At 65.9% G+C, this 461,373-nt stretch carries 383 protein-coding genes and 5 pseudogenes (2 of these 388 running past the window's edge); 203 read left to right on the top strand and 185 right to left on the bottom strand.

The window, feature by feature from the left end; translation table 11 throughout:
* Together IB273_RS05440 and IB273_RS05435 are read right to left on the bottom strand one after the other, a co-directional pair.
* Positions 1-330: the beginning of a DUF692 domain-containing protein gene (locus IB273_RS05440; protein WP_192223460.1), read on the bottom strand. It extends 504 nt beyond the left edge of the window; 330 of the gene's 834 nt are visible here — the first part of the coding sequence; its start codon is at positions 328-330; its stop codon lies beyond the left edge, outside the window.
* Positions 331-346: 16 nt separating this feature from the next.
* The gene (locus tag IB273_RS05435; protein WP_081519997.1) at positions 347-634 is read right to left on the bottom strand and encodes a DUF2282 domain-containing protein; all 288 of its coding nucleotides are present in this window, start codon (positions 632-634) and stop codon (positions 347-349) included.
* A 229-nt stretch (positions 635-863) separates the two neighbouring features.
* Here IB273_RS05435 and IB273_RS05430 point away from each other — a divergent pair, with 229 nt between their 5' ends.
* From IB273_RS05430 to IB273_RS31350, 4 genes and pseudogenes are all read left to right on the top strand, one after another.
* The gene (locus tag IB273_RS05430; protein WP_151187150.1) at positions 864-1,454 is read left to right on the top strand and encodes a sigma-70 family RNA polymerase sigma factor; all 591 of its coding nucleotides are present in this window, start codon (positions 864-866) and stop codon (positions 1,452-1,454) included.
* Positions 1,441-2,082 carry a DUF1109 domain-containing protein gene (locus IB273_RS05425; RefSeq protein ID WP_151187149.1) on the top strand — a complete coding sequence of 214 codons (642 nt, stop codon included), beginning with the start codon at positions 1,441-1,443 and terminating at the stop codon, positions 2,080-2,082. Before IB273_RS05430 ends, IB273_RS05425 begins: the two co-directional genes overlap by 14 nt.
* 256 nt (positions 2,083-2,338) lie before the next feature.
* Positions 2,339-3,940: a mechanosensitive ion channel family protein gene (locus tag IB273_RS05420; protein WP_225610123.1), complete on the top strand. Its 1,602-nt coding sequence runs from the start codon at positions 2,339-2,341 to the stop codon at positions 3,938-3,940.
* A 61-nt stretch (positions 3,941-4,001) separates the two neighbouring features.
* Positions 4,002-4,118: pseudogene (locus IB273_RS31350) on the top strand (AraC family transcriptional regulator); the annotation flags it as partial.
* A gap of 421 nt (positions 4,119-4,539) precedes the next feature.
* Here IB273_RS31350 and IB273_RS05415 read toward each other — a convergent pair.
* Positions 4,540-8,679: a CheR family methyltransferase gene (locus IB273_RS05415; protein ID WP_192223458.1), complete on the bottom strand. Its 4,140-nt coding sequence runs from the start codon at positions 8,677-8,679 to the stop codon at positions 4,540-4,542.
* Between the two features lie 402 nt (positions 8,680-9,081).
* Between IB273_RS05415 and IB273_RS05410 the strand changes: the two genes are divergently transcribed.
* Both IB273_RS05410 and IB273_RS05405 read left to right on the top strand, forming a co-directional pair.
* Positions 9,082-9,984, top strand: a complete 903-nt coding sequence (locus IB273_RS05410) for a hypothetical protein (protein WP_081519939.1) — start codon at positions 9,082-9,084, stop codon at positions 9,982-9,984.
* Between the two features lie 241 nt (positions 9,985-10,225).
* The gene (locus IB273_RS05405) at positions 10,226-11,338 is read left to right on the top strand and encodes a mechanosensitive ion channel family protein (protein WP_192223457.1); all 1,113 of its coding nucleotides are present in this window, start codon (positions 10,226-10,228) and stop codon (positions 11,336-11,338) included.
* Between the two features lie 2 nt (positions 11,339-11,340).
* On the opposite strand, the gene IB273_RS05400 is transcribed toward IB273_RS05405, so the two are convergent.
* Positions 11,341-12,411 carry a DUF748 domain-containing protein gene (locus tag IB273_RS05400; RefSeq protein ID WP_192223456.1) on the bottom strand — a complete coding sequence of 357 codons (1,071 nt, stop codon included), beginning with the start codon at positions 12,409-12,411 and terminating at the stop codon, positions 11,341-11,343.
* 160 nt (positions 12,412-12,571) lie between these two features.
* Between IB273_RS05400 and IB273_RS05395 the strand changes: the two genes are divergently transcribed.
* A complete protein-coding gene (locus IB273_RS05395; protein ID WP_192223455.1) occupies positions 12,572-12,826 on the top strand; it encodes a hypothetical protein in 255 nt (84 codons plus the stop codon).
* A 54-nt stretch (positions 12,827-12,880) separates the two neighbouring features.
* On the opposite strand, the gene IB273_RS05390 is transcribed toward IB273_RS05395, so the two are convergent.
* On the bottom strand, positions 12,881-13,111 hold the full coding sequence (locus IB273_RS05390; RefSeq protein ID WP_192223454.1) for a hypothetical protein: 231 nt from the start codon (positions 13,109-13,111) through the stop codon (positions 12,881-12,883).
* Positions 13,112-13,292: 181 nt separating this feature from the next.
* Between IB273_RS05390 and IB273_RS05385 the strand changes: the two genes are divergently transcribed.
* Entirely contained in the window at positions 13,293-13,610 is a 318-nt protein-coding gene (locus tag IB273_RS05385) for a YgaP-like transmembrane domain (RefSeq protein ID WP_192223453.1), read from the top strand.
* A gap of 46 nt (positions 13,611-13,656) precedes the next feature.
* Here IB273_RS05385 and IB273_RS05380 read toward each other — a convergent pair whose 3' ends face one another.
* The 6 genes from IB273_RS05380 to IB273_RS05360 form a co-directional block, all read right to left on the bottom strand.
* Positions 13,657-14,217, bottom strand: a complete 561-nt coding sequence (locus tag IB273_RS05380; RefSeq protein ID WP_192223452.1) for a type 1 glutamine amidotransferase domain-containing protein — start codon at positions 14,215-14,217, stop codon at positions 13,657-13,659.
* A gap of 70 nt (positions 14,218-14,287) precedes the next feature.
* Positions 14,288-14,701, bottom strand: coding sequence for a CBS domain-containing protein (locus tag IB273_RS05375; protein WP_081520032.1), 414 nt, complete (start codon positions 14,699-14,701; stop codon positions 14,288-14,290).
* 272 nt (positions 14,702-14,973) lie between these two features.
* Entirely contained in the window at positions 14,974-15,444 is a 471-nt protein-coding gene (locus IB273_RS05370; RefSeq protein WP_225610078.1) for a low affinity iron permease family protein, read from the bottom strand.
* A complete protein-coding gene (locus IB273_RS31570) occupies positions 15,419-15,553 on the bottom strand; it encodes a hypothetical protein (RefSeq protein ID WP_263866292.1) in 135 nt (44 codons plus the stop codon). Before IB273_RS31570 ends, IB273_RS05370 begins: the two co-directional genes overlap by 26 nt.
* A gap of 168 nt (positions 15,554-15,721) precedes the next feature.
* Complete coding sequence (locus IB273_RS05365) at positions 15,722-16,015, bottom strand: hypothetical protein (RefSeq protein ID WP_081519931.1); 294 nt, start codon at positions 16,013-16,015, stop codon at positions 15,722-15,724.
* A gap of 53 nt (positions 16,016-16,068) precedes the next feature.
* Positions 16,069-17,838 carry a thiamine pyrophosphate-requiring protein gene (locus tag IB273_RS05360; RefSeq protein WP_192223451.1) on the bottom strand — a complete coding sequence of 590 codons (1,770 nt, stop codon included), beginning with the start codon at positions 17,836-17,838 and terminating at the stop codon, positions 16,069-16,071.
* 222 nt (positions 17,839-18,060) lie between these two features.
* Between IB273_RS05360 and IB273_RS05355 the strand changes: the two genes are divergently transcribed.
* From IB273_RS05355 to IB273_RS05340, 4 genes are read left to right on the top strand one after another with little or no spacing between them, the layout of a single operon-like run.
* Positions 18,061-19,086 (top strand): acyl-CoA dehydrogenase, encoded by a 1,026-nt coding sequence (locus tag IB273_RS05355; RefSeq protein WP_412548069.1) that lies wholly within the window; start codon positions 18,061-18,063, stop codon positions 19,084-19,086.
* Positions 19,083-19,826, top strand: a complete 744-nt coding sequence (locus IB273_RS05350) for a PIG-L deacetylase family protein (RefSeq protein WP_192223449.1) — start codon at positions 19,083-19,085, stop codon at positions 19,824-19,826. Before IB273_RS05355 ends, IB273_RS05350 begins: the two co-directional genes overlap by 4 nt.
* Entirely contained in the window at positions 19,823-20,401 is a 579-nt protein-coding gene (locus IB273_RS05345) for a class I SAM-dependent methyltransferase (protein WP_318652465.1), read from the top strand. Before IB273_RS05350 ends, IB273_RS05345 begins: the two co-directional genes overlap by 4 nt.
* Positions 20,398-21,057, top strand: coding sequence for a glycosyltransferase (locus tag IB273_RS05340; RefSeq protein WP_192223448.1), 660 nt, complete (start codon positions 20,398-20,400; stop codon positions 21,055-21,057). Before IB273_RS05345 ends, IB273_RS05340 begins: the two co-directional genes overlap by 4 nt.
* A 19-nt stretch (positions 21,058-21,076) precedes the next feature.
* Here IB273_RS05340 and IB273_RS05335 read toward each other — a convergent pair whose 3' ends face one another.
* Together IB273_RS05335 and IB273_RS05330 are read right to left on the bottom strand one after the other, a co-directional pair.
* A complete protein-coding gene (locus IB273_RS05335) occupies positions 21,077-21,862 on the bottom strand; it encodes an alpha/beta hydrolase family protein (protein ID WP_081519926.1) in 786 nt (261 codons plus the stop codon).
* The gene (locus IB273_RS05330) at positions 21,849-22,958 is read right to left on the bottom strand and encodes a DUF3182 family protein (RefSeq protein ID WP_192223447.1); all 1,110 of its coding nucleotides are present in this window, start codon (positions 22,956-22,958) and stop codon (positions 21,849-21,851) included. Before IB273_RS05330 ends, IB273_RS05335 begins: the two co-directional genes overlap by 14 nt.
* A gap of 88 nt (positions 22,959-23,046) precedes the next feature.
* Between IB273_RS05330 and IB273_RS05325 the strand changes: the two genes are divergently transcribed.
* The 10 genes from IB273_RS05325 (at position 23,047) to IB273_RS05280 (ending at position 37,321) form a co-directional block, all read left to right on the top strand.
* Positions 23,047-23,250: a DUF2934 domain-containing protein gene (locus IB273_RS05325; RefSeq protein WP_081519924.1), complete on the top strand. Its 204-nt coding sequence runs from the start codon at positions 23,047-23,049 to the stop codon at positions 23,248-23,250.
* Positions 23,251-23,620: 370 nt separating this feature from the next.
* Positions 23,621-25,150 carry a glycogen synthase GlgA gene (glgA, locus tag IB273_RS05320; protein ID WP_192223446.1) on the top strand — a complete coding sequence of 510 codons (1,530 nt, stop codon included), beginning with the start codon at positions 23,621-23,623 and terminating at the stop codon, positions 25,148-25,150.
* Entirely contained in the window at positions 25,147-26,892 is a 1,746-nt protein-coding gene (gene treZ, locus IB273_RS05315) for a malto-oligosyltrehalose trehalohydrolase (protein ID WP_192223445.1), read from the top strand. The genes glgA and treZ overlap by 4 nt, the downstream gene beginning before the upstream one ends.
* The gene (gene malQ, locus IB273_RS05310) at positions 26,892-28,934 is read left to right on the top strand and encodes a 4-alpha-glucanotransferase (protein ID WP_192223444.1); all 2,043 of its coding nucleotides are present in this window, start codon (positions 26,892-26,894) and stop codon (positions 28,932-28,934) included. The genes treZ and malQ overlap by 1 nt, the downstream gene beginning before the upstream one ends.
* The gene (gene treY, locus IB273_RS05305; protein ID WP_192223443.1) at positions 28,927-31,653 is read left to right on the top strand and encodes a malto-oligosyltrehalose synthase; all 2,727 of its coding nucleotides are present in this window, start codon (positions 28,927-28,929) and stop codon (positions 31,651-31,653) included. The genes malQ and treY overlap by 8 nt, the downstream gene beginning before the upstream one ends.
* On the top strand, positions 31,650-32,102 hold the full coding sequence (locus IB273_RS05300) for a DUF2934 domain-containing protein (protein ID WP_192223442.1): 453 nt from the start codon (positions 31,650-31,652) through the stop codon (positions 32,100-32,102). The genes treY and IB273_RS05300 overlap by 4 nt, the downstream gene beginning before the upstream one ends.
* A gap of 15 nt (positions 32,103-32,117) precedes the next feature.
* Positions 32,118-34,244, top strand: coding sequence for a glycogen debranching protein GlgX (gene glgX / locus IB273_RS05295; RefSeq protein ID WP_192223441.1), 2,127 nt, complete (start codon positions 32,118-32,120; stop codon positions 34,242-34,244).
* A gap of 121 nt (positions 34,245-34,365) precedes the next feature.
* On the top strand, positions 34,366-35,148 hold the full coding sequence (locus IB273_RS05290) for an endonuclease/exonuclease/phosphatase family protein (RefSeq protein WP_192223440.1): 783 nt from the start codon (positions 34,366-34,368) through the stop codon (positions 35,146-35,148).
* Positions 35,145-36,359, top strand: a complete 1,215-nt coding sequence (clsB, locus tag IB273_RS05285) for a cardiolipin synthase ClsB (RefSeq protein ID WP_192223439.1) — start codon at positions 35,145-35,147, stop codon at positions 36,357-36,359. The genes IB273_RS05290 and clsB overlap by 4 nt, the downstream gene beginning before the upstream one ends.
* Positions 36,356-37,321, top strand: a complete 966-nt coding sequence (locus tag IB273_RS05280) for a lysylphosphatidylglycerol synthase domain-containing protein (protein WP_192223438.1) — start codon at positions 36,356-36,358, stop codon at positions 37,319-37,321. Before clsB ends, IB273_RS05280 begins: the two co-directional genes overlap by 4 nt.
* 38 nt (positions 37,322-37,359) lie before the next feature.
* Here IB273_RS05280 and glgB read toward each other — a convergent pair whose 3' ends face one another.
* From glgB to IB273_RS05245, 7 genes are all read right to left on the bottom strand, one after another.
* Entirely contained in the window at positions 37,360-39,537 is a 2,178-nt protein-coding gene (gene glgB / locus IB273_RS05275; protein ID WP_192223437.1) for a 1,4-alpha-glucan branching protein GlgB, read from the bottom strand.
* Positions 39,534-42,869 (bottom strand): maltose alpha-D-glucosyltransferase, encoded by a 3,336-nt coding sequence (gene treS / locus IB273_RS05270; RefSeq protein ID WP_192223436.1) that lies wholly within the window; start codon positions 42,867-42,869, stop codon positions 39,534-39,536. Before treS ends, glgB begins: the two co-directional genes overlap by 4 nt.
* 20 nt (positions 42,870-42,889) lie before the next feature.
* Complete coding sequence (locus tag IB273_RS05265; protein ID WP_192223435.1) at positions 42,890-44,872, bottom strand: alpha-1,4-glucan--maltose-1-phosphate maltosyltransferase; 1,983 nt, start codon at positions 44,870-44,872, stop codon at positions 42,890-42,892.
* A 120-nt stretch (positions 44,873-44,992) separates the two neighbouring features.
* Positions 44,993-45,853, bottom strand: coding sequence for a Ku protein (locus tag IB273_RS05260; protein WP_192223434.1), 861 nt, complete (start codon positions 45,851-45,853; stop codon positions 44,993-44,995).
* Positions 45,841-46,107: a hypothetical protein gene (locus tag IB273_RS05255; protein ID WP_081519910.1), complete on the bottom strand. Its 267-nt coding sequence runs from the start codon at positions 46,105-46,107 to the stop codon at positions 45,841-45,843. The genes IB273_RS05260 and IB273_RS05255 overlap by 13 nt, the downstream gene beginning before the upstream one ends.
* Positions 46,097-46,615 carry an MgtC/SapB family protein gene (locus IB273_RS05250; protein ID WP_081519909.1) on the bottom strand — a complete coding sequence of 173 codons (519 nt, stop codon included), beginning with the start codon at positions 46,613-46,615 and terminating at the stop codon, positions 46,097-46,099. Before IB273_RS05250 ends, IB273_RS05255 begins: the two co-directional genes overlap by 11 nt.
* A 173-nt stretch (positions 46,616-46,788) precedes the next feature.
* Complete coding sequence (locus IB273_RS05245) at positions 46,789-49,248, bottom strand: glycogen/starch/alpha-glucan phosphorylase (RefSeq protein WP_081519908.1); 2,460 nt, start codon at positions 49,246-49,248, stop codon at positions 46,789-46,791.
* A gap of 230 nt (positions 49,249-49,478) precedes the next feature.
* On the opposite strand from IB273_RS05245, the gene IB273_RS05240 reads away from it, so the two are divergent.
* Entirely contained in the window at positions 49,479-49,856 is a 378-nt protein-coding gene (locus IB273_RS05240; protein ID WP_081519907.1) for a Rho termination factor N-terminal domain-containing protein, read from the top strand.
* Between the two features lie 11 nt (positions 49,857-49,867).
* Here IB273_RS05240 and IB273_RS05235 read toward each other — a convergent pair whose 3' ends face one another.
* Positions 49,868-50,725: an SDR family oxidoreductase gene (locus IB273_RS05235; protein ID WP_151187084.1), complete on the bottom strand. Its 858-nt coding sequence runs from the start codon at positions 50,723-50,725 to the stop codon at positions 49,868-49,870.
* A 39-nt stretch (positions 50,726-50,764) separates the two neighbouring features.
* The gene (locus IB273_RS05230; RefSeq protein WP_192223433.1) at positions 50,765-50,941 is read right to left on the bottom strand and encodes a metallothionein; all 177 of its coding nucleotides are present in this window, start codon (positions 50,939-50,941) and stop codon (positions 50,765-50,767) included.
* A 167-nt stretch (positions 50,942-51,108) separates the two neighbouring features.
* Between IB273_RS05230 and IB273_RS05225 the strand changes: the two genes are divergently transcribed.
* A complete protein-coding gene (locus tag IB273_RS05225; protein WP_192223432.1) occupies positions 51,109-51,621 on the top strand; it encodes a DUF4142 domain-containing protein in 513 nt (170 codons plus the stop codon).
* A gap of 10 nt (positions 51,622-51,631) precedes the next feature.
* Here the strand turns inward: IB273_RS05225 and ligD are convergent, their stop codons facing one another.
* From ligD to IB273_RS05210, 3 genes are all read right to left on the bottom strand, one after another.
* Positions 51,632-54,151, bottom strand: a complete 2,520-nt coding sequence (ligD, locus tag IB273_RS05220) for a DNA ligase D (protein ID WP_192223431.1) — start codon at positions 54,149-54,151, stop codon at positions 51,632-51,634.
* Positions 54,152-54,154: 3 nt separating this feature from the next.
* On the bottom strand, positions 54,155-54,613 hold the full coding sequence (locus IB273_RS05215) for a phosphotransferase system, HPr-related protein (protein WP_192223430.1): 459 nt from the start codon (positions 54,611-54,613) through the stop codon (positions 54,155-54,157).
* Positions 54,614-54,732: 119 nt separating this feature from the next.
* Entirely contained in the window at positions 54,733-55,872 is a 1,140-nt protein-coding gene (locus IB273_RS05210; RefSeq protein WP_192223429.1) for a carboxylate-amine ligase, read from the bottom strand.
* 163 nt (positions 55,873-56,035) lie between these two features.
* Here IB273_RS05210 and IB273_RS05205 point away from each other — a divergent pair, with 163 nt between their 5' ends.
* Both IB273_RS05205 and IB273_RS05200 read left to right on the top strand, forming a co-directional pair.
* Positions 56,036-57,409: an iron-containing redox enzyme family protein gene (locus tag IB273_RS05205; RefSeq protein ID WP_151187080.1), complete on the top strand. Its 1,374-nt coding sequence runs from the start codon at positions 56,036-56,038 to the stop codon at positions 57,407-57,409.
* Complete coding sequence (locus IB273_RS05200) at positions 57,406-58,356, top strand: class I SAM-dependent methyltransferase (RefSeq protein ID WP_192223428.1); 951 nt, start codon at positions 57,406-57,408, stop codon at positions 58,354-58,356. Before IB273_RS05205 ends, IB273_RS05200 begins: the two co-directional genes overlap by 4 nt.
* Positions 58,357-58,446: 90 nt before the next feature.
* On the opposite strand, the gene katE is transcribed toward IB273_RS05200, so the two are convergent.
* Positions 58,447-60,615 carry a catalase HPII gene (katE, locus tag IB273_RS05195; RefSeq protein WP_192223427.1) on the bottom strand — a complete coding sequence of 723 codons (2,169 nt, stop codon included), beginning with the start codon at positions 60,613-60,615 and terminating at the stop codon, positions 58,447-58,449.
* Between the two features lie 277 nt (positions 60,616-60,892).
* On the opposite strand from katE, the gene IB273_RS05190 reads away from it, so the two are divergent.
* Complete coding sequence (locus IB273_RS05190) at positions 60,893-61,402, top strand: DUF4142 domain-containing protein (RefSeq protein WP_225610077.1); 510 nt, start codon at positions 60,893-60,895, stop codon at positions 61,400-61,402.
* Between the two features lie 236 nt (positions 61,403-61,638).
* Positions 61,639-61,803 (top strand): annotated as a pseudogene (locus tag IB273_RS05185) (iron ABC transporter substrate-binding protein); the annotation flags it as partial.
* Between the two features lie 279 nt (positions 61,804-62,082).
* Here the strand turns inward: IB273_RS05185 and IB273_RS05180 are convergent.
* From IB273_RS05180 to epsC, 3 genes are all read right to left on the bottom strand, one after another.
* Positions 62,083-65,076, bottom strand: a complete 2,994-nt coding sequence (locus IB273_RS05180; protein ID WP_192223426.1) for an autotransporter outer membrane beta-barrel domain-containing protein — start codon at positions 65,074-65,076, stop codon at positions 62,083-62,085.
* Between the two features lie 316 nt (positions 65,077-65,392).
* Positions 65,393-66,259, bottom strand: coding sequence for a 4-hydroxy-tetrahydrodipicolinate synthase (gene dapA / locus IB273_RS05175; protein WP_192223425.1), 867 nt, complete (start codon positions 66,257-66,259; stop codon positions 65,393-65,395).
* Between the two features lie 341 nt (positions 66,260-66,600).
* Positions 66,601-67,554, bottom strand: a complete 954-nt coding sequence (gene epsC, locus IB273_RS05170; RefSeq protein WP_139791650.1) for a serine O-acetyltransferase EpsC — start codon at positions 67,552-67,554, stop codon at positions 66,601-66,603.
* A 381-nt stretch (positions 67,555-67,935) separates the two neighbouring features.
* Between epsC and ssuD the strand changes: the two genes are divergently transcribed.
* Both ssuD and IB273_RS05160 read left to right on the top strand, forming a co-directional pair.
* Positions 67,936-69,078 (top strand): FMNH2-dependent alkanesulfonate monooxygenase, encoded by a 1,143-nt coding sequence (ssuD, locus tag IB273_RS05165; protein ID WP_192223424.1) that lies wholly within the window; start codon positions 67,936-67,938, stop codon positions 69,076-69,078.
* 110 nt (positions 69,079-69,188) lie between these two features.
* A complete protein-coding gene (locus IB273_RS05160) occupies positions 69,189-69,419 on the top strand; it encodes a hypothetical protein (RefSeq protein WP_192223423.1) in 231 nt (76 codons plus the stop codon).
* Here IB273_RS05160 and IB273_RS05155 read toward each other — a convergent pair.
* Both IB273_RS05155 and IB273_RS05150 read right to left on the bottom strand, forming a co-directional pair.
* Positions 69,416-69,661 (bottom strand): hypothetical protein, encoded by a 246-nt coding sequence (locus IB273_RS05155; protein ID WP_081519891.1) that lies wholly within the window; start codon positions 69,659-69,661, stop codon positions 69,416-69,418. The genes IB273_RS05160 and IB273_RS05155 overlap by 4 nt on opposite strands.
* A gap of 94 nt (positions 69,662-69,755) precedes the next feature.
* Positions 69,756-69,995 carry a hypothetical protein gene (locus IB273_RS05150; protein WP_139791649.1) on the bottom strand — a complete coding sequence of 80 codons (240 nt, stop codon included), beginning with the start codon at positions 69,993-69,995 and terminating at the stop codon, positions 69,756-69,758.
* Between the two features lie 185 nt (positions 69,996-70,180).
* On the opposite strand from IB273_RS05150, the gene IB273_RS05145 reads away from it, so the two are divergent.
* Positions 70,181-70,441 carry a hypothetical protein gene (locus IB273_RS05145; protein WP_192223829.1) on the top strand — a complete coding sequence of 87 codons (261 nt, stop codon included), beginning with the start codon at positions 70,181-70,183 and terminating at the stop codon, positions 70,439-70,441.
* A gap of 6 nt (positions 70,442-70,447) precedes the next feature.
* On the opposite strand, the gene IB273_RS05140 is transcribed toward IB273_RS05145, so the two are convergent.
* Complete coding sequence (locus tag IB273_RS05140; protein ID WP_081519888.1) at positions 70,448-70,672, bottom strand: hypothetical protein; 225 nt, start codon at positions 70,670-70,672, stop codon at positions 70,448-70,450.
* 334 nt (positions 70,673-71,006) lie between these two features.
* On the opposite strand from IB273_RS05140, the gene IB273_RS05135 reads away from it, so the two are divergent.
* Positions 71,007-71,174 carry a general stress protein gene (locus IB273_RS05135; protein WP_081519887.1) on the top strand — a complete coding sequence of 56 codons (168 nt, stop codon included), beginning with the start codon at positions 71,007-71,009 and terminating at the stop codon, positions 71,172-71,174.
* Positions 71,175-71,285: 111 nt separating this feature from the next.
* Here the strand turns inward: IB273_RS05135 and IB273_RS05130 are convergent, their stop codons facing one another.
* The 5 genes from IB273_RS05130 to IB273_RS05110 form a co-directional block, all read right to left on the bottom strand.
* On the bottom strand, positions 71,286-71,459 hold the full coding sequence (locus IB273_RS05130; RefSeq protein ID WP_167523186.1) for a hypothetical protein: 174 nt from the start codon (positions 71,457-71,459) through the stop codon (positions 71,286-71,288).
* Positions 71,460-71,524: 65 nt separating this feature from the next.
* On the bottom strand, positions 71,525-71,917 hold the full coding sequence (locus tag IB273_RS05125; RefSeq protein WP_081519886.1) for a response regulator: 393 nt from the start codon (positions 71,915-71,917) through the stop codon (positions 71,525-71,527).
* A gap of 540 nt (positions 71,918-72,457) precedes the next feature.
* Positions 72,458-72,940: a Bro-N domain-containing protein gene (locus IB273_RS05120; RefSeq protein WP_081519885.1), complete on the bottom strand. Its 483-nt coding sequence runs from the start codon at positions 72,938-72,940 to the stop codon at positions 72,458-72,460.
* 283 nt (positions 72,941-73,223) lie between these two features.
* Positions 73,224-73,493 carry a hypothetical protein gene (locus IB273_RS05115; protein ID WP_192223422.1) on the bottom strand — a complete coding sequence of 90 codons (270 nt, stop codon included), beginning with the start codon at positions 73,491-73,493 and terminating at the stop codon, positions 73,224-73,226.
* A gap of 345 nt (positions 73,494-73,838) precedes the next feature.
* On the bottom strand, positions 73,839-76,388 hold the full coding sequence (locus tag IB273_RS05110) for an EAL domain-containing protein (protein ID WP_081519883.1): 2,550 nt from the start codon (positions 76,386-76,388) through the stop codon (positions 73,839-73,841).
* A 301-nt stretch (positions 76,389-76,689) separates the two neighbouring features.
* Between IB273_RS05110 and IB273_RS05105 the strand changes: the two genes are divergently transcribed.
* Entirely contained in the window at positions 76,690-77,331 is a 642-nt protein-coding gene (locus IB273_RS05105) for a phosphoribosyltransferase (protein ID WP_192223421.1), read from the top strand.
* A 202-nt stretch (positions 77,332-77,533) separates the two neighbouring features.
* Here IB273_RS05105 and IB273_RS05100 read toward each other — a convergent pair whose 3' ends face one another.
* A complete protein-coding gene (locus IB273_RS05100; protein ID WP_192223420.1) occupies positions 77,534-78,574 on the bottom strand; it encodes a LacI family DNA-binding transcriptional regulator in 1,041 nt (346 codons plus the stop codon).
* Between the two features lie 233 nt (positions 78,575-78,807).
* Between IB273_RS05100 and IB273_RS05095 the strand changes: the two genes are divergently transcribed.
* From IB273_RS05095 to IB273_RS05080, 4 genes are all read left to right on the top strand, one after another.
* Entirely contained in the window at positions 78,808-81,066 is a 2,259-nt protein-coding gene (locus IB273_RS05095) for a TonB-dependent receptor (RefSeq protein WP_192223419.1), read from the top strand.
* 107 nt (positions 81,067-81,173) lie between these two features.
* The gene (locus IB273_RS05090; protein ID WP_192223418.1) at positions 81,174-82,496 is read left to right on the top strand and encodes an LLM class flavin-dependent oxidoreductase; all 1,323 of its coding nucleotides are present in this window, start codon (positions 81,174-81,176) and stop codon (positions 82,494-82,496) included.
* A gap of 47 nt (positions 82,497-82,543) precedes the next feature.
* Positions 82,544-83,587: an L-glyceraldehyde 3-phosphate reductase gene (mgrA, locus tag IB273_RS05085; protein WP_192223417.1), complete on the top strand. Its 1,044-nt coding sequence runs from the start codon at positions 82,544-82,546 to the stop codon at positions 83,585-83,587.
* 4 nt (positions 83,588-83,591) lie between these two features.
* Positions 83,592-84,521, top strand: coding sequence for a sulfonate ABC transporter substrate-binding protein (locus tag IB273_RS05080; protein ID WP_192223416.1), 930 nt, complete (start codon positions 83,592-83,594; stop codon positions 84,519-84,521).
* A 219-nt stretch (positions 84,522-84,740) separates the two neighbouring features.
* On the opposite strand, the gene IB273_RS05075 is transcribed toward IB273_RS05080, so the two are convergent.
* Positions 84,741-85,490 (bottom strand): DUF899 domain-containing protein, encoded by a 750-nt coding sequence (locus IB273_RS05075; protein WP_151187065.1) that lies wholly within the window; start codon positions 85,488-85,490, stop codon positions 84,741-84,743.
* 95 nt (positions 85,491-85,585) lie between these two features.
* Here IB273_RS05075 and IB273_RS05070 point away from each other — a divergent pair, with 95 nt between their 5' ends.
* The 7 genes from IB273_RS05070 (at position 85,586) to IB273_RS05040 (ending at position 93,389) form a co-directional block, all read left to right on the top strand.
* Positions 85,586-86,782: a helix-turn-helix domain-containing protein gene (locus IB273_RS05070; RefSeq protein WP_192223415.1), complete on the top strand. Its 1,197-nt coding sequence runs from the start codon at positions 85,586-85,588 to the stop codon at positions 86,780-86,782.
* A gap of 41 nt (positions 86,783-86,823) precedes the next feature.
* Positions 86,824-87,474: a DUF5074 domain-containing protein gene (locus IB273_RS05065; protein WP_192223414.1), complete on the top strand. Its 651-nt coding sequence runs from the start codon at positions 86,824-86,826 to the stop codon at positions 87,472-87,474.
* 65 nt (positions 87,475-87,539) lie between these two features.
* Positions 87,540-87,989, top strand: coding sequence for a methyltransferase family protein (locus IB273_RS05060; RefSeq protein ID WP_192223413.1), 450 nt, complete (start codon positions 87,540-87,542; stop codon positions 87,987-87,989).
* A gap of 96 nt (positions 87,990-88,085) precedes the next feature.
* Positions 88,086-88,778, top strand: a complete 693-nt coding sequence (locus IB273_RS05055; protein ID WP_192223412.1) for a response regulator transcription factor — start codon at positions 88,086-88,088, stop codon at positions 88,776-88,778.
* Positions 88,778-90,172: a sensor histidine kinase gene (locus IB273_RS05050; RefSeq protein WP_192223411.1), complete on the top strand. Its 1,395-nt coding sequence runs from the start codon at positions 88,778-88,780 to the stop codon at positions 90,170-90,172. The genes IB273_RS05055 and IB273_RS05050 overlap by 1 nt, the downstream gene beginning before the upstream one ends.
* Before the next feature lie 87 nt (positions 90,173-90,259).
* Entirely contained in the window at positions 90,260-92,479 is a 2,220-nt protein-coding gene (locus IB273_RS05045; RefSeq protein WP_412548068.1) for a TonB-dependent siderophore receptor, read from the top strand.
* A 16-nt stretch (positions 92,480-92,495) separates the two neighbouring features.
* Complete coding sequence (locus tag IB273_RS05040) at positions 92,496-93,389, top strand: alpha/beta hydrolase (RefSeq protein WP_192223410.1); 894 nt, start codon at positions 92,496-92,498, stop codon at positions 93,387-93,389.
* A gap of 125 nt (positions 93,390-93,514) precedes the next feature.
* On the opposite strand, the gene IB273_RS05035 is transcribed toward IB273_RS05040, so the two are convergent.
* Positions 93,515-94,408 carry a LysR family transcriptional regulator gene (locus tag IB273_RS05035; protein ID WP_192223409.1) on the bottom strand — a complete coding sequence of 298 codons (894 nt, stop codon included), beginning with the start codon at positions 94,406-94,408 and terminating at the stop codon, positions 93,515-93,517.
* A 90-nt stretch (positions 94,409-94,498) separates the two neighbouring features.
* Between IB273_RS05035 and IB273_RS05030 the strand changes: the two genes are divergently transcribed.
* Complete coding sequence (locus IB273_RS05030) at positions 94,499-95,275, top strand: NAD(P)H-dependent oxidoreductase (RefSeq protein WP_192223408.1); 777 nt, start codon at positions 94,499-94,501, stop codon at positions 95,273-95,275.
* Positions 95,276-95,376: 101 nt separating this feature from the next.
* Here the strand turns inward: IB273_RS05030 and IB273_RS05025 are convergent, their stop codons facing one another.
* Positions 95,377-96,192 carry an aminotransferase class IV family protein gene (locus tag IB273_RS05025; RefSeq protein ID WP_192223407.1) on the bottom strand — a complete coding sequence of 272 codons (816 nt, stop codon included), beginning with the start codon at positions 96,190-96,192 and terminating at the stop codon, positions 95,377-95,379.
* A 139-nt stretch (positions 96,193-96,331) separates the two neighbouring features.
* On the opposite strand from IB273_RS05025, the gene gcvA reads away from it, so the two are divergent.
* From gcvA to IB273_RS05010, 3 genes are all read left to right on the top strand, one after another.
* Positions 96,332-97,243: a transcriptional regulator GcvA gene (gene gcvA / locus IB273_RS05020; protein WP_151187057.1), complete on the top strand. Its 912-nt coding sequence runs from the start codon at positions 96,332-96,334 to the stop codon at positions 97,241-97,243.
* Between the two features lie 117 nt (positions 97,244-97,360).
* A complete protein-coding gene (locus tag IB273_RS05015; RefSeq protein ID WP_192223406.1) occupies positions 97,361-98,377 on the top strand; it encodes an SLAC1 anion channel family protein in 1,017 nt (338 codons plus the stop codon).
* 87 nt (positions 98,378-98,464) lie between these two features.
* On the top strand, positions 98,465-98,806 hold the full coding sequence (locus IB273_RS05010) for an FKBP-type peptidyl-prolyl cis-trans isomerase (protein ID WP_081519864.1): 342 nt from the start codon (positions 98,465-98,467) through the stop codon (positions 98,804-98,806).
* Positions 98,807-98,821: 15 nt separating this feature from the next.
* On the opposite strand, the gene IB273_RS05005 is transcribed toward IB273_RS05010, so the two are convergent.
* Entirely contained in the window at positions 98,822-100,816 is a 1,995-nt protein-coding gene (locus tag IB273_RS05005; protein ID WP_192223405.1) for a DEAD/DEAH box helicase, read from the bottom strand.
* 166 nt (positions 100,817-100,982) lie between these two features.
* On the opposite strand from IB273_RS05005, the gene IB273_RS05000 reads away from it, so the two are divergent.
* Positions 100,983-101,750 (top strand): ATP-binding cassette domain-containing protein, encoded by a 768-nt coding sequence (locus IB273_RS05000; RefSeq protein WP_081519862.1) that lies wholly within the window; start codon positions 100,983-100,985, stop codon positions 101,748-101,750.
* 177 nt (positions 101,751-101,927) lie between these two features.
* Here the strand turns inward: IB273_RS05000 and fhuF are convergent, their stop codons facing one another.
* The 4 genes from fhuF to IB273_RS04980 form a co-directional block, all read right to left on the bottom strand.
* Positions 101,928-102,683 (bottom strand): siderophore-iron reductase FhuF, encoded by a 756-nt coding sequence (gene fhuF / locus IB273_RS04995; protein ID WP_192223404.1) that lies wholly within the window; start codon positions 102,681-102,683, stop codon positions 101,928-101,930.
* Between the two features lie 31 nt (positions 102,684-102,714).
* Entirely contained in the window at positions 102,715-103,701 is a 987-nt protein-coding gene (locus IB273_RS04990; RefSeq protein ID WP_192223403.1) for a GNAT family N-acetyltransferase, read from the bottom strand.
* A gap of 98 nt (positions 103,702-103,799) precedes the next feature.
* The gene (locus IB273_RS04985) at positions 103,800-105,134 is read right to left on the bottom strand and encodes a lysine N(6)-hydroxylase/L-ornithine N(5)-oxygenase family protein (protein ID WP_192223402.1); all 1,335 of its coding nucleotides are present in this window, start codon (positions 105,132-105,134) and stop codon (positions 103,800-103,802) included.
* 370 nt (positions 105,135-105,504) lie between these two features.
* Positions 105,505-106,011, bottom strand: a complete 507-nt coding sequence (locus IB273_RS04980) for a sigma-70 family RNA polymerase sigma factor (protein ID WP_151187053.1) — start codon at positions 106,009-106,011, stop codon at positions 105,505-105,507.
* A gap of 126 nt (positions 106,012-106,137) precedes the next feature.
* On the opposite strand from IB273_RS04980, the gene IB273_RS04975 reads away from it, so the two are divergent.
* The 5 genes from IB273_RS04975 (at position 106,138) to fhuB (ending at position 114,719) form a co-directional block, all read left to right on the top strand.
* Complete coding sequence (locus IB273_RS04975; RefSeq protein ID WP_192223401.1) at positions 106,138-107,166, top strand: FecR family protein; 1,029 nt, start codon at positions 106,138-106,140, stop codon at positions 107,164-107,166.
* A gap of 270 nt (positions 107,167-107,436) precedes the next feature.
* Complete coding sequence (locus IB273_RS04970; RefSeq protein ID WP_081519856.1) at positions 107,437-109,125, top strand: cyclic peptide export ABC transporter; 1,689 nt, start codon at positions 107,437-107,439, stop codon at positions 109,123-109,125.
* 170 nt (positions 109,126-109,295) lie between these two features.
* Positions 109,296-111,686, top strand: coding sequence for a TonB-dependent siderophore receptor (locus IB273_RS04965; RefSeq protein WP_192223400.1), 2,391 nt, complete (start codon positions 109,296-109,298; stop codon positions 111,684-111,686).
* A 125-nt stretch (positions 111,687-111,811) separates the two neighbouring features.
* Complete coding sequence (locus IB273_RS04960) at positions 111,812-112,717, top strand: ABC transporter substrate-binding protein (RefSeq protein WP_192223399.1); 906 nt, start codon at positions 111,812-111,814, stop codon at positions 112,715-112,717.
* Positions 112,710-114,719, top strand: a complete 2,010-nt coding sequence (gene fhuB, locus IB273_RS04955; protein WP_192223398.1) for a Fe(3+)-hydroxamate ABC transporter permease FhuB — start codon at positions 112,710-112,712, stop codon at positions 114,717-114,719. The genes IB273_RS04960 and fhuB overlap by 8 nt, the downstream gene beginning before the upstream one ends.
* Before the next feature lie 229 nt (positions 114,720-114,948).
* On the opposite strand, the gene catA is transcribed toward fhuB, so the two are convergent.
* Together catA and hpaC are read right to left on the bottom strand one after the other, a co-directional pair.
* On the bottom strand, positions 114,949-115,881 hold the full coding sequence (catA, locus tag IB273_RS04950; RefSeq protein WP_192210662.1) for a catechol 1,2-dioxygenase: 933 nt from the start codon (positions 115,879-115,881) through the stop codon (positions 114,949-114,951).
* Between the two features lie 33 nt (positions 115,882-115,914).
* Positions 115,915-116,436: a 4-hydroxyphenylacetate 3-monooxygenase, reductase component gene (gene hpaC / locus IB273_RS04945; protein ID WP_081519852.1), complete on the bottom strand. Its 522-nt coding sequence runs from the start codon at positions 116,434-116,436 to the stop codon at positions 115,915-115,917.
* A gap of 282 nt (positions 116,437-116,718) precedes the next feature.
* Here hpaC and IB273_RS04940 point away from each other — a divergent pair, with 282 nt between their 5' ends.
* Complete coding sequence (locus IB273_RS04940; RefSeq protein ID WP_081519851.1) at positions 116,719-117,345, top strand: response regulator transcription factor; 627 nt, start codon at positions 116,719-116,721, stop codon at positions 117,343-117,345.
* A gap of 33 nt (positions 117,346-117,378) precedes the next feature.
* On the opposite strand, the gene IB273_RS04935 is transcribed toward IB273_RS04940, so the two are convergent.
* Positions 117,379-118,368, bottom strand: coding sequence for an asparaginase (locus IB273_RS04935; RefSeq protein ID WP_192223397.1), 990 nt, complete (start codon positions 118,366-118,368; stop codon positions 117,379-117,381).
* A gap of 89 nt (positions 118,369-118,457) precedes the next feature.
* Positions 118,458-119,900: an alanine/glycine:cation symporter family protein gene (locus tag IB273_RS04930; RefSeq protein WP_192223396.1), complete on the bottom strand. Its 1,443-nt coding sequence runs from the start codon at positions 119,898-119,900 to the stop codon at positions 118,458-118,460.
* Between the two features lie 168 nt (positions 119,901-120,068).
* Between IB273_RS04930 and IB273_RS04925 the strand changes: the two genes are divergently transcribed.
* Entirely contained in the window at positions 120,069-120,887 is an 819-nt protein-coding gene (locus tag IB273_RS04925) for a helix-turn-helix domain-containing protein (RefSeq protein ID WP_192210664.1), read from the top strand.
* A gap of 52 nt (positions 120,888-120,939) precedes the next feature.
* On the opposite strand, the gene IB273_RS04920 is transcribed toward IB273_RS04925, so the two are convergent.
* The gene (locus tag IB273_RS04920; protein WP_081519847.1) at positions 120,940-121,824 is read right to left on the bottom strand and encodes a DMT family transporter; all 885 of its coding nucleotides are present in this window, start codon (positions 121,822-121,824) and stop codon (positions 120,940-120,942) included.
* Positions 121,825-122,352: 528 nt separating this feature from the next.
* Between IB273_RS04920 and IB273_RS04915 the strand changes: the two genes are divergently transcribed.
* Positions 122,353-123,603 carry an OprD family porin gene (locus IB273_RS04915; RefSeq protein ID WP_192223395.1) on the top strand — a complete coding sequence of 417 codons (1,251 nt, stop codon included), beginning with the start codon at positions 122,353-122,355 and terminating at the stop codon, positions 123,601-123,603.
* 233 nt (positions 123,604-123,836) lie between these two features.
* On the opposite strand, the gene IB273_RS04910 is transcribed toward IB273_RS04915, so the two are convergent.
* Positions 123,837-125,072, bottom strand: coding sequence for a PilT/PilU family type 4a pilus ATPase (locus IB273_RS04910; RefSeq protein WP_192223394.1), 1,236 nt, complete (start codon positions 125,070-125,072; stop codon positions 123,837-123,839).
* Positions 125,073-125,257: 185 nt separating this feature from the next.
* Between IB273_RS04910 and IB273_RS04905 the strand changes: the two genes are divergently transcribed.
* From IB273_RS04905 to IB273_RS04885, 5 genes are all read left to right on the top strand, one after another.
* Positions 125,258-125,536 carry a peptidylprolyl isomerase gene (locus IB273_RS04905; protein ID WP_081519844.1) on the top strand — a complete coding sequence of 93 codons (279 nt, stop codon included), beginning with the start codon at positions 125,258-125,260 and terminating at the stop codon, positions 125,534-125,536.
* A gap of 50 nt (positions 125,537-125,586) precedes the next feature.
* Entirely contained in the window at positions 125,587-125,949 is a 363-nt protein-coding gene (locus tag IB273_RS04900; protein WP_192223393.1) for an MmcQ/YjbR family DNA-binding protein, read from the top strand.
* Entirely contained in the window at positions 125,949-126,503 is a 555-nt protein-coding gene (locus IB273_RS04895) for a putative glycolipid-binding domain-containing protein (RefSeq protein ID WP_192223392.1), read from the top strand. The genes IB273_RS04900 and IB273_RS04895 overlap by 1 nt, the downstream gene beginning before the upstream one ends.
* A gap of 248 nt (positions 126,504-126,751) precedes the next feature.
* A complete protein-coding gene (locus IB273_RS04890; protein ID WP_192223391.1) occupies positions 126,752-127,933 on the top strand; it encodes an MFS transporter in 1,182 nt (393 codons plus the stop codon).
* Between the two features lie 281 nt (positions 127,934-128,214).
* A complete protein-coding gene (locus IB273_RS04885) occupies positions 128,215-129,492 on the top strand; it encodes an OprD family porin (RefSeq protein ID WP_081519840.1) in 1,278 nt (425 codons plus the stop codon).
* Between the two features lie 90 nt (positions 129,493-129,582).
* Here IB273_RS04885 and IB273_RS04880 read toward each other — a convergent pair whose 3' ends face one another.
* Entirely contained in the window at positions 129,583-129,864 is a 282-nt protein-coding gene (locus tag IB273_RS04880; protein ID WP_081519839.1) for a hypothetical protein, read from the bottom strand.
* A gap of 154 nt (positions 129,865-130,018) precedes the next feature.
* On the bottom strand, positions 130,019-130,969 hold the full coding sequence (locus tag IB273_RS04875; protein WP_192223390.1) for a phospholipase D family protein: 951 nt from the start codon (positions 130,967-130,969) through the stop codon (positions 130,019-130,021).
* Between the two features lie 247 nt (positions 130,970-131,216).
* Between IB273_RS04875 and IB273_RS04870 the strand changes: the two genes are divergently transcribed.
* Positions 131,217-132,806 (top strand): ABC-F family ATPase, encoded by a 1,590-nt coding sequence (locus IB273_RS04870; protein WP_192223389.1) that lies wholly within the window; start codon positions 131,217-131,219, stop codon positions 132,804-132,806.
* 106 nt (positions 132,807-132,912) lie between these two features.
* Here the strand turns inward: IB273_RS04870 and IB273_RS04865 are convergent, their stop codons facing one another.
* Positions 132,913-133,926: an alpha/beta hydrolase family protein gene (locus IB273_RS04865; RefSeq protein ID WP_081519836.1), complete on the bottom strand. Its 1,014-nt coding sequence runs from the start codon at positions 133,924-133,926 to the stop codon at positions 132,913-132,915.
* 199 nt (positions 133,927-134,125) lie between these two features.
* Complete coding sequence (locus IB273_RS04860; protein ID WP_081519835.1) at positions 134,126-134,734, bottom strand: FMN-dependent NADH-azoreductase; 609 nt, start codon at positions 134,732-134,734, stop codon at positions 134,126-134,128.
* 131 nt (positions 134,735-134,865) lie between these two features.
* Here IB273_RS04860 and IB273_RS04855 point away from each other — a divergent pair, with 131 nt between their 5' ends.
* Positions 134,866-135,771: a LysR substrate-binding domain-containing protein gene (locus tag IB273_RS04855; RefSeq protein ID WP_045217489.1), complete on the top strand. Its 906-nt coding sequence runs from the start codon at positions 134,866-134,868 to the stop codon at positions 135,769-135,771.
* 31 nt (positions 135,772-135,802) lie between these two features.
* Here the strand turns inward: IB273_RS04855 and IB273_RS04850 are convergent, their stop codons facing one another.
* Positions 135,803-136,513 (bottom strand): DUF1294 domain-containing protein, encoded by a 711-nt coding sequence (locus IB273_RS04850; protein ID WP_192223810.1) that lies wholly within the window; start codon positions 136,511-136,513, stop codon positions 135,803-135,805.
* 17 nt (positions 136,514-136,530) lie between these two features.
* Positions 136,531-137,361 (bottom strand): undecaprenyl-diphosphate phosphatase, encoded by an 831-nt coding sequence (locus IB273_RS04845; protein ID WP_081519833.1) that lies wholly within the window; start codon positions 137,359-137,361, stop codon positions 136,531-136,533.
* A 628-nt stretch (positions 137,362-137,989) separates the two neighbouring features.
* Between IB273_RS04845 and IB273_RS04840 the strand changes: the two genes are divergently transcribed.
* The 6 genes from IB273_RS04840 to IB273_RS04815 all read left to right on the top strand — a co-directional run bounded on the left by IB273_RS04840 (position 137,990) and on the right by IB273_RS04815 (position 142,952).
* Positions 137,990-138,442, top strand: coding sequence for a hypothetical protein (locus IB273_RS04840; protein WP_081519832.1), 453 nt, complete (start codon positions 137,990-137,992; stop codon positions 138,440-138,442).
* A gap of 1 nt (position 138,443) precedes the next feature.
* Entirely contained in the window at positions 138,444-139,022 is a 579-nt protein-coding gene (locus IB273_RS04835; protein WP_081519831.1) for an adhesin, read from the top strand.
* A gap of 55 nt (positions 139,023-139,077) precedes the next feature.
* Positions 139,078-140,082, top strand: a complete 1,005-nt coding sequence (locus tag IB273_RS04830) for a heme utilization protein (RefSeq protein ID WP_151187039.1) — start codon at positions 139,078-139,080, stop codon at positions 140,080-140,082.
* Between the two features lie 75 nt (positions 140,083-140,157).
* A complete protein-coding gene (locus IB273_RS04825) occupies positions 140,158-140,838 on the top strand; it encodes a C39 family peptidase (RefSeq protein ID WP_045217496.1) in 681 nt (226 codons plus the stop codon).
* 46 nt (positions 140,839-140,884) lie between these two features.
* Positions 140,885-141,625: a hypothetical protein gene (locus IB273_RS04820; protein ID WP_151187038.1), complete on the top strand. Its 741-nt coding sequence runs from the start codon at positions 140,885-140,887 to the stop codon at positions 141,623-141,625.
* 52 nt (positions 141,626-141,677) lie between these two features.
* Positions 141,678-142,952 carry a hypothetical protein gene (locus IB273_RS04815; protein ID WP_081519828.1) on the top strand — a complete coding sequence of 425 codons (1,275 nt, stop codon included), beginning with the start codon at positions 141,678-141,680 and terminating at the stop codon, positions 142,950-142,952.
* A 303-nt stretch (positions 142,953-143,255) separates the two neighbouring features.
* On the opposite strand, the gene IB273_RS04810 is transcribed toward IB273_RS04815, so the two are convergent.
* Both IB273_RS04810 and IB273_RS04805 read right to left on the bottom strand, forming a co-directional pair.
* A complete protein-coding gene (locus IB273_RS04810) occupies positions 143,256-144,590 on the bottom strand; it encodes a sigma-54 dependent transcriptional regulator (protein ID WP_081519827.1) in 1,335 nt (444 codons plus the stop codon).
* A gap of 131 nt (positions 144,591-144,721) precedes the next feature.
* Positions 144,722-146,212 carry a RimK family protein gene (locus IB273_RS04805; RefSeq protein ID WP_192223388.1) on the bottom strand — a complete coding sequence of 497 codons (1,491 nt, stop codon included), beginning with the start codon at positions 146,210-146,212 and terminating at the stop codon, positions 144,722-144,724.
* Between the two features lie 142 nt (positions 146,213-146,354).
* On the opposite strand from IB273_RS04805, the gene IB273_RS04800 reads away from it, so the two are divergent.
* Complete coding sequence (locus IB273_RS04800; protein ID WP_192223387.1) at positions 146,355-147,449, top strand: GNAT family N-acetyltransferase/peptidase C39 family protein; 1,095 nt, start codon at positions 146,355-146,357, stop codon at positions 147,447-147,449.
* Positions 147,450-147,459: 10 nt separating this feature from the next.
* On the opposite strand, the gene IB273_RS04795 is transcribed toward IB273_RS04800, so the two are convergent.
* A complete protein-coding gene (locus tag IB273_RS04795) occupies positions 147,460-147,618 on the bottom strand; it encodes a hypothetical protein (RefSeq protein ID WP_167523185.1) in 159 nt (52 codons plus the stop codon).
* Between the two features lie 160 nt (positions 147,619-147,778).
* Here IB273_RS04795 and IB273_RS04790 point away from each other — a divergent pair, with 160 nt between their 5' ends.
* From IB273_RS04790 to IB273_RS04760, 7 genes are all read left to right on the top strand, one after another.
* Complete coding sequence (locus IB273_RS04790) at positions 147,779-148,981, top strand: ABC transporter substrate-binding protein (RefSeq protein WP_192223386.1); 1,203 nt, start codon at positions 147,779-147,781, stop codon at positions 148,979-148,981.
* Between the two features lie 25 nt (positions 148,982-149,006).
* The gene (locus IB273_RS04785) at positions 149,007-149,975 is read left to right on the top strand and encodes a YVTN family beta-propeller repeat protein (protein ID WP_151187035.1); all 969 of its coding nucleotides are present in this window, start codon (positions 149,007-149,009) and stop codon (positions 149,973-149,975) included.
* The gene (locus tag IB273_RS04780; protein ID WP_192223385.1) at positions 149,972-150,733 is read left to right on the top strand and encodes an ABC transporter ATP-binding protein; all 762 of its coding nucleotides are present in this window, start codon (positions 149,972-149,974) and stop codon (positions 150,731-150,733) included. Before IB273_RS04785 ends, IB273_RS04780 begins: the two co-directional genes overlap by 4 nt.
* Positions 150,730-151,548, top strand: coding sequence for an ABC transporter permease (locus tag IB273_RS04775; protein ID WP_081519821.1), 819 nt, complete (start codon positions 150,730-150,732; stop codon positions 151,546-151,548). The genes IB273_RS04780 and IB273_RS04775 overlap by 4 nt, the downstream gene beginning before the upstream one ends.
* Positions 151,549-151,653: 105 nt before the next feature.
* The gene (locus IB273_RS04770; RefSeq protein WP_412548061.1) at positions 151,654-152,229 is read left to right on the top strand and encodes a PQQ-dependent catabolism-associated CXXCW motif protein; all 576 of its coding nucleotides are present in this window, start codon (positions 151,654-151,656) and stop codon (positions 152,227-152,229) included.
* A gap of 42 nt (positions 152,230-152,271) precedes the next feature.
* Entirely contained in the window at positions 152,272-152,937 is a 666-nt protein-coding gene (gene agmR, locus IB273_RS04765; RefSeq protein ID WP_024764454.1) for a response regulator AgmR, read from the top strand.
* Between the two features lie 56 nt (positions 152,938-152,993).
* Positions 152,994-153,854, top strand: coding sequence for a DMT family transporter (locus tag IB273_RS04760; RefSeq protein WP_192223384.1), 861 nt, complete (start codon positions 152,994-152,996; stop codon positions 153,852-153,854).
* A gap of 293 nt (positions 153,855-154,147) precedes the next feature.
* On the opposite strand, the gene nahK is transcribed toward IB273_RS04760, so the two are convergent.
* The 5 genes from nahK to pqqF form a co-directional block, all read right to left on the bottom strand.
* A complete protein-coding gene (gene nahK / locus IB273_RS04755) occupies positions 154,148-156,775 on the bottom strand; it encodes a hybrid sensor histidine kinase/response regulator NahK/ErcS' (protein ID WP_192223383.1) in 2,628 nt (875 codons plus the stop codon).
* On the bottom strand, positions 156,705-157,862 hold the full coding sequence (gene nosP / locus IB273_RS04750) for a nitric oxide-sensing protein NosP (protein ID WP_081519817.1): 1,158 nt from the start codon (positions 157,860-157,862) through the stop codon (positions 156,705-156,707). Before nosP ends, nahK begins: the two co-directional genes overlap by 71 nt.
* A 180-nt stretch (positions 157,863-158,042) precedes the next feature.
* Positions 158,043-158,435 carry a hypothetical protein gene (locus IB273_RS04745; protein ID WP_192223382.1) on the bottom strand — a complete coding sequence of 131 codons (393 nt, stop codon included), beginning with the start codon at positions 158,433-158,435 and terminating at the stop codon, positions 158,043-158,045.
* 83 nt (positions 158,436-158,518) lie between these two features.
* Entirely contained in the window at positions 158,519-159,721 is a 1,203-nt protein-coding gene (locus tag IB273_RS04740; protein ID WP_081519815.1) for a porin, read from the bottom strand.
* Between the two features lie 289 nt (positions 159,722-160,010).
* A complete protein-coding gene (pqqF, locus tag IB273_RS04735; RefSeq protein WP_192223381.1) occupies positions 160,011-162,302 on the bottom strand; it encodes a pyrroloquinoline quinone biosynthesis protein PqqF in 2,292 nt (763 codons plus the stop codon).
* A gap of 165 nt (positions 162,303-162,467) precedes the next feature.
* Between pqqF and IB273_RS04730 the strand changes: the two genes are divergently transcribed.
* Entirely contained in the window at positions 162,468-162,995 is a 528-nt protein-coding gene (locus IB273_RS04730; protein ID WP_192223380.1) for a cysteine hydrolase family protein, read from the top strand.
* Positions 162,996-163,014: 19 nt separating this feature from the next.
* The gene (locus tag IB273_RS04725; protein WP_151187027.1) at positions 163,015-163,935 is read left to right on the top strand and encodes a LysR family transcriptional regulator; all 921 of its coding nucleotides are present in this window, start codon (positions 163,015-163,017) and stop codon (positions 163,933-163,935) included.
* A 72-nt stretch (positions 163,936-164,007) separates the two neighbouring features.
* Here the strand turns inward: IB273_RS04725 and IB273_RS04720 are convergent, their stop codons facing one another.
* The 4 genes from IB273_RS04720 to IB273_RS04705 all read right to left on the bottom strand — a co-directional run bounded on the left by IB273_RS04720 (position 164,008) and on the right by IB273_RS04705 (position 168,344).
* A complete protein-coding gene (locus IB273_RS04720; RefSeq protein WP_081519812.1) occupies positions 164,008-165,447 on the bottom strand; it encodes a short-chain fatty acid transporter in 1,440 nt (479 codons plus the stop codon).
* 251 nt (positions 165,448-165,698) lie between these two features.
* The gene (locus tag IB273_RS04715) at positions 165,699-166,880 is read right to left on the bottom strand and encodes an acetyl-CoA C-acetyltransferase (RefSeq protein WP_151187025.1); all 1,182 of its coding nucleotides are present in this window, start codon (positions 166,878-166,880) and stop codon (positions 165,699-165,701) included.
* 82 nt (positions 166,881-166,962) lie between these two features.
* The gene (locus IB273_RS04710) at positions 166,963-167,619 is read right to left on the bottom strand and encodes a CoA transferase subunit B (RefSeq protein ID WP_081519810.1); all 657 of its coding nucleotides are present in this window, start codon (positions 167,617-167,619) and stop codon (positions 166,963-166,965) included.
* Positions 167,620-167,645: 26 nt separating this feature from the next.
* Positions 167,646-168,344, bottom strand: coding sequence for a CoA transferase subunit A (locus IB273_RS04705; RefSeq protein ID WP_081519809.1), 699 nt, complete (start codon positions 168,342-168,344; stop codon positions 167,646-167,648).
* A 125-nt stretch (positions 168,345-168,469) separates the two neighbouring features.
* Here IB273_RS04705 and IB273_RS04700 point away from each other — a divergent pair, with 125 nt between their 5' ends.
* Entirely contained in the window at positions 168,470-169,363 is an 894-nt protein-coding gene (locus IB273_RS04700) for a LysR family transcriptional regulator (RefSeq protein WP_192223379.1), read from the top strand.
* Positions 169,364-169,454: 91 nt separating this feature from the next.
* Here the strand turns inward: IB273_RS04700 and IB273_RS04695 are convergent, their stop codons facing one another.
* Entirely contained in the window at positions 169,455-170,186 is a 732-nt protein-coding gene (locus IB273_RS04695) for an IclR family transcriptional regulator (protein WP_192223378.1), read from the bottom strand.
* 99 nt (positions 170,187-170,285) lie between these two features.
* Between IB273_RS04695 and hmgA the strand changes: the two genes are divergently transcribed.
* Both hmgA and fahA read left to right on the top strand, forming a co-directional pair.
* Entirely contained in the window at positions 170,286-171,578 is a 1,293-nt protein-coding gene (hmgA, locus tag IB273_RS04690; protein ID WP_192223377.1) for a homogentisate 1,2-dioxygenase, read from the top strand.
* Position 171,579: 1 nt separating this feature from the next.
* Positions 171,580-172,884, top strand: a complete 1,305-nt coding sequence (gene fahA, locus IB273_RS04685) for a fumarylacetoacetase (RefSeq protein WP_081519805.1) — start codon at positions 171,580-171,582, stop codon at positions 172,882-172,884.
* A gap of 326 nt (positions 172,885-173,210) precedes the next feature.
* Here fahA and IB273_RS04680 read toward each other — a convergent pair whose 3' ends face one another.
* From IB273_RS04680 to paaY, 5 genes are all read right to left on the bottom strand, one after another.
* Entirely contained in the window at positions 173,211-174,701 is a 1,491-nt protein-coding gene (locus tag IB273_RS04680; RefSeq protein WP_192223376.1) for an aldehyde dehydrogenase family protein, read from the bottom strand.
* A gap of 16 nt (positions 174,702-174,717) precedes the next feature.
* Positions 174,718-175,122 (bottom strand): c-type cytochrome, encoded by a 405-nt coding sequence (locus IB273_RS04675; protein ID WP_081519803.1) that lies wholly within the window; start codon positions 175,120-175,122, stop codon positions 174,718-174,720.
* Positions 175,123-175,456: 334 nt separating this feature from the next.
* Positions 175,457-176,374 carry a transcriptional regulator FeaR gene (feaR, locus tag IB273_RS04670; RefSeq protein ID WP_081519802.1) on the bottom strand — a complete coding sequence of 306 codons (918 nt, stop codon included), beginning with the start codon at positions 176,372-176,374 and terminating at the stop codon, positions 175,457-175,459.
* 165 nt (positions 176,375-176,539) lie between these two features.
* The gene (gene paaX, locus IB273_RS04665) at positions 176,540-177,463 is read right to left on the bottom strand and encodes a phenylacetic acid degradation operon negative regulatory protein PaaX (RefSeq protein WP_192210683.1); all 924 of its coding nucleotides are present in this window, start codon (positions 177,461-177,463) and stop codon (positions 176,540-176,542) included.
* A gap of 77 nt (positions 177,464-177,540) precedes the next feature.
* Positions 177,541-178,158 carry a phenylacetic acid degradation protein PaaY gene (gene paaY, locus IB273_RS04660; protein WP_192223375.1) on the bottom strand — a complete coding sequence of 206 codons (618 nt, stop codon included), beginning with the start codon at positions 178,156-178,158 and terminating at the stop codon, positions 177,541-177,543.
* Positions 178,159-178,534: 376 nt separating this feature from the next.
* Between paaY and paaF the strand changes: the two genes are divergently transcribed.
* The 6 genes from paaF (at position 178,535) to paaK (ending at position 184,810) form a co-directional block, all read left to right on the top strand.
* Positions 178,535-179,308 (top strand): 2,3-dehydroadipyl-CoA hydratase PaaF, encoded by a 774-nt coding sequence (gene paaF, locus IB273_RS04655; RefSeq protein ID WP_151187020.1) that lies wholly within the window; start codon positions 178,535-178,537, stop codon positions 179,306-179,308.
* A gap of 52 nt (positions 179,309-179,360) precedes the next feature.
* Positions 179,361-180,152, top strand: a complete 792-nt coding sequence (gene paaG, locus IB273_RS04650; RefSeq protein ID WP_081519798.1) for a 2-(1,2-epoxy-1,2-dihydrophenyl)acetyl-CoA isomerase PaaG — start codon at positions 179,361-179,363, stop codon at positions 180,150-180,152.
* Between the two features lie 3 nt (positions 180,153-180,155).
* Complete coding sequence (gene paaH, locus IB273_RS04645; RefSeq protein WP_192223374.1) at positions 180,156-181,673, top strand: 3-hydroxyacyl-CoA dehydrogenase PaaH; 1,518 nt, start codon at positions 180,156-180,158, stop codon at positions 181,671-181,673.
* Positions 181,666-182,106: a hydroxyphenylacetyl-CoA thioesterase PaaI gene (paaI, locus tag IB273_RS04640; protein ID WP_225610075.1), complete on the top strand. Its 441-nt coding sequence runs from the start codon at positions 181,666-181,668 to the stop codon at positions 182,104-182,106. Before paaH ends, paaI begins: the two co-directional genes overlap by 8 nt.
* 5 nt (positions 182,107-182,111) lie before the next feature.
* Entirely contained in the window at positions 182,112-183,317 is a 1,206-nt protein-coding gene (pcaF, locus tag IB273_RS04635; protein ID WP_192223807.1) for a 3-oxoadipyl-CoA thiolase, read from the top strand.
* 173 nt (positions 183,318-183,490) lie between these two features.
* On the top strand, positions 183,491-184,810 hold the full coding sequence (paaK, locus tag IB273_RS04630; protein ID WP_192223373.1) for a phenylacetate--CoA ligase PaaK: 1,320 nt from the start codon (positions 183,491-183,493) through the stop codon (positions 184,808-184,810).
* Positions 184,811-184,859: 49 nt separating this feature from the next.
* Here paaK and IB273_RS04625 read toward each other — a convergent pair whose 3' ends face one another.
* The gene (locus IB273_RS04625; protein WP_192223372.1) at positions 184,860-185,309 is read right to left on the bottom strand and encodes an SRPBCC family protein; all 450 of its coding nucleotides are present in this window, start codon (positions 185,307-185,309) and stop codon (positions 184,860-184,862) included.
* A 337-nt stretch (positions 185,310-185,646) separates the two neighbouring features.
* Here IB273_RS04625 and IB273_RS04620 point away from each other — a divergent pair, with 337 nt between their 5' ends.
* The 14 genes and pseudogenes from IB273_RS04620 (at position 185,647) to IB273_RS31840 (ending at position 201,328) form a co-directional block, all read left to right on the top strand.
* Complete coding sequence (locus IB273_RS04620) at positions 185,647-186,000, top strand: DUF1428 domain-containing protein (protein WP_192223371.1); 354 nt, start codon at positions 185,647-185,649, stop codon at positions 185,998-186,000.
* 426 nt (positions 186,001-186,426) lie between these two features.
* Complete coding sequence (gene paaA, locus IB273_RS04615) at positions 186,427-187,419, top strand: 1,2-phenylacetyl-CoA epoxidase subunit PaaA (protein WP_081519793.1); 993 nt, start codon at positions 186,427-186,429, stop codon at positions 187,417-187,419.
* A 150-nt stretch (positions 187,420-187,569) separates the two neighbouring features.
* A complete protein-coding gene (gene paaB / locus IB273_RS04610) occupies positions 187,570-187,851 on the top strand; it encodes a 1,2-phenylacetyl-CoA epoxidase subunit PaaB (protein WP_017520939.1) in 282 nt (93 codons plus the stop codon).
* Positions 187,852-187,861: 10 nt separating this feature from the next.
* Entirely contained in the window at positions 187,862-188,623 is a 762-nt protein-coding gene (gene paaC, locus IB273_RS04605; protein WP_192223370.1) for a 1,2-phenylacetyl-CoA epoxidase subunit PaaC, read from the top strand.
* Positions 188,610-189,143, top strand: a complete 534-nt coding sequence (gene paaD / locus IB273_RS04600; RefSeq protein ID WP_151187013.1) for a 1,2-phenylacetyl-CoA epoxidase subunit PaaD — start codon at positions 188,610-188,612, stop codon at positions 189,141-189,143. Before paaC ends, paaD begins: the two co-directional genes overlap by 14 nt.
* A gap of 25 nt (positions 189,144-189,168) precedes the next feature.
* Positions 189,169-190,245 (top strand): 1,2-phenylacetyl-CoA epoxidase subunit PaaE, encoded by a 1,077-nt coding sequence (gene paaE, locus IB273_RS04595; protein WP_192223369.1) that lies wholly within the window; start codon positions 189,169-189,171, stop codon positions 190,243-190,245.
* Positions 190,246-190,465: 220 nt separating this feature from the next.
* Positions 190,466-192,517: a phenylacetic acid degradation bifunctional protein PaaZ gene (gene paaZ / locus IB273_RS04590; RefSeq protein ID WP_151187011.1), complete on the top strand. Its 2,052-nt coding sequence runs from the start codon at positions 190,466-190,468 to the stop codon at positions 192,515-192,517.
* 410 nt (positions 192,518-192,927) lie between these two features.
* The gene (locus IB273_RS04585; protein ID WP_192223368.1) at positions 192,928-194,268 is read left to right on the top strand and encodes an amino acid permease; all 1,341 of its coding nucleotides are present in this window, start codon (positions 192,928-192,930) and stop codon (positions 194,266-194,268) included.
* Positions 194,261-195,535 (top strand): aspartate aminotransferase family protein, encoded by a 1,275-nt coding sequence (locus IB273_RS04580; RefSeq protein ID WP_192223367.1) that lies wholly within the window; start codon positions 194,261-194,263, stop codon positions 195,533-195,535. The genes IB273_RS04585 and IB273_RS04580 overlap by 8 nt, the downstream gene beginning before the upstream one ends.
* Positions 195,536-195,544: 9 nt before the next feature.
* Positions 195,545-196,579: a phosphotransferase enzyme family protein gene (locus IB273_RS04575; protein WP_192223366.1), complete on the top strand. Its 1,035-nt coding sequence runs from the start codon at positions 195,545-195,547 to the stop codon at positions 196,577-196,579.
* 92 nt (positions 196,580-196,671) lie between these two features.
* Positions 196,672-197,619 (top strand): helix-turn-helix domain-containing protein, encoded by a 948-nt coding sequence (locus IB273_RS04570; protein ID WP_192223365.1) that lies wholly within the window; start codon positions 196,672-196,674, stop codon positions 197,617-197,619.
* A gap of 215 nt (positions 197,620-197,834) precedes the next feature.
* Positions 197,835-199,172: a hypothetical protein gene (locus tag IB273_RS04565; protein ID WP_192223364.1), complete on the top strand. Its 1,338-nt coding sequence runs from the start codon at positions 197,835-197,837 to the stop codon at positions 199,170-199,172.
* A 32-nt stretch (positions 199,173-199,204) separates the two neighbouring features.
* Positions 199,205-200,470 (top strand): annotated as a pseudogene (locus tag IB273_RS31845) (HAMP domain-containing protein); the annotation flags it as partial.
* Between the two features lie 102 nt (positions 200,471-200,572).
* The gene (locus tag IB273_RS31840) at positions 200,573-201,328 is read left to right on the top strand and encodes a methyl-accepting chemotaxis protein (RefSeq protein WP_412548067.1); all 756 of its coding nucleotides are present in this window, start codon (positions 200,573-200,575) and stop codon (positions 201,326-201,328) included.
* Between the two features lies 1 nt (position 201,329).
* Here the strand turns inward: IB273_RS31840 and IB273_RS04555 are convergent, their stop codons facing one another.
* Positions 201,330-201,572 (bottom strand): DUF2790 domain-containing protein, encoded by a 243-nt coding sequence (locus IB273_RS04555; protein ID WP_081519782.1) that lies wholly within the window; start codon positions 201,570-201,572, stop codon positions 201,330-201,332.
* 260 nt (positions 201,573-201,832) lie between these two features.
* On the opposite strand from IB273_RS04555, the gene IB273_RS04550 reads away from it, so the two are divergent.
* Complete coding sequence (locus tag IB273_RS04550; protein ID WP_192223362.1) at positions 201,833-202,795, top strand: GlxA family transcriptional regulator; 963 nt, start codon at positions 201,833-201,835, stop codon at positions 202,793-202,795.
* 145 nt (positions 202,796-202,940) lie between these two features.
* On the opposite strand, the gene IB273_RS04545 is transcribed toward IB273_RS04550, so the two are convergent.
* Positions 202,941-203,402, bottom strand: coding sequence for an Lrp/AsnC family transcriptional regulator (locus IB273_RS04545; protein ID WP_015477328.1), 462 nt, complete (start codon positions 203,400-203,402; stop codon positions 202,941-202,943).
* 272 nt (positions 203,403-203,674) lie between these two features.
* Between IB273_RS04545 and IB273_RS04540 the strand changes: the two genes are divergently transcribed.
* The 6 genes from IB273_RS04540 (at position 203,675) to IB273_RS04515 (ending at position 210,399) form a co-directional block, all read left to right on the top strand.
* A complete protein-coding gene (locus IB273_RS04540; protein ID WP_192223361.1) occupies positions 203,675-204,907 on the top strand; it encodes a 3-methyl-2-oxobutanoate dehydrogenase (2-methylpropanoyl-transferring) subunit alpha in 1,233 nt (410 codons plus the stop codon).
* Positions 204,904-205,956, top strand: a complete 1,053-nt coding sequence (locus tag IB273_RS04535) for an alpha-ketoacid dehydrogenase subunit beta (protein ID WP_081519779.1) — start codon at positions 204,904-204,906, stop codon at positions 205,954-205,956. The genes IB273_RS04540 and IB273_RS04535 overlap by 4 nt, the downstream gene beginning before the upstream one ends.
* Positions 205,957-207,240, top strand: a complete 1,284-nt coding sequence (locus tag IB273_RS04530) for a dihydrolipoamide acetyltransferase family protein (protein WP_081519778.1) — start codon at positions 205,957-205,959, stop codon at positions 207,238-207,240. It begins immediately after the preceding gene.
* Positions 207,241-207,254: 14 nt separating this feature from the next.
* On the top strand, positions 207,255-208,661 hold the full coding sequence (gene lpdA, locus IB273_RS04525; RefSeq protein WP_192223360.1) for a dihydrolipoyl dehydrogenase: 1,407 nt from the start codon (positions 207,255-207,257) through the stop codon (positions 208,659-208,661).
* Between the two features lie 443 nt (positions 208,662-209,104).
* Positions 209,105-209,545 carry a type II 3-dehydroquinate dehydratase gene (gene aroQ / locus IB273_RS04520; RefSeq protein ID WP_081519776.1) on the top strand — a complete coding sequence of 147 codons (441 nt, stop codon included), beginning with the start codon at positions 209,105-209,107 and terminating at the stop codon, positions 209,543-209,545.
* Positions 209,546-209,550: 5 nt separating this feature from the next.
* A complete protein-coding gene (locus IB273_RS04515) occupies positions 209,551-210,399 on the top strand; it encodes a shikimate dehydrogenase (protein ID WP_192223359.1) in 849 nt (282 codons plus the stop codon).
* A 221-nt stretch (positions 210,400-210,620) separates the two neighbouring features.
* Here IB273_RS04515 and IB273_RS04510 read toward each other — a convergent pair whose 3' ends face one another.
* Positions 210,621-211,286 carry a TetR/AcrR family transcriptional regulator gene (locus IB273_RS04510; RefSeq protein WP_081519774.1) on the bottom strand — a complete coding sequence of 222 codons (666 nt, stop codon included), beginning with the start codon at positions 211,284-211,286 and terminating at the stop codon, positions 210,621-210,623.
* 98 nt (positions 211,287-211,384) lie between these two features.
* Positions 211,385-213,295 (bottom strand): 3-dehydroshikimate dehydratase QuiC, encoded by a 1,911-nt coding sequence (gene quiC / locus IB273_RS04505; RefSeq protein ID WP_192223358.1) that lies wholly within the window; start codon positions 213,293-213,295, stop codon positions 211,385-211,387.
* Positions 213,296-213,834: 539 nt separating this feature from the next.
* On the opposite strand from quiC, the gene IB273_RS04500 reads away from it, so the two are divergent.
* Positions 213,835-215,169, top strand: coding sequence for an MFS transporter (locus tag IB273_RS04500; RefSeq protein WP_151186998.1), 1,335 nt, complete (start codon positions 213,835-213,837; stop codon positions 215,167-215,169).
* Between the two features lie 61 nt (positions 215,170-215,230).
* On the opposite strand, the gene IB273_RS04495 is transcribed toward IB273_RS04500, so the two are convergent.
* The 3 genes from IB273_RS04495 to IB273_RS04485 all read right to left on the bottom strand — a co-directional run bounded on the left by IB273_RS04495 (position 215,231) and on the right by IB273_RS04485 (position 217,448).
* Positions 215,231-215,644, bottom strand: coding sequence for a cupin domain-containing protein (locus IB273_RS04495; RefSeq protein WP_192210697.1), 414 nt, complete (start codon positions 215,642-215,644; stop codon positions 215,231-215,233).
* Between the two features lie 246 nt (positions 215,645-215,890).
* Entirely contained in the window at positions 215,891-216,772 is an 882-nt protein-coding gene (locus tag IB273_RS04490; RefSeq protein ID WP_151186996.1) for a Dyp-type peroxidase, read from the bottom strand.
* 82 nt (positions 216,773-216,854) lie between these two features.
* Entirely contained in the window at positions 216,855-217,448 is a 594-nt protein-coding gene (locus IB273_RS04485) for a DedA family protein (RefSeq protein ID WP_192223357.1), read from the bottom strand.
* 383 nt (positions 217,449-217,831) lie between these two features.
* Here IB273_RS04485 and IB273_RS04480 point away from each other — a divergent pair, with 383 nt between their 5' ends.
* Positions 217,832-219,286 carry a sodium:solute symporter family protein gene (locus IB273_RS04480; RefSeq protein ID WP_192223356.1) on the top strand — a complete coding sequence of 485 codons (1,455 nt, stop codon included), beginning with the start codon at positions 217,832-217,834 and terminating at the stop codon, positions 219,284-219,286.
* 259 nt (positions 219,287-219,545) lie between these two features.
* Positions 219,546-221,117, top strand: a complete 1,572-nt coding sequence (locus IB273_RS04475; protein ID WP_192223355.1) for a diguanylate cyclase — start codon at positions 219,546-219,548, stop codon at positions 221,115-221,117.
* On the opposite strand, the gene IB273_RS04470 is transcribed toward IB273_RS04475, so the two are convergent.
* Positions 221,098-221,370 carry an AMP-binding protein gene (locus IB273_RS04470; RefSeq protein ID WP_192223828.1) on the bottom strand — a complete coding sequence of 91 codons (273 nt, stop codon included), beginning with the start codon at positions 221,368-221,370 and terminating at the stop codon, positions 221,098-221,100. The genes IB273_RS04475 and IB273_RS04470 overlap by 20 nt on opposite strands.
* A 290-nt stretch (positions 221,371-221,660) precedes the next feature.
* On the opposite strand from IB273_RS04470, the gene IB273_RS04465 reads away from it, so the two are divergent.
* Together IB273_RS04465 and IB273_RS04460 are read left to right on the top strand one after the other, a co-directional pair.
* Positions 221,661-222,020: a hypothetical protein gene (locus IB273_RS04465; protein ID WP_081519767.1), complete on the top strand. Its 360-nt coding sequence runs from the start codon at positions 221,661-221,663 to the stop codon at positions 222,018-222,020.
* Between the two features lie 28 nt (positions 222,021-222,048).
* Positions 222,049-222,660, top strand: a complete 612-nt coding sequence (locus tag IB273_RS04460; RefSeq protein ID WP_081519766.1) for a Yip1 family protein — start codon at positions 222,049-222,051, stop codon at positions 222,658-222,660.
* Between the two features lie 90 nt (positions 222,661-222,750).
* Here the strand turns inward: IB273_RS04460 and IB273_RS04455 are convergent, their stop codons facing one another.
* From IB273_RS04455 to IB273_RS04430, 6 genes are all read right to left on the bottom strand, one after another.
* On the bottom strand, positions 222,751-222,891 hold the full coding sequence (locus IB273_RS04455; protein WP_192223354.1) for a hypothetical protein: 141 nt from the start codon (positions 222,889-222,891) through the stop codon (positions 222,751-222,753).
* A gap of 65 nt (positions 222,892-222,956) precedes the next feature.
* Positions 222,957-224,906: a PAS domain-containing sensor histidine kinase gene (locus IB273_RS04450; protein WP_192223353.1), complete on the bottom strand. Its 1,950-nt coding sequence runs from the start codon at positions 224,904-224,906 to the stop codon at positions 222,957-222,959.
* A 74-nt stretch (positions 224,907-224,980) separates the two neighbouring features.
* Entirely contained in the window at positions 224,981-226,165 is a 1,185-nt protein-coding gene (locus IB273_RS04445; RefSeq protein ID WP_151186991.1) for a hybrid sensor histidine kinase/response regulator, read from the bottom strand.
* The gene (locus IB273_RS04440) at positions 226,155-226,742 is read right to left on the bottom strand and encodes a chemotaxis protein CheB (RefSeq protein WP_192223352.1); all 588 of its coding nucleotides are present in this window, start codon (positions 226,740-226,742) and stop codon (positions 226,155-226,157) included. The genes IB273_RS04445 and IB273_RS04440 overlap by 11 nt, the downstream gene beginning before the upstream one ends.
* Positions 226,739-227,557, bottom strand: a complete 819-nt coding sequence (locus tag IB273_RS04435) for a CheR family methyltransferase (RefSeq protein ID WP_151186989.1) — start codon at positions 227,555-227,557, stop codon at positions 226,739-226,741. The genes IB273_RS04440 and IB273_RS04435 overlap by 4 nt, the downstream gene beginning before the upstream one ends.
* A 1-nt stretch (position 227,558) precedes the next feature.
* Complete coding sequence (locus IB273_RS04430; RefSeq protein WP_151186988.1) at positions 227,559-231,035, bottom strand: response regulator; 3,477 nt, start codon at positions 231,033-231,035, stop codon at positions 227,559-227,561.
* 366 nt (positions 231,036-231,401) lie between these two features.
* On the opposite strand from IB273_RS04430, the gene IB273_RS04425 reads away from it, so the two are divergent.
* The gene (locus IB273_RS04425) at positions 231,402-233,852 is read left to right on the top strand and encodes a PAS domain-containing sensor histidine kinase (RefSeq protein ID WP_192223351.1); all 2,451 of its coding nucleotides are present in this window, start codon (positions 231,402-231,404) and stop codon (positions 233,850-233,852) included.
* 6 nt (positions 233,853-233,858) lie between these two features.
* Here the strand turns inward: IB273_RS04425 and IB273_RS04420 are convergent, their stop codons facing one another.
* The 8 genes from IB273_RS04420 to pqqA form a co-directional block, all read right to left on the bottom strand.
* Positions 233,859-235,553 (bottom strand): NahK/ErcS family hybrid sensor histidine kinase/response regulator, encoded by a 1,695-nt coding sequence (locus IB273_RS04420; RefSeq protein ID WP_192223350.1) that lies wholly within the window; start codon positions 235,551-235,553, stop codon positions 233,859-233,861.
* The gene (gene ercA, locus IB273_RS04415; protein ID WP_081519758.1) at positions 235,537-236,700 is read right to left on the bottom strand and encodes an alcohol dehydrogenase-like regulatory protein ErcA; all 1,164 of its coding nucleotides are present in this window, start codon (positions 236,698-236,700) and stop codon (positions 235,537-235,539) included. Before ercA ends, IB273_RS04420 begins: the two co-directional genes overlap by 17 nt.
* Before the next feature lie 109 nt (positions 236,701-236,809).
* On the bottom strand, positions 236,810-238,618 hold the full coding sequence (locus IB273_RS04410) for an alpha/beta hydrolase family protein (protein WP_192223349.1): 1,809 nt from the start codon (positions 238,616-238,618) through the stop codon (positions 236,810-236,812).
* Between the two features lie 2 nt (positions 238,619-238,620).
* Positions 238,621-239,769, bottom strand: coding sequence for a pyrroloquinoline quinone biosynthesis protein PqqE (pqqE, locus tag IB273_RS04405; protein WP_192223348.1), 1,149 nt, complete (start codon positions 239,767-239,769; stop codon positions 238,621-238,623).
* Positions 239,741-240,019 (bottom strand): pyrroloquinoline quinone biosynthesis peptide chaperone PqqD, encoded by a 279-nt coding sequence (gene pqqD / locus IB273_RS04400; protein WP_017518379.1) that lies wholly within the window; start codon positions 240,017-240,019, stop codon positions 239,741-239,743. The genes pqqE and pqqD overlap by 29 nt, the downstream gene beginning before the upstream one ends.
* Positions 240,019-240,768, bottom strand: coding sequence for a pyrroloquinoline-quinone synthase PqqC (gene pqqC, locus IB273_RS04395; protein ID WP_151186981.1), 750 nt, complete (start codon positions 240,766-240,768; stop codon positions 240,019-240,021). Before pqqC ends, pqqD begins: the two co-directional genes overlap by 1 nt.
* A gap of 28 nt (positions 240,769-240,796) precedes the next feature.
* The gene (gene pqqB / locus IB273_RS04390) at positions 240,797-241,711 is read right to left on the bottom strand and encodes a pyrroloquinoline quinone biosynthesis protein PqqB (protein WP_151186980.1); all 915 of its coding nucleotides are present in this window, start codon (positions 241,709-241,711) and stop codon (positions 240,797-240,799) included.
* Between the two features lie 47 nt (positions 241,712-241,758).
* Complete coding sequence (gene pqqA, locus IB273_RS04385; protein WP_003106462.1) at positions 241,759-241,830, bottom strand: pyrroloquinoline quinone precursor peptide PqqA; 72 nt, start codon at positions 241,828-241,830, stop codon at positions 241,759-241,761.
* A 386-nt stretch (positions 241,831-242,216) separates the two neighbouring features.
* Between pqqA and IB273_RS04380 the strand changes: the two genes are divergently transcribed.
* Entirely contained in the window at positions 242,217-244,151 is a 1,935-nt protein-coding gene (locus IB273_RS04380; RefSeq protein ID WP_151186979.1) for a sigma-54-dependent Fis family transcriptional regulator, read from the top strand.
* Between the two features lie 352 nt (positions 244,152-244,503).
* Here the strand turns inward: IB273_RS04380 and aldA are convergent, their stop codons facing one another.
* From aldA to pedF, 8 genes are all read right to left on the bottom strand, one after another.
* On the bottom strand, positions 244,504-245,940 hold the full coding sequence (gene aldA, locus IB273_RS04375; protein WP_151186978.1) for an aldehyde dehydrogenase: 1,437 nt from the start codon (positions 245,938-245,940) through the stop codon (positions 244,504-244,506).
* A gap of 22 nt (positions 245,941-245,962) precedes the next feature.
* Complete coding sequence (locus IB273_RS04370) at positions 245,963-248,146, bottom strand: PQQ-dependent dehydrogenase, methanol/ethanol family (RefSeq protein ID WP_081519751.1); 2,184 nt, start codon at positions 248,144-248,146, stop codon at positions 245,963-245,965.
* A gap of 555 nt (positions 248,147-248,701) precedes the next feature.
* On the bottom strand, positions 248,702-250,222 hold the full coding sequence (locus tag IB273_RS04365; RefSeq protein WP_081519750.1) for an aldehyde dehydrogenase family protein: 1,521 nt from the start codon (positions 250,220-250,222) through the stop codon (positions 248,702-248,704).
* 321 nt (positions 250,223-250,543) lie between these two features.
* Positions 250,544-252,316: a methanol/ethanol family PQQ-dependent dehydrogenase gene (locus tag IB273_RS04360; RefSeq protein ID WP_081519749.1), complete on the bottom strand. Its 1,773-nt coding sequence runs from the start codon at positions 252,314-252,316 to the stop codon at positions 250,544-250,546.
* 315 nt (positions 252,317-252,631) lie between these two features.
* Positions 252,632-253,561 carry a quinoprotein relay system zinc metallohydrolase 1 gene (locus tag IB273_RS04355; protein ID WP_192223347.1) on the bottom strand — a complete coding sequence of 310 codons (930 nt, stop codon included), beginning with the start codon at positions 253,559-253,561 and terminating at the stop codon, positions 252,632-252,634.
* Positions 253,562-253,603: 42 nt separating this feature from the next.
* On the bottom strand, positions 253,604-254,356 hold the full coding sequence (locus IB273_RS04350; protein WP_412548060.1) for a quinoprotein dehydrogenase-associated SoxYZ-like carrier: 753 nt from the start codon (positions 254,354-254,356) through the stop codon (positions 253,604-253,606).
* Between the two features lie 7 nt (positions 254,357-254,363).
* Positions 254,364-255,263, bottom strand: coding sequence for a substrate-binding periplasmic protein (locus IB273_RS04345; RefSeq protein ID WP_192223345.1), 900 nt, complete (start codon positions 255,261-255,263; stop codon positions 254,364-254,366).
* Positions 255,264-255,268: 5 nt separating this feature from the next.
* Positions 255,269-255,706: a cytochrome c-550 PedF gene (gene pedF, locus IB273_RS04340; RefSeq protein ID WP_081519745.1), complete on the bottom strand. Its 438-nt coding sequence runs from the start codon at positions 255,704-255,706 to the stop codon at positions 255,269-255,271.
* Between the two features lie 268 nt (positions 255,707-255,974).
* Here pedF and IB273_RS04335 point away from each other — a divergent pair, with 268 nt between their 5' ends.
* A complete protein-coding gene (locus IB273_RS04335; protein ID WP_088421446.1) occupies positions 255,975-256,409 on the top strand; it encodes a carboxymuconolactone decarboxylase family protein in 435 nt (144 codons plus the stop codon).
* A 164-nt stretch (positions 256,410-256,573) separates the two neighbouring features.
* Here IB273_RS04335 and codA read toward each other — a convergent pair whose 3' ends face one another.
* Genes codA through codB form a run of 3 tightly spaced genes read right to left on the bottom strand, consistent with a single transcriptional unit; the run spans position 256,574 to position 260,314 of the window.
* Entirely contained in the window at positions 256,574-257,815 is a 1,242-nt protein-coding gene (gene codA, locus IB273_RS04330) for a cytosine deaminase (RefSeq protein ID WP_192223344.1), read from the bottom strand.
* Between the two features lie 22 nt (positions 257,816-257,837).
* Positions 257,838-259,058 carry a PucR family transcriptional regulator gene (locus IB273_RS04325; RefSeq protein ID WP_192223343.1) on the bottom strand — a complete coding sequence of 407 codons (1,221 nt, stop codon included), beginning with the start codon at positions 259,056-259,058 and terminating at the stop codon, positions 257,838-257,840.
* A complete protein-coding gene (gene codB / locus IB273_RS04320; protein WP_192223342.1) occupies positions 259,055-260,314 on the bottom strand; it encodes a cytosine permease in 1,260 nt (419 codons plus the stop codon). The genes IB273_RS04325 and codB overlap by 4 nt, the downstream gene beginning before the upstream one ends.
* Before the next feature lie 461 nt (positions 260,315-260,775).
* Here codB and IB273_RS04315 point away from each other — a divergent pair, with 461 nt between their 5' ends.
* Genes IB273_RS04315 through IB273_RS04295 form a run of 5 tightly spaced genes read left to right on the top strand, consistent with a single transcriptional unit; the run spans position 260,776 to position 264,204 of the window.
* A complete protein-coding gene (locus IB273_RS04315) occupies positions 260,776-261,921 on the top strand; it encodes an amine dehydrogenase large subunit (RefSeq protein ID WP_151186973.1) in 1,146 nt (381 codons plus the stop codon).
* 22 nt (positions 261,922-261,943) lie between these two features.
* Entirely contained in the window at positions 261,944-262,483 is a 540-nt protein-coding gene (locus tag IB273_RS04310) for a MauE/DoxX family redox-associated membrane protein (protein ID WP_192223341.1), read from the top strand.
* Between the two features lie 4 nt (positions 262,484-262,487).
* On the top strand, positions 262,488-263,120 hold the full coding sequence (gene mauD, locus IB273_RS04305) for a methylamine dehydrogenase accessory protein MauD (protein ID WP_081519738.1): 633 nt from the start codon (positions 262,488-262,490) through the stop codon (positions 263,118-263,120).
* 17 nt (positions 263,121-263,137) lie between these two features.
* Positions 263,138-263,659 (top strand): methylamine dehydrogenase light chain, encoded by a 522-nt coding sequence (locus IB273_RS04300; protein WP_045217996.1) that lies wholly within the window; start codon positions 263,138-263,140, stop codon positions 263,657-263,659.
* Positions 263,660-263,676: 17 nt separating this feature from the next.
* The gene (locus tag IB273_RS04295; RefSeq protein WP_138215817.1) at positions 263,677-264,204 is read left to right on the top strand and encodes a c-type cytochrome; all 528 of its coding nucleotides are present in this window, start codon (positions 263,677-263,679) and stop codon (positions 264,202-264,204) included.
* Positions 264,205-264,411: 207 nt separating this feature from the next.
* On the opposite strand, the gene IB273_RS04290 is transcribed toward IB273_RS04295, so the two are convergent.
* Entirely contained in the window at positions 264,412-265,455 is a 1,044-nt protein-coding gene (locus IB273_RS04290; protein WP_192223340.1) for a LacI family DNA-binding transcriptional regulator, read from the bottom strand.
* Between the two features lie 218 nt (positions 265,456-265,673).
* Between IB273_RS04290 and IB273_RS04285 the strand changes: the two genes are divergently transcribed.
* The 4 genes from IB273_RS04285 to IB273_RS04270 all read left to right on the top strand — a co-directional run bounded on the left by IB273_RS04285 (position 265,674) and on the right by IB273_RS04270 (position 271,581).
* Positions 265,674-266,195: a gluconokinase gene (locus IB273_RS04285; RefSeq protein ID WP_151186970.1), complete on the top strand. Its 522-nt coding sequence runs from the start codon at positions 265,674-265,676 to the stop codon at positions 266,193-266,195.
* A 93-nt stretch (positions 266,196-266,288) separates the two neighbouring features.
* Positions 266,289-267,641 carry a GntP family permease gene (locus IB273_RS04280; protein WP_192223339.1) on the top strand — a complete coding sequence of 451 codons (1,353 nt, stop codon included), beginning with the start codon at positions 266,289-266,291 and terminating at the stop codon, positions 267,639-267,641.
* A gap of 544 nt (positions 267,642-268,185) precedes the next feature.
* Positions 268,186-269,811, top strand: coding sequence for an NADP-dependent glyceraldehyde-3-phosphate dehydrogenase (locus IB273_RS04275; RefSeq protein WP_192223338.1), 1,626 nt, complete (start codon positions 268,186-268,188; stop codon positions 269,809-269,811).
* A gap of 498 nt (positions 269,812-270,309) precedes the next feature.
* Positions 270,310-271,581 (top strand): RidA family protein, encoded by a 1,272-nt coding sequence (locus IB273_RS04270; RefSeq protein WP_192223337.1) that lies wholly within the window; start codon positions 270,310-270,312, stop codon positions 271,579-271,581.
* A 184-nt stretch (positions 271,582-271,765) separates the two neighbouring features.
* On the opposite strand, the gene IB273_RS04265 is transcribed toward IB273_RS04270, so the two are convergent.
* Together IB273_RS04265 and IB273_RS04260 are read right to left on the bottom strand one after the other, a co-directional pair.
* A complete protein-coding gene (locus tag IB273_RS04265; RefSeq protein WP_192223336.1) occupies positions 271,766-272,239 on the bottom strand; it encodes a Bro-N domain-containing protein in 474 nt (157 codons plus the stop codon).
* Positions 272,240-272,662: 423 nt separating this feature from the next.
* Complete coding sequence (locus tag IB273_RS04260) at positions 272,663-273,802, bottom strand: Kelch repeat-containing protein (RefSeq protein WP_192223335.1); 1,140 nt, start codon at positions 273,800-273,802, stop codon at positions 272,663-272,665.
* Between the two features lie 973 nt (positions 273,803-274,775).
* Between IB273_RS04260 and pstS the strand changes: the two genes are divergently transcribed.
* The 11 genes from pstS (at position 274,776) to IB273_RS04205 (ending at position 283,900) form a co-directional block, all read left to right on the top strand.
* The gene (gene pstS, locus IB273_RS04255; protein ID WP_192223334.1) at positions 274,776-275,807 is read left to right on the top strand and encodes a phosphate ABC transporter substrate-binding protein PstS; all 1,032 of its coding nucleotides are present in this window, start codon (positions 274,776-274,778) and stop codon (positions 275,805-275,807) included.
* 74 nt (positions 275,808-275,881) lie between these two features.
* A complete protein-coding gene (gene pstC, locus IB273_RS04250) occupies positions 275,882-276,847 on the top strand; it encodes a phosphate ABC transporter permease subunit PstC (RefSeq protein ID WP_081519724.1) in 966 nt (321 codons plus the stop codon).
* On the top strand, positions 276,847-277,740 hold the full coding sequence (gene pstA, locus IB273_RS04245; protein WP_081519723.1) for a phosphate ABC transporter permease PstA: 894 nt from the start codon (positions 276,847-276,849) through the stop codon (positions 277,738-277,740). The genes pstC and pstA overlap by 1 nt, the downstream gene beginning before the upstream one ends.
* Before the next feature lie 76 nt (positions 277,741-277,816).
* Complete coding sequence (gene pstB / locus IB273_RS04240; protein WP_054911197.1) at positions 277,817-278,578, top strand: phosphate ABC transporter ATP-binding protein PstB; 762 nt, start codon at positions 277,817-277,819, stop codon at positions 278,576-278,578.
* Between the two features lie 49 nt (positions 278,579-278,627).
* Positions 278,628-279,326: a hypothetical protein gene (locus IB273_RS04235; RefSeq protein WP_081519721.1), complete on the top strand. Its 699-nt coding sequence runs from the start codon at positions 278,628-278,630 to the stop codon at positions 279,324-279,326.
* 59 nt (positions 279,327-279,385) lie between these two features.
* A complete protein-coding gene (locus IB273_RS04230) occupies positions 279,386-279,931 on the top strand; it encodes a hypothetical protein (RefSeq protein ID WP_192210804.1) in 546 nt (181 codons plus the stop codon).
* 372 nt (positions 279,932-280,303) lie between these two features.
* A complete protein-coding gene (locus tag IB273_RS04225) occupies positions 280,304-281,344 on the top strand; it encodes a sterol desaturase family protein (RefSeq protein ID WP_192223333.1) in 1,041 nt (346 codons plus the stop codon).
* A 160-nt stretch (positions 281,345-281,504) separates the two neighbouring features.
* Positions 281,505-282,200 (top strand): PAAR domain-containing protein, encoded by a 696-nt coding sequence (locus tag IB273_RS31835; RefSeq protein ID WP_412548059.1) that lies wholly within the window; start codon positions 281,505-281,507, stop codon positions 282,198-282,200.
* Positions 282,201-282,779 (top strand): transglycosylase SLT domain-containing protein, encoded by a 579-nt coding sequence (locus IB273_RS04215; protein ID WP_192223331.1) that lies wholly within the window; start codon positions 282,201-282,203, stop codon positions 282,777-282,779.
* A gap of 23 nt (positions 282,780-282,802) precedes the next feature.
* The gene (locus IB273_RS04210; protein WP_192223330.1) at positions 282,803-283,390 is read left to right on the top strand and encodes a hypothetical protein; all 588 of its coding nucleotides are present in this window, start codon (positions 282,803-282,805) and stop codon (positions 283,388-283,390) included.
* A 192-nt stretch (positions 283,391-283,582) separates the two neighbouring features.
* A complete protein-coding gene (locus IB273_RS04205) occupies positions 283,583-283,900 on the top strand; it encodes a hypothetical protein (RefSeq protein WP_192223329.1) in 318 nt (105 codons plus the stop codon).
* Positions 283,901-284,018: 118 nt separating this feature from the next.
* Here IB273_RS04205 and IB273_RS04200 read toward each other — a convergent pair whose 3' ends face one another.
* Genes IB273_RS04200 through IB273_RS04190 form a run of 3 tightly spaced genes read right to left on the bottom strand, consistent with a single transcriptional unit; the run spans position 284,019 to position 285,864 of the window.
* Positions 284,019-284,261, bottom strand: a complete 243-nt coding sequence (locus IB273_RS04200; protein WP_192223328.1) for a DUF2790 domain-containing protein — start codon at positions 284,259-284,261, stop codon at positions 284,019-284,021.
* Positions 284,258-284,818: a cytochrome b gene (locus tag IB273_RS04195; protein WP_225610074.1), complete on the bottom strand. Its 561-nt coding sequence runs from the start codon at positions 284,816-284,818 to the stop codon at positions 284,258-284,260. The genes IB273_RS04200 and IB273_RS04195 overlap by 4 nt, the downstream gene beginning before the upstream one ends.
* The gene (locus tag IB273_RS04190; protein WP_192223327.1) at positions 284,818-285,864 is read right to left on the bottom strand and encodes a catalase family peroxidase; all 1,047 of its coding nucleotides are present in this window, start codon (positions 285,862-285,864) and stop codon (positions 284,818-284,820) included. The genes IB273_RS04195 and IB273_RS04190 overlap by 1 nt, the downstream gene beginning before the upstream one ends.
* Positions 285,865-286,026: 162 nt before the next feature.
* On the opposite strand from IB273_RS04190, the gene IB273_RS04185 reads away from it, so the two are divergent.
* Positions 286,027-286,536 carry a sigma-70 family RNA polymerase sigma factor gene (locus IB273_RS04185; RefSeq protein ID WP_192223326.1) on the top strand — a complete coding sequence of 170 codons (510 nt, stop codon included), beginning with the start codon at positions 286,027-286,029 and terminating at the stop codon, positions 286,534-286,536.
* Positions 286,533-287,291 carry an anti-sigma factor family protein gene (locus IB273_RS04180; RefSeq protein ID WP_192223325.1) on the top strand — a complete coding sequence of 253 codons (759 nt, stop codon included), beginning with the start codon at positions 286,533-286,535 and terminating at the stop codon, positions 287,289-287,291. Before IB273_RS04185 ends, IB273_RS04180 begins: the two co-directional genes overlap by 4 nt.
* A gap of 541 nt (positions 287,292-287,832) precedes the next feature.
* On the opposite strand, the gene IB273_RS04175 is transcribed toward IB273_RS04180, so the two are convergent.
* From IB273_RS04175 to IB273_RS04165, 3 genes are all read right to left on the bottom strand, one after another.
* Positions 287,833-289,671 (bottom strand): amidohydrolase, encoded by a 1,839-nt coding sequence (locus IB273_RS04175; protein WP_192223324.1) that lies wholly within the window; start codon positions 289,669-289,671, stop codon positions 287,833-287,835.
* Positions 289,672-289,690: 19 nt separating this feature from the next.
* The gene (locus IB273_RS04170; RefSeq protein WP_081520544.1) at positions 289,691-290,245 is read right to left on the bottom strand and encodes an antibiotic biosynthesis monooxygenase; all 555 of its coding nucleotides are present in this window, start codon (positions 290,243-290,245) and stop codon (positions 289,691-289,693) included.
* Between the two features lie 73 nt (positions 290,246-290,318).
* Positions 290,319-291,335 carry an alpha/beta hydrolase gene (locus IB273_RS04165; protein ID WP_081520545.1) on the bottom strand — a complete coding sequence of 339 codons (1,017 nt, stop codon included), beginning with the start codon at positions 291,333-291,335 and terminating at the stop codon, positions 290,319-290,321.
* A 506-nt stretch (positions 291,336-291,841) separates the two neighbouring features.
* Here IB273_RS04165 and IB273_RS04160 point away from each other — a divergent pair.
* Both IB273_RS04160 and IB273_RS04155 read left to right on the top strand, forming a co-directional pair.
* Entirely contained in the window at positions 291,842-293,845 is a 2,004-nt protein-coding gene (locus IB273_RS04160; protein WP_081520546.1) for a peptidase U32 family protein, read from the top strand.
* 156 nt (positions 293,846-294,001) lie between these two features.
* The gene (locus IB273_RS04155; RefSeq protein ID WP_081520547.1) at positions 294,002-294,403 is read left to right on the top strand and encodes a hypothetical protein; all 402 of its coding nucleotides are present in this window, start codon (positions 294,002-294,004) and stop codon (positions 294,401-294,403) included.
* Here IB273_RS04155 and IB273_RS04150 read toward each other — a convergent pair whose 3' ends face one another.
* The 3 genes from IB273_RS04150 to IB273_RS04140 form a co-directional block, all read right to left on the bottom strand.
* Positions 294,404-295,735: an OprD family porin gene (locus IB273_RS04150; protein ID WP_318652463.1), complete on the bottom strand. Its 1,332-nt coding sequence runs from the start codon at positions 295,733-295,735 to the stop codon at positions 294,404-294,406. It lies immediately after the preceding gene.
* Complete coding sequence (locus IB273_RS04145) at positions 295,732-296,910, bottom strand: DUF1624 domain-containing protein (protein WP_192223323.1); 1,179 nt, start codon at positions 296,908-296,910, stop codon at positions 295,732-295,734. The genes IB273_RS04150 and IB273_RS04145 overlap by 4 nt, the downstream gene beginning before the upstream one ends.
* Before the next feature lie 110 nt (positions 296,911-297,020).
* Positions 297,021-297,641 carry an FMN-binding negative transcriptional regulator gene (locus IB273_RS04140; protein WP_192223322.1) on the bottom strand — a complete coding sequence of 207 codons (621 nt, stop codon included), beginning with the start codon at positions 297,639-297,641 and terminating at the stop codon, positions 297,021-297,023.
* Positions 297,642-297,855: 214 nt separating this feature from the next.
* Here IB273_RS04140 and IB273_RS04135 point away from each other — a divergent pair, with 214 nt between their 5' ends.
* The 3 genes from IB273_RS04135 (at position 297,856) to IB273_RS04125 (ending at position 301,439) form a co-directional block, all read left to right on the top strand.
* The gene (locus IB273_RS04135; RefSeq protein WP_192223321.1) at positions 297,856-299,052 is read left to right on the top strand and encodes a GGDEF domain-containing protein; all 1,197 of its coding nucleotides are present in this window, start codon (positions 297,856-297,858) and stop codon (positions 299,050-299,052) included.
* A gap of 108 nt (positions 299,053-299,160) precedes the next feature.
* Positions 299,161-300,684 (top strand): diguanylate cyclase, encoded by a 1,524-nt coding sequence (locus IB273_RS04130; RefSeq protein WP_192223320.1) that lies wholly within the window; start codon positions 299,161-299,163, stop codon positions 300,682-300,684.
* Complete coding sequence (locus IB273_RS04125; protein ID WP_225610073.1) at positions 300,681-301,439, top strand: SIR2 family NAD-dependent protein deacylase; 759 nt, start codon at positions 300,681-300,683, stop codon at positions 301,437-301,439. Before IB273_RS04130 ends, IB273_RS04125 begins: the two co-directional genes overlap by 4 nt.
* Before the next feature lie 218 nt (positions 301,440-301,657).
* Here IB273_RS04125 and IB273_RS04120 read toward each other — a convergent pair whose 3' ends face one another.
* A complete protein-coding gene (locus IB273_RS04120) occupies positions 301,658-301,873 on the bottom strand; it encodes a hypothetical protein (protein ID WP_192223319.1) in 216 nt (71 codons plus the stop codon).
* On the opposite strand from IB273_RS04120, the gene IB273_RS04115 reads away from it, so the two are divergent.
* Genes IB273_RS04115 through IB273_RS04105 form a run of 3 tightly spaced genes read left to right on the top strand, consistent with a single transcriptional unit; the run spans position 301,859 to position 305,695 of the window.
* A complete protein-coding gene (locus tag IB273_RS04115; protein ID WP_192223318.1) occupies positions 301,859-302,584 on the top strand; it encodes a gluconate 2-dehydrogenase subunit 3 family protein in 726 nt (241 codons plus the stop codon). The genes IB273_RS04120 and IB273_RS04115 overlap by 15 nt on opposite strands.
* Positions 302,585-302,613: 29 nt before the next feature.
* Complete coding sequence (locus IB273_RS04110) at positions 302,614-304,386, top strand: GMC family oxidoreductase (protein WP_192223317.1); 1,773 nt, start codon at positions 302,614-302,616, stop codon at positions 304,384-304,386.
* Between the two features lie 10 nt (positions 304,387-304,396).
* Complete coding sequence (locus IB273_RS04105; RefSeq protein ID WP_192223316.1) at positions 304,397-305,695, top strand: cytochrome c; 1,299 nt, start codon at positions 304,397-304,399, stop codon at positions 305,693-305,695.
* A gap of 1 nt (position 305,696) precedes the next feature.
* Here the strand turns inward: IB273_RS04105 and IB273_RS04100 are convergent, their stop codons facing one another.
* The 4 genes from IB273_RS04100 to IB273_RS04085 are packed head-to-tail and all read right to left on the bottom strand — an operon-like array spanning position 305,697 to position 309,868.
* Positions 305,697-306,800, bottom strand: a complete 1,104-nt coding sequence (locus tag IB273_RS04100) for an agmatine deiminase family protein (RefSeq protein ID WP_192223315.1) — start codon at positions 306,798-306,800, stop codon at positions 305,697-305,699.
* 10 nt (positions 306,801-306,810) lie between these two features.
* A complete protein-coding gene (locus tag IB273_RS04095; protein ID WP_192223314.1) occupies positions 306,811-307,908 on the bottom strand; it encodes an extracellular solute-binding protein in 1,098 nt (365 codons plus the stop codon).
* Between the two features lie 2 nt (positions 307,909-307,910).
* Positions 307,911-308,813 carry an N-carbamoylputrescine amidase gene (gene aguB / locus IB273_RS04090; RefSeq protein WP_192223313.1) on the bottom strand — a complete coding sequence of 301 codons (903 nt, stop codon included), beginning with the start codon at positions 308,811-308,813 and terminating at the stop codon, positions 307,911-307,913.
* Positions 308,813-309,868, bottom strand: a complete 1,056-nt coding sequence (locus IB273_RS04085) for an agmatine/peptidylarginine deiminase (RefSeq protein ID WP_192223312.1) — start codon at positions 309,866-309,868, stop codon at positions 308,813-308,815. The genes aguB and IB273_RS04085 overlap by 1 nt, the downstream gene beginning before the upstream one ends.
* A gap of 133 nt (positions 309,869-310,001) precedes the next feature.
* Here IB273_RS04085 and IB273_RS04080 point away from each other — a divergent pair, with 133 nt between their 5' ends.
* Complete coding sequence (locus tag IB273_RS04080) at positions 310,002-310,865, top strand: LysR substrate-binding domain-containing protein (RefSeq protein ID WP_192223311.1); 864 nt, start codon at positions 310,002-310,004, stop codon at positions 310,863-310,865.
* A 155-nt stretch (positions 310,866-311,020) separates the two neighbouring features.
* Here the strand turns inward: IB273_RS04080 and IB273_RS04075 are convergent, their stop codons facing one another.
* A complete protein-coding gene (locus tag IB273_RS04075) occupies positions 311,021-311,458 on the bottom strand; it encodes a helix-turn-helix domain-containing protein (protein WP_192223310.1) in 438 nt (145 codons plus the stop codon).
* 108 nt (positions 311,459-311,566) lie between these two features.
* On the opposite strand from IB273_RS04075, the gene IB273_RS04070 reads away from it, so the two are divergent.
* Together IB273_RS04070 and IB273_RS04065 are read left to right on the top strand one after the other, a co-directional pair.
* Positions 311,567-312,157 (top strand): flavodoxin family protein, encoded by a 591-nt coding sequence (locus IB273_RS04070; protein ID WP_192223309.1) that lies wholly within the window; start codon positions 311,567-311,569, stop codon positions 312,155-312,157.
* Positions 312,154-312,378, top strand: coding sequence for a DUF2798 domain-containing protein (locus IB273_RS04065; RefSeq protein WP_192223308.1), 225 nt, complete (start codon positions 312,154-312,156; stop codon positions 312,376-312,378). Before IB273_RS04070 ends, IB273_RS04065 begins: the two co-directional genes overlap by 4 nt.
* Positions 312,379-312,548: 170 nt before the next feature.
* Here IB273_RS04065 and IB273_RS04060 read toward each other — a convergent pair whose 3' ends face one another.
* From IB273_RS04060 to IB273_RS04025, 8 genes are all read right to left on the bottom strand, one after another.
* The gene (locus tag IB273_RS04060) at positions 312,549-312,950 is read right to left on the bottom strand and encodes a hypothetical protein (protein ID WP_081520563.1); all 402 of its coding nucleotides are present in this window, start codon (positions 312,948-312,950) and stop codon (positions 312,549-312,551) included.
* Positions 312,951-313,240: 290 nt separating this feature from the next.
* Positions 313,241-314,491: an OprD family porin gene (locus IB273_RS04055; protein ID WP_081520567.1), complete on the bottom strand. Its 1,251-nt coding sequence runs from the start codon at positions 314,489-314,491 to the stop codon at positions 313,241-313,243.
* 80 nt (positions 314,492-314,571) lie between these two features.
* Positions 314,572-315,516 carry an electron transfer flavoprotein subunit alpha/FixB family protein gene (locus IB273_RS04050; RefSeq protein WP_192223307.1) on the bottom strand — a complete coding sequence of 315 codons (945 nt, stop codon included), beginning with the start codon at positions 315,514-315,516 and terminating at the stop codon, positions 314,572-314,574.
* Positions 315,516-316,265 carry an electron transfer flavoprotein subunit beta/FixA family protein gene (locus IB273_RS04045; protein WP_192223306.1) on the bottom strand — a complete coding sequence of 250 codons (750 nt, stop codon included), beginning with the start codon at positions 316,263-316,265 and terminating at the stop codon, positions 315,516-315,518. Before IB273_RS04045 ends, IB273_RS04050 begins: the two co-directional genes overlap by 1 nt.
* A 238-nt stretch (positions 316,266-316,503) precedes the next feature.
* Positions 316,504-317,742 (bottom strand): CaiB/BaiF CoA transferase family protein, encoded by a 1,239-nt coding sequence (locus IB273_RS04040; protein ID WP_192223305.1) that lies wholly within the window; start codon positions 317,740-317,742, stop codon positions 316,504-316,506.
* A 22-nt stretch (positions 317,743-317,764) separates the two neighbouring features.
* Positions 317,765-318,967 (bottom strand): 3-oxoadipyl-CoA thiolase, encoded by a 1,203-nt coding sequence (locus IB273_RS04035; RefSeq protein ID WP_081520821.1) that lies wholly within the window; start codon positions 318,965-318,967, stop codon positions 317,765-317,767.
* A gap of 33 nt (positions 318,968-319,000) precedes the next feature.
* A complete protein-coding gene (locus IB273_RS04030; RefSeq protein WP_192223304.1) occupies positions 319,001-320,542 on the bottom strand; it encodes a 3-hydroxyacyl-CoA dehydrogenase in 1,542 nt (513 codons plus the stop codon).
* Positions 320,539-321,315 carry an enoyl-CoA hydratase gene (locus IB273_RS04025; protein ID WP_192223303.1) on the bottom strand — a complete coding sequence of 259 codons (777 nt, stop codon included), beginning with the start codon at positions 321,313-321,315 and terminating at the stop codon, positions 320,539-320,541. The genes IB273_RS04030 and IB273_RS04025 overlap by 4 nt, the downstream gene beginning before the upstream one ends.
* A 243-nt stretch (positions 321,316-321,558) precedes the next feature.
* On the opposite strand from IB273_RS04025, the gene IB273_RS04020 reads away from it, so the two are divergent.
* From IB273_RS04020 to IB273_RS04010, 3 genes are all read left to right on the top strand, one after another.
* Complete coding sequence (locus IB273_RS04020; protein WP_081520824.1) at positions 321,559-322,425, top strand: IclR family transcriptional regulator; 867 nt, start codon at positions 321,559-321,561, stop codon at positions 322,423-322,425.
* Positions 322,426-322,484: 59 nt separating this feature from the next.
* Positions 322,485-323,639, top strand: a complete 1,155-nt coding sequence (locus IB273_RS04015; RefSeq protein WP_081520825.1) for an acyl-CoA dehydrogenase family protein — start codon at positions 322,485-322,487, stop codon at positions 323,637-323,639.
* Between the two features lie 131 nt (positions 323,640-323,770).
* Positions 323,771-325,051 (top strand): MFS transporter, encoded by a 1,281-nt coding sequence (locus IB273_RS04010; RefSeq protein ID WP_081520826.1) that lies wholly within the window; start codon positions 323,771-323,773, stop codon positions 325,049-325,051.
* 153 nt (positions 325,052-325,204) lie between these two features.
* Here IB273_RS04010 and IB273_RS04005 read toward each other — a convergent pair whose 3' ends face one another.
* Positions 325,205-325,414 carry a cold-shock protein gene (locus tag IB273_RS04005; RefSeq protein WP_017518411.1) on the bottom strand — a complete coding sequence of 70 codons (210 nt, stop codon included), beginning with the start codon at positions 325,412-325,414 and terminating at the stop codon, positions 325,205-325,207.
* A 290-nt stretch (positions 325,415-325,704) separates the two neighbouring features.
* Between IB273_RS04005 and IB273_RS04000 the strand changes: the two genes are divergently transcribed.
* Entirely contained in the window at positions 325,705-325,872 is a 168-nt protein-coding gene (locus IB273_RS04000; protein WP_167523180.1) for a hypothetical protein, read from the top strand.
* Between the two features lie 47 nt (positions 325,873-325,919).
* Here IB273_RS04000 and otsA read toward each other — a convergent pair whose 3' ends face one another.
* Genes otsA through otsB form a run of 3 tightly spaced genes read right to left on the bottom strand, consistent with a single transcriptional unit; the run spans position 325,920 to position 329,919 of the window.
* Positions 325,920-327,329 carry an alpha,alpha-trehalose-phosphate synthase (UDP-forming) gene (otsA, locus tag IB273_RS03995; RefSeq protein WP_192223302.1) on the bottom strand — a complete coding sequence of 470 codons (1,410 nt, stop codon included), beginning with the start codon at positions 327,327-327,329 and terminating at the stop codon, positions 325,920-325,922.
* On the bottom strand, positions 327,311-329,110 hold the full coding sequence (locus tag IB273_RS03990) for a glycoside hydrolase family 15 protein (protein WP_192223301.1): 1,800 nt from the start codon (positions 329,108-329,110) through the stop codon (positions 327,311-327,313). The genes otsA and IB273_RS03990 overlap by 19 nt, the downstream gene beginning before the upstream one ends.
* Entirely contained in the window at positions 329,107-329,919 is an 813-nt protein-coding gene (gene otsB / locus IB273_RS03985; protein WP_225610072.1) for a trehalose-phosphatase, read from the bottom strand. Before otsB ends, IB273_RS03990 begins: the two co-directional genes overlap by 4 nt.
* Positions 329,920-330,286: 367 nt before the next feature.
* On the opposite strand from otsB, the gene IB273_RS03980 reads away from it, so the two are divergent.
* Together IB273_RS03980 and IB273_RS03975 are read left to right on the top strand one after the other, a co-directional pair.
* On the top strand, positions 330,287-331,528 hold the full coding sequence (locus IB273_RS03980; RefSeq protein WP_192223300.1) for an EAL domain-containing protein: 1,242 nt from the start codon (positions 330,287-330,289) through the stop codon (positions 331,526-331,528).
* A 396-nt stretch (positions 331,529-331,924) separates the two neighbouring features.
* Entirely contained in the window at positions 331,925-332,797 is an 873-nt protein-coding gene (locus IB273_RS03975) for a hypothetical protein (protein ID WP_192223299.1), read from the top strand.
* A 27-nt stretch (positions 332,798-332,824) separates the two neighbouring features.
* Here the strand turns inward: IB273_RS03975 and IB273_RS03970 are convergent, their stop codons facing one another.
* Positions 332,825-333,736, bottom strand: coding sequence for a LysR substrate-binding domain-containing protein (locus IB273_RS03970; protein WP_081520831.1), 912 nt, complete (start codon positions 333,734-333,736; stop codon positions 332,825-332,827).
* Positions 333,737-333,841: 105 nt separating this feature from the next.
* Between IB273_RS03970 and IB273_RS03965 the strand changes: the two genes are divergently transcribed.
* Positions 333,842-334,843: a zinc-dependent alcohol dehydrogenase family protein gene (locus IB273_RS03965; RefSeq protein WP_192223298.1), complete on the top strand. Its 1,002-nt coding sequence runs from the start codon at positions 333,842-333,844 to the stop codon at positions 334,841-334,843.
* Positions 334,844-334,901: 58 nt separating this feature from the next.
* Positions 334,902-335,795 carry a LysR family transcriptional regulator gene (locus IB273_RS03960; protein WP_081520833.1) on the top strand — a complete coding sequence of 298 codons (894 nt, stop codon included), beginning with the start codon at positions 334,902-334,904 and terminating at the stop codon, positions 335,793-335,795.
* A gap of 24 nt (positions 335,796-335,819) precedes the next feature.
* Here the strand turns inward: IB273_RS03960 and IB273_RS03955 are convergent, their stop codons facing one another.
* From IB273_RS03955 to IB273_RS03945, 3 genes are read right to left on the bottom strand one after another with little or no spacing between them, the layout of a single operon-like run.
* A complete protein-coding gene (locus tag IB273_RS03955; protein WP_081520834.1) occupies positions 335,820-336,863 on the bottom strand; it encodes an NAD(P)-dependent alcohol dehydrogenase in 1,044 nt (347 codons plus the stop codon).
* Between the two features lie 34 nt (positions 336,864-336,897).
* A complete protein-coding gene (locus IB273_RS03950) occupies positions 336,898-337,905 on the bottom strand; it encodes an aldo/keto reductase (protein ID WP_192210926.1) in 1,008 nt (335 codons plus the stop codon).
* Between the two features lie 10 nt (positions 337,906-337,915).
* Complete coding sequence (locus tag IB273_RS03945; protein ID WP_192223297.1) at positions 337,916-338,245, bottom strand: carboxymuconolactone decarboxylase family protein; 330 nt, start codon at positions 338,243-338,245, stop codon at positions 337,916-337,918.
* 257 nt (positions 338,246-338,502) lie between these two features.
* On the opposite strand from IB273_RS03945, the gene IB273_RS03940 reads away from it, so the two are divergent.
* The gene (locus IB273_RS03940) at positions 338,503-339,486 is read left to right on the top strand and encodes an aldo/keto reductase (RefSeq protein WP_192223296.1); all 984 of its coding nucleotides are present in this window, start codon (positions 338,503-338,505) and stop codon (positions 339,484-339,486) included.
* A 38-nt stretch (positions 339,487-339,524) separates the two neighbouring features.
* On the opposite strand, the gene IB273_RS03935 is transcribed toward IB273_RS03940, so the two are convergent.
* Positions 339,525-340,454, bottom strand: a complete 930-nt coding sequence (locus IB273_RS03935) for a carbon-nitrogen hydrolase family protein (RefSeq protein WP_192223295.1) — start codon at positions 340,452-340,454, stop codon at positions 339,525-339,527.
* Positions 340,455-340,499: 45 nt separating this feature from the next.
* Entirely contained in the window at positions 340,500-341,822 is a 1,323-nt protein-coding gene (locus IB273_RS03930) for an MFS transporter (protein WP_192223294.1), read from the bottom strand.
* An 80-nt stretch (positions 341,823-341,902) separates the two neighbouring features.
* Here IB273_RS03930 and IB273_RS03925 point away from each other — a divergent pair, with 80 nt between their 5' ends.
* Both IB273_RS03925 and IB273_RS03920 read left to right on the top strand, forming a co-directional pair.
* The gene (locus tag IB273_RS03925; protein ID WP_081520840.1) at positions 341,903-342,829 is read left to right on the top strand and encodes a LysR substrate-binding domain-containing protein; all 927 of its coding nucleotides are present in this window, start codon (positions 341,903-341,905) and stop codon (positions 342,827-342,829) included.
* Between the two features lie 653 nt (positions 342,830-343,482).
* On the top strand, positions 343,483-343,959 hold the full coding sequence (locus IB273_RS03920) for a Bro-N domain-containing protein (RefSeq protein WP_151186928.1): 477 nt from the start codon (positions 343,483-343,485) through the stop codon (positions 343,957-343,959).
* A gap of 234 nt (positions 343,960-344,193) precedes the next feature.
* On the opposite strand, the gene IB273_RS03915 is transcribed toward IB273_RS03920, so the two are convergent.
* On the bottom strand, positions 344,194-344,433 hold the full coding sequence (locus IB273_RS03915) for a cytoplasmic protein (RefSeq protein ID WP_081520842.1): 240 nt from the start codon (positions 344,431-344,433) through the stop codon (positions 344,194-344,196).
* A gap of 132 nt (positions 344,434-344,565) precedes the next feature.
* On the opposite strand from IB273_RS03915, the gene IB273_RS03910 reads away from it, so the two are divergent.
* Entirely contained in the window at positions 344,566-345,264 is a 699-nt protein-coding gene (locus IB273_RS03910) for an MOSC domain-containing protein (protein WP_081520843.1), read from the top strand.
* Between the two features lies 1 nt (position 345,265).
* On the opposite strand, the gene IB273_RS03905 is transcribed toward IB273_RS03910, so the two are convergent.
* The gene (locus IB273_RS03905) at positions 345,266-346,216 is read right to left on the bottom strand and encodes a DMT family transporter (protein WP_192223293.1); all 951 of its coding nucleotides are present in this window, start codon (positions 346,214-346,216) and stop codon (positions 345,266-345,268) included.
* 108 nt (positions 346,217-346,324) lie between these two features.
* Between IB273_RS03905 and IB273_RS03900 the strand changes: the two genes are divergently transcribed.
* Positions 346,325-347,269, top strand: a complete 945-nt coding sequence (locus IB273_RS03900; RefSeq protein ID WP_225594987.1) for a LysR substrate-binding domain-containing protein — start codon at positions 346,325-346,327, stop codon at positions 347,267-347,269.
* On the opposite strand, the gene IB273_RS03895 is transcribed toward IB273_RS03900, so the two are convergent.
* The 4 genes from IB273_RS03895 to IB273_RS03880 form a co-directional block, all read right to left on the bottom strand.
* The gene (locus IB273_RS03895; RefSeq protein ID WP_192223292.1) at positions 347,240-347,731 is read right to left on the bottom strand and encodes an HIT family protein; all 492 of its coding nucleotides are present in this window, start codon (positions 347,729-347,731) and stop codon (positions 347,240-347,242) included. The genes IB273_RS03900 and IB273_RS03895 overlap by 30 nt on opposite strands.
* Before the next feature lie 49 nt (positions 347,732-347,780).
* Entirely contained in the window at positions 347,781-348,470 is a 690-nt protein-coding gene (locus IB273_RS03890) for a class I SAM-dependent methyltransferase (RefSeq protein WP_192223291.1), read from the bottom strand.
* Between the two features lie 16 nt (positions 348,471-348,486).
* The gene (locus IB273_RS03885) at positions 348,487-348,873 is read right to left on the bottom strand and encodes a DUF1360 domain-containing protein (RefSeq protein WP_151186924.1); all 387 of its coding nucleotides are present in this window, start codon (positions 348,871-348,873) and stop codon (positions 348,487-348,489) included.
* 104 nt (positions 348,874-348,977) lie between these two features.
* Positions 348,978-349,409, bottom strand: a complete 432-nt coding sequence (locus IB273_RS03880) for an Rrf2 family transcriptional regulator (protein WP_081520848.1) — start codon at positions 349,407-349,409, stop codon at positions 348,978-348,980.
* A gap of 143 nt (positions 349,410-349,552) precedes the next feature.
* Here IB273_RS03880 and IB273_RS03875 point away from each other — a divergent pair, with 143 nt between their 5' ends.
* From IB273_RS03875 to IB273_RS03865, 3 genes are all read left to right on the top strand, one after another.
* Positions 349,553-350,056, top strand: coding sequence for a GNAT family N-acetyltransferase (locus IB273_RS03875; protein ID WP_139791711.1), 504 nt, complete (start codon positions 349,553-349,555; stop codon positions 350,054-350,056).
* A gap of 109 nt (positions 350,057-350,165) precedes the next feature.
* Positions 350,166-350,609 (top strand): nuclear transport factor 2 family protein, encoded by a 444-nt coding sequence (locus IB273_RS03870; protein ID WP_081520850.1) that lies wholly within the window; start codon positions 350,166-350,168, stop codon positions 350,607-350,609.
* A 58-nt stretch (positions 350,610-350,667) separates the two neighbouring features.
* Positions 350,668-351,180, top strand: a complete 513-nt coding sequence (locus IB273_RS03865) for a thioredoxin family protein (protein WP_081520851.1) — start codon at positions 350,668-350,670, stop codon at positions 351,178-351,180.
* 350 nt (positions 351,181-351,530) lie between these two features.
* Here the strand turns inward: IB273_RS03865 and IB273_RS03860 are convergent, their stop codons facing one another.
* On the bottom strand, positions 351,531-353,936 hold the full coding sequence (locus tag IB273_RS03860; protein WP_151186923.1) for a TonB-dependent siderophore receptor: 2,406 nt from the start codon (positions 353,934-353,936) through the stop codon (positions 351,531-351,533).
* A 242-nt stretch (positions 353,937-354,178) separates the two neighbouring features.
* Positions 354,179-355,175 (bottom strand): annotated as a pseudogene (locus IB273_RS03855) (LysR family transcriptional regulator).
* 133 nt (positions 355,176-355,308) lie between these two features.
* Between IB273_RS03855 and IB273_RS03850 the strand changes: the two are divergent.
* From IB273_RS03850 to IB273_RS03785, 8 genes and pseudogenes are all read left to right on the top strand, one after another.
* Positions 355,309-356,044: pseudogene (locus IB273_RS03850) on the top strand (SDR family NAD(P)-dependent oxidoreductase).
* A 32-nt stretch (positions 356,045-356,076) separates the two neighbouring features.
* Positions 356,077-356,289, top strand: coding sequence for a tautomerase family protein (locus IB273_RS03845; protein WP_081520855.1), 213 nt, complete (start codon positions 356,077-356,079; stop codon positions 356,287-356,289).
* 110 nt (positions 356,290-356,399) lie between these two features.
* A complete protein-coding gene (locus IB273_RS03840; RefSeq protein ID WP_192223290.1) occupies positions 356,400-357,596 on the top strand; it encodes an MFS transporter in 1,197 nt (398 codons plus the stop codon).
* 58 nt (positions 357,597-357,654) lie between these two features.
* Positions 357,655-358,167 (top strand): DUF2938 domain-containing protein, encoded by a 513-nt coding sequence (locus IB273_RS03835; protein ID WP_192223289.1) that lies wholly within the window; start codon positions 357,655-357,657, stop codon positions 358,165-358,167.
* Between the two features lie 54 nt (positions 358,168-358,221).
* Positions 358,222-359,898 carry a response regulator gene (locus IB273_RS03830; RefSeq protein ID WP_192223288.1) on the top strand — a complete coding sequence of 559 codons (1,677 nt, stop codon included), beginning with the start codon at positions 358,222-358,224 and terminating at the stop codon, positions 359,896-359,898.
* A 95-nt stretch (positions 359,899-359,993) separates the two neighbouring features.
* Positions 359,994-367,199, top strand: a complete 7,206-nt coding sequence (locus IB273_RS31345) for an MBG domain-containing protein (RefSeq protein ID WP_225610070.1) — start codon at positions 359,994-359,996, stop codon at positions 367,197-367,199.
* Positions 367,200-367,201: 2 nt separating this feature from the next.
* Entirely contained in the window at positions 367,202-368,950 is a 1,749-nt protein-coding gene (locus tag IB273_RS03790; RefSeq protein WP_192223287.1) for a ShlB/FhaC/HecB family hemolysin secretion/activation protein, read from the top strand.
* A gap of 48 nt (positions 368,951-368,998) precedes the next feature.
* A complete protein-coding gene (locus IB273_RS03785; RefSeq protein ID WP_081520861.1) occupies positions 368,999-369,205 on the top strand; it encodes a hypothetical protein in 207 nt (68 codons plus the stop codon).
* 6 nt (positions 369,206-369,211) lie between these two features.
* Here the strand turns inward: IB273_RS03785 and IB273_RS03780 are convergent, their stop codons facing one another.
* On the bottom strand, positions 369,212-370,933 hold the full coding sequence (locus IB273_RS03780) for a response regulator (RefSeq protein ID WP_192223286.1): 1,722 nt from the start codon (positions 370,931-370,933) through the stop codon (positions 369,212-369,214).
* A 154-nt stretch (positions 370,934-371,087) separates the two neighbouring features.
* Between IB273_RS03780 and IB273_RS03775 the strand changes: the two genes are divergently transcribed.
* On the top strand, positions 371,088-375,641 hold the full coding sequence (locus IB273_RS03775; RefSeq protein WP_192223285.1) for an autotransporter outer membrane beta-barrel domain-containing protein: 4,554 nt from the start codon (positions 371,088-371,090) through the stop codon (positions 375,639-375,641).
* Between the two features lie 274 nt (positions 375,642-375,915).
* Here the strand turns inward: IB273_RS03775 and IB273_RS03770 are convergent, their stop codons facing one another.
* Both IB273_RS03770 and IB273_RS03765 read right to left on the bottom strand, forming a co-directional pair.
* Positions 375,916-377,361 carry a SulP family inorganic anion transporter gene (locus tag IB273_RS03770; RefSeq protein WP_192223284.1) on the bottom strand — a complete coding sequence of 482 codons (1,446 nt, stop codon included), beginning with the start codon at positions 377,359-377,361 and terminating at the stop codon, positions 375,916-375,918.
* 91 nt (positions 377,362-377,452) lie between these two features.
* Complete coding sequence (locus IB273_RS03765) at positions 377,453-378,013, bottom strand: TetR/AcrR family transcriptional regulator (RefSeq protein ID WP_081517049.1); 561 nt, start codon at positions 378,011-378,013, stop codon at positions 377,453-377,455.
* A 196-nt stretch (positions 378,014-378,209) separates the two neighbouring features.
* On the opposite strand from IB273_RS03765, the gene IB273_RS03760 reads away from it, so the two are divergent.
* The 3 genes from IB273_RS03760 to IB273_RS03750 are packed head-to-tail and all read left to right on the top strand — an operon-like array spanning position 378,210 to position 383,955.
* On the top strand, positions 378,210-379,370 hold the full coding sequence (locus IB273_RS03760; RefSeq protein ID WP_192223283.1) for a MexC family multidrug efflux RND transporter periplasmic adaptor subunit: 1,161 nt from the start codon (positions 378,210-378,212) through the stop codon (positions 379,368-379,370).
* Positions 379,371-379,396: 26 nt separating this feature from the next.
* Positions 379,397-382,528: an efflux RND transporter permease subunit gene (locus tag IB273_RS03755; RefSeq protein WP_192223282.1), complete on the top strand. Its 3,132-nt coding sequence runs from the start codon at positions 379,397-379,399 to the stop codon at positions 382,526-382,528.
* Positions 382,529-382,533: 5 nt separating this feature from the next.
* Positions 382,534-383,955, top strand: coding sequence for an efflux transporter outer membrane subunit (locus IB273_RS03750; RefSeq protein ID WP_192223801.1), 1,422 nt, complete (start codon positions 382,534-382,536; stop codon positions 383,953-383,955).
* Positions 383,956-384,012: 57 nt separating this feature from the next.
* Here IB273_RS03750 and IB273_RS03745 read toward each other — a convergent pair whose 3' ends face one another.
* The 5 genes from IB273_RS03745 to IB273_RS03725 all read right to left on the bottom strand — a co-directional run bounded on the left by IB273_RS03745 (position 384,013) and on the right by IB273_RS03725 (position 394,427).
* Positions 384,013-385,575 (bottom strand): methyltransferase regulatory domain-containing protein, encoded by a 1,563-nt coding sequence (locus IB273_RS03745; protein WP_192223281.1) that lies wholly within the window; start codon positions 385,573-385,575, stop codon positions 384,013-384,015.
* A 234-nt stretch (positions 385,576-385,809) separates the two neighbouring features.
* The gene (locus IB273_RS03740; RefSeq protein WP_192223280.1) at positions 385,810-386,517 is read right to left on the bottom strand and encodes a hypothetical protein; all 708 of its coding nucleotides are present in this window, start codon (positions 386,515-386,517) and stop codon (positions 385,810-385,812) included.
* A 283-nt stretch (positions 386,518-386,800) separates the two neighbouring features.
* A complete protein-coding gene (locus IB273_RS03735) occupies positions 386,801-387,613 on the bottom strand; it encodes an OmpA family protein (protein ID WP_151186903.1) in 813 nt (270 codons plus the stop codon).
* Between the two features lie 63 nt (positions 387,614-387,676).
* Positions 387,677-392,698: a YadA-like family protein gene (locus IB273_RS03730; protein WP_192223279.1), complete on the bottom strand. Its 5,022-nt coding sequence runs from the start codon at positions 392,696-392,698 to the stop codon at positions 387,677-387,679.
* Positions 392,699-393,494: 796 nt separating this feature from the next.
* Positions 393,495-394,427 (bottom strand): hypothetical protein, encoded by a 933-nt coding sequence (locus tag IB273_RS03725; protein WP_192223278.1) that lies wholly within the window; start codon positions 394,425-394,427, stop codon positions 393,495-393,497.
* Positions 394,428-394,740: 313 nt separating this feature from the next.
* On the opposite strand from IB273_RS03725, the gene IB273_RS03720 reads away from it, so the two are divergent.
* Entirely contained in the window at positions 394,741-395,433 is a 693-nt protein-coding gene (locus IB273_RS03720; protein ID WP_081517041.1) for an MgtC/SapB family protein, read from the top strand.
* Between the two features lie 180 nt (positions 395,434-395,613).
* On the opposite strand, the gene IB273_RS03715 is transcribed toward IB273_RS03720, so the two are convergent.
* Positions 395,614-395,922, bottom strand: a complete 309-nt coding sequence (locus IB273_RS03715; protein ID WP_081517040.1) for an NIPSNAP family protein — start codon at positions 395,920-395,922, stop codon at positions 395,614-395,616.
* A gap of 171 nt (positions 395,923-396,093) precedes the next feature.
* Positions 396,094-396,438, bottom strand: coding sequence for a cupin domain-containing protein (locus tag IB273_RS03710; RefSeq protein ID WP_081517039.1), 345 nt, complete (start codon positions 396,436-396,438; stop codon positions 396,094-396,096).
* Between the two features lie 252 nt (positions 396,439-396,690).
* Here IB273_RS03710 and IB273_RS03705 point away from each other — a divergent pair, with 252 nt between their 5' ends.
* Positions 396,691-398,028, top strand: coding sequence for an OprD family porin (locus IB273_RS03705; RefSeq protein ID WP_192223277.1), 1,338 nt, complete (start codon positions 396,691-396,693; stop codon positions 398,026-398,028).
* A gap of 586 nt (positions 398,029-398,614) precedes the next feature.
* On the opposite strand, the gene IB273_RS03700 is transcribed toward IB273_RS03705, so the two are convergent.
* From IB273_RS03700 to IB273_RS03690, 3 genes are all read right to left on the bottom strand, one after another.
* Positions 398,615-401,764, bottom strand: coding sequence for a CusA/CzcA family heavy metal efflux RND transporter (locus tag IB273_RS03700; RefSeq protein WP_192223276.1), 3,150 nt, complete (start codon positions 401,762-401,764; stop codon positions 398,615-398,617).
* Positions 401,765-401,776: 12 nt separating this feature from the next.
* Entirely contained in the window at positions 401,777-403,039 is a 1,263-nt protein-coding gene (locus tag IB273_RS03695) for an efflux RND transporter periplasmic adaptor subunit (protein WP_225610068.1), read from the bottom strand.
* Between the two features lie 171 nt (positions 403,040-403,210).
* The gene (locus IB273_RS03690; protein WP_192223799.1) at positions 403,211-404,422 is read right to left on the bottom strand and encodes a TolC family protein; all 1,212 of its coding nucleotides are present in this window, start codon (positions 404,420-404,422) and stop codon (positions 403,211-403,213) included.
* 438 nt (positions 404,423-404,860) lie between these two features.
* Here IB273_RS03690 and IB273_RS03685 point away from each other — a divergent pair, with 438 nt between their 5' ends.
* Both IB273_RS03685 and IB273_RS03680 read left to right on the top strand, forming a co-directional pair.
* On the top strand, positions 404,861-405,535 hold the full coding sequence (locus tag IB273_RS03685; protein ID WP_192223275.1) for a heavy metal response regulator transcription factor: 675 nt from the start codon (positions 404,861-404,863) through the stop codon (positions 405,533-405,535).
* Positions 405,532-406,917: a heavy metal sensor histidine kinase gene (locus tag IB273_RS03680; protein ID WP_192223274.1), complete on the top strand. Its 1,386-nt coding sequence runs from the start codon at positions 405,532-405,534 to the stop codon at positions 406,915-406,917. The genes IB273_RS03685 and IB273_RS03680 overlap by 4 nt, the downstream gene beginning before the upstream one ends.
* Before the next feature lies 1 nt (position 406,918).
* Here IB273_RS03680 and IB273_RS03675 read toward each other — a convergent pair whose 3' ends face one another.
* Entirely contained in the window at positions 406,919-407,254 is a 336-nt protein-coding gene (locus tag IB273_RS03675; protein ID WP_192223273.1) for a co-regulatory protein PtrA N-terminal domain-containing protein, read from the bottom strand.
* 309 nt (positions 407,255-407,563) lie between these two features.
* Between IB273_RS03675 and IB273_RS03670 the strand changes: the two genes are divergently transcribed.
* Positions 407,564-408,232 (top strand): TIGR04211 family SH3 domain-containing protein, encoded by a 669-nt coding sequence (locus IB273_RS03670; RefSeq protein WP_081517032.1) that lies wholly within the window; start codon positions 407,564-407,566, stop codon positions 408,230-408,232.
* 4 nt (positions 408,233-408,236) lie between these two features.
* Here IB273_RS03670 and IB273_RS03665 read toward each other — a convergent pair whose 3' ends face one another.
* The 3 genes from IB273_RS03665 to IB273_RS03655 form a co-directional block, all read right to left on the bottom strand.
* Positions 408,237-408,683, bottom strand: a complete 447-nt coding sequence (locus IB273_RS03665; protein ID WP_192223272.1) for a GNAT family N-acetyltransferase — start codon at positions 408,681-408,683, stop codon at positions 408,237-408,239.
* A gap of 86 nt (positions 408,684-408,769) precedes the next feature.
* Complete coding sequence (locus tag IB273_RS03660; protein WP_081517030.1) at positions 408,770-409,222, bottom strand: DUF4124 domain-containing protein; 453 nt, start codon at positions 409,220-409,222, stop codon at positions 408,770-408,772.
* A gap of 208 nt (positions 409,223-409,430) precedes the next feature.
* Positions 409,431-410,351: a LysR family transcriptional regulator gene (locus tag IB273_RS03655; protein ID WP_138525469.1), complete on the bottom strand. Its 921-nt coding sequence runs from the start codon at positions 410,349-410,351 to the stop codon at positions 409,431-409,433.
* A gap of 310 nt (positions 410,352-410,661) precedes the next feature.
* On the opposite strand from IB273_RS03655, the gene IB273_RS03650 reads away from it, so the two are divergent.
* The 11 genes from IB273_RS03650 (at position 410,662) to IB273_RS03600 (ending at position 423,096) form a co-directional block, all read left to right on the top strand.
* Positions 410,662-413,031 carry a TonB-dependent receptor gene (locus IB273_RS03650; protein WP_192223271.1) on the top strand — a complete coding sequence of 790 codons (2,370 nt, stop codon included), beginning with the start codon at positions 410,662-410,664 and terminating at the stop codon, positions 413,029-413,031.
* A 57-nt stretch (positions 413,032-413,088) separates the two neighbouring features.
* Positions 413,089-413,994 carry a TauD/TfdA dioxygenase family protein gene (locus IB273_RS03645; protein WP_192223270.1) on the top strand — a complete coding sequence of 302 codons (906 nt, stop codon included), beginning with the start codon at positions 413,089-413,091 and terminating at the stop codon, positions 413,992-413,994.
* Between the two features lie 201 nt (positions 413,995-414,195).
* A complete protein-coding gene (locus IB273_RS03640) occupies positions 414,196-415,083 on the top strand; it encodes a TauD/TfdA dioxygenase family protein (protein WP_192223269.1) in 888 nt (295 codons plus the stop codon).
* Between the two features lie 395 nt (positions 415,084-415,478).
* Positions 415,479-416,228, top strand: a complete 750-nt coding sequence (locus IB273_RS03635) for a GntR family transcriptional regulator (RefSeq protein ID WP_192223268.1) — start codon at positions 415,479-415,481, stop codon at positions 416,226-416,228.
* Entirely contained in the window at positions 416,225-417,976 is a 1,752-nt protein-coding gene (locus IB273_RS03630; protein WP_192223267.1) for a fumarate reductase/succinate dehydrogenase flavoprotein subunit, read from the top strand. The genes IB273_RS03635 and IB273_RS03630 overlap by 4 nt, the downstream gene beginning before the upstream one ends.
* Before the next feature lie 263 nt (positions 417,977-418,239).
* Entirely contained in the window at positions 418,240-418,485 is a 246-nt protein-coding gene (locus IB273_RS03625) for a ferredoxin family protein (protein ID WP_081517023.1), read from the top strand.
* 259 nt (positions 418,486-418,744) lie between these two features.
* Positions 418,745-420,151, top strand: a complete 1,407-nt coding sequence (locus tag IB273_RS03620) for an ABC transporter substrate-binding protein (protein WP_081517022.1) — start codon at positions 418,745-418,747, stop codon at positions 420,149-420,151.
* Positions 420,152-420,201: 50 nt separating this feature from the next.
* Positions 420,202-420,990, top strand: coding sequence for an ABC transporter permease (locus IB273_RS03615; RefSeq protein WP_192223266.1), 789 nt, complete (start codon positions 420,202-420,204; stop codon positions 420,988-420,990).
* Positions 420,987-421,835: an ABC transporter ATP-binding protein gene (locus IB273_RS03610; protein WP_192223265.1), complete on the top strand. Its 849-nt coding sequence runs from the start codon at positions 420,987-420,989 to the stop codon at positions 421,833-421,835. Before IB273_RS03615 ends, IB273_RS03610 begins: the two co-directional genes overlap by 4 nt.
* Positions 421,832-422,815 carry a HEAT repeat domain-containing protein gene (locus IB273_RS03605; protein ID WP_192223264.1) on the top strand — a complete coding sequence of 328 codons (984 nt, stop codon included), beginning with the start codon at positions 421,832-421,834 and terminating at the stop codon, positions 422,813-422,815. The genes IB273_RS03610 and IB273_RS03605 overlap by 4 nt, the downstream gene beginning before the upstream one ends.
* Positions 422,812-423,096 (top strand): gamma-butyrobetaine hydroxylase-like domain-containing protein, encoded by a 285-nt coding sequence (locus IB273_RS03600; RefSeq protein ID WP_081517018.1) that lies wholly within the window; start codon positions 422,812-422,814, stop codon positions 423,094-423,096. The genes IB273_RS03605 and IB273_RS03600 overlap by 4 nt, the downstream gene beginning before the upstream one ends.
* 1 nt (position 423,097) lies before the next feature.
* Here the strand turns inward: IB273_RS03600 and IB273_RS03595 are convergent, their stop codons facing one another.
* On the bottom strand, positions 423,098-423,745 hold the full coding sequence (locus IB273_RS03595; protein WP_192223263.1) for an alpha/beta hydrolase: 648 nt from the start codon (positions 423,743-423,745) through the stop codon (positions 423,098-423,100).
* Between the two features lie 351 nt (positions 423,746-424,096).
* Here IB273_RS03595 and IB273_RS03590 point away from each other — a divergent pair, with 351 nt between their 5' ends.
* On the top strand, positions 424,097-424,867 hold the full coding sequence (locus IB273_RS03590) for an alpha/beta fold hydrolase (protein WP_192223262.1): 771 nt from the start codon (positions 424,097-424,099) through the stop codon (positions 424,865-424,867).
* 52 nt (positions 424,868-424,919) lie between these two features.
* Here IB273_RS03590 and IB273_RS03585 read toward each other — a convergent pair whose 3' ends face one another.
* Entirely contained in the window at positions 424,920-426,260 is a 1,341-nt protein-coding gene (locus IB273_RS03585; RefSeq protein ID WP_412548058.1) for an OprD family porin, read from the bottom strand.
* A gap of 635 nt (positions 426,261-426,895) precedes the next feature.
* Between IB273_RS03585 and IB273_RS03580 the strand changes: the two genes are divergently transcribed.
* From IB273_RS03580 to IB273_RS03570, 3 genes are all read left to right on the top strand, one after another.
* The gene (locus IB273_RS03580) at positions 426,896-427,396 is read left to right on the top strand and encodes a winged helix-turn-helix transcriptional regulator (protein ID WP_192223261.1); all 501 of its coding nucleotides are present in this window, start codon (positions 426,896-426,898) and stop codon (positions 427,394-427,396) included.
* A gap of 11 nt (positions 427,397-427,407) precedes the next feature.
* The gene (locus tag IB273_RS03575) at positions 427,408-428,535 is read left to right on the top strand and encodes an HlyD family secretion protein (RefSeq protein WP_192223260.1); all 1,128 of its coding nucleotides are present in this window, start codon (positions 427,408-427,410) and stop codon (positions 428,533-428,535) included.
* Between the two features lie 101 nt (positions 428,536-428,636).
* The gene (locus tag IB273_RS03570) at positions 428,637-430,124 is read left to right on the top strand and encodes a DHA2 family efflux MFS transporter permease subunit (RefSeq protein WP_225610114.1); all 1,488 of its coding nucleotides are present in this window, start codon (positions 428,637-428,639) and stop codon (positions 430,122-430,124) included.
* Here the strand turns inward: IB273_RS03570 and IB273_RS03565 are convergent.
* From IB273_RS03565 to IB273_RS03555, 3 genes are all read right to left on the bottom strand, one after another.
* On the bottom strand, positions 430,118-431,020 hold the full coding sequence (locus tag IB273_RS03565; RefSeq protein WP_192223259.1) for a LysR family transcriptional regulator: 903 nt from the start codon (positions 431,018-431,020) through the stop codon (positions 430,118-430,120). The two genes, IB273_RS03570 and IB273_RS03565, sit on opposite strands and share 7 nt — an antisense overlap.
* Before the next feature lie 73 nt (positions 431,021-431,093).
* A complete protein-coding gene (locus IB273_RS03560) occupies positions 431,094-432,293 on the bottom strand; it encodes an MFS transporter (protein ID WP_151186889.1) in 1,200 nt (399 codons plus the stop codon).
* 119 nt (positions 432,294-432,412) lie between these two features.
* Complete coding sequence (locus IB273_RS03555; protein ID WP_081517010.1) at positions 432,413-433,318, bottom strand: LysR substrate-binding domain-containing protein; 906 nt, start codon at positions 433,316-433,318, stop codon at positions 432,413-432,415.
* Between the two features lie 861 nt (positions 433,319-434,179).
* Here IB273_RS03555 and IB273_RS03550 point away from each other — a divergent pair.
* From IB273_RS03550 to IB273_RS03535, 4 genes are all read left to right on the top strand, one after another.
* Positions 434,180-434,674, top strand: a complete 495-nt coding sequence (locus IB273_RS03550; RefSeq protein ID WP_192223258.1) for a Bro-N domain-containing protein — start codon at positions 434,180-434,182, stop codon at positions 434,672-434,674.
* A 310-nt stretch (positions 434,675-434,984) separates the two neighbouring features.
* Entirely contained in the window at positions 434,985-435,242 is a 258-nt protein-coding gene (locus tag IB273_RS03545) for a YjhX family toxin (protein ID WP_081517008.1), read from the top strand.
* A 58-nt stretch (positions 435,243-435,300) separates the two neighbouring features.
* The gene (locus tag IB273_RS03540; RefSeq protein ID WP_192223257.1) at positions 435,301-435,804 is read left to right on the top strand and encodes a GNAT family N-acetyltransferase; all 504 of its coding nucleotides are present in this window, start codon (positions 435,301-435,303) and stop codon (positions 435,802-435,804) included.
* Between the two features lie 17 nt (positions 435,805-435,821).
* Positions 435,822-436,280, top strand: a complete 459-nt coding sequence (locus IB273_RS03535; RefSeq protein WP_192223256.1) for a GNAT family N-acetyltransferase — start codon at positions 435,822-435,824, stop codon at positions 436,278-436,280.
* Between the two features lie 375 nt (positions 436,281-436,655).
* Here the strand turns inward: IB273_RS03535 and IB273_RS03530 are convergent, their stop codons facing one another.
* The 9 genes from IB273_RS03530 to IB273_RS03490 form a co-directional block, all read right to left on the bottom strand.
* Positions 436,656-437,054: a DUF2501 domain-containing protein gene (locus tag IB273_RS03530; protein ID WP_081517005.1), complete on the bottom strand. Its 399-nt coding sequence runs from the start codon at positions 437,052-437,054 to the stop codon at positions 436,656-436,658.
* A gap of 87 nt (positions 437,055-437,141) precedes the next feature.
* Positions 437,142-438,230, bottom strand: a complete 1,089-nt coding sequence (locus IB273_RS03525) for a glycerophosphodiester phosphodiesterase (protein ID WP_192223255.1) — start codon at positions 438,228-438,230, stop codon at positions 437,142-437,144.
* Between the two features lie 145 nt (positions 438,231-438,375).
* A complete protein-coding gene (katG, locus tag IB273_RS03520; RefSeq protein WP_192223254.1) occupies positions 438,376-440,568 on the bottom strand; it encodes a catalase/peroxidase HPI in 2,193 nt (730 codons plus the stop codon).
* 307 nt (positions 440,569-440,875) lie between these two features.
* Entirely contained in the window at positions 440,876-442,729 is a 1,854-nt protein-coding gene (locus tag IB273_RS03515) for an amidohydrolase (RefSeq protein ID WP_192223253.1), read from the bottom strand.
* An 11-nt stretch (positions 442,730-442,740) separates the two neighbouring features.
* A complete protein-coding gene (locus tag IB273_RS03510) occupies positions 442,741-443,559 on the bottom strand; it encodes an alpha/beta fold hydrolase (RefSeq protein ID WP_081517001.1) in 819 nt (272 codons plus the stop codon).
* Between the two features lie 70 nt (positions 443,560-443,629).
* Positions 443,630-444,199 carry an antibiotic biosynthesis monooxygenase gene (locus tag IB273_RS03505; RefSeq protein ID WP_192223252.1) on the bottom strand — a complete coding sequence of 190 codons (570 nt, stop codon included), beginning with the start codon at positions 444,197-444,199 and terminating at the stop codon, positions 443,630-443,632.
* A 336-nt stretch (positions 444,200-444,535) separates the two neighbouring features.
* On the bottom strand, positions 444,536-445,498 hold the full coding sequence (locus IB273_RS03500) for an alpha/beta hydrolase (RefSeq protein WP_192223251.1): 963 nt from the start codon (positions 445,496-445,498) through the stop codon (positions 444,536-444,538).
* A complete protein-coding gene (locus tag IB273_RS03495) occupies positions 445,495-453,375 on the bottom strand; it encodes a non-ribosomal peptide synthetase (RefSeq protein WP_192223250.1) in 7,881 nt (2,626 codons plus the stop codon). Before IB273_RS03495 ends, IB273_RS03500 begins: the two co-directional genes overlap by 4 nt.
* Positions 453,375-461,373 carry the 3' portion of a non-ribosomal peptide synthase/polyketide synthase gene (locus IB273_RS03490; protein WP_192223249.1) on the bottom strand. It continues 4,769 nt past the right edge of the window, so 7,999 of the gene's 12,768 nt are visible here — the last part of the coding sequence; its start codon lies off the right edge, out of view; it ends in the stop codon at positions 453,375-453,377. Before IB273_RS03490 ends, IB273_RS03495 begins: the two co-directional genes overlap by 1 nt.

The following is a 461,373-nucleotide window of genomic DNA, read 5'->3' as shown; positions in this document are numbered from 1 at the left end:
CAGCAGGTCCGGCAGGTACTGGCCGCGCCAGGTCGACCAGGCCAGGTGCTCGGAAATCAAGTGCGGTTGCACGCGCTCGACCAGCGCGCGCAGATGCCGAAGATGTGTCTCGTCAGGTGCAGCATCGGCCGCCAGGGACAGCGAGACTCCGTGCAGCGATAGCGGATGGCGTTCGGCGATCCGTTCCAGCCAGGCAAGGCGGGGACCGCCGACCATGTAGTTCTCCGGATGCACTTCGAACCAGAGACCCTGGGCGGAGCAGGCCAAGGCCTGGGCGTAGTGTTCGCCCTTGAGCCCCAGCCCGGCGCCCGGTTGATGGAATGCGTTCATGGTCGGCGGCCTTGGCTCAGGCCTTGCTCGGCGTCAGCGAGCCCATGCCGTGGGGCGTCTTGATCGTGGTGCAGGTGCCGGCCGGAACGTTCTTCCAGTGCATGCCGTCGTAGTCCTTCTTGGCGCTGCCCGCGCAGGTGGTGCCGGCACCGGCCTTGCAGTCGTTCTTGCCAGCCATGGCGACGCCGTAGCACTTCTCCATGGCCGCGCCATCGCTGGCCTTGGTGTTCATGTCGTCGGCCAGGGCAGTGCCGGTGATGGCGGCAAGGGCGAGGGCGGCGGTGGCAAGGGTCAGGTTTTTCATGGTGCGGTCTCCCGTTCGGTTGAGGGGCCGCGGAAGGCTTTCCGGCGGCTCGGTGAGTAGTTCGCCGGGAGAGGCGGTCCGGTTACAGCGTCGCGAAATTTTTTTGAGAATTTTTTGGCGCGGCCCTAACGTATTGAACCAAGGCCTGTTTTTTCGCAGGCGAACGGGACGCCAGCAGGCTGGGGCGAGACCGGGAAAGAATTCACCTTCGGTGTAACCAGGACGGTCGATGCAACGAACTACCAGCCAGGAAGCGTTGATCGCGCGTGAGGCGCAGCTGCAGGCACTGTTGCTGCGTGGCATGGGCGGTGACGGCAGGGCCTATCGCGAGTTCCTCAGCGCACTCGCCTCGCACTTGCGGGCCTTCCTGGGCCGGCGCCTGAGCCAGCGCCCCGGCGAGGTCGAGGACCTGCTGCAGGAAGTGCTGCTGGCGGTCCACAATGCCCGCCACACCTACCGTGCCGAGCAGCCGCTGACCGTCTGGGTGCAGGCAATCGCGCGCTACAAGCTGGCCGACCACTTCCGCGCCTTTGCGCGCCGGGAGGCGCTCCACGATCCGCTGGCGGATGACGAGGGAGAACTGTTCGCCATCGAGAATGGCGAACCCGCGCAGGCCAGCCGCGACCTCGGCAAGCTGCTGCAGCAACTGCCCGACAAACAGCGCCTGCCGATTGTCCATGTGAAGCTGGAAGGGCTGTCGGTAGAGGAAACCGCCAGCCTGACCGGGCTTTCCAGTTCCGCCGTGAAGGTCGGCATCCACCGCGGGCTCAAGGCCCTGGCGAACATCATCCGAGGGTTGCGAAGCGATGAAGACCAATGAACTGATCGACCTGTTGAGCGCAGGCGAGGGCGCAGTGGACCGTCACGCTCTGGGCAAGCGCTTCGCCATCGCGCTGCTGGCCGGTGCCCTGGGCGCACTGCTGTTGATGGCGGCAATTTTCGGTGTACGCCCCGACCTGGGCGAGGTGGCGCGCACACCGCTGTTCTGGGCCAAGGTCGCGCTGCCCGGCAGCCTTGCCCCGCTTGCCCTGTGGCTGAGCAGCCGCCTGGCACGGCCAGGCGTGGGCGGCGGGGCGGCCTGGGTGCTGCTGGCGCTGCCCGTGCTACTGGTGTGGATCGGCGGAGCGATGGAGCTGGCCGGAGTACCTGCCGACGCCCGCACTGGCCTGATTCTCGGCAAGACCTGGCGCACCTGTCCGCTGAACATCGCGCTGCTTTCGGTGCCGACTTTCATCGGCGTGTTCTGGGCACTGCGCGGTCTCGCACCGACGCGCTTGCGCATTGCCGGCGCCGCCGGCGGGCTGCTGGCGGGAGCCACGGCGACCCTGGCGTACTGCCTGCACTGCCCGGAGATGGGCATTCCATTCTGGGGTGTCTGGTACCTGCTCGGCATGCTTCTGCCGACCGCGCTGGGTGCAGTGCTCGGGCCACGGCTGTTGCGCTGGTAATTGCGCGGCAACCCGTCCGGGATAGGCATTGTGCATGCCGGACATGGATTTCTCTCGCAGCTTGCGAGCTCCTTCGGCCATTGCCTCCGTTCAGCGGCAGCTATCGAGTCAAAGAATTTTCCCCGAGGCAGGGGCCGCTTCTGCCTCCAAGACCTCCAGAAGCTGGCTACGCTTGATTCAGTTTGTTCTCAGCAGATCGGCTTTGCTTCCAAGGAGCGATGGGATGGGGCGTTGGATCGGCGCAAGGCTCAGCTTGATGCTGGTGGTGTTGGGATTGGCCTGTGCGGTTGCAGCCAGGGCCGAACCTGCGTCAGGCCCCGATGCAACCGAGGGCGTCGCCGCTGACCCCGTGGAGCTGAAGATCGCCAACCGCAGCATTGTCGTGTTCCGCGCCACCTTGCTGGGCGAGACGCCGGCAGGCCGACAGCAGCGGGCCAAGGCAGTTATCGAGGATGTACTGCAAGGGACCGACGACCTGCAGGTCAGCACTGCCCCCATCCTTCACAGCTACATGGTTCTGCTGGGCGGCCGGCGCGCCTTTATCGTTTCGCCACAGGACCTCGATTCGCCGGAAGGCTCTGTGCAGGAGGCCGCAGCAAGGGCTGCCGCGAACCTCAAGGTGGTGGTGGAGGAAACCGGCCAGGCGCGCAACCTTCGATTCCTGCTCAAGGCCCTGGGGTACTCTGCAGTTGCCACCGTCCTGTACGTGTTGCTGCTGAGGCTGGTGCATTTCCTCAGGCGCAAGGTGCGAGGCCGGCTACCACAGCTGATGCGCGAGCGGGCCCGGCAGATCAGGGTGGGGCAACTGCAGCTGTTCGACATGCAGTATCTCTACTACCTGGCGGATCGGCTGATCTGGCTGTTCTGTTGGGCAGTCGTGTTTCTGCTGAGCTACGAGTGGCTCAGCTACGTGCTGTCGCAATTCCCCTATACCCGGCCCTGGGGAGAAAGCCTCGACGTCTACCTGTTCCGGCTGCTGGATTACCTGCTCAGCGGGATCGTCAGCGCGATACCGGGCATTGCGGTCGCCGTGATGATCTTCTTCATCGCCCGGGGCATCAGCGGGTTCAGCAAAAGGCTGCTGGAGCGCCTGTCCCGGCCTGGCACGATTCGCTGGTTGACCGAAGAGACCCTGCAGCCCACCACGCGCCTGACTTCGCTCGCCATCTGGTTGTTCGCCGTCGTCATGGCGTATCCATACCTTCCCGGTTCGGGGACCGAGGCGTTCAAGGGGCTGTCGGTGCTCGTCGGCCTGATGATCTCGCTGGGGGCTTCCAGCGTGGTGGGGCAGGCTGCCTCCGGCCTGATCCTGACCTACTCGCGGACCCTGCGTGCCGGGGAGTTCGTGCGCATTGGCGACCACGAGGGCACCGTGACGGAGGTCGGTATGTTCAACACCACTATCCGCACTGGCCTTGGCGAGGTGCTGACACTGCCGAACTCGATGATCACCGGGTCGGTCACCAAGAACTACTCGCGGATAGTGCAGGGCCAGGGTTACGTCGTCGACACCGTGGTCACCATCGGCTACGACACGCCCTGGCGGCAGGTGGAAGCGATGCTCATCGAGGCTGCCCGGCGTACGGATGGCATCTTGCAGGTCCCGCCGCCTTACGTGTTCCAGACGGCCCTGTCGGATTTCTATCCCGAATACCGACTGGTTGCCCAGGCCATCCCCAGCGAGCCCCGTCCACGGGCGCAATTGCTGAGCATGCTGCATGCCCATATCCAGGACGTGTTCAACGAATATGGCGTGCAGATCATGTCGCCGCACTACCTTGGGGACCCCGATATTGAGAAGGTGGTGTCGCGCGAAAACTGGTATGCAGCGCCTGCCAAGCCCCCTGAGGCTGACTAGAAGAAACAGGGGAGGGTCGGCCCGGTGCCGACGTAACCTGAACAAACCCACCAGGGCGTGCCCAAGCCTGTGTGGCGGCCGCGAGCTGATCATTCCCGGCGGCCGCTATGTAGCCGTTATCGGCGAGAGCATCTGGCCGATCTATCGAGACTGGCTGCCGGACAGCGAAGAACTCCGCAAGCACCTGTTCCTGGGTAGTCGAGACGAGCTCGACCAGCGACAGGTGCGCCTGGCCCTGATCGCAAAGGGCGACGAGTTTTTCGCCTGTGAAGGGTATGGGGGACATCGGAAGAAACTGGATATGGAGCGATGGCCATGGGGAGAACGGCCTGAACCTGATATGTAATTTAACATAATATACATTATGCGAAGTTATCTATGCAGCGCACAGGGTCGAGTGTCACAGAATCAAAGTCCCCGGTTGGCTGTTTTGCCCCTGGTGCCTGTCTTTCCTGAAAAGAAGCTGCACCTGTTCTTTGTCGTTGATGGCGCGGCAGCACCTGCTGAGGCAAATCGCATCTCTTATCCTGTCCCGGCCTGCGGGCGGAAACCCATGGCCGCCTTGCAATCGAAAGCGGCCATGCCACGCAGATCGCTCGCTACTCGGAAGTTTTCCCCGTTGTACCGCTGACTCCCAGTTCCCGAGCGACCTGCTGCAGCCTTTCCAATGACACCGGCTTGCTGACATGCGAGTTGAAGCCGGCGGCATGGGCATCCTCCGCATCCGCGGCAGCGCCATAGCCAGTCAACGCCACAGACGGTGTCTGGGCGTGCTGTGGCAATTGGCGGGCTCTGCGCATCAGCTCGTATCCATCCATGCCAGGCATCCCGATATCCGAGAGGATCAGATCAAAGGACGAGTCTTCCAGGCATCTCAAGGCTGTCGGACCATCCTCGGCGGTCGTCACGTCCGCGCCCTCGATCGTAAGCAGTTGTTCCATGATCAGGCGGATATCCGGTGAGTCGTCCACCAGTAGCAGACGGGCTCCGGCAAAGGGGCCGGTAGACTCCTGCAAGGTGTCCACCGGCAGGTCGAACTGACGGTAAAGCGGCAGCCACACCGTAAACAGTGCGCCCTGCCCTCGCCCTGCAGACGACGCTTCGATCCGCCCTTGCTGCGCTTCAACCAGCTCGCGCACCAGTGCCAGGCCGATACCAAGGCCCGGTGTGTGACTTCGTTGCTGCTCATTGCTGGCCTGGCCGAACAGTTCGAATATGCGTGGCAGGTCTTCCACCGGGATACCTTGGCCATTGTCCCGCACCTGGATGCGCAACATGCTCTCATCCTGCTCGAGGGCGACCTGGATATGGCCGCTGGCGGGAGTGAGCTTCACCGCATTGCTCAGCAGATTCCAGAGGATCTGTTCGACACGTACCGGGTCCGCCTCGGCCACCAGCGGGTCATTGCCACGCGCGGGCATCTGCAGATCGATCAGCAGGTCCTTCTCATGAGCTTCCGCGGACAAGGCGCCAACCACTTCCTCGATCACACTCTGCAGGATGACCGGCGCCAGATTGAGCTTGAGTTTGCCGGTATTGACCCGCGACAGATCCAGCAGGTCATCGATGATGCGTGCCTGGCTGCGTACCGAGCTCTGGATGCCTTCGATGGCGCGCGAGGCCACCGCATGCGAGCGCACCGCAGACAGGCGCGCAATCAGCTCGGCATTGAGCTGGATGATATTCAGCGGATGCTTGAGTTCGTGGGACATCATCGCGAAGAACTCATCGCGCAGACGGATCTTCGCCTGGTTCTGCTGCAGGCGGTGTTCCTGCTCCGTTTCCGCGCGCTTTTTGCTGGTCACGTCACGGCCGATCTTGGCATAGCCATGTGGGCCGCCATTGGGCAGCGCAGTGGTCACGCTGCTGCAGAAGAAGGTGCTGCCGTCCTTTCGCAGGTGCCAGCGATCGGTCTCCACCCTCCCCACCTGCCGCGCCACCCGCAGTTCTTCGCGCAGCACGCCGGAACGCTGGTCATCCTCGCTATGCAGGATATCCAGGCTCTGTCCTATCACATCGGCCTCGCGGTAGCCGTAGGCGCGTTCGGCGCCCTTGTTCCAGCCGGTGATGCTGCCGCTGCGGTCCAGGGTGACAATGATGAAGTCCTGAGTGCTTTCCACCGCGAGGCGCAGGCGCTCCTCGCTTTCCCGGGCCTTGTCTTCAGCGAGGCGTCGTTCGGTGACGTCGATGAATGTCAGCACCGCACCGTCGATGATGTTGTCGGTCGTCCGGTACGGCAGCATCCGCACCAGGTAGCGCCTTTCATCCTGGCTGGAAACTTCGCGCTCGATGGTTCGCAGGGACTCGAAGCTGCTCGACGCATCGCGGGACAGGTCCGGGTAATCCAGCCGGTGGGTGATATCCAGCAACGAGCGTCCAGTGTCGGATGCGATGATGCTGAAAATCTCGGTGGCGCGCGGGGTGTAGGACTTGATGCGCATGTCGCGGCCGACGAAGACGGTGGCGATGTCGGTGGACGCGATGAGGTTCTGCAGATCGTCGTTGATCTTGCCGGTTTCCTCGACCTTGGTCTTGAGCTCCTGGTTGACCGTGATCAGTTCCTCGTTGATCGACTGCAGCTCTTCCTTGCTGGTCTCCAGTTCCTCGGTCGTCGAACGCAGCTCTTCGTTGATCGCCTGCAGTTCTTCGTTGGACGCCTTGAGCTCTTCCGTGGACGTTTCCGCCTGCTCGATGGTCGCCTGCAGCTGCTCCTTGTTGCGCTGAAGTTCACTCTCCAGCTGCGAGAGCACGCTGTCCTTGACGTTCTGCTGATGGCCGTTGGCGTCGCCACTCATGGTCTCTTCGACTTCATCGAAGATAACCAGGGCGAAGTCCGAGTCCATGTCGCGGAATGGCCGGATGACCATGTTGATGTAGGACGTGGTGCCATCGCGCTCATGCTTGACGCGCCGCGCCTCGACACTCTTCCCGGTCTGGAACGCCTGGAACAGCGCGGTGCGCAGCTCCAGGCGCAGCGACGGATGGACCAGAGACAGCAGATTGTGCGACGGCTCGCCGCCGACGTAGCGCAGGTAGCGCCCTGCCTGGTCGGACATGTGCACGATGCTCGACTCGTGGTTGACCACCACGCTGGGCGGCGCGTACTGCTCCAGCACGCGCTGGTGCAGGTCGGCAAAGGACACACGGCGACGCTCGGCCGGTCGCTCGTTGCTCGCCTGCGGCGTATCGGCAAGGGGCATCACCGGCAGTGGCGAGGTCGGCCGGCCCATGACCGCGCCGGCCTTGGCGCGGTAGATGCGGTTCTTCTTGTCCACCGGGGTGAAGAGCTCCTGACAGACGTCAGCCGATTCGGAACTGCCCAGGAACAGGTAGCCGCCCGGCGCCAGGGCGAAGTGGAACATCTGCAGGATGTCCGCCTGCACTTCGCGGTCGAGGTAGATCAGCAGGTTGCGGCAACTGATCAAGTGCAGCTTGGAAAACGGCGGGTCGCGCAGCAGGTTGTGCATGGCGAACAGCACGCGCTCGCGGATTTCCTTTTTCACCCGGTAGCGCGTCTGCTCCTTGGTCACGTACTGGCGCAGGCGCTGGGGCGTGATGTCGGGAAGGATCGCTTCAGGGTAGACCCCGCTACGGCCGATGGCGATGGCGTGCTCGTCGATGTCGGTGGCGAACACCTGGAACTGCCGGTCGATCTCCCGGTAATCCACATGCTCGGCGAGCAGGATGGCCAGCGAGTACGCCTCTTCACCGGAGGAGCACCCGGCGCTCCAGACACGCACCGGGGCATCGCTGGTTTCCGGCATGTCGAACAGGCCCGGGATGATGTCGCGCTCCAGCGCTTCGAAAGCCTCGCGATCACGGAAGAAGTTGGTGACCCCGATCAGCATGTCGGCCAGCAGGTGCCGGGTTTCTTCCGGCGCGCCCTGAAGGAAGGCGCGGTAGGCCGGCAGGTCCCCCAGGCGATTGACCTGCATGCGCCGTTCGATGCGCCGCAGCACCGTGGCGCGCTTGTAGTGCTTGAAGTCATGGCCGGTGCGGGTGCGCAGCAGACTCAGGATGTCCTTCAGAGCGGTTTCGGCGGCGCGCGACTGCTCCGGGTCCTCGATGGAGCGGAACGGCGTGGCGACGTCGGCGTCTGCGGGCAGTTGCATGTTGCGCATGCTCTGCCACAGGTCGATGAGTTTCTGCGGCATGTCGCCCACCGGCAGGACGAAGTCCACCTGGCCGGTGGCAATGGCACTGCGCGGCATCTCGTCGTACTCGGCGTCGTCCGGTGACTGGGCGATGGTCACCCCGCCCTGCTCTTTCACCCGCGACAGCCCGGCCGAACCGTCGCTGCCGTTGCCGCTCAGGACAATGCTCACCGCGTGCTCGGCGTGGGCGTCCGCCAGCGTGCGCATGAAGATATCGATGGCGATGTGGCGCGGCTGGCCGGGGTTGAGCTCGGTCACGCGCAGGTAGCCATCGTTCATGGTCAGCTGCATGGCCGGGGAAATCAGGTAGACACAGTTGCGCTCGATGGGCGTCGGCTCACTGACCTGCTGCACCTTCATCTTGGTGACTTTCTGCAGGATCTGGTGTGCGCTGCTCTCATGATTGGGCGAGAGGTGCATCACCACCACGAAGGCCATGCCGTTGTCGTTGGGCATGTTTTCGAACAGCCGCAGCAACGCACCCAGACCACCCGCCGACGCGCCGATACCAATCACCGGGAAGTTGAGGTGGCTGGGCTGCACCTTCAGCTTGAGGCCTTCGACGGCGGGGATCTCTTCACTCATGGCTCAGGGTTCCTTGGATCGTGTTCCTGCGAGTCAGGCGGCCGGATCGCCGGCAGGCCGAAGAGTAGCAGCGTTGAGCATCGAAACCGAGATTCGGCGCGCCAAATTCGAAAGCGGCTATCGACGTCTGCGCCACCTGGAACGGGCGTACCGTCGGGCTTCGTGCATTGCTGCTTGCACCAGCAGAAGACCACGGGTCGGGCAATCGGGTTCGTAATTCCTGCGCTCGCAGGAGGTGGATCGTGCATTCTGCCGCCGCCGAGCCGGGGGGCCATGCGTTCTGCATCCCTTGCATGCGCACCTTCAATCACAACTCTTTGAAAGTATTGATTTTAATATTTTGAAACAGCTGGCATGCGCGGTGCAAAGGCAGGTTCAGGCCCAGCCAAAGGAGCACCGCCCATGATTGCCAGCGCCGATACCTCCCTCACTAGCACTCTCGATCACTCCGGCGTCGCCTGGCCGGCGATCTTCGCCGGCGCGGCCGCCGCCGCGGCACTGTCGCTGATCCTCATTGTCCTGGGCTTCGGCCTCGGGTTCTCCGCAGTGTCGCCGTGGCCTGGCGATGGCGGCAGCTTCAAGCAGATGAGCATCTCCACGTTCATCTGGCTGGCGATCACCCAGGTGCTCGCTTCCGGCCTGGGCGGATACCTGGCCGGACGCCTGCGGGTGAAATGGGCCAGCCTGCACGGCGATGAAGTCTATTTCCGCGATACCGCCCATGGCTTCCTCGCCTGGGCCATCGCGACGCTGGTCACCGCCACCCTGGTGATCGGCTCGGTCAGCAGCCTGGTGGGTGGTGGCCTGCAGGCGGGCGCCACGGTGGCCGCCGGCGCGGCGGCGAGTGCCACCAGCGCTTCCTCCGGCAAGGACGACAACGACGCCGCCTACTTCATCGACACCCTGTTCCGCGACAACCGGCCGGTCGCCGTCAGCGATGACGCCGCCCATGCAGTCGCCTCCCGTATTTTCGTGCGCGGTCTGGCCGAAGGGCAATTGAGCGCAGACGACCGCACCTACCTCGCCCGAGTGATCGCCCAGCGCACCGAGATCAGCCAGGCCGAGGCCGAGCAGCGCATCGATGCCGTGTTCGCCCAGGCGCAACAGGCCAAGCAACAGGCATTGCAGGCCGCCGACACGGCCCGCAAGGTCGCTGCCGGTTCGGCGCTGTGGATGTTCGCGGCGCTGCTGTGCGGTGCGTTCTTCGCCAGCTTCATGGCCATCCACGGTGGTCGCCGCCGTGACGCAGAGCTGCTGGTGGCTCACCACCTGCACTCCACTTCCCCCGCCCACTCCATTCGCTGACAGGAGACTCACCATGCGCTCGATCCTCCTTTACTTCCTCGGCGTGCCGATCCCGATCATCATCCTGATCGCGCTGTTCTGGCATTGACCTCCCGTTACGGGGATGCGGGAGGGTAACCCCTACCCTCCCGCAGCACTTCTGCGTGACAGACTCCCGCACCACCGCTCGTGCATTGCGGCTGAACTTCTGCCCCCTACCCGGCCCCAAACCTACTCCTGTCATTCGCGATAAGGAGCAACCATGGAGTCGCTGTATGCCTGGCTGGACCTGAGCCAGCTCGGCCGCTTGCTGTTGGTAGTGGTGGCCGCCGCCGCGGGATTCCTCATCCTGCGCTTTCTGATCAGTCTGGCGCGCAAGCGCCTGGAGGGGCGTACCAGCCAATGGGCGCGTTACGCCGCGGCAATCGCCGGGCGCACCAGCAACGTGCTGGTCTTCATCTTCGCCTTGATGCTCGCGCTCAAGCTCACCACCCTGCCCGACAACTGGAGCACCGCCCTGTCGCACGCCTGGTTCGTCGTGCTCGCGCTGCAGGTCGCCTGGTGGCTGGATGTCTGCGTGCGCCTGTGGACGCACAACCTGTCCCGCTCGCGCTTCGGCGGCATCCAGAATCCGGTAATGGCAACGATTGTCTCGGTGGTGGTGCTGGTGGTGGTCTGGGCCGTGATGCTGCTGTCGATCCTGGCCAACCTGGGCGTGGACATCACCGCGCTGATCGCCAGCCTCGGTGTCGGCGGCATCGCCGTGGCACTGGCGGTGCAGACCATCCTCAGCGACATCTTCGCCTCGCTGTCGATTGGCTTCGACAAGCCCTTCGAGATCGGCGATTTCGTGGTGTTCGGTGACGTGGCCGGAACCATCGAGCACATCGGCCTGAAGACCACGCGCATCCGCAGCCTGAGCGGCGAGCAGATCGTCTGCTCGAATGCCGAACTGCTCAAGCAGACGCTGCACAACTACAAGCGCATGAACACCCGCCGCATCGTTTTCCAGTTCGGAATAAGCTACCGGACCTCGGCTGAGCAGGCCAAGGCGGTTGCCGACCTGGTCCGGGAGATCATCGACGAGATCGACGAGGCGAAATTCGATCGCGCGCATTTCCTCTCCTTCTCCGAGAGCCGCTTGCTCTACGAAGTCGTCTACATCATGCAGACGGCTGACTACAACCGTTACATGGACGTGCAGCAGCGGATCAATCTGAGCTTGCTGGCCGGCATGCAGGAGCTGGGCGTCGAGTTCGCCTTCCCGGTGCGCGAGCTACGCAATGTCTCGTCTGTTCGCGACTTGCGCGAGCGGGATCGCGGAGTATTCGATGCACAGCGCCAGGAAGGATCGCCGCGCGGCACCAGCCACTAGCGTCAGTCAGTGGGAGCCGAGCGCTCGTAACGGGCGTTGAAGGCCTGGATGAAGGCGTTGCGCAGGATACCGAGGAAAGCCTGGAAGGCACTGATGTCCTGGCGATGGATATTGCCGTTCAGATCCACACGGGTAGCGAACTGGTCCTTGCGCTGGTTCTTCAACACCGTCTCGCCACCACCGACCAGGGCTTCCCAGATCGAACGGAACAGGCCCTTGTCCTTCTCCTCCACATCCTGTTGCCAGTTGAACACGTCGACATCGCGCAGCAGCGGTTTGATGTAGCCGCTGAGGCGGCCGTTGTCCGCTTTCGCTTCGATCACCAGGGTGCCGTGGCCACGATTGAAGTCGAACTTGCCGTAGGCGGAGGCGAAGTCGTTGACCCGGCGCAGCTCCACCTCGCTGGCGCGCAAGCGCAACTGGAAGTCCTCGAAGTCGGTGAACGGGTCGAATGACGCCTCGACCTCCACCGGCGCCTGGTCGAACAGGCGCGCACGCCCCTCGAAACGGGCGACCCGCTCGCCCTTCTCGTCCGCCACGTTGGTGAGGTTGTACAGGCTTGCGTTAACCGCGCTGGCAGGCAGGTGCACCGGTGGATTGGACTGGTAGTTGTGGAAGCGAATGCGCCCATCCTCGATGCGCAGCTCGTCCAGAGTGATCGGCAACAGCTTCTCCAGCTGCGCATGCCAGTTGGTGCCGGCGCCGCTCTGGGATTCCTGGCTGCTGCCGCCATCGACGAAATTCAGCTCCGGCCGCAGGAAGATCACCCGCGCCACGATCCCGTGCTCGTACCACAGCGCATGCCAGCTCACGGCAAGGTCTATCACTGGCGCGTCCAGCAGCGGCACCGGCACCTTGCCGCTGACCTTGACGATCTTCAGCCCGTTGATGCGGTAGGCGCCACGCCACAGCGCGAGGTCCACATCGGTGATCTGGCCGTGATAATCGCCCATGCGCTCCAGTTGGCCGTTGAGGTAGTCGCGGATCACATAGGGCAACGCGATATGCGCGACCAGCAGCAACAGCAGGATCGCCAGGACGCTCGCCATGGGCACGCTGTAGCGCCTTTTCATCCCTGTCTCCAAAGGTTCTCTGGCAGTGGACTGGCCTGGTGGCGAGCGAGTTCAGGGAATTGCTGCCGCCCGGCTGCGACAACGGCGCGGCGGCGAATGATATTCAAATGCCATCATTCTGTGGTTTATTCGGGTTTTCAGGCTTTGACCCGGAGGTTGCGTGCCGCCGATTTTCAGCAAAGGCACCTACGAGCTGTTCACCCCCGGCGGGGTCGGCAAGCGTATCGGCGTGCTGCGCAACGGCCGCGTCGAGTTGCTGAGCAGCCCGGATCGCTTCCGCGTCTACGCCAACCATCTGTTCATCGAACTGGATGGCCAGGACCTTGGCGAATGCATCGGCGAGATAGACGCCAGCGGCCAGGCCCAGTGGCTGGATGGCCGCGCCCTCTTCCGCGTAATACCGGTGTCTGCCTGAGGCGCGCCGCGTCAGATCAGGAACAGACCGACCGCGAGCTACGCGGCAATGGCCTCATTTCTCGGCAATGCCACTGAGGGTGATGCCGTACCGGCGCAGCAGCTCGGTACTGGAGGCATCGCCGTGCTGGTCTCTTGCCGCTCCGTACTCACCGGTGGGCAGGTTCTGCCGCACCCAGCCCAGGAGGAACGCCGTCGCCTGCTCGATGCTCGGACGCCCGTCGTGGTTCATGTCCAGCGTGCTGGTGTTGTTGTCCTTCTGGTAGCTGATCACCCATTCAGTCATAGGTACCTCCTCGGTTCGCTGCATTGCGCCTGTGCAAGTGAGTCGCCCGGCCCGCTGGAGTTGCCCCGGTGCGACAGACGGACCGACCGCCTGCGAGTCAACTCGAACCAAACGCCGCCAGCACCTGCCTACGGAATACCGGAGGCCCTGGCGCCTTGGCATTCAGCAGCGGGAGAGCGACATGAGCAAACAGAATCTGAGCGGATGGGAACGGGCGGCCTCCATCGCCGCAGGCATTGCAGCAATCGGTCTGGGCGTGCGACGTGGCGGGCTGGCCGGCTGGTTGCGCGTGGGCGCTGGAGTGCTGGCGGCCAAGCGCGGCCTGAGCGGGCACTGCCAGGTGAAGGCGGCGTTGAACAAGCCGGTCCTGGAACCGTTGCGCTCCGAACGGGCCGCTGCGGTGTCCTCCCCTGGCGTGGCGGATTCGACGGTGTCGGAAGCGCGCATCGACCATGCCCTGGAAGAAACCTTCCCGGCGAGCGATCCGATCTCGCCCTGATCCTGTGCGGCACCCCGGCCGTCAGTCATGCAGTTCTCCTGTTCGGTCACGCAGCCTTGAGCGCTTCGCTCAGTGCCTCGTTGAACGCCTTCAAGTCACCAGGGGTGCGCGACGTGATCAGCGTCCAGCCCTTGGCCGGGCAAACCTCCACCTGGGCGTCGCACCAGTCGGCGCCGGCGTTCACCAGGTCGGTGCGGACACTGGCATAGGAAGTCAGTGATTTCTCGGAGACCACACCGGCGTCGATCAGCAGCCAGGGGCCGTGGCAGATGGCAGCGATGGGTTTGCCTGCCTCGCTGAATGCCTTGACCAGTCGCTGCGCGTCCGCGTCCTGGCGCAGGGTGTCGGCATTCACCGTGCCGCCGGGGATCACCAGCAGGTCGTAGTCACCGGCCTTGAGGCCCTTGATCCTGGCGTCGGAGTTCACCTGGATGTCCTTCTCGCTGTCGTGCACCCAGGTCTGCGCCGAACCGCCCTTCACGCTGGCATGGATGACGGTGGCGCCCTGCGCTTTCAAGGCACGCATCGGCTCGAGCAGTTCATCGCGTTCGATGCCGGCATTGGCGGTGATGATCAGGACGTTCCTGCCTTGCAGATTATCAGTCATGGATAGACCTCCTCTGGAGCAGGACGCCGCTGGGGCGCCCTGCTCGCGGATGGTTTGCGGTTGTGACGGATCAATGCGCCCGCGCCACCGAGCGCAGGAGATTGGCACTGAGCTTGTCGGCATTGCAGCTGGCGACGTTGGCCAGGGAGACGATGCCCACCAGACGCTTCTCGCGGTTGACCACGGCCAGGCGGCGCTTCTCGATCTGCGCCATGTTCTTCGCCACATGGTCGACGGATTCGTCATCGAAGCAGTAGCAGACGTCCTCGCTCATCACTTCGCTCACCGGCGTGCTCAGGTTCAGCCCGTCGGCCAGGCCGCGCACAACCAGGTCACGGTCGGTGAGGATGCCGCTAAGGTGGTCGTTGTCGTTGACCAGCAAGGCGCCGACGTCCACCTGCCGCATCAGCAGTGCAGCCTCCTGCAGCGTGGTGTCCGGGGAAATGGTGCGCACCTCGCGGCTCATGATCTCGCGTACGGCCATGGAGCTGCGTTCGGTCGAGCGGTCACTTCGGGCTTGGTCTCTCATGACATGTCCTCCTGTGTCGTGGCTGTCGTTCGGTGGAAAGACAGTCGCCGCGATCGTTCGATGTTTCCGTCGCACCGGTCATTCAGGAGTGCTTGTTTCATTGGCAGTCTTCGGCGCCAATCTGCGCGCCGTCGACCTCGTGGATCAGCCCCGGCTGCAGCTCTTAGGACTCGCGCTGAGTCCGCGTGGCGCCGTGGAACACCATCGCCGCGAGGCATGACTGGATCTCAATCCCCCGGATTGCGCTCCTGCTGTTCTTCCTGGTTGGCCACTTTCTGTGGCGAACCTTCCGTGGCGTTGTTCTCCTCGCCCATTTCCTCGTAGGTCTTGCGCAGCTTCTGCAGTTCTTCGCTGCCCATGTCGTCCAGCCCCATGAGCACGCGGTGGGCGTGATGGGTGGTGCGCAGGAGTTCGTCGATCTTGATGTGCAGCGCGTCGGTGTCGCGGTTCTGGGTGCTCTGGATGAGGAACACCATGAGGAAGGTGATGATGGTGGTCGAGGTGTTGATCACCAGTTGCCAGGTGTCGTTGAAATGGAAGAACGGCCCGCTGAGCGCCCACCCCACCAGCAGCACGCAGGCCAGGGCGAAGGTCAGCGGGCGACCGGCCCATTGCGACAGGGCCTGGGCGAAGCGCGAGAAGCTGGCGCCGGCCTTTTTCTCGTCGGGGGAATCATTCGCCGCGTTCGACATGGACATTGCGCTCAGGGACGGTGATGGTGACTTCGCGCGGCGGCGTCGGCTTCTCCAGGACCTTGTGCTTCCGACCGCCGGGTTTGCCGGCGGAAGCAGTCCGAGGGACGGTCATGGCGTGCTCTCCGCAATAGGGGTACCTGTCCGGTAGAGGGGGCGCCCGCGCCACGAGTTCAGAAAAACCATGGCCGGGAGCCGCGATCGGCTGAAGGCGAGTTCACGGGCATGGCCCGCTCCTGCAGGTCGCCCCACGGGATGCAAGCGCCTGCAACGCACACCCGGCTCAATACGCGTCAGGCGTCGTGCCCTTCTTCTGGGTGTTGTCGTGGTTCTTGCTCTTCTGCTTGTCCCTGCTTTCCTGGGACTGCACCTGGCTGTTGTCGTCGGTGCGGCCTTCGTCCTTCTGCTTCTGCTGCGAAGCCGGCGGCGTAGGCGCCTGGCCGGGGCTCTGGCCGTGGGGCTTTTCGTTGGTCGGCACCTGGTTGGTCGCCTCGGCGGCGTAGGCTGGAATCAGTCCGATGGACAGCCAGGCCAGCAGAACGGCGGCAAAGGGCCGGGTGAGTCTGGTTTTGTTCATGGTGCGCTCTCCTCTGGTTGGATCAATTCGGGGTTGGATCAGTTCGGGTTGGATCATTTGCGCGCCAGCAACTGCCGCGCGCTCTGGCGCAGCACGCCCCAGCGGCGCGGGTCGCCGGGCAAGGCGCCGAGCAGGTTGCGCGCCTGCTCGAAGCTGATGTGCGGCGGCAGCGGCGGTACGTCGGGGTCGGTGAGCACCTCCAGCAGCACCGGGCGGTCGGATTCGAAGGCTTCCTGCCAGGCTGCGCCCAGATGCGCGGGGTCGGTCACGCGGATGCCGCGAAAGCCCAGCAGCTCGGCATAGCGCGCATAAGGGAAGTCGATGACTTCCTGGGCAGCGGCAAACTCCGGGTCGCCGGCCAGGGCGCGCTGTTCCCAGGTGACCTGGTTGAGGTCGCCGTTGTTGAGCACCAGCACGATGAAGGTCGGGTTGTCCTTCCAGCGCTTGTGGTACTGCTGCACGGTGACCAGTTCGGCGTTTCCGTTCATCTGCATGGCGCCGTCGCCGACCATGGCGATCACCGGGCGTTCGGGGTGCGCCAGCTTGGCCGCCAGGGCGTAGGGCACTCCGCTACCCATGCTGGCCAGCTTGCCGGAGAGCGAGCCGAGCATGCCGGGGCGCGCACGCAGGTCGCGGGCATACCAGTTGGTGTGGGAGCCGCTGTCGCCCGCCAGGATCACATCGTCCGGCAATTGCGGCGAAAGCTCCCAGAACACCCGCTGCGGGTTGATCGGTTCGGCGGGCTTCATCGCCTGCTCGCGCAGCTCCTTCCAGCTGTTCTCCACCGCCTTCTCGATACGGATGCGCCAGGTACCGTGGCGCTTGGGCTTGAGCAGCGGCAACAGGCGCTGCAGGGTTTCCCCGGCGTCGCCCAGCAATACCTGGTCGATGGGGTAACGCATGCTGACGTTGCGTGCCTGCAGGTCGATCTGCACCGCCCTTGCCTGCCCCGGCCTGGGCAGGAATTCGCTGTAGGGAAAGGTGGTGCCGATCATCAACAGCGTGTCGCAGCGCTCCATCAGCTCGGCGCTGGCGCGGGTGCCGAGCAGGCCGATGGAGCCTGTCACGTAAGGCAGGTCGTCGGCGATCACCATCTTGCCCAACAGCGCCTTGGCAACACCCGCGGAAAGCGCCTCGGCCACCGCTTCGACTTCCTGGTGAGCCCCCAGCGCACCGGCACCGACCAGGATGGCGACCTTGCGCCCGGCATTGAGGATTTCCGCGGCGGCCACCAGCTCTTCCTCGCGAGCATAGGGCCGCGGTGCGATGAAGCCGACCCCCGAATAGACATGGCCATGCTTGTGTGGTGGCTTTACCGCCGGCATCTGCTGCACGTCGTTGGGGATGATCACCGTGGCGACCTGGCGCTCGCTGCAGGCGACCCGCAATGCCCGGTCGATCACGTGGAGCAACTGGCTCGGGCTGGCCACGGTCTCCACATAATTGCTCACGTCGCGGAACAGCGTATGCAGGTCCACTTCCTGCTGGTAGTCACTGCCCAGGGAAGTCACCGCCTGCTGGCCGACGATGGCCAACACCGGCTGGTGGTCCATGCGCGCATCGTAAAGGCCGTTCAGCAGGTGGATGGCGCCCGGCCCGGAGGTCGCCAGGCAGACGCCCACTTCATCGGTGAACTTGGCGTGGGCGCCGGCCATGAAGGCAGCCATTTCCTCGTGGCGCACGCGAATGTAGTCGAAGTCTTCGGCGTGCCGGCCGAAGGCTCCCATGATTCCGTTGATGCCGTCGCCGGGATAGCCGAAGACGCGTTGTACGCCCCACCGGGTGAGGCGTTCGAGCAATTGATCGGCGACCGTCTGGGACATGCTTTCCTCCGTTGGATTGGCGAGGGAATTGCGCAGCGCAGGCATTGCGCCCCTTTCTCGACCGACCGGCCCTGTCGGGACGGGTTCAGAACAAATCGTCAGCGGCGAGGCTTTACGAGGTGTCTTTCCAGCGTGGTCGCCTTCCCTACGAACGGCACGCAGAGGGTTTGAACCCATGCGCGGCAAAGTCAGTCCGGATGAATAAGCCCCTCACCATCGGACATCGCCATGACCCAGGATGGCCTGAATGCACTGTGCGCCCTGCTCCAGGATTTCGAACTGCCGCTGCACGCCGACCAGCAGCAAGCCACGCTCGGCCACGCGCTGCGCACCCTGAGCGACAGCGGCCTGGACCTGCTGCCCAGCCCGGGGAGCGGCGCCACCTTGCGCCGCTGGCAGGCTCTGTCGGCGGTAGCCGGCAGCGATCTATCGCTGCTCAAGCTGTACGAGGGGCATACCGACGCCTTGGCCATCCTTGGCGAACTGGAGGAAGAAACCCGTCCCGGCACCTGGGCGGTCTGGGCGGCCGAGCCGCCGGGCACCAGCGTGAGGATCGTTGCCCGCGAGGCCGGGTTGGTGCGCATCAGCGGCAGCAAGCCATGGTGCTCGGGCGCCTCGCTGGTGGAGCACGCGCTGGTGACGGCCAAGGATGAGCAGGATCGACCGCAGTTGATTGCCGTGACCCTCGACCAGCCGGGCGTAAGGATGGGCGATGACGATTGGCATGCCGTCGGCATGGCGGCTACCCGCAGCGCCACGGTTGATTTCCAGGGGGTACTGGCGCGCTGCGTAGGCAATCCGCAGGCCTATCTGCAGCGGCCGGGTTTCTGGCACGGCGGCGCCGGCATAGCCGCCTGCTGGTACGGCGCTGCCAGTTGCCTGGCCAGTTACCTGCGCAATGGCCGGGCCGAAGACGTGCACGCCATGGCCCATCTGGGCGCGGTGGATGCCGCGCTGGCGGGCGCCGCCGGTGCATTGCGCGAATGCGCCAGCTGGATCGACGACAACCCGGAGGCCGACTCCGAACTGCCCGCGCGCCGGGTACGTGCCCAGGTCGAAGGCGCGGTCGAGGCTGTGCAATGGCACGTCGGCCACGCCCTTGGCGCCACGCCTTTCTGCCGCGACCGGCGCTTCGCCCGGATTGCCGCCGACCTGCCGGTATTTCTCCGCCAGAGCCACGGCGAGCGCGACCTGGCGCACCTTGGACTGCAGCTGGCGAACCAGCGCCACGAACGGTGGGCGTTGTGAGTGACGCTTTCAACCTGATCGCCGGTTCGGCCGGCACGCCCACCTCAGCCTGGCGGGCCGGCGGGCAGTTGGACCGGCTGCCGCGAATCAGCAGCCGCGAGCTGTTCCCGGCGGGCCGGCGGTTGGTGGTGGTGGCGCCGCATCCCGACGACGAGGTACTGGCGTGCGGCGGCCTGTTGGCCAGTCTTGCCGGTGATCGCGAGGGGCTGCTGATCTCTGTCACTGATGGTGAAGGCAGCCACCCGGACTCGCCGCACTGGACGCCGCAGCGCCTGCGCACGACTCGGCAGGAAGAAAGCCGTCGCGCACTGGCCGAACTGGGTCTCGATCGCCTCTCATGGCAATGGCAACGCCTGCACCTGCCGGACAGTGGTGTACAAGCCGATGCCCTGGCAGAAGCGCTGACCGAATGGCTACGACCCGGCGATCGGTTGATCAGCACCTGGCGCCACGATGGTCACCGCGACCACGAGGCCACCGGGCTGGCCTGCGCCCAGGCCGCCGCGCGCTGCGGCGCCCGGCATATTGAAGCGCCAATCTGGGCCTGGCACTGGGCCTCGCCCGGCGACCCGCGCCTGCCCTGGGCCAGGGCGCACCGACTGGATATCGACAAGGCCGCGATGCAGCGCAAACGCCGGGCGATCCACGCGCACGCCAGCCAGCTCGAAGGCCCCCGGCCGATCATCGATGCGCGCCTGCTGGAGACCCTGCTGCAACCCTTCGAGGTGTATTTCCTGTGAGCGCACTGACCTCCAGCCATTTCGACGAGATGTTCCGTGACGATCCTGACCCCTGGTCATTCCGCTCATCCTGGTACGAGCGCCGCAAGCGCGGGTTGATCCTTGCCAGCTTGCCGCGCGGCCGGTTCGCCAGTGGCTACGAGCCGGCCTGCGCGAATGGCGAGACCAGCGCCGAACTCGCCGGCAGGGTCGACTCGCTGCTGTGCAGCGACTTCAGTGCCGAGGCCCTCGCCCTCGCCCGCCAGCGTCTTGCCGGGCTTGAGAACGTTCGGCTGGCCAGGCACTGCCTGCCCGCCGACTGGCCTCGGGAGCGCTTCGAGCTGATCATGCTGGGTGAACTGGGCTATTACCTGGCGCCTGACGACTGGGCCTGCATCTGCCACCGCGCGGCGGCCAGCCTGCAGCCGGGCGGCGTGCTGGTCGCCTGCCACTGGCGCCATCCCATCGACGGCTGCTCGCTCACGGGGGATGCGGTGCATGAATATCTCGCACGGGCAATGGCCGCTGCAGCCACGGTCAGCCATGTCGAGCCGGATTTTCGCCTGGAGCTGTGGTACGGCGAGGCCGCTGCATGATCGGCGTACTGGTGCCGGCACATAACGAAGCGGAACTGCTCGGCGCCTGCCTGACGTCGCTGCAGCAGGCGGCACGGCATCCGGAGCTGAACGAGGAAACGGTGTGCATCCTTGTCGTGCTGGACGCCTGCACTGACGGCAGCGAAGCCGTGGCGCACGCAGCGGGTGTCTCCGTGCTGCGAGTCGAAGAACGCAACGTTGGCCATGCCCGCCGCGCCGGGGCGGCGCGTCTGCTGGAACTGGGTGCCCGCTGGCTGGCCTGCACCGACGCGGACAGCAGCGTCGACCGCGATTGGCTGGTGCGCCAGCTGGCTTTCGGCGCAGAAGCTGTCTGCGGCACCGTCCGCGTGGAGGACTGGTCGCCCCGCGTGGAGCCGGTTCGCCTGATCTACGAGGATCATTACCAGAGCCACGAGGACCACCGGCATATCCATGGCGCCAACCTGGGCGTCTGTGCCCGCGCCTACCAGCGCGCCGGCGGCTTCCGCCCGCTGCCTGCGGACGAGGACGTGCACCTGGTCCGCGACCTGGAGCGCAGCGGCGCTCGTATCGTCTGGACGCACCAGACCTGCGTGACGACCAGCGCTCGTCGTGATTGCCGGGCGCGCCACGGTTTCGGCGAGTTCCTTGATGGACTCGCGGCACCTTCTGGATGAACGGGCGGCGCCGTGTGGCTCAGCCGACGATCAGCCGGTTGGCCCGCTCGCCGACCACCATCTCGGTGATCCAGCGCACCAGTATGTCGGTGTAGGCGGCCTGGGACGTCTCGCTGCTCAGCGCATGGTCGGCCTGGTCGATGATCCGGTGAGTCAGCGAATGTGTGCGCTGGAAGGCTGCGCGGTAACTCATGATGGTCGGGTGCGGGATATAGCTGTCGTGCTCGGACTCCACCAGCAACACATCGCCGTGAAACCCGGAACAGGCCTTCAGTGCGCGGTTGCTGGCCGCCGGGATCAGGCTGGAGCGGTAGGCCATCAGGTCGTCGCGGGGCAGGTCGCGCTTGGGCACGTCCCAGTCCTCGTCGCGGTAGATCGCCGGCACGCGCAGGGCGAGCCAGCGCACAGCGCGCAACTCGGTGAGGATCGCGGCGAGATAGCCGCCATAGCTGGTGCCGACCACCGCGATGGCGCTGGAGTCGATGCGTGGGTGCGCCGCCAGCCGATCATAGGCGGCCAGCAAGTCGCGCAGGTTGTCTTCGCGGGTGATGGAAGCCTGCAGCGCTTCGCCAGCGCCGTGGCCGGCCAGGTCGAAGGTCAGGCAGACGCAGCCAAGCCCGGCGATACCGCGAGCCCGATTGAGATCGCGTTCCTGGCTGCCGCCCCAGCCGTGCACGAAGAGTACGCCGGGTACATGAGTGCGCGGGCTGAGGAAATTACCCTGCAGGCGCAGGCTGCCGACATCGATATCGATGCGCTCGTCGCTGGAAAACTCACGGGGAAACAGCTCGTCACGGGAAGACATAAGGCGCCACCATTGCGTACTTCATGAGGAAATCGCCGTGCTCGTCCGGCCCGCGATACAGCACGCGAACGTTGTCCGGCAGGGGTTTGTCCTCGAAGATTTCGAACGTCGAGGCACGCACCACGCACAGCGCCGGATCGGCGACGAAGGCTTCCAGCGCCGCCAGTTCTGCTCCGCTGGCACCGCCGATGCGCCAGGACTGCTCCAGCACGCCCGAGCAACGCTGGCCGTGGACGTCCAGGCCCTGGGCGACGTCATAGTTGCGCCGCGAGGCGAAAAAGGCCGGCAGCAACTGATGCTCGGCGCGGTCGAACTGCATCGCCTGGTGGATTGCCAGTTTCACCGATTCCACCAGGTCCAGTGCGAGCAGGCAGGCGAAGTCGCCACGCACCACCAGCAGGTCACTACCGCCGTAAACCAGCTCACCGCGCGGATTGCGGTTGCGCTGCTGGACGCCGTGATAGCTGAGCAGAACACCATTGATCATTACCTGGCCGAAGCTGTGGGTCTGCGGCTCGTCCAGGTCGTCCTCGATCACCAGCCCTTCCTGGTAATCATCTTCCTCGTAGCAAGCCAGGGCCTCTGCCAACTGGTCCGTATCCGCCACGACCTGCTGGCCCTGCCCGCCCCGGCTGGCTGCCGGCTTCAGCCGTTGCGGGCCACGCTGCAGGCGGGCGCTGGCACAACGCACGGCGTCGTTGTGGGAGAACACGCTGTGGCCATCGAGCACCAGCGGTTTTACCCGTGCAGCGAATGCGTCGCTCCAGCCGCGCGGGGTCAGGGTCGGTCGGTCGATCAGCGGGTGGACGATGGCCTTGCCGCCCTGGAAGCCGTATTGCACATAGCCGCCGAACAGGTCCAACGGGCCATGGATGCCAAACTCCTCAGCCTGTTCGCGACCTGCCACCGTGGCATCCGGCACCCAGTAGAACTGCTGGCCGGGCTGCCGGTGCGAGGGCGGTTCGGAGCGGAAGTCCAGGCCCTGGATCTGCGCCAGCCAGGAGGCCAGCGCCTCGTGGGTCTGGCGGTCGGCAGGCTGCGCATCCGGGTCCAGCGAGCAGGCCACGACCAGGCGTGGGCGATCGGCATCGTTCATGAAGCGTCCCTCGGTCAGGCTGTATGAACAACCTGACTGACGCAGCAGTCATCGGTTCTACACAGATGACGAACTGCTGGAGCCGACCATGAATCAGCACCGCAACGACCAGGACCGCGAAGCACAGATACGCCAGAAGGCCTATGACCTCTGGGTTGCCGAAGGCAAACCCAGCGGCCAGGCCGCCCGCCATTGGCAGATGGCCGAAGAGCACCTGGGTCGCTCGTTGCCCGTCGAACGCGCTCAGGAGCTGGACTACAAGGGCAAGCGCAACCCTCGCCGCGAAGCGTAGCGGCAAGGCGTATTGCAACCGACGCAGAGGGCCATCGTGCATTCTGCTGGTCGCACATCGCCACGCTCCCTTCCGAATTGCCCATCCGATCAAGCAGTTAGCGCCACGTCGAAGACTGGTACGGACCCTGCTTGCAGCAATGCCTGTCGGCCGCAGCATTTTCGGTCGCGCCTTCTGCCCCTGCCTGATGCCCCTCCAACCGAACGGCTCCCGCGCTGACCGGGATGCCGCCACGTCGGTAGTGCGCGTCGGCAGAAATTCGAAACTTCGCCCGCTGGGGGCCGGTCCCCCGCAGGACAGGACAAACACCACGGAGAACCACGGGGCTGGCAGGAAACGCCAGTCGCCCTGACGAATCGAGGAGTCAACGATGCGTAACCAGCTGGCCGATGTGCGCCTGGAAGAAGCCACAGTCAACGTCACCCCGATCCCGTCGGCCGAAGGTACGCCGCCGCAGCGGCGCAAACGGATACTCTTCGCCACCTCCGAATTCAGCGACTTCGTCAAGGCCGGCGGCCTGGGTGACGTCTCCGCCGCCCTGCCCCGCGCGCTGCTCGCCGATCACGATATCCGGGTGCTGATCCCCGGTTATCCGCAGGTGCTCAAGGGCGCTATCGCCTGCAGGATTGTCGGACGCCTGCCAGGCCGCGCCGCGCTGCCGGCCTGTGACATCGGTGAGCTGAAGCTGGCCGACGGGCTGGTGGTCTACGCGGTGATCTGCCCCGAGCTCTATGACCGTCCCGGCACCCCCTATGTCGACCAGAACGGCCACGAATGGGCCGACAATCACATTCGCTTCGCTCGCCTGAGCCTGGCCGCCGCCGACATCGCGGCCGGCGTGAGCGCACTGGCCTGGTCGCCGGACCTGCTCCACGTCAACGACTGGCCCACCGCACTGGCACCGGCCTACATGGCCTGGCGCGGGCAGACCACACCCAGCGTGCTGACCATCCACAACCTCGGCTACCAGGGTTCCTGCCCGCTGGGCTGCTGCGCCGAGCTGGGCCTGCCGGACTCCGCCGGCTTGCCGGGCAGCATGGAGTTCTACGGCAAACTGTCGTTCCTCAAGGCCGGTATCAGTCATGCCAGCCACATCACCACGGTGAGCGAGACGTATGCCCGTGAGATCACCGGGCCGGACCTCGGCTGCGGCATGCACGGCGTGCTTGCCCAGCGTCGTGACCGCGGCCAACTGAGCGGCATCACCCATGGCATCGATGCCGGCTGGGACCCGCTGACCGATCCGCACCTGATCGAAGGTTTCGAGGCCTCGCACATTGCCGGGAAACGCCGCAATGCCGACTACGTGGAGAAGCAGTTCGGCCTGCTCCCTGGGCGCGGCCCGCTGTTTGCGGTGGTCTCGCGGCTGGTCCAGCAGAAAGGCATCGACCTGACCCTGGCGATCGCCGACGAGATGGTTGCCGCCGGTGGCCGGCTGGTGTCCATCGGCTGCGGCGAACCGGAGCTGGAGCAGGCCATGCGCGAACTCGCCGAGCGTTATCCGGGCCGGGTCGGCGTGCAGGTCGGTTTCGACGAGACCACCGCCCGACGCATCTATGCCGCCAGCGACTTCCTGCTCATGCCCTCGCGCTACGAGCCGTGCGGCCTCAGCCAGATGTACGCCCAGCGCTTTGGTTCGCTGCCCATCGCCCGGCACACCGGCGGGCTGGCCGACACCATCATCGATGGCGTCACCGGCCTGCTGTTCCGCGACGAAACCCCCGCCAGCTACTTCGACGCCGTGCGCCGCGCACTGAACATCTACCGCTACCCCGAACTGCTGCACGCCATGCGCTGCAAGGCCATGGAGTCGCCGCTGCCCTGGGACGAAGCCGTGCGTCCCTATACCTCCCTCTACCAGCGCCTGCTGCAACGGGTGCCGGCGCAGGCCGTGCGATGACCTTGCAGCACGGCGCGATGACCCTGCCCGACGGCAAGGTGCGGTTTTCGCTGTGGGCGCCGGATGCGCAGCGCGTTGAGGTGGAACTGGGCGGTGGCAAACGCCACGACCTGGAAAAGATCGACGACGGCTGGTTCAGCGCCGAGGTTCCAGCCATCGTCGGGCAGACCTACCGCTACCGCATCAACCACGACCTGCTGGTGGCGGATCCGGCTTCGCGGGACCAGGCCGGTGGTGTCGAAGGCGAAAGCCGTGTGGTCGACCCCGGCGCCTACCGCTGGCTGTACCCGAACTGGCGCGGCCGACCCTGGCACGAAGCGGTGATCTACGAAGTCCACGTCGGACTGTTCGATGGGTTCTCGGCGCTGCAGGGGCGACTGGAAGAGCTCGCCGCGCTGGGTATCACCGCCATCGAACTGATGCCGCTCAATGCCTTCCCCGGTCGGCGCAACTGGGGTTATGACGGTGTGCTGCCCTACGCGCCGTCGTGTGCCTATGGCGACCCGGACAATCTGCGCCGACTGATCGACACGGCCCACGGTCTGGGGCTGATGGTGTTCATCGACGTGGTCTACAACCACTTCGGCCCGCAGGGCAACTACCTCGGCCGCTACGCCAGCGCCTTCTTTCGCGCCGACCAGCAGACGCCCTGGGGCCCGGCCATCGACTTCCGCCATCCGGCGGTGCGCGAGTTCTTCATCGGCAACGCCGAAATGTGGGTGCGCGAGTACCGCGTGGACGGCCTGCGAATCGACGCCGTGCACGCCATCTCCGACAAGGGCTTCCTTCTTGAACTGGCCGAACGCGCCCGCCGGGCCGCCGAAGGCCGTGAGCTGCACCTGATCCTGGAGAACGAACACAACGAGGCCAGCCTGCTGCAAGGCGAGCGCGGCTTCGACGCCCAGTGGAATGACGACCTGCACCACTGCCTGCACGTCCTGCTCACTGGGGAGGACGAGGCCTACTACCTCGACTACTCGCATACCCCGATCGAACAGTTGTGCCGCTGCCTGCGCGAGGGCTTCGCCTTCCAGGGCGAGACCGACTACCGCGGCATCGCCCGCGGCGAACCCAGCGACCAGCTCAGCCCGCAGGCCTTCGTGGCCTTCCTGCAGAACCACGACCAGGTCGGCAACCGTGCGCTGGGCGAGCGCCTCACCACCCTTGCGCGCACGGACCAGTTGCGCGCGGCGAATGCGCTGGTGCTGCTCGGCCCCATGGTGCCGATGCTGTTCATGGGCGAGGAATGGGGCGAGCAGCAGCCCTTCCTGTTCTTCACCGACTACCAGGGCGAGTTGGCGCGGGCTGTCACCGAAGGCCGACGAGAAGAGTTCAGGCGCTTCAGCCGATTTTCCTCGCCGGGCGCTGCCGCCTGGATTCCCGATCCCAATGACTACCAGACCTACGTGGCCTCCCGGCCTCGTCCCGAGCAGGGTGACGACACCTGGCGAGCGCACTGCCGGCAGCTGCTGGCGCTGCGTCAGCGCTGGCTGACACCCCACCTGCCCGGCAGCCGCGCACTGGATGCGCAACCGCTGGCCGAGCGTGCACTGAGCGCGAAATGGCGGCTCGGCGACGGCAGCCTCTGGCGCATCGACCTCAACCTCGGCTCGGACGACGTCGCCATCGAACCGCCGGGCGAAGGCGCCCAGGTGCTGTTCTGCTGTGGCCAGGGTGTGGCGCACTACCGCCACGGCTGGTTGGGCGCCGCCGCGTTGGTCGCCAGCCTGGAGACGACCTGATGAGCGATGCGCAACTGGAGCGCCTGGCCAGCGAAGCGGGCCTGGCCATCGACTGGATGGATGCCGATAACCGCCCGCAGCGCCTGACCGCCGAGGTGCAACGCTCTGTGCTGGAAGCGCTTGGCTTCCCGGCGCAGAGTCCGGAGCAGATTCGCCAGAGCCTGGATGCGCTGGAGCGCCGCCAGGCAGAACTGCCACCGCTGATTACCGCCGACCAAGGGCAGCCGATTGCCGTTCCGGTGCCACCCGGGAGCCGCTACAAGCTGTTCAACGAAGACGACAGCGGCCACAGCGAAGGCCAGGTCGACGAACACGGACAATTACCCGCGATCGAGCAATCGGGCTACTACCCCCTGCACCTGGGCGAGCGGGAAATCATCCTTGCCGTGGCGCCCCCGCGTTGCCCGTCGGTGGCGCAGTATTGTGGCGGAAGGCAGCGTGTCTGGGGCCTTTCCGCGCAGCTTTACTCCCTGCGCCGCGAGCAGGACGGTGGCGCCGGCGACATCGCCGCCCTCGCCCAACTGGTGCGTACGGCAGCCGGGCAAGGCGCGGATGCCATCGCCATCAGTCCGGTGCACGCCATGTCCCCCGCCTCGAGGGAGATCTACAGCCCGTACTCGCCGTCGAGCCGGCTGCTGTTCAACGAACTCTATGCAGCGCCTGGACTTGTACTGGGTGACGAACCGGTACGCGAGGCGCTCGCCGCCGCCGAGCTGGAAGCCGAACTGGCGCGCCTGCAAGCGCTGCCGCTGATCGACTGGCTCGGCGTCGCCCACCTGCGCGACCGCCTGCTGACGCAGCTCTACGGGCAGTTCCAGCATGAGGCCGGCGAGCTGCACAAAGACTTCCTTGCCTTCCGCAATCTCGGTGGCGCCGAACTGCTGCAGCATTGCTGCTTCCAGGTCCTGCAACTGCGCCGCGCCGAAGCCGGCGACGGGCTGGACTGGCGCTTCTGGCCCGAGGATTACCGTAACGCCGGCAGCACCGAGCTGGGCCATTTCATGGTCGACGAAGAACAGGCGATCAGCCAGCAGGCGTTCGGCCAGTGGCTGATCGCCCGCGGCCTGCGGCAGGTGCAGACCGACGCGAAAGCTGCCGGCATGGGTATCGGCCTGATCGCCGACCTCGCGGTGGGTGCCGAACCGTCCGGCAGCCAGGCGTGGATGCGCCAGGATGAACTGCTTACCGGCGTCAGCGTCGGCTGCCCGCCGGACATCCTCAACCGCGCCGGGCAGAACTGGGGCATCTGCGCCTTCTCCCCGGACGGTTTGCGGCGCAATGGCTTCCGCGCCTTCATCGAGATGTTGCGGGCGAACCTGCGCTACGTCGGTGGTCTGCGTATCGATCACATCCTCGGCCTGCGCCGGCTCTGGGTAATTCCAGCCGGCGCGGAGCCACAGGACGGCGCCTACCTCGATTATCCGATCCAGGACCTGTTACGGTTGATCTGCCTGGAAGCAGAACGCGCCCAGGCAATCATCATCGGCGAGGACCTCGGCACCGTGCCACCGGGGCTGCGCGAGGCACTGGCCGAGCGCGGCATCCTGGGCATGCGCGTGCTGCTGTTCGAGCAGCAGCACGGCCGCTTCATCGCACCGGCACAGTGGCCAGACAACGCCCTGGCCACCAGCACAACTCATGACCTGCCGACCCTGGAGGGCTGGCAGAAAGGCCGCGACATCGACTGGCGCGAGCAGCTCGGCCAGCGCAGCCGCGAGACCGCCGCGGACGAGCGCAATACCCGCCAGCACGAGTCCTTCGCCCTGCGCCGGGCCCTGGGCGAGAACCAGATCCAGTCAGACCCGGTGCTGGACGGCGCCATCGAGTTCCTGGGGGCCACGCCTGCGCCGTTGGTGTTGCTGCCGCTGGAAGACGCCCTCGCCTGCATCGAGCAGCCCAACCTGCCAGGGCCCGGCGATGCGCATCCGAACTGGCGACGGCGCTTCGAGCGCAACGCCGCAGAGATGCTCGACGACCCGCAAGTGCGTGCGCGCATGGAACGCCTGCGCCGTGCGCGTGACGGAGGGCGCGAACATGGCTGAAATCCGCGCCACCCTGCGCCTGCAGTTCCACCGGGAGTTCACCCTGGATGACGCCCTGCCCTGGCTGGACTACTTCTCCCGGCTCGGCATCAGCCACCTGTATGCCTCACCTCTACTGGCTGCGCAGCCGGGCTCGATGCACGGTTACGACTCCGTGGACCCGACCCGCATCAGCGAGGAGCTGGGCGGCGAGCCAGCGCTGCGCCGGCTGGTGGCGGGCCTTCGGCAGAACGGCATGGGGCTGATCGTCGACACCGTGGCCAACCACATGCGTATCGGCGACGCCAATCCCTGGTGGCAGGACGTGCTCGAGTGGGGCCTGGACAGCCCCTATGCGCACTTCTTCGACATCCGCTGGCACAGCGACGACCCGCTGCTGGACCAGCAGGTGCTGCTGCCGTGCCTGGGCGACGACTATATCGACGAGGTGACCTCGGGGCGCATCTGCCTGGATTACGACAACGCCAGCGCGCGCTTCCTGCTGCACTACGGCGAGCAACGATTCCCGGTCTGCCCGTCCAGCTACGGGATGATCCTCTGCCATACCGAATGCCCCGAATTGCTGGCCCTGGCACCGCGCTTCGTCGAGTTGCACCACCATCCGCTGGGCCGTCATCTGGCGCAGGCGCTCTGCCGGGAAGCGGCCGCTCCGCTTGCCGACAGCGGACGGCTCACCACCCTGCTGGCGTCCTACCGCGAGGATTGGCACAGCCTGCACCGCCTGATCGAGCAGCAGCATTACCGCCTGGCCAACTGGCGGGTGGCGGCGGACGACATCAACTGGCGGCGCTTCTTCGACATCAACGAGCTGGTAGGCCTGCGCGCCGAACACCCGGACGTGTTCCAGGCCAGCCACGCCTACCTGCTGCAGCTGATGGAAGAAGGGCTGATCGACGGCCTGCGCATCGACCACGTAGACGGCCTCGCCGATCCGCGCGGCTACTGCCGACGCCTATGGCGGGCCACCCGCGGCGCACCGGTCTACGTGGAAAAGATCCTCGGCCCCGACGAAGCCCTGCCGGCGGACTGGAAGGTGCAAGGCACCACCGGCTACGACTTCATGAATCAGGTGTCGCAGCTGCTGCACGACGCCCGTGGCGAGCCGTTGTTGCGCCATCTGTGGCTGGAGGTCAGCGGCCGGCAGGACGGGTTCGCCGAGGAAGTCCGCCAGGCGCGCAAGCATGTGCTGGCCTCGCTGTTCGCCGGCGACGTCGAAGGCCTTGCACAGCAGCTCTGGCACATCGCTCGGTTCACCCTGGCCAGCCGCGACATCCCCTTGGGCTCGATCCGCCGCGCGCTGTTCCAGTTGCTCGCCGCCTTCCCCGTCTATCGCACCTATGCCGACGCGCTGGGCCGCTCCGAGCAGGACGAACACTTCTTCAGCCAGGCGCTGGAGCGGGCCCAGCAACACCTGGAACCGGGCGACCAGCGGACCCTCGGCTGGCTTGATCGCATGCTCGGCGGCGAGGCGCTGCGCAGTCAGCCGCCCGGCCCGATGCGGCAGCTGCGCAAGCTGGCACTGGACCGATTCCAGCAGCTCACACCACCGATCGCCGCCAAGTCCCTGGAGGACACCGCCTGCTACCGCTCGGCGGCAGCGCTGGGGCGCAACGATGTCGGCTTCGATCCGCAGTCCCTCGGGGGCGATACGGACGCCTTCCACCTCGCCTGCCTGAAGCGCCTGCGCAACTTCCCCCGCGCCATGCTGGCCACCGCGACCCACGACCACAAGCGCGGCGAGGACTGCCGGGCGCGCCTGGCGGTGCTCAGCGAGCGCGCCGGGTGGTTCGCCGAGCGGGCCTGGAGCTGGTGGAAACTCGCCGCGCCGCTGCGCCAGCATATCGCCCGTGGCCCCGCGCCCAGTGGCGGCGACGAACTCATCCTCTACCAGTGCCTGCTCGGCAGCTGGCCGCTGGAACTCGACACCGACGACGCGGAAGGCCTGCGCGAGTATCACCGGCGCATCGAGCAATGGCAGCGCAAGGCGATTCGCGAGGCCAAGCTGGACAGCGACTGGAGCGCGCCCAACGAAGCCTACGAACGCGTCTGCGGCGAATTTCTCGCCGGCATCCTGCTGGCGGACGACGGCGCAGCGCTGCGCCGGTCCATCGCCGAAGCAGCACGCAGCCTGATGCCGGCCGGAGCGCTCAATGGACTGACTCAGTGCGTGCTGCGCAACACCACGCCCGGGGTTCCGGATCTCTACCAGGGTTGTGAGCTCTGGGACTTCAGCCTGGTCGACCCGGACAACCGGCACATCCCGGACTTCGCCAGCCTGGAGACCACGCTGGACGGCCCGCCGGATTGGCCCGCGCTGCTGCGCGACTGGCGCACTGGCCGCATCAAGCAGGCGCTGCTCGCTTGGGCCCTCGGGCTGCGCAAGCGCTGGCCGGCACTCTTCACAGCTGGCGACTACCTGCCGCTAGAAGCACGCGGCGAGCACGCCGCACAGGTCGCCGCCTTCGTCCGCAGCCACGCCGGCCAACACCTGCTAGTCGTGGTGCCGCGCTGCGTAGCCGGGCTGCTCGGCGACTCTTCACTGCCGCAGGTGCCACCAGCGCGCTGGACGGACACGCGCCTGCACCTGCCTTCCTCGCTGGCCGCCATCCGCTGGAACGGGCTGGCTGGCCCGCTCGAACCGCACAACGGGGAACCCCGCCTGGCTGAGCTGCTCGGTGAGACCCCGGTCAACCTGCTCATATCCGGAGGTGAACGATGAAGGTCAATGAGCGAAGAGTCCGCGAACTGGCCTACCAGATCTGGGAGTCCGAGGGGCGCCCGGAAGGCCAGCATGACCGCCACTGGCGCATGGCGCGCAGCCTCGCCGAAGCCGAGGCAGGAAATGTCGATGGTACGCAGGAACCGGTGAAACCCCGCTTCGAGGGGGACAAGGAACCGGAGAAACCTGCCCTCCTCCAGGAGCCGCCGCGGCGCAAGGGACGCCTGCCCAAGGCAGACCCGGAAGTGCCGAACCAGGACGAAGGCGAAACCGTGACGCCGACACCGCCGGCGGCCGAGCGCAAGTCCCCGGCCAAGGCCAAGCCGACCAAAAGTGCGCCGACCGTGACGCCCACTGCCAAGCGCAAGCCCAAGCCCAGCCTGGCCGAGGCAGCGACTCCCGGCAACCCAACGGCGCCCAAGCCACGCACGAAGAAGCAGAGTATCTGACCCCAGGAGCCGGCCATGACACGACGAGCACAGTCCCGCGTCACCGAAGGCCGCCCCTTCCCGCTGGGGGCCACCTGGGATGGCCTGGGCGTCAACTTCGCGCTGTTCTCCGCCCACGCCACGCGGGTCGAGCTGTGCCTGTTCGATGCCCAGGGCAAGCACGAGATCGAACGCATCGAGCTGCCCGAATACAGCGACGAGATCTGGCACGGCTACCTGCCCGATGCCCATCCGGGGCAGATCTACGGCTATCGCGTGCATGGCCCCTACGAACCCGACGCGGGGCACCGCTTCAACCCCAACAAGCTGCTGATCGATCCTTATGCGCGGCAGCTGGTGGGTGAACTGAAATGGTCCGAATCGCTGTTCGGCTACACCATTGGCTCGCCGGATGCGGATCTCAGCTTCGACGAGCGCGACAGCGCGGCATTCGTCCCCAAGTGCAAGGTCATCGATCCGGCCTTCACCTGGGGCGAGCAGCAGCCGGTGCGCGTGCCGTGGGACGAGACTGTCATCTATGAAGCCCACCTGCGCGGCCTGAGCATGCGCCACCCCGCGGTGCCCGAGCGCCTGCGCGGCACCTGCGCCGGGCTGATGAACAGCGAGCTGCTGCAGCACCTGCGACAGCTGGGCATCACCAGCCTGGAACTGCTGCCGGTGCATGGCTTCCTCGACGACAAGCACCTGCTGGAAAAGGGCATGAGCAACTACTGGGGCTACAACAGCATCGCCTTCTTCGCGCCCCAGGCCCGCTACCTCGCCAGCGGCCACGTCAACGAGTTCAAGGAAATGGTCGCGCACCTGCACGCGGCCGGCATCGAGCTGATCCTCGACGTGGTCTACAACCACACCGCCGAAGGCAACGAGCTGGGCCCGACCCTGTGCATGCGCGGGATCGACAACGTCTCCTACTACCGCCTGCAGGCCGACAACCGCCGCTACTACGTCAACGACTCGGGCACCGGCAACACCCTCGACCTGAGCCACCCGTGCGTGCTGCAGATGGTCACCGACTCGCTGCGCTACTGGGCCACGGAGATGCGCGTGGACGGGTTCCGCTTCGATCTTGCATCGATCCTCGGGCGCTACGCCGACGGTTTCGACGAGCGCCACAGCTTCCTCGTCGCCTGCCGCCAGGACCCGGTGCTCAGCCACCGCAAGCTGATCGCCGAGCCCTGGGACTGCGGCCCCGGCGGCTACCAGGTGGGCGGCTTCCCGCCCGGCTGGGTGGAGTGGAACGACCGCTTCCGCGACACCGTACGCAGCTTCTGGCGTGGCGATGAAGGCCAGCTGCCGGACCTGGCGCGGCGCCTCACCGCCTCGGGGGACCTCTACGACCAGCGCGGCCGTCGGCCCTATGCCTCGGTGAATTTCATCACTGCCCACGACGGGTTCACCCTGCGCGACGTGGTCACCTACGACCACAAGCACAACCAGGCCAACGGCGAGGACAACCGCGACGGCCACGACGACAACCGCTCATGGAACCACGGCGTCGAAGGCCCTACCGACGATGAGGGCATCCGCCGCCTGCGCGTGCAGCAGATGCGCAACCTGATGGCCACGCTGCTGCTCTCCCAGGGCACGCCCATGCTGCTGGCCGGTGACGAGTTCAGCCGCACCCAGCAGGGCAACAACAACGTCTACTGCCAGGACAACGAACTGGGCTGGGTGGACTGGAACCTCGACGACGAAGGCCATGAACTGCTGGCCTTCACCCGCCGGCTGATCCGCCTGCGCCAGGCCTACCCGATCCTGCGGCGCGGGCGCTTCCTGGTGGGCGAGTACAACGAGGACCTGGGTGTGCGTGACGTCACCTGGCTCGCGCCCGAGGGCGAGGAAATGACCGAGGATCGCTGGCACGACCCGCAACGGCGCAGCCTCGGCATGCTCATGGACGGTCGCGCGCAACCCACGGGTATCCGCCGCAGCGGCGGTGACGCCACCCTCCTCCTGCTGCTGAACGCCGGGCACGAGGGTCTCGATTTCATCCTTCCGGAGACAGCCCAGGGCCGCGACTGGCAGTACCTGCTGGACAGCGCCGAACCGCAGGAGCATGAGCATAACTGGGAGTTCGGCGCTGCCTACCCGCTAAGCGCTCGCTCGCTGGCCCTGTTCACCCTGCGTCGCAGCGACGACTGACCGTCGGGCAATCCGGCTGAACGTCGCCCGCGTGGCTCAGTCGGAACCAGTAGACGCGGAGGCCCGAAGTCACCAGGCGCAGGCCCGGCGTCGGAATATCAACTCCATGGGGAGGAGGCACATGACCCAGGCCGAGGCCGGTCCGCAGAGCCTTGCCCAGGCGCAAGCCGGAACCTTGCTGCGCGTGCTCACGGTGAACACCCACAAGGGCTTCAACGCCTTCAACCGCCGCTTCATCCTTCACGAACTGCGCGACGCGGCGCGCGCCACCTCGGCGGACCTGGTGTTCCTCCAGGAAGTCCACGGCGAACACCAGTTGCACGCCGAGCGCCATGCCAACTGGCCCCAAGCGCCCCAGTACGAGTTCCTCGCCGACAGCATGTGGCCGGCCTTCGCCTATGGACGCAATGCCGTCTACCCCGAAGGCCATCACGGCAACGCCCTGCTCTCGCGCCTGCCGATTCGCTGTTGGGACAACCGCGATGTGTCGGTGGCCGGTACCGAGGAGCGCGGCCTGCTGCACGCACAGATCGACCTGCCCGGCGAAGGCACGCTGCACGCGGTCTGTGTGCATCTGGGGCTGCATGAAGCGCAGCGGCAGAAACAGCTCCAGCTGCTGTGCGCGCTGATTGGCGACCTGCCCGCCAACGACCCGGTGGTGGTCGCCGGTGATTTCAATGACTGGCGCTGCAAAGCCACCGGCGTCCTTGCCGGCTGCGGCCTGCGCCCAGCCTTCCCCGAGAGCGGCGGCGAACCGCGCAGCTTCCCCGCGCGCTGGCCGCTGCTGCGGCTGGACCGCATCTACGTGCGCCACCTCAAGGTCACCTTGAGCGAAGTGCTCAACCGCAAGCCCTGGCCGCACCTCTCCGATCACCTGCCGCTGCTCGCGGAGGTGTCGCTATGAACGAGGTATGGCGCGATGGCAACCGCGTGGAGCTGCTGATCAATGGCGAGGATTTCTTTCCCAGCGTGTTCCGCGCCATCGAGAGCGCGCGGCACGAAGTTCTGCTGGAAACCTTCATCCTGCGTGACGACAAGGTGGGGCGCGGGCTGCGCCAGGTACTGATCGACGCTGCCAATCGCGGCGTCCGCGTGGAAGTGACCGCCGACGGCTACGGTACGCCGGACCTGGACGCAGGCTTTGTCGGCGGCCTGCTGGATGCCGGTGTGCGCCTGCACCTGTTCGACCCGCAGCCCCTGCTGCTGGGCATGCGCACCAACCTGTTCCGCCGCCTGCACCGCAAGCATGTGGTGGTGGACGGTGCCGTGGCCTTCGTCGGCGGCATCAACTACTGCGCCGACCACCTGGCCGACTTCGGCACCATGGCCAAGCAGGACTACGCGGTGAGGATCGAAGGCCCCGGCGTGGAAGACATCCGTCGCGCCTGCCTGGAGTTGCTCAGCCCTGCTCCTTACCTTGAGGGCGGCGACATTCCCACCGGTGACGCCGCGCACCCTGGCGCGTCGGCGGGCCCTTGCCGGACCTGCCTGGCCATCCGTGACAACCTCTACCGCCGCACCGAGATCGAGCAGCATTACCTGCGCGCCATCCGTCAGGCGAAGGAGCGGCTGCTGATCGCCAATGCCTACTTCTTCCCCGGTTATCGCCTGCTGCGCGCCCTGCGCGATGCGGCCGGGCGCGGGGTGAAGGTGCAGCTGATCCTCCAGGGACTGCCCGACATGCCGCTGGTCCGGCTATGCAGCAAGCTGCTCTACGACACGCTGTTGCGCGACGGCGTGGAAATCTACGAGTACTGCGAGCGCCCGCTGCACGGCAAGGTCGCGGTCGTCGACCGGCACTGGGCCACAGTGGGCTCGAGCAACCTCGACCCGCTGAGCCTGTCGCTGAACCTGGAAGGCAACCTGATGATCGAGGATGAGGCCTTCGCCGGTGGCCTGCACGAGCACCTGCAGGGCCTTGCCGTCGACAGCTGCCGCCGCGTCACCCGCCAGCATGCCCGCCGCGGCTACTGGTGGCGCGCGCCGCTGGTGTTCCTGAGCTTCCACTTCCTGCGTCACTTCCCCGCCATCGCCGGGCAGTTGCCGGCACACCGGCAGATGCTCCACCCCGCCAGCATCGACGATGAGGCCGGCCATTCGCCGGTGCAGCCATGAACCACAAGCGCTTCTGGAAGCGGGCCAACCGCGCCTTCAACATCGTGCTGCTGATTGCCCTGCCGGTGCTGCTGTTCCTGCTGCTGCGCGCCACCGACTGGGACGAGGTATTCCGCCTGCTGCGCGAATACCCGCTCAGCACCCTGGCGCTGGGCATGCTGATCGCCTTTTGCAGCTACGGCATCTTCAGCAGCTTCGATGTGCTCAGCCGCTTCTACATCGGCCACCCGCTGCCGGTGCGGCGAGTGTTCACCGTGGCCTTCGTGTGCAACGCCTTCAACCTCAACCTCAGTTCCTGGGTCGGAGCCATCGCCTTGCGTTACCGCCTCTACGGGCGACTGGGGATGAGCACGGGGGACATCACGCGCATCCTCACCTTCAGCCTGATCACCAACTGGTACGGCTACCTGCTGCTGGCGGGGGCGCTGTTCGTCTCTGGTTTCCCCGACCTGCCGCAGAGCTGGTCCCTCGGCCAGAGCGGCCTGCGGGCAATCGGCGTGTTGCTCCTGCTGCTGGGCGCGGCCTACCTGCTGGCCTGTCGCTTCGCCAGCCGCCGCGCCTGGGGCTGGAAGCGCTACCGGCTGAACCTGCCGACCTGGCGCCTCGCCGCTCTGCAGGGCATCGCCGGGGCCAGCAACTGGTCGATGATGGCGCTGCTGATCTATAGCCTGCTGCCCGCCTCGGCGAGCTATCCGGAAGTGCTGGCGACCCTGATGATCAGCAGCATCGCCGGCGTTGTATTGCATGTGCCGGCGGGCCTGGGGGTCATCGAGACAGTGTTCATCACCGTGCTGCGCGATCATTTCTCCCGCGGTGAACTGGTGGCCGCGCTGATCGGTTATCGGGTGCTGTACTTCCTCATTCCGCTGCTGCTCGCCTGCCTGGTCTACCTGTGGCTGGAGCGGCATGCCAAGAAGCTGAAGCGGCGCGCGGATCGCCGGGAAGCCGCGCGGGCGTCCTGAGCGCCGACCCTGCCGGCGGATCAAGGCGTGGCCTGCCGCTACAGGTCGACGGCGTCGCCGTTGGGGCGCAGGATCAGGCAGCCCAGCGGCGGCAGGTCCAGCGCCAGGGACTGAGTCTGCCCGTGGGATTCATGGGGGTCGCTTTCCAGCGCCCCCCGGCTGCCCGCACCCGAGCCGCCAAATGCGTCGGCGTCGCTGTTGAGCAGTACCTGCCAATGGCCGGCCAGCGGCACGCCGATGCGGTAGTGCGGACGTGGTACCGGGGTGAAATTGTGCACCACCAGCAGCGGCGCGCCGTCGCCAGCCAGACGCAGCCAGGCGTAGACGCTGTTGCGCTGGTCGTCGCCGATCAGCCAGTGGAAACCCTCGGCGCGATCGTCGAAGGCGTGGAGCGCGGGCTCCTCACGCAACAGCTGGTTCAGCTCGCGAACCAGCGCCTGGGCGCCGAAGTGCTCGGCGTAGCGCAGCAGGTACCAGTCCAGCTGGCCGTCGTGGTCCCATTCACGCCACTGGCCGAACTCGCACCCCATGAACAGCAGCTTCTTGCCCGGATGGGTCCACATCATCGACAGGAACAGCCGCAGGTTGGCGAACTGTTGCCAGCGGTCGCCGGGCATCTTGCCCAGCAGCGAACCCTTGCCGTGCACCACCTCGTCGTGGGAGATGGGCAGGATGAAGTGCTCGGAGAAGGCGTAGAGCAACCCGAAAGTCAGCTTGTGGTGGTGATGGCCGCGGTTGATCGGGTCTTCGCGGATGTACGCGAGGCTGTCGTGCATCCAGCCCATGTTCCACTTGTAGGCGAAGCCCAGGCCGCCCTCTTCCGTCGGCCGGCTGACGCCCGGCCAGGCGGTGGACTCCTCGGCGATGACCAGCGCGCCCGGCGCTTCGGTGTGTACCACGCTGTTGAGGTGGCTGAGGAACTCGATGGCTTCGAGGTTCTCCCGGCCGCCGTGGCGGTTGGGAATCCACTCGCCGTCCTTGCGCGAATAATCGCGGTAGAGCATCGAGGCCACCGCATCCACCCGCAACCCGTCGATATGGTATTCACGCAGCCAGTGCAGCGCCGAGGCCAGCATGAAGCCATGCACCTCGTTGCGGCCGAGGTTGTAGATGAAGGTATCCCAGTCCTGATGGAAGCCCTCGAACGGGTGCGCGTACTCGTACAACGCGGTGCCGTCGAAGTGCGCCAGGCCATGGGCGTCGGTGGGGAAATGCGCCGGCACCCAGTCGAGGATCACGCCGATCCCGGCCTGGTGGCAGCGGTCGACGAAACGGGCGAATTCCGCCGGGCTGCCGTAGCGCGCGGTGGGCGCGAACAGCGACAGCGGCTGGTAGCCCCAGGAGCCACCAAAGGGATGCTCCATGATCGGCATCAGCTCGATATGGGTGAAACCCAGGTCGTCGATATAGGGGATCAGTCGATCCGCCAGCTCGTCCCAGGTCGGCGCGCGGTTCTCCACCCACTGCCAGGAGCCGGCGTGCAATTCGTAGATTGACAGTGGCCGGTCGAATCCCTGGCGCTCGCCACGTTGCAGCATCCATTCGTCATCCTGCCAGGCGAAGGGTGTCGGGTCCGCTACCCGCGAGCCGGTGGCCGGCGGCATCTCGGTGGCCAGCGCCATCGGGTCGGCCTTGAGCGGCAGCAGGCCGTCCTGGCCGAGCAATTCGTATTTGTAGACCTCGCCCGGCTGCAGGCGCGGGATGAACAGTTCCCAGACGCCAGCCGGGTAGCGCAGGCGCATCACATGCCGGCGACCGTCCCAGCCGTTGAAGTCGCCCACCACCGAGACCCGCCTGGCATTGGGTGCCCACACGGCGAAACGCACGCCGGGCACGCCTTCGTGCTCCATCGCCTGCGCGCCGAAGCATTTGCCGAGCTGGCGATGGTTGCCCTCGGCGAACAGGTAGAGGTCCAGTTCACTTACGGAAGGGCCGAAGGCATAGGGGTCCTCGGTGACCTGCTCATGCTCGGGCCAGTGGATGCGCAGCCGGTACGGTGTCTTCCGGGGCAGGCGCGCAACGAACAGCCCACCGGCATCCAGCGGCTCCATGGCGACGAGGAATTCGTCCTGCGGCGACAACAGTTCCACCGCCAGCGCACCGGGCAGCCATGCCCGCACCAGTTCGCCCTCTGCGTCACGGTGCGGACCGAGGAAGGAGAAGGGATCGGCGTGGTCGGCACGCTGCAGATGGTCCAGGTCGCGGGGCGGTGTCATGTACGTCCTCCAATCAGATGTCGCGCCAGTTCGAACAGCCCTTGCAGCGGAACGTCCAGCCAGTCAGGGCGATGTCCGGCTTCGTACAGCACTTCGTACGCGGCCTTCTCCAGGCTGAACAGGGCCAGCGCCGCGCCCTCGCCTTCGCGGCCATGCCATTCGTGCGGCAGGTCCACAGCGGCGGCTCGATAGGCTTCGAGGAAGGCGTCGCGGGCTTCGCGGCGATAGCGCAGCGCCAGCTCCGCGCGCGCTGCCTGGAGTTCTGCGGGCGCCTCGGTGCCCTGGGCGCTGCGCAGGGCCATGGCGGCGGCATAGTCGAAGGAACGCAGTACGCCGGTCACATCTTTCAGCGGGCTATGGCGACGACGGCGCTCGGCCAACGGGCGGTTCGGCTCGCCTTCGAAGTCGATGAGGAACGCATCGCCCTGCACCACCAGGACCTGGCCCAGGTGCAAGTCGCCGTGGACGCGGATCATCACCCCGCCCTCGGCCAACCGCGCCAGGTTGGCCACGGCCTGCAGCAGTTCGCCGCGTTTCTCCAGCAACCAGTCGACCATCACGCCGCCACGCTCCTCCAGGTGGCCACGAGAGCGTTGCAGAGCCTCCAGCGCCTGTTCGATCTGCGTGCCGATGCTGCTGTTCCAGGCGGCGCTGTCAGCGGCGCCACTGCGGTGCAGGCCGAAATCCGGCACGTCGGTGGCTTCTGCCAGCAACTGGTGCATCTCGCCCAGTCGCTGGCCAAGCTTGCCGGCGAACAGGCGCAACTCTTCCATCACGTCGAACCCAGGCTCGGCAGCTTCCACGCCCGGCAGCACGCCGTCGCGCATGGCGCGTTCCAGCTGGTTCAGTGTCCAGCTCCAGGCATCGCCCTGGTTGCTCAGGTAGCCCTGCAGCAACATCAGGGTATGCGGCTCGCCCCTGGCGTCGATACGCCGTACCTCGCCCAGCAGCGGAGCGATGTTGGCGTAGCCGCGCCGGCTCAGGTAGCCACCCATCTCCGCCTCCGGATGTACACCGGGGAATACGCGGCGCAGCAGTTTGAGCAGCAGCTTGTCGCCGATCAGCGCGGAGCTGTTGGATTGATCGACGCTGAGTACGCGGACTTCCGCCTCCTCGCCAATCTCGCCGTACTGCGGCAAGCCGGGTTGCGGCAGGAACTGCAGCTCGCCGGCAGGGCCTTGCATCGTCGCTGTCTCGCGCAGCATGCGCAGGACCAGGCGGCTGAATGCGGGCAAGGCAAAGGCGTCGGTCAGCAGCCCGACCTTGCGCCCGCGGCGTAGCCGGGCCATGGCCAGTTGCTGAGGCAGATCGTTGCCGGCGCTGCCTTTCTCCGGCACGGCAGCCAGTGGCAATTGATAGTGCTCCGCGCCCTCGGCACCGGCGACTTCCACCTCCGCCAGCATCGGCGCCGCATCGTCCTCGGTCAGTGGCATCGCATACAGCAGGTGGGCGCTGCCGGCTTCCAGGCGGCCGCCGGCGAACCAGCGGCGCTTGGGCAGGTAGCGCGGCAGCGAGTCGTTCTCCAGCAGCTCGCGTGCTGCACCGTTCATGATCTCGCCCAGGCGCTGGGCCAGCACCAGGGTTGGCAGCTCGGGCATGCGCTCCACGGGCTGCACGTGCCAGGCCGGCATCTGCTGGCTGTCGGCGAGGTAGAACCAGTAGAAACCGTAGGGCGCCAGCGTGAGCAGGTAGGTCAGCCGACCGATGGGCGGGAAGGAAGCGCCACCGAGCATCTCGACGGGCACCCGGCCGTCGAAGGCTGCCAGGTCCAGCTCCACCGCCTGGGCGGCATTGGACAGGTTGGCGACGCACAGGATGGTCTCTTCGCTTGCGCCCTCGCCCTCCGGCCGGTACTGGCGCAGGTAAGCCAGGATGCGCCGGTTCGGCGGCGAGAGCATGCTGATGCTGCCGCGGCCGAAGGCCTTCTGCTGCTTGCGCACGCCGAGCATGCGACGGGTCCAGTTGAGCAGTGAGTGCGGGTCGCGCGCCTGCGCCTCGACGTTGACACCCTGGTAGCCGTAGAGCGAATCGAGAATCGGCGGCAGCACCAGGCTGGCCGGGTCCGCACGGGAGAATCCGCCGTTGCGATCCATCGACCATTGCATCGGCGTACGCACGCCATCGCGGTCGCCCAGGTAGATGTTGTCGCCCATGCCGATCTCGTCGCCGTAGTAGAGGGTCGGGGTGCCCGGCATGGACAGCAGCAGGCTGTTGAGCAGTTCGATGCGCCGGCGGTCGCGCTCCACCAGCGGCGCCAGGCGGCGGCGAATTCCCAGGTTGATGCGCGCGCGGCGGTCGGCGGCGTAGTAGTTCCACAGGTAGTCACGCTCGTCGTCGGTGACCATCTCCAGGGTGAGCTCATCGTGGTTGCGCAGGAAAATCGCCCACTGGCAGTTGTCCGGGATCGCCGGGGTCTGGCGCAGGATGTCGCTGATCGGGAAGCGGTCTTCCTGGGCGATGGCCATGTACATGCGCGGCATCAGCGGGAAGTGGAAGGCCATGTGGCACTCGTCGCCGGGGCCACCGTCCGTCCCGCCAAAATAAGGCCGCGTGTCCTCCGGCCACTGGTTGGCCTCGGCCAGCAGCATGCGGTCCGGGTAGTGGGCGTCCAGCTCGGAGCGGATGCGCTTGAGCACCACGTGGGTCTCGGGGAGGTTCTCGTTGTTGGTGCCTTCACGCTCGATCAGGTAGGGAATCGCATCCAGGCGCAGGCCGTCCACGCCCATGTCCAGCCAGTAGCGCATCACCCCGAGCACTGCGCGCAGCACCTGCGGGTTGTCGAAGTTGAGGTCCGGCTGGTGCGAGTAGAAGCGGTGCCAGAAGTACTGCCCGGCCACCGGGTCCCAGGTCCAGTTGGACTGCTCGGAATCGATGAAGATGATCCGCGTCTGGTCGTACTTGCCGTCATCGTCGGACCACACGTACCAGTTGCGCGCCTGGGAGCCCTTCTTCGCCCGACGTGCGCGCTGGAACCAGGGGTGCTGGTCGGAGGTGTGGTTGATGACCAGCTCGGTGATCACCCGCAGCCCGCGTTCGTGGGCCGCATCGATGAAGCGGCGGGCATCGGCCAGGGTGCCGTAGTCGGGGTGCACGCCCTTGTACATGGCGATGTCGTACCCGTCGTCGCGGCGTGGCGAGGGGTAGAACGGCAGCAGCCAGAGGGTGTTCACACCCAGGTCGGCGATGTAGTCGAGTTTCTCGATCAGCCCGCGGAAGTCGCCGATGCCGTCGTTGTTGGCGTCGAAGAAGGACTTCACGTGCAACTGATAGATAACCGCGTCCTTGTACCAGAGCGGATCATCGAGAAAGGGGCGGGTCTTGCGCTTGGCCATGGGTCGCGCTCCTTTACGGGTCAGGTCTCGGGATGCAGGCGCCAGATGCCGAACGGCAGGTGCCAGGGCTCGATGCGCATCCACTGGCGCTTGCCGTGCCAGGTCCAGCGGTGGCCGTTCATCAGGTCCTCACCGCCCATGGACGCGTCATCGGGCAAGCCGAACTCCCAGAGCGGCAGCTCGAAGTCGGCTTCCTGGGCGTTGTCCGGGTCGAGGCTGACCGCGACCATGATGAAGTTGGACAGGTCCGCGGTGCGCTTGCCGAACAGCAGGATGTTGTCGTTGAACGCGCGATAGGCCTGGAAGCCGAGGTGGCTGTGCAGCGCCGGGTTCTCGCGGCGGATGCGGTTGAGCCGGGTGATCTCGCCGACGATGTTGCCGTGGGCGTGGTAGTCGCGCTGGCGCAGCTGGTACTTCTCGGAGTCGAAGTATTCCTCCTTGCCCGGCACCGGGTCCGCCTCGCACAGCTCGAAGCCCGAGTACATGCCCCACAGGCCCGACCCCATGGTCGCCAGCGCCGCCCGGATGAGAAAGCCGGAGCGCCCGGAGCGCTGCAGGAAATAGGGGTTGATGTCCGGTGTGTTGACGAAAAAGTTCGGCCGGTAGCAATCGCGCAGCGGCGATTGGTTGAGCTCGCTGAAGTATTCCTCCAGCTCCTGTTTGGTGTTGCGCCAGGTGAAGTAGGTGTAGCTCTGGCTGAAGCCCACCTTGCCCAGTCGCGCCATCATCGCCGGCCGAGTGAAGGCCTCGGCGAGGAAGATCACCTGCGGATGCTCGCGGCGCACTTCGGCGATCAGCCACTCCCAGAAGGGCAGCGGCTTGGTATGCGGGTTGTCGACGCGAAACAGGTTGACGCCCTGCTCCACCCAGCCCAGCACCACCTGCAGCAACCCCATCCACAGATCGGGTACGGCGTCCGGCGCATAGAAGTCGACGTTGACGATGTCCTCGTATTTCTTTGGCGGGTTCTCCGCGTGGCGGATGGTCCCGTCGGCGCGCCAGCTGAACCAGCCGGGATGTTCGCGCAGCCAGGGGTGGTCCGGCGAGCACTGGATGGCGAAGTCCAGGGCGACTTCCAGGCCGTGTTCGCGGGCGGCTCCCACCAGGTCGCGGAAGTCTTCCAACGTGCCGAGCTGCGGATGCACGGCGTCATGGCCGCCCTCTTCGCTGCCGATGGCGTAGGGGCTGCCGGGGTCGTCCGGACCGGCCTGCAGGCTGTTGTTACGGCCCTTGCGGTGTTGGCGGCCGATGGGATGGATCGGCGGGAAATACAGGACGTCGAAGCCCATGGCGGCGATGTCCGGCAGGCGCCGGTGAACGTCGGCGAAGCTGCCGTGCTGGCCGGGCACGCTGCTTTCCGAGCGCGGGAACAGCTCGTACCAGCTGGCGAATTCAGCCAGTGGTCGCTCCACATCCAGTTCGAAAGTCAGGCTGCGGGTCAGGTACGGCCGGTGTTCTGCGCGCTGCATCACTTCCAGGGTGCGCGGCGCCATGAGCAGGCCGAAGCGCGCCTCGCGCTCTTCGCTGCCCTGCAGTTCGCGCACGATCTGCGCCAGCTCCGCTTCACAGTCCTCCGGCGCCGTCTGCAGCACGTGCTGCAGCAGTTCGATGCCCTCGCGGAACTCCAGGTCCACCACCTGTCCAGCGGCGTACTTCTTCTCCAGCTCGTAGCGAAAACTCGCATAGCTGTCGATCCAGGCCAGCACGATGAATTCGGTGCGGCCGACCTGGGTCGGGGTGATATGCGCTTCCCAGTGGTCGTTGCCCAGCGCTTGCAGGGGCGTTTTCTGCCACGGCTGACCCTTGCTCTCGCGCCAGGCGACCTCGGCAGCCAGCTTGTCGTGGCCATCACTGAAGATGCGCGCGTGGATGCGCGATGCGCGGTGGCTGATGGCCTTGGCAGCAAAACGTCCGCTTTCCAGGCGTGGCTGCACGTCCTCGATGACGATGCGCGGCTCATTGGCGGCGGCCTCGGCCCGGCTGGCCGGATTTTCCCGTTCCATTGCGGCGCCCTCCTCGCGGCGGTGCGCGCTCCGTGGCGCGCTCGTGGTGGATTGGCGAGCTACAGGGGTTGGGAACGACGCTGCGGCGGCAAGTTCAGGCTAATTGCGCCAGTGGTTGGCTCAGGAGGTCTTGCGCTTGGGCGTGGGCTTGCGGGTTGCGCTCTTCTTCGCCGGCGCACTGGCCGTCGAGCGCCGCTTCCCGTCGCCCTTGAGGCTGCGTTTGAGCAGCTCGGTGAGGTCGATGATGTCCGCACCTTCGCCACTTTTCGCTTCCGCTTGCGGGACGCTCTCCAGTTGTCCCTTGGCGGCCTTCTGCTCCACCAGGCGGTGGATTTCCTCACTGAAGCGGTCTTCGTAGTCCGCCGGTGTCCAGTGGCCGGACATGTCCTTGACCAGCCGCTCGGCCATTTCCGTTTCGCGCTTGTCCAGCTTCACCTTGTCCAGCGCCAGGCCCAGCTCGTCCACCTCGCGCACGTCCGCCGGCCAGCGCAGGGTCATCAGCAGGATGGCTTCGCCTTCCTCGCGCAACATCGCCAGGTGTTGGCGGCTGTGCATCACCAACTGGCAGACGGCGGCCTTGCCGGTCTTCTTCAGGGTATCGCGCAGCAGCACGTAGACCTTTTCGCCGCGCTTTTCGGGCGTGAGGTAGTACGGCGAGTCGTAGAACGGCACCGGGATTTCCTCGATGTCGATGAAGCTGAGGATGTCGATGCTCTGGGTCGCCTCCGGGCGTGCGGCGCGGATTTCCTCCTCGCTGATGACCACATAGCGGCCTTTCTCCAGTTCCACACCCTTGACGATGTGTTCCCTGGGTACCTCCTTGCCGGTGATCTTGTTCACCCGCTTGTAGCCAACCGGCTCCAGGCTGCGCTCGTCGAGCCAGTCGAAATCGGTGCCGCTGGAGCGCGAGGCGCTGTTGAGCGCTACCGGGATGTGCACCAGGCCGAAGCTGATGGCGCCTTTCCAGATCACACGGGCCATGGGCAGTCCTCCTGCAGGGGCACGCCGTCGTCGAAGTGCACGCGGCCCTCGCCGTCGATGTCGCGTACCCGTGCGAGCATCCGGCGCGCCGCTGCTTCGGCTTCCGACGTGTTTCGGCTGCCGGGGGCATAGACCCACAGCACCTCCACCGCGGCGCCCTCGCGGATGACCTGGTATTCGATCAGCCCGCTATAGCGGCCGTTTTCGAACATGGCGTCGGTCCAGGCGCAGGCCTGGGCGAATTCACGGAACATCGCGGTCCTCTCTCGACTCGTGAGGGGCATGTTTATGGTTGCGCTCCAGCCAGCGCGGCAGGCAGTGCAGCACCAGCAGCGCCAGCAGCGTGCCGAGCACCGCCGTGGCCGAATGCCCGAGCCCGACGCTGATACCGATGGCCGTACTCAGCCAGAGCCCGGCGGCGGTGGTCAGGCCCTTCACTTCGGAGACCTGGCTGCCCTTGAGAATGGTGCCGGCGCAGAGGAAGCCGATCCCCGCGGCGATGCCCTGGATGACCCGGCTGACGGCATCGGCCTGCGCGCCGCCTTCCCGGATCGCCATCACGAACAGTGCCGCGCCCAGGGTCACCAGCATGTGCGTGCGCAGGCCGGCGGCCTTGCCCTGGCTCTCGCGCTCATAGCCCACCACACCACCCAGCACCACGGCGAGGCTCAGGCGCAGCGAGGCGCGGGTGATCTGCTCGACTTCGCTGAGGTCGGAGAACTCGGCCACCAGCGTCAGCCAGATTCGCTCCAGTGTGTCCATGTCCGGCTCTTGTTGAAGCCCCGATAAGAGTCCAGACCCGGACGAACGCCATTTGGTTTGCTTGATTTCGCCTACAACCGCTGACCGCCCGGCAGAAAGTCAGCAGTTCCTCCGCGGCAAGCCCCGCGTCTTCGTAGCCAGGGCTTGCCGGCTGTCGCTGTGTCGCGAGCGGTTCACTCCCCGCCGACGGGCACCTGCCAGATGTCCTGGGCGTACTCGCGAATGGTCCTGTCCGAGGAAAACCAGCCGACTCGTGCGGTATTGAGCATCGAGGCTTTCCACCAGCGCGACGGCTTTCGCCAAAGCTGCTCCACGCGCTCCTGCGCGTCCCAGTAGGCGTCGAAGTCCGGGCAGACCATGAAGCGGTCGTCATGGCGCAGGCTGTCGATCAACGCGGTATAGCGCTGTGGGTCGTCCGGCGAGAACACGCCGCTGCTGACCGCCATAAGCGCCTCCTGGAGACGCGGCGAATCGGCTATTTCGTTGTGCATGGCCAGCTCCCCCGCCCGTTTGCGAGCCTCCACCTGCTGCGCCTTGAGGCCGAAGATGAACATGTTCTCCGGGCCGATACGCTCGCACATCTCGACGTTGGCGCCATCCAGGGTGCCGATGGTCAGCGCGCCGTTGAGGGCGAACTTCATGTTGCTGGTGCCTGACGCCTCCAGGCCCGCCGTGGATATCTGCTCGGACAGGTCCGCCGCCGGAATGATGGATTCGGCCAGGCTGACGTTGTAGTTGGGGATGAACACCACCTTGAGCAGCCCGCGCACGGTGGGATCGGCATTGACCGTGCGGCTGATGTCGTTGGCCAGCTTGATGATCAGTTTGGCCAGCACATAACTGGGGGCGGCCTTGCCGGCGAATATCTTCACCCTGGGCACGCGTTCGGTGGTCGGGTCGTTGCGGATGTCCTGGTACAGCGCCACGGTGTGCAACAGGTTGAGCAATTGACGCTTGTACTCGTGGATGCGCTTGACGTGCACGTCGAACAGCGCGTCCGGGTCGACACGCAGGCCCAGGCGCTCCTCGATAAGCACGGCCAGGCGCTGTTTGGCGTTGCGCCGCTGCTGGGCGAAGCGCTGGCGCACGGCGGACTTCTCGGCGTGGGCCGCCAGGTCGCGCAAGCGGCTCTCGGGGTTGTCCAGGACGTCGTCACCGAGGGTGTCGACCAGCAGTTCGGTCAGTTCGGGGTTGGTCTGGAACAGCCAGCGGCGGAAGGTCACGCCGTTGGTCTTGTTGCTGATGCGATTCGGGTACAACCGGTGCAGGTCACGGAACACCGTCTCGCGCATCAGTTCGGTGTGCAGTGCAGAGACACCATTGACGCTGTGCGATCCAAGAAATGCCAGGTTGCCCATGCGCACGCGGCGGCCGTGGTCCTCCTCGATCAGCGAGACCGACCGCAGCAGGGCGAAGTCGTGGATGTCCTTGGCGCGCAGGGCGTCGATATGGAAGGCATTGATCAGGTAGATGATCTGCATGTGCCGGGGCAACAGGCGCTCCATCAGCCCCACCGGCCAGGATTCCAGCGCCTCGGGCAGCAGCGTGTGATTGGTGTAGGACAGGGTCGCCACGGTCAGCTCCCAGGCGTCGCTCCAGTCCAGCCCGCGCTCGTCCAGCAGCAGGCGCATCAGCTCGGCCACGGCGATGGCCGGGTGGGTGTCGTTGAGCTGGATGGCGACCCGCTCGGGCAGGCCGTACACGTCCTCGCCCTTGCCCAGGTGGCGCTGCATCAGGTCCTGCAGGGAGGCAGCGACGAAGAAGTACTCCTGGCGCAGGCGCAGCTCCTGTCCGGCCTCGGTGCTGTCCGCCGGGTAGAGCACGCGGGAGATGCTTTCCGCGCGCACGGTGTCGGCCACTGCCCCCAGGTGATCACCGGCGTTGAAGCGGTCGAGCTTAAGGGTTTCCTCGGCGCGGGCACGCCACAGGCGCAAGGTGTTCACGCTGGCAGTGCGCCAGCCCACCACCGGCATGTCATAGGCGACCGCGCGAACGCGCTCTACCGGCTCCCAACGCTGGCGCTCGACACCATTGGCGTCCGGCTCGCTGTAGACGCTGCCGCCAAAGCCGACGCTGTAGGCGGATTCGGGACGCTCGAATTCCCAGGGGTTGCCGAAGTCCAGCCAGGTTTCGGTGTGCTCCTGCTGCCAGCCATCGCCGATCACCTGCTTGAACAGCCCGTGCTCGTAGCGGATGCCGTAGCCGTGGGCGGGGATGTCCAGCGTCGCCATGCTTTCCATGAAGCACGCTGCCAGTCTGCCGAGGCCTCCATTGCCCAGTGCCGCGTCTGGCTCCAGCAGGCGGATGCGTTCCAGGTCCACGCCCAGTTCCGACAGTGCCTGGCGTGCCACCTCGAGCAGCCCGAGGTTGCTCAGGTTGTCGATCAGCAGACGGCCGATGAGGAACTCCAGGGAGAGGTAGTACACGTGCTTGCGCGCGCTGCGATCGATGGCGCGGGTGGTTTCTTCCCAGTTATCCACCTGGTACTTGCTCGTGGCCAGGGCCACCGCTTCGAACCAGTCATGGTCAAAGGCGTCGGCCGGGTCCTTGCCGACCGCATAGCGCAAGCGGGTGAGCACGGCGTGCTTGAAGATCTCGACTGCCGACTGATCGGGAATGCTGTCCAGGGCCATTGCCGTCTCCTGCTTCTGTCGGTGACTGATTGCCGATGGCGCACGAGGCGCCCCAGTGCATCTGTCCGCGAGGAAAACGCTGAGTTCAGACCTTTTCCTCCACTGGCATGGCCCGTTCATCAGAAACGCCGAACGATCGGCGACGAGCGGTTTCTCCCCACTGTGGCCCGCGCTGGCGGGCCGGGCGCTCGAAGAGCGTGCACTGACGCATCAGCCAAGGGAGAACAGCCATGCCACGGGGCGATAAAGACAAGTACACCGACAAGCAGAAGCGCAAGGCCGAACACATCGAGGAAAGCTATGAGAGCCGTGGCGTCCCCAAGGACGAGGCAGAAGCCCGAGCCTGGGCAACCGTGAACAAGCAGTCCGGCGGCGGCGAGCGCAGCGGCGGCTCGGGCCAGAACAAGAGCGCACCGGCCAAGGCCGCCGCGCGGCGCAGCTCGGCCAAGCGCGCGGTAGCCACCAAGCAAGGCGTGCCGCGGCCTGACCAACCGCTGGAATCCATGACCAAGGCCGAATTGCTCAACCGCGCCCGGACCCGGCACATCGCCGGTCGTTCGAGCATGCGCAAGCAGCAGCTGATCGAGGCCTTGCGAAGCGCGGCCTGATCTCCTGCGGCTCAGCCGTTGACCACCGTCCCGCCGTTGACGTGCAGCACCTGCCCGCTGACATAGGAGGAATCGCTGCTGGCGAGGTAGACATAGGCCGGGGCCAGTTCTTCGGGCTGTCCTGGTCTCCCCATCGGCGTGTTGGTGCCGAAGGTCGCGACTTCCTCGGCATCGAAGGTCGAAGGAATCAGCGGTGTCCAGATCGGCCCCGGCGCCACCGCGTTGACGCGGATGCCGCGCCTGACCAGGTTCATGGCCAGCGAGCGGGTGAACGAGGTGATCGCGCCCTTGGTGGATGAGTAGTCGATCAGTTTCGGGTTGCCCTTGTAGGCGGTAATCGAGGTGGTGTTGACGATGGTACCGCCCTCGCCCATCAGCGGCAGCACCGCCTTGGTCAGCTGGAACATGCCGAAGATGTTGGTGCGGAACGTCCGCTCCCACTGCTGCTGCGTAATGTCTTCCAGGCACTCCTGGGGATGCTGTTCCCCCGCATTGTTCACCAGTATGTCCAGACGTCCCCAGCGCTCCTCGACGCGGCGCGCCACTTCCGCGCAGAAGCCCGCATCGGCGACATCACCGGACATCTCCAGGCATTGCTGGCCGAGGGATTCGATGATCTGGCAGGTCTTGAGCGCGTCCTCGGATTCGTCGAGGTACAGCAACACCACATCGGCGCGCTCGCGGGCGAATGTCACCGCGACGGCACGGCCGATGCCGCTGTCGCCACCGGTCACGATGGCGACCTTGCCGGCCAGCTTGGCAGCAGCACGGTACTCGCCGGAGACGAACTCCGGCTGCGGGCGCATCTGTTCCTCCAGGCCCGGCTGCTGGTCCTGGTGTTGTGGTGGCAGGGTTTCGGTCTCGCTCATGGGGTTCTCCTTCGATGCACCAGGGCATCTCGGATGGGTTCAACCACGCGGCGGCTTTTGCTGTCCGCAATGGCAGTGCGTGTCCTGACAGTGTTTTTCGCCATCCGGATGGCCGTCGGCGCAGGCCTGGCAACAGTAGGCACGGCCTTCGCGGTACACGGTCGTGGCTCCCAGGCTGCAGGAACAGCCGGGGCAGGAGCAGCGTTGTTCATTCATGGCTTGGTTACTCCAGCAGTGATCGACTCACTGGGTAGGCCGATGCCGGGGAGCTTGGTTCAGGCTTTTTCACCAATGGTTCAGGCCGCCGACCGGCTTTTCTGAACCGTGCGCCCAGGGCTGCGTCCACTGCGGTAGTCGCAAAGCCAGAAGAAGGAGAAATTCCCATGACGACTCCCCTCGCCTCCTCTTTCCTGCGCTGGTTGTTGCTGAGCTTCGCAGTGCTCGCCGGCAGCAGCTTCGCAGAGGGCAAGGCCGATGAATCAGCTTTCATCTCCGCCGCCCTGACCAACAGCCAGCAGCAGCTCGCTCGCGCCCAGCAGGCCATCCGCTACGGTAAGACCCTGGCGGTGCGCGACCAGGCCCAGGGCGTGCTGGACGAACATTCGGCGATGCTCCGCGACCTGCAGACCCTGGCGCAGAAAAAAGGCGTGCCGGCGCAGAGCGACGCCCCGCTGAAGCCGGAAAACAGTCAGGCGCCGCTCACCGCCAGTGACCGCTTCGATCATGACTATGCGGTGGCGCAGCTGCGATCGAGCAAGGAAGCGGTGACCTCCTTCGATCGCATGAGCAAGGAAGCCGTCGACTCGGATCTGCAAGGCTTCGCCCGTCTCTGGCTGCCGATGCTTTATCACCAACGCGAGCTGGCGGACCAGCTGGTGGCGTCGCAGGCTCCCTGAGCCGCAGTCTTCAGCCTTCCAGTTGTTCGATCATCCGGCGAGTCAGGCGCTGCCTGGTGTTGGCCCAGCCTGCCCACGGATCGGCTGCCGCCAGCCGCTCGTCGATGTTGGCAACCGTCCACTGATTCGCCGCCTTGAGCGTGGCAAGCTCATCGCGACGAACCGGTACGGACACCGGCAAGCCCTCCCGCGCCCGCACCGACCAGACGCAGACCGTGCTGGCGCCCCGAGTGTTGCGCAGATAGTCGATGAAGATTTTCCCGACGCGGTTCTTCGGCCCGGAAACGGCACTGAAACGATCGGGCATCAGCTTGGCCATATGCCGGCTGATGGCATGGGCGAAGTCCTTCACCTCGTCCCAGCTGTGACGCCGCTGCAGGGGGACGAGGATGTGCATGCCCTTGCCGCCGCTGGTCTTCAGGTACGCCGAGAGTCCGAGCTCATCCAGCAGCGTCAGGGTCAGCTGCGTCGCCTCGATCATCCGCTGCCAGGGCAGTGACGGGTCCGGGTCGAGATCCAGGACGAAGCGGTCAGGCTTCTCCAGATCATCCAGGGTGGCGTTCCAGGTATGCAGTTCCAGAGCGCTCATCTGCGCAGCGCCCACCAGCCCCCTGGCCGTGGCGATCCGCAGCAGCGGCGCATGGCCCGGATCGAGTTTCGGATCGAGCGGCTGCGCGCCTGGGATTTCCGTGCGCGAGGCATGGCGCTGGAAGAACTGCTCGCCACCGACACCATCCGGTACGCGCACCAGCGACACCGGGCGGTCAGCCAGCCAGGGCAGCAGGCGCTCGGCGGCCTCTTCGTAGTAATGCGCCACGTCGATCTTGCGCAGTTGGCTGGCAGGGTCGATCACCCGGTCGGGATGGGTGATGGTCACGCCCTGCAGGGTGTTGCCCGGTGTTCCCTTCGCAGTCTTTGTGTCAGCGCCCTGTGCAGCCTGTCTAGGTTTCTCCTCGACGATGGCCTGCACCGGCTTGTCACTGCGCAGGCCCTGGAATACCGCCTGGCGCACCAACCCCTCGCGGGTCATTTCGGCAAAGGCGACTTCGCACAGCAGCGCCGGGCGTAGCCAGGTCACGCCCCTGGCGTCCGCGCCCTTGGGCGCGTCCTTCAGCGGAGAGGTCTTGCGCTGAAGAGGTTTGAGCTGTTGATGAAGGGTTGCGAGACTCGCTGCGCTGAAACCGGTTCCGACCTTGCCGGCGTAGCGCAGCGCGCCATCCTCGTCATGCAGGCCGAGCAGCAAGGCACCGAAGTGCGAGCGCGATCCTTTGGGCTCGCTGAAACCGACAATGACGAATTCCTGCCGGCGCTTGCACTTGAGCTTGATCCAGTCGTGCGAGCGCTTCTCGGAATAAGGGCTGCCGGCACGCTTGCCGATCAGGCCTTCCAGGCCGAGACGACAGGCGCTGTCGAGGATGCTGCGCGGGTCGTCGGTGAAGTCTTCCGAGTAGCGCAACGCTTCATTGTCATTGCCGCGCAGGACCTGCTGTAGCGCCTGGCGGCGGTCCTCCAGCGGCTTGCTGCGATAATCCGCGCCGTCCAGCCAGAGCAGGTCGAACAGGGTGTAGTGGATCGGCGCGGAGACATTGGCATCGAAGGCGTTCTGCAAGCGCTGGAAGTCCGGGCGCCCCTCCTCGTCCATCACCAGTATCTCGCCGTCCAGCCAGGCGGACTGTACCTCGAGCGCTGCCAGAGCCTTGCTCAGCTCCGGTAGTTTCTTCGACCAGTCGTGGCCGTTTCGCGTCATCAGGCGCACCTTGCCTCCATCGAGGCGAGCGAGGATGCGGTAGCCGTCGATCTTGATCTCGTAGCGCCAATCGCCGGGAGGCGGTGCGTCCACCAGCGTGGCGAGTTGCGGGGAAATGGCATCGGGGAGCGTGGTTTTGCGGGTTGTCGTGGTCTGCTTGGCCGACCTGGCCCGTTTGGGAGGCGTCCTCTTCGCCCCGGAAGACTCGCTGGGCAGCGATTGCCCGGTCACGACGCTCAGCGGCTCCTCGGCCAGGATGTCGAAGCGCGGATAATCCCGCGCCTGGTCGTCGCGTCCCTTGATCAGGAACCATTGCGGCTGGCGACCCGCCATACGGGTTCGCACCAGGTTCCAGCTGCCGGCGAGCTTGCTGCCTTCCAGGCGAAACTTCAGGTGGCCGCTCTGCATGCCCTCGTGGGGGTCGCCGATGGGCGTCCAGCGGCCTTCGTCCCAGACGATCACGTCGCCTGCGCCGTAGTGTCCTTCGGGGATGTGCCCTTCGAAGCGCGCGTAATCCAGCGGATGGTCTTCGACCTCGATGGCCAGGCGCTTCACGCTGGGGTCCAGGCACGGGCCCTTGGGCACCGCCCAGCTTTTCAGCACCCCATCCAGTTCCAGGCGAAAGTCATAGTGCAAGTGGCTGGCGTCGTGCTTCTGCACCACGAAGGCGTATTCCCCGGCATGGCTGCCCGGCGCTTCACCGCTGGGTTCCGGGGTGCCGCTGAAATCGCGCTTGCGGGCGTACTCCTTCAGGGTCTGATTCGGAACGGCGGCGCGGGCCATGGGTCATTGCTCCTCATCGGGGTCGGAGTCATCCCAGGGTTTGCCGTCCAAAGGGCGCACGTGGCCTTCCTCCGCCTCATCCAGGCCGATGCCTCCGCCAATCTCGCTTTCGCGGCGAATATGCAGCTGCTTGTCCACCGGTGCGCTGTCGCCCGGCTCCAGCGGCGATTCGGTACCGTCCTCGTCGATCAGGGTTTCCGGGGCCAGATCGTCCATGCTCACGCCATCTTCCACGGCGCTGTCGCCCAGGGTCTCGCCACCGGTCTGGCCCATCTCGCGGCGGCGCTGCGCAGGAAACTCGCGCTCCACCTCTTCGGGCGAACGCTCGTCGCCGATGCGTCCTTCGGGAGCCTTCTCGAAATCCAGCTCGCGCACGCTGCCCATGCGGTCTTGGGTGTCGTCGATCTCGATGTGCTGCGGGTTGGGTTCTTTCTTCGCGGAGCTCTTGGCGGAACTGGTCATGGCGCTGCCTCCAGGGCTGAATGGTCCTTTGTGCGTTCAGGCCGGTTGAGCCGGCGCATAGCGCTGGAGTTCAGGTTTTCTGCCGGGAGGATCGGCAAGGACGGCAAGCCATCCGCCCGTCAGCCACGCGCTACTGCATCGGCCGCCAACCGGTTTTCCACCAGCAGATGGTGCACCACCGCAACCAGCGCAGCCGCATCGGTTTGCCCCTTGCCACGCGCCGACTGGTAGGCCATGCGCTGCCGATCCGCGCTGTTGCCTCCCTCGATGATCCTGGCGGCATGGGTGAACAGCCGCTGGCTTTCGTCGTCCCGCCAGTCTTCCACGGCTGCCTCCGCTCGCTGGAGCCAATCCCGCGCACTGACCACCTGATCGCCTTCCACCAGAAAGTGCCCCGCGCAGCCATGCCGCCGAGCCTGCCAGAAGTTCTCCGCCAGCAAGGCTCGCTGCCAGTTCGGCTCTTCAGGTTCGTGTGCCTCCCGCGCCTGGCTGACCAGCAGACGGAACAGGCCGGCGATGCACAGCGCATCGTCGATCCGCGGACAGGCGTCGGGGATGCGCAGCTCCAGGGTCGGGTAATGCGCCGAGGGCCGCAGGAACCACCAGGCGTGACCGGGCTCGTGCATCAGGCCGTACTGCAGGAACAACGCGATGTAGCGTCGCCACTGCGACTCATCGGTGAATTGCGCGGGTGGCCCCATGCGCGGCCACTCCCCGCAGAGCGACTGGCGATAGCTGACCAGCCCTGTGTCACGCCCGCCCCAGAACGGCGATGACGCACTCAGGGCGAGCAGCAGCGGCATCCAGGGCAGTACACGGTTCATCACGCGTACACGGTCGATGCCGCGCACCTCCACATGCACATGCAGACCGCAGAGCAGGCTTTGCCGCGCCACCACGCCTGCCTCGTCGAACAAGCGCTGGTAGCGCGCGCGGAATGCAGGGGGCTGAGAGTGCGGATGGGTGAAGGGATGGGCAGCGACGCAGAGGGTTTCCAGCCCGTGGGAACGGGATATCGCGCGCAATCGGCGGCGGCGGTCGCTCAGAAACGCGGCTGCCTCGTCGAGCTGGCGCAGGACCGGGCTGACCAGTTCGTACTGGCACTGGAAGATTTCCTCCGCGACCTCCTCGCCCAGTACGCCACGGCAGGCATGAGAAAAGCCCAGTGGCACGTCGCGAGCGAGGTCCAGGCTGGCGGGATCGAGCAGGAAGAACTCCTCCTCGATGCCGAAACGGGGCAACGCGGGGCGTGCTGGCATGGCGGACCTCGCGGTATGGCAGTCATGGCTGGGACGCGCCGTCGCCAGTGGCGTTCAGTCTTTCGGCCCTTCGCCCCCTGCGCTTGGGCGTTTACTTGAAACCTTTGTTCGCCCGCTCACTCGCAAGAGAAAGCGTCCCGATTTTTCCAACGAGGAGCCCCGCATGACGCCACCCGCCTCCCGGAATGCTGTCGCCTCGTACCGCGAGCACTGCTCCATCCGCGATCTCTATCAGTCCCTGCTGCGCACCCCGCAGGACTGCCTGGAGCGTGCAGCCACGCTTCTTGATACGCAGCTGGACCTGCAGGCTGCCCACGACGACGAGCTGCCCGCCGACCCGCAACGCTGGGACAGTTGGCTGTCCAACCGCGCCGAACGCAGCGCACAGGGCTATGCCACCTACCTGAGCGAGCGCCGGGAAGGCGCACCGCGTCGGCACTTCGCCAACCGTGCCCATGCCCTGCACTTCCTCCAGGCCATCGCTCCCACCAAGCGGGTAGACGGCGCCTGGCTCTACGGTGTGCTCGACCACTGGAGCGACACGCGCCTGCTGCCGCTGGTACATACCTGCCTGGAAGAGCTGGGCCACGGTATCCCCGCGCGCAACCACGTGCTGGTGTACCAGCGCCTGCTGGACAGCCTGGGTTGCGATGCCCCGCCCGACCTGAGCGATGCGCATTACCTGCAAGGCACCCTGCAGCTGGCGCTGGGCTATCTGTCCGACGACTACCTGCCCGAAGTGCTGGGCTACAACCTGGGATACGAGCTGCCGCCGCTGCACCTGATGATCACCAGTTGCGAACTGCGCGAGTTGGGTATCGACCCGGAGTACTTCCGCCTGCACGTGACCATCGACAACGCTGCCACCGGTCACGGTCGCAAGGCATTGCAGGCGCTGGAAGCCAACCTGCCGCAGCTGGCCGATCGCGACGCTTTCCTGCGCCGCGTGCACGCCGGATACCGACTCAACGACGCGGGGCTATCCAACCAACAGCTGCTCGATGGTTTCGACCTGGGAACCGAAGTGGTCGCCATGCTTGAGCGCAAGCGGCCCTTCGCCAGGCAGATGCACGATGACCGTGCACGCATTGGCGGGCGCACGGTGAACCAGTGGATGGCCGGCCCCGGGCGCATGGGCGAATTTCTTGCTGCGTTGCAGCAACTCGGCTGGATCAGGCGCCACCAGGACCCCGCCAACAGTCGTCTCTGGGGCCTGATCTCCGGAGACAGCGCGGCCATGTTCGGTGTGTTCAATCCCTACGAGCGGCAGCTGCTGCACGACTGGATCGCCGGCGACTGGAGCGAGCCTGCGCAACGCAATCCCTGGGGCGGTAGCGAGAAAGCCAGCGCCGCCCCACCGTCGGCACGCTCGGAGTTCGCCACCGAGGAGCGCGCCCTGCTCAACGAGCTGTCCACGCTTTCGCCGCGCAGCCGCATGCATCGCCTGGTCGCGCTCATGGCCCCACACCGCCACTGGACACCAGCCGGGCTGCTGGCCACGCGCATCTACACCGACAAACTGGGGATCGAACCATGACTACATTCTTCGACTCGCGCCTGGAGACTTTGATCACCCTGGGGCAGGAGTTGCAGGCGCAAGACTACCGTTTCACCACGGTCACCCCCGCGACCCACGCGCGCGTCAACGCCCGGCCGGAAAACCAGCTGGCCGGCGATCTGCAGGGCGTGTTCGGCTGGAGCCGGCTGTTCCCCGACGCGCTAGTCAGCGAGCGCATGCTCGCCCTGCTGGAAACCGGCGGACTGCTGCAGCGCCAGGACAGTCAATGGCGCAGCGCGGTGCGCTGGTCGAGCCTGGACGACCAGCTGTTCGCCCACTCCGCCTACCCGACGCTGGAGACTGACGCGGTGTTCTTCGGCCCGGACACCTACCGTTTCGCCCACGCGCTGCACCAGTATTTCCAGAGTGATGAGGCCGGCAACGTGCGCCGCGCCGTGGATATCGGCTGCGGTGCCGGCCCCGGCGCCATCCTCATCGCCCAGGCCTTCCCGGAGGCAGAAGTCACCGCCGTGGACATCAATCCGCGCGCCCTGGACTTCACCCGTGCCAACGCCTATCTCGCCGGCATCGATGACCTGCAGATTCGCCAGAGCAACCTGCTGGAGCGCATCGAGGGGCAGTTCGACCTGATAGTCGCCAACCCGCCGTACCTGCTCGATCCGGACGAGCGCACCTACCGCCATGGTGGCGGAGCGTTTGGCGCAGGCCTGTCATTGCGCATCGTCGAAACCGCGCTGCAACGCCTGAACATCGGCGGCTCCCTGCTGCTCTATACCGGCGCCGCGGTGGTCAACGGCGAGGCGCCCCTGCGCCGACAGCTGGACGCATTACTGATCGATCGTCCGGTGAGCTGGCACTACGAGGAGATGGACCCGGATGTGTTCGGCGAGGAGCTGGACAGCTCGGCCTACCAGCAGGCCGAGCGGATTGCGGCAGTGACGCTGACGGTAAAACGGCTGGGCTGATCTTTTAGCAGGGCGGATAACGCTGCCGGCGTTATTCACCCTGCATTCTGACCTGCAGGAGCGGGACACGACCGCTCCTGCAGGGCCAACTCAAGCCGGAATCTTCGCCACCTGCGCCTCCCTCGCCCAGATGCGGTGCAGCTTCAGCGCCTTCTCGAAAGCCGCGAACACATCCGCTGCCGTGCGCCCCTGGACGATGCCCTCGTCAGGCGACAGACCGAGTTGCCCCGGTAATGCCTGCGCATCGCCGCAGAAGGCCAGCGGCTTGAGGTGCTTGTAGGCTTCCAGCAGGTAATGCAACGCACGCCCGTCACCGCCGATCTGCTGGGTCGCCTTGGCGCCGCCGGGGACGTACACCGCATCGAAGGCCACTGACGGCAAGCCATCCCAACTGGCGTCTGGAGTCAGCCATGCACCACCTTCCGCCTTCACCGGCGAAGTGCTCGGACCGATCAGCTTGCCGGCAGCTCCTGCCTTCTCGAGCGCATCTTTCAGGTCGCGCACATCACTCTCGCTGACGCCATCGGCGATCAGGATCGCCACCTTGCGCGAGCGGATATCCCCGGCCAGCAGGTTGGCCTGGCTCAGCGCCGGTGACGGCTTGGGCTGGGGCACCCTGGCTGCCTTGTGGGTGACTTTCACGCCGATCTGGCTGGCGACTATCTCCGCGAGTTCCGGGCAGATATTGGCGAGGATTTCGTTTACCTCGCGCTCACGGATCGGCATCCGTTCCACCTTGGACAGCTCGAACACATAGGCCGAAGCGACATGCCCCTGCTCCGCCTCGCTGAGGCTGTGATAGAACAGCGCCGCCTGGGTGAAGTGGTCGGCGAAGGAATCGGCACGCACCCGCACCTTGGCGCCTGTCATAGGCTCGTGGTAGCTGGTGAAACCACCCTGGCGCGCGGCTGGCGGCGTCTCCTTCGGCCAGCCGTCATCGATGGAGTTCGGCTCATAGGCAGCGCGGCCCTTGTGCAGCATGTGCTGGTGCAGGCCATCGCGCTGGTTGTTGTGAAACGGGCATAGCGGCTGGTTGATCGGGATCTGGTTGAAGTTCGGGCCGCCCAGGCGCAGCAGTTGGGTATCGGTGTAGGAAAACAGTCGGCCCTGCAGCAGCGGGTCGTTACTGAAGTCGATACCGGGCACGATATGGCCGGGGTGGAACGCGGCCTGCTCGGTCTCGGCGAAGAAGTTGTCCGGGTTGCGGTTGAGCACCATGCGCCCGAGCAGCTTCACCGGCACCCGTTCCTCGGGCACCAGCTTGGTTGGGTCGAGCAGGTCGAAGTCAAACTGGTCAGCATCGGCCTCGGGGATGACCTGCACGCCCAGTTCCCATTCGGGGTAATCGCCCCTCTCGATGTCGTCCCACAGTGTGCGGCGGTGGAAGTCCGGGTCCTTGCCGGCAAGCTTCTGCGCCTCGTCCCAGAGCAGCGAACAGACGCCGGATTTCGGCCGCCAGTGGAATTTCACCAGCGAACTGTCGCCTGCCGCATTGATCAGGCGGAAGGTGTGCACGCCAAAGCCCTGGATGTGCCGCAGCGAGATGGGAATCGCCCGGTCCGACATGGCCCACATCACCATGTGCGCCGACTCCGGAGTCAGCGAGACGAAGTCCCAGAAGGTGTCGTGGGCCGAGCCGCCGGTGGGCATCTCGTTGTGCGGTTCGGGCTTCACCGCGTGGACGAAGTCGGGGAACTTGATGGCGTCCTGGATGAAGAACACCGGCATGTTGTTGCCCACCAGATCGTAGTTTCCCTCGTCGGTGTAGAACTTCACGGCAAAGCCGCGCACGTCGCGCACGGTGTCCGCGGAGCCACGCGGGCCCTGCACGGTGGAGAAGCGCACGAATACCGGCGTCTGCTTGCCGGCCTTGCCCAGGAACGACGCCTTGGTGAGCGAACTCCAGTCCTCGTACGACTCGAAGAAACCATGAGCCGCCGCACCGCGGGCGTGGACGATGCGCTCGGGAATCCGCTCGTGGTCGAAGTGGGTGATCTTCTCCCGCAGGATGAAGTCTTCCAGCAGCGAAGGGCCGCGTTCGCCGGCGCGCAGGCTGTTCTGGTTGTCGGCGATGCGCACATCGGTGTTGGTGGTCAGCGCCTCGCCAGTCGCGTCTTCACGGTAGCGCTCCAGGGCTTCCAGTTTTTCATTGGTGTTGCCCCGATCGATAGTCTCGGTGCCCGCCAAGCGGCTCTTCTTTGCAGTGGGTTTGGCCACGGTAGAGTCCTCCTCATCAGGATTCGAATCAGCGCGCGGCATGAAAGGACAGCCGCGTCGGGATCTACCTGATGGGACAGACCTGCCTCCGAGAGTTCATATATTCGCTCGACCTGCACCGAGAGCGACCGCCTTCGTCCTCGCCTGCGGCCCCTGCAACCGCTGACCGCCCGTTCCACGCGACAAACTGCTCTTCGAGCGGCCAATCCTTCCGCTCGCGACCGTTCATCCCCAGCACTGAACGCTCCCCGGCCAGGCTCGTCATCCGGACATGCCCCTGCTCGCGGGGCCTCATCCGACCAGAGGAATCACCATGAACATGACAGGCCATCTGCGAAACGGACTACTGTGCGCCCTCTTCCTAGTCGCCGCCCCGGTGATGGCGGAACAGAAGTCCGCACAGGACCAGCATTTCGTCAGCGAAGCGTCAGCCGCCGGCATGGCGGAGATCGACGCAGCAAAACTGGCGCTGAAGAAGAGCCAGTCTGCCGATGTGAAAACCTTCGCACAGCACATCATCGACGATCACGAAAAGGCCAATGCCACGCTGAAGTCGCTCGCCGCAAAGCACCAGCTGCAACTTGCCGACAGCGCCAGCCTGACCAGCCAGGCAAAGGCCAAGGTGCTCGACGTGCGCGAGGAGTCGTTCGACGCAGCCTATGCCAACAACCAGGTCAGCGCTCACGAGGAAGCGGTGAAGGTCTTCACCGACGCAGCCAACCATGCCGCCGACGCGGACATCAAGAACTTCGCCCAGCAGACCCTGCCCGTGCTCCAGCAGCACCTGGAGATGGCCCGGGATCTGGTCAAGGCGCACCCCTCCAGTTAAGCCAGGGAGCGAATCTTCCCCCTCGCTTATCGTTCAGCGTGCAGCTGACCCCGAGGGTTCAGCTGCACCGCAGAACTGCCACCGCTTCTCGCCACGGCCCACCAAATGAGAACGACCATTTCTTAACAGCCGACAGGCGAATATCGCCGCCACTCTCGGATTGATAGATAAGAGCGGCGTTTGATGAAATTGTGCGGAGCCTCGCTGACCATCCTGCTGGCGATCGGAGCGCGGCGTTGCTGGGCGCGGAATCGACACGGGCGGCTTCGGATGACGACGGCATCGTGGTCTACGATGCCCAGCACGAGTCGCTGACCAAAGCCTGGAGCGAAGGCTTTACCCAGGACACAGGGATCAAGGTGACCTTGCGCAAAGGCGACGATATCGAGCTGGGCAACCAGACACGACCTCAGTCCCAGCCAGGTTTCGCCCCGTAGGCTCTCCTCCACGCCACCCAGTTGCCGCGAAGGAGACGCCTCGCCATGAATCCCGGTATGAGCTGAACAAGGTCCCGGAGGCCACGCTGGCCTTCCGGGTCAACAAGATCATGTCCACCACCGTGGGCGTGATGCTATGCGGCGCCCTCCTCGCCGCCATTTTCGCAGCGTGGAAGCTCGGCGTGGATGCCGTGCCGAGCTTCTGGGTCACCTACACCCTCACCCGCCTCTTCGGCGCCTCGCTTACCACATCACCCGCACGCCGACCTTGGCGCCGACCGAGTGGCTGTCGCCGAAGTCCTGCAGGCTGGTGCGGCCCAGCAGTTCGCCGAAGAGCATGGAACGGTCGTCGTCCCAGTTCAGCGATGCGCCGACACCCAGGCCGGCCCACAGCGCCTGTTCCTCACTCTTCACATGCAGGTCCGACACGTTGGCCGAAGTCCCGTTGGCGAAGTCGTAGTACAGGTTGGTGATGCCGTAGAGGTGCGAGCGGCTGGTCTTGCCGTTGCTGGCGGTCCACTGGGTTTCGCGGTCCAGGGATACGCCCAGGCGCGAGACCAGACTGTCGCCGTTGTCGTCGGAGACCTTGGCGTCGTAGTCGTCGCGGAACGAGTCGAAGCTCACCTGCGACCAGCTCAGCTGGGCCTGCGGCGTCACCGACCAGGTCTGGTTCAGCGCCACGCGATGGCCGACTTCAACGCCAACGGCCACACCGTTGCCACGGTTGCCGTTCTCCAGCTTCTTGCCCAACTGCGAAGAGCGCAGGTCGCTGTCGTACCAGCTGACAGTCGCCTGGCCGTCCACATAGGTGCCGTCGTTGCCGTACCAGGTGGCCGCGCCGCCGAAGCCGTAGCCGGTCACGTCTATGGAGCCATCGCCGTACTTCGAGGTCACGCTGGAGTTGGCGGTGCCGTAATGCAGAGTCGGGCCGACGACCAGGGTGCCGGCGTCGCTCTCATAGACCGGTGCGTCGAAGCCGGCTTCGAACTTCCACAGGTGCACGTCGTAGTTGGCGCTGCTGGTGCTGGACGATGGATCGATCTGCGAATCGGAGCCCTCTGCCCTCACCCACGCACCGCGACCGATGGCAGGCCGGCCATCTTTCGCTTCGCTTTGCAGCTCGGCGTCCGGCTGCCAGTAGCGGTTGCCGACGCGCTGCTGCAAGGTGCCAAGTTCGTTGAAGCGCTGCAGGACGCTGGAGTAGCTCTCGTACAGGGCAACTGTCGGCGCCAGCAGCGGTCCGGACGGCGGCGTCACCGGAGGAACTACGGGCGGTGTCACCGGAGGCGTTACTGGCGGAGTCACGGGTGGCTCGACAGGCGGAGTCACGGGCGGAGTCACGGGCGGAGTCACGGGAGGAGTAACCGGTGGAGTGACCGGTGGAGTGACCGGCGCATCCAGCGAGGAGCGCAGGTACCAGCCGCCGTCATTGGAGGCCGTCACGCCGTTCTGGTACAGGCGATAGGCGTAGGCGCCCGCCACGACAGCCGGCTGGCCCTGATAGGTGTAGTTGCCAGCGAGGGTGAACAGGCCGTTGGACAGGCCCTGGACGTCGATCAGCTTGATGCCTTCCACGGTCGGTGCACCCAGCCCGCCGACGTTGGTGACCCGGATGGTACCAGTGCCGGAGGTATCGCCGGTGATCACCAGGCGGCCAGTCGCCGAGCTGTCGTCGCCCAGTACGGTGTTGACGGCCACCACGCCGCCATTGCCGATGTAGTCGCCATCGATGGTCAGCACGCCGGAACCGCCGCCTGGGGTGATAGTGCCACTGTTGCTGACGTTGCCGATCACAGTGCCGCTGCCGGACAGGGTGCCCAGGGCATTCACCGTCACCGGGCTGGTGATCGAGCCGTCGATGGCCAGGGTGCCGAGGTTGACGGTGGTCGGGCCGGTGTAGGTGAAGACGTCGGTCAGGAGCGTAGTGCCGCTGCCGTTCTGCGCCACGCCACCCGCACCGGTGATCTGCCGGTTGAAGGTATAGGTGTCGCTGCGGTTGAAGGCGAAGGTGGCGCCGCTGTCGACGACTACATCGCCGGCGAGGGTGCCGCTGGTGCCGCCGTTGCCGAGCTGCAGGGTGCCCTGCTGTACGTTCCAGGGGGCAGTGACAGTACTGTCGCCGATCAGCGACCAGGTGCTGCTGCCGGTTTTCTGGAAGATATCGAAGTTCTGATACTGCGCACCGAGGCTGGATACGTCGAACTGGTCATCGAGGTTCCCGCCCAGGCGGAAGATATCGGCGGTATTGGTCGCGCTCGCGATTACATTGCCGCGAATGTCCGAGCCTGCCTGCAGCTCCAGCGTCGAAAGGCCGGCGCCGGTGGCGAACTCGACGGCGTTGGCATAACCGCTGCCCGCATTGATACGCCCGGAGTTGACGATGGTGAGGTTGCCGGTGGGCCTGAACATGTAGATCGCCGCAGCACCGTCACCGGCCTCGATCAGCCCGGAGTTGGTGATCGTGCTGGTGCCCTGTGTGAGGCGGATGCCCATGCCGCCGGTACCGCCGTTCAGAGCGGCTCCGCCGCGGATGATGCCCTGGTTGATGATACTGGTGCCGACAGACACTCCATTGAAAACCCCTGCGGCAGACACGCCGCCGTCGCTGGTCCCGCCAACGATGACGCCGCTACCGGAGTTCACCAGGTTGGAAGCGGTGCTCGCCAGCGAGACCCCCGAACCCAGGCCGGTGCTGGACGCATTGAAATTGGTCGCAGCGCCGCCGGTGATCGTGCCGTTGTTGGTGAGCGTCGCTCTGGTCGAAACGGCGAGGCCGGTATTGCCGGAGACGTTGCTGCCAATGCCCTGGCCGCCGGTCACCGTGCCGTTATTGACGAACACGCCATTGCCAACGGCGAGGCCATATCCCGGCGTGGTTGCACTCGCCGCGCCGACGTAGGTGCCTTCGAAGGTGTAGTTCGAATTGATCGGAATGGTGCTGTAGATACTGGTCAGCACGAAGCCCTGGGTATCGATGGTGATGGACTTCGTCGTGACAAGGGTCGCGCCAGTGAAGGAAAAGCTGGCGGTCAGGTTGATCGTGGAGCTGCTGTCGGCGTCGGCGTTGGCGGCGACGACCGCTGCCTGCAACTCGCTCTGGTTGGAGGCGGTATAGACCCCTGCACAGGCAACCTGGGGAGCCAGGTTCGCTGCGACGAGGGCAAGAGTGATTGCAGAAAGTTGAGGCGCACGCACGCAAGTGCGCTGCATTCCATGGCGCTTATAGGAGGACTTCATGTGATCCCGCTCGGTGTGTTTTATTTGTTACAGGGTTGAAGCGGCGGCGAGCTTAGATCACGGCTTGATCGGGAGATACGAACGGTTAACAGCGGGGGGATTTAATGTTGTCAGCAGAACTCAATATTTATCAAACACCCGTCATTACTGGGTTTCCTTCGAATTTCCGGCACGCCGGTACTGGCACGATCGTAACGCGTTACGCGGAAATCGCTCGATTTAAGGTAACGCGTTACCAGGCGTATTCTTGTAGCTTATCCTGTACAGAATCCGCGCAGACATTAGAGCCGAAGCACCGGGTGCGTGCCGGCAGCGCCTAGTCGGCCAAGTCCTCCAGCACGCTTTTCAGACGCTCCAGCGTTGTCGGCGTGCAAGCCTGCATCGGTTCGCGCACCTCGTTGGCGATCAACCCCTGGAGCGCCAGCGCACCTTTCACGGCAGCAGGATTGGGCTCGGCGAAAGCCGCCTGCATCCACGGCAACAGCCGGTAGAACGTACGTCGCGCGGAGATCAGGTCGCCCTCTTCCATCTGCCGGAACATCTTCACGTAGAGATCGGCGCGCACATGGGAAGAAGCCGAGATGGCGCCGGCGCCGCCCAGGCAGAGGTTGGTGTAGATCTGCAGGTCTTCGCCGGTGAGCACCTCAACCTGGCCGTCCGCAATCAACGCCAGGGTGGTTTCCACATCGCCCGCGCAATCCTTGATCGCCACGATGTTCGGATGGCGCACGATACGACGCAGCGTCTCGCGCTCGATGCGCGCGCCGGTGCGGTAGGGAATGTCGTAGAGCACCACCGGGACGCTGGCGGCGTCGGCCACGGTGCGGAAGAACGCCTCCAACCCGGCCTGGGGTGGGCGGATGTAGTACGGCGCCGGCACCAGCACGCCCGCCACCGGGCGGCGCTGAATGTCCTGCAGGAAGGTCAGCAGCTCGCGCTGATTGTTGCCTGCCAGCCCCATGATCACCTGCTGCGCGGGCACCCACTGCAACACGGCATCGAGCACTTCCAGCTGTTCTTCATGGCTCAGCGCGGCCGCCTCGCCCGTGGTGCCGCAGACCACAAAGCCCGCGACGCCCTGTTCCAGCAATTGCGCCACCAGCCCCTGCAGCGCCGGATAGTCCACCGCACCATCACGAAAGGGAGTGACCAGTGCCACCCAGATTCCACGAAAATTCGACATGCAAAAACTCCTGTTGGCTGACCGTCGGGTCGCCGTCAGGGAGGGATGCGGGAATCAAGCGGGAGGGAGGTTCGACCTTGCGCCTTGTGTCCTGTCAGCCCATCTGACGGGACAGCGCCCCGGTCAAATGAGCGACTGTTTCTTCGATTTCTTGGCAACGACAACGCACGCGCAGGCCCGGGCAAGGAAGCCCGAAGCGGAGAGCGAGTGGTTGCAGATGGAGAACATGGAGCTCTCTTACCCAATATCAGGTTGCGCGAAATGTCTGACGGATACTGCTGAAGGAGCGGGAGAGCTGTCAACTCCCCCGCTTCGCTTTGCGTGTCCGCAGGTAGTGCCGGTCAGTCCTTTCCGCAACGGCTCTCATCGTGCTGCAGGCTGGCCTGACTGACCTGGCTGCCCGGCGGAACGCTGCGGGTCAGCCAGACGTTGCCGCCGATGGTCGAGCCCTTGCCGATGGTTACGCGGCCGAGAATGGTGGCGCCGGCGTAGATCACCACTTCGTCCTCGACGATCGGGTGACGCGGTTCGCCCTTGTGCAGCTGGCCGGTTTCGTCGGAGGTAAAGCGCTTCGCACCCAGGGTCACGGCCTGATAGATGCGCACCTGTTTGCCGATGATCGCCGTTTCTCCGATCACCACACCGGTGCCATGGTCGATGAAGAAGCTGCTGCCGATCTGCGCGCCAGGGTGGATGTCGATGCCGGTCGCCGAGTGCGCCAGCTCCGAGATGATCCGCGCCAGCAGCGGCAGGCCGGCGTTGTACAGATGATGCGCGAGACGGTGGTGAATGATCGCCACCACGCCCGGATAGCACAGCAGTACCTCGTCAACGCTGCGTGCTGCAGGATCGCCCTGGTAAGCGGCCATCACGTCGGCATCGAGCAGCCTGCGCATCTCCGGCAGCGCGCGCGCGAAGTCGCGCACCAGCACCACGGCATGCTCATCGACCCGGCCGTCCACCACATCACCGCGCTGCCGCGCGCTGTAGCGCAGCTCCAGCCGGGCCTGTACCAGCAGCGCATTCAGCGCGGCGTCCAGGGTATGGCCGACGAAGAAGTCCTCGCTCTCTTCGCGCAGGTCGTTCGGACCAAGGCGCATGGGGAACAGCGCGCTGGCCAGGCGCTCCACCACTTCCTCGATGGACTGGCGCGAAGGCAGTTCGCGACCGCCCTGCTCCGGGTGGCGGCCCGTGCGGCTGCGCCATTCATTGCGCGCGCCACGCAGGTCCTCGACGATCTGCGCCAGTTGCCAGTTCACCGGGCCATTCTCGTTCAGTCGATTGGCGTCGTTCATCGCTTGCTGTGTTCCTTGATTCACGGGGGCTTTCAATCACGATTGCCTATCCTGATCGGTCGCGCCGCGCAGGACAAATCGCCGGAAGGCATAACCTAATGCCTTTTTCGTAGGACGAAGTGTTTCTGTAGCAACAGCGAATCAACAGTGATGTTGCTGCGGCAACACCCTTTTGCCGTCAGAGGCGCGAAAACCGCGGCCTCCCGCTCTGGCACAGGCCTTGCTGCCGTGCAATGCCCGCCATGCAGCCGCCCTCTTCTCTTTCTGCCTGACCGAACGCACCGACAACGACGGCTGCCGGGCCCGAATTCCAATGAAGACTTGCCACGCGTGCACCGACGGGGCGACGCCCCATTTCGACGATGGCAACGAGGACATCCCATGAGTCTCGATATTTTCTGGTTCCTGCCGACTTCCGGCGACACCCGCTACCTGGGCCATTCCAGCAGCGGCCGCCCGGCCACCAACGAATACATGCGGCAGATCGCCGTGGCCGCCGACCAGCTCGGCTATGACGGCCTGCTGATCCCCACCGGCAGCAGCTGCCTCGACCCGTGGGTAACGGCTGCCAGCCTGGTGCCGGTCACCCAGCGCATCAAGCTGCTGGTTGCCCTGCGCACCTCGCTGGGCAACCCCACCGCCTCGGCGCGCCAGGCCGCGACCCTGGACCAGGCCAGCGGTGGTCGCTTGCTGCTCAATGTCGTGCCCGGCGGCGACAGCACCGAACTGGAAGCTGACGGCGTATTCCTTAGCCATGATGAGCGTTACGCCGCTTCCGACGAGTTCCTGACCATCTGGCGCCGTCTGCTGTCAGGTGAAACCGTGGATTTCGCCGGCAAGCACCTGAAGGTCAACGGCGCACAGAATTTCTTCCCGACCGTGCAGAAACCCTACCCACCGCTCTACTTCGGCGGCTCCTCCCCCGCCGCACATGACCTGGCCGCCAAGCACGTGGATGCCTACCTGACCTGGGGCGAGCCGCCCGCCGCCGTGGCCGAGAAGATCGCCGACGTGCGCGAACGCGCGGCGCGCCAGGGGCGTACGGTTCGCTTCGGTGTGCGCCTGCATGTCATCGTTCGCGAGACCAACGAGAAAGCCTGGGCCGCCGCGGACGAACTGATCAGCCACCTGGATGACGCCACCATCGCCGCCGCGCAATCCAACTACGCGAAGATGGATTCGGTCGGTCAGCAGCGCATGGCTGCGCTGCATGGCGGTGATCGCAACAAGCTGGAAGTGGCGCCGAACCTCTGGGCCGGTGTCGGGCTGGTGCGCGGTGGCGCCGGCACGGCGCTGGTGGGCGATCCGCAAACCGTTGCCGAACGCTTGCTGGAGTACGCCGCGCTGGGCGTCGACAGCTTCGTGCTGTCGGGTTATCCGCATCTGGAAGAGGCTTATCGCTTCGCCGAACTGGTGTTCCCGCTGCTGCCCGGCAAGGGCCGCGTGACGGTGGACGGTGTACTTACCGGCGGCGCCTTCGACGTACGTGCCGGGCGCGAGAAAACCACGGAAGCGGCCGCCTGAAGCTCAATCCAGAGCGCTCGGCCGATGGCCGGCATTGCCCCTGAGTGATCAGGGGCTACTCTTGCCCAAGCCCATTCTGCAGGTCGGCTCTGCCAAGGAAGCAGGACGACATGCACTGGCTGATCGAGTATCGATTCAATGGCGAGGACCGCCATCTGTTCATGCGCGCGCGAACTCTCCCTCACATCAAGGCCGTCGCCTTTTCCATCTACGTCCGTGAATTTCCCGAGCAACCCCGTCCGTTGCACGCCACCGCGGAGGTCGAATTGTGGCTGGGCGCCTGCGGCATCACCATCAGCGACGTAAGCCTCGCCGCGCTCAAGTCTGAGGCACTTTCCTAGTCGCCAGCCCCCACCGCTCGAAAGGAAACGTCCTGCACGTTGTGCGCCTCCACATTGCGCCGGATGGTGTGGTAGCGCTTCTGGTAGCCGCGCAGGTCGTGGGTCGGAATATGCAGGTGTCGCGCGACATGGCTCCACGCCCGCGCCTCGCTCATGGACTCGTCTTCGGCCTCGAATTCGAACGCCCGTCCATCTCTCACAAAGCTGACGTGGTACCGCTTTGTCAGGGATTCGTCCTGCATGGCGCCTCCGGGTATCTGGCTGTATTTCAAGCACTGACCGGGCGTCGGCGTGGGCGGTTCAAAGAGAATGGCGACCAGGCCATCGGCATGCGGCTCAGTCCATCACGACCAGGGAGATCGTGCCGCCTTCGGCAGGTGCATGGTGCAGGACGAGGTCGATCCGGTGGGCGGCGTGAAGCAGGGTTTCGGCGTCGTGTTCCAGCAACAACGCGGCCGCCATCAGCGCCGTTGCCGTATCGGGAGTGGCGGCCTTGAGTGCGGCCTCACGCAGCACCTGAACCACGCAGGTCTCGTTGAAAGCCGAGGCCATCAGTACCTTTCGCAGTCGTTCCACGTCAGCCTCCTTCCTTGTCGGTGCGTGCTTGTGGGTGTGCATTGCAGGAATAGCCCGGTTTTATCTTCCCCACCCCGCCAGCCGACGATTGGCGGGGCCTGCAGCTACAGCTATTATTAGTAACGCGTTACCATGGGATCGATCAGATTTCGGTAACGCGTTACCAGACCTTCAAGAGAGCCAGCATGAAAGACGCCAAGGACAAAGCCACTCGCGACGCCTTCGAAACGCCGCGCAAGGGCCGCCCCCGCAAGGAAGGCGCCATGACCAACGCCGAGAAACAGGCCGCGTATCGCAAGCGCCGGGCGGAGTCCGGTGGCGGTGCAGTGATGCTCAACAACGAGGAAATCTGGCTGATCTGCCATGCACTGGACGGCAAGGTCTGGGAAGCGGACAGCGAGCAGCGGCAGAAGCTCATTGCCCGACTGCGCAAACGAGTCGTCTGAAAAGTCCTACATCAACCCGCAGATCAGCTCCATGCCAAGGTCTCTTACCTGTCGGTCGGTGCGCAGCTCATTGCCGTGAATGCCGATCACATTGGTTGGCGGTGTGGAGGTATAGCGGCTCTGCAGGCTGATCAGGTAACGGCCGTCTTCCTGTCGGTCGCAGGTGAAGTCGAACAGCGGATAGCTCCGGTGAAGGAGCTCGGCGACATCGTGACAGCTTGGCGGATTCATGGGGTTCTCCTGCGTTGCTGCGCCTATCCTGCGCCGCTGCGCCGGGAATGGAACCGCGGCCACTGGCCATCACCCGTTTCGCCTATTTCGTCGCCACCGCGCAAAGGTCAACGATTTGAGCGGCTTGAGCCGGGCGCTACGGCCATTTTCCGGCTTCGCCAATAAACCAGCCCGGACCGACGGCAAGACTTTACATATAACGATTTTTTGCCGCCGCCATGACGGATCGTTCTGAAAAAGAGTCGAACACCCCTGCGCGATATGTTTCGGATGAAGGGAATGCACGGCATTCGCCTATTCATTTCTCACATACATTGCCCACGGAGTAGTTCCCATGGCCGAACATAGAGGCGGTAAAGGCAACTTTGCAGAAGACCCCCAACGTGCTTCCGAAGCCGGCAGGAAAGGCGGCCAGCACAGTGGCGGCAACTTCAAGAATGATCCGGCGCGCGCATCCGACGCGGGCCGCAAGGGAGGTCAGCGCAGCCACAGCGGCCACTGATCGCCGGGCTGGCGAGGCGTTTCCACGCTCGCCAGCTCGTTGCACATCGCGCAAGTACGAAAACGGCGCCGAAGGATCGGCGCCGTTTTTCATGGAGCGTCAGGCTCCCGATCACTGGGTGCAGAGCACCTCGCTCACCTGGATATCCGAGCGCGAATCGCGCCCGACCGGGCCATGCAGTGCGCGGACGAATTTCTGTGCCTGCTCGCGACTCAGGCTTTCCTGTCGCAACACGGTGCTCATGGACTGGCCATTGCGGCTGTAGCGGATCAGGTATGCATGCATGGTGCTTCTCCTCCCCGGTGAAGGCGGCCGTTCCGCTGATCGGACGGCCTTTGTTGCGCAGGAGTCTAGTTCAGCATCCAGGGTTGCACGGGCGGGCTGAGCAACGTGCGCTGAATGGCACCTTCGAGTTCGTCGAGGTCCGCCGACTTGGGCAGCACGGGGTAAGGCGCGCCCTCCTCGCCCTTCTCTGCCCAGGGCGACAGCACCAGCACGCGCATGCGCGGGCGCAGCGGCAGGCAGGCTTCGATCAGGGCAGCGCCCGTCAGTGGCCCGGTGAGTTGCTCGTCGATCAGGAACAGGTCGATGACCGAGGACGACACCAGGTGCTCGATGGCTTCTTCCTCGCTTAAAGCACTGAGTACCGCGTGGCCCTGGCCGAGCAGGTGGTCTTCCAGGCGCTGGAGTTGCTCGGGCCTTTCCTCGAGGACCAGCACCATCTTGCTGTCGTGTGTCTGCATGTTGTGCCTCTTCCTTTTCGAGTCAGGGCTTGAGAGAGGTTCGTGCAGCAAGTTCCACGCCTGTTTGGCGCTGTCGGCCAGAGGCTCGGCGCAGAGCGGTTTGCACATCAGGTGATTGCACGGCGCCAGTAGCAGAACGCCCGAATGCACCGATTGTTCGATGCAGAATGCCCGGTCGGGGCGGGGTGAATTCGAAGTCGAGGCACCGCCTGACGGCGATTCGCGGGCATGGCCCGCTCCTACAGTCGAGGTAGCGGCAGGGGCACCCTGTAGGAGCGGGCCGCGCCCGCGACCCGTGAGCAGGGCCCACGGGGTTGAAGATCGGAGAAAGGCGCGGACTTTGTCCGGGGTTCGCGGGCATGGCCCGCTCCTACAGTCGAGGTGGCGGCTGGGGCTACCTTGTAGGAGCGGGCCGCGCCCGCGCCCCGTGAGCAGGGCTCACGGGGTTGAAGGTCGGAGGAAGGCGCGGACTTTGTCCGCGGTTCGCGGGCATGGCCCGCTCCTGCAGGGTGTTGCAGGGGCGGGCCATGCAGTGATGTTTCAGCGCCCTGCCCGCTCCTCGCCCTCCAGCAGGCGCGCGGCGTCGCTCAGGCGCATCCAGACGCCCCCCTGCCATTGCAACATCGCCAGTGAATGGCCCTGGACCTCGCGCTGGAAATGGCGCGGACCGGTACCGAACTGCTGCTGCGAATCGCGCAGCACGGGCACCACTTCGTTGCTCAACCACTGGCGCAGGTTACGGTTCTCCGGGTGGAAGAAGTACACCAGCAGCAGTGTGTAAAGGCCGCTTTCGCTGACCAGCAGTTCGTCCTCGCGCCCGCCGGCCAGTCGTTCCCGACGGTACTGGTCGGGGTCGAGCTTGCGCGGGACGTGGGCGCTCAAATGGGTATTGGTCAGGCGGGCCAGGTCGCGGGCGACGAACCACGGCTGGCGGTCGAGCATCAGCCCGCGCAAGGTGCGGTCGAAGCGCTGGAAGTTCTGGCAGTGCAGGCCGTTGTCGGCCGGGAAATCAAGGGATTTCATCTTGCGGTCACTCCATGTACAGCTGGATGAGCCGCCACCCGAAAGGGAGGCGGACCGTGCGAGGGTGGAAGCCGGTGGACATCGCCATAGACCGGTCGGGCAATAGCCCGCCTCACACGGTCCGCCATAGACAACCGAGGGCGCACCAACTGGCAAATGCCGGTTGAGCCGTCCTCACTACAGCGCTAGCGATGTCCACAGGCTTCCACACCTGGCCACGGCTGTTCCGTGGCGGAGAGAACGCTAAGCAGCAGGCTTGTAAGACCGCAATGCGGTTGGTGCGTCAGGGGTTTCCGTTCTGTGCCAGGTCAATCTGTCGGATATCAACTGGCTGAAGAAGCGCGGCTCCGACTGGTGCGGCGATTTCCTCGACGATCATCATGCCGCCCGGTGCACGCACCGCGAGGGTGACGGAATTTTCCGCGATGGCCTTCACCTCGATCTCGATGCCCTGGGTCAGCAGCAGGTGGATCAACCGCTCCCCGGCTTCGCCCTGAAGGATGTTGAGGGACAGTACGTCGCCGACCTTGCTTTCGCCCTGATGGATCTGCATGTCGAACTCCTCCGCCGCATGCCGATGAAGTGCGGTGGAGGATGGAGGGATATCGGGTGAGGTGTATGTAGGCTCGTTCTTTTCAGCCGTGGAGAAAGGTCCGTATACGCAAGATCGCCTGTCGGCGATTTCGCGGGCATGGCCTGCTCTTACAAGGGGCGTCGCTGCCGGCTTCGTCACGACGGGGCATATGCCCTCAACCGAAACGGCCTATCGCCACAAGTTGCTTGGCACGACAGGCCAGACTGTTAGGGTAAGGACACTTCCCAGACTTTCCCCTGGCCCCTTTCCGACGGGGCCTTCTTTTTGCCCTGCCGGTACACGCTGGCTCGGCGCTGGGCTGGCCTAACCTGCCGCCACCTGGGTTTTCTCCAGCAGGCGAGCCAGGCTTTTCCGGTCCACCGCTTCGCTGAACAGAAAGCCCTGCACTTCGCCACATTGCTCGTCTTCGAGGATGCGCAGCTGATCTTCGGTTTCCACGCCCTCGGCAGTGACCGCCAGGTTCAGCGCCCTGCCCAGGCCGATGATGGCCTGGACGATGGAGCGGTCGCGGCCGGTGGTGTCGAGGGTGGCAACGAAGCGCCGGTCGATCTTGATGCTGTCGAACGGGTACGCGCGCAAGTAGCCCAGGGACGAGTAGCCGGTGCCGAAGTCGTCCATGTTCAGCTTCACGCCCAGTTCCTTGAGCGCCTGCATGGTCAGCAGCGCGCACTCCACGTCGCCCAGCATGGTGTTCTCGGTGACCTCCAGTTCCAGCCGCTCGGCGGCCAGTCCCGAGTCCACCAGCGCCCGTTTTACCTGACTGACGATGTCGGCGTGGGTGAACTGGCTGGGCGAGATGTTCACCGACACCAGCATCGAACCCGGCCAACCGGCCGCCTCGCGGCAAGCCTGCGCGAGCACCCATTCGCCGATATCGATGATCAGGTCGCTCTCCTCGGCCAGCTTGATGAACTCCTCCGGCCCCACCAACCCGCGCGAGGGGTGATTCCAGCGCAGTAGTGCCTCGGCGGAGACGATGGCCAGGTCACCGATGCGGTAGCGCGGCTGGTAGTACAGCTCCAGCTGGCCCTCGCGCAGGGCCTCGCGCAGTTCGGTCTCGCTGCGCTTGCGCGCCTTCAGTTGCAGGTCCATGTGCTCGGAATAGAAGCGCCAGGCGTTACGTCCGGCGGTCTTGGCTTCGTACATCGCCACGTCCGCGCAGCGCAGCAGGTTCTGGGCGTCGCCCTGGGCATCGCCCGAGAGCACGATGCCAATGCTGGTGCCGATGTGCAGCAGGTTGCCGTTGTACTCGATGGGCTGATTGATGATGGCCACCAGGCGCCGGCAGAAAGCCTCGGCGTCATCGCGCCCCTGGGACTGGCTGTCGACGATGACGAACTCGTCGCCGCCCAGGCGCGCCACCAGGTCCTCGCCGCGGATCGAATCGCGCAGGCGCTCGGCGACTATCTGCAGCACGGCATCGCCGGCCGGGTGGCCGAGCGTGTCGTTGATGGGCTTGAAGCGATCCAGGTCGAGCATCAGCACGGCCAGTTGATCCTCGCGACCGCTGCCCAGCAGGTCATCCATGAAGCTGGCGAGCTTGGCGCGGTTGGGCAGCCCGGTCAGGGCGTCGTGCAGCGACAGGTGCTGGATACGCGCGTGGGCTTCGACCTCGTGGGTGATGTCGGCGCTGGTGCCGCGATAACCGAGCCCGCCCGCACCGGACGCCGTGAACTTGCAGATGCGCCGCAGCCCGTGGGCGTCGCGAAACCCGCAGGTCAGCGTGGTGGAGTGGCCTTCCTGGGGAATCTTCTCCAGCCAGGCGACCAGGCTCGTCGTGTCGCAGGTGATCAGGTCATCGATCCGCCGCCCGATCCAGTCATCGATGCGGTAGCCGGTCAATGTCTCGAAGCGCGCGGAAAGATAGGTCAGCCGGAAGCTCTCGTCGGTTTCCCATATCCAGTCGGAACTGGCCTCGGCAACAGCCTTGAAGCGCTGTTCACTGGTTTCCAGCGCCTGATTGGTGCTCTTCAGGCTGCGCTGATAGTGATCGACTACCCGCGCGTTGGTCAGCGAAGCGCGGATCAGCCAGACCAGGAAGATGAACACCAGCAGCACCACGGCCGCCCACACGCCGGCCATTCGATGCAGCATGTCGCTGCCGGGCGTGGGGGTGCGCCAGCTGAGTTCGAAACCGGAATCACCCAGGTCGACGGCGCTGCCGTCGCTGACCCGGACATCGTCAGCGCGCACCTGCAGCGCGATCAGGCCGAAATCCCGCGCGATCTTCTGCAGTTTTGCGGGGGTGAGCCGGTCGACGAAGATCATCAACGGGCCGTCCAGCGGCGGGTTGGCTCGTGTGGGGCGAACCAGTGCGGCGGTGGCAATGGCTGGCTGATCGCCCAGGGTCACATAACGCGTTACCACTGCGTCACGCCGCGCCGCCACCGTAGCGGCATCGCGCAGCTCGTCGAGGTTCACCGGCATCTCGCGGGTGCAGTGGCTGCGCGTCGGCTGGCCGTCGCGCATCACGTACTCCTCGCCGGCCTGGTTGAGCACACAGACCATCTCGTACTCGTTGGCGGTGTACAGCAGCGGGCCGACGTTGTCCTCGCGGTAGGCCCAGTCAGCGTTGAGCGGCGGACTGAGGTATCGGTAGGCGTCGTTCCAGAAGGCGTAGGTGCGGATCAGGGATTCCGAGGCGGCGATGCGGTTCTGCAGTGCCTTGCCGGCGTAGAACCGTGTCTGCTCCCGGGCCATCTCATCCTGCAGCGCTGCGATGTGCCCCATTACCGCCCCGCTCACCCCCAGCGCCCCGATCAGGATCAGGATGAACAGCGTCAGATGCCAGGTGACAGTGCGCTGGGCGGATATCTCGCGTGGCGCGGCAAGCCGGGTGACATGGGTATTCATCGGCGTCTCTTCTGGGAGGACTTACCACTAGGAGTGACGGGGCGTGCGGATGTTCAACCTGAGCGCCGGGCGCAGGGAGCCGGCGACCGTTCGCGCGCAATACCTGAACCTTCGATAGGGTTCTAGCTCACAGCCCACAGCAGGCCCGCCCGCGCCCAGCTCGTCCGGGCTGGGCGCGGGCGCAATCGCTTTCCGGCAGGTCGCAGGCGCCGAAAGGTCCGTCTAACCTCCAACCGGAAACGCATCCGCGAGCTGCCCATCACCCTGGACAAGCTGCTGTGACTCGCGAAAGGAGGTTCAGATGCCCAGTCCGCGCTACACCAACCGCCGCCACGCCGGAATCGCCCTGGCGATGGTCCTGCGCGACATGCCCCTGGTCGCCCCGCTGGTCCTCGCCCTGCCCCGTGGCGGCGTACCGGTTGCCAAGGAGATCGCCCGCATCCTCGGCGCCCCGCTGGACGTGTTGCTGGTGCGCAAGATCGGCGCACCGGGCAACGAGGAGTTCGTCCTCGGCGCCATCGTCGATGGCCCCGAGCCGAACTGGGTGGTGGACGAGCAGATGATCGAGCGCTTCGACCCGCCGCCGGAGTGGTTCGAGCAGCAGGTGCTGGAGCAGCTCCGCGAGCTGGAGCGCCGCCGCGTGCTCTACCGTGGAGTGAAGGCTCCGGCGCAACTGGAGGATCGCGACCTGATCGTGGTCGACGACGGCCTCGCTACCGGTAGCAGCATGCGCGCCGCGCTCAAGTGCCTGCGTGCGCAGCACCCGCACAAGGTGGTGCTGGCCGTGCCGGTCGGCCCGGCGGAAACCGTGCAGAAGCTGCGTGATGAGGTGGATGCGCTGGTGTGTCTGGATACCCCGTCGCCGTTCCGCGCGGTGGGCGACCATTACCGCGATTTCCACCCACTCAGCGACCAGGAAGTGATCGACCTGCTGGCCAAGTAACGGGCCCCGAGTAGGAGTGAGCGATCCGTGAGAAGGGCTCACGGCTTCAATGCATGCAGGAATACGCGGACTTTGTCCGCGGTTCGCGGGCATGGCCCGTTCCTACAGGTCCAATCGTCTGCCAGACCATTGCCGCGATGCTGGGCAACGTCCGCGATCCGTCAACGGGGCAGACGGTGCCCAGGTACGGCTGGCGCGCACCTCAGGCGCTTTCGCGTTCCAGTACCCGGCAACTGAGCAGGTTCAGCCGCTCCACCGCTCCCTCCAGCGGCACCACGCCAATCGACTGCAACACCCGCAGCGCGGCGATCTCGCCGATCTCGCGGGCCGGCGGTTTGATGGTGGACAGGCTGGGCAGCAGCATCGGCGCGAAGGGGTAGTCGCCAAAACCCAGCACCGCGCAATCCTCGGGAATCTTCAAGCCGGCGCGCTGACCGGCCAGCAGGCCGCCGGCGGCGAGGTTGTCGTTGGCGAAGATGATCGCCTCCGGCCGCTGCGCCCCCCGCGCCATCAGCGCTTCCATGGCCTGCCGCCCGGCTTCGAAGGGCGCGCTTTCGGTGGGCACGAACATCCACGGCTCGCCGCCCAGTTCGCGCAGGGTGTCGGCGTAGCCGTCGCGACGGTCCAGGGCGCTGAAGTCGCCGGGCGCGCTGTTCTGTACGAAGGCGATGCGCCGATAGCCCTTGCCATGCAGGTGGCGCACCGCATCGACACCGACCTGGTAATGGGAGAAGCCGACCTGGATCGGCGCGCGCTCGGGCTGGTAGTCCCAGACCTCCACCACCGGCATGTCCGCCGCCGCGATCAGTTTCTCGGTGGCAGCGCTGTGGAAGTGGCTGGTGAGCACCAGCGCCGCCGGGTTCCAGCCGAGGAAGGCACGCACGGCGCTTTCTTCCTTGTCCTCGGAGAAGTAGCTGGAGGCCAGCAGCAGTTGGTAGCCGTGGGCGGCCAGGGTGTCGCTGAAGGCCTGGATGGTGTCGGCGAAGATCGGCCCGGAAATGTTCGGCACCACCATCCCCACTACCCTGCCCCGCGCCGAAGCCAGCCCGCCAGCCACCTGGTTGGGCACGTAGCCCAACTCCTCCACCGCCGCGCCGATCCGCTCGCGCAGGTCATCCGACAGCTGCGCCGGCTGGTTGAAATAGCGCGACACGCTGATGGCGGAAACGCCCGCGCGTTCGGCAACCGCGGTCAGCGTTACGCGTCCTGCGCCGCGGCGCTTTCGGGGTGTCTGACTGGCCAAACCGGCACTCCTGCTATGGGTCCTGAACTTATATTTCAGGAATATAAACGTAATTTTTAATTATTTGACGATCTATCTGGCGATTCAGGATACTCGCCGATGTTAGCGCTAACAACACAAACTGTCCGCAACGATCCCAGCCACTCGCACGAGCGAGCGCTCATGACAGTCCCGCAGAAAAAGGCGCCCCGGCAAAGAGAACCGAGGGCGGACCAGGGCACGAAGGAGTGGCTATGCAATCGCAACAACGGGGGGCGCTCGGCCGTCCACAATTCACTGGCCGGCGCAGCGCACTGGCGCTGGGCATCGCCAGCGTGATCGGCGCTCTGGCCTGCAGCGTGCAGGCAGCCGAAACCAGCCATGGCGACAACCAGTCCGCCGATGCGGCGCCGACATTGAAAGCCGTGACTGTCACCGCCACCCGCCGCGAAGAGTCGCTGCAGAAGGTGCCGGTGGCCGTCTCGGTGATCGATGGCGAGCAACTGGAACGCGACAACCGCAACAACGTGTCGAGCATCGTCCAGCAGGTACCGACCCTGAACTTCCGCACCGGCGCCTCGAACAAGGACACCTCGCTGTTCGTCCGTGGCGTGGGCACCATCTCCACCTCCCCCGGCGTCGAGCCGAGCGTCTCGACGGTGATCGACGGCGTGGTGCTCGGCCGTCCCGGCCAGGCGACCCTGGACCTGCTCGACGTCGAGCGCATCGAAGTGCTGCGCGGCCCGCAGGGCACGCTGTTCGGCAAGAACGCGTCGGCCGGCGTGCTCAACGTGGTCACCCGCGAAGTGCCGGACGAAACCACCGGCTACATCGACTACTCGCATTTTGGCGGCGGCAACGAGAACCGCACCCGCTTCGGCATCGGCGGCACGCTGATCCCCGGCAAGCTCAAGGCCAGCGTCACCACCCTGCTGGGCAGCTACGACGGCAACGTGGACAACGTCTACAACGGCCACGAGGTGAACGGCTACAACCGCGCCGGCGCGCGCACGAAGTTCGAGATCACCCCGAACGACGACCTCAAGGTCACCCTGATCGCCGACTACATGAAGGGCAACGATGACAGCCCCAGCGGCGTCATCACCAGCACTTCCAGCGCGGCCTTCGCCAGTGCCCTGCGCCCGGTGACGGCGGACAGCGACAACCGCAAGATCAACAGCGACTACCGCACCCACGTCGACGACACCAACAAGGGCCTGTCGGCGCAACTGGACTGGAACCTGGGCGACTACACCCTGACTTCCATCAGCGCCTGGCGCGGCTGGGACAATACCCAGTGGCAGGATGGCGACCGCCTTTCCCAGGTCACCGCGAGCATCCCCAGCTCCCACGACAAGGGCGAGCTGAACTACGACCAGTATTCCCAGGAACTGCGCCTGGCCTCGCCCAAAGGCGAGTTCCTCGAATACGTCGGCGGCCTGTACTACATGCACGCCGTGGACGACGAGACCTACCGCCGCGTGGTGACCTCTACCACCGCGCAGAACACCGGCGTGGCCGACTACAGCACGCGCAGCGACACTTACGCGGTGTTCGGCGAGAGCACGCTGAACTTCACCGATGACTTCCGTGGCATCGCGGGCCTGCGCTACACCCACGATGATCTGGAATACGACCATCGCCGCCGATCCACTTCGGCCACGGCGGTGACCGGCATCCAGCCGTCCACGTCCAGCTCCGGCTCCACCGATGAAGACGGCTGGTCCGGCCGCCTGGGCCTTCAGTACGACCTCAGCGAGCAGCTCACCAGCTACCTGACCTACTCGCGCGGCTACAAGGGCCCGGCCTACAACGTGTTCTTCAACATGCAGCCGCGCGACACCGAGGCGCTCAAGCCGGAGACCTCCAACTCCTGGGAAGCGGGCCTGAAGGCCACCGCGCTGGACAACCGCCTGACCGCCAACCTCGCGGTATTCCACACCGTCTACGACAACTACCAGGCGAACTTCTACGACACCGTCGCAGGCCAGGTGGTGACCCGCCTGATCAACGCCGGCAAGGTGAAGACCGAGGGCGCCGAGCTGGACTTCAGCTACCAGGCCACCCGCCAGCTGAAGGTCTCCGGTGCCGTTGCCTACACCAAGGCGCGCATCGACAGCTTCGCCTGCCCGGCGGGCGCCGCGGCCGCCTGCAACGTCGACGGCAAACCGCTGCCTTTCTCGCCGGACTGGAAGAGCTACGTGCGCGCCGACTACAGCATCCCGCTGGACAACGGCCTGGATGTGGAGCTCGGCACCGACTACAGCTGGCAGGACAAGGTGCAGTACGACCTCAGCCAGAACCCCGACACCATCCAGGGCGCCTACGGCCTGTGGGGCGCCAGCATTGCCCTGGCCGACTACAACGACGGCTGGCGCGTCGCCCTGCTGGGCAAGAACCTCACCGACAAGTCCTATTCGCCCCTGCTGGCCACGGGCGGCAGCTACGTCTACCGCATGGTGCCGCGCGACGACGGCCGCTATTTCGGCGTCGAGTTGCGCAAGGATTTCTGATCGCCACCCAGGCTGAGCAATTCGCGGCGCCGGCTCGCCCCGGCGCCGTCGACAACAACACCCACGCCGCCTTGCGTCCCTCCCGACGGACACACAGGAAAACCGACATGACACGCACCCTTTCCCTTGGCGCCTTTCTCATGGCCACCGGTCACCACGTCTCGGCGTGGCGCCACCCGGACGTGCCGGCCAACGGCGGCCTCGACTTCCGCCTCTACAAGCGCCTGGCGCAGGTGGCCGAAGCGGCGAAATTCGACGCGCTCTTCGTTGCCGACAGCGTGGCCGCGCCCACTGGCGACATCGCCAGCCGCATGGCGCGCTCCGATCACTTCGAGCCGCTGACCCTGCTCTCGGCGCTGGCGGCGGTGACCGAGCGCATCGGCCTGGTGGGCACCGTGACCACCAGCTACAACGAGCCGTACCACGTGGCGCGCAAGTTCGCCTCGCTCGACCATCTCTCCGAAGGCCGCGCCGGCTGGAACCTGGTGACCTCCGACGCGGCCGCCGAGGCGCTGAACTTCAACCGCCAGGAACACTTCGGCCACGCCGAGCGCTATGCCCGCGCGCGGGAATTCCACGAAGTGGTCACCGGCCTGTGGGACAGCTGGGAAGACGACGCTTTCACCCGCGACAAGACCAGCGGCCAGTACTACGACCCGGCCAAGCTGCATGTGCTGAACCACGAGGGCGAAAACTTCCGCGTACAGGGCCCGCTGAACGTCGCGCGCTCGCCCCAGGGCCGCCCGGTGATCGTCCAGGCCGGCAGTTCCGAGACCGGACGCGAGCTGGCCGCGCAGACCGCCGAAGTGGTGTTCACCGCGCAGACCTCACTGGCCGCCGCCCGCGATTTCTACAACGACCTCAAGGGCCGCCTGCCGCGTTTCGGTCGTAGCGCGGATGACCTGCGCATCATGCCCGGCGTGTTCGTGGTGGTTGGCCAGAGCCAGGCCGAAGCGCAGGAAAAGTTCGAGGCCTTCCAAGAGCTTGTGGAGCCGCAGGTCGGCGTCGCGCTGCTGTCGCGCATGCTCGGCAACTTCGACCTTTCCGCCTACCCGCTGGACGGCCCGCTGCCTGAGCTACCGCTCACCGACAGCGGCCAGCGCAGCCGCCAGCTGCTGCTCACCGAACTGGCCGGGCGCGAGAACCTCACCCTTGCCCAGCTGGGCCGGCGCATCGCCGGCGGACGCGGGCACTACAGCCTGATCGGCACGCCGGCGCAGATCGCCGACGAGCTCCAGGCCTGGTTCGAAGGTGGCGCCGCCGACGGCTTCAACGTCCTGGTGCCGCACCTGCCCGGCGGGCTGGAAGACGTGGCCAACCATGTCGTCCCGGAACTGCAGCGACGCGGGCTGTTCCGCCGCGAGTACAGCGGCAGCACCCTGCGCGAGCATCTCGGGCTCAAGCGCCCGGCCAACCGCTACACCCTCTGACGATCCACGGGCCGCACTGGCTGCGGCCCGTTCCCACAGGAGTCCCCATGACCTATCTCGCCCACCCCGACCGCTACCAGCGCGTCCCTTACCGCCGTGTCGGCCGCAGCGGCCTGGTGCTGCCCGCTCTTTCCCTGGGCCTGTGGCACAACTTCGGCGACAGCGTGCCGCTGGACCGCCAGCGCGCCCTGCTGCGCACCGCCTTCGACCTGGGCATCAACCACTTCGACCTGGCCAACAACTACGGTCCGCCCTACGGCAGCGCCGAGACCAACTTCGGCCGCCTGTTGCGCGAAGACTTCGCCGCCTACCGCGACGAACTGGTGATCTCCACCAAGGCCGGCTGGGACATGTGGCCCGGCCCCTATGGCCAGGGCGGCAGCTCGCGCAAGTACCTGCTCTCCAGCCTCGACCAGAGCCTCAAGCGCCTGGGCGTGGACTACGTGGACATCTTCTACTCGCACCGCTTCGACCCGGACACGCCGCTGGAGGAAACCGCCGGTGCCCTGGCCACTGCCGTGCAGCAAGGCAAGGCGCTGTACGTGGGCATCTCATCCTATTCCGCCGGCAAGACCGCCGAACTCGCCGCGCTGCTGAAGGAATGGAAAGTACCGCTGCTGATCCACCAGCCGGCCTACAACCTGTTCAACCGCTGGGTGGAGAAAGACCTGCTGGCCACCACCGACGAGCTGGGTGCGGGCGTCATCGCCTTCACCCCGCTGGCCCAGGGGCTACTCACCGACCGCTACCTGAACGGCGTGCCGGGCGATGCGCGGGTCAACCAGCCGGGCGGCGCCTCGCTGCGCCCTGAGCACCTGTCCGAGGACAACCTGCGCCGCGCCCGCGCGCTGAACGAAATCGCCCGGCGCCGCGGCCAGAGCCTGGCGCAACTGGCGCTGGCGTGGGTGCTGCGCGATGCCCGCGTAACCTCTGCGCTGATTGGTGCGAGCCGACCGGAGCAGATCGTCGAGAACGTCGCTGCGCTGGATAACCTCGTGTTCAGCCGCGAGGAGTTGGCGGAGATCGATCATCACGCCGTGGAAGGCGGGATCAACCTCTGGGAAAAACCCTCCCACGACTGGAAGGAATAAGGCTGTGAGACTGCTCAATCGACTGCTCGCCGGATTGCTGCTGCTCGTGGCTGGCACCGCCCAGGCGCAGGACCCGGCGCAGCTGCGCATCGGCTACCAGAAGGCCTCGGTCAGCCTGGTGCTGGCGAAGGAACACGGCCTGCTGGAGAAGCGTTTCGCGCAGACTCAGGTCCAGTGGATCGAATTCCCCGCCGGGCCGCAGATGCTCGAAGCGCTCAACGTCGGCAGCCTCGATATCGGCTCCACTGGCGACATCCCGCCGATCTTCGCCCAGGCCGCCGGCGCCGACCTGCTCTACGTCGGCGTCGAGCCACCCAAGCCACAGGCTGAAACCGTGATGGTGCCCAGGGACAGCCCGATCCGCAGCGTCGCCGAGCTGAAGGGCAAGCGCGTGGCATTCCAGAAAGGCTCCAGCTCGCACAACCTGCTGCTGCGCCTGCTGCAGAAGGAAGGCCTGAGCCTGAAAGACATCCAGCCGCTGTACCTGACGCCGGCCGATGCCCGCGCCGCGTTCGAGAGCGGCCGGGTGGATGCCTGGGCGATCTGGGACCCGTGGTATTCGGCGCTGCTGCTGGACGGCCATGCGCGCTTGCTGGCGGACGGTTCGGCGGTTGGCCTGAGCGGGCCGTTCTACCTGTCCAGCCGGGAATACGCGGGCGCCAACCCGGCGTTCATTCACCAGGTACTGGAAGCCCTCAACGAGGCCGAAGCCCTGACCCGCAGCGACGAAGCCGGCAGCGTGGCGATCATGGCGCGCGTGACCGGGCTGGCGCCGGCGGTGATAGAGGAAACCTTCAGGCACCGTCCGCCCTCGCCCATTCAACCCGTGGGTGATGCGGATATTGCCGCGCAACAGCGCACCGCCGACCTGTTCCTCGCCGAGCGTATCCTGCCGCGCGCCGTGGATATTAGCGCGGCGCGCTGGAAGCCCTGACCCATGATGCCGATGCACGCGGGCACACGCGGACTTTGTCCGCGCTCGCGGGCATGGCCCGCTCCTACAGTGAGAGTCCGCCGCTGGCCGGTGTAGGAGCGAGCCATGCTCGCGACCCGTAAGCAGGGCTTACGGCGCCGACGCACACCGGAGCTGCGCGGACTCCGTCCGCGGTTCGCGGGCATGGCCAGCTCCTATATGGAAAGTCCGCCGATACCCTCAATACTCGTCGTGCCGACGCCACCAGACGCCCTGCTCGTTACGCCCCAGCGGCGCACGGTCGAGCCACTGGAACAGGCCCCAGAGCGAGTCCAGCCCACGGGCATAAGTGGAGTAGCAGTGGTAGATGCGGTCACCCTCGCGGATGAAGCTGCTCATCCCCGGCAGATCGCGGGTGAAGGTCGCCACGTCGGTGCCGCAGCAGGCGGCGGTTTCCACCACGGGCGCCGGCGCCGGACCCGCGGCGGGGCCTTCGCGGCGGAAGTTGTAGTCGACTTCCCCGCCTCGCTGCTGCGCTTCGGTGAACGACACGTTGAAGTCGTAGTTGAAGCCGCTGCCGTGGGATGACGCCCAGGGGAAGCTCCAGCCCATGCGCCGGCGGTACGCCAGCAACTTCTCCAGCGGCGCGCGGGAGACCGCCAGCAGGCTCACATCGTGGTTCGCCAGGTGGGTGGCGTAGCCATCGAAGCCATCGGCGATGTTCGAACAGGACGGGCAGCCGGCGCGGTAGTCCGGGCCGAACATGAAGTGGTAGACCAGCAACTGCGAGCGGCCGGCGAACAGGTCGGCAAGGCTCGCCGGGCCGTGCTCGGTGTCGAAGCGGTAGTCCTTGTCGACCAGCACCCAGGGCAGCGCCTGGCGCTTGCGCGCCAGTTCGTCACTGCGCCGGGTCAGGGCCTTCTCCTCGGCCAACAGGTCCAGGCGTGCGGCCAGCCATTCTTCGCGGGTAGCGGTGGGATGGGCAGTCATGACAGTTCTCCTCCGCCAGCGGCGGCTCGGTGGGCATGGCTTAGACTAGGCAGCGGGCCGTGCTCGACGGGAGTGACAAAGTTGGCAGGATTTCCATGGACTCGCTGATCACGGCGGCAGCCTGTGCCCTCGCGGCCGGCGATCCGCTGGGCGCGCTGAACCGCGTGGCGCTGCGAGAAGACGCGCCGGCGCTGGCCCTGCGCGGTATTGCCATGGCCCAGCTGGGTGATTTCCCTCGCGCACGTACCCTGCTGCGCCGCGCCGCCCGCACCTTCGGTGCCCATGAGCCGATGGCGCGCGCCCGCTGCTACGTGGCCGAGGCGGAAGTTGCGCTGGCCAGCCGCGAGCTGAACTGGTCGACGGTACCGCTGGAGCAGGCGGCGCGGGTGCTGCAGCTCCATGGCGACAGGATCAACGCTGCCCACGCCCATTACCTGCTGATCCGCCGCGCGCTGCTGATCGGCCAGCTTGATCAGGCCCATGCAGCACTTGCCGAACTGGAACCGGAATCACTACCGGCGCCGCTGCGCGCGGTGCATTGGCTGATTGCCTCCGGCATCGCTGTGCGCCGGCTGCAGGCCGGTCAAGCACGCACGACGCTTCGCAGGGCCGCCGAGGCAGCCGCCGCGTCGGGTATTCCCGCCCTGCGCGCGGAGATCGACCAGGCGGCGCGCACGCTCGCAGCGCCGGCCGTCAGGCAGATCGACAAGCAGCACACCCGCCTGCTGTCGCTGGATGAAGTGGAAAGCCTGCTGCATTCCGACGCCCTGGTGGTGGACGCCTGCCGCAACCGCATCGGCGACCTGTCGCTGAGCAGCCGCCCGGTGCTGTTTGCCCTGGCCCGTGTGCTGGCCGAAGCCTGGCCGGGCGATGTGACGCGCACCGAGCTGATCGGCCGGGTGTTCCGCACCCGTCACCCGGACGAAACCCACCGGGCACGCCTGCGCGTGGAAATCGGCCGCCTGCGGCGCCTGCTGCAGCCCGTGGCCAGCATCGAGTCGACTCCTCGTGGTTATCGGCTGGTCGCCGCCAATCCGGTGGTCCTTGCGCCTCCGCTGGAGGACGCCAACGCTGAAGTGCTGGCGCTGCTCAGTGACGGCCAGGCCTGGTCCAGCTCGGCGCTGGCCCTGGCGCTGGATACCAGCCAGCGCAGCGTGCAGCGCGCCCTCGAAACCCTGGCCGAAGCCGGCCGGGTACAGGCGCTCGGGCAAGGGCGCGCCCGTCGCTGGACGCTGCCGCCAGCGCCGGGATTCGCGACGACCTTGTTACTCCCCGCGCCCTTCGGTGTCTGAATAGGCTGAAGGCTCCCACCCACAACGTGCAGGGCTACACCATGACCACCCACTACAAGCAATCTCCGGCGCAGGTACTGCAGGAGTACGGTCCCTTCCCCGGCGTCAGCACCGTCCACGGCCTGACCTTCGACGGCCAGCGCGTCTGGTTCGCTGTCGGCGAGCGCCTGCAAAGCCTCGATCCGAAAGACGGCCACCTGGAACGTGCCATCGAAGTGCCCGCCCACGCCGGCACCGCGTTCGACGGCACGCACCTCTACCAGATCGCCGAAAGCCGCATCCAGAAGATCGACCCGGCCAGCGGCAAGGTCCTCTCGACCATTCCCGCGCCGGGCAACGGCGGCGATTCCGGCATGGCCTGGGCGGAAGGTTCGCTCTGGGTCGGCGAGTACCGCGCACGGAAGATTCATCAGATCGACCCGGAAACCGGCGAAGTCCTACGTACGATTGATTCAAATCGTTTCGTCACCGGGGTGACTTGGGTCGAGGGCCAACTCTGGCATGGCACCTGGGAACCGGAATCTACCTACAGCGAGCTACGCCGTATCGACCCGCAGTCCGGCGCTGTTCTGGAGCAGCTGGACATGCCCGAAGGCGTGCATGTTTCCGGCCTTGAGGCCGATGGCGGCGAGCGTTTCTACTGCGGCGGCGGCAACAGCGGCAAGGTCCGCGCAGTACGCCGGCCGCGCTAAGGGCATCGATCTGGGCTAGTGTGGGCACCTCACTGGAGATGGCCGCACCGGCCCGGAGACCGAGCATGGATTGGCTGGAACACCGTATTCCCCCACCCCTGGTGGCAATTATCACCGCCGTGCTGATGTGGCTGGCGGTGCGCCCGATCGAGCCGCTGGGCAACCGGCTGTGGCTGGCCCTGCTGGTGGCGCTGGCCGGGATCGCAGTCTGCCTGGCGGGCGTTGCGTCGTTTCGCCGCGCGCGCACCACGGTCAACCCGTTGAAGCCGGAGTCCGCCTCTTCGCTGGTGGTCGCCGGTATCTACCGGCATACGCGCAATCCCATGTACCTGGGCTTCGCCATCGTCCTGCTGGGCTGGCGCGTGTTCCTCGGTTCGGCGCTGGCGGTGCTCGGTGTCGCGGTCTTCGTGCTGTACATCGGGCGCTTTCAGATTCGCCCGGAAGAGCGGGCGCTGCGCGAACTGTTCGGTGCGGAGTTCGAGGCTTTCTGCAGCCGGGTGCGGCGCTGGGTCTGAGGCTGTTTCTGACAGATGCCGGGCAAATCGCCATTGCCTTCTGACGGAAAGGGGTGAGATATTTGCAAATGGTAAATATTCGCATCAAGGCCTGCTGTGTCCCCTTCGCTCTTGCTGGTGGAAGACGATTCCCGTCTTCGCCTGGACCTCGAACGTCATTTCTGTCAGCGCGGCTTTGCCGTCACTACTTGCGCGAACGGTGATCAGGGGCTGGTGGCTGTCCACCAGAACGACTTCGACCTGGTCCTGCTGGACATCATGTTGCCCGGCGTCGATGGCCTGTCCCTGCTGGATACGCTGCGCAGCGCGCGCACCACGCCGGTGATGCTGATGTCCGCCCTGGGCGCGGAACAGGATCGCATCACCGGCTTCACCCGCGGTGCCGATGACTACCTGCCCAAACCCTTCAGCCTGGCGGAACTGGATGCGCGCATCGATGCGCTGCTGCGCCGGGTCAATCTGGATCGCTCCCGCGAAGTGCCACGCCCGCAGGGCTCAGTGCAGTTCGACGATGAACTGCAGGACGTTTCCCGCAACGGTGAACACGCGGGTCTTACGCATTCCGAGTACCGCCTGCTGGTGACGCTGAACGCCCATGCCGGCGAAGCGCTGAGCAAGAGCTTCCTCTACCAGAGCGTGCTACACCGTGCCTACACGCGGCTCGACCGGGGGCTGGACGTGCATGTCTGCAACCTACGCCGCAAGCTGGCGGTCATCGGTGCGCAACAGGTGCAGATCCAGGCCGTGCGCGGCCAGGGGTACATCCTGGTAGACGCGGAACGTCACTGATGCGTCGTCACCCGCTGCTGTGGAAGATCGCCGCGCTGCAGGTCGGTTTCTGCCTGCTGCTGACCTGGCTGATCTGGACCTGGGGCCTGTCGCTGGAGCGCAGCACCTACTTCCTCGGCACCGAGGATCGCGACTATCTGGCACGCTATGCCGAGCAGGCCGAAAGGGTCTGGGAGCAGCAGGGCGCCGAGGGCGTGGAGCAATTCCGCCGAGAGCTTTCCGCTGCCGAGGACACCTGGGTTGCGGTGATCGGCGAGCACTTGCAGAGCCTGGGCACCACGCCGCTGACGGCGGAGGAATCCAGCCACCTGACCTTCATGCGCATGCTGCACTGGCCGATGAGCCGGCGCCTGCAGGACGAGCTGCCCTATGTCAGCATCGAATTCCCCCGGCATCCCGAGCGCGGCCGGCTGGTCATGCAGTTGCCCGAGCGCCTGCTGCCGGGCGGCCTGACACCCTGGACGCACCTGTTCAGCCACGGCGTAGTGCCGACCCTGCTGGCCGCCCTCCTCGGCCTGCTGATCTATCGCCACCTGGTGTTGCCGCTCAATCGCCTGCGCGCCCGCGCCGATGCCCTGCGCGCCGACGACCTGGACAGCGAGGGCCCCGGCACACCACTGGCCCATCGCCGCGATGAGCTGGGCGAACTGGCGCTGGCCTTCGATCACATGGCCGACCGCCTGCGGCACAGCCTGGCGCAGCAACGCTTGCTGCTGCGCACGCTATCCCACGAGCTGCGCACGCCGCTGGCGCGCCTGCGCATCGCCCATGACAGCGACCTGCCGGCGGACCAGCTGCGGCAACGCCTGGACCGCGAGATCCAGGACATGCAGCGCCTGCTGGAAGACACCCTCGACCTCGCCTGGATGGACACCGAGCGTCCGCAGCTCGAGCGCGAGCCGGTACTGGTGTTGTCGGTCTGGGAGGCGCTGCGCGAGGACGCCTGCTTCGAAAGCGGCTGGGAGCCCGAGCGACTGCCCTGCTCGCTGGGCACCGAGTGCGTGGTGCAGGTGCACCTGGACAGCTTCGCCCAGGCCATCGAAAACCTGCTGCGCAACGGCATCCGCCATTCCCCGCGCGGTGGCAGCGTGCGCCTGGACGGCTGGCGCGAGGGCGCGTTCTGGCACCTGTGCGTCAGCGACGACGGCCCCGGTGTGGCCGAAGCAGACCTCGAACGCATCTTCCAGCCCTACCAGCGGCTGCAGCCTTCGGAGTCCAGCGGATTCGGCCTCGGCCTGGCCATCGCCCGGCGCGGCGTCGAGCTGGCGGATGGGCGGCTCTGGGCGGAAAACGGCACAGCCCATGGCAAGTCGGGGCTTTGCCTGCACCTGCTGCTGCCCGCCGCACTCTCGCCAACGAGCAAACTGGGCCAACAAAGCGCCGCAAGTGTTTAGAAAGTTAATGCGCTTTACTAGCAAATAGCAGTCATTATCATTTGGCGATCTTTCAGTTGCCGGAGATCACCGATGTCGTCCCGTCCGATGCAGTTCCTTCCGCCCTTCCTGCTGCTGTCCAGCTGCCTGCTGTCCTTCGCCGTGCAGGCCGCCAGCGCCGATTCCGATGTCGTCGAGTTCGACAGCGAGACCATCGTCGCCACCGCCGCCGAGGAAGCCAAGCAGATGCCGGGCGTGTCGATCATCACCGCCGAGGACATCAAGAAGCGCCCGCCGGCGAGCGACCTGTCGCAGATCATCCGCACCATGCCGGGCGTGAACCTGACCGGTAACTCCACCAGCGGCCAGCGCGGCAACAACCGCCAGATCGACATCCGCGGCATGGGCCCGGAAAACACCATGATCCTGGTCGACGGCAAGCCGGTCTCCAGCCGCAACGCGGTGCGCTACGGCTGGCGCGGCGAGCGTGATTCGCGCGGCGACACCAACTGGGTGCCGGCCGACCAGGTGGAGCGCATCGAAGTCCTCCGTGGCCCGGCGGCGGCGCGCTACGGCAACGGCGCGGCGGGTGGCGTGGTGAACATCATCACCAAGCAGGCCGGCAAGGAAACCCACGGCGACGTCACCGTCTACAGCAACTTCCCGCAGCACAGTGACGAAGGCGCCACCCAGCGCATGACCTTCGGCCTCAACGGCCCGCTGACCGACACCCTGAGCTACCGCGTGTACGGCAACGTCGCCAAGACCGACTCGGACGACTGGGATATCAACGCCGGCCACGAATCCAACCGCACCGGCAACCAGGCCGGCACCCTCCCCGCCGGCCGCGAAGGCGTGCGCAACAAGGACGTCAACGGCCTGCTCAGCTGGCACCTGACGCCCGAGCAGACGCTGGACTTCGAGGCCGGCTTCAGCCGCCAGGGCAACATCTACACCGGCGATACGCAGAACACCAACAGCAACGCCAACGTGAAGTCCATGCTCGGCCACGAGACCAACCGCATGTACCGCGAGAACTACTCGATCACCCATCGCGGCGAGTGGGACTTCGGCAGCTCCATGGCCTACCTGCAGTACGAGAAGACCCGCAACAGCCGCATCAATGAAGGCCTGGCCGGCGGCACCGAGGGCATCTTCAGCAACACCGATTTCTACACCGCCACCCTGCGCGACCTGACCGCCCACGGCGAAGTGAACCTGCCGCTGCACGCCTGGCGCGACCAGACCCTGACCCTGGGCAGCGAATGGGTGCAGCAGAAGCTCGACGACCCCAGCGCCAACACCCAGACCACCAGCGAAGGCGGTTCGGTGCCGGGGTTGACCAGTAGCAACCGTGACACCACCTCGCAGGCGCAGATCTTCTCGCTGTTCGCCGAAGACAACATCGAGCTGATGCCCGGCACCATGCTCACTCCCGGCCTGCGCTGGGACCACCACAGCATCGTCGGCGACAACTTCAGCCCGTCGCTGAACCTGTCCCACGCGCTGACCGATACCGTCACCCTGAAGGCCGGCATCGCCCGCGCCTACAAGGCGCCGAACCTCTACCAGCTCAACCCCGACTACCTGCTCTACAGCCGTGGCCAGGGCTGCTACGGCCAGAGCACCAGCTGCTACCTGCAGGGCAACGAGGACCTCAAGGCGGAAACCAGCGTCAACAAGGAGCTGGGCATCGAGTTCCAGAAGGACGGCCTGATCGCCGGCCTGACCTACTTCCGCAATGACTACAAGAACAAGATCGAGTCGGGCCTGTCGCCCATCGATCAGGCCAGCGGCGGCACCGGCAGCTACGCCAACGCGGCGATCTACCAGTGGGAGAACGTGCCCAAGGCGCTGGTCGAGGGCCTGGAAGGCACCCTGACCATCCCGCTGATGGAGCAGCTGAAGTGGAGCAACAACTTCACCTACATGCTGCAATCGAAGAACAAGGAAACCGGCGACGTGCTCTCGGTAACGCCGAAGTACACCCTGAACTCCATGCTCGACTGGCAGGCCACCGACGCGCTGTCGCTGCAGGCCAGCGTTGCCTGGTACGGCAAGCAGACGCCGAAGAAGTACGACTACCACGGCGACCGCGTCACCGGCAGCGCCAACAACCAGCTCTCGCCGTACGCCATCGCCGGACTGAGCGGCACCTACGTGTTCACCAAGAACCTGAGCTTCACCGCCGGGGTGGACAACGTCTTCGACAAGCGCCTGTTCCGCGAGGGTAACGCCCAGGGCGTAAATGGCATCGAAGGTGCCGGTGCCGCCACCTACAACGAGCCGGGCCGCACGCTGTACACCAGCCTCACCGCGTCGTTCTGATTAGAGAAAAAGCCTGATGAGCATTCGCCTCCTGGCCCTGGCACTGGCGTTCGCCGTGCCGGGGCTGGCAGCGCACGCAGCGCCTGCCCCCGACCAGAAAATGGACACCCACCTGCTGCAACGCAACGACCTGGCGTACCGCTTCAGCGAGCTGAAGCTGGACTCCGCCGACGGCCAGCGTCACTACCAGCTGTGGATCGCCCGCCCGAACCATCCCGCCCCCGCTACCGGCTACCCGGTGGTGTGGATGCTCGACGGCAACGCCGCCATCGGCGCGCTGGACGAGAAACTGCTGACCGACCTGAACAGTGGCAAGGCACCGCTGCTGGTCGCCGTCGGCTACCAGACGTCCCTGCGCATTGACCGCAGTGGCCGTACCCGCGACTACACCCCGACGCGCCCGCAGCTTGCCGAGCAGAAAGACCCGCTCACCGGTGATCCCAGCGGCGGCGCCGACGCCTTCCTCGATCTGATGCGCGACCGGATGCTCCCGGCGGTAGCCGCCCAGGCGCCCATCGACCGCTCGCAACAGACGCTCTGGGGCCATTCCTACGGCGGCCTGCTGACGCTCCACGCGCTGCTCACCCGACCGCAGCAGTTCAGCTTCTACGCTCCGGCGAGCCCTTCGCTGTGGTGGGGCGACGGCGCCATCCTCAAGGAGCAGGACGGCTTCGCCCAGCGGCTGGCCGGTCGCTCTGCGCAACTGCTGCTGATGCGCGGCGGTGAAGAACCCTTCCGCCCGCGCGAGGACATCACCCCCAGCGCTCCCCGCGCCGCCCAGCAACTGGTGGAAGATGTCGCCAGGGCTCCCGGCATGCAGGCGCAGTTCCATGCCTTCGACGGCCTGAGCCATGGGCAGACGCTGGCCGCTTCGCTGAAGTACCTGTTACGGCTGCGCTTCGTGGACTGATACGCCAGGACGCACTTGTCCTGCGTACTTGCTCACGAACCCACCCAGAACGCCGAAGCCTCTTGTAGGAGCGCGCCATGCGCGCGATCGCGGGCATGGCCCGCTCCTACAGGTGTGCTCCGTCCTTAGACCGATGCGGCAATCCGCTCGCGCAACCACCGATGCGCCGGATCGCGGTGCGAGCGCTCATCCCAGAGCATCGACATCTCATAGCCCGGCACCGCCACCGGCGCTTCCACCACCCGCAACGCCGGGTTATCCCGCACCAGCCGCGCCGGCACCATGGCCACTAGGTCGCTGCTGGCCAGCGCCGAGATGACGAACAGGAAATGCGGCACCGACAGCGTCACTCGCCGGCTCAAGCCAACCTCCGCCAGCGTCTCGTCAGTCACGCCGCTGAAGCCGGCGCCGTCGGGCGACACCATCACATGCTCCAGCTGGCAGAACTGCGCCAGGCTCGGCTTGCGCTTGAGCTTCGGGTGCCCGGCGCGGCCGGCCAGCACATAGCGTTCGCTGAACAGCGTACGGCGGCGCATGCCTGGCGGGCTGCCTTCGGTGGTATGGAAGGCCAGGTCGATATCGCCCTGCTCCGCCTGCCGGGCGATGCGCGGCGGCGACAGCTCCAGCAGGGCCAGGCGGGTGCCCGGCGCGCTGCCGCGAATGGCGCTCAAGGCCGGCAGCAGGATGGTCGATTCGCCGTAGTCCGTCGCCGCGATGCGCCAAGTGTTGTCCGCCTGGGCAGGGTCGAAAGGCGCTGAGGGCGCCACCGCCTGCTCCAGCGCTTCCAGGGCGATGCGCAAGGGTTCGCGCAGGGATTCGGCCCGCGCCGTCGGGCGCATGCCGCGCGGGCCGGGCAGCAGCAACGGGTCGTCGAAGATGTCGCGCAGCTTCGCCAGGTGCACGCTCACCGAGGGCTGCGAGAAGTTCAGTCGCTGGGCCGCGCGGGTCACGTTGTGCTCGGAGAGCAGCACGTCCAGGGTCACCAGCAGGTTGAGGTCGAGCCTGCGCAGATTATTCATTCATATACCTGGGATACCGGATATTCATTTCCACTATACCTGCGGCAATCGCATCCTGCGCACACCCCCTTCTCAACGGAAGCAGCCGCCATGAATGTACTGATCGTCTACGCCCACCCCGAACCGCGCTCGCTCAACGGTTCGCTGAAGGATTTCGCCGTGCGCCGTCTGCAGGCCGCCGGCCATGAGGTACAGGTCTCGGACCTCTACGCGATGAACTGGAAAGCCACGCTGGACGCCTCCGACAGCCTCGACCGCGATCCCGAGGCGCGCTTCGATCCGTCCCAGGATTCCAAACGCGCCTACGCTGCTGGCCGGCAGAGCAGCGACATCGCCGCCGAGCAGGAAAAACTGCGCTGGGCCGACACGGTGATCCTGCAGTTCCCGCTCTGGTGGTTCACCATGCCGGCGATCCTCAAGGGCTGGTTCGAACGGGTCTATGCCTATGGCTTCGCCTATGGCGTCGGTGAGCACTCCGATGCCCGCTGGGGCGACCGCTACGGCGAAGGCAACCTGGCTGGCAAGCGCGCCATGCTAGTGGTCACCACCGGCGGCTGGGAGTCGCACTACAGCGCGCGTGGCATCAACGGACCGATCGAGGACCTGCTGTTCCCGATCCACCACGGCGTGCTGCACTACCCCGGCTTCGACGTGCTGCCGCCTTACCTGGTGTATCGCACCAGCCGGGTGGATGCGCAGCGCTACGCGCAGATCGAGCTGGAGCTGGGGGCGCGCCTGGACAACCTGCAGACCACCGCGCCCATCCCCTTCCGCCGGCAGAACGGCGGTGATTACGACATCCCTGCGCTGACTCTGCGCGAGCAGATCGAGCCGCAGGCCAGTGGATTTGCCGCGCATCTGGAGTGAGCCGCTGTTCGCGTGAAAGAACCAGCGGTAGGGCGCATAACGCGACAGCGTTATCCGCCATAACCTGTTCCAGGTTATCCACCCTACCTTTCTGCGTACCTTCAGGGCTTAACCCGCGGCTCCGCCTCAAAGGCGCGGCGCAGCAGTTCGACAAACTCCGGCGCCGGCGGAATCTCCGCGTCGCCGATGCGGCTCACCGGCACAGCCGGCGTCCAGGAGTTCATCACCACGGCGCCGGCCAGGCGCGGCAGGTCCTGCTGATCGATGCTCAGCGATGACTGGCGCGCGCCGAGCCTGTCCAACTGGCGCTGGAGGATGCCCATGGTGGTGCCGGTGAGCATCTTCGCCCGCGGCCAGATCACCGATTCACCGTCCCAGAAGGCCAGGTTCCAGATGGTCGCCTCGCTGAAGCGGCCGCGATGGTCGGTGAATACCGCATCATCGAAACCGGCGGCCACCGCTTCGCGCAGGTACCAGGTCTTGGCGATCTCGCCGACGTGCTTGATCTCCGGCAACACCCGCTCGTGCCCGGCAATGGCCAGCGACAGCGGTCCCTGTGGCCCATCCGACGGCGGTGCAGTGCGCACCAGCAGCTCGGGACGGTGTTCAGGACCCGCGACAGTGAACTCCCCGGCGGGCGAGTACACCGTCGCCGTCAGCGAAGTATCGTCCGGCGCCTGCTCCAGCGCGGCGCGCAATGCCGCGCGGATTTCCGCGTCGGCGTGGCTCTGGCCGAACAGCCGCAGCGAGGCATTGCGCAGACGCTCCAGGTGCAGGTCCAGACCGCGGATGCCACCGCCGCGAACTTGCATGGCGGTGAAATGGGCGTAGCCGGCGAAGGCCAAGGGCGCGAGGTCGTCGGCGCTGGCGGGCTGGGCGTTGCGTTGGGTGATATAGGGATGGATGGCGGCTGACATGGCTTTGGCTTCCTCTGCTCGGTGTTTCACTGCCTGGACATCTGCATGCCCAGCATCAAGTGGAATCACTATCAGCCTTTGACGAAGCCAGGAGAAACGAGTATTTCTCGACAGATCATCAAGCAGGATTTGAAGATCGATGAGCCGTCCCTTCCCCGGCATCCGTTCGCTGCGCACCTTCGAGGCCGCCGGCCGCCACCTGAACTTCACCCGCGCCGCGGAAGAAGTCGGCCTCACGCCGGCGGCGGTCAGCCACCAGATCAAGGAGCTGGAAGACCAGCTCGGCCTCGGCCTGTTCGTGCGCACCAGCCGCAGTATCCAGCTGACCCCGGCAGGCGCGCTGCTGCTGGAAGCGGCGGCAGAGTCACTCGGCCTGCTGCACCGCGCCACCGTGCGGGCGCGACGGCTGGCACGCACTTCGGAGCAATTGCGGGTCTCGCTCACCGCGCGCTTCGCCACCCACTGGCTGCTGCCGCGCCTGCCCAAGTTCCGCGCGCTGCATCCGGGGCTGAAGCTCAGCTTCGACGTCAGCGACGAGCTGCGTGACTTCGCCGTCGACGACATCGACCTGGCCATCCGCTTCGGCAGCGGGCGCTATCCCGGTCTGCTGGCCGAGCGCCTGTTCGATACGCAGATCGTCCCGGTGTGCTGCCCGAGCCTGCTGGAAGACGGCCCGCCCTTGCGCGAGCCGCGCGACCTGCAGGCCCACACGCTGTGCCATGTGGTGTGTGAAACCGAGGGCGCGCCCTGGCCCGACTGGTCGCGCTGGATGGCGGCGGCCGGCGTGGAGGACTTCGACGCCAGCGGCTGCGTCACCTTCGAGGACACCAGCCACGTGGTGCAGGCGGTGCTCGAGGGCGGCGCGGTCGGCCTGGCCGACCACGCCATGGTCGCCCGCGAGCTGGAACAGGGCCTGCTGGTGCAACCGTTCGAATTGGGCGTGCGGGTCGCCGAGGACTACGCCTACAACCTGGTCTATCCGCAGGCCAGCGCCGACGAGCCGCGCGTCAAGGCCTTCCGCGAATGGATTCTTGGGGAAATGGCGGTGTAGGCCCGCCGCGCCATTCACCCACGGAGGTATTGCCGAAGGATCTTTCCCGTCTACGCTGTGCGACGACGGAGTCAACGGACTCGGATTGCTCAGCGTACCGATAGGGAAGATTCGCCTATGACAGAAAACATCGATACTGCTGCTGCCTTTGGTGCTCCCAAGGAAACCGCCCGCGAAGGCCGGCTCGGCTACCTGCCGGTCGCCCTGTTCGGCTCGGTGATGGGGCTCGCGGGCCTGTCGTCGGCCTGGAAGCTGGCCACGCTGATCTACGGCGCACCACCGTGGGTGTCGCAAGCCATCGGCCTGCTGGCGCTGCTGGCGTTCTTCGCCGTTGGCATCGGCTACGCAATCAAGGCCGTCACCGGCCCCCATTCAGTGAAAGCGGAATTCCTCCACCCTATCGCTGGCAACCTGTTCGGCACACTGTTCATCAGCCTGTTGCTGCTGCCCATTCCCCTGGTCGACTACAGCCTGTTCCTGGCCCGCGCCTGCTGGCTGATCGGCACGGCCGGCATGCTGCCGTTCGCCTGGCTGATCATTTCCCGCTGGCTCGGTCAACGCCAGCAAGCGGCCCACGCCACACCGGCCTGGATTGTCCCGGTGGTGGGCCTGGCGGATATCCCGCTGGCAGTGCCGCTGCTGCAGTGGCCGGGCGCCGCCGACGTCGCCTTCTTTTCCCTCGCGGTGGCGCTGTTCTTTGCCGTGCCGCTGTTCACCCTGATCCTCTCGCGGTTGCTGTTCGAGGAGCCGCTTGGCGTTGGCCTGCAGCCTTCCCTGCTGATCCTGCTGGCGCCCTTTGCGGTGGGCTTCTCCGCCTATGTCAGCATCGTCGGCGAGATCGACCACTTCGCCAGCGCCCTGTACATGCTCACCCTGTTCATGCTGGCGGTGCTCGCCGGGCGCCTGCGCCATCTGGCGCGCAACTGCCCGTTCCGCCTGGCCTGGTGGTCGGTCGGTTTCCCGCTGGCCGCAGCAGCCGGTTGCGCGCTGCGCTACGCGGGTCATGCGCCCGGGCCTTTCACCAATGGCGTGGCGCTGTTCCTGCTGGCCGCCGCGACGGTCGTCATCCTCGGCATGGGCCTGCGCACGCTGATCGGCGTGGCGACAGGCCAGCTGCGCAACCTCGCCACCTGAGTCGCATGGCTTGCCATTGCCGACGAATCCTGCGAAAACGCACGCCCTCGCGGCGCTCGTGCCGCACCCGCAGCACCGGAGAACGCCATGAGCAGCGAACTGCAGATCGAAGATATCGTCGTCGGCGACGGCAAGGCCGTGGTCAAGGGCGCCCTGATCACCACCCAGTACAGGGGCACCCTGGAGGACGGCACCGTCTTCGATTCGTCCTGGGACAAGGGCCGCCCGTTCCAGTGCGTGATCGGCACCGGCCGGGTGATCAAGGGCTGGGACCAGGGCCTGATGGGCATGAAGGTCGGCGGCAAGCGCAAGCTCTTCGTGCCCGCGCACCTGGCCTACGGCGAGCGCCAGGTCGGCGCGCACATCCAGCCCAACTCCAACCTGCTGTTCGAGATCGAGCTGCTGGAAGTCCTCACCCGCGACGACTGATCGCCCGCTTCGGGCTCAGGCCGGCGCGGTTTCCACGCTGCGCCGCAGCGCCAGGATCGCCGTGGGCCCCTGGGCCTTGCGGGTGAACCAGAAGACCCGGCTCACGCCACGGGTGATCGCCACATAGGCCAGGCGCAGCTGCTCGTCCTGCTGGGCCTGGTCGTAGCTGCTGGCGAAGAAGCCGCAGGCCGCGTACAGCGCGCTGCGCAGCGGGTGTTTCTCCGGCGGCGCGCAGTCGTCGACGATGATCGCCACTTCCGCCTGCAAACCCTTGGCTCGGTGGATGGTCATACCCTTCACCGGCAGCTTGCGGTCCAGCTCGCCGAGGATGGTCTGCAACGTTTCATTGCGCCGGCTGAGCAGCAGCACGGCGGTTTTCTCCCGCGAGCCGCGCGCAGCGACGTGTTCGCACTGTTTGCGGATCTCCTCCAGCAGGAGTGGCAGGCTGTTGCGCGCGTCGAAGCGCTGCACCAGTTTCACCCCGTGGTCGCCCGCCTCTGCTGTCTTGAACGCCCGGCAGGTCTTGGCCTGCTTGTTGGCCACGCCAACCAGCACCCGCTCGCCGTCGCGGATCACCGGGTCGATGCTGCGGTAGTTGGTCTCCAGCAGCAGCACGCGGCTCTTGCGCCGGCCCTTGCTGGGGAAGTGCCGGTCGAAGTCCATGAACAACTCCGGCGAGCTGCCGCGCCAGGCGTAGATGGACTGCCAGTCATCACCGATGGCCATCAGGCTGACCGCTTCGCCGCGCTTGGCGAGGTCGCGGTGCAGCGCCTGCAGCCATTGCACGATCTGCGGCGAGACGTCCTGGAACTCATCAATCAGCAGGTGCTGGAACGGCGCAAGCGCTTCGGCCGGCAGCTTGCCGTCGCCGAGCAGGTCGGTCAGGCGCTGGAACGCCAGGTTGAAGGTCAGCAGGCCCTGCTCCTGCAAGGCCGCATCGAAGGCCGCCCAGAACAGCTGCAGGGCCTCGACGAACTGGCGCTCGCGGGGCGGGCAGGCGAGTTTCTGCGGCTGTAACTGGTCAATGCGCAGGCCGATGCTCTCGATGAAGCCGGACTGGGCGTAGAACGCCTCGAACAGCGGCAGCGCGGTGAATTCGCCCGGCAGCTTGAAGGCATCCAGCGGCGCCTTGCCGATGCGTGGCGGCTTGCCGTCTTCGCCCGCTTCCGGCGGTGGCGGCAGCTCCAGCAACTGGTGCACCAGCGTGCGGAACGCCGGCTGCTCGGCGTAGCACTGCTGGTAGACCTGTTTGAGCAGGCGCTGCTGCGCCGGGCGCAGGCGGCCGGCGAGCAAGGGGTTGTCCAGTTCGCTGGCGGGGTCGCGTTCGTCCAGTTGCTCGAACCAGCGCGGGTTCTTCAGCGCGACTTTCGCCAGGGTCCCCATGGCCGAGTGGAAGGTGCGCACACACTGCCGCGCCTGCGCCGCATCGAACGGATGTCCCCAGTAGCCAAGCACCTTCACCAGTTGCTCGCGCAGCTGTGCGCAGGAAGCGTTGGTGAAGGAAATCACCGTCACCTTCTCGGCATCTACCCCCAGGTGGCAGAGCATGTAGACCACCCGCAGCACCAGGGTGGTGGACTTGCCGGACCCGGCGCCGGCGAAGATGCGCGTCAGCGGCTCGGGCGCGAGGATCATCGCCCACTGTTCGTCCGAGGGCAGGCTGACTATCCCGTGGGCAGCCGCCTGGGCCACGCGCTGGCGCATGTCGAGGGCGCGCTGCTCATCCGCTGCGCTGGCGGTGCCGTAGATACCGGCAACGGTCGGCGTGCGCTGGCGCTTGGGCGCAGGCGCGTCGCCATCCTTCCGGGCCTTGGCGCCGCGCTTGGCGGGTGCCTTGCCCGCTGCTTTCGCCTTGCCCGCTGCTTTCGCCTTGCCCTTTGCCTTGCCGCGCGCGCCGGCTTTGGGCTGCGCCGCCTCGCGCTCGGCGCGCAGGTATTCGGTGGTACGGGGGAAATAACGCGCAAGGGCTTCGGCAACCAGCCGCTTGTAGCGTTCGATAGCAGACTCCATGGGTCCTACCAGATCAGTTACAGCGTTGAATCATAAGCGGTTTGCGACAGTGACAGGCAATCAATCCGACGGTTCCGCAGCGCCATGGAAAATTGATAACCATTAGCAATTGGATTAGAGTCGGGCTCCCGCTTTTTCCGGCCACGCCGCCGCTACGGATGACCCCATGTTCGAACTGGAAAATGTCAGTTTCAGCGTCCCCGGTCGCACGCTTCTGCAACCGCTGAGCCTGCAGCTGGCCGACGGCAACATGATCGGCCTGATCGGTCACAACGGTTCGGGCAAGTCCACCCTGCTCAAGCTGCTGGCTCGCCAGCAACAGGCCAGCGGCGGCAGCATCCGCCTCGATGGCAAGCCACTGCAGGACTGGGGTAACCGCGATTTCGCGCGCCAGGTGGCGTACCTGCCGCAGCAGTTGCCGCAGACCGACGGCCTGACCGTGCGCGAACTGGTCGCCTTCGGCCGCTATCCGTGGCACGGCGCGCTGGGTCGCGTCACCGGCGAGGACCGCAAGCAGATCGACCGCGCGCTGGACCTCACCGATACCCTGGCCTTTGCCGATCGCCCGGTGGACCTGCTCTCCGGCGGCGAACGCCAGCGCGTCTGGCTGGCCATGCTGCTGGCGCAGAACAGCCGCTACCTGCTGCTGGACGAGCCGACTTCGGCGCTGGACATCGCCCACCAGGTCGAGGTGCTGTCCCGCGTCCACGAACTCAGCCGCGAGCTGGGCCTGGGCGTGCTGGTGGTGCTGCATGACATCAACATGGCGGCGCGCTACTGCGACCACCTGATCGCCCTGCACGGCGGCCGCCTGCTGGCCCAGGGCACCCCGGCGGAACTGATGCACGGGGAGACGCTGGAAGACATCTACGGGATTCCCATGGGTGTGCTGAGCAATCCGGTGGATGGGTCGCCGATCAGCTACCTGCGCTGAGCCCCTATAGGGGCAAACCGCCGCCCTCCGCGGCGAGCACATTTGCAGGATGGGTGGAGCTTGCGATACCCCATGCTGCTGCGGGTGCGCGAAACTCGATGGGTATCGCTGCGCTCCACACCATCCTACGTTCACGCTCAGCTTTGACTGGCGGATAACGCTGACGCGTTATCCGCCCTACAGGTCGCTCGCTTCCGGCGGCGGCTCGTCGATCAGCGGGCAATTGTCGCAGTGCCCGATGCTGCCCAGCCGGTAGCGGATGCAGCAGGTGCGCCGCTGTCGCCACAGGCCGTTGACCCGCTGCTCGCAGGACACCTCGACATACTGGATCGGCTTGAACAGCGGGTTGCGCGTGCCGTCCGGGCGGCGCTCGGTCTCCAGCAGTTCGCGGCCGTCGCCGAGCATCGGGGCCAGGGGCGGCAGCCTGGCCATCTCGCCGAGGAACCATTCGAGGTAGTTGCCGGCATTGCTCCAGAGCACCTTCGGCGACAGGCGCGCCTCGGCGGCGAGAACCTGGATGAAAGGCTGCAGGTGTCCTTCCAGCAGATGGGCAAAGCGCTGGAACGGATCATCCGGCGGCGCGGCGAAAGGCCCGCCCTCGCCCGGCAACTTGAACGCCTCGGGAACGCCCTGGGCATCCAGCACCACGTCCACTTCATCGAACGCCAGCGGCAGTGTGCGACCGAGCACCAACGCGGCAGCCACCACTGGTGGAATGAGGCGCACTAGGTACCACTTGGACCACTGCGAAGCCAGCGCGCGTCGGTCGCCATCGGCATGGGGCGGGTCGAAGCGACGCAGCACGCTGTCGAGCATCTCCCGTTCCAGCAAGGCACGCGCCGGGATCGATGGCCGAGGATCGTCGCGAGTCACCAGCACCTCGCGGTAGCTGGCGAACTCACCGAAATACAGGGGAGCGAGGGCTGCGATCACCGGCAGCCCTCAGGCACGCAGCGAACCGCTGTCAGCACAGGCCGCAACGCTCGAAGAAGGTTTCCCGGCTCTGCACCATCAGCGCGGCGCGCTTGTGCGGGAAGTTGAATTCCTTCTCGCGCCAGAAGCCCAGGCGCTGCATGTGGCCGATCATCTTCGCGTTGTCGGCGCGCGGCTCGGCGACGATGCGCTGGGTGCGCGGGTCATCCAGCAGCAGGTAGTGCACCAGCGCAGTCATCCAGCTTTCCACCTTGTGCGGGCCACGGTGGCTTTCCTCGCCCACCAGCATATGGATGCCGCGGTCGTAGTCGCCCACGTCGTAGAACGGCGCGATGCGGTCTTCCTTGGCCCAGTAGGCTTCGTAGTAGGCGAACGGCTCGTCGTCGATGCAGCCGATGAGGGTGGTGGTGTGCGGGTCGGCGGCGGCTTTTTCCAGGTAGGCGCGGTGCTGCTCCAGGGTGCCGCCCTCCTGCCAGAACTCCAGCACGCGCGGGCTGTTCTGCCAGCGATTGAAGCGTTCCAGGTCCAGTTCGATGTCGAGGGTGCGCAGGGAAATCCACTGGCCCAGCTTGGCGTCGAAGCGGCGATAGACCTCACCCTGCGGCTTGGGTGCGCGCAGCGGATGGCGGCGTCCGCCGCTCATGCGATAGACCTGCGGATAGTTGGCGCTGGCCAAGCCCCTGTGCCAGGCGGCGGGCAGTTGCCAGAACGCGGAACGCTCGATCTGCAGGCGCCCGCCAACGTCGTCGAGGCTCACCAGGCCTTGCTCGAGAGCTTCGACCGGGACATTGGCGGCAGCGAATTGCACGCGATCGCTCTGTGCATCGCCAGCGAAGGTCCAGTAGGCCAGCATCCACAGCGCCTCCGTGGTTGGCGCTGAACTCAGCTGCCAGCACTCACCTTCGCGTTGCGCGCTCAACAACGGCTGGCCGTCCAGCAGCAGGGTCAGGCCATGGGTTCCGAGATCGGCGGAGAGCTTGCGGCCATCGGGCAGCGGCAGGGAAAAACTGGGCGTCATGGTGGGTTCCCTTTCGTGAATGCAACGACCCCGCTCGTATGACGAGCAGGGTCGGCAGAAATTTACTCGACCCGGACATCGATTCCGGGCCTTGCGGGTCAGGCGCTTTCCGCAGTCAGCGGGCGCGTCGGCTTTTGCGCGGTCTCGTGCGGCGGCAGGTGCTCGAACATCGACGCGGCGATTTCCTGCGCGCGCATCGGCAGCACCGACAGCAGCGTATCGCTCAGGCCGTGGCTGTCCTGGGTGAAGCCCTGCAGGTAGATGCCGGCATGCAGGCGCTTGTCAGCCAGCACGCGGTAGTCGCGGCCCACTTCGAAGTCACCCAGGTACTCCTGCAGCGGCGCAAGCAGTTCGCGGTGCGACTTGCGCTCGTAGCCGGTGGCGAGGATCACCGCATCGTAGCGATGGGTTTCCACCGCCCCGGTGGCGCTGTCGCGCAGGGTCAGCTCGATACCGTCGGCGTCAGCCTTGGCCGCCTCGACATTGCGGCGGCAGAGGAAGGCATGGCGATCCACGCCGGCCACTTTCTGCCGGTAGAAGATGCCGTAGATGCGCTCGATCAGGTCCAGGTCCACCACCGAATAGTTGGTGTTGTGGAATTCCTGGATCAGCTTCTCGCGCTCGGCCTTGGGCTCGTTGAACACCAGGTCGGTGTAGCGCGGGGCGAAGATTTCGTTGACGAAGGGGCTGTCGTCGGCCGGCTTGAGCACCGCCGCGCGCAGGACCATGTCGACCTTCACCGAGGGGAAGCTGTCGTTCAGGTCGATGAAGGCTTCGGCCGCGCTCTGGCCGCCGCCGATCACCGCGATGCGCATCGGCTCGTTCTGGTTGCAGCGCTGCCTGGCCATGCATTCCAGGTAACGGGCGTGGTGGAACACGCGCGGGTCGTCACGCAGGTGACTGAAGGCCGACGGGAAGCGCGGCGTGCCCCCGGTGCTCACCACCACGCTGCGGGCCAGGCGGAAGCGTTCGTGGCCACGGGCGTCGGTGGACAGCACCTTGACCAGCTCGATGCCGTCCGGGCCCTGCACCGGCTCGACACGGCTGACAGTCTCGCCGCAGACGCGCTGCTCGGCGAACTGCTCGCTGACCCAGCGCAGGTAGTCGTTGTACTCCATGCGGCACGGATAGAAGGTGCCCAGGTTGGTGAAGTCGATCAGCCGGCCCATCGCATGCAGGTAGTTGACGAAGCTGTACGGGCTGGTGGGATTGCGCAGGGTCACCAGGTCCTTGAGGAAGGAGATCTGCAGCTCGCTCTGCGCCACCAGGGTGTTACCGTGCCAGCGGTAGTCGGCCTGCTTGTCGAGGAACAGCGCGTGGTAATGGCGACCCTCGCGTCGCGCCTGCTCCTGCAGGGCGATCGCCAGCGCCAGGTTGGAGGGGCCGAAACCGATGCCGAGCACGTCGTAGGTCGGGGTGATCATCTGGGTCATGGTGCCAATGTCCTGTATCGCGATGGCCGTGGGGCATGACCACGCAGGAGTCGGCGGCTTACTGCTCTGCCTGGAGCGCTCCGCCAGCCGGCGGTTGGCGCTCGCTCCTGCGTGTCGCCCATGATTTGCGCTGTCGATAGCGCGTTATCTGGAGAGACGAGACAGGCCTGGGGAAATTTAGAATGATTCTCACTAAGTCATGAAAATTTCAGAATGACGAGCTGCGATCGAGGGCGGAATCTTTCCCGGAAAACCCGCGCGGGCCGCGTGGGACTAAATCCAGGCGAGATCGGCACGTCTGTCCTTTGTAGGAGTGGGCCAGGCGCGCGATCGCGGGCATGGCCCGCTCCGGCAGGGTGTGTGACCAGCCTCAGTCCTGACCATCCCAGGCCTTGAGGCGCAGCCGGCAATGCTTCATCGCGTTGACGATGTGTTTCTCCACCATGTCGCGGGAGATGCCCAGGGCTTGCGCGATCTCGACATGGCTGCAGCCCTCGACCTTGCGCAGCACGAAGGCGCGGCGACAAGCCTCGGGCAATTCGCCGAGGGCGCGCTGGAGCAATTGCAGTTGCTGCTGCTGGCTGGCTGCTTCCTGCGGGCAGCGCTCGTCGAGACAACCTTCGCGATCGAGGGTTTCCAGCTCTTCGGTGCGGCGCACGCGGCCGCGCCGGTGCAGGTCGATGCTGAGGTTGACCGCCGTGCGATAGAGAAATGCGCGGGGTTGTTCGATATGCTCGTCACCCTTGCGGTCGAGCAGGCGCAGGAAGGCTTCCTGTGTCACATCGGCGGCCGCCTGGCGGTCGCCAAGGCTGCGATTGAGGTACAGGACCAGTTCCTTGTAATACCGGATGAACGCGCTTTCCACCCCGTCGGGCATCCTATGAAAAACAGTCGAGGCTGTAGGCGCCTGCTGACAGTCCGAGTCAGGCTTATTTATAATCACTCGCATCAACGCGAAAAGAAAGTGTGATATCGGCCGCAAACGGCCTTACCGAGATTCCCGATGACCAGCTCCCCCTCCCCGTTCGACGATGACCGCATCAGCGCCGAAGCTGCGCACTGGTGCGCGCGTCTGCACGACGAAGAGTGCAGCGATGCCGAGCGCGCCGAGTTTGCGCAATGGCTCGCGCTCGACTCGCGGCACGAGGTCGAATACCAGGCAATGCTGGACATCTGGCAGCTCTCGGAGCTGCTGCCGCCGACTTCGCAGGTCGCACCCGCCCCGATAGCACCTACCCCCTTGAACGGCCGCCGTCCCCGCAGCAGCGCTCGCCGCCCGCGCAGCGGCAAGCGCATCGCCGCCGTGGCCGCTGGCTTGCTGGTGGCCATCGGCGCCGTGTGGTCGGCAGGCTGGTCAGCCGGCTGGCTGCCTTCGAAGGTCGGCTATTACGCCGCACAACCTGGCGCACGCGACGTGGAGCTCGCGGACGGCTCGAAAGTCGAGCTCAACAGCAACTCGCAGCTGTTCTTCGCCGACTTCCGCGACCGCCGCAGCGCCTGGCTGAAAAGCGGTGGCGAGGCGTATTTCCGCGTTACACACGACACCTTGCAGCCCTTCTCGGTCTATACCGACAACGGCAGCGTGCGGGTCACCGGCACGCGCTTCAACGTCTGGACCGACCCGAACCAGATGCTGGTCACCCTGCTCGAAGGCTCGGTGGTGGTCAGCCCGCCCGACAGCGTCGACGGCAACAGCGCCCAGCTCACGCCGGGCATGCAGGCGCGCTACAGCCAGGGCAGCCAGCGCATCGAACTCGCCCAGGTCGCGCCCGCCGGCGCCATTGCCTGGATCGAAGGCAAGCTGGTGATCGATGACCTGACGCTGCAGTCGGCCATCCCGCTGATCAATCGCTACCTCAAGCAGCCTGTGTTCCTCGACGATGCCACCGTTGCTGCCATGCGCATCGGCGGCATCTACCGCACCGACGACCTGCAGGCGCTGGTGGATTCGCTGCCCAAGGTGCTGCCGCTGGAGCTGCGCAAGGACAACCAGGGGCGCACCGTTCTCGCCAGCCGTTACGCGCAGCTTTAGGCCCAACCATTGTAGGAGCGCGCGATGCGCGCGATCGCGGGCATGGCCCGCTCCTACAGGGTCTCCATCACGGCGCTACACGGCGGACGGTTCCGCCACGATCTCCTGCGTCTTCTTAATTGCGACAAATTCGCAAATTCTCTTCAGTTTTCTTCCGGCTCATTCGTCTTGATAGGAACGATTCGGATTTGCCGATGATTTCCTGATTCGCGCGCCGTCTCGCCCCGTTGTGCGGCCTGCCCACTGGCAGGCCGGGTCCAGGAAAAGACGATGCAAACACCCGCTCCAAGCGCCTTCCCCGAGATGCTCAAACTGCTGCGGCCGCACTGGCTGCCGCTGACCGCAGCGACCCTGCTGGGGATTCTCGGTGGCTCTGCTATCACCGCGCTGCTCGCCACCATCAACTACAGCCTGCATTCGCCAGGCGGCATGCCGGCCGGCCTGCTGCTGGGGTTCGCCGGCCTTTGCGCCATCGCCCTGATAGGTTCGATCATTTCCGACATGGGCACCAACTATGTCGGCCAGCATGTGATCGCGAGGCTGCGCAAGGACCTGGGCAGCAAGATCATTTCCGCGCCCATCGAGCAGATCGAGCGCTACCGCAGCCACCGCCTGATCCCGGTGCTGACCCACGACATCGACACCATCAGCGATTTCGCCTTCGCCTTCGCGCCGCTGGCGGTCGCCCTGACTACCACGCTTGGCTGCCTGGGTTACCTGGCCTGGTTGTCGCCGCCGATGTTCCTCGCTACCGCCATCGCCATCGTCGTCGGCAGCGCCGTGCAGTACGTCGCGCGGGCCAAGGGCATCAAGGGCTTCTTCGAGGCACGGGACAAGGAAGACGAACTGCAGAAGCACTACCGCGCCATCGCCGAGGGCGCCAAGGAGCTGCGCATCAGCCGTCCGCGCCGCTTCCAGCACTACAGCGAACGCCTGCAGGGTACCGCCGACGAAATCTGTGACATCCAGCTGCGCTCGATCAACCTGTTCAACGTCGCCAAGGGCTTCGGCTCGACGCTGTTCTTCATCGTCATCGGCGTGGCGCTGGCCTACCAGTCGCTGTGGCCGAGCACCGACCAGGCCACCCTGTCCGGTTTCATCCTGGTGCTGCTGTACATGAAGGGGCCGCTGGAAGGTCTGATCGGCCAGCTGCCGGTGGTGACCCGCGCCCAGGTCGCGTTCCGCCGCATTGCCGAGCTGTCGGTGCGCTTCTCCTCGCCGGAGCCGAACCTGCTGCTGGCCGATGACGGTCGCAAGCCGCTGGACTTCCAGTCCATCGAGCTGCGCGACCTGGCCTACCACTACCCCACCGACGACGGCTCCCGTGGTTTCGGCGTCGGCCCGCTGAACCTCAAGGTCAGCCGTGGCGAAATCCTTTTCATTGCTGGCGAGAACGGCTGTGGCAAGACGACCATGATCAAGCTGCTGCTCGGCCTCTATGCCCCTCGTGGCGGCGAGCTACTGCTCAATGACGAACCGGTGACCGACACCGGCCGCGACGACTACCGCCAGCTGTTCACCACCATCTTCGCCGACTACTTCCTCTTCGAAGACCTGCTCAAGGGCAGCCAGGACATTCCGGCAGAAGCCGGCCGCTACCTGGAGCGCCTGGAAATCGCCCACAAGGTCAGCCTGCAGGGCCAGGAATTTTCGACGACCGATCTGTCCACCGGCCAGCGCAAGCGCCTGGCACTGGTGCAGGCCTGGCTGGAGAAACGCCCGGTGCTGGTGTTCGACGAGTGGGCAGCGGACCAGGACCCGGAATTCCGCCGGATTTTCTACACCGAGCTGCTGCCCGAGCTGCGTGCCCAGGGCAAGACCCTGATCGTGATCTCCCACGACGACCGCTATTTCGACGTCGCGGATCGCCTGCTGCGCATGAGCGCCGGGCAGATCGTGGAGATCGAGGAGCACCGCGCTACAGCGCCACCAGGCGGTTCCGGCATGGCCATGCACTGACGGCCCGGCGGCCTGGACGGCCGCCCTTTCCTGCCGCCGTCACTCAGCAAAAAAAAAGATCGAAAGGATTTTTCCGGTTTTTTCCAGCCGGCGCGTCACATAAAGCTGAATCATTCTTATTAGAAATTGCATTACAAGATCATGCCTTCAAGGTTAAAGGAGCTAAACAAGTGAGTCGCAACCGCTACGCGCTGCAATCCCAGCACAAGGTGAAGCCTCTGGCCCGCCTGGTCCGCGCCACCGCCCTGGGGATGGTATTGGCGGCTTCCGCCGTCGAGGCCGCCCCGGTCCGTATCGACATCCCGGCCCAGTCCCTGGCTTCCGCGCTCACCAGCCTGGGCGCGCAGTCGAACCTGCAGATCGTCTTCAACCAGAGCCAGGTGCAGAACCTGCGCGCCCCCGGCGTGCGCGGCGAGATGGAGCCGGCCCAGGCGCTGGAACGCCTGCTGCAGGGCACCGGCATCAAGTACCAGGTCGAAGGCAGCCGCGTGACCCTGCTGGGCGCCGACTCCGCCAGCGGCGACACCCTGAACATGTCCGCCCAGGTCATCACCGGTACCGTCGAAGGTGAAGACAGCTACGTGCCGCGCACCTCCAACAGCGGCAGCAAGACCGACACCCCGCTGCTGGAAATCCCCCAGTCGATCTCGGTGATCACCCGCAAGCAGATGGACGCCCAGGGCGCGCAGACCGTGACCGAAGCACTGCGCTACGTGCCCGGCGTCAAGGTGGAAGCCTATGGCCTGGACCCGAAAGGCTTCGACTGGATGTACATCCGCGGCTTCAACGCCCAGGCCACCAGCGACTACCTCAACGGCCTGCGCCAGCAGAACAACAGCTACGCCTTCTTTCGCAGCGAGCCCTATGCCTTCGAGCGCATCGACGTGGTCCGTGGCCCGTCCTCCAGCCTGTTCGGCATGGGTGACGCCGGCGGTATCGTCAACCGTGTGAGCAAGAAGCCCACTGCCAACCACATCAACGAAGTCGAGCTGACTGGCGGCAACCATGACCGCAAGCAGGGCCAGTTCGACCTCGGCGGCGCGCTGGACGACCAGAACCAGTTCCTCTACCGCGTGGTGGGCCTGGCCCGCGACGCCAACACCCAGGCCGAGTACGACGACGGCCACGAGGTCAAGGACGACCGCTACTACATCGCCCCGTCCTTCACCTGGGCGCCGGACGAAGACACCAGCCTGACCGTGCTCACCGACTTCCTGCGTGACCGCAACTCCGGCTCGATCTTCGACTACAGCGTCAACGGCCACCCCACCGGCACCCTGCTCGGCGACCACAACTACAACCACTTCGACCAGGACCAGTACACCCTGGGCTACGAGTTTCGCCATCGCTTCAACGACACCTGGGAATTCCGCCAGAACGCGCGCTACGGCCAGGTCGACCTGATCTTCAACAACCTGCTGCCGCAACTGCAGGTGGGGCGGAACATCATCCGCACCGCGGATCGCTTCGATCAGCACATGGACACCTTCAACCTGGACAACCAGCTGCAGGCCAACTTCGACACCGGCTCTATCAAGCACACGCTGCTGATGGGCACGGACTACAGCTGGCAGGACGCCAATGTCGCGCGCTGGCGCACCCTCGGCCCGTCGCTGAACCTGGATAACCCGGTGTACGGCCAGAGTGTTCCGCGTCCGAACAAGGGCAACAGCATCCAGTCCATCGACTACGACCAGAACATCGAGCAGATCGGCGCCTACCTGCAGGACCAGGTCAAGTTCGACGACCACTGGATTCTCACCGCCGGCGGCCGCTACGACTACGTGCGCAATGACCTGGACAACCACGTCGGCGCCCACAGCATGCAGAAGGACAACGCCTTCACCGGTCGTGTCGGCCTGACCTACCTGACCGACTTCGGTCTGGCGCCCTACGTCAGCTACTCCGAGTCCTTCGTGCCCAACACCGGCATCAGCTCCGACGGCAGCGCCTTCAAGGCCAGCGAAGCGCACCAGTACGAAGCGGGCGTGAAGTTCCAGCCGGACGAAACCCTGCTGATCACCCTGGCCGCCTACGAGCTGACCAAGGAAAACATCCTCACCAACCAGCTGAACGCCAACGGCGTGCCGACCGGCTTCAGCGAGGCCACCGGCGAGCAGCGCTCGCGCGGCATCGAGGCCGAGCTGAAGGCCAAGCTGGACCAGAACTGGGACCTGCTGGCCTCGTACACCTACACCAAGGCCAAGATCACCAAGAGCAACGACGCCAACGAAGGCAACCGCCCGGCCAACGTGCCCGAGCACATGGCCAACGGCTGGCTGAATTACACCTTCCACGAAGGTGCGGTCGACGGTCTCTCCATCGGCGGCGGCGTGCGCTATACCGGCTCGCTCTACGGCAACAACGCCAACACCTACCACGTCGACAACTACACCCTGTTCGACGCCGGCGTGAGCTACCCGCTGAACAAGAACGTGACCCTCTCGGTGAACGCCCAGAACCTGCTGGACGAGGAGTATGCCGCGACCTGCGACAGCCCGATCTCCTGCTACCCAGGCCTGCGCCGCACCGTCATGACCAGCGTGAAGTACAGCTGGTAAGGCACTGGCGGAGGCGGCCGCGCGCTGCTTCCGCCTGCTGTTTCCGGGCTCCCTGTTCGCAGGGGGCCCTTTGTTGTTTCAAGCGTTTGTTGTTTCAAGAGCCTGTTTCACGCGAGGAGTAGTGCATGTCCCTCACCCGTCGCCACCTGCTGCAGGGCCTCGCCATCGGCGGGCTGGCCTGCGCTTCCGGCCTGCCGGTGTTCGCTGGCGAGCGCCTGACGCGGATCATCGCGCTCAACTGGGTGGCCGCCGAGACGCTGCTGACTCTGGGCGTACCGCCCCTGGCGATCTCCGACGACCGCTACTACCGGGTGCGCATGCCGACTCAGCCGCTGCCCGAGAGCGTGCGTGACGTGGGTCCCTACTGGGAACCGAACCTCGAACTGATCCAGCAGCTGCAACCGCAATTGATCCTCAGCGACCCGATGACCCCGACCCTGGAGCGCCGCCTCAACGGCATCGCGCCGACCGAACGCGTGGCCATCTACCCGGCCGCTGACGGCGCCTGGCGCGCCACCACCGGGTTCATGAACGACCTGGCGCGGCGCCTCGGCGTCGAACAGGTCGCCGCCGATTACATCGCCGCGGGCGAGCAGCACCTGGCCGAGCTGCGGGCGAAACTGGCGAGCCGCTCACTGCCGCCGGTGTGCGTGGCCGTGCTCAACCAGGATGGTCGCCACGCGGCTGTCTATGGCAGGAGCAGCATGGTGCAGGACGTGCTCGACCGCCTGGGCGTCGAGAATGCCTGGCAAGGGCCCGTCGGCCCGGTGGGGCTGGCGATGGTCAGCATCGAGCGTCTGGCCGAGCGCCCGGACGCACACCTGGTCTACGTCGACATCCCCACCACCTCGGCACGCCTGCAAAGCCTGCGGCAGCCCAACGACCTGTGGGCCAACCTCCCCGCCGTGCGCCAGGGCCACACCCTGACGCTGCAGCGCTTCTACCCCTACGCCGGCGCCGCTTCGGTGCTCGACCTCGCCGAACGCATCGCCGCCTACCTGGACAGCGCCACGGAGGTCGCCCATGTCTGAATCGACTCTCGGCCTCGCCGCCCCGCGCAGCGGTCTGCCGCTTGGCCCGGCGATCTGCACGCTGGTGCTGGCGACCCTCGCTGGCCTGCTGGTGTTCCATGGCCTGCAAGGCGCCCTGCCCCGCGACCTCTGGTGGCAGGCACTGTGGTCGCCGGACCTGGACGACGTGCGCCAGGTGCTGCTGCACTTCAGCTTCTTCCCGCGCCTGGCGGTGAGCCTGATGGCCGGCGCCGCGCTGGCCCTGGCCGGCACGCTGTTCCAGCAGATCCTGCGCAACCCGCTGGCGGAACCGGTGACCCTCGGCGTCTCCGCCGGCGCCAACCTTGCCCTGTCGGCGGCCACCATCTTCGCCCCGACCCTGCTGGTGCACGGCCTGGAAGCCGTCACCCTGACCGGCGCGGCACTGGCGGCCTGCCTGCTGTTTGCCTTCGCCTGGGGCCGCACCCTGTCGCCGCTGCGCTTCATCCTCGCCGGCATGGTCATCAGCCTGTACTGCGTGTCGCTCAACGCGCTGCTGGTGCTGTTCAACCACGATTATCTGATCGACCTGCTGCTCTGGCAGGCCGGTTCGCTGAACCAGAGTGGCTGGGACGGCGCCCTCTACCTCGCCCCGCGCCTGGCAGTGGCCATGGTCATCGCGCTGCTGATGGTGCGCCCGCTGGCCGTGCTGGGGCTGGAGGATGAAGGTGCCGCCGCGGTGGGCGTGAACCTGTTGCGTACCCGCGTAATGGGCTTGGCCGTGGCTGTAGCGCTGAGTGCGTTCGTCACCAGCGCCGTGGGCATGCTGGCTTTCGTCGGCCTTGCCGCACCGGCCATTGCGCGGTTGTGCGGTGCGCGCACGCTCAAGCAACGCTTGGTCTGGGCGCCACTGCTGGGGGCCGCGCTGCTCTGCGTGGTCGACCAGATCGCCCGCGAACTGTCGCGCTTCGCCGGGGAAATTCCCGCGGGCATCCTCACCGGCATCTTCAGCGTGCCGCTGCTGCTGTGGCTGCTCAGCCGCCAGCGCAGCGGTGGTATCGTGCCGCGCCCGGCGCCGGCCAAGCCACAGCGCGAGCACCCGTGGCGGCTGATCATCGGCGCGGCGGTCCTGCTCGGCCTGCTGACCTTGCCGGCCATCTACTTCGCAGTGGATGCCAACGGCTGGCACTGGGGCGATGCCGGCCTGAGCGACGCCATCGCGCAATGGCGCCTGCCGCGCGTGCTCGGTTCACTGGCAGCCGGCGCCATGCTCGCCGTCGCCGGCCTGCTGGTGCAGCGCCTGACCGGCAATCCCATGGCCAGCCCGGAAGTGCTGGGCGCCACTTCCGGTTCGGCGATTGCCGTGCTGGTGCTGTTCCTGGTGATACCGCAGCCGCAGGCCTACATGGTCCCGGCAGCCAGCATCGGCGCACTGCTCACCCTCGGCCTGCTGCTGTGGTTCGCCTGGCGCAAGACCTTCAATGCCGAGCGCCTGCTGCTCACCGGCGTGTGCCTGACGACCCTGCTGCACTCGCTGAGCACCCTGCTGCTGGCCAGCGGCGACCCGCGCATGACGGCGATGATGAGCTGGATGACCGGCTCGACCTATCAGGTGGACGTGATGTCGGCGAGCACCGGGCTGGTGGTCGGCACACTGATGATTGGCGTCAGCCTGTTGCTGGCTCGCCCGCTGGACCTGCTGACGCTGGGCAACGGCACGGCGACTGCCCTGGGACTGAGGCTGCGCCTGAGCCACCTGATGATTCTGCTGACGGCCGCGGTGCTTACCGCCACCGCGACCATCATCGTCGGCCCGCTGAGCTTTGTCGGTCTGATCGGTCCGCACATCGCCCGCCACCTCGGCGTGCGCCGCGCGGCACCGCAAGTGCTGCTGAGCGCGGTAGCCGGAGCGCTGATCATGGTGGTGGCGGACTGGCTGGGGCGGAACATCGCCTATCCGTGGCCGGTGTCGGCAGGATTGCTGGCGGCGTTCATCGGTTGCCCGTACTTCCTCTGGCTGATGCATAGGGAGCGGCGGGGCTGAACTGAACGCTTCCTAATACAGCGGACGTTGTCCGCGGGTCGCGGGCATGGCCCGCTCCTACAGTGTTGGCACAGCGTTGATCTGTAGACAGCCCAACTGCGGAGCTACAGAGCGCTCAACGTAGGATGGTGTGGAGCGCAGCGATACCCATCAATCCGTGCGCTGACAGCCATGGGTATCGCTCCACCCTACGTCGGGGTTACCGGCAAAGTCGGAGCGTTGGCGGGAATCAGGCTTCCTGCAAGGCGCGGGGACGGTTGCTGCGATCCTCGGCATCGGCAGAAACCGCCTGCTGCAACTGGAAGTCGAACTCGATCTCGGCGAAGCGCCCTTCCACGCCGCGCGCCTTGGCGGCAGCCGCGTCCTCGACAAAACGCACCTCGCCGATCAGTCCGTCACGGGTGGCATAGGCGAAGTCGTCCCACAGGTACTGGTCGCCCGCGAGGTTGATCTGCGTGGTCAGGTGGCGATGCCCCGGTGCGGAGATGAAGAAGTGGATGTGCGCCGGGCGCTGGCCGTGGCGGCCAAGCTGATCGAGGAGCTCCTGGGTCGGGCCGTCCGGCGGGCAGCCGTAGCCGCTGGGCACGATGCTGCGGGCCTTGTAGCGGCCTTCGGCGTCGGTGACGATGCGCCGGCGCAGGTTGAACTCGGACTGGGTGCTGTCGAAGTACGAGTAGGTGCCCTGGGTGTTGGCGTGCCAGAGGTCGACCACGGCGCCGGCCAGCGGCTTGCCCTGCGGGTCGAACACGCGGCCGGAAAGGAACATCACGGTCCCCGCGTCCTTGCCGTCGTCCATCCGCGCTTCGCCTTCAGACAGCGGCGCGCCGGCCACATACAGCGGGCCTTCGATGGTGCGCGGGGTACCGCCGCTGAGGCCGGCAGCTTCATCCTGGGCGTCCAGCAGCAGGTCGAGGTAGTGCTCGACGCCGAGGCCGGCGACCACCAGGCCGGCTTCCTGGCGGGAGCCAAGACGGTTGAGGTAGTCCACCGCTTTCCAGAATTCGTCGGGGGTGACGTTCATGTCTTCGATGAGCCTGGCGGAGTCCTGCAGCACTCGAAGGATCAACTGCTTCACGCGCGGGTTGCCGGCGTCATTGAGCGCGCCGCTGGCTTCCTGGAAGAACTTCTGGATGTCGGCAGTCTGGGAAATCTTCAGGGTCACGGTGATTACCTCGTTCTTGTTGTTAGATAAGGATCAACTGGCGCAGCGCACGGCCTCGCGGTCAACGCGGTGGAACACGCGGTTGAAGTACACCAGGCTGTCCTGGCGCTCGCGCACCGCGACCTTTTCCAGCTCGACGAACATCACGGTGTGCGAGCCGACTTCCTTGCAGTCGCTGATCCGCCCTTCCAGGCTGACCAGCGCCTGGCGCAGCACCGGCAGGCCGGCATAGCCGTCGTCCCAGAGGTCCCAGGTGAAGCGCTCTTCCATGGACACCTTGGTCATCCCCGCGAAGTGCTTGGCCAGCTCTTCCTGCTCGCCGCACAGCACGTTGACGCACAGGTGGCCGTTGCTGCGGAACACATCGTGGGTAGCGCTGCCGCGATTGACGCAGACCAGCACGGTGGGCGGCGAGTCGGTGACCGAGCAGACCGCGCTGGCGGTGATGCCGCAGCGGCCTTCCGGGCCATTGGTGGTGATGATGTTCACCGCCGCCGGCAGCTGCGCCATGGCGTTGCGGAAGTCGATCTGGGTCTGGCTGAGGGTGTTGGCCATTTCTTCGCTCCTGTTTGCCGGAGTGGCATGTGCTGGAGTGGCCGGCACGCCCGGCCTTTCTTGTATGGGGCCAGCGTAGGGCAGCGCGGCGGCGCGCCATATTCAGACGATCACCACGCTTGGGGGGGCGGGCCGCTAGTCATCTAGGTGGTTTCTTTATCGTCAGCACCGGCGACTATGGGTATGCTCCGGGTCATGCCATTCCGACGACCGCGGCAAAAGCCCGGCGTACGCGGCCTACGTGCAGCTTCACAACGATAAGAAAGAAAGTGGCAACGCCTGATGGAAGCTAGAAAACCCGTGGTCTACATCGTCGACGACGACAAGGACCTGCGCACCTCCCTCGCCTGGCTGCTCGAATCGGTCAGCATCGAATCGCTTTGCTTTGGCGGCGCCGAGGAGTTCCTGCGCGAATACGACCCCAGACTCCCCGCCTGCCTGGTGCTAGACGTGCGCATGCCCGAGACCAGCGGCTTCCAGCTGCAGGAGATGCTCAACGACAAGGGCATCAACCTGCCGACCATCTTCGTCACCGCCCACGGCGATATCCCGATGTCGGTGAAGGCGATGAAGAACGGCGCGCTGGATTTCGTCGAGAAGCCCTACAACCCGCAGCAGATGCTGGACCGCATCCAGGCGGCGCTGAAAAGCGCAGTGCAGGTGCACGCGGGCCAGGAGCAGAAGCAGAACCTGCAGCACAAGCTGGACCTGCTCACCGGGCGGGAGCGGGAAATCCTGATGATGGTGGTGGACGGCAAGGCCAGCAAGGTCATCGCCCGCGAGCTAAACATCAGCGTCAAGACGGTCGATGTGCACCGCACCAAGATCAAGGAAAAGATGGGCGTGAGCAGCATCGCCATGCTGGTGCGCGAGGTGCTCAACGTGCCGCTGGAAGAATCGCGCCCCTGAGCGGGGCGCGTTCCGTTTCGATCAATCAGTCGATCAGTCGACGCGCTCGCCGCACAGATCGAGGGCGAACAGCCGCTCCACTTCCGTAGCCGGCAGGCCGCAACCCAGCAGGCTGAACAGCTTGCCGAGCGCCGCTTCGCGGGTCATGCCGCCACCGGACACCAACCCGGCATCACGCAGGCGACTGCCAGCGGCATACACGTCGAATGCCACATACCCCTGCGGGCACTGGCTGATCGCCGCCAGCACCACGCCGCGGGCGTGGGCTTCGCGCAGCGCAGCCAGCAGGTCTTCGTTGTCCGAAGGGCCGGTGCCGCTGCCGAAACACTCCAGCAGCAGTGCCTGAACGCCACTGCCCAGCAGCGCACGCAGGTGCTCGGCGCGCAGGCCTGGGAACAGCGGCAACACCGCGAGATTCACCGGCTGGCGCGGCTGGCGATAGCTCAGTTCGCCGGGCAGCGACTCTGCATGCGCACCCTTGCGCTCGCGCGGCAGCACGGCGAAAGCATCGAAGGCGTCGCTGCGCAGCTTGGTGACGCGGGCGCCATGCATCAGCTCGCCGTTGAAATACAGCCATACACCCGGCTCGACGCCGGTTTCCAGCGCCTTCAGTGCGCCCAGCAGGTTGCCCGGTGCATCGCTGCCCGGCGCGCCCATGGGCTGCATGGAGCCAGTCAGGATCACCGGAACATCCAGCCCCAGCAGCAGGAACGACAATGCCGCGGCGCTGTAGGCCAGGGTGTCGGTGCCGTGCAGCACGAGAACGCCGTCATGGCCGCCCTGCTCCACCGCGTTGACGATGGCGTCGCGCATGGCCAGCCAGTTGGCCTGGGTCATGTTGGCGCTGTCGAGCAGCGGTTGCAGCTCCGCGAAGGACCAGTCGAGGCGAATCTCGGTGTGGCCTTGCAGCTGTTCGCGCATGCGAGCTTCGAATCCGCCAGCCGGCGCCAGGCCTTCGGCGGTCTGCAGCATGCCGATGGTGCCGCCGGTATAGAGGACGAAGAGGTTCTTCACTCGACGCATGCCAGTGCTCTTGTAGGAAAGTTCACAGGATAAACCGCGAGGCCGGGAGAAGTCCCGGCCCCGCGTGTCAGACCTTGGTCCGAGGGGGATCAGCCCTGGGCCGGCAGGCTGCCGTGGGCCGGAGCGGTCGAGTTGATCTTGTGGGCATCGCGCCAGGCATCGTGGTCGATGTCCAGGTCGGCGAACTTGCTGGCGTCGAACACCGGGCGCTCGATGCCGGCGGCGCGCTGCTCGTCGTAGTCGCGCATCACGCGCAGGCCGGTCTTGATCAGCATCGCCAGGGCCACCAGGTTGACGAAGGCCAGGCAGGTCATGGTGATGTCGGCGAAGGCGAACACGGTGCCCAGGTTCTGCATCGAGCCCCAGAGGATCAGGCCCAGCACCAGTACACGGAAGGCGATCAGCGCCGAACGGCTGCGGCCGACGATGAACTGCAGGGCGTTTTCGCCGAGGTAGTAGTTGTAGGTGATGCAGGTGAACACGAACAGCGACAGCGCGACGCTGACGAAGATACGGCCCCAGTCACCGACCACGGCGGCCAGCGAGTTCTGGGTCAGGGTGATGCCGTCGCCTTCGAAGCCCGGGGTGTAGAAGCCCGAGAGGAGGATCAGCAGCGCGGTACAGGTGCAGATGACGAAGGTATCGAGGAACACGCTGAACGCCTGGACCACGCCCTGAGAGGCCGGGTGACGCACGGCGGCGACGGCGGCCACGTTCGGCGCACTGCCCAGGCCCGCTTCGTTGGCGAACACGCCACGCTTGACGCCCATCACGATGGCCGCACCCAGCAGGCCGGCGAACGCCGGTTCCAGGCCGAAGGCACTCTTGACGATGGTGGTCAGCATGCCCGGCACCAGTTCGATCTGGGTGACGATCACGTACAGGGTCACAGCGATGTAGGCCAGGGTCTTGACCGGCACCAGCAGGTCGGAGACCGCAGCGATGCGCTGGATGCCGCCGAAGAACACCACGGCCAGCAGCACGGCCAGGGCGATGCCCGAGTACAGCACCGGGATGTCGAAGGCGTTCTGCAGCGAGTGGGTCACGGTGAAGGCCTGCAGGCCGTTGAAGGCGAAGCCGTAGGTAACCAGCAGCAGGACCGCGAAGGTCATGGCCATCCAGCGCAGCTTCAGGCCGTGCTGGATGTAGTAGGCCGGGCCGCCGCGATACAGGCCGTTGCCGTCGCTGCGCTTGTAGACCTGGGCCAGGGTGCACTCGAAGAAGCTGCTGGACATGCCCACCAGCGCGGTGACCCACATCCAGAACACGGCGCCGGGGCCACCCAGGGTCACGGCGATACCGACACCGGCGATGTTACCGGCGCCCACGCGACCGGCGAGGCTCAGCATCAGGGCCTGGAACGAGCTCAGTTGCCCGGACTGGCCGCGGATCGACTCCTTGAACACGCCGAACATATGGCCGAAGTGGCGGAACTGGACGAAGCGGGAGCGGATGGTGAAGTACGCACCGAGTCCTACGATGAGGACGATGAGGACTTTCCCGGAGAGGAAATCGTTGATCGCGTCGAGCATGTGCTGGGGCCTCGATTGTTATTGTGGGAGCACGGGCCTGGGGCTGGCCCGCTCACTGGGGGCGCATGGTTGCGCCCGAAGCCTCCCGAAACAATTTCGCGGCTTGCTACGAATTGATGCTACCTGACGCTATAATTGCGCCAGTCGCATCACCTGGACCTGGCACGAATGTCCGAAAACCTCGGCCCCAACCTCAAGCTGCTTTGCGCTCACTACCGCTCTATCTCGGAGGTTTGCCGCAAGCTCGCAATCAACCGCGCGCAGTTCAACAAGTACCTCGGCGGGCAGAGCCAGCCCACTCCTTTCAACCTCAAGAGAATTGGAGATTTCTTCGGCGTCGAGGATTACGAGCTGCAATTGCCGCCGGAGCAGTTCGCCCGCCTGATCGGTGCGCGCGGCACTTCACCGGCCAACGTGCAGCGCGACGACCCGCTGCTGGAGATGCTCCGCCCGCTACGCGACCACGCGGGCAACCTGTCGCGCTACTGCGGCTATTACTTCGAGTATTCCAACTGCATGTCGGTGCCCGGCTCGATCCTGCTGTCACTGGTGCACCTGTACGAGCAGGATGGCAACTTCCTCTTCGAGCGCCAGGAGCGCCAGGAGCGTTCCAGCAGCACCGACGTGCAGGCCGAGGACTGGGTGCGCTGCCGCTACCTGGGCGCGGCCTTCCAGCTGCAGGACCGGCTGTTCCTGATGGACTACGAGTCGCTCACCGTCAACGAGATGAGCCAGACCATCCTCATTCCCAGCTTCAAGAGCCGCATCACTCGCCTCAACGGCCTGAAGACCGGCGTCTCCAGCGGCGACCGCCGCACTCCGGCGTGCACCCGCGTGGTCTGGGAATACCTGGGCCCGGAGATCAACCGCATCAGCGCCTATCGCCAGGTAAAGCTGTACCAGCCGGACGATCCGCGCATCGACGATGACGTACGCCAGCGCCTGCAGGTCGGGCCGATTCGCCACGGCCTGTTCGAAATCGAATGATGAGTCCCGTGTAGGAGCGGCCCATGCCCGCGATCGCGGAAAAAGTCCGGATCTACCGCTTGCGACTCTGCAACCACGCCGCCGCCAGCCCGCTGCCGCAGATCACTGCGATACCCAGCAACGCCGACGGCTCCGGCGTATGGCCGAAGATCACCAGGCCCAGCAGCCCGGCGAAGACAATCTGGCAATAGCTGAACGGTGCCAGCAGCGCCGGCGCGGCATGCTTGAAGGCCTGGGTCAGGAACAGGTGCGCAGTCATCCCGCAGGTGCCCAGGGCCAGCATCATCAGGCCATGCACCAAACCCGGCCATTGCCAGAAGAACGGCACCAGCGCGCTGACGATCAGGGTGTTGCACAGTCCGGCGAAGAAGTTGCTGGTGGTCGGACTGTCCACCTGGCTGAGCTTGCGCGTCAGCAACTGGTAGAAGCTGAAGCACAGCGCCGAGCCGAACGGCAGCAGCACCGCCGGGGTGAACAGGTCGCCACCGGGGTGGACGATGATCAGCACGCCGATGAAGCCGACTATCACCGCCGACCATTGCCCGAAAGTCACCCGCTCGCCCAGCAGCGGCACCGACAACGCCGTCACCAGCAACGGCGCGAGGAAGTTCACCGAGGTCGCCTCGGCCAGCGGGATGTACTGCAAGCCGGTGGTGAACAGGAAGCTGGTACCCAGCAGGCACAGCGCGCGGGCCGTCTGCAGGAACGGGTGGCGGGTGCGCAGCACGGCGAGGCCGGCGCGCGGCAGGAAGATGCCCGCCATCAGCAGCGTGTGCACCACATAGCGCGCCCACACCACCATGACGATGGGATAGATGCTCGCCAGGTACTTGGACAGCGCGTCGTGGCTGGAGAACAGGAAGGTCGCCAGGACGATGAGCAGGATGCCCTTGAAGGGCTGGTGGACGCCGGACAACGGCGATTGGCTGGTACTCATCGACTCACGGAATCACTGGGCAGAAAGGTTGGCGTACGCGACTCGACAGCCTAGCAAGTTGCACCGGGGAAAGAACCCACCCCACGCCGGCGCGCGGACCTCGCGGGTCCGCTGCAAGGCCGGGCGATGACAGTCCCGCGCGGCGTTATTCCGGCCATGCTACGCGGAATCTCCCTACACAAATGTTCCATTTGGTTAATTCGTGTTCGAACAGCGAACAGATACGCCTCGGGCGAATTGCGGCGAGCCGCCGCGGACCACCACTATGGCCCCAGCCGCCGCCCCGATGCGGCGCCAACAACTATAAGAAAGGTCCGTTCACATGCTCACGCTCTCCCTGGCACGCCTGCGCGCGTGTATCGCCTCCGCTCATTGTCTGCACCCTCACCCTCGCATTTCCGTCGCGCCTGGCTGATCGACTGATCCGCGCTCGCTGACCGCCTTGAACCTCCATCCGCCGCTCCCGACAGATCCGCGCGGAGGACTCCGTTCGCCCCGAACAACGACAAGAATGCCGAGGGAACACCCATGCTCCGCCACCTGCCCCACCTCGCCATCAGCGCCTGCCTGCTACCCGCCCTGCCCGTCCTGGCCCATGCCGAGGACGGCGGTTTTCTCGAAGACGCCAAGACCAGCCTGCTGCTGCGCAACTTCTACATGAACCGCAACTACGTCGGTGATGCCCGGCAGGACAAGGCAGAGGAATGGACCCAGAGCTTCATCCTCGACGCCCGCTCCGGCTACACCCAGGGCACCGTCGGATTCGGCCTGGACGTGCTCGGGCTGTACAGCCTGAAGCTCGACGGCGGCAAGGGCACGGCCGGCACCCAGCTTTTGCCGACCCACGACGACGGCCGCCCCGCCGACGACTTCGGGCGCCTGGCGGTCGCCGGCAAGGCCAAGGTATCGAAGACCGAATTCAAGGCCGGTGAATGGATGGTGGTGCTGCCGATCCTGCGCTCGGACGACGGGCGCTCGCTGCCGCAGACCTTCCAGGGCGCGCAGGTCACCTCGAAGGAAATCGACGGCCTGGCCCTCTATGGCGGCCAGTTCCGCCAGAACAGCCCGCGCAATGACGCGAGCATGGAAGACCTGTCGCTGTTCAACCGCCCAGCTTTCACCTCCGACCGCTTCAACTTTGCCGGCGGCGAATACCGCTTCAACGGCGACCGCACGCTGATCGGCCTGTGGAATGCCCAGCTGAAGGACATCTACCAGCAGCAGTACCTGCAACTGCAGCACAGCCAGCCACTGGGCGACTGGGTGCTCGGTGCGAATATCGGCTACTTCTGGGGCAAGGAGGACGGCAGCGCCCGTGCCGGCGACCTGGACAACCGCACCTTCTCCGGGCTGTTCTCGGCCAGGTACGGTGCGAGCACTTTCTATCTCGGCCTGCAGAAGGTCATGGGCGAGGACGAGTGGTTCCGCGTCAACGGCACCAGCGGCGGCACCCTGGCCAACGACAGCTTCAACGCCAGCTACGAGAGCGCGAAGGAGCGTTCCTGGCAGTTGCGCCATGACTATGACTTTGCCGCTTTCGGCGTTCCCGGCCTGACCCTGATGAACCGCTACATCCAGGGCCGCAACGTACACAACGCCAGCACCGACGACGGCAGTGAATGGGGTCGCGAGAGCGAGCTGGCGTACACCGTGCAGAGCGGCACCTTCAGGACGCTGAACATCAAGTGGCGCAACTCCACCATGCGCCGCGACTGGGGCAGCACCAACAGCTTCGACGAGAACCGGCTGATCATCAGTTATCCGCTGTCGCTGCTGTAGCTACCCATCAATCACCAACCGTAGGGCGCATAACCTGGAACAGGTTATGCGCCGAGCCATTCACGGCGGATAACGCTGACGCGTTATTCGCCCTACGAAACGGTGAGCCCCGCCGATACTCCCGGCGCCAAAGTTGAATCGGGCACTCGCGAACAGACGTCGGCCCTGCAGGAGCATCCATCGCCCATGAAAAAGCCCCGGCATACCGGGGCTTTTTCCGTTCGGTTGGCGGCTTATTGGCCTGCCGGCTTATCCGCGTCTTCCGCCTCGATCTCCTCCAGGGCCAGCTCCAGCCCCCAGCTGGAAGCCTCCACCGGCTGCGCCGCTACCGGAGCGGCAACCGGCGCCGGTGCTGGCGCAACGGGTTTGGCCGCCGCAGGCGTGGCAGCGCTGCTGACGCTGCCCGGGTTGTCCTTGTAGAGCTTGAGCTTCAGACGCAGGTTGTTCGCCGAGTCGGCGTTCTTCACCGCTTCTTCCTCGGTAATCGCCCCTTCCACCGCGAGGTCGAACAACGCCTGGTCGAAGGTCTGCATGCCCAGCGCACGGGACTTGTCCATGATCTCCTTGATCGAGCTGAAATCACCGCGCTTGATGATGTCGCTGATGGTCGCCGTGCCCAGCAGCACCTCCACCGCCGCGCGACGCTTGCCGTCCTGGGTGCGCACCAGGCGCTGGGAGACGAAGGCCTTGAGGTTGTTGCCCAGGTCGTTGAGCAGCTGCGGCCGGCGCTCTTCGGGGAAGAAGTTGATGATGCGGTCCAGCGCCTGGTTGGCGTTGTTCGCGTGCAGGGTGGAGATTGCCAGGTGGCCGGTGTCGGCGAAGGCCAGGGCGTGCTCCATGGTCTCGCGGTCGCGGATCTCGCCGATCAGGATCACGTCCGGCGCCTGGCGCAGGGTGTTCTTCAGCGCGGCATGGAAGCTGCGGGTGTCCACGCCCACCTCACGCTGGTTGATGATCGACTTGCGGTGCCGGTGCACGTACTCGATGGGGTCTTCGATGGTGATGATGTGGCCGCCGCTGTTACGGTTGCGGTGGTCGATCAACGCCGCCAGGGAGGTGGACTTGCCCGAGCCGGTGCCGCCGACGAAGAGCACCAGGCCACGCTTCTCCATCACCACCTTGAGCAGCACTTCGGGCAGGTTCAGGTCAGCGAACAGCGGGATATCCAGCTTGATGTTCCGCGCCACGATGGACACTTCGTTGCGCTGCTTGAACAGGTTGATACGGAAGCGTCCGACGCCGGCGACGGAAATCGCCAAGTTCATCTCCAGCTCACGGTCGAACTCCGCGCGCTGCTCCTCGTCCATCAGCCCGTAGCCGATGCGGGCGACGTCGCCGGCCTTCATCGGTTCGTTGGTCAGGGGCTTGAGCACCCCATTGAACTTGGCGCAAGGCGGAGCACCGGTGGAGAGGTAAAGATCCGAACCATCCTGGGTGGCCAGGATCTTGAGCATCGCTTGGATATCCATTGAACTGCATCCGTACGCAAGGTGGCGGCGGACGCCGTCTGTAAGCAGCGTCCTATAAATAAGAATTGGCTTATTGACTCTATGGAGCGCTCCTACGCCAGACAATGCAACCCATCGCGAAATGCGACCTGTGTCACTGCTGCCGTACAATGCCGCCCAGACGCTTTCATTCAAGGACCCAACTAATGCCCGTCGCCATGGCCCGCCACATCCTGGTCAAGACCTCCGCCGAAGCCGAGCAGATCAAGCAGCGCCTGGCCAAGGGCGAGGACTTTGCCGCCCTGGCGCGCAAGCATTCCACCTGCGCTTCCGGCAAGCGCGGTGGCGACCTGGGCGAGGTTCGCCCCGGACAGATGGTCCGCAGCATCGACCAGGTGATCTTCAGGAAGCCGGTCGGCGTGGTTCATGGGCCGGTCAAAAGCCAGTTCGGCTACCATCTGGTCGAAGTCTATTTCCGTGACTGAGCAAGGCCGTGACTGATCGAAGCCGCGCCTGACCGAAGGAACGCACGCCCATGCCCCCGCAACAGATCGCCCGCTTCTGCCTGGAACTACCCGGCGCCCGCGAAGACATCAAGTGGGGCAGCAACCGGGTATTCTCGGTGGCCGGCAACAAGATGTTCGCCATCCTCGACTTTCTCGACAGCGGCCACGGCGCTCTGGCCTTCAAGGTCGGCCCGGAGCTGTTCCTGGGCTACGTCGACCGTCCCGGCATTCGCCCGGCGCCCTATCTGGCGCGAGCCTTCTGGATTTCCATGCAACGCCCCTACCCCATGGGCGACGCCGAATTGCGCGAAGCGCTGATCCGCTCGCACCAGCTGGTGGTCGCCCGCCTGCCCAAGCGCCAACGCCTGGGCCTCGTGCTGGAGACTTCCTGATGCGCACGCTCGACTGGGAAGGCATCTGGCACGCGCCGACGGCCAGCTGGGAATCGCTGCAACTGGGCGAGCTGCGCGCCGAGAGCCAGTTGCGTGCCATCGATGAAGCGGGCGGGCCGTCCTATCAGCTCGATTACCAGCTGGATTGGGACGACCAATGGCGTTTGCGGGAAGCGCTTTTCAGCGTGGAAAGCGCACACGGCACGCATCAGTTGCACCTGCTGACCGATGGCGAAGGCCACTGGCAGAACGCTGAGGGCGTGTCACTGAAAGACCTGGATGGCTGCGTGGACATCGACATCTGGCCGTCGCCCTTCACCAATACCTTCCCCATCCGCCGCCTGCACCTGGCCGACGGCGAGCGCCGCGAGCTGGCGGTGGTCTACCTGGAGGCTCCGAAGCTCAAGCCGGCACGGATGCGCCAGGGCTATACACGGGTCGATTCCCATCACTATCTGTACGAGAACCTCGAAGGCACCGATTTCAGGGCGCTGTTGAGCGTGGATGACGATGGCCTGGTGATCGATTACCCCACCCTGTTCCGCCGAGTCTGACCCCATTGTTTCCTGTAGGAGAGCGCCATGCGCGCGATCGCGGGCATGACCCGCTCCTCCAATAAGTCGGCAACTGAAGGTGCCTGCGCAGGGCGCATAACCTGGATCAGGCCAAACAACGGCGGATAACGCTGACGCACTATTCGCCCTACGGACGGAGGATATTTCAGGTAGTTCGTTAGCTAGCTTTCCTACACGCCACACCCGGTCCATCATGTAGGACCACTCGCCGTACCGAACCGCAGCAGATGTCCGCCGATTCCCGCTCGTCCTCGTCCACCACCCTGCAAGTGGTGTCCGTCGTCCTTTTCACCTTCATCGCCTACCTGACCATCGGCATTCCGCTGGCCGTGCTGCCCGGCTACGTGCACAGCGACCTGGGCTTCGGCTCGGTGATGGCCGGCCTGGTCATCAGCATCCAGTACCTGGCCACCCTCCTCACCCGCCCGTACGCCGGCAAAGTCATCGACACCCTCGGCCCCAAGCGCGCCGTGCTCTACGGCATGGTCGGCTGCGCCGGCAGCGGTGCGCTGATGCTCGGCTCCTGGGCGATGCAGGGCCTGCCATTGCTCAGTCTCGGCCTGCTGATGGTCGCGCGCCTGGTGCTGGGCACCTCGGAAAGTCTGGTCGGCAGCGCCTCGATCGCCTGGGGCATCGACCGCGTGGGCGCGGCGAACACGGCAAAAGTCATTTCCTGGAACGGCATCGCCAGCTATGGCGCCCTGGCCATCGGCGCGCCGCTGGGCGTGCTGATGGTCGGCCAGCTCGGGCTGGCCAGCCTGGGCGGCAGCGTGGTCCTGCTGGCCGCGCTCGGCTTCGCCCTGGCCTGGCCCAAGCGTGCCGCCGCTCTGGTGCATGGCGAGCGGATGCCTTTCCACCACGTGCTCGGCCGGGTATTGCCCCACGGCATGGGCCTGGCACTGGGCGGCATCGGCTTCGGCACCATCGCCACCTTCATCACGCTCTATTACGCCAGCCTCGGCTGGAAAGATGCGGTCTACTGCCTGACCGCCTTCGGCGGCTGCTTCATCGGCGCACGACTGCTGTTCGCCAATGCCATCAATCGTCACGGTGGCTTCCGTGTCGCTATCGCCTGCCTGTCGGTGGAAAGCCTCGGCCTGCTCCTGCTGTGGAGCGCCCCGACGCCCTGGATGGCACTCGCCGGCGCAGCGCTGACGGGCTTCGGTTTCTCCCTGGTGTTCCCCGCGCTGGGCGTGGAAGCCGTGGGCCTGGTGCCCGCTTCAAGCCGGGGTGCCGCACTGGGCGCCTATTCGCTGTTCATCGATGTGTCCCTGGGTATTACCGGGCCACTGATGGGTGCCGTCGCCAACGGCTTCGGCTTCGGCTCGATCTTCCTCTGCGCCGCACTCGCAGCATTCAGCGGACTGATCCTCAGCCTCTGGCTGTTCCAGCGCTCGTTTGCTCGCTGAGCCAGTCACGCGGCAATCTGCCGCGACTTCGCCCATCCCCCGCGAGCCGCCGCGATTCGGCGGCCAAAACCGCTGATCAGGTAATCATGACGAGAGCATGACAGAGGCTGGACGAAAAAGTTCGAACCTCTGCTATCATCCCGCGGCGCCGGGGCGACCACGCCCCGAATACAACCAAAAGAATATGCCAGCACAGGACTCCACCTACCCCGATCACGCACTTCGGGGCGGAGAGCTTTTTTCTTTCTGTTCGCTGGCGCTGCACCATTAAGGAAATCATGATGCTGAACCACCGGATCAGTCTGCTCGCACTGGGGATCCTCGCGTCGACCGCCGCCATGGCCGAAGACCAGTCCACCGCCAAGGGCTTCACCGAAGACAGCCACCTGGACCTGTTCTTCCGCAACGCCTACATGAACCGCGACTACAAGCACGGTCGTGACGACAAGGCCGAGTGGGGCCAGGCCGCCACCGCGACCTTCACCTCCGGCTTCACCCAGGGCACCGTAGGCTTCGGCGTTGACGCGTTCGGCATGTACGCCCTGCGTCTGGACGGTGGCCAGGGCAAGAGCGGCGCTGCCGGCATCGACTTCTTCAAGCAGGGCGACAGCGGCGAAGCTGCCAACGACCTGGCCCGCGCCGGTGGCGCAGTGAAGGCTCGCTTCTCCAACACCGTGATCAAGTACGGTGACCAGATGCCGGCCCTGCCGATCCTCAGCTACGACAACTCCCGCCTGCTGCCGGAAAGCTTCACCGGCACCCTGATCACCTCCAAGGAGATCGAAGGCCTGGAGCTGAACGTCGGCCGCTTCACCTCGGAAACCCGCAAGAGCGCCGAAGGGCGTGACAGCGGCGGCCTGAAGCGCATCGACGTGTTCGGCGGCAGCTACAAGTTCACCGACAACTTCAGCGGCTCGCTGTACGGCTACGAAAGCGAAGACGTCGCTCGCAAGCAGTACATGAACCTGAACTACGTCATCCCGGTGGCCGACAAGCAGTCCCTGACCCTGGACTTCAACGGCTACCGCACCCGTGTGAACGAAGACTTCGCTTCCGACAACGGCATCGACGGCACCAAGAACACCATCTGGAGCCTGTCGGCCGCCTACAACATCGGCGTCCACACCTTCATGATCGCGCACCAGCGCAACAACGGTGATTCCGGCTACAACTACGGCTGGTACCAGAACCAGGGCGGCCTGGGCGACGGCGGCACCACCATCTGGCTGGCCAACTCCTACTGGTCGGACTTCAACGGTGAAGACGAGCGTTCCTGGCAGGGCAGCTACAGCCTGGACTTCTCCGAGTACGGCGTACCGGGCCTGAGCTACACCGTGGCCTACGTCTACGGCGACAACATCAAGACCGCCGAGACCAGCAACGGCAAAGAGCGCGAAATCTTCAACCAGCTGAAGTACGTCGTACCGAGCGGCCCGGCCAAGGACCTGTCGGTCAAGCTGCGCGGTTCCTGGCTGCGCGTGTCCAACGACGCCCGCTCCTACAACGACGACGGCAACGAAGTGCGCGTCTTCGTCGAGTACCCGGTCAACATCTTCTGATGATCTGATCTGGCTCGAAGGAAAACGCCCCTTGGCATCGCTGCCACGGGGCGTTTTTCATTCTGGCGCCTTTCTTTCCAGGCAGGCGGTTCACTCCAGAGAGCGGCGTCTGTGCAGCCAGGGCATCGGCGGCAGCGCCATGCGCAGGATGTGGAAGCACAGCAGGAGGATCAGCGCGCCGGCCACGAAGGAGCCCAGGCGCTGGGCCGGCTCGAGCGTGTCATTGAGCACGTTGAGGAACAGCATCGCACTGCCGCCCAGCATGCAGGCCAGCAGGAACACCGAGAGGATGTAGATCTTCAGCGTCAGCAGTCGCCAATGCCAGCGCATGCGGCGGCGGACGGGGACTTCATCGGGGGGAAGTTGCGGCATGATCCATTGCCTCCTGACAGGTTTCTGACGGACTCACGCAACTGCAGCATGCGACGTCGAGATATTGGCAGGATGCTAGCCATCATCGTGCAGAATGCCAAGTCGCACAGCGCGCGACCGTCGGGTCGCAGGCTGTGCGCCGATGAATGGCTGCTTAGCGCACCACACTATTGATGTCGTGGCGATTGAGCGAAGTCCGCATTTCTTCGTACCACTCCGGGATCACGTCCTTCAGGCGCTCCTTGGCGTCCTCCAGCTTGAACGGCTGGGTGTAGCGCTTCTTGCGGTAGGAGTAGATGTAGTAGGTGCCGTCGCGGTAGAGGATGCGGTCGAAGGTGTAGAAGCCGATGTGCGTGCCGTTGCAGCGTGCGGTCAGCACCATGTCGCCCTCTTCGTAGGGCAGCACGCCTTCGGCGCACTCATAGGTGAAGAACTCGCGTACGTCGTCCCAGTCCACGCCATCGCTGCTGGCATGCAGGAAGGCTTCGGCCTTCTCCTCGGAGTCGTCGGAATGGTCGCTGTACCAGATGAACAGCGGGATGCTCTGGTTGGTCTCGTCGCCCAGCCAGCTCTCGCCGTCCAGGTATTGCGCACTGCGCGCGAGGCTGGCCTGCACGCGGCGGTGGCTCTGGCGGTATTCCTCCAGCTGCTCGTCGAAAGCCGGCGAATCCTCACCCAGCACCACGCCTTCCATGCCCTTGATCTCGGCCACGCGCGCCAGGTACTCGGCGTAGAGCGCCGCGTCCTGGATCACGGTGCAGGTGTCACGGGTGAGGCTCAGGCCGACTTCGGTGAAGTTGGCGCTACCCAGCACGACCACGTCCGGCTCGATCAGGATCAGTTTCCAGTGCACGCTGTTCTGCGCGCGGAAGTCGACGTGCAGGGTGACGTTGGCGCCGGCATCGCGGACGCAGTAGTCGATGAAGTCCGGCGAACTGAACGAGTTGATGGTGCCCACTAGCAGATCGAGGCTATTGCCCTTCTCCACCAGGGTTTCGATCAGTGACTCGGTTTCACTGGCGGAGGCCGAGACCACGGTAATCAGCTTGCCGCTGACCTGCTCCAGGTAATGCCTGAGCGAATGTTGAGCGTTTAGGATTTTCATACAGCCCCCACCAGAATTCTGAACACCGAATTCTGATGCAGGACCATGGAGGGTTTCAACTGTCTGATCTCGCCATACGCCCGCATCACGGGCGCTGCAGCGGCAAAGCATGCAGCGCAGGCCCGGCTGTGGCATAATGAGCGGCTTTGCCAGGCGCCTGTCGGCCTTCTTCGACAGCGCATGCCTTCCCTGCCCGCCCGCGCCGTCCGCGCCCGGCGCGCACCATGTCCAGCCAAGGGTCAGTCAGTTGATTTCCACCGCCAATATCACCATGCAGTTTGGCGCCAAGCCGCTGTTCGAAAACGTTTCCGTCAAGTTCGGCAACGGCAACCGCTACGGCCTGATCGGCGCCAACGGTTGTGGCAAGTCCACCTTCATGAAGATCCTCGGCGGTGAGCTGGAGCCTTCGGGCGGCCAGGTAATGCTGGAAAACGGCGTACGCCTGGGCAAGCTGCGCCAGGACCAGTTCGCCTATGAAGACTTCAGCGTGATCGACACCGTGATCATGGGCCACGAGGAACTGTGGAAGGTCAAGGCCGAGCGCGATCGCATCTACTCCCTGCCGGAGATAAGCGAAGAAGACGGCATGGCCGTGGCCGAACTGGAAGTCCAGTTCGCCGAGTTCGACGGCTACACCGCCGAATCCCGCGCCGGCGAGCTGCTGCTGGGCCTGGGCATTCCGCTGGACCAGCACTTCGGCCCGATGAGCGCCGTCGCTCCGGGCTGGAAGCTGCGCGTGCTGCTGGCACAGGCGCTGTTCTCCGATCCGGACCTGCTGCTGCTCGACGAACCGACCAACCACCTGGACATCAACACCATCCGCTGGCTGGAAAACATCATCACGGCGCGTAACAGCACCATGATCATCATTTCCCACGACCGTCACTTCCTCAACAGCGTCTGCACCCACATGGCGGACCTGGACTACGGCGAGCTGCGCCTGTTCCCGGGCAACTACGACGAGTACATGACCGCGGCCGAACAGGCCCGCGAGCGCCTGCTGTCGGACAACGCCAAGAAAAAAGCCCAGATCGCCGAGCTGCAGACCTTCGTCAGCCGCTTCTCGGCCAACGCCTCCAAGGCCAAGCAGGCCACCAGCCGTGCGCGCCAGATCGACAAGATCCAGCTGGAAGAGGTCAAGCCGTCCAGCCGCGTCAGCCCGTTCATCCGCTTCGAGCAGCACAAGAAGCTGCACCGCCAGGCGGTGACCCTGGAAAAGGTCAGCCAGGGCTTCGACGGCGGCTCGCTGTTCAAGAACCTGAGCATGCAGGTGGAAGCTGGCGAGCGCATCGCGATCATCGGCCCGAACGGCATCGGCAAGACCACCCTGCTGCGCACCCTGGTCGGCGAGATGGCGCCCACCGCCGGTGAAGTGAAGTGGACCGACAGCGCGGACGTGGGCTACTTCGCCCAGGACCACGCCGAGGACTTCGAGGACGACTACAACCTGTTCGACTGGATGGCCCAGTGGACCCAGGGCGGCGAGCAACTGGTACGCGGCACCCTCGGCCGCATGCTGTTCTCCAACGACGACATCAAGAAATCGGTGAAGGTGATTTCCGGTGGTGAACAGGGCCGCATGCTGTTCGGCAAGCTGATCCTCAAGCGCCCCAACGTGCTGGTGATGGACGAGCCGACCAACCACCTGGACATGGAGTCCATCGAGTCGCTCAACCTGGCGCTGGAAAACTATCCGGGCACCCTGATCTTCGTCAGCCATGACCGCGAGTTCGTGTCCTCCCTGGCCACCCGCATCATCGAGCTGTCGGAAAACGGCGTGACCGACTTCAGCGGCACCTACGATGACTACCTGCGCAGCCAGGGCGTGATCGTCTGATCACTGCCTTGATGCAATGAAAAAGCCCCGCCAAGCGCGGGGCTTTTTCTTGGGTGTTTCTCGGCAGGCACGGACGTTGTCCGCGGTTCGCGGGCATGGCGCGTGATCAGCGCCCCGACGTCTGCATCGTCGCACTGCCCAGGCTGACGTCGAAGAACTCCGCCGCCGAGGCCGCCAGGTCACGGTGGATGGCCTTGCGATCCAGGTGCTGGGTGTCGGTGCACAGGTCCGGGGTAGCTTCCACCTCTTCCTCCGAACAGGGCGACATGAAGACGAAGTGCCCTGCCCCATCCAGCACCCGCAGATCCGCCTGCTGCGGCAGTTTGCGAGCCAGCGCGCCGGCATTCTTCTTCCAGTCGAGGATCTGGTCATCGTTGCCGGTGTAGAGCAGCACCGGCACCTGCACATCCTCCAGCTCGTGGACGCCATACATCAGGCTCAGCGGCGCGAGCAGGAGCAAGGCGCCGATGCGCGGATCGGCCATGGGCACCAGGTCGTTGCGATCGGCACGCACCTCGCCCTTCTCGCTGCAGGCGTCGGCGTCGTCCGGGCGCTCCTGGCAGTACTTGATCAGCCGCTCCAGGCGCGGCTGGGCGCCGGCCAGGATCAGCGCCGTTTCACCGCCCGCGGAATAGCCGATCACCCCGACCTTGCGCGGATCGGCAATGGCCGCGACCTTGGGGTCGAGCAGCGCGGCACTGAGGGTTTCCGACACCTGCAGCGGCCGCCCGTAGAGGTTGCTCTTGGCGCCCAGGCGGCTGTGGTCATGCAGGTTGTCGCCGGGGTGCAGCAAGGTCACCACCACGAAGCCCTTGCGCACCAGCGCCGCGATCAGGTCGCGGTGGGCCAGCGGCGTGCCGTAGTTGCCGTGGGACATCACCAGCAGCGGGAAGCGGCCGTTGGCGGTCTGCCCCTCGTAGGCGACGTCGAGGATGAAATTGCCCAGGTGCAGGGGCTGTTCGGGCGCGCGCGTGGGGTAGAAGGCGATGGCCTTCATCGGCTGCTGGTCCAGCGGGTCGCTCACCTGCAGGCGGTGAAAACCCACGTTCCAGCCCTGTGCCGCCCAACTCGCGGTACTGAAGGTAACGAGCAGCAGGAACCAGAACACGCGCCTCGCCATGGTGCAGTTCGCTCCGATTTGTCTCCGGATCAGGCGCCACGAGGCTTGCTGGTGAGTACAGAGGCCGTCGGACGCCGCCTGGAGGGAACCTCTGCATAGTACGCGCCAGTGGGACTCGCTCCGTGCCCGCAGACAGGCGGTACCGACCGGGCACAAAAAAGCCCCGCATCGGCGGGGCTTTTTCTTCTGCTGGCAGCGATCAGGCGGCGGCGAACTGGCTGGCGATGCTCGCCTGGGCGCCTGCGATGGCGTTGCGGCGCGGTTCGTCACCGTAGGCAAGGCCCTCAGCACGAACGACCTCGATGTCGGTAATGCCGAGGAAGTTCAGCACCAGTTCCAGGTAGCTCTCGTGGGCGATACCAGTCGGTTGGCCGGCGTGGATGCCGCCCGCAGTGGAGACGATGATCACTTTCTTGCCGCCTGCCAGGCCTTCCGGGCCGTTCTCGGTGTAGCGGAAGGTCTTGCCGGCGACGGCGATACGGTCGATCCAGGCCTTCAGCTGGCTGGGGATGGAGAAGTTGTACATCGGTGCACCGATGACGATGGCGTCGGCGCCGAGGAATTCCTCGATGCTCTGCTCGCCCAGCGCGGCTTCATGCTTCTGGGCAGCGTCGCGCAGTTCGGCCGGGGTGCCGGCGGCAACCAGGCTGGCGGAGGACAGGTGGCTGATGGCGTCGGCGGCCAGGTCACGGTAGGTGACTTCGACGCCCGGCTCAGCGGCGGCCCAGGCAGCAACCAGTTCGGCGCTCAGTTGGCGGGAAGTGGAGTTGTCGCCGAGGATGCTCGAGTCGATGTGCAGCAGTTTCATGTGTGTTCTCCAGGAAAGGTGCCAAGTGGGTTGGCGGAGGAATTCGTCGTTGAAGGCAAGACTACGCATGTGGCCAATCTTCGATAAGTCGGCAAAAATGCAATGATTCGTCTCACCAGCAGGACAATCCCATGCAGGACCTCAATGACCTCTTCTACTTCGCCAAGGTGGTGGAAGCCGGCGGCTTCGCGGCCGCTGGGCGCCTGCTGGGTCTGCCGAAGTCGCGCCTGTCGCGGCGTGTAGCCGAACTGGAAGCGCGCCTGGATGTGCGTCTGCTGCAGCGCACGACCCGCAAACTCGCGCTGACCGACCTGGGCGAACGCTATTACCGGCACTGTCAGGCGATGCTGGTGGAAGCCGAGATGGCGGATGAAGTAGCGGCGCAATTGAGCGCGGAGCCGCGCGGGCGAGTGCGCCTGTCGTGCCCGGTGGCGCTGGCGGAGACCTCGCTGAACGAGATGCTGCCCGGTTTTCTCGCAGCGTATCCGCAGGTGAACCTGGAGCTGATGCTGACCAACCGTCGCGTCGACCTGCTCAATGAAAGCATCGACGTCGCACTGCGCGTGCGGGCACCGGGGGATGAGGACCTGTCGCTGATCTCGCGGCGCCTGCGCCTGGCGAAGACTGCGCTGGTGGCCGCACCGTCACTGCTCAAGGGCGTCAAGCTGCGTGCGCCGGAGGACCTGGCCGCCCTGCCCGTTCTTGGCGCCATCGACAACGATCGCCGCGTGCACATGAAGCTGACCGGCCCACAAGGCGAGGTGAAGGAGGTGGCCCTGGAGGCGCGTCTGGCGGTGGAAGACTTCAACCTGCGCAAGAATGTGGCGCTGGCGGGACTGGGCGTGACGCTCCTGCCGCTGCACTACTGCACCGAGGAGCTGGAGGATGGCCGGCTGGTGCGCGTGCTCCCCGCCTGGAGCGAGCCGGAGGCCTACCTGCAGGCGGTATACCCGCACCGGCGCGGCATCCTTCCGGCGGTGCGGGCGCTGCTCGACTATCTGCAGGAAGGCTTCTCGAAGGACGACTGGCCGGTCTGACGCCGGGCCAGTCCCTGAATGGGATCGCCGATTACGCGGGGTTGACGCCCAGACCCATGAGTGCGCCGATCCAGTTCAGCAGCCGGCCGCCACTGAGCCAGTCGATCCAGAACAGCTGGTGCAGCACGACGATGGCCCAGAACACCAGCTGGAAGGACAGCTTGCGGGTCTTGTGGCGAAACACCTGCTGGGCAAGGAAAGCACCCGGCCAGCCGCCGAGCAGCTCCAGCAGGTGCAGGCTCTGTTCGGGAGTACGCCAGTCGTTGCGCTCGGCGCTGCGCTTGTCACGCCAGTAAGCGAAAAAGGCCAGGATGCTGAAGACCGGATAGAGCAGCAGGAACCAGACGAAGTAGGCCTCCTTCAGCCAGAGCACCGAGCCGATGACGGGCAACGCGAGCAGCACGCCGAGGACTGCCAGCGCCTTGCCCAGAGAGCGCTTTGGCGCACTGGGGAAGGCGACTTCACGGCCACTGCGAGCGCGCTCGCGGGTGGCTGTCGCGGCGGGCTTGCGGCGAATCGCCGGGGTATCGATGGCCAGCCCGGCAAGGCGGGCATGATCGGCGCGGGGACGGCCGTCCTTGCCGGTGCCTTCGACGTAACGGACCTGATCACCCGCTTCCGGGCGGCGGTCGCCACGGAAGTCGGAGATGTGCAGGAAGACTTCCTTGCCGCCGGCCTGGGGGCGGATGAAGCCGAAGCCCTTGTCATCGTCCCAGCGGCTGATGGTGCCGTTCTTTTCCACGTTCACTCACTATCGGATCAGGGTTTGACGCTGCTCCAGTCGATCAGGGCGAACTGCCAGGTCGCCAGGATCAGCAGGCCGAACACGATACGGTACCAGGCGAAGGCCGCATAGCTGTGGTTGGCGATGAACTTGAGCAGGCCGCGCACGGCGATCATCGCGAAAATGAAGGAAGTGACGAAGCCGATGGCGAAGACCGGCAGGTCCGAGGGCTGGAAGATGTCACGGTACTTGTAGCCGGAGTAGACCGCGGCCCCCACCATGGTCGGCATGGCCAGGAAGAAGGAGAACTCGGTAGCTGCCTTGCGCGACAGGCCGAACAGCAGGCCGCCGATGATGGTGGCGCCGGAGCGCGAGGTGCCCGGAATCAGCGCCAGGCACTGGCAGCAGCCGACCTTCAGGGCTTCCTTCCAGGTCATGTCGTCGACGGTCTCGGCGTGGACCACGTGCTGGCGTTTCTCCGCCCAGAGCATGATCACACCGCCCACCACCAGGGCCACGGCCACGGTGATCGGGTTGAACAGGTAGTGGTGGATGTAGTCGGCGAAGGCCACGCCCAGGATCACCGCCGGGAAGAAGGCGATCAGCAGGTTGATGGTGAAGCGCTGCGCCTTGCGCTGGGTGGGCAGGCCGCAGACGATCTCGAGGATCTTGCGGCGGAACTCCCAGACCACCGCCAGGATGGCGGCCAGCTGGATGATGATGTTGAAGGCTTCGGCACGCTCACCGCCAAATCCGATGAGGTCCGCCACGATGATCTGGTGGCCGGTACTGGAGATCGGCAGGAACTCGGTAAGCCCCTCGACCACGCCAAGAATGAAGGCCTGAAAGGCGCTCCACAGATCCATACTACTGTCCCCCGCGAGGCACGCTGGCTCGCACGTTTCTAATGGTTTTATCCCGCTGCCTGCTCCTGGCGCGTGAGCGCCGCAGCGGCGTCGGCATGCTAATGCATTGCCCGCAGATCGCTACGAAATTCACAAAAATTTCTCTTGCGCAGCGCGAGCAGAGGAAGCGTTGGCACTTCAGCAAGAATGAGCTGCCTTTCGTCGCCAGGAAGATGCAGACAACCGCAATCCGGACGGGTTCGCGCCATCATGCAAAATGCCTAATTCATTGAAAAGCCTGCTGTACTCAAGTACCAGAAAGTCTACAAACGACCCAATTCTGTTAACGACGCGAAACACTCGACACGCCGCAAACGCTGACGGGCCCTGCCTCGGGCCTTCCCACCCAAAGTTGTGTATCAGCCGCGCAACAGAATCCGCCTCTCCCGTGATACGGGCCGCGTGCTAGGGCCCGCGCGCGGCTTTCGTACGAACGTCCTGTATCAGCGCCGAGACATCCGCTCCGTGATGGCTCACATGGCCTTACGCCATGTCATTGATTCTCAATAGCTGATTAAAAGCGGCACGGCCCCTGCTCCACCTTGGTACCGCTGGTTAGGGCTCAGCGCACCAAGAAGGAACCGCCATCATGGGGACCATCGACTCACGGATAGTCGGCATTCTCGTCACGCTCGCTTGCGGCGCGGCCAGCGTCCCGTTGTGTCCGCTCGCACAAGCCGGCGACGGCACCATCGTCCTGCAGCGCCAGGTGCAACCGCGCGTTGCCACCCGGCCGACCGACATTCCCGACCCGAACCCGATCACCGTCAACCCGAACATCTCCGACCAGATCGTGCGCCAGACCGGCAATGCCGAACTGAGCGACAGCGATTTTGCCGGCGTCACCAGCGGCTCCAGTCTGCAGCGGCACATCCTGCCCGGCGGCCAACTGGTGGGCATGGACAACGGCGCCAACCAGACCCTCAACGGCAATGGCCTGGGGGCTGGCGCGGCTGGCGGCGGCGCCGGCATCTCCAACTCGGTGAACCGCACCGTCCAGCAGGGGCTCTCGCCCCTGCGCATGCTGACGGGGGACCGCTGAGATGAACGCCCGCCTGCTCGCTCTTCCACTCCTGCTCTGCAGCTTCACGGCCCTGGCCGCTGATCCTTCGACGGTCAACAACGCCAGCATCGACAGCGCCGTGCGCAACTACCGCGGCGTCGCCAGCGTGAACCAGGCCGCCGGTGACTCCCAGCAACAGGCCAACGGCCGCGCCATCGCCATCGGCAGCAATGCCCAGGCCACCACCCAGTTCCGCCAGGCGGTCAACGCCAGCGTCGACCTCAACCAGGCCGCGTCCGCCAGCATCACCGGCAACGCCTTCACCAACGGCAACGGCGCACTGGGCGTGAACCAGGCTGCCGGGGCTGCCAACCAGCAAGTGAACGCCATGCGGATCAGCGTCAGCGCCATTCCGCAGAGCGTCGATGACAGCGTGCTTTCCCAGCAGAACGTCGCGCTGCCAGTGAACTCAGGCTCGAAGGACTCCACCACGGGTAGCCGGCAGGTCGTCACCAGCGACCAGGCCTTTGCCGGCAGCCGAGGTGTCGTCCAGATGAGCCAGAGCGCCGGGGTCGGCAATCGCATTGCCAACACCCTGAGCATCCGGGTCGCGGATTGACCCAAGCCAACTCCAATAACACTAAACACGCCAAACAAAGCAAAGGAGATACACCATGAAACCAAGAATGGCTCTGAAGCCTCTGGTTTTCGCTGTTGCAGCGGTCATGGCTGTAGCAGTGCAAGCAGATAATCGCGACAACGACCGGGGTCGTGGCCATCACGACAACCATGGCCATCATCACCAGCAACCCAAGCCTCCGTACGATCCCTACAAGGACCCGCGGATCGATGCAGGCGCCAGCGCCACGGTGGAAGACACCCAGGAGAGCAGCGACAACACCGTGGTGAACATGGGCACCAAGAACAACGCGACAGTCGACGGATCGTTGGGGAACGCATCCGGCAACGTGGGCGTCAACGTCGCCGCTGGCGACATGAACCAACAGGCCAACGCTGCCGCCCTGGCGACTGCCGATGAGAAGTTCATCTTCGGTACCGCCTATGCGTCAACTGAAGTGACCCAGAACAACACGGACAACCAGGCCTGGAACTTCTCCACCACCAACAAGGCGTCGCTGAACAACTCCGGCAGCAACTCCTCGGGGAACATCGGCATCAACATCGCCTCGGGCAACTACAACCAGCAGAAAAACGACATGGCAGCCGCCGTGTCCGGTGGTCGTAGTGCCGACTCCTACAGTGGCGCCACCCAGACCTCCAGTGGCAACACCGTGGGCAACGTGGCCTTCCTGACTTACGAGAAGGAAACCTTGCGCTCCACCTTCAGTGCCCATGGCACCTACAAGGGCGCAGGCGCAGGCTACGTGGTCGACGAGTCGGGCCGTGGCGGTCATGACGACAGCCGTCACAGCGGTGGCAGCAAAACCGACAAGGATCCGCTGTTCTTCGTCGAAGCTGGCACTGTTGACCTGAGAGGCCAGGCGACCTATCAGGTGCTGATCCCCACCGGCTGGAAAGACCCGGTGCGCAACGATGCCTCCATCAACAACTCGCTCAACAACGTCTCGGGCAACCTGGGCGCGAACGTTGCGGCTGGCGTAGGCAACCAGCAGAGCAACTCGCTGTCCATCGCCGCAGGCTGCAAATCCTGCCTGTAAGCGAACTGGCGTAGCACCTGGAGGCTCCGGCGACGGAGCCTCCTTCTCCTAAGGCCACCCCAAGGCGTCACGATCATGCGTACGTCCGCCCTGCTTTTGCTCGCCCTCTTCAGCCTCACGACGCAGGCCGCTCAACTCCCCTTCGCCATCCTTCCCGGCGGGTCGATGGCCTACAAGCACGTCGAGAGCATCCGCGAGCGCAAGTTCAGCAACTTGGTCCAGCAGAAGACCGACTTCAGCTGCGGCGCCGCCGCGCTGGCGACGATCCTCCGCCAGGCCTATGCGCTGGACGTGGACGAGGAATTCGTGATCAAGGGGATGCTCGTCCGGGCCGACCCGGACCTGGTGCGCACGCAGGGTTTTTCGATGCTCGACATGAAGACGTATCTCGAAGGCATCGGCATGCGCGCACGCGGGTACCGAATCCCGCCGGCGTCTCTGGAGAAGCTGACGATCCCGGTGATAGTGCTGATGGATATCCGTGGCTACAAACACTTCGTCGTGATGCAGCGTGCCTATAAAGGCTACGTCTATATCGGCGACCCGGTGCTGGGCCACAAGCGCTTCACCCAGGAAGATTTTCTCAAAGGCTGGAACGGCATCATCTTCGCCGTCATCGGTCCGGGCTACGAACAGGCCAACGCCCTGATGAACCCGCCCGACCCACTGACGGCCAGGGACCGAATCAATGCGTTCAGCCCGGTCAAGGATGCAGAGCTCATGGAATTCGGTTTCATCCAGAGCGACTTCCTCTGAGACCGCACAAGAATGGAAGGCAGGAATCCTTCCGGGGAGAACCCTAATGAAAGTGATCCCGCTGCTTGCCGCCACCTGCATAGTGGCCTGCCTGCCGGTCCAGGCGGAAAGTGTCTTCAAGCCGATCGAACTGAAGGATCATGAACTGGCCCAGCTGCGCGGCAAATACGTGATGCCGGGCCGGGTCATCAGCTTCGGCATCGTCATGAGCAGTACCTGGAAGAACGCCGTGGGCGACAACATCGGCGCCAAGGTCAGCATGCAGATCCAGGAGTCGACCATCAAGCCGCAGTTCTACGTCACCACCATCGACGAGAAAGGCAGCGGCGCGGCACCGGCCGCAGGCACCGGTACCGTCACTGGCGGCGCCGGACTCAACCAGACCCAGGGCGTCACCCAGAGCGTTCGCGCCGCGGGTGATTACAACACCGCTTCCAACAACGTCAGCATCGACGTGAAGGAAGCCAACCAGGCCCCGCCTGTAGCAGCCCCGCAGGGAACGCCACTGGACGCCACCCCTGTCACCGCCAGCAATGCGGCCGGCACCGTCAGCGTGTCACCGAGCAACGGCGGCGTGCAGATGGCGATCAACGCCAACGGCCAGGGCGTCGCCATGCAGCAACTCGCCGCCGGCGGCCTGCTCCAGGCCGCGCAGATGGTGGGTGGAAATAATGCCGTCAACAACCTGGCACAGCTCAGTGTGGTACTCAAAAACAACCTTCCGTCGTCTGGAGCGCTGGACTGCAATCTCGACCAACTCAAAGGGCTTCGCACCATGGGTATGTGATCTACGCTCCAGTGCGACTGTGAGGTCCAACCTATAAGAAGGACAGCGCGCCATGCACCGATCGCTAACGCTAGGAACTGCAATCTGTGTATCCGCATTACTCCCCTCGACCTTCGCCGCCGCCGCGACGGAAGCCGAGGTGGAGACGTTGAAGCAGGAGCTCCTCGAACTCAAGCAGCGCTACGAGGCCCAGCAGAAGGCTCTGATGGTGCTGGAGCAGCGGGTCAGGCAGGTCGAGGAGGCTCCGGCCACCCCCGCCCAGCCCAAGCGCCTGGTCACCTCCACCGGCAAGCCGACACCGCCCGGAACCGGCAACACCGTTGCCTCCAGCGGCAGTTCCTACGGCGAGTCGCTCAAGGACGACGCCAGTCCGCCCAAGAGCGTGGAGAACCTCTACGACGAAGCCAGCGGCTTCTTCGGCAACGGCGCGTTCAGCTTCGAGACGGGCATCACCTACACCCACTACGACGCCAAGCAGCTGATCCTCAACGGTTTCCTGGCGCTGGATACAATCTTCCTGGGCAACATCGGCGTGGACAACATCAACGCCGACAACTGGACCCTGGACCTCACCGGCCGCTACAACTGGAACAACCGCTGGCAGTTCGACATAAACGCCCCCGTGGTTTACCGCGAGAGCACCTTCGAATCGTCCGGCGCCGGCAACTCCACGGCGCAGTCCACTGACGAGAAGGTCACCCGCGACCCGACCCTGGGTGACGTCAACGTCGGCATCGCCTACAAGTTCATGGACGAAACCGAATCGCGCCCCGACGCGGTGGTCAGCCTGAGGATCAAGGCCCCCACCGGCAAGGAACCCTACGGCATCAAGCTCAAGCGCGCCTCGGACAACGACAACCTCAACGTGCCCGAGTCCCTGCCTACCGGCAACGGTGTCTGGTCGGTCACCCCCGGCATTTCGCTGGTCAAGACCGTCGACCCGGCCGTGCTGTTCGGCAGCTTCTCCTACACCTACAACTTCGAAGAGTCCTTCGATGACATCAGCCCCACCCAGGGCGTGAAGCAGAAGGGCAAGGTCGACCTCGGCGACTGGTTCCAGATCGGTGCGGGCGTTGCCTTCGCCCTCAACGAGAAGACCAGCATGTCGTTCTCCTTCTCCGACCTGATCGCCCAGAAGAGCAAGATCAAGGCCGACGGCGGCGACTGGACCACCGTCACCGGCAGCGACGCCAACGCGGCGTACTTCAACTGGGGCCTGACCTACGCGTGGAGCCCCAACCTGACCATCGTGCCGAACCTGTCCATCGGCATCTCGCCGGATGCGCCGGATTTCAGCTTCAGCGTGAAATTCCCGTATTACTTCTGACGGCTCGGCTGTCCAACCGCAAAGGCCCCTGTTCGGGGCCTTTGTCATTCCTGCCACCGCAGGCGTTGACCGCGCCTGCCTTCTGATGCCCGCGATCCGCCGGCGGGGCCGGCGCTTCTTTTGCTCCGCCGTTGCAGACCCCGTGGCTTGGGCTTGATCGATGGGTATCGCTGCGCTCCACGCCATCCTACGTTGGCGCGCCATTGTGATATCGGTGTGAGCGGAAATGCCTACAGATGCCGGCACGAAGCCAACCTGAAGGAGCGCCCCTCGGAGCTCCTTCAGTACTACGGCCACCCCGCCCTAGCGCAACTGATGCTTGTGCAACAAGCGATAGAAAGTCGGCCGCGAGATGCCCAGCATCCGCGCCGCCACGCTGAGGTTGTCACCGTGCCGGGCCAGCGCATCGCACATGGCCTGACGCTCGGCGCCAAGCTTGTACTCCTCCAGGGTCACCAGCGGCAGATGCGCCGAGCGCCCCTTCTCCCGCTCCAGGCCAAGGTCGCGGGCCTCGATCTGTCGCCCTTCGGCCAGCACCAGGCCGCGCCGCACCCGGTTGGCCAGTTCGCGCACGTTACCCGGCCAGCTGTGCTCGGCCATCGCCGCCAGCGCATCGTCCGAGAAGCGCCGCGGACGGCGGCCGGTCTCGACGCTGTAAAGGTGGGCGAAATGATTGGCCAGTAGCGCCAGGTCACCATTGCGCTCGCGCAGCGGCGAAGTGGACACCTGCAGGACATTGAGCCGGTAGTAGAGATCCTCGCGGAACAACCCGGCGCGGATCGCCTGTTCCAGGTCGACATGAGTCGCCGCCAGCACCCGCACATCGACATCGATCGGCTGGCTGCCGCCGACACGCTCGATCTGCTTCTCCTGCAGCACCCGCAGCAGGTTGGCCTGCAACTCCAGTGGCAGGTCGCCCACCTCGTCGAGGAACAGCGTGCCGCCGTTGGCCTGTTCGAAGCGCCCGATCTTGCGCTGGTGCGCCCCGGTGAACGCGCCCTTCTCGTGGCCGAACAGCTCGGACTGGATCAGCGCCTCGGGCATCGCACCGCAGTTGATCGCCACGAACGGCCGGACTGCCCGCCGCGACTGGCGGTGCAACGTGCGCGCTACCAGCTCCTTGCCGGTGCCGCTCTCGCCGCGGATCAGCACGGGAGACTCGGTCGGCGCGAACTTCGCCAGCAGCTTGCGCAACTCGCGCACATCGCGGCTCTCACCCAGCAGCTCGTGCTCGTGCTCGTCGCTATGTACGCTGCCGCGCCCGCGCAGACGGGCCATGCCGAAGGCGCGGCCGAGGGTGACCTGCACCCGCGCCACATCGAAGGGCAAGGTATGGAAATCGAAGAACCACTCACTGACGAAATCGCCGACTTCATTGAGCGGCAAAGTGTCCGGGCTGAGCACGGCTATCCACTCCGTGCCGCTGCGGCTGATGAGTTCCTTGACGGACTCCCGGCGTTCGAGATGCCGGGGTTGAAGGCGCAGCAGGCCGACGTCACAACCGCGATTGCCGGCATTATCCAGCTCGCAGCTGTCTACTTCCCACCCTGCTGCCCGGAGTCCGGGTAAAAGCCTGCGGCAGTCGTCGCACGGATCGACCACCAGCAGGCGACGAAGATTCGTGGCTGCCTCGAGCATGCTCCCTTCCTTGGCGCCATTATTTTGAAAAACTTTAAAAAACAGTCGGTTGGCGCTCCAATTTGTAACGCTAGCAATATCTTGACGCAGCCCATTGACCGTTTTCCTATAAGGTCAATGCCGAATCGATCTCACCACCCGCGACCGCGCCGCTTGACTTCCAGCCGCCGCACGAACTCCTCGAGCACCAGCTTGTAGAGATCGTCCCCCAGGTAGACGTCCTCTACCCCACAGTCGATGTTCGGGTTGTCGTTCACCTCGATGACCACCACCCGGTCCCCCGCCTGCTTCAAATCCACGCCGTAGAGCCCGTCGCCGATCAGGTTGGCGGTTTTCACCGCCAGTTCCACGACCTTGCGCGGCGCCTCATGGACCGCCATCGTGCGGAAATCACCGCTCACTTCCTGGGCGTCCGGGCTGTGGTCGTAGATCTGCCAGTGCCCCTTGGACATGAAGTACTGGCAGGCGAATATGGGTTTCTGGTTCAAGACGCCGATCCGCCAGTCATATTCGGTATAGAAAAACTCCTGGGCGAGCAGCAGCACCGAGCGCTCGAACAGTTCCGCACTGGCCTTGAGCAGCTCCTCCTGGTTGGCCACCTTGATCACGCCGCGGGAGAAGCTGCCGTCGGGAATCTTCAGCACCAGCGGGAAGCCCAGGCGTTCGCCGACCTTCTCCAGTTCCTGCGGGTTGTCCTTGTAGAGGATTTCGGTGGCCGGCATGCCCAGCTTGTGGCTGCGCAACAGGTCGGCGAGGTAGACCTTGTTGGTGCAGCGCAGGATCGACACCGGATCGTCCATCACCACCATGCCCTCGCTCTCGGCCTTCTTGGCGAAGCGGTAGGTGTGGTCGCTGACGCTGGTGGTCTCGCGGATCAGCAGGGCGTCGTACTCCGCCAGGCGCGAGTAGTCCTTCTTTTCGATCAGTTCGACGTCGATGCCCAGGCTGCGGCCGATGCGGATGAAGTTCTTCAGCGCCTTGCGGTCAGACGGGGGGAAGGCTTCTACCGGATCATGCAGGATCGCCAGGTCGTAGCGGTACTGCTTGCGCGAACGCGGCTTGCGCCAGATCTGCCGGCTGAAGCCGTCCAGCGCGTTGGCGAACTGTTCCTCCTGGTCCTCGCGCAGCTTGTGGATGTTCCCCGGCTTCACGCCCTCGATATGCCAGCCCCGGTTCTTGCGGAACTCCACCAGCAGCATCGGGCACGGCAGCGCCTCGAACAGCTGGCGCGCCAGGTCCTGCAGCGGCTCGATGTCGGTGCGACCGAAGTACAGCGTCAGGGTGAAGCCATCGGTGCTGCCGTAGGGGTGGTCGGCCAGCGCCTTGTCGAGGGTCTTCTCCAGGTCTTCCAGCGCCAGGCTGTAGAGCGATTTCTTCGCCAGCTCGCTGATGCTGCGCACCGACGGGATCACCTTGTGCCCGCGCGCTTCGGCCAGCAGCGAGCAGTAATAGCCGTGGCCCAGGTACTTGTAGTTGCGGCACAGGTTGATTACCTGCACGCGCTTGCCGTTGTCGTCGTCGATGGGCATCTCCAGGTACTCCTGGGCGCTGACCACGTCTTCGCTGGGATAGTAGGAGGCCCAGTCTTCCTTGCGTTCCACGATGATGAACAGCTTGCTCACGACACCTCCGAAGCTGGCTGGCGCGCTTGCCGCGCCCTGCCCCTGGGTCAATACTGGTTGAGCTTCGACCGCACGACGCAACGCCCGTTCGCAGCCAGCACCGAACAAGGTGCGCCCTCACCGATTAACGAATGCTTACCCTATGAAACTCCAGTTCCGCGCCGCTTCAGCCGACGACCTGCAAGCCCTGGTCGAGATGGAAAACCGCTGTTTCGAACACGACCGCCTGTCCCGCCGCAACTTCCAGTGGATGATCACCCGCGCCCACGCCAGCCTGACCGTCGCCGAATCCGAAGGCCAGTTGCTGGGCTACGCGCTGGTGCTGTTCCACCAGGGCACCTCGCTGGCGCGCCTGTATTCCATTGCCGTGGACGAACGCGCCCGCGGCATCGGCCTGGGCCAGAAGCTGCTGGACCGCGCCGAGGCCGAGGCGCTGGAGAACGACTGCGCCTACCTGCGCCTGGAAGTGCGCCCCGACAACCGTGGCGCCATCGCCCTCTACGAGCGCAACGGCTACCGCCCGTTCGCCACGGTGCGCGACTACTACGAAGACCATAGCGAAGCCCTGCGCTTCGAGAAGCGCATCCGCCACATCAACGAGCGCACCCACCGCCACGTGCCTTACTACCGGCAGACCACCGAGTTCACCTGCGGCCCCTCGGCGCTGCTGATGGCCATGGGCGCACTGGAGCCCAAGCGCCGCCTGGAGCGCCGCGAGGAGCTGCGCCTGTGGCGCGAGGCGACCACCATCTACATGACCGCCGGCCACGGCGGCTGCAGCCCGCAAGGGCTGGCGCTGGCGGCGCTGCGCCGGGGCTTCCGCGTGCGCCTGTTGCTGTCGGAAGACGGCCCGCTGTTCCTCGATGGCGTGCGCAGCGAAGAAAAACGCGAGGTAATGCGCCTGGTCCATGAGGACTTCAGCGCCGAGCTGGCGCAATGCGATGTCGAGCAATTGCTGGTCAACCAGCTGGATATCGAGGGCGCGCTGGAAGCCGGCGGCCAGCCGCTGGTGCTGATCAGCAGCTACCGGCTGACCCGCTCCAAGGCGCCGCACTGGGTGGTGGTCACCGATTGTGACGAGGACTTCATCTACCTGCACGACCCCGATGTCGACCACAGCCAGCACCGCGAACCGCTGGACTGCCAGCACATCCCGGTGAGCCACGCGGAGTTCGAGCAGATGAGCCGCTTCGGCCGCAGCAAGCTGCGCGCGGCGGTGATCCTCTACAAGCGCTGAAGGCGGAGACCTAGGGCGCGCCGCGACAGGTCGTGATGCAACCCACCGGGGCCATGGGCGCACGCAGTTCCGCCGCCGGCAGGTAGCCGTTGCGGGTGTAGAGGAAGTCGAAGCCGAACAGGCTGAGCATCAGCAGGATCGGCAGGACGAGAGTGACGGCGATACGCATGGCGACGCTCCTCTTCTGGTTCTTGTAGCGCCATCCTAGGACGCGGGCGCGGCGCGCAACCTACTACCTTGGTACTGCCCCAACCGGTACTTTCTGCATATTTTCTGCACCCCTGACGCTTCCTATGCTGGCCGCACAAGAACCAGAAAGGAGTCGTCCCATGCGCCAGTTCGTCCTGCACGGCGTGGCCTATCTGCTGGCTGTTGCGTGCGCCGCTGCCTTCGGTCTCGACGCCCGCGCCGAAGAAGCTCCCGCGCTGGAAGTCCGCATCGGCTACCTGGGCTACACACCCGACCCCGGCCCGCTGCTGTCCAACGTCATCCCGGAACCTACCGACGCAGGCCTGCGCGGCGCGGAGCTGGCAATCACCGACAGCAACAGCACCGGGCGCTTCCTCAAGCACCGCTACAGCCTGCAAGCGGCCAGCACCGACACCCCGGAAAAACTGCTCACCGAGGCCAAGCGTCTGCACGACGCCGGCTTGCGCCTGTTCGTGGTCAACGCTCCCGCCGACACCCTGCGCCAACTGGCCGCCGCGCTGCCGGACAGCCTGCTGTTCAACGCCGGCGCCGCCGATGACGAGCTGCGCGCCAGCCAGTGCGCGGTGAACGTGCTGCACACCCTGCCCAGCCGGTTGATGCTGACCGATGCCCTCACCCAGTTCCTGGTGCTGCGCAAGTGGACGCGCTGGCTGCTGATCGTCGGCCAACGCCCGGAAGACGCCTTGTACGCCACCGCCCTGCGCCGTTCGGCCAAGCGCTTCGGCGCGAAGATCGTCGAGGAAAAGCCCTTCACCTTCGACAACGACCAGCGTCGCAGCGCCCAGGCCGACATGGCCCTGTTCACTCAGTCCAGCGAGGACTACGACGCCGTGCTGGTGGCCGACGAGCACGGCGACTTCGGCGAATACGTGCCCTACAACACCTGGCTGCCGCGCCCGGTGGCAGGTACCCAGGGGCTGGTCGCCACCGGCTGGCACAAGACCGTGGAAACCTACGGCGCCGCGCAGTTGCAGAAGCGGTTCGAGGAACATGCCGGACGCTGGATGAACGATCGCGACTTCGCCGCCTGGATCGCCGTGCGCAGCATCGCCAGCGCCGTGACGCGGCTGCGGGACGCCGACCCGATGGCGATCCGCAAGCTGTCGCTGTCCCCCGACCTGCCGCTGGACGGCTTCAAGGGCTACAAGCTCGGCTTCCGCCCCTGGGACGGCCAGCTGCGCCAGCCCATCCCGCTGGTGCAGCCGCGCGCGCTGGTCAGCACCTCGCCGCAGGAAGGCTTCCTGCACCCCGCCAGCGAACTCGACAGCCTCGGCCTCGATGCACCGGAAAGCCAGTGCCGCCTCGCCGAAGTCAATCCATAAGAAGAACTCCATGAGGACCCTGCCCATGCCCCGCCTGCTTGCCCTCTCCTGCCTGAGCTTCGCCCTCGGACTGGTGCCGCCGGCCTTCGCCGCCACCGCCTACGTGTCCAACGAGAAGGACAACAACCTGAGCGTCATCGACCTGGACAGCATGAGCGTCACCGGCACCATCGACACCGGCAAGCGCCCACGCGGGTTGGCGCTGTCCCACGACAACAAGCTGCTGTACATCTGCGCGAGCGACTCGGACACCGTGCAGGTGCTCGATCTCGCCACCCGCAAGATCATCAGGCAGCTGCCCTCGGGCGCCGACCCCGAGCAGTTCGCCCTGCACCCCAATGACCGCTGGCTGTACGTCTCCAACGAGGACGATGCACTGGTCACGGTGGTCGACACCCAGACCGCCCAGGTGCTCGGGCAGATCGACGTCGGCGTCGAGCCCGAGGGCATGGCGGTGAGCCCGGACGGCCAGTGGGCGGTCAACACCAGCGAAACCACCAACATGCTGCACTGGATCGACACTTCGACCCAGAAGCTGGTGGACAGCACCCTGGTGGACCAGCGCCCGCGCCACGCCGAGTTCACCCACGACGGCTCGCAGGTCTGGGTCTCGGCGGAAATCGGTGGCACCGTCAGCGTGGTCGACACCGCCAGCCGCAAGATTCTCAAGACCCTGCGCTTCGCCATCCAGGGAGTACACCCCGACAAGGTGCAGCCGGTAGGCGTGCAACTGACCAGCGACGGCAAGCTGGCCTTCGTCGCCCTCGGCCCGGCCAACCATGTGGCGGTAGTGGATGCGAAGACTTTCGAGGTACTCGACTACCTGCTGGTGGGCCGCCGTGTCTGGCACCTCGCGTTCACCCCGGACGAGAAGACCCTGCTCGCCACCAATGGTGTCAGCGGCGACGTGTCGGTGATCGATGTCGCCTCGCGCAAGGTCACCAAATCGATCAAGGTCGGCCGCTACCCGTGGGGCGTGGTGGTGACGCCATGAACGCAGCCAGTATGAGTGCACCTGCCACGAATGCGCTGGCGGTCCGCGATCTCGGCTTCTCCTACGGTCCGCGCCTTGTCCTCGACGGCCTGGAGTTCGAGCTGCCCGCCGGGCGCTTCACCGCCCTGCTCGGCCCCAACGGCGCCGGCAAGTCCACCCTGGTCGCCCTGCTCACCCGCCTCTACGACCTGCAGCAGGGCGAGATCGACGTGCTCGGCTGCAGCCTGCGCCGCCAGCCGCGCCTGGCCCTGCGGGAGCTGGGCGTGGTGTTCCAGCAGAGCACCCTGGACCTGGACCTGAGCGTGGAGCAGAACCTGCGCTACCACGCAGCCCTGCACGGCCTGCCACGCAGCGTGGCGAACGAGCGGATCGACGCCGAACTGGCCCGCCAGCAGTTGCAGGAGCGCCGCCGCGACAAGGTCCGGGCGCTCAATGGCGGGCACCGCCGCCGGGTGGAGATCGCCCGCGCCCTGCTGCATCGCCCGCGCCTGCTGCTGCTCGACGAAGCCAGCGTCGGCCTCGACCCGGCAGCACGCCAGGCGCTCAACAACCATGTGCGCCGGCTGTGCCGCGAGGACGGTCTGGCGGTGCTCTGGACCACCCACCTGCTGGATGAAGTGCGTGACGAGGATGCGCTGTTGGTGCTCGACCGCGGGCGCCTGGTCGCCCGTGGCGAGGCGCGGGACATCTGCGCACCGGACGCCGGCAACCTGGAGCGCACCTTCGACCGCCTGACCCGCCTGGAGGCCTGCGCATGAGCGCCCTGGAAAACCCGCGCTTCGGCCCCGCCGCCTACTGGCAGTGCCTGTGCGGCATCGTCATGCGCGAATGGCTGCGCTTCGTCCTGCAGCGCTCGCGCTTCCTCAGCGCGCTGGTGCGGCCGCTGCTCTGGCTGCTGGTGTTCGCCGCCGGTTTCCGCGCCGCGCTGGGCATCTCGATCATCGAGCCGTACGACACCTACGTCACCTACGAGACCTACATAGTGCCGGGGCTGTGCTGCATGATCCTGCTGTTCAACGGCATGCAGGGCTCGCTGTCGATGGTCTACGACCGCGAGATGGGCAGCATGCGCGTGCTGCTGACCAGCCCGCTGCCGCGCGCCTTCCTGCTCGCAAGCAAGCTGCTGGCCACCGCGCTGGTGTCATTGCTGCAGGTCTATGCCTTCCTGCTGATCGCCTGGCTGTATGGCGTACAGCCGCCGCCCATGGGGCTGGTGGCGGCGCTACCGGCGTTGCTGCTGGCAGCCCTGCTGCTGGGCGCGCTGGGCTTGCTGCTGTCCAACGGCATCCGCCAGCTGGAGAACTTCGCCGGGGTGATGAATTTCGTCATCTTCCCGCTGTTCTTCCTCTCCTCCGCGCTCTACCCGCTGTGGAAGATGCGCGAGGCCAGCCAGTGGCTGTACTGGCTGTGCGCGCTGAACCCGTTCAGCCACGCGGTGGAGCTGGTGCGCTTTGCCCTCTACGAGCGCTTCAACCTGCTGGCGGCAGGCGTCTGCCTGGGGCTGACGCTGCTCTTCGCCGGGCTTGCTGTGCTGACCTTCAACCCGCAGCACGCTGCCCTGCGCAAGGGGTGAAACCTACTACTTTGGTACCGGTTCGCCCCTCCGGACGTCGAATTTCCAAAGCTGCAGCGCCGGCATCTAATGGCCAGTACAAGAAGAACGGACAGAGATACCGCCATGCCTCGCCTTGCTCCTGCCCTGCCCGGCCACATGAGCGGCTGCCTCGCCGCGTGCCTGCTCAGCCTGACCCTCGCGCTGCCGACCGCGCAGGCCGAGGACGCGCCGCTGTTTTCCGCCGACGGCTACCGACAGGCCCAGTACCGCAGCCCGACTCCGCCCTCCGCCGACCACGCCACCACCCTCGACACCCCTGCCCTGCAGGCGCTGCTCAAGCGCGAGCCGCAGACCCGGCTGGTGGACGTCTACCGCCGTACCTTCCTCAACGGCCAGTTCGTCGATGACGAAAAGCACCGCAACCTGCCCGGCAGCCTGTGGCTGGCCAACGTCGGCACCGGCACCCTGGAACCGCAGTGGCAAGCCTACCTGGAGCAGAATCTCGCCCGCCTCACCGACGGCGATGCCAGGCGCCCGCTGGTGTTCTACTGCCGTTCCGACTGCTGGATGAGCTGGAATGCCATCCGCCGCGCACATGCGCTGGGCTATGCCAGCCTCTACTGGTACCGTGATGGAATCGATGCCTGGGAACAGGCAGGACTGCCCCTGCAGGATGCGCAACCGCAACCCCTGAAGTAACTTTCGATCACCGCCCATAACGACAACAACGAGGTGCAGGCCATGTACAAGATCCTGATCGCCGACGATCACCCGCTGTTCCGCGAAGCCATCCACAACGTCATCGCCGACGGCTTCCCCGGCAGCGAAGTAATGGAAACCGCCGACCTCGACAGCGCCCTGGGCCTGACCCAGGAACACGACGATCTCGACCTGATCCTGCTCGACCTGAACATGCCCGGCATGCATGGCCTCAACGGCCTCATGAGCCTGCGCAACGAGGCACCGACCATCCCGGTGGTGATCGTCTCCGCCGAGCAGGACAAGCAGGTCGTGCTGCAGGCCATCACCTACGGCGCCGTGGGCTTCATCACCAAGTCTTCGCCGCGCGTGCAGATGACCGAGGCCATCGAGCAGATTCTCAACGGCAACGTCTACCTGCCGTCGGACATCATCCGCACGCAGAAATCCTCGCCGCGCCGCAGTGGCCAGGAAGACCACAGCATCCCGCCGGAACTGCTGCAGGCGCTGACCCGCAAGCAACTGCTGGTGCTGGAGCGGATGACCAAGGGCGAATCCAACAAGCAGATCGCCTACAACCTGGAGATCGCCGAAACCACGGTGAAGGCCCACGTCTCCGCCATCCTGCGCAAGCTGAAGGTACACAACCGCGTGCAGGCCATCCTCTGCGCGGGCGATATCGACTTCGCCGCCTACCTGCGTCGCTGAAACGAGGCGCCGCTGAGTCATAACGTGCCGTTGCGACCGCTACCGGGAACCACTCGATGCCCTCCACCCGCACCCTGAGCCTCACCGGCCTGGCGATGATCGCCTTCGCCGGCAACTCCATCCTCTGCCGCCTGGCCCTCAAGGCCACCAGCATCGACGCGGTGAGCTTCACCGGCATCCGCATCTTCTCGGGCGCGCTGATGCTCGCTCTGCTGCTGAAACTCCGCCATCGCGCCGCCAGCGACGGCGGCAACTGGCGCGCGGCGGCGGCGCTGTTCGTCTACGCCGCGGCTTTCTCCTACGCCTATGTGCAACTGGATGCCGGCACCGGCGCGCTGCTGCTGTTCGGCGCGGTGCAGGTGACCATGATCCTGGTCGGCCTGCTGCGTGGTGAAAGCCTGCGCGGGCAGGCGCTGGCGGGTTTCCTGCTGGCCCTGGGCGGCCTGCTGGCCCAGTTGCTGCCCAGCGCCAGCGCGCCGCCGCTGGCGGGTGCGCTGCTGATGTTGCTGTCCGGCGTGGCCTGGGGGCTGTACTCGCTGCTCGGGCGCAAGGGCAGCGATCCGCTGGCGACCACGACGGGCAACTTCGTGCGCGCCATTAGCTTTGCGGCGGTGCTGGCGGTGTTCTTCCACGCCGATCTGCGGGTGGACACGCTGGGCGTCGTTTACGCCGTGCTGTCCGGCGCGGTGGCCTCGGGGATCGGCTATGCCATCTGGTACAGCGCGCTGCCGGGCCTGTCGGCCATCCAGGGCGCTTCGGTGCAACTGAGCGTGCCGATTCTCGCGGCACTCTCCGGCGCCGCGCTGCTGGGCGAGGCGATCAGCCTGCGGCTGGCGCTGGTGTCGCTGGCGGTGCTGGGCGGGATCGCCCTGATCCTGCTGGCCAAGGTACGCGCCCCCGTCGCCCAGCGCGCCTGATCCGCAGGGCGTACAACCGTTCGCGGTTGTACGCTGCTTCATCTCTGCTCGCCGCGCGCCCAGCTTGATACCGGAACACGATGAAACCACGGCCAAACGGCGGATAACGTCGAACGTTCTCCACCCTACGGAGGCATCCGGGAGCGCACCAGTAGGATGGCGTGGAGCGCAGCGATACCCATCGATCCGGCGCGGTTGCAGCATGGGTATCGCCTGGGCTCCACCCATCCTGCGCAGAGTTCATCCTGAACGCGGGGTGATGGGCTCGATGCGAAACAACCCGCGAGGCCTGTTCAGTGGGAGCTATCGATCAGATGGCACAGCGCCGTCTTCAGCTTCATCGGCCGTACCGGCTTGTGCATCAGCGTGTGCCCCAGCTCGCGGACCTGCTGTTTCAACTCGTTGCTGTAGTTGGCGGTGATCATCAGCGCCGGTAGCGGCGTGCCGCGGCGTGCGTTGATCGAGGCCACCGCGTCGACCCCGTTCAACCCATCGTCGAGGTGGTAATCGACGATCAGCAGGTCCGACTCGGCGTGGAAGTTGTCCACCTGCCGCGCCAGGTCCTCCTCCGACAGCGCCGTCACCACCCGGCAGCCCCAGGTTTCCAGCAGCGTGCGCATGCCGGCGCAGATCGAGGCATCGTTATCCAGCACCCACACGCGGGAGCCGCGCAGGCGCTCCACCAGGTCGTCGGCGGTGCGCTCGGGTTCCGGCGCGCTACGGGCCACACGGCGCGCCAGCGGGATTTCGATGGCGAAGCGCGAGCCCTTGCCCGGCACCGACTCCACCTGGATACGATGGCCAAGCATGCGCGCGATCTTCTCGACGATGGCCAGACCCAGACCCAGCCCGCGGTCCTGGTGGAAACGCTGCACATCGCCGCGCTTGAACTCCTGGAATATCTCGCCGAGCTTGTCTGCAGCGATGCCCACGCCGGTGTCCCATACCTCGATCCACAAGCTGTGCCGGCGCCGCCGGCAGCCCAGCAGCACGCGACCCGCAGGCGTGTAGCGGATGGCATTGGTCAGCAGGTTGCGCAGGATTCGCGCCAGCAGCTGGATATCGCTGCGCACCTGCGCGCCACAGGGTACGAAGTCCAGCGCCAGGCCTTCGCTGGCGGCCACCTGGCGGTACTCGGCGGCGAGATTGCCGAGCAGTTCGCTGACATCGAACGAGGCGATATCCGGCTTGATCACCCCGGCATCCAGCTTGGAGATGTCCACCAGGGTGCCGAGCAGCGTCTCCACGTCCTCCAGCGACTGGCTGATGTTGCGCACCAGCACTTCGCCGCTGCGCTCCTGCAGCGCACTGGTGAACAGCCGCGCGGCGTTCAGCGGTTGCAGCAGGTCGTGGCTGACGGCGGCGAGGAACTTGGTCTTCGACAGGTTCGCTTGCTCCGCCTCACGCTTGGCTTCTCGCAGGCGTCCTTCGACCTGGCTGCGCTCGTCGATCTCGCGCTTGAGCTGGTCATTCAGGCTGGTCAGCTCAGCCGTGCGTTCGCGTACCCGCTGCTCGAGGTTCTGGTAGGCCTGGTGCAGCGCTTCGGCGGTACGACGGCGCTCGGTGATGTCGCGGATCAGCACGAACAGGCCAGTCACGGTGCCGTCGGCCTGGCGGTTGGGCACGTAGGAGCGCTGCATGTAGCGCTCCTGCCCGGCGAGGTTGGTCTCGGCGATCTCGAAGGTGACGCTCTCGCCCGACAGCGCGCGCTCGAAGTACGGTTCCAGGCGCTGGCAGTGCTCGGCGCTGTGTACCTCGCGCAGGTTGCGCCCGAGCATCGAGCCGCTGGGCCAGCGGTACCATTCCTCGTAGACCTTGTTGGTGAAGTCGTAATCCAGATCGGCGGTGAGGTAGGCGATCAGCGCCGGGACCTGGTCGGTGATCAGGCGAATCCAGCGTTCGCTTTCACGCAGCGCCTCGGCGTGGCGGTAGCGCTCGGTGATATCGGTGAAGGTGTTGACGAAGCCCCCGGTGGGCAGCGCATGGGTGCGGATTTCCAGCATGCGTCCGTCGAACAGGCGCTGCTCGATCACCCCTTCCACCTCGCCCTTGCGCGGCCGGCTGCGCGGCGTCAGCAGCGGCAGCTCGCTGTCCGCCATGACCTCGGCGAAGGGCCGGTGCGCCTCGATCGGCGCCAGCCCGCAAAGCTCCAGGAAGCGCCGGTTCCACAACTCCAGTGCGCCATCGGCGCCGACCATGGCCACGCCCTGGGACAGGTTGTCGACGGCGCGTTGCAGCAAGTGCGACTTCTGCGCCACCGCCTGCTCGCGGCGGGCCATCTCGTTCTGCTTGATCTCGGTGATATCGCTGTAGAGCACCACCAGCCCGCCGTCGCGGGTCGGTCGCTCGGTGACCCGCACCCAGCGGTCGTTGCGCAGGCGATAAAGGGTGTGCTCGTCATCGCTGCTGCGTTGCTCCTCGACGATCAGCCCGCTGCTCTGCGCCAGCCGGCGCACCTCGGCGAGCCGCGTTCCCGCGCCAACGCGGGCGCGGGTCTGCGCCCAGAAGGCCCGGAACCTTTCGTTGTAGAGGACGATGCGCTGCTGCGGGTCGAACAGCACGAAAGCATCGGAGATGCTCTCGATGGCATCGAGCAGGTACTGGTGCGCAGTCTCGGCGCGCAGGCGGGCGTCGCTGAGCAGCTGGTTGCTGGACTTCAGCTCGACCATCGCCTCGCTCAGCGCATCGGTGCGCTCTCGCACCTGCTCGGCCAGCACGACCGAGTGCTGGAAGGCGCCATAGGCATTGTCGCCGCGCGAGGTGGCCGATTCGACGCGCTCGATCAGTGCCGCATTGATCCGCTGCAGCTTGTGGTTGTCGCGCTCCAGCTCGGCGATGCGCGCGCGCAGCTCAGCGTCCGGCGTTGCCCCGAGGACGGCCAATGGCGACACCGGTGAAGGTCTGGTTGATATGCATGCCATTGAATTGTTCCCCGTAGGTGTTGAAGCCGATCACCTGCTGGCTGCGCAGAAACTCGGCGGTGGGCTCGGTATCGCCGGCCACCTCCAGCTCGAGCCTGCGCAGGAAACAGTCGCAGCCGATGGTCAGCAGCGGCGGGCCGAGGCGCTCATGCAGACGCTGGAACTGCGCCTGCAGCCCGGGCAGCAGCGGGCCGGTGCTCATGGCGGTGAGGACGATGCCGTTCTCCACCGCGCAGTAGAAGGTCAGGCTGAGGTCGTCGTTGACCTGCTGGATCGATCGCACGTAGTACTGCTCGCGTACCCGCACCGCCAGCGGATGCGCCGGGAACAGCGAGAAATCCAGCTGCTCCAGCGGCACCCCGACCAGCCGGGCGAATTCCAGCGCGGCCGGCTCGGCGTTGAGCTCCAGCACGCGGCGGCTGTCGCTGTCGGCGCGGGTGACCACCAGTTTCTCTTCGCTGGGCAGCACGTGGTGGGTGGTGAACACCTCGAAGTCCAGCCAGGTGTTGAACAGCACCACCACCGCCGCGCCGGTGTGGAACTGGCCCTGGTAATAGACGTGGGTGTGGGTCAGGTGGTTGTCGTCGCCGGCCGAGCCGCCGAAATGCGGAATGGCGCCCAGCGCAGCACTGAGCGCGGCTAGCACCACTTCCTCACGGCTGGACAGGCCGTCGAGCAGGGTCAGGGCGAAGCTGTGGTCCTTGATCGGCGCCAGCCCGGCGCTGCGGCAGTCCGCCACCAGCGACTCGACCATCTGCTGCGCGTCGATCAGGCTGAAGCGCTCCATCTCGTCCACCAGCGCGCAGGAGATGGCGAAGCTGCGCAAATCGAAGCCCACGGCGGTGACGCAGCCACGGCCATAGCCCTGCGGGGTGATCTCCCCGGCGGTGGTGCAGCCGGCCAGGTCGATGCCGCCGAAGTACTGCTCCAGCGCGGCGGCCAGCGCCGGCAGGTCGTATTCGGCGGAACAGAAGAACAGCACGAAGCCGAGGTTGGGGTGGATCAGTTGGCGCGCCAGGTCCTGGGCAACCGCCTCGACGTCGCGGGCACTGGACATGCCGCGAACGACTCCTTGTGTTTCGTGCATGGCGTACGCCCAGTCAGGATATCGACGTTGGCATTCTACGAAGCAGCCGGAGCGCGCCCCATGCTACTTGGGTCGTGGCGGGGCTATCCGAAAGTAGCGGGATATTTGTAGGAGCGGGCCATGCCCGCGACCGCACCCGTGGGGCGCCCCTACAGGTTGATGCCGTCAGTTCGTAGGGCGTCAGGCAGTCGGCCAGAACAGCAGCGTCAACAGCAGCATTCCGGCATAGAAGCCCGTCTCCAGCGTCTCCGTCCACGGCTGAATCCTGCGCAGCGCGCCATAGACGTGCACCACCAGCATTAACCCCGCCACCGCCGCCAGAACCTCGAAGGTAGTCACCAGCGCCTCCCCGGTCAGCGCGGCACGCAGCATCAGCCCTTCGACGATAAGAATGAACGCCCCCAGGCAACGCCCGAAATACACCGCCAGATCGGTGTGCTCCGGTAACTGCCACTGCATCACCCGCGCCCACAACAGCGGCACCAGGAAGATGGGCAAGGCGAACACCAGGGTCGTGGCGACGGACAGAACCAGCAAGTAACTCTGCGCGTGCGCGCTCCACATTCCGATCATCACGAACCTTCCTTGAGAGCAAGAAAAAAGGCGGGCGACACGCAGTGCCGACCCGCCGAAATGGAGCCAAAGGAGTTGGGGGATTACCAGTTGAGGACGGCGCCCACCGCGAAGGTGTCGGTGTCTTCGCTGACGGTGGAGCCCTTGCGGCCGTCGATCTCGTAGACGTTGTACTCGGCCACCAGCTTCAGGTTGTCGTTGATGGTGCGGAAGTAGGCGATGCCCTGGGTGGAGTAATCCGCCGCGCTGCCCAGGCCGTTGCCGTCGTCGCGGGTCTCGCCGGTGGACAGCGCCACACGGTTCTTGCCCCAGCTGTAGGAGCCCTGCAACAGCACGCCGCGGCTGTCCACTTCACGCAGCGCGGCCTCACCCGCGTTGTTGGTGAAGAACGGGTTGATGCCCTTGGCGGTAAAGCCCGACCCCGTGAGCGAGAAGCCGCCCATCTTCGCCTGGATGCCATAGCCCAGGCCCTTCGAGGTCACGCTGTCGACTTCGTCATTGGTATTCTTCGAGGTCTGGTAGGCGCCGTTGACCCAGCTGTAGATCTTCGCCCCGCCGACGTCGAACTGATAGCTGATCTCGCTCTCGTAGCGCGGATTGTCCTGGTAGGCCTTGTCGTCGAGGCCGTCGCTGGCGTCCTTGTCGATCTGGTTGGTGTCGATCGGGTCCATGATGCCCACCGCGATGTGCAGGCCTTCCACCAGGTTGTTGTTGCGGTAGGTGATCTGCGAGGTCGGGAACGGGTACGGGTAGCCGGTGCCGATGTTGCCGAAGGACACGCCCTTGCCATCCACCAGGCCGAGGGTATCGCTGGCGTTGCCGAAGCCGGCGAGCAGTTCGTCGAGGAAGATGTTGGAACGCGAGAACAGGCCGAAGTCCTTGCCGATCAGCACCTCGCCCCAGTCGCCGGCGACATTGCCGTAGAACTGGCGGACATCGATGGCAGTGTCGGTGCCGTCCTGCTCGCTGTCGTTGATGGTCACCCAGAACGAGGAGCGCCCGGTGAGGGTCAGGCCGTCGATCTTCTTGCCGAAGTTGAAGCCGATGTAGTTGGGCAGGAAGCCCATCTTCACCCGCGACTGGCGGCGGTCGTAGGTTTCGCCGTTGCGGTCGACGTCGCTGTTCACATAGAAGGCGTTGAAGTAGCCGTCGGTGGAAAAGGTCGTGTCGTCCTTGTCGTACAGCATGATGTCGGCGCTGGCCCCGCTCGACACTGAAGACAGGGCCAGGGTGGACAATGCCAGCGGCAGCAGCTGGCGGCGGACGGCGATCTTGTTCTTGTTCATGGCGCTCTCCGGGTGGGGGATCGACTGCGGCTCAGTCGTGTCGGAGGCGATTATCGAAACGCGCGCGGCCTTGCCATACGCTGCTTTGGCGCCGGTTCCACGGGCCTTGCAGGCGTCTTGCGGGAGCACTGCGCAAGGCTCTGCGACCACCGCTACCTCGGGCGCGCGGCGATGGTCGCGGGTAGTCGCGACCGCCGGCCAGCTACCTTGGACCAGCCCACCGGACGTAAGGCAAAAGTCGGGCGCGGCACCGCCTTGCGGACGGCACCCCGGATCGAAAGCAGGAGGATCAGGCGTGGCTGAGCAGCAGCCAGTGACCGCCCTGGGCGGAGCTGAGCGCTGAATGCGCGGCGCGCAGCTCGGTGGCGCAGAGGTTGCCGAGCGCCTGGACCATGGCCTCGCGGTGCGACGGCCCGACACCGGCCAACTGGTCGCTCCAGTCCTGCTGCAGGCGCTCGCTGAAGTCGCCCGGCGCGCGCGCCAGTTCGGCGGCCAGCGGAGCACGCAGGCTGTCGACACGCTGCGGATCGATCCGCAGCAGGGCTTCGCCCTGGCGGTAGAGGAAGCTGTCGACCTCGGCCTGCAGCTCCACCGCCGACAGCAGCGGCGACTGCACGGCAAAGAGGATGCCGCGGCGCATGCCCACCTGGCGGAAACCGCAGTACAGCGCATAGGCCAGTTGCCGCTCGCCGCGCAGCCAGTGGAAGAAGGCTGGCTCCAGCACCCGGGCCAGCAAGCGCCACGCGGCTTCGTCCGCCGCCGAGCGCGACGCCAGCGGGCAGAACAGCAACAGCGCCGCCTCGCCCGGCAGCTCCAGCACCTGGCGATGCCGACCGGCCGGGCCGCTGCGCGGCGGCAGTGCGCTGGTGGTCGAGTAGCCGGCCAGGGTGTCCGGCAGCTCGATGCCGCGGGTCAGGTCATCCCAATGGGCGGCGGACCAGTCCGGCGAAGCTTCGCTGTCTCCGGCCAGGGTCTGTGGCAGCAGATCGAGCAACTGGCGGATCGGCATTTCCCCTTCGCGGCGACGGCGTTCGGCAGCGTGCAGGCGCGCGCCCTGCCCCAGCACAGCCGCAGCGGGATGCTGAAGCGCGTGGATCGCGCACTCTGCCAGCTCGGCAAGGTGGTTCTTCGCCCCCGACAGCATCAGTGTCCAGTCACTTTCCATGGCCTCCAGGCGCAGGCTGGCGCCCTCGTGCCGCGCTGCGCCAGCCAGCGGACGCAGCGCCTGCCGAGCGCAAAGGAATGCCGGCCGGCTTGGCGGCTGCGGGAAGCGCCAGCGCAGGTATAGGGCGGCGGGCTCCGCTTGCGCGGCCGCTTGCGGCGGCGAGAAGGACCACGGCTCGCCCCGCAGCGGTTCGATAGTGCGCTGCGGACTGCGGGCGATATCGAGGGTAAAGCCGGCCGAGGTCAGCGACTCGCCGATCACCGACTCGCAGGTCAGCAGGCGGGTCATGCGCGATGTCACCAGCTGGCCGAGCCAAGCCGATGGATTGGCGCTCCCCGCGCGGCGTTGCAGCTGTTCCAGGGCGCCGGCGGGCTCATCGACAGGAGCAGCAGCGAGGATATCCGCCGGCAATTTACGCAGCGCCTCCAGCCAGGAAAGGAAGGCTGATTCGACGAGATCGGCGGTGGCGGCGTCGGCCAGTTCGAAATCGAAACGCAGCAACGCCTGGCCGCCGGCGAAACGACTCAGGCGCGCACGGGCGCTGTCGGCCAGTCCGTTCTGCCCCAGGCAGGCCAGCAGCGATCCGGTCGCCTCGTCGGCCAGCCAGCCCTGCAACTGCTCCAGCAACGCACCACCCTCACCCGCCACGCTCTCCAGGGCAAACGTCAGCACCAGTCGTGGCGCACCGGGCAGGCGCAGCTTCAGCTCCTGACCGACCAGCGGCAGGAGGGATTCGGCACTGGCGGATTCGACCAGCGCGCCGGACGGGAACACAGCGGCTTCGCGCTCGACCAATGCCGCCAGTTCTTCCAGCGGTTGCGGGCCCTGCAGCCAGAGTTCCAGCGCCCCGCCCACCTGACAGGAGCGAATGAAGTCACGCAGCGCCTTCTGGAACTCGGAGTTTTCCACCTTGAGGCTGTCGCGGCGACCGGCCACGAAGCGCCCCAACGGGTGCTGCGGCGCCACCGCCAACGCCAGGGCGGCGTCGATCAGGGTATCGGGATCGCGGCCGCGGGCGAGAAATTCAGCTTCCAGCACTTCGCGTTCGGCGACCTGCACGGCTTCGTCCAGCAGCGGCCGCGCCAGCATGTCCACCAGCCGCGCCAACCCGTCCCCCAGATCGGCGGCCGGTACCTCGAAGAAGTAGTCCGTCTGCCGGGCCCGGGTGCTGGCATTGAGCCGCCCGCCACGGGCCTGCACCCAGGGCATCAGGCGCTCGCCCTCGACGAAGCGCTCGCCACAGAGAAACAGCAGGTGCTCGATGAAGTGCGCGAGGCCGGGGAAGGCTTCCGGCTCGTCGTGGCTGCCACGGGCGATCCGCAACAGCGCGGCGGCGCGGCTGGCGCCGGGAGCCTGGATGACGGTGGCGCGCAGGCCGTTGGCGAGGGTCAGGGTCTTGGCGGGAAGGCTGTTCATCGGCATCCGGTCCGGTTGATGGCCGTCACCATCGCCGAAGGCGCGGCAAAGGGAAATACGGCTTTGGCAGCAAACGCTTGCCGGCATTGGCCCACGCCATCAGGCGGGCTACCATTCCCGACTCCACTCGACCTTCGCCATTCTCTTGAAAGGAATACGCTCGCCATGAGCACCGCCCTGCTGATCATCGACGTCCAGTCCGACCTGTGTACCGGCGACTGCGCCTGTTTCGACATCGACAATGTGCTGCAGCGCATCAATGGCCTGAGTCGCGCGGCGCGTGAAGCCGGCGTGCCGGTGGTGCTGGTGCAGCACGAGGACGATGACCTGCAGTATGGCAGCGCCGGCTGGCAGCTGGAATCGCGACTGCTCACCGCCCCTGCGGACCTCCAGGTGCGCAAGACCACCCCGGACTCCTTCCTGCGCACCGAGCTCGCCGAGCTGCTGCAAGCGCGCGGCATCGATCACCTGGTGATCTGCGGCCTGCAGAGCGACTACTGCGTCGACACCACCACCCGCCGTGCCCTGGCCCAGGGCTACGCGGTGACGTTGGTGGGCGATGCCCACTCTACTGTCGACAATGCCGTGCTCAGCGCCACGCAGATCACTGCACACCACAACGCGGTGCTGGGCAGCATCAGCAGCTTCGGCAAGCGCGCACGGGTCCTCCCTGCCGCCGACGTGCAGTTCTGAGGCACATGAGGAGATCGCCATGAACTTCGACTGGAACGACATCCCGATCCTCCTCGCCCTCGCCCGTCACGGCAGCATGAGCGCCGCCGGGCGCGCACTGGGCGTCGACCCCTCGACCATGAGCCGGCGCCTGGTGGCGGCGGAAAGCGCACTGCAGACCCGCCTGTTCATCCGCGACAACGCGGGCTACAAGGCCACTGATGCCGGCACGGCCTTCCTCGGCTATGCCGAACGCATCCTCGGTGACGTGCAGAGCATGCTGCTGGAAACGCGCAACGAAGCCAGCGCCATCAGCGGTTCGGTGCGCATCACCGCGGTGGACTTCCTGTTCAGCCACTGGCTGGTGCAGCACATGCCGCAACTGGCGCGCACCTACCCCAACCTGCAACTGCAACTGATCCCGGCGAACCGCGCACTCTCCTTCACCCGCCGCGAGGCCGACTTCGCCCTGCGCCTGGCGCGCCCGGCCGAGGACGCCGCGCTGGTGATGCGCAAGGTCGCCGACATCGGTTTCGCCATCTACGCCGCTACGCCCTTCGCCCAGGTGCCGCCTGAACAATGGCCGCAGCAGCCCTGGCTGGGCTACGGCGAAGACCTCGATGACACCCCGGAGATGTGCTGGCTGCGGCGCTTCGTCCCGGATGCCAACTTCGCCCTGCGCGCGAGCAGCGTGACCACGCTGATCCACGCCTGCGAAAGCGGCCTGGGCATGGCGTTGCTGCCGTGCTTCCTCGGCGAGCGCGAAGGCCTGGTGCGCCTCTCCGGCGCGGTGGTCGTGCGGGAAATCTGGCTGCTCGCTCACCGCGACGCCGGCCGCATCGGTCGCTTCCAGGCGGTCAGCGACTGGCTGCGCGAAGTGTTCGACCAGGACGCCGCGCAGCTCAGCGGCGAGCACCTGGACGTGCGTGCGCTCGGCGCCGTGGAAGTCAGCCGGGGCTGATCGCTTCCCGAAGAAAAAAGCCCGGATGTCTCGCGACATCCGGGCTTTTTGCCCTCGGGGCCGAATGCGTGGTTACGGCTGGACCGGCGGCAGGTACTGCAGGGTGGTGCCCAGTGCCCAGAGCAGGAACAGCACCAGGGGCACGTGGACGAGCAGCTGGACGAAGCTGAAGCCGATCAGGTCGCGGGCTTTCAGGCCCAGCACGCCGAGCAGCGGCAGCATGTAGAACGGGTTGATCAGGTTCGGCAGCGCTTCGGCGGCGTTGTAGATCTGCACCGCCCAGCCCAGGTGGTACTGCAGCTCGTTGGCTACCTGCATCACATAGGGCGCCTCGATGATCCACTTGCCACCGCCGGACGGGATGAAGAAGCCCAGCACCGCCGAGTACACGCCCATCAGCAGCGCATAGGTGTCGTGGGAAGCGATCTGCACGAAGAAGGTGGAGATGTGGTGGGCGATGGTGGAGCCGTCGCCGCCCTTCACAGTGGTCAGGATCGCCGCGATGGAGCCGTACAGCGGGAACTGGATCAGTACCCCGGTAGTGGTCGGCACCGCGCGGGCCACGGCATCGAGGAAGTTGCGCGGACGCCAGTGCAGCAGCGCGCCAACCATGAGGAACAGCAGGTTGTAGGTGTTCAGCCCGGAGATCGCGGTGATCGCCGGCTTCGTGCTGAATTCATGGACCAGCCAGCCGGCGGCCAGGGCTACCAGCATCAGGATCAGCAGCGGGCTGTGCTCCAGCCATTCGCCCGGCCGGGTCGCCTTCGGCGCACTCGGCGGAGTGAAGCTGACGTCCACGCCGCAGGCCTTGGCGTCACGGGCGCTGGCCGCGCCGGGTGCGGTCATGTAGGCGATGACCAGCGACACCAGCACCAGGGCCAGCAGCATCACGCCGGACTGCCAGAGGAAGATGGTCTCGGTGAACGGAATGACGCCGGTGATCGCCAGGATCGACGGCGGCAGGCTCGCCGGGTTGGCCTGCAGCTGCGCGGCGGAGGACGACAGACCCAGCGCCCACACGGCGCCCAGGCCCAGGTAGGCGGCAGCGCCGGCGGCGCGGTAGTCCATCTTCAGGTCTTCGCGACGCGCCAGGGCGCGCACCAGCAGGCCGCCGAACACCAGGGACAGGCCCCAGTTGAGCAGCGAAGCGACCATGGAAATGACCGCGACCCAGGCGACTGCCGAGCGGCCGTTCTTCGGCACGCGGGCGAACAGGTCGATGAGTTTGGACGCCGGGCCGGAGCTGGCGACCACGTAGCCGCCGATCACCACGAAGGCCATCTGCATGGTGAAGGGGATCAGGCTCCAGAAGCCGTCACCAAAGGCCTTGGCGGTTTCGGTGGCCGGTGCGCCGATGGCCAGTGCGGCCACGCTGACGATCAGCACCGCGAGCGCAGCGAAGACCCAGGAGTCGGGGAACCAGCGCTCGGCCCAGTTGGAACAGGCCATGGCGAAGCGCGCCGAGCGGCTGTCCTGAACGGCTGTGCCGGGGGTTTGGGCGTGGGAATTCATAATGGTCTACCTCGTTGTTCTTGTAATGGCACATCGTCGAACGGGGCTTGTGGCAATACCCGTCCTGGAATGAAAAACCGCCCGGCCTGCGTGGGGCCGAGCGGTGACGCAAGGGTTTGCCGGCGCCGGGGGACGCCGAAAACCGCGGCAGGATGTTCGTCTGTCGGTGTGCCCACCCACCATCCTGCCTACCGGTACGACATGGATACATGCCGCCCGGCGCTCGCCAATCAATCGTTGGTCGGATGACCTCAGTCGCGCACGAGTGCCATGGCGACGCCCTGACCACCGCCGATGCACAGGGTCGCCAGACCCTTCTTCGCGTCGCGGCGGAGCATTTCGTGGAGCAGCGTCACCAGCACACGGGCGCCCGAGGCGCCGATCGGGTGGCCAAGGGCGACGGCGCCGCCATTGACGTTGACCTTCTCGGCGTTCCAGCCCAGCTCCTTGCCGACCGACAGGGCCTGCGCGGCGAAGGCTTCGTTGGCCTCGATCAGCTCGACGTCGTCGAGGCTCCAGCCGGCCTTTTCCAGGCAACTGCGGGTCGCGGTTACCGGGGCGATGCCCATGATCGACGGGTCGACGCCGCTGCTCGCATAGGCTTGGATGCGCGCCAGAACCGGGAGGTTCAGACTGCGTGCGCGCTCGGCGCTCATCAGCAGGACGGCGGCGGCGCCATCGTTGAGGGTGGAGGCGTTGCCGGCGGTGACGGTACCGTCCTTCTTGAAGGCGGGCTTGAGCTTGCCCAGGGATTCGGCGGTAGTGCCGGCGCGCGGTTGCTCATCGGTGTCGAAGGACAGCGGCTCGCCCTTGCGCTGGGGAATCAGCACCGGGGTGATCTCGTCCTTGAAGTGGCCGGCCTCGATGGCCGAGGCGGCTTTGAGCTGGGACTGCGCGGCAAAGGCGTCCTGCGCCTCGCGGCTGATACCGAACTTTTCGGCCAGGTTCTCGGCGGTGATGCCCATGTGGTAGTCGTTGAAGGCGTCGATCAGGCCGTCGCGCAGCAGGGTGTCCTGCAGCTCGGCGTGGCCCATGCGCAGGCCGGTACGGGCCTTGGGCAGCACGTAGGGCGCGAGGCTCATGCTTTCCTGGCCGCCGGCGATGATGGCGTCGGCGTCGCCGCAACGGATCGCCTGGACGCCGAGGAACAGCGCCTTCAGGCCCGAGCCACAAAGTTTGTTGATGGTCATCGAGGGCACTTCAACCGGCAGGCCGGCGCCTATGGCGGCCTGCCGCGCGGGGTTCTGCCCGGCGCCGGCGGTGAGCACCTGGCCGAGGATGACTTCGTCGATCTGGTCAGGCTTCACGCCGCTGCGTTCGAGCAGCGAGCGGATGACCAGGCTGCCCAGTTCATGGGCGGGAATGTTCGCCAGGCTGCCCTGGAAAGCGCCGATGGCGGTGCGGGTGGCGGCGACAATAACTACGTCTTGCATCTGGGAACTCCGAAGCTGGCTTTACCTGTAGGAGCAGGCCATGCACGCGAATCGCGGGCATGGCCCGCTCCTACACAGGGGATCAGAAGGTCATTTCCTTCACATCGTCCGGCACGATGAGGCGGCCGGCGGTCTTCTCGGCGATCTCTTCGACAGTCACTCCCGGCGCGGTCTCGCGCAGGATGAAGGCACCGTTCTCGATTTCCAGGTAGGCCAGGTCGGTCAGTACCTTGCGGATGCAGCCGGCGCCGGTCAGCGGCAGCGAGCAGCGCTCCAGCAGCTTGGACTCGCCGTCCTTGGAGGCGTGGGTCATGGTCACGATGATGTTGTCCGCGCCGGCCACCAGGTCCATGGCGCCGCCCATGCCCTTCACCAGCTTGCCGGGGATCATCCAGGAGGCGATGTTGCCCTGCACGTCCACCTCGAAGGCACCGAGCACGGTGAGGTCGACGTGACCGCCACGGATCATCGCGAAGGATTCGGCGGAGGAGAAAATCGACGCGCCCTTCACGGCGGTCACGGTCTGCTTGCCGGCGTTGATCATGTCGGCGTCGACCGTGTCTTCGGTGGGGAACGCGCCCATGCCGAGCAGGCCGTTCTCCGATTGCAGCATCACTTCCATGCCCTCGGGCACGTAGTTGGCGACCAGGGTGGGGATGCCGATGCCCAGGTTCACGTAGAAGCCGTCCTGCAGCTCGCGCGCCACGCGCTGAGCCATCTGTTCGCGGGTCAATGCCATCTTCTTGTCTCTCTTGTCCGGTGGGCTCAGGAACGAACGGTGCGCTTCTCGATGCGCTTCTCGAAGGTGCCTTGGATGATGCGGTCGACGTAGATGCCGGGGGTGTGGATCTGGGTCGGGTCCAGTTCACCCGGCTCGACGATCTCCTCCACCTCGACGACCGTGATGCGGCCTGCGGTGGCGACTACCGGATTGAAGTTCTGCGCGGTGTGGCGGTAGATGACGTTGCCATAGTGGTCGGCCTTCCAGCCCTTGACGATGGCGAAGTCGCCGGTAATGGCGCGCTCCATCACGTAGTGGCGGCCGTCGAACTCGCGCACTTCCTTGCCGTCGGCGACCGGGGTGCCGTAGCCGGTGGCGGTGAAGAAGGCCGGGATGCCGGCGCCGCCAGCACGGAGTTTTTCCGCCAGGGTGCCCTGCGGGGTCAGTTCGACCTCCAGCTCACCGGACAGCAGCTGCTGCTCGAACAGCGCGTTCTCGCCAACGTAGGACGCGATCATCTTGCGGATCTGGCGGTCCTCCAGCAGCACGCCGAGGCCGAAGCCGTCGATGCCGCAGTTGTTGGAGACCACGGTCAGACCCTTCACGCCCAGCTTGCGGATGTGCGCGATGAGGTTTTCCGGGATGCCGCAGATGCCGAATCCGCCCGCCAGTACCGTCATGTCGTCGGTGAGCCCGGCGAGGGCTTCCTCGTAACTGCCTACACGCTTGTCGAGTCCTGCCATGTTGCTGCTGCCTCTTGTATTTGGAATGTCCGACTCAGTGGTCAGAGAGCGTCTGCAGCTTCACCGGCGGCGACTGATTTGTTAAGTTTGTTTTTCCAATCAATTAATCCGATTTGCTTATCAATATGACCGTCAAGCAACTGCGCGCCTTCCTCGCCGTCGCCCAGAGCCTGAGCTTCGCCCAGGCCTGCGAGCGCCTGCACCTGTCGCAACCGGCGCTGAGCCTGGCGATCAAGAGCCTGGAAGAGTCCCTGGGCGGCCAGTTGCTAGTGCGCACCACCCGCAGCGTGGCGCTCACACCGGAGGGCGAAACGCTGCTGCCCCTGGCCCGCCGGCTGCTGGCGGACTGGGACAACGCCGAGGAAGTGATGCACCAGCACTTCACCCTGCAACTGGGCAGGGTGTCCATCGCCGCCATGCCCTCCTTCGCCGGCAACCTGCTACCCGCCGTGCTGCGCACCTTTCGCGACCGCCACCCAAAGGTGAACGTGGCGGTACACGACGTGATCAACGAGCAGGTGCTGGAAATGGTGCGCAACCACCGGGTGGAACTGGGCATCGCCCTGGAGCCGGACAGCCTCGACGGGCTGACTTTCACGCCCTTCTACACCGACCGATTCGTCGCCGTGCTGCCCGCAGACTCAGCGCTGGCGAACGAATCCCGGATCACCTGGGAGCAGTTGCTGGCAGACCATTTCATTACCCTGCAACGCCCGTCGGCCGTACGCCTGCTGCTCGAAGAGCAGTTGCAGGGGCGACTGCCGGTGGCGTTCGAAAGCCACCAGTTGGTCACGGTGGGCCGGATGGTGGCCGAAGGGCTGGGCGTCAGCGCCGTGCCGCGCCTGTGCCGGCAGCAGATGGAAGAGCTGGGCGCGCGTTGCGTGGCGCTCGACGAACCGCGTATCGAGCGCCGGGTGGGGCTGTTCTGCCTGGCGGAGCACAAGCTTTCCAGTGCCGCGCAGGCGCTGGGCGATGTGCTGGTGAACGGGACGGATTGGGCGGGGATGGAGCGGGAGTGAGCGGACTCCGCGCGCACCTTGCAGGAGCGCGCCATGCGCGCGATCGCGGGCATGGCCCGCTCCTACAGTTCGACTCCCAGGCTGATCGACTTCAAACCTCTCCACCCATCCGCAAACTCACCTCCCGCGCCAACTCCAGCAGGGTCCGCGCCGCGTCGCCGTGAGCTTCGGCGGCAAAGCACGCCTGCGAACCCACCACGGTAATCACCCCGGCCAGTTCGCGGCCGGTCTTGAACAGCGGCACCGACAGCGCATTCACCCCCGGCATCAAAAGACCATGGATCGCATGCAGGCCTTCGCTGCGAATGCCTTCCAGCACCGCCAAATCAGCGCCCTCCTCCAGCCCATCCTTGTAGGCCGCGAACACCAGCCCGGTGGACGATCCGTGCAGCGGCAGCACCGAGCCGACCTGGGTCACCAGCGTGACCATGCCCTGGGCCGGCTCCACCTGCACCACGGTGGGCCCGTGGCTGCCCCAGATGGCGAGGAAGCAGGTCTGCCCCAACACATCGCGCAACTCGGCCAGCACCGGGCTCGCAACCTTCACCACGTCCAGCCGGCGGATCGCCGCCAGCCCGACGTACAACGCCTCGCGTCCCAGGCCGTAATGGTTGGTCAGCGGGTCCTGCTCGGCGAAGCCGCTGGCGATCAACGCCTGCAGGTAGCGATGGACCTTGGCTGCCGGCATGTCCAGGTACTCGCCCAGGTGCTTGAGCGAGGTGCTCGGCGCAAGGTCCGCCAGGGCCTTGAGAATCTGCGTGCCCACCTCGGCGGATTGCACCTTGGCGCCCTTCGTCGGGACGGAGTCTTCTGCGTCGTTCATGGTCTTCAACTTAAAGGAACCCCCAGACGGACTTGACGGCCCGCCGCCACGAAATTACGTTAATCGTAATCCAATTACGATAAAAAGAGTGAAACCACCATGACCGCCTCTCCTGCCTACCAATCCGGGTTCGGCAACGAATTCGCCAGCGAGGCCCTGCCGGGCGCCCTGCCCGTGGGCATGAACTCGCCGCAGCAGGTGCCGCTGGGGCTCTACGCCGAGCAGTTCTCCGGCACCGCCTTCACCGTCCCGCGCAGCGAGGCCCGGCGTACCTGGATGTACCGCATCCGGCCGTCCGCCGCGCACCCCCGCTTCGAGCGCCTGGAGCGGCAGATCACCGGCACCGCCCTCGGCCCCATCACCCCCAACCGCCTGCGCTGGAACAGCTTCGCGACGCCCGAGGAGCCTACCGACTTCGTCGACGGGCTGCTATGCATGGCCGCCAACGCCGAAGCCGAGGCCTGCAGCGGCGTCAGCCTGTACGCCTATCGCGCCAACATCTCGATGCGCCGGGTGTTCTTCAACGCCGATGGCGAGCTGCTGATCGTGCCCCAGGCCGGCCGCCTGCGCCTGGTCACCGAGCTGGGCGTGCTGGAGCTGGAGCCGCTGGAGATCGCCGTGATCCCCCGCGGCATGCGTCTGCGCGTCGAACTGCTGGAAGCCGGGGCCGCCGGCTATGTAGCGGAAAACCACGGCGCCGCGCTGCGCCTGCCCGACCTCGGCCCCATCGGCAGCAATGGCCTGGCCAACGCCCGCGACTTCCTTGCCCCGGTGGCGCACTACGAGGACGTGGAAGGCCCGGTGCAACTGGTGCAGAAGTTCCTCGGCGAACTCTGGGCCACCCAGCTCGACCACTCGCCGCTGGACGTGGTCGCCTGGCACGGCAACAACGTGCCGTACAAGTACGACCTGCGCCGTTTCAACACCATCGGCTCGATCAGCTACGACCACCCGGACCCGTCCATCTTCACCGTGCTGACCTCGCCCAGCGACACCCACGGCATGGCCAACATGGACTTCGTGATCTTCCCGCCGCGCTGGATGGTCGCCGAAAGCACCTTCCGTCCGCCGTGGTTCCACCGCAACCTGATGAACGAATTCATGGGCCTGATCCAGGGCGTGTACGACGCCAAGGCCGACGGTTTCGTCCCCGGCGGCGCCTCGCTGCACAACTGCATGAGCGCCCACGGCCCGGACAACGCCACCACCGTGCAGGCAATTGCCGCCGACCTCAAACCCCACAAGATCGACAAGACCATGGCCTTCATGTTCGAGACCGGCCGCGTGCTGCGCCCCAGCCGCTTCGCCCTCGACTGCCCGCAGCTGCAGCGTGACTACGACAGCTGCTGGAGCGGCATGCAGAAGACCTTCGACCCGTCCCAGGAGCAGTAACATGAGCGCCGCCCACAACGCACAAAGCTGGATCGAATCGGCCAACGGCCACCCGGACTTCCCCCTGCAGAACCTACCGCTGGGCGTGTTCAGCCCGCCGGGCGACTCGCCCCGTGGCGGCGTCGCCATTGGCGACTACATCTTCGACCTGAAGACCGCCTGCGAGGCCGGCCTGTTCCATGGCGCCGCGCACCAGGCCGCGCTGGTGGCCAGCGGCGACAGCCTGAACGCCTTCTTCGCCGCAGGCCCCACGGCGCGCCGCACCCTGCGCGACGCTCTGATCCACCTGCTCAGCGAAGGCAGCGGCGAACAGAAGCGCATGGAGCACCTGGGCGCCGCGCTGCTCAAGCCGCAGGCTGCGTGCCGCATGCACCTGCCGGCCAAGGTGGGCGACTACACCGACTTCTACGTCGGCATCCATCACGCGCAGAACGTCGGCAAGCTGTTCCGCCCGGACAACCCGCTGCTGCCCAACTACAAGTACGTGCCCATCGGCTACCACGGCCGTGCCTCGACCATCGTGCCGTCCGGCACCGAGGTGCGTCGCCCCAATGGCCAGACCCTGCCCGCCGGCCTCGACGTGCCGGTGTTCGGCCCCTGCGCGCGGATGGACCTGGAACTGGAACTGGGCATCTGGATCGGCCAGGGCAATGACCAGGGCAAGGCCATCCCGATCAACGCCGCGTCCGGCCACATCGCCGGCTTCTGCCTGCTCAACGACTGGTCCGCGCGTGACGTGCAGGCCTGGGAATACCAGCCGCTGGGGCCGTTCCTGTCGAAAAGCTTCGCCACCACGGTGTCGCCCTGGGTGGTCACCGCCGAGGCGCTGGAACCGTTCCGCGTCGCCCAGCCGGCCCGCCCGGAAGGCGACCCGCAGCCGCTGCCGTACCTTTACGACGAAGGCGACCAGCAGCGCGGCGCACTGGATATAGAGCTGGAAGTCCTGCTGCACACCGCGCGCATGCGCCGCGAACACCAGGCCCCGGAGCGCATCGCCCTGAGCAACACGCTGAACATGTACTGGACCGTCGCGCAGATGGTGGCGCACCACAGCGTCAACGGCTGCCGTCTGCAGGCCGGCGACCTGTTCGGCTCCGGCACCCTCTCCGGGGAAACCCCGGACAGCTTCGGCAGCCTGCTGGAAATGACCTTTGGTGGAAAGCAGCCGGTAATGCTGGCCAACGGTGAGGAACGGCGTTTCCTCGAGGACGGCGACGAGATCATCCTGCGCGCCCGCTGCCGCCGCGAGGGCCATGCCTCCATCGGCTTCGGCGAATGCCGTGGGCGGATCCTGCCGGCCCACTAAGGCCGTCGCTCACTCCGTAGGGCGCATAACGCCCCAGCGTTATCCGCCGCGCAGCTGGCGGATAACCTGTTCCAGGTTATGCGCCCTACCCTCCATGCCACTCCGAGTAGGATGGCGTGGAGCGCAGCGATACCCATCAATGCCCTGCGCCATCAGCATGGGTATTGCTGCGTTCCACCCATCCTACCGATCAACACGCCGCTCTCCGCTGTGGCTGGGCGGTTCGCGAGCAAGGTCGCTCCTACAGGTTTCCCCCTCCAAATCCTGCACAAAAAAAACGGGCCCGAAGGCCCGCTGCTAAACGAGGGTGTTGCTCTCACTATCAATCAGTGCGCGATGCACACCGACTTGATCTCGGTATAGGCCTCGACCACGGCGCGGCCGAACTCGCGGCCCATGCCCGACTGCTTGACGCCGCCGAAGGGCATGCTCGGGTCGAGCAGCACGTGGGCGTTGACCCACACAGTGCCGGACTCGATGCGCGGGACCATGTTCATCGCCTTCGAAAGGTCGTTGGTCCACAGGCTCGCGCCCAGGCCGTATTCGCTGTCGTTGGCCATCGCGATGGCCTGTTCGTCCTCGTCGAACGGCAGGACCGCCAGCACCGGGCCGAACACTTCGTCGCGGGCCACGGCCATCTGCATGGTCACGTCGGCCAGCACGGTGGGCTGCACGTAGAAACCACTTCCACCAACCTGCTCGCCACCACAGACGATGCGCGCGCCCTGCTCGCCGGCACGGGCGATGTGGTCGAGTACGCTGCGCTGCTGCTTGGCAGAAACCAGCGGGTTGATCTGCGCAGTCGGGTCCATGCCCTCGCCCAGGCTCATGCCGGCGACCGCGGCGGCCAGCTTCTCGACGAACTCGTCGTAACGCGAGCGGTGCACGTAGAAACGCGACGCCGCGGCGCAGACCTGGCCGTTGTTCAGCAGGCCGCCCAGCAGCGCGCCTTGCACGGCGTTGTCAATGTTGGCGTCGGCGAGGACGATCATCGGGTTCTTGCCGCCCAGTTCCAGGGCGAAGCGGGTCATGTTCTGCACGGCGGCCAGGCCGACGCTGCGACCCACTGCGGTGGAACCGGTGAAGGAGACCTTGTTGACCAGCTTGTGGCTGGCCAGGCCGCCACCGATGCGCGGGCCGTCGCCGGTCACCAGGTTGAACACGCCAGCCGGCACACCGGCCTGGAAGGCCAGTTCGGCCAGGCGCAGAGCGGTCAGCGGGGTTTCCGAGGCGGGCTTGATCACCACGCTGTTGCCGGTGGCCAGCGCCGGGATCAGCTTCCACACGGCGATCATCAGCGGGAAGTTCCACGGCACGATGCCGGCGACCACGCCCAGCGGCTCGCGGCGGGTGTAGGCGGTGAACTTGGCGCCGGGCGGCAGCGGGATGGAGACGTTCAGCGACTGCCCTTCGATCTTGGTCGCCCAGCCGGCCATGTAGCGCATGAATTCGACGGTGGCGCCGACATCCAGCATGCGCGAGATGTTGATCGACTTGCCCTGGCTGAGGGTTTCCAGCTGGGCCAGTTCCTCGCCATTGGCTTCCACCAGGTCGGCGAAGCGCAGCAGGATGCGCTCGCGGTCGGCCGGGCGCAGGTCGGCCCAGACGCGGGATTTGTAGGCCGCCTGGGCGGATTTCACGGCGCGGTCAAGCAGGTCGGTATCGATGTCGGCGACGCTGGAGATCGCCTCGCCGGTGGCCGGGTTCAGCACGTCGGTGCGGGCGCCCTCGGGCACCACCCAGGCGCCGTCGATGAAGCAGCCATGCTTGCGTGCCAGGAAGGCAGTGACCTGAGGCAGGGTCTGTGTGACGTTCATGGTCTCTCCTGATTGATCAGTGCTGCTGGCTCAGCCAGCAGGTGAGCGCCCGCCGCTCGGCCGCGTCGGCCAGGCCTGCGAAGGGCATGTAGGTTCCGGGCACGGCGGCCTGGGGCTGGCTGACGAAGGCATCGAGGTTGTCGCGCGACCAGGCCGCACCCTTGCCTTTCATCGCCTGGGAATAGCTGAAGCCGGCGAGCGAACCGGCCATGCGGCCGACCACGCCATGCAGGTTGGGACCCATCATGCCGGGGCCGTCGGCCTTGGCGGTGTGGCAGATCGAGCAGTCGCGGGCGAAGACGGTTTCGCCCTGCTGGGCGTCGCTGGCCGGGCAGTCACCGGCGAACGCCAGGACCGGTTGCAGCAGCGCGCCGGCCAGCAGCAGGCCGAGGGCGCGGAATCGGAGCTTGTTGCGGGACATCGGGAAATCACCTTCGAGTACAGCTTGCGGCCGGATGGCGCGCGTCATCGAAGGTGATTGTTGCCAGCGGCGTCGGGGAGGGTCTTTTCCTCTGTGCCAGACGTGTTGGCGGGAGTGCCAAGGTGGCGCTCAGGTGACGAGGGTCATGGGGCGAAACCGGCTAGCGTATGAGCCGGCGGCAGGCAGCATGGGTATCGCTGCGCTCCACCCATCCTACAAGGGGCAGTCGGGGGACGGTGGTGCAAGCGGGCGTTTACGTAGGATGGCGTGGAGCGCAGCGATACCCATCAATAGGCGGCACAAGGCCGCCGGGTATCGCCGTCCACCACCCGAGTCAATTCGCGTAACGCTTGCGGTACTCGCCCGGCGACACCCCGAAGCGGCCCTTGAAGGCCGTGGAGAAGTAGCTCGAATCGGAGAAGCCCCAGGCGTAACCGAGCGCCGACAGCTTCTGCTCGAACTGGGCGTTGCGCAGAGTCTCGGCGCAGAAGTCCAGGCGGCGGTTCTTGATGTACTGCGCCACCACCAGGCCCTTCTTGGCGAACATGCGGTACAGGCCGCGCACCGAGATACCCACTTCACGGGCGATCAGCTCGGGGCAGAGCTCTTCGGCGCCGATGTGCTGGTCGATGAAGGCCGTGGCCTTGCGGAACATGCGTTCGTGGTTGTCCTGCTCGGCGTCCTGGCTGGCCAGCGCAGGGCGCAGCAGCGTCACCAGGGCGTCCAAAGTCGCCTCGCTTTCCAGCATGCCGAGGCTTTCCTGCTGGCTGGTCTCGACGATCAGGCGGTTGGCGAGCACGGCGATCGGCGAGCTGGCCGGGATCTTCGACGCGCAGGTCACTTCGGACATGCGCAGGCCACGCTCGATCACCTGGCGCGGCAGGATCAGCGAGAGCTGCCGGGATTCCTCCAGGTAGGTCATGTCGCTGGGCCGGCTGGCGTCGATCAGGCTGATGTCGCCGCGCGACAGTTCCACGCGGTTGTCGCCCTGCTCCAGGCGCGAGCGCCCTTCGAGCTGGAACACCGCGTAATAGTGCCCGCCGGCGCTGGTGCCGACTTCCTTGCTGGTCCGGTACAGGTGCACCTGGGCCATGTCGACCACGGAAAGCTTGATCGCACCGCCCTGGTATTCGCGCAACCGTCCATGGAACTGGGGGCCGAGGGTGCGCGCATCGAAACGACCGCACGCCCGGTTGACCTGTCCCAGCCACGCCTCGAAAGCGTCATCCCTCAATGTCGATGAAGAATTCATGACCTGCAAAGCCTCACACGCATTGTTTGTTGTTATTCAGCGACGGCCTCCAGGGCCTGTCGTCATCGTTCGCGGCCGCCTTCTATAAGGAAGGTCGCACCGCGCTGTCCCCGCCCGGCAACCGAAGCGTTGCAAAGCGAGAGGCATTTTTCACGCCAACTCCTGTCAGTTCAATCCGCCGAAGCGCTTGTAGAAGCTCTCGCCGACGTCCGGTAGCGGACCGTCGGCGGTCTCCAGGTTGCGGTTCAGCCAGTCCTCGGCCTTGGCGTGGATCAGTCGGTAGATATTGCGGCACAGCTGCCGCGCCGCGCGCCCTTCCCAATCCCCCGGCAGCAGTTCGTCGGGCAGTTGTGGGTCACGCAGGAGCAGCCGGCGGTATTCGTGGATCAACAGGGTGCGTGCCAGGAAGCAGTCTTCCGGGCGCAGCTGGTCCTGCTCGCGCAGCGCTTGCCAGAGCGGGCGGAACAGCTGGATGAATTCGCTGTAGTGCTCACCGAGTTCGTCGATCTTCCAGCTCTCGCGCACCTGCATGCGCATGGCGCGGGACGCCAGCACGTCCTGGGCACGGGTCTCGAAGACGATGCAGTCATCGGCCACGTCGAGGTCCTGCAGGGTCGCCATGACGTCGCTGCGGTCGGCCCGCGGACAGGCCATGACGGTCGGCGAGAGCGCGCCGAAGCCTTGCCATTCCAGCTCCTCGCGGACCTGCTTGCGCTTGTCGGCGGCGATCTGCGAGAGCATCACCAGGGTCCAGGAACCGTCCCAGGCCGGCAGGCTGGAGCTGTAGACGCGCTTGAAGGCCTTCTCGAAGCGCCGCCGGCCGGTGCCGGTCAGGCTGTAGTAGCTGCGCCGGCCGACCTTCTCGGCGGTCAGCCAGTCTTCCTTGGTCAGGCGGAAGATCGAGGTGCGGATCAGCCGCTCGTTGATGCCGAACGGCTCCAGCAGATTGATCAGGCTGCCCAGCCAGACGGTGCCGCCATGGGGTTCGATGGCATCGCCATAGAGGGTGATGATCAGCGAGCTGGCGCGGATCGGCGTCTGCTCCTGGAAGCGATTGATCAGCTGATTCAGCGGTGCTAGAGCGGTCATGGCACGTTGCGCAGTCAAAGGAGCGGCGACTATACCTGCCCGTCGCACCGCCTGGCCATTGGAGCGAACCCCAGTACTCATGCGCCCTTCCCTGCCCCTGCCCCTGCCTCGGCCTTGGGCCGGAAACCGGAATCACCCAGGCGCGGACGCGCTTCTTCTATTTCCGCCAGCGGCTGGCATTCCACCAGGTTTTCGATGCAGCGCCTGGCCAGCGCCTGGTATTCCTCGGTGCCGCGGCGCTTCCAGGCGATCTCTTCGTCGCTCAGGCTGCGCTTGACGCTGGCCGGCGCGCCCATCACCAGGCTTTGCGGCGGGCAATCGAACTTGGCCTTGACGAAGGCGGCGGCTGAAACGATGGAGCGTGCACCGATCTGCGCGTAATCCATCACCACGGCATTCATCCCCACCAGGGCATCCTCGCCGATACGGCAGCCGTGCAACACCGCGCCATGACCGATGTGGCCGTTGCGCTCAACGACGGTGTCGCTGTCCGGGAACCCGTGCATGACGCAGGTGTCCTGAAGGTTCGCGCCTTCTTCGAGGACGATCCGTCCGAAGTCGCCGCGCAGCGCCGCCAATGGGCCGACATAACAGCCGGGACCGACGATGACGTCGCCGATCAGCACGGCGGTGGGATGGACATAAGCGGTCGGATGAACGACCGGGCGCACGCCTTCGAGGCTGTAGCAGGGCATCGGGTTCTCCTGCGGCGCTGCCAGCGTTCGGCATCACCGCACAAAGCGATCTGTTCTTTTGAAAATCTTGTATCACATCAACGCAAGCACCTCCAATCTAAATCTGACGTATCACTTCCCATTGATATCGCAAGGACGGCAAAAAGGCCCACAAAACCAGCAATTCCGCTGCACTGAAGAGCGTTTTCAGCCTCTTCAACTACCTATCCGGTGGCATCGACAGAAATACTTTAGACACGCGATTCAACTTTTGTAGTTGTTTTTCCGTATCGCTTTAGGCCTATACTGCGGAAAGGCCGGAGACGGGCAACGCCTGCCTCCCATAATTCCAATACAGCCGGCCACGAAGCCGTGCGTGCAGCCTGAGGACGATGTCATGCCTCGCACCCTTGACGTTCAGATGCCTGAAGCGGGCGTTCGCCTGATCACCCTGCAGCGCCCCGAAGCGCTCAATGCCCTGAACACCGAACTGCTCGGCGAACTGGCCGCCGAACTCGACGCCGCCGAGCAGGACAGCGAAACCCGCGCCGTAGTCCTGACCGGCAGCCGCAAGGCCTTTGCCGCCGGCGCCGATATCAAGGAAATGGCCGAGCGCGACCTGGTCGGCATCCTCAATGACCCGCGCGTCGGCTACTGGCAGCGCATCGCCGCCTTCTCCAAACCGCTGATCGCCGCCGTCAACGGCTTCGCCCTGGGCGGCGGCTGCGAACTGGCGATGCACGCCGACATCCTCGTGGCCGGCGAAGACGCGCGCTTCGGCCAGCCGGAAATCAACCTCGGCATCATGCCCGGCGCCGGCGGCACCCAACGTCTGCTGCGCGCCGTGGGCAAGCCTCTGGCGATGCAGATGGTGCTCACCGGTGAAGCCATCGACGCCCGCCACGCCCAGCGTGCCGGCCTGGTCAGCGAAGTCACCCAACCCGAATTCACCGTCGAGCGCGCCCTGCAGATCGCCCGCAGCATCGCCGCCAAGGCTCCGCTGGCCGTGCGCCTGGCCAAGGAAGCGCTGCTCAAGGCGCAGGACACGGACCTCGCCAGCGGCCTGCGCTTCGAACGCCACGCCTTCACCCTGCTGGCCGGCACCGCCGACCGGGCCGAGGGCATCCGCGCCTTCCAGGAAAAACGCAAGCCCACCTACCAGGGCTGCTGAATCTCCCCCTTTTACCGGCCATAGCCTGCCCATTGCTGGAGCGATTCCGCCCATGAACTTCGAGCACATCCTGTTTTCCATCGAGGACGGCGTCGCCCTCCTCAGCCTGAACCGCCCGGAGCAACTCAACAGCTTCAACGCCGCCATGCATGGCGAAGTGCGTGAGGCGCTCAAGCAGGTCCGGCAGAACCCGGAAGCCCGCGTCCTGCTGCTGACCGGCGAAGGCCGCGGCTTCTGCGCAGGGCAGGACCTGTCCGACCGCAACGTCGCTCCCGGCGCGGAAGTGCCGGACCTCGGCCAGTCCATCGAACAATTCTACAACCCGCTGATCCGCACCCTGCGCGACCTGCCGCTGCCAGTGATCTGCGCGGTCAACGGCGTGGCCGCCGGTGCCGGCGCGAACATCCCGCTGGCCTGCGACCTGGTGCTGGCGGCGCGCTCGGCCAGCTTCATCCAGGCCTTCTGCAAGATCGGCCTGATTCCCGATTCCGGCGGCACCTGGACGTTGCCGCGCCTGGTCGGCATGGCCCGCGCGAAGGCGCTCGCGCTGCTGGGCAATCGCCTCTCCGCCGAGCAGGCCGAGCAATGGGGCCTGATCTACCAGGTGGTGGATGACGCCAGCCTGCGCGAGGAAGCCCTCAAGCTCGCGCGCCACCTGGCGACCCAGCCGACCTACGGCCTGGCGCTGATCAAGCGCAGCCTCAACGCCAGCCTGAACAACAGTTTCGACGAGCAACTGGAACTGGAGCGCGACCTGCAGCGCCTGGCCGGCCGCAGCGAAGACTACCGCGAGGGCGTTTCCGCCTTCATGGAAAAACGCACCCCCAGCTTCAAGGGTCGCTGATCGATGAGCGCACTTTCGAAAGACGCAAAAGTCGCAGTGATCGGTGCCGGCGCCATGGGCGCGGGCATCGCCCAGGTCGCCGCGCAGGCCGGCCACCCGGTGAAGCTCTACGACAACCGCCCAGGCGCCGCCGCCCAGGCCATCGACGGCATCGACCGCCAGCTCGGCCGCCTGGTGGAGAAAGGCAAAGTGACCGCCGAGGAACGCGCCGCCATCGTCGCCCGCCTGCAACCGGCGGAAGCCATCGAGGCGCTGGCCGACTCGAAGCTGGTGATCGAGGCCATCGTCGAGAACCTGGAGGTCAAGCGCGGCCTGTTCCAGCAGCTCGAAGCGCTGTGCGCCGAAGACTGCATCCTCGCCAGCAACACCTCGTCGCTGTCCATCACCAGTCTTGCCGCCGGCCTCAAGCGCCCGCAGCAGGTCGTCGGCATGCACTTCTTCAACCCGGCGCCGCTGATGGCGCTGGTGGAAGTCGTCTCCGGCCTCGCCACCGACCCGACGCTGGCCGACAGCCTGTATGCCACCTCGCTGGCCTGGGGCAAGAAGCCGGTCCACACCAAATCCACACCGGGCTTCATCGTCAATCGCGTGGCGCGCCCCTTCTATGCCGAAAGCCTGCGCCTGCTGCAGGAGGGCGCCGCCGACTGCGCCACGCTGGATGCGCTGATGCGTGACGCCGGCGGCTTCCGCATGGGCGCCTTCGAGCTGACCGACCTGATCGGCCATGACGTCAACTACGCCGTCACCTGCTCGGTGTTCGCCGCCTACTACGGTGATTTCCGCTTCCAGCCCTCGCTGATCCAGAAGGAACTGGTGGACGCTGGCCGCCTCGGCCGCAAGAGCGGCCGGGGCTTCTACGACTACGCCGAAGGCGCCGAGCGCACGCAGCCGACGAGCCTGAGCAGCTACGCCAGCGTCACCGCTTGTGCACTGGAAGGTGATCTGGGCGTCGCCCAACCGCTGGTGCAGCGCCTGAACGACGCCGGTATCGAGATCACCCAACGCGCCGGTAGCGGCCTGCTTCGGGTCGGTGACGCGGTGATCGCCCTGTCCGACGGCCGCCTCGCCAGCCAGCGCGCCAGGGAAGACGGCCTGCGCAACCTGGTACTGATCGACCTCGCCCTGGACTACAGCAAGGCTTCGCGCCTGGGCCTTTCCGCCTCGACGGACACCACGCCCGCAGCGCTGGATCAGGTCGTCGCCCTGCTCGCCAAGGCCGGCATCGCCGCCAGCCGCCTGAGCGACACGCCCGGCCTCGCCGTGCTGCGCACCGTCGCCATGCTCGCCAACGAAGGCGCCGATGCGGTGCTGCAAGGCGTGGGCAGCGCTGGCGACATCGATCTCGCCATGCGTGCCGGGGTGAACTACCCACAGGGCCCGCTGGCCTGGGCCGGGCAGATCGGCATTGGCAACGTGCTGCGCGTGCTGAACAACCTGCAGGCCGCCTACGGCGAGGACCGCTATCGCCCGTCCCTGCTGCTACGCCGCCTGCATGCCGAAGGAAGGAATTTCCATGACTGACGCCACCCAACTGGCCCGCGACTGCGCCGAGGCCATGTACGAGCGCGACCAGGCCACACGCCGCATGGGCATCCAGCTGCTGGATGCCGGCCCGGGCAGCGCGAAGCTGTCGATGCGGGTGCGCGAGGACATGATCCAGGGCCACGGCACCTGCCACGGCGGCTACCTGTTCGCCCTCGCCGACTCGGCCTTCGCCTTCGCCTGCAACAGCTACAACGACGCCACCGTCGCCATCGGCTGCAGCATCGATTACGTGGCGCCGGCCCGCGAAGGCGACGAGCTGATCGCCCGCGCCTTCGAGCAGAGCCGTAGCGGCCGCACCGGCAACTATGACGTGCGCATCGAGAATTCCCAGGGCCAGCTGATCGCCCTGTTCCACGGCAAATCCTACAAAGTGCGCGGCGCCGTGCTGGCGCAGGAGACCTCCGAATGAGCGATATGACCGACGCCCTGATCATCGACGCCGTGCGCACGCCCATCGGACGCTACGCCGGCGCCCTGTCCGGCGTGCGCGCCGACGACCTCGCGGCGATCCCGATGAAGGCCCTGATGCAGCGCCACCCGGAGCTGGACTGGAGCGCCATCGACGACGTGATCTTCGGCTGCGCCAACCAGGCCGGCGAAGACAACCGCAACGTCGCCCACATGGCCTCTCTACTGGCCGGCCTGCCGGTGAGCGTGCCCGGCACCACGCTGAACCGCCTGTGCGGCTCGGGGCTGGATGCGGTGGGCAGCGCCGCGCGCGCCCTGCGCTGCAATGAAGCCGGCCTGATGCTGGCCGGCGGCGTGGAATCCATGTCCCGCGCCCCCTTCGTGATGGGCAAGTCCGAGCAGGCCTTCGGCCGCAGCGCGGAAATCTTCGACACCACCATCGGCTGGCGCTTCGTCAACAAATTGATGAAGCAGCAATTCGGCATCGACTCCATGCCGGAAACGGCAGAGAACGTCGCCGAGCAGTTCAACATCAGCCGCGCCGACCAGGATGCCTTCGCCCTGCGCAGCCAGCACAAGGCCGCCGCCGCCCAGGTCAACGGTCGCCTGGCGAAGGAAATCGTCCCGGTGGAAATCCCGCAGCGCAAAGGCCCGGCCAAGGTAGTCGAGCAGGATGAACATCCGCGCGGCGACACCACCCTGGAGCAGTTGGCCAAGCTCGGCACGCCATTCCGCGAAAACGGCAGCGTCACCGCTGGCAACGCCTCGGGCGTCAACGACGGCGCCTGCGCCCTGCTGATGGCAACCCCGGCCGCCGCCGCACGCCACGGCCTGAAGGCCCGCGCCCGCGTGGTGGCCATGGCCACCGCCGGTGTCGAGCCGCGGATCATGGGCATCGGCCCGGTGCCAGCGACCCGCAAGGTGCTGGAACTGGCCGGCCTGTCGCTGAACGACATGGACGTGATCGAGCTGAACGAAGCCTTCGCCGCCCAGGGCCTCGCCGTGCTGCGCGAGCTGGGCCTGGCGGACGACGACGCACGGGTGAACCCCAACGGCGGCGCCATCGCCCTCGGCCATCCGCTGGGCATGAGCGGCGCGCGCCTGGTCACCACCGCCCTGCATGAGCTGGAGGAACGTGGTGGCCGCTACGCGCTGTGCACCATGTGCATCGGCGTCGGCCAGGGCATCGCCCTGATCATCGAACGAATCTGATCCATCGGCAGGATCGAACCCCGCACCGTCAGTCGCCTCCGTGCAGCGACTGGCAGGCAGAGCAAAGCCTCTGGCAGGGGTTCGAATCCTTCCGCGAACGGGGGCGCTATGCTGCTCCCATGACACTCGCAGCCCCACCGGGGCTGGCGTACAAGAACAAATCGAGTGAACCCATGAACATGTACCATGATGCCGAACGTGCCCTGCTTGACCCGATGGAAACCGCCAGTGTCGACGAGCTGCGCCAGCACCAGCTAGAGCGCCTGCGCTGGAGCCTCAAGCATGCCCACGACAACGTCCCGCTGTACCAGAAGCGCTTCGCCGAAGCCGGTGTACACCCGGACGATCTGACCTCCCTCGACGATCTCGCCAGGTTCCCCTTCACCGGCAAGAACGACCTGCGCGACAACTACCCCTACGGCATGTTCGCCGTGCCGCAGAACGAGATCGTGCGCCTGCACGCCTCCAGCGGCACCACCGGCAAACCCACCGTGGTCGGCTACACGCAGAACGACATCGACACCTGGGCCAACGTGGTCGCCCGCTCCATCCGCGCTGCCGGCGGCCGCAAGGGGGACAAGGTGCATGTGTCCTACGGCTACGGCCTGTTCACCGGCGGCCTGGGCGCGCACTACGGCGCCGAACGCCTGGGCTGCACCGTGATCCCGATGTCCGGCGGCCAGACCGAGAAGCAGGTCCAGCTGATCCGCGACTTCCAGCCGGACATCATCATGGTCACCCCGTCCTACATGCTCAATATCGCCGACGAGATCGAGCGCCAGGGCGTCGACCCGCACAGCCTCAAGCTGCGCCTGGGCATCTTCGGTGCCGAACCCTGGACCGCCGAACTGCGCCGCGCCGTCGAGGAACGCATGGGCATCACCGCCCTGGACATCTACGGCCTCTCGGAAATCATGGGCCCGGGCGTGGCCATGGAGTGCGCCGAGACCAAGGACGGCCCGACCGTCTGGGAAGACCACTTCTACCCCGAGATCATCGACCCGGCGACCGGCGCCGTGCTGCCCGACGGCGAATACGGCGAGCTGGTGTTCACCTCGCTGTCCAAGGAAGCGCTGCCGATGATCCGCTATCGCACCCGCGACCTGACCCGCCTGCTGCCGGGCACCGCGCGGCCGATGCGACGCATCGACAAGATCACCGGGCGCAGCGACGACATGCTGATCATCCGTGGCGTCAACGTCTTCCCGACCCAGGTCGAGGAGCAGGTGCTGAAGATCAAGCAGCTCGCCGAGTGCTACGAGATCCACCTGCACCGCAACGGCAACCTCGACTGCATCGATATCCACGTCGAGTTGCGCCACGACCTGCAGGGCCTGTCGGCAGACGAGCAGAAAGCCATCGGCAGCGAGCTGGGCAAGCAGATCAAGACCCACATCGGCGTCAGCGCCCGCGTACTGGTGCAGCCTTCCCACAGCCTGAAGCGCTCGGAAGGCAAGGCCTGCCACGTGTACGACAACCGGCCGAAAATCTGAGAACTGAAAGGAACAGGCCCCGGCATTCAGGGCCTGTTCTTGCTTGCAATCAGAAACGCGGCCCCACGGCCTCGCACTCCACCAGACGCTCCACCAGACCCACCAGGTTCTGTACCGAACGCCTTTCGACATCTTGCGCAGCGCTGTCGCCACTGCCCAGGCTTATCCCGACGTCCGCCCCTCGCTCCAGAGTGCGACGGAACAAGGTGCCACCCTCGTGCGCCTCAAAGGTATAGGTGATCTTCAGCGAGGACCCCTTGAGCTGGATGCTCGCTCTGCATGGACGTTCATAGTCCGCCACCTGCCATTCGATCTCCCGCGCCCCGTCGCTGGTACGCACAAACTCATAGAAAACGTCACCAGGCTGGAACGGCCTCTCCGTGACGCCCGACACCGCGCGGGTCGCCAGATGCCAGCGCGGCCAGAAACGCACCTGCGTCACTAGGTCAAACACCTGTTCCACGCGCCCCTTGATCACTACTTCGTTGTTGCTCTGCATCGTTACTGCTCCTGAGTCGCTAGACCTCACCCGCCCGGCATCAACCGCAAGTGTTAGCTCTATCGGCCGAATTGCGGGCAAGCACCGGCCAATTCTTTGTTCCACACCTAGACGAAGCAATCAAAGAAGCAGTCTTCAGATGAGCCTGGCAGCAAGCTCGGACAGAGACCTCAGCGCAACAACGCAATCCAAAGGGATTGACCGGGTCACTTGACCGATTCCGCAGATGACCATCTGTCGCTCTCCTCTACGCAATGTCGATCCTGACGCTGACCTTTCGACTATCCCTCAGAGGCAGGCGGTATCCGGCCGTCCGCCCACCCGCAGGAGATGAACGATGAACTATGTCGATGGCTTCCTCGTACCGGTGCCCACCGCCAGCAAAGGGCGTTACATAGAGGTGGCGCGCAAGGCCGCTGCAATGTTCAAGGAGTACGGCGCGCTGGGCGTCGTGGAGTGCTGGGGCAACGACGTTCCCGAAGGCAAAGTGACCTCCTTCCCCATGGCGGTGAAGCTCAAGGAAGACGAAACCGTGGTGTTCTCCTGGATCACCTGGCCGAGCAAGGAGGTGCGTGACACGGGCATGAAGAAGTTCATGGAAGACCCGCGCATGAAGACCGAATTCAGCGAGATGCCCTTCGACGGCCAGCGCATGATCTTCGGCGGCTTCGACGTCATCGTCCAGGCCTGACCCGCCGCGCCCCGCTCCTGCAGACGCCCCCTGTAGGAGCGGGCACGCCCGCGATCCGCCGGCAAGGCCGGCGCCAGACCGTAACGCAGCCCCTATATCCCCACCCTAACACCGCACTTATTCACGCAATAAACACAATTTACGTATCATTTCGTCGCCTTAAAACCCCATCACCGGCGTATCCTCGCACCGCGATGGAACACCGCAATCTCCCGAATATTACCCGCACAATCATCACATTTATCAGATTTAACCCTGGTAGATGCGTCTTTTCACGCCTGCAGAAACCCCTCAGAACCGGCCAAAGCGATACTCAAACAAATTACGACACATCATTTAGTGTTAGACATTCATTTCTGTATCATTTAAAAATACAGCCATGGCCAAGGCCACCCTACGAACAAGACAAAAGGCTGGAGACACAGCATGTACGCACAACTGGTTGAGACCGGCGTGAAGCGCATCAAGGCGCTGGAGGAGATGTCCCCCGAGGAACGCGCCTTCCAGGAAAAGATCGATGCCGAGGTAAAGATCGAGGCGAAGAACTGGATGCCCGACGCCTACCGCCAGACGCTGATCCGACAGATTTCCCAGCACGCCCACTCCGAGATCGTCGGCATGCTGCCCGAGGGCAACTGGGTGACCCGCGCGCCAACCTTGAAGCGCAAGCTGCAACTGATGGCGAAGATCCAGGACGAAGCCGGCCACGGCCTCTACCTCTACAGCGCCATGGAAACCCTGGGCGCCGACCGTGATACCGAGATCGCCAAGCTTCACAGCGGCAAGGCGAAGTACTCCAGCATCTTCAACTACCCGACGCTGAACTGGGCCGACATGGGCGCAGTGGGCTGGCTGGTGGACGGCGCCGCCATCGTCAACCAGGTGGTGCTGCAGCGCACCTCCTACGGCCCCTACTCGCGCGCCATGATCCGCATCTGCAAGGAAGAGAGCTTCCACCAGCGCCAGGGCTACGAAATCCTCCTGACCATGATGCGCCACGGCAACCAGGCGCAGAAGGACATGGTCCAGGACGCCATAAACCGCCTCTGGTGGCCGGCCCTGATGATGTTCGGCCCGAGCGACGCCGACTCCCCCAACAGCGCCCAGTCCATGGCCTGGAAGATCAAGCGGCAGAGCAACGACGAGCTGCGCCAGCGCTTCGTCGACCAGACCGTGCCGCAGCTGGAACTGCTCGGCTGCACTGCCCCGGACCCGGACCTGAAATGGAACGAGGAGCGCGGCCACTACGACTTCGGCGACATCCAGTGGGAAGAATTCTACGAAGTGCTCAAGGGCAACGGCCCGTGCAACACCGAGCGCGTCGCCACCCGCCGCAAGGCCATCGAAGACGGCGCCTGGGTCCGCGAAGCCGCGGTCGCCTACGCCCGCAAACAACAACAGAAGAAAGACGCAGCCTAATTCCGCCTCTGAGCTAGCGAGCTAGAGCAGAACTAGGCGGAAACAGGCGCGGGCGCGGAGTTTAGGTTTGTAAATGAGCAAGCCCGGAACTGTTTCCAACGACGTTATGCCGACGCGCAGCAGCTCATGCCTGATGAGCAGGAGAACGCCATGAGTGAGTGGACCCTTTTTGAAGTTTTTGTACGCAGCAAGCACGGCCTGAACCACAAGCACGTTGGCAGCGTCCACGCCGCCGACGCCGCCATGGCCATCGAGAACGCCCGCGAGCTCTACACCCGCCGCAACGAAGGCGTCAGCCTGTGGGTCGTGCCCTCCGCGCTGATCACTGCCTCCTCCCCCGACGAGAAGGACCCGCTGTTCGACCCGTCGCAGGACAAGGTGTACCGCCACGCCAGCTTCTACGAGCTGCCGCCCGAAGTCGGCCACATGTGAGATCGCGTGCATGAATCCGCATAACGACAAGATCGAATACCTGCTGCGCCTCGCCGACAGCGCCCTGATCCAGGGCCAGCGCCTGTGCGAATGGTGCGGCCACGCCCCGGCGCTGGAAGAAGAACTGGCGCTGATGAACGTCGGCCTCGACCTCGTGGGCCAGGCGCGCAACTGGTACGAGTACGCCGTGGAGCTACTGGACGACGGCCGCGACGCCGACGCCCTGGCCTTCCGCCGCGACGAGCGCGCCTTCCGCAACCTGCTGCTGGTGGAGCAGCCCAACGGCGACTTCGCCGTGACCATCACCAAGCAGCTCCTCTATGACGCCTGGCACTTCCACGTGCTGCACGCCCTGAGCGCCTCCAGCGACGAGCGCATCGCCGCCATCGCCGCCAAGGGTCTGAAGGAAGTCACCTACCACCTGCGCCGCTCCGGCGAGTGGATGCAGCGTTTGGGCGACGGCACCGAGCAGAGCCATACGCGCATGCTCGCGGCGATCCCGCAGGTGTGGCGCTTCACCGTCGAACTCTGCAATGCCGACGAAATCGAGCAGCGCCTGTTCGCCGAAGGCGTAGCGCCGAACCCGGAAGAACTCGCCGCCGCGTGGAAGGCCAAGGTCGCCGACATCTTCGCCGCCGCCACCCTGCCGCTGCCGGAACCTGCGGTGAACTTCTACCTCAGCGGTCGTCGCGGTGTGCACACCGAGCACCTTGGCATCCTCCTGGCCGAGATGCAGTTCCTCCAGCGGGCCTACCCCGATGCGACCTGGTGAGCTGATTACCAGCGACCGCGGCGCGCGCGCAGGCTCCGCTGACGACCTCTGCCATGCCTGGAACGTGCTCGGCGCGGTGATGGACCCGGAAGTGCCGGTGGTCAGCGTGGTCGAGCTGGGCATTGTGCGCGGGCTCGACTGGCAGGACGGGCATCTGCACGTAGTGGTCACCCCGACCTACTCCGGCTGCCCGGCCACCGAGGTCATCGAGCAGGACATCCAGCACGCCCTGGAACACGCCGGCTTCGCCGCGCCTCAACTGGAGCGCCGGCTGAACCCGGCCTGGACCACCGACTGGATCAGCGACAGCGGCCGCGAAGCGCTGCGCGCCTACGGCATCGCCCCGCCGGCCGGCAGCACCAGCAAGCGCAGCCTGCTCGGGGAAAGCCCGGAAGTCTGCTGCCCGCAGTGCGGCAGCGCGCACACCGAGCTGCTCAGCGAGTTCGGTTCGACCGCCTGCAAGGCGCTGTACCGCTGCGTCGACTGCCGCGAACCGTTCGACTACTTCAAGTGCATCTGAGCGGCGCCGCCGCCGGAGAAGAACAATGAGCAAGTTCCACAGCCTGAAAATCAAGGAAGTGCGCGCGGAAACCCGCGACGCCGTGTCCATCGCCTTCGACGTCCCGGCGGACCTGGCCGACAGCTTCCGCTTCGAGCACGGCCAGCACCTGGTCATGCGCACCCAGCTCGACGGCGAGGAAGTGCGCCGCTCCTATTCCATCTGCAGCGGCGTCAATGACGGCGAACTGCGCGTGGCGATCAAGCGCGTGCCGGGCGGGCGTTTCTCCGCCTATGCCAACGAAGCGCTGAAGGTCGGCGCCAGCCTGGAAGTCATGCCGCCGGCCGGCCATTTCAACGTCCAGCTCGACCCGGCGCGCCGCGGCAACTACCTGGCGGTCGCCGCCGGCAGCGGCATCACGCCGATCTTGTCGATCGTCAAGACCACCCTGGAAACCGAGCCGAACAGCCGCGTCACCCTGCTCTACGGCAACCGCTCCAGCAACGCCGCGATGTTCCGCGAGCAGCTCGAAGACCTGAAGAACCGCTACCTGCAGCGCCTCAACCTGATCTTCGTGTTCAGCCGCGAACAACAGGACGTGGACCTCTACAACGGCCGCATCGACGCCGACAAGTGCGGCCAGCTGTTCAGCCGCTGGCTCGACGTGAAGAGCCTGGACGCCGCCTTCATCTGCGGCCCGCAGGCGATGACCGAGACCGTGCGCGACCAGCTCAAGGGCAACGGCATGCCGGCCGAGCGCATTCACTTCGAGCTGTTCGCCGCCGCCGGCAGCGAGAGCAAGCGCGAGGCCCGCCAGGCTGCCGCCGCGATCGACAGCGCGAAGAGCCAGATCACCGTGATCAGCGATGGCCGTGAGCTGTCCTTCGAGCTGGCCCGCAACAGCGTCAGCGTGCTCGATGCCGGCAACGAACACGGCGCCGAGCTGCCCTACTCCTGCAAGGCCGGCGTGTGCTCGATCTGCAAGTGCAAGGTGGTATCCGGCGAGGTGGAGATGGACAGCAACTTTGCCCTGGAGGACTACGAAGTGGCGGCCGGCTACGTGCTGAGCTGCCAGGCGTACCCGATCAGCGACAGCGTGGTGCTGGATTTCGACCAGCTCTGAGTCGTAGCTGCGGACTCAACCAGTAGGAGCGCCCCATGGGCGCGCTCCTACAGGGAGCGCCGTGCTCCAAATGCTCCAGCGCCATCGGCCACAAGGCTCCTGGCGAACCTTATCCGGCGGCCCAGTCCCGCCACTTCACAAGCACCGCCGTCGCCCACCCGGCGCGGCGGTCACCGGCAGCAGCCGGCACCCTTGCGTAGCGATCCGGAGGAAGACAACCATGGCCCAAGAGCCAATCCTGCAAAGTTTCATCGGCGGCCGCTGGGTCGGCCAGCATGGCGCCCAGGCGCTGCGTAGCGCGCTCAACGGCCAGACCGTCGCGCGCACCCACGAAGAGACGCTGGACTTCGGGCAAGCCGTCGCCCACGCCCGCGAGCAGGGCCTGAAAGAACTGATGTCCATGGACTTCCAGCAGCGCGCCCAGCGCCTGAAGGCCCTGGCGCTGTACCTGACCGAGCGCAAGGAACAGCTCTACGAGATTTCCCGCCACAGCGGCGCCACCCGCGCCGACAGCTGGATCGACATCGAAGGCGGCGCCGGCACCCTGTTCGCCTACGCGGGCGTCGGCGGTCGCGAGCTGCCCTCGGGCAACGTCGTCCATGAAGGCCCGGCGATCCCGCTGGGCAAGACCGGCAAGTTCGCCGGCAGCCACATCCTGGTGCCGCGCGGCGGCATCGCCGTGCACATCAACGCCTTCAACTTCCCCATCTGGGGGATGCTGGAAAAGTTCGCGCCGAGCTTCCTCGCCGGCATGCCGTGCATCGTCAAGCCGGCCACCGCCACCAGCTACATCACCGAGGCCGCCGTGCGCGTGATGCATGAGTCCGGCCTGCTGCCGGCCGGCAGCCTGCAGCTGATCATCGGCGGCACCGGCGACCTACTGGACCGCTTGCAGGGCCAGGACGTGGTGACTTTCACCGGCTCCGCCGACACCGCCGCCAAGCTGCGCGTGAACCCCAACCTGATCCGCAATTCGGTGCCGTTCAATGCAGAGGCCGACTCGCTGAACTGCGCCATCCTCGCCCCGGACGTCACCCCGGACGACGAAGAGTTCGACCTCTTCGTCAAGGAAGTGGCCCGCGAGATGACCGCCAAGGCCGGGCAGAAATGCACCGCCATCCGCCGCGCCATCGTTCCCGCCAGGCACATCGACGCCGTTGCCGAGCGCCTGCGTGAGCGCCTGGCCAAGGTCGTGGTCGGTGACCCGTCGGTGGAAGGCGTGAAGATGGGCGCCCTGGCCTCCCACGCCCAGCAGTCCGACGTTGCCGAGCGCGTCGAAGCACTGCTGAAGTCCAGCGAGCTGGTCTTCGGCGCAAAAGATGGCTTCGCCCCGCGCGGCGACGGCGTCAGCGAAGGCGCATTCTTCGCCCCGACCCTGCTGCGCAGCCGTGACCCGCACGCCGAAGGCGGCGCCCACGACATCGAGGCCTTCGGCCCGGTGAGCACCCTGATGGCCTACGACGACATCGACGAAGCCATCGCCCTTGCCGCCCGCGGCAAGGGCAGCCTGGTGGCGAGCCTGATCACCCGTGATCCGCAGGTAGCGGCGAAAGTCGTTCCGGCCATGGGCGCACTGCACGGCCGCCTGCACATCCTCGACCGCGAGTCCGCCGCCGAATCCACCGGGCACGGCTCGCCGCTGCCGGTGCTCAAGCACGGCGGCCCGGGTCGTGCCGGTGGCGGTGAAGAACTGGGCGGCCTGCGCGCGGTGAAGCACTACTTGCAGCGCACTGCCGTTCAGGGCTCGCCGACCATGCTGATGGCCGTCACCGGCGAATACGTGCGTGGCGCCAAGGTCTACGAGACCGAAGTGCACCCGTTCCGCCGCTACTTCGACGATCTGAAGATCGGCGAGTCGCTGCTGACCCACCGCCGCACCGTCACCGAGGCCGACCTGGTCAACTTCGGCTGCCTGTCCGGCGACCACTTCTACATGCACTTCGACGAACTGGCAGCGAAGGATTCGCAGTTCGGCAAGCGCATCGCCCACGGCTACTTCGTGCTCTCGGCGGCGGCCGGCCTGTTCGTCTCCCCCGGCGTCGGTCCGGTGCTGGCCAACTACGGCCTGGACACCCTGCGCTTCATCAACCCGGTGGGCATCGGCGACACCATCCAGGCCCGCCTGACCTGCAAGCGCAAGATCGACCAGGGCAAGAAGAGCCCCAAGGGCGAGCCGCAGGGCGTGGTGGCCTGGGACGTGGAAGTCACCAACCAGCTCGGCGAACTGGTGGCCAGCTACGACATCCTCACCCTGGTGCTCAAGCGCGCGTGATGCGCTGAGCGTAGAGACTCCGGTGTCATCTTCGACCGGCCTTCGGGCCGGTTTTTTCATGCCTGTGAAAAATGAAATCCGGAAGCGGCCTGCGTGCAGTCCGAATCGCGAGCAAGGGCGCAGGGCGGATAACGCTGGCGCGTCATGCGCCCGACAGACCAACGATCCGCGCGGACGTCTTTGCGCATTTCTGATATCGCCCCACCCCGCGCCCTTCGTACCTTCTCCCTGCCCGCCGCAGCTGACGGCGGGCGCGTGCACCAACCCATAAAACAACAAGAAGGGCCGCTCCATGATTCCACGCATCCACCGCTCGGCACCCGCCGAACACCTCCCTTGCCCGCAACGCTCCGGCGCCCGCGGCTGACTGCCGTTCACTCCTCATTACTTACAGGCAAGGGACAACCACCATGCTCAAACAAGGCGTACTCCGCTGGCCCCAGATCGCCGGGCTCGGCATTTCACTGGTCATCGCCGGGCAGTTCTCCGGCTGGAACTACGGCCTCGCCAGCAGCGGCTGGGCCAACATGCTCGTCGCCACCCTGCTGATGGCCGTGCTCTGCGGCGGCCTGGCGCTGTGCGTGTGCGAACTCTCCACCGCGCGGCCCCATGCCGGCGGCGTGTTCGCCTACGCGCAGCTGGCCTTCGGGCCTTTCGTCGGCTACCTGGTTGGCGCGGCCTGTGCGCTGGCGCTGACCATCGGCACCGGCGCGGCCGCCAACTTCCTCGCCGCCTACATGGAGTCGGTGTTCGGCTTCGGCGGCTGGCCGGTGCGCATCGGCCTGTTCGCGGTAATCATCGGCATTCACATCGTCGGCGTCGGCGAGGCCCTCGGGCTGACCCTGCTGGCCGGCGCCGTGGCGGCCATCGCGCTGCTGGCCTTTGGTGGCGCCATGCTGCCCCACGTACACTGGGAAAACCTGCTGGCCACTACCGGCAGCCCGCTGCCCAACGCCGCCAGCGCGCTGCCGGGCGTGAGCGTCGCTGGCGTTTTCGCCTGCGTGCCCTTCGCCATCTGGATGTTCATCTGCCTGGAGCAGGTCGCCTCCGCCGCCGAGGAAGCCGCCGAGCCGGGCCGCAGCATGCCGCGCGGGATCATCGCCGCCGTCGCTACCCTGCTGCTGACCGCCCTGACCGTGGTGATCAGCGCGCCGGGCGCAGCCGGTGTGGAAGTGGTCGGCAATGCGGGCGACCCGCTGTACGCCGCCATGACCCACGGCGGGCTCTACGGCGAGCGTGACTGGCTGCCGCTGCTGGTCGGTTCCGGTGCCGTGTGCGGCCTGCTGGCGACCTTCTTCTCGGTGGTGTTCTCCGCCTCCCGCCAGCTGTTCGCCCTGGCCCGTGACGGTTTCTTCCCCGCCGCCCTGGCCCGCACCAACCGCCGTGGCTCGCCTTACGTCGCCCTGCTGGTGCTGACCGTGATCGGCCTGCCGCTGACCCTGGTGCCGCCGGAAAAACTCCTGCTGTGCATCGTCCTGCTGCTGGGCAGCTGCCACCTGGTGCTGTTCGCCGCCTACCTGCGCCTGCACCGCACCCAGCCCGGCCTGGTGCGCCCGTTCCGCCTGCGCGGCGGCCCGCTCGTGGCCAGCGTCGGCATGCTGCTGACGCTGGTGGTGATCGCCGCCTGCTTCCAGCTCGAAGTGGCGATGCTCAGCGCCCTGGCCCTGGTGGTCGCCGCCCTCATCCTCAACTACCTGCTGCGCGCCGCATCCCGCGCCGGCAAGCCCCTGGAGAATGCCGATAATGTCTGAACCCACCCTGCTGCAACGCCGCCACCAGGTCATGGGCGATGCCTCGCCGCTGTTCTACGACGAGCCGCTGGAGCTGGTGAAAGGCGACGGCGTCTGGCTCATCGACGCCGCCGGCAAGCGCTACCTGGACTGCTACAACAACGTGCCCTGCGTCGGCCATTGCCACCCCAGGGTGGTGGCGGCCATGGCCGAACAGGCGGCGACGCTGAACATCCACACCCGTTACCTCAACGAGCGCGTGGTGCGCTACGCCGAGAGCCTCACCGCGACCTTCGCAGAGCCCCTCGACAGCCTGATGTTCACCTGCACCGGCAGCGAGGCCAACGAGCTGGCCCTGCGCATCGCGCGCTTCGCCACCGGCAACAAGGGCGTGATCGTCAGCGACTACAACTACCACGGCAACACCACCAGCCTGGCGGCAGTGACCACCGCGCTGCCCAGCTCCGAGCCGTTCTCCGCCCACGCGCGGGCCGTGCCGATCCCCTGCCTCTACCATGCCGACGGCACGCCCGAGCAAATCGCCGAGCGTTACGTGGCCAAGGTCGCCGAAGCCATCACCGAGCTGCAGGCAGCCGGCGTAGGCCTGGCGGCCATGCTGATCGACACCCTGTTCGCCAACGAAGGCATCCCGCGCCTGCCGGCCGGCTACCTGGAGCGCGTGGCGAAGCTGGTGCGCGATGCCGGCGGCCTGCTGATCACCGACGAGGTGCAATCGGGCTTCGCCCGCACTGGCGACCACATGTGGGGCCACCAGTCGCACCCGCTGGTGCCAGACATCGTCACCCTCGGCAAACCCATGGGCAACGGCTTCCCCCTGGCGGGCGTGGTAACCACCCGCGAGCGCGTGGAGACCTTCGGCCGCAGCAACATGTACTTCAACACCTTCGGCGGCTCGCCGGTGGCCGCGGCCGTCGGCCAGGCTGTGCTGGACGTGATCACCGAGCAGGACCTGCAAGGCAACGCCCGGCGCCAGGGTGCCAAGCTCAGCGCCGAGCTGCACCGCCTCGCCGAGCGCCACTCGGTCATCGGCGACGTCCGCGGCCAGGGCCTGTTCTTCGCCGTGGAGCTGGTGCGCGACCGCGCCAGCCGCGAGCCGGCCGGGCTCGAAGCGCGGCGCATCGTCAACCGCATGCGCCAGCGTGGCGTGCTGATCAGCAAGATCGGCGGCGACGACAACATCCTCAAGATTCGCCCGCCACTGGTGTTCGAGGCCGAGCACGGCGAGCTGTTCATCGACACCCTGGACCAGGTCCTGAGCGAACTCTGAGGAGCCACCATGAACGACTTTTCCAAGGCTGGTTTCGCAGAGCTTGATCACGACCAGCAGATCGCCTGCCTGCGCGACCTGGCGCTGGACGCGCTACGCCACTGGGACGGCGATTTTGTCGGCCTGGAACTGCTCAAGTACCGCGAGAACGCAGTGTTCTGCGCCACCCGCAGCGACGGCACGCGCAGCGCCCTGCGCGTGCACCGCGGCGGCTACCACAGCGAAGCGGCGCTGCGCTCGGAGCTGACCTGGATGGAGCAGCTGGCCGCCGGCGGTATCGGCGTGCCCAGCATCATCCGCACCCGCAGCGGCGAGCACCTGGCCGAGGTGCGCAGCACCGCGCTGGAAGAATCGCGCTTCGTCGACATGCTCGGCTGGCTGTCCGGCAGCACCCTGGGCTCCGCCGAGCAGGGCCTGAGCGCAGATGGCGATATCGACGCGCTGTTCCACCAGGCCGGCGCGGTGGCCGCGCGCATCCACCTGAATTCGGCGCAGTGGCGTCAGCCCAACGAGTTCACCCGGCATGCCTGGGATGAAGAAGGCCTGGTGGGCGCCAACCCGTTCTGGGGGCATTTCTGGGAGCTGGACCTGCTCAGCACCGAGCAGCGCGAACTGCTCCAGCGGGCACGCCAGGAAGCCCGCCTGGACCTGCGCCGCTACGGCCGCAGCCTGGGCAACTTCGGCATGATCCACGCGGACCTGGTGCCGGAGAACCTGCTGCTCGAAGGCGGCGAACTGCAGCTGATCGACTTCGACGATGCCGGCTTCGGCTGGCACATGTTCGAGCTGGCCACCGCGCTGTACTTCTGCCTGGACGACCCCCGCCTGGCGCAGATCCAGGCGGCGCTGCTGGCCGGCTACGACTCGGTCAAGCCACTGTCCGAAGACGACCGCGCCGCGCTGCCGCTGTTCCTCGCCCTGCGCGGCACCACCTACCTGGGCTGGGTGCATACCCGACGCAACAGCGCAACCGCCCGGGAACTGGCGCCCATGCTGATCGAGCGTGCCTGTACACTGGCCGCCGCCTACCTCGCCGGCCGCTGAAACTGGCAGAGCGCCGCAACACCCTGGCGCGCAGGCACAAGCCTGCGCGCCAGCACTGACCGATACTCGGCGCACAACCGAGGTGCCCCGCAATGACCGGCATCGCCCGCCACCAGGCAACCGACTCTGATGAACTGGCCTGCGCCCTCGCCGGCTGGAGCCAGGACTACACCCAGCTCGGCCACGGCCGCCTGCAGGCGGAGCTGCTGCATGTGCAACTGCCCGACGCCTCGCTGATCTACGAACACTCCAACCTGCACCTGCACGAGAACATGGCGCCGCCCACCGGCCACCTGGTGATCGGCATCCCGCTGCGCGCCAGTGCCGATTCGCGCTTCAACGGCCAGGCCCTGCACGACGACACCCTGCTGGTGCTCGAAGGCGGCCGCGAGCTGGAAATCTGCGCCGCCGGGGAAATCCACATGCTCGGCCTTACCTTCAGCCAGCCGCAGCTGGAACGTCTGCTAGGCGCCGAGGAACGTGAGCTGTTCGAGCGCGCGCTGCAGCAGCGGCGCCTGGAGCTTTCCCCTACCGGCGCCGGCGACCTGCGCCGCAGCCTGTGCGACGCCCTCGCCGCCTTCGAAGGCGAGCCGTGGCGGGTGGACGACCCGCAACAGGCCGGGCATGCCGTGGCCCTGGTGCTCAGCCACGTACTGCAGGCGCTGGAGGAAATCCTCCCCGGCAATGACCGCGAAGGCGCGCCGCGCTCACTGCAGCAGCATCGCCGCCTGGTGCTGGCGGCCATCGAACGCATGCAGGCCGACCTCTCCGAACCGCTGTCGCTGCTGGAACTGAGCCAGAGCCTGAACACCAGCCAGCGCACCCTGCAGTACTGCTTCCGGCAGATCTGCCAGAGCACGCCGCAGCAGTTCTTCCTCAGCCTGCGCCTGGCCGAGGCGCGCCGCCGGCTCAAGCAGGAGCCGCAGCAGAGCATCACCCACCTGGCGCTGGACCTGGGATTTGCCAGTTCCAGCCATTTCTCGGCTCTCTACAAACGCCTTTACGCCGAGCAACCGTCGGTAATTTCCCGCGCACGCTGAAGTCCGAGCCGCGTGTAGGAGCGGGCCATGCCCGCGATCGCGCGCATGGCGCGCTCCTACAGGGGACCGCGCGAGCCCAAAAAAGCCCAGCGTCCATCTGGCAACCACACCCAATCACTTGGCAGACAGGAGCAACGGCACAGGGCCAGCCCTTACTTAGCATCGGCAGAAGTCACATCCCCTCAATCGACAATAACGAAACGGATGCCTTCACCATGACCCACGCCGCCGTGCTGCGCCCCACCCTGCTCGCCCTGCTCATCGCCGGGGCCAGTTCCGCCAGCGCCTACGAGCTGTACGCGACCGACGACACGCACCTGAACGCCGATCTCTCGGCGACCTTCGGGCTGTTCCACAGCCAGGAACGCTACAACATGACCGGCACCCTGGACGAGGGCTCGTCGTCCTGGCAGGAAGGCTTCATCAAGTACGGCCTGAGCGGCGACCAGAAGCTGGGCGGCGCGGGCACCGCCTACGGCGCCTTCAACCTGCTCAGCTCCGGCACCTGGGGCGACGGCGACGCCGCGGGCTTCAGCGACGGTTCCGAGCGCACCACCAAGATCGAGGACGCCTATGCCGGCTGGCGCTCGGCCGGGCTGTTCCCGGTGCTGGGCGAGGATGGCATCGACCTGTCCTTCGGTCGCCAGAACATCGTGGTCGGCGATGGCTTCCTGATCGACGGCGACGCCCTGAACATGGGCAAGGGCCTGGCCGACGGCGAATACAACCGTGGCGGCGGCTACTACCTGGCGGCGCGCCGCGACTTCGACGAAACCGCCGTGCTGCGCATAGGCGGCAAGGAAGGCTGGCGCGGCGACCTGATGCGCCTGAAGTCGGACAACCGCGCCCAGGCCAACTCCGAGCTGTATGTCGCCACCCTCGAACACGTCGCCCCGGAAGCCACCTTCGGCCTGACCTACATCGACGTCACCGACGTGGACGAGCGCTACGCCTCGCCCATCCAGCTCGACCGCAAGGACATGAAGACCTACAGCCTGCGCGGCACCGGCAATGCCGGCGTGGAGAACCTGTTCCTCTCCGGTGAATACGCCTGGCAGGACAAGCGCGACGCCCAGTACACCGACGACACCGCCAACGCCTGGTACCTGGAAGCCGGCTGGACCTTCTCCGACGTCGCCTGGAAACCCTACGTCAGCTACCGCTTCAGCCGCTTCTCCGAAGGCTACGACACCCTCTTCTACGGCTTCAGCCGTGGCTTCGGCACCTGGTTCCAGGGCGAGGTGGCGGGCAACTACTCCGGCCCGTTCAACAACAACACGCGCGTACACAACGTTGGCGCCAGGGTCACCCCGCTGGAGAATCTCTCCATCGGCGCGCAGTACTTCGACTTCCACACCCTGGACACCGACCTGGGCAACACCGACGGTCGCGAACTGGACCTCTACGCCGAGTGGGCGATCAACGAGCACCTGGTGATCATCCCGCTGGTGGGCCTGTACCAGCCGAAGAAGAGCGCAGCCGAAGGCGGCACCCAGATCGGCAACGACAACAGCAACCTCTACAGCCAGTTGCTGTTCTCCACCACGTTCTGATCCAGGGATTCGAAGCATAAGGAAAGCCCGCCATGCCCAGCCTCCTGACGTCCATCCAGGGCCGTATCACCTGGCTGGCGGGCCTCTGCCTGATCCTCGTCGCCAGCGTCCTGATCGGCCTTTCGCTGTACCAGGCGCGGCAGGACAGCCGTACCATCCAGCACGACAGCGGCGAACTGTTCGCCGTTGCCGCGCGGCACAACCTGGAAACCCAGGGCCAGGTGCAAGCCCTGCTGATCCGCGAGCGCCTGCAGAACAACCTGCTGCTCGGTGAAGGCTTGCTGCGCACCGTGCAGAGCCTGCGCGCGCAACAGCACCAGGGCGGCCTCGACCCCGCCGCGCTGCGCACCGCCCTCAATCATTCGATGGCCGATACCCTCGGCGCACACCCGGAGCTGCTCGGCCTGTTCCTGGTGTTCCAGCCCGATGCGCTGGACGCCGCCGACAGCCAGTTCGCCGCCCGCGAAGACCTGGGCAGCAACGAGACCGGCCGTTTCGCCCTCTACCTGCTGCAGAACGGCGGGCAAACCCAGCGGGTGATCGGCACCGAGCAGGTTCTTGGCGATACCACGCCCGGCCCCAGCGGCCAGCCCTACAACGCCTTCTTCACCTGCTCCACCGGGCACGCCCGCCCCTGCGTGCTCGACCCGTATTTCGACGATGCCTCCGGCCAGCGCCGGCTGGTCACCAGCGTCACCCTGCCACTGCTGGAGAACGGCAAGGCCATCGCCGCCGTGGGCTTCGACATCGATCTGGCGGCGCTGCAGCAAAGCAGCGCGGAAGGCGGCCGCAGCCTGTTCGACGGCCAGGGCCGCATCCGCATCCTCAGCCCCAACGGCCTGATCGCAGGCGACAGTGGCGACGCCTCGAAGCTGGGGCAGAAGTTCGCAGACAAAACCGTGCTCGCCGAGATTGTGGCCGGGCGCTCGCAGTCGTTTGATGACGGTGCATCCATCAGCGTGCTGCACAGCCTCGCGCCGGTGCCGGACGCCGCGCCCTGGGGCATCCTGCTCAGCGTGCCGCGCGCGGTGATGCTCGCCCCGGCGGAACGCCTCAAGGGCACGCTGGATGACCTGCGCTGGAAAAGCACCGCGCTGGAAACCGGCGTAGGCATCGCCGCCGGGCTGCTCGGCATGCTGCTGGTGGCGCTCACCGCGCTCGGCATCAGCCGGCCGATCCTGCGCCTGGCACGGATGCTGGAAGATATCGCCGACGGAGAAGGCGACCTCACCCGCCGCCTCGATTACCCGCGCCGCGACGAACTGGGCCGGCTGGCCACCGCCTTCAACCGCTTCCTCGACAAGTTGCAGCCGAGCATCGCCGCCGTGCAGTCGGCGTCCCGCGAGGCGCACTCCACCGCCGACCGCTCGGCGCAGATCGCCCGGCAGACCAGCGACGGCATGCAGCAACAGTTCCGCGAGATCGACATGGTCGCCACGGCACTCCAGGAAATGTCCGCCACCGCCCAGGATTCCGCCCGCAGCGCCGCCCGCGCCGCCGAAGCCGCGCGCACCGCGGAGCAGGCCTGCGACGATGGCTTCCGCACTCTGGACGCCACCAACAGCGGTATCGACCTGCTGGCCGCCGGGATGAACCAGGCGATGGCCGAGTTGCAGCAGCTGGCGGCGAGCAACGAGCAGATCGGCTCGATCCTCGAAGTCATCTGCGGCATCGCCGCGCAGACCAACCTGCTCGCCCTCAACGCCGCCATCGAAGCGGCGCGCGCGGGCGACGCCGGGCGCGGTTTTGCCGTGGTCGCGGACGAAGTACGCGGGCTGGCCCGGCGCACCCAGGAATCGGTGGAAGAGATTCGCGAAGTGATCGAGAACCTGCAGGCGCGCGGCCAGTCAGTGACCAGCGCGATGCAGGGCAGCTTTGCCCAGGCGCAGGGCAACGTCGATCAGGCGCGCCAGGCCATCGACGCCCTGCGCCGGATCGGCGCAGCGGTGAACCTGATCAGCGAAATGAATCTGCAGATCGCCAGCGCGGCGGAGGAACAGAGCAGCGTCGCCGAGGAGATCAACCGCAACATCGCCGGCATCCGCGACGTCACCCAGACCATTTCCGATCACGCGCAGCAGGCCGCCAGCGCCAGTCGCTCACTGAACGACCTGGCCAGCCGGCAGCAGGGACTGGTGGAGCAGTTCCGCGCCTGAGTCAGACCTTGCTGCACATCGGGGTCTGGCGCAGGTACTTGACGGTGTGCTGCTCGCCCTTGGAGTCCAGGTAGACCATGGTGGCCTGGCTGACTTCGCAGCGTTCGTTGGGTTGCGAGATGCTCAGTACCTTGGCCACGTCGAGCGGCATGCCGTAGTGGTACACGGCAGCATCGTCGGCGAAAGCGCTGAAGGACAGCAGCAAGGCGGGGATGGCGAAGAGTGCGCTAAGGGTGGATTTCATGGCAGGAACCTCAGGGATCACGCGGGTCGCGTCGATCGTGGCCCACAGCCATAAATCTAGCCGAGCGGGCGCTCGGGACACAGCGCGACGTCGACAATGAATTTCTGCAGATTGCGCAACAATGACGACTCCCGAGCCGACTTGCCGTGTGATTGTCACGCTTGCTGTTGGCTGATTGGCAGCATTCGAACCCTCGAAGCGTTTGCGGCCAGCGCGTTCTCCCGCAAGAATGAACGCCATCGATCGGATCGGGAGGCGCCATGAAGCGCGTGGCCATGCTGCTGTTCCCCGGCGTGCAGGCGCTGGATGTTTCCGGCCCGCTGGACGTGTTCGCCGAGGCCAATGCCTTCGTCCCTGCCGGCCAGGGCTACCAGGTGCTGACCCTCGCCGCTCCGCCCTTCCCTTTGCGCGCTTCCAACGGCCAACTGCTGGGTGCCGACTTCAGTCTCGATCAAGGTCACGGCGCCGCCGACATCCTTCTGGTGCCAGGCGGGCCGCAATTGCCGGAAGAATCGCCCGCGCCCGAGCTGCTCGACTGGCTGCGTGCGGCCTGCGCCCTGGCGCCGCGCTACGGCTCGATCTGCACCGGCGCATTTCTGCTCGGCCATGCCGGGCTGCTCGACGGCAAGCACGTGACGACCCACTGGAGCGATGCGCGGCGGCTGGCCGCGCTGTTCCCGCTGGCGTTGGTCGAGCCCGATCGGATTCACGTGCGCGACGGCGCGCTGGTGACCTCGGCGGGCGTGACTGCCGGTATCGACCTGGCACTGGCCCTGGTCGCCGAGGACCATGGCGCGGCGGTAGCGCTGTCGGTGGCCAAGCGGCTGCTGGTGGTGGCGCAGCGTCAGGGCGGGCAGTCGCAATTCAGCCCCTTCCTGCAGGCGCCGGCCGATGAAGGCTCGCCGGTGGCGCGCATCCAGCGCTACGTGCAGGAAAACCTCGACCAGCCGCTGGGTGTGCCGCAACTGGCCGCCGAAGTGGCGATGAGCCCGCGCAGCTTCGCCCGCGTGTTCGTCCGCGAGGCAGGCGTGACGCCGGCCGAGTTCGTCCAGCGCGCCCGCATCGACGCCGCTCGTGGATTGCTGGAAGGCAGCGATCTGGCGCTGAAAGTGATCGCCTGGCGCTGCGGCTTCGGCAGCGCGGCGCGCATGCGCCTGGTGTTCGCCCAGCGCCTGGGCGTCACGCCAACGCAGTATCGCGAGCAGTTCCGCCGCGAGGGTTGATCCTCCACGCCAAAGTGTCCGGCGTGCCTCGTCGTAGGATGGCGTGGAGCCCAGCAATACCCATCAATTCGACGCACGATCAGCATGGGTATCGCTGCGCTCCACCCATCCTACCCATGCGCTCACTGATAGCTCCTGCGCGGGCTCAGATCGGCGGCGCCGAGCGCAACATCACCGACTTTAGCGCGAAGGCCGACTTGATCCCCGCCACGCCGGGAATCTGCGTCAGCGTATTGGTGAGGAACAGCTGGTACGCCGACAGGTCCTTAACCACCACCCGCAGCATGTAGTCGGCGTCGCCGGTCATCTGGAAGCAGCTCATCACCTGCGGCGCCTGGACGATGCGTTCTTCGAACCGGGCGAGGTAGTCGCCGGTCTGTTTTTCCAGGGACACCGAGACGAACACGCTCATGCCGCCGGACAGGCGCTCCTCGTCGAGGCGCGCGAAATAACCCTGGATGTACTGCTCTTCCTCCAGGCGGCGCACCCGGCGCAGGGTCGGGGTCAGCGAGAGGCCGATGTTCTGCGCCAGATCGCGCCAGGACAGGCGGCCATCGTCGGCCAGGGCGCGGAGGATTTTCAGGTCGGTGCGGTCAAGATCAGCCATTTTCCCTCGTACTACGGAGCGTTGTTTTTATAGTTCAAACACACTAATCCCGAAGCTTATAGCTAGTCAATTTGGAGCAAAAAACCAACCGGTCACACCTATACTGAAACCACAACTACAACAACCGAGGACCTCACCATGAGTGATGTCACCCCCCGCCACGCGACCCCGCGCGGCACCCGCACCGTAGCCCTACCCGGCCGGGTGCGCCCGCCAGGCATGGCCTCTTCCGTCTGCTGATCCACACCCACGATCACAACTGGAGACCGACCATGACCGACTACGCTCCGCTCCGCCTGCACGTCCCCGAGCCCACCGGACGCCCGGGCTGCAAGACCGACTTCTCCTACCTGCACCTGTCGCCCGCCGGCGAGGTGCGCAAGCCCGACATCGACGTGGAACCCGCGCAGACCACCGACCTGGCCTTCAGCCTGGTGCGCGTGCTCGACGAGAGCGGCAACGCCGTCGGCCCCTGGGCTCCGGACCTGAGCCACGAGCAACTGCTGCGCGGCATGCGCCTGATGCTCAAGACGCGCATCTTCGACGCGCGCATGCTCACCGCCCAGCGCCAGAAGAAGATGTCCTTCTACATGCAGTGCCTGGGTGAAGAGGCTATCGCCACCGCCCATACCATGGCCCTGCGCGAAGGTGACATGACCTTCCCGACCTACCGTCAGCAAGGCATCCTGATCACCCGCGACTACCCGCTCAAGGACATGATCTGCCAGCTGCTCTCCAACGAGCAGGACCCGCTCAAGGGCCGCCAGCTGCCGATCATGTACTCCAGCCGGGAGAAGGGTTTCTTCTCCATCTCCGGCAACCTCGCCACCCAGTTCATCCAGGCCGTCGGCTGGGGCATGGCCTCGGCGATCAAGGGCGACACCAAGATCTCGTCCGCCTGGATCGGTGACGGCGCCACCGCCGAATCCGACTTCCACACCGCCCTCACCTTCGCCCACGTCTACCGCGCGCCGGTGATCCTCAACGTGGTCAACAACCAGTGGGCGATTTCCACCTTCCAGGCCATCGCCGGCGGTGAAGGCACCACCTTCGCCAACCGTGGCGTGGGCTGCGGCATCGCCTCGCTGCGGGTGGATGGCAACGACTTCCTCGCCGTCTACGCCGCCTCGCAATGGGCCGCCGAGCGCGCCCGCCGTGGCCATGGCCCGAGCCTGATCGAGTGGGTCACTTATCGCGCGGGCCCGCACTCCACGTCGGACGATCCATCCAAGTACCGCCCCGCCGACGACTGGACCAACTTCCCGCTGGGCGATCCCATCGCCCGCCTCAAGCAGCACCTGATCGGCCTCGGCATCTGGTCCGAGGAACAGCAGGAAGCGCTGAAGAAGGAACTGGAAGCCGAAGTGATCGCCGCGCAGAAGGAAGCCGAACGCCACGGCTCGCTGGTGGACGGCCATGTGTTCAGCGCCGCCAACCTGTTCGACGACGTCTACAAGGACCTGCCGGAACACCTGCGCCGGCAGCGCCAGGAGCTCGGGGTATGAATGCCATGAACCAGCAACACGAGAACGCCCAGGCGGTCACCAGCATGACCATGATCCAGGCGCTGCGCTCGGCCATGGACGTGATGCTCGAACGCGACGACAACGTCGTGGTGTTCGGCCAGGACGTCGGCTACTTCGGCGGCGTGTTCCGTTGCACCGAAGGCCTGCAGAAGAAGTACGGCACCTCGCGGGTGTTCGACGCGCCGATCTCCGAGAGCGGCATCATCGGCGCCGCGGTCGGCATGGGCGCCTACGGCCTGCGCCCGGTGGTGGAAATCCAGTTCGCCGACTATGTCTACCCGGCCACCGACCAGTTGGTCTCGGAAGCCGCGCGCATCCGCTACCGCTCGGTCAACGACTTCACCGTCCCCATGGTCGTGCGCATGCCCTGCGGCGGCGGCATCTACGGCGGGCAGACCCACAGCCAGAGCCCGGAGGCGATGTTCACCCAGGTCTGCGGCCTGCGCACTGTCATGCCGTCCAACCCGTACGACGCCAAGGGCCTGCTGATCGCCTGCATCGAGAACGACGACCCGGTGATCTTCCTCGAACCCAAGCGCCTGTATAACGGCCCGTTCGACGGCCACCACGACCGCCCGGTGACGCCCTGGTCCAAGCACCCGGCCAGCCAGGTGCCGGAGGGTTACTACAGCGTGCCGCTGGACAAGGCGGCCATCGCCCGCCCCGGCTCCGAACTGACCGTGCTGACCTACGGCACCACCGTCTACGTGGCCCAGACCGCCGCCGAGGAAACCGGCATCGATGCCGAGATCATCGACCTGCGCAGCCTCTGGCCGCTGGACCTGGACACCATCGTCGAGTCGGTGAAGAAGACCGGCCGCTGCGTCATCGTCCACGAGGCCACCCGCACCTGTGGCTACGGCGCCGAGTTGATGTCGCTGGTCCAGGAAAACTGCTTCCACCACCTCGAAGCCCCCATTGCGCGCGTGACCGGCTGGGACACTCCCTACCCGCACGCCCAGGAATGGGACTACTTCCCGGGGCCCGCGCGCGTCGGCGCGGCCTTCAAGCGCGCCATGGAGGTCTGAATGGGCACTCACGTCATCAAGATGCCGGACATCGGCGAAGGTATCGCCGAGGTCGAGCTGGTGGAGTGGCATGTCCAGGTCGGCGACGAGGTCCATGAGGACCAGCTGCTGGCGGAAGTCATGACCGACAAGGCCACCGTGGAAATCCCCTCGCCGGTGGCCGGCAAGATCATCGCCCTGGGCGGCGTGCCCGGCCAGGTGATGGCTGTGGGCGGCGAGCTGATCCGCCTGGAAGTGGAAGGCCACGGCAACCACCGTGAAGCCGCACAACCCAAGGCCCACGAAGAAGCGCCGGCCAAGCCGGAAGCCAAGCCGGCTCCCGCGGCCGAGGCACCCAAGCCGGCACCGCGCGTCGAGAGCAAGCCTGTCGCCCCGGCTGCGCGCCCTGCTCCATCGCCGGCCCCGCGCCGCGCACCGGGCGAGAAGCCGCTGGCCTCGCCGGCAGTGCGCCAGCGTGCCCGCGATCTGGGCGTGGAGCTGCAGTTCGTCCAGGGCAGCGGCCCGGCCGGGCGCATCCTGCGCGAAGACCTGGAGCACTTCCTGGAGCACGGCGGCGCGACCATCGCCTCCGGCTATGCCGCGCGCCACGACGAACACCAGATCCCGGTGATCGGCCTGCGCCGCAAGATCGCGCAGAAGATGGCCGAGGCCAAACGGCGCATCCCGCACTTCAGCTATGTCGAGGAAATCGACGTCACTGACCTCGAAGCGCTGCGCGTGCACCTCAATGCCAAGCACGCGGCGGCACGCGGCAAACTGACCCTGCTGCCGTTCATTGCCCGCGCCATGGTCGTCGCTCTGCGCGACTTCCCGCAACTCAACGCGCGCTATGACGACGAAGCCGACGTGATCACCCGCTACGGCGCGGTGCATCTGGGCGTCGCGACCCAGAGCGACAACGGGCTGATGGTGCCGGTGCTGCGCAACTCCGAATCCCGCGACCTGTGGGGCAATGCCGCGGAAGTGGCACGCCTGGCCGAAGCCGCGCGCCATGGCAAGGCCAGCCGCGAGGAGCTCTCCGGCTCGACCATCACCCTGAGCAGCCTCGGCGCACTGGGCGGCATCGTCAGCACGCCGGTGATCAACTACCCGGAAGTGGCCATCGTCGGCGTCAACCGCATGGTCGAGCGGCCCATGGTGGTCAACGGTCAGGTGGTCGTGCGCAAGATGATGAACCTGTCCTCGTCCTTCGATCACCGGGTGGTCGACGGCATGGACGCGGCGGCCTTCATCCAGGCCGTACGCGCCCTGCTCGAACATCCCGCCACCCTGTTCATCGATTGACGGAAGCCGCTGACATGAAACAGAACCAGACTCTCGAAACCACCCTGCTGGTGATCGGTGGCGGCCCCGGCGGCTACGTCGCGGCGATCCGCGCCGGCCAGCTGGGCATCCGCACCGTGCTGGTGGAAGGCGCCGCCCTGGGCGGCACTTGCCTGAACATCGGCTGCATCCCGTCCAAGGCGCTGATCCACGCCGCCGAGGAGTACCTCAAGGCCCGCGAGTTCGCCGGCAAGTCGCCGCTGGGCATCAGCGTGCAGGCGCCGAGCATCGATATCCAGCGCACCGTGGAATGGAAGGACGGCATCGTCGACCGCCTGACCACCGGCGTCGCCGCGCTGCTGAAGAAGCACGGCGTCACCGTGGTCAGCGGCTGGGCGAAGATCGTCGACGGCAAGACCGTCGAGGTCGACCTTGCCGAAGGCGGCACCCAGCACATCCACACCGAGCACCTGCTGCTGGCGGCCGGTTCGAAATCCGTGGAACTGCCCTTCCTGCCGGTGGGTGGCAATGTCATCTCCTCCACCGAAGCACTGGCGCCGAAGACACTGCCCAAGCGCCTGGCGGTGGTGGGCGGCGGCTACATCGGCCTGGAACTGGGCATCGCGTACCGCAAGCTCGGCGTGGAAGTCACGGTGGTGGAAGCGCAGCCGCGCATCCTGCCAACCTATGACGAGGAACTGACCAGGCCGGTGACCCATTCCCTGCGCAAGCTGGGCATCGAGCTGTACCTGGGCCACAGCGTGATGGGCCTGGAGCCGGACGGCAAAGGCCTGCGCGTGCAGGACGGCGCCGGTTCCCAGCGGGTGATCGAGACCGACCAGGTGCTGGTCGCCGTCGGCCGCCACCCCAACACCGCCGGCTGGAACCTCGACACCCTGCGCCTGGACATGAACGGCCGCGCCGTGCAGATCGACGAGCAGTGCCGCACCTCCATGCGCGATGTCTGGGCCATCGGCGACATCGCCGGCGAGCCCATGCTGGCGCACCGCGCCATGGCCCAGGGCGAAATGGTCGCGGAAATCATCGCCGGCAAGCGCCGCGCCTTCACCCCCACGGCGATCCCGGCGGTGTGCTTCACCGACCCGGAAGTGGTGGTGGTCGGGCTGTCGCCGGAACAGGCCCAGGCCGCCGGCTATGAGGTGTTGACCGCAAGCTTCCCGTTCGCCGCCAACGGCCGCGCCATGACCCTGGAGTCCAGCGACGGCTTCGTCCGGGTGGTGGCACGCAAGGACAACCACCTGATCCTCGGCTGGCAGGCCGTGGGCAAGGCGGTCTCGGAGCTGTCCACGGCCTTCGTGCAGTCGCTGGAAATGGCCGCCTGCCTGGAAGACATCGCCGGCACCATCCACGCCCACCCGACCCTCGGCGAAGCGGTGCAGGAAGCAGCGCTGCGCGCGCTGGGGCATGCCTTGCACGTCTGAAGCCGCCGCTCTCCAATTCTCCAGGCTTCCCCCTCCGACCCGCCGATTGGCGGGTCTTTTTTTGCCGGGAGGGCTTTTCTTTCGTAGGGCGCATAACCCGGAACGGCATATCCGCCGTTGACCAGGCGGCGGATAACGCTGCGCGTTATGCGCCCTACGTCGAACGCTCATGCAGGAACGGGCCATGCCCGCGAACGGCGGACAACGTCCGCCCCTACGCTCCGTGGTCGATCACCGCACGGATTGTCGTTCTGCTTCCGCCGCCACTCATGCGCATCTCACGAGAGATCGACGCCATTGAGGCCAATTAAACGGCTTCAACCCGTCAGATCGCTACAAAACCCACCACTCTATCGCCACATTGACCAAATTAACTATTTGGTACATTTTTCTCCTACAGGCCATTCCCCACTCGGCCATACAAAAACAACGGAGCCACCCTCATGCCCCATACCCTGCTCGTGCTCAACGGGCCGAACCTGAACCTGCTCGGCACCCGCGAGCCCGCCACCTACGGCCACGAGACCCTCGACGACATCGCTGCCCTCTGCCAGCGCACCGGCGCCGAGCACGGCCTGGAAATCGAGTTCCGCCAGACCAACCACGAAGGCCAGCTGATCGACTGGATCCACCAGGCGCGCGGCCGCTGCTCCGGCATCCTGATCAACCCCGCCGCCTGGACACACACCTCGGTAGCCATCCGCGATGCGCTCGCCGCCGTGGAGCTGCCGGTGGTCGAAGTGCACCTGTCCAACGTGCACAAGCGCGAGGAGTTCCGCCATCACTCGTTCGTCTCCGCCATCGCCGTGGGCGTCATCGCTGGCCTGGGCAGCGACGGCTACCGCGCCGGCATTCAGCACTTCGCCAAGTTGCTGAAGGGGTGAGCGCCATGACCGAATACCGCACCGTGCTGGCCGGCCTGATCGGCGCCGGCATCCAGGCGTCGCGCACACCCGCCCTGCACGAGCGCGAGGGCGACGCGCAGGGACTGCGCTACCTCTACCGGCTGATCGACCTGGACGCCCTCGGCGTCGATGCCGGCGCCCTGCCCGACCTGCTCGCCGCCGCCGAGCGCATGGGCTACACCGGGCTAAACATCACCTTCCCCTGCAAGCAGGCAGTGATCCCGCTGCTGCACGAGCTGTCCGACGAGGCGCGCGGCATCGGCGCGGTGAATACCGTGGTGCTCCGCGATGGCAGGCGCATCGGTCACAACACCGATTGCCTGGGCTTTGCCGAAGGTTTCCGGCGCAACCTCAGCGACGCACCGCGCGAACGCGTGGTGCAACTGGGCGCTGGCGGCGCAGGCGCTGCAGTGGCCCATGCACTGCTCAGCGAAGGCGTGCAGCAACTGACGATCTTCGAAGTGGATTCGGCCCGCGCCCAGGCGCTGGTGGACAATCTCAACGCCCATTTCGGCGGCCAGCGCGCGCGGGTCGGTCACGACCTGGCCGGCGCCGTCAGCGAGGCGGACGGGCTGGTCAACACCACGCCGGTGGGCATGGCCAAGCTGCCCGGCGCGCCGCTGCCGCTGGAGCTGCTGCACGCGGGCCTGTGGGTGGCGGAGATCATCTACTTCCCGCTGGAGACCGCGCTGCTCCGGCATGCCCGCAGCCTTGGCTGCCGCACGCTGGATGGCGGCAACATGGCGGTGTTCCAGGCAGTGAAGGCGTTCGAGTTGTTCAGTGGCGTCGAAGCGGACAGCGAGCGGATGCTGGCGCATTTCAGCGCGATGTAATCGGGCCATGGCGCGGTACCCGCGATGGGTATCGCTTCGCTCCACGCCATCCTACGCAGGTGTACGCCGGCAATAATGGGCAGTGCCCCAACCTGTAGGAGCGGGCCATGCCCGCGATCCGCCGGCAGGGGCGGCGCTGGAATGGCACAAAGTTAGCGGGTGAATCGCCACGCGCCGGATGCAGTCGCGGGCATGGCCCGCTCCTACAGTTTCAGCCCTGCCTAGGGCCGCACGTAGCGCAACACCGCCTCGATGATCATGTCCTTGTGCCGCGCCTTGATCGCCGGGTCTTCCAGCTCGACCTGGAACAGCGACCCCACCGTATGGCGGTTGGACACCCGATAGAAACAGAACCCACTGATCAGCATGTGCACGTCGATGGCCTGCAGGCCGGCGCGGAATGCACCACTGGCCGCGCCGCGCTGGAGGATGTCCTCGATGGTGCGCAGGATGTTGCTGTTCATCGAGCGGATCGCCTCGGAGCCGGAGGCGAACTGGCCGTAGTGGATGTTCTCGATGCTGACGATACGCACGAAATCGACGTTGCGGTCATGGTGGTCGAAGGTGAAATCGACCAGCCGGCGCATGGCCTCCAGCGGTTCCAGCTCGGCCAGGTGCAGCGACTGCTCGGTACCGCGGATGTCACCGTAGAGCTTCTCCAGCACCGCCTGGTAGAGCTGCTCCTTGCTGCCGAAGTAGTAATAGATCATCCGCTTCGAGGTGTTCATGCGCTCGGCGATGGCATCCACCCGCGCGCCGGAGAGCCCCTGCTGGACGAACTCGACGATGGCCGCCTGGAGGATGTCCTCGCGGGTCTTCTCCGGGTTGTTCTTGCGACCCCGGCGGGCGGTTTCGGCGGGAATCGGCTGGGTGGCGCTGTCGGTCATGGCTCTGCATCGTCAGGCAGGCGCCAGGGGCGCCTGCTGTGGTGAAGGGGTGCGCGGATTATGCGCGCCCCCGCACCCTTCAGGCAAAGCGCGGCGGCTCAGACCTTGGGGCGGCGCGTGGTGCCGTTGCGCGCCTGGGCCATGGCCGCCAGGCGCACGGCGACGTTGGCCGCGCCATAGCCGGCATAGCCGCCGCGACGCTGGATGATCTCGAAGAAGAAGCGCTCCTCGAAGGGTTCGGTATACACGTGGAACAGCTCGCCGCCGCTGGCGTCGCGGTCGTAGAGGACGTTGAAGTAGGCCAGCTCGCTGAGGAACTCGTCGTCGAAGTCGAAGCGCGCGGCAAGATCATCGTAGTAGTTGAGCGGGATTTCCAGCAGAGGTACTCCGGCGTCCTTCGCCCGCGCCACCTCGGCGAAGATGTCTTCGCAGGCGAAGGCGATGTGATGGACGCCGGAGCCGCGATAACTGGACAGCGCATGGGAGATCGCCGTGTTGCGGTTCTCCGAGATGTTCAGCGGCAACCGCACACTGCCGTTGGCGCTGCGCAGGGCGCGGCTCTTGACCAGGCCGTAGGGATCGGGCAGCACCACTTCGTCGTCGGCCTCGAAGTCGAACAGGCCCTTGTAGAACAACACCCAGCTGTCCAGCCCGTCCGCCGGCAACGCCATGGCCATATGATCGATACGCTGCAGCTTGCCGCTGGGCTGGGCGTCAGGATCGAGGCGGAAGTCGATGTCATAGATGGTCTGTCCGGCTGCACGTTCTTCGACCAGATAGATCAGGCTGCCGTCCGGTGCGCGCACGGCGGGAATCTCGCGCTCATTGGGCCCGACCAGCCCGCGATACGGCTGACCCTTGTAGTCCTGTGCACGCTCCAGTGCACTGGCGGCGTCACGCACGCGCAAGGCGGTGGCACACAGCGACGGGCCGTGGGCCTCGAAGAAGCTGTGCCCGAAGGAATAGGGCTCGGCATTGAGCACGATATTGATATCGCCCTGGCGCAGCAGGCTCACCGCCTTGGAGCGGTGCTCGCCTGCGCGGGCGAAACCCAGGCGCTCAAGCCAGTTGCCCAGGCGCGCGCCGAGGGCTTCGTCGACGGCGAACTCGAGGAACTCCACGCCATCCAGTTGGCTGGCCGGCGGCGGCGCGAACAGGCAGTCGAGCTGCTCCTTCGGCGTACCCTCGCTCTCCAGTCGCGCGCGGGTCTTCTCTTCGAGATAGAGCAGCGAGCGCAGTCCGTCCGCAGCATTGGCGCGCGGCGGCGCGGCGCGGAAGCCGTCGTTGAAGATTTCCAGCGACAGCGGGCCGCGATAACCACTCTTGAGGATCGGCGCGAGGAAGCCCGCCAGGTCGAACTCGCCCTGGCCGGGGAAGTTGCGGAAGTGCCGGCTCCACTCCAGCACGTCCATGGCCAGGACCGGCGCGTCGGCCATCTGCACGAAGAAGATCTTCTCCCCCGGAATCTGCGCGATGCCCGCCGGGTCACCCTTCAGCGAGAGGGTGTGGAAGCTGTCGAGGATCACGCCCAGCGCTGGGTGATCGACCTCGCGCACCATGTCCCAGACCTGCTGCCAGGTGTTCACATGGCGGCCCCAGGCCAGGGCTTCGTAGCCCACGCGCAGGCCACGGGCGCCGGCCCGCTCGGCGGCCAGGCCGAGGTCTTCGAGGAGGAATTCGCGCTCGCCCAGGGAGTCGGCGGCAACGTTGCTGCACATCAGCACCAGATCGGTGCCCAGTTCCTGCATCAGGTCGAACTTGCGCTCCAGGCGGTCGAGGTTGCGCGGCAGCCTGTCGCGGCGGCAGCCCTCGAAGTCGCGGAACGGCTGGAACAGGGTGATCGCCAGCCCCAGATCGGCGCAGACCCGGCGCACGTCGCGCGGGCTGCCGCCGTAATACAGGAGATCGTTCTCGAAGATCTCCACGCCATCAAAACCGGCGGCGGCGATGGCTTCGAGTTTGTCTGGCAGGGTTCCGCTCAAGGAAACGGTGGCGATCGAACGTTGCATTTCTTTGACTCCTGCCGGATGTGCTGAGGGGCTTGTTGGAATCGGTCTCCGGCTGAGTCTGATTATTCTGGCGGTCCGGGTTGCCGGCAATTTAAAGTGTACTAACTGGTTAGTTTTGTGTTCGATTACCGAACCAAAGGCCGTTTATCGAATTGACGCTGTTCCGGCCGCTGCTCAAGATTTAGCCACGTCGACGCAATCCGGCTGCTCCCCCGGCACTGCCTTAACCCGGGAACGCATTCCAGCCGCTGCGAGATGGCCTGCGTGTCATCCATAACAATTTCAAGAACGGGTAAATGCTCATGTACATCCCCCACCCTCGCCTCGCCGCCTCCATCCCCCATCCGCAAACCGTCCTGGCCCGCCTGATGCCAGGCCTGTGCTGTCTGCTCGGGCGCCACCGCGCGCATTGATTTTCGCCAGCCACCGCACGTCTTTCCTGATGCCCACGCCGATCAACGGTGGAGCACGCGGGACGCCTGCGGCACGACAATAATTCCCGAGGCTGCGCGTCAGCCCGATTACGGATGGCCCCGATCATGATCCATACGCAATCCGCTCCCCTTGCTGCGGTCGCCCCGCACGGTTCCTCCTTCTTCGGCAAGGTGCGTGGCGCCATGGCCGTCGGCAAGGTGCGCTGGGGCATGCTCGCCCTGGTGTTCTTCGCCACCACCCTGAACTACATCGACCGCGCCGCGCTGGGCGTGATGCAGCCGGTGCTCGCCGAGAAAATGGCCTGGACGGCCATGGACTACGCCAACATCAACTTCTGGTTCCAGGTCGGCTACGCCATCGGCTTCGTGCTGCAGGGCCGGCTGATCGACCGCATCGGCGTGAAACGCGCGTTCTTCTTCGCCGTGCTGCTGTGGAGCTTCGCCACCGGCGCCCACGGCCTGGCCAGCTCGGCGGCCGGCTTCATGGTCTGCCGCTTCATCCTCGGCCTGACCGAGGCGGCCAATTACCCCGCCTGCGTGAAGACCACGCGCCTGTGGTTCCCCGCCGGCGAGCGGGCCATGGCCACCGGCATCTTCAACGCCGGCACCAATGTCGGCGCCATGGTCACCCCCGCGCTGCTGCCGCTGATCCTCGCGGCCTGGGGCTGGCAGGCGGCGTTCCTGTGCATGAGCGCACTGGGCTTCGTCTGGGTGGTGCTGTGGAGCCTGAAGTACTTCAACCCCGAAGAACACCCGACGGTGAAGCAGAGCGAGCTGGACTACATCCAGGAAGCCGACGAGCCGCCAGCCGAGCGCGTGCCCTTCTCCGCCATCCTGCGCATGCGTGGCACCTGGGCCTTTGCCCTGGCCTACTCGCTGACCGCGCCGGTGTTCTGGTTCTACCTCTACTGGCTGCCGCCGTTCCTCAACCAGCAGTACGGCCTGGGCATCAGCGTCACCCAGATGGGCATCCCGCTGATGCTGATCTGGCTGACCGCTGACTTCGGCAGCATCGGTGGCGGCATCCTCTCGTCCTGGCTGATCGGTCGTGGCATGAACTCCATCCATGCGCGCCTGCTGTCGATGTTCATCTGCGCCTGCGCCATCATCGGCGTGATCTTCGCCGCCAAGGCCAGCGGCCTGTGGGTCGCGGTGGCCGCCATCGCCCTGGGCGTCGGCGCGCACCAGGCCTGGACGGCGAACATCTGGAGCCTGGTGATGGACTACACGCCCAAGCACCTGATGAGCACGGTATTCGGCTTTGGCGGCATGTTCGCGGCGATTGGCGGCATGTTCATGACCCAGATCGTCGGCTACATCCTCACCGCGACCCACAACAACTACGCGATCCTCTTCACCATCATCCCGACCATGTACTTCCTGGCCCTGGCCTGGATGTTCTTCATGGCCCCGCGCAAGGTGCCCGGCGCTGCGACCTGACCCTACAGGTCGAGGCTGCGACGAAGAACCCCGCCAATCGGCGGGGTTCTTCGTTATCGGCTCACTGCTTCAGCGGTGTCAGCACCGGGGCCTTCTCGTCCAGCAGCATCCACACCAGCAGCTTGGCCGGCTTCTCGTTGCTGGCGTTGCGCGAGACCAGGTGCGGCGTGTTCGGCGCCTCGTACCAGGACTGGCCAGCCTGGTAGGTCACCGGTTTCTGCCCCTCCAGCTGGGAGATCACCGCGCCTTCGAGCACGTAGGCGAACACCGAGCCGCTGTGCACATGGGCCCCGGAAGACTGACCGGGCGCATAGGAGACCGTAATCATCAGCCCCTTCTTGCCCGCCGCGTCGGGGAGCTTGTGCTCCTGCTGGACTTCGATCTTTTCCTGGGTGGCGTCGTGGGCGAAGAGCGGCAGGCCCAGGGCCAGGCCGAGGCCGGCAAGGAGGCATTTCAGGGAAGTGGTGGCAGGCATGGCGGCATTCTCGGCAGCGGGAAGATGAGTCCACGCTACGCCCGCCGCTGGCGAGGGCCAACAGCCAATTTGGGAGAAGATCGGGGTGCCATTGGTGGTTCAGTACCACAACGGGTTCGCGGGCATGGCCCGCTCCTGCAACAGCACGCGCGCCCTGCAGGATCGGGCCATGCCCGCGATCTGACCGCGCACCGGCCACAAAAAAGCCCCGCACGCAGGCAGGGCTTTCGCGGCGCAGCAGCAGAGTCAGCCCAGCAGCGCACTCAGGTCGAGCAGCCCATCCTTGCGCGGCGGGCACCAGTAGTAGCCGCCGGTGAGCGGCCGGCTGAAGCGGTACAGCGCGTCGGTGATACCGTCTTCCAGCCCGCTCATGCGCCGCAGTTGCACTTCGAAGGCATCCAGGGTGCAGCCGAAGGCCAGGAACATCAGCCCGGCGTCCTGACCCTGGGTCCAGGGCATGGAGCGGCGCACGATGAAAGCTTCCGGCTCGAAGCTCTCCTGGGCGGTGCGCTTGACGTGGGCGGACTCCGGCGCGTCGTCCAGTTCCTCGTTGTCGCTCAGGCGGCGACCCATGATGTCGTCGCGCTCGTGCTGCGGCAGTGCGGCGAAGTCCTGAAGCTGGTGGCGCCATTGCTGGATCGCGGCGAAGCTGCCGCCGGCGAGGCCCGCAGCGCCTTCAACGATGGCGGCGGCGATGGCATCGTCGTCCTGCGGATTTTCGGTGCCGTCCTCGTAGCCTGTCAGGTCGTGGCCGCTGCCATGGCGGAAGGCCTCGGTCAGGCTGCCCAGCTCCAGCGCCGGCGCCAGCAGGGACTGGACTTCCTGGGTGCGCAGAAGCAGTTCGCCACGCTCTTCACCACGTAGCCAGACCCACAGGGCATGCGGGGTTGACGGGTTGTCGACGCCCACGCCGGAGATCGCCGGAAATTCGCGCAGCCCGTCGATGCGGCGGCCCAGCGCACGCACCAGCGACTCGCCGAAGCCGACCACCGCGCGCTCGCCATCGGCAAACTGCATCAAGCGATCCAGCGCGGCGGGCAGATCCTGCAGCGACTTCAGATCGAAGAACAGGTGGCGGGCGTGGGCGGGAACCGGGGTGGCGAGAATGCCGGGCTGGTAAAGGCTCATGACAGCGTCCTTGAACGAAAGAGCGGCGATTCTAATCGCGCCGCGCGCGAATCCAAACCGCTCTGTATCAAGGACTTGGCGATCAGTTCGCGGATGTGCCCTGCTTGCGCTTGCGCCGATGCCGCCCGTAGCGCCACAACGCGAGGCCGCCGAACACCAGCAGCACCGCGACGAACACCGGCAGGCGATAAGGCCGCAGGTTGCCCAGCCATTGCTCCAGCAGTTCCCCGGCCCAATACCCGGCGCTGGCGAACAGCAGCGCCCAGCACAAGGCGCCGAGCAGGTTGATCAGCAGGAAACGCAGCCATCCTACCCGGCTGGCGCCGATCAACAGCGGCCCGGCAAGGCGCATGCCGTAGAGAAAGCGCACCGCGAAGATCGACAGGTGCGGATAACGCTCGATCAACCCGGTGACCCGTTCGACGGCCAGCCCGCGCCGCTGCAGCCAGGGCACGGCGCGGTCACCTGCGCGGCGACCGCCCCAGAACAGCAACTGATCGCCCAGGGTGCCGGCCAGCGTCGCCCACAACACCACCGGCGTGAAGCCAAGCAGCCCCTGGTGCGCAGCGATGCCCGCGAGCAAAAGCATCGATTCCCCCTCCAGCAGGCAACCGAGGAAAAGCACCGGATAGCCGTAGCTGGAAAGCAGTTGGGCGAGGTCGAGATGCTCGAACATGAAGGTCCTTTGAATACGTGCCGTGCCAAGAGCCTAGCGGCTTGGCGAATGTTCTGCTTATCGAACATCGGATGTAAAAAATAAACGACTAACTGGTCAGTCAGGATCGTTAGCACCCAATCAAATCAATCCTTTAACTACGCCATTCGTCTTGAGATGTAATTTTTTTCGCTCATGAGCAATTCAAGTGTTTGACATATTTGACGGATTTGGCAGACTGCGGCCCGTTGTCGCAACTGGTTACGTTTTTCCGGCTCCCACTGCCTGGTGCACCGGATGACCTCGGCCGCGCAACCCAACAAAAACAACTTTGTCAGTCGTGGCCCACCTGCCCGAGCTTCGTCTCGGCAGTACGGTTCCCGGCGAGCCAACGGAACGAACAAATGCTGATCTGGTTTGTAGCGGTGTATCTGGTGATCACCGTAGCTGTCGGTTTCTACGCCACCACCCGCGTGCACAACTCCTCGGACTATGCCGCCGCTGGCCGGAGCATGTCCTTCCCCCTCGTCGTGACCATGGTGTTCGCCACCTGGTTCGGCTCCGAAGCCGTGCTGGGCATTCCCGCCACCTTCCTCGAAGAAGGCTTCGCCGGGATCATCGAAGACCCCTTCGGCTCCTTCGGCTGCCTGATGCTGGTCGGCGTCGTCTTCGCCCGCCCGCTGTACCGCCTGAACCTGCTCACCATCGGTGACTTCTTCCGCAAGCGCTTCGGCCAGCACGTGGAAATCTTCACCAGCCTGGTAATCATCATTTCCTACATGGGCTGGGTCGCCGCGCAGATCACCGCGCTGGGCGTGGTCTTCAGCGTGCTCTCCGACGGTGGCCTGACCACCACCCAGGGCATGATCATCGGCACCATCATCGTCCTGCTGCACACCCTGTTCGGCGGCATGTGGTCGGTGGCGCTGACCGACTTCCTGCAGATGATCATCATCGTCTGCGGCCTGTTCTACCTGGTGTGGCTCATCGGTGACATGGCCGGCGGCCCGGTCAACGTGATCAGCCACGCCGCCAGCGAAGGCAAGTTCACCTTCCTGCACGGCACCTCGGCCAAGGACATCGTCGCCTTCCTCGGCGCCGCGGTAACCATGATGTTCGGCTCCATCCCGCAGCAGGACGTGTATGCCCGCGTGATGTCGGCCAAGACCGAGAAGATCGCCCAGCGCGCCACCATGACCGGCGCCTGCTGCTACCTGGTCTTCTGCATGCTGCCGATCTTCCTGATCTATGCCGCCTCGATGATCGAGCCGGAGATGGTCAAGCATTGGCTGGCCGAAGACTCCCAGCAGATCCTGCCGCACCTGATCCTCGAGCGTACCCCGCTGTTCGCCCAGATCATGTTCTTCGGCGCCCTGCTCTCGGCCATCATGTCCTCCGCCTCGGGCGCCCTGCTGGCCCCGTCGGTGACCTTGACCGAGAACATCGTCAAGCACTTCCTGCCCAACATGAACGACCGCCAGGCCCTGCTGGCCATGCGTTGCAGCGTACTGGCGATGACCGTCGCCACCTGCCTGTTCGCCCTGCTGTCCAACGCCAGCATCTACGAGATGGTCGGCAACGCCTACAAGGTGACCCTGGTCGCCGCCGTGGTGCCGCTGTTCTTCGGCCTGTTCTGGAAGCGCGCCACCACCCAGGGCGCCCTGACCGCCATCGCCTGCGGCCTGATCGGCTGGGTGTCGCTGGAACTGGGTTACCAGGAAGGCGACTTCTGGCCGCCGCAACTGGTGGGCCTGATCTGCAGCGCCATCGGCATGATCATCGGCTCCCTGGCTCCGCAGTTCAGCCAGCACCGTGGCGAGAGCGTGTCGGACATGGCCGCCGCCGCTGCCGCCAACTGATCGCGCTATAGACAAAGAAGAAGCCCCGCCCTGTGCGGGGCTTTTTTGTGGGCGCGACAGACACACTCCACGAGCAGGCCATCGCGCGCTGGTCGGCGAACTCCCGCCGCCGGCGATGTGACGGACGCCCCAAGCCTGCCTATCCTGAACCTCGCCCCGTCGAGGATCGGCGGGTAGGCTGCACGTCCCTCACCCGCACCGGCGCTTACATGGATCAGACTTCGACATCGCAATCACGCAGTACCCGGCGGGCCAGCCCATGAAGCGCTGGAGCCGCAAACCGCTGACGTTGCGGATGCTGATACTGGTCTTCGTGCTGCTCGCCACGCTGGCCACCCTCGGCAACAGCCTGGTGGTCGCCTACAACGTGCAGCGCAGCGCGCTGATCCACTCGACGCTGGAGGCCAATCGCGCCTACGCAGCCAAGGTGGCGTCGAGCATTCACGAGTTCCTCGGCTCCGCGCGGCGCAACCTGGCCTACAGCTCCGGGATACTCGCCAACCACTTCGACGAACCGCCGGTACTGCACGCCGAGGCGATGCGCCTGCAGGCCCAGGACGCCTTCTTCAACTCCATCATCATCGTCGACGCCAGTGGCAAGGTCCTGCAGGCCTATCCCGACTCGCTGCAGATCGTCGGCACCACGCTGCGCTCGGAGGCCGTAAAGGAAGCGCTGCGCCTGAAGCAGCCGAAGATCAGCCAGGCCTACGAGTCCATCGCCGGCAACCTCGTGGTACTGATCTCGCAGCCGATCACCAGCCCGAGCGGCGAGTACCTGGGCCTGGTCGGTGGCTCGGTGTACATCCTCAAGCCCAGCGTGCTGCATAGCATCATCGGCAGCCACTTCCAGCAGGAAGGCACCTTCGCCTTCGTTGCCGACGCCAACCACCGGCTGCTGCACCACCCCGTCCGCGAGCGCGTCGGCGAGGTGGTGAATCACAGCAGCACCATCGAGGCCGCCCTGCGCGGCGAGAGCGGTTCCATGGAGGTACTCAACTACCAGGGCGTGCCCATGCTCGCCGGTTACGCCCAGGTGCCGGAAGCCAACTGGGCAGTGGTAGCCCAGCAGCCGCGCGACCTCAGCCTGTCGCCGCTGAACCTGCTGATGAAGGACATGCTGCTGGGACTGATCCCGGCGAGCCTGCTCGGCGTGCTGGCGATCTGGGTCGGCACCCTGCTGATCACCCGGCCGCTGCGCCAGCTGGCGCTGAGCGCCGAGCAGTTGTCGAACCCGGAAACGCCCCGCGAACTACAGGGCATCAAGACCTGGTACCGCGAAGCGGCGGCGATCCGCAAGGCGCTGCTCACCGGTGTCGGTCTGATGCAGCAGAAGCTTGGCCAGCTGAGCCAGGAGGCGCAAAGCGACGCCCTCACCGGCCTGGCCAACCGCCGCGCGCTGGGTGTAGCGCTGGATGCGCTGGAGCAATCCGGGGTGGCCTACTCGGTACTCGCGGTGGATATCGACCACTTCAAGCGGGTCAACGACACCTGGGGCCACGATGCCGGCGACGAAGCCCTGCGGCGGATCGCGGCGGTGCTGCGCGACTCGTCCCGCGCCGGCGACCTGGCCTGCCGCGCCGGTGGCGAGGAATTCGTCCTGCTGCTGCCGCAGACGTCCCTGGAAACCGCCACCGGCATTGCCGAACGCATCCGCGAGACTGTGGCACTCACGCAGATACCGCAGGTGGGGCTGGTCACGCTGTCCATCGGCGTCGCCGACCTGGGCGCACTGGCCGTGACCCCGGAAGCGGTGCTCAAGCTCGCCGACCAGCGCTTGTACAGCGCCAAGCAGAGCGGCCGCAACCGCGTCGTCAGCAGCGACGACACCTAGGCCAGTGTCGACAGGCGTGATGCCAGTGCGCGCGCCAGTCCGGCAATCCGCCCGCCATCGCCCAGGCCGGGGCGATATAGATGGACGCCCGGGCGCCCTGCCCCAGCGCCAGCGCCAGCGCCAGCAGCCCTGAGGCCAGGCGGCTGGTGCGGCGTTCGAGGTCGGCGAAGGTGATACGTTGGCGGGAGTCGACCACGGCTTCGCGGTCAGGCCAGTAAAGCGCGCTACGGCGCAGGATTTTACCCAGGTCCACTTGCTGTTCTCGTTGTCAGGGGAAACGCACGAGAGGCCAAGGGCCGCGTGCCGCGCCCGGCCAATACCTCAGGTCGATGCCGGCCATGCCGGAATGCGATGGCTGCCCGCTGCACGCGCCGTACCTGCAGCGGCTCAGCCGGCGGACCGTTCGTCCCTGGCACCGAACACCGGGCGCCCGGTACAGGTCATCCGCATAGGCGACGCGAAAGACGCCGCCCACTGCCAGTGCTCATGCCGAGCCACACACGCTTGACCACTCACGCTCACCCGATCTGGGAGGTGCAAACGATGGGCTGGAATGATCATCAGGATGTCGAACGCTCGGAAGGCCTTCGCCGGCTGCTCGAAGATGGCGCGCTGGAAGCCGACAGCCGCCAGGAAATCCTCGCCCGCTACATCCTCAACCACGGGTTTGCCGCACTGTCGGAAACCCAGCAGCAGGAGTTCCAGGAGCAGTTACTGCCACTGCTCGACCGCCGTGACCGCAGCGAGGGGCTGATGCCCCAGGGCGACCTCGATCCGGCCATCGACGATCCCGAGCTGGCCAGTTCGCAGATCAACGATCCGGGTAATGAAGACCCCGGTTCGCTGATCGAAATCGAGGTTGCCGAGGGCCTGCACTCTGCCAACCGGTCCAGGCGGCACTGAAAACCCTTTCAAGGCTTAGGAGAACGCCATGACCTTTCCCCTGACCCATTTCTTCGTGCACCCCGAGAAGGCCTGGCACGAACTGCGCGACAGCACCGACCAGCACCCGGCGGCCTACCTGCCGTTCTGGCTGCTGCTGCCGCTGATCCCGGCGGTGTGCCTGTTCATCGGCACCACCCAGGTGGGCTGGCGCCTGCCGGGCAACAGCGAAACCCAGTTCCTCAGCGCCGCCAGTGGCGCGCTGCTCGGCTTCTGGTGCTACGTCGGCCTGGTGGCCGGGATAGTGATCATCGCCTACCTCACGCGCTGGGTGCTGTTCCGCACCGAGGTGCGGCCCAACATCAACCACAGCATGGGCTTCTCCACCGCCGTCGCCCTGCCGCTGATGCTCGCGGGTATCGCCGCGCTGCTGCCCTCGCGCTGGCTGCTGATCCTCGCCGCCGGGGCCGCCACGGCCTATTCCGGCTGGCTGCTGTTCATCGGCCTGCCGATCTACATGCGTCTGACCCAGCGCAGTGCCGCGTTCTATGCGGGTTGCATCCTCGGCCTTGGCTTCCTGGCGCTGCTGACCACGGCGTTCGGCTTCCTGGAAATGTGGGGCCAGACAATGACGGGGGCTGGGGAATATCTGCAGGAGTAAGCGCCGAGATCCGTGGCCTGCAGCAACCTTCCCGTCGCGCGATCGCGGCAATGGAAGACTGCTGCGCAACGGGAAAGTCTGCGTGGCCGTTCATTGTTCCGGCTGAGGCACCGGTTCCTCCGGGGGCTGCTGCATCGGCAGCTCCTCGGGAAAGTCCTCGGGAATCTGGCTCTCGCGGTCCGGCGGGGCTTCCTGTGGGTCCGGTCGCTGTGCCTGGGGATGAACGTACATGGCGAGTCCTCCGGGACATGGGCAGTCTCCATTGGGCGCGCCCCGGCCGCTGAGGTTCGGTTTATCTACCCGACGTGCTTCACCTGCAGCAGCAAGGCGAGCAACTGGTCGCGGTCGAAGGGTTTGGGCAGACGCACCACCGAGTCGGCCAGAGTATCCAGCCGTCCCGCGTAACCGGTGGTCAGCACACAGGTCAATGCAGGGTAGGACTGGCGCACCTGCTGGATCAGCCGCATGCCGTCCATGTCCGGCATGGCGAAATCGGTGATCATCAGGTCGAAGTCCGACTGCTCCAGCCATTGCAGCGCCGCCCGCGCCGAATCGGTTCGCGCGACCTGGCAACCGAGGTCCGCCAGCAGCGCGCTGGTGCCGGCCAGCACCAGCGCGTCATCGTCCACCACCAGCACCCGCAGGTCCAGCGGCTCCAGGGGTTCGCCCACCGCATCGGGCGGCAGTTCGGCGCTTTCTGCTACCAGCTCTGCCTTTGTCTTCACCGCCGGCAACCAGATTTCCGCGGTGGTGCCCTGCCCTGGCGTGCTGCGCAACAGCAGCGCGCCGCCCTGCTGCTGGGCCAGCCCATGGACGATGGACAATCCCAGCCCCGTGCCCTTGCCGGTCGGCTTGGTGGTGAAGAATGGCTCGGCGGCGCGGCGCAGGGTGTCCTCGTCCATGCCCAGCCCCGAGTCGGTCATGGCCAGGCACACGTATTCCCCCGGCGCCAGCTTGCCGCTCTGGCGCGGCCCGACCTGGGCATTGCGTGCCGAGAAGGTGATGCTGCCGCCGCCAGGCATGGCGTCGCGGGCGTTGGTGGCGAGGTTGATGATCGCCAGCTCCAGCTGGTTCTGGTCGCTCATCACGCAGTCCAGCTGAAGCGGAAAGCGCGTCTCCAGGCTGATGGTCGGGCCCAGGGAGCTGACCAGCAGCTCGCTCATGTCCTGCAGCAGTGCCGGCAGCTGGATCGGTTGCGGGAACAGCCGCTGCTTGCGCGCAAAGGCCAGCATCCGCTGGGTCAGCTGGGCGCCGCGGCGGGTCGCCTCCAGCGCGTTGCGCCAGATGTTCTGGACCTTCTCGTTGTCCCTGGGCAGTTGTCGTTCGAGCAACTGCAGCCCGCCAAGGATCACTGTCAGCAGGTTATTGAAGTCGTGGGCGACGCCGCCGGTCAGCTGGCCGAGTGACTCCATCTTCTGCGACTGGATCAGTTCGTCGCGGGCGCGCTCCAGCTCTTCCTGGACGCGGCGCTTGTCGGTGATGTCGCGGGTGATCTTGGCGAAACCCAGCAGCTTGCCGGCGTCGTCGAATACCGGGTCGATGACGATATTGGCCCAGAACCGCGAGCCGTCCTTGCGCATCTGCAGGCGTTCTTCCTCGTAGCGCCCCTCGGCCAGCGCGGTGCTCAGGCTGGTCTCGGGAACGCCTCCCTGGCGATCCTCGTCGCAGTAGAAACACTCGAAACGACGACCGATGATTTCTTCGGGATGGTAGCCCTTGATCCGCTCCGCGCCGGAGTTCCAGCTGGTGACATTGCCCTCGGGGTCAAGCATGTACAGCGCGTAGTCGGTGACGCCATTGACCAGCAGGCGGAAATGCTGCTCGCTGCGGCGCAGGGCCTGTTCGGTCTCGTGCTGCTCGGTGCGGTCGCGGGTGATCTTGGCGAAGCCCAGCAGCTCCCCGGAAACATCGCGGATGGCGTCGATCACCACGTGGGCCCAGAACGAACTGCCATCGCGGTGCAGGCGCCAGCCCTCACTCTCGAAGCGCCCGACCCGCGCCGCCTCGCCCAGTGCCAGCTCCGGCAGCCCGGCTTCGCGGTCGGCGGGGGTATAGAATCGCGAGAAGTGCTCGCCGAGTATCTCATCGGCGGCGTAGCCCTTCAGGCGTTGCGCCCCGGAGCTCCAGCTGCTGACGCGGCCATCGGGGTCGAGCATGTAGATGGCGTAGTCGGTCACCGCCTCGACCAGCAGGCGGTAGCGCGCATCTTCGACGAGCTGGGCGGTGCTGGCGGTCGTATCGGGCATCAAGTCTGCTCTCTTGGCTCATTGGAGCAAAGCATAGGCGCAGCCACCTCACTTCGGGCGCCGCCAGACGGCACTCAGTCCAGCGGCAGGAAGACGCTGAACTCCGCACCGAACCCCGGCTCGCTGCGCAACTCGATGCGGCCGCCGTGGGCCTGGACGATCTGCTCGGAGATGAACAGCCCCAAACCCAGGCCGGCGACACGGGCCGCGCCGGCGCCACGTTCGAATTGCTGGAAGATGCGCCGCTGCTCGTCGGCGCTGATGCCGTCGCCATGGTCGCGCACGCAGAGTTGCGCGCGGCCATCCGCCACCGCGACGGTCACTTCCACCGGCTGGCCGGGCCCATAGCGCAGGGCGTTGCTGACCAGGTTGCTGATCACCTGCTCCAGGCGGTAGGCGTCCCACACGCCTTCCACCACTTCAGGCGTCTCCAGGCTCAGTTCGCAACCGGCCGCCTGCGCTTGCACCGCGAAGTTGCCCAGCACGCGGCGGGCGATATCGGCGAGGTTCGCCGGCTCCGGGCGGATCGACAGCTTGCCGGTGCGGATACGCGAGACGTCGAGCATGTCTTCGATCAGCCGGTTCAAGCCGGTGAGCTGGCGCTCGTCGCGCTCGAAGAGCACGCCCAGGCGGTCCTGCGCGAAGTGCTCCAGCTTGCCCTTGGACAGGTAAAGACGGCGCAACTGGGTATCCAGCATCAGGCCGTTGAGCGGCGTGCGCAGCTCGTGGGAGACGATGGACATGAAGTCGTCGCGCATTTTCACCGCCCGCTGCAGCTCCACCTGGGTCTCGCGCAGCTCGGCGAGCAGCGCGTCCTGCTCGCTGCGCGCCTGCTCCAGTGCTTCCAGCTGTCGTGCCAGCACCTTGCGCTGGCGATACAGATCGACGAAGACGTTCACCTTGCTGCGCACCGCGTGGTTGTCCAGCGGCTTGTAGAGGAAGTCCACCGCGCCGCTCTCGTAGCCCTTGAACGCGTAGTTCTGCTCGCGTCCGGCGGCGGTGACGAAGACGATGGGGATGCTCTTGGTGCGTTCGGTGCCGCGCATCAGCTCGGCCAGGGCGAAACCGTCCATGCCGGGCATCTGCACATCGAGCAGCGCCAGGGCGAATTCGTGCTCCAGCAGCAGCGACAGCGCCTCATCCGCCGAGGAGGCCTTGAACACCTCGCGCCCCTCGCCCTTGATCAACGCCTCCAGCGCCAGCAGGTTCTCCGGCAGGTCGTCGACGATCAGCAGTTTGCTTCCCTGGTTACGCAGCATGTCGGGTGCCCATTCGGGTCAGTAGCGCGTGAATTTCACGCAGCCGAAGTATGTGGTCCGGGGCGTGCAGTGCAATAGCCGCCTCCGGCATGGTGGACACGGCGGCTTCGGCCGGGTCCTGGACAATGCTCAGCCCGCCCTCGCGGCGGATACGCGCCAGCCCTTCGGCGCCGTCCTGGTTGGCTCCGGTCAGCAGGATGCCGGCGAGATTCTCCCGGTAAGCGTCCGCCGCCGAGTCGAAAAGGATGTCGATGGACGGCCGGGAGAAATTCCGCGGTGCCTCGCGACTCAACGCAAAACTGCGCTCCCGCTCGATGGACAGGTGATACCCGGCAGCGGCGAAGTACAGCGTGCCCGCCTCCACCGGCGCCTTGTCGCGAGCCTCCTCCACGGGGATCGCCAGGCGCCGGGCGAACAGGTCGACCAACTGGCTCTCGTGGTTTTCCGGCAGGTGCAGCACTGCCACCATGGGCAGGGCGAAGTCCGCCGGCAACCCGTCGAACAGCTGGAACAGCGCGTCCACGCCGCCCGCCGAGGCGCCGATGACAACGGCTTCGACCTTGCGCTGCGCGTTCATCGCTTGCGGAACACCCGTTCACGGCGATTCACCACCTCGAATTCCCCGGCGAAGTCGGTGAAGTCCAGGCTTTCCTTGCTGCCCAGGCCGAGGAAGCCCCGGTGGCACAGCGACTCATGGAACAGGCCGATAGCGCGGTTCTGCAACTGGCGGTTGAAGTAGATGAGCACGTTGCGGCAGGAGACCAGGTGCGTCTCGGAGAACACGCTGTCAGTAGCCAGGCTGTGATCGGCGAAGGTCACGTTGGCGCGCAGCATCTTGTCGAACAGCGCCCCGTCGTAGGCCGCCGTGTAGTAGTCCGAGAGCGAGCCCTTGCCGCCAGCGGCGCGGTAGTTCTCGCTGGCCTGGGCCAGGTCGTCCACCGCGTAGATGCCGCGCCGCGCCTGCTCCAGCGAGCGAGGGTTGATGTCGGTGGCGTAGATCAGCGTGCGCTCGAGCAGGCCTTCCTCGTGCAGCAGGATGGCCAGCGAATGCACCTCTTCGCCGGTGCTGCAGCCGGCCACCCACAGGCGCAGCGACGGATAGGTGCGCAGCACCGGCACCACTTCCTGGCGCAGCGCGAGGAAGTAGCTGGGGTCGCGAAAGAGCTCGCTCACCGAGATGGTCAGGTACTGCAGCAGCTCATGGAAGGCGTGCGGGTCGTGCAGGATGCGCTCTTGCAGGGCCGAGATGCTGCGGCACTCGAACAGCTTGGTAGCGTGCAGCACACGGCGCTTGAGCGAGGTACCGGAGTAGTCGCGGAAGTCGTAGCTGTACTTCAGGTAGATCGCCTCGATCAGGAGGCGCAGCTCGATGTCCTGGCTGCGATCAGGCATGTCAGATGCGCTCCAGCTTGGGTAGCCATACCCGGATCAGGGAGAACAGGCGGTCGAGGTCGATGGGCTTGGCCAGGTAGTCGTTGGCGCCAGCGCGCAGGCACAGCTCGTGATCGTCCTTCATCGCCTTGGCGGTCACCGCGAGGATCGGCAGTTTCTTGAAGCGCGCATCCTGGCGGATCAGGCGGGTCGCCTCGTAGCCGTCCATCTCCGGCATCATCACGTCCATCAGCACCAGGTCGATGTCGCCGACCTCGGCGAGCTTCTCGATGGCCTCGCGGCCGTTGCGCGCCACTTCCACGCGGGCGCCCTTGTGCTCCAGGGCGCTGGTGAGGGCGAAGATGTTGCGCACGTCGTCGTCCACCAGCAGGATGCGCCGCTCCTCGAAGGCCCGGTCGCGGTTGCGCGAGGTGCGCAGCATGCGCTGGCGTTCACTGGAGAGCTGCGACTCGACCTTGTGCAGGAACAGCGTCACCTCGTCCAGCAGGCGCTCCGGCGAGCGCGCGCCCTTGATGATGATCGAGCGCGAATACTTGAGCAGCTCGGCTTCCTCGTCACGGGTCAGGTTGCGCCCGGTGTAGACGATCACCGGCGGGAACGAGCAGATGTCCTCCTCGCCCATGCGCCGCAGCAGCTCGTTGCCCTGCATGTCCGGCAGCTTGAGGTCGATGATCATGCAGTCGTAGATGTTGCGCCGCAGCAGCTCCAGGGCCTGTTCGCCCTGCTCCACCGCGGTGATCTCGATGTCGTCGTCGCCGATCAGCCGCGAGACGCTGTCGCGCTGCAGCGGGTCGTCCTCGACCAGCAGGATGCGCTTGACCTCCTGGGTCAGCTTGGCCTCCAGCTTGCCGAAGACCTCGCGCAGTTGCTCGCGGGTGGTGGGCTTGAGCGCGTAACCGATGGCGCCCAGGTGCAGGGCCGCTTCGCTGCGGTCCTCCACGGAGACCACATGTACCGGCACATGGCGGGTGCGCGGGTTGGCTTTCAGGCGTTGCAGCACGGCGAGGCCGGATTCGTCGGGCAGGTGCATGTCCAGCAGGATGGCGTCCGGGCCGTGCTCGTCGGCCAGGCGCAGGCCTTCCTCGGCGCCCATGGCCACCAGGCAGCGATAGCCCAGCTCGCGGGCCAGGTCATAGAGGATACGAGCGAACTTCGGCTCGTCTTCCACCACCAGCACGCAGCGCTGGCCGACGCTGACCTGTTCGCGGTCGTCGGCGAATGCTGCGGCGGCCGGCGCACGCACCACCGGCGGCGCAATGGCGGTCGGGGCAACCGCGACAATCGGCGCAGGCGCGCTGACTACCTCGTCCTCGGCCGGCGCCTGGTAATTCAGCGGCAACAGCAGGCTGAACACGCTGCCCTTGCCCGGCTCGCTGCTGACGATGATGCTGCCGCCCAGCAGGTGCGCCAGGTCGCGGGAAATCGACAGGCCAAGGCCGGTGCCGCCGTAGCGGCGATTGGTGGCGCCATCGGCCTGCTGGAAGGCTTCGAAGATGCGCGCGAGCTGGTCCTCGGCGATACCGATGCCGCTGTCACGCACATCGAAGCGCAGCCCCTCCGGCGCGGCGCTCACGCGCAGGGCAACTTCACCGCTGTCGGTGAACTTGAAGGCGTTGGACAGCAGGTTCTTGAGGATCTGCTCGACCCGCTGGCGGTCACTGAACAGCAGCGCCGGAGCGTCCTCCGCGACTTCGGCAATGAAGCGCAGGCCCTTGTTGTCGGCCTGCGGGCGGAACAGCCCTTCCAGCGCTTCCACCAGGCGACGCACGCTGGCGTTCTCCGGGCGCACTTCCAGCTTGCCGGCTTCGACCTTGGAGATATCGAGGATGTCGTTGATCAGGTTGAGCAGGTCGTTGCCGGCGCCGTAGATCGACTCGGCGAACTTCACCTGTTCATCGTCCAGGTTGCCCTGCTCGTTGTCGGCCAGCAGGCGCGCGAGGATCAGCGAGCTGTTGAGCGGCGTGCGCAGCTCGTGGGACATGTTGGCGAGGAACTCGGACTTGTAGCGGCTGGCGCGCTGCAACTCGTCGGCGCGGCCCTGCAGGTCCAGGCGGGCCTGGTTCAGCTCGGTGTTCTTGCCGTCGAGATCATCGCGCTGGGCGGCCAGCTCCTGGGCCTGCTCGGCGAGGCGCTCGTTGGTCTGCTCCAGTTCCGCCTGCTGGGCCTCGAGGTGCGCCTGGGACTCCTTGAGCACCCGCGACTGTTCTTCCAGCTCCTCGTTGGCGGTCTTCAGCTCTTCCTGCTGCACCTGCAGCTCCTCATTGAGCTGCTGGGTCTCCGCCAGCAGGTCCTGCTGGCGCTGGCGATGCTGCGCCGAGGCGATGGCGCTGCCGAGCGTTTCGGCGACGTTCTGCAGGAAGGCCTGGTCGCGCTCTTCCAGCTGGCGCAGGAAGCCCAGCTCCAGCACGCCGACCACACCGCCGTCATTGAGCAGCGGGAGCAGCGCCACGCTCACCGGCTGGCCGTTGCCCAGCGCGGAATTCACCTTCAGGTAGTCCGGCGGCAGGCCGTCGACCACCCGCAGCTTGCGCTGGCGGGCAGCCTGGGCGATCAGGCTTTCATCCGGGGCGAAATAATCCTCGCCCAGCACGCTGGTGGCGAAGCCGAAGGTGCCGGACAGGCGCAGACCGCCGCGATCATCGCGCACATAGAGCGCTCCCACCGGGGAGGCGACGAACTCGCCGAGGAAGTCCATCAGGCTGCGCCCCAGGGACGGCAACGACTGCTGACCGATCAACTGCTCGCCCAGGCGGCTCTGGCCATCACGCAACCAGGCCTGGCGCGCCAGCGTTTCGTTGTGCAGTACCTGGCGACGCAGGGATTCGGCATAGGACTCGGACAGGCTGACCAACTGCCGGCGACCGAAGTACGCCAGCAGCGTGCCGACCACGATGCTGAATACCAGGTAGAGGATGACCACGCCGGTGGAGAGGCTGGAAGCGAACTGGTTGCGGTCGTGGCGCAGTTGCTGCTCGGTGTTGATCAGCGAGGCGTACTGCGAGCGGATCGCATCCATCATGCTCTTGCCGCGCCCGGCCTTTATGGCGTCGGAGGTGTCCTGGCCCTGGCGGCGCTGCTCGATCATCTGCTGGGCGAAGCTCATCCACTCGTCCTGCATCGAGGTCAGGCGGCCCACGCGCTCGACCTGCGGCGGGTTGTCCGCCACCAGCTCCGAGAGGCTCTTCAGGCCGGAATTGATGCGCGGCCGCGCCTGCTCCAGGGGTTCCAGGAAGCCCGGATCGCCAGTGATCAGGAAGCCGCGCAGCCCGCTTTCCTGGTCCACGCTCAGGCGCTGCATCTCGTTGGCGCTGGAGATCACCCGGTCGGTGTGCTCGACCCAGCCCAGCACGTCGAGCATGTAGAGGATCAGGCCGATGAACAGCACCGCGCCCAGCAGGCAGATGCCCAGTGGCAGCGCCATGTTGCGCGCGAGTATGCGGCGGAAGGCGCTTTCGTCGGCGATGGCTTTCTGGTTCATCTGCGGGTTCCCTGATGGCCTATCTTCCCTGGATGCATCCCGCCGGCATGGCGGAGATTGCGACAGATGCCAGGTAAGTATTTGAAGTTATTGTAAGAACGTTCTTAAAACTGGAGAAATAATAACGCTAAGCGTTGTAGGCTACATACCAGCTGGCGAATTGACAGCCACTCCTGCGGGACGTTCGAACTTTTTACGGAATAAGCCTGGAGAAAAGTGGAATTATCTCCCGGTGCGCCTTTCCAACGTCCGACAAGGAACAGAAGATCAATCGGTCGCAGGGTTTGCTCGATGCCAAGCTCCCCGGGGGAAACCCCTATTTCACCAGTGCAGGGCCAGGGCGACTTCCTCAACAGCAGTAGCGCCATGGCACCGCTGATCCGCCAGTACGACTGGGCGACCACGCCGCTCGGCCCGATGGACCAATGGCCGGCCACGCTCAAGGGCATCCTCGAAGTCGGCCTGAACTCGCGCCTGCCGGTGTGCATCTACTGGGGTCCGGAGTTCATCCTGCTGTACAACGACGCCTGGAGCGCAATCCCCGGCGACAAGCATCCCGCCTGCCTGGGCCAGCCCGCGCACGTCGCCTGGTCGGACATCTGGTCGATCCTCGACCCCATGTACAACGACATCCTGCAGACCGGCGTGGCCGCCCACGAGGAAGACCGCCTGCTGCCCATGGTGCGTTTCGGCTACGTCGAGGAAGCCTACTTCACCTATAACGTCAGCCCGATCTTCGGCCAGGACGGCAAGCCTATCGGCCTGTTCAATACCGCCGTGGAGACCACCGGCAACGTCATCGAGCAACGCCGCCAGCGCCTGCTGACGCGCTTGGCGGAGCGCCTCGGGCAGGCCGACGACAGCGCACAGATCTGCGCCCTGGCTTTCGCCCTGCTTGCCGAAGCCAGCCACGATGTGCCTTTCTGCCTGCTCTACCATGCCGGCACCCTGCTCGGCGCCTGCGGCACCGACACCAACGATCACTTCGCCCCCGCGCAACTGGCGTTGGACGACGACCCTCTGCACCTGTTCGGCGGTATCAAGGAAGCCCACCAGTCCCCCCTGGGCAGCCAGCACATGCGCGCCTTCGCACCCTGGCCGGAAGTGCTCGACAGCACCTACGCCACCCCGCTGGATGGCCACACCGACAGCCTGGCGGTATTCGGCATCAGCCCGCGTCGGCGCCTGGACGAGAACTACGCGACCTTCTTCAACGAACTGGCCGCCCTGCTCGGCCATGCCCTGTCCGCCGCCAGCCAGCGTACGGAAGAGCGCAGGCTGAAGGTCGCCGTACAGGAAGAAGCCCGCCAGCGCACCCGCGAGCGCGACCGCGTGTGGACAGTGAGCCAGGACCTGCTCTGCGTGCTCGATCACCAGGGCGTGCTGCTCAACGTCAACCCGGCCTGGGGCAGCCTGCTGGGCTGGAGCGAGGAGCAGCTCACCGGCCGCAACAGCGAAGAGCTGGTGCACCCGGACGACCTCGCGCCGAGCATCGACATCCGTACCACCCTCGCCCGTGGCGAGCGCCTGCAGCACTTCGAGAACCGCCTGCGCCACGCCGATGGCAGCTATCGCTGGATTTCCTGGCACGCCACCGAGGAAAACGGCGTCATCTATGGTTGCGGCCGCGACATCACCGAACAGAAGCGTGGCGCGCTACTGCTGGAGCAGGCGCAGACCGCCCTGCTCAACGCCCAGCGCATGGAGGCTGTCGGCCAGCTCACCGGTGGCATCGCCCATGACTTCAACAACCTGCTGGCGAGCATTCGCTTCAGCCTCGACCTGATCACCCGCCGCGCGCCAGCCAACACCCAGCCGGAGCTCAGCCACATCCTCCATGCCGCCACCCAGGCCACCGAGCGCGCCGCCGAGCTGACCCACAACCTGCTGGCTTTTGCCCGTCGTCAGGCGCTGGCCATGCACCCGGTGAACCTCGGCCAGCAACTGCGCAACTGGCACGACGAACTGGTCGAACGCGCCGGCCCGGACGTCACACTGGCGCTCACCCTGGATGACACGCAGAGCGTCCTGACCGATCGCGACCAGTTGCACAAGGCCATGCTCCACCTGGTGGAGAACGCCCGCGACGCCATGCCCGGCGGTGGCAGCCTGGAGATCAGCCTGCGGCGCCAGGAGATCGTCAGCGGCGAGCATGACCTGCCGGCCGGCGACTACCTCGCCCTCTCCCTGCAGGACAGCGGCCAGGGCATGAGCCAGGCGACCCTGACCCACGTCTTCGACCCCTTCTTCACCACCAAGGGCATCGGCCCCAACAGCGGGCTGGGCCTGTCGATGGTCTACGGCTTCATCAAACAATCCGGCGGGCACATCCGCCTGCGCAGCGAGCCCGGCCAGGGCACCTGCGTCACACTCTATTTCCCGAGAGGCACCTCAGTGGTCAGCATTCCCGACGCCCCTATGCCCCCCAATGAACCGGCCAACGAGCAGCTGTGCGTCCTGGTCGTCGAGGACAACGACCTGGTGCGCATGCTCACCGTGGAAGTGCTGGAGGAGATTGGCTACCAGGTGCTGCAGGCCGAGGACGCCGAAGAGGCGCTGTCGATCCTGCAGGGAGATACCACCATCCACCTGCTGCTCACCGATGTCGGCCTGCCGGGCATGAACGGCGAGGAACTGGCCGTGGCCGCGCGCGAGGCGCGGCCGGAGCTGCCGATCCTGTTCGCCACCGGCTACGCCGAGATCGTGCATATCGATGGCAGCGAACTGGCCACGCGCATGTCGATGATCGCCAAGCCCTTCTCCATCGACGCTCTCCGTGACAAGGTCAACGGCATGCTCCGGCGCAAGGACGGCTGAAGGGCTTCAATGAGTTAGCAGCACGCTCAGTGTCGCGCGCAGCTTGCCCGGCTTCACCGGCTTGTTCAGCAGCGGCATCCCCAGCCGCTGCAACGCACGACGGCAATCATCGCTGCGGTCGGCGGTGATCATCAGCGCCGGCAGCTCGCAGCGGAAATACTCGCGCAGCCCACGCACCGCCTCGCAGCCGGTGCGGCCATGGTCGAGGTGGTAGTCGGCCAGGATCACCTCCGGCGCCTTGCCATCCAGCGCCTGCAGCGCTTCCTCGTAGCTGGTCGCTACCAGTACCTCGCAGCCCCACTGTCCGAGCAGCGCCGCCATGCTGGCGAGGATCGCCTCTTCGTTGTCGATCACCAGCAGGCGCCGGCCCGGCAGCGGGTCGCCGGTCACCGGGCGCGGGCCGCTCTCCACCAGCCCCGGTTGCGGCAGATCGCGCACCAGCGGCACTTCGAGGGAGAACACCGACCCACGCCCCGGCACCGAGCGCACCTGCACCCGGCAACCGAGGATACCGGCGATGCGGTCGACGATCGCCAGGCCCAGCCCGACACCGCGGCGGTTGGCCGTGCGCCCGGCGTCGAGCTGGTTGAATTCAAGGAAGATGGCTTGCAGCTGGTCCGCCGGAATCCCCCGTCCGGTGTCCCAGACTTCCAGCCTGACGCTATCCCCGCGCCGGCGCGCGGCGAGCATCACGCTGCCGCGCTCGGTGTAGCGGCAGGCGTTGCTGAGGAAGTTGCGCAGGATGCGCGACAGCAGACGATGATCGGTGCGCACCGCCAGCGCGGGAATCCGTGAGCGCAGGCGCAGCCCGGCGGCGCGCGCCACTTCGTCGAACTCCGAGACCAGCGGGCCGAGCAGTTCGTCCAGCGGATAGACATCCAGGTCCGGGCGGATAGCGCTCTGGTCCAGGCGGGCGATTTCCAGCAGGTCGGTGAGCAGGTCCTCGGCGCCTTCCAGCGCCTGGTGCGTGCGCTCCACCAGCACCTGTTCGGCGTTCGGCAGCTTGCGCTCGCGCAGGGTGGAAACCAGCAGGCGCGCGGCATTCAGCGGTTGCAGCAGGTCGTGACTGGCGGCGGCCAGGTACTTGTCCTTGCTGTTGTTGGCGGCCTCGGCGGCGTCGCGAGCCTCGCGCAGTTGCTGGTTCAGCCCCTCCAGCTCACGGGTGCGCTCGGCGACGCGTTGCTCCAGCTCCTCGTTCAGGCTCTGCAGGCGCTGCTGGGCCTGGACGCGCTCGGTGATGTCGGCGACGAAGCCTTCCACCAGGCCTTCCTCATCCGGCTTGATCAAGAGGTTCATCAGGACGATCACATGGCTGCCATCGCGGCGGCGCAGGCGCGTCTCGTAGCCGAACAGGCCGTCGCGCTCGCGCAGCAGCGCACGGATGCGGCGCATCTCCGCCTCGCCGCCGACGAACAGCTGGCTGGCCATGTCCTGCAGGTTGAACAGCACCTGCTGCGGGTCGTCGTAGCCGAGCATCCGCGCCAGCGCCGGGTTGGCGGCGCGCAGGCCCTGGCTCAGGCTGGCCTGGAAGATACCGTGGACGGCGTGCTCGAAGAGCCATTTGTAGCGGTTGCGCTCGGCTTCCAGCTCGTCCAGCCGCGCCACCAGCTCGGGGTAGTGGCTCTTGCGCGCGGAATGGCTGCCCAGGCCGAGCAACCCGGCCAGGGCCTGTTGCTGCTGCTCGTCAGAGGGCCTCGCCATACACCACCTCGACATCGCGCTGGCTGGACTCGCGAGGGTTGGTGAGGATGCACGGGTCCTGCATCGCGTGGCGCGAGAGGAAGGGAATGTCGGAACTGCCCACGCCATGCAGGCCCAGGCTTTCGTGGAAGCCCACGGCGTTCTTCAGGGCGATCAGGTGTTCCACCAGGCGCTGGCGGATCTGCGCATGGTTCATGCCACGGCAGTCGATGCCGAAGGTCTCGGCAATCACCTTGAAGCGCTCGGGCGCGGCACTGTAGTTGAAGGCCACCACGTGCTCCACCAGCACGGCATTGCACAGCCCGTGCGGCAGGTCGAGGTAGCCGCCCAGGCTGTGGGACATGGCGTGCACCGCGCCGAGGATCGCGTTGGAGAACGCCAGCCCCGCCTGCATGCTGCCCAGCATGATCTTCTCGCGCAGGGCGATGTCCGCCGGGTTGGCGATCATCTGCACCAGGTTGCCGTTGATCAGCCGCATGGCCTCCAGCGCGTGGGGGTCGGTGAGCGGGCCGTGGCCGGTCGAAACGAATGCCTCGATGGCGTGCACCAGCGCATCGATACCGGTGCAGGCGGAGAGGAACGGGTCCATGGTCAGGGTGGTTTCCGGGTCGATCAGCGACACATCGGGCACCACCGCCTTGCTGACGATGGAGAACTTCATCCGCTCGTCCTGGTTGGAGATGATCACGAACTGCGAGACGTCGGCGGAGGTACCGGCGGTAGTGGGGATCAGGATCAGCGGCGGGCTGGGCACGCGCAGGGTGTCCACGCCCTCGAACTCGAGGATGTTGCGGTCGTGGGCGGCGACGATGCCGATGCCCTTGGCGCAGTCCATCGGGCTGCCGCCGCCGACCGCGACAATCACGTTGCAGCCTTCGCTGCGGTAGACCTCGGCGCCACGCATGACTTCTTCCACGCGCGGGTTGGGCGACACCTGGGTGTAACGGCAGAAGGGAATGTCCTGGGCGGCCAGGCTGGCCTCGATATCGGCGACCCAGCCGGCGGCGACTACACCGGGGTCCGACACGACCAGCACCTTGCGGGCGCCGAAGGTTTTCACGTAATTGGCGACATTGTGCCGGCATCCGGCACCGAAAATGATCTCTGGCGAGACGAACTTGCGCAGCTGGCTGAGCTCGTGGGACATCGGGGGCTCTGTCATTATTGTTATGGGATATTTCCGGCAGCCTACTGCATCCGTCAGGTATTGCAATGCGACCTTGGCAGACGGTTCTGACAGTCGGTTCTGACGGATATCAGCCCGCCAGCAGCGCCTGATAGAAACGCCATTCGGCCTCCAGCGCGTGGGCCAGGTTGGCGGCCTGACGGAAGCCATGGCGCTCCCCGGCATAGTGGTGTACCTCCACCGGTACGCCGCGCTGGCGCAGGCTTTCGACCATGGCGTCGGTCTGCGCCGGCACCACCACCGCATCCAGCTCGCCCTGGAAGAAGATCATCGGCGCGTGGATGTGTTCGGCCTGCAGCACCGGCGTGCGCTCGCGGTAGCGCTCGGCGTCCTGATGCGGGTCGCCGATCAGCCAGTCCAGGTAGTCCGCCTCGAACTTGTGGGTGACCCGCGCCAGCGCCTGCGGATCGCTGACGCCATAGAGGCTGGCGCCGCCGCGCAAGCCCGGCAGCCGTGCCAGCGCCATCAGCGCGCTGTAGCCGCCGGCACTGGCGCCCCGCACGAACACCCGCTGGCGGTCGATGCGCCCGGCCTTGGCAAGCCCTTCCCCAGAGAGAAAATCCAGCGCCGCGCCGATGTCCTCCACTTCCACCTGCCCCCAGCCCAAATGCAGGCGCTCGCGGTAGGCGCGGCCATAGCCGCTGCTGCCGCGATAGTTGATATCGGCGACGGCAAAGCCCCGCCGCGTCCAGAACTGGATGCGCCCGTCGAACACCGGGTAGCTGGCCGAGGTCGGTCCGCCATGCAGGAACACCACCAGCGGCGGAGCCCCGTCCGTGGCGTAGGGCGGATAGAAGAATCCATGGCCGCATTCGTCCTCGCCCACCGGGTAGTGGAAGGCTTCGCCACGGGACAGCTCGGCCTCCGGCAACGGCCTCTCGCCACCGGCCAGCACCTGGGTGGAACCGTCCACCCGGCGGATCGCCAGCAGCGTCGGCAGGCGGTCCGGCGCAGCGGCGATGCAATAGAAGTGGCGCTCGTCCGCCGCCAGCGAACGGAAGCGGCTGTACTCCGGTGCCAGCCGGCGCTCACCGCCATGCCCGTCATACAGCACCAGCACGCCGCGCCCCTCTTCGTAGCGCGTTGCCAGCAGCTCGCCACGCGGCAGCGGCAGGAAGGTACGCCCGCCAAGTTGCCAGGGCGCGCTGGCGTGGTCGGCGGCGACGCCGGACAAGGCGCCGAGCACTTCGTGGTACGGCTGCCAGTAGCCGGCGCAGTCGCTGAGCCAGTGTAACCGGCCGTCTTCGGCAAAGCGCGGCTGCTGGATGGATTCATGGCGGGCCTGCCCGGCCAGGCAGCGTTCTTCCCCGGCAAAGGATTCGCACAGCCGGGTGCGCGTCCAGGGCTGGTGCGGGCGGTCCCACTCCACCCAGACGATGCGCTCGGCCCTGCTGTCAGCCACCGGGGAAGAATAGAAATCCGCGCCCGACGCGATCACCCGGCGCCGTCCATCGGCATCTAGGCGGACGATGCGATGGTTCACCCCGCCGCTGCCGTTCTCCTCTTCCACCGCCAGCAGCGCATTCCACGCCGGCACGTAGTGCAGGTCGCCGTAGCGGCAGTCGTCGCGGTGGGTAATCGGCCGGGGCGCACCACCCAGGCGCAGCCAGTACACCTGCTGGTCGCCCTCTTCCACCCAGGCCACGCCGTCGGCGGTGGCGCAGCAGGAACCGCCGCCGTATTCGTAGACACGGCTGCGCACCGAAGCGCCGGGCGGTGTCAGCTCGACGCTCTGCCCTTCACGACGGAGGAACAGCCGGCAGCGCGCGCTGGTGGGGTCGAACGCGGCCCACAGCAATCCGCCATGGGCCACGTGCAGCTCGGCGAAATCCCCGGCGGCGGCCACCGCGCGTTCGGCGCTCCAGTCGCTGCTCTGCATCCTCAGGCCTTGCAGATCAGTTGCGAGGCCCGCTCGTTGCGCAGGGTCAGCGCGCTGAGCGGCGCGGCCGCGGTTTCCGCCTCGCGACGGGCGTCAAGGATGATGCCGTGGTGGGCCGACTTGGCACACACCGGGTCAGTTGCCTCGGCATCGCCGGTGAGCATGAAGGCCTGGCAGCGGCAGCCACCGAAGTCGCGTTCCTTCTCGTCGCAGGAGCGGCACGGCTCCGGCATCCACGAATCGCCACGGAAGCGGTTGAAGCCGAACGACTCATACCAGATGTGCTGCAGGCTGTGCTCGCGCACGTTGGGGAACTTGACCGGCAGTTGCCGCGCACTGTGGCACGGCAGCGCGGTGCCGTCCGGGGTGACGTCGAGGAACACGCTGCCCCAGCCGCCCATGCAGGCCTTGGGGCGCTCCTCGTAGTAATCGGGCACCACGAAGATCAGCTTGCACGGGTTGCCTTCGGCAGCCAGGCGCTCGCGGTACTGTGCGGTGATGCGTTCGGCGCGCTGCAGCTGCTCGCGGGTCGGCAGCAGGCCGGCGCGGTTCAGCTCCGCCCAGCCGTAGAACTGGCAGGTGGCAAGCTCGACGAAGTCGGCCTCCAGCTCGATGCACAGCTCGATGATGCGGTCGATGCTGTCGATGTTGTGCCGGTGGGTGACGAAGTTCAGCACCATCGGGTAGCCGTGGGCCTTCACCGCGCGGGCCATGGCGAGCTTCTGGGCGAAGGCCTTGCGCGAGCCGGCGAGCAGGTTGTTCACCTCCTCGTCGGCGGCCTGGAAGCTGATCTGGATATGGTCGAGACCTGCGTCGGCGAACTCCTTCAGGCGCTTCTCGTTGAGGCCGATGCCGGAGGTGATCAGGTTGGTGTAGAAACCCAGCCCGCGCGCCGCGGCGATCAGTTCGGCGAGGTCCTGGCGCACCAGCGGCTCGCCACCGGAGAAGCCCAGCTGCGCCGCGCCCATCTCGCGGGCCTGGCGGAACACTTCGATCCATTGCTGGGTGGAAAGCTCCTCGCCGCCCCTGGCGAAGTCCAGCGGGTTGGAGCAATACGGGCACTGCAGCGGGCAGCGGTAGGTCAGCTCGGCCAGCAGCCAGAGCGGCGGGCCTACCGGCGCCTCAGCGCAGCTCGATCCAGAATTGCGCATGGGCCACCTCGAGGAATGCCAGGATGTCTTCGTCGATGCCCGGCACACCGGGGAAATCGGCACGCAGGCCATCGATGATGCCGGCGACGTCGGCTTGCCCGTCGACCCGGCCGAGAATCGCCCCGGCGCTGTCGTTGAGCTTCACCATCCCTTCGGGATAGAGCAGCACGTGGCAGCCCTGCGCCGGTTCGAATTGCAGGCGGAAGCCCCGGCGCAGTGCCGGTACGCTGTCCAGCGAAGGCAGACTCATCACAGCAACCCCCTGTGCCATACGCGCTCGCTCGTCACCGTGTGGTACGGCGGGCGCTCCAGTTCATAGGCCATGCTCATCGCGTCAAGCATGCTCCAGAGCACGTCGAGCTTGAATTGCAGGATTTCCAGCATGCGCTCCTGGGCCTCGCGGGTGCGGTAGTGCTCCAGGGTGATGCGCAGGCCGTGCTCGACATCGCGGCGCGCCTGGGACAGGCGCTTGCGGAAGTAGTCGTAGCCGGCGGCGTCGATCCACGGGTAGTGCTGCGGCCAGCTGTCCAGGCGCGACTGGTGGATCTGCGGGGCGAACAGCTCGGTGAGCGAACTACTGGCGGCTTCCTGCCAGCTGGCGCGACGGGCGAAGTTGACGTAGGCGTCCACGGCGAAGCGCACGCCGGGCAGCACCAGCTCCTGGGACAGCACCTGTTCGCGGTCCAGCCCGACCGATTCGGCCAGGCGCAGCCAGGCTTCGATGCCGCCCTCCTCGCCGGGTGCGCCGTCATGGTCGAGGATGCGCTGCAGCCATTCGCGGCGTACGTCGCGGTCCGGGCAGTTGGCGAGGATCGCCGCATCCTTGAGCGGGATGTTCACCTGGTAGTAGAAGCGGTTGGCCACCCAGCCCTGGATCTGCTCGCGGCTGGCGCGGCCTTCGTACATGGCCACGTGGTACGGGTGGAAGATGTGGTAGCAGGCGCCCTTGGCGCGCAGTGCCTGCTCGAATTCGGCGGGGCTCATGGCTTCGCGGGTCATCGCGACGCTCCTTCTGGGAAAAGCGCCATTAAAGGAAAATCCCCATGCCATCGAACGCCACCTCGATACCGCGCGCGTCCAGTTCGGCGCGTTCGGGCGAGGCAATGTCGAGGATGGGATTGGTGTTGTTGATGTGGATGAGCACCTTGCGCGGGCCGTCGATGCCGTCGAGCACCTCGATCATGCCGCCGGGACCGCTCTGCGCCAGGTGGCCCATCTCGCTGCCGAGCTTGTCGCCGACCTCGCAGGCGCGCATTTCGTCGTCGCGCCAGAGCGTGCCGTCCACCAGCAGGCAGTCGGCGCGGCGCATCCAGGCCAGCAGCTCGTCGTCCACCTGGCCCAGGCCCGGTGCGTAGAACAGCTTGCCGCCGGTGGACAGGTCCTCGATGAACAGGCCGATGTTGTCGCCCGGATGCGGGTTGCCCCGGTGCGGCGAATACGGCGGCGCACTGCTGCGCAGGGCGATGGCGGTGAGGCGCAGGCCCGGGCAGGCCGGGATGCTGAAGGGCTCGGCATCCAGCGCGATGAGCCGGTGCTTCAGCCCGCCATTCCAGTGCGACAGCATGGGGAACAGCGGGAAGCCGGTGGACAGGTCCTGGTGGACCATTTCCGTGCACCAGACCTCGTGTGGGCAGCCTTCACGCAGGCTCAGCAGGCCGGTGGTGTGGTCGATCTGGCTGTCCAGCAGGACGATGGCGGCAATCGCCGAATCCCGCAGCCGCCGCGCCGGCTGCAGCGCCGGGAAGGACGCCAGCTGGGCGCGGATGTCGGGTGAGGCGTTGCAGAGAATCCAGTTCGCGCCGTCGTCGGACAGCGCGATGGACGATTGGGTGCGTGGCTGCGCGATCACGCTGCCGTCGCGGACGCCGCGACAGTTGCGGCAATTGCAGTTCCACTGGGGAAAGCCGCCACCGGCGGCCGACCCGAGAATTCGGATGTGCATGACAGTGCCCCGTGGGCAGGGGCCCCGGCGGACCGGGGCCGAGTGGATCAGCGGTTGGCGAAGTACAGGGTCACTTCGAAGCCAAGGCGCAGGTCGGTGAAGCTAGGCTTGGTCCACATGGGTCTGTCCTCTTTCTTGTTGGAAGGCGCCGGCAAGCCCGGCAAGTCGAGTTAAACACCAGGGTCAGGCACTCCGAATGATACTTTCGAAGGAGATTCCCCCCTGATTTGGTAGCGGGCCCGCGACAGCTGTCGCACCCCGCCGCTACAACTGTCCCATCGCTGCGACAGCCGTTGCCCCGTTGCGCCCGCACCTTTTGGCGGCGAGCGCTCTGGCGCAGGGCTCGGCGCCCCGCGCGGCGTATTTCGGCACAGGCCTTGCTCGGGCTCTCGTCGCCCGTGACCCACCGGTCTAGACTAGCCAATCCTCGGAACGGTCCTACACGGAGCCGGTCCCATACAAAAACAATGCGCCGCAGTCCGACTGACGGCCGCCGGGAGTGACCATGCACCCGCAATCCCTGGAAAACTGCCCGAACGACCTTGCCGCCTTCATCGCCGATCACTTCGGCGAGCGTGACATCCAGCCCGAGGGCGCCATCGCGCGCTCCTGGTACCGCAGCGTGATGGAGCACCATCTCGACCCGCGCGCGCGGGCGGAAAAACACATCCTCACCGCCGGGGAAATCCGCGAGCACCAGGGCCTGCACCAGGACTACCTGGCGATTGCCAGCCAGGGCGTCACCGGCCTTGCCCGGCGCGTGCTGCCGGCCGGTTTCGCGGTGCTGCTCAGCGACGAGCGCGGCATCACCCTCGATGCGCGCCTGCCCAGCGAGCGCGACCGCTACACCCAGGCCGGGCTGATCGTCGGCGCGCGCTGGGACGAATCCATCGCCGGCACCAACGGCATCGGCACCGCGCTGGCCGCTGGCGAGGCGCTGACCATCCACCGCCAGGAGCACTTCCTGGTGAGCAACTTCCGCCTGAGCTGCTCGGTGGCGCCGATCTTCGACGCCCAGCACCGCCTGCGCGGCTGCCTGAACGCCACCTGCCTGTACAACGACGGGCCCAAGGACGCGCAGTACCTGACCCTGCAACTGGTGATCCTGTACGCCCGGCTGATCGAGAACGCCAGCTTCCGCCAGCGCTACCGCGACCGTCTGACCCTGTCGGTGAAGGCCCGCGACGAGGTGTCGGACCTGGCCAACGAACAGCTGATCGCCCTCGACGACCAGGGCCGGGTGATCGGCGGCAACCACGCCGCCTTCACCGCCTGCCGTGGCGAGCTGCTGGGCAGCCGCATCGAGCAACTGCTGGAGGCGGACGTCGACCAGTTGCTCGACCTGAGCAAGGGCGGCGCGCGGGGCATCCGCCTGCGCACCCTGGCCGATCACGCGCTGGTCGATGTCGGCCTGCGCACGCCGGCCAGCCTGCCACGCCGCAGTGCGCCAGCCGCTGCTGCCGCGAAAAGCCCGGAGCATCCCGACCTCACCCGCCTCGCCGGCGCCGACCCACGCCTGCAGGACGGCGTGCGCAAGCTGCGCAAGGTGCTCGACAAGGGCATTTCCATCCTGGTGACCGGCGAGACCGGCACCGGCAAGGAAGCCTTCGCCCGCGCCATCCACCAGGCCAGCGCGCGCCATGCCGGGCCCTTCGTTGCGCTGAACTGCGCGGCGATCCCGGAAAGCCTGATCGAGAGCGAACTCTTCGGCTACCGCGGCGGCAGCTTTACCGGCGCCAGCAAGAAAGGCATGAAGGGCAAACTGGAACTGGCCAACGGCGGCACGCTGTTCCTCGACGAGATCGGCGACATGCCGGCGCACCTGCAGACGCGCCTGCTGCGCGTGCTGGCCGAGCGCGAAATCCTCCCGCTGGGCGCCGAAGCGCCGGTGGCGCTGGACGTGCAGGTGGTCTCCGCGACCCACCAGAACCTCGCCGAGATGATCCGCGCCAAGGGCTTCCGCGAGGACCTGTTCTACCGCCTTGCCGGCATGACCCTGCAACTGCCGGCGCTGCGCGAGCGCACTGACCGCGAAGCGCTGATCGACAGCCTGCTGGCGGGCCTGGGCGGCACCCTGCACCTCGATGGCGCGGTGCGTGAGCGGCTGCGCGGCCATCCGTGGCCGGGCAACATCCGCCAGTTGCTGAACTGCTTGCGCTACGCCGCCGCCCTCGCCGAGGACGGCCGCATAGACCTGGACTGCCTGCCGATGGAGTTGCATCAAGCTGCACCTGCCGTCACTGCCGAAGCGTTGCCGACAGCCACCACGACCGCCCTCGCCGCCCGCCTGGACGACGACGAAGCCCGCCACCTGCTGGCGGTGCTGCGTGAGCAGCAGTGGAACATCAGTGCGGTGGCGCAGCAGTTCGGCATTGCCCGGTCGACCCTGTATCGGAAGATGAAGAAGCACGGCATCGTGCAGCCCAACGCGCTGTATTGATCCTTTCCCTTTTCCCTGCGTCCGCGATTCACTCGCTTCGGGCGCAGGGAAAAAGGAGCGAGCCTCACCTGGCAAGGAAGGCCCGCCCAAGCAAAACGGTGATGGGGTTACGGGTACTGCGTTCGCTTTCCCTGGGAGCTCCGTGCGCGCCCTGACACCCTCTCCCCCGCCCTGGCTGCGCGCCCCGCTCCGAAGGGAGAGGGAGTATTCGAGTGAAGCGTGGCGACGGTGCTTTCCTGACACCTTGGTATCAGGTGGAAGCCGTCGCTGCACCTCACGCCGATCCAGTCCCCTCTCCCTTCAGGGAGAGGGTTAGGGAGAGGGTCCAAGCCCAGGCACGGACTAGCCCGGCTCACTCCTGCGCATAAACCACATGCGTATGCGTGTACTCGTACAACCCATGCTTGCCATCCGCGCCGCCGATGCCGGACTTGCGGGTACCGGCGTGGAAGCCCTGCATCGCCTCGAAGTTCTCGCGGTTGATGTAGGTTTCGCCGAAGTCCAGCTCACGGCTGGCCTTGAGCGCGGCGCTGAGGTTGCGGGTGTAGATCGACGAGGTCAGGCCGTAGTCGCTGTCGTTGGCCAGGGCGATGGCCTCGTCGAGGTCGTCCACCACCTGGATCGGCAGCACCGGGCCGAAGATTTCCTTGCGCATGATCTCCATGTCGCCCTTGCAGCCGGCGAGCACTGTGGGCTGGTAGTGGAAGCCCTTGCCGAGGTCGGCCACGGCGCCGCCGGTGATGATCTGGGCGCCCTGCCCGGTCGCCGTGCGGACCATCTGCGCGACCTTGTCCAGGCCGATGCGGTTGACCAGCGGGCCCATGTCGAGGTCCGCCTGCACGTTCGGGTCGCCGAAGCGGGTGGCGGCCATGGCGGCGGCGATCTTCTCGATGAACTGGTCGGCCACCTGGCGCTGCACGTAGACGCGCTCGGCGCAGTTGCACACCTGCCCGGTATTGATCACCCGCGAGGCCTTGATGGCGTTCACCGCCAGCTCCAGGTCGGCGTCGGCGAGGACGATGGCCGGCGCCTTGCCGCCCAGCTCCAGGTTCAGCTTGGTGATGTTCGGCGCGGCCGCCGCCATGATCCGTGAGCCGGTGGCGACGCTGCCGGTGAAGCTGATCAGGTCCACCCCGGCGTGGCTGGTCAGCGCACTGCCGGCGCTGGCCCCGGTGCCGCCGACGACGTTGAAGACGCCGGTGGGCAGGTCGGTCTCCGCGACCAGACGGGCGAACTCGAAGCAGTTGATCGGGGTTTCTTCGCTGGGTTTGACCACGATGGTATTGCCGGTCAGCAGCGCCGGCGCCATCTTCCGGGCGATGAGGAAGAACGGGAAGTTCCACGGCAGGATGCCCGCCACCACGCCCAGCGGCTTGCGCAGCAGGAAGATGTGCTCGCCGGCGCGGTCGCTGGTCAGCACTTCGCCTTCCAGGCGGCGCGCCCACTCGGCCATGTAGTCGAGGTAGTCGGCGGTGAAGTTCACTTCCACTTCCGCCAGCGCCGGCACCTTGCCCTGCTCGGCGGTGATGATCTTCGCCAGGCGCGGGGCATTGGCACGGACCTTCTCGGCGATCTTGCGCAGGTAGCCGGCGCGCTCGATGGCCGGCCTGGCCGCCCAGCCCTTCTGCGCCGCGCGGGCGGCGCCGATGGCGCTGTCCACCTGGGCCGCGCTGGCCTCGGGGATGCGCGCCAGCAGCTCGCCGTTGGCCGGGTTGTGTACCTCGATCAACGGCTCGCCGGCGACGAAGCGGTTGTCGATGTAGTGCTGGTAGGTTGTCACGTCAGTCATGGGTTGCTCTCCGGTTTGACGGTCACTTGGCGGCGGTCTTCTGCGCGCCGGCCAGTTGTTCCTTGAGGTCGTAGGCGCGCTTGATCAGGTACTGGTGCACGGCCTCGGCCTGCTGCAGGTCGAGGTGGCCCTGGAACGAGGGCATGCCGTCGGGGATGCGGCCGCCGTAGATGATGCCGAGGAAGCGCTGGTGGTTTTCCGCGCTGAGGGTGCGCAGGTCGGGCACCACGCCGCCGCTGATGGCGTTGATGCCGTGGCACTGCGAGCAGCTGCCGTTGAACAGCTCGCGGCCCTGGTCGATCTGCGCGGTGGTGCCGGTCAGCGCCGGCGGCTCGGGCTTGCGGTCGGCCCACTTGTAGTTGATGTCCGGCAGCTTCGCGGTGCCGCCCAGCTTGTAAGTCAGCACCTGGGCGTTGGGCTTGACCCCGGCGCGCAGCGACAGGGCGCCGGCGAAGGTGGAGAAGGCGCCGCCCCAGCCGGCCATGAAGGTCACGTACTGCTCGCCATCCACCTCATAGGTGATCGGCGCGGCCATCACGCCGGTGTTGGCCGGGGATTCCCAGAGCTTCTTGCCGGTCTCGGCGGCGTAGGCCACCACGCGGCCGTCGGCGGTGCCTTCGAACACCAGGTTGCCGGCGGTGCTCAGGGTGCCGCCGTTGAAGATGGTGCTGTAGGGAACTTCCCAGCGTTTTTCCTGCTTCACCGGGTCCCAGGCGATCAGCTTGCCGGTCCAGGTGTCGGCGATCTTGCGCAGGCCTTCGGGGTCCTCGGGCATCATTCCGGTGTTGACGTCGAGCTGGTAGATGCTCTTGAACTTGGAGCGCGGTGGCGCGCCTTCGACGTCCTGGTACATCGCCGACATGATGTGCGCGGGGATGTACACCAGCCCCGTGTTGGGGTTGTAAGACATCGGCTGCCAGTCGTGGGCGCCCCAGAAGGCCGGCTGGATCAGGCGCGCCTTCTTCTCCGGGTCCTTCCAGTAGTCGGAGACCTTCTCGTTGCGGATCGGCCGGCCGGTCTTCATGTCGATGCCGGTGGCCCAGTTGATCGGGATGAAGTTCTTCGCCGAGAGCAGCTCGCCGGTCGCACGGTCGATGACGTAGAAGAAGCCGTTCTTCGGCGCCTGCATCAGCACCTTGCGCTGTTTGCCGTCGATCTCCAGGTCCACCAGCATGATGTGCTGGGTCGCGGTGTAGTCCCAGGCGTCGCCGGGTGTGGTCTGGTAGTGCCAGACGTACTCGCCGTTGTCGGGGTTGATCGCGACGATGGACGAGAGGAACAGGTTGTCACCCTTGCCTTCGCTGCGGATGCGCGGGTTCCACGAGGAGCCGTTGCCGACGCCGATGTACAGCAGGTTCAGCTCGGGGTCGTAGGACATCGAGTCCCACACGGTGCCGCCACCGCCCTGCTTGTGGTAGTTGTCGCCGAACCAGGTCTTGGCGGCGATCTCCATGCCCTTGCCCTTGGGCATTTCCTTGGGGTCACCGGGCACGGTGAAGAAGCGCCAGTCCTGCTTGCCGGTCTCGGCGTCGTAGGCGGTGATGTAGCCGCGCACGCCGAACTCGGCGCCGCCGTTGCCGATGATGACCTTGCCCTTCACGATGCGCGGCGCGCCGGTGATGGTGATGCTGCGCGTCGGGTCGCTGCGGGTATCGACGCTCCACACGCGCTTGCCGGTCTTGGCGTCGATGGCCTCCAGACGGCCATCGAGCACGCCGACGTAGACCTTGCCCTTCCACACCGCCACGCCACGGTTCACCGCGTCGCAGCAGGCTTCGCCGGCGCGGCTGCGGTCGGACTGCGGGTCGTACTTCCACAGCTGCTCGCCGGTGCGGGCGTCCAGCGCGTAGACGATGGAGAACGGCCCGGTGGTGTACATCACGCCATCGACCACGATCGGCGTGGCTTCCACGCCACGGTCGATGTCCAGCTTGTGGCTCCAGGCCAGGCCCAGGTTGCCGACATTGCTCTGGTCGATCTTCTTCAGCGGGCTGAAGCGCTGCTCGTCGTAGGTACGGCCGGTGGACATCCAGTTGCCCGGCTCGCTGTTGGCGGCGGCGATGCGCTTGCCATCGACGTTGGCCGGGACTTCAGCAGCCTGGAGATTGGGGGACAGACCGGCCATCAGCAGCGAAGCGGTCAGCAGGGAATGACGCAGGGTGGGTTGCAGGCGAACGGAAGGCACGTGCAGGCCAATCGATCTCATGGAGGTTCTCCGATTCTTGTTGGTGCCGCAGATCGTTCGCCGCGGCTTGGAAGGCTCAGAGCAACCGCTGTGCCAGGGTTGCAGGAGTACGCTGAAGGCCCCGTGCTTCCTGGCCTCTGGCATTCCTCACGGGATGTGATGCGGCTGTTGCGGGCGCTACAGGTGTTGCGCGGGACAGCGGCAGGTGTTGCGCGAACGGGACGTTGCGAACGCACTTGTAGGATGGGTGGAGCGCAGCGATACCCATGCTGCCGGCTCACGAAAGACGATGGGTATCGCTGCGCTCTACGCCATCCTACGCAGAGTTGGCCGGCGAGTTTGGCGCGGGTGGATGCAGCGGACCTTGCTCGCGAACCGGAACCACTTGGGAAAAAGAAAACGCGGCAGAAGCCGCGTTCGACGAAGGCCGTCGCCCATGGAAGTGGGCACGGAAGCGGACGGCCGCCCGAACGGGCGCGTCGACACAAGGGATACCCGGTGGAGTGCCGGGCGGTACACCAGAGAAGGGAGCCGGCGAACCTGATGGGGTAAGGTCCGCCGGCTTGCAGCAACGCCTTAGAAGAAGCCCAGCGGGTTGATGTCGTAGCTCACCAGCAGGTTCTTGGTCTGCTGGTAGTGGTCGAGCATCATCTTGTGGGTCTCGCGTCCGACGCCGGACTTCTTGTAGCCGCCGAACGCGGCGTGCGCCGGGTACAGGTGGTAGCAGTTGGTCCACACGCGGCCGGACTGGATGCCCCGCCCCATGCGCCAGGCACGGTTGATGTCGCGGGTCCAGACACCAGCGCCGAGGCCGAACTCGGTGTCGTTGGCGATCGCCAGGGCTTCGGCTTCGTCCTTGAAGGTGGTCACGCCCACCACCGGGCCGAAGATTTCCTCCTGGAACACACGCATGCCGTTGTGCCCTTTGAGCAGGGTTGGCTGGATGTAGTAACCGCTGGCCAGGTCGCCCTCCAGGCGCTCGCTGGAACCGCCGGTGAGCAGCTCGGCGCCCTCGCCCTGGGCGATGTCGAGGTAGGAGAGGATCTTCTCGTACTGCTGTTGCGAGGCCTGGGCGCCGACCATGGTGTCGGTGTCCAGCGGATTGCCGCGCTTGATCGCCTTGATCTTCTTCATCACCTCGACCATGAACGGCTCGAAGATCGACTCCTGCACCAGCGCCCGCGACGGGCAGGTGCACACTTCGCCCTGGTTGAAGAAGGCCAGCACCAGGCCCTCGGCGGCCTTCTCGATGAAGGCCGGTTCGGCCTGCATGATGTCTTCGAAGAAGATGTTCGGGCTCTTGCCGCCCAGCTCCACGGTGGACGGGATGATGTTCTCCGCCGCGCAATGGAGGATATGCGAACCGACCGGGGTGGAGCCGGTGAAGGCGATCTTGGCGATGCGCTTGCTGGTGGCCAGCGCCTGGCCCGCTTCCTTGCCGAAGCCCTGGACGATGTTCAGCACGCCCGGCGGCAGCAGGTCGCCGATGATCTCGGCCAGCAGCATGATCGACAGCGGCGTCTGCTCCGCCGGCTTGAGCACCACGCAGTTGCCGGCGGCCAGTGCCGGGGCGAGTTTCCACGCGGCCATCAGCAGCGGGAAGTTCCACGGGATGATCTGTCCGACCACGCCCAGGGGTTCGTGGATGTGGTAGGCGACGGTGTTCTCGTTGATCTCCGCGGCGCCGCCCTCCTGGGCACGGATGCAGCCGGCGTAGTAGCGGAAGTGATCGGCGGCCAGCGGCACGTCGGCGTTGAGGGTCTCGCGCACGGCCTTGCCGTTGTCCCAGGTCTCGGCGACGGCGAGCTGCTCCAGGTTCTGTTCGATACGGTCGGCGATCTTCAGCAGGATCAGCGCACGGTCCTGCACCGAGGTACGGCCCCAGCTGCCGGCCACGGCGTGGGCAGCGTCGAGGGCACGTTCGATGTCTTCGGCGGTGGAGCGCGGAAACTCGGCGATGACTTCGCCGTTCACCGGCGAGGTGTTGCTGAAGTACTGGCCCAGCACCGGCGCGACGAACTCGCCGCCGATGTAGTTGCCGTAGCGCGGCTTGAGGGTGACGACGGCGCCTGGGGTTCCGGGTGCGGCGTAGATCATGGGGTGCTCTCCTGTCGGTTCCCGGCCTCCATCGGCCAGGTCATGGAGCGATCTTAGGCAGCGCCCTTCCCCGCCCGGAATGCACCCATGGGAGTGGTGGGTTACTCATTTGGTAGTAGAGCGGTGGGTATGGCTGTTTGCAGGAGCAGGCCCTGGCCGTGGGGCACTGCCGGGCAATTTCGGCCAACTACCGAGCCGCCTGAAACGCCGGCCTTGCCGGCGGATCGCGGGCATGGCTAGCTGCTACAGGTTGAGTTTCGCGCCAGCGCAAAAGCAAAGGGCCGGCTCAATGGCCGGCCCTTTGCATAGATCAAACGAACCTCACTTCTTCGCCACCAGATCCTTGGGCAGCTTGAAGGTCCAGATCATCCCGCCCTGGTCCAGGTCCTTGATGCGCTTGGCCACCTCGCCACCCCACAGCGGCACCGCGCCGCCCCAGCCGGAAAGCACGGTCACATACTGCTCGCCGTCCATCTCCCAGGTGATAGGCGAAGCGATCACGCCCGAGCCGGTGTTGAACTGGTAGAGCTTCTTGCCGGTCTTGGCGTCGAAGGCCATCAGGTAGCCCTCGGGGTTGCCGGTGAACACCAGGTTGCCGTGGGTCGCCAGCACGCCGCCCCACAGCGGCGCGTAGTTCTCGTAGCGCCAGACCTGCTTGCCGGTCTTCGGATCGATGGCGCGCAGCACGCCGATGTACTTCTCGTTCAGCGGCTTGATGGTGAAGCCCGCGCCGAGGTACGCCGCGCCTTTCTTGTAGGCGATGTTCTCGTTCCACATGTCCATGCCCCACTCGTTGGACGGGACGTAGAACAGACCGGTGTCCTGGCTGTAGGCCATGGGCATCCAGTTCTTGCCACCCAGGAAGGACGGCGCGACGAACACCGAAGTGCCCTTCTCACCACCCTCGCTCGGAGCACCCGGACGGTGGGCGTCGTCGTAGATCGGCCGGCCGTTCTCATCCAGGCCCTTGGCCCAGGTCACCTTGTCGACGAAGGGGAAGCCACGGATGAACTTGCCGTTGGTGCGGTCGAGAACGTAGAAGAAGCCGTTGCGGTCAGCGGTGGCCGCGGCCTGCACGGTCTTGCCGCCGTCCTTGTAGTCGAAGGACACCAGCTCGTTGACGCCGTCGAAGTCCCAACCGTCGTGCGGGGTGGTCTGGAAGTGCCACTTGATCGAGCCGTCTTCCGGGTTCAGCGCCAGGCGCGAGGAAGAGAACAGGTTGTCGCCCGGACGCAGGTGCGAGTTCCACGGCGACGGGTTGCCGGTGCCGATGAACAGCGAGTCGGTGCTCGGGTCATAGTAGCCGCCCAGCCACGGCGCGGCGCCGCCGGTCTTCCACAGGTCGCCCGGCCAGGTCTTGCCCGCCTCGCCGCCGGAGATGCCGTTCTCCACCGCCTTGCCGTCCTTGTAGACGTAGCCCATGTGGCCTTCCACGGTCGGACGGCTCCACAGCAGCTCGCCGTTGGTGGGGTTGTAGGCCTCGATCTTGCCGACCACGCCGAACTCGCCACCGGCCACGCCGGTGATCAGCTTGCCCTTGGCGATCAGCGGCGCGGCGGAGATGGAGTAGCCGGCCTTGTAGTCCGCCACGGTCTTCTTCCACACCACCTTGCCGGTGTCCTTGTTCAGCGCGACCAGCTTGGCGTCGAGGGTGCCGAAGATCACCAGGTCGCCGTACAGGGCCACGCCACGGTTGATCACGTCGCAGCAGGGCATAATGCCGTCGGGCAGGCGCGCGTCGTACTGCCAGAGCTTGCGACCGGTGCGCGCGTCGGCGGCGAACACCCGCGAGTAGGAGGCGGTGACGTACATCACGCCGTCCTTGATCAGCGGTTGTGCCTGCTGGCCGCGCTGCTTCTCACCACCGAAGGACAGCGCCCAGACCGGCCGCAGTTCTTTCACGTTATCGCTGTTCAGGGTATTGAGCGGGCTGAAGCGCTGGCCCTGCTGGTTGATCCCGTTGACCACGACCTGGTCGGTACGCTTGGCGGAATCGCTGATGTCCTGGTCGGTCACCCCGGCGTGGGCGCCCAGGGAGGCCAGGCTGATGGCGGTGAACAGCACGGTGCGGGCGAAAGGTTGAAGCTGTCTCATGGCGGTGCGCCTCTGCGATTGTTGTTGTACCCGGGGAATTTCCCCGGTCTGTCGCAGATTCTTGGTTTGGTGGGCCGCACCAACAATTGAACGCAGTGCCGAATTTCCTAGTTCCTTGGTAGCAATACCGGGCCGCGAAGGCGCGGAAATAGCGGCGTGCGTAGGATCGGACTTTGTCCACGATGGCATCCGGCGCGATGCGGACCTTTCGCGTAAGGAGTCCGCTCCTACGTTTCCGGAAAGCTGGGCAGTTCCTGTAGGAACGGGCGGCCCCGCAGCGGAGTTGTCAGCGAGCGTATGGGTACGAAAGCGCGGTCACTGCTCGTCGACGCGCGGTAGCGCCTTCTGCTCGTAACGCGGGTAGAGGTGGCTGACGCTGCGGATCAGCTCGTAGCGCGTCAGGCTGACACCGGCGAAGCGCTCGGGGATGGGCGTGCGCAGGAGGTCGTTCATGTCGGCGCCTTGGGCGATGCCGTCGCGCATCACGCCATCGAGCCAGCCGAGGTAGTCGCGCATCTGCGCAAAGGGTGCCGCATCGGTGGCGATGGGGCCGTGACCGGGAACGATGAGCTTCCAGGGCAGTTCCTGCAGCGTGTCGATATCGCCCAGCCACACATCCAGCCCCGGACTGTTCGGCGTGGTCAGCGCGCGCTGGTAGAAAACGATATCGCCGGCGAACAGCACGCCGGTGGTCTCGTCGAGTATCGCCAGGTCCGCGCCGGTATGCCCGCGCAGGCCGACCAGCCGAAACCGGTGACTGCCCATCTGCACGATACCCGGCTCCACCGCCTCGGAGGGCAGCACCACCTCCGTGCCGCGCATCCAGTCGCCGACCAGGCGGTACATGTTCTCCGCCATGGCGTTGCCCTGCTCTTTCAGCAGCTTGCCGGTGCCGGCCAGCGCACCGATGGGTACATCGATGAAGGCCTGGTTGCCCAGCACGTGGTCGGGGTGGTGATGGGTGAGCAGCACGCGCCTCACCGGCTTGCCGGTGGTTTGCTGGATCAGCGCACGCAGGGCTTCGCCGTAGCGTTTCGACGGGCCGGTATCGATCACCAGTACGCCGTCGCCAGTGTCGATGAAGGCGACGTTGACAATGGCACCACCGTTGTCCTTGGCGAAGTTGTCGGTACTGCCTTCCACCAGCCAGGTGCCTTCGGCGATCCGCCGGGGTTCGAGGTGGTACTGCAGGTCGGCGAGTGCCGGCAGGCACAGGCAGGCCAGGGCGATCAGGAGGAAACGCATGGGCACCTCGTCAGCACAGGGCGGCGGCAACTCGGTGCGGCGTCAGCGCAGAGCGGCCTGGAATTCGTTGCCGTTGTTGTCGTGCAGCCAGAGCTGCGTGTGCGGATGGCCGCGCACCTCGAAGGTGAAGGTGGGGTTCTCGCTCACCGCCGGGAACAGGTCCAGGCGGGCGAAGATTTCCCCGTCCGGCCCACGCAGCTCGGCGTGATCCAGGTAGAACTCGGGAATGCCGCCGACCAGCCCGTTGTCCATCGGGTGCGAGACCGACAGGCGCACCCGGCTGTATTCGCCCCTGGCGAAGGACTCACCGTGCACCTGGCCGAGGCGGTCTTCCCAGCACGCCTGCGCACGCACCACGCTGGGCGCGGTGCAGCCGCCACCGGCGGCATCGATCCAGGCCGAGCCGACATGCCAGACGCCCTTCTCGTCCCGCAGCGCGGCGCGGATCGGCGTGGCCTGCTCGATGCGGATGCGCACCGCCAGCAACGGTTCCAGATGCTCGCCCGGATAGAGCGTCAGCACATGGGGAATCGGGTTCAGCTCGGCCCACAGCAGCAGCCGGTCGAAGCGCCCCGGCAAGGCGCGGGCGTCCACTTCCACCGGGACCTGGCGGGCGTCCTCGGCGAACGGCGGCACGCCCAGTTTCACCCGCTCATCGAAGACGTAGGGTTCGCCATCGAGCAGACGCTTGTGGTGGTACTCCCACATCACCGAGGGCATCGGGTCGCCCTCCACCGCCGCCGCCAGCAGCGGCAGCGCGCAGATCCCGAGCAGCAGTTCGCGCCTGTGCATCATCTCTCCCTCACTGCACGTCCTGGTAGAGCCCCGGCAGTTCGTAACGCACGCCGTAGGCCGCGTAGAGCTTTTCCATCTCGCCGCTGCGCACCAGCTCCTCCAGCTCGCCGTCCAGGGCGTTGGAGAGCTGGCGGTTGCTTTCATGCACGGCCATGCCGATGTCCCACTCGGGCTGACCGAGGTTGGGATAGGTGTTTTCGGCGTTCTTCAGGTGCACGTCGGCGGCCTGCGCGCGCATCCAGTCCAGCTCGCCACGCAGAGCCATGACTGCATCCACCTTGCCTGCGCGCATGCCGTCGAAGGCCGCCTGGGTGCTGGGAAAGTGCACGGTCATGCGGCTGAGCTGGCCGCCCAGCACCGAGGTCAGGTAGAAGGACGGCACGCTGTCCAGCTCGACGCCGATGGGGTGCTCGCGGAACGCGGCGATGGTATCCACCGCGGGCAGCCGGCGGTCGTCGCTGACCACCTGCCAGCGCTCGCGCTGGTAAGGGCCGAACATCACCACCTGTTCGTTGGCGAACTCGCCGACATCGTTGCGCCGGTTGGCGTACTGGCGGTCGTAGGGCACACGCAACATCACGTCGGCGACCACGCCGGGGCGCAGGTAGTGGCCCTTCCAGATGAAGTTGCGCAGGTCGTCATCCAGGCGCTCGCCAGGCGTGACCCAGAGGAACTCCGCGCGCAGGCCCAGGCCGCTGGCCAGGTGTTTTGCCAGGTCGATGTCGACCCCGCGCGGCTGCCCGCCCTGCATGAAGCTGTAGGGCGGGAAGTTCTCGTACACGGCCACCCGCAGCACGCCGCTGGTGACCATGTCCTCGTAGGGGCGAACCCCGGCCTGCGCCTGCCCCAGCAGCAGGCACAGGGCCAGGCTCAGGAGTGCGTCGATCAGCAGAGTGGGCAGGCGCATGGCGGTCACTCTTCCACGTGCACGCTGTCCAGGTAGGTGCGGATCGCCCAGAGGCCTTCCTGGCTGATGTAGTCGGCCATCTTCGGCATGTACACGGCGCCGTCGCGCACCGCGCCGTTGATCACCCGCTCCTTGAACCACTCATCCCCTTCGGCGCCGACGTCGAGCATGCGCAGGTCGGGGGCGATGCCGCCGGACTTGGCCTCCAGGCCGTGGCAGCGCGCACAGTTCTGGTTGTAGGCCGAGGCGCCGATCTCCACCGCCTTGGCGTGGTTGGCGTAGGGCTCGCGGTAGGGGTTGGTGTCGCGCCATTCCTTGCCCAGCGGTTCCAGCCCCGAGGTATCCACTGCCTGGGGCGTCACATTGCCGTGGGACAGGGCCAGACCCGAAACACCCAGGCCGGCCACTAACAGCAGGCCACACAGCACGTTCTTGTTGTTCATCACTTCATCCTCTCATCGAGATGCTTGGCAAGGCACGGCGCCCGGAACGACGCCTGTGATGAGATGGTAAGAACGCGCGGCCGGCGGCCGAATCCTGCTTTGGATGCTCCCGCCTACTCCCTTGGTACTAGAACGGCGGTCGGCCATGACCGTTGAATGGCCGCCATTGGTCTGCCGCTATTGCCGGGAATTGGCTATTCGAAGGTAGCGGCGCGAGGGGTAACTTAGCCCCATTCCCGCACTAGCGCGGGCCCTACTGGAGATCGCCATGAGCGCACGAATCGAATGGCCCAAGGCCGCCCCTGACGCCTACAAGGCCATGCTCGGCCTGGAGCAGGCCCTGGCCAAGTCCGGGCTGGAGACCTCGCTGCTGGAGCTGGTGCGCCTGCGTGCCTCGCAGATCAACGGCTGCGCCTACTGCGTGAACATGCACGCCAATGACGCGCGCAAGGCCGGCGAGACCGAGGCACGGCTGCAGACCCTGAGCGTCTGGGAGGAAACCCGCTTCTTCACCGAACGCGAGCGCGCCGCGCTGGCCTGGGTGGAAAGCCTCACCCGCCTGCCGGAAAAACACGCCCCGCAGGACCAGTTCGACGCCCTGCGCGAGCAGTTCAGCGAAGCCGAGATCGTCAACCTGACCCTGGCGATTGCCACCATCAATGCGTGGAACCGCTTTGGCGTGGGGATGGCGATGGTGCCCTGAGCAGAGCGATCTGCTCCCGTAGGATGGGTGGAGCGCAGCGATACCCATGCTGTCGGCACGCCAGTTTGATGGGTATCGCTGCCGCTCCACGCCACCCTACGAACGACATCTATGGTTCACGTAGGGCGCATAACCCGGAACGGGTTATCCGCCCTGCGCCGGTTTCAGCCTTCGACCAGCTCCACCTTCTCCGGCTCGCGCTTCATCAGAACGCGGCCATTGCGGATCGAGTACAGCGCCTTGGTCTGCTGGCGCACCGCCTCATAGTCACTCTCCACCCCCAGCACCAGCAGGTTGGCCGGACGGCCGGCGGCGATGCCGTAGCGAGCACCCAGGTTCAGCGCACGGGCGCTGTTGTCGGTGACCAGGTCCAGCGCGCGCTGCAGGTCGTCGAAGCCCATCATGTGGCAGATGTGCAGGCCGGCATCCAGCACGCGCAGGATGTTGCCGTTGCCCAGCGGGTACCACGGGTCCTTGATCGAATCCTGGCCGAAGCAGACGTTCATGCCGGCGCGGTCGATCTCGGCCACGCGGGTCACGCCGCGGCGTTTCGGGAAGGTGTCGAAGCGGCCCTGCAGGTGGATGCTCTCGGTCGGGCAGGAGACAAAGTTGATGCCCGAACGCTTGAGCAGGCGGAACAGCTTGGAGCAGTACGCATTGTCGTAGGAGCCCATCGCCGTGGTGTGGCTGGCGGTGACGCGACCGCCCATGCCGCGCACGCGGGCTTCTTCGGCGAGCACTTCGAGGAAGCGCGAGTTCGGGTCGTCGGTCTCGTCGCAGTGCACGTCCACCAGGCAGCCGGTGCGTTCGGCCAGGTCCATCAGGAACTTGATCGAGCTGACGCCCTGCTCGCGGGTGTTCTCGAAGTGCGGGATGCCGCCGACCACGTCCGCGCCCAGGCGGATCGCCTCTTCCATCAGCTCGCGACCGCCCTCGTAGGACTCGATGCCCTCCTGCGGGAAGGCGACGATCTGCAGGTCCACCAGGTGCCGCGCTTCTTCACGCACTTCCACCATGGCCTTGAGCGCCGCCAGGGTCGGATCGGTGACGTCGACGTGGGTGCGCACGTGCTGGATGCCGTGGGCGGCCAGCATGCGGATGGTGGTGTGGGCACGGGACTTGGTGTCCTCGTGGGTAATGGTTTCCTTGCGCTGGGCCCAGCGCTCGATGCCCTCGAACAGCGTGCCGCTCATGTTCCATTCCGGCTCGCCGGCGGTCAGGGTGGCGTCGAGGTGGATGTGCGGCTCCACCAGCGGGGCGATGGCCAGGTTGCCACGGGCGTCGATGTCGTCGCCGCTGGCGGCTACGCTGCCGGCTTGCTGCACGACCTCGGCGATGACGTCGCCTTCGCAGCGGATGGTGAACAGGCCGGTCTGCTTGCGCAGCGAGGCGTTGATGATCTTCATGGGCTCGTAGGTCCTCTTCAGGCTATTCGTGGCGCGGCGCATTGGACATGCGCCAGATGAGCAGCGCCACGGAGGTATTCAGGCGGAACTGCGCGTCGTCCAGGGACTGGCCGCTCAGGGCCTCGATGCGCGCTATCCGCTGGTTCAGGGTGTTGCGGTGGATGCCCAGGCGCTGTGCCGCCCTGAGCGCATTGCCGCCCTCCTGGACGAGCGCGTCGAGCGTCTCGATCAGCAGTTGCGGCTGTTTGCGGCCCGCGTCATTGAGCGGGCCGAGGGTGTCCTTCATGAACTGCTCGACCACCGCACGATCGGGGATCGCCCGCAGCAGCCGCAGCACGCCCAGCTCACGGTAGTCGCAGAAGCCGGCGGGCGCCTGCATGCCTTCGGCGACGTCCAGCGCCTGGCGGGCTTCGAGCAGCGCGCGGGGAAACTCGGCGCAGGACTCGGCGCGGGCGGACAAACCGAGATAAGCACGCAACGGCGTGAGTTCCTGCTGCAAGCCGGCGGCCAGGGCGTGCAGTTCGGCGCGCTCGGCACTCCCGGAATCATCCAGCAGCAGGACGAACAGGTCACCCTGGATCACCACCGGCAGGCGCTCGGGGCGCTCCTGCTGCCAGTTCTCCAGGTGGTCGAGCAGGCGCTGGCGGGTCAGTTGCAGCGCGCGCTCGGCCTCCTCCGGCTCCTGCTGCTGGAACAGCGTGTCGACGCCGGACAGCCGCAACGCCACCAGACGTCGCGGCGTTTCCAACGGCAACTCAAGGTGCTGGGCGCGGCGGCGGACGATCTCCAGGCTCGGGTAATCGCCGCTGAGCAACTGGCCTAGGATGTCGCGGCGCGAGGTCTTCACCTGGGTCATCTGCACCAGCGCCGTGCCGATCAGGTGGGTGACAATGACCATCTTCAGCGCGTAGGGCTGCTCGATCAGCGGCAGCCCTTGAGTCTCGGCCAGATGAACCACAGACAGAGGGATGCGCTGGATGAACTCGTCGCCGGTGAGGATGACGATGCCGGCGATGCCGCTGGCGACGCCTTCGCGCACCAGCTGCAGCAGGTTGGCCTCGTCACGGCTGTGGTTGATGCCGGTGACGAACACCAGCTCGCCGCCCATCACCCAGTCAGCGATGCCGACGTTCTCCGCCACGTAGGACCAGCGCACGCTGCGATGCACATTGCGCGCGCCGGCCCGCAGCGCGAGGCTTTCCAGCCCCGGCAGACGGAGGATTTCCTCGACGCTCAGGCTCAAGCGCGCGGCTCGGTCACCGGCGCACGGGCGCGGGTGACTTCGGTGAGGACGATGTAGCAGATGGCCGAAGCGGCAATACCCACCAGCGGCGCGATCCAGGGCGAGGCATAGGCCAGGCCTGCACCGACCGCGTAGGACACCAGGCCGGTGACGTTGAACGCCGGGATGTGGCTACCCACCAGCGCCGGGTATTCACCCCGGTTGCGGTACCAGTAGTCGGCCATGATCACGCCACCCAGCGGCGGGATGATCGAGCCCAGCAGCACCAGGAACGGGATCAGCCATTCGTACATGCCGCCGATGGCGAGGATGATGCCGATGCCGGCGGCCAGCAGGGTCATGGTGCGGCGACGCTCGCTGCGCACCAGGTGGCAGGCGGCGGCGGATACGTTGTAGATGGTCGGGCCCTGGATGGTCCACAGGTTCAGGCAGAGCATGATCACCGCAGCGAAGGACAGGCCCTGCAGCACCATCACTTCGACGATGTCGGCGTTCTGGTAGACGATGGCGCACCAGGCGCCGGCGACGATCATCAGGCCGTTGCCGATGAGGAACGCGACCACGCTGGCGATCACCGCGATGCGCCCGCTGCGGGCCATGCGGGTCCAGTTGGTGGCCTGGGTCGCGCCGCTGGCGAAGGTGCCGAAGACCATGGTCACGGCGGCGGAGAAGGTCAGGGTCTGGCTCGGCTCCTTCGCCAGCAGGCCGCTCCAGCCACCGGCGTGGTTGGTCGCGATGACCATCGATGCCACCAGCAGAATGAACATCAGCGGCACCGACACGCGGGACATGATGTCCAGGCCCTTGAAGCCGATGATCGCGGTGATCGAGAACAGCAGGCCGAAGATCACCATCAGCGGGATGTTCAGCCACTCCGGCAGGGACAGCATCTTCACCAGCACGATGGCCACGGTGGCGGTGCCCCAGGCGTACCAGCCCAGTTCGGCGAAGCCGAGGAGGAAATCGGACAGCTTGCTACCGCGCTCGCCGAAGCAGAAGCGCCCCATCAGCACGGTGTTCAGACCGCTGCGCGAGGCGATCAGGCCCAGGGCGGCGGCGTAGACGGCGAGCAGCACGTTGCCGATGAAGGCGACCCAGAGCATGTCGACGAAGTCGAAGGCCATGCCGATCTTGCCGCCGGCGAACATGGTGCCGGTGAAGAAGGTGAAGCTGAACAGGACCATGGCGATGGGCAGCAGGCCTTTGCGCCCTTCCCTGGGCGTGGCGCTCAGGGGGAACTCACTGGGGGAACTCATCGAGGGGGATCTCCGCGAGGATTGGTTGAGGACTCCCGGCACAACGCAAATAGCGGGCCGGAAAAGCCAATCAGGAACGACGCGGAAATTTTGAGCATGTCGAACATTGTGAACTGTTCACAATGCACACTTCCGGTGGGTGTTACGGCGTTTCAAGATAGCTCAAATGTGCATTGTGCGGATTTTCGGGGCACGATGCAGCTTTTTCGCACCAAAACCTGACGAAGCCTTGATCCATGTCTGTGCCGTTCGGCGGATTTCCCGCCTCCAAACGCAACGGCAGTCTGCACTTTCTCCCTGCGACACCCTGTCACCCCCAGACAAGGAAATGGCACGGACAACAAGTCCGCTGCAAACCGACGCAGGCAGACTCTCCTCAATGTTCCGTCCGCTGTCCGCCCCTGGCAGACGGCCCGATAACAACCGATAGCCCGCCAACAAGAAAAAGGGAGTACCCGCCAATGAGCGTCGCCAGGTTCCTCGCTCCATCGGTCCTCGCGCTGAGCACGTGCCTCGCGATGGGCGCAGCGCACGCCGAGCTGCCGACCGAGAGCATCGGTGAGACAGTCTTGCCGTTCCCGCCCTCGCCGCACCGCGCCTACATCGTCGACGTGGAGTTCGAGAACTTCATCGCCGGCCGCGTCACCGTGGTCGACCCCGAGCAGAAGAAGATGCTCGGCATGGTCAGCACCGGCTTCGTCGCTCCGTCCACCCTGAGCCACGATGCGAAGACCCTGTACTCCGCCGACACCTTCTACTCCCGCGGCACCCGCGGCGTGCGCACCGACGTGCTGACCGCCTGGGACACCTCGAACCTGCGTCCGAAGTGGGAAGTGGAAATCCCGGCCAAGCGCGCCTCGATCCTGACCCAGAAGTACGCCCTGGGCGCGAGCTCCGACGATCGCTTCGTCTACATCTACAACTTCACCCCGTCCACCTCGGTCACCGTGGTCGACACCCAGGAGAAGAAGGTCGCCAGCGAAATCGCCATCAGCGGCTGCGTCCTCAACTACCCGGTAGGCAAGCGCGCCTTCGCCTCGCTGTGCGGTGACGGCCAACTGCAGATCACCAAAATCGGTGACGACGGCAAGGAAACCGGCCGCAGCCAGACTCCGTTCTTCGACCCGAACAAGGAGAAGCTCAACGAACGCGGCCTGGCCGTGGGCGAGACCTACTTCTTCGTGACCACCGACGGCATGGTCAAGCCGGTGGACGTCTCCGGCGACAAGCCGAAGATGCTGCCGAGCTGGTCGCTGACCACCGACGAGGAACGCAAGAAAGGCTGGGGCACCGGCGGCTGGCAGCTGATGGCCGTAGCGCCCAAGCTCAACCGCATGTACGTGCTGATGCATGAAGAGCACAGCGCCGGCAAATGGGAAGACCCGAGCCCGTTCATCTGGGTCTACGACCTGAAGACGCAGAAGAAGATCGGCACCCTGGAAGCGCCCAAGCCGGTGTGGAGCCTGCATGCCACCACGGACGACAAGCCGCTGCTGCTGGGCACCGACATCGAAGGCGGCCTGCAGATCTTCGACCTGAAGACCGGCAAGTACAACGGCGCCATGGACAAGATCGCCAAGACGCCGATCCTGGTCCTGAGCCACTAAAACCACCCCGAGAGGTACGGATATGTTTTCCGATCCGATCCTGATCATCGCCAGTGCGGTGGCCGTTGCGGTGCTGCTCGCCAGCGCCGCCAGCCACAAGCTGCGCGCGCCGATGCGCTTCGCCCGCCAGGTCGAAGACTACGGCCTGCTGCCGGCCTCGCTGGTCGGCCCGGTGGCCCGCGTGCTGCCGGTGGTCGAAGGCATCGTCGCCTTCGCCCTGCTGGTGCCGGCGAGCCGCCACGGCGCGGCCCTGGCCGCCACGGCGCTGATCCTGTTCTATGCCGGCGCCATCGGCATCAACCTCTGGCGCGGGCGCCGCGACATCGACTGCGGCTGCTCCGGCCCCGGCCAGATGCAACCGCTGCGCCCGGTGCTGCTGCTGCGCAACGCGATCATCGCCGCGCTCGCCCTGATCGCCTCCTGCGCTCCGCAGGCTCGCGAGATGGGCGTGTTCGACGCCTTCGTGATCCTCGCCGCCGGCGCTGTCGCCCTGCTCCTGTATGCCGCGGCCGATGGCCTGCTGGCCAATCATCCCCGCCTGCTCAAACTCATCGGAAGGTGAACAAATGGAAGGTCTGATCGTTTCCAACATTCTTCTCTGGGTGCTGCTCATCGCCCTCGCCTTCACCGTCATGGCGCTGGTGCGCCAGATCGGCGTCCTCCACGGCCGCATCGCGCCGGCCGGCGCGCTGATGGTCGACAAGGGCGTGGCGGTCAACGAGCCCGCGCCGAAAGTCACCGCCGCCGACCGCCATGGTCGCCCGGTCAACTTCGGCTATGAAGGCGAGCGCGGCCAGCTGCTGTTCTTCCTCTCGCCGACCTGCCCGATCTGCAAATCGCTGCTGCCGGCGATCAAATCCATCGCCAAGGACAAGGCCGGCGAGCTGGAAGTGATCTACGTCAGCGACGGCGACATGGCCGCCCAGCAGGCGCTGATCGCCGAGCACGGCCTGGAGAAATCCGCCTACGTGGTCGGTCCGGAAGTGGGCATGACCTACCAGATCGGCAAGCTGCCCTACGCCGCGCTGATCGACAGCAAGGGCATCCTGCGCGCCAAGGGCCTGGTGAACTCCCGCGAGCACCTGGACAGCCTGTTCGAGGTCGAGCACCTGGGCAGCGCCACCCTGCAGCAGTACATGAATGGCCACAGCCACAACGGCGTGCACACCCACGACGCCAGCCACGGCCACAGCCACTGATCACGGAGAGAACAAGAATGAAATTCCTCGACAACCTGTTCGAGCGCTCCTCCCGCCAGGTGGCCAACGTCACTTCGCGGCGCAAGCTGCTGGGCCGCTTCGGCTCGCTGCTGGTGGCCGGCGCCGCCCTGCCGATCATCCTGCCGATCGACCGCACCTCCAAGGCCCTCGCCGCCGAGGCGCCCAAGGCTGGCGATCCGGGTGACCCGAACAGCTGCGACTACTGGCGCTACTGCTCCATCGACGGTTTCCTCTGCACCTGCTGCGGCGGCACCACCACCTCCTGCCCGCCCGGCACCGATGCCTCGCAAGTGACCTGGATCGGCACCTGCCGCAACCCGGCAGACGGCAAGGACTACATCATTTCCTACAACGACTGCTGCGGTAAGCACAGCTGCTCCCAGTGCGCCTGTACCCGCAATGAGAGCGAAGAACCGCTGTACCGTCCGTTCAACAACAACGACGTCAACTGGTGCCTGGGCGCGGAATCGCGCATCTACAACTGCACCGTCACCATCATCCGCGGCGTCGCGGTCTGAAGTCGGGAGAAAAGCCCATGCGCAGTCTCGTTGTCGGCGCCCTGCTCTGTAGCCTGGTCGCCCCCATTGCCCAGGCCCGTGCGATCCCCGATCCGCACCAGCGGCCGGCGCCCGGCAACGAGGAGGTGCAGAAGCCGATCTCCCAGCAGAGCTACAGCCCGGCCACCAACTACCAGCTGCAATGCGCCGGCTGCCATCTCACCGAAGGCAGCGGCAGCAAGGCCAACGACACGCCGCGCCTGCACGGCTTCGTCGGCAACTTCCTGAAGGTGGACGGTGGGCGGCAATTCCTCGTGCGCGTGCCGGGCATGTCCCAGTCCGCGCTGAACGACGCGCAACTGGCCGACCTGCTCAACTGGTTGCTGCGCAAGGAGGGCATGGCCGGCAACAGCATGCCCGCCGAGTTCAAGCCCTACACCGCCGAGGAAGTCAAAGCCACGCGCTACCAGGCCCTGCTCAACCTGCCGGGCACCCGCGCCGGGTTGATCCAGGAAATGCGCAAGCAGGGCATCACCATCACCGATGGGATGAGCGACGCGTACTGAGTGATTGCTCCGGTGGCTCGCTCGCCGGAAAACAGCTTTGCCTCCGCACTACGCCCGCTGCTCCAGCGGGCTTTTTTTATGCGCAAAGGGTTTGCAGTCTGCGCACTGGAACGATGGGTATCGCTGCGCTCCACACCATCCTACAACGGGGCCCCGGCCACTCGGTGCAACCTGCAGGAGCGCGCCCTACGATCCTTGCGGCGTGCGTCAGCTGCTCTCGCGCACCATCAACTCGAACCCCAGGTCCATCACCGGGGCACTCACCGGTTTGTCGTTGATCAGGTCGAGCAGGCGCTCGGCCGCGTGGCTGCCGATGGCCTTGCGCGGGGTGCGGATGCTGGAGAGGCGCGGGACCATGAACTCGGAGCTGGGCAGGTCGTTGAAGCCCAGCACCGCCACCTGTTCGGGGATGCGAATGCCGTGGCGCATGGCTTCCAGCAAAGCGCCGTGGGCGAGGTCGTCGTTACCGAAGAAGATGCCTTCCACCTGCGGATGGCTGGCCAGCAGTTGGCGGAACAGCTCGCCGCCGAGGCCGACCGAGGACGGGCGCGGCGTGAGGACTTCCAGCGCCGGGTCATAGCAACCGGCTTGCTGCAATGCGCGGCGGTAACCCTCGCCACGCAGCAGGGTGCGCTGGTCCAGTTGCGCGCCGATGTACGCCAGGCGCTTGCGCCCGCTCTTGAGCAGGTGTCTGGCTGCCGCCTCCCCCGCGCGAATCTGCGAGAAGCCCACGCAATGCAGCCCCGCGCCGGGGTCCAGGTCCATCATGTAGACCGCCGGCACGCCGCTGGCCTCGATCATCCGCCGGGCGCTCTCGGTACGGTCGAAGCCGGTCAGCAGCAGGCCGCGCGGCTGGTACGCGAGATAGTTGCGCAGCAGGTTCTCTTCTTCGTCGCGGGAGTAGTGGTAGTTGCCGATTAGCACTTCCAGCCCGCGCGGGTGCATCACGGCATGGATAGCTTCGAGGGTTTCGATGAACAGCTGGTTCGCCAGCGAAGGCACCAGCACCACGATGTTGTGGCTCTGCTTGGAAGCCAGCGCGCGGGCGGCCGGGTTAGCCACATAGCCCAGGTCGGCGGCGGCCTGGCGGACCTTTTCCGCCAGCCCCTCGGCCACCGTGCTCACGCCGCGCAGGGCGCGCGAGGCGGTGATCGGGCTGACGCCAGCACTGCGTGCCACGTCGTTGAGGGTGGGTTTGCCGGTGGTGCGAGAGCTTCTGTCGTTTTTCTTATCGTTCTTCTGAGCGGTCATCGGGCGGCTTGCCAAACAAAAATCGAGGCACTAAGGTAGCGCTGTCTCGCAGCCAGGGCAATTGCCTGAGGCCGGCTCCCGCCGCCCCTCGCCCGCCGGTGAAACATACTCACCGAGAGCACCGGGACACACCGACTAGAATGACAAGAATACGGAGGCAGCCGATGCTTTTCGTTACGCCCACCAAAGATAGCGCTGTCTCAACACTGAGGCCCTGCATGCTCCCCGCCATCGATGCCGTGCTCATCATGGGTGTCGCCGGATGCGGCAAGTCCAGCGTCAGCGAGGCCCTGTGCCTGCGCAGCGGCGCGTTCGCCATTGAAGGCGACTCCTTCCACCCCGAAGCTAACATCCAGAAGATGAGCGCCGGCATCCCGCTGACCGACGAGGACCGCGCCGGCTGGCTCGACACCCTCGCCGCCCAGCTGCAGAAAGCCATCGCCGCCGGCCAGCGCCCCGTGCTCACCTGCTCCGCGCTCAAGCTCATCTACCGCGAACGCCTGCGCCGCGCCGTGCCCGGCCTGGGCGTGGTGTTCCTGGAACTCACCCCGGAAACCGCCGCCCAGCGCGTCGCCACCCGCCCCGGCCACTTCATGCCGGCGAGCCTGATCGACAGCCAGTTCGCCGCCCTCGAAGTGCCGACCAGCGAGCCGCTGACCCTAAGCCTGGACGCCACCCGCCCGCTCGACGAACTGGCGGAAGCCGCACACCTCTGGTGGCGACAGCACTCCAACGACTGACGCAATAGCGCCTGCCATCGAAAGATAGCGCTATCTCGATTAATCCAAGAAAGAAGAGCCGCTCCGGCACAAAGACAAAAACAGGAGAGACCCATGCTCGGCATGTCCCACAACACCTATCTGCTGCTGGACGCGGTGGTCACCATCATCGGCCTGATCCTGCTGATCACCCGCTTCAAGATTCACCCCTTCGTCGCCCTGATCATCGCCGCCGGCTTCCTCGGCCTCACCTCCGGCATGCCCGTGGCGACCATCGTCAAATCCTTCCAGGACGGTTTCGGCGGCGTGCTCGGCTTCGTCGGCATCATCCTTGCCCTGGGCACCATGCTCGGCAAGATGATGGCCGAGTCCGGCGGCGCGGATCAGATCGCCCGTACCCTGATCCGCGCCTTCGGCAAGGAACGCGTGCACTGGGCCATGATGCTCGCCGCCTTCCTGGTCGGCATCCCGCTGTTCTTCGAGATCGGCTTCATCCTGCTGGTGCCGCTGGTGTTCATCGTCGCCCGGCGCAGCGGCGTCTCGCTGATCAAGATCGGCATCCCGCTGCTCGCCGGCCTCTCCGCCGTACACGGCCTGGTGCCGCCGCACCCGGGCCCGCTGCTGGCCATCGGCGTGTTCGGTGCGGACATCGGCAAGACCATCTTCTACGGCCTGCTGGTCGCCCTGCCCACCGCCGCCATCGCCGGTCCGATCTTCGGCAAGTTCATCGCCCAGTACATTCCCGGCCAACCCAATGAAGAGCTGGTGGCGCAGATCGCCCACGAGCCGGACACCAGCAACCTGCCCAGCTTCGGCGTCACCCTGCTGACCGTGCTGCTGCCGGTGTTCCTGATGCTGCTCAAGACCTTCGCCGACGTCATGCTCGCCGACGGCCACGTGATCCGCGCCTGGCTGGACATGATCGGCCACCCGATCACCGCCCTGCTGCTGGCCCTGCTGCTGTCGCTGTATACCTTCGGCCACGCCCGCGGCTTCGATTCGAAGAAGATACTCAAGCTGCTCGACCAGAGCCTCGCGCCCACCGCCGCCATCGTGATGATCATCGGCGCCGGCGGCGGCTTCAAACAGATGCTGGTGGCCAGCGGCGTGGGCGACGTGATCGGCCACATGGCGGTGCAGGCGCAGATTTCGCCCATCCTCCTGGCCTGGCTGGTGGCCGCGGTAATCCGCATCGCCACCGGCTCCGCCACCGTCGCCACCATCACCGGCGCGGGCATCGTGGTGCCGGTCATCGACCTGATCCCCGGCGTCAACCGCGAGCTGCTGGTCCTCGCCACCGGCGCCGGCTCGCTGATCCTGTCCCACGTCAACGACGCTGGTTTCTGGCTGGTGAAGCAGTACTTCAACATGAGCGTGATGGAGACCTTCAAGACCTGGACGGCGATGGAAACCATCCTCTCGGTGGTCGGCCTGCTGTTCATCCTGCTGCTGTCGATGTTCGTCTGATGCATTAGCCGATGGGTATCGCTGCGCTCCACCCATCCTACGAACTGCCCTGCCTGGGAGCCCCCGTAGGATGGCGTGGAGCGCAGCGATACCCATCACGCCCAGCGCCCCATAACCCGGCGAGCATCACCAACCGCCCGCCCCGGATTCCTGCAACGAGGTATCGCCCGTGACTTCCTCCGCAACTCCGAAAGCCCCCACCCAGCCCGCCTGGCCCCGTGATTTCGACATCCGCGCCCGCTACGCCGAGCAGCAGGAACTCCTGCAGCCCGCTCCGGCAAAGCAGCCAAACCCGGCACACCCGTAGGGCGCATAACCCGGAACGGGTTATCCGCCGCCCCACCCGTACACCGTAAAGCCGGCGGATAACCGCAAGCGGTTATCCGCCCTACGCACCTGAGTTCCGGAGGAGCGAGCCATGCCCGCGATCGCGCGCGCAGCGCGCTCCTACACCGGTCATCGCACCATTTGCTGAATCGATTAATCTGAAGACAGCTACGATCTAAAACAGACCAGTCGCCCACCTTCCCCCGAGGGATGAGTCATGCCCGACAACAACAAGCTCGACCATCTGTTCCCCCGCCTCACCGACATCCCCGACGCCTGGCGCCCCGACGCGCCCGTCGAGCAGCGCGAGTACCTGGTCAACGGCGAACTGCGCTGCTGGGACGGTCCGCTCGCCCCGGTGCGCAGCCCGATCTTCCTCGCCACCGACCAGGGCGATGAACAGGTCATCCTCGGCAGCACGCCGCTGCTGGATGCCGACGCCGCCCTCGCCGCGCTGGACGCCGCCGTGGCTGCCTACGACAACGGCCAGGGCCAATGGCCGAACCTGCGCGTAGCCGAGCGCATCGCCCACGTCGAGCGCTTCCTCGACCGCATGCGCGAGCAGCGCACCGCCGTGGTCAAGCTGCTGATGTGGGAGATCGGCAAGAACCTCAAGGACTCGGAGAAGGAGTTCGACCGCACCTGCGACTACATCGTCGACACCATCCAGGCGCTCAAGGAACTGGACCGCCGCTCCAGCCGCTTCGAGCTGGAACAGGGCACGCTGGGGCAGATTCGCCGCGTGCCGCTGGGCGTCGCGCTGTGCATGGGCCCGTACAACTACCCGCTGAACGAGACCTTCACCACCCTGATCCCGGCGCTGATCATGGGCAACACGGTGGTCTTCAAGCCCGCCAAGTTCGGTGTGCTGCTGATCCGCCCGCTGCTCGAAGCCTTCCGCGACAGCTTCCCGCCGGGCGTCATCAACGTCATCTACGGGCGCGGCCGCGAGACCGTCAGCGCGCTGATGGCCAGCGGCAAGGTCGACGTCTTCGCCTTCATCGGCACCCACTCCGGCGCCGCCGACCTGAAGAAGCTCCACCCGCGCCCGCACCGCCTGCGCGCCGCCCTCGGGCTGGACGCCAAGAACCCCGGCATCGTCCTGCCCAGCGTCGACCTCGACAACGCGGTCAGCGAAGCCATCACCGGCGCCCTCTCGTTCAATGGCCAGCGTTGCACCGCGCTGAAGATCCTCTTCGTCCACGAAGACGTGCTGGACAGCTTCCTCGCCAGGTTCAGCGCCAAGCTTGCCGAACTCAAACCCGGCATGCCCTGGGAATCCGGCGTGGCGCTCACCCCGCTGCCCGAGCCGGGCAAGGTCGACTACCTCAACGGCCTGCTTGAAGATGCGCTGGCCAAGGGCGCCAGGGTCATCAACCCCGGCGGCGGCGAGAGCCGCGAAAGCTTCTTCTACCCCGCGTTGCTCAGCCCGGTGCGCGCCGACATGCGGCTGTACAACGAGGAGCAGTTCGGCCCGCTGGTGCCGGTGGTGCCCTACCGCGAGCTGGACGAGGTGATCGACTACGTCCTGCAGTCCGACTACGGCCAGCAGCTCAGCCTGTTCGGCGACGACCCCGAGCAGATCGGCCCGCTGGTGGACGCCTTCGTCAACCAGGTCGGCCGCATCAACATCAACGCCCAGTGCCAGCGCGGCCCGGACAGCTACCCCTTCAACGGCCGCAAGAACTCCGCAGAAGGCACCCTCTCGGTCCACGACGCCCTGCGCACCTTCTCCATCCGCACCCTGGTGGCCACGCGCTTCACCGACGCCAACAAGGCGCTGATCAGCCAGATCATCCGCGACCGCGATTCGAGCTTCCTGACTACTGATTACATCTTCTAGAAAGAGCCCCTCACCCTAACCCTCTCCCGCAAGCGGGAGAGGGGACCGTTCGGCGCGAGGAGAGTCCACATCATCAGCCGGCACGATTGCTCCCTCCCCCTTCGGAGCAGGGCGCGCAGCCAGGGCTGGGGAGAGGGTCCTACAGGATAAAACCAAACTGCCAGCCGGCACAGACTGCCCCCTCTCCCTCTGGGAGAGGGCTGGGGTGAGGGAAAGCCCAGGCACCGGACCTCCACAAAAACCACCACCCCCGCTTTCAGAAATCCCTTTCGCAATATCCCGACACCCTCCCATCGCCAATTGAAACAACCCGGTAAGGAGACCCCACTACGCTTGCCATAAGTCAAAGGGGTCACCCTTCAAGACTCGATAGTCTGCGCGCCTCTCGACGAGCTTGATATCCGTCGTCTGAACCGATAGTGGCAACGACCGATATCGCAATGGACGAAGCGTTTGCCACCCAATCCACGGATTCCCAGCGAACAAGGGAGCACCAACATGAGTGGCTACAACGCAGTTCTGGCACGTAACACCGACAAGGCCCCGCAAAACCTCGGCCCCTATGCCCAAACCGTCGCCTTCTCCCACTACAACAACCTTTCCGCCCAGCTGCCGGTCGACCCGAGCAGCGGCAAGCTGGTGGCCGGTGGCGCAAAGGAACAGGCCGAACAGTGCTACAGGAACCTCAAGGCCGTCGTCGAAAGCATCGGCCACAACCTGAATGACACTGTCCGCATCTCCATCTTCCTGACCAACATCGCCGACGCCGAAGCCGTCGCCAAGGTGCACGCGGCCTTCTTCCCCAACTACCTGCCGACCCTCACCACCGTCGGCGTGGCCGCCCTGCCGCTGGGCGCCCAGGTACAGGTCGAAGCGCTCATCACCTGCGGCGAAGGCACCATCCCCAGCGCCCCGCAGGCCGGCGACCTGATCAAGGTCGAACGCAACACCGAGAGCGCGCCGCTGAGCCCGCTGTCCACCCAGACCGTCGCCTTCTCCCACTACAACAACCTCAGCGCCCAGCTGCCCATCGACCCGCGTACCGGGAAGCTGGTGGCCGGCGGCGTCGAGGAGCAGACCCGGCAGTGCCTGCGCAACATCAAGACCATCCTCGAAAGCATCGACGTGCCCTTCGACGACATCGTGCGCATCACCGTCTTCGTCAAGAACCTCGCCGACATGCAGGCCGTGAACCAGGTCTACACCACCTTCTTCCCCGACTCGGCTATCGCCCGCGCCGTCGGCTACTTGCCGGCACGCACCGTGGTGCAGGCGCAAGCCTTGCCGATGGATGCCCTGGTGCAGGTCGAGGCCGTGGTCTCCCACGGCGACGGCACACCCCCGCAGGCCGTCGAAGACCGCCACGGCATCGTCATCAAGGCCCACAACACCGACGCCGCGCCGAAGTGCCCCTTCTCCACCCAGACCGTCGCCTTCTCCCACTACAACCACATCTCCGCCCAGCTGCCGCTGGACGTGAAGACCGGTGAACTGGTGGCCGGCGGCATCAAGGAACAGGCCGGCCAGTGCTTCAAGCACCTCAAGGCCATTGTCGAAAGCATCGACCACGCCCTGGCCGATGTGGTGAAGGTCAACCTCTACCTGAAAAACATCGACGACATCGCCGCCGTCGATGAGGTGTACGCCAGCTACTTCCCCGGCGGCGTCCCCGCCCGCCGGACAGTCGCCGTAGGCGCATTGCCCAAGGGCGCGCTGATCCAGATCGACGCCGTGGTCGCCAACGCCGAAGGCACCCCGCCGGCCGCTTGATTGGCAAACGCCAATCAAGCCCTATCCGGCTGACACCACTGAATGACTCACACCTGACGGTCCCCTCTCCCGCTTGCGGGAGAGGGTTAGGGTGAGGGGCTCTTACTCTTGTGTAGGAGCGGCGGGGGCGCCTAGCCCATGCCCGCGACCAGCGCCGAAAGGCGCTCTCCTACATCTGTACGCCCTACTCCCTCCGCCACCATCTCCCGCGCCGCTCCTCGCGCATCAACCGCGGCACCTCCCCCATCGGCACCCAGTACTCTCCCTGCCAATCCAGCACCGCCACAGGCCGCCCCTCACCTTTCGCCTGCAGCCGCTTCGGCTGCCCCATAGGCACCAGCCCCTGATCCCTGAGCGTCGGCAGCACATGGCCGGTGATCCACATCCGCAACTGCCGATGCTCCGGATCGCGAAATCGCTGCAGCACATGGAAAGCGCCGTAGTCACTGACCAGCAACACGTCCTCCTCGCCGCTGCCCGTCACCAGGCGCGCCTCGCGAAAGAGGTCCTCATCCAATCGAAGAACATAAGCATCGACCCGCTCGCGGATCAGATACCCCAGCTCGCGGGCGACCAACCAGGGCTGGTTGTCGATCAACACGCCGCGCAGGGAACGGTTGTAGCGGTGGAAAACGGTGGGAACGTAGATGTCGTCCATGGAGTTGAGACCTTTGTGGTTAGTCCAGAAAGGCCACTCCTCCGTCGCCAAACGGTAGGGGTGGCAGAACCGCGCAAGGTTGGCGAACCGGAACCACAGGACCGGCAGACCCGAAGGCCTCCCTGCGCGGCCTGCCATAGCAAGACACTGCGGACGTAGAAATACGTCGCAGCGCTATGGGCGCAGTCGCGCTGTGGATTTACCGGGTCGCCAAACCCGCTCCCCTGTCGCTTTCACAGGGGCGTCGGGAGGTTATGGGGAAGAGTTACAGCGGTCAAGCCGCAGGAGTTGGTACATACAGTTCAGCGCCGTTATCCGATGTCAGCTTCCGATCCATAGCCGTATTTCGTGTGAATGCCGAAAGCTGGAGACAAGCGCGCGTCTCAGGACGCCTGGAGGCGTCCTAATTTCCTGCGTTTTCTTCTAGTCAGCACCGTCACTCGCCAGCACGGAAAGCGGTTCGATCTCCCACTCGATACCCTCCAGCTTGGCCAATGTTGCCAAGGTGCGAGCTTGAAGTACCTCCAGTCGATCCGTGCTGAGGCGCCCCTTCACCAGAACGTCAACACTGAACATACTCTCGGTAAAACGTACGGTGAGACCATCCATGACCAAGTAGTACTCACCGCACTCTTCACCGTCAGCGGGGGGCTCACAACCGTCAATTCGATAGAGCCGGGCAAGCTCGGCAAAGTTGGGGGCGTCTTCGAACTTCCAATCGTCCGAGATGCCGCAACTTGGGTTCTCGTGAGCCCAAAGAGCCCGGCGCAGCTCCCATAGGCGATTGAATTTCCGATCAGCGCGGTGCATCGACCATTGTTGCCAGTCAAGAGAAGTCAGCCGGGTCCAGTGACCTGAACTGATATTCAGAGACCAACTATCAATGTTCTCAATCATTGAGCATCTTTCGCCAAGCCAGCAGGAACCACCGGTGACCACAACAGAATCGCCATCCTCGGAAAGCTCGGCAGCATGACCGTGCAGCCAGCCGGGAGATTGGCCGTCAGTCGTCATGCGCTCAATGCACCAGGTATCTAACGACAGGCGATAAACTGGGGTGACGCCCGCAACACGGTCGGAGGGATAGCCAAGACAACCGATAATCAGAAGAGAGTTTCCGACCATGGTCGCAGTGTGAAAATCGGTGGCGGCGAACTGATCCCTAGAATAGCCGCGTATATGGATGCTGCCGTCCGGATCAATGACGATCACATCGTTATAGATATAAAAATCAGGATCGTAGTGGTCTTCGTGCTCGCCGCCGATATACACGATGCGCCCGTCAGACAGGGTGGTCTGAGACATCCCGAAACGGTCGAAGCACCACATTGGCCCTGACTCATATGATGAAGGCCCGTTAAATCTCTCATTGGCGATAAAGGCCGAAAGATGTGTTCGTACTAGCCAATGCCACGTTTGATTGTCCAGCGACGCCGGACCTGATAGCACCTCGCGCGGGGAGCGCCAAGCAAGAAATTCGTCTCTGCCGAGTGTTGCCGGAGGTTGCGTTTCAACCTCATACGCTTCCCTCTTGGCGCGCCTGTAATCTTCCTGATCAGACATATTTTCTGCACTCTCCGTAGTTGATTGCGATCGTACCCTCGAACGTATTCGGCTGTCTGAATTTGAGTTAGCCCGGCAACACAGCCTTCGAAGTCTGTTTGCATTGATGACCACTAGCGTCCGCTTCTGGCCAATTGCAGCCTCCAGCGAGAGGGGGCTACCGCCCCATAGCGGCCCCTGCCGTCCAAATGCGCTCAAGAGAATCGACTAAGCGCACATACGGCCCTAAAAGCGCCGCCCCTTCCTGGGCTTAGCGATGAGTTGCCAATCATCTTCATAGACTACGGCGCCAGGGTCCGCAGTCCGAAGCACTTCAACGTGAAAACCATGGAGTTCCAGAACGCCTTTTAGCCGCCACATATGTTGAATAGCCTCACTGGCAGCGGGCTTGAACCATGAAATGGCGCGACGATGCTCTTCTGACTTAAGAACACCCGGAACGAACAAATGCTCGTTGAACCAAGCCAAGCAGTTTCGTAGCTCGGAGTGTTCGCCAACAGTGAGGTCGCCGTTATCTCGAAGCTCATGGGCACAAACCAGGATTCCGGTTGTATGGCCTGAGTCAGGGTCCATTGCCAACGTGGTAAATCGAATGAGCATCCGTACTTGATCCTCGCTGGAACGACCGTTATTGGCCGATATCGCCCCCTGGCGAGCGGCCTCGCCCCGACAATTCATGGGCGGCAACCGAACGCATCTGCATCCCTTGGCACTGCCAAGTGACCGTAACTATTTATTGCGCAGCGTGCTCATCGAACGGGGGGCGATTCCCCGCCCCGAACCTCCGCCCCTGCCCTGAAATGGCCGCCAGCCCCGGCGGGCAGCCGCTGCTAACTCACCTGAAACGCACCGCAGAAACCCGGAGATAGACCAGTCGAGCCGGCGAGCCAGAGCGTTTGCCACCGCGCTGTCATAAAACATTCACAGGACCCGATCACAGTATGGCAGCCCGATATCAAAAGGATTGCCCTCGATGAAAAGCTTTGTGAAATCTGCTGCGATCGCCGTTACGCTGTCCATGTGTGCCTCTTCCGTCGTCTTTGCCGACGAAAGCGTCCGCCTGACCGGCTCCGGCGCCAGCTTCCCCGCTCCGATCTACCTGACCTGGTTCAAGGACTTCAGCAAGAAAACCGCTGGCGTCACCGTGGATTACCAGTCCAAGGGCAGCGGTGCGGGCGTACAGGATTTCCTCAACAAGACTGTGGACTTCGCGGCCAGTGACTCGGCCATGAAGGACGAGGACATCGCCAAGGTTGCCGAAGGCGTGCAACTGCTGCCGATGACCGCCGGCGAAATCGTCCTGGCGTACAACCTGCCGGGCAGCCCCAAGGGCCTGAAACTGCCGCGCGACGTGTACTCCAACATCTTCCTGGGCAAGATCACTCAGTGGAACGACCCGCAGATCGTCGCGGCCAACCCTGAGCTGAAGCTGCCGGCCCTGCCGATCACCGTTGTCGTGCGTGCGGATTCCAGTGGCACCACCGCTGTGTTCACCAAGCACATGTCGACCATCAACCCGGAGTTCAAGACTGCCCTGGGTGAAGGCAACACCGTCAACTGGCCGGCCAGCGACAAATTCATCAAGTCGCCGAAGAACGATGGCGTGACCGCTACCGTTCGCCAGACCCCGGGCGCCATCGGCTACATCGAGTACGGCTTCGCCAAGCTGGCCAAGGTCGACTTCGCCGAGCTGCAGAACAAGGCCGGTCAGTACGTCGTGCCGAACGCGGAAAGCGGTGCCGCGGCGCTGGCTGCCGTGAAGTTCCCGGAGAACCTGGTGGCCTGGCTGCCCGATCCGGACGGTGCCCAGTCCTACCCGATCACTTCCTACACCTGGATGATCTTTCGCAAGCACAACGAGAACCCGGCCAAGGCCAAGGCCATGCGTGAAATGGTCGAGTACGGCCTGACCGAAGGGCAGAAGATCGCTGATTCGATGGGCTACATCCCGCTGCCGCAAGCAGTCGTCGATCAGGTTCGCAAAGCTTCCGCCAACATCCAGTAACGCCTGCGAGTCTTCATCCGGCGGGGGCTGTCGGCCACGCCGGATGAGATTTCCACCTGTTCCGGAACTCTCCCATGACCCAACCTTTTGTCGTACCGGTAAATCCGGACTCTGCCTGCCAACCGCCATCCGCGAAGGATTTCCTGGTTGACCGGACCTTCCGTGCCATTGCACGCCTGGGTGTGGTCCTGATTCTGGTGCTGGTCGTTGCCCTCGTGTTCGAAGTCGGTCGCAAGGCCTTTCCGGGCATGGAGAAACATGGCCTGGACGTTCTCCTGGGTTCGGTCTGGGACGTCAACCAGGGCAAGTACGGCATTCTGCCGGCCATCTGGGGCACGCTCTACAGCGCACTGATCGCTCTGCTGATCGCAGGCCTGTTCGGCGTCAGCATGGCGATCTTCCTGACCCAGGATTTCCTCCCCGCCAGGCTTGCGGCGGTGTTCCGTACCATCGTCGAACTGCTCGCCGCGATCCCCAGCGTCGTTTACGGCCTGTGGGGGATCTACGTGGTGATCCCGGCCATTCGCCCGCTGACGGCGTGGTTGAACAGCGAACTCGGCTGGATACCCTTTTTCGGCACATCGTTGAGCGGGCCAGGCTTGCTGCCCGCCTCTCTGGTGCTCGCCATCATGATTCTGCCCACCATTGCGGCGGTCTCGCAGGACGCTCTCGCCAGCGTGCCGATGAAGACCAAGCAGGCCGCCTACGGCATGGGCACCACCCATTGGGAAGCGATCCTCAAGGTGATGGTGCCCTCCGCGGCCACCGGCATCTTCGGCTCCCTGGTCCTGGGCCTGGGCCGCGCACTGGGTGAAACCATGGCCCTGGCCATGCTGGTCGGCAATGCGAACACCATTTCCCTGTCGCTGTTCGCACCGGCCAACACGCTGGCCGCCTTGCTGGCGCTGAACTTCCCCGAAGCCGGGCCGAACGAGGTTGAAGTGCTGATGTATGCCGCACTGGTGCTGATGTTCATCACGCTGATCGTGAACGTGCTCGGCTCCATGATCATGCTTTACGCCCAGCGGGGGACCAAGTAATGACCAGCCTCACTCCCACCGTTTCTGCCCTGCCGAGCCTGCAGCGCAAGCTTGAGGGCCGCGCCCTGCGCAGCCTGGTGCTGACCACGCTGGTCTGGCTGGGCGCGCTGCTGGCCAGCGTGCCGCTGATCTCCGTGCTCTACATGCTGATCACCCGTGGTGGTGCGCGCCTGAGCCTGGAGGTATTCACCGAACTTCCACCGACCGGCTTCGAGACGGGCGGCGGCTTCGGCAACGCGCTGGCCGGCACCTTCGTCATGGTCGGTATCGCCGCCGCCATTGCCGTTCCGGTTGGCATCATGGCAGCCGTCTTCCTGGCTGAACTGGGGCCGGACAGCAAACTGGCGAGCGCCGCGCGCTTTGCCGCCAAGACGCTCACCGGCCTCCCCTCCATCCTGGCCGGCGTCTTCGCCTACGCCCTGGTGGTGATGACCACCGGCACCTACTCGGCACCGGCGGGTGGCGTGGCACTGGCCGTGCTGATGCTGCCGATCGTCGTGCTCACGGCCGAAGAGTCGATGAAGATGGTGCCCAAGATCATGAAGGATGCTGCCTACGGCATGGGCTGCACCCGCGCACAGGTCATCTGGAAGATCGTACTGCCCACCGGCCTGCCGGCGATCCTCACCGGCGTCATGCTGGCCGTGGCGCGCGCCGCTGGCGAGACCGCGCCGTTGCTGTTCACCGCGCTGTTCAGCAACTACTGGATCTACCACGACGGCAGCCTGGCCGTGATGAACCCCACGGCCTCGCTTTCCGTGCTGATCTACAACTTCTCCGGCATGCCCTTCGACAACCAGCTCGAGCTCGCGTGGGCCGCATCGCTGGTGCTGGTGATGATCGTGCTGATCGTGAACGTCATCAGCCGCATTTTTGGCAAGCCCAAGTTTTGAGATACGGAGCATCCGAATCGTGAACACAGCTACTGCACAGAAAGTTGCCCCGGTTGGCGCCGAGACCCAGGTGGTCATGGACTGCAAACTGGACAAGATTTTCTACGGCAATTTCATGGCGGTACGTGACAGCCACGTGCCGATCGAAAAGAACAAGATCACCGGTTTCATCGGCCCTTCCGGCTGCGGCAAGAGCACCGTGCTACGCAGCCTGAACCGGATGAACGATCTGGTGCGCGGCTTCCGCTTCGAGGGCCATGTGCATTTCCTCGGGCAGGACGTCTACGGCAAGGGCGTGGACCCTGTCGTGGTGCGCCGCTACATCGGCATGGTGTTCCAGCAGCCGAACCCGTTTTCGATGAGCATCTTCGACAACGTCGCGTTTGGCCTGCGCCTCAATCGCTACAAGGGCGACATCGGCGACCGGGTCAAGCATGCCCTGCAGGGCGCCGCGCTGTGGGATGAAGTGAAGGACAAGCTGAAGGTGAGCGGCCTGTCGCTCTCCGGTGGCCAGCAGCAACGCCTGTGCATCGCTCGCGCCATCGCCACCGAGCCGGAAGTCCTGTTGCTGGACGAGCCGTGCTCGGCACTCGACCCGATCGCTACCCGCCGTGTCGAGGAGCTGATGGTCGAGCTGAAGAAGGACTACACCATCGCGCTGGTCACCCACAACATGCAGCAGGCCATCCGTGTCGCTGACACGACGGCGTTCTTCTCGGTGGACATTTCCCAGGGCACCCGCACGGGCTACCTGGTCGAAATGGGCGCGACGAAGCAGATCTTCGAAAGCCCGCGGGAAAAAATGACCGAGGACTACATCAGCGGCAAGTTCAGCTGAGTCGAACCTGCATCGTATGAAGCCACACACCTCTTTGTCAGGGTTGCCCATGCCTGCCACGCGCCGTCTTGATCTGCGAGCGATTGAACGTGCGCTGCGTGAGGTGCAAGGCCGTTTCGGCGAGCTCAGCCAGTGCTTTACCGAGCCGCGTGATCCGTTCACCGATGAAGTGCTGCACAACGTGCTGGAAGGTTACGCCTTGATCGACGACTACGTCGCACGGGGCGTCGACCTGTTCGATCTGCAGCAGGTGAACCTGATGCTGGAGATCAACGCCACCGTGCTTTGCGGCCGCGACCCTGCCCGTCGGCTGGAATTCGCGCCGCACCTGGCGGCCACCGAGGCGCACTTCTTCAACAACGTCGAAGGCGGCATCAAGGACCTGTACAACTGGTACTGCGCGTATCACAGCGAATCGGTGTGGAAGCGCGCTGCCGGTGTCTATGTGCGGATTCTGAGCAAACCGCAATTGTTCATCGAAGGTAACCATCGCAGCGGCTCGCTGATCGTCAGCTATCTGCTGATACGCGCCGGGCTGCCGCCGTTCGTGCTGACCCTGGACAACGCCAAGGGTTACTACAACCCGTCATCGGTCATCCGCAACTCCGCCAAGCATGGCGTAAAGGCGCTATTCGAATTGCCCAAGATCAAGAAAAAGTACGCCGCCTTCCTCGAAGATCATTCACCGGATCCGGACCGTTTTTTCCTTGGCGAGAAGCACGCCTCCGCCTGTCAGGGAGGTGCCTGATGAGTACGCAACCCATGCTCGCCACCTGCCTGGCCATCAAGGATCAGCTGTGGGACGCCATGAAGGGTTCCCTTGCGCCTTACCGCTTCGGACGCCCGCGCATACGGATTTCGTTCGATATCGATGACACCCTGGCCTGCCTCCCCCACCACAGCGACGTCGAACCCAGCAGGCTCCCGGTGTTCATTCATCGCTGGCTTGGCGAACCGCTGCGTATCGGCACCCGCTCCCTGACCCGGGAACTGCGCCGCCAGGGCTGCAGCATCTGGGTCTACACGTCCTCCGGCCGCACACCCTCCTATATCAGGCGCTGGCTGCTGCTGTACGGCATCCACGTCGATGGCGTGGTCAACAGCGTTCGGCACAACCAGGCGCTGACCGAGCGCGGGCTGGCGAACGCCCCCTCGAAACTTCCGCCGGCATTCGATATCGACCTGCATGTCGATGATTCCGAAGGCGTGAAGAGCGAAGGCCATGACCACGGCTTCCGCGTCGTTGTCGTGCGTCCGGACGATGATCGCTGGGCGCAGCGAGTCCTGGATTCAGTGGCTGAACTCCAGGAAACGCTGGATCGACAGCAGCAGCCATTGGCGACAGCAGCCTGAGCCGTCAACCACGCGGCTCGTTGCTGACTGGCAAACGTCTTCACCCTGCCCTTCGCGCGGAACCTGCAGCTTCGCGGATGTCGCTCCTTTGCCGACTCCCTCAAGGTTGCGCCCCGGCTTAATGCACCGTGCGGGCGTCACCCCACTTCATCGATGCCCCGCTTCAGGCCAATCCAGTCGCCTCCGCACATCAGGCTGCTGACGACCCCCTGTCGAATTGCCCCGCCCCGGCACCGCTGGACTTTGACAGCGTGATCCCCCAGGTTCCATGCTGAGCGAACGCGTGACTTCCCATGAGTCGCCAGCGCCTCAGCGCCGTGGGTGATCACTCGAAGTACAAGCCTGTTCACCTGACTCCCGGCGCCAGCGCCCATGCCTGACCTCTCGCACCTCCACCGCCACTTCACCGAGTGGGTGATCAACCCCATCACCCATCAGGTCGCCGGCCTGTTCGACCTCAGCGGCCGCGTCGGCGTGGTGTTCCTGCTGTGCTCCTACGCCATCGCCTACGCATTGTTCCGCTTCCGCCGGCAGCGCGGGCTGACGCAGGCGGCGTCGTTCTGGCAGTTCATTGGTGGTAGCCGGGTGAACCTGCATCGCTCGGCGCTGCTGGATTACCGCTACTACCTGGTGCGCGGCATCCTCAATGTGGCGTTGCTGGTGCCCATCGTCGGGCTGGTCGATCCCTACATCCTGCGTTCGGGCGACTACATCGCCTTCTTCACCAATCTCTGGGGCGCGCGGCCGCAGGTGGGGACGAACCTCGGCCTGTCGCTTCTCTACGGGCTGGGGGTGTTCCTGGTCAGCGACTTCAAGAACTACTGGGTACACCGCGCCTTCCATTCACGCTGGCTGTGGGCGTTCCACAAGGTGCATCACTCGGCGGCGGTGCTGACGCCGATCACCGCGAGCCGCGTGCACTTCGTGGAGAAGCTGGCGGCGCAGCTGGCCGGCGCCTTCGCCCTAGGCGCCTATGCCGGCGCCTTCTGGTACCTCTGCGGCGGAGAGATCAGCGCCTACACGCTGTTCGGCGTGACCTACATGATCCTGCTGTTCAACGTGCTGGCGACCAACCTGCGCCACAGCCACGTGTGGCTGTCGTTCGGGCCGGTAATCGAGCATGTGCTGAACAGTCCCGCCCAGCACCAGATCCACCACAGCGACGCGCCCCGCCACTTCAACAAGAACTTCGGCATCAACCTGTCGCTGTGGGACTGGATGTTCGGCACGCTCTACGTCACCCAGCGCGCGCCGGAGCCGATCCAGTTCGGCGCCGGGGAGCAGGATGACGAGAAGTATTCTTCGCTGTGGAGCCTGGTCGTTATGCCGTTTGTGGAGACGGTGTGGAAGATTCGGATGATAAGGCGTGTGCAAGGAGCTTCGCCCATCACATCGAAGACACCTTCCTCCTGATCAGGCCCACTCCCTACTCTGCTCCTACACCCCGTTCAACGTCTCCCCGTCAAATCTCCTCTGCCAGCTCTGGCAATCGCATACAGCCCTCTCGGCTGTTTCCGACACCCTGCCCACAGTTCTCCTTGATAGCGTCCGGTATCCATTTGGCTTCCTACCGATGAGGAAGCCTACGCCCGTCGATTCAGGAGAACGACATGACTCAATTCGCAGCTCCGCACAGCCTCCAACTCCGCAAAACATCCGGGGACGCCCCCGTGGATGGCGAGGCCAGGTTATGAGACGCCCGCAAATTTTCGGTCGCGGCCAAGCGCTGAACGGTGACTGGACGACCACTGGCGCAAGCCTGATCAGCACGATTCCTTCCAATGCCACAACAGATCGCCGAGGAATGGTACGTAGGGGCGATCCGACAACCGTATGTCCAAAATGCGGAAAGACAGGTGTCGTTGTGGAGGGGGAATCTCGCTTCAACTTGCTTGGGAAGCCGATTGCACTAGATGGGCACTTGGTGAGCTGTAGTTGTCCGATTGGGAGCAATCGGATTATTGCGCCGTTGGGGGAGCTTTCATCCAGCAGTCACGGATCAACGCCAAAAGCCGAGAAAAATTCACTCTCAATATCCCCTTCCTCTGAGAGTCAAACATTCACCCAGCAGTTCCTAATTACCGATGAAGCGTCGGGCGCACCACTTACCAACACAAAATATAAAATAATCACAAAATCCGGGATAGAAGTATCCGGAATAACTGGAATTGACGGAAAAACACAGATAATACACACGAGCCAAAAGGAGGAAATAACCATCCATATCTACGAAAATCACAGACCAATCGATCATAACTGGGACGTTTAAATGAGCACATCAGGAAGAACCTTAAGAACTCACACGACCACGACATCTCGCGGGCAAACTACATCACCCACAGTTATCCCCGTAGACACCTCCTCCAGGCTCAAAGAAATCAGGAAGCTAGTCAACGACAACAATAAATCCGAGATAGATACAGATACGATAATTTGCCAGATATATATGGAGTCTCGGTTCAATCCAAGAGCTGCTGCCGATTCAAGCACGGCCAAAGGGCTAATGCAATTACTACGAGCCCCCATTCGCGAGCTTTATCGACTTCGAGAGCTTGAAAAACCAAGATCGCAAAGAAGAGCAGAATCTGAAATATACATTGAAGCAGACCGCTACCATGCTGGCGAGGCGCTTTGGGACGAAGCTAAAAACATACAAACAGGAACTGAGTACCTTCAAATACTTATCAACCAACAACGGCAACGAAACGCATCAACCCCAATCGAAGAAGCATACAAAAAATATCGTGGACTGAGCAATGGAATATACTACAGAAAAATAAAATCCGCAGCACAACTACTAAAGTCGAGACCGAATGACATGAAGATATTGCAGGACATGGTAAATTGAGAAATATATTTCTATTAGCAGCAATGACCCTCCCTTTCAGCGCAGAGGGAGATGATTTAGAGAAAATCACTTGCCGCTTGGGAAATCCTCCTTCATACGATATAACCATAACTGAAAGTCTGCCGATAGAAAGTACAAAGCTATATAGCATCAAGCTCCCCAACAGCATTGACTCACCAATCTACTCAGGTAAAGAAAATACGCCAGAAGATGCCATACAACTCTCTAGAGGCTCAGATGTAACAGCTAGCTGCCTCGGCCACCCAGAAAAGATACTATTTATCTCCGGAGAGTTTTCATCCAACTTCATCCAAGGGATAATTTTTCGTTATGACTCGAAACTTAGGTCACTACAAAGACTCGACACATATGAAAGATCGCCCGCATCTAAAATTTACCTAGGGGAAAAATATTTCTCAGTAGTAGTCCCAAGCGACTTTCGGGAGACATCCAAGAGATATCTAATTTATAAATACTCTACACATAAAGAAAACAGGGAAACACCATCACCTTCAAACAAGCTTCCCAACAAGAAAAATCGCCAAATTGTTAACCTCCCAAGACCTCCTGAAGCCGTAACCAGCCCGAACACAAACAGCAGGAAGAATTGACCCCTCAGAACCGCAGCCTTTCAGCCACCCAATCATGTATCCGCGCAGCACTGGGAGACAGCAATCAGCATGCCGCTCGATCTTTATAAGCACAGACCAATGAGACCCAGCCTTCTAGTTATATTTATTTATATTTCTGGCTGCATTCCATACCCAACATAAAAGACACTACAGCCTTACGCCGAGGCTCATGTGCTTGACCAAGATGGGGAGCCGATCTCAGGAGCGAAGGTCAGTCTCATTAGCAGAGCTTACCCTTATCGCTTTGAAAAATTCAGAACCATCTCGATCACTAACAATGGGGTCGCGAGATTTTTCAAGATCAAAGATTTTCGCATCGAAGCAATCGGACTGCATGGTGCAGAGTTTTACTTCTGGAACTGGTGCATTGAGGCAAGCGGATACAAAACATACTCAACTTATTATGGTGATGCCGATAATTTTGATCCAAGCCCCGTATTCAAACTTGAGCCTGGCGCTTCGAGTTCGTGCGAACCTGAACCCTCTTGATAAGCCTCTTCCATCCGGCGTGAAACCTTCTTCAGATTTTTCTAAACACCTTAATATCAATATGTGAGCGGAGCAGGCGCAATAAGATGGCACCTGCCCCAACGCTCAGTTTTCTCCCTCAATTCTCATTCCCACACCCCTGCCCCCAAACCGGATACCGCAGCGTATGCCGCTGCCCGGTGCTGTCCTCGTAGGTCATCTCCACCTCGCGAATTCCGCAGAAATCCAGGTCCGGCTGTTGCACCACGCGCTTGATGTCGAGTTTCTGGCCGTAGTGGTAGTCCTGCACCGGAGGAACGTCCTGCGCGGCGACGGCCGCGCAGGAGGTGAATAGGCAGGCGGCAGCGAACAAGCGCTTCATGGCCGGTCCCCGCTGGAGCTGCGCGGCATGGGTGCGCCGGTCATGCTCGAGAGGACTTCGTCGCGGCGGATGAGCCCGTGGAACAGCGCGGCGGCGAGGTGCAGGAGGATGGTCGCGAGCAAGGCGTAGGCGATGAAGGTGTGGGCGCTGCGCAGGAGGGTGTGCAGTTGCACCGAGGGCGAGACCAGTGCGGGCAGTTCGAGGCCGCCCCAGAGCACCACGGGGTAGCCGCCGGCGGATTGCATGGTCCAGCCCACCAGCGGCTGCGCCAGCAGCAGGCCGTAAAGCGCCAGGTGCGAGAGGTGCGCGGCGCTGCGTTGCCAGCCGGGCATATCGCTGGGCAGTGCGGGGATGCGCTGGGTCAGGCGCACAACGATGCGCAGCAGTACGAGTACCAGCAGCGCCGCGCCCAGGGGTTTGTGGATGGCAACCAGCGCGGCATGGCGCGGTGAGACGCTGGCGACCATGCCCAGGCCGATCAGCAGCATGGCAAGCACCAGCATGGCCATCAGCCAGTGCAGCACACGCAGGGAGAGCGGGAAGTAAGTCGGTTTCATCAGTGGGTCTCCTGGGCCTGCTCGCGGGTACGACGGTTGAAGGATTCCGAGTAGGCGGCCGAGCGGGCGCTGAGCAGTGGGTCGTCGGAGGCGCGGATGCCGTCGGGGAGGATCAGCGGGTCGTAATTGACGTCGCGGCAGTCGCCGCCGATTTCTGGTTGCAGGCGCTCGATCACCAGTTCGCCGGCGTCCACGGTGCGCCGGCTATCGGGCCAGGCCTGGGTGGGGTCGACGGTGCTGTCGCCGGGTTCGCCGAGGGTGAACTGCAGGCGCCAGCGCAGCGGGCCGGCAGCGATGCGCTGGGCCAGTTCGGCGGCGAGGAAGTCGGCGTCGCCGCGCTTGTCGGCGGACAGCGGCTCGACCGGCGCTTCGGGCTGCACGGACCAGCGCACCGGCTGCTCCTTGCCTTCCTTGTTCACCAGATAGAACGCGTTGAGGCTGTAGTAAGCGCTGTTGGCGTAGCTGGAGGACGGCGTGGAGGACTTGGCCCACTTGAGGAAGGCCTGGGTCTCGGGGTGCGACTTGAAGAAGGCGCCGGCCTTTTCCGGGTCGGGTTTGCCGGTGCCCGGCTGTGGCGCGGTGGCCTGTTGCAGGGCGTAGAAGCTGGCAACGTCACGCACGACGAAGACCGGCATGGCGTTCATACCGGTGCGCCATTCCTGGCCGTCGGCCGGCTGGAAGCGCAGGGCCAGGCTGCGGATCGGCGCGGCGCCGTCGCTGGCCTTGGGGTTGCCGCCGGGGATGGCGAGGCGCCCTACCACCGGTACGCGGCCGACGGAGAACAGGCTGGCGCGGGACAGGCCGACAGCGCCGCCATTGCTGTCGAAATGGCCGATCACGCACAGGCCCTTGGCGTGGTTGCGCCGGTAGCCGGGGTAGACGCCGGCGTTGTGCTCCAGGGTGTTGATCACGCTGGCCGGGGTGAGCCGCTGCGGGTCGAGCCAGCCGGCGACGTAGGCGAAGACTGCGGCCACGCCGAGCACCACGGCGCCGATGGCGGCCAGGCGCAGGGGCACGTTGGGTGCGGTGGGCGGTGTTTCTGTCATTTCCAGCTCCTCAGGCTTAGGCTGAATGCGTTGAGCCGGTACGACGCACCGTGCGACGGGTTATTCCCGCCGATGGCGAATAAATTATTTTTTCCCGCGAAGGGAATAGATCGCCGCAGTATTCGTCTTTCTCGCTCGAACCCACCCACTCCTGGCGCCCCGATGCACTCACTGGACGACCATTCACTGCGCGAACTGCTGCCTCGGCTGCGGCGCTTCGCGCTGTCGCTGACCCGCAGCGCGAGCAGCGCCGACGACCTGGTCCAGGCGACCCTGGAGAAGGCGCTGTCGGCCTGGACCGGCCGCCGCGACGACGGCGACCTGCGCGCCTGGCTGTTCTCGATCCTCTACCGGCACTTCATCGACGGGCAGCGCCGGGCGAAACGCTATGCGCGCCTGCTCAGTCTGTTCGGTGCGGACAGCGCGGTGAGCGCATCGCCCGAGGACATCGTCAGCGCCCGCTCGACGCTGGAGGCCTTCGAGCGCCTGCCCGCCGAGCAGCGTGCGTTGCTGACGCTGGTCAGCGTCGAGGGCCTGAGCTACCGCGAGGTGGCCGAGGCACTGGATATTCCCATGGGCACCGTCATGTCCCGCCTGTCGCGCGCCCGCACGGCGCTGCGCGCGTTGAGCGAAGGACAGACGGCGACTCCTTCTTTGCGGGTACTGAAATGAACGAACGCATCCCCGACGGCACTCCCCAGGAACAGGATCTGCACGCCTACATCGACGATCAGCTGGAGCCGGCGCGCCGCCAATGGGTGGAAGCCTGGCTGGCCGCCCACCCGGGCGACGCCCGTCGCGTGGAAGGCTGGCGGCAGGACGCCCAGCAACTGCGCGCGGCCTTTGCCGGGCAGGCCCGTGGTGCGCTGCCCGAGCAGCTCGATCCGGCGCGTATTCGCCGGCAGATCCAGCAGCGGCGGCGCTCGCGCCTGGCCACGGCGGCGGCCCTGCTGGTGGCGCTGGGCGTCGGTGGCATGGGCGGCTGGCAGATGCGCGGCGACGCGATGATGCGCGGCATGGTGCCGATGCAGGACGCGGTGCAGGCTTACCGCTTGTTTGCCGATGCCAACCAGAACGGCCTGGACTTGCGTGATGGCGGCGACCTGCGCGGCTGGCTGGCTCGCTACCTGAAAGACGCCCCGCCACCGCCGGCGCTGGAGCAGGTTGGCCTGAAGACGGTTGGCGCCCGCTTGCTCGCGACCGAACAGGGCGCGGCGGCGCTGGTGATCTACGAGGATGGTCAGGGGCGGCGGTTGACCTTCTTCATCCGCCCGCCGGGCCCGCGCCACGAGATGTTGCCGCAGGGGCAGCGCACGGATGGCGACCTGCTGGCGCGCTACTGGAGCCAGGGCGGCTACAACTATGCGCTGGTGAGCCGCAGCGATGACCCGCAGGCGCAGGCCGTGGGGCAGTTGGTGGGGTTCTGAGCGCGGGCATCAGGGTAAGCGCATGGTCAGCCTGCAGGAGCTGGCCAAGCCTGCGACAGACCCCGCGCCGGAACAACACGGACTCAGTCCGCTGGCACGCACGTAGGATGGGTGGAGCGCAGCGATACCCATGCTGATGGTGCGCCGATCGATGGGTATCGCTGCGCTCCACGCCATCCTACAAAGAGTCCGTCGGTGGAAATGCCGCAGCGGTTAGCGCGGACGGTGTCCGCGGTTCGCGGGCATGGGCTGGGCGCCCCCGCCCATCCTACAAGTGAAGCGTGGAGCCAATCTGTAGGAGCTGGCCATGCCTGCGACAGAGCCCGCGCCGGAACAACGCGGACGCAGTCCACTGGAGCAAACGTAGGATGGGTGGAGCGAAGCGATACCCATGCTGTCGGTGCGCGGATCGATGGGTATCGCTGCGCTCCACGCCATCCTACAAAGAGTCAGTCGGTGGAAATGCAGCGGCGATTAGCGCGGACGTTGTCCGCAGGTCGCGGCATGGCCCGCTCCTCCAAGGAGCGGGCCATTGGTGGGGTCAGAAGGCGAAGCACGAGCAGCCGAATGCGCCCCAGAAGCCCTGAAAATCACTCACCGGCACGCTCGACTGGCGGGCGCGTTCGTGGCTGTGGCCATGCACGCCGCAGGAACCGACGCACTGGTGCACGGCATTCTGCAGCGGCGCCTGCGGGCGCCAGTGGCCGGGGACCTTGGCTACCGGCGACCAGTCCGGCAGTACCGGAATGGCGCTCGGCGCCTGGCGTTCGAAGTCGCCGCTGCCGAACACCACGCGGCCGTCCACCACGGTCAGCACTGACTCGATGGCCTTGATCTCTTCCTCCGGCACGTTGAAGTAGTCCGCCGAGAGCACCGCCAGGTCGGCCATCTGTCCGACCTTGAGCATTCCCTTTTTGCCCTGCTCGTTGGAGAACCACGCACTGCCATGGGTGTACAGCTCCAGCGCTGTGCTGCGAGGCAGTCCTTCCGGGTACAGCTCCATGCCGCCCACGGTCTTGCCGCTGACCATCCAGTACAGCGAGGTCCAGGGGTTGTAGCTGGAGACACGGGTGGCGTCGGTACCGGCGCCAACGGGCACGCCTTCGGCCAGCATGCGCTTGATCGGCGGCGTGGCTTCGGCGGCCTGTTTGCCATAGCGGTCGACGAAGTATTCACCCTGGAACGCCATGCGGTCCTGGATGGCGATGCCGCCGCCCAGCGCCCTCACCCGCTCGATGTTCTTCGGCGAGATGGTTTCACAGTGGTCGAAGAACCAGTGCAGGCCGTTGAACGGGATGTCCCGATTGACCTTCTCGAACACGTCGAGCATCCGCGAGATGGATTCGTCGTAGGTGGCGTGCAGGCGGAACGGCCAGCGCTGCTCGACGAGGTGGCGCACCACCGGCTCCAGTTCGGCTTCCATGGTGCCGGGCAGGTCGGGGCGCGGTTTGAGGAAGTCCTCGAAGTCGGCGGCGGAGAACACCAGCATCTCGCCGGCGCCGTTGTGCCGCAGGAAGTCGCTGCCCTGCCCGTACTGGACGCTGCTGGTCCAGTTCTTGAAGTCGGCCAGTTCTTCCTTGGGTTTCTGGGTGAACAGGTTGTAGGCAATGCGCACGGTGAGCTGGTTGTCTTTCTCCAGCTGTTCGATCACCTGGTAGTCGTCCGGGTAGTTCTGGAAGCCGCCGCCGGCGTCGATGGCGCTGGTGACACCCAGGCGGTTCAGCTCGCGCATGAACTGGCGGGTGGAGTTGACCTGGTAGTCGAACGGCAGCTTCGGCCCCTTGGCCAGGGTCGCATAGAGGATCATCGCGTTGGGCCGCGCCACCAGCATGCCGGTGGGCTCGCCCTTGCTGTCGCGGACGATCTCGCCGCCGGGCGGGTTCGGCGTGTCTTTCGTGTAGCCGACGACGCGCAGTGCGGCACGGTTGAGCAGCGCGCGGTCGTATAGGTGCAGGACGAACACGGGGGTGTCCGGCGCCGCCTGGTTCAGCTCCTCGATGGTCGGCATGCGCCTCTCGGCGAACTGGAATTCGTTCCAGCCGCCTACCACTCGCACCCATTGCGGCGACGGCGTGCGCAGGGCCTGCTCCTTGAGCAGGCGCAGGGCGTCGGCCAGGGACGGCACGCCTTCCCAGCGCAGTTCGAGGTTGTAGTTCAGCCCGCCACGGATCAGGTGCAGGTGCGAGTCGTTGAGGCCGGGGATCGCGGTGCGCCCCTTGAGGTCGATGACGCGGGTGGCGCCGGCGCGGAAGGCCATGGCCTCGGCTTCCGTGCCCACGGCGATGAACTTGCCGTCGGCGATGGCCACGGCGGTGGCCTCGGGTTTCTCGCGGTCGACGGTGTGGAAGCGGCCGTTGGTCAGGATCAGGTCGGCGTACATGGCGATGTTCCTCTTTCGATCAGCGGGCATTGAGCCAGGCGGAGAACAGGCGCGTGGCCCGTGGCATGAAAACGTAGACCACCAGCAGGACGATGGTCGCGACGATGAGCATGTTGGCCGGGACGAAGCCGCCCAGCAGCGGGACCTGGGCGAACAGCGGGCGCCAGAGCTGCGGCACCAGCATCACCAGCGGCAGGATCACCAGGTAGGAGATCGCCGCCTGCTTCCAGCGCGGTGGCTGCTTGTGGGGGGTGTCCGGGGTGGTGAACCAGAATTCGTGGGCGGTGTGCAGTTCCTTCTGCTCGACGTCGATCAGGTGCGGGTTGGCGCGGTCGATCAGCTCGTGGCGCTGCGGCGAGTCGAGCCAGGCCTGCAGTTCATTGGCGCTGGCGAAGCGCAGGACCGAGGTGAAATGGTCGCCCTGGCGCATCACGTCCACGCCCAGGTGGCCGGGGAACTCGCTGGCGGCACGGGTCAGTTCGCGCAGGATGGCTTCATAGGCGGCGACGCTGTCGGGGCGGGCGCGGTGGCGGATGATCAGGGTGACGGATTCTTGCGGCGTGGGCTGGCTCAAGGGGGTTCCCTCCGGAGAAGTGGCCTCCCCCGCCCGGCGGCGAGGGAGGAAAGCGGCTGGTTGGATAAGCGGCTTACTGCAGGTGAACCTTCAGCTCTTCACCGGCCTGGCGCATGGCGGCCTGTACCGCGGGCACCTTGCTCACCACGTTGAGCAGACCGTAGTCGTGGATCATTCCGTTGTAGCGCACGGAAGTGACAGCCACACCGGCGGCGTCGAGTTTGCGACCGTAGGCTTCACCTTCGTCACGCAGCACGTCGGATTCGGCGGTCTGGATCAGGGTCGGCGGCAGGCCCTTGAGCTGGTCGGTGGTGGCGCGCAGGGGCGATGCGTAGATCTCGGCGCGCTGTTTCGGGTCGGTGGTGTAGCTGTCCCAGAACCACTGCATCATCGGCTTGGTGAGGAAGTGTCCCTGGGCGAACTGGTTGTACGAGCCGGTCTCGAAGCTGGCGTCGGTCACCGGCCACAGCAGCGCCTGGAAGCGCAGCTTGGGCGTGCCCTTGTCCTTGGCCATCAGCGCGACTACCGCTGCCATGTTGCCGCCGACACTGTTGCCGGCCACAGCCAGGCGCTTGCCGTCGACGTTGATCTCCTTGCCGTGTTCGGCGACCCATTGGGTCGCGGCGTAGGCCTGGTTGATCGCGACCGGGTAATGCGCCTCGGGGGACGGGGTGTAATCGACGTAGACAGCAACCGCGCCGGAGTTCACCACCAGGTCGTGGATCAGGCGGGCGTGGGTCGGGTAGTCACCCAGCACCCAGCCACCGCCGTGGAAGAACATGAACACCGGCAGAGTGCCCTTCACGCCGGCCGGGCGGACGATGGTCAGCTTCACCGGGCCGACGTCGGTCTGCACGGTCTTCTCGCTGACCTGGGTGCCGGAGAGATCGACCTTCACCGAAGCCTGGGCGCCAGTCAGCACCGCGCGGGCATCTTTCGGCGAGAGGGTTTCCAGGGGCTGGCCCTTGCCGGCTTCCAGGGCTTCGAGGAAGGCCTGGGTGTTGTGTTCGACGGTGGGATTGCCGGCGGCGAAGACGTTGCCGATAGCCAGGGTGAGGGAGGCGGCGAGCAGGGATTTCTTGGCGTTCATGATTCGGTTCCTTGAAAGTGGGGAGAGGTGTTCCGAGAGGACGAACGAATCTTGATCCATGCCCGCAAAGCGCGGAATAGACAGGGTTGCAGGGTCACTTTGCAGTTCTGCAAGGGCATCTCAAGGGCCTTGCAGAATTGCCGGAGCTGGCGGTGCGACCCGTAGGAACTGGCCATGCCTGCCCGCGCCGAAACAACGCGGACATAGTCCGCTGGCACGCACGTAGGATGGGTGGAGCGCAGCGATACCCATGCTGCCGGTGCACGGGGCGATGGGTATCGCTGCGCTCCACGCCATCCTACAAAGGGTTAGCCGATGGGATCGGAGCGGCGGTTGGCGCGGACGTTGTCCGCGGTTCGCGGGCATGGCCCGCTCCTGCAGGGGCAGCCGGGACGACCGGGGGTTACGCCGCCCGGCACGCCACGGGTGCCGGCGCGGCGTTTGGCCGGTACAATGCGCGATTGCCCGTGTCATACCTGACAAGCACGCCTGATAAAGAAGAAATCATGTCCTTGCCCAAACACCATCTGGAACTGCTCAGCCCTGCCCGCGATGTGCATATCGCCCGCGAGGCCATCCTGCATGGCGCCGACGCCGTCTACATCGGTGGCCCGAGCTTCGGCGCGCGGCACAATGCCTGCAACGAGGTGAGCGATATCGCCCAGCTGGTGGAGTTCGCCCACCGCTACCACGCGCGGGTGTTCACCACGATCAACACCATCCTCCACGACAACGAGCTGGAGCCGGCGCGCGCGCTGATCCACCAGCTCTACGACGCCGGCGTCGATGCGCTGATCGTGCAGGACCTGGGCATCATGGAGCTGGACATCCCGCCGATCGAGCTGCACGCCAGCACCCAGACCGACATCCGCACCCTGGAGCGGGCGAAGTTCCTCGATCAGGCCGGCTTCTCCCAGCTGGTGCTGGCCCGTGAGCTGAACCTCAAGGAAATCCGCGCCATCGCCGACGAGACCGATGCCGCCATCGAGTTCTTCATCCACGGCGCGCTGTGCGTGGCCTTCTCCGGTCAGTGCAACATCTCCCACGCCCAGACCGGCCGCAGCGCCAACCGCGGCGACTGCTCCCAGGCGTGCCGCCTGCCCTACACCCTGAAGGATGACCAGGGCCGCGTGGTGGCCTTCGAGAAGCACCTGCTGTCGATGAAGGACAACAACCAGAGCGCCAACCTCAGCGCCCTGGTGGACGCCGGCGTGCGCTCCTTCAAGATCGAAGGGCGCTACAAGGACATGGGCTACGTGAAGAACATCACCGCCTATTACCGCCAGCGCCTTGACGGCATTCTCGCCGAGCGCCCGGACCTGGCCCGCGCCTCCAGCGGCCGCACCGATCACTTCTTCGTGCCGGACCCGGACAAGACCTTCCACCGCGGCAGCACCGACTACTTCGTCAGCGACCGCAAGATCGACATCGGCGCCTTCGACTCGCCGACCTTCACCGGCCTGCCGGTGGGCACCGTGGAGAAAGTCGGCAAGCGCGACCTGCTGGTGGTGACCAAGGACCCGCTGTCCAACGGCGACGGCCTCAACGTGCTGGTCAAGCGCGAAGTGGTCGGTTTCCGCGCCAACATCGCCGAGCCGAAAGGTGAATTCGAAGAGGACGGCGAGAAGCGCTACCGCTACCGCGTCGAGCCCAACGAGATGCCCGAGGGACTCTACCGCCTGCGCCCGAACCACCCGCTGTCACGCAACCTCGACCACAACTGGCAGCAGGCGCTGCAGAAGACCTCCGCCGAGCGTCGCGTCGGCCTGTCGTGGGTCGCAAAACTGCGCGAAGAGCGCCTGGAACTGACCGCTACCAGCGAGGAAGGCGTCAGCGCCAGCGTCGCCCTGGACGGCCCGTTCGGCGCCGCCAACAAGCCGGAACAGGCGCTGGACCAGTTGCACGACCTGCTCGGCCAACTGGGCACCACCCAGTACCACGCCGACCAGATCGAGCTGGACGCCCCGCAGGCGTTCTTCATCCCCAACTCCCAGCTCAAGTCGCTGCGCCGCGAAGCCATCGAAGCGCTCACCGAAGCCCGCGTGCAGGCCCACCCGCGCGGTGGCCGCAAGGCCGAAACCAGCCCGCCGCCGGTGTACCCGGAGTCGCACCTGTCGTTCCTGTACAACGTCTACAACGAGAAGGCCCGCGAGTTTTACCACCGCCACGGCGTACAGCTGATCGACGCGGCCTACGAGGCCCACGAAGAGACAGGCGAAGTGCCGGTGATGATTACCAAGCACTGCCTGCGCTTCTCCTTCAACCTGTGCCCGAAACAGGCCAAGGGCGTCACCGGCGTGCGCACCAAGGTGCAGCCGATGCAGCTGATCCACGGCGACGAAGTGCTGACCCTGAAGTTCGACTGCAAGCCGTGCGAGATGCACGTGATCGGCAAGATCAAGGGCCACATACTCGGCCTGCCGCAACCGGGCAGCGAAGGCGTGAGCAACATCGTCGGGCAGATCAGCCCGGAAGACCTGCTCAAAACCATTCGCAAGCCGGCGCACTGAGGCTGACCTGGACGTGTAGGAGCGAGCTTGCTCGCGAACAGCCCAGCATCTGAGGTGCCGGGAAATTCGTTCGCGAGCAAGAGCCAGGCGTCCCCCTCGCCCCTACAAAGAGCAATCTCCCTGCGCAATTCCCCGATCCCCCGCTATGATCGGGACATGACCGCCACTCCCCCGCTCCGCCAGCAATGCCCGCCCGGCGCCTGCAACTGCGACCGGGAACGCCTGCTGGAACAGCCCGACGCCGACCTGCGCATCCTGCTGCTCACCCGGCACGAGGAGCAGCGCCTGCTGGAGCGGCTGGAGAACCTCAAGGACCTGTCCGACCTGCAGCGCATGCAGCACAAGCTCTACGAGCAGCTCGGCATCCGCCTGCACATCGCCCCCGGCTTCAACGAAGTGCGCACCATGCGCGGCATCGAATTCGACTTCGACGAGCAGCCCGGTCTCTGTCGCAAGACCCGCCAGGCCATACCCGCCGCGATCCGCCGGGGCCTGGAGAGGAACCCGGAGATCGCCTGGCGCCTGCTCGACGCCCACGACCTGCTCGGCGGGCTCTGATCAGAAGCCGCCGTCCAGCGGGTATTCCACGGCAACCCTCAGCTGATCGGTATTGAGCTCCGCCTGCGCAGCATTGGCGCGGTGGCTGTTGTGCATCAGCACCAGCCGCAGCCCCTTGGCCGGGCCTTCCGGCACGCGGTATTGCAGCATCAGGTCGCGTTCCCAGTGCTTGCCGCCCTCGCCGTAGCCCAGGTACGCGTAGCCGCCACGCGGGTTGACGTGGCTGCCATCGATGTCCGTGCCACGCACGTAGGCCGCCGCCATCGACAACCCCGGCGCGCCGAAGCAAGCCAGGTCCAGGTCATAGCGCAACTGCCAGGAGCGTTCGTTGGGCGCATTGAAGTCCGATAGCTGCACCGCATTGGTGAGGAAGATCGCCCCACGCGTCACGTAGTCGAACGGCGTGTCGCCCTCGACCTGCTGGTAACCGACACTGAGCCGGTGTGCGCCGAAACCGTAGCCGCCGAGCAGGCTCCAGGTGGTGTTGTCGATACGCCCGGAGAGCGCCTGACCGGTGTCTCGGGTGCGGTAGAGGTTGAGGTTCAGCGACAGGTCCTGCCCCGCGCCCAGTGGTTGGCTGAAGGTGCCGCCCAGGTAGTCCTGGCGCCAGCTGTCCTCGTAGCGCGAGGTGAAGAGGCTCAGGCTTGCCGACTTGGCTGGCGCGTAGGTGAAGCCCGCGAGGTCGAAGGCATCGCCCTGGCGGGCGTTGGAGTAGTTCACCACGAAGCCGCGATCATGGCTGGAGGCGTTGCGATCGGTGCTTTCGGTGAAGTGCCCGGCCACCAGCCGCAGCCCGGAGAACTCCTCGCTGGAGAGGAAGAAGCCGGTGGCCGTTTCCGGCAGCAGGCGACTGTCGGACGAGCTGAACACCGGCGTCTTCACCCGCTGCTCGCCCCACCAAAGGGTGGTCGAAGACATCCGCGCCTTCAACGCCGCGCCGCCGCGGGCGAAGCTGTCCTTGGGGTGGCCTTCGTTATCCAGGCCCACCAGCCGTGCCTTGCCGGCACGCCCACCGCCGCTGTCCAGCAGCACGCCCTGGTAGAGGTGGGCGTCCAACCCCAATCCGACGCTGCCCTGGGTGAAGCCTGACTGCAGGCTGCCCATCAGCCCGTAGGCCCACTCCTCCGCATAGCCATTGCGCTCGCTGCGCGGCTTGTACGCATTGCGCGCGCCACTGTTGCGGTCGCCGTGGCGGTACTCGCGCTGGTCGAACACCGTGCGGTTGAGCAGGCTCCAGCGGCTGTCCTCGACGAAACCGCCGGACTCCTCCTGCGCCGCGCCGAACGCCGGCGCGGACAGCGCCAGCAGCACAGCGGAACTGCGCAGCCTCACAGGTACTTCAGCCAGGCAATATCGCGACGACGGGCCTTGAGCCCGGCGAACCAGTGCACCGGCGGGTACAGGGCGACGATCAGCACCAGCGCACCAACCCAGACCGCCCACACCGAATCGAAGCCGAAGTACTGCCCGTGGTTCAGCCCCCAGATTGCCGCGGCGGCCAGGTACAGCAGCTTCAGCACATAGAGGTGCAGCAGGTAGAAGAACATCGGCGCCGCGCCGAACACCGCCAGCCAGCGCGCCAGTGCGCCCTGCCCTCGGCGCTCGAAGAACACCAGCAGGAGCAGGCCGATGCCCAGGGTCAGCGCCAGGAACAGCAGCGACGGTGGGTACTTGGTGATGTTGAAGAAGCTCATCAGCAGTTGCAGGTCGGTATCGCCATCGCCCCAGGGCTTCTCGCCATAACCGTTGTTCAGGCGCAGGGCGATGAATCCGCCCAGCGCGATGGCCGCCGCCAGCAGCAGGTTGCGGGTGCGCCGGGCAGCATCGGCGGAACGACCGAACCAGGGGCCGGCGGCATACCCGAGGGCAATCACCCCGATCCACGGCAGCAACGGATAGGACGTGCGCAAGCGCAGCGCATCGCCCACCTCGATCCAGCCGCGGTCATGCAGCACCGCCCAGGGCACGTGTGCCCAGTGGCCGGGCGCGAAGTGCAGCCCATCGAGCAGGTTGTGCCCGGCCACCAGCGCCACTCCCAGCACCACCAGCGCGGCGCGCGGCAGCCAGATCAGCGCGGAAAGCGCCAGCATGCTCAGGCCGATGGCCCAGATCACCTGCAGGTAGATGACCTGCGGCGGAAACTGGAAGGTCCAGGCGAAGTTCACCAGGGTGATTTCCAGCAGCACCAGGAACAGCCCGCGCTTGAACAGGAAGGCCGAGACCGCCGCGCGGCCCTCGTGTTTCTCGCCATAGAGGAAAGCGGAAAGCCCGGTGAGGAAGACGAACACCGGCGCGCACAGGTGCGCCAGGGTGCGGCTGAAGAACAGCGCGGGGTCGGTCTGGGTCACGTCCATCGGGTCGCTCACCTGCAGGTGCAGGTAGAACGTCTCTCGGACGTGGTCCAGCAGCATGAAGAGGATCACCAGCCCGCGCAGGGCGTCGATGGAGTGGAGTCGCGTGGCGGTTTTGGCAATAGAAGGTATTGCGGGGCTCAGTGCGGAGGTCATGGGCGAGATCGATTGCGAGTTAATTGTAATATTATTACATTCCACGCAGCCGATCCGCCAACCCTTCGAAACATGCGGACATGTCTGGAACGGGCCTCAACGGCACGGACTCAGCCCAGCGCGCCCTTCATCGCCGCGGAAAGCTCGCCACTGCCGAGCTGCTCCAGCCGCTCGGCGGCACCCAGGCGATCGCGCACTTCCTTGTTCTGGCTGAGCTTCGACTTGCCGATGATCTCGCCGATCTCCACCTCGATGCCGACGATGTTCGCCAGCATGCCGCTGATGAATTCCGGGGTGGAGTCGCTCATCTTCCAGGGCTTCTCCTCGCTCGCTTCGTGGGTGCGCGTCAGGCGCCCGACCACACCGCGCACGAAGCGCTCCTCGTCCATGACCTTGAGGCGACCACGAACGTGCACCACCTGGTAGTTCCAGGTCGGCACCTGGCGGTGCGCCTCGTGCTTGCTCGGGTACCAGTTGGGCGAGACGTAGGCATGCTCGCCACGGAAGATCACCAGCACCTCCTCGCCGTCGGCCTCCTGCCAGACCGGGTTGTTGCGGGCGACGTGGGCGCGCAGCAGCGGCTTCTCGCCGGTGAGCTCCAGCTCGAACGGCAGGTGGTTGGCGTCCAGCAGGCCGTCATGGCCGGTGACCAGGATGCCCAGGGGATAGTCGCGGATCAGCCGGTGCAGCTCGTCCGGGCGGGTTTCCTCGAAATGCGCAGGTACGTACATGTCAGGCCTCGACAGCAGATGATGGCGGTCATCATGCCGCCGCATTGGCTCCCTATAAAGATCCATTAGCGACCCCGATGACAGAGCCAATCCGCGGGAACCGACGTTTTGGTACAGCCTGTGCATCGCCCCGCTGGACGGCGATGGTGCCGCACCCTACTCTAGCCCTTGGCCAGCATTCGCCCTGGATGGCAGACACAGGCTCCCACTCTCGATGACCGCACCCGAGTTCCCCGCCGTTCCTCCCCGGCAGCAATACCAGGGGAGAATTCCACCGCGCCTGCAGGATGCCTACAAGGCGTATGTGATCCAGCATTACCGGCGCTTCCTGCTGGCGATCAACTTCATCGCCATGGCCGCCTACGACTCCTACGTACTGGCCGACGCGCTGCTCATCCCCGACATGGCCAGGGAATCGCTGTTCCTGCGCACAGGCCTCAGCCTGATCGGCCTGATCAACATCTTCCTGGTGTTCCGCTTCAGCCGCAGCGTGCTGGTGATGGACCTGCTGATGCCGGTGCACGACATCATCTCCACCATCGCCTGGTTCGAACTGCTCAAGCGCAGCGCCTCGCCGGACGTGCCGTTCTTCCTCTATGCCTCGGTGGTGTTCGTGCTGCTGGGCAATCTCGGCGTGCGCTACTCCTTCAAGGGCATCGCGCTGGTCTCGGCGATCATCACGGCGATCATTCTCTACAACGTCTGGCTGATCCACGACGGCGCCGCCAAGCCGCTGCTGATCTTCACCCTGGTCTACCTGCCTATCGCGCTGTTCAGCCTGTTCATCAGCTGGACCAACATCAAGGGCGTGCGCCAGGCCTTCCTCGCCGACCTCGAAGAAAAACGCCAGCGCACCGAGCTGGCAGCACTCAACCTGCGCCTGCAGGAGCTGGCCGCCACCGACGGCCTCACCGGCGTGGGCAACCGCCGCTCGCTGGACCTGCAGCTCAACGAGAGCTGGCACGGCATGCGTGCCCACGGGCGGCCCTTCGCCCTGCTGATGGCCGACATCGACTACTTCAAGCCCTACAACGACCACTACGGCCACCAGGCCGGCGACCGCTGCCTGTGCCAGGTGGCCGAAAGCCTGGTGGGCACCCTGCGCGGCGGGCGCGCCAACGTCTATCGTTATGGCGGCGAGGAGTTCGCCATCCTGCTGGAGGCGACCAGCGCCGAGGACCTGCGCTGCGTCGCTGAACGGCTGCGCGAACAGGTGGCGAGCCTGGGCATCGAGCACTTCTACCGGCCCGACAGCCTGCGCCACCTGACCATCAGCCTCGGCGCAGCCATGGCCAACGAAAGCGGGCTGCAGGAGCCACGCGAGTTGCTCGCCCGCTGCGACCAGCACCTGTACGTCGCCAAGCAGAAAGGTCACAACCGTGTGCAACTCAGCGGTATGCAGGGCGTCTGACGAACGACACGTAACCCGGTGAGCGCGGCCGGCGTCTCCCTGCACTCGCTGCGGACGATGCCCGCCAAGCACGGCAACCGCCACAGGGACCGACCCAACGAGGCCAGAGTGAAACGCGACATCCGTCTTGCCATCCTCCTGCTGTCGATCATCAGCCTTGCCGTGGCCGCCGCCACGGCGTGGGAGCTGTGGTCGGCGCGCGAGCGCACGCTGGCGGAAACCACCACGCACAACCTCAACCTCACCCAGGCGCTGGATACCTACGTCGAAGGCATCGTCACCCAGAGTTCCATGCTGCTGCTCGGCCTGGCCGAACGCCTGGAGCACGAGGGACGCGGCGCGCCCCAGCTGCAACGGCTGAACGACCTGGTGCGGAGCCAGCAACACCTGCTCGCACAGCTCAACGGCGTCGGCATCTACGATGCCCAGGGCAACTGGCTGATGACTTCCAACGGCCCCTTCCCGCCCGGTGCCAACAGCGCCGACCGCGGTTACTTCATCCACCACCGCGACAATCCCTCGCTGGACGCCTATATCGGCGAACCGATCCACAGCCGCGCCACCGGCGTCTGGGTAATCACGGTCAGCCGCCGCTACAACGACGCCCAGGGCAACTTCGCCGGAGTGATAGTCGCCACCCTCGGCGTGCAGGACTTCCTCCGTCTGTTCGGCAAGATCGACATCGGCAAGACCGGCGCCATCGGCGTGGCCACCAGCAACGGCCAGGTGCTGGTGCGCTACCCCTTCCGCGAAAGCGACATGGGCCGCGTGCTGTCGCGCTCGCCGATCTTCACCCAGTATCTGGAGAGCGCCACGGTCGGCAGCGCGACCTTCGCCTCCTCGCTGGACGGCATCGAGCGCATCTACGCCTTCCGCAAGAACGAGCGCTACCCGCTGGTGACCTCGGTCGCCCTCGGCAAGGACGAAGCCCTCGCCGCCTGGGCCGCCGACGCCCTGCGCACGGTGGCCATCGCCTTCGGCCTGCTGATGGTCATCGTGGTCATCGGCAGCCTGCTGATCCTCGCCATCCAACGCCGCATCGGCACCGAGCGCCTGCTGCGCGACGCCCGCGAGGACCTGCTCAAGGCCAACCGGCAGCTGGAAGTGCTCGCCTCGCGGGACCCGCTCACCGGCCTGGAGAACCGCCGCAGCTTCGACGAGCACCTGCTCGCCGAACTGCGCCGCGCCCACCGCGAACGTTCGCCACTGGGGCTGCTGCTGATCGACGTGGATCATTTCAAACGCTTCAACGACACCTATGGCCATCCGGCCGGCGACGACTGCCTGCGGCGCATCGGCCGCGTCCTCGCCGACAGCGTGCGGCGTCCCGCCGATCTGGCCGCGCGCTACGGCGGCGAGGAACTCGCGGTGATCCTGCCCAACACCGGTCCTGACGGCGCCCTGGCCGTGGCCCAGCAATTCATGCAGCGCCTGCAGGGGGCCAACCTCACCCACGCCGGCAGCCCCCTGGGCCGCATCACCGCGAGCATCGGCATCGCCACCCTGCCGAGCGGCAGCGACAGCACCCCACAGGCCCTCATCGAAGCCGCCGACCGCGCGCTGTACCGCGCCAAGGCCGCCGGGCGCAATCGCCTGGAAAGCGCGCCCACGCCCCAGGAAGCCCCGCAATGATCCTCGATTCCGCGCTCATCGATGCACTGCGCAAGGCCCGTCACGTCGTGGTGTTCACCGGTGCTGGTGTTTCCGCCGAGAGCGGCATCCCCACCTTCCGCGATCGCCTTACCGGGCTGTGGGAGCGTTTCGACGCGGCCTCCCTGGCCACCGCCGAAGCCTTCCGCGCGGACCCGACGCTGGTCTGGGGCTGGTACGAATGGCGCCGCAGCGTCGTCCACCGTGCCCAGCCCAACCCGGCGCACCTGGCCATCGCCGCGCTGGCGAGCAAGGTGCCCAGGCTCACGCTGATCACCCAGAACGTCGACGACCTCCACGAGCGCGCCGGCAGCCAGGACGTCACCCATCTGCACGGCCAGCTGGAACTCCCGCGCTGCTTCCAGTGCCAGCGCGAGCCGGTTGCGCCGCTGCCGGTACCGGACGAACCCGAGGCCGGCCGCCGCGTGCAACCGCCGGCCTGTGCCCATTGCGGCGGCCCGCTGCGCCCCGGCGTGGTGTGGTTCGGCGAAAGCCTGCCGCTGGACGCCATCACCCACGCCTTCCAGGCTGCCGAACAGTGCGACCTGCTGATCTCCGTCGGGACCTCCGGCGTGGTCTACCCCGCAGCGGAGATTCCCGAGATCGCCTGGCGCCTGCGCGCGAGCGTCCTGCACGTCAACCCCGCCCCCGGCCCGTTGCACGGCGAGCGTGATTTCGCCCTCGCCAGTGCAGCGGGCGTCGCCTTGCCGGCCCTGTTGAACGCGGCATTCGGCTGACGCCGCGCCGACAGGATGCTCTGCCCATCCCATGAAGCTGGTAGCGCTCGATTGATTCATGCGCGTTCAATTAATGGACGCCACACCCGGAACTTCCTTCGGCGCAGTTAATTATCTGCAGCGTTATAAAGAACAACAAAAGCAGTCTTTCAAACCATAAAGTTCCCAGGACTTTTCCTGCGGCTCCTACAACACGCCTTTCATATCAACCAACAACTTCACAACTTCAGTCCGCCCCACTTCCCCCGCCACTGCCCCAGCGCGACGCTGCTCCAGGCGTTCGCTGCGTTCATTCGCTGCGACTGCATCCACGGCACGCTCCTGCATTTCAACGACATCGGTCCTCGAGCCCCGGCCATGAACCCCTGGCCGTCCGCCTGTTCGATCACCACGGCCGATGCGTACTGGAGAAATACTTCATGAATCGTCGACATACACTGAAGTCCGGACTCATCCTGATTGGCAGCGCTACGCTCGCCACCCTGCTGCGCCCCGCCGGCGCCGCCAGCCAGATCCTCACAGGCAGCCGGCGCTGGACCGCCGCCGATACCGCGCCGCCCTTGCCGGTCGACCCGCGTCTGCGGGTGTTCTTCAACGAGCACGAGGCTGCCCAGATCAAGGCCATCTTCGACCGGCTGATCCCCGCCGACGAGCTGTCCATCAGCGCTTCCGAAGCGGGCTGCGTCACCTTCATCGACCACCAACTGGCCGGCGACTATGGCAAGGGGACGGCGCGCTACGCGTCGTCCCCCTTTTTGCCGGGCAGCGCGCAACAGGGCGAGCAGGGTCCGCTGACGCCGGCCGACCGCTACCGGACCGGGCTGGCTGAAGTCGAGAAGGACTGCCGGGCCCGCTTCGAGAAGTCCTTCTCGCAACTCTCCACCGATGACCAGGACCGCTACCTGGAAGACCTGGAAGCCGGGCGCATCGCCTTCTCGCTGCAGCCCTCCGACACCTTCTTCGCCCTGCTGCTGGCCAACGTCCGCGAAGGTTTCCTCGCCGACCCCGTGTACGGCGGCAATCGCGACATGGCGGGCTGGAAGATGATCGGTTTTCCCGGCGCCCGCTACGACTACCGCGACGTCGCAGCCCTGAAGGGGCAGCCACTGGATATCCAGCCCGTCAGCCTCATCGGGCGCATCTGAGTCCGCGTTCCGCGAAAGGAGCCACCGTCATGCATTACACCCGTGAAAAGGCCGATGTGGTCATCGTCGGATTGGGCTGGTCCGGTTCACTCATGGCCGAGGAGCTGACCCGCGCCGGGCTGAATGTGGTCGCCATCGACCGCGGGGCCTGGGAGCAGGCCCATCGCAACTACCCGCCGAACATCACAGCGGACGAACTGCGCTACGGCGTGCGCCGCGAGGCGCTCCGGCCGCCGGGCGTGGAAACCCTGACCTTCCGCAATGCCCCCTCGGAGACCGCCCTGCCGGGGCGCGACTGGAACAGCTGGCAAATGGGCAACAGCGTCGGTGGCGCCGGCAAGCACTGGGCGGCCAACGCCTGGCGCTTCTCGCCGGCAGACTTCCAGATGGCCACGCGGGTGCGCGAGCGCTACGCCGGCATGCCCCTGGCCGATGGCCTGATCCTGCAGGACTGGGGCGTCAGCTACGACGACCTGGAGCCGCATTACGACCGCTTCGAGAAGATCGCCGGCATTTCCGGCAAGGCCGGCGTGCTGGACGGGCACGCCGTTGCCGGCGGCAACCCGTTCGAAGGCTCGCGCAGCAGCGAATACCCGACTCCGCCACTGGAACGCTCGCACTGGAACGAACTGTTCCACACGGCCACCCAGCGCATGGGCTACCACCCCTTCCCCATCCCCGCCGGCACCCTCGGAGCGCCCTACACCAACCCGCTGGGGATCAACCTCGCGCCCTACACCTACTGCGGCTACTGCGGCTTCTACGACTGCGGCAACTGGTCCAAGTCCTCGCCGAACGCCTGCGTGATACCGGCGCTGATGGACCGCCACAACTTCACCCTGCTCACCGAATGCACGGTGCTCAGGGTGGAAAAGCTCCGGGCTGACCACCGCGTTTCCGGCGTCACCTTCCTCGACTCGGCTGGTGGCGTCGGCTTCCAGCCGGCGGACATCGTGGTGATCGCGGCCTACCAGCTGGACAACGTGCGCCTGCTGTTGCTCTCCGGGATCGGCCAGCCCTACGACCCGGCGAATCGCAGCGGCACCCTGGGCCGTGCCTACAGCTACCAGACCATGTCGTACGGGTTCCTGTACTTCGACGACGAGTACATGAACCCCTTCATCTCCACCGGCGCGCTGTCCACCCAGATCGATGATTTCAACGGCGACAACTTCGACCACACGGGCCTGGGTTTCATCGGCGGCGCCGGCATCCAGGCACTGTCCGACCAGGGCACGCCGATCGGCATGGCCGACCGTATCCCTCCCGGCACGCGGCAATGGGGCAGCGAGTGGAAGAAGGCCTTCCGTCACAGCTACCAGAACTACGCGAAGATCCAGGGCCAGGGCACGTCCTACTCCCACGCCGACAGCTACCTCTCGCTGGACCCGACCTACCGCGACGCCAATGGCCTACCGCTGCTGCGCATGACCTTCGACTACAACGAGAACGACCGGCGCATGGCCGAGTTCATCCGCCTGAAGATCGAGGACATCTGCCGCGAACTCGGTGCCCGCAGCTGGGAAACCGTCGCCTTCCCCGCCCAGCACAATTCACCTTTCCGCGCCTACGACAGCTCACACACCATCGGTGGAGCGGTGATGGGAAGCGACCCCGGCACCTCGGTGCTCAACCCGTTCCAGCAGCACTGGGACGCCCACAACCTGTTCGTCCTGGGTGCTTCGTCGTTCCCCAACAACGCCGGCTACAACCCCACCGGCACCCTGTGCGCCCTGGCCTTGTGGACCGCCAGGGCCATCGTCGGCGACTACCTGCGGCAACCCCGCCCACTGGTGAGCTGAGGGACATCCCATGAAAACAACCACGAAACGTGCGCTGTCCATCCTCGCGGTGACTGCACTGCTCGTCGGGCTGGGCTATGCCGGCGCAGTGGCCTACGACCTGCAGCAACGCTACCCGCAGACCCGCGGAAGCCTCGCCGCCTCCGCCCTGAAAACACAGCTGGAGCGCGGCCGCTACATCGCCGATCTGGCGGACTGCGTCGCCTGCCACAGCGCACCGGGCGGCCAACCCTTCGCTGGCGGCTATCGTCTGGAAACTCCCTTCGGCCCACTGCTGTCCTCCAACATCACCTCCGACCCGCAGACCGGCATCGGCGGCTGGACCCAGGAGCAGTTCGACCGCGCGGTCCGCCACGGCAAAGGCAGCCACGGCTATCTCTACCCGGCGATGCCCTACACCGCGTATGGCCGCCTGACCGACCAGGACCTGGCGGACCTGTGGCAGTACATCAGGACCTTGCCGCCGGTCAGCAACGCAGTGGTCGAGAACCAGCTGCCGTTCCCCTTCGACCAGCGCTGGCTGCTCGCCGGCTGGAACCTGCTGTTCTTCCGCGCGACGCCCTTCGAGCCCGATCCGCGCCGGAGCGACGCGTTCAATCGCGGTGACTACCTGGTCAACGGCCCCGGCCACTGCACGGTCTGCCACACCGCGGTGAACTTCCTCGGCGGCGACAGCGAGGACTCCCTGCAAGGCGCCGTACTCGCCGGCTGGCACGCCCCGGACCTGACAGGCAACCTGCATACCGGGCTTGGCCACTGGACCACCGATGACATCGTCCTGTACCTGAAGACCGGCACCAACCAGCTCAGCGTGGCCTCCGGCCCGATGACCGAGGCCATCGAGAATTCGACCCAGTACCTGACCGAGGAAGACCTCGCCGCCATCGCCGAATACCTCAAGACCCTTCCCGCCAGCGTCAAGCCTCGGGCCGAGCAGTTGTCCTCCGTTGCACCCGCCATGGTTTCGGGCAAGCGGATCTACGACAGCCAGTGCAGCGCCTGCCACGTCAGCGACGGTTCCGGTGTGCGGCAGATGATCCCCACGCTCGCCGGCAACCCGGTGGTCAACGCGCGCGATCCGGCTTCGCTGCTGCGCATGCTGCTCAACGGCAGCGATGGCCCGCGCACCGCTGGCAACCCCACCGGAGCGGGGATGCCGGCGTTCGACTGGCGACTGGCCGACGATCAGGTCGCTGCCGTGCTGACCTACATCCGCAATACCTGGGGCAACGCCGCGCCCGGAGTCGACGCCCGGCAGGCGGAGCAATCCCGCCAGGAAACCGGTGCGCGTCCCTGGGCCGGCGGCTGATTCACACTGCCGGCATCTGCAACGTCACGCAGTGGATGCCACCGCCCCCAGCAGCAATCGGGTCGATGTTCAGCTGCACGATCTCGCGGTCCGGGTACAGCTCGCTGAGCAAGGCATGGCAATGCTCGTCCGCCGCCGCATCGCCGAACTTCGGCGCAATCACCCCGCCGTTCACCGGCAGGTAGTTGATGTAGCCGGCAGCGAAGTCCGGGTTGTCGCGGTTGTAGGCGTTCGGCTTGGGGTTCATCGGCGGTGGCAGGCTGTGCAGTTCAAGCTTGCGACCATCGGCGTCGGTGGCGTTCTTCAGTATCTCCAGGTGCCGGCGGGTAACCTCGTAGTCGTAGGAACGCTTGTCGTTGTCCAGGTTGACCACCACCACGCCCGGCTCGACGAAACGCGCATAGAAGTCCACGTGCGCATCGGTGATGTCCTTGCCGCGAATGCCCGGCAGCCAGATCACCTTGCGCAGCCCCAGCATGCGCTTGAGCTCCGCTTCGATACGCGGACGCGTCCAGCCCGGGTTGCGGTTGTCGTTGAGCCAGCAGCTCTCGGTGAAGATGGCCGTGCCGTGGCCGTCCACCTCGATGCCGCCGCCCTCCCCGCACAGTTCGCTGACGAGGGCTTTGGCCTCCACGTCCTCGGCCAGCGCTGCCGACACTTCACGGTCGCGCTCGGCGTGCTGCTTGCCGCCCCAGCCGTTGAAATTGAAGTCGGCCAGCGCCAGGCCGCCCGGCGCATCATTGACCAGGAAGCAGCCGCCGTAGTCGCGCACCCAGATGTCATCCACCGGCACCGGCAGGAAGTCGATGTTCTGGCCAGCGCACGCGCGCTTGGCCTCGGCCTGCTGCTCCGGCCGGCAGAGCACCGTCACCGGCTGGAACTCGGCGATGGCGCGAGCCAGCCGCGCCACCGTGGCATTGACGTCCGGAGCGATGTCTTCCCAGACGTCAGGGCTCGCCGCGTAAGCAACGAACACCCGCTCCTGCTTGCGGTGCTCGTCGGGCATGTACCAGGGCTTCGCCGCCAGGGCGACGCGGCCCAGGCCAAGCCCGAGGCCCGTCGCCAGCGTCATGCCGGCGCCGAGCAGGTTCCTGCGTGTCATCATCTTCGCCTCCTCAACCACCGGTGCCGGTCTTGAAACTGGTCCAGGTGCGCATCCGCGAACGCATGTCGCGCTGCGGGATGTCCTTGCCGGGGAACAGTCGCGCGTAGGCCTTCTCATCAAGATAGATGTCCGGGTTGTCGCGCATGCTCGCCTCGACCATCGGCCGCGCCTTGGCGTTGGACGTCGGGTAGCCGGTGGCGTTGCTGATCGCCGCCATCACGTCCGGGCGCATCAGGTAGTTGATCAGCGCGTAGGCGTACTCGGGGTGCGGCGCGTCGGTGGGGATGGCCATGGTGTCCATCCACACCGAAGTGCCTTCGCGCGGTACGCGGTACTCGAAGCGTTCGGGCTTCTTCGCATCAATGGCGGCGCGTTGCGACTGGATCACGTCGCCGCTGTAGCCCAGCGACAGGCACAGGTCGCCATTCACCAGCTGGGTCACCGGCTGCGACTGGAACTTGCGGATGTACGGGCGGATGCCGTTGAGCACCGCTAGCGCATCGCTCAGGTCCTGCGGCTTGCCGCTGCGCGGGTCGCGGCCGAGGTAGTTGAGCACCACGGCGAGCACCTCATCCGGCGAATCGATCATCGAGATGCCGCAGTCGGCGAAGTGCTTGGCCAGCTCCGGCTTGAACATCAGGTCGAGGCTGTTCACCGGTGCGCCAGGCATGCGCTGCTCGATCTTCGCCTGGTTGTAGGTCAGGCCGATGCTGCCCCAGGTGTAGGGCACCACGGCATGCCGCGAGTACGGGTACTTGGTCTGCAGGCTCTGCAGGCCCGGCTCGATATCGCCCAGGTGTTCCAGCTTGCTGTCGTCGAGCTTCTGCAAGGCGCCGGCGCGCATCAGGCGCTCGGCCACGGTATCGCCGGGGAAGATCAGGTCGTAGCCGCTGTGCCCGGCCATCATCTTGGCCTCCAGCGTCTCGCTGCTGTCCATCACGTCGTAGATGACGCGGATGCCGGTTTCCTGGGTGAAGTTCGCCAGCGTGTCGGGGGCGAAGTAATCCGCCCAGTTGAACAGGCGCAGGACCTTCTCTTCGGCCGAGGCCGGTTGCAGGGTGCACGCCAGGGACAACCCCAGCGCGCCGATCAGCAGTTGCTTGTTCATGGTCAGACTCCTTGCCAGCGCGGGTGCAGGTGGCGGCCGTCGAGGCCGAGCAGCGGGCCGTACATTTCCGGGCGGCGGTCGCGGTACACGCCCCAGGTCAGGCGCTCCTCGCGGGCCAGGCCGAGGTCCAGCTCGCGTACCAGCACGGCGGCCTCGTTGCGCCCGGCCTCGGCCAGCAGCGCGCCCTTGTGGTCGGTGATGAAGGACGAGCCGTAGAAGCGCATGCGCAGCGCGTCATCGCTGGGCGCCACTTCCTCGCCGATGCGGTTGGCCGCCAGCACCGGCAGCAGGTTGGCGGCAGCGTGGCCGCGCTGGGCGGTCTGCCAGTGGTCGCGGGAATCCAGCTGTTCGGCGCCCGGTTCGGAGCCGATGGCGGTGGGGAACAGCAGCATCTCCGCGCCTTGCAGCGCCAGGCAGCGGGCGGTCTCGGGGAACCACTGGTCCCAGCAGATGCCCACGCCGATACGGCCGACGGCGGTGTCCCAGACGCGGAAACCGGTGTCGCCGGGGCTGAAGTACTCCTTCTCCTGGTAGCCGATGGCGTTGGGGATGTGCGTCTTGCGGTACACGCCGAGCAGGCTGCCATCGGCGTCGGCCACGGTCAGCGAGTTGAAGTAGGCGTTGCCGGCGCGCTCGAACCAGCTGATCGGCAGCACCACGTTGAGCTCCGCCGCCAGGTTGGCGAAGCGCTGTAGCAGCGGGCTGTCGTCATAAGGCTGGGCCAGGGCGAGGTGGGCGTGGTCCTGCTCGATGCAGAAGTACGGCGTGGCGAACAGCTCGGGCAGGAGGATCAGCTTCGCCCCCGCCGCTGCAGCCGCGCGCACGTGGCGCTCGGCTTCGGCGAGGTTGCGCGGCAGGTCCCAGCTGCAGGAAAACTGCAGGACAGCGACAGTCAGCTTGCCCATCACAGGCCTCCCAGCGGCCAGGCCGGCTGCTGCTGGGTGATGCAGTGCACGCCGCCACCGCCATGGGCCAGGTTGTTGATGCGCACCGGCACCACTTCGCGGCCGGGGAAGGCGCGGGCCAGCACGGCGGCGGCTTCGTCGTCGGCGGCGATGCCATAGGCCGGCATGATCACCGCGCCATTGGCGAGGTAGAAGTTGGTGTAGGACGCGCAGAAGACTTCCGCCTCCGGGTCCACCGCTGCGCTGGCTTCGAACAGCTCGATCAGTTCGAACGAACGGCCCTTGGCGTCGGTGGCCAGCTCCAGTGCACGACGGTTTTCGCGCGCCACTTCGGCGTAGGTGCTGGAAGCATCGTGAGTCGCATCCACCAGCAGCACACCGGGGCGAGCGAAGGCGCACACGCCATCGACGTGGCCGTCGGTCATGTCACCGGTGACGTACTGCGGGTCGCCCGGCAGCCAGATGGTCTTGGTCACGCCCAGCAGGCGGCTGAAGATTTCCTCCATCTCGCGCTTGCTGACGCCGGGGTTGCGGTTGGGGTTGAGCAGCACCGACTCGGTGGTGATCAGCGTGCCCTCGCCATCCACGTGGATCGCCCCGCCTTCGTTGGCCAGCGGCGTACCGAAGCAATCGAGCCCGAGGTGGTTGAGGATGCGGCGGCCCAGGCCTTCGTCCAGGGTGTGTTCGGACTTGCCGCCCCAGGCGTTGAAGCGCCAGCTCACACCGGCCACGCCGTGCTGCGGATGACAGACGAAGGTCGGCCCGGAGTCGCGGCACCAGCTGTCGTCGATGGGCAGCGGCACCAGCTCGACATTGGCCCCGCACAGCTCGGCGGCGCGGGCCATGGCGGACGGGTCCACCACCAGTTTCACCGGCTCGAAGCGAGCGATGGCGTTGGCGACGCGGGCAAAGTCTTCCTGCACCTGCTCCAGGGTCACGTGCCAGCCGCCCTCCCAGAGCGGACGGTTATGCGGGAATGCCATCCAGGTCGCCGCGTGGTTGACCCATTCGGCAGGCATGCGCCAGCCGTTCTGCCTATCGTCGTTGCGATGCATACTCAAGCCTTTGGTAAGTAATTTTTATCGGAAGGAAAAGGTTCAGCGGCGCCTGACAACCATGCTAGGCCTGTAAAAATGTCAGAACAAACGATAGATTTTGCGCAAATCTGATTAGGCAGACTTATCGATCATGCTCAAACACTGGCCACCCCTGAATGCCCTGCGCGGCTTCGAAGCCGCCGCGCGCCTGGGCAGCTTCCACAAGGCCGCCGAGGAACTGCACCTCACCCAGTCGGCCATCAGCCAGCAGATCCGCAGCCTGGAAAGCTTCGTCGAACAGCCGCTGTTCTATCGCTCCGGGCGCAAGGTGGCGCTGACCGACGCTGGCGCCGACCTGCTCAGCACCACGCAATCCATGCTCCAGCAACTGGCCGTAGGCATCCGCCGCCTGGACCAGTACCGCAAGCCCAACCAACTGGTGGTCAACACCACCCCGGCCTTCGCCCGCCACTGGCTGGTGCCGCGCCTGGGCGACTTCCACGCGCGCCACCCGCAGATCGACCTCTGGCTGCTGACCACCGACGAAACCCCGGACATGGCCACCCAGACCATCGACATCGCCGTACGCGACGACCTCACCGCCCAGGCCGAATGCCGCTTCCGCGTGCTGCTGGAAGATCGCCTCTACCCGGCCTGCCATCCCTCATTGCTGCAAGAGCCGCAAGCGGCGCGCACCACCCTGCACGGCGAACGGGAAATGGACTGGGCGCACTGGCAGCTGCAAGGTGGCGCCGACGTCGGCCAGCGCAGCGAGGGCCTGAACTTCTCCGATCCCGGCCTGCTGCTGGATGCCGCCAGTCAGGGGCTGGGCGTTGCCCTGGTGAGCCGGCTGCTGGCCGGCGATGCCCGTAGCAATGGCCTGCTGGCCCCGCTCAGCGAGCAGACCGTGCGCGGGCCGAACTGGTCGCTGCTGGTACACCAGCAGAGCGAGCGCAATGCCCAGGCGATGGGCTTCTGCGAGTGGCTATCCGCCGCGCTGGGCGTCTCCCTGTAGGGCGCATAACGCCTACGAAATTGTAGGAGCGGGCCATGCCCGCGATCCGCTGGCAGGGCCGGCGTATGGCTGGGTTCGCGAGAATGAAACGGGCATCCGCTCGCAATTGCAAAGCATCCTGCCAGCCGATACCACCCTATCCCCACTCAAACCCCTCAGACAGCACCCTTCCCCTTCCTCAACCGCCCCCGCTCCTTCTTCCCCTCCAGCGCACTCTCCCCCGCCGCCTTGACCAGTTTCTGGAAAGTCGGGCACTGCGCATGACTGGGCGCCGGGCACGCCGCCGCATGGCGCAGCCCCCGGCTCATCGCCCGCAGGCGTCGGATCGTGGCATCCAGCTCATCCGCCTTGGCCGCCAGCATCTGCCGGTCGATGTTCGCCCCGCCATCGCCGGCGAACATCGAGCGGATTTCCTCCAGGCTGAACCCCGCCGATTGCCCAAGCGTGATCAACGCCAGCTGGTCGAGAATCTGTGGCGCAAACTGACGCCGAGCACCGGGTTTGGCGAGCGAGACGATCAGCCCCTTTTCCTCGTAGAAACGCAGGGTCGATGCCGGCACGCCGGAACGCCTGGCCACGTCAGCGATATCCATGCAACACCTCTTGACCTCAAGTTCGCTTGAACTTGTAGGTTCACGCCAAAGGCCGCCGAGGTCAATCCAAGCGCGGCCTTTCCCTTGCGTGCAACCTGCGGAGAAAGCATGAAAACCATCGCCATCGTCTACCACAGCGCGAGCGGCCGTACCGAGCGCATCGCCCAGACCATCGCCAGCGGCGCTCGCAGTGTGCCCGGCTGCGAAGTGCATCTGCTCAAGGCGCAGGAGTTGATCGAGCAGCCGCAAGCGCTGCTCGCCTGCCACGGCCTGATCCTTGGATCACCAACCTACCTGGGCGGCGTCTCGGCGCCGCTGAAAGCCCTGATGGACGCCACCGGGCCGCTCTGGCGCCAGCAGAAGCTGCGCGGCCGCCTCGCCGCCGGCTTCACCGTGTCGGCGCTGCCGGCGGGCGACAAGCAGTCCACATTGATCTCGCTGTTCACCTTCTGCATGCAGCACGGGATGCTCTGGGCCGGCAACCCGATCCTCCCCGAGCAGCACCTGGGCGTGCCCGCCGAGGAAGCCGCCAACCGCCTCGGCTCCTGGTCCGGGCTGATGGCCCAGGCCGACAGGACCGCCGCGGACTTCTGTCCCGGCGACCTGAAGACCGCCCGGCTGTTCGGCCAGCACTTCGCCGAAACCCTCGGCCGCCTGCACCAGTCGCAGGTCGAGCACGCGCAGGAGACCCACGCATGATCCCGCACCGTTACGCGCCACTGCTGTTCGCGCTGATTCTGTCCGGCGTGATGACCCTGCTGGTCTCCGGACTCGCAACCGGGCGCGCCGTCGGCCTGGCCCCGGCCTTCGCCCAGCTCTGGCTGGATGCGTGGCTCACCAGCTGGAGCATCGGCTTCCCGCTGGTGCTGGTCGTCGCCCCACTGACACGCCGCCTCGTGGAAAGGCTGGTCCGCGCTTAGGCCCAGTAATCTCAGGGAACCTCGAACGTAGGATGGCGTGGAGCGCAGCGATACCCATCGCCTCGTACCACGCCACAGCATGCTCCATCCATCCTACAAACCAAGCTCCCTGCAGGAGCGGGCCATGCCCGCGATCGCGCGCATGGCGCGCTCCTGCACGAGGCTACCGATTACTGCCGAATCCCGTCGGTGAACCGGCAGAAGCCGTCACGCACCGCGCCCTCGGTGGTGTACATGCCACCCAGGGTGACAAAGACATAGCTTACCTTGGAGCCCGAGCCCGACTTTTCCACCACGACGTTCAACGGTGCGTTGCGGCTGCTCAGGATCACGCCCTGGTAGGCGGAGATGGTGCCGCTCTTCTCGTCGGCGTTCTGGATGGTGAAGCCTTCCTTCACCAGCGTCTTCTGCGCCCGGTCGAAGACCTTGGCCACCGGCATGTCCAACTGGACGTTGGACGTGAAGGTCTTGCCGGCGATGAAGCCCCCTTCGGTGTTGAAGTTGTCTTCGCACTGGTTGCCGGTCTTCTGGTGCGCACAGCCCTGCAACAGGGCGGCAGCGAGCAGAATCATCGTGACTCGTCGCATCATCGTTCCTTGATCTCGTGGGGCCGCCATCCCTGCGGGTCTACAGCGGCGAAGGGGTTTTATAAGCCGAGGGCGCAGGCTCTGACCAGACTTTTCCTCGTCCAGTGAGACAGCCAGCACGTAGGAAATATCCCCTCACTCGCTCAAGCACGGGCTTTCACGCCGTTCGTCCCGGAGTATCGCCGAGGTGTACTCCGGGCATGCCTGCGCAGCGCCCGGAGACTCGTGGAGCGTAGCCTCCCAATCGCTATGGAGCGGGAGGCTTCAGGAAGCACTTACCAGATCGGCAAGGTGTAGCTGACGATGAAGCGGGTCTCGTCCATGTCGTTGCCGAAGCTGCTGCGGAAGGTGCTGTTGCGCAGCTTGAAGCCGACGTTCTTCAGCGGGCCGCTCTGCACCAGGTAACCGACATCGGTGTCGCGCTCCCACTCCTTGCCGTTGCCCTGCCCGTTCAGCAGGTCGATGTTGTCGCCGCGCAGGTAACGGGTCATCAGGCTCAGGCCGGGCAGCCCGTAGGAGGCGAAATTGAAGTCGTAGCGCAGTTGCCAGGAGCGCTCGTCCTTGTTGGCGAAGTCGCCGATCTGCACGTAGTTGACCAGGTACGGGTCGGTGCCGGACAGGTAGGCGAAGCCGGTGTCGCCGGACATGCGCTGCAGGCCGAGGGCGAACGCCTGGTTGCCGAGCTTGTAGGTGAACATGGCGTTGAGCGCGCGGTTGTCGACGTTGCTGCCGCCATCGTCGGTGGAGCGCGCCCAGCGGATGTCGGACTTCAGCGACTGGCCTTCGGCGATCGGCAGCGTGTGCACGAGGCTCACGTAGTGCTGGCGATAGAGGTCTTCGAGGTTGGCGTAGTGGTAGCTGGTGCTGAGCTGGTTGCTCCAGCGGTAGGTGCCGCCAGCGAGGTTGAAGCGGTCACTGGTGAGGTGGCTGCCGGCCACGATGTTGCGCTTGTTGCCACGGGTCATCGACAGGTCTTCGTCGTTGGACGAATCACGCTGCTTCACCTCGCGCAGCTGGCCGAGCTGCAGGTCGAGGTCGTCGAGTTCCTTCGACTCCACCAGCGCGCCCTGGAAGGTCTGCGGCAGCAGGCGGGTGTCGTTGTACTGCACCACCGGCAGCTTGGGCAGCAGCGTGCCGACTTTCAGGGTACTTTTGGAGACACGCAGCTTGGCGGTCAGGCCCAGGTCGCTGTAATCATCGGCGGCGCGTTTGTCGCTGGCGGAGTACGGCAGCAGGCCGGAGCCGGAGCGATCCGGGCTGGAGTCGAGCTTCAGGCCCAGCAGGCCGAGGGCATCGACGCCGACGCCAACGGTGCCGTCGGTGTAACCCGACTCGTAGCGCAGCAGGAAGCCCTGCGCCCATTCCTCGGATTTCGACTGGGCGGCGCCGCTCTGGCGGTAGTCGCGGTTGAAGTAGAAGTTGCGAGTTTCGATGCTGGCCTTGCTGTCGGCGAGGAAATCGGCGTGGACGAACGGGGGCAGCAGCGCCAGTCCGGAGACCAGCACGGGGAGTCGACGAGTATTCATTGTTGTTGTTTCTTTCTACTTGAGGTGTTGGCAAAACGCCGGGCCGATGACGGCTGGCCCGGCCAGGGGAATGAGCGGGATCAGATAGTCCGTTCCAGCTCCGGTACGGCTTCGAACAGGTCGGCGACCAGGCCGTAGTCGGCAACCTGGAAGATCGGCGCCTCTTCATCCTTGTTGATCGCAACGATCACTTTCGAATCCTTCATGCCCGCCAGGTGCTGGATGGCGCCGGAGATACCGACGGCCACGTACAGCTGCGGAGCGACGATCTTGCCGGTCTGGCCGACCTGCATGTCGTTCGGCACAAAGCCGGCGTCAACGGCAGCGCGGGAAGCGCCGACGGCAGCGCCCAGCTTGTCAGCCAGGGAGTAGAGGATGCTGAAGTTGTCGCCATTGCCCATGCCACGGCCGCCGGAAACGACGATCCTGGCAGCGGTCAGTTCCGGACGGTCGGACTTGGCCAGTTCTTCGCCCACGAAGGCGGACTTGCCGGCATCGGTCGGGCCGGAAACGGCTTCAACAGCGGCGGAGCCACCTTCGGCAGCCACGGCGTCGAAGCCGGTGCCACGCACGGTGATGACCTTGACGGCGGCCGAGGATTGCACGGTAGCGATGGCGTTACCGGCGTAGATCGGGCGCTTGAAGGTGTCAGCGCTGACGACTTCGATGATCTCGGAGATCTGGTCGACGTCCAGCAGGGCGGCGACGCGCGGCAGGAAGTTCTTGCCGTTGGTGGTGGCGGCGGCCAGCACGTGGCTGTAGCCATTGCCCCCACTGTCTTTCACAAGAGCAGCGATCAGCGGAGCGACGTTCTCCGGCAGCTGGTGAGCGTAGGCAGCGTTGTCGGCGACCAGCACCTTGGCAACACCGGCGATCCTGGCAGCGGCTTCGGCCGCGCCAGCGACATTCTGGCCAGCGACCAGCACAGCGATGTCGCCACCAATCTTCTGCGCAGCGGCGACAGTGTTCAGCGTCGCCGAGGCCAGCGCGCCATTGGAATGTTCTGCAATAACCAGGACCGCCATCAGATCACCTTCGCTTCGTTCTTCAGTTTCTCGACCAGTTCGGCCACCGATTTCACCTTGATGCCGGCACTGCGCGCAGCGGGCGCTTCCACCTTGAGGGTTTTCACGGTGGAGGTCATGGAGATGCCCAGTACATCGGGTGGGAGGAATTCCAGCGGCTTTTTCTTCGCCTTCATGATGTTCGGCAGCGACGCGTAGCGCGGCTCGTTCAGGCGCAGGTCGGTGGTGACGATTGCCGGCAGGTTCAGGGCAACGGTCTGCAGACCGCCGTCGATTTCACGGGTGACGTTGACCTTGTCGCCGGCAACTTCGACCTTGGACGCGAAGGTGCCCTGGGCGTAGCCGGTCAGCGCAGCCAGCATCTGGCCGGTCTGGTTGTTGTCGCTGTCGATGGCCTGCTTGCCGAGGATGACCAGCTGCGGCTGCTCCTTGTCGACAAGGGCTTTCAGGGCCTTGGCGACAGCCAGCGAGCTCAGTTCGTCATTGCTCTCGACCAGCACCGCGCGGTCTGCGCCCAGTGCCAATGCGGTACGCAGTTGCTCCTGCGCGCCACTGGGGCCGACCGAGACCACCACGATCTCGCTGGCGACGCCCTTCTCTTTCAGGCGTACGGCCTCTTCCACGGCGATTTCGCAGAAGGGGTTCATGGACATCTTGACGTTGGCCAGATCGACGCCGGAGTGGTCCGCCTTGACGCGGACCTTGACGTTGTAATCGACCACGCGTTTTACCGCGACGAGCACTTTCATTCGGTTGTTTCCTTGGCTGACGCCGGTTTGCCTCGGCGCTGCTGTTGGGATGGGTTCGCGAGCAGGCCCACGCCTGCGAAGAGCAATGGGGGGAACGCCCCGCAGGAGCGAGCCTGCTCGCGAACGGACTCAACGAACGTAGGGCGCATAACCGCTTGCGGTTATCCGCCGTCATTCGGGCCAGCGGCGGATAACGCTGGCGCGTTATGCGCCCTACTCTCTTGCGAGCATTGAAGCGTCAGGGTTTGCCCAGCTGCTCGATCACACCCTCGGCCTTGAGCGCCGCCAGGCGCGCGTCATCGAGCCCCAGGCGGCGCTTGAGCACCTCGTCGGTGTGTTCGCCGAGCATCGGCGCCGGGCGCTGGTATTCCACCGGGGTGTCGGACAGTTTCAGCGGGCTGCCGACCATGCGGAACGCGGGGTTCTGCGCGTGGGGAACCTCCACCAGCATGTCCCGGGCGACCACCTGCGGCTCGTCCAGCGCGCGGCCGATATCGTTGATCACGCCGACCGGCACCTTCATCGCGTGGATGCGGCGCACCCAGTTGTCGGCGGTGTCGCCCTGGAAGTGCTCGGCCAGCTTGCCGACGATCACGTCGCGGTTGCGCACGCGGTCGGCGTTACGGGTGAAACGCGGGTCCTTCGGCAGTTCGGGCAGGCCGATGGCGTCGCACAGCGAGACGAACTGGCTGTCGTTGCCGCAGGCGATGATGAAATCCATGTCCTGCGCGCTGAACACCTGGTACGGCACGATGTTGACGTGGGCGTTGCCCTGGCGGCCCGGCGAGCGGCCGGTGGCGAGGTAGTTCTGGCTCTGGTTGCCGAGCATGGCGACCTGCACGTCGAGCAGCGCCATGTCGCAGTGCTGGCCGCGGCCGGTCTTCTCCCGCGCCAGCAGCGCAGCCTGGATGGCGACCACCGAGTAGAGGCCGGTCATCACGTCGGACACGGCGACACCGACCTTCTGCGGGCTGGCGCCGGGCACGCCGTCCTTCTCGCCGGTGATGCTCATCAGCCCGCCCATGCCCTGGATGATGAAGTCGTAGCCGGGCTCCTCGGCGCGCGGGCCGGTCTGGCCGAAGCCGGTGATGGAGCAGTAGACCAGGCGCGGATTGACCTTGGACAGGCTGTCGTAATCCAGCCCGTACTTGGCCAGCGAGCCGGCCTTGTAGTTCTCGATCAGCACGTCGCACTCGCAGGCCAGGGCGCGCACCAGCGCCTGGCCTTCTTCCGTCGCCAGGTTCAGCGCCACCGAAAGCTTGTTGCGGTTGGTCGACTGGTAGTACGCCGCCTCGGAACTGTCCGAGCCGTCGGCAGCCTTCATGTAAGGCGGGCCCCAGCCGCGAGTGTCGTCACCCACGCCGGGACGTTCGATCTTGATCACTTCCGCGCCCAGGTCGGCCAGCACCTGGCCGCACCAGGGGCCGGCCAGCACGCGGCTGAGGTCGAGTACGCGGTATCCGCTCAAAGCACCCATCTTCAATTCCTCGCAGGCGCGCTTACGCGCGCTCGATAACCATGGCGAGCCCCTGGCCCACACCGATGCACAGGCTGATAACCGCATAGCGTTGACCACTGCGCTGCAGTTGTCGCGCGACGCTCAGCGCCAGCCGCGCGCCGGAAGCGCCCAGCGGGTGGCCGACGGCGATGGCGCCGCCGTTGGGGTTGACCCGCGCATCGTCGAAGTCCACGCCCAGGCCGTGCAGGCAGCCGAGCACCTGGGAGGCGAAGGCCTCGTTGATCTCGATGATGTCCATGTCAGCCAGGGTCAGTTCGGCGCGGGCAAGCGCCTTGTTGATCGCCTCCACCGGGCCGACGCCCATGATGCGTGGCTCCACGCCGACCGCCGCTGCCGAGAGAATCCGCGCGAGCGGCTTGAGGCCGTGGCGTTCGCCCGCCGCAGCCGAGCCGATCAGCAGCGCGGCCGCGCCATCGTTGACGCCAGAGGCATTGCCGGCGGTGACCACGCCGCCTTCGGACAAGGGTTTCAGGCGCGCCAGCGCGGCTTCATCGGAAGACGGACGCGGATGTTCGTCCTGCTCGACCACGTTCGGCGGCGTCTTGCGCCCAGTGGGCACGCTGACCGGGAGGATTTCCCCGGCGAAGAAACCGGCCTCGCGGGCGGCTTCATAGTTGGCCTGGGAGCGCGCGGCGAAACGGTCGGCCTGCTCGCGGCTGATGCCGAACTCGCGGGCTACGTTGTCGCCGGTCTCCGGCATGCTGTCGTTGCCGAACCCGGCGATGATCTTCGGGTTGGGGAAGCGCGCGCCGATGGTGCTGTCGAACACCGTCAGGTCGCGGCTGTAGGCGGCCTCGGCCTTGGCCATGACGAAGGGCGCGCGGGACATGCTTTCCACGCCGCCAGCGACGAACAGCTCGCCTTCGCCACAGGTCACGGCACGCGCCGCGTCGATGACGGCCGCCAGGCCGCTGGCGCACAGGCGGTTCACCGTCTGTCCCGGTACGGTCACCGGCAGGCCGGCGAGCAGCGCGGCATGGCGGGCGATATTGCGGCTGTCTTCGCCGGCCTGGTTGGTGTTGCCGAGGATCACGTCCTCGATGGCTTCACCGGGCACGCTGGTGCGGGCCAGCAGCTCGCGGATCACCTGGGCGATCAGATCGTCCGGGCGTACCGGGGCCAGGGCGCCGCCATGGCGCCCGAAGGGGGTGCGCAGGCCGGCGTAGATAAAGGCATTGAGCATGGAGGTCTCCTTGAAAGAGGTGGACGCCGGGCGTCAGCCCAGCGCGGGGTCGGCATGGCGCAGCGACAACCCCAGCGCGGCGCGGCGGCGCAGCCAGGGGCCGGGGCGATAGCGGGCGTCGCCGGTCAGGCCGGTCATGCGTTCGAGAATGCTCAGCAGGCGCGCCGGGCCGACGCTGTCGCCCCAGGCCAGCGGGCCCTGCGGGTAACCCAGGCCACGGCGCACACCTTCGTCGAGGTCATCGACGCTGGCGATGCGCTGCTGGACGATGTCGCCAGCCAGGTTGACGATCAGCGCCAGTACGCGCTGGGCGACGAAGCCGACGCTGTCATTGATGACGGTGACGCCCACGCCGTCAGCCGCCAGCAGCGCATGGGCGGCGTCGCGCATGGCGCTGGAGGTCGCCGGGTTCTGCATCAGGCAGCGGTGGCGTTGCAGATCCAGCAGCAGGTCGATGCACAGGGTACGCGCCGGGTCGGTAGCGAAGCTCTGGCACGCCGTGGTGGCGTCAACGCCATAGGGAGCCAGCAGGCACAGCGCCTCGCTGCTTGGCTGGGCGCCCTGCTCCAGGGTCGCGCCAAGCTTCTTCAGCAGTTCGCCGAGCAGTTCGCGATCCTGGTCGTTCTCCGCACCGATCCACACCGGCGGCAGGGCGGCCACGTTCGGCACCGGTTGCGGAGCGGGCGCATCGATCATCTTGCCGTCGGCATAGCGATAGAAGCCGCGCCCGACCTTGCGCCCGACGAAACCGGCCTCGAGCATCTGCCGGGTCAGCGCCGCCGGGCGATAGCGCGGCTCCTGGTAGAACTGGTTGTAGATGGACTCGATCACCGGATGGGAAACATCCAGCGCAGTCAGGTCGAACAATTCCAGCGGGCCCATGCGGAAGCCCAGGCCCTCGCGCAGGATGCGGTCGATGTCGGCCGGTTCGGCGATGGCTTCCTTGAGCATCTGCAGCGCCTCGGTGCTGTAGGCGCGGCCGGCGTGGTTGATGATGAAGCCGGGGGTGTCCTTGGCGCGGATGCCGCGATGGCCCATGCGCGCGGCCAGCGCCACCAGGCTGTCGCCGACCTGCGGATCACTGGCCAGGCCGTCGATCACCTCGACCACTTTCATCAGCGGCACCGGGTTGAAGAAGTGGAAGCCTGCCACCCGCTGCGGATGCTGGCAGCCACGGGCGATGCTGGTGACCGACAGCGACGAGGTATTGGTCGCGAGAATGCACTCGGCACTGACCACGGCTTCCAGCTCGGCCAGCAGCGCCTGCTTGGCATCCAGGCGCTCGATGATCGCTTCGACCACCAGGTCGGAATCCGCCAGCTCGCTCAGGGAGCCGGCGACCAGCAGGCGCGCCAGGGTGGCGTCGGCCTCGGCGGTGGTGATCTTGCCCTTCTCCGCCAGTTTGGCGAGGGTCCGGCCGAGGTTGTCGCGGGCGGTTTGTGCGGCGCCGTCACGGGCGTCGAAGAGTTTCACCTGGATGCCGGCCTGGGCGGCGATCTGGGCGATGCCGCTGCCCATGACGCCGGTGCCGACGATGGCCATGCGCTCGATGCTGAAAGAAAGGGTCATGCTCATTCCCCCAGGAAACTGGCTTTGCGTTTTTCCAGGAAGGCGGCGGCGCCCTCCTTCTGGTCCTGCGAATCGAACAGCAGCTGGAAGGCCTTGCGCTCCAGGGTCAGGGCGCTCTCCAGCGGCAGGTCGGCGCCGGCGAGCATCACTTCCTTGATCTGTGCCACGGCCAGCGGCGGTAGCGCGGCAATCTCGGCGGCCAGCTCCAGCGCGCGGGGCAGCGTGCGCGCATCTTCCACCACCTCGCTGAGCATGCCGATGGCCAGGGCTTCCGGCGCCTTGATCAGGCAGCCGGTCAGGGCAATGCGCATCGCCTGGAACTTGCCCACGGCGCGGATCAGCCGTTGGGTGCCACCCGCGCCGGGCATCAGCCCGAGCTTCACTTCCGGCTGGCCGAAGCGTGCCGACTCACCGGCGACGATGATGTCGCAGTGCATCGCCAGCTCGCAGCCGCCGCCCAGGGCGAAGCCATTCACGGCGGCGATCACCGGTTTCGGGCAGCGCGAGATGGCCTCCCACAGCAGCTCGGTATGGCGGCGGTACATCTCGATGGGGCTGGCCTGGGCGAATTCGCGGATGTCCGCCCCGGCGACGAAGCATTCCTCTCCCCCGGTCAGCACCACCGCGCGAACGTCGCGATTTTCGCTCAGGGCACGGAAGTGCTCGGCCAGCTGCTGGCGCACGGCAGCATTCAAGGCGTTCTTGGCTTCCGGTCGGTCGATGCGGACGACCGCCACACCATCGGCCTGGATATCGAGATGAACCACGCTGGTATTCATTGGAGCTCTGACCTCTTAGTTGTTTCGTCTGACGAAACTACATTCCGTATTTCGATTTCATCATAGTGACACCTCATCCAGCCTGTAAACGGTGAAGATCGACACACCCTCTAAAAGCCTTTAAATACGCGGCTTTGAATATTTTTAAGGGTACGCCTGTACTAACCAGTCCAGACCCATTACAATTTCGCCTGACGAAACTGCATTTTATTTTATTGATTTTCCGTGAATAGGGGTTCTACCATGCGCCGCAACAAGACGGAGATGGACTCGGCTGCGCCGACGAAAAACGAAGGTGAGATCGGCCTGCTGGAACGGGGACTGTATGACCCCGCCACGGCACTGAGCGAAGAGGAAAACAGCGGCCAGTTCGTGACGGCCCTGGCTCGCGGCCTGGAGATCCTGCGTTGCTTCACGCCACGGGAAAACGTGCTGAGCAACCAGGACCTGGCGCGCAAGACCGACCTGCCCAAGCCGACCGTGACACGCCTGACCAACACCCTGATGCGCCTGGGTTGCCTCAAGCGCGAGGTGCATTCAGGCAAGTACCAGCTGGACGTCGGCGTGCTGGGTTTCGGCTACGCGATGCTGTCGAACCTGTCGATCCGCGCGGTGGCCCATCCGCTGATGGAGGAACTGGCCAACCACGCCCAGGCGGCGGTGGCCATGGCCGCCCGCGACCGCCTGCAGATGGTCTATGTGGACGTCGTGCAGGGCCAGGGAAACATGACGATGCGCCGGCAGATCGGCAGTTACCTGCCGCTGGCGGCGAGCTCGGTGGGCCGCGCGTGCCTCGCGGCGATGCCGGAGAACGAGCGGGAATTCCTGCTCGACCACGTTCGCCAGCGCGAACCGGAAAACTGGCCGGCCATCCGCAAGGGTCTGGACCGTGCTTTCAGGGACTTCACCGATTACGGCTACTGCCTGTCGATCGGCGAATGGCACCGCGACGTCAACTCCGTCGCCGTGCCCTTGGTACATCCGCAGTACGGGCTCCTGGCCTTCAACTGCGGCGGCCCGAGCTTCCAGCTGACACGCGAGAAGCTCGAGGACGACATCGGGCCCCGCCTGATCAACATGGTCAACAACATAGGTGCCGCCGCTCGCTGAATCTCGGGTGACGGTGCCTCGGAAGACAGGCCCGCTCGCGGGCCTTTTGAGGAGTGCACATGATCCGAGACCCAGAAACGCTGCAGATACTTCTGGATTCCATCCACCAGTTCGTCGGCGAAGTGCTGATCCCGCGGGAGAACGAGGTCGCCGAGACCGACGCGATCCCGCAGGACATCGTCCAGCAGATGCGCGAGATGGGCCTGTTCGGCCTGACCATCCCCGAAGAGTTCGGCGGCCTGGGCGTGACCATGGAAGAAGAGGTGAACATCACCTTCGAACTCGGCCGCACCTCCCCCGCCTTCCGCTCCTACATCGGCACCAACAACGGCATCGGTTCCATCGGCATCCTGATCGACGGCACGCCGGAGCAGAAAGCCCACTACCTGCCCAGGCTCGCCAGCGGCGAACTGCTTAGCGCCTTCTGCCTGACCGAGCCGGACTCGGGTTCCGATGCCGCCTCGCTGAAGACCACCGCCGTGCGCGATGGCGACTTCTACGTGCTCAACGGCACCAAGCGCTTCATCACCAACGCCCCGCATGCCGGCATCTATACCGTGATGGCCCGCACCAACCCGGCGATCAAGGGCTCCGGCGGCATCAGCGCGTTCATCGTCGAGCGCGGCACCCCAGGCATTTCCCTGGGCAAGCCGGACCACAAGATGGGCCAGAAAGGCGCGCACACCAGCGACGTGATCTTCGACAACGTGCGCATCCCCGCCAGCCAACTGATCGGCGGCGTCGAGGGCGTGGGCTTCAAGACCGCCATGAAAGTGCTCGACAAGGGCCGCCTGCACATCGCCGCGCTGAGCGTCGGCGCCGCCGAGCGCATGCTCGCCGACGCGCTGCAATATGCCCTGGAGCGCAAGCAGTTCGGCCAGCCGATCGCCGAGTTCCAGTTGATCCAGGCAATGCTGGCCGACAGCAAGGCCGAGATCTACGCCGCCCGCTGCATGGTGCTGGACGCCGCACGCAAGCGCGATGAGGGACGCAACGTCAGCACCGAGGCCTCCTGCGCGAAGATGTTCGCCACCGAGATGTGCGGCCGCGTGGCCGACCGCTGCGTACAGATCCACGGCGGCGCCGGCTACGTCAGCGAGTACGCCATCGAGCGCTTCTACCGCGACGTCCGCCTGTTCCGACTCTACGAGGGCACCACCCAGATCCAGCAGGTGATCATCGCCCGCAACATGATCCGCGAAGCCCAGTCCTGATGCACCAGTTCTGAGGCACCCGATTCGGCAGCGCGTGGCCACGCACCACGCGCCTGCCGGCAGGATTCGCACGCACGCTTACCGAGGGTCGGCCAACCGCCCCGCCAACAACTACAACAGGTAATTCGTTCATGGAAAACACTGCTTCCGCACCGGCTGCGAGCGCCGCCACCCAGAGCAAGACCTGGGTCCTGGTCTTCGCCTTCTGCTTCATCGGCCTGCTGATCGATGGCGCAGACCTGATGCTCCTCTCCTACAGCCTCACCAGCCTCAAGGCCGAGTTCGGCCTGAGCAACCTCCAGGCCGGCAGCCTGGGCAGCGTCACTCTGGCCGGCATGGCCTTCGGCGGCATCTACGGCGGCTGGGCCTGCGACCGCTTCGGCCGGGTCAAGACCGTGGTCTGGACCATCGTGCTGTTCTCGGTCGGCACCGCAGTGCTCGGGCTGACCCACAACTACTGGCAGTTCGCCGCCGCGCGCTTCGTCGCCTCGCTGGGCCTCGGCGCCCTGTACGTGGCCTGCAACACGCTGATGGCCGAATACGTGCCGACCAAATACCGCACCACCGTGCTCGGCACCCTGCAGGCCGGCTGGTCGGTCGGCTACATCGTCGCCACCCTGCTGGCCGGCTGGATCCTGCCGGACCATGGCTGGCGCTACCTGTTCTACATCGCCATCATCCCGGTGGTGCTGGCCGTGGCGATGCGCAAGCTGATCCCCGAACCCGCCGCCTGGGTCCAGGCGCAAGCAGAACGCCAGCAGCGCAAGGCCGAAGGCTCATCCGGCCGCGCAGCCACTGCACCCCGGCAGAATGCCTTCAAGCAGATCTTCGCCGACCCGAAGGCCAGCCGCATGTTCCTGTTCTGGGCACTGACCGCCGGTTTCCTGCAGTTCGGCTACTACGGTGTGAACAACTGGATGCCGTCGTACCTGGAAACCGAGATGGGCATGAACTTCAAGGCCATGACCTCGTACCTGGTGGGCACTTATGCCGCGATGATCCTGGGCAAGGTACTGGCCGGCGTCGCCGCCGACTGGTTCGGCCGCCGCACCGTGTTCTCCTTCGGCGCCCTGGGCACCGCCGTGTTCCTGCCGGTGATCGTGCTGTTCCACAGCCCCGAGAACATTCTCTGGATGCTGGTGGTATTCGGCTTCCTCTATGGCATCCCGTACGGCGTGAACGCGACCTACATGACCGAAAGCTTCGCCGCCGCTTTCCGTGGCACGGCAGTCGGCGGTGCGTACAACATCGGCCGCATCGGCGCAGCCATCGCCCCGGCGGTGATCGGCTTCCTCGCCACGCAGATGTCCATTGGCGTCGGCTTCCTGGTGATGGGTGCGGCGTACTTCATCTGCGGCGTCATCCCCGCCCTGCTGATCCGCGACAAACAGTTCGACCCGCAACAGGAATGACCTGAGCGCTCAGCGCCCAGCCACGAAAAACGCCCGGTGCAGTGCACCGGGCGTTTTTGTTTGTGCCCCCGAAAGCATCATCAAGAGTCAGCGGGCAAATCGCAGACAAAAAAAAGCCCCGCCGAAGCGGGGCTCTTTCGTCAGCGATGTCGATTAGACAGCGCGAACTTGTTCAGCTTGCGGGCCTTTCTGGCCGGCAGTCACAACGAAGCTGACCTTCTGGCCTTCGTCGAGGGACTTGTAGCCGTTGCCTTCGATCTGACGGAAGTGAACGAATACGTCCGGGCCGCTTTCCGGGGTGATGAAGCCGAAGCCCTTCTCAGCGTTGAACCACTTGACGATGCCGTTTTGACGATCGGACATGATGTTGTCTCCTAAAAGAATGCTAAAGGCCGGCCGAAAGCCGACCGGCGATGAGCTGAATGCGTAGTGAAGAGGTGCCGAGGAGATGGAGCATCTTGTAGAAGAACATCAAGTCGCGGAACTCGTTACTGGGCAGGCAGCCCATGCAGAATACAAGGTTTGGCGCTAATTCATAGCTTTTTTTCACGACCAGTGGTGATTTTGACAAATGGTCGAGCAATTACGACGCGACAGGTCAAAGACGTGTAGGCTGGCCGGGCCGGTTTGGCGCCCAACGCAAAGGTGACTTCATGACTGATTCACAGCTAATTCGCGAACGTTCGGAGCTCGATGAAAAGATTGCCGCTTTCCTCTCCCAGGGTGGCGAAATCCAGGAAATCCCCGTTGGCCAACTGGCAGTGAAGGTCGAGCGGAAGTCGCAATGGGCAAAGTCCGATGGGAAGAAACCGGCGCCCTGAGCGTTTGAATGCATGAAGAAAACCCCGCGATGGCGGGGTTTTGCGTTTCAGTGGCTGAGGTAATGGTTCGACAGCCAGTTCAGCGCCCTGCCCGGCCGCGTCAGCGCATCGATGAAGCTGGGCCCCCAGAAGCGGATGTCGTTGGCCTCCAGCACCGCATACATGTCGCGATGACGTGCCTGGCGCTCCTTGAGCGGCATGCTCAGGGCCCGCTGCATGGCGTCGGCCAGGGCATCGCGGTCGTGAGGATTGATGATCAGCGCGCCGCCCAGCTCGGCGGCGGCGCCGGCGAACTGGGAGAGGATAAGCACGCCGGGATCGTCCGGGTCCTGGGCGGCGACGAACTCCTTGGCGACCAGATTCATCCCGTCGCGCAGCGGCGTCACCAGGCCGATCCGCGCGTGGCGCATGACCATGGCGATGTCGGCGCGCTGGTGGTTGCGCGCCACATAACGCAGCGGCACCCAGGACACGGCGCCGAAGCGCCCGTTGATGTGCCCTACCCGCGCGCTCACAGCTGCGTCGATGTCGGCATATTCGGGGATGTCCTGGCGGCTGCCCGGTGATATCTGCAGGCAGGTGACGCGGTTGTGCCAGTCCGGGTTGCGCTCGAGGAAGCGCTCGTAGCCGTCCAGCCGGTTGACGATGCCCTTGGAGTAGTCGAGACGGTCCACCCCCACCATCAGCGCGCGACCGCCCAGGCTTTCGCGCAGGTCCTCGGCTGCCTGGCTCTGCGAGGCCTCTTCGGCCAGTCGGCGGAAACCGGCCGCGTCCACGCCCACCGGGAAGACGCCGACGCGAAAATGCTGGTCCTCCAGGTGATAGCGCCGGCCATCGGGAGTCGCCGCGCCAACCACGCGGGTCAGATAGCGGGCGAAGTTGCTGGCGTCGTTTTCAGTCTGGAAGCCGATCAGGTTGTACTCGGTGAGCGCGCGGATCAGTTCGTCGTGATGCGGCAGCGCGGTGATGAGGTCGGCCGGCGGCATCGGGATATGCAGGAAGAAGCCGATGCGGTTGCCATGCCCGCGCTGCCTCAGGGCCGAAGCCAGGGGGATCAGATGGTAGTCGTGGACCCAGAGGACGTCGTCCTCCTCCAGCAGCGGGCTCAGGCGCTCGGCGAAGAACTCGTTGACCCGCTGGTAGCCGCCGAACTCGGCCTCGTTGAACTCGGCCAGGTCCACCCGGTAATGCAGGATCGGCCAGAGCACGCGGTTGGCAAAGCCGTTGTAGTACTCGTCGAAGTCCTGCGGATGCAGGTCGGTGAGGATGTACTGCAGGTTGTCGCGCTGGACCATGGTCGGCGGGCCGGGCTCCTCGGCTTTCTCACCGCTCCAGCCGAACCAGATGCCCTCGCGGTTGCGCATGGCGGCGTCCACCGCCACGGCCAGCCCGCCCGGCGCCGGGCCGTTCTCGTCGGGGATCGCGACCCGGTTGGATATCACCACGAGGCGCGGCATAGACCTTCCTCCCAGCCAATGGAAAGACGCATGGCGGAATTGATCAGCCCGGCCATGGAGTAGGTCTGTGGAATGTTCCCCCAGAGTTCGCCGGTGTCCGGGTGCAGGTCCTCGGAAAGCAGTCCGTAACGATTGCGCGAGGCGATCAGCTGCTCGAACAACTCGCGCGCTTCATCGACGCGGCCGATGGCCGCCAGCGCGTCGAGGTACCAGAATTTCACCACCAGGAAGGCGGTTTCCGGCACGCCGAAATCATCCGCCGCGGCATAGCGCAGCATTTGCCCGTTGACGTTGAGCTCACGACCGATGCACTCGACCGTGGCGATGAAGCGCGGGTCATCGGCCTCGATGATGCCCAGCTCGTTCATCAGCAGCACGCTGGCATCGAGGTCGTCATGGCCGAAAGCGCCAGTGAAACATTGCTTCTTCTCGCTCCAGGCCTCGGCGAGGATGCGTTCGCGCAGGTTGGCCGCCTTGTCCATCCAGTCGCCGGCTTCCTCGCCGCGGCCCAGGCGTTTGGCGATGCGCCCGACGCGGTCGCAAGCGACCCAGCAGAGCAGCGCGGAATGGGTATGGATGCGTTGCCGGCCGCGGTATTCCCAGATGCCGGCGTCGGGTTCGAACGCCGCGTGCACGGCCTTGGCGGCCAGGTTCTCCAACAGTTGCAGCATGCCCTCGCTGCTGGGATTGGGCAGGCGCTCGTCGACAAAACTCTGCAGCACCGCCAGCGCCACCGAGCCGAACACGTCGTGCTGGTTCTGCTCAACCGCCTGATTGCCGACCCGCACCGGCGCGTGGTTGAGGAAGCCGGCAAGATCCGGCTCGATGCGCTCGGTGAGATCCTGATTGGGGATGATGCCGTACAGCGGCTTGAGCTCGGCATCACCGCTGGCCACGGTGGTGATGAAGTCGATGTACCCCTCCATGGTCCGCGTGGCGCCCAGGCGGTTGAGGGCGAGGATCACGAAGTAGGCATCGCGCAGCCAGCAATAGCGGTAGTCCCAGTTGCGCTGCGAGTCGGGCGCCTCCGGCACGGAGGTGGTGGCAGCGGCGATGATCGCCCCGGTGTCCTCGAAATTGCAGAGTTTCAGGGTAATCGCCGAGCGGATCACCACCGGCTGCCATTCGAAGCAGATGGCCAGCCCGCGCACCCAGTCGTGCCAGTGGTTCTGGGTGCGTTTGAGATAATCGCGGACCACTTCGCCGGGAGCGTTGTCGAGCGGTTCATCGAGGCCGATCACCAGGCTCACGGGATGGCGCAGGGCGAATGGCGTTTCGTGCTGGATATAGGCCAGCGGCGCGTCGGTGGTCAGGCGCAGCGGCTCATCACCTTCCAGGTAGCGGATATGGCTGGAACCGGTGGCGCCCTGGCTCGGCTTGCCGTAGCCGTGGGTCGGACGCACACGCAGGGTGATCTTCGGTACGCCCTCGATGGGCTCGATCAACCGGCACAGCTGCGCCGGGCGGTAGACATGGCCGTGCTGCAGGAAACGCGGAGCGAAATCGGTGATGCGCACCGCGCCGCCGTTGTCGTCCTGCAGCACGGTGGTGATGATCGCCGTGTTGCGTTGGTAGTCGGACGTGCTGCTGGCCTGGTTCTCCAGCACCACATCGGCAAAGCCTTTCTCATCATCGCCGGCCAGTAGCCGGGAAAAAGCCGGATCGCTATCGAAGTTCGGGTAGCACCACCAGACCAGCCGTGCCTGCGGATTGACCAGCGCGGCCACCCGGCAGTTGCCGATCAGGCCCAGTTCCAGAGCACCTTCGTGCCGGTTCGTCATCGGTTGATTCCTCCTGCTTGCATCAGAGCGGCGCGGACATCCGCCGCGTCGCTGAACACCGCGCTGGCACCGGGCAAGGCACGCCCGACCGAAAGGCCGAGGCCGCCCAGCGCCGGCATCAACGCGATGGCGGGCTCGTCGGTGACGTCGTCGCCGATATACAGCGGCAGCCGTCCCGCGAAGCCAGGCATACCCAGCAGCCGCTGGATCGCCTGGGCCTTGTCGACGCCTTCGGGGACGACTTCGTAGACCTGCTTGCCGTTGAGCAAGCGCAGCCCTGCGCCCTCCGGCGCGCGCAGCAAAGCCTGCAACTCGACATGCAGTGCTGCGGCGAGCGAGGGTGCGGAGCGGTAGTGCAGCGCGTAGCTGCTGCCCTTGTCCTCGGCCTGGATTCCGACATACCGGTTCGCCAGGGCGTTCAACTGCACTCGCACGCAGGCAGGCAGGTCTTTGCTGGTGCGGCGCAAGGGGCGGTCGCCACTTTCGCGCCAGTGCGCGCCATGGCCACCACTGGCGGCAAGACGCAAGGGTTGCAGGAGCCGGTCGAGTTCTTCGACCGGGCGGCCGCTGATCAGGGCCAGGGCACCGTCGAGTCGGCGGTGCAGGTGCGTGAGGGCATCGAGCAGCCCGGGCGGTACGACAACCGCGCCGGGAGATTCGGCGATGTCCAGAAGGGTTCCGTCGACATCCAGGAACAGTGCGGTCTGCTGAGGTCGGCTGAGCCAGAGGTTCAGCAGCGCAGTGGCTGAGGCCTCGCTATGCGGGACCATGGCGGTGTCGACAGGTCCCCTTGGTACGGGACGTGACATGAGCCATTTCTCCATGTTCAGGGCGTGCCGCAGGCCGTGGGTAGCCGTTGCGGACGTGAAAGGGAGCCCAAGGACCCTAACATGTGGGACCGCGAGGGTCGACCGCGGGTTTCACCGGAGTGCCGCGTGGCAGGCGCATGCCAGAGCTGAGCGAGCCAACCGATGGGGATTGGAGCAGAAATTTACTGCATGAAAACTCCTCAAGGGATCGACCATCAGTCTCCTTTCGGAAGGGATACATCTACCCGAAGTCAGGTCGAGCCCACAGAGTCGGATTTAACTGACAGAAGAACTGGAATCCCCTGCCTCACATGGCGGGCGTCGTTTTCGAAAATGTGCCAAGCCAATCTTCCGTGAGTAAAACTCCATGCCTCCCCTTTCCGCGCTGGTACTCCAGGCCTCCGGGCTGCACCGCTCGACCGCCGTCACCGCGCTGCACCATCTCGGCTACAGCTTCCTGTCGGAGGTATCCAGCAACGCCTTCGCGCTGGACCGCCTGCGCAGCCTGGGTGGCGTACACCTGTTGATCTGCGATGTGCGCAGCGAGCCGGTGGCGCGTCTGGAGTTTCTCCAGACTGTGGCCCGAGAAGGGCTAGCTCAAGGCGTTGTGGTCAGCGGCGAACTGGCGCCGGGTACCTGGACCGCCCTCGCCCATCTTCTGCAGGTGCAGGGTCTGAAGGTCTATTGGCTCGGCAACGAAGCCGCCACGCTGGAGCGCCTGCGCGCACTGCTGGCGGACTTCCAGCCACAGGAAGCGCGTTCCGCACTCTCTCAGCAGGGGGAGCAGAGCAAAGAAGGGACGCCCGCCGAGGTGCTGGGCAGCGGCGCCCTGCGCGCCTTCCTGCAGCCGAAAGTGACAGTTGCCACGGCACAGATCTACGGCTTCGAAGTACTGGCCCGCTGGCAGCGCGAAGACGGGCAACTGCTGGCACCCGGCGAATTCCTGCCGGTCCTGCGTCGCAATGGGCAGCTCGACAAAGGGTTGTTCGAACTGATGCGTCAGGCCATCGAGGCACTGCGGGCGCACAATCGCGCCGACCTGGAGCTTTCCTTCAATCTGGAATCCGAGCAGTTGGCGCAGACAGACTTCGCCTCCGCTGTCGAACGTGTATTCCGTCGACTGGAGATGGACCCGAAAAATGTCACCTTCGAACTGACCGAGACTTCGCCGCTGCATGCGCCGCCGCTAAGCCTGGAAAACGTACTGCGCCTGCGCCTGCTCGGTTGCGGTCTGGCGATCGATGATTTCGGCTCCGGCCACTCCACGCTGCAGCGCCTGGTCGAACTGCCGTTCACCGAACTGAAGCTGGACCGAACCTTCCTTGCCGACCTCAACAACGGCGATCCGCGCCGCCACATCGTCCTGCGCAATGCGCTGGCCCTTGGCCGCGAACTGGGTCTTATGGTGGTGGCCGAGGGTGTCGAGAACGCCAGCCAGCATCGTCAACTGCAAACCCTGGAGTGCGAATCGGCGCAAGGGCATTTGTTCGGCAAGCCCGTCAGCACCAGCGAGCTGGGTCCAGTGCTGCGGGGCGTCCCGACGCGCCTGCAGAAACCCGAGGTCCTGTCGGCCAAAGCGGACTCCGTGATTCGTCTGGCCGAGCAATAAGCACACAAAAGAAAACGGCTGTTGCGGACTTCCTGTCCGCAACAGCCGTCTGGATTGTCCTCAGCAAAGGACGCAGGAATTGTAGGCCATTGGCCATCAAGCCGTCTTCCCAGTTCTCCCGCATGGCCGGCAAATCAGCACATACGCGACAAAACACCGCAAATTCCCCAGGCAATGTCTGCCAATTCGCGGCACATTCGTCCCAATATGGTCGGATTTACGACGATTGCCCCGGCGTACCCGCCCTGCCCCGCGTGATGTCTATCACGCTGTTTCGCCCTAGCTCACCGATGAACTGTCTGGTTACCATGCCCGGCTGCGCGCTGGATGCCAGGAAGGCATAAATCCAAATGGATCGCCCCAGTGTTGCCCACCTTCAGTTTTGGCAGCCGATACATGTCCCAGACTTCCGTGCGTTCGCCCCGCCGCCCGCTGATTCGCTTTGCCCTGATCGGCACCGGCTCCATTGTCGTGGCCGCCCTTGGCTTCTTCGCCTGGCAAGGCTTCTATCCGGTGCAGGCCACCGATGGCTGGTCCGTGGAGGTGCTGCACAAGAACGTGCAGAAAGCCGCGTCGCTGGTACCGCTGCCCGATGGCGGCCTACTGGTCAGCCAGGAGTTGAAGAAGGACAAGGGCAACATCCTGCGTATCGCCGCCGACGGCGAGCGCCGGGTCATAGTCGACGGGCTGTCCAAGCCTGACGGCATGATCGCCGCCCAGGGCGGCTGGGTGTTCAGCCAGGAATCCGACGGCAAACCGGTGCAGTTGCTCAGGGACGGCAAGGTCACCGACCTGTTCATGGGCCAGTCCGTCCAGGGCCTGTGGGACGACGGTGAAAACCTCTATGCCATCGAGGACCGCCGCGACGACGGCCGCCTGCTGCGCTACCGGTGGAGCGATGGCGCACTGACCGTGCTGCGCGACAAACTGCAGGAAACCGAATCCGTCACCCGCTGCACCGACGGCAAGCTGCTCTACACCGAAAAGAAGAAAGGCGTGGTGCACCAGTTCAGCGACGACGGCAAGGACCCGGCCCTGCTCTCCGGCCTGAACCAGCCCACCTTCCTGATGTGCGACCAGCGCGGCCTGTGGATCAGCGAAGACTCCACCCACCGCGCGCGCCTGCTGCTGTGGGACGGCAAGGGTGAACCGCGCACCATCCTGTCATTCCTCAAGGCACCGCAGTCCATCGTGCCCGACGGCAAGGGCGGCTACCTGCTCGCCGAAGGTGGCCGCGACCGCGTGCTGCAGCTCACTCCGGCCAAGTGACACCCTCAGGCGGTCGGCACGACCGCCCTACTCCTGCGCCGGCATTACAAGGCCGGGCATCACCTCGACCAGCGCATCGATTGCCAGCCGCACCTTGCGCGGCAGCTGGGTGGTCTGCAGCCAGGTCGCATGAACGTCGTAGAGGAAGCCCGGCTGCCCCGGCAGCAACTCCTCCAGCGCCCCCGCCTCGATGACCTCGCGTACCAGCCAGTAGGGCAACCACGCCAGCCCCATGCCGCGCACTGCTGCGTCGGCAATGGCTGCCAGGTCGTCGAAACGCAGCCGGGAGCTCGGCGCGAACTCCGCCGGCTCCAACCCCTCACGGGGGAACAGCCACGGATTGATCCGTCCGGAGCGGTGGTAGACCAGCACCCGGTGCGCGGCCAGCTCCTCGATACTCGCCGGTCGCCCGTGCTGCTCCAGGTAAGCTGGCGCCGCACACACCACCATGCGCTGCCGGCCGATGCGCCGCGCAATGATGCCGTCCCTGGGCTGCGGTTCTCCCGTGCGGATCGCCAGGTCGATCTGCTCTTCCGCCAGGTCCGTCAGGCGGTCACTGAAGCGCAGGTCCAGCTCCAGTTGCGGATAGCGCTGCGCCAGTTCCAGCAGGACCGGCGCCACGCAGCGCCGACCAAAATGCACCGGCATCGCCACCCGCAGCCGACCACGCGGCTCAGCCACTTCGCCGGCGGCAAGGATGTCCGCCGCCTCCGCATCGGCCAGCAACATGCGACAGCGCTCGTAATAAATCCGCCCCGCCTCGGTCAGGCTCTGCCGGCGCGTGCTGCGCATCAGCAACTGGGCGCCCAGGCGCTCCTCGAGAAAGCGCACGTGCTTGCCCACCATCGGTGCAGACATTTCCAGGGCATCCGCTGCCGCCGCGAAGGAGCCGAGGTCCACCGCTCGGACAAAGACTTCCATACTGGTCAGACGATCCATTCGAAACCCCTGATTTCGACCAACTGTTTCTATACGCCATTTATCGGGCAAATCCCATGACTGATAGTCGCTTTACGTCAAATCACTTTCGTATGGGAGCATCACATGGAAAGCACCAAGACCCGCGCCGTTCGTTTCCACCAGATCGGCGGCCCGGAAGTCCTGCGCCTAGAGCCGGTGGAAGTTCGCCAGCCCGGCGCAGATGAAGTGAGTATCCGGGTCAAGGCCCTGGGGCTGAATCGCGCCGAATCGCTGCTGCGCACTGACCGCTACATCGAGAGCCCACAGTTCCCTTCCGGACTGGGACTGGAGGCCAGCGGCGTGGTCCAGGCCGTGGGCAGCGCGGTGCGCGGATTCGCTCCGGGGGATGCGGTGAGTGTCCTGCCGCCGACCTCGATGCAGGAAGACCCGACTCACGCCGAGCATCTGGTGGTTCCGCAAGCTCGCCTGGTGAAGAACCCGCCGGGACAGGGCTGGAACGACGCTGCCGCCACCTGGATGCAGTACCTGACCGCCTATGGCGCTCTGATTCAGGTCGCCGGGCTGCGCGAGGGAGACTTCGTCGTCATCACTGCCGCATCGAGCAGCGTCGGCCTCGCCGCCATCCAGATCGCCCGGCGCGTGGGCGCGGTGCCCATCGCCGTGACCCGCACCTCGGCCAAACGCGAAGCTCTCCTGCAGGCCGGCGCCGCCGAAGTCATCGCCAGCGAAGAGGAGAACCTGCGCTCGCGCCTGCTCGAGATCACCGGCAAGGCCGGCGCCCGAGTGGTGTTCGACCCGGTGGGCGGCCCGATCTTCGAAGCGCTGACCGCGGCCATGGCCGAGGGCGGCATCCTCATCGAGTACGGCGGCCTGAGCCCCGAACCCACGCCCTTCCCGCTGTTCGAGGTACTGAGCCGTTCTCTGGTCCTGCGTGGCTATCGCGTCTATGAAGTGCTGGAAAATCCGCAGCGCCTGCGCGAAGCCACGGAGTTCATTTACACAGGCCTCGCAGACGGCTCGCTGCGCCCGGTGATCGCCCGCACCTTCGCCTTCGACGAGATAGCCGAGGCCTACCGCTACCTGGAGTCCAACCAGCAGTTCGGCAAAGTCGTGGTCACCGTCTAACCATCGGATACACTGCCCCGGCGCGGCTCCCCGCCGCGCTGGACGCAGCGGAGCCGAGATGCCAAGGGAAAACTTCAACGACCTGATCGCCTTCGTCACCGTCGCGCGCGAAGGCAGCTTCACCAAGGCGGCGGCGCAGCTGGGCGTCTCCCAGTCGGCGCTGAGCCACACCATCCGCGCGCTGGAAACCCGCCTGGGCCTGCGCCTGCTCAGCCGCACCACCCGCAGCGTGTCCCCCACCGAAGCCGGCGAACGCCTGATGCAGACGCTGGCGCCGCGCTTCGAGGAGATCGAGGCGGAGCTGGCGGCCCTGAGCGACTTCCGTGACAAGCCGGTCGGCACCCTGCGCATCACCGCCGCCGAGCACGCGGCCAGCACCGTGCTCTGGCCGAAGCTGGCGAAAGTGCTGCCGGACTACCCGGACATCAAGGTCGAGGTGAGCATCGACTACGGCCTGACCGACATCGCCGCCGAACGCTTCGACGCCGGTGTGCGCCTGGGCGACCAGGTGGCCAAGGACATGATTGCCGTGCGCATCGCCCCGGACCTGCGCATGGCAGTGGTGGCCAGCCCCGCCTACCTCGCGCGCAAGGGACGGCCGCTGGACGTGCCGGCACTGGCCAGCCACGACTGCCTGAACCTGCGCCTGCCGACCTACGGCGGGCTGATGGCCTGGGAGTTCAGCAGGGACGGCCACGAAGTGAAGGCGCGGGTCGAAGGCCAGCTGACCTTCAACAGCAGCCCGCACATCCTGCGTGCCGCGCTGGATGGCTTCGGCCTGGCCTACCTGCCCGCAGACATGGTCACCGAGCACGTCGCCGCCGGGCGCCTGGAGAAAGTGCTGGAAGACTGGTGCCCGACCTTCCCCGGCTACCACCTCTACTACCCGAGCCGGCGGCAGAAATCCCGCGCCTTCACGGTGCTGGTAGACGCCCTGCGCCATCAGGACTGAAAGCCCGGCGCAAGGCGTTGCGGGTCAGGACAGCGTGGCCAGATCGATGACGAAGCGGTAGCGCACGTCGGAGCGTTCCATGCGCTCGTAGGCCTGGTTGATCTCGTCCATGCGGATCATCTCGCACTCCGGCAGGATGTTCTTCTTGCCGCAGAAATCGAGCATTTCCTGAGTCTCGGCGATGCCGCCGATGGGCGATCCGGCGATGCGCCGACGGCCGAGCAGCAGCGGGATACTGCTGATCTCGTCGATGGGGCCAACCTGCCCGACCATCACCAGCGTGCCGTCGATATCCAGCAGCGGCATGTAGGGTTTCAGATCGTGCTTCACCGGCACGGTGTCGATGATCAGGTCGAAGCTGTTGGCCGCGGCCTTCATCGCCTGCGCATCCGACGACACCAGCAGCGCATCGGCGCCCAGCTCCATGGCATCGCTGCGCTTGTCCGCCGTGCGGCTGAGCACTGTGACCGTGGCGCCCAGGCCGATGGCGAGCTTCACCGCCATGTGGCCCAGCCCGCCGAGACCGACCACGCCCACGCGGCTGCCCGGCCCTACGTTCCAGGTACGCAGCGGCGAATAGGTGGTGATGCCGGCGCACAGCAGCGGCGCCGCCTTGCTCAGGTCCAGGCCGTCCGGCACGCGCAGGACGAACTCCTCGCGCACCACCAACTGCTTGGAATAACCACCCTGGGTCGCTTCGCGGGTCACGCGATCAACGCCGTTGTAAGTCTGGGTATTGCCCTGCCGGCACAACTGCTCCTCCCCCTTGCGGCACTGATCGCACTCCTGGCAGGAGTCCACCATGCAGCCCACCGCCACGGCGTCGCCGACCTTGTAGCGCGTCACCTTCGGTCCGACGGCGGTGACCCGGCCGACGATCTCGTGGCCCGGCACCATCGGGTAACGACTGAAGCCCCAGTCGTTGCGGGCCTGGTGCAGGTCGGAATGGCAGACGCCGCAGTAGAGCACGTCCATCGCCACGTCGTTGTCGCGCAGCGAACGGCGCTCGAAGGTGAAGGGGCCGAGCGGGTCCTGCGGGTTCTGCGCGGCGTATCCAAGGGTCTTCATCGGTATTGCTCCTGACGCTTCGAGTGGATGGATTTCAACGACGGGCCGGGCGGCCTTCGACGGGATAGGCGGGATCGCTGTAGCCGGGGGTGGAGGCGTGGCCGGGCGGCACCAGGCTGTCGACGAAGGCTTCGTCCTCGGCGGTCAGCTGGAGCTCCAGCGCCGGCAGGTAGCCATCCCAGTGCTCCTCGGTGCGCGGGCCGGCGATCAGCGAGCTGACCAGCGGGTTGTTCAGCACCCAGGCCAGCGCGAACGCTGCCGGCGTAGTGCCACGGGCGATCGCATGCTCGGCGATGCGCTGGGCGATCTGCAGGGATTCGGGGCGCCATTCGGTCTGCTGGATACGCTTGTCGCCACGGCCGACGCGTGAATCCGCCGGCGGCTCGGCGCCGGGCCGGTACTTGCCGGTGAGCACGCCGCGGGCCAACGGGCTGTAGGGCACCACCCCGATGCCGTAGTGGCCGGCGACAGGCAATTGCTCGACCTCGGCGGTGCGGTCCACCAGGTTGTACAGCGGCTCGCTGCAGACCGGCCGGTCCATGCCCAGTTGGTCGGCCAGGCGCACCACTTCGGCGATGCGCCAGCCACGGAAGTTGGACAGGCCGTAGTAGCGCACCTTGCCCTGGCGGATCAGCTCGCCCACCGCACGCAGGCCCTCTTCCAGCGGCGCATCGACGTCGGTGCGATGGAAGTAGAGGATGTCCAGGTAATCGGTGCCCAGCCGGCGCAGGCTGTCTTCCACCGCCTGGTAGATCCACTTGCGCGACTGGCCGCGGTTGTTCGGCCCCTCGCCCAGGGCGTTGCCGAACTTGCTGGCGATCACCCAGTCATCGCGCCGGGCAGCCACCGCACGACCCACCACCTCTTCGGAGCGGCCCTTGTGGTAGACGTCGGCGGTGTCGATGAAATTGACGCCCTGCTCGAAGGCCTTGTCGATGATGCGCCGCGAGGTCGGCTCGTCGGTCTCGCCGCCGAACATCATCGCGCCCAGGCACAGGGGCGACACTTTCAGGGCGCTACGGCCCAGGTAACGGTATTCCATGGAATGCTCCTCAGGCGGCATCGCGCTCGGCGAACACGCGGCGGGCGACGCCCAGCGCGGTGGAAGCCGTGGGCCAGCCGGAATAGAAAGCCAGGTGGGTGATGGCTTCGATCAGTTCCTCGCGGGTCAGGCCGTTGTCCAGCGCCTTGCCCAGGTGGAAATACAGTTCATTGGCCTGGTAGCGCGCCACCAGGCTGGAGACGGTGACCAGGCTGCGGTCACGCGGCGAAAGCCCGGCGCGCTCCCAGACATCGCCGAACAGCACCTGGTCGGTGTAGTCGGCCAGCGCCGGGGCGATATCGCCGAAAGCCTTGTGGGCGGTGGAAGCTGGTTCGCTCATGGTGTTCTCCGCTTGACCCGTTGACTGGGCACCATGCTAGGCCCTGCCACGCCTGCGATTAAGCGCCGAAACGCGTTTGGACCTATGAGGCAGCCTCATGAATGCCCCGCCATAACCCATGAGCCACGCTCATAGGCGAATGCGGTTTCAACCGTCTAATCACGATGAAAGTCCTTGAGTAAAGTCCATTCCAGGCGTTTCGCCGGGCATTCCTGCCCTTCCCGCTTCAGGACTGACTTTCGATTGGAGAGACTTCGATGGACAAGCGCACACTCGGCCACAACGGCCTGCAGGTATCGACACTGGGCCTGGGCTGCATGGGTCTGAGCTACGGCTACGGGCCGGCGGTCGACCGTTACGATGGCATTCGTTTGTTACGTACCGCCTTCGACAGCGGCGTGACCTTCTTCGACACCGCCGAGGCCTACGGCCCGTTCGCCAACGAGGAGCTGCTGGGCGAAGCCCTGGCGCCAGTGCGCGACCAGGTGGTGATCGCCACCAAGTTCGGCTTCAGGGACGGTGACGTTTCCCTCGGCCTGGACAGCCGCCCGGAGAACATCCGCGCCGTGGCGGAAGCCTCGCTCAAGCGCCTGAAGACCGACCGCATCGACCTCTTCTACCAGCACCGGGTCGACCCGAACGTGCCCATGGAAGACGTCGCCGGCGCCGTCGGCGAGCTGATCCGCGAAGGCAAGGTGAAGCACTTCGGTCTTTCCGAAGCCGGCCCGCAATCCATCCGCCGCGCCCATGCGGCGCAGCCGGTGGCGGCGCTGCAAAGCGAGTACTCGCTGTGGTGGCGCGAGCCGGAGAAGGAAATCCTCCCGCTACTGGCCGAACTGGGCATCGGTTTCGTGCCCTTCAGCCCGCTGGGCAAGGGCTTCCTCACCGGCGCCATCGACGAGCGCACGCAGTTCTCGGCCAGCGATTTCCGCAATGTCGTGCCGCGCTTCTCCGAGGAGAACCGCAAGGCCAATGCCGGGCTGATCGACGTGCTCGGCCGCCTCGCCGAGAGCAAGGGCGCGACCCGCGCGCAGATCGCCATCGCCTGGCTGCTGGCCCAGCAGCCGTGGATAGTGCCGATCCCTGGCACCACCAAGCTGCATCGCCTGGAAGAAAACCTCGGTGCGGCCTCGCTGGTGCTGGACGCCACCGACCTGGCGGCCATCGAAGCGGCATTGCGCGAGATCGAGATCGTCGGTGAGCGCTACCCGGCGCACCTGCAGCAACGCGTCGACCGCTGAGGGAAAGCCCGGCGCCCACAGGTGCCGGGCGCTTGCCATCAACCCTCGAAGGTCACCGGGCGCAGTGGCGCAGTGTTGACCTTGAGTTCGAAGACGTCCGGCCGCGCATAGTGGCCGACCACGTCGAAGTCGAGGTTGCCCTGCTCCAGCAGGCCCATGTCGAGGTCGGCATAAAGCTCGGTCTCGCAATCGAACACCGGTCCGGCCAGCACCTCGCCCAGCGGGCTGACGATCATGCTGCCGCCCCGCATCACGTAGTCGTCTTCCTTGTGCGTCAGGCCGAATGCCTCGCGGTGCTGCTGCGGGTATTCGCCGAGGCGGATCGCCTGGCAGGCCGAGAGCACGAACACCCGGCCTTCCAGCGCGATGTGCTGCATCGACGCCGCCCAGGTCGGGCGATCATCCGCCGTCGGCGCGCAGTACAGCTGCACACCCTGCGCATACATGGCCTGGCGCAGCGCCGGCATGTAGTTCTCCCAGCAGATCACGCTGCCCAGCACGCCGAAGTCGGTCTGCACCGGCTCGATGGTCGAGCCGTCGCCGAAACCCCAGATCAAGCGCTCCTGCCCGGTGGGCATCAGCTTGCGGTGATAGCCGGCGATACCCCGGCCGGGCGCCAGGGTCACGGCGGTGCAGTAGAGGGTGCGGCCGTGGCGCTCGATAATGCCGACCACCGTGGTCACGCCCGTCTGCTCGACACTTTCGGCCAGCGCGGCCAGCTCCGGGCCGTCCAGCGCCACGGCGCCCTCGACGTAGCGCTGGTAGAGCTCGCGCCCGGCGGCACTGCGGTTGCCCACCACGCTGCCAAAGGCTGCGCCCTTGGGGTAGCCGCCGATGTAAGCCTCGGGGAATACCGCCAGTTTCGCGCCCTGCTCCGCCACCCGGCGCAGGATGCCGGCGGCCTTCTCGACGCTGGCCATGGGCTCGTAGGGAACGGAGGCGGCCTGGATGATTGCTACACGGGTCATGGGGACTCCTGTCTGGGGCTGACTATCTGAGAATTTTTTGGGGGCCTAGAAGCGGCTGATGTCGTTGTCGCGGGTTTCCGGCAGGGTCTTCCACAGCACCACCAGGCAGACCAGGGAGACCGCCGCCAAATAGGCCGCCGGCAGGTTCGCGTCGCCGGTCTGGCGGATCAGCGCTGCAGCGATGAAGGGACCGGGGCCGGCGAGGATCGCCAGGGCCAGGTTGTGGCCCAGGGCCGCGCCGGTGGAGCGGATCGACGCCGGGAAGACTTCCACCAGCAGCACCACGTCCATCACTGCGGTGATCGCCACCAGCACGCCCATCACCGTGAGCCCGGCGAGGATCGCCAGCGGGTTGCCGGTGTTGAGCAACAGGAAGATCGGGTAGGCCAGCACAGTCAGCGCAGCGGCCGCGCCCAGCAACAGTTTGCGCCGGCCGATGGCGTCGCTTAGGCGGCCGATCAGCGGGTTGACGATCACGTAGACCACCAGCGCGATGCTGCACAGCCACAGCGCGCTGCTGCGCGGCAGGCCGACGGTGCTGACCAGGTGGTTGTTGGCGTAGGTGATGAAGTAGTACAGCGACACGCCGAACAGCGCGGAGAAGGCGAAGGTCGTGATGAACGCCCGGCGGCGCACGGCCTTGCTCGGCGCCTGTGCCTTGAGCGCATCGCGCTGGCGCACCATTTCCTCGTAGACCGGCGTATCCCCCAGCTTGCGGCGGATGAACACGGCAATGCCGGTCATCACGATCGACGCCACGAACGGCAGGCGCCAGCCCCAGGCCGCCAGCTGCGCATCATCCAGCGCCGAGGAAATGCTCGCAGCGGCGAAGGTGCCGAACAGGAAGGCCAGCCCGGCGGTGCCGGTGATCACGCTGGCGGCGGTGGCGCGGCGGTTCGACGGCGCGCTCTCGACGATGTAGATGCCGGCGCTGGACCACTCGCCGCCAACCATCATGCCCTGGATGAAGCGCATGGCGATCAGCAGGATCGGCGCAGCGATGCCGATTGCCTCATAGGAGGGCAACAGGCCGATGATGGTGGTGCACACGCCCATGCCGAACACCGTGATGATCAGCACCGCGCGGCGGCCGAAGCGGTCACCGATGGGGCCGAGGATCAGCGCGCCGAACGGCCGCGAAAGGAAGCCCACGGCGAACACCGCCAGTGACGAGAGCAGCGAGACTCCCGGCGCGCTGGAGGGGAAGAACAGCATGCCGATCACTGCGGCGAAGTAGCCGTAGATGGCGAAGTCGAACCACTCCATGAAATTGCCGATGCCGACCGCGATGGCCCGCTTGCGGATATCCGACTGCCCGCCCCTGGTACGGATGCTGCTTGCACCCACGCTTTGCGAAATCGCGTCCACAGGATTCTCCATCCCTTGTTATGGTTGTGTGGACGCCAGACTAGGAATCCCCGCGGGCGCAGGGCAAACGATTAGGAAATATGAGCCGGATTAACGTACGTAATATCTCGCGGATCGACCTCAACCTTCTGCTCACCTTCCACTGCCTGATGACCGAGCGCAGCGCCACCCGCGCCTCGGCCGTGCTGCATGTGACCCAGGGCGCGGTGAGCGCGGCGCTGCGCCGGCTGCGCGAGCATTTCGCTGACGAACTGTTCATCCGCACCGCCTCGGGCATGCAGCCCACGCGCAAGGCGATGGAGCTGGCGCCGAAGATCGCCGAGGCGCTCACCTCGATCTCCGGCGTGCTGGGCAGCGAGCCGGAGTTCTCCGCCCACGAGTCCAGCTACGTGTTCAACATCGGTCTGTCCGACGATATCGAGGCCTGCCTCGCGCCGCGCATCGTCAACGCCGCGGCGGCGGAAGGACTGGGCGTGAGCTTCGCCTTCCACCAGAGCAACAGCTCGCTCTGGAAACAGTCCCTGCAGGACCCGGACATGGACCTGGTGATCTGCAGCGAGCCGAAGGATTTCGGCACCAGCTACTCGTCCCAGGTGCTGTTCTCCTCGTCCTACTCCTGCCTGTACCGCCCGCGCGGTCGTGCGGCGGACCTGCCCATCGGCCTGGAGGAATACTTCGCGGCGAACCATGTGCGGGTGTCCTATGACGGCCGGCGCGGCTTCATCGACGACATGTTCGAGGCCGCCGGTTATGCGCGCCGGGTCACCGCCTCCTTCACCCACTTCAGTGGCGCGCTGACGACGCTGATGAGCAGCGAAGTGATCGCCACCATCCCGACCTTCGCCGCCGAAAGCTATGCGGCGATGACCGACCTGACCGTCAGCCCGGTGCCCTTCCCGGTGCCGTCCTTCCGCTGCTTCATGCTCTGGGACATCGCCCGGCACAACAAACCGCACCACGACTGGCTGCGCCAGTTCATCGGCGAGCTGGGGCAGAAGCTGGGTTGAGGCGCTCTGCGCCGTGCCCGATGGAAAACCACCTCCCCGCCTGACGCCGATCCCGCCTTTGCAGGATGGGTGGAGCGCCATCCTGCGTAGTGTCTCGGCCGCACTGGTAGGGCGCATAACGCGCCAGCGTTATCCGCCGTAACGTAACCGGCGGATAACCCGTGCCGGGTTATGCGCCCTACGTCAGACACCGGACTCATCCTGTAGGAGCGGGCCATGCCCGCGATCGCGAGCATGGCTCGCTCCTACAGGGGAACGCGGGTGCAGGGGTTTTCGTGCGGAAATGCCCGACGGTCTCGCAATTCCTGAAAGCCAGCACGCCAATCAGGTGAAGCCGCTGCGGGGTGCAGGGGAAGGTCCCTACACTTTTCCGGCGTTGCGGTCCTACGAACTCACTGCTTAGCGTTTCGCCCTGCCACAGCGTCATCGTGGCCAGGTGTGGAAACCTGATCTTTGTTCGTAATCGCTGTATGCAGTGGCAGTCCGGCACCACCTCGGTGCCGGATTCGCTTCGCTGTCTATGGCGGGCCGTGTGAGGCGGGCTTTGGCCCGGCCGGCGTTTACGAACAAGCTGGTTTTCCACCCTTGCACGGTCCGCCTCCCTCTTCGGCAGTTTCGGGCGGCGGCTTCTTGAACGTACAAGGAGCAACAGCATGAACCTTTCGATTTCCCCGGCCGACGACGGCCTGATCCCGACCCTGTTCGTCCGCTACAACCGGCAACTGCGCGCCCTGCTGATCGAGCAGCAGGCGTGGTTCGTGGTGCGTGACCTGAGCAAGCTGATCAACCGCCCCGTCGAAGCCCATCTCATCGGCCGGCTGGACCACGACCAGTCCCGCCGCGAGCGCCTTGCCGGCAGTACCGAACCGGAACTGCTGGTCAGCGAGAGCGGCCTATACGCCCTGCTGCTCATCTACTGCCACCACCCGGAAAACCGCAGCCTGCGCCAATGGCTGACCAACGATGTAGTACCCGCCCTGCGCGACGCCTCCAACCTCGACGCCCGCCTGCCGCGCCGGCGCATGCAGCACCTGCTGGGCGAGTCGCTGCCGGTGATGGACTGGCAGGGCAACCTCTGGCTGCGCTGGCGCGACGCCGTCGGCCTGCTGGAAAACCACCTCCGCACCTGACAGCCTCAGCGGCTTTTACAGGATGGGTGGAGCGCAGCGATACCCATGCTGCCCGCGCGCTCCACGCCACCCTACGTAGTGCCTCGGCCGCACTGGTAGGGCGCATAACGCGCCAGCGTTATCCGCCGTGACGTAACCGGCGGATAACCCGTGCCGGGTTATGCGCCCTACGTCAGACACCAGATTCAACCTGTAGGAGCGCGCCATGCCCACGATCGCGCGCATGGCCCGTTCCTACAAGGTGTGCAACGGCACCGGGCGGAACAACGGCTCGCTGGCCAGCACCTTGATGCCGGCTGGCGAGCTTTCCAGCAGGCGTCGTTCGCTGTCGGCGACCTGCAGCTCCAGGTCGAAATCCTGCCCGCCCAGGCTCTCGGCGATGGCGCGCACGGCGTCACGAGCCCAGGGCAGATCGGAATCGAAATGGCCGAGCAACTGGCCGTGGCGCTGGATAGTCAGGCGGTACTTCTGCATGGCGGACTCTCGCTGAAATCGAACGGGGAATTACTTGGTATCGAATCGAAACCTTGACAGAGCCTACCGTCCTGACGGATTTTGTCCAGGTAGTTTTTGGTCGATACCATTTCCAAGCCCGAGAATCCCGACATGAGCCTGCCCGCCGTTTCCCTCGACGCCCTCCTCACCGGCCAAGCCGTGCCCTTCACCCGGCCCGGTTCGCGCAGCGCCATCGCCAAGCAACCGCGCCAGGCCATTCTGGCGGTGACCACGCTGGGGCTGGAGAGCGACGAGCAAGGCGACCTGCGCGTTCACGGCGGCATCGAAAAGGCCATCCACCACTACCCCCGCGAGCACTACGCGGACTGGGCCGCCGAGTTGGGCGCGCACCCGCTGCTGGGCCAGCCCGGCGCGTTCGGCGAGAACTTCAGCACCACCGGCTGGACCGAAGCGGACCTCTGCCTGGGCGACCGCATCCGCGCCGGCACGGCCTTGCTGGAGGTTTCCCAGGGGCGCATGCCCTGCTGGAAGCTCAACGATCGCTTCGACGTGGCGCAGATGGCCCTGCGTGTGCAGGAATCGGGACGCACCGGCTGGTACTACCGGGTGCTGGAGGAAGGCGCGGTGGCCGCCGGAGCGTCGCTCGAACTGGTCGAGCGCCCCTACTCCGACTGGTCGCTGCAACGGCTTTCCGCCGTGCTGTTCGACAAGCGCGTGAACGCAGACGTGCTGCGCGAATGCCTGGAACTGCCGCTACCACCGAACTGGCGCCGCACCCTGTCGCGGCGCCTGGAGAACGGCGCAGTGGAAGACTGGAGCCCGCGCCTGGAAGGCAGCCCGAAGACCTGACTCAGGACTCCACGGCGCGCGCCGGGACCTCAGCCGGCGTACGGTGCAGGCCGATGGCCCAGAGCACGCCAACGGTCAGCAGGACAATCGCCAGCGCCTCAACCGGGCCCGGCAACCGCTGTTCGTTGATGTAGGCATAGGCGCAGGCGAACAGCGTCTCGAAGACGATCAGCTGGCCACCGAGGCTCATCGGCAGGCGGCGCGTCGCGGCGTTCCACAGACCATTGGCGACCCACGAGCCGAAGATGGCGAGGAACAGCGAGACCCAGAGGAAGACCATCCAGCGCTCCGCGGAAATGCCGGTCGGCACCGCCTGCGGCGCAATCAGTACACCGACGCCCGCCAGCACCACGGCCATGACCCCGGTGACCACGCCGGTCAGCGTCGACCATTCGTGGCTGTTGAAGTGGCTGGCCTTCAGGTAGCGCGCGTTTGCGGTAGCGAACCAGGACCAACAGACCACCGCCGAGAAGCCACAGACGATACCGAGGATGCGCTCGCCCGGCGTGCTGCCGGCCGCCATCAGCGCCGACGGATCGAGGTTGATGCAGAGAATGCCCAGCGCCACCAGCGCCAGCGGCATCTTCATCCGCGACAACGGCAGCGAGTCCTGCTCGGAACGGCTGCGGTAGCTGATCGCCAGCGGCATGATGCCGTTGATCAGCGAGGCCGCCGCCACTCCGGCGAACTGCACCGCCGCCGACAGCAGCGCGAAGTACAAGAGGTTGCCGGCCAGGGACAGGCGGATCAGCATCGACAGGTCCTCGCGGCTGACCCGGCGCAGCAGGCCGAGGGCCACGGGCAGCGCGATCAGCAGCGAGATGGCGCCATACAGCGCGAAACGCACGGAACTGATCAGCAGCGGGTTGAATTCCGGCACCAGCGACGGCGCGAGGATCACCCCACCCCAGATTGCCCCTGCCATGCCTGCGTAGACCACCCCGCGTTTCATCTCCAACAACCTCGATACTTCAGTGAATGCCCATAAAGAGCCGCCACGGTAGCGGTTGTGGTAGGTTCTGACCAAGGATAAATCCGCACCGAGACATTCCCACAAGGAATGCCTCAGGCCTTTCACCGGAGAGCCGTCATCAGCCGTTACCTGCGCACCCTGCCACCCCTGGAAACTCTCATCACCTTCGAGGCCGTGGGCCGCTATGGCAGCTTCACCCAGGCCGCCACCGAGCTGTTCCTCACCCAGAGCGCGGTGAGCAAGCAGATGCGCGCGCTGGAAGACAGCCTCAAGGTGCCGCTGTTCGAGCGCAAACCGCGCGGCGTGACCCTGACCGCCGCCGGCGCGGAGCTGCTGACCACCGTGGACATGCTGCTGGATCGCCTGCAGCACAGCGTGCGGCGCATCCGCAACGTGCACCAGAGCAACGCCGTGTCGGTGCTGGCGACCCACGCGCTGGCGCAGTTCTGGCTGTTCCCCAAGCTGATCGAATTCAACAAGGCCCACCCCGGCATCGCCGTGCACGTGCACGCAATCAACGAGATCGACGAAGCCAGCCTGGTGGATTTCGACCTGGGCATCCTCTACGGCGCGGGCGACTGGACCACGCTGAACAGCCGCTTCGTGCTGCCCGAAGTGGTCTACCCGGTCGCCCGGCCGGACTTCGACGCATCCCGCATCACCACCCTCGACCAGCTCGCCGCCGCGCCGTTGGTGCAACTGGATACTTCGGCCTGGAGCTGCCTGGACTGGCACGACTGGTTCGGTCACTTCGGCAAGGATTACCAGCCGGCGGAGAGCGACCCGGTGTTCAACCAGCTCACCCTCGCCTACCGCGCCGTGCAGCAAGGTATGGGCATCGGCCTGGCCTGGGGGTTCATGGCGGATGATGCGGTGGCCAACGGCGAGATGCAGCGGGTGACGGACCTGGCCATGGTCACCGAGCGCGGCGAGTACCTGGTGTCCCTGCGCCACCGCCAGCTGTCACCGGCGGCGCAGTTGTTCCATGACTGGTTGCTGGCGTCACTGGGGCTGGACGAAACGCCCGCGTAACCGCTCGATCACCTGCTCGATCGACGGCCCCTGCACGGCGGGCGGCACCGGCGCCTCGCCGAATTCACGCCAGACGAACAGGGTCAGTTCGGCGCCGTCGGTCTGGGTGGAGGCATCCTCGATATGGGCGAACTGACTGAGTGAGCGATAGCGCTCATCGGCCCAGAAGGCTTCCTCGACCCAGGCGTATACCGGGATGAAATGGAAGTGGATGGGGAAGCCCGGCGAATGGCCGAAACGGCCGATATACAGCCATCTGGGGTGCAGTGTCTCTTCGAGGATGCGCTGGACCTTCGCCATCAGCACGCCCATTTCCGCCAGCGCGGCTTCCGGCAGGTCGGCCAGGGACTCCACCGGCTGCTTCGAACCGAGCATCAGGTAGCCCGGCAAGGCGGACGCCAGATGGTGGTTGAGCAGCCAGTGTTCGGTCTGGTGGATGACGTGGGTGGCAGGAATCTGCATCGACTGGCGTCCAGCGCAAAACGGGACGCCAGCCTAGCAGAGGTCCGTATCAAGCGAGTGCAACCCAGCCACGGAAAGCGAAGCCGACGTAGAAGGCTTCGATGCGGCTGAAGCCGGCCTCCCAGAGCAGCGCTTCGTCCTGCTCGGGGGTGAGGATGTTCAGGTGCGCATCCACGGCGTTGCGTGCCTGCTGCGCGTTGCCCGGCTCCATCCCGGAGCTGACGGCGAACTCGGCGTAGCGCGACAGCCAGCGAGCCCGCTCGCCGGCGCCTTGCGGTACGCAGAGATGCGCCGTGACGAAGGCTGCATCAGGCTTGAGCCGGGCATGGATTTCGCGCAGCACGCGCAGGCGTTCCGCCTCGGGCAGGAAATGCAGGGTCAGCAGGCAGGCGCCACCGTCGAACGGGCCCGGCGGAGCGTCGTCGATGTAGCCCTGCAGCAGGTCAGCGCGTCCAGCGTTCGGCCCGAGCATCTGCGCGGCCACCGCGAGCATCTCGGCGGAGGGGTCAACGCCGGTGAAGCGCCAGGCCGGCTGGGCTTCGGCGAAGGCACGCAGCTCCATGCCGCCGCCCGCGCCGAGTACCAGCAGGTGGCCGTCGTGCGGCGCCTGCTCGGCCAGCAGGATGGCCACCATGCGGTGCAGGTCGAACAGGCCGGGGACGAAGCGCGGCGGGTTCTCCGCGTAGCGCGCGGCGGCGTCGGGGTCGTGGAACGGGGCCATCAGTTCGGCGGGGGTCATGCAGAGTCCTTTCTGGTCACTCGCTGGCGAACAGCTTCTTCAGCTCCCGCTCGCTCACGGCTTTGGCCATGGCGGTGAGGAACACCTTGAACAGCAGCCCGCAGAACATCGCCGTCAGGGCGATGGTGAAGAAGGTCGCCACCAGCCAGTCGACCGGCGCCCAGCCACTGGCGATCACTACCGGACGGTAGACCAGGGTGCCGGCGATCACCACCCAGTGGCTGAAGCAGTAGAAGCACTGGAACAGGTGGCCGACCTGCGGGTGGACCTTCCAGGCCAGTGCGCGCAGGGGTGCGAAGAGTTCGGTCTGGGTGACGGTCATGGACAGCGCGGAGGCGGCGATGGCCAGGGCAAGGCAGGTCCACAGCGCGCCGGCCAGCGGCGAGTTCAAGAGATCGATCATGGGAGGTTCCTGGTGGGCTTGGTATCTTTCGTTACTTTTAAAGTAACTTGATTGAGCGCACAGGGTCAATGCCGGTCATCGACCGGCATTTCAACCAGGAATCATCAGTGGTCTTTCGGGTAAAGCGCCGTGAAGCGTTCGGCGAGATCGGCCAGGGACACGGCGCCCAGGCGTTCAAGGAGGATGGCGGTGGCCTGCTCCATGGCGTCCTGCAGCGCGTCGTTGACCACCTTTTCCACCAGGCAATCCGGGTGCACGTTATCGAAGCCCATGGCGAACAGCCGCTCGCTGCCCACCGCGCGGTAGACATCCAGCAGCGTGACCTGGGCCAGGTCGCAGTCCAGCGTCCAGCCGCCACCGTGGCCCTTCTCCGAGCGCACGTAGCCGGCCTCGCGCAGGCCGCCCATGGTCCGCCGCACCACGGCCGGGTTGGTGCCGAGCATCTGGGCGATACGCTCGGAGGTCACGGGCTGGTCGTCGCGGGCCATGTGCAGCAGCACGTGGAGCATGCGCGAGAGGCGGCTGTCGGTTCGCACGGTGGGGTCTCGAAGGTGAAGGCGCCTGCATCATCGCACCCCGCCGCGGCGCGGTTCAAACCCGCCTGCCACTGGCATTGCCACGGGAATGGGCGACAATGGCGTTCACGCGCCCTCTTCCGTCTCCCCGCGAGCCATCGACCATGAACGATCTTTCCATCCAGCTGGTGCAGACCGGCCCTGAACACCAGGACCTGATCCGCAACCTCTACCAGTACTACGCCTACGAGTCGTCGGACTGGGAAGACGAGGACGTGGAGGTCGATGGGCGCTTCTACATCCACGAGGAGCACCTGGCGCGCTACTGGAGCGAGCCGGAGTGGAGCGCCAACCTGATCCTCGCCGACGGCTTCATCGCCGGCTTCCTGCTGGTGGAAGGCAGCGAGCTGCCGGGCATCGACGCGCTGGAGCTATCGGACCTGTTCGTGCTGAAGAAGTACCGTCGCTCGGGGATAGGCCGCGCGCTGGCCAACCAGGTGCTGCTGGGCAATCCCGGCCCCTGGCTGGTGCGTTTCTATTCCCAGGACGAAGTGGCGGCGGCCTTCTGGAAAGCCGTGTTCGCCGACCTGCCGCGCCCGGTGCAGAGCATCGAGCCGGGGGACGACCCGCAGCTGGTGAGCTACCTGATCAGCCCGGCGACGCACTGAGCGAGCTGTACGCCAGGATCAGTCTTCTGTCATTTCCGATCATTGAGCGACCTGCCGGAGCGGCCGTATCGTCCTGAGTGAACAACAAGAACTCTCAGGAGGTATTCCCGTGACCGCACTGAACCTGCACCCCCAGGCCGCCGCTTCGCTGGCCAGCTGGCACCAGATGGTGGCTGCCAAGAACCTGTCCAACCTGCCGCAACTGCTGGCGCCCAACGCGGTGTTCCGCTCGCCCATGGCGCACTCGCCCTACCCCGGCGCACCGGTGGTCTCGACCATTCTCAATACCGTGCTGCAGGTGTTCGAGAACTTCACCTATCACCGCGAACTGGCCACCGGCGACGGCCTGAACGTGGTGCTGGAGTTCAGCGCCACGGTGAACGGCAAGGACCTAAAGGGTATCGACATGGTCCGCTTCGACGAGGACGGCAAGATCGTCGAGTTCGAGGTGATGGTCCGCCCGCTCAGCGGCCTGCAGGCTCTGGGCGAGGAAATGGGCCGTCGCCTGGCGCCCTACCTGGCAGCCGCCAAGGCGCAGACCGCCAAGAGCTGATTGCCCGCCACGGGGATTTCTGCTGGGATGAGCCATCACCCGCTTCAAGGAAATCCCCATGGCCTCCTACGAGGAACTCTTCTCCATCGGCGAGGGCTTCGACGCCTTCGTCGCCCACGGCCTGCCCGGCGAGATTGCCGGGGTGCGCAAGGTCCAGCAGCAGCTGGCTGAACCCGGCACCATCAGCGCCGACACCCTGCGCCGCATCCAGGCCATCGAGGGCCGCTACCGCCTGCTGATCGCCGGTGAGATGTGGTGCCCGGACTGCCAGATCAACGTCACCGTGATGGACCATCTGCAGCGCCTGCAACCGCGCGTGGAGCTGGCGGTAATCACCAAGGGTCGTGCCGAGGACGACCTGCGTGAACGCATGGAACTGGACCGTATCCTGATCCCGGTGGTGCTGGTGCTCGATGGTGATTTCCAGCCGGTGGGCCGTTTCATCGAACGACCGCTGGAAGTGGTGGCAGGTGGCGATGCGCTCAAGCCTGCGTACCGTGCAGGCGAGTACCTGGAAAGCACGCTGACGGACCTGCTGGAGCTGTTCGAGAAGGCTGAAGGCCGGGCGTAAGCGCGCCTTGTCGGCGCGTTCACGGGCATGGCCCGCTCCTACAGGTCCGTCATCTGCAGGGGCGCGGGGCGCATATCCTGGCACAGGTTATCCGCCGACACTTCGCGGCGGATAACGCTGGCGTGTTATGCGCCCTACAGGCGTTGGCCCCACAACTTCGGCACCCTGGACACTCGATCGTAGGATGGGTGGAGCCTGCGATACCCATCAACGGAGTTGCCGGTAGATCGATGGGTATCGCTTCGCTCCACGCCATCCTACGGACGCAACGAAGGCCAGCGGCCCGGCCGTGAAGGCGAAGCCATGAAAAAGCCCCGCAATGCGGGGCTTTTCCGTTCAGGCCAGGCGGATCACATCGAGTACTTCACCGTGAACATCAGGTTGCGCGGCTCGCCGTAGTTCAGGTTGCCGAAGCTGATGCCGCTGTAATAGTACTTGTCGAAGATGTTGTTGAAGTTCACCCGGGTGTCGATGTTCTCGTTGACCTTGTAGCCGAGCATGGCGTTGGTCACCGTGTAGCCGCCCTGCTGGAAGCCGGTGGTGGTGTCCTCGGTCTGGCTCTGGGTTACCAGGTTGCCGCCCACGCGCCACTGGTGCAGCTCGCCCGGCAGGGTGTAGCTGGTGGCGAGCTTGAACAGGTGGCGCGGCTTGCTCGGGTCGAACGGCTTGCCGACGTTGTCCTCGTTGCTGTCGTGCTTGTACTTGGCGTCGACGTAGGTGTAGCCCGCCATCGCCTGCCAGTTCTCGGTCAGCGCGCCGCTGACTTCCATGTCCACGCCCTGGCTGCGCACCTTGCCCGAAGCCCGCGAGCAGTAGATCGAGGTCGGCGAGCTGGGGCACGGCGAGGGACCGCTGGTGTCGTCGGTGGCGCGGTTTTCCTGATCGATCTGGAACAGCGCGATCTGGGTGTTCAGCGTGCCGCCGAAGTGCTCGCCCTTCAGGCCGATCTCGTAGTTCTTGCCGGTGATCGGGTCGAGCAGGCTGCCGCTGGAATCGAAGTTGCTCTGCGGCTTGAAGATGTCGGTGTAGCTGGCATAGACCGAATAGACGTCGTTCAGGTCGTAGACCACGCCGGCGTAACGGGTGACGTTGCGGGTGACCTTCTGGGTGCCGGTATCGTTGTGCGGGTCGGCCTCGTACCAGTCCAGCCGGCCGCCGAGGATGACCTTGAGCGGGTCGGCGACGTTCAGGCGGGTGGTGACGTAGGCGCCCTTCTGCTCCTGGTCGAGCTTCATGTTCCAGAGGCTCATGTCGATGTTCGGCTTCTGCACCGAGCTGGGGTCCCACTTCGTCGGGTCGAACGGGGTCACCGGCGAGCCGTCGTTGTAGGTCAGGTCGCCCCAGCCGCCGTGGCCGTCGAAGCGCTCTTCGCGGTAGCTGCCGCCGAACACCAGCTCGTGCTCGCGGCCGAAGGCCTGGAACGGGCCGTTGGCGAAGGCGTCGTAGCTCTGGTGGTCATCGGTGTAGGCGTACTTGCCCGGCCCCATGGTCATGGTCGGGCAGCCTTCGGTGTAGTAGCAGCTGTTGTACAGGCCGAGCATGTCGATGCGCGCCCACAGCTTGTCGGCGGCGACCTTCATCTGCCAGCCGTTGTCGAAGCGGTGCACCACGTCGCCGAACAGGTGGGTGGTGGTGGTATCCCAGTAGGACCAGTCGGCGCCGTAGTAGTCGGAGCGCTTGAGGTCCAGGTGACGACCGCCCAGCGGTGCCGGCAGGCCTACCCAGTTGTCGTTCTTGTTGTCGTTCTGGTAGGACGCGCCCAGGGTCAGGGTGGTGTCCGGGTTCAGGTCGGCCTCGGTGATGCCGTAAAGCACACCGCGCTCGCCGCTGACCACGTCCTGGAAGCTGTCGCGGGTCTCGTAGGCGGCCACCGCGCGGCCGCGCAGGGTGCCTTCGCTGTTCAGCGGGCCGGAAACGTCGACCTGGCTGCGGTAGCGGTCCCAGGTGCCGGCGCTGCCTTCCAGGCTCATGTGGAAGTCCTGGGTCGGGCGCTTGCGCACCATGTTGACGGCGGCGGCCGGGTTACCCGCGCCCTGCATCAGGCCGGTGGCGCCGCGCACCACTTCGACGCGGTCGAACATCGCCAGGTCCGCGGCGGAAATCACGTCCTGGGTGTAGGTGGAAATGCTGGTGGCCAGGCCGTCGTACATGATGTTGTCGACATCGAAGCCACGCGCGGCGTAGCTCACTCGCGCCGGCCCGTACTGCTGGACAGTCATGCCGGTGACGCCGCGGATCGCGTCGTCGAGGTCCTGCATGTTCTGGTCTTCCATCTGCTGCCGGGTGACCACGCTCACCGACTGCGGCGTCTCGCGGACGGTCATGTTCAGCTTGGTGGAAGTCTGCATCACGCCGGTGGTGTAGGAGCCGGTGCCTTCGGTGGTGCCCGGCGCCACAGGGGCAGCGCCGACGACCTCGGTGGCACCCAGGTCGACGCTGTCATTGCCCGATGCGCCGCCGCGCACGGCACCGCTGACCTGTGCGCTGTTGCCGTTGACCGTGCCCTGCAGGCCGCTGTCCGCCAGCAGACGATCGAGTGCCTCGCCCGGCTCCATGTTGCCCTTGAGTGCCGGCGCGCCAACCTTGGCGATCTGGGCACGGTCATAGGAAATCCGCATTCCGGTTGCGGACTGCAATTGCTCCAGGGAAGCGGCCAGGGGCTGCTTGGGCAGGTCGATGGCCACGGGGGCGGCGACCGCGGAGAGAGCAAGGGTGGAGAGACTGAGCAGGAGCGCGCCCGAGGCTACGTCTTTCATCTGCTGGAGGATCCTTCGGTGCGAGATTTGCGCTCTGTTGGCGCAATGACTCGGTTGGCGAATGCCGGCTGGTGGACGCCGACGGGGAGCCAAAGTGTATGCAGATGTAAATTCTTTGTAAATGCGAATACTTCGTATCTTATTTCGCGACTAGTCTTCGCATGGTTGGCGGAGGGATGCAGCCAACCTGTAGGAGAGCCCCATGCGCGTGATCGCGGGCATGCCCCGCTTACATGGCGCGCTTACGAGGACTCACCGTCGTTACGCGCCTCCAGCATGAACTCGATGAAGGCCCGCACGCGCGACGGCACATGGCGCGCGTAGGGGTAGATGAGGAGGAATGGCCGTGTGGTCTGGCCGTAGTCCTTCAGCACTTCCACCAGCTCGCCCTGCTCCAGTTCTTCCTGCACGGTGAAACGGTATGCCTGCATCAACCCGCCTCCACACTTGGCCAGGGTCGCCCTGCTCCAGTTCTTCCTGCACGGTGAAACGGTATGCCTGCATCAACCCGCCTCCACACTTGGCCAGGGTCGCCGTGGCCAGGTAATCCTCCAGCACCGTGAGGCTACCGGTCGTCTCGATCTCCACCAGCTTGCCGTGGACCCGGAAGGACCAGGGCACACGCCGCCCACTGCTGGGCAGCTCGAACTGGATGCACTCGTGCGCGGCGAGATCTTCCGGCGTCTGCGGCGTACCGGCACGCGCCAGGTACTCGGGCGTGGCGACCACCACGTTCTCCGCCTCCTCCAGGCGCCTCGCCACCAGGCTGGAGTCCGCCGGGTCGCGGCCACGGATGGCCAGGTCGTATCCCTCGTTGGCGAAGTCGATATTACGGTTGCTGACATGCACCTCGACCTGCACCTGCGGGTAGCGCCGGTGGAACTCCGGCAACCGCGGGAACAGCCGGTAATGCGCGTAGGGCGTGGGCACGCTGATGCGCAGGCGCCCCGAGGCGATGCTCTGGCCGCCGCTGACCGCGCGCTCGGCATCCACCAGTTGGGTCAGCGCCTGCCGGCATTGCTCGAAGTAGGTGCGGCCGTCATCGGTCAGGCGCATCTGCCGCGTGGTGCGGACGAACAGGCGCACACCCAGGCGCTCTTCCAGCCGCGCCACCGAACGACTCACCGCCGCGGGCGTGATACCTGCCTCGTTGGCGGCGGCGGTGAAGCTGCCGGTCTCCGCAGCCAGGCAGAACAGCTCGATGCTGCCCAGTTGCAGATCGTCGAAATGGCGGGTCATGGCGCGACTCTATTGATTACATGAGGTATCAATTCAAATGCCGTCAACCTCATTTTTCAAGTCGCGATTGCAGCCTAGATTGGCCTCCAAGACGCGGGCACCCCCGCCCCGCCCCACTCTCGGAGAGATCACCATGAGCAAGACCGTCATCGTCACCGGCGCCTCCAGCGGCCTCGGCTTCGCCATCGCCCGCGCCTACCTGGAGCGCGGCTACAACGTGGTCGGCAACGCCCGCACCCAGGCCCGCCTCGAGGAAGCCGCCGCCAGACTGGGCAACCCGCACAACTTCCTCGCCGTGGCCGGCGACATCGCCCGGCCGGACACCGCCCGGCGCCTGTTCGCCCAGGCCATCGAAGCCTTCGGCCAGGTGGACATCCTGATCAACAACGCCGGCATCTTCATCGCCAAGCCGGTAGGCGATTACACCGAGGAAGAACTCGAGGCCATCGTCGACACCAACCTCAAGGGCTTCTTCTACCCGTCGCAAGCCGCCGCCAAGCACATGGCCGCCAGGGGTTCGGGGCACATCGTGAGCATTACCGCATCCATCGCCATGCAACCCAACGTGAAGGTGCCGGCGCTGCTGCCGGTGCTGATCAAGGGCGGGCTGAACAGCGCGGTGCGCGGTCTGGCCCTGGAGCTGGCGGCGTCCCACGTGCAGGTCAACGCGGTGGCGCCGGGGATCATCGAAACCCCGCTTCACCCCCGATGACGAAGGCACCCGCGCCTTCCTGCGCGGCCTCGCCCCCAGTGGCGAGATCGGCAGCCCGCAGGATATCGTCGACGCGGTGCTCTACCTGACCGACTCGACCTTCGTCAGCGGAACCATCCTCAACGTCGACGGTGGCTCCACCACCGGCGTCTGGTAAGCCAACCCTCACAACAACAACGGAGAACCGCCATGCCCTACGTAAACATCCAGGTCACCGACGAAGGCGTGACCGCCGACGAGCGCCGCCAGCTCATCGAAGGTGTCACCGAACTGCTGGAACGGGTCCTGCGCAAACCGCCCGCGAGCACCTTCGTGGTGATCCAGGAAATCCCCACCGACAGCTGGGGCGTAGGTGGTGAGACGGTCAAGGCTCTGCGCGCCAGGGAAAAGCCCGGGACCTGACGCAGCGGGCACGCCGGGGCCCCGTCAGGGCCACCGGCGCTTGCCATGCACCAAGCTGGTGCTGATAGGATCGGGAGCCTACCTGCTCCCACTGTCAGCCGAGGCAAGGAATGCTCGCCGCGCTCAAGCGTTATCCGCTACAGGTCAACCTGCTGCTCAGCGGCACCTTTCTGCTCACCCTGGGCCGTGCCATCACCCTGCCCTACCTGGTGATCTACCTCTCGACCCAGTTCGACCTGCCCGTCAGCCGCATCGGCCTGATCATGGGCGGCGCGCTGTTCGGCGGCTCGCTGCTCAGCCTCTACGGTGGCTTCCTGATCGACCGCCTGCCCGGCTTCCGCCTGATCCTCGGCTTCGGCACCTGCTTCGTCGCCGCCTTTGCCGGCATGCTGCTGACCACTCAGCTGTGGCTGTTCTTCCTGTTCCTGCTGGGCTTCAACTTCGCCTATTCGGTCACCGACGTGGTGGTGAAGACCATCTTCGGCCGCCTGCTGCCGGCCGCCGAGCAGGGCCGTGCGTTTTCCGTCCGTTACACCCTGATCAACCTCGCCTACGCCATCGGCCCCTTCATCGGCGCCGCCCTGGCGCACTGGAGCCAGCACCTGCCCTTCGTGCTCTCGGCAAGCCTCGGCGCGCTGTTCCTGCTGGCCTTCGCGCGCTACGGCGACCGAGGCATGCGCCCGGCCGAAGGCGTGGCGCCGCCCTCGTTCATCGCGGTGATGGGGGTGCTGGCCAAGGACCACCGGCTGATGTATTTCACCATCGGCGGTGTACTCACCGCCGTGGTATTCGGCCAGTTCTCCGCCTACCTCTCGCAGTACCTGGTGGCCACCGGCACGGCGGAATACGCCTACCAGGTGATCCAGACGCTGCTCGGGGTCAACGCGGTGACGGTGATCGCCCTGCAGTACCTGCTGGGCAAGCGCATCGGCAACGAGCACCTGCAGCGCTGGCTGATCGTCGGCCTGGGCCTGTTCGTGCTCGGCATCGTCGGCTTCGGCCTGTCCCACAGCCTCGTGCACTGGGGGCTGGCGATGGTGGTGTTCACCCTGGGCGAGATCATCGTGATCCCCGCCGAGTACATGTTCATCGACCGCATCGCCCCGCCGCACCTGCGCGGCGTGTACTACGGCACGCAGAACCTGGCCAACCTCGGCGGCGCCTTCGGGCCGATCCTGGTGGGCTTCTTCCTCGCGCTGTTCGCACCGCACTGGGTGTTCGTCATGCTCGCCACCTTCATCGTCGGCGGCGGGGTGTTCTATGTGCTGGGGTCCAGGCTGAGCCAGCGCATCGCCCGCGAGGCTTGACCTCAAGTCCACTTGAACCGGGATGCTGGTTCCATCGACCCACTCGAAGGAACCTGCCATGCCGCTCTCTGCCCTGCTTCCCACGTTGATATCCGCCATCGCCATCGGTATCGGCGCCACCCTGCTGATGGACGGCTGGACCGTCCTGCGCCGGCATCTGCTTGGCGTGCCTTCGCTGGACTATGCCCTGGTTGGCCGCTGGGTCGGCCACATGCCGCGCGGGCGGTTCCGCCACACCGCCATCGGCGAGGCCGCGCCAGTGGCCGGCGAACGCCCGCTGGGCTGGTCGATCCACTACCTCACCGGGATCGTCTTCGCCCTTGCCCTGGTCGCGCTGGCCGGCAGCGACTGGCTGTGTCGGCCGAGCCTGCTGCCGGCGCTGCTCTTCGGCGTGGCCACCGTGGCAATGCCCTTCCTGCTGATGCAGCCGGCGTTGGGCCTGGGCATCGCCGCGAGCAGGACCGCTAGCCCGGCCAGGGCCCGCCTGCACAGCCTGATAACCCACGCGGTCTTCGGGCTGGGCCTCTATCTCGCGGCGCTGAGTCTGCTGCCGTTGACCTGCGCCAGCTGATCCTTCGCCAACTGGACTACCCTTGCTGCACCCCCCAGTGCAGGAAGCCCCAGGATGAGCCGCATCGCCATTGCCGACCCGCAACCCTTCATGCTCGCTGCCCTGCGCCAGCGCCTGGAGGCGGCCGGGCACGAGGTGGTCGGCGAAGTCGGCGATGGCCGCGAAGCGCTGGACGTGATCAAGCACCTGCACCCTGACCTGCTGATCCTCGAACTGGACCTGCCGCGCGTAGGCGGCGTGGAATTGCTGCGACGGCTGCACCGCGACTGGCCGCAACAGAAGACCCTGGTCTTCACCCACCTGCCCGCCGCCCACTACCAGGGACTCTGCCTGGAAGCCGGCGCGCGGGGTTTCGCGCACAAGGGCGACCGCCCCGAGGAAGTGGACGACGCCGTGCGTCTGGTGCTCGGCGGGCGCAAGGTCTTCCCCGCGCAGGCGCCGCATCCGGGTGGCGACGCACCGGGCGCGGACGAGCACATCACCCCACGCGAGCTGACGGTCCTGCACTACCTCTCGCAGGGCTATCGGGTCAAGGATATCGCCGAAGAACTGGCGATCAGCGACCGCACTGTCAGCACCTACAAGGCACGCCTGCTGGAGAAGACGCAGACCGACTCGCTGGTGGACCTGGTCGAAGCCGCCAAGGTGAAGGGCCTGCTCAGCAACAATGTGGTGGAAAGCCTGGTGCGCGCGCCGGCAGAACCGTCCAGCAAGACCCGCGATCTCGCGCGGCTGTTCGACATCCTGCCCAGCCCCATCAGCCTTTGGAGCCGCGAAGGCGAGCTACTGGCCTGCAATCGCAACTTCCTGCAGGTCTACGGCAAGAGCGAGGAACAGTTGCTGGGGTCGCGCATGTTCGAAATGGGTGTGGTCAATGAAGCCGATGGTGTTCTGGCGCGCCGCGACTTCCTCACTGGCGCGGCAGGCGACAAGCCATTCACCCAGGTGATCGCCTGCACCCTGCACGGTGAACATCGCATCATCCGCCTGATCGGTGTGCCGCTGTGCGAAGACTCCGGCGAATCCATCGGCGTGGTCTGCTCCTTCGTCGATATCACCGAACACGAACTCGAAGTACAGCACCTGCAGGAGGCCAAGGCCTATCTGGATGGCCTGCGCGCCACCCGCGCGCGATACCTGCAGTACAGCTTCGACGACCTGCTGGACGAAATCCGCCACCTGCACGCATTGCTGCAGCCATCGGTGGCGCACCGCCCGGAAGAGGAACCACTCTCCGGCGCCTTCGTCGGCCTCGGCAGAATGGAGGAGAAGCTGTTGATTTTGCGCGAACTGCTGCGCACCGAAACGGGCAGCGAGCCGATAGCGCCGCAGGTGTGCGAGCTGAACCAGCTGACCGCCAGCCTGCTGGACGACCTGCCCTTGCGGCCCGTCGCTGCGCCCCAGTTTGCCTGGGTCGATCTCGCGCGCTACCGCAACCTGCTCAAGGCGCTGCGCTTCTCACTCGAACGCTCCGCGCTGAAGGTCCGCGAGGTGCAGGCCAGCGTGGAAAACCTGGCCCACGGCGTGCTCATCTGGCGGCTGAACTTCGCGCTTGCCCCGCGGGCCGATCTGCCCGAGCGCCTGGCCAGCCTCGACCAGCGTCCGAGCCTGGAACTGGTGCGTCTGATCTGCCAGCTGTTCGAGGGCAGTTTCCAGACCGGCAGCGCGGACGAACCACCCAGCGCCGGATTGATCCAGCTCAAGCTTGTGCGCAGTAGTTCCCCGCACTAGTGCGGGCACTACACGGCTTTCAGGCGCCCCCGATGGGGGCGCCAGCGCCCTGACCCGATGCTTGCCCCATAGCCCTCTCGCTATGGAGCAGCATCATGAAAGACCTACCCTCGCACACCTCTTCCCACGGCACCTGCCCCAGCCGGCTGCACATCCTGTGCATCGCCGTGGCGCTGGCCGGCGCCGGCATCCCCTTGACCGTCATGGCCGGCGACGCCCTGCCCCAGGGCGGCAGCATCATCTCCGGCAGCGGCAGCATCAGCCAGAACGGCAACGAGATGACGGTGAACACGCAAAGCGCGCGTACCGCCATCAACTGGCAGCGCTTCAGCGTTGGCGCAGACAACCGCATCACCTTCAACCAGCCCGACGGCAAGTCCGTCACCCTCAACCGCGTCATCGGCAGCGACCCGTCGAAGATCTATGGCGCGGTGACCTCCAACGGCCAGCTGATCCTGGTGAACCCCAACGGCGTCTGGATCGGCCCGAAGGCACATATCAGCTCCAGCGCCCTGGTCGCCAGTGCCGGCTTCCTCACCGAGGAACAGGCTAAACAGTTCGCCGAGAGCGGCAAGCTGGACATCCAGCTCACCGGCAACGTGACCAACCAGGGCCGCATCACCGTGCATGACAACGGCATGGTCGCCCTGCTAGGCGCCCAGGTGAACAACGCCGGCGTAATCCAGGCGCGCAAGGGCATGGTGCAACTGGCGACCGGCCCGCAGGCGACCCTGGACTTCCACGGTGACGGCCTGCTGAACATCGCCGTGAGCGGTGAGCCCGGCGAGAAGAACAGCGTCAACCCGGACGTCACCGGCGGCGTACACAACAGCGGCGAAATCGACGTCGGCAACGGCACCGTTGCGATGAGCGCCGCCCGCGCGGCCAAGCACCTGGATTCGGTGATCAACGTCGGCGGCAACGTACTGGCCGACTCCGTCTCCACCGACGGCGGCACCGTGGTGCTGGGTAATTCGGCGAAGACCAACGTCACCGGCAGCATCAGCGCCACCGGCGTCAATGGTGGACAGATCAAGGTACTGGGCGACGAGGTGAATGTCGCCGGCTCCGCGAAGATCGACGCCAGCGGCACCCAGGGTTCTGGCGGCAAGGTGCTGGTAGGTGGCAGCTATCAAGGCAAAGGAACCGAGCAGGCGGCGAAGAACACGACCGTGGCCAAGGGCGCCCAGCTCAAGGCCGACGGCAAGACCGATGGCGGCCAGGTAGTGGTCTGGAGCGACGGCAAGACCCATTTCGCCGGCCAGGCAAGCGCCAAGGGTGGCCAGCGCGGCGGTGTGGTGGAAACCTCCGGCCAGCAGCTGACCGTCACCTCCGACGCGAACGTCTCCACCAAGGGCAGCGCGGCTGACGGCACCTGGCTGCTGGACCCGGCCACGGTCAACATCGAGGCGACCGACACCGATGGCAGCGGCCAGGGCTCGGTGGCTGCCAGCGCCATCGTCAACGGCCTGGCTCAAGGCAATGTGACGATCTATGCAACTGACACCCTGAACGTCAACGCCCCGATCATTGCCACCAACTTCGCGACCGTTAACAACGACGGGCGAACCAGCAAATCTACTCTCGCCCTGATTTCCTCAGGCAACGCAGGTACGGTCTCCGCCTATACCGGGACGGACAAGACCCGCACCAGTGGTGCAGTCAATATCCGTGCGCCGATCCTGCTCAAGGATGGCAACCTCTACATCAGCGCCACGGGGGACATCCGGCTGATCGACAACGCCGGAAGCGCCACGGGGGACGCGGCTTACAACAAGCGCGCGATCATCGATGTCGGCTCTGGCGTGGCCTGGCTGAAAACCGGCGACACCGCATCGATCTTCCAGGACAACAACACTGCTCTGATCGGCGACAAGGTAGCCCTGGACGGTGCGAGTGTGCGCATGGAAAGTGGTCTCAACTACGCCGGCACGCTGGCAGGCCAGGCCAGCAACGGTATCTTCCGCTTCACGCAGACAAATGCCACTGGCGATGAACCTATCACTACCGACACCGTCACGGCGCCCTACACCGGAGAGCAATTGACCGGGGTGAAGGCCTACACCCTATCTGTGGTTGGTTCGCAGAACATCACGTCCTATCAACACGCCAATGAAACCTATCGCAGTGTGACCCTCAGTGCTGGCGGGCAGCAGTTCGATTACATCATCTTCGAGGCCACCAGCTATACCGGGCGTGATGGGAGAACCATCAGCCCCGCAACCCTGCTCACCTATCTGGACAGCTCAGACTACCTGGTCAATGGGCTCAGCTTCAGAGACACCAACAACGTCCAATGGCAGTTCATCCCGGATGGCACGAAGGATGGCCTGACCAAGGTTCTTCGCAACGGCGTAGAAGTGAACACGCCAGTGGGATTTTCCCTGTCTGGCGTGGGTGGCGTAGCAGTCGCCGGCACCACTTCGGACTCTTCGAATAAACCTTACTGGGGCGTGCTCGGCGACTACATCCCCGGCGCCCAGCTGCAGGCGGAAATCCAGTACAACGAGCAGACCCAGTCCTCCCAGCAACTGGCGATCAAGCTGGGCTCCACCACCACCTCGGTGCTGGCGCAGATCGGCTGGTTGATGAACGACGGCAGCAACACCACCAACGATGCCCGTTACGAAAACGCCAAGGTGCAATTCCTCAGGACGCAGGACAGGACTGCACAGAACGTCCAGATCACCTCGAACAAGGCTACTGTCACCGCCACTCCGGCTGATGCCAGTCGCACCTATGGCGATGCCAACCCACCGCTCTCGCAATCCCTGACCGAGAACACCCAGGCTTCGAAAGTCAGCGGCATCGACAACTACGTTGACCGGATGCTCGGGCGTACCGGCATCACTCAGTCTGAGCCCACAACTGCGGCTACCCAGCAATCGAATGTCGGGCAGTACGACATCAAGGGTGGCCTGGCTGCCGGGTCGTTTGCGCAAAAACGATATGAACTCAACAGTGGCACTGGGAAACTGACAGTCACCCCTGCTGAATTGACTGTCACTGCTAAAGACAAAGCCAAAACGTATGGCACTGTAGATCCGACATTAGATTATGAAGTAGCCGGCGAGAAGCTTGGACAGACTGGTGCTGATATTTTAAATGGCGGAGCACTAGCCAGGGAGGCTGGCGAGGATGTGATTCCTGGTGGATACGCCATCAACCAGGGTGGGTTGGGCTTAAACAACGGGCCAGGTGGAAACTACACCCTCAAGTTCGTTGACGGGAAGCTTGAAATAGTGCCTGCCGAACTTGTCATGCAGGCCGGAAATGAATACTACGTATATAACGGAACCACTCAGTCTGTTAATGGTTATGCTTATTATGGGCTGATTCCTGGTGACGAGGCTGTTATTAAGAATGTAGTCCTGTCGGGACAGGGCAGAGACGTAGGATCATATGTCACCAGGATCAATGGTGTGACATTAGATCCTTCGAAATCTGCAAACTACACTGTTCGAATTTTGGATGGCCTGCTTACTATCACTCCTGCTCCGTTGACTCTCACGGCCGGTAGCGCGCAATACGTCTACGACGGCATGTCGCACGCCGCCCCATGGTTCACTGCTCAGGGCCTCATGAATGGCGACACGATCAGAAATGATTCGGTAAAAATCTCTGGTCAAGGAACCAACGTTGGGTCTTATGTCAATCAGATTGAAAGTTTCAATCTAGATCCTTCGATAGCGCACAACTACTCAGTCTCGTTAATGAATGGTCAAATCACCATCACGCCAGCTGAACTTCGAGTTCGTGCGCTGGACGCCGGCAAGACTTACGGTGATGCTGATCCTCTCCTTGAGTACTCTGTGTCAGGGCTTGCGCAAACTGACAGTCTGAGCAAAATTCTGAGCGGCGCTATTGCCAGGGAATCTGGTGAGAACGTGGGTGAATATGGAATAAATAAAGGCACTCTTGGAATGACGGGGGAGCTTTCGCAGAACTACATCCTTCACTTTGATGACGGCGTGTTTACTGTGTCGCCTGCGACATTGACAGTTCAGGCTAATGGGGTGACCAAGTTTTACGGTGATCTCGACCCTGAATTGACCTATCGGGTTTCAGGCTACAAAGGGAATGACACGCCTGAGACGTTGGTGAGTGGCCAGGTCGTCCGAGACGCTGGCGAGAACGCTGGAACCTATGCCATCAACCAGGGAACCGTCGGCCTCACGGGTGCCGCCGGGCAGAACTACATCCTCCAGTACACAGGCGGAGATTTCGTCATCACTCCTGTCTCCTTGCAGGTTGAGGCCAACTCGCATACCAAGGTTTATGGAGACGTTGACCCAGAACTCACCTACAAGATCAGCGGCCTGAAAAACGGCGACCAGGAAGCTGATGTGGTTAGTGGCACCCTCACCCGCCAGACCGGGGAGAATGTCGGCAACTATGGCATTGGGCAGGGCAACGTAGGCCTGACAGATGCAGCATCAGGCAACTACATCTTCACCTTCGTCGATGGCCAATTGGCAATCATCCCGGCCAAGTTGACCGTACACGCCAAGGACGATGGAAAGGTCTATGGCGATGCCGATCCGACCTTCTCTCATGTGGTCACTGGGTTTAAAGGTACTGACACAGAGTCTTCCGTACTCAACGGTGGTTCCGTGGCCCGTCAGGCTGGCGAGAACGTGGGGAGCTACGGCATCGGCCAAGGCACTCTGGATCTCAATGGCGGTGTTGGCTCGAACTACATCCTGGACTTCAAGGATGGCGTGTTCACCATCTCCCCCGCCACGCTGACCGTCACCGCAGATGGCAAAACCAAGGTCTATGGTGAGGCTGATCCGACCCTCAAATACCGTGTCGATGGCCTGAAGGGCAATGATGTCGAAGCTGATGTGATGAACAGCGGCTCCCTGGTTCGCCAGGCCGGCGAGGACGTCGGCAACTACGGCATCAACCAAGGCTCTGTAGACCTCAATGGTGGGGCCGGGAAAAACTATGTCCTGCACTACGAGGCAGGCACCTTCTCGATCACCCCGGCGACTCTGGTGGTCACTGCAGATGGCAGCACCAAGGTCTACGGCGACTTTGACCCCAAACTGACTTACTCCGTGACCGGCATGAGGAACGGAGACACCGAGGATCAGCTGGTTGCAGGCAGTGTGGTCAGAGATGCTGGCGAGAATGTCGGCAGCTACGCCATCCGCCAGGGTGACGTCGACCTCACCAGCGGCAAGGGTCAGAACTACGTACTGAGCTTCGCCAACGGCACCTTCACGGTGACCCCGGCCACCCTCGAAGTGACTGCTGACAGCCACACCAAGGTCTATGGCGATATAGACCCGACTCTCAGCTACACCGTGACCGGATTCAAGGGTTCTGACAGCGAAGCAAATCTGGGCCTGAGCGGTGACCTTTCTCGGGCTACCGGCGAGAACGTTGGCAACTACAGCATTGGCCAAGGCAACCTTTCGGTAGGTGGGGACAGCAACTACGTCCTCTCCTTCGTCAATGGCAACCTGGCCATCACCCCCGCCACGTTGACCGTCAAGGCCGATGATCAAACCAAGGTCTATGGCGATGCAGATCCTCTCCTGAGCCATGTGATTACCGGCTACAAGAACGGCGATACGGAGGCATCTGTTCTTAAAGGCGCCATAGGCCGTGAGGCCGGCGAGGATGTCCGGGCCGGCGGTTACACGATCCACCAGGGCAGCCTGGGCCTGAACAACGGTCAGGGCAGCAACTACGTCCTGGAGTTCGAGAACGGTACGTTGCACATCACTCCGGCCCAGTTGAACGTCACGGCGAACAACGACGGCAAGGTCTACGGCGAACTTGATCCGACCCTGACCTTCAAGGTCGATGGCCTGAAAGGCGCTGACAAGGAGACAGAGGCTCTGGCCGGCCAGCTAGTGCGCCAAGCCGGCGAGGATGTGAAGGAAGGCGGCTATGCCATCAACCAGGGCACCCTGAGCCTGACCGGCAAGGCTGCTCAGAACTACATCCTCACTTACGACAGCGGCACCTTCACCATCACTCCCGCGACCCTCATGGTGCGCGCCGATGACAGCACCAAGGTATATGGTGAGGTCGACCCGACGCTCAGCTACCAGGTCACTGGGTTCAAGCATAGTGATGACAAAGCCTCCGTGCTAAGCGGCAACGTCGCTCGCCAGGCCGGCGAAGATGTGAAGGCCGGTGGCTACACCATCGGGAAAGGCGACCTGACTAGCACCACCCAGAACTACATCCTCCACTACGAGGAAGGCACCTTCACCATCACCCCGGCGTCGCTGCAGATCGACTTCGACGACCATTCCAAGGTCTATGGCGAGATCGATCCGGCCCTGACCTACCGGGTGAATGGACTGAAGAACGGCGACACGAAAGAGTCGGTCATGAGCGGCCAGGCCTCGCGGGCGGCCGGCGAGAACGTCGGCAACTACGTCATCGGCCAGGGCACAGTAGGAGCCAATGGCAACTACATCCTGACCTTCAACGAGGGCAAGCTGGCGATCACTCCCGCAGAGCTGACTGTCACCGCCGACCACAAGACCAAGGTCTACGGCGACCTCGACCCGACGCTCACCTACAGCGTCAGCGGCCTGAAGCACGGCGACACCCAAGCCTCGGTCACCACCGGCAGCCTGGCGCGCATCTCCGGCGAGAACGTCACGCCCGAGGGCTACGCCATCACACAGGGCAACGTGACCCTCACCAGCGGCAACTACCGCATGGTGTTCAGGGACGGCAACCTGCAGGTCACTCCCGCCCCGCTGGTGGTCACTGCCGACAACCAGAGCAAGATGCACGGTGCGGCTGACCCGACGCTGACCTGGAGCGTCAGCGGCCTCAAGGGCCAGGACCCGGCCTCGATCGCCCAGGGCTCGCTGCTGCGTGCTCCCGGCGAGGACGCCGGCAGCTACGCCATCAGCCAGAACCAGGCCTTCAGCGCCGGCAACAACTACAGCGTCAGCTTCAGGGACGGCGCCCTGACCATCACCGGTCCGCTCGCCCCGGTACCGCCGGAGCAACCCGGCCTGCCGCCGCTGCCGATGACCGCGCAGTCCCCCGGCAACGCCCGCTGCACCGCGCTGGAGTCGCCCTCGGCGGCCTCGGCCAACTACTCGGTGTCCCCCGCCGTGGTGCGCAGCTACGCCGTCCAGCTGGTGTGCAAACCGCGCTCCTACCAGGGCAAGGCCAGCACGACGGCGGACCTCAGCGACGTACTCACCTACGCCAACAGCCTCTTCAAGGACGGCCACTTCATCGTCCCCGAGGCCAAGCGCAGCGTGATTCCCCAAGACCTCAAACCCACTAGCAGTACAATCAAGGGAGGGAAATAGCCATGAAAGGCATTCCTTCGAAACTGCACATCCTGGCGGTCGCCGTGTGCTCCGCCCTGTTGCTGGTCCAGGCCCCGGCGTTCGCCGGGCCGCGGGCCCAGCTCGACCCCGGCCGGGTGGAAATTCCCCGCCCCGACGGCGGCCGCGAAAGCTCCACGCAGATGCCCTCGACCCTGCAACTGCCGGACACCGTGGTCGTCCCCGAAACCGAAGGCCCGCCAGCCGAGATGGTGGTGAACCCCAACGACACCACGCGCTTCCAGGTCGACAAGGTGATCATCCGTGGCACCACGCTCTACGCCCCCGAGGCCTTCGCGTCGCTGACCGCAAGGCTCGAAGGCCACCGCGTCACCCTCGGCGAAGTCAACGCGGTGGTTGCGCAAATCACCCAGCGCTACCGCCAGGCCGGCTTCCTGCTGGCCCGCGCCTACCTGCCCGAACAGCGCCTGGAAAACGGCGAACTGCTGATCCAGGTCTTCGAGGGCCGGGTCAACGAAGTGAAACTGCAGGGCGACAGCAACAAGGCCGTGCAGCGCTACGCCGACAACATCCGCCAGGAAGTGCCGCCGAAAAGCGCCACACTCGAGCGCAACCTGCTGCTGATGAACGACCTGTCCGGCCAGCAGAGCCGTGCCACCCTCGCCGCCTCGCCGGTGGAGCAAGGCACCGACCTGATCGTCGAAAACCAGCTGCGCAAGTACGAAGGCTTCTTCGGCTTCGACAACCGCGACAGCCGCTACTTCGGGCCCTGGCAGGTCTACGGCGGGGTCGGCGTCAACGACCTCACCGGCCGTGGCGACCACCTGGGCATCCGAGCCGGGCGGTCGGTGGAAGGCGACAAGATGACTTTCTTCGAAGGCCAGTACGACCTGCCGGTGGGCGGCCAGGGTGATGTGGTGAGCTTCCTCGCCCAGCACAACGACGGCCATGCCGACACCTACTCCTTCCTCGACGCCAACAGCTCCGGCGATACCTTCGCGGTACGCATCACCCGTCCGTGGGTCCGCCAGCGCGACCAGACCTTCAAGACCTCGGCCGCCTTCACCTGGTACAACGGCAAGTCGGAGTACCTGGACGATCCGCACAACCCGCCGTCCAGCGACGACCGCCTCCGCGCCATCCGACTCGGCGCCAGCTACGACTTCTTCGACGGTTTCGGCGGCAAGAACCTGGTCAAGGCCGAACTGAGCAAGGGCCTGAAGATCATGGGCGCCAGCCAGGAAGACCGCGCCAACCCGTCCCGCGAGGGCGGCAGGACCGACTTCACCAAGCTGCAGGTGGACGCCCAGCGTCTGCAGGACCTTTCGAAGATCATCGACGGCATGAATCTGTACATTGCCGGTACTGCACAGACCTCGTTCGGCCAGACGCTGCTCTCGCCCGAGCAGTTCGGCGTCGGCGGCAGCGAGTTCGGCCGTGGCTACGACCCGTCGGAAATCACCGGCGACAAGGGCTTCGCGGTGAAAGCCGAGCTGCAGTACAACCGCCTCCATACCTTCCGGGATTACGCCGTACCGACCCAGTACTACGCCTTCTGGGACTTCGGCAAGGTGTGGAGCGAGGAGCCGAACTGGATCAGCAGCGAAAGCCTGTCCTCCACCGGCTTCGGCGCGCACCTGCAGGTGTTCAAGGACACCTACGTCTCGCCGGAGGTCGCCTTCCCGCTGACCCGCTCGGTCTCGGCCAAGGAACTGGACGACGACAACGGCAAGGCGCCGCGTTTCTACCTCAACTTCCTCAAACTGTTCTGAACCACGACGGGCGGCCGCCTATCCGGCCGCCTCCCCCCGGAGGTTTCCATGTCACACCAGAATCTGCGTACGCTGCGCAGCGTACGCTCCACCGCCTTCAACAACGAAGTGGCCGCCGAACTCCTGCGCGAGCTGGCGCCGCTGATCGCCAACCAGGAACTGAACCGCCGCATGCGCTGCGCGGCCCGCCAGCTGCTGCTGGACGCCGAGGCCCTGGAGGACGCTTACCAGCAGATGAACGAACGGCAGCACTGAGTCAGCTCAGATGACCAGGGGCAGGTCGAACTCCAGGCGCAACAGGCCTTCGCCCTGCTCGCCCTCCAGCTGCGACAACTCCCCATGGAACAACAGCACCATCCGCTGTACCCGCGCCCGCGCCCAGCTCGCCGGCTCGCCGGTGTCCACGAGCCTTGCCAGGCACTGCCAGGGAGACACCTCGATACGCAGGCGCAGGAGCCCTTTGAGATACCGCCAGTTGCTCAGCCGCAGGCGGATCGTTGCGTGGTCCGGGTTACGTGGCACCGCCTCGATCAAGGCTTCGAGCAGCTGGCGGTAGTAGCCCGCGTCGATCCAGACCTTCCTCAGGCTGAGCACCCCCGGCCCGAGATCCAGCCGGTAACCGGCGGCCTGCAGCTCCGCGCGCTGGGGCTGCAGGATTTCCTCGGTGAGCCGGCCCAGTTCGTGCGCCTCACTGACCCGCTCGGCCACATGGTGCTGCAGGTCGAGCAGGGCATCCAGCTGGCGCAGGCTCGCCAGCATCGACTGCAGGCCCCCGCGCGAAGCCTCCAGTTCAACGTCCGCCAACGTGACCACGTCCTCTTCGCCGGATCGCCGCACGGAGGCATCGAGCCCACCGAGCTGTTCACGGAAATCCGCCACGATCCTGGCCAGCAGGTTGGTCTTCAGATGGCTGCGATAACGGCTCTCGAACAGGCCGCTACGCAGCTCCGCCAACTGCTCGTCGCGCTCGTCCAGGGACAGCATTCCACCGAGCATTCCCAGCATCCGCCCATCCGCGGAGCGATGCGGCACGCACCAGGCGAAGTAGGTGCCGACGATGGTCGAATCATCCAGCGATATTTCCTCGGCGATCGGCTCCTCGCGCAGCACCGCCTCGCGATAGCGCTGCGCCGTGCGCTCGCGCAACGATGGTGACAGCCAGTGGGCATCCTCGAAACACCCTCCACGGACTTCCTCGAAAGTCCTGCCGACACGGTTGAGAAACGGGAGGTTGCACAGCAGCAGGCGGCTATCCATATCCCGCACGAACATGGGGTTGGGCGTAGCATCGAGCAATGCGCGCAGCAGGCCCAGCTCATGCTCGAGCTGCGGATCGGCCGGCGCCACGGTCGTCCCCTCCGCGGCCAGCAGCCCGAGGCTCTGCGCCACCTGCAGCAACTGCACGTCACTGCTGACATTGAGCTTCTGGTGCAGGCGCATCTTGTAGGTGCTGATGGTCTTGTAACTCAGACTCAGCTGGTCGGAAATCTCCTTATTGGAGAGCCCCCGGCCAAGCATTTCCAGAACCGTCAGCTCGCGGCCGGAGAGGCGTTCCAGCTCCGCCCGGCCATCGGCGTCGGTCGCCTTCGGCCCTTGCGTGGCTCCGCGCGGGAAGTAGCTGCGCCCGCGCAGCACGGCGGCCAGCGCCTTCTCCAGCTCGGCGGCCGGCTCGTCCTTGCCGACGAAGGCATCCGCGCCCGCCTGCAGTGCACGGCCGGCATAAACCTCACGCTCCTGCGCGCTGAACACCAGCAGGCGCACGCCATCCATCGCGGCGCGCAGGCGACGCAGCACATCCAGGCCGCCCAGGCGCGGAATCGCCAACTCGATGATGACCACGTCCGGGCGCCGTTCGCGGCAAAGCGTCAGCGCATCCTGGCCGTTGTCCGCCTCGCCGATCACCTGGTGCCCGGCACGACTGACCAGCGCGCGCACCCCGTCACGGAGCACCGGCTGGCCGTCGACCAGCAGGATGGTACTCATTCCCTGTCTCCCTCCTTGCTTGTCCCGCTACCAGCGTAGACCAGCCCTGAAGGCGGGAGTCACTCCTACAAGCTGATGACAGCGGCTCCGACATTCACCAACGGACGCTCCCCGGAGACTGGCGGCAATTTTTCCTTGCCTCCTGGAGGCTGCCATGAAAGCCAACCAGCCCTTCCTTTCCGGTCTCAGCCACTCCCGCCTGGCCCAAGCCATCAGCCTCGTGCTGGCCAGCGCCTTCGGCCTGCGCATCATCCGCGCCGAAGCCGAGGACAACGTCGCCGAGACCGATTCCGAAGACCTCAACCAACCCTCCGAAGCCGGCGTGCTCTTCGACCCGCCGCATCCCTCCTACCTGGACATCGCCTTGCAGGCCGCCCACGAAGCACCGCAAGCCTTCGCCGGCGTGGGCCTGCTGGGCGCCCCGCCGCCGATCAGCGTGACGCTGGCCGGCAACGCCGGCATCGTCAGCGGCGACCATGCCGATACCACCATCCGCCTGGCCGCCGCCAACACCAGCGGGATACGGACCAGCGGCAACGGCAACCTGGGTTATGCCGGCGGGCGCATCGAAAGCAGCGCCACCAGCGCGGCGGCGGCCAAGGGACAGACCGCCGTGCACGTCGCTGCCGGCGACACCCTGCGGATGACCGGCAGCAGCATCGCACTCGATCCGAAGACCACCGCCGGAGTCGCCATCACCGCCAACGAACTGACCGGAATGAAGATCGACGTCAATGGCGAAGCCCGCCTGACCGATACCGACATACTGGTCGGCGGCGGCGCCAAAGGCACCAACAACCGCGGGGTGGTGGTCGACGGGGGGCAGTTGGAGATGTCCGGTGGCTCGGTCATCACCCAGTCCTGGGGCGCGGTCGGCCTGTCACTGGAAAACGGCGCGAGCGCCAGCCTGGACGGCGTCGCCATTGCCACCAGCGGCGCGCGCAACAGCAGCACTGGTGGGGCCCACGGCATACAGGTGGGTGGCGGCAGTTCGCTGTCCGCCGAAGGAATCGACGTGACCACCAGCAACGGCTCCGCCTATGGCGTACGCGCTGACGACGGCGCCCAGGTCCGCCTCACCGATAGCAATGTAAGCACCGCCGGCGGCTATGGCCATGGCGTGCTGGCCGCTGGCAGCGCTACCCAGGTCGCCATCGACAGCAGCGAGATAGTTACCACTGGCAAAGGCTCAGTGGGTATCTGGGCGCGCGAAGGTGCCCAGGTGGAAATGCGCGGCGGCGAGATCCGCACCAGCGGCGCCGCGGTGTCTGTCGCCTCGCCGGTGGACGATGAAAATCCCTTGAGCCTGAGTCACGGGCTATTGGCGACGGGCGCCAGCACCCGCATCGAGGCCAATGACGCACTGCTGAACATAGGCGGAGGCAGCGCCAGTGCCGCCCGCGCGGAAGACGGCGCGCACATCAGTCTTGGACACAGCGAGATCAACGTCAGCGGCAATGCCACCAGCACCACGACGACGGCTGTCCTGCACGCTACAGGTGGAAGCACCATCGAAGCCGCTGACAGCAACATCCTCAGCACTGGCAGCAACGTTGGCGGTGCACGCGCAGAAGGCACCGGCAGCAGCGTCAGCCTGAGTAACGGCAGTGTCTCGGTGCACGGCACCGGCAGCGTCGTCAACCCGGCCGCCGGGGCGCGGGCCATGGGCGGCGGCGCGGTGAGCCTGACCGACATCGCGCTGGATGTGCACGGCATCAACTACGGCCATGGTGTGTCCATCGAAGGTGCCGGCTCCACCGGCAGCGTGGCAAATTCCAGCATCGCGGTCGACGGCAATCGCGCCATCGGCCTGAACGTCACCGGAGGCGGCCACGCCACCCTCGACAACAGCAGCGTCTCGGTCGACGCTCAACCCGGAGGCGCCGGGCCCTGGTCCCCCGGAGTACTGGTGGAAGGCGCCGGCTCGACGCTGAAGATGACCACCAGCGATGTGCGCACCACACAGAAAACCAGCTACGGCGTGCAGGTGCGCGAAGGCGCCGATGTTGTCGTGGAACACGGCAGCGTCACCACCTCCGGCAACTACTCCACCGCGCTGGGCGCCGGCAGCTCCTCCTCCGCAGCGCCCGGCTCGACACTGACCGTCAACGACGTGACCGTCACCACCCACGGCAACGACAACGCCATGGGCATCATCGCCGACCTGGGCGCCACCGTGACCGTCCACGGCGGATCGGTCACCACCACCGGCAGTGGCTCGCCAACCGCCGGCAACCTCACCTTCCCCCACGGCCTGGCAGCGCGCAATCCCGGTGCCTTGCTGATGGCCGACGGCACCAGTGTGCGCACCACGGGCTCGCAGGCTTACGGCGCGGCGGTGGACGACGGCGGCAGCATGATCCTCGATAACCTCAGCGTGAAGACCGAGGGCGAATACTCCGTCGGCCTCTACGCCGGCATCGGCTCGATCAAGCCCGGCGCGGTCAGCCTGACGGCGGACCACGTCAGTGTGGAAACCCTCGGCGACCATGCCACGGGGGTGCTGGTCAGCCGGCAGTACAAGGACGATAGCGCGACACTGGACCTGAGCAATACCAGCGTCGCCACCCACGGCATCCAGTCCCACGGGCTGCGTGCCGAATCCGGCGCTGCGCTGAGCGCCCTCAACAGCACCGTCGCCACCACCGGCGAACAGGCCCTCGGCGTGCTGGCCAGCAATACCGCCAGCGTGCAGCTGGACAATGTCAGCGTCGGCACCAGCGGCGCACTGGGCCACGGCGTGGTGGCCAAGAATGCCGGCAGCGTCGATGCCGAGCGCCTCGTGGTCAACGCCACCGGCGATCAGTCCGCAGCCCTCTACGCCCAGGGCACCGATGCACAACCGGGAAGGATCAGCATCGACCACGGCTCGCTGAGCAACCGCGACGGCGCCACCATCGCCACTGCCGGTGCCGCCGATATCGCCCTCAGCCATAGCCTGGCGGGCGGTAGCGGCCAGTGGCTGAGCGTCGACGAGGCGATCGCCAGCGACGGCAACAGCATCCCGGACATGGGAACCGGCCAGTGGCAAGGTGTGGGCAAGAGTGAGGCCGCTGCCGGCAATGCCCGCATCGATCTCTCGACCTCGCTGGTCAGCGGCTCGGCGAAAACTGCCACGGGCAGCCACTCCGATGTGACCCTGCGGGACAGCAGCCTGTGGCAGCTCACCGGTGATTCCAACCTGAGCAGTCTGACCAACAGCGCCAGCCTGATCGACTTCAGCGCTGACGGCGGCTACAAGAAGCTCACCAGCAACGACTACCACGGCGCCAACGGCACCCTCGCCCTGAATACCTACCTGTACAAGGACGACTCACCCTCCGACCAATTGGTGATCGACGGTGGCAAGGCCGACGGCGAGAGCAACCTGCTGATCAAGAATGCCGGCGGTCCCGGCGCCCTGACCCAGGGCAACGGCATCAAAGTGGTGGACGCGGTGAACGGCGGCACCACCGAGACGGATGCCTTCCGCCTGCTCAACCGGGTCAAGGCCGGCCCCTACGAATACACCCTGCACCGGGCCAGCCTGGACGACAGCAACGGCGAGGCCTGGTACCTGCGCTCGAACCAGGAAGCGGCGCCGGTCGATCCGGTTGACCCTGTCGATCCGGTTGATCCTGTTGGTCCGGTTGATCCTGTCGGCCCGGTTGATCCCACGACACCGGTGACACCTGTCGAGCCGGTCGCGCCGGAGCGCTCGGCACCGTCCTCCCGGCCCAACTACCGCGGCGAAACCTCGCTGTACAGCGCCCTCCCCGCCATGGCGCTGAACTACAGCCGCGCCCTGGTCGACACCCTGCACGAGCGGGTCGGCGAGGAACGCCGTAACGTCAACGATCCGTTGCCCAGCGAGGAAGTGGACAGCTACGGCCCATCCCTGGGCTGGGGCCGTCTGATTCACCAGAAAGGCTCCGACAAACTGGGCAATGGCGCGGACTACGACTATCGCATCCAGGCCTTCCAGGTCGGCGCGGACCTCTACCGCAGCGAAGACACCGACGGCAGCACCGACCAGGCCGGGCTCTCGCTGCAGGCCGGGCGGATCAAGGGCAGCGTCGACCACACCGATGGCCAGGACGCCGGCGACGACACCCTGCGCTCCTACGGCATAGGCGGCTACTGGACGCACTTCGGCCCGGAAGGCTGGTACCTGGACGGCGTCGTGCAGTTCAACCGCTTCGACCTCAAGGCGCGCGCCAACGACGCCGGTTCGCTGAAGACCCGCGGCCACGGCATCACCGCCTCGCTGGAGGCTGGCTACCCGTTCAAGCTCGACTCCGACAAGACCCTGCACGTCGAGCCGCAGGCCCAACTGATCGTCAGCAAGCTGAAACTCGATGACAGCCACGACGACGCCGCTGACGTGCGTTTCGAAGATGTGGATTCGCTGACCGGCCGCCTGGGCGTGCGCGTCGACAAGGACTGGTTCCGCGAGGACGACCGCGGCAAGCAACAGCGCACCAGCGTCTGGGTCCGTCCCAGCCTGTGGCACGAGTTCAAGGGCAAGGCCAAGACCGAGTTCTCCTCGGCGGACGGCTACATCCCCTTCGGCACCGACATGGACGGCAGCTGGGGCGAACTCAACCTGGGCGTGGACTACCAGCTCAACGACCGCACCAGCGTCACTGGCTCGCTGGGCTACCAGCGCGCCCTGGACGGCGACGGACGCAGCTACGAGGGCATCCTGGGCTTCAAGGTGAAGTTCTAAGCACCGAGAAGTCCCTGGGGGAGCCAGCGCTCCCGCAGAAGCTGAAAGATCGTAGGGCGCATAACGCGCCAGCGTTATCCGCCGACGCGGTATCGGCGGATAACCCGTTCCGGGTTATGCGCCCTACGTGCTATGCCCGCTTCTGGTCCGTAGACAGGACCGTAGGATGGGTGGAGCGCAGCGATACCCATGCTGCTGGCGCAGGGATCGATGGGTATCGCTGCGCTCCACACCATCCTACAAAACACACAACCCTGCCAGCCCGCTCCGCAACTCAGGCGTGCTGCGCGCCGGCCCGCTTGAGCAACTGCTTGCAGCGCTCGGACAGGTGCACCACCCGCAGGTGCTTGCCGGCCTTGCTGTAGCGCTCGCGCAGGGTCATCAGCGCGGCGATGGCGGAATAGTCGACGAAGCTCAGGTGCGCGCAGTCCAGGGTCACCTGCTGCGGGTCGCCGGCCGGGTCGAACTGGTTGAGGAAGGGCGTGGTGGAAGCGAAGAACAGCGTACCGTGGACGCGGTACAGCTTGCTGCCATCGGCCTCGTCATGGATGTCTGCGTACAGCTCGCGGGCATGCTTCCAGGCGAAGTCCAGCGCCGCCAGGATGATCCCGCAGAACACCGCGGTAGCCAGGTCCGTGGCCACGGTAATGGCGGTCACCGCGATGATCACCAGCACGTCGCTCACCGGCACCTTGTTCAGCACCCGCAGCGAAGCCCAGGCGAAGGTCTGCTGGGACACCACGAACATCACGCCCACCAGCGCTGCCAGCGGGATGCGCTCGATCAGCGGCGAGAGGAACAGCACGAAGAGCAGGATCATCACTCCCGCCACCACACCGGAAAGCCGGCCACGACCACCGGAGCTGAGGTTGATCACGGTCTGCCCGATCATCGCGCAGCCACCCATGCCGCCGAAGGCGCCGGAGACCATGTTGGCCGCGCCCAGGGCCACGCACTCGCGGTCCGGGAAGCCGCGGGTCTCGGTGATCTCGTCGGTGAGGTTGAGGGTCAGCAGGGTTTCCAGGATGCCCACCATGGCCATGAGGAAGGCGTAGGGCGCAATGATCCGCAGGGTTTCCAGGTTCCAAGGGATGTCCGGCAAGGCGAACTGCGGCAGGCCACCGGCGATGTGCGCCATGTCGCCCAGTGTGCGGGTCGGCAGGCCGAGCAGGTAGACCGCCAGCCCGACACCCAGGATTGCCACCAGCGCCGGCGGTACCGCACGGGTCAGCTTCGGCAGCCCATAGACCACCGCCATGGTTACGGCGACCAGACCCAGCATCACGTAGAGCGGGTTGCCGCTGAGCCAGTGTTCACCGTCCTTGAAATGCTCGAGCTGGGCCATGGCGATGACGATCGCCAGGCCGTTGACGAAGCCCAGCATCACCGGGTGCGGCACCATCCGCACCAGCTTGCCCAGGCGCAGCAGGCCGAACAGGATCATCACCACCCCGCCCAGCAGCACGGTCGCCAGCAGGTACTGCACGCCGTGTTGCACGACCAGCGCGACGATCACCACCGCCATCGAACCGGCGGCGCCGGACACCATGCCGGGGCGCCCGCCGAACAGCGCGGTGAGGGTGCAGAGGATAAAGGCGCCGTACAACCCCATCAGCGGGTTGAGGTGGGCGACCAGGGCGAAGGCGATGCACTCGGGCACCAGCGCGAAGGACGTGGTGAGTCCGGCCAGGACATCGGCACGCAGGCGGGCGGGTTTCATTTTTCTACTCGAAAGCGGGGAACACGAAGGGCCGGCAATGGTACGGAAAACCACTTCCAGCCACCACCCGCTAATCCCGCATCGAAGTGCGTCAGGCCTTGGCAGGCGCCGCTGCGCCGTTCAGGAACAGCTGCTCCAGCACAGTCGCCGAACTGGAGCTGGCCGCACGTCCGCGCCGCTCCGCATCGACCATGCCGTAGATCATCGAGAGGAAGAGTTCGGTGAACACCGCCGCGGTGACGTCGATGCGCAGCACGCCGGATTGCTGGCCGCGGAGGAAGAAGGCATCCAGCGCGTCGCTGTAGGACTGCCAGCGGCCGTCCATGCACGGATCGAGACTGTCGGGGCTGTACTGGAACATCAGGAACACCAGCACTTCGCGGTGCGTCAGGTGCTCCTGGATCAGCTTGCGCAGCGCCGTCAGCGGCTCGGCAGTTTCCAGCTCGCAATTGCTGACGACCTGGTTGAGCACCCGCTCGCCGTACCCCATGAGCATTTCCACCAGGTTGTCGCGCGTGCCGCAGAAGCGATGCAGCGTCGCCTTGCTCACCCCTGCCGACTCTGCGAGTTCCTTCAGCGTCGCCCGCGGGCGGTCGACGATGGCGGCGGCAAGCGCCTTGAGGAGTCGTTCATCATGGGCAGTCAGGGACATCAGCGGGCCTCGGGTCGGTGACCGGTCAGAGGGTCAAGGGAAAGGGTGGGATAGCTGCATTGTGCAGAAAAAGTCCCAACCTACCAAAGGAAATGACACTTTTGCTCACACTTGTTTCACATGAGTCAATATTGACTCATTTTAGCTTCGGAAAGATCATACGCAACCTCTTAGAAAGACAGACCCCGGGTGAAACATGGGCAGGTTGCGTGCAGTAGGGACAATCAGTGCGCTGGTGACAGCGCTGGCACTGGCGGGTTGCGGTCAATCCGGCGAGCCGCCGGCAGCTACCGAGGCGGCGCGCCCGGTGGATGTGGTGGCGGTAGCGACCGAGCCTCTCACCCTGACCTCGGAGTTGCCGGGTCGTATCGAGCCGATGCGCGTCGCCGAAGTGCGCGCGCGGGTGGCGGGCATCGTGGTGCAGAAGCGCTTCGAGGAAGGCGCCGACGTGAAGGCCGGTGACCTGCTGTTCCAGATCGACCCGGCGCCGTTGAAAGCCGCCGTGTCCCGCGCCGAAGGAGAACTGGCGCGGGCCCAGGCCGCGCAGCAGGAAGCCCAGGCACGGGTGAAGCGCTACGAGCCACTGGTGAAGATCGAAGCGGTCAGCCAACAGGACTTCGACACCGCCACCGCCGACCTGCGCAGCGCCCAGGCCTCGGTACGCTCGGCCCAGGCCGACCTGGAAACGGCACGGTTGAACCTGGGCTATGCCTCGGTCAAGGCGCCGATTTCAGGGCGCATCGGTCGTGCGCTGGTGACCGAAGGTGCTCTGGTCGGCCAAGGCGATGCCACGCTGATGGCGCGCATCCAGCAGCTGGACCCGATCTACGCCGACTTCACCCAGCCGGTGGCCGATGCCCTGCGCCTGCGTGAAGCGCTCAAGAGCGGCAACCTCCCCGCAGGCCAGAGCCAGGCCCTGAGCCTGCGCGTCGAAGGCACCCAGTACGAGCGCCAGGGCGAACTGCTGTTCACCGATATCTCGGTGGACCGTGGCACCGGCCAGGTTTCGCTGCGCGGCAAGTTCGACAACGCCGACGGCCTGCTGCTGCCGGGCATGTACGTGCGCGTCACCGCCCCGCAAGGCACCGACGCCAAGGCCATCCTGGTGCCGCAACGCGCCGTGCAGCGCGCCACCGATGGCACCGCCCATGTGCTGGTGATCGGCGAAGGCAGCCGCGTCGAGACCCGCCAGGTGCAGACCGGCGCCATGCAAGGCTCGCGCTGGCAGATCAGCCAGGGCCTGGCCAGCGGCGACCAGGTCATCGTCGGCGGCCTCACCGGCCTGCAGCCGGGCGCCAAGGTCGAAGCCCGTCAAGCCCAGAAGCAACAGCAGCAACAGCAGGCGTCGCGTCAGTAAGGCGAGGATCGCCGCGAGGAATTCCCATGTCACTGTTCTTCATCAAGCGCCCCAACTTCGCGTGGGTGGTGGCGCTGTTCATTTCCCTGGCCGGCCTGCTGGCCATCCCGCTGCTGCCGGTGGCCCAGTACCCCAGCGTGGCGCCGCCGCAGATCACCGTCACCGCCACCTACCCCGGCGCCTCGGCGCAGGTGCTGGTGGACTCGGTCACCAGCGTGATCGAGGAGGAGCTCAACGGCGCCAAGGGCCTGCTCTACTTCGAGTCCACCAGCAACTCCAACGGCATGGCCGAAGTGGTGGTCACCTTCCAGCCCGGCACCAACCCGGAGCTGGCCCAGGTGGACGTGCAGAACCGCCTGAAGAAGGCCGAGGCGCGCATGCCCCAGGCCGTGCTGACGCAGGGGCTGGAGGTCGAGCAGACCAGCGCCGGTTTCCTGCTGATCTACGCGCTCAACTACAAGGAAGGCTCCGCGCGCACCGATACCACCGCCCTGGGCGACTACGCCGCGCGCAACATCAACAACGAGCTGCGCCGCGTACAAGGCGTCGGCAAGCTGCAGTTCTTCTCCTCCGAAGCCGCCATGCGCGTGTGGATCGACCCGCAGAAGCTGGTCGGCTACGGGCTGTCCATCGATGACGTGGGCAACGCCATTCGCGGGCAGAACGTGCAGGTGCCGGCCGGCAGCTTCGGCGCCTCCCCCGGCAGCACCGAGCAGGAGCTGACCGCCACTCTCGCCGTGAAAGGCACCCTGGACGACCCGGCGGAGTTCGGCCGCATCGTCCTGCGCGCCAATCCGGACGGTTCCACCGTCAAGCTGGCCGATGTGGCGCGCCTGGAAGTGGGCAGCGAAAGCTACAACTTCACCGCGCGCCTGGACGGCAAGCCCACCGTGGCCGGTGCCATCCAGCTCTCCCCCGGCGCCAACGCGCTGCAGACCGCCGCGCTGGTGAAGGAGCGCCTGGCCGAGCTGTCGGTGAACTTCCCCGACGACGTCGAGTACTCGGTGCCCTACGACACCTCGCGCTTCGTCGACGTGGCCATCGAGAAGGTGATCCACACCCTGATCGAAGCCATGGTGCTGGTGTTCCTGGTGATGTTCCTGTTCCTGCAGAACGTGCGCTACACCCTGATCCCGGCCATCGTGGTGCCGGTGTGCCTGCTCGGCACGCTGACGATGATGTACCTGCTGGGCTTCTCGGTGAACATGATGACCATGTTCGGCATGGTGCTGGCGATCGGCATCCTGGTGGACGACGCCATCGTGGTGGTGGAGAACGTCGAGCGGATCATGGCCGAGGAAGGCCTCTCCCCGGCCGCCGCCACGGTCAAGGCGATGGGCCAGGTCTCCGGCGCGATCATCGGCATCACCCTGGTGCTGTCGGCGGTGTTCATGCCGCTGGCATTCATGGCTGGCTCCGTAGGCGTGATCTACCAGCAGTTCTCCCTGTCGCTGGCGGTGTCGATCCTGTTCTCCGGCTTCCTCGCCCTGACCTTCACCCCGGCGCTGTGCGCGACGCTGCTCAAGCCGATCCCCGAAGGTCACCACGAGAAGCGCGGCTTCTTCGGCGCCTTCAACCGTGGCTTCAACCGCCTGACCGAACGCTACACGCGGCTCAACACCGCGCTGGTGAAACGTGCCGGGCGCTACATGCTGATCTACGCCGGCATCGTCGCCCTGCTCGGCTACAGCTACCTGCGCCTGCCGGAATCCTTCGTGCCGGTGGAAGACCAGGGCTACATGATCGTCGACATCCAGCTGCCGCCGGGCGCCACCCGTGCGCGCGCCGACGTCACCGGCCAGGAGCTGGAGCAGTTCCTCAAGTCCCGCGAGGCCGTGGCCTCGTCCTTCCTGGTGATGGGCTTCAGCTTCTCCGGCATGGGCGAGAACGCCGCGCTGGCCTTCCCGACCTTGAAGGACTGGTCCGTGCGTGACAAATCGCAGTCCGCGGAGGCGGAAACCGCGGCGATCAACGAACGCTTCGCCGGCATCAGCGACGGCGCGATCATGGCCGTGACCCCGCCGCCGATCGACGGTCTGGGCAACTCCGGCGGCTTCTCGCTGCGCCTGCAGGACCGCGCCGGCCTCGGCCGCGAAGCGCTGCTGGCGGCCCGCGACCAATTGCTCGGCGAAGCCAACGGCAACCCGAAGATCCTCTACGCCATGATGGAAGGCCTCGCCGAAGCTCCCCAGCTGCGCCTGGAGATCGACCGCGAGAAGGCACGCACCCTGGGCGTCAGCTTCGAGTCCATCAGCAGCGCGCTGTCCACCGCGTTCGGCTCCTCGGTAATCAACGACTTCGCCAACGCGGGTCGCCAGCAGCGCGTGGTGGTGCAGGCCGAACAAGGCGACCGGATGACCCCGGAAGCCGTGCTCAAGCTCTACGTGCCCAACAGCGCCGGCGAGCTGGTGCCGCTGTCCGCCTTCGTCAGCACCCGCTGGGAAGAAGGCCCGGTGCAGCTGGCGCGCTATAACGGCTACCCGTCGATCCGCATCTCCGGCGACGCCGCCCCGGGCGTGAGCACCGGCGAAGCCATGGCGGAAATGCAGCGTCTGGTCAGTGAGCTGCCGGCCGGCATCGGCTACGAGTGGACCGGCCTCTCCTACCAGGAGAAGGTCGCCAGCGGCCAGGCCACCCAACTGTTCGCCCTGGCGATCCTGGTGGTGTTCCTGCTGCTGGTGGCGCTCTACGAGAGCTGGGCGATCCCGCTATCGGTGATGCTCATCGTGCCCATCGGCGCCCTCGGCGCGGTGCTGGCGGTGACGGTCACCGGGCTGCCCAACGACGTGTACTTCAAGGTCGGCCTGATCACCATCATTGGTCTTGCGGCGAAGAACGCGATCCTCATCGTCGAGTTCGCCAAGGAACTCTGGGAACAGGGCCACAGCCTGCGCGACGCCGCGATCCAGGCCGCGCGCCTGCGCTTCCGCCCGATCATCATGACCTCCATGGCCTTCATCCTCGGCGTGGTGCCGCTGGTGGTCGCCAGCGGAGCCGGCGCCGCCAGCCAGCGCGCCATCGGCACCGGGGTGATCGGCGGGATGCTCAGCGCCACGCTGCTGGGGGTGATCTTCGTGCCCATCTGCTTCGTCTGGCTGCTATCGCTGCTGCGTCGCCAGCCCAAACCTGCGCATCAACCCTCGGAGGCCGCGCAATGACCACCCTGCGCACACCCGCCTTTACCGTCAGCAGCCTGCTGCTGGCGATGGTCCTGGCCGGATGCTCCATGGCGCCCACCTACGAGCGCCCCGAAGCACCGGTGGCACAGAGCTGGAGCGGCCCCGCCGCCCAGCCCGGTGCCGCGGCCAGCAACCTCGACTGGCAGAGCTTCATCGTCGACAGCGAACTGCGCGAACTGGTGAACGTCGCCCTGGACAACAACCGCTCGCTGCGCCAGACCCTTCTGGACATCGAACAGGCCCGCGCGCAGTACCGCATCCAGCGCGCCGACCGCGTGCCCGGCCTGAACGGCGCCGCCAACGGCAACCGCCAGCGGCTGCCGGCTGACCTGTCCAACAGCGGTAGCTCGGCGGTGAGCAGCAGCTACCAGGTCGGCCTCGCGCTGCCCGAATACGAGCTGGACCTGTTCGGCCGGGTGAAGAGCCTGACCGACGCCGCGCTGGAGCAGTACCTCTCCACCGAGGAAGCCGCCCGCAGTGCGCGCATCGCGCTGATCGCCGAGGTCAGCCAGGCCTATCTCACCTACGACGGTGCCCAGCGCCGCCTGCAGCTGACCGAGCAGACCCTGGCAAGCCGCGAGGATTCACTGAGCCTGATCAGCCAGCGGCGCACCGCAGGCGCGGCCACGGCGCTGGACTATCAGGAAGCGCTCGGGCTGGTCGAACAGTCCCGCGCCGAGCTGGAAAGCAATGCGCGGCAGAAGCAGCAGGCGCTCAATGCCCTGGTGCTGCTGCTCGGCACATCCGACGCGGCCAAGCGTATCCCGCAGGTGCCGCAGGACAAGCCCATGCTGATCCAGGACATCGCGCCCGGCACTCCGTCGGAGCTGATCGAGCGGCGCCCGGACATCCTCGCCGCCGAGCATGTGCTCAAGGCGCGCAACGCCGACATCGGCGCGGCCCGCGCGGCGTTCTTCCCGCGCATCAGCCTGACCGGCAGCTTCGGCACCTCCAGCGCGGAGATGTCCGGGCTGTTCGACGGCGGCTCGCGTTCGTGGAGCTTCGTGCCGACCCTGTCGCTGCCGATCTTCGATGCCGGCCGCAACAGCGCCAACCTCGACCTGGCCAAGGTGCGCAAGGACTCCGCCGTGGCCGCCTACGAAGGCACCACCCAGACGGCGTTCCGCGAAGTCGCCGACGCCCTCGCAGCGACCGACACCCTGCGCCGCGAGGAAGCCGCACGGCGGGCTCTGGCCAACACCACCAACGAAACCCTGAAACTGGCCAAGGCGCGTTACGAAGGCGGCGTCGACAGCCACCTGCGCTACCTCGACGCGCAGCGCAGCAACTTCGTCAACGAGTCGGCCTACATCGAGACCAGCACCCAACGGCAGATCGCCCTGGTGGACCTGTTCCGCGCCCTCGGCGGCGGCTGGGGCAAGGACGAACTCGCTGCCCACCGCTGATCGGCCTGCAGCTGTAGCAGCCCATGGACCTGACCACTCGGGTCCATGGGTTGCCCGTCAGGCCAGCAGCGACTCCAGCACCCGATGCAGATGCAGAACACCGACCCTGCCCAGCTCTGCCCGATCGGTGATCGGCCGATCGTCGCGCAGGAACCCGAGACGCCCCTCTGCAACGGCGTCAGCAATGACATCGAGCAATTCATCCTGGGTATGACATCCGTCCAGCAGCGGCAGCAGCAACGCCGAGAATGCATCCAGCGTGACCGATTCGTGCCAGGGGTTGAACGTGACGCTTCCTTCGATACAGCCCGACAGCTGTGCGTAGGCAATGACTTCCGGGTCGACCCGTGGCATCCCTGCCGCCCCCGGCCCGCCGACCACGGCTGAGAGCCGGAAACGCCCAAAGTCGGACACCACAATGTGTTCGAACAGGTCCAATAACTGCGCGTCGGCGTTGGGCGGCAGACTCCCCAGCTGTTGCTCGACGTACGCCAGTAGAGCCGGCAGATTCTGCGTCCGAGGCCAAAGCTCGTTGAGGCGGTAAGCAGCGACTTTCATCGCTGCGCCACGCAGGCCGACGCGACGGCCGTCAGCCACCCGGAAAGACTGTTCGCTGTCGTCCAGCTGAACCGCCCCTTCGCACTCGAAGCGCGCCGTGACGTGCAGCTTCGCCAACCGCTCGGGGGCCAACCGGTAGCGAATTGCGTCCGCCTGCTCCGCGTGGACCAGCAGTGTCTGGCGGGAACTGCGATTGGTCAGGATGTCGAAGTACTGCTCAAGGGCAACCTGACTGTTCCCGCACTCGCTGAGCAGCGCCTGCTGAACGCCCTCGGGAAAATGGTTGATGAACATCCCGGCGGCGCGGGTATCGGCCAGATAGGCCAGGCCGTGCTGCTCGAAGCGCTGTACAAAGTCAGTCAGGTAAAACGGAGTATTGCTGGGCTCGAGGAAGGTGGACAAACGCGCAGGATCTCCGCGCAGCGACTCGCACTCCTCCACCGCACCTTTGAGCGCACTCCCCCCCAGATGCGCCCAGCGCTTCAGGAAGTCGAACATGCCCTGCGCCTCGGCCAGTTCCTGCACACCCGGTACGCGACCACTCAGGCGCAACAGCATGGCATCGCGCACCATTTCACGGGATTTCCACCCCGGATAGGTATTGAAGTTGACGTAGGCGATCCCGTTGGCGGCGAGGTTTTCCTTGCAGATACGCGCTACAGCGCGACGATCCTGGGAAGACAGATGGCTGTAGTGGTCGTGGCAGATGATGTAGTCGAACTGGCCCAGCTCCCCGGTGATCTCCCCCAAGTCGGCAGCGTGTAGCCGCACGTTGTTGAGGCCCAGCTGCCGCACCGCTTGCAGGCCCGACTCGACGGCGTCATCCGATCGGTCGATTCCCAGCACCTTTGCGCGGCGATTTCGGGTCGCAAAAGGCAGCAGGTTGGCGCCACTCCCGCAGCCCAGCTCCAGTACCCGTGCGGTTCCCACGCTCGGCGGCTCCAGGCCGAACAGCCAGGCCAGCACGGCCAGATGCTCGGGAGCGGTATGCGGATGGCAATTCGAAGATGGCTGCAGGGAACTGGCGTAGGAAGACGGCTGCGATGCGGCGGATACGGACACGGAAGAATGGCCTATTGAGTCGGAATTCGAGCTTGCCGAGCGCATCGACAAGACTGCCGCGCATTCTGCCGCTCTGCCCGCCGCGAAGCCGCCGCCCAAAGTCGATTAAGGATATTTCTGACAGGACATTCGTCCACACCCAGGCTTTCCGTACTGAGGCTTCTGATTCGTCCGCCCGCAAACGCGCAGAGCCGTTGCGTCATCCGGTTTATACCGCGGCGGGGCTCCAGGCGATCAATTGTCCGGCACAGCCATGTCAGAGGGTGTCAGCAACGCCGCCGCCTGAGCGTCGAAATAAGCCACCTGCAATGCTCGAATCAGGCCATGCAGGCGACCGTCGCCATAGATCATCACGCCGTCCTGACGAAGCCGCAGCTGCCCCCTTTCCAGCACGAAATCGGCGCCATCGGAGGAGCTGAAAACAAGCGTCTCCTTGTCCAGGCGAATCTGTTGAAGCACTGTTCCAGGCGCCTGAAAGCGGGCGCGGATACGTGTCAGATAGGTTGGCGCCAGGCGGCTGAAAAGCTGCTGCACCTGCTCGCGAACTTCCAGGGGCGTCAGCCCGGGTCGCCGCTGCATTTCGCTGGCGATCAATGCAAAGACATCGGCATTGGCGCGGGCAACGGCGAGCCGTACTGACAGCAGCATCGTCACGCTGTCCTGGCTCGCCGTCGCCTCCGGCCGGTTGGCTTTCCCATCGGCGGCGTGGCTGGTACCTGCGCTCGCCTCCATAAATGGCTGCAGATCGGCCGTACTGAACACGGTGCCCGCCAGGTAGGCGGCACAAAGGGTGGCCTGCCCCGCCCGGTCACCGTTTTTCAGCAGCACCAGAGCCGGGTTGCGATCCTGCCCTGGCGCGGCGTCCAGCCTTCGATCGGCCAGGAACTGGTTGACCTGATCCTGTGACAGGTCGCCGCGCGCCAGGCCGCAGATCTGGTTCATCAACTCCGCCGTAAGGCCATTGTCCAGCCGAGGCGCCAGCTCGAGCACAGCGCCCTGCACCAACGGCAAGGCAGGCAGACTCAACCAGTTGCGATGAACGGCAGCGCTTCCAGAGGGTTGAGCTGGGTGCGGCTCCCCGCAGCCAGACAAGGCCAGGGAGCTCAAGGCAACAGCAAGGACGCAGTATCGAAGGATCATGGCAGGCAGGAGCTGGAGAAGAGAAAAAGAGAGGGGTGCCAGAAGTAAGGAAGGCGCAACAGCTGGCCGCTGCTGCGCCTCAGCCTCAGTTCGCCTGAACCGCCACGCTCGTGCGACGGTTAGGCGCCAGGCAGGCAATGACCTCGGGTGTCGATGCTCCCGGACAATTGACCAGCGGTTGAGCAGGCCCTCTCCCCTCGGCGCTGATCAGCGCTCCGGAGATACCGTGTTGCATCAGGTAGGAGCGCACCGCATTGGCCCGCGCCTGGGACAGACGGATATTGTTCTGCACGCTACCGATGCGGTCGGTGTAGCCGACGATTTCCACTGAAGTGACTTCGGCGCTCTTCAGGCCTTCGGCCAGCTCATCCAGCTTCGCCTTGCCTTCCGGACGCAGCACTGCGCTACCGAAGGCAAACGAGGCATCTGCCTCCAGATTGAGTGTCCGCGCCCTGGGTTGAGGCGCCGGCGAGGGTGCCGGCACCGGCGCCGGGGCCGCCTGCTGGCAATCTGCCGGGAGAAAGTAGAAGGACTGCGCAATGTGGTCCTTGTCGTAGAGCACCTTGTACTGGCAGACCTTGTCAGGTTGGCCTTCGGCCTGACGGAACTTGAAGATGTAGTCCCACTCACGCACGCCGAACATGCCCTCAGAGAACTGAGGGTGGCCCAGCAGGTCCTGGACCTGATGCTTGGTCATGCCCGGACGCATCTTGCCCAGGTTTTCCAGGTTGACGTAACTGCCTTCGGGAAGGCTGGCATCGTCCATCGCCGGGAACACCGGCTGCTGCGTATGCCCTGCCGAGTCGACGTCGCTGACGGTTCCGCAGGCGGCCAGCGCAGTCAGCGCGGATGCCGCGAGGGCCAGCTTCAGGCCGCCCAGTTTGAATTGCTCGAACATCTGATAAACCTCGAAAAAACCGCGAATGGCCCGGCTGAGCCGGGCCTCGACCTCAGGAAGGGATCACCACTGGTAACCAACGCCAACCGACACGCCGAACTCGCCCTGGGAGTCCGTGTTGCCGGAAAGTTTGGTTACCCATTTGCCGTTGTCGGAGATGCGCGAAACACCAATTGCCAGGGCGTTCTGCCCGCGGTAGTTGCCCATGCCCACCGACGCCATGCTTGCACCCGGCACGTACGGCTGTGGCAGTGTCGCGGCCGCCAGCGCTCCCGCGATGCCAGCACTCAAGGTGTCGTCCTGCTTCTTCAAGTCATGCTTGGGGTCGCTATAGACGCTGTTGATGTTGTTGTTGATGTCCCCGGTAGCCTTGTTGAGCTGAGCCAGGTTGACCGCATCCGTATCGGCGGTGCCGGCGGCCAGGTTGGTGATCTGCCGTTCCGAGCCGGCGCTGCCCACCGAGACCGAGTTGGAGCGATCGGCGATCGAGTCATTACCCAGCGCGACCGAGTTGCTGGCGGTCGCCTTGGCGCGGGTACCGATGGCTGCGGAGTTGGCCCCGGAAGCCTCGGCGCCAGCACCACCAGCCACGGCGTCCTTTCCGGTGACTTTCGGCTTGGGCAGGTTACTGGTGTTGTTCACCTGGAACATGCCGTCCTTGCCGTTGGCGATGTTGGTGATATCAGCGTTGGTACTGTTCACCACCCCCTTGAGCTGGGCCACGTTGACTGCGTCGCTGTCCTCGCTGCCGGCAGCAACGCCAGTCACCTGGCGATAGATACCGGAGCTTGCGTCACCGACGCTGACTGCGCCCCTGTTGCTGGTGGTCGCGGCAATCGCCTGCGTCTGCTCATCGGTAGCGCCATCAGGAACATACCCGGTCGCGCCCGCTTCACGAGCTGCCACCGAGTCGCTGCCCAGGGCGACCGCACCATCGGAGGTAGCACTGGCATTGACACCCGCTGCCACCGAGTTCTTGCCCTGCGCGCCATCATTGGCGTAGTTGCCACCCTGCTCGCCACCGTCGTTGACGCTGTAGTAGTGCGTCTCGGCATTGGCCATCGCGATATTCAGCTGGTCGACGTTGACCGCGTCGCCGCCGTCGACCCCCGCAGCGAGGTTGGTAATGCGCGTACCGCCGGAGCGTCCGGACTTGTTGTAAGTCGTACCACCCAGGGCAACGGCGTTGTAGTCGACGCTGCCGTCCTCGTTGATCACATACTTGACCGCGCCCTTGTCCAGCGTGCCGAGGCTGCCGTCGATATTCTCGATGGCCTGGTTGGTCGCAAACAGTTGCGAACCGTTGACGGCATCAGTGCTGGTTTCACTCAGACGGCCAGCAGCAACGTTGGTGATGGTGCGCTCATTGCCGACACTGCCCACGCTGACCGTGCTGGTCGGCGCGGTGCCGGCGAAGCTGTAACTTGTGCCTCGGATTGTCGTACCAGTGGTGGCGACAGCCTCGTCCGTGATCGAACCCGCGCCCAATGCCACGCTGCTGTCATGGCTGGAAACGGCGCCCATGCCAATGGCCACGGAGTCCTGCCCGGAAGCCACGGAATCTGTGCCGGTGGAATTGGCGTGGAAGTACTTGGTGCCTGTCTCGTAGATGTTGGTGACGCGGCCGTCCAGACCACCGATGTCCGTGGTGTTCTGGGTAACCTGGGCGTTGGTCTCATTGAGCTGAGACATGTTGACCGCGTCGCTGTCGTCCACGCCGCGAGCGACGTTGGTGATGCGTGTCCCACCAGTCCTGGTGGTGCTGTTGTAGGTGTCGCCCCCCAGGGTCACGCTGTCGTAGTTGATGCTGCCGTCGGGATTGACGTCGTACTTGACTGCACCGGCCGATGCTTCGCTCGCCGCGAGCTTCAACTGGGCTACGTTGACCGCATCGGTATCCTCTGCGCCAGCCGCCACGCCGGTGATGCGACGATCACCGATGTTCACCTCACCCTTGGCAGTTCCACCCGCCAGATAAGCCTCGTGCTCCAGCGTACTGCCGTCCGCAACGGAACCCGCCCCCAGCGCCACACTACCGTCGTGACTGGACACGGCGCCCATGCCTATGGCCACGGAATCCTGGCCGGAAGCCACAGAATCCGTACCGGTGGAATTGGCGTGGAAGTACTTGGTGCCCGTCTCGTAGATGTTGGTGACACGGCCGTCCAGACCACCGATGTCCGTGGTGTTCTGGGTAACCTGGGTGTTGGTCTCATTGAGCTGAGACATGTTCACCGCATCGCTATCACCCACGCCGCGAGCGACGTTGGTGATGCGTGTCCCACCGGTCCTGGTGGTGCTGTTGTAGGTGTCACCACCCAGGGTCACGCTGTTGTAGTTGATGCTGCCGTCGGGGTTGACGTCGTACTTCACCGAACCCGCATCGAGGTTGTCGATGGCGGAGTTGGTGGCGAACAGCTGAGAACCGTTGACCGCATCGGTGCTGGTTTCGCTCAGGCGGCCAGCCGCAACGTTGGTGATGGTGCGCTCATTGCCAACACTGCCCACGCTGACCGTGCTGGTCGGCGCGGCTCCGGCGAAGGTGTAATCCGTGCCGGCAACGGTGGTGCCAGTGGTGGCTACGGCAGCATCGGTTACCGAACCCGAGCCCAGCGCAACTGCGCCGTCCTGTGCGGCTTTGGCGCCCACGCCAGCGGCCAGTGCGTTCACACCGGTGGCGCCGTCGTTGTTGTAGTTGTCGCCCAGTACGCCGTTGTCATTGACGCTGTAGTAATGGGTCTTCGCGCCGTCGACGGTATCGTTCAGCTGGTCGACGTTGACCGCATCGCCACCGTCCACACCCGCAGCGAGATTCTTGATTCGCGTGCCGCCGGTCCTGGCGGTCGTGTTGTAGGTATCACCACCCAGGGCGATGGTGTTGTAGTTGATGGAGCCGTCTGGGTTGACGTCGTACTTCACCGAACCCGCATCGAGGTTGTCGATGGCGGAGTTGGTGGCGAACAGCTGAGAACCGTTGACCGCATCCGTGCTGGTTTCGCTCAGGCGGCCCGCCGCAACGTTGGTGATGGTGCGCTCATTGCCAACACTGCCCACGCTGACCGTGCTGGTCGGCGCGGTTCCGGCGAAGGTGTAATCCGTGCCGGCAACGGTGGTGCCAGTGGTGGCTACGGCAGCATCGGTTACCGAACCCGAGCCCAGGGCAACTGCGCCTTCCTGCGCGGCCTTGGCGCCCACGCCAGCGGCCAGTGCGTTGACACCAGTGGCGCCGTCGTTGTCGTAGTTGCCACCTTGCTCGCCGTTGTCATTGACACTGTAGTAGTGCGTTTTGGCGGAGCGGTTGATCGTGTCGTTCAACTGGTCGACGTTGACCGCGTCGGTACCGTCGACGCCCTGGGCAAGGTTCCTGATCTGCTCGCCGCCGGCATCGATCCCGGCAGTGGTCACGCTAGGACCATTGGCAATGGTCAGGCCCGCCCCATCCAGCGTCGTCGTTCCGCCGGCTGTCAGGCTGGTGAAGGCCGGGTTGTCGGCCAGCAGCAGATTGAGCTGCCCATTGGCATCGACCTCGGTCTTCAGGTTTGCGCCACTGTACGTGCCAGCCGTGGTGGCTGCACCTTGCACAGTCAGGGTGTCGCCCAGTTGCTTGGCCGTGCTGCCGGTGTTACCGGCGAAGGTGATCGGCGTAGCGATCACGTCATCGATCGACTCGGTGACCGCGAAGAGCTGGGAGCCGTTGATGGCGTCCGTGCTGGTCCGGCTGATTCGCCCCGCCGCAACGTTCGTCAGCGTACGTTCGTTGCCAACGTTGCCGATGCTGACGGTGCTGGTCGGTGCCACACCGGCGAAATCATAGGTAGTGTCGCCGATCTGGATGTTCTTCGTGGCAACCGTCGCACTGGTGGTGGAGCTGACGCCCAGGGCCACCGAGCGCGCGTGTTGCGCCGAGGCGCCGTTACCAATGGCCACCGCATCGATAGCCGTTGCCTTGGCCTTCGGGCCCACTGCCACGGCATTATCCATGGTCGCGGAGGCAGAGTTACCCAGAGCGGTGCTGAGTTTGCCCGCGGCATTGGTGCGCTCACCGATCGCTACGCCACCCTTGTCGGCGAAGGACTCGTTACCGACAGCCGTCGAAGCCTCGCTGGGGTCCGTCAGGCTGTTGGTCGCATGGGCCATGCGGCCGATAGCGACGTTGCCGGTAAACGCGCTGGGCGGATTGACCTCATCGGCCAGCGCCTGATAACCGATGGCAACGCTGCCGCTGGTCAGTGCCTGGGCTTCGTTGCCGACTGCCACCGAACCGGGGCCGAGGATGGATTGGGATACCGAGTCCTTGCCGATGGCGATACTGGCGTCGTTGGCGAGCGTCTGGGCATTCGTGCCCATGGCAATGGAGTCGTTGGGAGTCGCGCTGGCGCCGTCACCCTGGGCAATGGCCCCTACTCCGGCCGCCGATGCATTGGTGCCGATTGCCATGCTGCGAATCGCGGTGGTCTTCGAACCCGACCCAAGTGCCAGGCTGTCGATGGCGCCAGCGCTGGTGCTGTAGCCCAGCGCCGTGGCTCGCGCACCGGAAGCTTTCGCACTGACGCCGACGGCCATCGAGTTGGTCCCGCTCGCGCCGTCGTTGGTGTAGTTCGCGCCCTGGACATTGCCGTCGTTGACACTGGCGTAATGCGCCTCCGTGCTGCCCGCGGAGTTCATCAGAGCCGCACCCAGCGATCCGGCTTTCGGGCTGGTGGCTTCTGCGGCCGACGCCGGAGCAAGCGCGTAGCTGGTGCTGCCTATCGCGGCAGCAGGAGTCTCCGCTACAGCCCTGAAGGCGCCCAGGGCCGTGGAATATGCCAGGGCTGCGGACGACTCCGCATCACGGGAAGCGGATGCAGAACTGCTGATGGACTTCGAGGCATCAGCGAAATTCACGCTTTGCGCTTCTTCGGCCCAAGCGACCTGCGAGGCCCCGATGGCCAACGCCAGCGAAGTCGCCGCCAGGCCTGCTCCACGGGCTTTCTGGCGCCGCGAGCCACGCTTGCCCTTGCCCTTGCCCTTGGCCGTGGCGAATTCACAAGCGACCACCCAGGCATTGAGGGCGGCATTCCAAACCAGACGATACACCTTGTTCATCATTACTCCAGAAGAAGCAAAACCGCGATGGCGCTCGGCGTTGCGGATGCCTGCTGGTTCGGCAGGTAGCGGCTACGCACGACGCGATGCTCGGGAGTCACTCGCCCCTGAAATTGCCTGATCGCCGAAGCGGCAACTTCCCGGCGGGTGATCCGCAACGCCATTTCGATTCAGGAAAAACGCACCGACACCCCTGGCGGAACTTGCGTTGGGATGCAGCGATTTACAGGACGTGGGGCGAACTCATCCGGGCCGGCGACAGCACTCGCCCCAACGGCCAGATCCGCCGCGGGCGAGCCGGAAAGTCCGGATACAGAAGAGGTGCATGGATAATTAACGGCGACTTCGATTTGGCCGAGGCAGGAGCGCCCTACAGCGAGGAGTCCAGCGTGGCGAAGAGCGAGGCGGACGCGCCAATTGCAGCTGGCGGCCATGGAAAGGCTGCACGCCTGCTCGCTCAAACTTCTAGAAATCACTTTAGGTTCTGCCTTTAATCACATGAATTATCGCCAGATAATCCTGATGGAAGGCATGCTAGAGAGATGGGGGAAATTGGAATATGAACCCAATACTGATTGGGTCGTAGGAATTTACCGAGGCCCTGGTCGAGCGCCTTCAGGCATGCGCCCATTTGGACAAATGGTGCGCAGCCCGCTTCGACAACGGCTTCCCTGCAGATGCTCTGGTGCTGACTCCAGAAAGCAAAATCCCGGCAGTAGCCGGGATTTTCATGATGCAGGACAGGGAGCTAACACTCCGATCGGGAAAGCCGAAACGCCATCTACAGCCCTCCTCTTCACGGCTGCTTCGCTGCCAACAGCTTACTGACACCTGCTGGGAAGTAAGCCGCTCTCAACCGATAGACAGAACCCAGTAAATGTCCATTGCCATACCAGATCACTCCGTTCTGACTGAGCAACAGTCCATTCTCGACGGAGTAATCGAATCGCGCGCCGACGTTGTTGCTGAAGACGAAGCGCCGGGCATCCATTTGCTGGACCTGGTAGCCGGCGTTGCTCGGCGGCATCTGCTGTGCGATTCGCTCCAGATAAATCGGTGCCAGGCGGATGAACAGATCCCGAGCCTTGTCGCGATACTCCTGAATAGTGAGGCCCGGAGTGCGCTGCAACTGTTCCGCAATCAGGGCAAAGATGTCCGCGTTGGCTCGTGCCTGGGCAATTCGCAGCGGCAGTAGCTGGGCAACGCGGCCGGCATCGACATCTTTCGCTGGAGCCGTGGCCTTGCTCGCTTCTTTCTCTCTGCCCTTTTCCTTGCCAACCTCGGCGACCGTCGTGCCTTGCTCTTGCAGATCACTCGCCTGGCTCGCCGGCTTGATGACGTCGCGCATATCGATCGGGCGCAATACTTCGGTGGCCTGATACGCGGCGCAAGCGATGGTCTGCGCCGCCACATTGCCGTTGACCAGCAAAGCCACCGCATCGTTGCTGGTCAACGGCAAACGGGTGGGCTCGATGTTCAGTTTTCTGAGCTGTTCGTTGATCTGGCCCTGTGTGGCCTTTCCGGTAGCCAGCGCGCAGATCTGCTGACTCAGCACGCCATCGCGCTGCCCACCGAAGGTCGGCGCCAGGGGCAGGATCGCATCCTGGATGATCGGCAACGTCGGAACGCTGAGCCAGTTGGCGGGGTCGGCAGTTGTCTTGCCCGACTGGTCACAACCCACCAGCATGGTGCCAATGAACAGAGAGGCAATGACTTCCTTGAACTTCATGTAAACGCCTTTGCGCCAAATTGAACGGGTGTCGGATTCTGCTGACGAGCAACTGCCGGCAAAAGCGCAATTCTAGAGTGCGCCCCAGGTCATGCGGACGCTCGCAGACTGAGAAAGGCATGGGAAACTTCCCATCCAACTACCCAGGAGAGTGGCACCCACGGCGAGTCCAGGCGGTCCGGCGACTGGATTGCGACATATCAGCCCGCCGTACTCTCCGGCCCGGTAGACTGGCCACACCTTCATCCTCACCGGGGGCACGATGCCCCTTTCCACGGGCGCTGGCGCAAGGCCGGCGCGGAGTAACAAAGGCATGTCCTTCGAAATCGTCCTCGACCTCTTCGCGGCGCTCTGCTTTGGCGCCCTGATAGGCATGGAGCGCCAGTGGCGCCAGCGCTTCACCGGCGTCGCCACCCACGGTCTGGTCGCGCTCGGCGCAGCCACCTTCGCCACCTTGCCCTTCCTCATGAACGCGGAAGACCAGGTGGTGCGCATGTCAGCCCAGGTGGTCACCGGCATCGGCTTCCTCGGCGCCGGCGTGATCATGCGCGACGGCCTCAGCGTGCGCGGCCTGAGCACCGCCGCCACCGTCTGGTGCACCGGCGCGGTGGGTGTGCTGGCAGGCGCCGGATTCCTCGCGGCAGCACTGGTCGCCACCCTGCTGATCGTGCTGTGCAACCTCACCCTGCCCTCGGTGACCCGCTGGATCCAGCGTCACGCCCCTATCGAGCCGAGCAGCGAGCGCTACTACACGGTCCAGGCCGTCACCGAAGCCCACCAGGAAGCGCTGGTACGCTCCACCCTGCTGCGCCGTCTGAGCGCCAACGGCCTGGCCCTGCAGAGCCTGGAAAGCCACGCGCGCAAGACCGGCGGGGACGTGGAAGTGGCCGCCCTGGTGCTGGCCCCGAGCGACAAGGACAGCCTGCTGGAGTCGCTGGTCGGCGAACTGGCCCTGGCCCCCTACGTTTCGGCAGCCAGTTGGTCGGTCAGCGACGGGCCGCAGTAGACATCGCACACTAAGAAAGGGAGCCCATGGGCTCCCTTTTTTCCGTGTTCGTGCGAAGGCCGAAGCCCCCAAGCCCTCAGCAGGAACGCCCTACGAGCGCGATCACGCACCTGCTCCGCTTCTGCAGGCTACCTGTCGGCAGGGTCGGCGCATGACGGACAGCCATGGCGCAGCGGCTGCTCAGCCGCCGAATACCGGGCGGAAGAAGCTCCGCTCGTAGCTGAGGATGCAACGGGTTTCTTCCGCGTAGCGGAACGCTGCCTGGCACTCGGGATCGTCCATGGACTGCTGCCGGTAGCGTTCGTAGTCGGCCAGGCTGGGGAAGGTGAACATCGCCAGGGCAATGTTGCTGGCACCCTCGGAGGGCAGGAAGTAACCGTGGTGCTGACCGCCGAAGCGCTCCACCAGCGGCATCCACAACCGGCCGTAGTGTTCGAATTCCTTGAGCTTGTAGGGGTCCAGCACATAGCGCAGGTAACAGGTGACCATCTCGCCAATTCTCTTCCGGTGAAAGGGACGGCCACTTTAGCGGGCAAACCCCTGCATCGATACAGGGATTCAACCTTGCGGGAGCGCTCCGCAGGACCCGTGTGGCGCACCGGCGGGCTGCTCCGTGCTGCGCTCGTGGCGGGACCTTGTCCGCGCCCCGAAGGCCCGGCGTCAGGCGAAGACGAAGTACTTGCGCACCGTCTCCACCACTTCCCAGGTGCCCTTCATGCCCGGCTCGATGACGAACACGTCGCCGGCACGCAGGTGCACCGGCTGCTCGCCCTCGGGGGTGATGACGCAGTAGCCGTCGAGGAAATGGCAGTACTCCCACTTCTCGTAGTTCACCTCGAACTTGCCGGGGGTGCAGATCCAGGTGCCCATGATCTTGCTGCCGTCAGCCGACAGGTAGGCATTGAGGTTGACGGTGTGCGGGTCGCCGCCAATGCGCTTCCACTTGGTAGCGTCCAGCACGGGCGTCGGGCAGGTGTCGCGCAGTACGGTGATGAAATCGGACATGACAGCTCCAGTCGTTGCGGTGAAGGTCCGCCACCCTAGCCACGATCCGCCACCAGGAGTTGCCTGGATTCGACATCGGTATGTCTGCCAGCGCTGCCCGCCCTCCGCTGACCCGCCCCTGACAGATTTGTCATCCGCCGCTCATCTCGCCGTTATCCGCGCTCCCACACGATGCCCGTGGCCCTCGCCACGCCTGGGCAAAAACAACAACAGCAGGCGGTCACCGACCATTCCTGCCCTTGGGAGCAAATCATGTACCGACGCAAATTCCCGCTGGCGGCTTCGCTGCTGGCACTGGGGGTCGCTTCGCCGACCGTCTTCGCCGAGGCCGAAAGCAAAGAGACAGCCGAAGGCTTCCTCGAAGGCGCCAGCCTGGAAATCCTCAACCGCAACCTCTACTTCAACCGCGACGCCCGCCACGGCCAGTCAGTGCCACCGCGCGGCAACGGCTACTCGGAAGTCTGGGCCCAGGGGATCATCGGCAAGTTCGAATCCGGTTTCACCCAGGGCACGGTCGGCGTGGGCGTCGACGCCTTCGCCATGATCGGCTTCCAGCTCGACACCGGTGACGGGCGCAACGGCGCCGGCAGCTCGGTGGACGTGCTGCCCACCGACAACGACGGGCGCACCGAGAGCGACTACGCCAAGGCCGGCGGCGCGGCAAAGGTGCGCCTGTGGGACACCGTGCTGAAGGCCGGCGACGTATTCCCGGAGACCCCCGTGGTGCACTACGGCGATTCGCGCCTGCTGCCCGAATCCTTCCGTGGTTTTACCCTGCAGAACACCAGCCTCGAAGGCCTGACGCTGCAAGGCGGCCGCCTGCACGCCATGAGCCAGCCGCAGTCGCGGCAGATGGACGACGGTTTCGCCACCTTCTACGCCGGCCCGGTGGATTCCGCCTGGCTCGCCTACGGCGGCGGCGACTACGCCATCAACGACAACGCCAGCATCAGCCTCTACAGCAGCCGCCTGAAGGACGCCTGGAACCAGTACTACTTCGGTACTGCGCTGAACTTCCCGCTCAGCGAGGCCGTGGAGCTGTTCGGCGGCTTCAACTACTACAAATCGCAGGACGAAGGCCGCGAGCTGCTCGGCGAGTTCAACACCAACATCTGGAGCGCCAGCGCCGGCGTGCACTTCGGCGCCCACCGCATCGCCGTCAGCCACCAGCGCAACAACGGCAACAACGACTTCGACTACCTGCGCCAGGCCGACTCGATCTACCTGGACAACTCCATCCAGTACAGCGACTTCAACTCACCGAAGGAGCGCTCGTGGATGGTCCGCTACGACCTCGACATGGCCACCTACGGCGTACCGGGCCTGAGCTTCATGACCCGCTATGCCCGCGGCACCGACGCCGATTACTCCAACGCCAACGCCGTGTACATGCGCACGGATGACAACGGCGACCCGCTCACCGATCAGAAGCGCTGGGAGCGCGACGTCGAGGCCAAGTACGTGTTCCAGGAAGGCCAGCTCAAGGACCTGTCCCTGCGCGTACGCCAGGCGACAACCCGCGCCACCGCCTTCGAGTCGGACCTGGACGAAGTGCGACTGATCGTCGAATACCCGCTGGCGATTCTGTGACGGTCTGCGCCTGATGGGAGGATGACGGAATTGTCAGCTGCGCCTCAGCCTCCCGTTAGGCGCGCCTGCGTATAACGGAAGCCATCACCGCCCCCCAAGGCTACTGGTGATGATTTCCCCGCAGCACTGCTCCTCTCCCTGGCGCTCCACGTGCCCTTTGGGGGGAGAGGAACTCTCGGCGCCCGAATGGGCGCCTTTTTTTGCCTTGAAGAAACTTCCCTGTGGGGGCGGCTCATGCCTGTGGTTTGCACGGCACCTATCTGTTGGCTCCCGAGTTACCCATGACGACGGAGCTGACCTGCAGAAGCGCGCCATGCGCGTGATCGCGGGCATGGCCCGCTCCTACAAGGAATCGTCGGCGTTGGGCGGTTTGCGAGCAAGGACTAGGCGTCCCCCTCGGTCCTACCCAGAGCATCTCTACATCACTCGAGGCTGGACCGTAGGGCGCATAACTCGCCAGCGTTATCCGCCGTCGTGGTATCGGCGGATAACCCGTTCCGGGTTATCCGCCCTGCATACTGACCTGCAGGAGCGTCCCATGGACGCGATCGCGTGCATGGCCCGCGTCCAGAGAGCGAGCAAGACGTCAGGCGCCCTGCCCCTCCTCATCCCGCCGATGCATCCAGCGATACAACGCCGGCAGCACCAGCAGCGTCAGCGTGGTCGAAGACAGGATGCCACCGATCACTACCGTCGCCAGCGGCCGCTGCACTTCCGCGCCGGTGCCAGTCGCCAGGGCCATGGGCACGAAGCCCAGGGACGCCACCAGCGCCGTCATCAGCACCGGACGCAGACGCGTCAGAGCACCCTCGCGGATCGCCGCGTCGAGGCCGCGCCCTTCCTCCCGCAGGCTGCGGATGAAGGAGATCATCACCAGACCGTTGAGCACCGCCACCCCCGACAGCGCGATGAAGCCCACGCCGGCGGAGATCGATAGAGGAATGTCGCGCAGCCACAGCGCGACTACGCCGCCAGTAAGAGCGAAGGGAATCCCGGTGAACACCACCAGCCCGTCACGGACGTTGTTGAACATCATCAGCAACAGGGTGAACACCAGCAGCAGCGCCACCGGCACCACGATCTGCAGGCGCTGCGCCGCCGACTGCAGCTGCTCGAACTGGCCGCCCCAGGTGGTCCAGTAACCGGCCTGCAGCTTCACCTGCTGCCCGATGCTGGCGCTGGCCTCGGAGACGAACGAACCGATATCCCGCCCGCGCACGTTGGCGCTGACCACGACAAGGCGCTTGCCGTTCTCGCGGCTGACCTGGTTCGGCCCCTGCACCAGTTCCAGGCGCGCCACTTCGCCCAGGGTGATGAAGCCGATGCGCGAGTCCGTGGCGTTGGCCGGGGCCGGCACCGGGATGAGCATGCGCGACAGCGCGTCGATATCGCTGCGCAGGTTTTCCGGCAGGCGCACGATCAGGTCGAAGCGGCGGTCGCCATCGAACAGCGTGCCCGCCTCACGGCCACCGATGGCCACGGCGACGTTGTCCTGGATGTCGCCGACATTCAGCCCGTAGCGCGCCGCACGCTGGCGGTCGATGTTGACGGTAAGCACCGGCAGGCCGCTGGTCTGCTCGACCTTCACCTCGGACGAGCCCTGCACCTGGCGCAGCACGCCGGCGATCTGTTCGGCGGTCTGGTTCAGCACCGCCATGTCATCGCCGAACACCTTCACCGCCACATCGCTGCGCACCCCGGAAATCAGTTCGTTGAAACGCAGCTGGATCGGCTGCGACAGCTCGTAGGCGCTGCCCGGCACGCCGTTGGCGGCTTCCTGGATCTCCGCCTCCAGCTGCGCGCGGCTCTTCTTCGGGTCGGGCCACTGGTCCTTGGGCTTGAGCATCACGTAGGCGTCGGAGATGTTCGGCGGCATCGGATCGGAGGCGATCTCCGCGGTGCCGGTGCGGCTGAACATGCGCTGCACCTCGGGCACCTTGTCGAGCACCTGGCGCTCGAGCTTTTCCTGCATGGCCACCGATTGCGACAGGCTGGTGCCTGGCGTGCGCAGCGATTGCAGGGCGAAGTCGCCCTCGCCCAGGCTGGGCACGAACTCGCTGCCCATGCCCCTGGCAATCACGCCCGAGAGCACCACCAGCACGGCGGCCACGGCGAACACCAGCGCACGACGCGCCATCACCCAGTCCAGCACCGGTTCGTAGGCGCGGCGCGCACCGCGCATCAGCAGGTTCTCCTCTTCCTTGACCTTGCCGGTGATGAACAGCGCGATGGCCGCCGGCACAAAGGTCACCGAGAGGATCATCGCGCCCAGCAGCGCCAGCACCACGGTGAAGGCCATGGGGTGGAACATTTTCCCCTCGACACCGGTGAGGGCGAAGATCGGCAGGTACACCACCATGATGATCAACTGGCCGTAGATCAGCGCCCGGCGCGCCTCCTTCGAGGCGGCGAAGACCTCATGCAGGCGCTCGCTGCGGGTCAGCATGCGGCCGTGGTGCTGCTGCGCGTGGGCCAGGCGGCGGATGGCGTTCTCGACTATCACCACGGCGCCGTCGACGATGATGCCGAAGTCCAGCGCGCCGAGGCTCATCAGGTTGGCGCTGATGCGGTTGCTGAACATGCCGGTGAAGGTGAACAACATGGCCAGCGGGATCACCATGGCGGTGATCAGCGCCGCACGGATGTTGCCGAGGAACAGGAAGAGCACGGCAATCACCAGGATCGCGCCCTCGGTAAGGTTGCGCTTGACCGTGGCGATGGCCTTGTCGACCAGTTGCGTGCGGTCGTAGACCGTCACCGCCTTGACCCCGGCCGGCAGCGTGCGGTTGATCTCCTCCAGCTTCGCCGCGGAGGCCTTGGCGACGGTGCGGCTGTTCTCGCCGATCAGCATGAACACCGTGCCGAGCACCACTTCGCGGCCATCCTCGGTGGCGGCGCCGGTCCGCAGCTCGCGGCCGAGATCGACCTCGGCAATGTTGCGCAGGCGTATGGGCGTGCCGTCGACATTGGCCACCACGATATTGGCGATGTCTTCCAGGCTGCCCACCTGCCCCGGTGCGCGCACCAGCAACTGCTCGCCGTTGCGCTCGATGTAGCCGGCGCCGACGTTGGCGTTGTTGCGCTCCAGCGCGGCGATCACATCCGCCAGGGTCAACCGGTAGGCCGCCAGCCGGCGGGTGTCGGGGGCAACCTGGAACTGCTTGGCGAAGCCGCCGATGGTGTTCACCTCGGCGACGCCCGGCACGTTGCGCAGCTGCGGCTTGATCACCCAGTCCTGGATCACCCGCAGGTCGGTCGGCGTGTACTCGCTGCCGTCCTCCTTGCGCGCGCCCGGCTCGGCCTCGATGGTCCACAGGAAGATTTCCCCGAGGCCGGTGGAGATCGGCCCCATGGCCGACTCGACGCCCTCGGGCAGTTGCTCGCGCGCCTGCTGCAGGCGTTCGTTGACCAACTGGCGGGCGAAGAACAGGTCGGTGCCGTCCTTGAAGATCACCGTCACCTGCGACAACCCCGAGCGCGAGATCGAGCGCGTCTGCTGCAAGCCCGGCAGGCCCGCCATGGCGGTCTCCACCGGGTAGGTGACGCGCTGCTCGGTCTCTAGCGGGGTGAAGCCCGGCGCCGAGGTGTTGACCTGCACCTGCACGTTGGTGATGTCCGGCACCGCGTCGATGGGCAGCTTCTGGTAGCTGGCGATACCCAGGCCGGCCATGCCGAGGACGGCGAGCAGCACGAGATAGCGCTGCTCGATGGCGAAACGAATGATGCGTTCGAACATGTTCTCGCCCCGTCAGTGCGCGTGGGACGCCGAGCTCTTGCCCAGCTCCGACTTGAGAATGAAGCTGCCTTCGGTCGCCACCTGGTCGCCGGCGACAAGCCCGGCCAGCACCTCGACGAGACCTGCGCTGCGGACGCCGAGATCGACCGGCCGCGGGTCGAAGCCCTCGGCACTGCGCACGAACACGCTGGGCTTGCCTTCCACCTCCTGGATCGCCTGCTCCGGCACCGCGACCGGCACCTGACGCGCATTGCTGCTCACCCGCACATTGACGAACAGGCCAGGGCGCCAGGCGCCATCGGGATTGGCCAGGGTGACGCGGGCCACCGCGCTGCGGGTCTGCTCACCGAGCAGGTTGCCGACATAGCTGACGCGGCCGTCGACCTGCATGCCGAGGTCCGCCGCCTCCACCCGCGCCGGCTTGCCCACCTGCACCCGCGCCAGGTCCTGCGGCGCCACGCTGAAGCTGGCCCAGACCCGCGACAGGTCGGACAGCGTGAAAGCCGCGGTGGTCTCGCTGACCACCTCGCCGGGCACCAGGTGCTTCTCCACCACCACGCCGTCGAAGGGCGCGCGCAGCTCATAGCGATTGCCCCCGGCGCTGACCGACACGCCGCTCAGTGCATTGGTTTTCTGCTGTGCGTTGGCCAGCGCGATGCGCGCCTCTTCCAGGTCCTGGCGGGCCTGCAGGTAGTCCTGCTCGGCGGAAATCTTCTCCTGCCACAACTCCCGTTCGCGTTCGAAGGTCTTGCTCGCCAGGCTCGCCCGGCGCTGGGCGGCGGCCAGCTCGCTGCGCAATTCGGAGACCTGCTGGCTGGCGATCACCGCCAGCAGTTGGCCCTTCTTCACGCTCTGCCCGAGGTCCACCGCCACCGATTCCACTACGCCGGGCGTGCGCGGCACGACGTGGGCGGTGCGGTCCTGGTCGAAGCCGATCTCGCCGGGCAGGCTGAACGCCTCGTCCAGCGCCTTCGGCCCGGCCGTGGCGAGCTGGATACCGGCGGCCTCGATCTGTGCGGGGCTCAGGTGCAGGCCCTCCTCCTCGGCTTCGCTGGAGGCGTTGACCGGTGGCGCAGCGTGATGTTCAGCATCAGCATGGCTGGGCGCTTCGGCATGGCGCGTCGGCGCGGCGTTGCCGTGGTGCTCGCCGTCCGCATGGGTCGCGTCGTCGAGGTGGCTGCCACCGGCCTGTTCGCTGCCCATCCAGGCGTAGGCGCTGACGCCCAGCGCGGAGGCCAGCAGAACGGCGGCGGCGAGAGGGGTTTTCTTGATCATGGAAGCTCCGGGAAATTTCCGCCGGCGCCGCGCCGTAGCGCAGGCACCGCAGGGTGATGGAGGGTGCTGAAGAGGTCGTGGACGCACCAGTGCACGGGCAGGCTCACGGTCGGCGCGGCGGCAGACGGTGTCAGGCTCACGAGCAGCAGACCGAACCAGGCGCAGCGGCGCCTAGCGGGCCGCGCCGACATCGCCGTAGACCCTTTCGATCCGTCCCCAGGCATCGCTGACCTGGGCCAGCGCACGCAGGTACTGGTCGCGGGCGGTGATCAGGGTGCGCTGGGCATCGAGCACTTCGAGGAAGCCGAACTTGCCCATCTCGAAGCCGCGCGTGGCGCTCTCCACGGCGGTCTGGGCGCTGGGCAGGATGGTCTGGCGGAAGGCATTCACCTCGCCCTGGGCGGTGCTCCACTGCTGCAGCGCCTGCTGGGTTTCCTGGCGCAGGCGCAGTTCGGTGGCGTTGCGCAGGTCACGGGCCTGATCGGCGCGGCGGGATTCGGCGAGGATGTTGCCCTGGTTGCGGTCGAACAGCGGCAGCGGCAGGCTGAAGCCGATCACCGCGATGCGGTCGCGGTTGCCGGCGTCGATGGCCTCCTGGGTGCCGACGCTGACGTCGAGGTCGGGAATTCGCTGGGTCTTCGCCAGCCGCACAGCGGCCTCGCCCTGATCGATGCGGGTCTGCGCCAGACGCATTTCCGCGCTGTCGCCCAGGCGGTCGAGCAGCTGATTGCTGCTGGGCAGGCCGGGCAAGGGGTCGACGCTGTCGCTGCGCACGCCGCTGAAATCCGGCAGTGCCAAGCCCATCAGCGCGGCCAGTGCCTGGTTGGCGTCGGCTCGTTCGCGGCGGGCGCGGGACTGTTCCAGGCGTACTTCGGCGAGTTGCACCTGCGCGCGGTTGGCCTCCAGCGGTGGTGCCTTGCCAGCACGCACGCGCCCCTCGGCCGCAGTCACACCACGCTGCGCCAGTTCCACCGACTGCTGTGCCAGGCGCTCCCGCTCCTGGGCGCGCAAGGACGTGTAGAAAGCCGCGATCACTTCGCCACGCAGCTGGTTGCGCCGCGCCTGCAGGCTCAGTGCGGCAACATCCTGGCCGCGCTCGGCCAGCTCCACCCGCGCGCCGCGCTTGCCGCCCAGCTCCAGCGGCTGGCTGATACCGATCGTGGTGGTGCGATTGCGCGAATCCGTGCCTTCCTGGTCCCAGGACAGCGTCGGGTTGCGCAGCAGGCCGGCCTGTTCGCGCAATCCCTGGGCGATGCCGATTTCCCGGCCGCTGGCGGCCAGCTCGGGGTTGCCGCTGGCGGCGGCCTGCAGGGCATCCTCGATGCCGATCTCGCGGGCCTGCGCCCCGCTTGGCAACTGCCAGAGCAGCAACGCCAGCAGCATTGCCGACACGGCAAATCCAGTACGTCTTGAAAACACGGCGAACCTCGCACGGTGGAGTCAACTTCGACGGCATCCCGTCATTTCCACCGGCGAATCTAGAAGTGCCTCTCTAGCGACAAGGTGACTGGATAATTACAAACATGTAATTGGCCATCTGCCGACTTCCCGTTGTATGTATTTAAAAAGGCCCCGCGCCTCTTCCAGGTAACTTCAGGAAACAATTCGCGGCACTCCGGACAAACTGAAGCCCTTCTGAAATCCCTTACAGACCAGCGACCTACAGAACTTTCAGTACTCCGCCCCCAGCCAGAAATGCGACATCGCCAGGGTTGACCCTGAAGTCGCTACAGCTTCTAGACTGCGCGCCTTTCTCGTTGGCGGCATGAACTTCCCTACGCCTGCGGCACCACTCTTCACGTAATTACCGGGTAACTATCCATGAAAATCCTGCTCATCGAGGACGACCACAAGACGGCCGATTATCTGCAACAGGGACTGAGTGAAAGCGGCTATGTCGTCGACCGCGCCGACAACGGCGTCGACGGCCTGCACCTGGCCCGGCAGTGCGCCTACGACCTGGTCATTCTCGATGTGAACCTGCCGCAGATGGACGGTTGGGATGTGCTCGCCAGCCTGCGCCAGCACAGCGACATCCGCGTGATGATGCTCACCGCCCGCGGCCGTCTCACCGAGCGGGTGAAAGGCTTCGACCTGGGCGCCGACGACTACCTGCTCAAACCCTTCGAATTCCCCGAACTGCTGGCCCGCGTACGCTCGCTGATGCGCCGCAGCGAACGCATCGACCAGCCGCAAGTGCTGCAGATCGGCGGGCTGGAGCTGGACCCCGGCCGCCATCGCGCCTACCGCGACGGCCAGCGCATCGACCTGACCAGCAAGGAGTTCGCCCTGCTGCACCTGCTGATGAGCCGCAGCGGCGAAGTGCTCTCGCGCACGCAGATCATCTCGCTGGTCTGGGACATGAACTTCGACTGCGACACCAACGTGGTGGAAGTCACCATCCGCCGCCTGCGCGCGAAGGTCGACGATCCCTTTGCCGACAAGCTGATCCACACTCTGCGCGGGGTCGGCTACGTGCTGGAGTCCCGCGCATGAAGGCGGCCAGCCTGTCGCTGCGTATCGGCCTGTGGGTCGGCGTGCTGGGGTCGGTGCTGATGGCCCTGCTGCTCACCCTCGCCTACCTCGCCCTCGACCATCAGCTGGACCAGCGCGCCCACCGCGAGCTGGAGGACAAGCTCGGACAACTGCGCCACGCGCTGGAGGCCGACCCCGGCCTCGCCGCCCTGCCCCTGCGCGGCCATGCCCTGCAGGACCAGTTGATGGGCCACGACAACCTCAGCGCCGCGCTGCTCGATGAGCAACGCGGACGGCCGGCGCAATTCAGCAGCGGGCCGAATACCGACCTGCCGAAACTCGACGAGTTCGCCGGCAACGGCCGCGCCTTCGGCTGGACCACGGCGGACGGTCGCCGCCTGCTCACCGAACGCAGCCTTGTCCGTCTGCGCGACGGAAACAGCCTGCGGGTGTTCCTGACCCTGGATCGACGCGACGACGACGCCCTGCTTGGCGCCTTCCTGCGTTCGGCCTGGCTGGCGGTGCCGCCGTTGCTGCTGCTGATCGCCCTTGGCGCGCGCCTGGTGGCCAAGCGCGGCCTGCTACCGTTGCGCCAGTTCGGCCAGGTGGCCTCGCTGGTCACCACCCAGGACCTCAGCCACCGCATTCCGCTGCAGGACCTGCCACGTGAGCTGGGCAAGGCGGCGCGGGCACTGAACCTGATGCTGCACCGGCTGGATGGCGGCGTGCAGCAGCTCACGCAGTTCTCCGACGACATCGCCCACGAGCTGCGCTCACCCATCGGCAACCTGCTGGGCAAGGCTCAGGTGACGCTGTCGCGGCCACGGGAAAAGGAAGAGTACGAGGCGGTGCTGGCGGCGAGTACCGAGGAACTGGAACGGGTCGGGCGGATCGTCAGCGACATGTTGTTCCTCGCCCAGGTCAGTCATCCGCGCGCGCTGCTGCCGCAGGAGCCGGTGCAGCTGGAGGAAGAAGCGGCGAAGGTCGCCGAGCTGTTCGATTTCAGTGCCGAGGAGAAGTCGCTCTCCATCGTCATCGAAGGTCACGGGCGGGTGGTGGGTGACCGGCTGATGATCCAGCGCGCCATGTCCAACCTGCTGTCCAACGCCATCCGCCACACGCCCGAGGGCGAACGCATCAGCGTGCAGGTGCGGGACGATGGCGAAGCCGTGACGCTGCAGGTGCAGAACCCCGGCGCGGGCATAGCCGCCGAACACCTGCCGCACCTGTTCGAGCGCTTCTATCGGGTCGACAAGGGCCGTTCGCGGGCACAGGGCGGCACCGGCCTGGGGCTGGCCATCGTGCGCTCGATCATGGAGCTGCACCTGGGCTCGGCCAGCGCGCAGAGCTCGGAGGAAGGGCCGACGCGCTTCCTCCTGAGATTCCCCGCTTCACCTGACTGAGTCAGCGGGTGGCGCGGCAGGCAACGCGCTCGGTGCGGTACTCGATGGCCTGTTCGTCACCGAAGGAGTCCTTGTAGCGCAGCTGCACCGGCACCACGCCGCAGTCGCTGCTCATCGGCGTCACCGCCACGACTTCGGCGATGTCCAGGTTCATCCCGTAGGTGTACTGCTTGGCCTCGGCGATCTGCGTCGGCGACGGCGCACCCTGGCGGGCCTGCATGACCTGCTGGCGGGCCTGCTCCATGCGCGCGAAGGTGATGTCGCCGCCACCGTCGGCCAGGGCCAGGGAGGAAACGCCCAGCAGGGCGGCGGTCAGGAAGATGCGGGAGAGTTTCATGGCAGTCACCTCGTGGTGGTTGAAAGTGACTCCACCTTAAGAGGCCGCCGCTAACGGGAAGCTGAGGCAAGGATGACGATTCGGTTATCCGGCGCACGGGCCACTGCGGCAAAGCAGGCAATTTCCCACCACTCATCCGTGCATTTTTCCAACGGTGAACTCTCGGCGTCCGACAACTGTCTGTGTGCTGTCGGCCCCCCGGGTGGGTTTCCTGGCCATTGGCCACCCGGTCAGTTCTCAATAAGTTGCCCGGCCGACGTTTTCGCTCCCGCAAGGCGGGTTTCGTTCCAAGTCATGTGAAGATTGCCCATGTCCCTATCGCGTCGCTTCCCCGCACGAGTTTCTCCCCTCCAGACCCGCGCCCTCGGTGCCTGCCTGTTCGCCAGCCTGCTGGCCGCCGGCGCTCCGGCCCAGGCCGAGGAGCCCGCCAGCAACGCGCGCTGGGTGAACGACAGTCTGAGTACCTACGTGCGCAGCGGCCCTACCGACGGCTACCGCATCGTCGGCACCCTGACCTCCGGGCAGAAGGTCCAGCTGGTCAGCACCTCCGGCGACTACAGCCAGGTGCGCAGCGACAGCGGCAGCACCGTGTGGATCGCCAGCAAGGACCTGCAGGAGAAGCCCGGCCAGGCAGAACGCCTGCCCTCGCTGGAACAGAAGGTCACCGAGCTGACCACCCAGTTGCAGACCATCGACGACTCCTGGAAGAACCGTGTGCAGGGCATGCAGGAAACCCTGGACGCGCGCAAGAAGCTCATCGATGAGCTGCAGGCCGCGCGCAGCGCGCTGGACGCCGAGCTGAACCAGGCGCGCTCGCAGCTGCGCGATACCCAGGCGCAACTGGGCGACGAGAACAAGCAGGTGCTGATGCGCTACATGGCTTATGGCGGCAGCATCGCCGGCGCCGGCCTGCTCGCCGGGCTGATCCTGCCGACCATGCTGCGCGTGCGCCGCAAACGTAGCACCGAGTGGGTCTGACGCTTCAGTCGATGCGCAATTCGTATTGCCGGTAACCCAGGGCGTCGCTGCCCTGCGGTTCGAATCCGGCGCGTTCGTACAGACGCCGCGCCGGGTTGTCGGGGCGCACGCTGAGCTTCAGCCGCAGGTAGCCCTCCTGCCGGGCATCGGCGATGTAACGTTGCAACAGCGCTGCACCAACGCCCTTTCCCCGCCAAGCCTCGCTGACGCCCAGGGTGCAGAGCTCCGCGCTGCCCGCTTCGGGCAACCAGAGGCTGTAGCCGACGCTCTCGCCATCGAACTCGGCGATGGTCAGCCGCTCGAAGTGCTCCAGCCAGCGCGCCAGGTGGCGGTCGAAGTCTTCTCGCCAGCGCTCCTCATGGGCAGGCTCCCACTGGCGGATATAGGCCTCTTCGCCACGCTGGACGAAGGGGACATCGGTGATGCGGGCGGGGCGGAGCGAGAAGCTCATTGCAGTTTCCATGGCAGGAACAAGCAGTACGACCTGACCATCGCATCCGTCAGGTCCCGGTGGCAACTGGCAGAATCGACCGAATCTCATCTCGGCGCACTCAGCATACCTTCCAGGCGTGATTTGACGTCCGCTCGCTCCTCCATCAAGCGCTGCAGGTCCACGCTGTATTGCAGATTCACGACGTCAATTTCAGCCAGCGCATCCTGCTGCAGATTATCCAGGCGCGCGCCCCGCTCCTTTAATAATGCTGCAATGCGGCCATCGAGGCTGCTGAGTCTCTTGCGCAGGAACGTCACCTTGTGGAATTTCCAACGCCCCATTGCTGCGACGCGAACAGACTGGTTGGCGGCCTCCTGCTGCGTGAGCTCTTCGTCGGTCGGCTGGGGAGAAATAGCGGGTTTGACGAGGATTGCATCGGCGGAGCAGGGATGTTGGGAAAAAGTCGTTCGACCTTCGACAGTGCACTTGTAGATCTCGGCTTGCGCGGTATTGAAACCCAGCGCGGCCAGAAGGACCACGACGAATGGGAAGCGCATGATGCAATGCTCCTGACCACTCCATTGGTATGCCTGTAAACAGGACCCTTGGGATTGCTATCAGATTGACATGCACTGTCCGAGCGAGTTCTTGGGCGCTCTGTAAAGGTTCGGTAAATCCTTCCGGCACGGTCTTGGCTCAAGTCGCGGCAGCGCGCCACGCCCGCGATCCACCGGCAGGGCCGGCGTCAGGCACTCTGCCGCTGCCTCACGCCACCTCGCTTTCCACGCCCGCATCCAGGTCCACCAGCAGCTCGATCATCGCCCGCGCCGCCGCCGAGAGGCGGTCGCCGCTGCGGGTGACGATCCCGCAGCGTGCCTGGAGGATGTCGACGTTCTGCGGCAGGTTGCGAAAGTGCAGGCGCACCAGTTCGCCACGCGCCATCGGTTCGCTCAGCGCCTCTTCCACCGCGATGCCGATAGCGTCGGTCTGGCTGACGATGCGCACCAGCGAGGCCATGTCCTCGCACTGCACGTTGGTGCTGATGTCGATCTTGCCGCTGAGGTTGGCGAGCATCTTCCGCGCGCTGGGCGGAATCAGCGTGGCCGCCAGCGGGTAGGCGAACATGTCGTTGGTGGAGAGACTCTCCTTGGCCAGCAGCGGGTGCCCCTCGCGGCAGAAGAACAGCCCGCTGCGCGGCTTCAGCGCGCGGGTCTGGAAGTTCGGATCGGCTTCGAAATGGCGGATGTCGGCGACGAAGAATTCGATCTCCTCGCGGCTCAGGCTGCGCGCCAGGCGCTCCCAGTTGTCCACGCCGAACTGGATGTGGATGCGCGGGTAGCGCTGGACGAAGCGTGACACCGCATCGGACACCAGCTTCTGCGCCGGCGCCGGCCCGCTGCCGAAGCGCAGCTCGCCAGAGTCCAGCTTGTTCAGACGGGCCACCGCGTGGCTCAGGTTATTGGCGCCCTGCACCAGGCTCAGCGCATGCTGCAGCACCACCTGGCCCTCGGGGGTCGGGCGCAGGTCCTTGCTGCCACGGTCCACCAGGCGGCAGCCCAGTTCCTGCTCCAGGCCCTGGATACTGCGGCTGAACGCCGGCTGGGTGATGCCCATGGCGTCGGCGGCGCGAACGAAGCTGCGGTGTTCGTTGAGGGCGATGAAGTAGCGGAGTTGGCGCAGATCCATGATGCATTTCCGGCATTGAAAATAGTGGGCAAAGGCATTTGCCGCTGGGTATGCGCTGGTTTTAAATGCAAGCTCTTATTCCGTCAACGAAGAATAAAACAAACATCTATTCTTTTATGAACTAAGAATATAGCTCAGACCAGGAGTCGCCCGATGCCAGCCCTGCACCTCCTTTCCTCGCGAATGTGCCTGTCCCGCTGTCGCTGACAGCCAAAGCCGCACCCACCCACAACGAAAAACGTCGTTCGCCACTTTTGCCTGGCGCGGCCCCGTTTTGCCCGCGAACAGCGTGCAGAGACAAGGACACAGCATGACTTCGAGACATTCGCCCTTCCCCTTTAAGCCCCACCGGCTGCGCCAGGCCATTTTCCTGCTGGCCCTGGGCGGCGCCCTGCCGGTATTCGCCGAGGAAGCCGAGGACGGCAGCACTACCAGTGATACTGCCAAGCCCGTGAGCGCAGCGCCCGCCAAGGCCGACGCCACCCTGGGCAAGGTCACCGTCACCGCCCGCCGCCGCGAGGAAGACTCGCAGAAGGTGCCCACGCCGATCACCGTGGTCGGCGGCGAGACCCTGGAGACCCAGCGCGTCTACAAGGTGCAGGACCTGCAGCAGATCCTGCCCAGCGTGAACGTGGCCTTCATTCACGCGCGGCAATCGAGCATTGCCGTGCGCGGCATCGGCAACAACCCGGCCAGCGACGGGCTGGAAGGCAGCGCCGGGGTCTACCTGGACAACGTCTACCTCGGCCGCCCCGGCATGGCGGTGTTCGACCTGCTGGACATCGAGCAGCTTGAGCTGCTGCGCGGCCCACAGGGCACGCTGTTCGGCAAGAACACCACGGCCGGCGTGCTGAACATCAGCACCCGCGCGCCGACCTTCACCCCCGAGCGCAGCGTCGAGGTCTCCGGTGGCCAGGACGGCTACTTCCAGGGCAAGGGCAGCGTCTCCGGCGCCCTGACCGACACCCTGGCCGGGCGCGTCTCGGCCTACCGCACCCGCGATGACGGCTACATCAAGAACATCCACGACGACAACACCCTCAATGGCGGCGAGCGCCAGGGCATCCGCGGGCAATTGCTGTTCAAGCCCAACGAGGATTTCGACCTGCGCTGGATCAACGACTACAACGAGGAGGATTCGAGCAACGGCAGCATGGTGGTGTACGGCGCCGCCGACCGCTTCTGGCAGCGCGCCGCCTCGGTGGGTGCCTCGCCGGTGCGCGATCCGGGCCGGCACAAGGTCAACATCAACGCTCGCCAGCATGTCAGCGTGCACCAGGGCGGCAGCTCGGTGGAGGCCAACTGGAACCTCAATGGCGGCTACAAGCTGACCTCCATCAGCGCCTACCGCTACTGGCACTTCACCCCGGCCAACGACGAGCAGCTCGACGTCTCGGCGATCAACAACACCGGCGTGGAAGTCCACGACCGCCAGTTCTCCCAGGAAATCCGCCTGGCCTCGCCCACCGGCGGCTTCTTCGACTACGTGCTGGGCGCCTATGCGTTCAATCAGAACCTGGGCAACAAGACCTTCACCAGCTACGGCCCGCTGGCCGACCGCTACCTGCTGGGCACCGACCTGAATGCGCTGAACAACACCTACTCGAAAGCCAACGGCAAGATCGAGACCGACAGCTTCGCGCTGTTCGCCCAGGGCACCTGGCACCTCACCGACAAGCTGGATTTCACCGCCGGCCTGCGCGGCACCTACGAGGAGAAGGACGCCAAGGTCGAGCGCTTCGACCCGGTCGGCGGCGCACCGGTAGCTGGCGTCGGCGCCGTGGTACGGCGCAACCAGCTGGGCGCCTATGACTCGGGCGACCTCAGCCTCTACAGCTTCGCGCCCTCGGCGCTGCTGAGCCTGAGCTACCAGTTCACCGATGACTTCCTCGGCTATGCCTCACTGTCCCATGGCGAGAAATCCGGTGGTGTGAACCTGGCCGTGGCCAGCGCCCCGACGGCGGGCGCGGATTCGCTGCTGGTCGGCCCGGAACGCGCCAACGACGCCGAACTGGGGATCAAGACGACCCTGTTCGACAACCACCTGCAGCTCAACACCAACCTCTTCTGGACGGGCATCCACGGCTACCAGGCGACCACCCTGTACCAGCCGCCGGGCTCGACCCAGCTGGTCTCGGTGCTCTCCAACGCCGGCAGCGTGCGCTCGCGCGGCCTGGAGTTCGAGGCCACCGCCCTGCCCGTTCGCGGCCTGACGCTGAACTTCAACGGCTCCTACAACGACGTCACCTACCTGTCGTTCAAGGACGCCCCGTGCCCGGCGGAAATCTCCACTCAACCCAACGCCCCGGCCACCTGCGACCTCACCGGGGACCGCGTGGTCGGCGCCTCGAAGTGGATCGCCAACCTCAACGGCGAATACGCCTGGAACCTCGACGACGGCATCCGCCCCTACGTGACCGGCAGCTACTCCTACCGCTCCGAGGCCGAAGGCACGCTGGACAACTCCGAGCTTTCGAAGATCGACGGCTACGGCCTGGCGAACTTCTCCGTCGGCCTGCGCAAGGACCTCGGCGACGGCCAGCTGGATGCTTCGGTCTGGCTGAAGAACGCCTTCGACAAGGACTACTACCTGGCCGCCTTCGCCAGCATCAACGGCTCCTATACCGCCTCGGTGGGGCAGCCGCGCACCCTGGGCGCCTCGGTTCGCTACGACTTCTGATCCCCATCCGCCGCGCCCCGGCGCGCGGCTCTATTGCCACAGCAAGAGGACGATGAGATGAGCAACGCAGCACAAGCTATCCAGCAGCACGCAGTAAGCCTCGACATCCACCCGGTTGCCGGCCGCATCGGCGCCGAGATTCGCGGCGTGAAGCTATCCGGCGAGCTGGACGCCGCCACCGTCGACGCCATCCAGGCCGCGCTGGTGAAGCACAAGGTGATCTTCTTCCGCGGCCAGACGCAGCTGGACGACCAGGGCCAGGAGGCCTTCGCCCACCTGCTCGGCAAGCCGGTAGCGCACCCCACCGTGCCGGTGCAGGACGGCACCCACTACCTGCTGGAGCTGGACGGCGCCCAGGGCCGCCGCGCCAACTCCTGGCACACCGATGTGACCTTCGTCGACGCCTATCCCAAAGCCTCGATCCTGCGCAACGTGGTGGCGCCCGAGGCCGGTGGCGACACCGTCTGGGCCAACACCGCCAGCGCCTACGACGACCTGACGCCGGAGCTCAAGGCCCTGGCCGATTCGCTCTGGGCGGTACACAGCAACGAGTACGACTACGCCGGCATCCGCCCGAACTTCGACCCGGCGCGCCTGGAGGAGTACCGCAAGATCTTCACCTCCACCGTCTACGAAACCGAACACCCGGTGGTGCGCGTGCACCCGGTCAGTGGCGAGCGGACCCTGCTGCTGGGGCATTTCGTCAAGCGCCTGAAAGGCCTGTCGCAGCATGACTCGGCGCACCTGTTCGCCGTGCTGCAGAGCCATGTCACGCGCCTGGAGAACACCGTTCGCTGGCGCTGGCAGCCGGGCGACGTGGCCATCTGGGACAACCGCGCGACCCAGCACTACGCCGTGGACGACTACGGCACCCAGCCGCGCATCGTGCGCCGCGTGACCCTCGACGGCGATGTGCCGGTGAGCGTCGACGGACAGCGCAGCCGGACGATCAAGAAGATTTGAAGGTCCTCTGCCGACGAACCCTCTCCCCAGCCCTCTCCCTGAAGGGAGAGGGAGTATCCGATTGAAGCGTATCTCCCGTGCAGTCCTGCTACTTCGGTGCAGGACTGGCTCGTGGTTTCGCCTGGCACCGATCCAGTCCCCTCTCCCTTCAGGGAGAGGGTCAGGGAGAGGGCCGCCCATGCCTGAACGGAGCACTGCAAGATGACCCAATCCGCCCTCCAGCAATCCACCCCCGAACCCTTCGCCATCGTCCCCCTCGACGCCCCGCTGGGCGCAGAAGTGCGCGGGCTGGACGCCCGCGAGCCGCTGACGCCGGAACAGATCCTGGCGATCAGGCAGGCCCACCGCGAGCACCACATCCTGATCTTCAAGGACCAGCAGCTCGACGACCAGCAGTACCTGCGCTTCGCCACCCTGTTCGGCGCGGTGTTCCAGCCGCCGGCAGATATCCCGGTGCTGTCCTCCGGCGCCGACGGCAAGGCCCCGGACATCGTCAAGGTGGCCAACACCGAAGACGGCGAGCTGGGAAATTTCGCGCTGCCCGCCCACGTCGACCACCAGTGGACCCCGGTGCCCTCCTCCGGCTCCTTCCTCTACGCGCTGGAGGTGCCCAGGACCGGCGGCGAAACCCAGTTCACCAACCTCGCCCGCGCCTACGAGACGCTGGATGAAGCAACCCGCGCCGAGATCGACCCGCTGCGCCTGATCAACTACAACCCGTTCATCCGCCTGAAGAGCGGCGGCTACAACGGCACCTTCGTGCGCTACCGAACCCCGGACATCGAGCCGATCCAGGGCACCGAACACCCGCTGGTGCGCACCCACCCGGAGAACGGCAAGCGCGTGCTGTTTCTCTCCGTGCACACCGAAGTGGAAATCCCCGGCGCCGACCCGCAGCAGGGCGCCGCGCTGGTGGAGAAACTGCGCGAACACCTGCAGCAGCCCGAGCTGATCTACAGCCACAAGTGGTCGGTCGGCGACATCGTCTGGTGGGACAACCAGGCCGTGCTGCATGGCCGCAATGCGTTCCCGGCGAGCGAGAAGCGCCGTCTGAAGCGCATCAGTCTCTCCGGCAGCCGGCCGTTCTGAGGCACCGTCCCACCTGCGGCGGATAACGCTGGCGCGTTATGCGCCCTACGAACCGGAGTATCCGCGGCGAGACTTGCCCTCACCCCAGCCCTCTCCCAAAGGGAGAGGGGGCCGTTCGGTGCGATTGGCGAAAATGAAGTCACCCGGCGAGCGCCGATTTCAGAACCGCTCAGGACAGTCCCCTCTCCCGCTTGCGGGAGAGGGTGAGGGTGAGGGGCCTTTGATTTTGTAGGAACCTCCAGCCCCGTAGGGTGAATACGCGCCAGCGATATCCGCCGCAATCCCCCGAAAAGCCCTGGAGACAACGCTCTCTATGCTTATGCCAAATCGTTTCTTGTCCTGAATCAATTATTCCTTTTATAGTTTCGGCAACTCGTCATAACAAGTTATGAACTATGGCCGAACTACTCCCCCTCTCCCCCGTTCCCCTCTACAGCCAGCTCAAGGAAGTCCTGCGTACGCGCATCCTCGACGGCACCTATCCGCCGCTCAGCCGCATGCCCTCCGAGGCCGAACTGGGCAAGGCCTTCGAAGTCAGCCGGATCACCGTACGCCAGGCGCTGGGCGACCTGCAGAAGGAAGGGCTGATCTTCAAGATCCACGGCAAGGGCACCTTCGTCGCCAAGCCCAAGGCATTCCAGAACGTCAGCACGCTGCAGGGCCTGGGCGAATCCATGACCCAGCGCGGCTATGAGGTGATCAACCGCCTTCGCAGCTTCAAGACCATGCCGGCCAACGCCCAGGTCGCCGCCCGCCTGCAGGTGGCCGAGGGCGAGAACGTGGTGCAGATCAAGCGGGCCCGCCTGGTCAACCGCGAGCTGGTGTCGCTGGAGATCACCTGGCTGCCCGAGCACGTCGGCAAGCGCCTGGAGAAGGCCGACCTGGTCAGCCGCGACATCTTCCTGATCCTCGAGAACGACTGCGCCCTGCCCCTGGGCCATGCCGACCTGGCCATCGACGCCATCCTCGCCGACGCCGAACTGGCCCGCGCGCTGGAGGTGCAGGAAGGCTCGCCGGTGATGCGCATCGAGCGCCTGACCCACACCGCCGACGGCGCGCCACTGGACTACGAACACCTCTACTACCGCGGCGATGCCTTCCAGTACCGCCTGCGCATCGACCGCCACAAGGGACAGCACCAATGAGCCAGTTCGACCTCTCCCAGGTACCCGCGGACAAGGAACTCGCCTACGACATCGTGGTGATCGGCGGCGGCACCGCCGGCCCGATGGCGGCGATCAAGGCCAAGGAAGCCAACCGCGAGCTGCGCGTGCTGCTGGTGGACAAGGCCAACGTCAAGCGCAGCGGCGCCATCAGCATGGGCATGGACGGGCTGAACAACGCGATCATTCCCGGCCACGCCACGCCCGAGCAGTACACCAAGGAAATCACCGTCGCCAACGACGGCATCGTCAACCAGGCGGCGGTCTACGCCTATGCCACCCACAGCTTCGAGACCCTCCAGCAGCTGGACCGCTGGGGCGTGAAATTCGAGAAGGACGAAGTCGGCGATTACGCGGTGAAGAAGGTCCACCACATGGGTGCCTACGTGCTGCCCATGCCCGAGGGCCACGACATCAAGAAGGTGCTGTACCGCCAGCTCAAGCGTGCACGCATCGAGATCACCAACCGCCTGGTGGTCACCCGCCTGCTGACCGATGCAGACGGCGCGGTCAACGGCCTGCTCGGCTTCGACTGCCGCACTGCACAGTTCCAGGTGATCCGCGCCAAGGCCGTGGTGCTCGCCTGCGGCGCCGCCGGCCGCCTGGGCCTGCCCTCCTCCGGCTACCTGATGGGCACCTACGAGAACCCCACCAATGCCGGCGACGGCTATGCCATGGCCTACCACGCGGGGGCGGAACTTTCGAACCTGGAGTGCTTCCAGATCAACCCGCTGATCAAGGACTACAACGGCCCGGCCTGCGCCTACGTCACCGGCCCGCTGGGCGGCTACACCGCCAACAGCAAGGGCGAGCGCTTCATCGAGTGCGACTACTGGAGCGGCCAGATGATGTGGGAGTTCCATCAGGAACTCGAAGGCGGCAACGGCCCGGTGTTCCTCAAGCTCGACCACCTGGCCGAGGAAACCATCCAGACCATCGAGGACATCCTCCACAGCAACGAACGCCCCAGCCGTGGCCAATTCCATGCCGGGCGCGGTACTGACTACCGCCAGCAGATGGTGGAGATGCACATCTCGGAGATCGGTTTCTGCTCCGGCCATTCGGCCTCGGGCGTTTGGGTCAACGAGAAGGCCGAGACCAGCGTCAGGGGCCTGTATTCGGCCGGGGACATGGCCGCCGTGCCGCACAACTACATGCTCGGGGCCTTCACCTACGGCTGGTTCGCCGGGGCCAACGCCGCACAGTACGTGGCCGGGCGCGAGTTCAGCGAAGTCGATGCCGCCCAGGTCGAGCGAGAGCGCGAACGCGTCTTCGCCCCGCTCAAGCGCGAGCACGGCCTGCCGCCGGCGCAGGTCGAGTACAAGCTGCGGCGCATGGTCAACGACTACCTGCAGCCGCCCAAGGTGACGAAGAAGATGGAGATCGGCCTGCAGCGCTTCGCCGAGATCGTCCGCGACCTCGACCAGCTCAAGGCCAGCAACCCCCACGAACTGATGCGCGCCATGGAAGTCAGCGTGATCCGCGACTGCGCCGAGATGGCCGCGCGCGCCTCGCTGTTCCGTACCGAGAGCCGCTGGGGCCTGTACCACCACCGCGTCGACTACCCGCTGCGCAATGATGCCGAGTGGTTCTGCCATGCGCACCTGAAGAAGGGCGAAGACGGCGCGATGACGAGTTTCAAGAAGCCGATCGAGCCTTATGTGATCGCGCTGGATGAGGATGAGCAGCAGGCTTACGAGAAGCTGCGGGTGAAGAGCGAGGCGGCATAGTGGGTCGTTCGCCGAGGAGCCCCTCACCCCAACCCTCTCCCAGAGGGAGAGGGGGTCGTTCGGCGCGAAGGGCGACAATGTCGTCAGCCGGCGAGCGCCGATTTCTTCACCGCTCAGGACAGTCCCCTCTCCCTCTGGAGCGGGGCGCGCAGCCAGGGTTAGGGTGAGGGAAGACCCCGAGCACCAGAACCACCCAGGAACACCGAACAGAATCAGCCGACCGCCACGACGGCCGGCAAGCAACACCATGAGGACCGCGTGCAATGGCCTACCAACCCCAGGAAATCTTCTTCCGCTCCAGCGCCCCGGTGACGGTGGACGAGGACAAGTGCATCGCCGACAAGGGCTGCACCGTCTGCGTCGAGGTCTGCCCGATGGACCTGCTGGCGATCAACCCCGCCACCCAGAAGGCCTACATGGCCTTCGACGAATGCTGGTACTGCATGCCCTGCGAGAAGGACTGCCCGACCGGCGCGGTGAAGGTCGAGATTCCCTACCTCCTGCGCTGAGACCGCCGTCCCGTGCAGCTCCGTAGGGCGCATAACGCGCCAGCGTTATCCGCCATGGATCCATCGGCGGATAACCTGTTCCAGGTTATCCGCCCTACGGTGCTACGACGCGGCTCCTGCAGGTGAACGCAGGACGACACCGATAACCAGAAACGCCATCCGGCCCCACCGCCGGACGCCTGATGCACCGCCCCTCGTTTCCCACCGCAAGGCCTGCGGCGGAGACGATTCCAACACTGATGATTCGAGGGGAACACCCATGACCTTGCGCACCACCCTGGCCGGCCTTGCGCTCGCCATTGCCAGTCTTTCCGCCCATTCGGAAACGATCCGCGTCGCCATCGGCACCCAGGACACCACCATCAACTGCGCCGCTGGCGGCCTGCTGATCCGCGAACTCGGCCTGCTCGACAAGTACCTGCCCCACGACGGCGCATACAAGGACGCGCAGTACGACGTGCAGTGGAAGAACTTCACCAGCGGCGCGCCACTGACCAACGAGATGGTCGCCGGCAAGCTCGACTTTGGCGCCATGGCCGACTTCCCCGGCTCGCTCAACGGCGTCGCCCACGAGGCCGCCGGCAAGCGCAGCCTGTTCATCAGCGTGCTCTCGGGCAGCATCGACGGCAGCGGCAATGGCATTGTCGTGCCCGCCGCCTCCAAGGTGCAGTCGCTGGCCGAACTCAAGGGCCAGACCATCTCCGTGCCCTTCGCCTCCACCGCCCACGGCCTGCTGCTGCGCGCCATCGCGGCACAAGGCTGGGACCCGGAGAAGGACGTCACCATCATCGCGCAGCCGCCGGAAGTCGCCGGCTCCGCCCTGCAGGCCAACAAGATCGCCGCCCACGCCGACTTCGTGCCCTTCGCCGAGCTGTTCGAAAGCCGCGGCATCGCCCGCAAGATCTACGACGGCTCCCAGGCCAAGGCGCCGACCTTCCACGGCGCGCTGGTGGAAGCCGACTACGCGCAGAAGTACCCGGAAATCGTCGAGGCTTACCTGCGCGCCACCTACGAAGCCAACCAGTTGCTGGCGCAAGACCCGGAGAAGTACAGCGAGCTGATCGAGAAGGTCGCCGGCATTCCGGCCGAGGTGAACTACCTGTTCCACGGCCCGCTCGGCCTGCAGACGCGGGACCTGACCTGGAAACCCGAATACCGCCAGGCCGTGGCCACCGCCATCGATACCCTGAAGCTGCTGAAGAAAGCCGACCGCGGGCTGAACGTCGACCAGTTCGTCGACGACCGCTACCTCCGCGCCGCCTTCAAGGCCTCCGGTGCCGACTACGACGCCGCGCTGAAGAACTACGCGCAACAGCCGCTGCTGGGCAATGACGCGCTGACCGACCAGCCGATCAGCGATACCCGCAAGGTCGCGCAGATCTGGGTGCGCGGTGAGCCGAAAGTGCGTAGCTACGCGACCGCCAAGGAAGCGTTGGGGCAGTTGGCCGAACTCAAGCAACAGGGCAAGGACATCCGCGCGGTGTACGCCCAGGCCAGCGACAGCGGCATCAAGCTGCTCGCCGGGCAGGCCTGGTTCGTGCGCGGCAAGGACGGCGCACTGGATGCCTTCCTGCTGCGCGAACAGGCCGATGCCTTCGCCCGTCAGCACGGTGGGGAAGTCGCCGACTTCGCCGCCGCCAGCCAGCAGGCCGTGGCCAGCCGCTGAATCGACAACCCGCCCCGGCGCCCGCGCGCCGGGGCGGGTGGAGACCGCAGATGAACACCACCCCCCTCACCCGCTGGAGCCTGCGCCTGGCCTCGCTGCTGGTCTGCCTCGTACTCTGGCAGGTGCTCAGCGCGCGCCACGTCAACCTCGGCGTGGTCACCTTCGCCAACGTGCCCGGCCCGCGCGACGTGCTCGACGCCGCCTGGAACCTCGCGCAATCGAGCAAGCTCGGCCGCCACCTGGGTAGCAGCCTGCTGCGGGTGCTCGCCGGTTACCTGCTCGCGGCTCTTGCCGGCATCCTCCTCGGTCTGGTCATCGGCCGCGGGCGCTGGGCGCGCGACAGCCTGCTGCCACCGCTGGAAGTGCTGCGGCCGATCCCGGCGGTGGCCTGGATTCCGCTGGCGATCCTGATGTTCCCCAGCTCCGAGCTGTCGATGATCTTCATCACCTTCACCGGCGCGCTGTTCCCGATCCTGCTCAACACCATCCACGGCGTCGAAGCGGTCGACCCGCGCCTGCTCGCCTCCGCCCGCAGCCTCGGCGCCGGGCGCCTGGCGCTGCTGCGCGAAGTGGTGCTGCCCGGCGCCGCGCCAAGCATCGTCACCGGCCTGGCCATCGGCATGGGCACCTCGTGGTTCTGCCTGGTGACCGCCGAGATGATCTCCGGGCAATGGGGCATCGGCTACTACACCTGGGAGTCCTACACCTTGCAGAACTACCCCGACATTGTCGTCGGCATGCTGCTGATCGGCGTGCTCGGCATGGCCAGCAGCCTGCTGGTACGCCAGCTCGGCGCCCTGGTCACGCCCTGGCAGCGCCAGGCCGGAGGCAAGCCATGACCCTGCCCGCCAGCGCACCGGGGCGCGTACGCGTCGACGGTCTGTCGATCCACCTGGGCAGCGGCCGTGACGCCTTCGAGGCCGTGCAGTCGCTGAGTTTTTCCATCGAGCCCGGCGAGTTCGTCTGCGTGCTCGGCCCCTCCGGCTGCGGCAAGTCCACCCTGCTCGGCGCGCTGGCCGGGCACCTGAGGCCCAGCGCCGGCCAGCTGGAAGTGGACGGCCAGAGCGTCGCCGGGCCGTCGCCCGAGCGCGGCATGGTGTTCCAGCACCACACCCTGCTGCCCTGGCGGCGGGTGCGCGACAACGTCGCCTTCGGCCTGAAGATGCGCGGCGTGCCCCGCGCCGAGCGCCATCGCCAGGCGGACGAGATGCTCCAGCTGGTGGGCCTGAACGGTTTTGCAGAGCGCTGGCCATCGCAGCTCTCCGGCGGCATGCAGCAACGCGTGGAGATCGCCCGCGTGCTGATCAACCAGCCGCGCCTGCTGCTGATGGACGAACCCTTCGGCGCCCTCGATGCGCAGACGCGGATGATGATGCAGGAGCTGCTGCTGGACATCTGGACGCGCCTGCGCACCAGCGTGCTGTTCATCACCCACGACATCGACGAGGCGCTGTTCCTCGCCGACCGCATCCTGGTGATGAGCCCCCGCCCCGGACGCATCCTCGAAGACATCCGCCTCGACTTCCCGCGCCCGCGCCACGCCGATTTGCTCACCAGCCCGGAATTCTCCCGGCTCAAGCGCCACTGCCTGGAACTGCTGCGCCACGAAGACGGCCGCCAGCTGCCGCGCCTGACGCCACTGGGCCTGCCCACTCCACAACGGATACCGCGATTCGCCATATGAACGACTTCAATCCCTCATCCAGCATCAGCACCGACAATCCCGACATCCTCGACCTCCAGCCACGCCTGCAGGACGCCGACGCCGGCGTACGGCGCATCGCCCTGATCGAACTGGCCGACCTGGAAGAACCCGATGGCCTGCCCTGGCTCGCCCACGCGCTGAACCATGACGTCGCCGCCAGCGTCCGCGCCGAGGCCGCGCGCCTGCTGGAAGCCTGGGAAGAACCCGAGGTGGTGGACGCCCTCTGCCAGGCCCTGGCCGACAGCGACAATGAAGTGCGCGAAGCCGCCGCCCAGAGCCTGAGCGAACTGAAGACCGCCGAGGCCGGCGTGCGCCTGCTGCCCTGGGCGACCCACGCCGACCTCTTCGTTCGCCGCAGCGCCTTGCGCGCCCTGCGCGAACTGCGTCTGGAAGTGGCCGCCGAACCGGCCCTGGCAGCGCTGGACGACAGCGACGCCGGCGTGCGCCGCGAAGCCGTGGGCATCCTCGGCTGGCTCAAGCGCACCGACGCGCTGCCGCACCTGGCACGCCTGACCCGCGACGATCCGGACGCCGAAGTCCGCCGCGCGGCTGCCGGCGCCCTCGGCCTGGCCATCGACGCCAGCGTGCTGCCGGCCTTGCAGGCGGCGCTGCTCGACCCGGCCTGGCAGGTGCGCGAGGAAGCCGCCGGCACCCTCGGCAAGCTGGCCCTGCCGGAAGCCGGTGATGCGCTGGTGCGGGCACTGGAAGACGACTTCTGGCAGGTACGCCTGCGCGCCGCCCGCTCGCTCGGCAAGCTGCGTTACCTGCCGGCGCTGGAAGGCCTGAAGAGCGTGCTCGGCCACGGCATCAGCAACCTGCGCAAGGAGGCGGCGCTGGCCCTGGGCGAACTGGGCAGCGACGACGCCATCGAGGCGCTGCGCAACGCCGAAAACGACGGCGACCCGGAAGTCCGCAAGGCCGTGCGTATCGCCCTCACCCAACTGGGGCAGTCAGCGTGAACACACCCGTCGCACTGCACCGCTCCAGCGCCGACAGGGAATTGCGCATCCGCTGGGACGACGGCGTCGAGCAGTGCATCGCCTTCACCCGCCTGCGCGGCGCCTGCCCCTGCTCGCAGTGCCGGGCGGCGCGCCTTCAGGGGCGCATCGAGCTGGTCTGCGCCGGAGTCGTCCTGCAGGAACTGAACCTGCAGGGTTATGGCGTGCAGCTGGTGTTCGACGATGGCCACGACCGGGGTATCTACCCCTGGTCCTACCTGCGCGAACTGGGACGGAGATAACTCAGGCGATCGCGCGGGACAGGTGCTCCAGCACACGCTCCACCGCGCGTTCCAGGCAACCCTTGAAGAAGTGGTCCGCGCCGGCGTAGAGCACCACCTCGCGCTGCGTCGGGCGCGCCCAGTCGAGCAGGTTCGCCAGCGGCGCCATCTCGTCCGCCTCGCCATGCAGCAGCAGGCAATCGGCGGGCAGGTCCTGTGCTTCGTAGTCGCGGCCACCGGGTACGGTGCCCACCGGCAAACCCATCAGGACGATGGCAGCCGCAGGCGTTGAGAGCATGCCGGCAACACGGGCGAACACATAGGCTCCGAAGGAAAAGCCCACCAGCGCCAGCGGCAGCTCCGGATACTCGCTACGCAGGTGCGCGATCACCGCGAGCATGTCCTGCGCCTCGCCGATGCCTTCGGCGTACTCGCCCTTGCTGCCATCCACACCCCGGAAGCTCGGCCTCACGGTCATCCAGCCGGCGCCACAGAGCTTGCGCGAAAGGGTCAGCGGCACGCGGTGTTTCGGGCTGCCGCCGAGCAGCGGCTGCGGATGGCTGATCAGCGCGAGGCCTTGCACCGGCAAGTCCGGCCGGTCGATCAGCAACTGCAGCTTGCCCACCGGGCCATCGATCAGTTGTGTGCTGCGCTGTTCTTCGGCGGGCATGGGATTTCCTTGGGACGGGAGGGAACCCGCATTGTAGGACCGGTGCTTCTGCGCGTCATGGCAGGCAAGCCTCGCCGCGGGTCCGCCAGGACAACAGCGGATCGGATGTCGTTCTCCCCTTCATCGGGAGTGGCAAACGAATGACGAACAAACTGACGCTTCCCACAAGAAAAGCAGACCCAAACTTGACCGGTTTCAACCTCGCCCGAACTGCCATCCCGCAGGCCTGTCACCGCCCCTAACCTCAGCTCACCGCCATGCCCATGACGGTACGCACGAAGAAGCTGTCATGCCGTCTCGTGCGTCTTCCGCAAGCCTCCGGGTTCTGCAATTCCAATGGGAGTGTGAGACATGAATACCTACCCCTTTGACGAGCAGAAGGACCTGCTGCGTTGGCAAGACGTCTGCTACGGAGCGTCACCCCTGATCTACATTCACGGCCTGGGCTGCGCATCGACCAGTGACTACCCCGCGGTCATCGCATCGGACGCCTATTGCCGGCGCCGCTCCTGGCTGGTGGACCTGCCCGGCGCCGGTTTCAGCGACAAGCCCGACGCCACCCTCTACGGCACAACCGCCCAGGCCCAGACGCTGGAAAGCTGGATTCTCAGCACCGGCGTCAACCGCTGCGGCCTGTTCGGCCACAGCGCCGGCGCCTTCATCGCTCTCAAGCTCGCAGCCGCCCTGCCGAACAAGGTCAACAAGCTGATCCTCTGCCAACCCGGTCTCAGCGACTATGGCATTGCCCTGCTCGAATCCATCACCTCCATGAGTGAGAGCGAGTTTGTCGCCATCGGCTTTTCACAACTGCTCGAACGACTCGGGGAAGACGGCGACAACGAAGCCTGGCTCGGCCCTTTCCAGATCTGCTCACCCCAGGCCATCTACCAGTGGGCCGGCGCGGCGCTCGCCGACTACGACGCAGGCGCGTGGATCGAGGCGCTGAAAATGCTGCGTACCCCCAGGAAGGCCGTGATCCTCTCGGACAACACACCGCTCAACGACATCCGTCTGTATCACCAGGCCGGCTGCCGGGTTGAGATCGTTGCCCATAGAGGGCACATGATCGCCTACGACAACCCGGATGGCCTGGCGCAGGCAATTTCCCACCTCGCCTGTTAGACCCGCGAGGTGCCGCACCGGCGCCCCCGGAACGAGGCGCCGGTGCCCGCCATTACAGGATCGACAGCGGGTAGTCGACGATCAGGCGGAACTCGTTGACGTCGCCCTCGGCCTGGTCGGCATTGCCCCGGTGGATCGCCTCGCGCAGGCGCAAGGACAGGTCCTTCGCCGGCCCGGACTGCACCACGTACTTCGCTTCCAGGTTGGTCTCGTGGTGCTTGCCGTCCTCACCATAGCCATAGCCGCGGTAAGGGCTGTCGGCGGCCATTTTCGTGCCGTCGATGCCATGGCCGTTGACGTAGCGGGCCATGAAGCTCAGGCCGGGGATGCCGTAGGTGGCCATCGCCAGGTCGTAGCGCATCTGCCAGGACTTTTCCTCCGGACCGTTGAAGTCCGAGTACTGGATGGAGTTGGCGAGGAAGATCGAGTCGCCCGTGTCGCCGGGGCCGTTGACGCCGAAGGCCACGTAGTCGAACGGCGTATCGCCGTGGACCTTCTGGTAGGCCAGCGTCAGGGTATGCGCGGTGAGGAAGGTGTAGGCAGCGGCGGCGGACCAGGTGGTGTTGCTGATCTCGCCGGCCTTGGCGCTGCCGTCGTCATTGGTGCGGTAGAGGTTGAAGTCGAAGTTCAGCGACTGGTCATCCGCCAGCGGCAGCGTGTAGTTGGCGTTGCCGTAGTACTGGCGCCACACGTCTTCGAGTTTGGACGCATACAGCGAGAAGTTCAGCGCGTCGTTGACCGCGTACTTGCCGCCCACGTAGTCGATGCTGCTGGCCTCGACGTTGGCGTAGGAGGCCCAGATGCCGTGGTCGCCGTTGGTGGTCACCGGGCCGTTGCCACCGGTGAAGTGGCCGCCGTCCAGATCCAGCCCGGCGATCTCGCTGCTGAGCACGTTGAAGCCGGTGGCGGTCTGCGGGAACAGGCGGGTGCCGCCGGCGGCGAACACCGGTGCGGTGGGCTGCAGATCGCCCCAGCGCAGTTCGGTTTTCGACACACGCAGCTTCACCGCGCCGCCGGCACGGCCGTACTCGCTTTCCGGCGAGCCATCGTCACGCACCGGCAGGTTGCCGGTGCCGGAGGTGCCGGCGCCGCCATCCAGGCGGATACCCCAGTTACCGAAGGCCTCGACACCGAAACCTACCGTGCCCTGGGTGAAGCCGGAGCTGTAGTTCAGCGTAAAGCCCTGGGTCCAGTCCTTGCGGTCACCCGCCCCGGACTTGCGATCGCTGTTGTAGTAGTAATTGCGCATCAGCAGCGAAGCGCTGCTGCCTTCGATGAAGCCGGTGGCTTCGGACTGGTCGGAAACGGCGGCGGCTTGCGCCAACTGGAACGGAATGCCGGCGAGTGATGCACTGACACAGGCACCGAGCATTGAAAGACGGAACGCGGACATCTGCTACCCCTTTGTTGGACTTGTCTTGGCAGGTGTATCGAGTGACTTCTGAACAACTTTCTTATGTTTCCCCGCCCTAGGCAGAGCGAGCGAAGAGATAACAATCCGCCGTCTGCGTCTCCAACCAGCAGTGTCGATAGTCGATATCGAGACGAATGATTAAGCATTTTCCAGCCGCGCCATTAAGCTTGCGCCCCGATGAAGAACATGAGTCCCGGATGCCCGCTCCAGAGCGTCCGGAGGATTGCTCCACTTCATCATCCTTTGGTTTGGCCGCCTCCCCAGGCGGCCTTTTTTTGCCTGAAGGAAAGTTATGGAACAGCCGTTCCAGACCATTTCCGGATAATTATCCCGGCCACTTTCCGAGTTATCCGGACGGTACTTTCCGCGAACTTCCCCTGAACTTGGCCGGGCAACTTCCGCAGGATCGGGCAACCCTTGCGCCAGCCGGAAACTCACCCGGTACGCCGTTCATCCCCTGCCTTGCGCCGCCCCCAACGAGTCACTTGCGCAAAGCAAGTGACCGCTTTAGATTACGGCCATAATCTTTTTCAGCCCGACCTTGCCTGTCGCCTTGCCAGGCCCGAGACAAGGCGGCCCAATTAGATGACGACTCTCATGCAAAGGGTGCGACCATGCGCAGAACCAGCTTCGACCACCTGCCCTGCCCGGTAGCCCAGGCGCTGGACCTGATCGGCGACAGCTGGAACGTGCTGATCCTGCGCGAAGCCTTCTACGGCTCCACCCGCTTCGACCAGTTCCTCGCACGATTGGGCATCGCCAGCAACGTGCTCACCCGCCGCCTGCGCGCCCTGGTGGATAGCGGGCTGTTACAGCGCCGCCAGTACAACGATCACCCGCCGCGCTTCGACTACCTGCTCACCGAGCGCGGCCGCGACCTGCGCCCGGTGCTGCTGACGCTGCTGCAGTGGGGCAAGCGCCACGCCGGCATGGCCAGCACCGCCGAACTGGTGGACACCCGCAGCGGCCGCCCGGTGCGCATTGCCCTGGTGGATGCCGACAGCGGCGAGCCCATCGGCCCGCAACACCAGATTAACCGCCGCGAGGACGACCGACTCGTCCCCGTCGTCCCGCAAGCGAACTCCCAGAACATCCCCCAAGCCGATCACGCCTGAGCGAGGCCGCCATGAACCAGCCCGTCACCCTCCCCGCCACGCCTGCCGTCGAAACGGCCAGAGCGAAATCCCGCAAGGCGCTCAAGCTGGCCATCGCCACCGCCGCCATCCTCGGCACCGCCGCCTACGTCGGACACTGGTGGCTCGACGGGCGCTTCCTGGAAAAGACCGACGATGCCTACGTCGGCGGCGACGTCACCGTCATCAGCCCGCGCGTGGCCGGCTACATCGCCGAGCTGAAAGTGAGCGACAACCAGTTGGTGCACGCCGGCGACCTGCTCGCTCGTATCGACGACCGTGACTACCGTGCCGCGCTGGCCAAGGCCGAGGGCGCGGTGCATGCCGAGGAAGCAGCGCTGGGCAATGTCGACGCCCAGGCCTCGCTGCAGGACGCGCTGATCCGCCAGAGCCAGGCGGAGATCGACGCGGCCGCCGCCGAAGAGGTTCGCACCCACGACGACCAGCGTCGCTACGCCACCCTGGTGCGCACCAACGCCGTATCGGTGGAGGCCGCGCAGCGCGCCGACGCCAGCTTCAAATCCGCCCGCGCCAACAGCGACAAGGCCCGCGCCAGCCTGCTCGCCGCGCGTCGCCAGCTGGACGTGATCCACAGTCAGCGGCAGCAGGCCCAGGCAGCGCTGGAGCAGGCCATAGCCGCCCGTGACCTGGCCCGCCTGGACCTCAGCTACACCGAACTGCGCGCCCCGGTGGACGGCTACATCGGCAACCGCCGCGCACGGGTCGGCAGCTACGTCGCCGCCGGTACCCAGCTGCTCGCCGTGGTGCCCGCGCAGGGCCTGTGGGTGGACGCCAATTTCAAGGAAGACCAACTGGCGCGCATGCAGCCCGGCCAGGCGGTGACCATCGAGGCCGACATCCTGCCCGGCAAGGTCTTCCACGGCCACCTGGACAGCCTCGCCCCGGCCACCGGCGCGCAGTTCAGCATCCTCCCGCCGGAGAACGCCACCGGCAACTTCACCAAGATCGTCCAGCGCGTGCCGGTGCGCGTGCACCTGGACGATGCCGACGGCCGCCTGGGCAACCTGCGCCCCGGCCTCTCGGTACTGGTGGAAGTGGATACCCGTGCCCACGCGCACGATGCCGCCGACCAGCGCGTCGTCCTGAGCAACCAGCCGTGAACCTCTCCGCCAGCAAGCTGTGGATCGCAAAGCACTGGAGCAGCGAGGTGATCCCGGTGGAGAGTCTTTCCACCGGCCGCAAAGTCATCTCCTTTGCCTGCATGTGCCTGGGGATGTTCATCGCCCTGCTGGACATCCAGATCGTCTCCGCGTCGCTGCGCGACATCGGCGGCGGGTTATCGGCGGGTGCCGATGAACTGGCCTGGGTGCAGACCAGCTACCTGATCGCCGAGATCATCGTCATCCCGCTCTCCGGCTGGCTGTCCAAGGTGCTCTCCACGCGCTGGCTGTTCGCCGCCTCGGCACTGGGCTTCACCCTTACCAGCCTGCTCTGCGCCATGGCCTGGAACATCCAGAGCATGATCGCCTTCCGCGCGCTGCAGGGCTTCCTCGGTGGTTCGATGATCCCCATGGTGTTCACCACCGGCTTCCTCTACTTCGACGGCAAGCAGCGGGTGATAGTCGCCGCCACCATCGGCGCCATCGCCTCCCTGGCGCCGACTCTCGGGCCGGTGGTCGGCGGCTGGATCACCGACATTTCCTCCTGGCCCTGGCTGTTCTATATCAACCTGGTGCCGGGGCTGTTCGTCGCCATCGTGGTGCCGGTCATGGTGCGTATCGACAAGCCCGACCTGTCGCTGCTCAAGGGTGCCGACTACCCGGCGATTCTGCTGATGGCGCTGTTCCTCGGCTGCCTGGAATACACCCTGGAGGAAGGCCCGCGCTGGAACTGGTTCAGCGACGACACCATCGTTGCCACCGCGTGGATTTCCGCACTATGCGGCATTGCCTTCATCTACCGCAGCCTGACCGCCGCGCACCCCATAGTCGACCTGCGCGCCCTGAAGGAACGCAACTTCGCCCTCGGCTGCCTGTTCAGCTTCGTCACCGGCATCGGCATCTTCGCCACCATCTACCTGACCCCGCTGTTCCTCGGCCGGGTGCGCGGCTACGGCGCGCTGGACATCGGCCTGGCGATCTTCTCCACGGGCATCTTCCAAATCATGAGCATCCCGCTCTACGCCGCCCTCGCCCGGCGCGTCGACCTGCGCTGGATTCTGCTGCTGGGCATGGTGATGTTCACCCTGTCGATGTATGAATTCGCCCCGCTGACCCACGACTGGGGCGCGGGCCAGTTGATGTTCCCGCAGGCCCTGCGCGGCATGGCGCAGCAGTTCTGCGTAGCGCCCACCGTGACGCTGGCACTGGGCTCACTGCCGCCGGAGCGCCTGAAGCTCGCCTCCGGGCTGTTCAACCTGATGCGCAACCTGGGCGGCGCCATCGGCATCGCCGCCTGCGCCACGGTGCTCAACGACCGCGCCAACCTGCACTTCCTGCGTCTGGCAGAGCACCTGAACAGCGGCAACGAAGCGCTCAACCACTGGCTGGCGCCCTCCATGGAGTTCAACGGCGAACCCTCGCAACAGGCGCTGAAACACCTGTGGGACCTGACCTGGCGCGAGGCGCAGACGCTGACCTTCGCCGATGCCTTCCTGCTGGTCGGCGCGTGCTTCGCGGTGACGCTGCTGCTGGTGCCACTGATGCGCAGGATCGCCCCGCCCACGCAGCCCAGCGCGGACAGTCACTGAGCCGCCATCAGCTCCTCGAGGAAGGCGACGAACACGCGGATGCGGCTGGATTCACGCAGGCTCGGCGGGTACAGCACGTTGATGCTGCCCACGGTATTGCCGGGATAGGAGTCGTACTCGGGCAGCAGGCGCACCAGCCTTCCAGCGCGAACGTCTTCGGCCACCAGCCAGTCCGACAGCAGCGCGATGCCACCGCCGGCCAGCGCGGTCTCGCGCAGGACATCGGCATTGTTGCTCTGCAGGCGGCCCTGCACGTTGAGCGGCCAGGTGTCCTGGCCTTCACTGCAGGTCCAGGTCAGGTGTGCGCCGCCGTAGTCGAAGCGCAGGCACTGGTGCTCCATCAGGTCCAGCGGGTGGGCCGGTGTGCCGGCGCGCTGCAGGTAGTCGGGGCTCGCCACCAGCCAGCGCTGGAACTGGCCGATGGGGCGGCTGATGATGTCGTCGCTGGTAAGGCTCGAACCCAGGCGCACGGAGAGGTCGATCTGCTGTTTCGGCAGGTCGGTGATCTGGTCGCTCAGGGACAGGCTGACCTCCAGCTCCGGGTACTGCGCCAGCAGGCGCCCCAGGTGCGGGGCGATGACCCGGCGACCGAACTCCACCGGCACGCTGACGCGCAGCCGCCCTTTCGCCTCGCGGCCACGGTCGCTGACCAGGCCGTCGGCTTCCACCAGCGCCTCGAGGATTTCCACGGCCTTGTCGTAGTACGCCTGCCCGGCGAGCGTCGGGCTGCTGTGGCGGGTGGTGCGGTTGAGCAGCGTGGCGCCCAGCTCCGCTTCCAGCGCCGCCACCTGGCGGGTCACCGAGGAGGTTGCCACGCCGAGCTTGCGGGCCGCCGCCGAGTAGCCGCCGCAACGGACGGTCTCGACGAACATCGACAGGGCCTGCAGTTTGTCCATGGCGGCACTCCGGGAGCGGGAAACCCCGGAGTGTACCCAATCACCCCTGCGCTCGCCTTGCACGCCTGTGCTCTCAGGCGTGGCTGTCGCCGCGCAGCAGGAAGAGCAAGGTGGCGATGGTCGGGACAACCGCCGCGCCGATGGCGAACGGCGTCCAGCTGATGGCTTCGTAGAGCGGGCTGGCGACCAGCGAACCGAGCGCACCGCCGACGAAGATGCTGGTCATGTACACCGCGTTCAGGCGCGCACGGCTGTGCGGGTCGAGGGCGTACACCTCGCGCTGGCCGAGCACCATGTTCAGCTGCACGGCGAAATCCAGCAGCACCGCGCACACCACCAGCCAGAAGAACCCCGCACCGGGCAGCGCGCCGAGCAACAGCGCGAACGGCGCCAGCAGCAGCGCCACCAGGGTGCCCTTGAAGGTATGCCCGGCATCGGCCAGCCGTCCGGCGATGGGCGCGGCAACGGCTCCGACCGCGCCGACCAGGGCGAACAGCGCGACCTGGGTCTGACTGAAGCCGTGGTGGCGGATCAGCTCGATGGGGGCGATGGTCCAGAAGGCGCTGAAAGCGGCGAACAGCAGGCCCTGATAAAGCGCGCGCTCACGCAGCACGGCGTAGCGCCGCGCCAGGGAGAACACCGAACCGATCAGCTGCGGGTAAGTCGCGCTGTGGGCCGGCACGCGGCGCGGCAGCGCCACCGCCATCACCAGCGCGATCACCAGCATCAGCACGGACGCGGCGAGAAACACTCCGCGCCAGCCGAAGACTTCCGCCACCAGGCTGGACACCGGCCGCGACAGCAGGATGCCCAGCAACAGACCGCCCATGATGTTGCCCACCACACGGCCACGGGCCTCCTCCGGCGCCAGGTGCGCGGCCAGCGGCACGAGGATCTGCACCGCCACCGAGGTCAGGCCGATCAGCAGTGCACAGGCCAGCAGCACCGACGGCGAATTCGCCAGCCCGGCGCCGGCCAGGCACAGCGCCACGGCCAGGGTGAAGCCGATCACCAGCTTGCGGTTTTCCAGCAGGTCCGCCAGCGGCACCAGAAACAGCAGGCCAATGGCGTAGCCGAACTGCGTCAGCGAGACGATCAGGCTGGCTTTTTCGGTGGAGAGGCCAATCGCCGGGGCAATCAGCTCGACGATGGGTTGCGCGTAATACAGGTTGGCGACGACGGCGCCGCAGCAGAACGCGAGCAGCACCACCATTGCCGAGGACAGGGTCGGCTGCGCGTGGTCGGCCGGAAGGGAATTCGAAGCGGGGTTCATGACCATTCCTTGTGGGAAAAACAGTGGCACCAGCCTATGCCGGCAGCCTCCCGCGCAGAATCGGTCGGGCCGGCAATACAGCGGTGCGCGAAACGCAACGCTGCCTGCCGGCGCGGGCCTCAGGCCATGTCGCTGTTGCTGAACTCCTCGGCGAGGAAGTCGATCAGCGTGCGCACCGAGGGCAGAAGGCCACGGCGCGAAGGGAAGATCGCATGGACGATGCCGCACTTGGGCGACCAGCCCGGCAGCAACTCCACCAACCGGCCGGCGGCCAGGTCCTCGCGCACCGCCACACGCGGCACGTGGGCGATGCCGACACCGGCAATCACCGCGTTGCGCAGGGCCAGCAGGTCATCGGTGACCATCCGCGGCTTGTGCGAGATGAGCAGGCGCTCGCCCTCCTCGTTGAACAGCTCCCACTGGTACTCGCGCTGCATGCCGCCCCAGTGCAGGCTGGGCAGTTGGCCGAAGCCCAGGGGCGAGCTGTCGCCGGCCATGCGTTCGAGGAAGTCCGGTCGCCCCACCAGGCACTGGGTGCTGTTGCCCAGCACCTTCATCACCATGTCGGTGTTCTCCAGCGGCGGGAAGCGCACCCGCAGGGCGATGTCGAAACCCTCATGGAGCAGGTCGACGCGGCGGTTGGTGCTCTCGATGAACAGCTCCACCAGCGGGTACCTGAGCATGTAGCGGGTGAGCATCGGCCCGACCCAGGAGTTGAGCAGCGTCGTCGGGCACGCCAGCCGCACCAGTCCGCGCGGCTCGGCGCGGTTGCGTTCGATGACCTCGGAAGCGCCTTCCGCCTCGATGCGCATGGCCACGCAGCGCTGGTAGTACTCCTGGCCGATCTCGGTCAGCGAGCAGTGCCGGCTGGTGCGGTGCAGCAGTCGCACGCCCAGGCGTTCCTCCAGTTGGGCGATACGCCGGCTGAGCTTGGACTTGGGGATGTCCAGCGCGCGGCCGGCAGCGGCGAAACCACCCTGCTCCACCACCTGGGTGAAGTAATAGAGGGTGTTGAGGTCTTCCATGGATCGTTCTCCGCATGGAACGCTGGGAAAGGGGCGCAGCTTACCGTATCGGTGGCGGCGCGGGCGCTGGGCTCGTGTTGCCTCGCGGGAGCGATAGCTGTCAGCGAGGGTGCGGGCGTGTCGGCTGAGGCCGTGGTTTCCTCCCGCACCGAACAGTCCCCTCTCCCGCTTGCGTAGCGGGACGCGCAGCCAGGGCCGTTGCCCCTGTAGGAGCGACTGTCTGCTTCTGGGGAGTCCGTGCCGATGCATCCCCTCACCCCGGCCCTCTCCCTGAGGGAGAGGGAGCAGTCCGAGCCGACTGACGCCAAGGTTTCATCCTGCGCCGAACGGTCCCCTCTCCCCCTGGGAGAGGGTTAGGGTGAGGGCCAACCCGAGCGCAGATCTATCTCGCCGTCTGTAGGGCGCATAACCCGGAACGGGTTATCCGCCGATGCCACCGCGGCGGATAACGCTGGCGCGTTGTGCGCCCTACGATTGTGTAGGAGCGGGCCATGCCCGCGAACAGCGCCTGTAAGGCGCTGCTGAAGCCCGCGCGATATCCCGCCGTTTTCCACGAATATTCCCACCCGCCAACCGCCTTGTGGGCCTACACGAGCCATCGCTAGATTCCAACCCGCCACGGTCAATCCCGTGGCTGGGTGTGAAGACCTGATAACCAGCGCGATTGCGCTGAAAGTGCATGCGAAAACGGCGAATCGTTTTCGTAGGCCCCCACGCAACTGTAGAAAACTACAGCGCTGATATGGCGGATCGCGTGGGGAGGCCCTCGGGCCTGCCGGCTCTGGTTCCGGTTCTTCACCCCCACGCGGTCCGCCTCCCTTTTCGGGATGGCGGCTCTCTCCCCGAGTTGGAGTACCTGCCATGGATGCCCTGATTACCGTCACCGCCACGACCTTCCTGCGCCACAACCGCCCCGTACGCGGCGTGATGATCGACAACCAGCCCTGGTTCGTCGGCACCGACGTCGCCCGCCTGCTCGGCCTGCACCACCCCACCGTCCTCGCCCGCCGCCTGGAACAAGGCGAAGCCAGGACCGTGCGCCTGCTGTGCAACAGCGGCAACGAGGAACAAGTCGAAGTCATCAGCGAAGCGGCGCTGTACATGGCGTTCTACCGCCACAGCCACCCGGAAAACCGAACCCTTCGCCAATGGTTCAGCCACGAGGTGATCCCGCAGCTGCGCGACGAGCACACGCAATGCCCGCACCAGCCACGGCGCATGCGCATGACCTGGCTGGACGGCTTCGTCACCGTGCTCGACTGGCAGGGCGAAGTCTGGGTTCCGCTGGACGACCTGCCGACCTTCACTCGCATCAACGGCAAGCCAAAGGGTCCGCGCGGTTTCTGGAAGCGCTGAGTGGCCAGCCGATCCGCAGCAGGCTCGTCGCCAGGGCACTCCCGAGTCGGCGACGAGCAGCCTGTTTGAAAGACGTGGCAACAAACGCCGGGTTGATCGGCTTCGGCCGTCACACCTAGAATCACCGGGCTCGATTTCCGGGCATTCCTTTCTGATCCGTTGAGACAGGCTTCATGTTGGAGATAGCAGTAATCCGATAACCCCCTTCGCCTTGCCGACAAGGCGGGCCGGTTATCGATGCGCACAAACGCTGGCAGACACCACCTCGTGTCTGCGGTTTCTACGCACCTACTGCATTCAGGTTTCCATCATGAATATTTCCAGACCGGAACAACGGACCCTGCACGTCCTCGCCAAGGGCGGCCACATTTCCTTCCAGCGCGACGACGCCGGACGCGTCGTCTTCGTCGAGTGCTATACCCGTGACGGGTATGTACTGGCCGACTGCACCCTGGCTGTCTTCAGGAAGCTCAGGGACAAGCGCCTGATCATCTCGCGCGGCGGTTCACCCTACCGGATCAACGCCACAGGCCTGGGCGCCGTGCGCCCACAACTGGACAACCGCTGACCCACCAAAGGCCGGGCCGGCTTCGCGCGCCCGGCCACCTGCACAAGGGAACTACACCATGCCTTACGAGATTCGCCGGGAACGGCCTGAAGATGTCGCCGTCATTGCCGAAGTAACCACCGCCGCCTTCGCCGTGGCCGAACACCGCAGCGGCACCGAAGGTGCCATCGTCGATGCCTTGCGCACGGCCGGGGCGCTGAGCGTTTCCCTGGTCGCCACGTTGGAGGGCGAGGTGGTCGGCCATGTGGCTTTCTCGCCCGTCACCCTGGACGGTGCGGACCTCGGCTGGTACGGCCTGGGGCCGGTCTCGGTGCGGCCGGACCTGCACGGCCGGGGCATCGGTGCCGTGCTGATTCGCGCCGGGCTGGAGCGCCTGAACGCCCTGGGTGCGAAAGGCTGCGTGGTGCTCGGCGACCCGGCCTACTACCCGCGCTTCGGCTTTCGCCAGGACCCGGCGATCCAGTATGCGGGCGTGCCGCCGGAATACTTCATGGCGCTGTCGCTGGACGGCTCGACGGCCGCCGGACAGGTTGCCTACCACAGCGGTTTCTCCGCCGCCTGAAGACGAGAACAGTCGCCATGTCTCCATCGATCAGCACGGCATCGATCCGCCCCGCCACCCCGGCGGACATCGACACCCTCTTCGACATCCGCACCAGCGTGCGGGAGAACCACCTGAGCCGCGAGCAGATGGCCGATATGGGCATCACGCCGCAGGTGCTGGCCGAGGCAATTGAATCTGCGCCTTGCGCGTGGGTCGCCGAGATCGACGGTATTGCCGGCGGCTTCGCCATGGTGGATACCGAAGCGGGAGAACTCTTCGCCCTGTTCGTACGCCCGGAGTTCGAGGGCCAGGGCATGGGTCGGCTTTTGCTGGCGGCGGCCGAGGAGCAGTTGTTCCGCAAGCACGGGAGCATCTGGCTGGTGACCGATGGTGGCGATGGCATTCGCGCCAACGCCTTCTACCGCCGCCACGGCTGGCAACTCGCCGAGCGCGTGGATGAGCGGGATGTGCGCTACGAGAAGCCCCGTCCCTGACCGTGAATTCTCACTGTAGGAGCAACTGTCTTTCCCTGGTAGTTCCGTGTTTGTGCTTTCCCCCTCACCCCAGCCCTCTCCCTCAGGGAGAGGGAGCAAATCGTGCCGGCTGACGCTGCGGTTTCATCCGGCACCGAACGGTCCCCTATCCCTCTGAGCGGGGCGCGCAGCCAGGGTTAGGGTGAGGGCCGATCCGAGCACAGATCTATCCGGTAGGAGCAGGCCCTGCCCGCGATCCGCCTGCAGGGCCGATGGCGGATCAAACAGCTGAATGTCAGGCGAACGTCATCACTGGTTCCAGACCGCGCCTTACAGGCGCTGTTCGCGGGCGTGGCCCGCTCCTGCAGGAAACGACGTGCCTGACAGGAAGCACCGTCACAGCAGCGACTTGCCCTGGCTGAGGACCTTGTCGCACACCTGTTTGGTGACCTTTTCCTTGATGCCGCTGCCGGACAGGTCAAGGCTCTTGCCGTCGCTGCCGGTAAGGATGCCCTTGGCGCCATCCTTGTAGCCGCTGTCACTGGTGGTGGTGTTGCCCGGCAGCTTGCCCAGCAGCTTGTCCTTCACCTGGGTGGCGGCATCGGCGTTGAGGTAGTTGTTCTTCGCGCAATACTCCAGCAAGCCGGCGACATTGCTGCTGCTCGACGACGCGGACGGCAGGCTGCCAAGGCCGCCGAGCTGGCCGGCGACATCGCCGAGGGAGGCGGCCTGGGTCATCGACCAGGGCAGCAACGCGGCGGCGAGGACCGCGGGAATCAGTTTGCGGGCATTCATGGGATTCTCCTGTTCATGGGGCGCTCCTGGTTGCGTTCGACGCAACGCGGGGCGCCACTGCGAGTGTAGACACCCCTGCGCGCCAACTCAGTACCCCACCGACTTCAGCACCTCGCCCATGTCGAGGCTCGGCGGCCGGCCGAGGAACATCAGCAGCTGGTCGGTACGGTTGGTGAAGAAGCCGTCCACGCCAGCCTTGGTGAGCTTGTCGAAGTCCACCGAGTCGTCGACGGTGTAGGCATGCACGAACAGGCCACGCTCGTGGGCGGCCTGGTTCATCCACGGCTGCACCAGGTCCATGTAGCTCTGGTCGCCACGGGCGGTCAGGGTCGCCGAAGGGCCCGTGCCCAGCGCGCCATGGGCCTTGGCCCAGTCCAGCCAGGCAAAGAACTCTTCCCTGGACTTCACCTCCTGCCGGGCATAGAAGTCCGCCTTGATCTTCTCTCCGGACTGGGCAAAGGTCGTCGGGCTCTTCGCCGCCATATAGCCATCGCCAGTCCACAGCAGCAGGATCTTCGGCACCTTCGGCATGCTCTTCTGCAGCAGTTCGAGGCTGCTCTTCTCGAAGGTCTGCAGGACGATCTTGCCTTGCGGCTCGCCGTCCGCGTTGAGCCAGCCGCGGTTTTCCAGGGTCTTGCGCAGGTCTTCCTCGATGCCGGGGAACTGCCCCGGCGCCTTGGTTTCCAGGTACAGGCCGGGGGTTTCGCCGCCGCCTTCGGCGATGTCGATCAACTCGTCCAGGGTGAGGATGCGCAGCCCCGCGTACTTGGAGCGGGCGCGCTCGGGATAGATGGCGTTGAACCAGCTGCCGGCATCCAGGCGCTTGAGTTCGGCCAGGGTGAACTTGCTCACCGGGTCCTTCTCGCGGCCGGGGAAGACCTTGGCGATGTTGGTGGTGCGCTCCAGGGTGTCGTCATGCACGGCCACCAGCACGCCGTCGCTGGTGCGCTGCAGGTCCGCCTCCAGGTAGTCCGCGCCCAGGTCTCGGGCGGCGAGATAGGCCGGCGCGGTTTCCTCCGGCGCATCGTGGGAAGCGCCGCGGTGGGCGATCACCGCCGGCCAGGGAACGCCGGCGGCCTCGCTGAGGGCGCGGCCGGGTGAGTCCTCGGCGCTGGCGGTGAAACTGGCGGCGGCCAGTGCGATGGAGCCCAGTACAGCGATGATGCGACGGCGCATGTGCGAAACCCCTTTGGCTGGGTAACGGATAAGCGGCCCAGTCTGCCGGCGGCCTGTGAAGCTCTTGCGACGGCCAGCCCACTCATGAACGACAAGGCCCGCGGACGATCGCTCGTCCGCGGGCCCTTTGCCCTTCCCTGCCCGATCAGCGCGGCAGGTCGAAGCGGTCGAGGTTCATCACCTTGGTCCAGGCCTTGACGAAGTCATGGACGAACTTGCGTTCGCCGTCCGAGCAACCATAGACCTCCGACAGCGCCCGCAGCTGAGAGTTTGAACCCAGTAGCAGGTCAATGCGGCTGCCGGTCCACCGGGCTTCGCCGGTCTTGCGGTCGCGGCCTTCGAACTCGGTGTTGTCCGCCGAGGTCGGTTTCCACACGGTGCCCATGTCCAGCAGGTTGACGAAGAAGTCGTTGCTGAGGGTGCCGGGGCGCGCGGTGAACACGCCGCTCTGCGAGCCGCCGGTGTTGGCACCGAGCACCCGCAGGCCGCCGATCAACGCGGTGACTTCCGGCGCGGTCAGGGTCAGCAGCTGCGCCTTGTCTATCAGCAGCGCTTCGGCCGGCACGGCGAACTTCGCCTTCTGGAAGTTGCGGAAGGCATCGGCCACCGGCTCCAGCATGCCCACCGAGTGCACGTCGGTCTGCTCCTGGCTGGCGTCCATGCGGCCCGGTGCGAACGGCACGCTGACCTTGTGGCCACCCTTGCGCGCCGCCTCTTCCACGCCGGCATCGCCGGCCAGGACGATCAGGTCGGCCAGGGAAATCTTCTTGCCGCCGGCGGCGGATGCGTTGAACTCGGCCTGGATTTCCTCCAGCGCGCCGAGCACCTTGGCCAGCTGTTCGGGCTGGTTCACCGGCCAGTCCTTCTGCGGCGCCAGGCGGATGCGCGCGCCATTGGCGCCGCCGCGCTTGTCGGAGCCACGGAAGGTCGAGGCCGAGGCCCAGGCGGTGGAGACCAGTTCGGAAACCGACAGGCCCGAGGCCAGCACCTTGGCCTTGAGCGCAGCGATGTCCTGCTCGTCCACCAGCGGGTGGTTGACCGCCGGGATCGGGTCCTGCCAGATCAGCTCCTCTTTCGGCACTTCCGGCCCCAGGTAGCGAGCCAGCGGGCCCATGTCGCGGTGGGTCAGCTTGAACCAGGCACGGGCAAAAGCGTCGGCGAACGCGTCGGGATCTTCGTAGAAACGACGGGAAATCTTCTCGTAGATCGGATCGACACGCAGCGAGATGTCGGTGGTGAGCATCGACGGTGCACGGCGCTTGGACTTGTCGTGGGCATCGGGAATGCTGCCGGCGCCCGCGCCGTTCTTCGGCTGCCACTGGTGGGCGCCGGCCGGGCTCTTGGTCAGCTCCCATTCGTAGCCGAACAGGTTCCAGAAGAAGTTGTTGCTCCAGCGCGTCGGCGTGGACGTCCAGGTGACTTCCAGGCCGCTGGTGATAGCATCGCCACCGGAGCCCGTGCCGAACGTGCTGACCCAGCCCAGGCCCTGGCTTTCCAGGCCGCCGGCTTCCGGGTCGGCGCCGACGTTGTCCGCCGGACCTGCGCCATGGGTCTTGCCGAAGGTGTGGCCGCCGGCAATCAGGGCGACGGTTTCCTCGTCGTCCATGGCCATGCGCGCGAAGGTCTCGCGAATGTCACAGGCGGCGGCCACCGGGTCGGGGTTGCCGTTGGGGCCTTCGGGGTTCACGTAGATCAGGCCCATCTGCACAGCGGCCAGGGGATTTTCCAGGTCACGCTCGCCGGTGTAGCGCTTGTCGCCGCCCAGCCAGGTGGTCTCTTCGCCCCAGTACACGTCCATGTCCGGTTCCCAGACGTCCTCACGGCCGCCGGCGAAGCCGAAGGTCTTGAAGCCCATGGATTCCAGGGCGACGTTGCCGGTAAGGACGATCAGGTCGGCCCAGGACAGTTTGGCGCCGTACTTCTGCTTGATCGGCCAGATGAGCCGGCGGGCCTTGTCCAGGCTGACGTTGTCCGGCCAGCTGTTGAGCGGGGCGAAGCGCTGCTGGCCACGCCCGGCACCGCCACGGCCGTCGCCGATGCGGTAGGTGCCGGCGGCGTGCCAGGCCATGCGGATGAACAGCGGGCCGTAGTGGCCGAAGTCGGCCGGCCACCAGTCCTGGGAGTCGGTCATCACGGCGCGCAGGTCGGCCTTGACCGCTTCCAGGTCGAGGGTCTTGAAGGCCTCGGCGTAGTTGAAGTCCTCACCCATGGGGTTGGACTTGGAAGAATGCTGGTGCAGCAGGTCCAGCCTCAGCTGGTTGGGCCACCAGTCACGGTTCGATGTGCCACCACCGGCGGTCTGGTGGAAGGGGCAGCTACCTTTCTTTTCTTCACTCATTGCAGGCTCCTTGTGAGCGCCTGGCGCGGCGCTTCGTATACGCACAACCCATCAGAAGATAGATCAAACGGGACGGGCTGCTATTGCAGTTATTGATCGGCTCGAGCGGTAAAAGGCTATCGACGCAGGGATGGCGAAAAGCCGTGTTACAGAGGGGTGTGCCGGCGGGATCGTTGCGGGGAGGGTCGCGGGCATGGCCCGCTCCTTCAATCCTGGGGTCGGCGCCCTCGCTTCTGCAGGAGCGGGCCATGCCCGCGAACCCGAAAAGGGTTCGCCGACAGGGCCTGCTCCTGCGCTCAGACGAGCATCAGAAGGCGAAGCAGGAACAACCGAAGGCGCCCCAGAACCCGGCAAAGTCACTCACCGGGACATCCCTGGTACGCGCGCGCTCGTGGCTGTGGCCGTGCACGCCGCAGGAGCCGACGCACTGGTGCACGGCCTGCTGCAGCGGCGCCTGCGGACGCCAGTGACCGGGAACCATGGCCACCGGGGACCATTCCGGCACCACCGGGATGCTCGGCGGGGCCAGCTTGTCGAACTCGCGGTCGCCGTGGACGATCTTGCCGCCCACCACGGTGAGCACCGATTCGATGGTCTTGATCGCCTCTTCCTCGACGCTGAAGAAGTCCTCCGACAGCACCGCCAGGTCCGCCAGCTGGCCGGTCTTGAGCATGCCCTTCTTGCCCTGCTCGCTGGAGAACCAGGCACTGCCGTGGGTGAACAGCTGGATCGCCACCTCGCGGGACAGGCCCTCCGGGTAGAGGCTCAGGCCGCCCACGGTCTTGCCACTGACCATCCAGTACAGCGAGGTCCAGGGGTTGTAGCTGGACACGCGAGTGGCGTCGGTGCCGGCGCCCACCGGCACGCCTTCGGCCAGCATGCGCTTGATCGGCGGCGTGGCCTCGGCGGCCTGCTTGCCGTAGCGGTCGACGAAGTACTCGCCCTGGAACGCCATGCGGTCCTGGATGGCGATACCGCCGCCCAGCGCCCTCACCCGCTCGATGTTCTTCGGCGTGATGGTCTCGGCGTGGTCGAAGAACCACGGCAGGCCGTTGAACGGGATATCCAGGTTGACCTTCTCGAACACGTCGAGCATGCGCGAGATGGACTCGTCATAGGTCGCGTGCAGGCGGAACGGCCAGCGCTGCTCGACGAGGTGGCGCACTACCGGCTCCAGCTCCGCTTCCATGGTGCCGGGCAGGTCCGGACGCGGTTCGAGGAAGTCCTCGAAGTCGGCAGCCGAGAACACCAGCATCTCGCCCGCGCCGTTATGGCGCAGGAAGTCGGTGCCCTGGCCGTAGGTCACGCTGGAGGTCCAGTTCTTGAAGTCCGCCAGTTCTTCCTTGGGCTTCTGGGTGAACAGGTTGTAGGCGATGCGCACGGTGAGCTGGTCGGCGTCGGCCAGCTGCTGGATCACCTGGTAGTCGTCCGGGTAGTTCTGGAAACCACCGCCGGCGTCGATCACGCTGGTCAGGCCGAGGCGGTTCAGCTCGCGCATGAACTGGCGGGTCGAGTTGACCTGATACTCCAGCGGCAGCTTCGGTCCCTTGGCCAGGGTCGCGTAGAGAATCATCGCATTCGGGCGGGCGATCAGCATGCCGGTGGGCTCGCCGTTGCTGTCGCGGACGATCTCGCCGCCGGGCGGATTCGGCGTGTCTTTCGTGTAGCCAACGACGCGCAGTGCGGCGCGGTTGAGCAGCGCGCGGTCGTAAAGGTGCAGGACGAACACCGGGGTATCCGGCGCAGCCTTGTTCAGCTCCTCGATGGTCGGCAGGCGGCGCTCGGCGAACTGGAATTCGTTCCAGCCACCGACCACGCGCACCCACTGCGGCGAGGGCGTGCGCTGGGCCTGCAGGCGCAGCATTTCCAGCGCATCGGAGAGCGACGGCACGCCCTCCCAGCGCAGTTCGAGGTTGTAGTTCAGGCCGCCGCGGATCAGGTGCAGGTGCGAGTCGTTGAGGCCGGGGATGACGGTGCGGCGATTGAGGTCGACCAGTTGGGTCGAGGCGTCGCGGTAGGCCATCGCCTGGGCGTCGGTGCCGACGACCAGGAACTTGCCGTCGGCGATGGCCACGGCCGTGGCGTGGGGGCGTTCCGGATCAACGGTGTGCAGCTTGCCGTTGAACAGGATCAGGTCTGCGTTGCGCTCTGCGTTGCTCATGCTCGTGGCCCTCAGCGTTGCAGGAAGGCCAGCAGGTCTTCGTTGAGTTGCTGCGCATGGGTGACGGCAAATCCATGGGGAGCGCCGGCGTAGACCTTCAGTTCTGCGCCCTTGATCTGCTCGGCGGCCAGCTTGCCGGTGGTCTCGAACGGCACGATCTGGTCGTCGTCACCGTGGATCACCAGGGTCGGCACGTCGACCTTGGCGAGGTCCGCGCGGAAGTCGGTTTCCGAGAACGCGCTGACGCAGTCCACGGTGCCTTTCAGCGACGCCAGCAAGGCGATGTTGAGGGTCTGGGTCAGCACGCCGTCGGAGACCTTCTGGCCATGGTTGGTGCCGTAGAACGGCGCGGCGAAGTCGGCGATGAACTGCGCACGGTCCTGCAGCAGGCCGGCCTTGATACCGTCGAACACGGCGGTGTCCACACCCTGCGGGAAGTCGGCGGCCTTGCCGAAGATCGGCGTGACGGCGCCCAGCAGCACCAGGCCGGCAACGCGGGAGGTGCCGTGGCGGCCGATGTAGCGGCTGACGTCGCCACCGCCCATGGAGAAGCCGACCAGGGTGACGTCGCGCAGGTCCAGGTGCTCGATCAGGCCGGCGATGTCATCGGCGAAGGTGTCGTAGTCGTAGCCGTTCCACGGCTGGCTGGAACGACCGAAACCGCGACGGTCGAAAGCGATGGTGCGGTAGCCGCGGCTGCTCAGGTACTGCATCTGGTATTCCCACATGTCGCCGTCCAGCGGCCAGCCGTGGCTGAACAGCACGGGTTTGCCGCTGCCCCAGTCCTTGTAATAGATCTCGGTGCCGTCGCGGGTAACGAAAGTGCTCATGGAAACTCCTCTGCCTGCCATGCAGGACGATGTGGGTACGGGCGCCACGTAGACGCCGCGGGAGGGAAAATCAATCGGCGTTGAGCCAGCCGGCGCAGCGCCGGGTCACCCAGGGCATGATCAGGTAGACCACCGGAAGAACGATGCACAGGGTCACCAGCAGGTTGCTCGGCACCACCCCGGCCAGTACCGGGAAGCGCTCGAAGGCAGGTCCCCAGAGCGGCGGGATGACCATGGTCAGCGGGCTGATCACCAGGTAGGTGAGCAGCGCCTGCTTCCATTTCGGCGGCTGGCGCACGTTGCCGTGCTCGGGGGTGAACCAGAATTCGGCGTCGTTGTGGATCAGCGGGTGGTCGCCCTCTTCCAGCAACGGCGAAACCTCGTCGATCAGCTCGGCGCGCTCGCGGGAGTCGATCCAGGCCTGCAACTGCGCGGCGGCGGCGAAACGCACCACGGTGGTATACATCGCACCTTCGCCGTCCGGGCGGATCACGTTCACCCCCAGGTGCCCCGGCTGCCGGCGCGCGGCCGAAACCGTGCGGCGCAGCCAGACCTCGTAGCTGGGCAGGGCTTCGCAACGCACCTTGTGGTGGACCACCAGCGTCACCACGCTGTTCAGATCGATGGTTTCGGCGCTCATGGGTGTTCCGGACTCATGATTGAGGTCCGCTCACTATGGCGGCGGCAACGGTCGTCCTATTGGACGCATGTGCTGGATAGCGCTCCTGCAAGGGGAGTTCCAGTGAAACGTCCGCAACCGCCTGAACGCTCCGTTCAGGAGGCGTTGTTGAAGCGGAGTTTCAGAGAGTGCAGCGGCATGAGTGCCGCTAGAGCGCTGTAGGGCCAGGAATGGCCTGTCGAGGGAGGATGCCTGGTTGGCGTCCCCGAATCCTCAACTCAACGTGGCACACGCCGGCCCAACCGAAGTCCGGGCATCGGTTGGGCGCCTTATCCCGTCCTGCAAGGTGTCGCTGGCTTACCAGCGGGCGGCAAGGAATTCCGCCACGCGCCGGTAATAGCCCTCCACCTCCGGCACCAGGTTGCCCATGCGCAGGAAGTCGTGGGTCATCCCGCAGCAACGCTCCGCCTCCACCTCCACGCCCTGCTCCACCAGCGCATGAGCGTAGGCCAGGCCTTCGTCCAGCAACGGATCGAACTCGGCCGCGAACAGCAATACCGGCGCACTGCCCTGCAGCGCCACACCGGCATGGACCGGCGAGCAGCGCCAATCACTGCGCTGCGCAACGTCAGGCACATACTGCTGGTAGAACCAGTCCAGGCTGGCCGTCTCCAGCAGATAGCCCTCGGCAAACAGTTCCTCCGATTCAGTACGCGTGCTGGCGTCCGCTGCCGGATAGAACAGCAGCTGGGCACAGGGCTGCTCGGCGCCCTCGCCCGCCAGCTCGGCGCAGAGCACGGTGGCCAGCGTGGCACCCGCGCTGTCGCCGCCAACGGCAAGGCGGCGCGGGCTCAGGCCGAGGTTGGCGGCAGACTCCAGCAACCAGCTCCAGGCATCACGGGCGTCATGGGTCGCAGCCGGGAACGGTGCCTCCGGCGCCAACCGGTAACCCACCGAAATCACCGCGCAATCGCAGTGCTTCGCCAGCCACCGGCACAGCACGTCATGGGAATCCAGGCTGCCGACCGTGTAGCCACCACCGTGGAAAAACAGGATCGCCGCGTCACCAGCTCCCACTGGCCGGTACAGACGTACCGGCAGCTGGCGGCTCTCCCGCACCGGGATCAGCAGGTCTTCCACCGGCATCGACGGTGCGCCGGCCTTGAGTGACTCCGAGGAAGCCTCGAAGTCCTGTCGCGCCTGCTCCACCGGCAGTTCGTGCAGCGCCGGCCGGCCAGCGCGACGCCCCTCGTCAACCATGTCCAGAAAGGCGGAAATCTCCGGGTGCAGCATGCCGACCTCTTTCATCATTGCGTTCATACCGTGGCTTGCTCCTGGCGCGCGCCGCTTTCCACCTGGGCGCAGCAATGGCCGATCACCCCTTCCAGTTCCGTGCGCAACTGCGCCATCAGCACCTCGATGCGCGACGGGCGGAACACTCGGCGGCTGAACATGCAGCGCAGGGTCAGCTCGCCGTCATAGACCTGGCCGACGATCTCCAGCCAGTTGTTCATCGGCGTGCTGGCGGCGTAGGTGTCGCCGGGCTTTTCCTGCAGCGGCACGAACAGTGCCTTGTCGTCGAAGCTCTGGTCGAACTGGCCGAGGTAGTTGAAGGTGACGCGCGGCTCGGCGCGGGCGGCGAGCTGGCGGCGCAGCGCGCTGTCGCCCAGATAGCGCAGGGCGCCGTAGCCGATGCCCTTGTCCGGCACCGCGCGCAGTTGCTGGCGGATCGCCGGGATGGCCTGGGCGTAGTCGCCCTGCCCCGGCGTCAGGCGCAGCGGGAACAGGCTGGTGAACCAGCCCAGGGTGCGGCTGTGGTCCACCTCGTCGAGGATGTCCTCGCGGCCGTGGCCTTCCAGGCCGATCAGCACCGAGTCACTGTCGCACCATTGGCAAAGCGTGCGCCCAAGAGCAGTCAGCAGCAGGTCGTTGATCTGCGTGCGATAGGCCTCGGGCGCCACCTTCAGCAGGCGCTGGGTCTGCTGGCGGTCCAGGCGCAGGAACAGCTGCTCCAGGTGCGTCATGCGCTCGGCGCCGCGCGGGTTGTCGCGTTGCGGCTCGCCGAGGCCGGCGGTGTCGGTCTGCTCCAGCCAGTACGGCAGATCGGCCTGGGCCAGTTGGCTGTCGGCGTAGTCGCACAGACCCTCGGCCCAGGCGCGGTAGGCGCTGGTGCGTTCGAAGCGCGGCGCCGCCTCGCCAGATAGCTGCGCAACGTAACGCTGCTGCAGCTCTTCCAGCAGGATGCGCCAGGACACGCCGTCCACGCCCAGGTGGTGGATCACCAGCAGCAGGCGCTGGGTGCCGTCGGCCATGTCGGTCAGCACGCCGCGCAGCAGCCGGCCGCAGCTTACGTCCAGGCTGCGCTGCGCCTGGTTGGCGATCAGCAGCGCCTCCTCGGCATTCGCCGCCTGCCGCTGCCAGAGCAGCGCACCGGTGATCTCGCTGGCCTCGCGATAGCGCTGGCGCCACAGGCCGTCAGCCCCACGGGCGAACGACAGGCGCAGGCTGCCATGCTCGGCCAGCAGGCCTTGCAGCGCCGCTTCCAGCGCCTCGGCGTCGAGGCGCTGGCGGCACTCCAGCAGCACCGCCTGGTTGAAGTGGTTCGGCTCCTCCAGCTGCTGCTCGAACATCCATTGCTGGATCGGCACCAGGCCGAAGGATTCGCCATCGTCGGCCACCGCCACAGACACTGTTGGCGCTGCCTCGGCGACGCTCTCGGCGCGCTCCAGCAGGCCGGCGATGGTCTGGTACTGCAGCAGGTCGCGCAGGCGGATTTCCACGCCCTCGCCCAGCGCCTGGCGCGCGCGGGAGACGATCTGCAGGCTGAGGATGGAGTCGCCGCCCAGGTCGAAGAAGTTGTCGCGGATGCCGACGCGCTCCACTTGCAGCACGTCCTGCCAGATGATCGCCAGGGCACGCTCGCGCTCGTTGCGCGGTGCCTCGTAGGCCTCGCCCTGCCAGGTCGGCTCGGGCAGCGCCTTGCGATCGATCTTGCCGTTGGGCGACAGCGGGAAGCGCTCCAGCCGGAGGATCTGCGCGGGCACCATGTAGTCCGGCACCTGCTCGCGGAGGAAGTTGCGCAGCGTATCGCCTTCCGCTGCACCGACCACATAGCCGACCAGCTGCTTGCCGCTGATGCCGTCGCGGGCCACTACCAGCGCCTCGCTGACCTGCGGGTGATCCTGCAGGCGCGCCTCGATCTCGCCCAGCTCGATGCGGAAGCCGCGAATCTTCACCTGATGGTCGATGCGCCCGACGTAGTCGATCACGCCATCGGCACGGCCGCGCACCAGGTCGCCGCTGCGGTACAGGCGGCCACCCGCTGCATCGAATGGGTCGGCAACGAAGCGTTCAGCGGTCAGCCCGGCGCGCTGGTGGTAACCGCGCGCCAGGCCGTCGCCGCCGATGTACAGCTCACCGGCCACACCCAGCGGCACCTGGCGCAGCTGCTCATCGAGGATGTACAGCTTGCGCTCGCCGACGCCCTTGCCGATGGGCGCATAGGCGGCATCGCAGGAGGTGGCGCGGTCAGCCTTCCACAGCAGCGGCGTGACCACGGTTTCCGTGGGGCCGTAGCCGTTTATCAGGTGCTCGGCCCGCAGCGCGCGCTTGGCCAGTTCGAAGCTGGCGTTGGGCACTGCGTCGCCGCCAAAGCAGTAGATGCGCACAGGCGGCGGGTCGCCGTCACGCAGCGCGTGCTCGGCCAGTTGCTGCAGGTACACCGGCGGGAAGGCCGCCACGCTCACTTGTTTGTCGTGCAGGACGCGGTAGGTCTGCTCGGGCGTCCACAGCTCATCGCCGCGCAGCACCAGGCTGCCGCCGTGTACCAGGGTGGTCAGCCAGCGTTCATGGGCGCCGTCGAAGGCGAACGACATGAAATGCAGTTCGCGGGTCGCCGCATCCATCCGGTACAGCTCGCCGATGGCCGCACAGTGCATGGCCAGCGGGCCATGGCTGACCGCAACGCCCTTGGGCTTGCCGGTGGAGCCGGAGGTGTAGATCAGGTAGGCGAGGTTTTCCGGCTCCAGGGCCACCACCGGCAGGTCACTGTCTTCGCCGGTGAGGTCGAGGCTGTCGAGCTCCAGGCAGGTCACGCCCACCGACAGCGGCAGGCGCTCGCGCAGGCGGCTGTCGGTGATCAGCAGCGCGATACCGGCGTCACTCATCTGGAACTCCAGGCGCTCGCGCGGGTACTCGGCGTCCAGCGGCACGTAGGCACCGCCAGCCTTGAGCACCGCCAGCAGCGCCAACGGAATGCGCACGCTGCGCGGCAGGGCCACGCCGACCCGGACTTCCGGGCCGACACCCAGCGCCATCAGGCGATGGGCCAGGCGATTGGAGTCGCGTTCCAGCGCCGCGTAGTCGACTTCCTCGTCGCCGCAGATCAGCGCTACCTCATCGCCACGCAGCGCAGCCTGGCGGGCAATCGCCAGGTGTACCGGCTGGGCCGGCCGCAGCGACTGGTGCGGGCCACGGCAGGCGGCCAGGGCCGCACGGTCACTGGCGGACAGGCATTGCAGCTCGCCGACGCGCTTTCCGGCGCCGTGCAGCAGGCTCTCCAGCACCTGTTCCATATTGCCGCGCAGGCGCGTTACGGCGGCTGCGCTGAAGTGCGCACGCAGGTACTGGTACTCGATCTCCAGGCGCTCGCCGACGCGCACGGCAAGATCCATGGGGATGCTGGTCTCATCCTTCGACTTCAGCTCGCCGAAGCGCGGCCCCTGGGCGCTGCGCAGCACCTCGTCGACCGGATAGTTCTCGAACACGATGATGCTGTCGAACAGCGCCTGCCCGGCCTGACCGGCCCAGCGCTGGATGTCGTACAGCGGCGTGTGCTCGAACTCGCGCACGTCCAGGTTGTAGGCCTGCAGCTCGCGCAGCCAGTCGCCGAGGTCGACATGCTCGGCCGGCGCCTGGACGATGGGCAGCGTGTTGATGAACAGGCCCAGCAGGCTGTCGGCGCCGACCAGTTGCGCAGGACGCCCGGCCACGGTGGCACCGAAGGCCACGCGCTGCTGACCGGTGTAGCGTTGCAGCAGAAGGATCCACGCCGCCTGCACCAGGGTATTGAGCGTTACCCGCTGACTGCGGGCGAAGGCCTTCAGGCGCTCGGTGGCCGCCGCGTCGTAGCGGCTGTATTCCAGGCCGTGGCCGCTGCCTTCGACCGGGCGCGCCAGGCTGTCGGCGAGCACGGTGGGCTGGGCAAAGCCTTGCAGGCGAGCGCTCCAGAAGTCCTGCGCCTGTTGCTGGTCCTGCACCTGTAGCCAGTGGATGTAGTCGCGGTAGCGGCCCTGCTCGGCGATGCTCTCGCCGTTGTAGCGGCGCAATGCCTCGGCAAACAGCTGGGCGTTGCTCCAGCCGTCGAGCAGGATGTGGTGGTGGGTGTAAACCAGCTGGTGGCTGGCCTCGGCGCTGCGCACCAGCACCAGGCGCAGCAGCGGCGGGCGCTCCAGGTCGAAGCTGCGGCTGCGTTCGGCGGCGGCCAGTTGGTCCAGCGCCGCGTCCATGTCCTCGCGACCGCGCCAGTCGAGCACTTCCAGCGGCAGCTCGACGTGCTTGTGCACTGCCTGCACCGGCTGTCCGTTGGCTGTCCCAACAGCATGCCAATGCACGCCGGCCCGCAGGTTGTCGTGGGCATCCAGCGCGGCCTGCCAGGCGGCGCGGAAGCGCTCCACGTCCAGGTCCTGCACCTCCACGCGCAGCTGGTTGACGTAGACGCCACCCTCGCTGCCGTCCACGCCGTGGAACAGCATGCCCTGCTGCATCGGCGACAGCGGATAGAGGTCTTCGATCTGCTCGGGGTTCAGGCCGAGGGCGGCCAGCTGTGCGGCGTCCGGCGCCTCGAAAGCGGCGATGGCAACCGGCGCATCGGGCGCTACGAAGTCACCGGCCACGCGGGCCAGCGCCTGCAGCGTCTGGTGCTGGAACAGGTCCTTCGGGCTCAGCTGCAGGCCGGCGGCGCGAGCGCGGCTGACCACCTGGATGGAGACGATGGAGTCGCCGCCCAGCTCGAAGAAGTTGTCGTCCAGCCCTACGCGCTCAAGGCCGAGCACGGCGCACCAGATGGCCGCCAGGGTTTGCTCGCGCTCGCTTTCCGGCGCGCGGTAGGTCTTCTGCAACAGGCTGAAGTCCGGCTCCGGCAGCGCCTTGCGGTCGAGCTTGCCGTTGGGGGTCAGCGGCATGCGCTCGAGCTGGACGATCTGCGCGGGGACCATGTAGTCCGGCAGCTCTTCCAGCAAGGCCGCACGCAGGTCACTGTCGATATGCCCCGTGACGTAACCAACCAGTTGCTTCACTTGCCCGGCATCGCGGGCGATCACCACCGCCTCGCGCACACCGGGCTGGCCGAGCAGGCGCGATTCGATCTCGCCCAGCTCGATGCGGAAGCCGCGGATCTTTACCTGGTGATCGATACGGCCGAGGTATTCCAGCACGCCGTCGGCGCGCCAGCGCGCGAGGTCGCCGGTGCGGTACATGCGCGCGCCGGATTCCCTACCGTAGGGATCGGCGACGAAACGCTCGCAGGTCAGTTCCGGGCGCCCGTGGTAGCCGCGCGCCAGGCCGTCGCCGGCGATGTACAGCTCGCCCGCCACGCCGATGGGGGCGGGTTGCAGCTCGCCATCGAGGATGTACAGCTGGGTGTTGGCGATGGGCTTGCCGAGCAGCGCGCGGGCGCCCTTGTCGATCTTCCAGGCCGCCGACCAGATGGTGGTTTCGGTGGGTCCGTAGAGGTTCCACAGCGCTTCTGTTTGTGCGGTGAGCTTGTCCGCCAGCTCGGCAGACAACGCTTCGCCGCCGCAGAAGAAACGGCAGCCGGTCAGGCGCGGGAAGTCCTCGTGGCCACTGAGCAGCGTCCAGGTGCTCGGGGTGGCCTGGATAACTGTCACGCCCTGCTCCAGCGCCACGCCGAGCAGGCGCGACGGGTCGCGCGCGACGTCGCGGTCGACCAGCACCACACGGCCGCCGACCAGCAGCGGCAGGTACAGCTCCAGCGCGGAGATATCGAAGGACAGCGAGGTGAGCGCAAGCACACGGTCCTGCGCGTTCAGGCCCGGCTCACGGGCCATGCTCAGCATGAAGTTGACCACCCCGCCGTGGCGAACGGCGACGCCCTTGGGCTTGCCGGTGGAGCCAGAGGTATAGATGACGTAGGCCAGATCATCCGGCTTGGCGAGGTTTGCCAGATCGTTGTCGGCGTAGCCATCCAGCTGCGCCCAGTCGCGGTCCAGGCAGAACGCGCGGGCGCCCGTCTGCGGCAGCTCGCCGAGCAGGTGCTGCTGGGTCAGCAGCAGACGCACGCCGCCGTCTTCGAGCATGTGCGCCAGGCGTTCGCCGGGGAACTCCGGGTCCAGCGGCACATAGGCGCCGCCGGCCTTGAGCACCGCCAGTAGCGCCACCGGCAGCTCCACCGAGCGTTCCAGGGCGACGCCGACACGGCTGTCCGGGCCGACACCCTGCTCGCGCAGCCAGTGCGCGAGGCGGTTGGCGCGGCTGTTCAGCTCGGCGTAGCTGAAGCTGCGCTGGCCGTCGGTAAGCGCCACCTCAGCGGGCGAGCGCTGCACCTGCTGCTCGATCAGCTGATGCAGGCAGGCATCGCGCGGGTAGTCCATCGCGGTGGCGTTCCAGCCGCAGAGCAGTTGTTCGCGTTCGCTGCCATCCAGCAGCGGCAAGCGCGCCACCGGGCATTGCGGCTCGCGCACCAGGGCCTGCAGCAGGTTGAGGAAGTGCCCGCTCAGGCGCTGGATGGTCGCTGCGTCGAACTGGTCGGTGGCGTACATGAACTGCCCGCGCACCTGGCCGTCGCGGCTTTCCTCGGTGTTCAGGGTCAGGTCGAACTTGGCGATGCCGCTGTCCAGCTCCAGGCTTTCCAGTTGCAGGCCGCCGGGCAGCTCGCGCAGGGCATCGCGGCGGCTCGGCTGGTGGTTGCAGGCCACCTGGAACAAGGGGTTGTAGCTCAGGCTGCGCTCGGGCTGCAGGGCATCTACCAACTGCTCGAACGGCAGGTCCGGGTTGGCCTGGGCTCCCAGCACTGCTTCGCGGGTACGGGCAAGGAAGGCGTTGAAGGATTCGTCGCCGTCGATGCGCGCCGACAGTACCTGGGTATTCACGAAGAAGCCGATCAGCCTTTCGCTTTCGGCACGGCCACGGCCGGCGATGGGCACGCCCACGCGCAGCTCGCGCTGGCCGCTGTAGCGCGACAGCAGCAGTTGGTAGGCCGCGAGGATCAGCATGAACAGCGTGGCGCCCTGCCCCCGCGCCAGTTCGCGCAGGGAATCGCTGAGCGCACGGGGCAGCTCGAAGTCCAGCGTCGCGCCGCGGTAGCTCTGCACCAGCGGGCGCGGCCGGTCACCCGGCAGGGTCAGCAGCAGGGATTCGTCGCCCAGCTGTCCCTTCCAGTAGGCCAGCTGCCGCTCGCCCTCGCCGGCCGACAGCCACAGGCGCTGCCAGCGGGCAATGTCGCTGTACTGGATCGGCAAGGCTTCCAGCTGGGCCTGGGTGCCTTGCACCTCGGCGCTGTAGAGAGCAGCGAACTCGTCGATCAGCACGCCAATGGACCAGCCGTCGGCAATGATGTGGTGCAGGTTCACCAGCAGCAGCGCTTCACCCGGCAAGCGCGCCAGATGAAGGCGCAGCAGCGGACCTTCAGCGAGGTCGAAGGAGCGCTGGGCGCATGCGTTGAGCCATTGCCGCGCCTCGGCTTCGTTACTGAAGTCCTTCGCCTCCAGATGCGCCGGGCCCGGAGGCAGGATGCATTGCAGCACCTCGCCATCCGCCCTACCAGAGCGGTCCTCTGTCGTGCCTTGAACCTCGCCAGCCGGCTCCTGTAGGGCGCATAACGCGCCAGCGTTATCCGCCGAAACGTTGACCGTGCGGAAGACCGTGCGCAGGCTTTCATGGCGCGCGATCAGCGCGGCGAAGGCCCGCTGCAGCGCACCCTCGTCCAGCACGCCGCGCAAGCGCACGGCGGCCGGGATGTTGTAGGCCGCGCTGTGCGGCTCCATCTGCCAGAGGAACCACAGGCGCGCCTGGGCTGCCGAGAGCGGCGCGTGCTCGCGCCCCTCGCGCAGGATCGGCAGTCGCGACAGGCTCACGCCTTTCTCGCGCAGCTGACGCAGGAAGACGATCTGCTTGTCCTCGGGCAGCGCGCCAAGGCGCTCCGCGACCTGTTTCAGCTGGGCGTCCATCGGTTGACTCATTACAGGTTCTCCAGCTCGCCGAGCAGTTCGTCCATCAGGTCCAGTTCCTCTTCCGCGCTGGCGGCGCCTGCCCGCTGGGCTTCGATCCAAGCGGCCAGCGCCTCGATATTGCTCAGCTCGAACAGGCGGTGCAGCGGCAGTTCCAGGCCCAGGCGCTGACGCAGGGTCAGGCCGACCTGGGTGAGCAACAGCGAATGGCCGCCCAGTTCGAAGAAGTCGTCGTGCAGGCCGACGCGGTCCACCTGCAGCACGTGCTGCCAGATGCCGGCCAGTTCGACTTCCAGGTCGCTGCGCGGCGCCATGTACTCGCGCAGGCTGTCGCCCAGCTGCGGGTCCGGCAGGGCCTTGCGGTCAAGCTTGCCGTTGGGCGACAGCGGCATGGCGTCGAGGGCGATGATCCGCGACGGCACCATGTAGTCCGGCAATTCGCCTTGCAGCGCCTGACGCAGGGCTTCGGGCTCGGCGCTGGCGACCACGTAGGCCAGCAGCACGCCGTCCTTCGCCACCACTACCGCTTCGCTGACCTGCGGATGGGCCTGCAGGCGCGCCTCGATCTCGCCCAGTTCGATACGCAGGCCGCGAATCTTCACCTGGTGATCGAGACGGCCGAGGTATTCGACGGCGCCGTCTTCGCGCTGGCGAGCCAGATCGCCGGCACGGTACAGGCGTTCTCCACCGCCGAACGGGTCGGCAATGAAACGCTCGGCAGTCAGGCCGGGACGCGCGTGGTAACCGCGCGCCAGGCCCACGCCGCCGATGTACAGCTCGCCGGCCACGCCTTGCGGCACCGGTTCCAGGCGCTCGTCCAGCAGCACCAGGCGCAGGTTGTCGATGGGCCGACCGATGGGCACGACCTGCCGCGCGTTGTCCTCGTCACAGGCCCAGAAGCTGACGTCGATCGCCGCTTCGGTCGGGCCGTAGAGGTTGTGCAGCTTCGCACTGCTGCGCTGGCGGAACTGCTGTTGCAGCTCATAGGGCAGCGCCTCGCCGGAGCACATCACCTGCAGCAGCGACGGGCAGCGCTCCAGTTCACCGGAGGCGACGAAGGCCTGCAGCATCGACGGCACGAAGTGCAGCGTGGTGACCTGCCCGGCCTCGATCACCTGGCGCAACGCTGCCGGGTCACGGTGCGCGCCGGGCGCGGCGACCACCAGGGCGGCGCCGGTCAGCAGCGGCCAGAAGAACTCCCACACCGACACGTCGAAGCTGAACGGGGTCTTCTGCAGCACGCGATCGGAGGCGTCCAGCGCGTAGGCCTTCTGCATCCAGTTCAGGCGATTGACCAGCGCGCGATGGCTGTTGCCGGCGCCCTTGGGCTTGCCGGTGGAGCCGGAGGTGTAGATCAGGTACGCCAGGTTCTGCGGGCTGCCGGCGCTGGTCGGGTTCTGCTCGGAGGCCGTGGCGATCTCTTTCCACTGGCTGTCCAGGCAGATCAGCTCAGCAGTGCTCGCCGGCAGGCGATCCAGCAGGTGCTGCTGGGTCAGCAGCAGGCTCACGCCGCTATCGGCCAGCATGTGCTGCAGGCGTTCCTGCGGGTAGTCCGGGTCCATCGGCACGTAGGCGCCGCCGGCCTTGACGATGCCCAGCAGGGCCACCACCAGTTCCACCGAACGCTCGGCGGCCACACCGACCAGTACGTCCGGGCCGACGCCCTGACCACGCAACCAGTGCGCGAGCTGGTTGGCACGGGCATTGAGCTGGGCGTAGCTCAGGCGCTCATCACCGAATTGTACGGCCAGCGCCTCCGGGGTCGCCGCGACCTGCCGCTCGATCAGCTCCTGTAGTTGCACGTCGGCGGGGAATTTCGCCTCGGTGTCGTTGAAGCGCTGCAGCAGTTCGTTGCGCTCGGCGTCGGCCAGTTGGCTGACCCGGCCCAACGGGCGCTCGGCATCTTCCACCAGGGCCAGCAGCAGGTGCTCGAAGTGCCCGCGCAGCTGCTCGATCTGGCTCGCGCTCAAGCGGTCGGCGCGGTAAGTGTAGCGCACGTCCAGCTGTTCGCCGGCGCTGGCTACCAGGGCCAGGGCGTAGTTGGTACCGTCCACCGGGTGGTGGCCGAGGATGCGCAGGTCGTCCTCGCTGGACGAGGACAGCGCCGCATCCATGGGGAAGTTCTCGAACACGATGATGCTGTCGAACAGCGCCTGCCCGCCACGGCCGGCCCAGCGCTGGATGTCGTACAGCGGCGTGTGCTCGAACTCGCGCACGTCGAGGTTGAAGGCCTGCAGCTCGCGCAGCCAGTCGCCCACGCGCTGGGCGTCATCCGGGCTTTGCAGGATCGGCAGGGTGTTGATGAACAGGCCGAGGCTCTCTTCCGCCCCCGGCAGCGTGGCCGGGCGCCCTGCCACGGTGGCGCCGAAGGTCACGCTGCGCTGGCCGCAGTAGCGTTGCAGCAGCAGCGCCCAGGCGCCCTGCACCAGGGTGTTGAGGGTAATGCGCTGGGCCTGGGCAAAGCGTTGCAGCGGCGCGCTGTCGAGGCGGCTGTGCAGCTCGCGCAGCGGCTCCTCGCGGAAACCGGCGTTGCAGGCGGTGGCCAGCAGGGTCGGCTCGTCGAAGCCCTTCAGCCGCTCGCGCCAGAAGCCCTCGCCCGCCGCGCCGTCCTGGGCGTGCAGCCAGCCGATGTAGTCGCCGTACTGCCCCGCCGGCGCCGGCAGTGCTTCGCCCCGGTAGAGCGCGAGCACTTCGCCGATCAGCCGCGCGCTGCTCCAGCCGTCCAGCAGCAGGTGGTGGCAGGTCCAGATCAGGTGGTAGCGGCGCTCGCCCAGGCGTACCAGCGCCAGGCGTTGCAGCGGCGGTTTGGCCAGGTCGAAGCCGAGGTTGCGCTGGGCGTCAGCGACCTTTTCAAGTTGCTGTGCGCTGACCTGCTGGTCGCGCCAGTCGAAGGACTGCACCGGCAACTGCACGTCGCGCAGGACGAACTGCAGCGGCGCGGTGTCGGCACTGGCGAGGAAGCCGGTGCGCAGGCTGGCATGGCGGGCGATGACCGCGCGCCAGGCATCGAGGAAACGAGCCTCGTCGAGACCCTCCAGATCGACGCGCAGTTGGTTGACGTAGAGCGAGGAGCCCGGCACGTCGAGGGCGTGGAACAGCATGCCCTGTTGCATCGGCGACAGCGGATAGAGGTCTTCCACCCCGGCCGGCAACGGCAGTGCGTCGAGCTGTTGCTGGTCGAGATCGAGCAGCGGCAGGTCATTTGCGCCGAGCTTGTAGGGATGGCTCAGGCAGTAAGCAACCAGTGCTTGCAGCTCGGCGCGCAGCAGCGCTTGCAGCTCATCGATGTCTGCTGCATCGAACATGGCGCTGCTGTAGGTGACCTCCAGGCTCAGTTCGCCGCCGAGCACGCGGCCGGCGTAGACCAGCGCGTTACCCAGCGCAGCGTTCAGCGGCTGGCTGCGGCCCACGCCTTCGAAGGCCGGCAGGAAATCGGCGTCGGCGAAGGCCTGGTCGAGCTGGCCGAGGTAGTTGAAGGTCACCTGCGGCGCCGCCAAGTCTCGCAGGCTGGCGGCGTGCTGGCTGAGGTAGCGCAGCTGGCCGTAGCCGATACCGGCACGCGGCAGTTCGCGCAGGTGTTCACGGGTGGCGCGCAGGTCCGCACCCGGCTCGCCACCGGCCTGCAGGCGTACGGGATAGAGCGCGGTGAACCAGCCCACGGAACGGCTCAGGTCCAGAGCGGCTTCGCCATCGAAGACGTCGCGGCCGTGGCCTTCCATCTCCACCAGCGCAGAGCTTTCACCGGTCCAGGCGCACAGGGCGCGGGCCAGCGCGGTCAGCAGCAGGTCGTTGATCTGCAGGCGCTGCGCTTTCAGTGCCGGGCCGAGCAGTTGGCGGGTGGTCTCGGCGTCGAGGCTGAAGCGCGCGTTGGCGGCTTCCTTCCAAGTGGCCGGGGCGCCGCTGCGGGCGCGGGTCAGACGCGGCGCATCGCGCAGTTCGGCCTGCCAGTAGCCAAGCTCAGCCGCAGCGCCATTGGCAGCCGCCTGCTGGCCGGCGCTCCAGGCCTGGTAGCTGTCGCTGCGCGGCAATGCGGCAGGCGTGCGGCCGGCGCGTAGTTCGCGGTAGGCATATTGCAGATCCTCCAGCAGGATGCGCCAGGAAACGCCATCCACCGCCAGGTGATGGATCACCAGCAGCAGGCGCTCGCTGCCATCCTCCAGGCCGACCTGCATGGCGCGCAGCAGTGGGCCATTGGCGATATCCAGGCTGGCCTGGGCGTCATCGCACAGGCGCTCCAGGGTGCGGGCGTCAGCGGCGCGGCGACGCCACAGCAGCGTCAAATCCAGCGGGCCGTGTTCGGCGTAACGCTGGCGGTTGCCGTCGAAGCGCAGGCGCAGCGCGTCGTGCTGGCCGACCAGCCAGTGCAGCGCGCGGGCGAGCACGTCGCCGTCCAGCGCTTCACGCGGTTGCAGCAGCAAAGCCTGGTTCCAGTGGTGACGCTGGGCGCTCGGCACGCGCTCGAAGAAGCGCGCCTGTACCGGCGACAGGGCCACCTCAGCGCTGACAGCAGCAACCGGCGCGGGTGCTGCCGGGGCAGCCGGAGCGCGGCTTTCCAGCCACTGCGCCAGTTGGCGGACGCTCTGCCGCTCGAAGAGCTGTTTCGGGCTGAGCTTGTAACCGAGTTTGCGGATGCGCGCGATGATCTGCAGGCTGAGGATGGAGTCGCCGCCCAGCTCGAAGAAGTTGTCTTCGGCGCCAACGCGCTCGACTTTCAGCACTGCCTGCCAGATAGCGGCGATGCGCTGTTCCAGCTCGCTCAGCGGCGCGTTATCGACGGCCTTGGCGACCACCTCGGCACGCGGCAGTGCCTTGCGGTCCACCTTGCCGTTAGCGTTCAGCGGCAGGCGTTCCAGCAGCATCAGCTGGGCCGGCAGCAGGTATTCCGGAACGGCAGCGGCCAGGGCTTCACGCAGGCTTTCCACGCTCTGCCCCTCAGTCACGACCCAGGCCAGCAGCCTCATCGGGCCGTCGTTGTCACGCTCGGCCAGCGCCACGGCATCACGCACGCCGAGCAAGCGCTTGAGCGCTTGCGCCAGTTCACCCGGCTCGACGCGGTAACCACGGATCTTCACCTGGTCATCGACGCGGCCGAGGAATTCCACGACGCCGCGACGGCTCAGCCGCACGCGGTCGCCACTGCGGTACAGGCGCTCGCCCTCAATCGCCACGAAGCGCTCGGCGGTCATCTCCGGCTGGCCGAGGTAACCCAGCGCCAGGCCCGCGCCGCCGATGTACAGCTCGCCGGGCACGCCCGGCAGCAGGTCGCGGCCGTTCTCGTCAAGCACGCGAATGGCACTGTTGGCCAGCGGCGTACCGATGGGCAGGCTGCCTGCCGGCAGGTCGTCCAGCAGCGACCATTCGTGGGTCAGCACGCCCACGGTGGATTCACTGGGGCCGTAGTGGTTGACGATGCGCAGCTTGGGCGACAGCTCGCGGATCGGCTGCAGCAGCGCGCGGTCGCAGGCTTCACCGCCTACAACCAGCAGACGCCGCGGCAGCACGGCGGCAGCGTTGGGCGCGGCGGCCAGCAGGCCGGCGAGATGACTGGGGACGATCTTCAGTACGTCCACGTCCTGCATGAACGCGGCAAAACGCTCGGCATCGGCCACGGCCTGGGCATCCGCCAGGTGCAGGCGACCGCCGCCGCACAGCGCGCCGAACAGCGTGGTGTGGCCGAGGTCGGCAGCCACCGAGGAGACCATCGCCATGCCCAGGCCCCGGGCGCGGCCCTGGTCCAGTTGCAGGCGTTCGAGCACGGCCTGCACATAGTTGGCGAGCGCCGCGTGGCTGACGCGCACGCCCTTGGGTTGGCCTGTCGAGCCGGACGTGAAGATCACATAGGCAGCCTGCTGCGGGTCGATGCTCCGCGCAGGTACGGCAGCGCTATCCTGCTCCGGGCCACCGGCCGGGATCAGCGTGGCGGCGTCGCCGAAGGTCTCCAGCAGCGCGGCATCACTCACCAGCACGCGGCCGATGCCGTTGTCGGCGAGCAACTGGCGCAGGCGCTCGGCCGGTTGCGCCGGGTCCAGCGGCACGTAGGTGGACCCGGCCTTGAGCAAGCCCAGCAGCAGGAGCACCCACTGCGCGCTGCGCTCCTGGCAGAGGGCGACGCACTCGCCCTGCTCCACGCCGCTGGCGATCAGTGCGTTGGCCAGGCGATTGCTGCGCTGGTCCAGCTCGGCGTAGCTATAGCGGATGCTGTCGTCCTGCACGGCGATGGCGTCCGGCTGCGCGGCGACTTGCGCGGCGAACAGGCCGAGTACGTCGGATTGCGGCCATTGCCGGGTCTCACCGCGACGGCGCGAAGCCACCGGGCGCGGCAGTTCGCCAAGGGCGCGCTGCGGTTCGGCGCACAGCTGGCGCAGCAGCGCTTCGAACTGGCCGGCAATGGCGGCGACGCTGTCCTCGTCGAACAGGTCGCGGGCATAGACGAAGCTGCCGCGCAGCTCGTCGCCCGGCTGGCCGCTGGCGTCCAGCGCCTCGGCCATGTCCAGGGCGAGGTCGAAGCGCGCGCCGTACTGTTCCTCGCTGAACAGTTCCAGCTTCAGCGCGCCGGCATCGGGCAGGCGGCTGACGTCGAAGCCGAAGTTGAACTTCACCTGCACCAGCGGGTTGTAGGCCAGGCTGCGCTCGGGCTGCAGGGCTTCCACCAGTTGTTCGAACGGCAGGTCCTGGTGCGCCTGGGCGCCCAGGGCCAGCGGCTTGAGGCGAGCCAGCAGCGAGGCGAAGGACTCGTCGTCGGCCAGCGCGCAGGGCATGACCTGGGTGTTGACGAAGAAGCCGATCAGCCCTTCGGTTTCCAGCTGCTGGCGGTTGGCGATGGGCACTGCGACGCGCAGGTCGCGCTGGCCGCTGTAGCGTTGCATCAGCACGGCGTAGGCACCGAGCAGCAGCATGAACAGGGTGACGTCCTGCTCGCGCGCCAGTTGCTTGAGGCGGCTGCCGAGACCGGCGTCCAGGCTGAAGCCGAGGCTGCCGCCACGGTAGCTCTGCACGGCCGGGCGCGGGCGGTCGGCGGCCAGTTCCAGCCCGGGCGTCTCGAGGCTCAGTTGCTCGGTCCACCAGCTCAGCTGACACTGGCCCTCCTCGCCCGCCAGCAGCTCGCGCTGCCACTGGGCGTAGTCGGCGTATTGCACCGGCAGCTCCGGCAGTTGCAGTTCTTCGCCTGCTGCGAAGGCGCCGTAAAGACGACTGAATTCGTCCACCAGCACGCGGATCGACCAGCCATCGGAGACGATGTGGTGCATCGTCAGCAACAGCACATGGTCGGCGTCGGCCAGCTTGAGCAGGGACAGGCGCAGCAGCGGGCCGTTGCGCAGATCGAACGGGTGCTGCGCTTCTTCCTCCGCCAGCTTGCGTGCAGCGCTTTCGGCGTCGGCTTCAGCGGACAGGTCCACCTTCGCCAGGTCCAGCGGGCGAGCCGGCTGGATGCGCTGGAAGGCCTGGCCGTCCACCTCATCGAAGGTGGTGCGCAGGGTTTCGTGGCGCGCCACCAGGGCATCGAAGGCACGGCGCAGCGCAGACTCGTCGAGCTGGCCGCGCAGACGCAGCGCACCCGGCACGTTGTAGGCCGCGCTGGCCGGTTCCATCTGCCAGAAGAACCACAGGCGGCTCTGGGCGGCGGACAGCGGCAGGTCGCCGTCGCGGTCCACGGCGCGCAGTGCCGGGCGAGCGCTGGGCGCAAGAGCCGTCAGCCGTGCAGCGAATTCGTCCAGACGGCTGGCTTCGAACAGGTCGCGCAGCGGCACTTCGCAACCGAGGTCGCGGCGCAGGCGAGAGATGACCTGGGTGGCCAGCAGCGAGTGGCCGCCCAGTTCGAAGAAGTCGTCCTCGCGACCCACGGCGGGCACGCCGAGCACTTCGGCCCAGACGGCGGCGACGCGGCTTTCCAGGCCGTCGCGCGGGGCTTCGGTGGTGCTGGCGGCTTCCTGCGGTTCGGGCAGCGCCTTGCGGTCGATCTTGCCGTTGGCGTTGAGCGGCATCTGCTCCAGCACCAGAATTCGCGACGGC

It is taken from the genome of Pseudomonas sp. PDM19 (assembly GCF_014852215.1).
In the GTDB taxonomy this organism is placed as follows: Bacteria; Pseudomonadota; Gammaproteobacteria; order Pseudomonadales; family Pseudomonadaceae; genus Pseudomonas.
The sequence above is the reverse complement of the archived record's forward strand: the minus strand, read 5'-3'. Positions and strand labels throughout refer to the sequence as shown.

Coding starts and splice junctions, on each gene's coding strand:
- IB273_RS05435 (WP_081519997.1), bottom strand. CDS start 634: ATGAAAAACCTGACCCTTGCCACCGCCGCCCTCGCCCTTGCCGCCATC.
- IB273_RS05430 (WP_151187150.1), top strand. CDS start 864: ATGCAACGAACTACCAGCCAGGAAGCGTTGATCGCGCGTGAGGCGCAG.
- IB273_RS05425 (WP_151187149.1), top strand. CDS start 1,441: ATGAAGACCAATGAACTGATCGACCTGTTGAGCGCAGGCGAGGGCGCA.
- IB273_RS05420 (WP_225610123.1), top strand. CDS start 2,339: ATGCTGGTGGTGTTGGGATTGGCCTGTGCGGTTGCAGCCAGGGCCGAA.
- IB273_RS05415 (WP_192223458.1), bottom strand. CDS start 8,679: ATGAGTGAAGAGATCCCCGCCGTCGAAGGCCTCAAGCTGAAGGTGCAG.
- IB273_RS05410 (WP_081519939.1), top strand. CDS start 9,082: ATGATTGCCAGCGCCGATACCTCCCTCACTAGCACTCTCGATCACTCC.
- IB273_RS05405 (WP_192223457.1), top strand. CDS start 10,226: ATGGAGTCGCTGTATGCCTGGCTGGACCTGAGCCAGCTCGGCCGCTTG.
- IB273_RS05400 (WP_192223456.1), bottom strand. CDS start 12,411: ATGAAAAGGCGCTACAGCGTGCCCATGGCGAGCGTCCTGGCGATCCTG.
- IB273_RS05390 (WP_192223454.1), bottom strand. CDS start 13,111: ATGACTGAATGGGTGATCAGCTACCAGAAGGACAACAACACCAGCACG.
- IB273_RS05385 (WP_192223453.1), top strand. CDS start 13,293: ATGAGCAAACAGAATCTGAGCGGATGGGAACGGGCGGCCTCCATCGCC.
- IB273_RS05380 (WP_192223452.1), bottom strand. CDS start 14,217: ATGACTGATAATCTGCAAGGCAGGAACGTCCTGATCATCACCGCCAAT.
- IB273_RS05375 (WP_081520032.1), bottom strand. CDS start 14,701: ATGGCCGTACGCGAGATCATGAGCCGCGAGGTGCGCACCATTTCCCCG.
- IB273_RS05370 (WP_225610078.1), bottom strand. CDS start 15,444: ATGTCCATGTCGAACGCGGCGAATGATTCCCCCGACGAGAAAAAGGCC.
- IB273_RS31570 (WP_263866292.1), bottom strand. CDS start 15,553: ATGACCGTCCCTCGGACTGCTTCCGCCGGCAAACCCGGCGGTCGGAAG.
- IB273_RS05365 (WP_081519931.1), bottom strand. CDS start 16,015: ATGAACAAAACCAGACTCACCCGGCCCTTTGCCGCCGTTCTGCTGGCC.
- IB273_RS05360 (WP_192223451.1), bottom strand. CDS start 17,838: ATGTCCCAGACGGTCGCCGATCAATTGCTCGAACGCCTCACCCGGTGG.
- IB273_RS05340 (WP_192223448.1), top strand. CDS start 20,398: ATGATCGGCGTACTGGTGCCGGCACATAACGAAGCGGAACTGCTCGGC.
- IB273_RS05335 (WP_081519926.1), bottom strand. CDS start 21,862: ATGTCTTCCCGTGACGAGCTGTTTCCCCGTGAGTTTTCCAGCGACGAG.
- IB273_RS05330 (WP_192223447.1), bottom strand. CDS start 22,958: ATGAACGATGCCGATCGCCCACGCCTGGTCGTGGCCTGCTCGCTGGAC.
- IB273_RS05325 (WP_081519924.1), top strand. CDS start 23,047: ATGAATCAGCACCGCAACGACCAGGACCGCGAAGCACAGATACGCCAG.
- glgA (WP_192223446.1), top strand. CDS start 23,621: ATGCGTAACCAGCTGGCCGATGTGCGCCTGGAAGAAGCCACAGTCAAC.
- treZ (WP_192223445.1), top strand. CDS start 25,147: ATGACCTTGCAGCACGGCGCGATGACCCTGCCCGACGGCAAGGTGCGG.
- malQ (WP_192223444.1), top strand. CDS start 26,892: ATGAGCGATGCGCAACTGGAGCGCCTGGCCAGCGAAGCGGGCCTGGCC.
- treY (WP_192223443.1), top strand. CDS start 28,927: ATGGCTGAAATCCGCGCCACCCTGCGCCTGCAGTTCCACCGGGAGTTC.
- IB273_RS05300 (WP_192223442.1), top strand. CDS start 31,650: ATGAAGGTCAATGAGCGAAGAGTCCGCGAACTGGCCTACCAGATCTGG.
- glgX (WP_192223441.1), top strand. CDS start 32,118: ATGACACGACGAGCACAGTCCCGCGTCACCGAAGGCCGCCCCTTCCCG.
- IB273_RS05290 (WP_192223440.1), top strand. CDS start 34,366: ATGACCCAGGCCGAGGCCGGTCCGCAGAGCCTTGCCCAGGCGCAAGCC.
- clsB (WP_192223439.1), top strand. CDS start 35,145: ATGAACGAGGTATGGCGCGATGGCAACCGCGTGGAGCTGCTGATCAAT.
- IB273_RS05280 (WP_192223438.1), top strand. CDS start 36,356: ATGAACCACAAGCGCTTCTGGAAGCGGGCCAACCGCGCCTTCAACATC.
- glgB (WP_192223437.1), bottom strand. CDS start 39,537: ATGACACCGCCCCGCGACCTGGACCATCTGCAGCGTGCCGACCACGCC.
- treS (WP_192223436.1), bottom strand. CDS start 42,869: ATGGCCAAGCGCAAGACCCGCCCCTTTCTCGATGATCCGCTCTGGTAC.
- IB273_RS05265 (WP_192223435.1), bottom strand. CDS start 44,872: ATGGAACGGGAAAATCCGGCCAGCCGGGCCGAGGCCGCCGCCAATGAG.
- IB273_RS05260 (WP_192223434.1), bottom strand. CDS start 45,853: ATGGCCCGTGTGATCTGGAAAGGCGCCATCAGCTTCGGCCTGGTGCAC.
- IB273_RS05255 (WP_081519910.1), bottom strand. CDS start 46,107: ATGTTCCGTGAATTCGCCCAGGCCTGCGCCTGGACCGACGCCATGTTC.
- IB273_RS05250 (WP_081519909.1), bottom strand. CDS start 46,615: ATGGACACACTGGAGCGAATCTGGCTGACGCTGGTGGCCGAGTTCTCC.
- IB273_RS05245 (WP_081519908.1), bottom strand. CDS start 49,248: ATGGCCCTGGACAGCATTCCCGATCAGTCGGCAGTCGAGATCTTCAAG.
- IB273_RS05240 (WP_081519907.1), top strand. CDS start 49,479: ATGCCACGGGGCGATAAAGACAAGTACACCGACAAGCAGAAGCGCAAG.
- IB273_RS05235 (WP_151187084.1), bottom strand. CDS start 50,725: ATGAGCGAGACCGAAACCCTGCCACCACAACACCAGGACCAGCAGCCG.
- IB273_RS05230 (WP_192223433.1), bottom strand. CDS start 50,941: ATGAATGAACAACGCTGCTCCTGCCCCGGCTGTTCCTGCAGCCTGGGA.
- IB273_RS05225 (WP_192223432.1), top strand. CDS start 51,109: ATGACGACTCCCCTCGCCTCCTCTTTCCTGCGCTGGTTGTTGCTGAGC.
- ligD (WP_192223431.1), bottom strand. CDS start 54,151: ATGGCCCGCGCCGCCGTTCCGAATCAGACCCTGAAGGAGTACGCCCGC.
- IB273_RS05215 (WP_192223430.1), bottom strand. CDS start 54,613: ATGACCAGTTCCGCCAAGAGCTCCGCGAAGAAAGAACCCAACCCGCAG.
- IB273_RS05210 (WP_192223429.1), bottom strand. CDS start 55,872: ATGCCAGCACGCCCCGCGTTGCCCCGTTTCGGCATCGAGGAGGAGTTC.
- IB273_RS05205 (WP_151187080.1), top strand. CDS start 56,036: ATGACGCCACCCGCCTCCCGGAATGCTGTCGCCTCGTACCGCGAGCAC.
- IB273_RS05200 (WP_192223428.1), top strand. CDS start 57,406: ATGACTACATTCTTCGACTCGCGCCTGGAGACTTTGATCACCCTGGGG.
- katE (WP_192223427.1), bottom strand. CDS start 60,615: ATGCCGCGCGCTGATTCGAATCCTGATGAGGAGGACTCTACCGTGGCC.
- IB273_RS05190 (WP_225610077.1), top strand. CDS start 60,893: ATGACAGGCCATCTGCGAAACGGACTACTGTGCGCCCTCTTCCTAGTC.
- IB273_RS05180 (WP_192223426.1), bottom strand. CDS start 65,076: ATGAAGTCCTCCTATAAGCGCCATGGAATGCAGCGCACTTGCGTGCGT.
- dapA (WP_192223425.1), bottom strand. CDS start 66,259: ATGTCGAATTTTCGTGGAATCTGGGTGGCACTGGTCACTCCCTTTCGT.
- epsC (WP_139791650.1), bottom strand. CDS start 67,554: ATGAACGACGCCAATCGACTGAACGAGAATGGCCCGGTGAACTGGCAA.
- ssuD (WP_192223424.1), top strand. CDS start 67,936: ATGAGTCTCGATATTTTCTGGTTCCTGCCGACTTCCGGCGACACCCGC.
- IB273_RS05160 (WP_192223423.1), top strand. CDS start 69,189: ATGCACTGGCTGATCGAGTATCGATTCAATGGCGAGGACCGCCATCTG.
- IB273_RS05155 (WP_081519891.1), bottom strand. CDS start 69,661: ATGCAGGACGAATCCCTGACAAAGCGGTACCACGTCAGCTTTGTGAGA.
- IB273_RS05145 (WP_192223829.1), top strand. CDS start 70,181: ATGAAAGACGCCAAGGACAAAGCCACTCGCGACGCCTTCGAAACGCCG.
- IB273_RS05140 (WP_081519888.1), bottom strand. CDS start 70,672: ATGAATCCGCCAAGCTGTCACGATGTCGCCGAGCTCCTTCACCGGAGC.
- IB273_RS05135 (WP_081519887.1), top strand. CDS start 71,007: ATGGCCGAACATAGAGGCGGTAAAGGCAACTTTGCAGAAGACCCCCAA.
- IB273_RS05130 (WP_167523186.1), bottom strand. CDS start 71,459: ATGCATGCATACCTGATCCGCTACAGCCGCAATGGCCAGTCCATGAGC.
- IB273_RS05125 (WP_081519886.1), bottom strand. CDS start 71,917: ATGCAGACACACGACAGCAAGATGGTGCTGGTCCTCGAGGAAAGGCCC.
- IB273_RS05120 (WP_081519885.1), bottom strand. CDS start 72,940: ATGAAATCCCTTGATTTCCCGGCCGACAACGGCCTGCACTGCCAGAAC.
- IB273_RS05115 (WP_192223422.1), bottom strand. CDS start 73,493: ATGCAGATCCATCAGGGCGAAAGCAAGGTCGGCGACGTACTGTCCCTC.
- IB273_RS05110 (WP_081519883.1), bottom strand. CDS start 76,388: ATGAATACCCATGTCACCCGGCTTGCCGCGCCACGCGAGATATCCGCC.
- IB273_RS05105 (WP_192223421.1), top strand. CDS start 76,690: ATGCCCAGTCCGCGCTACACCAACCGCCGCCACGCCGGAATCGCCCTG.
- IB273_RS05095 (WP_192223419.1), top strand. CDS start 78,808: ATGCAATCGCAACAACGGGGGGCGCTCGGCCGTCCACAATTCACTGGC.
- IB273_RS05090 (WP_192223418.1), top strand. CDS start 81,174: ATGACACGCACCCTTTCCCTTGGCGCCTTTCTCATGGCCACCGGTCAC.
- mgrA (WP_192223417.1), top strand. CDS start 82,544: ATGACCTATCTCGCCCACCCCGACCGCTACCAGCGCGTCCCTTACCGC.
- IB273_RS05075 (WP_151187065.1), bottom strand. CDS start 85,490: ATGACTGCCCATCCCACCGCTACCCGCGAAGAATGGCTGGCCGCACGC.
- IB273_RS05070 (WP_192223415.1), top strand. CDS start 85,586: ATGGACTCGCTGATCACGGCGGCAGCCTGTGCCCTCGCGGCCGGCGAT.
- IB273_RS05065 (WP_192223414.1), top strand. CDS start 86,824: ATGACCACCCACTACAAGCAATCTCCGGCGCAGGTACTGCAGGAGTAC.
- IB273_RS05060 (WP_192223413.1), top strand. CDS start 87,540: ATGGATTGGCTGGAACACCGTATTCCCCCACCCCTGGTGGCAATTATC.
- IB273_RS05050 (WP_192223411.1), top strand. CDS start 88,778: ATGCGTCGTCACCCGCTGCTGTGGAAGATCGCCGCGCTGCAGGTCGGT.
- IB273_RS05045 (WP_412548068.1), top strand. CDS start 90,260: ATGCAGTTCCTTCCGCCCTTCCTGCTGCTGTCCAGCTGCCTGCTGTCC.
- IB273_RS05040 (WP_192223410.1), top strand. CDS start 92,496: ATGAGCATTCGCCTCCTGGCCCTGGCACTGGCGTTCGCCGTGCCGGGG.
- IB273_RS05035 (WP_192223409.1), bottom strand. CDS start 94,408: ATGAATAATCTGCGCAGGCTCGACCTCAACCTGCTGGTGACCCTGGAC.
- IB273_RS05030 (WP_192223408.1), top strand. CDS start 94,499: ATGAATGTACTGATCGTCTACGCCCACCCCGAACCGCGCTCGCTCAAC.
- IB273_RS05025 (WP_192223407.1), bottom strand. CDS start 96,192: ATGTCAGCCGCCATCCATCCCTATATCACCCAACGCAACGCCCAGCCC.
- gcvA (WP_151187057.1), top strand. CDS start 96,332: ATGAGCCGTCCCTTCCCCGGCATCCGTTCGCTGCGCACCTTCGAGGCC.
- IB273_RS05015 (WP_192223406.1), top strand. CDS start 97,361: ATGACAGAAAACATCGATACTGCTGCTGCCTTTGGTGCTCCCAAGGAA.
- IB273_RS05010 (WP_081519864.1), top strand. CDS start 98,465: ATGAGCAGCGAACTGCAGATCGAAGATATCGTCGTCGGCGACGGCAAG.
- IB273_RS05005 (WP_192223405.1), bottom strand. CDS start 100,816: ATGGAGTCTGCTATCGAACGCTACAAGCGGCTGGTTGCCGAAGCCCTT.
- IB273_RS05000 (WP_081519862.1), top strand. CDS start 100,983: ATGTTCGAACTGGAAAATGTCAGTTTCAGCGTCCCCGGTCGCACGCTT.
- IB273_RS04990 (WP_192223403.1), bottom strand. CDS start 103,701: ATGACGCCCAGTTTTTCCCTGCCGCTGCCCGATGGCCGCAAGCTCTCC.
- IB273_RS04985 (WP_192223402.1), bottom strand. CDS start 105,134: ATGACCCAGATGATCACCCCGACCTACGACGTGCTCGGCATCGGTTTC.
- IB273_RS04980 (WP_151187053.1), bottom strand. CDS start 106,011: ATGCCCGACGGGGTGGAAAGCGCGTTCATCCGGTATTACAAGGAACTG.
- IB273_RS04975 (WP_192223401.1), top strand. CDS start 106,138: ATGACCAGCTCCCCCTCCCCGTTCGACGATGACCGCATCAGCGCCGAA.
- IB273_RS04970 (WP_081519856.1), top strand. CDS start 107,437: ATGCAAACACCCGCTCCAAGCGCCTTCCCCGAGATGCTCAAACTGCTG.
- IB273_RS04960 (WP_192223399.1), top strand. CDS start 111,812: ATGTCCCTCACCCGTCGCCACCTGCTGCAGGGCCTCGCCATCGGCGGG.
- fhuB (WP_192223398.1), top strand. CDS start 112,710: ATGTCTGAATCGACTCTCGGCCTCGCCGCCCCGCGCAGCGGTCTGCCG.
- hpaC (WP_081519852.1), bottom strand. CDS start 116,436: ATGGCCAACACCCTCAGCCAGACCCAGATCGACTTCCGCAACGCCATG.
- IB273_RS04940 (WP_081519851.1), top strand. CDS start 116,719: ATGGAAGCTAGAAAACCCGTGGTCTACATCGTCGACGACGACAAGGAC.
- IB273_RS04935 (WP_192223397.1), bottom strand. CDS start 118,368: ATGCGTCGAGTGAAGAACCTCTTCGTCCTCTATACCGGCGGCACCATC.
- IB273_RS04930 (WP_192223396.1), bottom strand. CDS start 119,900: ATGCTCGACGCGATCAACGATTTCCTCTCCGGGAAAGTCCTCATCGTC.
- IB273_RS04925 (WP_192210664.1), top strand. CDS start 120,069: ATGTCCGAAAACCTCGGCCCCAACCTCAAGCTGCTTTGCGCTCACTAC.
- IB273_RS04920 (WP_081519847.1), bottom strand. CDS start 121,824: ATGAGTACCAGCCAATCGCCGTTGTCCGGCGTCCACCAGCCCTTCAAG.
- IB273_RS04915 (WP_192223395.1), top strand. CDS start 122,353: ATGCTCCGCCACCTGCCCCACCTCGCCATCAGCGCCTGCCTGCTACCC.
- IB273_RS04910 (WP_192223394.1), bottom strand. CDS start 125,072: ATGGATATCCAAGCGATGCTCAAGATCCTGGCCACCCAGGATGGTTCG.
- IB273_RS04905 (WP_081519844.1), top strand. CDS start 125,258: ATGCCCGTCGCCATGGCCCGCCACATCCTGGTCAAGACCTCCGCCGAA.
- IB273_RS04900 (WP_192223393.1), top strand. CDS start 125,587: ATGCCCCCGCAACAGATCGCCCGCTTCTGCCTGGAACTACCCGGCGCC.
- IB273_RS04895 (WP_192223392.1), top strand. CDS start 125,949: ATGCGCACGCTCGACTGGGAAGGCATCTGGCACGCGCCGACGGCCAGC.
- IB273_RS04890 (WP_192223391.1), top strand. CDS start 126,752: ATGTCCGCCGATTCCCGCTCGTCCTCGTCCACCACCCTGCAAGTGGTG.
- IB273_RS04885 (WP_081519840.1), top strand. CDS start 128,215: ATGCTGAACCACCGGATCAGTCTGCTCGCACTGGGGATCCTCGCGTCG.
- IB273_RS04880 (WP_081519839.1), bottom strand. CDS start 129,864: ATGCCGCAACTTCCCCCCGATGAAGTCCCCGTCCGCCGCCGCATGCGC.
- IB273_RS04875 (WP_192223390.1), bottom strand. CDS start 130,969: ATGAAAATCCTAAACGCTCAACATTCGCTCAGGCATTACCTGGAGCAG.
- IB273_RS04865 (WP_081519836.1), bottom strand. CDS start 133,926: ATGGCGAGGCGCGTGTTCTGGTTCCTGCTGCTCGTTACCTTCAGTACC.
- IB273_RS04860 (WP_081519835.1), bottom strand. CDS start 134,734: ATGAAACTGCTGCACATCGACTCGAGCATCCTCGGCGACAACTCCACT.
- IB273_RS04855 (WP_045217489.1), top strand. CDS start 134,866: ATGCAGGACCTCAATGACCTCTTCTACTTCGCCAAGGTGGTGGAAGCC.
- IB273_RS04845 (WP_081519833.1), bottom strand. CDS start 137,361: ATGGATCTGTGGAGCGCCTTTCAGGCCTTCATTCTTGGCGTGGTCGAG.
- IB273_RS04840 (WP_081519832.1), top strand. CDS start 137,990: ATGGGGACCATCGACTCACGGATAGTCGGCATTCTCGTCACGCTCGCT.
- IB273_RS04835 (WP_081519831.1), top strand. CDS start 138,444: ATGAACGCCCGCCTGCTCGCTCTTCCACTCCTGCTCTGCAGCTTCACG.
- IB273_RS04830 (WP_151187039.1), top strand. CDS start 139,078: ATGAAACCAAGAATGGCTCTGAAGCCTCTGGTTTTCGCTGTTGCAGCG.
- IB273_RS04825 (WP_045217496.1), top strand. CDS start 140,158: ATGCGTACGTCCGCCCTGCTTTTGCTCGCCCTCTTCAGCCTCACGACG.
- IB273_RS04820 (WP_151187038.1), top strand. CDS start 140,885: ATGAAAGTGATCCCGCTGCTTGCCGCCACCTGCATAGTGGCCTGCCTG.
- IB273_RS04815 (WP_081519828.1), top strand. CDS start 141,678: ATGCACCGATCGCTAACGCTAGGAACTGCAATCTGTGTATCCGCATTA.
- IB273_RS04810 (WP_081519827.1), bottom strand. CDS start 144,590: ATGCTCGAGGCAGCCACGAATCTTCGTCGCCTGCTGGTGGTCGATCCG.
- IB273_RS04800 (WP_192223387.1), top strand. CDS start 146,355: ATGAAACTCCAGTTCCGCGCCGCTTCAGCCGACGACCTGCAAGCCCTG.
- IB273_RS04795 (WP_167523185.1), bottom strand. CDS start 147,618: ATGCGTATCGCCGTCACTCTCGTCCTGCCGATCCTGCTGATGCTCAGC.
- IB273_RS04790 (WP_192223386.1), top strand. CDS start 147,779: ATGCGCCAGTTCGTCCTGCACGGCGTGGCCTATCTGCTGGCTGTTGCG.
- IB273_RS04785 (WP_151187035.1), top strand. CDS start 149,007: ATGCCCCGCCTGCTTGCCCTCTCCTGCCTGAGCTTCGCCCTCGGACTG.
- IB273_RS04780 (WP_192223385.1), top strand. CDS start 149,972: ATGAACGCAGCCAGTATGAGTGCACCTGCCACGAATGCGCTGGCGGTC.
- IB273_RS04775 (WP_081519821.1), top strand. CDS start 150,730: ATGAGCGCCCTGGAAAACCCGCGCTTCGGCCCCGCCGCCTACTGGCAG.
- IB273_RS04770 (WP_412548061.1), top strand. CDS start 151,654: ATGCCTCGCCTTGCTCCTGCCCTGCCCGGCCACATGAGCGGCTGCCTC.
- agmR (WP_024764454.1), top strand. CDS start 152,272: ATGTACAAGATCCTGATCGCCGACGATCACCCGCTGTTCCGCGAAGCC.
- IB273_RS04760 (WP_192223384.1), top strand. CDS start 152,994: ATGCCCTCCACCCGCACCCTGAGCCTCACCGGCCTGGCGATGATCGCC.
- nahK (WP_192223383.1), bottom strand. CDS start 156,775: ATGGCATGCATATCAACCAGACCTTCACCGGTGTCGCCATTGGCCGTC.
- nosP (WP_081519817.1), bottom strand. CDS start 157,862: ATGCACGAAACACAAGGAGTCGTTCGCGGCATGTCCAGTGCCCGCGAC.
- IB273_RS04745 (WP_192223382.1), bottom strand. CDS start 158,435: ATGATCGGAATGTGGAGCGCGCACGCGCAGAGTTACTTGCTGGTTCTG.
- IB273_RS04740 (WP_081519815.1), bottom strand. CDS start 159,721: ATGAACAAGAACAAGATCGCCGTCCGCCGCCAGCTGCTGCCGCTGGCA.
- pqqF (WP_192223381.1), bottom strand. CDS start 162,302: ATGAACAGCCTTCCCGCCAAGACCCTGACCCTCGCCAACGGCCTGCGC.
- IB273_RS04730 (WP_192223380.1), top strand. CDS start 162,468: ATGAGCACCGCCCTGCTGATCATCGACGTCCAGTCCGACCTGTGTACC.
- IB273_RS04725 (WP_151187027.1), top strand. CDS start 163,015: ATGAACTTCGACTGGAACGACATCCCGATCCTCCTCGCCCTCGCCCGT.
- IB273_RS04720 (WP_081519812.1), bottom strand. CDS start 165,447: ATGAATTCCCACGCCCAAACCCCCGGCACAGCCGTTCAGGACAGCCGC.
- IB273_RS04715 (WP_151187025.1), bottom strand. CDS start 166,880: ATGCAAGACGTAGTTATTGTCGCCGCCACCCGCACCGCCATCGGCGCT.
- IB273_RS04710 (WP_081519810.1), bottom strand. CDS start 167,619: ATGGCATTGACCCGCGAACAGATGGCTCAGCGCGTGGCGCGCGAGCTG.
- IB273_RS04705 (WP_081519809.1), bottom strand. CDS start 168,344: ATGGCAGGACTCGACAAGCGTGTAGGCAGTTACGAGGAAGCCCTCGCC.
- IB273_RS04700 (WP_192223379.1), top strand. CDS start 168,470: ATGACCGTCAAGCAACTGCGCGCCTTCCTCGCCGTCGCCCAGAGCCTG.
- IB273_RS04695 (WP_192223378.1), bottom strand. CDS start 170,186: ATGAACGACGCAGAAGACTCCGTCCCGACGAAGGGCGCCAAGGTGCAA.
- hmgA (WP_192223377.1), top strand. CDS start 170,286: ATGACCGCCTCTCCTGCCTACCAATCCGGGTTCGGCAACGAATTCGCC.
- fahA (WP_081519805.1), top strand. CDS start 171,580: ATGAGCGCCGCCCACAACGCACAAAGCTGGATCGAATCGGCCAACGGC.
- IB273_RS04680 (WP_192223376.1), bottom strand. CDS start 174,701: ATGAACGTCACACAGACCCTGCCTCAGGTCACTGCCTTCCTGGCACGC.
- IB273_RS04675 (WP_081519803.1), bottom strand. CDS start 175,122: ATGTCCCGCAACAAGCTCCGATTCCGCGCCCTCGGCCTGCTGCTGGCC.
- feaR (WP_081519802.1), bottom strand. CDS start 176,374: ATGAATTCTTCATCGACATTGAGGGATGACGCTTTCGAGGCGTGGCTG.
- paaX (WP_192210683.1), bottom strand. CDS start 177,463: ATGACCGCTCTAGCACCGCTGAATCAGCTGATCAATCGCTTCCAGGAG.
- paaY (WP_192223375.1), bottom strand. CDS start 178,158: ATGCCCTGCTACAGCCTCGAAGGCGTGCGCCCGGTCGTTCATCCGACC.
- paaF (WP_151187020.1), top strand. CDS start 178,535: ATGCCTCGCACCCTTGACGTTCAGATGCCTGAAGCGGGCGTTCGCCTG.
- paaG (WP_081519798.1), top strand. CDS start 179,361: ATGAACTTCGAGCACATCCTGTTTTCCATCGAGGACGGCGTCGCCCTC.
- paaH (WP_192223374.1), top strand. CDS start 180,156: ATGAGCGCACTTTCGAAAGACGCAAAAGTCGCAGTGATCGGTGCCGGC.
- paaI (WP_225610075.1), top strand. CDS start 181,666: ATGACTGACGCCACCCAACTGGCCCGCGACTGCGCCGAGGCCATGTAC.
- pcaF (WP_192223807.1), top strand. CDS start 182,112: ATGACCGACGCCCTGATCATCGACGCCGTGCGCACGCCCATCGGACGC.
- paaK (WP_192223373.1), top strand. CDS start 183,491: ATGAACATGTACCATGATGCCGAACGTGCCCTGCTTGACCCGATGGAA.
- IB273_RS04625 (WP_192223372.1), bottom strand. CDS start 185,309: ATGCAGAGCAACAACGAAGTAGTGATCAAGGGGCGCGTGGAACAGGTG.
- IB273_RS04620 (WP_192223371.1), top strand. CDS start 185,647: ATGAACTATGTCGATGGCTTCCTCGTACCGGTGCCCACCGCCAGCAAA.
- paaA (WP_081519793.1), top strand. CDS start 186,427: ATGTACGCACAACTGGTTGAGACCGGCGTGAAGCGCATCAAGGCGCTG.
- paaB (WP_017520939.1), top strand. CDS start 187,570: ATGAGTGAGTGGACCCTTTTTGAAGTTTTTGTACGCAGCAAGCACGGC.
- paaC (WP_192223370.1), top strand. CDS start 187,862: ATGAATCCGCATAACGACAAGATCGAATACCTGCTGCGCCTCGCCGAC.
- paaD (WP_151187013.1), top strand. CDS start 188,610: ATGCGACCTGGTGAGCTGATTACCAGCGACCGCGGCGCGCGCGCAGGC.
- paaE (WP_192223369.1), top strand. CDS start 189,169: ATGAGCAAGTTCCACAGCCTGAAAATCAAGGAAGTGCGCGCGGAAACC.
- paaZ (WP_151187011.1), top strand. CDS start 190,466: ATGGCCCAAGAGCCAATCCTGCAAAGTTTCATCGGCGGCCGCTGGGTC.
- IB273_RS04585 (WP_192223368.1), top strand. CDS start 192,928: ATGCTCAAACAAGGCGTACTCCGCTGGCCCCAGATCGCCGGGCTCGGC.
- IB273_RS04580 (WP_192223367.1), top strand. CDS start 194,261: ATGTCTGAACCCACCCTGCTGCAACGCCGCCACCAGGTCATGGGCGAT.
- IB273_RS04575 (WP_192223366.1), top strand. CDS start 195,545: ATGAACGACTTTTCCAAGGCTGGTTTCGCAGAGCTTGATCACGACCAG.
- IB273_RS04570 (WP_192223365.1), top strand. CDS start 196,672: ATGACCGGCATCGCCCGCCACCAGGCAACCGACTCTGATGAACTGGCC.
- IB273_RS04565 (WP_192223364.1), top strand. CDS start 197,835: ATGACCCACGCCGCCGTGCTGCGCCCCACCCTGCTCGCCCTGCTCATC.
- IB273_RS31840 (WP_412548067.1), top strand. CDS start 200,573: ATGCAGCAACAGTTCCGCGAGATCGACATGGTCGCCACGGCACTCCAG.
- IB273_RS04555 (WP_081519782.1), bottom strand. CDS start 201,572: ATGAAATCCACCCTTAGCGCACTCTTCGCCATCCCCGCCTTGCTGCTG.
- IB273_RS04550 (WP_192223362.1), top strand. CDS start 201,833: ATGAAGCGCGTGGCCATGCTGCTGTTCCCCGGCGTGCAGGCGCTGGAT.
- IB273_RS04545 (WP_015477328.1), bottom strand. CDS start 203,402: ATGGCTGATCTTGACCGCACCGACCTGAAAATCCTCCGCGCCCTGGCC.
- IB273_RS04540 (WP_192223361.1), top strand. CDS start 203,675: ATGACCGACTACGCTCCGCTCCGCCTGCACGTCCCCGAGCCCACCGGA.
- IB273_RS04535 (WP_081519779.1), top strand. CDS start 204,904: ATGAATGCCATGAACCAGCAACACGAGAACGCCCAGGCGGTCACCAGC.
- IB273_RS04530 (WP_081519778.1), top strand. CDS start 205,957: ATGGGCACTCACGTCATCAAGATGCCGGACATCGGCGAAGGTATCGCC.
- lpdA (WP_192223360.1), top strand. CDS start 207,255: ATGAAACAGAACCAGACTCTCGAAACCACCCTGCTGGTGATCGGTGGC.
- aroQ (WP_081519776.1), top strand. CDS start 209,105: ATGCCCCATACCCTGCTCGTGCTCAACGGGCCGAACCTGAACCTGCTC.
- IB273_RS04515 (WP_192223359.1), top strand. CDS start 209,551: ATGACCGAATACCGCACCGTGCTGGCCGGCCTGATCGGCGCCGGCATC.
- IB273_RS04510 (WP_081519774.1), bottom strand. CDS start 211,286: ATGACCGACAGCGCCACCCAGCCGATTCCCGCCGAAACCGCCCGCCGG.
- quiC (WP_192223358.1), bottom strand. CDS start 213,295: ATGCAACGTTCGATCGCCACCGTTTCCTTGAGCGGAACCCTGCCAGAC.
- IB273_RS04500 (WP_151186998.1), top strand. CDS start 213,835: ATGATCCATACGCAATCCGCTCCCCTTGCTGCGGTCGCCCCGCACGGT.
- IB273_RS04495 (WP_192210697.1), bottom strand. CDS start 215,644: ATGCCTGCCACCACTTCCCTGAAATGCCTCCTTGCCGGCCTCGGCCTG.
- IB273_RS04490 (WP_151186996.1), bottom strand. CDS start 216,772: ATGAGCCTTTACCAGCCCGGCATTCTCGCCACCCCGGTTCCCGCCCAC.
- IB273_RS04485 (WP_192223357.1), bottom strand. CDS start 217,448: ATGTTCGAGCATCTCGACCTCGCCCAACTGCTTTCCAGCTACGGCTAT.
- IB273_RS04480 (WP_192223356.1), top strand. CDS start 217,832: ATGCTGATCTGGTTTGTAGCGGTGTATCTGGTGATCACCGTAGCTGTC.
- IB273_RS04475 (WP_192223355.1), top strand. CDS start 219,546: ATGAAGCGCTGGAGCCGCAAACCGCTGACGTTGCGGATGCTGATACTG.
- IB273_RS04465 (WP_081519767.1), top strand. CDS start 221,661: ATGGGCTGGAATGATCATCAGGATGTCGAACGCTCGGAAGGCCTTCGC.
- IB273_RS04460 (WP_081519766.1), top strand. CDS start 222,049: ATGACCTTTCCCCTGACCCATTTCTTCGTGCACCCCGAGAAGGCCTGG.
- IB273_RS04455 (WP_192223354.1), bottom strand. CDS start 222,891: ATGTACGTTCATCCCCAGGCACAGCGACCGGACCCACAGGAAGCCCCG.
- IB273_RS04450 (WP_192223353.1), bottom strand. CDS start 224,906: ATGCCCGATACGACCGCCAGCACCGCCCAGCTCGTCGAAGATGCGCGC.
- IB273_RS04445 (WP_151186991.1), bottom strand. CDS start 226,165: ATGCTGCGTAACCAGGGAAGCAAACTGCTGATCGTCGACGACCTGCCG.
- IB273_RS04440 (WP_192223352.1), bottom strand. CDS start 226,742: ATGAACGCGCAGCGCAAGGTCGAAGCCGTTGTCATCGGCGCCTCGGCG.
- IB273_RS04435 (WP_151186989.1), bottom strand. CDS start 227,557: ATGCCTGATCGCAGCCAGGACATCGAGCTGCGCCTCCTGATCGAGGCG.
- IB273_RS04430 (WP_151186988.1), bottom strand. CDS start 231,035: ATGAACCAGAAAGCCATCGCCGACGAAAGCGCCTTCCGCCGCATACTC.
- IB273_RS04425 (WP_192223351.1), top strand. CDS start 231,402: ATGGCACCGCTGATCCGCCAGTACGACTGGGCGACCACGCCGCTCGGC.
- IB273_RS04420 (WP_192223350.1), bottom strand. CDS start 235,553: ATGGCGAGGCCCTCTGACGAGCAGCAGCAACAGGCCCTGGCCGGGTTG.
- ercA (WP_081519758.1), bottom strand. CDS start 236,700: ATGTCCCACGAGCTCAGCCAGCTGCGCAAGTTCGTCTCGCCAGAGATC.
- IB273_RS04410 (WP_192223349.1), bottom strand. CDS start 238,618: ATGCAGAGCAGCGACTGGAGCGCCGAACGCGCGGTGGCCGCCGCCGGG.
- pqqE (WP_192223348.1), bottom strand. CDS start 239,769: ATGCGCAATTCTGGATCGAGCTGCGCTGAGGCGCCGGTAGGCCCGCCG.
- pqqD (WP_017518379.1), bottom strand. CDS start 240,019: ATGAGTCTGCCTTCGCTGGACAGCGTACCGGCACTGCGCCGGGGCTTC.
- pqqC (WP_151186981.1), bottom strand. CDS start 240,768: ATGACCCGCGAAGCCATGAGCCCCGCCGAATTCGAGCAGGCACTGCGC.
- pqqB (WP_151186980.1), bottom strand. CDS start 241,711: ATGCACATCCGAATTCTCGGGTCGGCCGCCGGTGGCGGCTTTCCCCAG.
- IB273_RS04380 (WP_151186979.1), top strand. CDS start 242,217: ATGCACCCGCAATCCCTGGAAAACTGCCCGAACGACCTTGCCGCCTTC.
- aldA (WP_151186978.1), bottom strand. CDS start 245,940: ATGACTGACGTGACAACCTACCAGCACTACATCGACAACCGCTTCGTC.
- IB273_RS04370 (WP_081519751.1), bottom strand. CDS start 248,146: ATGAGATCGATTGGCCTGCACGTGCCTTCCGTTCGCCTGCAACCCACC.
- IB273_RS04365 (WP_081519750.1), bottom strand. CDS start 250,222: ATGATCTACGCCGCACCCGGAACCCCAGGCGCCGTCGTCACCCTCAAG.
- IB273_RS04360 (WP_081519749.1), bottom strand. CDS start 252,316: ATGAGACAGCTTCAACCTTTCGCCCGCACCGTGCTGTTCACCGCCATC.
- IB273_RS04355 (WP_192223347.1), bottom strand. CDS start 253,561: ATGCGTTTCCTCCTGATCGCCCTGGCCTGCCTGTGCCTGCCGGCACTC.
- IB273_RS04350 (WP_412548060.1), bottom strand. CDS start 254,356: ATGATGCACAGGCGCGAACTGCTGCTCGGGATCTGCGCGCTGCCGCTG.
- IB273_RS04345 (WP_192223345.1), bottom strand. CDS start 255,263: ATGCGCCTGCCCACTCTGCTGATCGACGCACTCCTGAGCCTGGCCCTG.
- pedF (WP_081519745.1), bottom strand. CDS start 255,706: ATGAACAACAAGAACGTGCTGTGTGGCCTGCTGTTAGTGGCCGGCCTG.
- IB273_RS04335 (WP_088421446.1), top strand. CDS start 255,975: ATGAGCGCACGAATCGAATGGCCCAAGGCCGCCCCTGACGCCTACAAG.
- codA (WP_192223344.1), bottom strand. CDS start 257,815: ATGAAGATCATCAACGCCTCGCTGCGCAAGCAGACCGGCCTGTTCACC.
- codB (WP_192223342.1), bottom strand. CDS start 260,314: ATGAGTTCCCCCAGTGAGTTCCCCCTGAGCGCCACGCCCAGGGAAGGG.
- IB273_RS04315 (WP_151186973.1), top strand. CDS start 260,776: ATGAGCGTCGCCAGGTTCCTCGCTCCATCGGTCCTCGCGCTGAGCACG.
- IB273_RS04310 (WP_192223341.1), top strand. CDS start 261,944: ATGTTTTCCGATCCGATCCTGATCATCGCCAGTGCGGTGGCCGTTGCG.
- mauD (WP_081519738.1), top strand. CDS start 262,488: ATGGAAGGTCTGATCGTTTCCAACATTCTTCTCTGGGTGCTGCTCATC.
- IB273_RS04300 (WP_045217996.1), top strand. CDS start 263,138: ATGAAATTCCTCGACAACCTGTTCGAGCGCTCCTCCCGCCAGGTGGCC.
- IB273_RS04295 (WP_138215817.1), top strand. CDS start 263,677: ATGCGCAGTCTCGTTGTCGGCGCCCTGCTCTGTAGCCTGGTCGCCCCC.
- IB273_RS04290 (WP_192223340.1), bottom strand. CDS start 265,455: ATGACCGCTCAGAAGAACGATAAGAAAAACGACAGAAGCTCTCGCACC.
- IB273_RS04285 (WP_151186970.1), top strand. CDS start 265,674: ATGCTCCCCGCCATCGATGCCGTGCTCATCATGGGTGTCGCCGGATGC.
- IB273_RS04280 (WP_192223339.1), top strand. CDS start 266,289: ATGCTCGGCATGTCCCACAACACCTATCTGCTGCTGGACGCGGTGGTC.
- IB273_RS04275 (WP_192223338.1), top strand. CDS start 268,186: ATGCCCGACAACAACAAGCTCGACCATCTGTTCCCCCGCCTCACCGAC.
- IB273_RS04270 (WP_192223337.1), top strand. CDS start 270,310: ATGAGTGGCTACAACGCAGTTCTGGCACGTAACACCGACAAGGCCCCG.
- IB273_RS04265 (WP_192223336.1), bottom strand. CDS start 272,239: ATGGACGACATCTACGTTCCCACCGTTTTCCACCGCTACAACCGTTCC.
- IB273_RS04260 (WP_192223335.1), bottom strand. CDS start 273,802: ATGTCTGATCAGGAAGATTACAGGCGCGCCAAGAGGGAAGCGTATGAG.
- pstS (WP_192223334.1), top strand. CDS start 274,776: ATGAAAAGCTTTGTGAAATCTGCTGCGATCGCCGTTACGCTGTCCATG.
- pstC (WP_081519724.1), top strand. CDS start 275,882: ATGACCCAACCTTTTGTCGTACCGGTAAATCCGGACTCTGCCTGCCAA.
- pstA (WP_081519723.1), top strand. CDS start 276,847: ATGACCAGCCTCACTCCCACCGTTTCTGCCCTGCCGAGCCTGCAGCGC.
- pstB (WP_054911197.1), top strand. CDS start 277,817: ATGGACTGCAAACTGGACAAGATTTTCTACGGCAATTTCATGGCGGTA.
- IB273_RS04235 (WP_081519721.1), top strand. CDS start 278,628: ATGCCTGCCACGCGCCGTCTTGATCTGCGAGCGATTGAACGTGCGCTG.
- IB273_RS04230 (WP_192210804.1), top strand. CDS start 279,386: ATGAAGGGTTCCCTTGCGCCTTACCGCTTCGGACGCCCGCGCATACGG.
- IB273_RS04225 (WP_192223333.1), top strand. CDS start 280,304: ATGCCTGACCTCTCGCACCTCCACCGCCACTTCACCGAGTGGGTGATC.
- IB273_RS31835 (WP_412548059.1), top strand. CDS start 281,505: ATGAGGAAGCCTACGCCCGTCGATTCAGGAGAACGACATGACTCAATT.
- IB273_RS04215 (WP_192223331.1), top strand. CDS start 282,201: ATGAGCACATCAGGAAGAACCTTAAGAACTCACACGACCACGACATCT.
- IB273_RS04210 (WP_192223330.1), top strand. CDS start 282,803: ATGACCCTCCCTTTCAGCGCAGAGGGAGATGATTTAGAGAAAATCACT.
- IB273_RS04200 (WP_192223328.1), bottom strand. CDS start 284,261: ATGAAGCGCTTGTTCGCTGCCGCCTGCCTATTCACCTCCTGCGCGGCC.
- IB273_RS04195 (WP_225610074.1), bottom strand. CDS start 284,818: ATGAAACCGACTTACTTCCCGCTCTCCCTGCGTGTGCTGCACTGGCTG.
- IB273_RS04190 (WP_192223327.1), bottom strand. CDS start 285,864: ATGACAGAAACACCGCCCACCGCACCCAACGTGCCCCTGCGCCTGGCC.
- IB273_RS04185 (WP_192223326.1), top strand. CDS start 286,027: ATGCACTCACTGGACGACCATTCACTGCGCGAACTGCTGCCTCGGCTG.
- IB273_RS04180 (WP_192223325.1), top strand. CDS start 286,533: ATGAACGAACGCATCCCCGACGGCACTCCCCAGGAACAGGATCTGCAC.
- IB273_RS04175 (WP_192223324.1), bottom strand. CDS start 289,671: ATGTACGCCGACCTGATCCTGACCAACGGCCGCTTCCACACCGTCGAC.
- IB273_RS04165 (WP_081520545.1), bottom strand. CDS start 291,335: ATGAACGCCAAGAAATCCCTGCTCGCCGCCTCCCTCACCCTGGCTATC.
- IB273_RS04160 (WP_081520546.1), top strand. CDS start 291,842: ATGTCCTTGCCCAAACACCATCTGGAACTGCTCAGCCCTGCCCGCGAT.
- IB273_RS04155 (WP_081520547.1), top strand. CDS start 294,002: ATGACCGCCACTCCCCCGCTCCGCCAGCAATGCCCGCCCGGCGCCTGC.
- IB273_RS04145 (WP_192223323.1), bottom strand. CDS start 296,910: ATGACCTCCGCACTGAGCCCCGCAATACCTTCTATTGCCAAAACCGCC.
- IB273_RS04140 (WP_192223322.1), bottom strand. CDS start 297,641: ATGTACGTACCTGCGCATTTCGAGGAAACCCGCCCGGACGAGCTGCAC.
- IB273_RS04135 (WP_192223321.1), top strand. CDS start 297,856: ATGACCGCACCCGAGTTCCCCGCCGTTCCTCCCCGGCAGCAATACCAG.
- IB273_RS04125 (WP_225610073.1), top strand. CDS start 300,681: ATGATCCTCGATTCCGCGCTCATCGATGCACTGCGCAAGGCCCGTCAC.
- IB273_RS04115 (WP_192223318.1), top strand. CDS start 301,859: ATGAATCGTCGACATACACTGAAGTCCGGACTCATCCTGATTGGCAGC.
- IB273_RS04120 (WP_192223319.1), bottom strand. CDS start 301,873: ATGTCGACGATTCATGAAGTATTTCTCCAGTACGCATCGGCCGTGGTG.
- IB273_RS04110 (WP_192223317.1), top strand. CDS start 302,614: ATGCATTACACCCGTGAAAAGGCCGATGTGGTCATCGTCGGATTGGGC.
- IB273_RS04105 (WP_192223316.1), top strand. CDS start 304,397: ATGAAAACAACCACGAAACGTGCGCTGTCCATCCTCGCGGTGACTGCA.
- IB273_RS04100 (WP_192223315.1), bottom strand. CDS start 306,800: ATGATGACACGCAGGAACCTGCTCGGCGCCGGCATGACGCTGGCGACG.
- IB273_RS04095 (WP_192223314.1), bottom strand. CDS start 307,908: ATGAACAAGCAACTGCTGATCGGCGCGCTGGGGTTGTCCCTGGCGTGC.
- aguB (WP_192223313.1), bottom strand. CDS start 308,813: ATGGGCAAGCTGACTGTCGCTGTCCTGCAGTTTTCCTGCAGCTGGGAC.
- IB273_RS04085 (WP_192223312.1), bottom strand. CDS start 309,868: ATGCATCGCAACGACGATAGGCAGAACGGCTGGCGCATGCCTGCCGAA.
- IB273_RS04080 (WP_192223311.1), top strand. CDS start 310,002: ATGCTCAAACACTGGCCACCCCTGAATGCCCTGCGCGGCTTCGAAGCC.
- IB273_RS04075 (WP_192223310.1), bottom strand. CDS start 311,458: ATGGATATCGCTGACGTGGCCAGGCGTTCCGGCGTGCCGGCATCGACC.
- IB273_RS04070 (WP_192223309.1), top strand. CDS start 311,567: ATGAAAACCATCGCCATCGTCTACCACAGCGCGAGCGGCCGTACCGAG.
- IB273_RS04065 (WP_192223308.1), top strand. CDS start 312,154: ATGATCCCGCACCGTTACGCGCCACTGCTGTTCGCGCTGATTCTGTCC.
- IB273_RS04060 (WP_081520563.1), bottom strand. CDS start 312,950: ATGATTCTGCTCGCTGCCGCCCTGTTGCAGGGCTGTGCGCACCAGAAG.
- IB273_RS04055 (WP_081520567.1), bottom strand. CDS start 314,491: ATGAATACTCGTCGACTCCCCGTGCTGGTCTCCGGACTGGCGCTGCTG.
- IB273_RS04050 (WP_192223307.1), bottom strand. CDS start 315,516: ATGGCGGTCCTGGTTATTGCAGAACATTCCAATGGCGCGCTGGCCTCG.
- IB273_RS04045 (WP_192223306.1), bottom strand. CDS start 316,265: ATGAAAGTGCTCGTCGCGGTAAAACGCGTGGTCGATTACAACGTCAAG.
- IB273_RS04040 (WP_192223305.1), bottom strand. CDS start 317,742: ATGGGTGCTTTGAGCGGATACCGCGTACTCGACCTCAGCCGCGTGCTG.
- IB273_RS04035 (WP_081520821.1), bottom strand. CDS start 318,967: ATGCTCAATGCCTTTATCTACGCCGGCCTGCGCACCCCCTTCGGGCGC.
- IB273_RS04030 (WP_192223304.1), bottom strand. CDS start 320,542: ATGAGCATGACCCTTTCTTTCAGCATCGAGCGCATGGCCATCGTCGGC.
- IB273_RS04025 (WP_192223303.1), bottom strand. CDS start 321,315: ATGAATACCAGCGTGGTTCATCTCGATATCCAGGCCGATGGTGTGGCG.
- IB273_RS04020 (WP_081520824.1), top strand. CDS start 321,559: ATGCGCCGCAACAAGACGGAGATGGACTCGGCTGCGCCGACGAAAAAC.
- IB273_RS04015 (WP_081520825.1), top strand. CDS start 322,485: ATGATCCGAGACCCAGAAACGCTGCAGATACTTCTGGATTCCATCCAC.
- IB273_RS04010 (WP_081520826.1), top strand. CDS start 323,771: ATGGAAAACACTGCTTCCGCACCGGCTGCGAGCGCCGCCACCCAGAGC.
- IB273_RS04005 (WP_017518411.1), bottom strand. CDS start 325,414: ATGTCCGATCGTCAAAACGGCATCGTCAAGTGGTTCAACGCTGAGAAG.
- IB273_RS04000 (WP_167523180.1), top strand. CDS start 325,705: ATGACTGATTCACAGCTAATTCGCGAACGTTCGGAGCTCGATGAAAAG.
- otsA (WP_192223302.1), bottom strand. CDS start 327,329: ATGCCGCGCCTCGTGGTGATATCCAACCGGGTCGCGATCCCCGACGAG.
- IB273_RS03990 (WP_192223301.1), bottom strand. CDS start 329,110: ATGACGAACCGGCACGAAGGTGCTCTGGAACTGGGCCTGATCGGCAAC.
- otsB (WP_225610072.1), bottom strand. CDS start 329,919: ATGTCACGTCCCGTACCAAGGGGACCTGTCGACACCGCCATGGTCCCG.
- IB273_RS03980 (WP_192223300.1), top strand. CDS start 330,287: ATGCCTCCCCTTTCCGCGCTGGTACTCCAGGCCTCCGGGCTGCACCGC.
- IB273_RS03975 (WP_192223299.1), top strand. CDS start 331,925: ATGTCCCAGACTTCCGTGCGTTCGCCCCGCCGCCCGCTGATTCGCTTT.
- IB273_RS03970 (WP_081520831.1), bottom strand. CDS start 333,736: ATGGATCGTCTGACCAGTATGGAAGTCTTTGTCCGAGCGGTGGACCTC.
- IB273_RS03965 (WP_192223298.1), top strand. CDS start 333,842: ATGGAAAGCACCAAGACCCGCGCCGTTCGTTTCCACCAGATCGGCGGC.
- IB273_RS03960 (WP_081520833.1), top strand. CDS start 334,902: ATGCCAAGGGAAAACTTCAACGACCTGATCGCCTTCGTCACCGTCGCG.
- IB273_RS03955 (WP_081520834.1), bottom strand. CDS start 336,863: ATGAAGACCCTTGGATACGCCGCGCAGAACCCGCAGGACCCGCTCGGC.
- IB273_RS03950 (WP_192210926.1), bottom strand. CDS start 337,905: ATGGAATACCGTTACCTGGGCCGTAGCGCCCTGAAAGTGTCGCCCCTG.
- IB273_RS03945 (WP_192223297.1), bottom strand. CDS start 338,245: ATGAGCGAACCAGCTTCCACCGCCCACAAGGCTTTCGGCGATATCGCC.
- IB273_RS03940 (WP_192223296.1), top strand. CDS start 338,503: ATGGACAAGCGCACACTCGGCCACAACGGCCTGCAGGTATCGACACTG.
- IB273_RS03935 (WP_192223295.1), bottom strand. CDS start 340,454: ATGACCCGTGTAGCAATCATCCAGGCCGCCTCCGTTCCCTACGAGCCC.
- IB273_RS03925 (WP_081520840.1), top strand. CDS start 341,903: ATGAGCCGGATTAACGTACGTAATATCTCGCGGATCGACCTCAACCTT.
- IB273_RS03920 (WP_151186928.1), top strand. CDS start 343,483: ATGAACCTTTCGATTTCCCCGGCCGACGACGGCCTGATCCCGACCCTG.
- IB273_RS03915 (WP_081520842.1), bottom strand. CDS start 344,433: ATGCAGAAGTACCGCCTGACTATCCAGCGCCACGGCCAGTTGCTCGGC.
- IB273_RS03910 (WP_081520843.1), top strand. CDS start 344,566: ATGAGCCTGCCCGCCGTTTCCCTCGACGCCCTCCTCACCGGCCAAGCC.
- IB273_RS03905 (WP_192223293.1), bottom strand. CDS start 346,216: ATGAAACGCGGGGTGGTCTACGCAGGCATGGCAGGGGCAATCTGGGGT.
- IB273_RS03900 (WP_225594987.1), top strand. CDS start 346,325: ATGCCTCAGGCCTTTCACCGGAGAGCCGTCATCAGCCGTTACCTGCGC.
- IB273_RS03895 (WP_192223292.1), bottom strand. CDS start 347,731: ATGCAGATTCCTGCCACCCACGTCATCCACCAGACCGAACACTGGCTG.
- IB273_RS03890 (WP_192223291.1), bottom strand. CDS start 348,470: ATGACCCCCGCCGAACTGATGGCCCCGTTCCACGACCCCGACGCCGCC.
- IB273_RS03885 (WP_151186924.1), bottom strand. CDS start 348,873: ATGATCGATCTCTTGAACTCGCCGCTGGCCGGCGCGCTGTGGACCTGC.
- IB273_RS03875 (WP_139791711.1), top strand. CDS start 349,553: ATGAACGATCTTTCCATCCAGCTGGTGCAGACCGGCCCTGAACACCAG.
- IB273_RS03865 (WP_081520851.1), top strand. CDS start 350,668: ATGGCCTCCTACGAGGAACTCTTCTCCATCGGCGAGGGCTTCGACGCC.
- IB273_RS03860 (WP_151186923.1), bottom strand. CDS start 353,936: ATGAAAGACGTAGCCTCGGGCGCGCTCCTGCTCAGTCTCTCCACCCTT.
- IB273_RS03845 (WP_081520855.1), top strand. CDS start 356,077: ATGCCCTACGTAAACATCCAGGTCACCGACGAAGGCGTGACCGCCGAC.
- IB273_RS03840 (WP_192223290.1), top strand. CDS start 356,400: ATGCTCGCCGCGCTCAAGCGTTATCCGCTACAGGTCAACCTGCTGCTC.
- IB273_RS03835 (WP_192223289.1), top strand. CDS start 357,655: ATGCCGCTCTCTGCCCTGCTTCCCACGTTGATATCCGCCATCGCCATC.
- IB273_RS03830 (WP_192223288.1), top strand. CDS start 358,222: ATGAGCCGCATCGCCATTGCCGACCCGCAACCCTTCATGCTCGCTGCC.
- IB273_RS31345 (WP_225610070.1), top strand. CDS start 359,994: ATGAAAGACCTACCCTCGCACACCTCTTCCCACGGCACCTGCCCCAGC.
- IB273_RS03790 (WP_192223287.1), top strand. CDS start 367,202: ATGAAAGGCATTCCTTCGAAACTGCACATCCTGGCGGTCGCCGTGTGC.
- IB273_RS03785 (WP_081520861.1), top strand. CDS start 368,999: ATGTCACACCAGAATCTGCGTACGCTGCGCAGCGTACGCTCCACCGCC.
- IB273_RS03780 (WP_192223286.1), bottom strand. CDS start 370,933: ATGAGTACCATCCTGCTGGTCGACGGCCAGCCGGTGCTCCGTGACGGG.
- IB273_RS03775 (WP_192223285.1), top strand. CDS start 371,088: ATGAAAGCCAACCAGCCCTTCCTTTCCGGTCTCAGCCACTCCCGCCTG.
- IB273_RS03770 (WP_192223284.1), bottom strand. CDS start 377,361: ATGAAACCCGCCCGCCTGCGTGCCGATGTCCTGGCCGGACTCACCACG.
- IB273_RS03765 (WP_081517049.1), bottom strand. CDS start 378,013: ATGTCCCTGACTGCCCATGATGAACGACTCCTCAAGGCGCTTGCCGCC.
- IB273_RS03760 (WP_192223283.1), top strand. CDS start 378,210: ATGGGCAGGTTGCGTGCAGTAGGGACAATCAGTGCGCTGGTGACAGCG.
- IB273_RS03755 (WP_192223282.1), top strand. CDS start 379,397: ATGTCACTGTTCTTCATCAAGCGCCCCAACTTCGCGTGGGTGGTGGCG.
- IB273_RS03740 (WP_192223280.1), bottom strand. CDS start 386,517: ATGAACCAGATCTGCGGCCTGGCGCGCGGCGACCTGTCACAGGATCAG.
- IB273_RS03735 (WP_151186903.1), bottom strand. CDS start 387,613: ATGTTCGAGCAATTCAAACTGGGCGGCCTGAAGCTGGCCCTCGCGGCA.
- IB273_RS03730 (WP_192223279.1), bottom strand. CDS start 392,698: ATGAACAAGGTGTATCGTCTGGTTTGGAATGCCGCCCTCAATGCCTGG.
- IB273_RS03725 (WP_192223278.1), bottom strand. CDS start 394,427: ATGAAGTTCAAGGAAGTCATTGCCTCTCTGTTCATTGGCACCATGCTG.
- IB273_RS03720 (WP_081517041.1), top strand. CDS start 394,741: ATGTCCTTCGAAATCGTCCTCGACCTCTTCGCGGCGCTCTGCTTTGGC.
- IB273_RS03715 (WP_081517040.1), bottom strand. CDS start 395,922: ATGGTCACCTGTTACCTGCGCTATGTGCTGGACCCCTACAAGCTCAAG.
- IB273_RS03710 (WP_081517039.1), bottom strand. CDS start 396,438: ATGTCCGATTTCATCACCGTACTGCGCGACACCTGCCCGACGCCCGTG.
- IB273_RS03705 (WP_192223277.1), top strand. CDS start 396,691: ATGTACCGACGCAAATTCCCGCTGGCGGCTTCGCTGCTGGCACTGGGG.
- IB273_RS03700 (WP_192223276.1), bottom strand. CDS start 401,764: ATGTTCGAACGCATCATTCGTTTCGCCATCGAGCAGCGCTATCTCGTG.
- IB273_RS03695 (WP_225610068.1), bottom strand. CDS start 403,039: ATGATCAAGAAAACCCCTCTCGCCGCCGCCGTTCTGCTGGCCTCCGCG.
- IB273_RS03690 (WP_192223799.1), bottom strand. CDS start 404,422: ATGCTGCTGGCGTTGCTGCTCTGGCAGTTGCCAAGCGGGGCGCAGGCC.
- IB273_RS03685 (WP_192223275.1), top strand. CDS start 404,861: ATGAAAATCCTGCTCATCGAGGACGACCACAAGACGGCCGATTATCTG.
- IB273_RS03680 (WP_192223274.1), top strand. CDS start 405,532: ATGAAGGCGGCCAGCCTGTCGCTGCGTATCGGCCTGTGGGTCGGCGTG.
- IB273_RS03675 (WP_192223273.1), bottom strand. CDS start 407,254: ATGAAACTCTCCCGCATCTTCCTGACCGCCGCCCTGCTGGGCGTTTCC.
- IB273_RS03670 (WP_081517032.1), top strand. CDS start 407,564: ATGTCCCTATCGCGTCGCTTCCCCGCACGAGTTTCTCCCCTCCAGACC.
- IB273_RS03665 (WP_192223272.1), bottom strand. CDS start 408,683: ATGAGCTTCTCGCTCCGCCCCGCCCGCATCACCGATGTCCCCTTCGTC.
- IB273_RS03660 (WP_081517030.1), bottom strand. CDS start 409,222: ATGCGCTTCCCATTCGTCGTGGTCCTTCTGGCCGCGCTGGGTTTCAAT.
- IB273_RS03655 (WP_138525469.1), bottom strand. CDS start 410,351: ATGGATCTGCGCCAACTCCGCTACTTCATCGCCCTCAACGAACACCGC.
- IB273_RS03650 (WP_192223271.1), top strand. CDS start 410,662: ATGACTTCGAGACATTCGCCCTTCCCCTTTAAGCCCCACCGGCTGCGC.
- IB273_RS03645 (WP_192223270.1), top strand. CDS start 413,089: ATGAGCAACGCAGCACAAGCTATCCAGCAGCACGCAGTAAGCCTCGAC.
- IB273_RS03640 (WP_192223269.1), top strand. CDS start 414,196: ATGACCCAATCCGCCCTCCAGCAATCCACCCCCGAACCCTTCGCCATC.
- IB273_RS03635 (WP_192223268.1), top strand. CDS start 415,479: ATGGCCGAACTACTCCCCCTCTCCCCCGTTCCCCTCTACAGCCAGCTC.
- IB273_RS03630 (WP_192223267.1), top strand. CDS start 416,225: ATGAGCCAGTTCGACCTCTCCCAGGTACCCGCGGACAAGGAACTCGCC.
- IB273_RS03625 (WP_081517023.1), top strand. CDS start 418,240: ATGGCCTACCAACCCCAGGAAATCTTCTTCCGCTCCAGCGCCCCGGTG.
- IB273_RS03620 (WP_081517022.1), top strand. CDS start 418,745: ATGACCTTGCGCACCACCCTGGCCGGCCTTGCGCTCGCCATTGCCAGT.
- IB273_RS03615 (WP_192223266.1), top strand. CDS start 420,202: ATGAACACCACCCCCCTCACCCGCTGGAGCCTGCGCCTGGCCTCGCTG.
- IB273_RS03610 (WP_192223265.1), top strand. CDS start 420,987: ATGACCCTGCCCGCCAGCGCACCGGGGCGCGTACGCGTCGACGGTCTG.
- IB273_RS03605 (WP_192223264.1), top strand. CDS start 421,832: ATGAACGACTTCAATCCCTCATCCAGCATCAGCACCGACAATCCCGAC.
- IB273_RS03595 (WP_192223263.1), bottom strand. CDS start 423,745: ATGCCCGCCGAAGAACAGCGCAGCACACAACTGATCGATGGCCCGGTG.
- IB273_RS03590 (WP_192223262.1), top strand. CDS start 424,097: ATGAATACCTACCCCTTTGACGAGCAGAAGGACCTGCTGCGTTGGCAA.
- IB273_RS03585 (WP_412548058.1), bottom strand. CDS start 426,260: ATGTCCGCGTTCCGTCTTTCAATGCTCGGTGCCTGTGTCAGTGCATCA.
- IB273_RS03580 (WP_192223261.1), top strand. CDS start 426,896: ATGCGCAGAACCAGCTTCGACCACCTGCCCTGCCCGGTAGCCCAGGCG.
- IB273_RS03575 (WP_192223260.1), top strand. CDS start 427,408: ATGAACCAGCCCGTCACCCTCCCCGCCACGCCTGCCGTCGAAACGGCC.
- IB273_RS03570 (WP_225610114.1), top strand. CDS start 428,637: ATGTGCCTGGGGATGTTCATCGCCCTGCTGGACATCCAGATCGTCTCC.
- IB273_RS03565 (WP_192223259.1), bottom strand. CDS start 431,020: ATGGACAAACTGCAGGCCCTGTCGATGTTCGTCGAGACCGTCCGTTGC.
- IB273_RS03560 (WP_151186889.1), bottom strand. CDS start 432,293: ATGAACCCCGCTTCGAATTCCCTTCCGGCCGACCACGCGCAGCCGACC.
- IB273_RS03555 (WP_081517010.1), bottom strand. CDS start 433,318: ATGGAAGACCTCAACACCCTCTATTACTTCACCCAGGTGGTGGAGCAG.
- IB273_RS03550 (WP_192223258.1), top strand. CDS start 434,180: ATGGATGCCCTGATTACCGTCACCGCCACGACCTTCCTGCGCCACAAC.
- IB273_RS03545 (WP_081517008.1), top strand. CDS start 434,985: ATGAATATTTCCAGACCGGAACAACGGACCCTGCACGTCCTCGCCAAG.
- IB273_RS03540 (WP_192223257.1), top strand. CDS start 435,301: ATGCCTTACGAGATTCGCCGGGAACGGCCTGAAGATGTCGCCGTCATT.
- IB273_RS03535 (WP_192223256.1), top strand. CDS start 435,822: ATGTCTCCATCGATCAGCACGGCATCGATCCGCCCCGCCACCCCGGCG.
- IB273_RS03530 (WP_081517005.1), bottom strand. CDS start 437,054: ATGAATGCCCGCAAACTGATTCCCGCGGTCCTCGCCGCCGCGTTGCTG.
- IB273_RS03525 (WP_192223255.1), bottom strand. CDS start 438,230: ATGCGCCGTCGCATCATCGCTGTACTGGGCTCCATCGCACTGGCCGCC.
- katG (WP_192223254.1), bottom strand. CDS start 440,568: ATGAGTGAAGAAAAGAAAGGTAGCTGCCCCTTCCACCAGACCGCCGGT.
- IB273_RS03515 (WP_192223253.1), bottom strand. CDS start 442,729: ATGAGCAACGCAGAGCGCAACGCAGACCTGATCCTGTTCAACGGCAAG.
- IB273_RS03510 (WP_081517001.1), bottom strand. CDS start 443,559: ATGAGCACTTTCGTTACCCGCGACGGCACCGAGATCTATTACAAGGAC.
- IB273_RS03505 (WP_192223252.1), bottom strand. CDS start 444,199: ATGAGCGCCGAAACCATCGATCTGAACAGCGTGGTGACGCTGGTGGTC.
- IB273_RS03500 (WP_192223251.1), bottom strand. CDS start 445,498: ATGAACGCAATGATGAAAGAGGTCGGCATGCTGCACCCGGAGATTTCC.
- IB273_RS03495 (WP_192223250.1), bottom strand. CDS start 453,375: ATGAGTCAACCGATGGACGCCCAGCTGAAACAGGTCGCGGAGCGCCTT.